The sequence below is a fragment of the Neobacillus nitrireducens genome (assembly GCF_030915405.1).
In the GTDB taxonomy this organism is placed as follows: domain Bacteria; phylum Bacillota; class Bacilli; order Bacillales; family Cytobacillaceae; genus Neobacillus.
Window position 1 is genome coordinate 4,245,001 of sequence record NZ_CP133262.1, and the last position, 461,373, is coordinate 4,706,373.

The 461,373-nt window shown below is 39.1% G+C and carries 459 protein-coding genes, 21 tRNA genes, 1 rRNA gene, 2 other RNA genes, 9 pseudogenes, 3 riboswitches and 10 other annotated features (2 of these 505 cut by a window edge); of the genes and pseudogenes, 399 read left to right on the forward strand and 93 right to left on the reverse strand.

Features of this window, described 5'->3' with window-relative positions:
* The 27 genes from rrf to RCG22_RS20655 all read left to right on the forward strand — a co-directional run.
* Positions 1-76, forward strand: a 5S ribosomal RNA gene (rrf, locus tag RCG22_RS20525); it begins 41 nt to the left of the window's first position.
* A 9-nt stretch (positions 77-85) separates the two neighbouring features.
* Positions 86-161: transfer RNA gene (locus RCG22_RS20530), tRNA-Val, on the forward strand.
* A 28-nt stretch (positions 162-189) separates the two neighbouring features.
* Positions 190-262: transfer RNA gene (locus RCG22_RS20535), tRNA-Thr, on the forward strand.
* Between the two features lie 8 nt (positions 263-270).
* Positions 271-346: transfer RNA gene (locus RCG22_RS20540), tRNA-Lys, on the forward strand.
* 35 nt (positions 347-381) lie between these two features.
* Positions 382-466 (forward strand) — tRNA-Leu (locus tag RCG22_RS20545).
* 36 nt (positions 467-502) lie between these two features.
* A tRNA-Gly gene (locus tag RCG22_RS20550) sits at positions 503-577 on the forward strand.
* A 10-nt stretch (positions 578-587) separates the two neighbouring features.
* Positions 588-676: transfer RNA gene (locus RCG22_RS20555), tRNA-Leu, on the forward strand.
* A gap of 22 nt (positions 677-698) precedes the next feature.
* Positions 699-772 (forward strand) — tRNA-Arg (locus RCG22_RS20560).
* A gap of 4 nt (positions 773-776) precedes the next feature.
* Positions 777-853, forward strand: a tRNA-Pro gene (locus tag RCG22_RS20565).
* A 23-nt stretch (positions 854-876) separates the two neighbouring features.
* Positions 877-952 (forward strand) — tRNA-Ala (locus RCG22_RS20570).
* Between the two features lie 46 nt (positions 953-998).
* Positions 999-1,075, forward strand: a tRNA-Met gene (locus RCG22_RS20575).
* Positions 1,076-1,095: 20 nt separating this feature from the next.
* Positions 1,096-1,172: transfer RNA gene (locus tag RCG22_RS20580), tRNA-Ile, on the forward strand.
* 18 nt (positions 1,173-1,190) lie between these two features.
* Positions 1,191-1,283 (forward strand) — tRNA-Ser (locus RCG22_RS20585).
* 24 nt (positions 1,284-1,307) lie between these two features.
* A tRNA-Met gene (locus RCG22_RS20590) sits at positions 1,308-1,381 on the forward strand.
* A gap of 2 nt (positions 1,382-1,383) precedes the next feature.
* Positions 1,384-1,460, forward strand: a tRNA-Asp gene (locus RCG22_RS20595).
* Between the two features lie 6 nt (positions 1,461-1,466).
* Positions 1,467-1,542 (forward strand) — tRNA-Phe (locus tag RCG22_RS20600).
* A gap of 26 nt (positions 1,543-1,568) precedes the next feature.
* Positions 1,569-1,644, forward strand: a tRNA-His gene (locus RCG22_RS20605).
* A 16-nt stretch (positions 1,645-1,660) separates the two neighbouring features.
* Positions 1,661-1,734: transfer RNA gene (locus RCG22_RS20610), tRNA-Gly, on the forward strand.
* Positions 1,735-1,740: 6 nt separating this feature from the next.
* A tRNA-Ile gene (locus RCG22_RS20615) sits at positions 1,741-1,817 on the forward strand.
* Positions 1,818-1,848: 31 nt separating this feature from the next.
* Positions 1,849-1,923 (forward strand) — tRNA-Asn (locus tag RCG22_RS20620).
* Between the two features lie 3 nt (positions 1,924-1,926).
* A tRNA-Ser gene (locus RCG22_RS20625) sits at positions 1,927-2,017 on the forward strand.
* A 7-nt stretch (positions 2,018-2,024) separates the two neighbouring features.
* A tRNA-Glu gene (locus RCG22_RS20630) sits at positions 2,025-2,096 on the forward strand.
* A 486-nt stretch (positions 2,097-2,582) separates the two neighbouring features.
* Positions 2,583-4,523, forward strand: a complete 1,941-nt coding sequence (gene glgB, locus RCG22_RS20635) for a 1,4-alpha-glucan branching protein GlgB (protein WP_308104487.1) — start codon at positions 2,583-2,585, stop codon at positions 4,521-4,523.
* A complete protein-coding gene (locus tag RCG22_RS20640; RefSeq protein ID WP_098260169.1) occupies positions 4,474-5,619 on the forward strand; it encodes a glucose-1-phosphate adenylyltransferase in 1,146 nt (381 codons plus the stop codon). Before glgB ends, RCG22_RS20640 begins: the two co-directional genes overlap by 50 nt.
* Before the next feature lie 22 nt (positions 5,620-5,641).
* Entirely contained in the window at positions 5,642-6,673 is a 1,032-nt protein-coding gene (locus RCG22_RS20645) for a GlgC family sugar phosphate nucleotidyltransferase (RefSeq protein WP_308104488.1), read from the forward strand.
* Entirely contained in the window at positions 6,670-8,121 is a 1,452-nt protein-coding gene (gene glgA / locus RCG22_RS20650; RefSeq protein ID WP_308104489.1) for a glycogen synthase GlgA, read from the forward strand. The genes RCG22_RS20645 and glgA overlap by 4 nt, the downstream gene beginning before the upstream one ends.
* Positions 8,111-10,507, forward strand: a complete 2,397-nt coding sequence (locus RCG22_RS20655; protein WP_308104490.1) for a glycogen/starch/alpha-glucan phosphorylase — start codon at positions 8,111-8,113, stop codon at positions 10,505-10,507. Before glgA ends, RCG22_RS20655 begins: the two co-directional genes overlap by 11 nt.
* Before the next feature lie 28 nt (positions 10,508-10,535).
* Here the strand turns inward: RCG22_RS20655 and RCG22_RS20660 are convergent, their stop codons facing one another.
* Positions 10,536-11,471, reverse strand: coding sequence for a 1,4-dihydroxy-2-naphthoate polyprenyltransferase (locus RCG22_RS20660; protein WP_308104491.1), 936 nt, complete (start codon positions 11,469-11,471; stop codon positions 10,536-10,538).
* A 358-nt stretch (positions 11,472-11,829) separates the two neighbouring features.
* Between RCG22_RS20660 and RCG22_RS20665 the strand changes: the two genes are divergently transcribed.
* The 6 genes from RCG22_RS20665 to menC all read left to right on the forward strand — a co-directional run bounded on the left by RCG22_RS20665 (position 11,830) and on the right by menC (position 19,501).
* Positions 11,830-13,230: an isochorismate synthase gene (locus RCG22_RS20665; protein ID WP_308104492.1), complete on the forward strand. Its 1,401-nt coding sequence runs from the start codon at positions 11,830-11,832 to the stop codon at positions 13,228-13,230.
* Between the two features lies 1 nt (position 13,231).
* Entirely contained in the window at positions 13,232-14,977 is a 1,746-nt protein-coding gene (gene menD, locus RCG22_RS20670) for a 2-succinyl-5-enolpyruvyl-6-hydroxy-3-cyclohexene-1-carboxylic-acid synthase (protein ID WP_308104494.1), read from the forward strand.
* A gap of 3 nt (positions 14,978-14,980) precedes the next feature.
* Positions 14,981-15,799: a 2-succinyl-6-hydroxy-2,4-cyclohexadiene-1-carboxylate synthase gene (gene menH / locus RCG22_RS20675; RefSeq protein WP_308104495.1), complete on the forward strand. Its 819-nt coding sequence runs from the start codon at positions 14,981-14,983 to the stop codon at positions 15,797-15,799.
* Between the two features lie 19 nt (positions 15,800-15,818).
* Positions 15,819-16,637: a 1,4-dihydroxy-2-naphthoyl-CoA synthase gene (gene menB, locus RCG22_RS20680; protein WP_308104496.1), complete on the forward strand. Its 819-nt coding sequence runs from the start codon at positions 15,819-15,821 to the stop codon at positions 16,635-16,637.
* A 273-nt stretch (positions 16,638-16,910) separates the two neighbouring features.
* The gene (locus tag RCG22_RS20685) at positions 16,911-18,398 is read left to right on the forward strand and encodes an o-succinylbenzoate--CoA ligase (RefSeq protein WP_308104498.1); all 1,488 of its coding nucleotides are present in this window, start codon (positions 16,911-16,913) and stop codon (positions 18,396-18,398) included.
* Positions 18,392-19,501 carry an o-succinylbenzoate synthase gene (gene menC, locus RCG22_RS20690; RefSeq protein WP_308107216.1) on the forward strand — a complete coding sequence of 370 codons (1,110 nt, stop codon included), beginning with the start codon at positions 18,392-18,394 and terminating at the stop codon, positions 19,499-19,501. Before RCG22_RS20685 ends, menC begins: the two co-directional genes overlap by 7 nt.
* A 42-nt stretch (positions 19,502-19,543) precedes the next feature.
* On the opposite strand, the gene RCG22_RS20695 is transcribed toward menC, so the two are convergent.
* Positions 19,544-20,482, reverse strand: a complete 939-nt coding sequence (locus RCG22_RS20695; RefSeq protein WP_489685538.1) for a metal ABC transporter solute-binding protein, Zn/Mn family — start codon at positions 20,480-20,482, stop codon at positions 19,544-19,546.
* A 209-nt stretch (positions 20,483-20,691) separates the two neighbouring features.
* Between RCG22_RS20695 and RCG22_RS20700 the strand changes: the two genes are divergently transcribed.
* Positions 20,692-21,264: a beta-class carbonic anhydrase gene (locus tag RCG22_RS20700; RefSeq protein ID WP_308104500.1), complete on the forward strand. Its 573-nt coding sequence runs from the start codon at positions 20,692-20,694 to the stop codon at positions 21,262-21,264.
* Here RCG22_RS20700 and yidD read toward each other — a convergent pair.
* Positions 21,261-21,488: a membrane protein insertion efficiency factor YidD gene (yidD, locus tag RCG22_RS20705; protein ID WP_098260157.1), complete on the reverse strand. Its 228-nt coding sequence runs from the start codon at positions 21,486-21,488 to the stop codon at positions 21,261-21,263. The two genes, RCG22_RS20700 and yidD, sit on opposite strands and share 4 nt — an antisense overlap.
* Positions 21,489-21,629: 141 nt before the next feature.
* Here yidD and RCG22_RS20710 point away from each other — a divergent pair, with 141 nt between their 5' ends.
* Positions 21,630-22,103, forward strand: a complete 474-nt coding sequence (locus tag RCG22_RS20710) for an S-ribosylhomocysteine lyase (protein ID WP_308104501.1) — start codon at positions 21,630-21,632, stop codon at positions 22,101-22,103.
* 38 nt (positions 22,104-22,141) lie between these two features.
* Here RCG22_RS20710 and ytzI read toward each other — a convergent pair whose 3' ends face one another.
* Together ytzI and RCG22_RS20720 are read right to left on the reverse strand one after the other, a co-directional pair.
* Positions 22,142-22,303, reverse strand: a complete 162-nt coding sequence (gene ytzI / locus RCG22_RS20715) for a YtzI protein (RefSeq protein WP_308104502.1) — start codon at positions 22,301-22,303, stop codon at positions 22,142-22,144.
* Between the two features lie 110 nt (positions 22,304-22,413).
* Entirely contained in the window at positions 22,414-22,671 is a 258-nt protein-coding gene (locus RCG22_RS20720) for a DUF6154 family protein (protein WP_066258317.1), read from the reverse strand.
* A 202-nt stretch (positions 22,672-22,873) separates the two neighbouring features.
* Between RCG22_RS20720 and RCG22_RS20725 the strand changes: the two genes are divergently transcribed.
* Both RCG22_RS20725 and ytkD read left to right on the forward strand, forming a co-directional pair.
* Positions 22,874-23,191 (forward strand): hydrolase, encoded by a 318-nt coding sequence (locus RCG22_RS20725; protein WP_308104504.1) that lies wholly within the window; start codon positions 22,874-22,876, stop codon positions 23,189-23,191.
* A gap of 87 nt (positions 23,192-23,278) precedes the next feature.
* Entirely contained in the window at positions 23,279-23,758 is a 480-nt protein-coding gene (gene ytkD, locus RCG22_RS20730; protein ID WP_308104505.1) for an RNA deprotection pyrophosphohydrolase, read from the forward strand.
* Between the two features lie 20 nt (positions 23,759-23,778).
* Here ytkD and RCG22_RS20735 read toward each other — a convergent pair whose 3' ends face one another.
* From RCG22_RS20735 to RCG22_RS20745, 3 genes are read right to left on the reverse strand one after another with little or no spacing between them, the layout of a single operon-like run.
* On the reverse strand, positions 23,779-24,585 hold the full coding sequence (locus tag RCG22_RS20735) for an ABC transporter permease (RefSeq protein ID WP_308104506.1): 807 nt from the start codon (positions 24,583-24,585) through the stop codon (positions 23,779-23,781).
* The gene (locus RCG22_RS20740) at positions 24,566-25,342 is read right to left on the reverse strand and encodes an ABC transporter ATP-binding protein (protein WP_308104507.1); all 777 of its coding nucleotides are present in this window, start codon (positions 25,340-25,342) and stop codon (positions 24,566-24,568) included. The genes RCG22_RS20735 and RCG22_RS20740 overlap by 20 nt, the downstream gene beginning before the upstream one ends.
* Before the next feature lie 20 nt (positions 25,343-25,362).
* The gene (locus RCG22_RS20745; protein WP_308104508.1) at positions 25,363-26,379 is read right to left on the reverse strand and encodes an ABC transporter substrate-binding protein; all 1,017 of its coding nucleotides are present in this window, start codon (positions 26,377-26,379) and stop codon (positions 25,363-25,365) included.
* A 121-nt stretch (positions 26,380-26,500) separates the two neighbouring features.
* Between RCG22_RS20745 and RCG22_RS20750 the strand changes: the two genes are divergently transcribed.
* Together RCG22_RS20750 and RCG22_RS20755 are read left to right on the forward strand one after the other, a co-directional pair.
* On the forward strand, positions 26,501-27,295 hold the full coding sequence (locus RCG22_RS20750; protein ID WP_308104509.1) for an alpha/beta hydrolase family protein: 795 nt from the start codon (positions 26,501-26,503) through the stop codon (positions 27,293-27,295).
* Between the two features lie 37 nt (positions 27,296-27,332).
* Positions 27,333-27,575: a DUF2584 domain-containing protein gene (locus tag RCG22_RS20755; protein ID WP_098260148.1), complete on the forward strand. Its 243-nt coding sequence runs from the start codon at positions 27,333-27,335 to the stop codon at positions 27,573-27,575.
* Between the two features lie 200 nt (positions 27,576-27,775).
* Here the strand turns inward: RCG22_RS20755 and pckA are convergent, their stop codons facing one another.
* The gene (pckA, locus tag RCG22_RS20760) at positions 27,776-29,362 is read right to left on the reverse strand and encodes a phosphoenolpyruvate carboxykinase (ATP) (protein WP_308104510.1); all 1,587 of its coding nucleotides are present in this window, start codon (positions 29,360-29,362) and stop codon (positions 27,776-27,778) included.
* A gap of 231 nt (positions 29,363-29,593) precedes the next feature.
* Positions 29,594-29,732: riboswitch (SAM riboswitch) on the forward strand.
* A gap of 199 nt (positions 29,733-29,931) precedes the next feature.
* Here pckA and metK point away from each other — a divergent pair.
* Positions 29,932-31,131: a methionine adenosyltransferase gene (gene metK / locus RCG22_RS20765; protein ID WP_308104511.1), complete on the forward strand. Its 1,200-nt coding sequence runs from the start codon at positions 29,932-29,934 to the stop codon at positions 31,129-31,131.
* 283 nt (positions 31,132-31,414) lie between these two features.
* Complete coding sequence (gene asnB / locus RCG22_RS20770; RefSeq protein ID WP_308104512.1) at positions 31,415-33,319, forward strand: asparagine synthase (glutamine-hydrolyzing); 1,905 nt, start codon at positions 31,415-31,417, stop codon at positions 33,317-33,319.
* Positions 33,320-33,359: 40 nt separating this feature from the next.
* On the opposite strand, the gene RCG22_RS20775 is transcribed toward asnB, so the two are convergent.
* Positions 33,360-33,869 carry a gamma carbonic anhydrase gene (locus RCG22_RS20775; protein WP_308104513.1) on the reverse strand — a complete coding sequence of 170 codons (510 nt, stop codon included), beginning with the start codon at positions 33,867-33,869 and terminating at the stop codon, positions 33,360-33,362.
* 145 nt (positions 33,870-34,014) lie between these two features.
* On the opposite strand from RCG22_RS20775, the gene RCG22_RS20780 reads away from it, so the two are divergent.
* A complete protein-coding gene (locus RCG22_RS20780; RefSeq protein ID WP_308104514.1) occupies positions 34,015-34,818 on the forward strand; it encodes an alpha/beta hydrolase in 804 nt (267 codons plus the stop codon).
* Positions 34,819-34,853: 35 nt separating this feature from the next.
* Positions 34,854-35,918 (forward strand): tetraprenyl-beta-curcumene synthase family protein, encoded by a 1,065-nt coding sequence (locus RCG22_RS20785; RefSeq protein WP_308104515.1) that lies wholly within the window; start codon positions 34,854-34,856, stop codon positions 35,916-35,918.
* A gap of 21 nt (positions 35,919-35,939) precedes the next feature.
* On the opposite strand, the gene mnmM is transcribed toward RCG22_RS20785, so the two are convergent.
* Both mnmM and mnmL read right to left on the reverse strand, forming a co-directional pair.
* Positions 35,940-36,512: a tRNA 5-(aminomethyl)-2-thiouridylate-methyltransferase MnmM gene (gene mnmM / locus RCG22_RS20790; RefSeq protein WP_308104516.1), complete on the reverse strand. Its 573-nt coding sequence runs from the start codon at positions 36,510-36,512 to the stop codon at positions 35,940-35,942.
* 2 nt (positions 36,513-36,514) lie between these two features.
* Positions 36,515-37,476 (reverse strand): annotated as a pseudogene (gene mnmL, locus RCG22_RS20795) (tRNA modification radical SAM protein MnmL/YtqA).
* Positions 37,477-37,691: 215 nt separating this feature from the next.
* Here mnmL and RCG22_RS20800 point away from each other — a divergent pair.
* The 9 genes from RCG22_RS20800 (at position 37,692) to RCG22_RS20840 (ending at position 46,920) form a co-directional block, all read left to right on the forward strand.
* On the forward strand, positions 37,692-37,961 hold the full coding sequence (locus RCG22_RS20800) for a YtzC family protein (protein WP_098260139.1): 270 nt from the start codon (positions 37,692-37,694) through the stop codon (positions 37,959-37,961).
* Positions 37,958-38,137, forward strand: a complete 180-nt coding sequence (locus RCG22_RS20805; RefSeq protein ID WP_308104517.1) for a glycogen biosynthesis protein GlgD — start codon at positions 37,958-37,960, stop codon at positions 38,135-38,137. Before RCG22_RS20800 ends, RCG22_RS20805 begins: the two co-directional genes overlap by 4 nt.
* A gap of 1,155 nt (positions 38,138-39,292) precedes the next feature.
* Positions 39,293-40,087, forward strand: coding sequence for a hypothetical protein (locus RCG22_RS20810; RefSeq protein WP_308104518.1), 795 nt, complete (start codon positions 39,293-39,295; stop codon positions 40,085-40,087).
* A gap of 89 nt (positions 40,088-40,176) precedes the next feature.
* Entirely contained in the window at positions 40,177-40,689 is a 513-nt protein-coding gene (locus RCG22_RS20815; protein ID WP_308104519.1) for a NapC/NirT family cytochrome c, read from the forward strand.
* Positions 40,690-40,691: 2 nt separating this feature from the next.
* A complete protein-coding gene (locus tag RCG22_RS20820; RefSeq protein ID WP_308104521.1) occupies positions 40,692-42,146 on the forward strand; it encodes an ammonia-forming cytochrome c nitrite reductase subunit c552 in 1,455 nt (484 codons plus the stop codon).
* 72 nt (positions 42,147-42,218) lie between these two features.
* A complete protein-coding gene (locus RCG22_RS20825) occupies positions 42,219-42,404 on the forward strand; it encodes a hypothetical protein (protein WP_308104522.1) in 186 nt (61 codons plus the stop codon).
* A 118-nt stretch (positions 42,405-42,522) separates the two neighbouring features.
* A complete protein-coding gene (locus RCG22_RS20830; RefSeq protein ID WP_308104523.1) occupies positions 42,523-43,716 on the forward strand; it encodes an MDR family MFS transporter in 1,194 nt (397 codons plus the stop codon).
* Between the two features lie 154 nt (positions 43,717-43,870).
* Positions 43,871-44,097 (forward strand) — a binding site (T-box leader).
* A gap of 42 nt (positions 44,098-44,139) precedes the next feature.
* Complete coding sequence (gene leuS / locus RCG22_RS20835) at positions 44,140-46,557, forward strand: leucine--tRNA ligase (RefSeq protein ID WP_308104524.1); 2,418 nt, start codon at positions 44,140-44,142, stop codon at positions 46,555-46,557.
* A gap of 48 nt (positions 46,558-46,605) precedes the next feature.
* Positions 46,606-46,920, forward strand: a complete 315-nt coding sequence (locus tag RCG22_RS20840; protein ID WP_098260132.1) for a rhodanese-like domain-containing protein — start codon at positions 46,606-46,608, stop codon at positions 46,918-46,920.
* A gap of 33 nt (positions 46,921-46,953) precedes the next feature.
* Here RCG22_RS20840 and RCG22_RS20845 read toward each other — a convergent pair whose 3' ends face one another.
* From RCG22_RS20845 to RCG22_RS20855, 3 genes are read right to left on the reverse strand one after another with little or no spacing between them, the layout of a single operon-like run.
* Positions 46,954-47,475: a ferric reductase-like transmembrane domain-containing protein gene (locus RCG22_RS20845; RefSeq protein ID WP_308107217.1), complete on the reverse strand. Its 522-nt coding sequence runs from the start codon at positions 47,473-47,475 to the stop codon at positions 46,954-46,956.
* Between the two features lie 9 nt (positions 47,476-47,484).
* Positions 47,485-48,369, reverse strand: a complete 885-nt coding sequence (locus RCG22_RS20850; RefSeq protein WP_308104525.1) for an FAD:protein FMN transferase — start codon at positions 48,367-48,369, stop codon at positions 47,485-47,487.
* Positions 48,369-48,776 (reverse strand): hypothetical protein, encoded by a 408-nt coding sequence (locus RCG22_RS20855; protein WP_308104526.1) that lies wholly within the window; start codon positions 48,774-48,776, stop codon positions 48,369-48,371. The genes RCG22_RS20850 and RCG22_RS20855 overlap by 1 nt, the downstream gene beginning before the upstream one ends.
* 149 nt (positions 48,777-48,925) lie before the next feature.
* Between RCG22_RS20855 and RCG22_RS20860 the strand changes: the two genes are divergently transcribed.
* Positions 48,926-49,111, forward strand: a complete 186-nt coding sequence (locus RCG22_RS20860) for a sporulation protein Cse60 (protein WP_066258247.1) — start codon at positions 48,926-48,928, stop codon at positions 49,109-49,111.
* Positions 49,112-49,117: 6 nt separating this feature from the next.
* On the opposite strand, the gene RCG22_RS20865 is transcribed toward RCG22_RS20860, so the two are convergent.
* Entirely contained in the window at positions 49,118-50,392 is a 1,275-nt protein-coding gene (locus RCG22_RS20865; protein ID WP_308104527.1) for a BaiN/RdsA family NAD(P)/FAD-dependent oxidoreductase, read from the reverse strand.
* Positions 50,393-50,597: 205 nt separating this feature from the next.
* Between RCG22_RS20865 and RCG22_RS20870 the strand changes: the two genes are divergently transcribed.
* Together RCG22_RS20870 and RCG22_RS20875 are read left to right on the forward strand one after the other, a co-directional pair.
* Entirely contained in the window at positions 50,598-52,208 is a 1,611-nt protein-coding gene (locus tag RCG22_RS20870) for a putative polysaccharide biosynthesis protein (RefSeq protein ID WP_308104529.1), read from the forward strand.
* A 29-nt stretch (positions 52,209-52,237) separates the two neighbouring features.
* Entirely contained in the window at positions 52,238-52,954 is a 717-nt protein-coding gene (locus RCG22_RS20875) for a 16S rRNA pseudouridine(516) synthase (RefSeq protein ID WP_308104530.1), read from the forward strand.
* Positions 52,955-53,018: 64 nt separating this feature from the next.
* Here RCG22_RS20875 and RCG22_RS20880 read toward each other — a convergent pair whose 3' ends face one another.
* Both RCG22_RS20880 and RCG22_RS20885 read right to left on the reverse strand, forming a co-directional pair.
* Positions 53,019-54,305: a DUF4309 domain-containing protein gene (locus RCG22_RS20880; RefSeq protein WP_308104531.1), complete on the reverse strand. Its 1,287-nt coding sequence runs from the start codon at positions 54,303-54,305 to the stop codon at positions 53,019-53,021.
* A 134-nt stretch (positions 54,306-54,439) separates the two neighbouring features.
* Positions 54,440-54,874, reverse strand: coding sequence for a Dps family protein (locus RCG22_RS20885; RefSeq protein WP_308104533.1), 435 nt, complete (start codon positions 54,872-54,874; stop codon positions 54,440-54,442).
* Between the two features lie 184 nt (positions 54,875-55,058).
* Here RCG22_RS20885 and speD (RCG22_RS20890) point away from each other — a divergent pair, with 184 nt between their 5' ends.
* The 3 genes from speD (RCG22_RS20890) (at position 55,059) to RCG22_RS20900 (ending at position 56,778) form a co-directional block, all read left to right on the forward strand.
* Entirely contained in the window at positions 55,059-55,868 is an 810-nt protein-coding gene (speD, locus tag RCG22_RS20890; protein WP_308104534.1) for an adenosylmethionine decarboxylase, read from the forward strand.
* A 145-nt stretch (positions 55,869-56,013) separates the two neighbouring features.
* Positions 56,014-56,439: an SRPBCC family protein gene (locus RCG22_RS20895; RefSeq protein WP_166257963.1), complete on the forward strand. Its 426-nt coding sequence runs from the start codon at positions 56,014-56,016 to the stop codon at positions 56,437-56,439.
* The gene (locus tag RCG22_RS20900; RefSeq protein ID WP_308104535.1) at positions 56,440-56,778 is read left to right on the forward strand and encodes an ArsR/SmtB family transcription factor; all 339 of its coding nucleotides are present in this window, start codon (positions 56,440-56,442) and stop codon (positions 56,776-56,778) included.
* Positions 56,779-56,872: 94 nt separating this feature from the next.
* On the opposite strand, the gene RCG22_RS20905 is transcribed toward RCG22_RS20900, so the two are convergent.
* Positions 56,873-58,228: an amino acid permease gene (locus RCG22_RS20905; RefSeq protein ID WP_308104536.1), complete on the reverse strand. Its 1,356-nt coding sequence runs from the start codon at positions 58,226-58,228 to the stop codon at positions 56,873-56,875.
* 470 nt (positions 58,229-58,698) lie between these two features.
* Positions 58,699-58,920, reverse strand: coding sequence for a DeoR family transcriptional regulator (locus RCG22_RS20910; RefSeq protein WP_308107218.1), 222 nt, complete (start codon positions 58,918-58,920; stop codon positions 58,699-58,701).
* A gap of 389 nt (positions 58,921-59,309) precedes the next feature.
* On the opposite strand from RCG22_RS20910, the gene dat reads away from it, so the two are divergent.
* Positions 59,310-60,182: a D-amino-acid transaminase gene (dat, locus tag RCG22_RS20915; protein WP_308104537.1), complete on the forward strand. Its 873-nt coding sequence runs from the start codon at positions 59,310-59,312 to the stop codon at positions 60,180-60,182.
* Between the two features lie 757 nt (positions 60,183-60,939).
* Here the strand turns inward: dat and cysK are convergent.
* Positions 60,940-61,869 carry a cysteine synthase A gene (cysK, locus tag RCG22_RS20920; protein ID WP_308104538.1) on the reverse strand — a complete coding sequence of 310 codons (930 nt, stop codon included), beginning with the start codon at positions 61,867-61,869 and terminating at the stop codon, positions 60,940-60,942.
* Between the two features lie 170 nt (positions 61,870-62,039).
* On the opposite strand from cysK, the gene thpR reads away from it, so the two are divergent.
* The 4 genes from thpR (at position 62,040) to RCG22_RS20940 (ending at position 66,726) form a co-directional block, all read left to right on the forward strand.
* A complete protein-coding gene (gene thpR / locus RCG22_RS20925) occupies positions 62,040-62,615 on the forward strand; it encodes an RNA 2',3'-cyclic phosphodiesterase (protein ID WP_308104539.1) in 576 nt (191 codons plus the stop codon).
* Positions 62,616-62,630: 15 nt separating this feature from the next.
* Positions 62,631-63,614 (forward strand): diacylglycerol/lipid kinase family protein, encoded by a 984-nt coding sequence (locus RCG22_RS20930; protein WP_308104540.1) that lies wholly within the window; start codon positions 62,631-62,633, stop codon positions 63,612-63,614.
* Complete coding sequence (gene pulA, locus RCG22_RS20935; RefSeq protein WP_308104541.1) at positions 63,601-65,733, forward strand: type I pullulanase; 2,133 nt, start codon at positions 63,601-63,603, stop codon at positions 65,731-65,733. Before RCG22_RS20930 ends, pulA begins: the two co-directional genes overlap by 14 nt.
* Before the next feature lie 219 nt (positions 65,734-65,952).
* Positions 65,953-66,726, forward strand: a complete 774-nt coding sequence (locus RCG22_RS20940; RefSeq protein ID WP_308104542.1) for a phosphotransferase — start codon at positions 65,953-65,955, stop codon at positions 66,724-66,726.
* Here RCG22_RS20940 and RCG22_RS20945 read toward each other — a convergent pair whose 3' ends face one another.
* Complete coding sequence (locus RCG22_RS20945; RefSeq protein ID WP_098260112.1) at positions 66,727-67,005, reverse strand: YtzH-like family protein; 279 nt, start codon at positions 67,003-67,005, stop codon at positions 66,727-66,729.
* Between the two features lie 162 nt (positions 67,006-67,167).
* Between RCG22_RS20945 and trmB the strand changes: the two genes are divergently transcribed.
* Both trmB and RCG22_RS20955 read left to right on the forward strand, forming a co-directional pair.
* Entirely contained in the window at positions 67,168-67,809 is a 642-nt protein-coding gene (gene trmB, locus RCG22_RS20950; RefSeq protein ID WP_308104543.1) for a tRNA (guanosine(46)-N7)-methyltransferase TrmB, read from the forward strand.
* Positions 67,810-67,900: 91 nt separating this feature from the next.
* Complete coding sequence (locus RCG22_RS20955) at positions 67,901-68,743, forward strand: YtnP family quorum-quenching lactonase (RefSeq protein WP_308104544.1); 843 nt, start codon at positions 67,901-67,903, stop codon at positions 68,741-68,743.
* A 41-nt stretch (positions 68,744-68,784) separates the two neighbouring features.
* Here RCG22_RS20955 and RCG22_RS20960 read toward each other — a convergent pair whose 3' ends face one another.
* On the reverse strand, positions 68,785-69,108 hold the full coding sequence (locus tag RCG22_RS20960; protein WP_308104545.1) for a PepSY domain-containing protein: 324 nt from the start codon (positions 69,106-69,108) through the stop codon (positions 68,785-68,787).
* Positions 69,109-69,290: 182 nt separating this feature from the next.
* Here RCG22_RS20960 and RCG22_RS20965 point away from each other — a divergent pair, with 182 nt between their 5' ends.
* The 6 genes from RCG22_RS20965 to murC all read left to right on the forward strand — a co-directional run bounded on the left by RCG22_RS20965 (position 69,291) and on the right by murC (position 76,475).
* Complete coding sequence (locus RCG22_RS20965; RefSeq protein WP_308104547.1) at positions 69,291-70,364, forward strand: M42 family metallopeptidase; 1,074 nt, start codon at positions 69,291-69,293, stop codon at positions 70,362-70,364.
* A 58-nt stretch (positions 70,365-70,422) separates the two neighbouring features.
* On the forward strand, positions 70,423-70,926 hold the full coding sequence (locus RCG22_RS20970; protein ID WP_308104548.1) for a DUF84 family protein: 504 nt from the start codon (positions 70,423-70,425) through the stop codon (positions 70,924-70,926).
* 79 nt (positions 70,927-71,005) lie between these two features.
* Complete coding sequence (locus RCG22_RS20975) at positions 71,006-71,320, forward strand: thioredoxin family protein (protein WP_098260106.1); 315 nt, start codon at positions 71,006-71,008, stop codon at positions 71,318-71,320.
* A gap of 95 nt (positions 71,321-71,415) precedes the next feature.
* Positions 71,416-72,204 (forward strand): DUF1444 domain-containing protein, encoded by a 789-nt coding sequence (locus RCG22_RS20980; protein WP_308107219.1) that lies wholly within the window; start codon positions 71,416-71,418, stop codon positions 72,202-72,204.
* Positions 72,205-73,060: 856 nt separating this feature from the next.
* On the forward strand, positions 73,061-74,941 hold the full coding sequence (locus RCG22_RS20985; protein ID WP_489685539.1) for a DNA translocase FtsK: 1,881 nt from the start codon (positions 73,061-73,063) through the stop codon (positions 74,939-74,941).
* Positions 74,942-75,173: 232 nt separating this feature from the next.
* A complete protein-coding gene (murC, locus tag RCG22_RS20990; protein WP_308104550.1) occupies positions 75,174-76,475 on the forward strand; it encodes a UDP-N-acetylmuramate--L-alanine ligase in 1,302 nt (433 codons plus the stop codon).
* Between the two features lie 42 nt (positions 76,476-76,517).
* On the opposite strand, the gene RCG22_RS20995 is transcribed toward murC, so the two are convergent.
* Positions 76,518-77,633: an aminopeptidase gene (locus RCG22_RS20995; protein WP_308104551.1), complete on the reverse strand. Its 1,116-nt coding sequence runs from the start codon at positions 77,631-77,633 to the stop codon at positions 76,518-76,520.
* A 222-nt stretch (positions 77,634-77,855) separates the two neighbouring features.
* Here RCG22_RS20995 and RCG22_RS21000 point away from each other — a divergent pair, with 222 nt between their 5' ends.
* From RCG22_RS21000 to ccpA, 5 genes are all read left to right on the forward strand, one after another.
* Complete coding sequence (locus tag RCG22_RS21000) at positions 77,856-78,317, forward strand: DUF948 domain-containing protein (RefSeq protein WP_308104552.1); 462 nt, start codon at positions 77,856-77,858, stop codon at positions 78,315-78,317.
* A 21-nt stretch (positions 78,318-78,338) separates the two neighbouring features.
* Entirely contained in the window at positions 78,339-78,833 is a 495-nt protein-coding gene (locus RCG22_RS21005; protein WP_308104553.1) for a YtxH domain-containing protein, read from the forward strand.
* 96 nt (positions 78,834-78,929) lie between these two features.
* Positions 78,930-79,259 (forward strand): bacillithiol system redox-active protein YtxJ, encoded by a 330-nt coding sequence (gene ytxJ, locus RCG22_RS21010; protein ID WP_098260100.1) that lies wholly within the window; start codon positions 78,930-78,932, stop codon positions 79,257-79,259.
* Positions 79,260-79,476: 217 nt separating this feature from the next.
* Entirely contained in the window at positions 79,477-80,556 is a 1,080-nt protein-coding gene (locus tag RCG22_RS21015) for a bifunctional 3-deoxy-7-phosphoheptulonate synthase/chorismate mutase (protein WP_098260099.1), read from the forward strand.
* A 258-nt stretch (positions 80,557-80,814) separates the two neighbouring features.
* Positions 80,815-81,813 carry a catabolite control protein A gene (gene ccpA / locus RCG22_RS21020; protein ID WP_098260098.1) on the forward strand — a complete coding sequence of 333 codons (999 nt, stop codon included), beginning with the start codon at positions 80,815-80,817 and terminating at the stop codon, positions 81,811-81,813.
* 36 nt (positions 81,814-81,849) lie between these two features.
* Here the strand turns inward: ccpA and RCG22_RS21025 are convergent, their stop codons facing one another.
* Genes RCG22_RS21025 through RCG22_RS21035 form a run of 3 tightly spaced genes read right to left on the reverse strand, consistent with a single transcriptional unit; the run spans position 81,850 to position 84,338 of the window.
* Entirely contained in the window at positions 81,850-83,022 is a 1,173-nt protein-coding gene (locus RCG22_RS21025) for an acetoin utilization protein AcuC (RefSeq protein WP_308104554.1), read from the reverse strand.
* The gene (locus tag RCG22_RS21030; protein ID WP_098260096.1) at positions 83,019-83,666 is read right to left on the reverse strand and encodes an acetoin utilization AcuB family protein; all 648 of its coding nucleotides are present in this window, start codon (positions 83,664-83,666) and stop codon (positions 83,019-83,021) included. The genes RCG22_RS21025 and RCG22_RS21030 overlap by 4 nt, the downstream gene beginning before the upstream one ends.
* 39 nt (positions 83,667-83,705) lie before the next feature.
* Complete coding sequence (locus tag RCG22_RS21035) at positions 83,706-84,338, reverse strand: GNAT family N-acetyltransferase (RefSeq protein WP_308104555.1); 633 nt, start codon at positions 84,336-84,338, stop codon at positions 83,706-83,708.
* A gap of 221 nt (positions 84,339-84,559) precedes the next feature.
* On the opposite strand from RCG22_RS21035, the gene acsA reads away from it, so the two are divergent.
* Positions 84,560-86,278, forward strand: a complete 1,719-nt coding sequence (acsA, locus tag RCG22_RS21040; RefSeq protein ID WP_308104556.1) for an acetate--CoA ligase — start codon at positions 84,560-84,562, stop codon at positions 86,276-86,278.
* 648 nt (positions 86,279-86,926) lie between these two features.
* Here acsA and RCG22_RS21045 read toward each other — a convergent pair.
* Positions 86,927-89,767, reverse strand: a complete 2,841-nt coding sequence (locus RCG22_RS21045) for a transglycosylase domain-containing protein (RefSeq protein ID WP_308104557.1) — start codon at positions 89,765-89,767, stop codon at positions 86,927-86,929.
* Between the two features lie 145 nt (positions 89,768-89,912).
* Positions 89,913-90,132 (forward strand) — a binding site (T-box leader).
* A gap of 50 nt (positions 90,133-90,182) precedes the next feature.
* Here RCG22_RS21045 and tyrS point away from each other — a divergent pair.
* On the forward strand, positions 90,183-91,436 hold the full coding sequence (gene tyrS / locus RCG22_RS21050) for a tyrosine--tRNA ligase (protein WP_308104558.1): 1,254 nt from the start codon (positions 90,183-90,185) through the stop codon (positions 91,434-91,436).
* A gap of 114 nt (positions 91,437-91,550) precedes the next feature.
* A complete protein-coding gene (locus RCG22_RS21055) occupies positions 91,551-91,739 on the forward strand; it encodes a DUF6954 family protein (RefSeq protein ID WP_308104560.1) in 189 nt (62 codons plus the stop codon).
* A gap of 458 nt (positions 91,740-92,197) precedes the next feature.
* Here the strand turns inward: RCG22_RS21055 and rpsD are convergent, their stop codons facing one another.
* A complete protein-coding gene (rpsD, locus tag RCG22_RS21060) occupies positions 92,198-92,800 on the reverse strand; it encodes a 30S ribosomal protein S4 (RefSeq protein WP_308104561.1) in 603 nt (200 codons plus the stop codon).
* Between the two features lie 391 nt (positions 92,801-93,191).
* Between rpsD and RCG22_RS21065 the strand changes: the two genes are divergently transcribed.
* Together RCG22_RS21065 and megL are read left to right on the forward strand one after the other, a co-directional pair.
* Positions 93,192-94,625 (forward strand): sensor domain-containing diguanylate cyclase, encoded by a 1,434-nt coding sequence (locus RCG22_RS21065; RefSeq protein ID WP_308104563.1) that lies wholly within the window; start codon positions 93,192-93,194, stop codon positions 94,623-94,625.
* Between the two features lie 93 nt (positions 94,626-94,718).
* On the forward strand, positions 94,719-95,903 hold the full coding sequence (gene megL, locus RCG22_RS21070) for a methionine gamma-lyase (RefSeq protein WP_308104564.1): 1,185 nt from the start codon (positions 94,719-94,721) through the stop codon (positions 95,901-95,903).
* A gap of 31 nt (positions 95,904-95,934) precedes the next feature.
* On the opposite strand, the gene RCG22_RS21075 is transcribed toward megL, so the two are convergent.
* Positions 95,935-96,417 (reverse strand): GAF domain-containing protein, encoded by a 483-nt coding sequence (locus RCG22_RS21075; RefSeq protein ID WP_308104565.1) that lies wholly within the window; start codon positions 96,415-96,417, stop codon positions 95,935-95,937.
* A gap of 157 nt (positions 96,418-96,574) precedes the next feature.
* On the opposite strand from RCG22_RS21075, the gene refZ reads away from it, so the two are divergent.
* From refZ to rarD, 7 genes are all read left to right on the forward strand, one after another.
* Positions 96,575-97,207, forward strand: coding sequence for a forespore capture DNA-binding protein RefZ (refZ, locus tag RCG22_RS21080; RefSeq protein ID WP_308104566.1), 633 nt, complete (start codon positions 96,575-96,577; stop codon positions 97,205-97,207).
* Positions 97,208-97,522: 315 nt separating this feature from the next.
* Positions 97,523-99,211: a septation ring formation regulator EzrA gene (gene ezrA, locus RCG22_RS21085; RefSeq protein ID WP_308104567.1), complete on the forward strand. Its 1,689-nt coding sequence runs from the start codon at positions 97,523-97,525 to the stop codon at positions 99,209-99,211.
* A 119-nt stretch (positions 99,212-99,330) separates the two neighbouring features.
* Positions 99,331-100,473, forward strand: a complete 1,143-nt coding sequence (locus RCG22_RS21090; protein ID WP_308104568.1) for a cysteine desulfurase family protein — start codon at positions 99,331-99,333, stop codon at positions 100,471-100,473.
* Positions 100,474-101,679: a tRNA uracil 4-sulfurtransferase ThiI gene (gene thiI / locus RCG22_RS21095; RefSeq protein ID WP_308104569.1), complete on the forward strand. Its 1,206-nt coding sequence runs from the start codon at positions 100,474-100,476 to the stop codon at positions 101,677-101,679. It begins immediately after the preceding gene.
* A 100-nt stretch (positions 101,680-101,779) separates the two neighbouring features.
* A complete protein-coding gene (locus RCG22_RS21100; RefSeq protein ID WP_066258162.1) occupies positions 101,780-101,986 on the forward strand; it encodes an alpha/beta-type small acid-soluble spore protein in 207 nt (68 codons plus the stop codon).
* Positions 101,987-102,157: 171 nt separating this feature from the next.
* On the forward strand, positions 102,158-103,744 hold the full coding sequence (mbcS, locus tag RCG22_RS21105) for an acyl-CoA synthetase MbcS (protein ID WP_308104570.1): 1,587 nt from the start codon (positions 102,158-102,160) through the stop codon (positions 103,742-103,744).
* Between the two features lie 129 nt (positions 103,745-103,873).
* Entirely contained in the window at positions 103,874-104,806 is a 933-nt protein-coding gene (gene rarD / locus RCG22_RS21110) for an EamA family transporter RarD (protein ID WP_098260081.1), read from the forward strand.
* A gap of 65 nt (positions 104,807-104,871) precedes the next feature.
* Here the strand turns inward: rarD and RCG22_RS21115 are convergent, their stop codons facing one another.
* Entirely contained in the window at positions 104,872-105,675 is an 804-nt protein-coding gene (locus tag RCG22_RS21115) for an NAD kinase (RefSeq protein WP_098260080.1), read from the reverse strand.
* A gap of 167 nt (positions 105,676-105,842) precedes the next feature.
* Here RCG22_RS21115 and sppA point away from each other — a divergent pair, with 167 nt between their 5' ends.
* From sppA to RCG22_RS21160, 9 genes are all read left to right on the forward strand, one after another.
* Positions 105,843-106,853, forward strand: coding sequence for a signal peptide peptidase SppA (sppA, locus tag RCG22_RS21120; RefSeq protein ID WP_308104571.1), 1,011 nt, complete (start codon positions 105,843-105,845; stop codon positions 106,851-106,853).
* A gap of 11 nt (positions 106,854-106,864) precedes the next feature.
* Positions 106,865-107,332: an RDD family protein gene (locus RCG22_RS21125; RefSeq protein ID WP_308104572.1), complete on the forward strand. Its 468-nt coding sequence runs from the start codon at positions 106,865-106,867 to the stop codon at positions 107,330-107,332.
* Positions 107,333-107,423: 91 nt separating this feature from the next.
* On the forward strand, positions 107,424-108,107 hold the full coding sequence (locus tag RCG22_RS21130; protein ID WP_308107220.1) for a DUF2953 domain-containing protein: 684 nt from the start codon (positions 107,424-107,426) through the stop codon (positions 108,105-108,107).
* 17 nt (positions 108,108-108,124) lie between these two features.
* Entirely contained in the window at positions 108,125-108,598 is a 474-nt protein-coding gene (ytfJ, locus tag RCG22_RS21135; RefSeq protein ID WP_308104573.1) for a GerW family sporulation protein, read from the forward strand.
* 178 nt (positions 108,599-108,776) lie between these two features.
* The gene (tpx, locus tag RCG22_RS21140) at positions 108,777-109,277 is read left to right on the forward strand and encodes a thiol peroxidase (protein WP_098260075.1); all 501 of its coding nucleotides are present in this window, start codon (positions 108,777-108,779) and stop codon (positions 109,275-109,277) included.
* 114 nt (positions 109,278-109,391) lie between these two features.
* Complete coding sequence (locus RCG22_RS21145; RefSeq protein ID WP_308104574.1) at positions 109,392-110,375, forward strand: class I SAM-dependent methyltransferase; 984 nt, start codon at positions 109,392-109,394, stop codon at positions 110,373-110,375.
* 243 nt (positions 110,376-110,618) lie between these two features.
* Positions 110,619-111,812: an acetate kinase gene (locus tag RCG22_RS21150; protein WP_308104575.1), complete on the forward strand. Its 1,194-nt coding sequence runs from the start codon at positions 110,619-110,621 to the stop codon at positions 111,810-111,812.
* A 111-nt stretch (positions 111,813-111,923) separates the two neighbouring features.
* Entirely contained in the window at positions 111,924-112,763 is an 840-nt protein-coding gene (locus tag RCG22_RS21155) for an EcsC family protein (protein WP_308104576.1), read from the forward strand.
* Positions 112,763-113,275: a MogA/MoaB family molybdenum cofactor biosynthesis protein gene (locus tag RCG22_RS21160; protein WP_308104577.1), complete on the forward strand. Its 513-nt coding sequence runs from the start codon at positions 112,763-112,765 to the stop codon at positions 113,273-113,275. Before RCG22_RS21155 ends, RCG22_RS21160 begins: the two co-directional genes overlap by 1 nt.
* 39 nt (positions 113,276-113,314) lie before the next feature.
* On the opposite strand, the gene RCG22_RS21165 is transcribed toward RCG22_RS21160, so the two are convergent.
* The gene (locus tag RCG22_RS21165; protein ID WP_308104578.1) at positions 113,315-113,629 is read right to left on the reverse strand and encodes a hypothetical protein; all 315 of its coding nucleotides are present in this window, start codon (positions 113,627-113,629) and stop codon (positions 113,315-113,317) included.
* A 148-nt stretch (positions 113,630-113,777) separates the two neighbouring features.
* Positions 113,778-114,230 (reverse strand): universal stress protein, encoded by a 453-nt coding sequence (locus RCG22_RS21170; RefSeq protein WP_308104579.1) that lies wholly within the window; start codon positions 114,228-114,230, stop codon positions 113,778-113,780.
* A gap of 106 nt (positions 114,231-114,336) precedes the next feature.
* Here RCG22_RS21170 and RCG22_RS21175 point away from each other — a divergent pair, with 106 nt between their 5' ends.
* The 3 genes from RCG22_RS21175 (at position 114,337) to ald (ending at position 116,345) form a co-directional block, all read left to right on the forward strand.
* Positions 114,337-114,495: a hypothetical protein gene (locus tag RCG22_RS21175; protein ID WP_176525445.1), complete on the forward strand. Its 159-nt coding sequence runs from the start codon at positions 114,337-114,339 to the stop codon at positions 114,493-114,495.
* 156 nt (positions 114,496-114,651) lie between these two features.
* Positions 114,652-115,050, forward strand: coding sequence for a hypothetical protein (locus RCG22_RS21180; RefSeq protein ID WP_308104581.1), 399 nt, complete (start codon positions 114,652-114,654; stop codon positions 115,048-115,050).
* A gap of 176 nt (positions 115,051-115,226) precedes the next feature.
* The gene (gene ald / locus RCG22_RS21185) at positions 115,227-116,345 is read left to right on the forward strand and encodes an alanine dehydrogenase (protein WP_308104582.1); all 1,119 of its coding nucleotides are present in this window, start codon (positions 115,227-115,229) and stop codon (positions 116,343-116,345) included.
* A gap of 89 nt (positions 116,346-116,434) precedes the next feature.
* Here the strand turns inward: ald and ssrS (RCG22_RS21190) are convergent.
* Positions 116,435-116,630: non-coding RNA, 6S RNA (gene ssrS / locus RCG22_RS21190), on the reverse strand.
* A 56-nt stretch (positions 116,631-116,686) separates the two neighbouring features.
* The gene (locus tag RCG22_RS21195; protein ID WP_308104583.1) at positions 116,687-117,784 is read right to left on the reverse strand and encodes a M24 family metallopeptidase; all 1,098 of its coding nucleotides are present in this window, start codon (positions 117,782-117,784) and stop codon (positions 116,687-116,689) included.
* 191 nt (positions 117,785-117,975) lie between these two features.
* On the opposite strand from RCG22_RS21195, the gene RCG22_RS21200 reads away from it, so the two are divergent.
* From RCG22_RS21200 to RCG22_RS21210, 3 genes are all read left to right on the forward strand, one after another.
* Entirely contained in the window at positions 117,976-118,656 is a 681-nt protein-coding gene (locus tag RCG22_RS21200) for a metal-dependent hydrolase (RefSeq protein WP_308104584.1), read from the forward strand.
* A gap of 83 nt (positions 118,657-118,739) precedes the next feature.
* Positions 118,740-118,979: a hypothetical protein gene (locus tag RCG22_RS21205; protein ID WP_308104585.1), complete on the forward strand. Its 240-nt coding sequence runs from the start codon at positions 118,740-118,742 to the stop codon at positions 118,977-118,979.
* A 123-nt stretch (positions 118,980-119,102) separates the two neighbouring features.
* Positions 119,103-120,422: a CBS domain-containing protein gene (locus RCG22_RS21210; RefSeq protein ID WP_308104586.1), complete on the forward strand. Its 1,320-nt coding sequence runs from the start codon at positions 119,103-119,105 to the stop codon at positions 120,420-120,422.
* A gap of 143 nt (positions 120,423-120,565) precedes the next feature.
* Here the strand turns inward: RCG22_RS21210 and RCG22_RS21215 are convergent, their stop codons facing one another.
* The 4 genes from RCG22_RS21215 to RCG22_RS21230 all read right to left on the reverse strand — a co-directional run bounded on the left by RCG22_RS21215 (position 120,566) and on the right by RCG22_RS21230 (position 124,806).
* Positions 120,566-120,946, reverse strand: a complete 381-nt coding sequence (locus RCG22_RS21215) for a DUF6262 family protein (protein WP_308103758.1) — start codon at positions 120,944-120,946, stop codon at positions 120,566-120,568.
* Positions 120,946-122,943, reverse strand: a complete 1,998-nt coding sequence (locus tag RCG22_RS21220; protein WP_308104352.1) for a tyrosine-type recombinase/integrase — start codon at positions 122,941-122,943, stop codon at positions 120,946-120,948. The genes RCG22_RS21215 and RCG22_RS21220 overlap by 1 nt, the downstream gene beginning before the upstream one ends.
* On the reverse strand, positions 122,933-124,060 hold the full coding sequence (locus tag RCG22_RS21225; RefSeq protein WP_308104587.1) for a tyrosine-type recombinase/integrase: 1,128 nt from the start codon (positions 124,058-124,060) through the stop codon (positions 122,933-122,935). The genes RCG22_RS21220 and RCG22_RS21225 overlap by 11 nt, the downstream gene beginning before the upstream one ends.
* Positions 124,061-124,494: 434 nt before the next feature.
* The gene (locus RCG22_RS21230) at positions 124,495-124,806 is read right to left on the reverse strand and encodes a YtpI family protein (RefSeq protein WP_308104588.1); all 312 of its coding nucleotides are present in this window, start codon (positions 124,804-124,806) and stop codon (positions 124,495-124,497) included.
* Positions 124,807-124,901: 95 nt separating this feature from the next.
* On the opposite strand from RCG22_RS21230, the gene RCG22_RS21235 reads away from it, so the two are divergent.
* Entirely contained in the window at positions 124,902-125,852 is a 951-nt protein-coding gene (locus tag RCG22_RS21235) for a DHH family phosphoesterase (RefSeq protein ID WP_308104589.1), read from the forward strand.
* Between the two features lie 35 nt (positions 125,853-125,887).
* Here the strand turns inward: RCG22_RS21235 and ytrI are convergent, their stop codons facing one another.
* Positions 125,888-126,388, reverse strand: a complete 501-nt coding sequence (gene ytrI, locus RCG22_RS21240; RefSeq protein ID WP_308104590.1) for a sporulation membrane protein YtrI — start codon at positions 126,386-126,388, stop codon at positions 125,888-125,890.
* A complete protein-coding gene (gene ytrH, locus RCG22_RS21245) occupies positions 126,385-126,723 on the reverse strand; it encodes a sporulation membrane protein YtrH (protein WP_066258120.1) in 339 nt (112 codons plus the stop codon). Before ytrH ends, ytrI begins: the two co-directional genes overlap by 4 nt.
* Before the next feature lie 309 nt (positions 126,724-127,032).
* Between ytrH and dnaE the strand changes: the two genes are divergently transcribed.
* The 8 genes from dnaE to RCG22_RS21285 all read left to right on the forward strand — a co-directional run bounded on the left by dnaE (position 127,033) and on the right by RCG22_RS21285 (position 137,996).
* On the forward strand, positions 127,033-130,395 hold the full coding sequence (gene dnaE, locus RCG22_RS21250) for a DNA polymerase III subunit alpha (protein ID WP_308104591.1): 3,363 nt from the start codon (positions 127,033-127,035) through the stop codon (positions 130,393-130,395).
* Positions 130,396-130,521: 126 nt separating this feature from the next.
* Entirely contained in the window at positions 130,522-131,760 is a 1,239-nt protein-coding gene (gene ystJ, locus RCG22_RS21255; RefSeq protein ID WP_308104592.1) for an NADP-dependent malic enzyme, read from the forward strand.
* A gap of 57 nt (positions 131,761-131,817) precedes the next feature.
* Positions 131,818-132,396, forward strand: a complete 579-nt coding sequence (locus RCG22_RS21260) for a FadR/GntR family transcriptional regulator (RefSeq protein ID WP_374049486.1) — start codon at positions 131,818-131,820, stop codon at positions 132,394-132,396.
* A gap of 183 nt (positions 132,397-132,579) precedes the next feature.
* On the forward strand, positions 132,580-133,458 hold the full coding sequence (gene accD, locus RCG22_RS21265) for an acetyl-CoA carboxylase, carboxyltransferase subunit beta (RefSeq protein ID WP_308104594.1): 879 nt from the start codon (positions 132,580-132,582) through the stop codon (positions 133,456-133,458).
* Entirely contained in the window at positions 133,452-134,429 is a 978-nt protein-coding gene (accA, locus tag RCG22_RS21270; protein WP_308104595.1) for an acetyl-CoA carboxylase carboxyl transferase subunit alpha, read from the forward strand. Before accD ends, accA begins: the two co-directional genes overlap by 7 nt.
* Before the next feature lie 297 nt (positions 134,430-134,726).
* A complete protein-coding gene (gene pfkA / locus RCG22_RS21275; protein ID WP_098259764.1) occupies positions 134,727-135,686 on the forward strand; it encodes a 6-phosphofructokinase in 960 nt (319 codons plus the stop codon).
* A gap of 58 nt (positions 135,687-135,744) precedes the next feature.
* The gene (gene pyk, locus RCG22_RS21280; protein WP_308104597.1) at positions 135,745-137,508 is read left to right on the forward strand and encodes a pyruvate kinase; all 1,764 of its coding nucleotides are present in this window, start codon (positions 135,745-135,747) and stop codon (positions 137,506-137,508) included.
* Positions 137,509-137,609: 101 nt separating this feature from the next.
* Complete coding sequence (locus RCG22_RS21285) at positions 137,610-137,996, forward strand: FxsA family protein (protein ID WP_098259762.1); 387 nt, start codon at positions 137,610-137,612, stop codon at positions 137,994-137,996.
* A gap of 43 nt (positions 137,997-138,039) precedes the next feature.
* On the opposite strand, the pseudogene ytvI reads toward RCG22_RS21285, so the two are convergent.
* Positions 138,040-139,156, reverse strand: a pseudogene (gene ytvI / locus RCG22_RS21290) (sporulation integral membrane protein YtvI).
* Positions 139,157-139,372: 216 nt separating this feature from the next.
* Here ytvI and RCG22_RS21295 point away from each other — a divergent pair.
* From RCG22_RS21295 to coaE, 11 genes and pseudogenes are all read left to right on the forward strand, one after another.
* Entirely contained in the window at positions 139,373-139,834 is a 462-nt protein-coding gene (locus tag RCG22_RS21295) for a DUF441 domain-containing protein (RefSeq protein WP_308104598.1), read from the forward strand.
* A 280-nt stretch (positions 139,835-140,114) separates the two neighbouring features.
* Positions 140,115-141,232, forward strand: a pseudogene (gene citZ / locus RCG22_RS21300) (citrate synthase).
* A gap of 150 nt (positions 141,233-141,382) precedes the next feature.
* Entirely contained in the window at positions 141,383-142,651 is a 1,269-nt protein-coding gene (gene icd / locus RCG22_RS21305; RefSeq protein WP_308104599.1) for an NADP-dependent isocitrate dehydrogenase, read from the forward strand.
* Between the two features lie 102 nt (positions 142,652-142,753).
* Complete coding sequence (gene mdh, locus RCG22_RS21310) at positions 142,754-143,692, forward strand: malate dehydrogenase (protein ID WP_308104600.1); 939 nt, start codon at positions 142,754-142,756, stop codon at positions 143,690-143,692.
* Positions 143,693-143,779: 87 nt separating this feature from the next.
* A complete protein-coding gene (locus RCG22_RS21315) occupies positions 143,780-144,256 on the forward strand; it encodes a MaoC/PaaZ C-terminal domain-containing protein (RefSeq protein ID WP_308104601.1) in 477 nt (158 codons plus the stop codon).
* A 121-nt stretch (positions 144,257-144,377) separates the two neighbouring features.
* Positions 144,378-145,094, forward strand: coding sequence for a response regulator (locus RCG22_RS21320; protein WP_308104602.1), 717 nt, complete (start codon positions 144,378-144,380; stop codon positions 145,092-145,094).
* Complete coding sequence (gene pnpS / locus RCG22_RS21325) at positions 145,091-146,509, forward strand: two-component system histidine kinase PnpS (protein ID WP_308104603.1); 1,419 nt, start codon at positions 145,091-145,093, stop codon at positions 146,507-146,509. Before RCG22_RS21320 ends, pnpS begins: the two co-directional genes overlap by 4 nt.
* Positions 146,510-146,529: 20 nt before the next feature.
* A complete protein-coding gene (gene polA / locus RCG22_RS21330) occupies positions 146,530-149,166 on the forward strand; it encodes a DNA polymerase I (RefSeq protein WP_308104604.1) in 2,637 nt (878 codons plus the stop codon).
* A 15-nt stretch (positions 149,167-149,181) separates the two neighbouring features.
* On the forward strand, positions 149,182-150,009 hold the full coding sequence (gene mutM / locus RCG22_RS21335) for a DNA-formamidopyrimidine glycosylase (RefSeq protein ID WP_308104605.1): 828 nt from the start codon (positions 149,182-149,184) through the stop codon (positions 150,007-150,009).
* A 104-nt stretch (positions 150,010-150,113) separates the two neighbouring features.
* Positions 150,114-150,749: a sporulation membrane protein YtaF gene (gene ytaF / locus RCG22_RS21340; protein WP_098259752.1), complete on the forward strand. Its 636-nt coding sequence runs from the start codon at positions 150,114-150,116 to the stop codon at positions 150,747-150,749.
* A 19-nt stretch (positions 150,750-150,768) separates the two neighbouring features.
* A complete protein-coding gene (gene coaE, locus RCG22_RS21345) occupies positions 150,769-151,383 on the forward strand; it encodes a dephospho-CoA kinase (RefSeq protein WP_308107221.1) in 615 nt (204 codons plus the stop codon).
* 55 nt (positions 151,384-151,438) lie between these two features.
* On the opposite strand, the gene RCG22_RS21350 is transcribed toward coaE, so the two are convergent.
* Positions 151,439-152,764 carry an IS3 family transposase gene (locus tag RCG22_RS21350; RefSeq protein WP_308104606.1) on the reverse strand — a complete coding sequence of 442 codons (1,326 nt, stop codon included), beginning with the start codon at positions 152,762-152,764 and terminating at the stop codon, positions 151,439-151,441.
* Positions 152,765-153,020: 256 nt separating this feature from the next.
* On the opposite strand from RCG22_RS21350, the gene RCG22_RS21355 reads away from it, so the two are divergent.
* The 12 genes from RCG22_RS21355 (at position 153,021) to RCG22_RS21410 (ending at position 163,488) form a co-directional block, all read left to right on the forward strand.
* Positions 153,021-154,052 carry a glyceraldehyde-3-phosphate dehydrogenase gene (locus RCG22_RS21355; RefSeq protein ID WP_098259750.1) on the forward strand — a complete coding sequence of 344 codons (1,032 nt, stop codon included), beginning with the start codon at positions 153,021-153,023 and terminating at the stop codon, positions 154,050-154,052.
* Between the two features lie 318 nt (positions 154,053-154,370).
* On the forward strand, positions 154,371-154,745 hold the full coding sequence (speD, locus tag RCG22_RS21360) for an adenosylmethionine decarboxylase (protein WP_098259749.1): 375 nt from the start codon (positions 154,371-154,373) through the stop codon (positions 154,743-154,745).
* A gap of 117 nt (positions 154,746-154,862) precedes the next feature.
* A complete protein-coding gene (locus tag RCG22_RS21365) occupies positions 154,863-155,252 on the forward strand; it encodes a hypothetical protein (RefSeq protein ID WP_098259748.1) in 390 nt (129 codons plus the stop codon).
* A gap of 90 nt (positions 155,253-155,342) precedes the next feature.
* Entirely contained in the window at positions 155,343-155,804 is a 462-nt protein-coding gene (gene nrdR, locus RCG22_RS21370) for a transcriptional regulator NrdR (protein ID WP_308104607.1), read from the forward strand.
* A 60-nt stretch (positions 155,805-155,864) separates the two neighbouring features.
* The gene (locus RCG22_RS21375) at positions 155,865-157,253 is read left to right on the forward strand and encodes a replication initiation and membrane attachment family protein (protein ID WP_308104608.1); all 1,389 of its coding nucleotides are present in this window, start codon (positions 155,865-155,867) and stop codon (positions 157,251-157,253) included.
* Positions 157,254-157,266: 13 nt separating this feature from the next.
* Positions 157,267-158,193: a primosomal protein DnaI gene (dnaI, locus tag RCG22_RS21380; protein ID WP_308104609.1), complete on the forward strand. Its 927-nt coding sequence runs from the start codon at positions 157,267-157,269 to the stop codon at positions 158,191-158,193.
* A gap of 153 nt (positions 158,194-158,346) precedes the next feature.
* A complete protein-coding gene (ytxC, locus tag RCG22_RS21385; RefSeq protein ID WP_308104610.1) occupies positions 158,347-159,225 on the forward strand; it encodes a sporulation protein YtxC in 879 nt (292 codons plus the stop codon).
* A 94-nt stretch (positions 159,226-159,319) separates the two neighbouring features.
* Positions 159,320-159,569: a binding site (T-box leader), on the forward strand.
* Positions 159,570-159,655: 86 nt separating this feature from the next.
* Complete coding sequence (thrS, locus tag RCG22_RS21390; RefSeq protein ID WP_308104612.1) at positions 159,656-161,590, forward strand: threonine--tRNA ligase; 1,935 nt, start codon at positions 159,656-159,658, stop codon at positions 161,588-161,590.
* Between the two features lie 173 nt (positions 161,591-161,763).
* Positions 161,764-161,896, forward strand: a sequence feature (ribosomal protein L20 leader region).
* Positions 161,897-162,044: 148 nt separating this feature from the next.
* On the forward strand, positions 162,045-162,548 hold the full coding sequence (gene infC, locus RCG22_RS21395) for a translation initiation factor IF-3 (protein WP_066258068.1): 504 nt from the start codon (positions 162,045-162,047) through the stop codon (positions 162,546-162,548).
* Between the two features lie 17 nt (positions 162,549-162,565).
* Positions 162,566-162,766: a 50S ribosomal protein L35 gene (gene rpmI, locus RCG22_RS21400; RefSeq protein WP_066258063.1), complete on the forward strand. Its 201-nt coding sequence runs from the start codon at positions 162,566-162,568 to the stop codon at positions 162,764-162,766.
* 39 nt (positions 162,767-162,805) lie between these two features.
* The gene (rplT, locus tag RCG22_RS21405) at positions 162,806-163,165 is read left to right on the forward strand and encodes a 50S ribosomal protein L20 (protein WP_066258061.1); all 360 of its coding nucleotides are present in this window, start codon (positions 162,806-162,808) and stop codon (positions 163,163-163,165) included.
* A 59-nt stretch (positions 163,166-163,224) separates the two neighbouring features.
* On the forward strand, positions 163,225-163,488 hold the full coding sequence (locus tag RCG22_RS21410; RefSeq protein WP_098259743.1) for a DUF1294 domain-containing protein: 264 nt from the start codon (positions 163,225-163,227) through the stop codon (positions 163,486-163,488).
* Positions 163,489-163,511: 23 nt separating this feature from the next.
* Here the strand turns inward: RCG22_RS21410 and RCG22_RS21415 are convergent, their stop codons facing one another.
* Complete coding sequence (locus RCG22_RS21415; RefSeq protein ID WP_308104613.1) at positions 163,512-163,886, reverse strand: sigma-w pathway protein ysdB; 375 nt, start codon at positions 163,884-163,886, stop codon at positions 163,512-163,514.
* Positions 163,887-163,991: 105 nt separating this feature from the next.
* Here RCG22_RS21415 and RCG22_RS21420 point away from each other — a divergent pair, with 105 nt between their 5' ends.
* The 3 genes from RCG22_RS21420 (at position 163,992) to RCG22_RS21430 (ending at position 165,941) form a co-directional block, all read left to right on the forward strand.
* The gene (locus RCG22_RS21420; protein ID WP_308104614.1) at positions 163,992-164,483 is read left to right on the forward strand and encodes a dUTP diphosphatase; all 492 of its coding nucleotides are present in this window, start codon (positions 163,992-163,994) and stop codon (positions 164,481-164,483) included.
* Positions 164,484-164,551: 68 nt separating this feature from the next.
* Positions 164,552-165,637: a M42 family metallopeptidase gene (locus tag RCG22_RS21425; protein ID WP_308104615.1), complete on the forward strand. Its 1,086-nt coding sequence runs from the start codon at positions 164,552-164,554 to the stop codon at positions 165,635-165,637.
* Positions 165,638-165,719: 82 nt separating this feature from the next.
* The gene (locus RCG22_RS21430) at positions 165,720-165,941 is read left to right on the forward strand and encodes a hypothetical protein (protein ID WP_308104617.1); all 222 of its coding nucleotides are present in this window, start codon (positions 165,720-165,722) and stop codon (positions 165,939-165,941) included.
* Positions 165,942-166,027: 86 nt separating this feature from the next.
* Here the strand turns inward: RCG22_RS21430 and sspI are convergent, their stop codons facing one another.
* The gene (sspI, locus tag RCG22_RS21435) at positions 166,028-166,234 is read right to left on the reverse strand and encodes a small acid-soluble spore protein SspI (RefSeq protein ID WP_066258048.1); all 207 of its coding nucleotides are present in this window, start codon (positions 166,232-166,234) and stop codon (positions 166,028-166,030) included.
* A gap of 118 nt (positions 166,235-166,352) precedes the next feature.
* On the opposite strand from sspI, the gene RCG22_RS21440 reads away from it, so the two are divergent.
* From RCG22_RS21440 to RCG22_RS21490, 11 genes are all read left to right on the forward strand, one after another.
* Complete coding sequence (locus RCG22_RS21440) at positions 166,353-167,102, forward strand: TrmH family RNA methyltransferase (RefSeq protein ID WP_308104618.1); 750 nt, start codon at positions 166,353-166,355, stop codon at positions 167,100-167,102.
* Positions 167,103-167,163: 61 nt separating this feature from the next.
* Positions 167,164-167,411, forward strand: a binding site (T-box leader).
* Positions 167,412-167,506: 95 nt separating this feature from the next.
* Positions 167,507-168,544: a phenylalanine--tRNA ligase subunit alpha gene (gene pheS / locus RCG22_RS21445; RefSeq protein WP_308104619.1), complete on the forward strand. Its 1,038-nt coding sequence runs from the start codon at positions 167,507-167,509 to the stop codon at positions 168,542-168,544.
* Between the two features lie 48 nt (positions 168,545-168,592).
* Complete coding sequence (gene pheT, locus RCG22_RS21450; protein ID WP_308104620.1) at positions 168,593-171,007, forward strand: phenylalanine--tRNA ligase subunit beta; 2,415 nt, start codon at positions 168,593-168,595, stop codon at positions 171,005-171,007.
* 430 nt (positions 171,008-171,437) lie between these two features.
* On the forward strand, positions 171,438-171,869 hold the full coding sequence (locus tag RCG22_RS21455; RefSeq protein ID WP_308104621.1) for a cytochrome C: 432 nt from the start codon (positions 171,438-171,440) through the stop codon (positions 171,867-171,869).
* A gap of 16 nt (positions 171,870-171,885) precedes the next feature.
* Positions 171,886-173,751 carry a Sec-dependent nitrous-oxide reductase gene (gene nosZ, locus RCG22_RS21460; protein WP_308104622.1) on the forward strand — a complete coding sequence of 622 codons (1,866 nt, stop codon included), beginning with the start codon at positions 171,886-171,888 and terminating at the stop codon, positions 173,749-173,751.
* A gap of 53 nt (positions 173,752-173,804) precedes the next feature.
* Positions 173,805-174,368 carry a hypothetical protein gene (locus RCG22_RS21465; protein WP_308104624.1) on the forward strand — a complete coding sequence of 188 codons (564 nt, stop codon included), beginning with the start codon at positions 173,805-173,807 and terminating at the stop codon, positions 174,366-174,368.
* The gene (locus RCG22_RS21470; RefSeq protein WP_308104625.1) at positions 174,365-174,856 is read left to right on the forward strand and encodes a right-handed parallel beta-helix repeat-containing protein; all 492 of its coding nucleotides are present in this window, start codon (positions 174,365-174,367) and stop codon (positions 174,854-174,856) included. Before RCG22_RS21465 ends, RCG22_RS21470 begins: the two co-directional genes overlap by 4 nt.
* Complete coding sequence (locus RCG22_RS21475; protein WP_308104626.1) at positions 174,799-175,692, forward strand: NosD domain-containing protein; 894 nt, start codon at positions 174,799-174,801, stop codon at positions 175,690-175,692. The genes RCG22_RS21470 and RCG22_RS21475 overlap by 58 nt, the downstream gene beginning before the upstream one ends.
* Complete coding sequence (locus RCG22_RS21480) at positions 175,689-176,486, forward strand: ABC transporter permease subunit (protein ID WP_308104627.1); 798 nt, start codon at positions 175,689-175,691, stop codon at positions 176,484-176,486. Before RCG22_RS21475 ends, RCG22_RS21480 begins: the two co-directional genes overlap by 4 nt.
* A complete protein-coding gene (locus tag RCG22_RS21485) occupies positions 176,483-177,151 on the forward strand; it encodes an ABC transporter ATP-binding protein (RefSeq protein ID WP_308104628.1) in 669 nt (222 codons plus the stop codon). Before RCG22_RS21480 ends, RCG22_RS21485 begins: the two co-directional genes overlap by 4 nt.
* Positions 177,152-177,280: 129 nt before the next feature.
* Positions 177,281-177,844 carry a YhcN/YlaJ family sporulation lipoprotein gene (locus RCG22_RS21490; RefSeq protein ID WP_308104629.1) on the forward strand — a complete coding sequence of 188 codons (564 nt, stop codon included), beginning with the start codon at positions 177,281-177,283 and terminating at the stop codon, positions 177,842-177,844.
* Positions 177,845-177,895: 51 nt separating this feature from the next.
* Here the strand turns inward: RCG22_RS21490 and RCG22_RS21495 are convergent, their stop codons facing one another.
* Positions 177,896-178,186, reverse strand: coding sequence for a 4a-hydroxytetrahydrobiopterin dehydratase (locus tag RCG22_RS21495; protein ID WP_308104630.1), 291 nt, complete (start codon positions 178,184-178,186; stop codon positions 177,896-177,898).
* A 58-nt stretch (positions 178,187-178,244) separates the two neighbouring features.
* Positions 178,245-179,189, reverse strand: coding sequence for a ribonuclease HIII (gene rnhC, locus RCG22_RS21500; protein ID WP_308104631.1), 945 nt, complete (start codon positions 179,187-179,189; stop codon positions 178,245-178,247).
* Positions 179,190-179,297: 108 nt separating this feature from the next.
* On the opposite strand from rnhC, the gene zapA reads away from it, so the two are divergent.
* From zapA to RCG22_RS21565, 13 genes are all read left to right on the forward strand, one after another.
* Positions 179,298-179,558, forward strand: coding sequence for a cell division protein ZapA (gene zapA, locus RCG22_RS21505; RefSeq protein WP_098259727.1), 261 nt, complete (start codon positions 179,298-179,300; stop codon positions 179,556-179,558).
* Positions 179,559-179,564: 6 nt separating this feature from the next.
* Positions 179,565-180,119 carry a CvpA family protein gene (locus tag RCG22_RS21510; protein ID WP_308104632.1) on the forward strand — a complete coding sequence of 185 codons (555 nt, stop codon included), beginning with the start codon at positions 179,565-179,567 and terminating at the stop codon, positions 180,117-180,119.
* Between the two features lie 75 nt (positions 180,120-180,194).
* Positions 180,195-181,913 carry a DNA polymerase/3'-5' exonuclease PolX gene (gene polX / locus RCG22_RS21515; RefSeq protein ID WP_308104633.1) on the forward strand — a complete coding sequence of 573 codons (1,719 nt, stop codon included), beginning with the start codon at positions 180,195-180,197 and terminating at the stop codon, positions 181,911-181,913.
* Positions 181,914-181,926: 13 nt separating this feature from the next.
* Positions 181,927-184,284: an endonuclease MutS2 gene (locus RCG22_RS21520; RefSeq protein WP_308104634.1), complete on the forward strand. Its 2,358-nt coding sequence runs from the start codon at positions 181,927-181,929 to the stop codon at positions 184,282-184,284.
* A gap of 19 nt (positions 184,285-184,303) precedes the next feature.
* Positions 184,304-184,711: a DUF350 domain-containing protein gene (locus tag RCG22_RS21525; protein WP_308104635.1), complete on the forward strand. Its 408-nt coding sequence runs from the start codon at positions 184,304-184,306 to the stop codon at positions 184,709-184,711.
* Positions 184,712-184,944: 233 nt separating this feature from the next.
* Complete coding sequence (locus RCG22_RS21530; protein ID WP_308104636.1) at positions 184,945-186,651, forward strand: AMP-binding protein; 1,707 nt, start codon at positions 184,945-184,947, stop codon at positions 186,649-186,651.
* Positions 186,652-186,849: 198 nt separating this feature from the next.
* The gene (gene fadR / locus RCG22_RS21535; protein ID WP_098259722.1) at positions 186,850-187,434 is read left to right on the forward strand and encodes a fatty acid metabolism transcriptional regulator FadR; all 585 of its coding nucleotides are present in this window, start codon (positions 186,850-186,852) and stop codon (positions 187,432-187,434) included.
* Positions 187,435-187,458: 24 nt separating this feature from the next.
* Complete coding sequence (locus RCG22_RS21540) at positions 187,459-188,232, forward strand: enoyl-CoA hydratase (protein WP_308104637.1); 774 nt, start codon at positions 187,459-187,461, stop codon at positions 188,230-188,232.
* Between the two features lie 109 nt (positions 188,233-188,341).
* Positions 188,342-189,115 (forward strand): electron transfer flavoprotein subunit beta/FixA family protein, encoded by a 774-nt coding sequence (locus RCG22_RS21545; protein ID WP_308104638.1) that lies wholly within the window; start codon positions 188,342-188,344, stop codon positions 189,113-189,115.
* 40 nt (positions 189,116-189,155) lie between these two features.
* Entirely contained in the window at positions 189,156-190,133 is a 978-nt protein-coding gene (locus tag RCG22_RS21550; RefSeq protein WP_308104639.1) for an electron transfer flavoprotein subunit alpha/FixB family protein, read from the forward strand.
* A 159-nt stretch (positions 190,134-190,292) separates the two neighbouring features.
* A complete protein-coding gene (trxA, locus tag RCG22_RS21555) occupies positions 190,293-190,607 on the forward strand; it encodes a thioredoxin (protein ID WP_066258015.1) in 315 nt (104 codons plus the stop codon).
* A 142-nt stretch (positions 190,608-190,749) separates the two neighbouring features.
* A complete protein-coding gene (gene uvrC, locus RCG22_RS21560; RefSeq protein ID WP_308104640.1) occupies positions 190,750-192,522 on the forward strand; it encodes an excinuclease ABC subunit UvrC in 1,773 nt (590 codons plus the stop codon).
* A gap of 70 nt (positions 192,523-192,592) precedes the next feature.
* Positions 192,593-192,770: riboswitch (Lysine riboswitch) on the forward strand.
* 134 nt (positions 192,771-192,904) lie between these two features.
* A complete protein-coding gene (locus tag RCG22_RS21565) occupies positions 192,905-194,122 on the forward strand; it encodes an aspartate kinase (protein ID WP_308104641.1) in 1,218 nt (405 codons plus the stop codon).
* A gap of 45 nt (positions 194,123-194,167) precedes the next feature.
* Here RCG22_RS21565 and RCG22_RS21570 read toward each other — a convergent pair whose 3' ends face one another.
* Positions 194,168-194,611 carry a YslB family protein gene (locus RCG22_RS21570; RefSeq protein WP_308104642.1) on the reverse strand — a complete coding sequence of 148 codons (444 nt, stop codon included), beginning with the start codon at positions 194,609-194,611 and terminating at the stop codon, positions 194,168-194,170.
* A gap of 433 nt (positions 194,612-195,044) precedes the next feature.
* Between RCG22_RS21570 and RCG22_RS21575 the strand changes: the two genes are divergently transcribed.
* From RCG22_RS21575 to RCG22_RS21600, 6 genes are all read left to right on the forward strand, one after another.
* Positions 195,045-195,653 carry a succinate dehydrogenase cytochrome b558 subunit gene (locus tag RCG22_RS21575; protein ID WP_098259715.1) on the forward strand — a complete coding sequence of 203 codons (609 nt, stop codon included), beginning with the start codon at positions 195,045-195,047 and terminating at the stop codon, positions 195,651-195,653.
* Between the two features lie 57 nt (positions 195,654-195,710).
* Complete coding sequence (sdhA, locus tag RCG22_RS21580; RefSeq protein ID WP_098259714.1) at positions 195,711-197,459, forward strand: succinate dehydrogenase flavoprotein subunit; 1,749 nt, start codon at positions 195,711-195,713, stop codon at positions 197,457-197,459.
* Between the two features lie 15 nt (positions 197,460-197,474).
* Positions 197,475-198,236: a succinate dehydrogenase iron-sulfur subunit gene (gene sdhB, locus RCG22_RS21585; protein WP_308104644.1), complete on the forward strand. Its 762-nt coding sequence runs from the start codon at positions 197,475-197,477 to the stop codon at positions 198,234-198,236.
* Between the two features lie 258 nt (positions 198,237-198,494).
* Positions 198,495-198,719, forward strand: coding sequence for a spore germination transcription factor GerE (gerE, locus tag RCG22_RS21590; RefSeq protein ID WP_026563391.1), 225 nt, complete (start codon positions 198,495-198,497; stop codon positions 198,717-198,719).
* A 162-nt stretch (positions 198,720-198,881) separates the two neighbouring features.
* Entirely contained in the window at positions 198,882-199,598 is a 717-nt protein-coding gene (locus tag RCG22_RS21595; RefSeq protein ID WP_308104645.1) for a Na-translocating system protein MpsC family protein, read from the forward strand.
* Positions 199,599-199,703: 105 nt separating this feature from the next.
* On the forward strand, positions 199,704-200,852 hold the full coding sequence (locus RCG22_RS21600; RefSeq protein ID WP_308104646.1) for an ATP-binding protein: 1,149 nt from the start codon (positions 199,704-199,706) through the stop codon (positions 200,850-200,852).
* Positions 200,853-200,923: 71 nt separating this feature from the next.
* On the opposite strand, the gene RCG22_RS21605 is transcribed toward RCG22_RS21600, so the two are convergent.
* On the reverse strand, positions 200,924-201,226 hold the full coding sequence (locus RCG22_RS21605) for a HesB/YadR/YfhF family protein (RefSeq protein WP_308104647.1): 303 nt from the start codon (positions 201,224-201,226) through the stop codon (positions 200,924-200,926).
* A gap of 210 nt (positions 201,227-201,436) precedes the next feature.
* On the opposite strand from RCG22_RS21605, the gene RCG22_RS21610 reads away from it, so the two are divergent.
* The 9 genes from RCG22_RS21610 (at position 201,437) to clpX (ending at position 210,753) form a co-directional block, all read left to right on the forward strand.
* Entirely contained in the window at positions 201,437-201,892 is a 456-nt protein-coding gene (locus RCG22_RS21610) for a MarR family winged helix-turn-helix transcriptional regulator (RefSeq protein ID WP_308104648.1), read from the forward strand.
* A 14-nt stretch (positions 201,893-201,906) separates the two neighbouring features.
* Positions 201,907-202,701 carry a glutamate racemase gene (gene racE, locus RCG22_RS21615; RefSeq protein WP_098259709.1) on the forward strand — a complete coding sequence of 265 codons (795 nt, stop codon included), beginning with the start codon at positions 201,907-201,909 and terminating at the stop codon, positions 202,699-202,701.
* A gap of 233 nt (positions 202,702-202,934) precedes the next feature.
* The gene (locus tag RCG22_RS21620; RefSeq protein WP_098259708.1) at positions 202,935-203,987 is read left to right on the forward strand and encodes a GerMN domain-containing protein; all 1,053 of its coding nucleotides are present in this window, start codon (positions 202,935-202,937) and stop codon (positions 203,985-203,987) included.
* Between the two features lie 133 nt (positions 203,988-204,120).
* Complete coding sequence (gene rph, locus RCG22_RS21625) at positions 204,121-204,879, forward strand: ribonuclease PH (RefSeq protein ID WP_308104650.1); 759 nt, start codon at positions 204,121-204,123, stop codon at positions 204,877-204,879.
* 39 nt (positions 204,880-204,918) lie between these two features.
* Positions 204,919-205,527: an XTP/dITP diphosphatase gene (locus RCG22_RS21630; protein ID WP_308104651.1), complete on the forward strand. Its 609-nt coding sequence runs from the start codon at positions 204,919-204,921 to the stop codon at positions 205,525-205,527.
* Entirely contained in the window at positions 205,527-206,039 is a 513-nt protein-coding gene (locus RCG22_RS21635) for a metallophosphoesterase family protein (protein ID WP_308104652.1), read from the forward strand. The genes RCG22_RS21630 and RCG22_RS21635 overlap by 1 nt, the downstream gene beginning before the upstream one ends.
* Positions 206,040-206,609: 570 nt before the next feature.
* Positions 206,610-207,665 carry a tetratricopeptide repeat protein gene (locus RCG22_RS21640; protein ID WP_308104653.1) on the forward strand — a complete coding sequence of 352 codons (1,056 nt, stop codon included), beginning with the start codon at positions 206,610-206,612 and terminating at the stop codon, positions 207,663-207,665.
* 156 nt (positions 207,666-207,821) lie between these two features.
* Positions 207,822-209,099, forward strand: coding sequence for a trigger factor (tig, locus tag RCG22_RS21645; protein WP_308104654.1), 1,278 nt, complete (start codon positions 207,822-207,824; stop codon positions 209,097-209,099).
* 394 nt (positions 209,100-209,493) lie between these two features.
* Positions 209,494-210,753, forward strand: a complete 1,260-nt coding sequence (clpX, locus tag RCG22_RS21650) for an ATP-dependent protease ATP-binding subunit ClpX (RefSeq protein WP_308104656.1) — start codon at positions 209,494-209,496, stop codon at positions 210,751-210,753.
* 92 nt (positions 210,754-210,845) lie between these two features.
* Here the strand turns inward: clpX and RCG22_RS21655 are convergent, their stop codons facing one another.
* A complete protein-coding gene (locus tag RCG22_RS21655) occupies positions 210,846-211,103 on the reverse strand; it encodes a hypothetical protein (protein ID WP_308104657.1) in 258 nt (85 codons plus the stop codon).
* 81 nt (positions 211,104-211,184) lie between these two features.
* On the opposite strand from RCG22_RS21655, the gene lonB reads away from it, so the two are divergent.
* The 3 genes from lonB (at position 211,185) to yihA (ending at position 216,004) form a co-directional block, all read left to right on the forward strand.
* Positions 211,185-212,852 (forward strand): ATP-dependent protease LonB, encoded by a 1,668-nt coding sequence (lonB, locus tag RCG22_RS21660; protein WP_308104658.1) that lies wholly within the window; start codon positions 211,185-211,187, stop codon positions 212,850-212,852.
* A gap of 246 nt (positions 212,853-213,098) precedes the next feature.
* Positions 213,099-215,426: an endopeptidase La gene (lon, locus tag RCG22_RS21665; RefSeq protein WP_308104659.1), complete on the forward strand. Its 2,328-nt coding sequence runs from the start codon at positions 213,099-213,101 to the stop codon at positions 215,424-215,426.
* Positions 215,423-216,004 (forward strand): ribosome biogenesis GTP-binding protein YihA/YsxC, encoded by a 582-nt coding sequence (gene yihA / locus RCG22_RS21670; protein ID WP_308104660.1) that lies wholly within the window; start codon positions 215,423-215,425, stop codon positions 216,002-216,004. The genes lon and yihA overlap by 4 nt, the downstream gene beginning before the upstream one ends.
* A 220-nt stretch (positions 216,005-216,224) precedes the next feature.
* Here the strand turns inward: yihA and RCG22_RS21675 are convergent, their stop codons facing one another.
* Positions 216,225-216,713, reverse strand: a complete 489-nt coding sequence (locus RCG22_RS21675) for a LiaI-LiaF-like domain-containing protein (RefSeq protein ID WP_308104661.1) — start codon at positions 216,711-216,713, stop codon at positions 216,225-216,227.
* Positions 216,714-216,990: 277 nt separating this feature from the next.
* Between RCG22_RS21675 and hemA the strand changes: the two genes are divergently transcribed.
* From hemA to ysxE, 9 genes are all read left to right on the forward strand, one after another.
* Entirely contained in the window at positions 216,991-218,334 is a 1,344-nt protein-coding gene (gene hemA, locus RCG22_RS21680) for a glutamyl-tRNA reductase (RefSeq protein WP_308104662.1), read from the forward strand.
* Between the two features lie 12 nt (positions 218,335-218,346).
* Positions 218,347-219,180, forward strand: coding sequence for a cytochrome C assembly family protein (locus RCG22_RS21685; protein WP_098259696.1), 834 nt, complete (start codon positions 218,347-218,349; stop codon positions 219,178-219,180).
* Between the two features lie 27 nt (positions 219,181-219,207).
* Complete coding sequence (gene hemC, locus RCG22_RS21690) at positions 219,208-220,143, forward strand: hydroxymethylbilane synthase (protein ID WP_308104665.1); 936 nt, start codon at positions 219,208-219,210, stop codon at positions 220,141-220,143.
* Positions 220,140-220,922 carry a uroporphyrinogen-III synthase gene (locus tag RCG22_RS21695; RefSeq protein WP_308104666.1) on the forward strand — a complete coding sequence of 261 codons (783 nt, stop codon included), beginning with the start codon at positions 220,140-220,142 and terminating at the stop codon, positions 220,920-220,922. Before hemC ends, RCG22_RS21695 begins: the two co-directional genes overlap by 4 nt.
* Positions 220,923-220,925: 3 nt before the next feature.
* A complete protein-coding gene (gene hemB / locus RCG22_RS21700) occupies positions 220,926-221,906 on the forward strand; it encodes a porphobilinogen synthase (RefSeq protein ID WP_098259693.1) in 981 nt (326 codons plus the stop codon).
* A 19-nt stretch (positions 221,907-221,925) separates the two neighbouring features.
* On the forward strand, positions 221,926-223,212 hold the full coding sequence (gene hemL, locus RCG22_RS21705; RefSeq protein ID WP_308104668.1) for a glutamate-1-semialdehyde 2,1-aminomutase: 1,287 nt from the start codon (positions 221,926-221,928) through the stop codon (positions 223,210-223,212).
* Between the two features lie 113 nt (positions 223,213-223,325).
* Positions 223,326-223,490: a hypothetical protein gene (locus RCG22_RS21710; protein ID WP_308104670.1), complete on the forward strand. Its 165-nt coding sequence runs from the start codon at positions 223,326-223,328 to the stop codon at positions 223,488-223,490.
* Positions 223,491-223,581: 91 nt separating this feature from the next.
* Complete coding sequence (gene spoVID, locus RCG22_RS21715; RefSeq protein ID WP_308104671.1) at positions 223,582-224,898, forward strand: stage VI sporulation protein D; 1,317 nt, start codon at positions 223,582-223,584, stop codon at positions 224,896-224,898.
* 294 nt (positions 224,899-225,192) lie between these two features.
* On the forward strand, positions 225,193-226,239 hold the full coding sequence (ysxE, locus tag RCG22_RS21720; protein ID WP_308104672.1) for a spore coat protein YsxE: 1,047 nt from the start codon (positions 225,193-225,195) through the stop codon (positions 226,237-226,239).
* A 20-nt stretch (positions 226,240-226,259) separates the two neighbouring features.
* Here the strand turns inward: ysxE and RCG22_RS25535 are convergent, their stop codons facing one another.
* Positions 226,260-226,451, reverse strand: a complete 192-nt coding sequence (locus RCG22_RS25535) for a hypothetical protein (protein WP_489685532.1) — start codon at positions 226,449-226,451, stop codon at positions 226,260-226,262.
* Between the two features lie 152 nt (positions 226,452-226,603).
* Positions 226,604-226,839, forward strand: a binding site (T-box leader).
* Between the two features lie 51 nt (positions 226,840-226,890).
* Here RCG22_RS25535 and RCG22_RS21725 point away from each other — a divergent pair.
* The 34 genes from RCG22_RS21725 to pheA all read left to right on the forward strand — a co-directional run bounded on the left by RCG22_RS21725 (position 226,891) and on the right by pheA (position 260,054).
* Positions 226,891-229,533, forward strand: a complete 2,643-nt coding sequence (locus RCG22_RS21725) for a valine--tRNA ligase (RefSeq protein ID WP_308104673.1) — start codon at positions 226,891-226,893, stop codon at positions 229,531-229,533.
* A 78-nt stretch (positions 229,534-229,611) separates the two neighbouring features.
* A complete protein-coding gene (locus tag RCG22_RS21730) occupies positions 229,612-230,934 on the forward strand; it encodes a bifunctional folylpolyglutamate synthase/dihydrofolate synthase (protein ID WP_308104674.1) in 1,323 nt (440 codons plus the stop codon).
* Between the two features lie 60 nt (positions 230,935-230,994).
* Positions 230,995-232,710: a sensor domain-containing diguanylate cyclase gene (locus tag RCG22_RS21735; protein WP_308104675.1), complete on the forward strand. Its 1,716-nt coding sequence runs from the start codon at positions 230,995-230,997 to the stop codon at positions 232,708-232,710.
* Positions 232,711-232,918: 208 nt separating this feature from the next.
* A complete protein-coding gene (locus RCG22_RS21740) occupies positions 232,919-233,371 on the forward strand; it encodes a prepilin-type N-terminal cleavage/methylation domain-containing protein (RefSeq protein ID WP_308104676.1) in 453 nt (150 codons plus the stop codon).
* A 2-nt stretch (positions 233,372-233,373) separates the two neighbouring features.
* Entirely contained in the window at positions 233,374-233,778 is a 405-nt protein-coding gene (locus RCG22_RS21745; RefSeq protein ID WP_308104677.1) for a prepilin-type N-terminal cleavage/methylation domain-containing protein, read from the forward strand.
* Positions 233,779-233,780: 2 nt separating this feature from the next.
* The gene (locus RCG22_RS21750) at positions 233,781-234,728 is read left to right on the forward strand and encodes a type IV pilus modification PilV family protein (RefSeq protein ID WP_308104678.1); all 948 of its coding nucleotides are present in this window, start codon (positions 233,781-233,783) and stop codon (positions 234,726-234,728) included.
* Positions 234,729-234,797: 69 nt separating this feature from the next.
* Entirely contained in the window at positions 234,798-235,604 is an 807-nt protein-coding gene (locus RCG22_RS21755; protein WP_308104679.1) for a hypothetical protein, read from the forward strand.
* Positions 235,605-235,677: 73 nt separating this feature from the next.
* On the forward strand, positions 235,678-237,006 hold the full coding sequence (locus tag RCG22_RS21760; RefSeq protein ID WP_308104680.1) for a G5 domain-containing protein: 1,329 nt from the start codon (positions 235,678-235,680) through the stop codon (positions 237,004-237,006).
* 15 nt (positions 237,007-237,021) lie between these two features.
* Positions 237,022-238,683 carry a GspE/PulE family protein gene (locus tag RCG22_RS21765; protein ID WP_308104681.1) on the forward strand — a complete coding sequence of 554 codons (1,662 nt, stop codon included), beginning with the start codon at positions 237,022-237,024 and terminating at the stop codon, positions 238,681-238,683.
* Between the two features lie 12 nt (positions 238,684-238,695).
* A complete protein-coding gene (locus tag RCG22_RS21770) occupies positions 238,696-239,745 on the forward strand; it encodes a type IV pilus twitching motility protein PilT (RefSeq protein WP_308104682.1) in 1,050 nt (349 codons plus the stop codon).
* Positions 239,738-240,955, forward strand: a complete 1,218-nt coding sequence (locus RCG22_RS21775; RefSeq protein WP_308104683.1) for a type II secretion system F family protein — start codon at positions 239,738-239,740, stop codon at positions 240,953-240,955. The genes RCG22_RS21770 and RCG22_RS21775 overlap by 8 nt, the downstream gene beginning before the upstream one ends.
* Positions 240,956-241,090: 135 nt before the next feature.
* Positions 241,091-241,615, forward strand: a complete 525-nt coding sequence (locus RCG22_RS21780; RefSeq protein ID WP_308104684.1) for a type II secretion system protein — start codon at positions 241,091-241,093, stop codon at positions 241,613-241,615.
* Positions 241,616-241,620: 5 nt separating this feature from the next.
* Complete coding sequence (locus RCG22_RS21785; RefSeq protein ID WP_308104685.1) at positions 241,621-242,397, forward strand: prepilin peptidase; 777 nt, start codon at positions 241,621-241,623, stop codon at positions 242,395-242,397.
* Positions 242,398-242,417: 20 nt separating this feature from the next.
* The gene (gene pilM, locus RCG22_RS21790; protein WP_308104686.1) at positions 242,418-243,404 is read left to right on the forward strand and encodes a type IV pilus biogenesis protein PilM; all 987 of its coding nucleotides are present in this window, start codon (positions 242,418-242,420) and stop codon (positions 243,402-243,404) included.
* The gene (locus RCG22_RS21795) at positions 243,404-244,267 is read left to right on the forward strand and encodes a PilN domain-containing protein (protein ID WP_308104687.1); all 864 of its coding nucleotides are present in this window, start codon (positions 243,404-243,406) and stop codon (positions 244,265-244,267) included. The genes pilM and RCG22_RS21795 overlap by 1 nt, the downstream gene beginning before the upstream one ends.
* The gene (locus RCG22_RS21800) at positions 244,264-245,046 is read left to right on the forward strand and encodes a pilus assembly protein PilO (RefSeq protein ID WP_308104688.1); all 783 of its coding nucleotides are present in this window, start codon (positions 244,264-244,266) and stop codon (positions 245,044-245,046) included. The genes RCG22_RS21795 and RCG22_RS21800 overlap by 4 nt, the downstream gene beginning before the upstream one ends.
* A gap of 102 nt (positions 245,047-245,148) precedes the next feature.
* The gene (locus RCG22_RS21805) at positions 245,149-246,267 is read left to right on the forward strand and encodes an SPOR domain-containing protein (RefSeq protein ID WP_308104689.1); all 1,119 of its coding nucleotides are present in this window, start codon (positions 245,149-245,151) and stop codon (positions 246,265-246,267) included.
* Positions 246,268-246,474: 207 nt separating this feature from the next.
* The gene (locus RCG22_RS21810) at positions 246,475-247,047 is read left to right on the forward strand and encodes a Maf family protein (protein ID WP_308104690.1); all 573 of its coding nucleotides are present in this window, start codon (positions 246,475-246,477) and stop codon (positions 247,045-247,047) included.
* Between the two features lie 42 nt (positions 247,048-247,089).
* Positions 247,090-247,779 (forward strand): RadC family protein, encoded by a 690-nt coding sequence (radC, locus tag RCG22_RS21815; protein WP_098259671.1) that lies wholly within the window; start codon positions 247,090-247,092, stop codon positions 247,777-247,779.
* A gap of 163 nt (positions 247,780-247,942) precedes the next feature.
* Entirely contained in the window at positions 247,943-248,965 is a 1,023-nt protein-coding gene (locus RCG22_RS21820) for a rod shape-determining protein (protein WP_098259670.1), read from the forward strand.
* Positions 248,966-249,044: 79 nt separating this feature from the next.
* The gene (mreC, locus tag RCG22_RS21825; protein WP_098259669.1) at positions 249,045-249,926 is read left to right on the forward strand and encodes a rod shape-determining protein MreC; all 882 of its coding nucleotides are present in this window, start codon (positions 249,045-249,047) and stop codon (positions 249,924-249,926) included.
* A complete protein-coding gene (gene mreD / locus RCG22_RS21830) occupies positions 249,923-250,441 on the forward strand; it encodes a rod shape-determining protein MreD (protein WP_308104691.1) in 519 nt (172 codons plus the stop codon). The genes mreC and mreD overlap by 4 nt, the downstream gene beginning before the upstream one ends.
* 164 nt (positions 250,442-250,605) lie before the next feature.
* Complete coding sequence (minC, locus tag RCG22_RS21835) at positions 250,606-251,286, forward strand: septum site-determining protein MinC (RefSeq protein ID WP_098259667.1); 681 nt, start codon at positions 250,606-250,608, stop codon at positions 251,284-251,286.
* A 1-nt stretch (position 251,287) separates the two neighbouring features.
* Positions 251,288-252,091, forward strand: coding sequence for a septum site-determining protein MinD (gene minD, locus RCG22_RS21840; RefSeq protein WP_098259666.1), 804 nt, complete (start codon positions 251,288-251,290; stop codon positions 252,089-252,091).
* 125 nt (positions 252,092-252,216) lie between these two features.
* Positions 252,217-253,005: a peptidoglycan DD-metalloendopeptidase family protein gene (locus tag RCG22_RS21845; protein ID WP_308107222.1), complete on the forward strand. Its 789-nt coding sequence runs from the start codon at positions 252,217-252,219 to the stop codon at positions 253,003-253,005.
* A complete protein-coding gene (locus RCG22_RS21850) occupies positions 252,998-253,864 on the forward strand; it encodes a M50 family metallopeptidase (protein ID WP_308104692.1) in 867 nt (288 codons plus the stop codon). The genes RCG22_RS21845 and RCG22_RS21850 overlap by 8 nt, the downstream gene beginning before the upstream one ends.
* A gap of 90 nt (positions 253,865-253,954) precedes the next feature.
* Entirely contained in the window at positions 253,955-255,418 is a 1,464-nt protein-coding gene (locus tag RCG22_RS21855) for an Rne/Rng family ribonuclease (RefSeq protein ID WP_308104693.1), read from the forward strand.
* A 67-nt stretch (positions 255,419-255,485) separates the two neighbouring features.
* Positions 255,486-255,569: a sequence feature (ribosomal protein L21 leader region), on the forward strand.
* 13 nt (positions 255,570-255,582) lie between these two features.
* The gene (rplU, locus tag RCG22_RS21860; RefSeq protein WP_026563440.1) at positions 255,583-255,891 is read left to right on the forward strand and encodes a 50S ribosomal protein L21; all 309 of its coding nucleotides are present in this window, start codon (positions 255,583-255,585) and stop codon (positions 255,889-255,891) included.
* 15 nt (positions 255,892-255,906) lie between these two features.
* Complete coding sequence (locus tag RCG22_RS21865; RefSeq protein ID WP_308104694.1) at positions 255,907-256,248, forward strand: ribosomal-processing cysteine protease Prp; 342 nt, start codon at positions 255,907-255,909, stop codon at positions 256,246-256,248.
* Complete coding sequence (rpmA, locus tag RCG22_RS21870) at positions 256,249-256,542, forward strand: 50S ribosomal protein L27 (RefSeq protein WP_066257887.1); 294 nt, start codon at positions 256,249-256,251, stop codon at positions 256,540-256,542. It begins immediately after the preceding gene.
* Between the two features lie 211 nt (positions 256,543-256,753).
* On the forward strand, positions 256,754-257,296 hold the full coding sequence (locus RCG22_RS21875; RefSeq protein WP_308104695.1) for a sporulation initiation phosphotransferase B: 543 nt from the start codon (positions 256,754-256,756) through the stop codon (positions 257,294-257,296).
* 61 nt (positions 257,297-257,357) lie between these two features.
* On the forward strand, positions 257,358-258,650 hold the full coding sequence (obgE, locus tag RCG22_RS21880) for a GTPase ObgE (protein ID WP_098259660.1): 1,293 nt from the start codon (positions 257,358-257,360) through the stop codon (positions 258,648-258,650).
* 40 nt (positions 258,651-258,690) lie between these two features.
* Entirely contained in the window at positions 258,691-259,140 is a 450-nt protein-coding gene (locus RCG22_RS21885; protein WP_308104696.1) for an ACT domain-containing protein, read from the forward strand.
* Between the two features lie 56 nt (positions 259,141-259,196).
* Entirely contained in the window at positions 259,197-260,054 is an 858-nt protein-coding gene (gene pheA, locus RCG22_RS21890; protein ID WP_308104697.1) for a prephenate dehydratase, read from the forward strand.
* A 75-nt stretch (positions 260,055-260,129) separates the two neighbouring features.
* Here pheA and RCG22_RS21895 read toward each other — a convergent pair whose 3' ends face one another.
* Together RCG22_RS21895 and RCG22_RS21900 are read right to left on the reverse strand one after the other, a co-directional pair.
* Complete coding sequence (locus RCG22_RS21895; protein ID WP_308104698.1) at positions 260,130-260,669, reverse strand: transcription repressor NadR; 540 nt, start codon at positions 260,667-260,669, stop codon at positions 260,130-260,132.
* Between the two features lie 55 nt (positions 260,670-260,724).
* The gene (locus RCG22_RS21900; protein ID WP_308104699.1) at positions 260,725-261,873 is read right to left on the reverse strand and encodes an IscS subfamily cysteine desulfurase; all 1,149 of its coding nucleotides are present in this window, start codon (positions 261,871-261,873) and stop codon (positions 260,725-260,727) included.
* Between the two features lie 102 nt (positions 261,874-261,975).
* Here RCG22_RS21900 and nadB point away from each other — a divergent pair, with 102 nt between their 5' ends.
* The 4 genes and pseudogenes from nadB to safA all read left to right on the forward strand — a co-directional run.
* Positions 261,976-263,559: an L-aspartate oxidase gene (nadB, locus tag RCG22_RS21905; RefSeq protein WP_308104700.1), complete on the forward strand. Its 1,584-nt coding sequence runs from the start codon at positions 261,976-261,978 to the stop codon at positions 263,557-263,559.
* Positions 263,528-264,376, forward strand: coding sequence for a carboxylating nicotinate-nucleotide diphosphorylase (gene nadC, locus RCG22_RS21910; protein ID WP_308104701.1), 849 nt, complete (start codon positions 263,528-263,530; stop codon positions 264,374-264,376). The genes nadB and nadC overlap by 32 nt, the downstream gene beginning before the upstream one ends.
* A gap of 1 nt (position 264,377) precedes the next feature.
* Complete coding sequence (nadA, locus tag RCG22_RS21915; protein ID WP_308104702.1) at positions 264,378-265,475, forward strand: quinolinate synthase NadA; 1,098 nt, start codon at positions 264,378-264,380, stop codon at positions 265,473-265,475.
* Positions 265,476-265,607: 132 nt separating this feature from the next.
* Positions 265,608-265,772, forward strand: a pseudogene (gene safA / locus RCG22_RS25460) (SafA/ExsA family spore coat assembly protein); the annotation flags it as partial.
* A gap of 152 nt (positions 265,773-265,924) precedes the next feature.
* Here the strand turns inward: safA and RCG22_RS25465 are convergent.
* Positions 265,925-265,978: pseudogene (locus RCG22_RS25465) on the reverse strand (hypothetical protein); the annotation flags it as partial.
* Between the two features lie 1,688 nt (positions 265,979-267,666).
* Here RCG22_RS25465 and RCG22_RS21925 point away from each other — a divergent pair.
* The 8 genes from RCG22_RS21925 (at position 267,667) to yajC (ending at position 274,762) form a co-directional block, all read left to right on the forward strand.
* The gene (locus tag RCG22_RS21925; protein ID WP_308104704.1) at positions 267,667-268,656 is read left to right on the forward strand and encodes a phosphotransferase; all 990 of its coding nucleotides are present in this window, start codon (positions 267,667-267,669) and stop codon (positions 268,654-268,656) included.
* A 107-nt stretch (positions 268,657-268,763) separates the two neighbouring features.
* A complete protein-coding gene (locus RCG22_RS21930) occupies positions 268,764-269,462 on the forward strand; it encodes a YhcN/YlaJ family sporulation lipoprotein (protein WP_308104706.1) in 699 nt (232 codons plus the stop codon).
* Between the two features lie 131 nt (positions 269,463-269,593).
* A complete protein-coding gene (locus RCG22_RS21935) occupies positions 269,594-270,148 on the forward strand; it encodes an intercompartmental signaling factor BofC (protein WP_308104708.1) in 555 nt (184 codons plus the stop codon).
* A gap of 443 nt (positions 270,149-270,591) precedes the next feature.
* A complete protein-coding gene (ruvA, locus tag RCG22_RS21940; RefSeq protein WP_098259650.1) occupies positions 270,592-271,203 on the forward strand; it encodes a Holliday junction branch migration protein RuvA in 612 nt (203 codons plus the stop codon).
* Between the two features lie 10 nt (positions 271,204-271,213).
* Positions 271,214-272,215 carry a Holliday junction branch migration DNA helicase RuvB gene (ruvB, locus tag RCG22_RS21945; RefSeq protein WP_308104709.1) on the forward strand — a complete coding sequence of 334 codons (1,002 nt, stop codon included), beginning with the start codon at positions 271,214-271,216 and terminating at the stop codon, positions 272,213-272,215.
* A gap of 27 nt (positions 272,216-272,242) precedes the next feature.
* The gene (gene queA / locus RCG22_RS21950) at positions 272,243-273,271 is read left to right on the forward strand and encodes a tRNA preQ1(34) S-adenosylmethionine ribosyltransferase-isomerase QueA (RefSeq protein WP_308104710.1); all 1,029 of its coding nucleotides are present in this window, start codon (positions 272,243-272,245) and stop codon (positions 273,269-273,271) included.
* 27 nt (positions 273,272-273,298) lie between these two features.
* Entirely contained in the window at positions 273,299-274,438 is a 1,140-nt protein-coding gene (gene tgt, locus RCG22_RS21955; protein ID WP_098259647.1) for a tRNA guanosine(34) transglycosylase Tgt, read from the forward strand.
* A gap of 30 nt (positions 274,439-274,468) precedes the next feature.
* Entirely contained in the window at positions 274,469-274,762 is a 294-nt protein-coding gene (gene yajC / locus RCG22_RS21960; RefSeq protein WP_098259646.1) for a preprotein translocase subunit YajC, read from the forward strand.
* Between the two features lie 91 nt (positions 274,763-274,853).
* On the opposite strand, the gene RCG22_RS21965 is transcribed toward yajC, so the two are convergent.
* Positions 274,854-275,216 (reverse strand): TIGR04086 family membrane protein, encoded by a 363-nt coding sequence (locus tag RCG22_RS21965; RefSeq protein WP_308107223.1) that lies wholly within the window; start codon positions 275,214-275,216, stop codon positions 274,854-274,856.
* A 263-nt stretch (positions 275,217-275,479) separates the two neighbouring features.
* On the opposite strand from RCG22_RS21965, the gene RCG22_RS21970 reads away from it, so the two are divergent.
* Entirely contained in the window at positions 275,480-276,139 is a 660-nt protein-coding gene (locus tag RCG22_RS21970) for a DUF421 domain-containing protein (protein ID WP_308107224.1), read from the forward strand.
* 224 nt (positions 276,140-276,363) lie between these two features.
* Here the strand turns inward: RCG22_RS21970 and spoVB are convergent, their stop codons facing one another.
* A complete protein-coding gene (gene spoVB / locus RCG22_RS21975) occupies positions 276,364-277,911 on the reverse strand; it encodes a stage V sporulation protein B (RefSeq protein WP_308104711.1) in 1,548 nt (515 codons plus the stop codon).
* 137 nt (positions 277,912-278,048) lie between these two features.
* Here spoVB and RCG22_RS21980 point away from each other — a divergent pair, with 137 nt between their 5' ends.
* From RCG22_RS21980 to dtd, 6 genes are all read left to right on the forward strand, one after another.
* Positions 278,049-278,345 (forward strand): post-transcriptional regulator, encoded by a 297-nt coding sequence (locus RCG22_RS21980; RefSeq protein WP_308104712.1) that lies wholly within the window; start codon positions 278,049-278,051, stop codon positions 278,343-278,345.
* A gap of 145 nt (positions 278,346-278,490) precedes the next feature.
* On the forward strand, positions 278,491-280,755 hold the full coding sequence (gene secDF / locus RCG22_RS21985; RefSeq protein ID WP_308104713.1) for a protein translocase subunit SecDF: 2,265 nt from the start codon (positions 278,491-278,493) through the stop codon (positions 280,753-280,755).
* A 160-nt stretch (positions 280,756-280,915) separates the two neighbouring features.
* Positions 280,916-283,279 (forward strand): single-stranded-DNA-specific exonuclease RecJ, encoded by a 2,364-nt coding sequence (gene recJ, locus RCG22_RS21990; RefSeq protein ID WP_308104714.1) that lies wholly within the window; start codon positions 280,916-280,918, stop codon positions 283,277-283,279.
* Positions 283,270-283,782 (forward strand): adenine phosphoribosyltransferase, encoded by a 513-nt coding sequence (locus RCG22_RS21995; protein ID WP_308104715.1) that lies wholly within the window; start codon positions 283,270-283,272, stop codon positions 283,780-283,782. The genes recJ and RCG22_RS21995 overlap by 10 nt, the downstream gene beginning before the upstream one ends.
* Positions 283,783-283,958: 176 nt before the next feature.
* Positions 283,959-286,157 (forward strand): RelA/SpoT family protein, encoded by a 2,199-nt coding sequence (locus RCG22_RS22000; RefSeq protein WP_308104716.1) that lies wholly within the window; start codon positions 283,959-283,961, stop codon positions 286,155-286,157.
* A 13-nt stretch (positions 286,158-286,170) separates the two neighbouring features.
* Entirely contained in the window at positions 286,171-286,614 is a 444-nt protein-coding gene (gene dtd / locus RCG22_RS22005; protein WP_308104717.1) for a D-aminoacyl-tRNA deacylase, read from the forward strand.
* A gap of 47 nt (positions 286,615-286,661) precedes the next feature.
* On the opposite strand, the gene RCG22_RS22010 is transcribed toward dtd, so the two are convergent.
* The gene (locus RCG22_RS22010; protein WP_308104718.1) at positions 286,662-287,984 is read right to left on the reverse strand and encodes an N-acetylmuramoyl-L-alanine amidase family protein; all 1,323 of its coding nucleotides are present in this window, start codon (positions 287,982-287,984) and stop codon (positions 286,662-286,664) included.
* 164 nt (positions 287,985-288,148) lie between these two features.
* Here RCG22_RS22010 and RCG22_RS22015 point away from each other — a divergent pair, with 164 nt between their 5' ends.
* The 7 genes from RCG22_RS22015 to RCG22_RS22045 all read left to right on the forward strand — a co-directional run bounded on the left by RCG22_RS22015 (position 288,149) and on the right by RCG22_RS22045 (position 295,032).
* Complete coding sequence (locus RCG22_RS22015; RefSeq protein ID WP_168245176.1) at positions 288,149-288,325, forward strand: hypothetical protein; 177 nt, start codon at positions 288,149-288,151, stop codon at positions 288,323-288,325.
* 61 nt (positions 288,326-288,386) lie between these two features.
* Positions 288,387-288,628 (forward strand) — a binding site (T-box leader).
* Positions 288,629-288,752: 124 nt separating this feature from the next.
* The gene (gene hisS / locus RCG22_RS22020) at positions 288,753-290,024 is read left to right on the forward strand and encodes a histidine--tRNA ligase (RefSeq protein ID WP_308104719.1); all 1,272 of its coding nucleotides are present in this window, start codon (positions 288,753-288,755) and stop codon (positions 290,022-290,024) included.
* A 14-nt stretch (positions 290,025-290,038) separates the two neighbouring features.
* Positions 290,039-291,808, forward strand: coding sequence for an aspartate--tRNA ligase (gene aspS, locus RCG22_RS22025; protein ID WP_308104720.1), 1,770 nt, complete (start codon positions 290,039-290,041; stop codon positions 291,806-291,808).
* A gap of 66 nt (positions 291,809-291,874) precedes the next feature.
* A non-coding RNA gene (gene ssrS / locus RCG22_RS22030) (6S RNA) lies at positions 291,875-292,072 on the forward strand.
* 159 nt (positions 292,073-292,231) lie between these two features.
* Positions 292,232-292,999 (forward strand): tRNA threonylcarbamoyladenosine dehydratase, encoded by a 768-nt coding sequence (locus RCG22_RS22035; protein ID WP_308104721.1) that lies wholly within the window; start codon positions 292,232-292,234, stop codon positions 292,997-292,999.
* 166 nt (positions 293,000-293,165) lie between these two features.
* Complete coding sequence (locus RCG22_RS22040) at positions 293,166-294,095, forward strand: ABC transporter ATP-binding protein (protein WP_308104722.1); 930 nt, start codon at positions 293,166-293,168, stop codon at positions 294,093-294,095.
* Positions 294,088-295,032 (forward strand): ABC transporter permease, encoded by a 945-nt coding sequence (locus RCG22_RS22045; protein ID WP_308104723.1) that lies wholly within the window; start codon positions 294,088-294,090, stop codon positions 295,030-295,032. Before RCG22_RS22040 ends, RCG22_RS22045 begins: the two co-directional genes overlap by 8 nt.
* Before the next feature lie 54 nt (positions 295,033-295,086).
* On the opposite strand, the gene RCG22_RS22050 is transcribed toward RCG22_RS22045, so the two are convergent.
* A complete protein-coding gene (locus RCG22_RS22050; RefSeq protein WP_308104724.1) occupies positions 295,087-296,358 on the reverse strand; it encodes a replication-associated recombination protein A in 1,272 nt (423 codons plus the stop codon).
* 163 nt (positions 296,359-296,521) lie between these two features.
* On the opposite strand from RCG22_RS22050, the gene cymR reads away from it, so the two are divergent.
* The 21 genes from cymR to RCG22_RS22155 all read left to right on the forward strand — a co-directional run bounded on the left by cymR (position 296,522) and on the right by RCG22_RS22155 (position 317,136).
* Positions 296,522-296,941: a cysteine metabolism transcriptional regulator CymR gene (gene cymR, locus RCG22_RS22055; protein ID WP_098259630.1), complete on the forward strand. Its 420-nt coding sequence runs from the start codon at positions 296,522-296,524 to the stop codon at positions 296,939-296,941.
* 45 nt (positions 296,942-296,986) lie between these two features.
* Complete coding sequence (locus tag RCG22_RS22060; RefSeq protein ID WP_308104725.1) at positions 296,987-298,129, forward strand: cysteine desulfurase family protein; 1,143 nt, start codon at positions 296,987-296,989, stop codon at positions 298,127-298,129.
* A 40-nt stretch (positions 298,130-298,169) separates the two neighbouring features.
* Entirely contained in the window at positions 298,170-299,288 is a 1,119-nt protein-coding gene (mnmA, locus tag RCG22_RS22065; RefSeq protein WP_308104726.1) for a tRNA 2-thiouridine(34) synthase MnmA, read from the forward strand.
* Between the two features lie 101 nt (positions 299,289-299,389).
* Positions 299,390-300,043, forward strand: coding sequence for a tetratricopeptide repeat protein (locus RCG22_RS22070; RefSeq protein ID WP_308104727.1), 654 nt, complete (start codon positions 299,390-299,392; stop codon positions 300,041-300,043).
* 33 nt (positions 300,044-300,076) lie between these two features.
* A complete protein-coding gene (gene recD2, locus RCG22_RS22075; RefSeq protein ID WP_308104728.1) occupies positions 300,077-302,524 on the forward strand; it encodes an SF1B family DNA helicase RecD2 in 2,448 nt (815 codons plus the stop codon).
* 33 nt (positions 302,525-302,557) lie between these two features.
* Positions 302,558-303,034, forward strand: coding sequence for a PRC-barrel domain-containing protein (locus tag RCG22_RS22080; protein ID WP_066257797.1), 477 nt, complete (start codon positions 302,558-302,560; stop codon positions 303,032-303,034).
* A gap of 11 nt (positions 303,035-303,045) precedes the next feature.
* Positions 303,046-303,237, forward strand: coding sequence for a hypothetical protein (locus RCG22_RS22085; RefSeq protein ID WP_098259624.1), 192 nt, complete (start codon positions 303,046-303,048; stop codon positions 303,235-303,237).
* A gap of 85 nt (positions 303,238-303,322) precedes the next feature.
* The gene (locus RCG22_RS22090; protein ID WP_082797309.1) at positions 303,323-303,457 is read left to right on the forward strand and encodes a YrzQ family protein; all 135 of its coding nucleotides are present in this window, start codon (positions 303,323-303,325) and stop codon (positions 303,455-303,457) included.
* A 103-nt stretch (positions 303,458-303,560) separates the two neighbouring features.
* Positions 303,561-304,652, forward strand: coding sequence for an AI-2E family transporter (locus RCG22_RS22095; RefSeq protein ID WP_308104729.1), 1,092 nt, complete (start codon positions 303,561-303,563; stop codon positions 304,650-304,652).
* Positions 304,653-304,701: 49 nt separating this feature from the next.
* Positions 304,702-304,928: a binding site (T-box leader), on the forward strand.
* A 58-nt stretch (positions 304,929-304,986) separates the two neighbouring features.
* On the forward strand, positions 304,987-307,623 hold the full coding sequence (gene alaS, locus RCG22_RS22100; protein WP_308104730.1) for an alanine--tRNA ligase: 2,637 nt from the start codon (positions 304,987-304,989) through the stop codon (positions 307,621-307,623).
* A 72-nt stretch (positions 307,624-307,695) separates the two neighbouring features.
* Positions 307,696-307,962 (forward strand): IreB family regulatory phosphoprotein, encoded by a 267-nt coding sequence (locus RCG22_RS22105; protein ID WP_066257787.1) that lies wholly within the window; start codon positions 307,696-307,698, stop codon positions 307,960-307,962.
* A gap of 3 nt (positions 307,963-307,965) precedes the next feature.
* A complete protein-coding gene (gene ruvX / locus RCG22_RS22110; protein WP_098259621.1) occupies positions 307,966-308,382 on the forward strand; it encodes a Holliday junction resolvase RuvX in 417 nt (138 codons plus the stop codon).
* A 12-nt stretch (positions 308,383-308,394) separates the two neighbouring features.
* The gene (locus tag RCG22_RS22115) at positions 308,395-308,709 is read left to right on the forward strand and encodes a DUF1292 domain-containing protein (protein ID WP_098259620.1); all 315 of its coding nucleotides are present in this window, start codon (positions 308,395-308,397) and stop codon (positions 308,707-308,709) included.
* Between the two features lie 193 nt (positions 308,710-308,902).
* Complete coding sequence (gene mltG, locus RCG22_RS22120) at positions 308,903-310,027, forward strand: endolytic transglycosylase MltG (protein ID WP_308104731.1); 1,125 nt, start codon at positions 308,903-308,905, stop codon at positions 310,025-310,027.
* Between the two features lie 301 nt (positions 310,028-310,328).
* Entirely contained in the window at positions 310,329-310,979 is a 651-nt protein-coding gene (locus RCG22_RS22125) for an O-methyltransferase (protein WP_308104732.1), read from the forward strand.
* The gene (locus RCG22_RS22130; protein WP_308104733.1) at positions 310,976-311,905 is read left to right on the forward strand and encodes a peptidase U32 family protein; all 930 of its coding nucleotides are present in this window, start codon (positions 310,976-310,978) and stop codon (positions 311,903-311,905) included. Before RCG22_RS22125 ends, RCG22_RS22130 begins: the two co-directional genes overlap by 4 nt.
* Before the next feature lie 17 nt (positions 311,906-311,922).
* On the forward strand, positions 311,923-313,194 hold the full coding sequence (locus RCG22_RS22135; protein ID WP_308104734.1) for a peptidase U32 family protein: 1,272 nt from the start codon (positions 311,923-311,925) through the stop codon (positions 313,192-313,194).
* 1 nt (position 313,195) lies between these two features.
* On the forward strand, positions 313,196-313,831 hold the full coding sequence (gene udk, locus RCG22_RS22140; protein ID WP_308104735.1) for a uridine kinase: 636 nt from the start codon (positions 313,196-313,198) through the stop codon (positions 313,829-313,831).
* Positions 313,832-313,993: 162 nt separating this feature from the next.
* Positions 313,994-314,470, forward strand: a complete 477-nt coding sequence (greA, locus tag RCG22_RS22145; protein WP_066257768.1) for a transcription elongation factor GreA — start codon at positions 313,994-313,996, stop codon at positions 314,468-314,470.
* An 87-nt stretch (positions 314,471-314,557) separates the two neighbouring features.
* Positions 314,558-316,318 (forward strand): peptidoglycan D,D-transpeptidase FtsI family protein, encoded by a 1,761-nt coding sequence (locus tag RCG22_RS22150; protein WP_308104736.1) that lies wholly within the window; start codon positions 314,558-314,560, stop codon positions 316,316-316,318.
* A 116-nt stretch (positions 316,319-316,434) separates the two neighbouring features.
* Positions 316,435-317,136 carry a YrrS family protein gene (locus RCG22_RS22155; protein WP_308104737.1) on the forward strand — a complete coding sequence of 234 codons (702 nt, stop codon included), beginning with the start codon at positions 316,435-316,437 and terminating at the stop codon, positions 317,134-317,136.
* A 55-nt stretch (positions 317,137-317,191) separates the two neighbouring features.
* Here the strand turns inward: RCG22_RS22155 and RCG22_RS22160 are convergent, their stop codons facing one another.
* Positions 317,192-317,395, reverse strand: a complete 204-nt coding sequence (locus RCG22_RS22160) for a DUF2536 family protein (RefSeq protein ID WP_098259612.1) — start codon at positions 317,393-317,395, stop codon at positions 317,192-317,194.
* 294 nt (positions 317,396-317,689) lie between these two features.
* Between RCG22_RS22160 and mtnN the strand changes: the two genes are divergently transcribed.
* The 6 genes from mtnN to RCG22_RS22190 all read left to right on the forward strand — a co-directional run bounded on the left by mtnN (position 317,690) and on the right by RCG22_RS22190 (position 323,266).
* Positions 317,690-318,385 (forward strand): 5'-methylthioadenosine/S-adenosylhomocysteine nucleosidase, encoded by a 696-nt coding sequence (gene mtnN / locus RCG22_RS22165; RefSeq protein WP_308104738.1) that lies wholly within the window; start codon positions 317,690-317,692, stop codon positions 318,383-318,385.
* 17 nt (positions 318,386-318,402) lie between these two features.
* Complete coding sequence (locus RCG22_RS22170; RefSeq protein ID WP_308104739.1) at positions 318,403-319,326, forward strand: PLP-dependent cysteine synthase family protein; 924 nt, start codon at positions 318,403-318,405, stop codon at positions 319,324-319,326.
* Between the two features lies 1 nt (position 319,327).
* The gene (locus tag RCG22_RS22175) at positions 319,328-320,464 is read left to right on the forward strand and encodes a bifunctional cystathionine gamma-lyase/homocysteine desulfhydrase (RefSeq protein WP_166253509.1); all 1,137 of its coding nucleotides are present in this window, start codon (positions 319,328-319,330) and stop codon (positions 320,462-320,464) included.
* A gap of 454 nt (positions 320,465-320,918) precedes the next feature.
* On the forward strand, positions 320,919-321,059 hold the full coding sequence (locus RCG22_RS22180; protein ID WP_082797307.1) for a YrzI family small protein: 141 nt from the start codon (positions 320,919-320,921) through the stop codon (positions 321,057-321,059).
* A 519-nt stretch (positions 321,060-321,578) separates the two neighbouring features.
* The gene (locus RCG22_RS22185; protein ID WP_098259608.1) at positions 321,579-322,259 is read left to right on the forward strand and encodes a response regulator transcription factor; all 681 of its coding nucleotides are present in this window, start codon (positions 321,579-321,581) and stop codon (positions 322,257-322,259) included.
* A gap of 35 nt (positions 322,260-322,294) precedes the next feature.
* Positions 322,295-323,266 (forward strand): F510_1955 family glycosylhydrolase, encoded by a 972-nt coding sequence (locus RCG22_RS22190; RefSeq protein WP_308104740.1) that lies wholly within the window; start codon positions 322,295-322,297, stop codon positions 323,264-323,266.
* A gap of 17 nt (positions 323,267-323,283) precedes the next feature.
* On the opposite strand, the gene sigK is transcribed toward RCG22_RS22190, so the two are convergent.
* Both sigK and pssA read right to left on the reverse strand, forming a co-directional pair.
* The gene (gene sigK / locus RCG22_RS22195) at positions 323,284-323,997 is read right to left on the reverse strand and encodes an RNA polymerase sporulation sigma factor SigK (protein ID WP_098259606.1); all 714 of its coding nucleotides are present in this window, start codon (positions 323,995-323,997) and stop codon (positions 323,284-323,286) included.
* Between the two features lie 269 nt (positions 323,998-324,266).
* Positions 324,267-324,806 (reverse strand): CDP-diacylglycerol--serine O-phosphatidyltransferase, encoded by a 540-nt coding sequence (gene pssA / locus RCG22_RS22200; RefSeq protein ID WP_308104741.1) that lies wholly within the window; start codon positions 324,804-324,806, stop codon positions 324,267-324,269.
* Between the two features lie 126 nt (positions 324,807-324,932).
* Here pssA and RCG22_RS22205 point away from each other — a divergent pair, with 126 nt between their 5' ends.
* On the forward strand, positions 324,933-325,718 hold the full coding sequence (locus RCG22_RS22205; protein WP_308104742.1) for a phosphatidylserine decarboxylase: 786 nt from the start codon (positions 324,933-324,935) through the stop codon (positions 325,716-325,718).
* 60 nt (positions 325,719-325,778) lie between these two features.
* Here the strand turns inward: RCG22_RS22205 and RCG22_RS22210 are convergent, their stop codons facing one another.
* Entirely contained in the window at positions 325,779-325,919 is a 141-nt protein-coding gene (locus RCG22_RS22210; protein WP_098259603.1) for a sporulation histidine kinase inhibitor Sda, read from the reverse strand.
* 475 nt (positions 325,920-326,394) lie between these two features.
* On the opposite strand from RCG22_RS22210, the gene RCG22_RS22215 reads away from it, so the two are divergent.
* Genes RCG22_RS22215 through RCG22_RS22250 form a run of 8 tightly spaced genes read left to right on the forward strand, consistent with a single transcriptional unit; the run spans position 326,395 to position 331,467 of the window.
* Positions 326,395-326,910, forward strand: coding sequence for a YqeG family HAD IIIA-type phosphatase (locus RCG22_RS22215; RefSeq protein ID WP_098259602.1), 516 nt, complete (start codon positions 326,395-326,397; stop codon positions 326,908-326,910).
* 3 nt (positions 326,911-326,913) lie between these two features.
* Positions 326,914-328,020: a ribosome biogenesis GTPase YqeH gene (gene yqeH / locus RCG22_RS22220; RefSeq protein WP_308104743.1), complete on the forward strand. Its 1,107-nt coding sequence runs from the start codon at positions 326,914-326,916 to the stop codon at positions 328,018-328,020.
* Between the two features lie 56 nt (positions 328,021-328,076).
* Positions 328,077-328,916 carry a shikimate dehydrogenase gene (aroE, locus tag RCG22_RS22225; RefSeq protein WP_308104744.1) on the forward strand — a complete coding sequence of 280 codons (840 nt, stop codon included), beginning with the start codon at positions 328,077-328,079 and terminating at the stop codon, positions 328,914-328,916.
* Positions 328,910-329,200: a ribosome assembly RNA-binding protein YhbY gene (yhbY, locus tag RCG22_RS22230; protein WP_098259599.1), complete on the forward strand. Its 291-nt coding sequence runs from the start codon at positions 328,910-328,912 to the stop codon at positions 329,198-329,200. Before aroE ends, yhbY begins: the two co-directional genes overlap by 7 nt.
* Before the next feature lie 26 nt (positions 329,201-329,226).
* On the forward strand, positions 329,227-329,796 hold the full coding sequence (locus RCG22_RS22235; RefSeq protein WP_308104745.1) for a nicotinate-nucleotide adenylyltransferase: 570 nt from the start codon (positions 329,227-329,229) through the stop codon (positions 329,794-329,796).
* Positions 329,786-330,352, forward strand: coding sequence for a bis(5'-nucleosyl)-tetraphosphatase (symmetrical) YqeK (yqeK, locus tag RCG22_RS22240; RefSeq protein WP_308104746.1), 567 nt, complete (start codon positions 329,786-329,788; stop codon positions 330,350-330,352). The genes RCG22_RS22235 and yqeK overlap by 11 nt, the downstream gene beginning before the upstream one ends.
* A gap of 3 nt (positions 330,353-330,355) precedes the next feature.
* Positions 330,356-330,712 carry a ribosome silencing factor gene (gene rsfS / locus RCG22_RS22245; RefSeq protein ID WP_066257733.1) on the forward strand — a complete coding sequence of 119 codons (357 nt, stop codon included), beginning with the start codon at positions 330,356-330,358 and terminating at the stop codon, positions 330,710-330,712.
* Positions 330,709-331,467: a class I SAM-dependent DNA methyltransferase gene (locus RCG22_RS22250; RefSeq protein WP_308104747.1), complete on the forward strand. Its 759-nt coding sequence runs from the start codon at positions 330,709-330,711 to the stop codon at positions 331,465-331,467. Before rsfS ends, RCG22_RS22250 begins: the two co-directional genes overlap by 4 nt.
* Positions 331,468-331,703: 236 nt before the next feature.
* Here the strand turns inward: RCG22_RS22250 and RCG22_RS22255 are convergent.
* Both RCG22_RS22255 and comER read right to left on the reverse strand, forming a co-directional pair.
* Positions 331,704-333,077: pseudogene (locus RCG22_RS22255) on the reverse strand (IS1182 family transposase).
* A gap of 363 nt (positions 333,078-333,440) precedes the next feature.
* Positions 333,441-334,265 (reverse strand): late competence protein ComER, encoded by an 825-nt coding sequence (comER, locus tag RCG22_RS22260; protein WP_308104748.1) that lies wholly within the window; start codon positions 334,263-334,265, stop codon positions 333,441-333,443.
* Positions 334,266-334,352: 87 nt separating this feature from the next.
* Here comER and RCG22_RS22265 point away from each other — a divergent pair, with 87 nt between their 5' ends.
* From RCG22_RS22265 to RCG22_RS22275, 3 genes and pseudogenes are all read left to right on the forward strand, one after another.
* Positions 334,353-335,003, forward strand: a complete 651-nt coding sequence (locus RCG22_RS22265; RefSeq protein ID WP_308104749.1) for a helix-hairpin-helix domain-containing protein — start codon at positions 334,353-334,355, stop codon at positions 335,001-335,003.
* Between the two features lie 74 nt (positions 335,004-335,077).
* Positions 335,078-335,524 (forward strand): annotated as a pseudogene (locus tag RCG22_RS22270) (ComE operon protein 2); the annotation flags it as partial.
* 89 nt (positions 335,525-335,613) lie between these two features.
* Positions 335,614-337,941 (forward strand): DNA internalization-related competence protein ComEC/Rec2, encoded by a 2,328-nt coding sequence (locus tag RCG22_RS22275; RefSeq protein WP_308104751.1) that lies wholly within the window; start codon positions 335,614-335,616, stop codon positions 337,939-337,941.
* A 75-nt stretch (positions 337,942-338,016) separates the two neighbouring features.
* On the opposite strand, the gene RCG22_RS22280 is transcribed toward RCG22_RS22275, so the two are convergent.
* Positions 338,017-338,151 carry a YqzM family protein gene (locus RCG22_RS22280; RefSeq protein ID WP_026563518.1) on the reverse strand — a complete coding sequence of 45 codons (135 nt, stop codon included), beginning with the start codon at positions 338,149-338,151 and terminating at the stop codon, positions 338,017-338,019.
* Between the two features lie 301 nt (positions 338,152-338,452).
* On the opposite strand from RCG22_RS22280, the gene holA reads away from it, so the two are divergent.
* A complete protein-coding gene (gene holA, locus RCG22_RS22285) occupies positions 338,453-339,469 on the forward strand; it encodes a DNA polymerase III subunit delta (protein ID WP_308104752.1) in 1,017 nt (338 codons plus the stop codon).
* A gap of 41 nt (positions 339,470-339,510) precedes the next feature.
* Here the strand turns inward: holA and rpsT are convergent, their stop codons facing one another.
* Entirely contained in the window at positions 339,511-339,771 is a 261-nt protein-coding gene (gene rpsT / locus RCG22_RS22290; RefSeq protein ID WP_066257719.1) for a 30S ribosomal protein S20, read from the reverse strand.
* Positions 339,772-339,967: 196 nt separating this feature from the next.
* Here rpsT and gpr point away from each other — a divergent pair, with 196 nt between their 5' ends.
* The 13 genes from gpr (at position 339,968) to deoC (ending at position 355,062) form a co-directional block, all read left to right on the forward strand.
* Positions 339,968-341,092, forward strand: coding sequence for a GPR endopeptidase (gene gpr, locus RCG22_RS22295; protein WP_308104753.1), 1,125 nt, complete (start codon positions 339,968-339,970; stop codon positions 341,090-341,092).
* Positions 341,093-341,220: 128 nt separating this feature from the next.
* Positions 341,221-342,423: a stage II sporulation protein P gene (spoIIP, locus tag RCG22_RS22300; RefSeq protein WP_308104754.1), complete on the forward strand. Its 1,203-nt coding sequence runs from the start codon at positions 341,221-341,223 to the stop codon at positions 342,421-342,423.
* 19 nt (positions 342,424-342,442) lie between these two features.
* Complete coding sequence (locus RCG22_RS22305) at positions 342,443-342,769, forward strand: YqxA family protein (RefSeq protein WP_308104755.1); 327 nt, start codon at positions 342,443-342,445, stop codon at positions 342,767-342,769.
* A 282-nt stretch (positions 342,770-343,051) separates the two neighbouring features.
* The gene (gene lepA, locus RCG22_RS22310; RefSeq protein WP_098259587.1) at positions 343,052-344,887 is read left to right on the forward strand and encodes a translation elongation factor 4; all 1,836 of its coding nucleotides are present in this window, start codon (positions 343,052-343,054) and stop codon (positions 344,885-344,887) included.
* A gap of 79 nt (positions 344,888-344,966) precedes the next feature.
* On the forward strand, positions 344,967-346,100 hold the full coding sequence (gene hemW / locus RCG22_RS22315) for a radical SAM family heme chaperone HemW (RefSeq protein ID WP_308104756.1): 1,134 nt from the start codon (positions 344,967-344,969) through the stop codon (positions 346,098-346,100).
* A gap of 100 nt (positions 346,101-346,200) precedes the next feature.
* On the forward strand, positions 346,201-347,232 hold the full coding sequence (hrcA, locus tag RCG22_RS22320; protein ID WP_098259585.1) for a heat-inducible transcriptional repressor HrcA: 1,032 nt from the start codon (positions 346,201-346,203) through the stop codon (positions 347,230-347,232).
* Between the two features lie 129 nt (positions 347,233-347,361).
* Positions 347,362-347,961, forward strand: coding sequence for a nucleotide exchange factor GrpE (gene grpE / locus RCG22_RS22325; protein WP_098259584.1), 600 nt, complete (start codon positions 347,362-347,364; stop codon positions 347,959-347,961).
* A 28-nt stretch (positions 347,962-347,989) separates the two neighbouring features.
* Positions 347,990-349,822 carry a molecular chaperone DnaK gene (dnaK, locus tag RCG22_RS22330; protein WP_308104757.1) on the forward strand — a complete coding sequence of 611 codons (1,833 nt, stop codon included), beginning with the start codon at positions 347,990-347,992 and terminating at the stop codon, positions 349,820-349,822.
* Between the two features lie 121 nt (positions 349,823-349,943).
* Complete coding sequence (gene dnaJ / locus RCG22_RS22335; protein ID WP_308104758.1) at positions 349,944-351,077, forward strand: molecular chaperone DnaJ; 1,134 nt, start codon at positions 349,944-349,946, stop codon at positions 351,075-351,077.
* 18 nt (positions 351,078-351,095) lie between these two features.
* A complete protein-coding gene (prmA, locus tag RCG22_RS22340) occupies positions 351,096-352,037 on the forward strand; it encodes a 50S ribosomal protein L11 methyltransferase (RefSeq protein WP_308104759.1) in 942 nt (313 codons plus the stop codon).
* A 105-nt stretch (positions 352,038-352,142) separates the two neighbouring features.
* Positions 352,143-352,892 (forward strand): 16S rRNA (uracil(1498)-N(3))-methyltransferase, encoded by a 750-nt coding sequence (locus RCG22_RS22345; protein WP_308107225.1) that lies wholly within the window; start codon positions 352,143-352,145, stop codon positions 352,890-352,892.
* A 7-nt stretch (positions 352,893-352,899) separates the two neighbouring features.
* Positions 352,900-354,267 carry a tRNA (N(6)-L-threonylcarbamoyladenosine(37)-C(2))-methylthiotransferase MtaB gene (gene mtaB, locus RCG22_RS22350; protein WP_308104760.1) on the forward strand — a complete coding sequence of 456 codons (1,368 nt, stop codon included), beginning with the start codon at positions 352,900-352,902 and terminating at the stop codon, positions 354,265-354,267.
* A 120-nt stretch (positions 354,268-354,387) separates the two neighbouring features.
* The gene (gene deoC, locus RCG22_RS22355; protein WP_308104761.1) at positions 354,388-355,062 is read left to right on the forward strand and encodes a deoxyribose-phosphate aldolase; all 675 of its coding nucleotides are present in this window, start codon (positions 354,388-354,390) and stop codon (positions 355,060-355,062) included.
* A 26-nt stretch (positions 355,063-355,088) separates the two neighbouring features.
* Here the strand turns inward: deoC and RCG22_RS22360 are convergent, their stop codons facing one another.
* Positions 355,089-356,027, reverse strand: a complete 939-nt coding sequence (locus RCG22_RS22360) for a Na/Pi symporter (RefSeq protein ID WP_308104762.1) — start codon at positions 356,025-356,027, stop codon at positions 355,089-355,091.
* A 218-nt stretch (positions 356,028-356,245) separates the two neighbouring features.
* On the opposite strand from RCG22_RS22360, the gene rpsU reads away from it, so the two are divergent.
* From rpsU to RCG22_RS22470, 22 genes are all read left to right on the forward strand, one after another.
* Complete coding sequence (rpsU, locus tag RCG22_RS22365; protein ID WP_007087607.1) at positions 356,246-356,419, forward strand: 30S ribosomal protein S21; 174 nt, start codon at positions 356,246-356,248, stop codon at positions 356,417-356,419.
* Positions 356,420-356,434: 15 nt separating this feature from the next.
* Entirely contained in the window at positions 356,435-356,881 is a 447-nt protein-coding gene (locus RCG22_RS22370) for a GatB/YqeY domain-containing protein (RefSeq protein WP_098259576.1), read from the forward strand.
* A 121-nt stretch (positions 356,882-357,002) separates the two neighbouring features.
* Positions 357,003-357,635 carry an NfeD family protein gene (locus tag RCG22_RS22375; RefSeq protein WP_308104763.1) on the forward strand — a complete coding sequence of 211 codons (633 nt, stop codon included), beginning with the start codon at positions 357,003-357,005 and terminating at the stop codon, positions 357,633-357,635.
* Between the two features lie 20 nt (positions 357,636-357,655).
* Positions 357,656-358,648 carry a flotillin-like protein FloA gene (gene floA / locus RCG22_RS22380; RefSeq protein ID WP_176525418.1) on the forward strand — a complete coding sequence of 331 codons (993 nt, stop codon included), beginning with the start codon at positions 357,656-357,658 and terminating at the stop codon, positions 358,646-358,648.
* Between the two features lie 33 nt (positions 358,649-358,681).
* Positions 358,682-359,119 (forward strand): hypothetical protein, encoded by a 438-nt coding sequence (locus RCG22_RS22385; RefSeq protein ID WP_308104765.1) that lies wholly within the window; start codon positions 358,682-358,684, stop codon positions 359,117-359,119.
* Positions 359,120-359,206: 87 nt separating this feature from the next.
* Positions 359,207-359,509, forward strand: coding sequence for a sporulation protein YqfC (yqfC, locus tag RCG22_RS22390; protein WP_098259573.1), 303 nt, complete (start codon positions 359,207-359,209; stop codon positions 359,507-359,509).
* The gene (yqfD, locus tag RCG22_RS22395; protein WP_308104766.1) at positions 359,506-360,699 is read left to right on the forward strand and encodes a sporulation protein YqfD; all 1,194 of its coding nucleotides are present in this window, start codon (positions 359,506-359,508) and stop codon (positions 360,697-360,699) included. Before yqfC ends, yqfD begins: the two co-directional genes overlap by 4 nt.
* The gene (locus RCG22_RS22400; protein ID WP_308104767.1) at positions 360,696-361,664 is read left to right on the forward strand and encodes a PhoH family protein; all 969 of its coding nucleotides are present in this window, start codon (positions 360,696-360,698) and stop codon (positions 361,662-361,664) included. The genes yqfD and RCG22_RS22400 overlap by 4 nt, the downstream gene beginning before the upstream one ends.
* A gap of 203 nt (positions 361,665-361,867) precedes the next feature.
* Entirely contained in the window at positions 361,868-364,039 is a 2,172-nt protein-coding gene (locus tag RCG22_RS22405) for an HD family phosphohydrolase (protein WP_098259570.1), read from the forward strand.
* Positions 364,036-364,506, forward strand: coding sequence for an rRNA maturation RNase YbeY (gene ybeY / locus RCG22_RS22410; protein WP_308104768.1), 471 nt, complete (start codon positions 364,036-364,038; stop codon positions 364,504-364,506). The genes RCG22_RS22405 and ybeY overlap by 4 nt, the downstream gene beginning before the upstream one ends.
* Positions 364,490-364,867, forward strand: coding sequence for a diacylglycerol kinase family protein (locus RCG22_RS22415; protein WP_308104769.1), 378 nt, complete (start codon positions 364,490-364,492; stop codon positions 364,865-364,867). The genes ybeY and RCG22_RS22415 overlap by 17 nt, the downstream gene beginning before the upstream one ends.
* A 271-nt stretch (positions 364,868-365,138) precedes the next feature.
* Positions 365,139-366,062: a GTPase Era gene (gene era, locus RCG22_RS22420; protein WP_308104770.1), complete on the forward strand. Its 924-nt coding sequence runs from the start codon at positions 365,139-365,141 to the stop codon at positions 366,060-366,062.
* A gap of 179 nt (positions 366,063-366,241) precedes the next feature.
* Positions 366,242-366,385: a YqzL family protein gene (locus tag RCG22_RS22425; RefSeq protein ID WP_066257674.1), complete on the forward strand. Its 144-nt coding sequence runs from the start codon at positions 366,242-366,244 to the stop codon at positions 366,383-366,385.
* A gap of 34 nt (positions 366,386-366,419) precedes the next feature.
* On the forward strand, positions 366,420-367,172 hold the full coding sequence (gene recO, locus RCG22_RS22430; protein WP_308104771.1) for a DNA repair protein RecO: 753 nt from the start codon (positions 366,420-366,422) through the stop codon (positions 367,170-367,172).
* Positions 367,173-367,222: 50 nt separating this feature from the next.
* Positions 367,223-367,408, forward strand: a binding site (T-box leader).
* 64 nt (positions 367,409-367,472) lie between these two features.
* The gene (locus RCG22_RS22435) at positions 367,473-368,855 is read left to right on the forward strand and encodes a glycine--tRNA ligase (protein ID WP_308104772.1); all 1,383 of its coding nucleotides are present in this window, start codon (positions 367,473-367,475) and stop codon (positions 368,853-368,855) included.
* A 125-nt stretch (positions 368,856-368,980) separates the two neighbouring features.
* A complete protein-coding gene (gene ccpN / locus RCG22_RS22440; RefSeq protein WP_286137704.1) occupies positions 368,981-369,601 on the forward strand; it encodes a transcriptional regulator CcpN in 621 nt (206 codons plus the stop codon).
* A gap of 40 nt (positions 369,602-369,641) precedes the next feature.
* The gene (locus tag RCG22_RS22445; protein WP_308104773.1) at positions 369,642-370,451 is read left to right on the forward strand and encodes a pyruvate, water dikinase regulatory protein; all 810 of its coding nucleotides are present in this window, start codon (positions 369,642-369,644) and stop codon (positions 370,449-370,451) included.
* Between the two features lie 583 nt (positions 370,452-371,034).
* Entirely contained in the window at positions 371,035-372,843 is a 1,809-nt protein-coding gene (dnaG, locus tag RCG22_RS22450; protein ID WP_308104774.1) for a DNA primase, read from the forward strand.
* A gap of 41 nt (positions 372,844-372,884) precedes the next feature.
* Complete coding sequence (gene rpoD, locus RCG22_RS22455; protein WP_098259562.1) at positions 372,885-374,012, forward strand: RNA polymerase sigma factor RpoD; 1,128 nt, start codon at positions 372,885-372,887, stop codon at positions 374,010-374,012.
* Positions 374,013-374,364: 352 nt separating this feature from the next.
* Positions 374,365-374,730 (forward strand): cytochrome c550, encoded by a 366-nt coding sequence (gene cccA / locus RCG22_RS22460; RefSeq protein ID WP_308104775.1) that lies wholly within the window; start codon positions 374,365-374,367, stop codon positions 374,728-374,730.
* Between the two features lie 74 nt (positions 374,731-374,804).
* Positions 374,805-375,524: a tRNA (adenine(22)-N(1))-methyltransferase gene (locus tag RCG22_RS22465; protein WP_308104776.1), complete on the forward strand. Its 720-nt coding sequence runs from the start codon at positions 374,805-374,807 to the stop codon at positions 375,522-375,524.
* Positions 375,511-376,626, forward strand: a complete 1,116-nt coding sequence (locus RCG22_RS22470; RefSeq protein ID WP_308104777.1) for a Nif3-like dinuclear metal center hexameric protein — start codon at positions 375,511-375,513, stop codon at positions 376,624-376,626. The genes RCG22_RS22465 and RCG22_RS22470 overlap by 14 nt, the downstream gene beginning before the upstream one ends.
* 48 nt (positions 376,627-376,674) lie before the next feature.
* Here the strand turns inward: RCG22_RS22470 and RCG22_RS22475 are convergent, their stop codons facing one another.
* A complete protein-coding gene (locus RCG22_RS22475) occupies positions 376,675-377,622 on the reverse strand; it encodes a 4-hydroxy-3-methylbut-2-enyl diphosphate reductase (protein ID WP_308104778.1) in 948 nt (315 codons plus the stop codon).
* 141 nt (positions 377,623-377,763) lie between these two features.
* Positions 377,764-378,432, reverse strand: coding sequence for a VrrA/YqfQ family protein (gene vrrA / locus RCG22_RS22480; RefSeq protein WP_308104779.1), 669 nt, complete (start codon positions 378,430-378,432; stop codon positions 377,764-377,766).
* Positions 378,433-378,691: 259 nt separating this feature from the next.
* Between vrrA and RCG22_RS22485 the strand changes: the two genes are divergently transcribed.
* Both RCG22_RS22485 and RCG22_RS22490 read left to right on the forward strand, forming a co-directional pair.
* Entirely contained in the window at positions 378,692-380,008 is a 1,317-nt protein-coding gene (locus RCG22_RS22485) for a DEAD/DEAH box helicase (protein WP_308104780.1), read from the forward strand.
* 21 nt (positions 380,009-380,029) lie between these two features.
* Positions 380,030-380,923: a deoxyribonuclease IV gene (locus RCG22_RS22490; RefSeq protein WP_098259555.1), complete on the forward strand. Its 894-nt coding sequence runs from the start codon at positions 380,030-380,032 to the stop codon at positions 380,921-380,923.
* Between the two features lie 28 nt (positions 380,924-380,951).
* Here the strand turns inward: RCG22_RS22490 and RCG22_RS22495 are convergent, their stop codons facing one another.
* Complete coding sequence (locus RCG22_RS22495; RefSeq protein WP_308104781.1) at positions 380,952-381,209, reverse strand: DUF2624 domain-containing protein; 258 nt, start codon at positions 381,207-381,209, stop codon at positions 380,952-380,954.
* A gap of 171 nt (positions 381,210-381,380) precedes the next feature.
* On the opposite strand from RCG22_RS22495, the gene RCG22_RS22500 reads away from it, so the two are divergent.
* From RCG22_RS22500 to zur, 3 genes are read left to right on the forward strand one after another with little or no spacing between them, the layout of a single operon-like run.
* Entirely contained in the window at positions 381,381-382,154 is a 774-nt protein-coding gene (locus tag RCG22_RS22500; RefSeq protein WP_308104783.1) for a metal ABC transporter ATP-binding protein, read from the forward strand.
* Positions 382,151-383,002, forward strand: coding sequence for a metal ABC transporter permease (locus tag RCG22_RS22505; RefSeq protein ID WP_098259552.1), 852 nt, complete (start codon positions 382,151-382,153; stop codon positions 383,000-383,002). Before RCG22_RS22500 ends, RCG22_RS22505 begins: the two co-directional genes overlap by 4 nt.
* Positions 382,999-383,409 (forward strand): zinc uptake transcriptional repressor Zur, encoded by a 411-nt coding sequence (zur, locus tag RCG22_RS22510; protein WP_098259551.1) that lies wholly within the window; start codon positions 382,999-383,001, stop codon positions 383,407-383,409. Before RCG22_RS22505 ends, zur begins: the two co-directional genes overlap by 4 nt.
* Positions 383,410-383,452: 43 nt before the next feature.
* On the opposite strand, the gene RCG22_RS22515 is transcribed toward zur, so the two are convergent.
* The gene (locus RCG22_RS22515; protein ID WP_308104784.1) at positions 383,453-384,055 is read right to left on the reverse strand and encodes a 5' nucleotidase, NT5C type; all 603 of its coding nucleotides are present in this window, start codon (positions 384,053-384,055) and stop codon (positions 383,453-383,455) included.
* 186 nt (positions 384,056-384,241) lie between these two features.
* On the opposite strand from RCG22_RS22515, the gene RCG22_RS22520 reads away from it, so the two are divergent.
* Entirely contained in the window at positions 384,242-384,724 is a 483-nt protein-coding gene (locus tag RCG22_RS22520; protein WP_308104785.1) for a DUF4190 domain-containing protein, read from the forward strand.
* Positions 384,725-384,782: 58 nt separating this feature from the next.
* Here the strand turns inward: RCG22_RS22520 and ispG are convergent, their stop codons facing one another.
* From ispG to RCG22_RS22535, 3 genes are all read right to left on the reverse strand, one after another.
* A complete protein-coding gene (gene ispG, locus RCG22_RS22525; RefSeq protein WP_308107226.1) occupies positions 384,783-385,883 on the reverse strand; it encodes a flavodoxin-dependent (E)-4-hydroxy-3-methylbut-2-enyl-diphosphate synthase in 1,101 nt (366 codons plus the stop codon).
* A gap of 116 nt (positions 385,884-385,999) precedes the next feature.
* Complete coding sequence (locus RCG22_RS22530; RefSeq protein ID WP_098259548.1) at positions 386,000-386,332, reverse strand: hypothetical protein; 333 nt, start codon at positions 386,330-386,332, stop codon at positions 386,000-386,002.
* 97 nt (positions 386,333-386,429) lie between these two features.
* Entirely contained in the window at positions 386,430-387,203 is a 774-nt protein-coding gene (locus RCG22_RS22535; protein ID WP_308104786.1) for a DUF1189 domain-containing protein, read from the reverse strand.
* 187 nt (positions 387,204-387,390) lie between these two features.
* On the opposite strand from RCG22_RS22535, the gene RCG22_RS22540 reads away from it, so the two are divergent.
* Positions 387,391-387,873 (forward strand): DUF456 domain-containing protein, encoded by a 483-nt coding sequence (locus RCG22_RS22540; protein WP_308104787.1) that lies wholly within the window; start codon positions 387,391-387,393, stop codon positions 387,871-387,873.
* A gap of 29 nt (positions 387,874-387,902) precedes the next feature.
* Here the strand turns inward: RCG22_RS22540 and RCG22_RS22545 are convergent, their stop codons facing one another.
* Positions 387,903-388,598, reverse strand: coding sequence for a Crp/Fnr family transcriptional regulator (locus tag RCG22_RS22545; RefSeq protein WP_308104788.1), 696 nt, complete (start codon positions 388,596-388,598; stop codon positions 387,903-387,905).
* A 352-nt stretch (positions 388,599-388,950) separates the two neighbouring features.
* Here RCG22_RS22545 and RCG22_RS22550 point away from each other — a divergent pair, with 352 nt between their 5' ends.
* From RCG22_RS22550 to RCG22_RS22645, 20 genes are all read left to right on the forward strand, one after another.
* Positions 388,951-389,559, forward strand: coding sequence for a superoxide dismutase (locus RCG22_RS22550; RefSeq protein ID WP_066257643.1), 609 nt, complete (start codon positions 388,951-388,953; stop codon positions 389,557-389,559).
* A 102-nt stretch (positions 389,560-389,661) separates the two neighbouring features.
* Positions 389,662-390,879: an MFS transporter gene (locus tag RCG22_RS22555; protein ID WP_308104789.1), complete on the forward strand. Its 1,218-nt coding sequence runs from the start codon at positions 389,662-389,664 to the stop codon at positions 390,877-390,879.
* 153 nt (positions 390,880-391,032) lie between these two features.
* Entirely contained in the window at positions 391,033-393,126 is a 2,094-nt protein-coding gene (locus tag RCG22_RS22560; RefSeq protein ID WP_308104790.1) for a peptidoglycan D,D-transpeptidase FtsI family protein, read from the forward strand.
* Positions 393,127-393,358: 232 nt separating this feature from the next.
* Complete coding sequence (locus tag RCG22_RS22565; RefSeq protein ID WP_308104792.1) at positions 393,359-394,276, forward strand: phosphate ABC transporter substrate-binding protein; 918 nt, start codon at positions 393,359-393,361, stop codon at positions 394,274-394,276.
* A 79-nt stretch (positions 394,277-394,355) separates the two neighbouring features.
* Entirely contained in the window at positions 394,356-395,276 is a 921-nt protein-coding gene (gene pstC, locus RCG22_RS22570) for a phosphate ABC transporter permease subunit PstC (RefSeq protein WP_308104793.1), read from the forward strand.
* Complete coding sequence (gene pstA / locus RCG22_RS22575; RefSeq protein ID WP_308104794.1) at positions 395,276-396,163, forward strand: phosphate ABC transporter permease PstA; 888 nt, start codon at positions 395,276-395,278, stop codon at positions 396,161-396,163. The genes pstC and pstA overlap by 1 nt, the downstream gene beginning before the upstream one ends.
* A gap of 15 nt (positions 396,164-396,178) precedes the next feature.
* Positions 396,179-397,000 (forward strand): phosphate ABC transporter ATP-binding protein PstB, encoded by an 822-nt coding sequence (pstB, locus tag RCG22_RS22580; RefSeq protein WP_308104795.1) that lies wholly within the window; start codon positions 396,179-396,181, stop codon positions 396,998-397,000.
* A 12-nt stretch (positions 397,001-397,012) separates the two neighbouring features.
* Positions 397,013-397,786, forward strand: a complete 774-nt coding sequence (gene pstB, locus RCG22_RS22585; protein ID WP_308104796.1) for a phosphate ABC transporter ATP-binding protein PstB — start codon at positions 397,013-397,015, stop codon at positions 397,784-397,786.
* Positions 397,787-397,799: 13 nt separating this feature from the next.
* A complete protein-coding gene (gene phoU / locus RCG22_RS22590; protein WP_098259538.1) occupies positions 397,800-398,459 on the forward strand; it encodes a phosphate signaling complex protein PhoU in 660 nt (219 codons plus the stop codon).
* Positions 398,460-398,677: 218 nt separating this feature from the next.
* Complete coding sequence (locus RCG22_RS22595) at positions 398,678-399,343, forward strand: hypothetical protein (protein ID WP_308104797.1); 666 nt, start codon at positions 398,678-398,680, stop codon at positions 399,341-399,343.
* Positions 399,344-399,438: 95 nt separating this feature from the next.
* Positions 399,439-399,588: a 50S ribosomal protein L33 gene (gene rpmG, locus RCG22_RS22600; RefSeq protein ID WP_066064234.1), complete on the forward strand. Its 150-nt coding sequence runs from the start codon at positions 399,439-399,441 to the stop codon at positions 399,586-399,588.
* Between the two features lie 57 nt (positions 399,589-399,645).
* Complete coding sequence (locus RCG22_RS22605) at positions 399,646-400,212, forward strand: 5-formyltetrahydrofolate cyclo-ligase (protein ID WP_308104798.1); 567 nt, start codon at positions 399,646-399,648, stop codon at positions 400,210-400,212.
* Positions 400,209-400,997, forward strand: coding sequence for a DUF92 domain-containing protein (locus RCG22_RS22610; RefSeq protein WP_308104799.1), 789 nt, complete (start codon positions 400,209-400,211; stop codon positions 400,995-400,997). The genes RCG22_RS22605 and RCG22_RS22610 overlap by 4 nt, the downstream gene beginning before the upstream one ends.
* 62 nt (positions 400,998-401,059) lie before the next feature.
* Complete coding sequence (locus RCG22_RS22615) at positions 401,060-402,013, forward strand: L-lactate dehydrogenase (RefSeq protein ID WP_308104800.1); 954 nt, start codon at positions 401,060-401,062, stop codon at positions 402,011-402,013.
* A gap of 93 nt (positions 402,014-402,106) precedes the next feature.
* On the forward strand, positions 402,107-402,301 hold the full coding sequence (locus RCG22_RS22620) for a hypothetical protein (protein WP_098259533.1): 195 nt from the start codon (positions 402,107-402,109) through the stop codon (positions 402,299-402,301).
* 168 nt (positions 402,302-402,469) lie between these two features.
* Entirely contained in the window at positions 402,470-404,032 is a 1,563-nt protein-coding gene (locus RCG22_RS22625) for a rhomboid family intramembrane serine protease (RefSeq protein ID WP_308104801.1), read from the forward strand.
* A gap of 77 nt (positions 404,033-404,109) precedes the next feature.
* Positions 404,110-404,325: a YqgQ family protein gene (locus tag RCG22_RS22630; RefSeq protein WP_098259531.1), complete on the forward strand. Its 216-nt coding sequence runs from the start codon at positions 404,110-404,112 to the stop codon at positions 404,323-404,325.
* A 5-nt stretch (positions 404,326-404,330) separates the two neighbouring features.
* Positions 404,331-405,302 carry an ROK family glucokinase gene (locus tag RCG22_RS22635; protein WP_308104803.1) on the forward strand — a complete coding sequence of 324 codons (972 nt, stop codon included), beginning with the start codon at positions 404,331-404,333 and terminating at the stop codon, positions 405,300-405,302.
* Between the two features lie 107 nt (positions 405,303-405,409).
* Positions 405,410-406,564, forward strand: a complete 1,155-nt coding sequence (locus RCG22_RS22640) for a YqgU-like beta propeller domain-containing protein (protein ID WP_308104804.1) — start codon at positions 405,410-405,412, stop codon at positions 406,562-406,564.
* A gap of 86 nt (positions 406,565-406,650) precedes the next feature.
* On the forward strand, positions 406,651-406,968 hold the full coding sequence (locus RCG22_RS22645; protein ID WP_308104805.1) for an MTH1187 family thiamine-binding protein: 318 nt from the start codon (positions 406,651-406,653) through the stop codon (positions 406,966-406,968).
* 53 nt (positions 406,969-407,021) lie between these two features.
* On the opposite strand, the gene RCG22_RS22650 is transcribed toward RCG22_RS22645, so the two are convergent.
* Positions 407,022-407,198: a DUF2759 domain-containing protein gene (locus RCG22_RS22650; protein ID WP_098259527.1), complete on the reverse strand. Its 177-nt coding sequence runs from the start codon at positions 407,196-407,198 to the stop codon at positions 407,022-407,024.
* A gap of 214 nt (positions 407,199-407,412) precedes the next feature.
* Here RCG22_RS22650 and RCG22_RS22655 point away from each other — a divergent pair, with 214 nt between their 5' ends.
* Together RCG22_RS22655 and RCG22_RS22660 are read left to right on the forward strand one after the other, a co-directional pair.
* Positions 407,413-408,048 (forward strand): MBL fold metallo-hydrolase, encoded by a 636-nt coding sequence (locus RCG22_RS22655; protein WP_098259526.1) that lies wholly within the window; start codon positions 407,413-407,415, stop codon positions 408,046-408,048.
* Between the two features lie 166 nt (positions 408,049-408,214).
* Entirely contained in the window at positions 408,215-409,303 is a 1,089-nt protein-coding gene (locus RCG22_RS22660; protein WP_308104806.1) for a class I SAM-dependent methyltransferase, read from the forward strand.
* A gap of 39 nt (positions 409,304-409,342) precedes the next feature.
* On the opposite strand, the gene RCG22_RS22665 is transcribed toward RCG22_RS22660, so the two are convergent.
* The 12 genes from RCG22_RS22665 to RCG22_RS22720 form a co-directional block, all read right to left on the reverse strand.
* Entirely contained in the window at positions 409,343-409,585 is a 243-nt protein-coding gene (locus tag RCG22_RS22665) for a DUF2626 domain-containing protein (RefSeq protein ID WP_066257603.1), read from the reverse strand.
* Between the two features lie 84 nt (positions 409,586-409,669).
* Complete coding sequence (locus RCG22_RS22670) at positions 409,670-410,368, reverse strand: helix-turn-helix transcriptional regulator (protein WP_308104807.1); 699 nt, start codon at positions 410,366-410,368, stop codon at positions 409,670-409,672.
* Positions 410,369-410,600: 232 nt separating this feature from the next.
* Positions 410,601-410,786 (reverse strand): YqzE family protein, encoded by a 186-nt coding sequence (locus tag RCG22_RS22675; RefSeq protein WP_098259523.1) that lies wholly within the window; start codon positions 410,784-410,786, stop codon positions 410,601-410,603.
* Positions 410,787-410,833: 47 nt separating this feature from the next.
* Complete coding sequence (comGG, locus tag RCG22_RS22680) at positions 410,834-411,220, reverse strand: competence type IV pilus minor pilin ComGG (protein WP_308104808.1); 387 nt, start codon at positions 411,218-411,220, stop codon at positions 410,834-410,836.
* Positions 411,217-411,693, reverse strand: a complete 477-nt coding sequence (gene comGF / locus RCG22_RS22685) for a competence type IV pilus minor pilin ComGF (protein ID WP_308104809.1) — start codon at positions 411,691-411,693, stop codon at positions 411,217-411,219. Before comGF ends, comGG begins: the two co-directional genes overlap by 4 nt.
* On the reverse strand, positions 411,641-411,976 hold the full coding sequence (locus tag RCG22_RS22690) for a hypothetical protein (RefSeq protein ID WP_308104810.1): 336 nt from the start codon (positions 411,974-411,976) through the stop codon (positions 411,641-411,643). Before RCG22_RS22690 ends, comGF begins: the two co-directional genes overlap by 53 nt.
* Positions 411,960-412,400, reverse strand: a complete 441-nt coding sequence (gene comGD, locus RCG22_RS22695; RefSeq protein ID WP_308104812.1) for a competence type IV pilus minor pilin ComGD — start codon at positions 412,398-412,400, stop codon at positions 411,960-411,962. Before comGD ends, RCG22_RS22690 begins: the two co-directional genes overlap by 17 nt.
* Positions 412,400-412,720, reverse strand: coding sequence for a competence type IV pilus major pilin ComGC (gene comGC / locus RCG22_RS22700; RefSeq protein WP_308104813.1), 321 nt, complete (start codon positions 412,718-412,720; stop codon positions 412,400-412,402). Before comGC ends, comGD begins: the two co-directional genes overlap by 1 nt.
* Positions 412,721-412,923: 203 nt before the next feature.
* Entirely contained in the window at positions 412,924-413,976 is a 1,053-nt protein-coding gene (gene comGB, locus RCG22_RS22705; protein ID WP_308104814.1) for a competence type IV pilus assembly protein ComGB, read from the reverse strand.
* Complete coding sequence (comGA, locus tag RCG22_RS22710; RefSeq protein ID WP_308104815.1) at positions 413,942-415,027, reverse strand: competence type IV pilus ATPase ComGA; 1,086 nt, start codon at positions 415,025-415,027, stop codon at positions 413,942-413,944. Before comGA ends, comGB begins: the two co-directional genes overlap by 35 nt.
* Before the next feature lie 169 nt (positions 415,028-415,196).
* Positions 415,197-415,988 carry a YqhG family protein gene (locus RCG22_RS22715; RefSeq protein ID WP_308104816.1) on the reverse strand — a complete coding sequence of 264 codons (792 nt, stop codon included), beginning with the start codon at positions 415,986-415,988 and terminating at the stop codon, positions 415,197-415,199.
* A complete protein-coding gene (locus RCG22_RS22720; protein ID WP_308104817.1) occupies positions 415,966-417,654 on the reverse strand; it encodes a DEAD/DEAH box helicase in 1,689 nt (562 codons plus the stop codon). The genes RCG22_RS22715 and RCG22_RS22720 overlap by 23 nt, the downstream gene beginning before the upstream one ends.
* 175 nt (positions 417,655-417,829) lie before the next feature.
* Positions 417,830-417,918: riboswitch (glycine riboswitch) on the forward strand.
* A gap of 168 nt (positions 417,919-418,086) precedes the next feature.
* Here RCG22_RS22720 and gcvT point away from each other — a divergent pair.
* Genes gcvT through gcvPB form a run of 3 tightly spaced genes read left to right on the forward strand, consistent with a single transcriptional unit; the run spans position 418,087 to position 422,011 of the window.
* Complete coding sequence (gcvT, locus tag RCG22_RS22725; RefSeq protein ID WP_308104818.1) at positions 418,087-419,190, forward strand: glycine cleavage system aminomethyltransferase GcvT; 1,104 nt, start codon at positions 418,087-418,089, stop codon at positions 419,188-419,190.
* A gap of 21 nt (positions 419,191-419,211) precedes the next feature.
* Positions 419,212-420,558, forward strand: coding sequence for an aminomethyl-transferring glycine dehydrogenase subunit GcvPA (gcvPA, locus tag RCG22_RS22730; RefSeq protein ID WP_308104819.1), 1,347 nt, complete (start codon positions 419,212-419,214; stop codon positions 420,556-420,558).
* Complete coding sequence (gene gcvPB, locus RCG22_RS22735) at positions 420,551-422,011, forward strand: aminomethyl-transferring glycine dehydrogenase subunit GcvPB (protein ID WP_308104820.1); 1,461 nt, start codon at positions 420,551-420,553, stop codon at positions 422,009-422,011. The genes gcvPA and gcvPB overlap by 8 nt, the downstream gene beginning before the upstream one ends.
* 105 nt (positions 422,012-422,116) lie before the next feature.
* Here gcvPB and RCG22_RS22740 read toward each other — a convergent pair whose 3' ends face one another.
* Positions 422,117-422,500: a rhodanese-like domain-containing protein gene (locus RCG22_RS22740; protein ID WP_066257555.1), complete on the reverse strand. Its 384-nt coding sequence runs from the start codon at positions 422,498-422,500 to the stop codon at positions 422,117-422,119.
* 192 nt (positions 422,501-422,692) lie between these two features.
* On the opposite strand from RCG22_RS22740, the gene RCG22_RS22745 reads away from it, so the two are divergent.
* The 6 genes and pseudogenes from RCG22_RS22745 to RCG22_RS22770 all read left to right on the forward strand — a co-directional run bounded on the left by RCG22_RS22745 (position 422,693) and on the right by RCG22_RS22770 (position 429,265).
* Entirely contained in the window at positions 422,693-423,529 is an 837-nt protein-coding gene (locus RCG22_RS22745) for a lipoate--protein ligase family protein (RefSeq protein WP_308104821.1), read from the forward strand.
* Between the two features lie 328 nt (positions 423,530-423,857).
* Positions 423,858-425,813, forward strand: a pseudogene (locus RCG22_RS22750) (vitamin B12-dependent ribonucleotide reductase); the annotation flags it as partial.
* A gap of 431 nt (positions 425,814-426,244) precedes the next feature.
* Positions 426,245-426,883 (forward strand): HNH endonuclease, encoded by a 639-nt coding sequence (locus tag RCG22_RS22755; RefSeq protein WP_308104822.1) that lies wholly within the window; start codon positions 426,245-426,247, stop codon positions 426,881-426,883.
* Between the two features lie 80 nt (positions 426,884-426,963).
* Positions 426,964-427,566, forward strand: a pseudogene (locus RCG22_RS22760) (hypothetical protein); the annotation flags it as partial.
* Between the two features lie 199 nt (positions 427,567-427,765).
* Entirely contained in the window at positions 427,766-428,218 is a 453-nt protein-coding gene (locus tag RCG22_RS22765; protein WP_176525416.1) for a C40 family peptidase, read from the forward strand.
* 162 nt (positions 428,219-428,380) lie between these two features.
* A complete protein-coding gene (locus tag RCG22_RS22770; protein WP_308104823.1) occupies positions 428,381-429,265 on the forward strand; it encodes a patatin-like phospholipase family protein in 885 nt (294 codons plus the stop codon).
* 43 nt (positions 429,266-429,308) lie between these two features.
* Here the strand turns inward: RCG22_RS22770 and RCG22_RS22775 are convergent, their stop codons facing one another.
* Positions 429,309-429,704, reverse strand: coding sequence for an SA1362 family protein (locus tag RCG22_RS22775; protein ID WP_308104824.1), 396 nt, complete (start codon positions 429,702-429,704; stop codon positions 429,309-429,311).
* Positions 429,705-429,761: 57 nt separating this feature from the next.
* Positions 429,762-430,706: a DUF1385 domain-containing protein gene (locus RCG22_RS22780; RefSeq protein ID WP_308104825.1), complete on the reverse strand. Its 945-nt coding sequence runs from the start codon at positions 430,704-430,706 to the stop codon at positions 429,762-429,764.
* A 281-nt stretch (positions 430,707-430,987) separates the two neighbouring features.
* Here RCG22_RS22780 and RCG22_RS22785 point away from each other — a divergent pair, with 281 nt between their 5' ends.
* From RCG22_RS22785 to RCG22_RS22865, 17 genes are all read left to right on the forward strand, one after another.
* Positions 430,988-431,485: a YqhR family membrane protein gene (locus RCG22_RS22785; protein ID WP_098259496.1), complete on the forward strand. Its 498-nt coding sequence runs from the start codon at positions 430,988-430,990 to the stop codon at positions 431,483-431,485.
* A gap of 78 nt (positions 431,486-431,563) precedes the next feature.
* Entirely contained in the window at positions 431,564-432,625 is a 1,062-nt protein-coding gene (locus RCG22_RS22790) for a M24 family metallopeptidase (protein ID WP_308104826.1), read from the forward strand.
* A 21-nt stretch (positions 432,626-432,646) separates the two neighbouring features.
* A complete protein-coding gene (gene efp, locus RCG22_RS22795; protein ID WP_066257534.1) occupies positions 432,647-433,204 on the forward strand; it encodes an elongation factor P in 558 nt (185 codons plus the stop codon).
* 133 nt (positions 433,205-433,337) lie between these two features.
* Positions 433,338-433,835, forward strand: coding sequence for a DUF6803 family protein (locus tag RCG22_RS22800; RefSeq protein ID WP_098259494.1), 498 nt, complete (start codon positions 433,338-433,340; stop codon positions 433,833-433,835).
* Positions 433,836-433,997: 162 nt separating this feature from the next.
* A complete protein-coding gene (locus tag RCG22_RS25470) occupies positions 433,998-434,447 on the forward strand; it encodes a PCYCGC motif-containing (lipo)protein (protein ID WP_335391348.1) in 450 nt (149 codons plus the stop codon).
* 10 nt (positions 434,448-434,457) lie between these two features.
* Positions 434,458-435,111 (forward strand): c-type cytochrome, encoded by a 654-nt coding sequence (locus RCG22_RS22810; protein ID WP_308104827.1) that lies wholly within the window; start codon positions 434,458-434,460, stop codon positions 435,109-435,111.
* A 321-nt stretch (positions 435,112-435,432) separates the two neighbouring features.
* Positions 435,433-436,485 carry a hypothetical protein gene (locus tag RCG22_RS22815; RefSeq protein ID WP_098259491.1) on the forward strand — a complete coding sequence of 351 codons (1,053 nt, stop codon included), beginning with the start codon at positions 435,433-435,435 and terminating at the stop codon, positions 436,483-436,485.
* A 13-nt stretch (positions 436,486-436,498) separates the two neighbouring features.
* The gene (locus RCG22_RS22820) at positions 436,499-436,951 is read left to right on the forward strand and encodes a cytochrome c maturation protein CcmE (RefSeq protein WP_308104828.1); all 453 of its coding nucleotides are present in this window, start codon (positions 436,499-436,501) and stop codon (positions 436,949-436,951) included.
* A 25-nt stretch (positions 436,952-436,976) separates the two neighbouring features.
* Complete coding sequence (locus RCG22_RS22825; protein ID WP_308104829.1) at positions 436,977-438,959, forward strand: heme lyase CcmF/NrfE family subunit; 1,983 nt, start codon at positions 436,977-436,979, stop codon at positions 438,957-438,959.
* Between the two features lies 1 nt (position 438,960).
* Positions 438,961-439,467, forward strand: a complete 507-nt coding sequence (locus RCG22_RS22830) for a cytochrome c-type biogenesis protein (RefSeq protein WP_308104830.1) — start codon at positions 438,961-438,963, stop codon at positions 439,465-439,467.
* 12 nt (positions 439,468-439,479) lie between these two features.
* Positions 439,480-439,854, forward strand: coding sequence for a hypothetical protein (locus RCG22_RS22835; RefSeq protein ID WP_308104831.1), 375 nt, complete (start codon positions 439,480-439,482; stop codon positions 439,852-439,854).
* Positions 439,851-440,840: a hypothetical protein gene (locus RCG22_RS22840; RefSeq protein WP_308104832.1), complete on the forward strand. Its 990-nt coding sequence runs from the start codon at positions 439,851-439,853 to the stop codon at positions 440,838-440,840. The genes RCG22_RS22835 and RCG22_RS22840 overlap by 4 nt, the downstream gene beginning before the upstream one ends.
* A 24-nt stretch (positions 440,841-440,864) precedes the next feature.
* Positions 440,865-441,569 carry an ABC transporter ATP-binding protein gene (locus RCG22_RS22845; protein ID WP_066257509.1) on the forward strand — a complete coding sequence of 235 codons (705 nt, stop codon included), beginning with the start codon at positions 440,865-440,867 and terminating at the stop codon, positions 441,567-441,569.
* Positions 441,566-442,246, forward strand: coding sequence for a heme exporter protein CcmB (locus tag RCG22_RS22850; RefSeq protein ID WP_066257507.1), 681 nt, complete (start codon positions 441,566-441,568; stop codon positions 442,244-442,246). Before RCG22_RS22845 ends, RCG22_RS22850 begins: the two co-directional genes overlap by 4 nt.
* A 3-nt stretch (positions 442,247-442,249) precedes the next feature.
* Positions 442,250-443,011, forward strand: coding sequence for a cytochrome c biogenesis protein (locus RCG22_RS22855; RefSeq protein ID WP_308104833.1), 762 nt, complete (start codon positions 442,250-442,252; stop codon positions 443,009-443,011).
* Positions 443,012-443,023: 12 nt separating this feature from the next.
* Positions 443,024-443,155 (forward strand): CcmD family protein, encoded by a 132-nt coding sequence (locus RCG22_RS22860; protein ID WP_082797430.1) that lies wholly within the window; start codon positions 443,024-443,026, stop codon positions 443,153-443,155.
* Positions 443,156-443,233: 78 nt separating this feature from the next.
* Complete coding sequence (locus RCG22_RS22865) at positions 443,234-443,746, forward strand: TlpA family protein disulfide reductase (protein WP_308104834.1); 513 nt, start codon at positions 443,234-443,236, stop codon at positions 443,744-443,746.
* 219 nt (positions 443,747-443,965) lie between these two features.
* Here RCG22_RS22865 and RCG22_RS22870 read toward each other — a convergent pair whose 3' ends face one another.
* On the reverse strand, positions 443,966-444,634 hold the full coding sequence (locus RCG22_RS22870; RefSeq protein WP_308104836.1) for an SIMPL domain-containing protein: 669 nt from the start codon (positions 444,632-444,634) through the stop codon (positions 443,966-443,968).
* Between the two features lie 207 nt (positions 444,635-444,841).
* On the opposite strand from RCG22_RS22870, the gene spoIIIAA reads away from it, so the two are divergent.
* The 20 genes from spoIIIAA to recN form a co-directional block, all read left to right on the forward strand.
* The gene (spoIIIAA, locus tag RCG22_RS22875; RefSeq protein ID WP_308104838.1) at positions 444,842-445,765 is read left to right on the forward strand and encodes a stage III sporulation protein AA; all 924 of its coding nucleotides are present in this window, start codon (positions 444,842-444,844) and stop codon (positions 445,763-445,765) included.
* The gene (gene spoIIIAB / locus RCG22_RS22880; protein ID WP_098259481.1) at positions 445,766-446,281 is read left to right on the forward strand and encodes a stage III sporulation protein SpoIIIAB; all 516 of its coding nucleotides are present in this window, start codon (positions 445,766-445,768) and stop codon (positions 446,279-446,281) included.
* Positions 446,282-446,292: 11 nt separating this feature from the next.
* Complete coding sequence (gene spoIIIAC / locus RCG22_RS22885) at positions 446,293-446,496, forward strand: stage III sporulation protein AC (RefSeq protein ID WP_066060661.1); 204 nt, start codon at positions 446,293-446,295, stop codon at positions 446,494-446,496.
* Positions 446,453-446,902, forward strand: coding sequence for a stage III sporulation protein AD (gene spoIIIAD, locus RCG22_RS22890; RefSeq protein ID WP_082797446.1), 450 nt, complete (start codon positions 446,453-446,455; stop codon positions 446,900-446,902). The genes spoIIIAC and spoIIIAD overlap by 44 nt, the downstream gene beginning before the upstream one ends.
* Before the next feature lie 27 nt (positions 446,903-446,929).
* The gene (gene spoIIIAE / locus RCG22_RS22895) at positions 446,930-448,129 is read left to right on the forward strand and encodes a stage III sporulation protein AE (protein ID WP_308104839.1); all 1,200 of its coding nucleotides are present in this window, start codon (positions 446,930-446,932) and stop codon (positions 448,127-448,129) included.
* Between the two features lie 11 nt (positions 448,130-448,140).
* Positions 448,141-448,770 carry a stage III sporulation protein AF gene (gene spoIIIAF, locus RCG22_RS22900; protein WP_098259479.1) on the forward strand — a complete coding sequence of 210 codons (630 nt, stop codon included), beginning with the start codon at positions 448,141-448,143 and terminating at the stop codon, positions 448,768-448,770.
* Positions 448,763-449,413 (forward strand): stage III sporulation protein AG, encoded by a 651-nt coding sequence (gene spoIIIAG, locus RCG22_RS22905; RefSeq protein ID WP_098259478.1) that lies wholly within the window; start codon positions 448,763-448,765, stop codon positions 449,411-449,413. The genes spoIIIAF and spoIIIAG overlap by 8 nt, the downstream gene beginning before the upstream one ends.
* A gap of 15 nt (positions 449,414-449,428) precedes the next feature.
* Positions 449,429-449,980 (forward strand): SpoIIIAH-like family protein, encoded by a 552-nt coding sequence (locus tag RCG22_RS22910; RefSeq protein WP_308104840.1) that lies wholly within the window; start codon positions 449,429-449,431, stop codon positions 449,978-449,980.
* Between the two features lie 455 nt (positions 449,981-450,435).
* Complete coding sequence (gene accB, locus RCG22_RS22915; protein WP_308104841.1) at positions 450,436-450,945, forward strand: acetyl-CoA carboxylase biotin carboxyl carrier protein; 510 nt, start codon at positions 450,436-450,438, stop codon at positions 450,943-450,945.
* Positions 450,946-450,963: 18 nt separating this feature from the next.
* Positions 450,964-452,319 carry an acetyl-CoA carboxylase biotin carboxylase subunit gene (gene accC, locus RCG22_RS22920; RefSeq protein ID WP_308104842.1) on the forward strand — a complete coding sequence of 452 codons (1,356 nt, stop codon included), beginning with the start codon at positions 450,964-450,966 and terminating at the stop codon, positions 452,317-452,319.
* A gap of 18 nt (positions 452,320-452,337) precedes the next feature.
* Entirely contained in the window at positions 452,338-452,748 is a 411-nt protein-coding gene (locus RCG22_RS22925) for an Asp23/Gls24 family envelope stress response protein (RefSeq protein WP_066257480.1), read from the forward strand.
* 230 nt (positions 452,749-452,978) lie between these two features.
* The gene (nusB, locus tag RCG22_RS22930) at positions 452,979-453,377 is read left to right on the forward strand and encodes a transcription antitermination factor NusB (protein WP_098261751.1); all 399 of its coding nucleotides are present in this window, start codon (positions 452,979-452,981) and stop codon (positions 453,375-453,377) included.
* Between the two features lie 39 nt (positions 453,378-453,416).
* Positions 453,417-454,274: a bifunctional methylenetetrahydrofolate dehydrogenase/methenyltetrahydrofolate cyclohydrolase FolD gene (gene folD / locus RCG22_RS22935; protein ID WP_098261750.1), complete on the forward strand. Its 858-nt coding sequence runs from the start codon at positions 453,417-453,419 to the stop codon at positions 454,272-454,274.
* A 104-nt stretch (positions 454,275-454,378) separates the two neighbouring features.
* Positions 454,379-455,737, forward strand: coding sequence for an exodeoxyribonuclease VII large subunit (xseA, locus tag RCG22_RS22940; RefSeq protein WP_308104844.1), 1,359 nt, complete (start codon positions 454,379-454,381; stop codon positions 455,735-455,737).
* Positions 455,727-455,960: an exodeoxyribonuclease VII small subunit gene (locus RCG22_RS22945; RefSeq protein WP_066257472.1), complete on the forward strand. Its 234-nt coding sequence runs from the start codon at positions 455,727-455,729 to the stop codon at positions 455,958-455,960. The genes xseA and RCG22_RS22945 overlap by 11 nt, the downstream gene beginning before the upstream one ends.
* 3 nt (positions 455,961-455,963) lie before the next feature.
* Entirely contained in the window at positions 455,964-456,857 is an 894-nt protein-coding gene (locus RCG22_RS22950) for a polyprenyl synthetase family protein (RefSeq protein ID WP_308104845.1), read from the forward strand.
* Positions 456,858-457,043: 186 nt separating this feature from the next.
* Positions 457,044-458,939, forward strand: a complete 1,896-nt coding sequence (gene dxs / locus RCG22_RS22955) for a 1-deoxy-D-xylulose-5-phosphate synthase (RefSeq protein WP_308107227.1) — start codon at positions 457,044-457,046, stop codon at positions 458,937-458,939.
* 3 nt (positions 458,940-458,942) lie between these two features.
* The gene (locus RCG22_RS22960) at positions 458,943-459,782 is read left to right on the forward strand and encodes a TlyA family RNA methyltransferase (RefSeq protein ID WP_308104846.1); all 840 of its coding nucleotides are present in this window, start codon (positions 458,943-458,945) and stop codon (positions 459,780-459,782) included.
* A gap of 133 nt (positions 459,783-459,915) precedes the next feature.
* Positions 459,916-460,365, forward strand: a complete 450-nt coding sequence (ahrC, locus tag RCG22_RS22965) for a transcriptional regulator AhrC/ArgR (protein ID WP_098261746.1) — start codon at positions 459,916-459,918, stop codon at positions 460,363-460,365.
* 15 nt (positions 460,366-460,380) lie between these two features.
* Positions 460,381-461,373, forward strand: partial view of a DNA repair protein RecN gene (recN, locus tag RCG22_RS22970; RefSeq protein WP_308104847.1) — the 5' portion only. Its footprint extends 717 nt past the window's final position; only the first 993 of its 1,710 coding nucleotides appear in the window; it begins with the start codon at positions 460,381-460,383; its stop codon lies beyond the right edge, outside the window.

The following is a 461,373-nucleotide window of genomic DNA, read 5'->3' on the forward strand; positions in this document are numbered from 1 at the left end:
GAACACGGAAGTTAAGCTTCTCAGCGCCGATGGTAGTTGGGACACGCGTCCCTGTGAGAGTAGGACGTTGCCAGGCTGTAAATATGGAGGATTAGCTCAGCTGGGAGAGCATCTGCCTTACAAGCAGAGGGTCGGCGGTTCGAGCCCGTCATCCTCCACCATATTTATTTTATATTTTCCAAACTATTTGCCGGGGTAGCTCAATTGGTAGAGCAACTGACTTGTAATCAGTAGGTTGGGGGTTCAAGTCCTCTCGCCGGCACCTTGTACGAGCCATTAGCTCAGTTGGTAGAGCATCTGACTTTTAATCAGAGGGTCGAAGGTTCGAGTCCTTCATGGCTCACCAAAGTTTTTTGCGCTAGCAAAATAACTTTCAATATTGCGGGTGTGGCGGAATTGGCAGACGCACCAGACTTAGGATCTGGCGCCGCAAGGCGTGGGGGTTCGACTCCCTTCACCCGCACCAAAGTTTTTTACAATAGTAAAATAACTCACTATATATGCGGAAGTAGTTCAGTGGTAGAACATCACCTTGCCAAGGTGGGGGTCGCGGGTTCGAATCCCGTCTTCCGCTCCAACTATTCTAAGCCGGGGTGGCGGAACTGGCAGACGCACAGGACTTAAAATCCTGCGGTAGGTGACTACCGTACCGGTTCGATTCCGGTCCTCGGCACCATCTTTACAAATTAAATTCATATGCGCCCTTAGCTCAGCTGGATAGAGTGTTTGACTACGAATCAAAAGGTCGGGAGTTCGAATCTCTCAGGGCGCATTTTCGGGAAGTAGCTCAGCTTGGTAGAGCACTTGGTTTGGGACCAAGGGGTCGCAGGTTCGAATCCTGTCTTCCCGACCATATTCTTTACTAATAACTTTTATGGGGCCTTAGCTCAGCTGGGAGAGCGCCTGCTTTGCACGCAGGAGGTCAGCGGTTCGATCCCGCTAGGCTCCACCATAGTTTTTTGCGCTAGCAAAATAACTTTCAATTGAATTATCTATTTGGCGGTGTAGCTCAGCTGGCTAGAGCGTACGGTTCATACCCGTAAGGTCGGGGGTTCGATCCCCTCCGCCGCTACCAAATATTTATTTTTTTAACTTGGACCTTTAGCTCAGCTGGTTAGAGCAGACGGCTCATAACCGTCCGGTCGTAGGTTCGAGTCCTACAAGGTCCACCATTAGCTTTATACTTACACGGAGGAATACCCAAGTTTGGCTGAAGGGATCGGTCTTGAAAACCGACAGGCGGGTAACACCGCGCGGGGGTTCGAATCCCTCTTCCTCCTCCATTTTATTTTAATAATTACTATTGTCGCGGGGTGGAGCAGTCTGGTAGCTCGTCGGGCTCATAACCCGAAGGTCGCAGGTTCAAATCCTGTCCCCGCAATTGGTCTGGTAGTTCAGTTGGTTAGAATGCCTGCCTGTCACGCAGGAGGTCGCGGGTTCGAGTCCCGTCCAGACCGCCATTTGTTGGCTCAGTAGCTCAGTCGGTAGAGCAAAGGACTGAAAATCCTTGTGTCGGCGGTTCGATTCCGTCCTGAGCCACCATTTTAATTAAATAGACTTTTATTATGGCGATTGTGGCGAAGTGGTTAACGCACCTGATTGTGGTTCAGGCATTCGTGGGTTCGATTCCCATCAGTCGCCCCATAATTACTTTTCTTTTGCGGGTGTAGTTTAGTGGTAAAACCTCAGCCTTCCAAGCTGATGATGAGAGTTCGATTCTCTTCACCCGCTCCAATTTATGGGCCTATAGCTCAGCTGGTTAGAGCGCACGCCTGATAAGCGTGAGGTCGATGGTTCGAGTCCATTTAGGCCCACCATAAAATTATTCACAGCAGCAACTTTAATTGTTCCGCAGTAGCTCAGTGGTAGAGCTATCGGCTGTTAACCGATCGGTCGTAGGTTCGAGTCCTACCTGCGGAGCCAAACGGGGAAGTACTCAAGTGGCTGAAGAGGCGCCCCTGCTAAGGGTGTAGGTCGGGTAACCGGCGCGAGGGTTCAAATCCCTCCTTCTCCGCCATATTTAAGGCCCCTTGGTCAAGCGGTTAAGACACCTCCCTTTCACGGAGGTAACACGGGTTCGAGTCCCGTAGGGGTCATACAAAAAAACTGATAACATACTGTTATCAGTTTTTTTGTGTTTACATCTAATTTAGGTAGTATTCTCCGCTTATCCCGTTCATTTCATATCTGGTCTAATCCCAATTACAAAATTTAAACGGGACAAGATTCGGTAATAATTATTATATCGATATAATAATTATTACCATCTTCTCCTTAGTGAAAACGTTGATAACGCTTACATTTGCATTGATTTATCCTAATTTCGAACTATCTAATATTTAAAATCAAATAACTTTCTTTGGACGAAAATCATAAAAATATTAAGAAATTTTTAAATAATTTTGACGATTACTGATAGAAAATTTGATGAATGCTGTCGAAACCTGTCAAAACAAGAGTGGAAATGTCGATACACACAACTTATTGTCAGAAAAGATAAAAAAGTTTTATGAGGAATATTGATTATTAACAATTATAATTGGTTTTTGAAATACATATTTTCATTGGGGATGAGGAGAGCCATGACAGTGAATACGTTTTTTCCGACGGACTATCAGTTACATTTATTTCACGAAGGAAATTACTTCCAAAGTCATCAGCTTTTTGGCGCTCATATCTTTAATAATTCCGATCAGGTTTATACACGATTTTGCGTATGGGCCCCTAATGCAAAGCAGGTTAGGCTTGCGGGGGATTTTAATAACTGGAATGGTGAAGGGTATGAATTGCAGAAAGTTAATGATGAAGGAGTATGGATTCTAATAATTAATAAAGATCTAACAGGTAAGCTTTATAAGTATGAGATTTTTACACAATCAGGTGAGAGGTTGCTAAAATCAGATCCATTCGCTTTTTATTCTGAAATAAGACCTAATACAGCATCTATTGTTTATTCATTAAAAAAATTCGATTGGCAAGACAATCAGTGGATGAATCGAAGAGGAAAAAAGACCTTGCTGTCAGAGCCGGTAGTCATATATGAAGTGCATTTGGGATCTTGGAAAAAGAAAGAAGATGGCGAGTATCTAACCTATAAAGAACTGGCATCTGAACTTATTCCATACGTTCTTGAGCACGGATTTACTCATATAGAGTTATTACCGATTGTCGAACATCCGCTTGATGCCTCGTGGGGCTATCAAGGTACGGGTTACTTTTCTGTTACCTCAAGGTACGGGACACCCGATGAATTTAAAGAATTTGTTGATCAGTTTCATCAACATGGTATTGGGGTCATTCTTGATTGGGTCCCCGGTCATTTTTGTAAGGATGCACACGGTCTTTACCGTTTTGATGGGACTCATATTTATTCTTACAGCACAGTTAGTGACAGAGAAAATGCCGTTTGGGGAACTGCGAACTTTGACCTCGGGAAAGGTGAGGTCCAGAGCTTTCTAATTTCAAATGCTCAGTTTTGGATTGACTATTTCCATATTGACGGTTTTCGAATGGACGCTGTTGCAAATATCATTTACTGGCCAAATGGTTCCCATGAGAAGCGTGAAAATCCATTTGGAATTGATTTTTTGAAAAAACTTAACCAACATATTCATGAATATGATCCGCACTTTTTAATGATTGGTGAGGATTCTACAGAATTCCCAAATGTCACAACACCCGTTCCAAATGGTGGGCTTGGTTTTGATTATAAATGGAATATGGGCTGGATGAATGACATGCTTGAATATATGGAAACTCCCCCTTACTCCCGTTCTAATGTCCATTCAAATGTAACTTTTTCATTTTTATATGCCTTTTTAGAAAACTTTATGCTGCCATTTTCCCATGATGAAGTGGTCCATGGAAAAAAATCATTGCTTGATAAAATGCCGGGAGATTATTGGGAGAAATTTGCGCAGCTTAGGCTTTTGTTGGGGTATATGTTTGCCCACCCGGGAAAAAAACTCTTATTTATGGGGTTTGAACTTGGTCAGTTTGCTGAATGGAAGGATAAAGAACAGCTTGATTGGAACTTAATGGACTATGAGATGCACCAAAAGCTAAATGCCTATGTCAAGTTATTAACTAAAGTCTATAAGCGGTCTAAGGCACTCTATGAACTCGATCACCTGCAGGACGGATTCGAATGGATAGATGCTAATAATAGTCACCAATCGATTTTTTCTTTTCTGCGAAAAGGGAAGAAGACAGAAGAATTATTAGTAGTTATTTGCAATTTTACGGGTGTCAACTATCCTGTCTACAGAATTGGTGTTCCTAAATTAGGTGAATATCGCGAAATCTTCAATAGTGATCAGATAGAATACGGTGGTACTGGATTGGTGAATAAAAAGACTGTGTTAGCAGAAGATGAACCATTCCATGGTCAGCCATATTCATTAAATCTAACAATTCCCCCGTTTGGATTTCAAATTATCCGACCGGTTAAAAAGAGAAAGGAGCGAAAAGGTAATGGCAAAGAAGAAGTGCGTAGCCATGTTATTAGCAGGAGGAAAAGGTAGTAGGCTTAATTCGCTGACAAAGGATTTAGCGAAACCGGCCGTTCCTTTCGGAGGTAAATATCGAATAATTGATTTTGCATTAAGCAATTGCGCCAATTCAGGCATTGATACGGTTGGGGTCTTAACCCAATACCAGCCTTTGTTATTAAATTCCTATATTGGGATTGGCAGTGCATGGGATCTTGATCGTAAGGATGGCGGGGTGACCGTTTTACCGCCCTATGCGGAATCTTCCGAGGTGAAATGGTATACAGGCACGGCCAGTGCGATTTATCAGAACCTTAATTACTTGAAACAATACCAGCCAGAATATGTGCTAATTCTATCAGGTGACCATATTTACAAAATGAATTACGAGAGTATGCTTGAGTACCATATTGAAAAAAGGGCTGATGTTACCATTTCCTTAATAGAGGTTCCTTGGGACGAAGCGAGCCGTTTTGGAATTATGGATACAGACGAGGAACTAAGAATAGTTGACTTTGATGAAAAGCCAGCGAATCCGAAGAATAACCTGGCCTCGATGGGCATTTATATTTTTAACTGGAATATACTAAAAGAATACCTTGAAATGGATGACCGTGTTCCTGAATCGAGTCATGATTTTGGTAAGGATGTCATTCCGATGATGTTAGAAGAAAATAAAAAGTTATTTGCCTATCCATTTAAAGGCTATTGGAAGGATGTCGGTACGGTTCAAAGCCTTTGGGAAGCTAACATGGATTTACTAAGAGAAGAGTGTGATTTAGATTTGTTTGATCACGGATGGAGGATCTATTCCGTGAACCCGAACCAGCCGCCTCAATATATTTCTCCAGCTGCGGTAGTTAAAGAGTCACTTATTAATGAGGGATGTACGATAGAAGGAGACATAGAAAAATCTGTTCTTTTTCAAGGGGTTACGGTTGGTAAAGGATCCACTATTTTAGAATCTGTCGTTATGCCGGATGCAATTATTGGCAATAATTGCTTGATTGAAAGGGCCATTGTACCTTCTGAAGTGAAGGTGCCTGACGGGACCGTAATCCGTTCGTTCGATGATGAGATTATTCTTGTTACTAATGAAATGTTAAGCGGGCTTTACCCTGCTTTTTAATATAATATTGGAGGGACTTGGATTGAAGAAAGAGCTATTAGGGGTCATTGATGCCACCACATACCATGAAGATTTAGAAGATTTATTAGCACATCGTGCACTTGCAGCCCTGCCTTTTGCTGGCCGGTATCGTATTATAGATTTTGTATTATCAAACATGGTGAATTCCGGAATTCGAAGTGTGGCAATTTTTCCGAAGATGCAGTACCGGTCACTAATGGATCATCTAGGTTCCGGGAAAAATTGGGATTTGAATCGTAAACGAGATGGCCTATTCTTTTTCCCATCTCCCATCATTGATTTTGATGGAAATAAAATTGGATCGTTTGAAAACTTTGCCGCAAATTTAGACTTCTTTTATCGCAGCACACAAGAGTATTCTCTTATATCCAATTGCTATACGGTTTCTAATATGAACTTTAGTCCAATTTTAGATTGGCATAGCAATTCGAGATGTGACATCACCGAAATCCATCAAAAGGATGGAGGTTCAATGGAGATGTACTTAATCAAAACATCCTTACTCATTAAACTGATTGAAACACGGAATGAAACAGGGTATACCTGTATGAAGGATGTTGTTAATGATATTCAAAGTCTTTACACGATTTGTAATTATGAATATGACGGTTATGCCGTGATGATAGATTCAATCGAAAACTATTTTTCTACTAGTATGAATTTACTGCAGTCGGATGTCTGGAAAAAATTATTTATCAAAGAACAACCGATTTTTACTAAAGTAAAAGATGAGCCGCCAACCAAATATATTAAAGGGTCTGTTGTAAAAAATGCTATGATTGCCAACGGTTGTTTAATAAGCGGTTCCGTAGAAAATAGTATTATATCCCGAGGTGTGAAGATTGGAAAAGGGGCAGTTATTAAGAACTGTATCATCATGCAGAAGTGTGTGATTGAAGATAATTGTATTTTAGATTCCGTTATTTTAGATAAAGATGTGAAAGTTGAAGCAGGAACTCAATTAACTGGAACAGCGGGGTCACCATTCGTAGTACGTAAAGGGACACAACAAGGAGCGTTGATGAACTCGTGAAAGTATTATTTGCCGTATCGGAATGTGGACCATTTGCAAAATCGGGAGGACTTGCCGATGTTGCCGGTTCCCTTCCAAAAGAATTAAAAAGTTTAGGTACTGAAATCAGAGTCATTCTACCTAAATACGGAACGATTTCAGAAGAATTTAAGCAAGAGATGAAAAAAGTTAAAGAATTCACTGTTTCAGTTGGTTGGAGAAATCAGTATTGCGGAATTGAAGAACTCACACATCAAGGAGTTACATATTATTTCGTCGATAATGAATATTACTTCAAACGTGAAAATTTATATGGCTATTTTGATGATGGGGAAAGATTTGCCTATTTTAATAGAGCTGTCTTAGAAACGCTTACCCAACTAGATTTTTTTCCGGATGTAATACATTGCCATGATTGGCATACGGCAATGATTCCTTATCTATTAAGAACTGAATATAATCAGAGAAAAGGATACGGACAAATACGGACTGTGTTTACAATCCATAATCTTCAATTCCAAGGAATCTTCCCTAAAGAGATCTTAGGAGATTTGTTAGGGATGGATTACAAATCCTTTCACTCCGGTCACTTAGAGTTTTTCGGGAATATCAATTATATGAAGGGTGCTCTTGTAGCTGCAGATAAAATTACAACAGTAAGCCCGACCTATAAAGAAGAAATTCAAACACCGGTATTTGGTGAAAAATTAGACGGACTCCTGAGGGAAAGAAAAGATGACCTTATTGGTATTTTAAATGGGATAGATGAAGATTTCTATAATCCTGCTTCCGACCCCTTAATATACCAAACCTATTCAGCGGCTAATCATCTAAATAAGGCGATTAACAAAACTGAGATTCAAAAATACTTTGGATTACCCCAATCCACGCGTACCCCTTTATTAGTCATGATTACAAGGCTGACTAGGCAAAAAGGACTTGATCTAGTTAAATGTGTCCTTCGTGAAATATTACAGGAGGACCTACAGGTAATCATCCTCGGAACAGGTGATTATGAATACGAGGAACATTTAAGACAGGCAGCACGAATCTATCCTGAAAAATTAAGAGTATTTACTGGTTTTAATGAAGGTCTTGCCCATAAACTTTATGCTGGGGCGGATTTGTTTTTAATGCCATCCCAATTCGAGCCCTGTGGGTTGGGCCAGTTAATCGCCATGAAATATGGTGCCATCCCGATTGTTAGGGAAACGGGTGGTTTAAATGATACCATCATTCCGTGGAACGAATTTACTGGAAAAGGAAATGGATTCTCCTTCTCCCATTTTAATGCCCATGATATGCTCTATACCATCAGAAGAGCTATTGGCGTGTATCATGATTCAAAATCGTGGAAATCTATTGTAAAGCAAGCAATGGAAATGGATTATAGCTGGGCACAATCAGCCTATAGCTATAACCAATTATATGCAGAGATCGTTGCAAGGAGTGAAACACATGTTTTCTAATACGGTCGAGTTTAAGGAAACCTTTCTAAAAAGGATTGAGATGGTATGTGGAAAGAGTTTCTCGGAAAGCTCAGCCAGGGACCACTATCAAACTCTTGGAACAATGGTTAGCGAATTTGTTAGTAAGGATTGGATTGCTACTAACGAGCGACATCTCGCCGCTAAAGGGAAGCAGGTTTATTACCTGTCAATTGAATATCTATTGGGGAAATTACTAAGACAAAACTTAATCAACCTTGGAGTGGAAGAGACGGTACAAGCCGGTCTGAAGGATTTAGGAATAGATTTAGGAGAATTAGAGGAGTTTGAGGCTGATGCAGGATTAGGAAATGGTGGCTTAGGCAGATTAGCTGCCTGTTTCCTAGACTCACTAGCTTCCCTTAATCTGCCAGGATATGGTCATGGCATCCGTTACAAGCATGGACTATTCGAACAAAAAATTGTCGATGGCTATCAAGTGGAATTACCGGAACAATGGTTGAAAAACGGAAACGTTTGGGAAATCCGCAAAGCCGATGGTTCTATTAAAATCCCCTTTTGGGGGAAGGTAGAGTCGAAGACGGAAAATGGCCGCTTAGTATTTAATCATTTAAATGCTGAAACAGTTACGGCCGTGCCACACGATATGCCAGTTATTGGCTATCAGTCTAAAACCATCAATACATTAAGACTCTGGAATGCAGAGCCTTCCCAATTTCCTTTGCATGTTGATATCTTAAAATATAAACGGGAAACGGAAATGATTTCTGAGTTCTTATATCCTGATGATACCCATGATGAAGGAAAGATTCTAAGATTGAAACAGCAATACTTTTTGGTATCCGCTAGTATACAATCTATTTTGAAAACCTATCGAAAACAACACAGTAGCTTGAATCAATTGCATGAACACATCTGTATTCACATCAATGATACGCATCCAGTGTTAGCTATCCCAGAGTTAATGAGAATCCTGCTTGATGATGAAGGCTTTGATTGGGAACAGGCATGGCACATTACAAAACATACTATTTCTTACACAAATCACACAACCTTGTCTGAAGCATTAGAGAAGTGGCCGATACATATTTTCCAACCGTTACTTCCAAGGATTTATATGATAGTAGAAGAAATCAATGAACGATTCTGCCATGAGCTATGGGAACAAACTCCTGGGGATTGGGAGCGGATAAAAGGACTAGCCATCATTGCAGACAATTTTGTAAAAATGGCTCATTTAGCAATTGTCGGAAGTTTTAGTGTCAATGGTGTGGCGAAATTGCACACAGAAATTTTAAAGAAACGAGAGATGAATCAATTTTATCAACTGTTTCCTGAGAAATTTAACAATAAAACAAACGGAATTGCCTACCGCCGCTGGCTGTTAAAAGCGAACCCAAAACTATCTTCTTTGATTACTGAGTCGATTGGGTCGGCCTGGACTCATAAGGCTACCGAGCTTTCTCAATTACTTACTTATCAAAATGACTCTTTATTCTTAGAACAGTTATTGAAGATTAAAAATGAAAATAAACAAACACTTGCGAATATTATTTTTGATAAGACAGGAACTGCTGTTGATCACAGTTCAATCTTTGATGTACAAGTAAAGCGTCTGCATGCGTATAAGCGGCAACTTTTAAATGTTTTACATATTATGCATCTTTACAATCGAATCAAAGCGGATGCTAATTACCCCGTTGTTCCTAGAGTCTTTATTTTTGGCGCGAAGGCATCGCCAGGCTATTATTATGCAAAAAAAATCATCAAATTAATAAATACGGTTGCCGAAAAGGTTAATAATGACCCAGTAATCGGCGATAAAATGAAAGTCATTTTTCTTGAAAATTATCGTGTTTCTCTTGCGGAAAAGATCTTTCCCGCTGCGGATGTAAGTGAACAAATCTCCACAGCAAGTAAGGAAGCTTCAGGAACAGGTAATATGAAATTTATGATTAATGGGGCTTTGACGGTTGGGACTTTGGATGGAGCGAATATTGAAATTCGTGAATTAGTCGGTGATTCCAATATTTTTACGTTTGGACTAACTGCAGAAGAAGTTCTTCACTACTATCAGCACGGTGGCTATCAATCCGATGAATATTACCATCATGATTATCGGATTCGTCAGGCAGTGGACCAGCTTGTAGATGGCTTTTTCCCTGGTGTCTATAACGAATTTGAACCAATATTCGATTCGCTCCTTCAGGAGAATGATCAATATTTTGTCTTAAAGGATTTTGCTTCTTATGCAGACACGCAACATTCCATTGGAGAGGCATTTACTGACCGAAATCGTTGGCAGCAAATGAGTCTTAATAATATCGCCCAGGCCGGCTACTTTTCAAGTGATCGTACGATTCAGGAATATGCTGACGATATTTGGAAAATAAAACCTATAAAATAAAAAGCTTCTGCAATCGCAGAAGCTTTTTTTATAGATAGTGCCCAATGAAGATACCAATTGCTAATAGAAAACCAAAGATAGTATTTGTTTGTGCGGTTGCCTTCATGGCTGGTGCCATTTTAATTGGAATCGTGTTTTCAATAAAGCCTTTAGTTGCCTTCATTGCCTTTGGAGCGCTAAGAATCACAAGTGCGGTCCAAACTGGTAAAACACCACTAATAATGAGTCCCAAAACCCAAAGAAATGAAAAAGTGAACATCCCTGTTAATAAGTAAATGGCCCCTTTTTTGCCTAATAGAATGGCCACTGTTTTACGGCCGTTTTCTTTGTCTCCATCCAAATCACGAATATTATTCGATAGCATGATCATACCAACTAAAATCATACTTGGAACGGAAACAAGAATGCTTGTGCTGCTGACAGTTCCTGTTTGAATAAAGAAGGCGATTAAAATAATCAACATTCCCATAAAGAAACCTGAAAGTATTTCACCAAATGGTGTATAGGCGATTGGGAAAGGACCTCCAGTATAAAAATATCCTACAGCCATACAAATTAAACCGACAACGGCTAACCACCAGCTGCTATTTGCGCAAATATAAATCCCTAATAGGAGGGCAATACCATAAAAGCCAAATGCAAGGTTTAGAACTGTTTTTGGTTTGATTCCGTCACGAACAATCGTCCCGCCAATCCCAACCGATTGAGCCGTATCCAGACCGCGCTTGAAATCGAAATATTCATTAAACATATTGGTTGCCGCTTGAATCAATAAACTCGCAATAAGCATGGCAAAAAATAGACCAAAGTGAATCTTCCCATTCTTAAGGGCTAGTGCCGTTCCAAGCAAAACTGGCACGAATGCCGCTGTTAATGTATGTGGGCGGGTCATTTGCCACCAAACTTGAAAGCCTCGGTTTGATTCAACGACAGGTTTCGAGTTATGCTGTATATTTGGTTGCATATTATCTCTCCCTTGTTATTTTTTCTATATATATAGGTCTAGAATCGACTATTTAATGGGCTTTGCCCAAAACTAAGTGTATGAAATTCAAGGATTAGTGTCAATTAATTTTTCTTATCAAATCTAGAAGATTATACCTGTTTGACTATTATTCGAAGGTTGGAGGGAAAATAAAAATAATGAAATTTACTGAGAAGGTCATTTTTATCAATAAGGTGAAAACTTGATATATAATAGGTAATGGAGCAGGTTTGCTAGTGACAACTATAATTGACTTCTTTACAATAGGAGTTGTATGTTAAATTTAGCATGAATATGAATGGATAACAGTCATTTCGGCTGTTTTGGAGGGATTTGTTTGGTTACCATTCAAGAATTAGAAATTATGGAACGAGGTCTTTTGGCAGTTAACCGTGCGAAAGAACTGGGCCGGCCCATATTGATTAGTGAAGTTCATAAAATGGACACGATTAACCCACTATCATTTTTTAATATTGGAAAAGAACATTATTGCGGGGAAAGATTCTTCTGGAAGGACCCAACGGATGAGACCTTTCTTATTGGACTTGGGATTGCTAAACAAATTCAGACGGATCAGGCTTCTGACCGCTTTTTTCATGTTGAAAAGGAGTGGGAGAAATTTTTAGAGGACTGCCTCATTTTTAATCCATATACAGAAATTGCTGTGGGGCCTGTCATGTTCGGAGGGTTTTCTTTCGACCCACACAAGGAAAAAACTGACCTCTGGTCTAAGTACGCTGATTCATTGTTCCATACACCAAAATATTTATTGAGTATCATACGCGGTCAAACCTTTTTAACCACGAATATTGTTTGTACTCCACAGGAGGATCCTTTTTTATTTAAAAAAATAAGCGAAGAGAGAAATCAGCTATTAACTTCTCTCCAACATAAGGAACGGATAAATACGGCAGCCCTTCTAGAAACGAGAGAGATTAAACCTGAGCAGTGGAAAAAAACTGTTGATGGGGTTGTGAAGGAACTAACAGAAGGTCCACTCAAAAAGGTCGTCCTAGCCCGGGAACTGAGGCTTGTTTTTAACGATCAGGTTGAGGCAGAGGCTGTATTGAATAATTTATTTAATCAACAGCACGAAAGCTTTATTTTTGCCTTTGAATCGAATGGCGATTGCTTTATTGGGGCATCTCCGGAGCGACTGGTCAAAAAACAAGCAAATGAAGTATATTCTACCTGCCTTGCCGGTTCTATTCCACGGGGGAAAACAGAAAAAGAAGACCAGCAACTAGGTCAATTGTTATTAAATGATCAAAAGAATCTAATTGAACATGGTTTCGTTGTTGAAATGATCAAGGAAGCGCTTGAAGAATCATGTGAAGAAATTATCCTCCCTGATAAGCCGCAGCTTATGAAGATAAGGGATATTCAGCATTTATATACCCCTGTTATCGGTAAATGCCATAAGGATGCTTCCTTGCTGTTATTAGTCGAACGGCTACACCCAACACCAGCACTTGGCGGACTTCCTAAGGATGAAGCGGTTGTGAAAATTAGACAAGTAGAAGAACTTGATCGTGGTTTCTATGCTGCCCCACTAGGTTGGGTGGACTACAGAAAAAATGGCGAATTTGCAGTTTCCATTCGCTCTGGTTTGATTCAGGGGAACGAAGTATCCTTGTTTGCAGGCTGTGGAGTAGTTGCCGATTCTGACCCGGAAAGTGAATACTTGGAGACGAGTTTGAAATTTAAACCCATGCTCCGAGCCCTTGGAGGAAACTGATATGAATCATCAAGAATCATTAACAGCTTATATTGCTGCCGTTGTTGCAGAGCTTATTTTTTCGGGAGTAACAGATGTCGTTGTCAGCCCTGGTTCAAGGTCAACTCCAATGGCGATGGTTATGGCAGAGCATCCTGACTTAAAAGTCCATATCCATGTAGACGAAAGGTCAGCTGCTTTTTTTGCGTTAGGGATTGCAAAGTCGTTAAATAGGCCAGTGGCGATTCTATGTACCTCGGGTACGGCAGCTGCGAACTATTTTCCAGCGATTGTGGAAGCACGCTATGCTCGGGTTCCATTGATCGTCTTAACAGCGGACCGTCCGCATGAATTAAGAGAAGTTGGTGCACCGCAAGCCATTGACCAAATTCATTTATATGGGAAGCATGTAAAATGGTTCTCCGAAATGGCATTGCCTGAAAAAAGTGAAGAAATTATCCGTTATGCCAGAACCGTTTGTGCACGGGCCGTTGCGATTACCACAAGTGCCCCAGCAGGTCCTGTACATTTGAATTTTCCTTTCAGAGAGCCGCTCATCCCAAAGTTGGATGAAGAGCTCTTCGAACTTAATGAACGACCCAACGGGTATATAAAAGTTCAAAACGGGGACTTAACGCTTTCAGATGAACATTTTCAGGAAATAGCAAAAAGGCTTACTAAGACAAATAAAGGTGTTATTATTTGTGGAAACATGGGAGATCCGGAATTCCCTAAAGCGGTTACGCAATTAGCCGAGCAATTAAATTTTCCAATCATGGCAGACCCCTTATCACAATTAAGAAGTGGGCAGCACAGCCTTGAAAATATTATTGAAACGTATGATACTTTCTTACGGGTTGATGATGCAAAATCCTTTCTTAAACCGGATGTTATTTTAAGGTTTGGAGCGATGCCCATATCAAAGGCATTAACGATATTTTTAAAAGAAAATGGAAGCGCAGAACAATATGTTATTGATGGCGGAGGAGGATGGCGTGACCCTTCAGCATTATCAACAAATATGATTTTCTGCAATGAATCATTATTCTGCGAAAAGTTATTAACATATACTGTTCCGAACTCTTCATCCGAATTTTTAACGAAATGGAAAAAAATAAACGAACTAACCAAAGAAAATATGAATGCCCTAAGGGATATCAGAGAATTAAGTGAAGGCAAACTATTCTATCAATTAGCCGAGATGGTACCAGAAGGTGCGACTCTTTTTGTTGGAAATAGCATGCCAATTCGCGACTTGGATAGTTTTTTTCTCAACAATAATAAAGCAATCAAAGTAATGGCCAACAGGGGAGCCAATGGGATCGATGGAACTGTTTCGACTGCGTTAGGTGCTGCTTTATACTCGAAATCCATCTTTCTTGTTCTAGGCGATTTGACCTTCTTCCATGACTTAAATGGTCTAATTGCAGCAAAATTATACAATATAGATATTAATATTCTTCTTGTTAACAATAATGGAGGCGGAATTTTTTCCTTCCTGCCACAATCGGAGCATCCTAAGAATTTTGAACTGCTGTTTGGAACACCACTAGATCTTGAATTTGAGCATGCAGTAAAGATGTTTAAGGGTGAATTTACGAAGATTGAAGATTGGGACCACTTAGAGTCTGAAATGAAAAAGGCTACTCATCAAACGGGATTAAAAGTATATGAGCTTAAAACAAATAGGGACAATAACCGGGACGAACACCGAGAATTTTGGAGTTTTGTTTCCGGGGAAATAACGAACTTTGTCAAAGGTGAATAGTAAATGAAGATTATTAGCAACGGAATTCAATATCATGTCGAAGTATACGGTGAAGGATCTATTCCTATTCCGCTTGTTCTTTTACATGGATTTACCGGGGACACCTCGACATGGACTCCATTCTATGATACTTGGGGGAAGAAAGTGCACCTAATTAGTCCTGACATCATTGGACATGGAAAAACGGAATCACCCGATGTACTTAGTCGATACCAAATAGAATCAGTTGCAAAGGATTTAAAAGCGATCCTTGAACATTTAGATGTTAAGCAAGTAGATCTGCTGGGTTACTCTATGGGGGGAAGACTTGCTCTTACCTTTGCCTTGCTTTTCCCAACGCGGGTCCGAAAATTGATACTTGAAAGTGCTTCACCCGGTCTGGCAACAGAAGATGAAAGACATCTTCGCCGTATGAAAGATGAAGAACTTGCTCATTTTATTAAAGAACGAGGGATACGCTCGTTTGTAGATTATTGGGAAGGAATCCCCCTTTTTCAAACGATAAAACGACTGCCTTCAGCACAAAAGCAAATCATAAGAGAACAACGTTTAAACAATTCGCCGAGTGGGCTTGCTAACAGTCTGCTGGGGATGGGAACTGGGTCCCAACCCAGCTGGTGGGGGAATTTAAACAAACTTACATGTGAGGTTATGCTCTTAACAGGTAAAGAAGATAAAAAGTTTTGTGATATTGCGGATAAAATGATGAAAGAGCTTAAAAATAGCTCATGGAAGGTTATTGAAGGTAGTGGGCATGCAATTCATGTGGAAGAACCAGAAAAGTTTGGTACAATAGTAAGTGACTTTTTGTCAAAGGAATAAATAAAAGGAGGATTTCATTTTGACAGTAGAATGGATTGCAGGACGCAAATATGAAGAAATTCTATATGAAACATCCAATGGGATTGCGAAAATCACCATTAATCGTCCACACGTACATAATGCATTTACACCGAGAACTGTTTCGGAATTAATTGATGCTTTCGCTTATGCACGAGATGATTCAAGTATAGGGGTAATTGTTTTAACCGGTGCAGGAGAAAAGGCATTTTGTTCAGGCGGTGACCAAACAGTCCGCGGCCACGGGGGATACGTTGGAGAGGATCAGATTCCTCGTCTAAATGTTCTTGACCTGCAGCGCCTTATTCGTGTGATTCCGAAACCTGTTATCGCAATGGTAAAAGGATATGCCATCGGAGGCGGTCATGTGTTACACATTGTGTGTGACTTAACGATTGCAGCGGATAACGCGATTTTCGGTCAAACCGGACCGAAAGTAGGAAGCTTTGATGCCGGATATGGCTCAGGCTACCTAGCGAGAATTGTTGGACATAAAAAGGCTAGGGAGATTTGGTTCCTTTGCCGTCAGTACAATGCCCAAGAGGCACTTGATATGGGCTTAGTTAATACAGTGGTTCCGCTTGAAAGAGTAGAAGAAGAAACCATCCAATGGTGTAATGAAATTCTGGAGAAAAGTCCTACTGCCCTTCGTTTCTTGAAAGCAGCCATGAATGCTGATACAGACGGCTTAGCAGGTCTTCAACAATTTGCTGGCGATGCGACTCTTCTTTACTATACAACCGATGAAGCAAAAGAAGGGCGCGACTCCTTTAAGGAAAAGCGTAAGCCTGATTTTGGTAAATTCCCTCGTTTTCCTTGATCGTAATTTTAAAATGTTAATTATAAGTTTTTGAACTTAGATTACTGCCTAGCTCCAGCGCCCAGCGGCTAGTGGACTTCGCTCTTTTCCCTACGATAAGTCAACATCGGTTCGCTAACGCTCTCCGTGTTTCCTTTATCTCAGTCAAAGAGCTCCAGTCCATACGCCGCTAAACGGGCGCTTGCGCTTTTTTAATCAGCTTGATGGTTCCCATCAGGCTGTTTTTAATAGGAAGACGGGTACGAGCAAGACGGATTTGGAAAGGTGACAGATATGCAAAGCGAAAAGATACCTAATTTTTTAAAGAAAAGAGCGTTTCTAACCCCTGAACGGACCGCTGTTTATTTTCAAGAACAAACGATAACCTTCGGAGAACTCTACCAGCGTTCTTATCAAGCAGCAGGCCAGTTAGAAGGGTTAGGAGTACAAAAAGACCAATATGTTGGTGTGCTATTAAAAAATAATCTTGATACCGTTGTTATTTTATTTGCACTCCAGTTGTTAGGGGTTCATTCTGTAATTTTAAACAACCGCCTCGCTCCGGCAGAATTGGTCTGGCAGTTAAAAGATTCAAAGGTGGCTTCTTTACTACTTGACGACTCTTTTTCTGATACAAGAGCATTCATAAATAGACAGCTTCCGTCCTTAGACATGGTAACGAAGGGGGACTTATTAACCGGGATTACTTGTGAACCCGATATTCAGGAAGAAATCGGCTTGTCGGAAGTATGTACGATTATGTATACATCAGGAACGACAGGAAATCCCAAAGGGGTAATTCAAACCTATGGAAATCATTGGTGGAGTTCAGTAGGTTCAGCCTTGAATTTGGGCTTTATGGAAGGTGATTGCTGGCTTTGTAACGTTCCCCTCTTTCATATTAGCGGCTTTTCAATTTTAATGCGCAGTGTCATCTATGGAATCCCTATCGTTCTCCACGACCACTTTGATGCGGAAGATACCATTAATGATATTCATGATAAAAAAGTGACGATCATGTCAGTTGTTGGTACAGCCCTAGGTCGAATTGTTGATGCTCTTCAAGACAGGCGCCTTCCAGATCATTTTCGCTGTATGCTTCTTGGAGGGGGACCCGCGCCATTACCATTACTACAAGCGTGTGTAGAAAAAGAAATTCCTGTATTCCAAACCTATGGAATGACTGAATCCTCCTCACAAATCGTAACACTTGCTCCAGAGTATAGTCTGTCAAAACTGGGATCAGCCGGAAAGCCATTGTTCACCTCGCAAGTTCAAATTGTTTCGGAAAATGGCAGCCAAGTTCCCTCAGGTGTGCCAGGTGAAATTGTCGTCAAAGGACCAAATGTTACCCCGGGTTATTTATTCCTTCCTGAAGTAACAGAAGAAAAGTTTCAAAATGGCTGGTTCCACACGGGAGATGTGGGGTACTTAGATGAAGAAGGCTTCTTATATGTACTTGATCGCCGTTCTGACTTAATTATTTCAGGGGGAGAGAATATTTACCCTGCCGAGATTGAGGCGGTTTTGTTAGCCCATCGGGATGTCTTAGAGGCAGGGGTTACAGGTTTAGAGGATGCTAAGTGGGGACAAGTGCCGATTGCTTTTATAATAAAAAAACCGGGAACCAATCCTTCGAGTGAAGAACTAATGCAATTTTGTAAAGAGCAATTAGGCAAATATAAGGTACCGAAAGCATTTTATTTTATGGAAGAACTGCCTAGAAATGCATCGAAAAAACTGTTGCGCCGGGAGCTGCGGAAGTGGGTAGATCAATGCTGACGATAGCATCGCTTGAGTTAAATATCATCCAAATGCCCTTAAAGGAACCATTTCTAACCCATTTAGGAGCCGTGACGGACCGTGAGGGAATCATCATTAAGATAACCAATTCAGATGGTGTTACAGGGTTTGGGGAGGGCGTGGCATTTTCCACCCCATGGTACACAGAAGAAACGGTAAAAACAAGTTTACATATGTTAACTGATATTTTGATTCCTTTATTAAAAAAAAATCCGATCAATCATCCCCAAGAGGTTTCACTGCTTTTTCGCTCGATAAGAAGGAACAATATGGCTAAGGCCGCATTAGAAACGGCTCTATGGGATTTATTTGCAAAAAGTTATTCACAGCCGCTAGCAAAAACCCTGGGCGGGACACGCTCGCTTATTGCCTCAGGTGTAGTGGTGGCGACAGACTCAACTAAAAATGCACTCCAACAAATCGAACAATATCTTGAAGCCGGTTATCAGCGGATTAAAGTAAAAATAAATCCACGGCAAGATTATTCTTTTCTCTCTGAAATTCGCAGCGTTTATCCAGACCTCGCAATCATGGCGGATGCTAATTCTGCCTATACCTTAAAAGATATCGATCGAATAAAGGCACTGGATGACTTTAACTTACTGATGATTGAGCAGCCGCTGGGCTTTGATGATATTCTTGAACACGCAATGCTGCAAAAAGAAATAAAGACACCTATTTGTTTAGATGAAAGTATCGTCAGCTTTGAGGATGCTCGAAAAGCCATTGAGTTTGGAAGCTGTCAAGTGATTAATATAAAAGTGGGCAGAGTTGGCGGCTTGTATGAAGCAAAACGAATTCATGACTATTGCTTTGTAAAGGGCATACCTGTCTGGTGTGGAGGAATGATTGAATTTGGAATATCCCGCGCCCATAATATTGCACTCGCCTCCTTACCAGGCTTCACCATCCCAGGAGATATCTCCGCGTCTAATCGTTTTTGGGAGGAAGACATTATCACTCCCGAAGTAACTGTAGAAAACGGATTCGTAAAGGTCCCGTCAGGTCCCGGGATTGGATTTGAAATAAACGAGAAAAAATTACAGGAAGTCTTGTTATTGAAAGAAACATATACTTTATAAAAAAAATGAACCAGAAAAGGGCCTGGTTCATTTAATCAACAATTAATTATTTAAAGCAGTTTTTAATGATTCGAGATTTTGATTCATTAATGAAAAATAGGTTTCTTTGTTTTTGATGTTATCGTTGGACAAAACAGCAAGATTATGAATAGGTAAAGCTTTTGCACCAATTTCTTTTTGAACAATCTTTCCAAGCTTTGAATGGACATTTTGTTCGAAAAGCATATAGTGCAAACCATCTTGTTCAGCAACAGAGATTATTTTTTCTAATTCTTTCTGGGTTGGCTCATTGGCTGTCGACAGCCCTGAGATGCTGATTTGTTCAATTCCATACCGTTTTTCCCAATAACTAAAGGCCGCATGTGTTACGATAATTTTTTTATGCTTTGCATTTGTGAGTGCCTGTTCATAATTAGTATTTAATTCATCTAACTTTTCGGCAAGTTGTTGAAAATTTTCATTAAATAATTGTTTATTTTGAGGCATTTGTTTGATTAAGCTATCACGAATGACCGCAGCCATTTCTTTTGAATAAATCGGGTCAAGCCATACATGTGGATTGATATCCTTGTGAGTTTGATCATGTTCCTCCTCATGTGAATCGTCGAATTTTGGGAGCTTAAGATCCTCAGCTGTTGGGATTAATGTAACATGTTCATTTTTTAATGTTCCTTTAGCTTTTTCCACAAATCCTTCCAGCCCAAGACCAATATAGAAAAATAAGTCTGAATCGGCTAAATTCATCATATCTTTTTGGGATGGTTCAAATGTGTGTTCATCTGCTCCGGGCGGATAAATCGTTTTAACATTTACATATTTGCCGCCAATTTGTTCAGTAAAATATTGAAGTGGAAATACGGTTGTATAAACAGTTAACTGGTCCTTCTTTTTTTGTACTTGATCTTTACTATTTGTACAGGCGGACAACAGAAGGCTTAATGGTAGCAGAATAGAAAGGATACGGATGATTTTTTTCATAATGGCTCCTTAGTAATATTATTAAATCGGATTAATTACGATTTGTTTTCGAAAGTTTTTTTGAATTCTGAATAATGATTAATACATAATACGGAACGATTCCGATTTCCAATTGTATCTTATAAAAAATTTTCCCGAAATGCAAGTATAAAATTTTGTTTCATCATGAAAAATTAGGTATGCTTATAGAAATAAAGGAAAGGGTGGTTATCATGAGTAACTCAACATTATTGAATGAGCTGTTAGACTATAATAAAAAATTTGTGGAGCAGCATGAATATGAAAAGTACGAAACAACCAAATTTCCGAATAAGCGCATGGTGATTCTTACATGTATGGATACTAGATTATTGGAGCTATTGCCCAAAGCATTAAATTTGGGAAATGGTGATGCGAAGCTTATAAAAGACGCTGGCGGCCTATTGTCACACCCGTTTGGAAGTGTGATGAGAAGTATCCTGATTGCGGTTTATCAATTAAAAGCTCAGGAGGTTTTAGTCATTGCTCATTATGATTGCGGTATGAGCGGTCTAAAAGCTGAACCGGTGATTGAGAGTATGAAGGAGCGTGGAATAACAGATGAAACCCTTGATACGCTTACATATTCCGGCATCAATATTAACCAGTGGCTTCATGGGTTTGATAATGTAACCGAGAGTGTGGAGCACAGTGTCGATATCATCAAAAATCATCCATTAATGCCAAAAGATGTACCTGTTCATGGATTGGTCATCGACCCCAAGACAGGGAAGCTTGATTTAATTGTTGATGGGAATAAGAATTAGAGTTTATCTTTTTCAGGTACAGGATCCAGACCACCAGGATGAAAGGGATGGCATTTTGCTATCCTTTTGATGGTCAACCAGCCGCCTTTGAGCGCACCAAACCGTTGAATGGCTTCTAGGCCATAATGAGAACAGGTTGGATAAAACCGGCAGGTCGGTGGTTTTAATGGTGAGATAACAATTTGGTAAAAACGAATAATCGCCAGGAAGGCTTTTTTAAGCATGACCATCTCTCCTTATCTACAATTATTTACAACATACCATAATTTAATAATCTCGTCTAAATTGTTAAATATATGTATGTGGATGAAAAAACTCGGAATTTATTGTATGATAAATGGTAGATAAAAAAAGGAGTGATATCGATGCCTTCAGTTGAAAGCTTTGATTTAGATCATAACGCTGTTAAAGCCCCTTATGTGAGACATTGCGGAGTTCACAAGGTTGGAAGTGACGGTGTTGTTAATAAGTATGATATTCGTTTTTGCCAGCCAAATAAACAGGCGATGAAACCTGATGTCATTCATACACTCGAGCACTTGCTTGCTTTTAATCTTCGCAAGCATTCCGAGAAGTACAACCACTTCGATATTATTGATATTTCACCAATGGGCTGTCAAACAGGATATTATCTTGTCGTTAGCGGAGAGCCAACTGTCGAAGAAATTATTGATCTTTTAGAAGATACAATGAAAGATGCCCTTGAAATCATTGAAATTCCTGCTGCAAATGAAAGACAATGCGGCCAGGCAAAACTACATGATTTAGAAGGCGCCAAACGTTTAATGCGTTTTTGGCTTGAACAAAGCAAGGAAGACCTTAAACAGGTATTTGCTTAAGCATAAAAAAAATTCCTATTCGCTTGAATAGGAATTTTTTATGCTTTATTTTGGTCCTGATTATGTTCTTGTTCAAGATGTGGATTGTTTTCTAATGGGTCGACAGTATGTTTATATGTGTAGGCTTTAGAAGTGGTACCCACGGCTAGAATAAGGACAACGATAACAATAATAATACAAATGACAGCTACTACATACATGAGTGAGTATCCTCCTTTTTTCTCTATTGTAGCATGAAATTGCATTTTATTGAGAAAAGAAAAAGGGAAGCCCTTTGTTCGAGCTTCCATCCTTATGTTATTATGTAAGGTTAATGAATATTTCGAGGATGATAAGTATTTGTGCGGTGCTGTCCGTACTCTTCTTGGGCGAATTTACCCTTCAAACTTTCAATTAAGTAAATACCCATTAAATTATATAACTCCTGCTTATCCATTTCTTGGATTAGGGCAAGTAAATCTTCATGTGACATTTCTTCTAAAAACGCAAAGGCCAGCATGTCGATATCTTCTTCATCACCGGTAAGCTTGTTCCGGTACATTTCGTACAACTCATCTACTAATTTCATTTGGTACACCTCCTAGTTATCTTTTCCCTTATAAAGATAAAATAATGCTAACTTAACCGTTTGTAAATTGACTGAAAAATCTGTTTCTTTAGTTGTATGTTTATTATAGCGTATTTACTGCTAAAAAATGACTCGAAATTTGACAAAGAATAAATTTTTTCTATTTGCAAATTACTAATGAGTAAAAGGGGATGACATAATAATGGATGAGCAAAAGAAAACTTATTATATTGATGTAGGAAGCGGACAAATTTCGCAAAGTGCTACAAGTGCAACCTGGAGTTATAAAATTCAGGCAGATACTGAAGAAATTATCCAATTGCGGGAGCTTTTTGACCAAAATTATTCAACCGAATGGAAAAACTTCTTTAGAGCCCATGTTCCATATGTGGAGTATCATTATGACCGTGAAAACGATGCATATGACAGTACCATTCAGCAAGTGTATGGAATGTTGCATAAACTTGGTGATGAGGAAGCAAAACATCATATTGAAAGTATGGATATACTGCCAAAATAAAATAATTACTCTGTAAGAAAAATCCTAACTTTAGGATTTTTCTTTTTTCATTATAATTAGGTTAAAACTGTTGAGGCGGAATTTAGAATGATGCATTTTTTAGATGAAAATGGAAATCCGGTAGATTTGTCATTTTCACAAAATTCTTTCGAAGAGAAAGCCAAGCATGTGTTGGTCATTTGCCAATATGGGGAAGAGTGGCTGCTGACGGACCATAAAGAAAGAGGACTCGAATTTCCCGGCGGAAAAATGGAATCAGGGGAAACTCTTGAAGAGGCCGCACACCGGGAAGCATATGAGGAAACGGGTGCCATTTTAGATAAGTTAAAATTTATTGCAGAGTATAAATTTTCAGACTCAAGGAAGTCTTATGTGAAGGCGGTCTTCTGGGGGAAGGTCGATCGGGTGGAGGAAACGACTAGTTACCACGAAACCAAGGGTCCCGTTTTAGTTACAGGTGATATATTGCTAAAGCGATTCGGAAATCATTACAGCTTTATCATGAAAGACCAAGTCGTCGAACAGTGTGTTACACACATTCGAAAGTTACAAAACGAAAAGGAATAGTAGAGAGTCATACCCATCCACTATTCCTTGATAATTTTTTTCTCTAATAATTCGACGAGCTGATACATAATCGTGGCAAATACAGCGATAACCAACAGGGATAAGAAAACAAGTGTAAAATTAAAGACTTGGAAGCCGTAAATGATCATATAGCCGAGCCCTCTTGATGATACAAGAAATTCTCCGACGATTACACCGACCCAGGAGAGGCCGACATTCACCTTTAATGTAGAAATTATCGTTGGAAAACTCGCAGGAAGAATAGCCTCTTTGAAGCATTGCCATCGATTGGCTCCGAAAGTTTGGAGCACTTTTAGATAATTCGGATCGACCTCTTTGAATGAGGTATAAACCACAATAGTTGTAATGATAATCGAGATAATCGCACCCATGGCTATGATCGAAGAATATCCTGGACCCAGCGCCACAATTATAATAGGTCCTAAAGCAACCTTTGGCAGTGCATTTAAGATGACAAGATATGGATCGAGCACCCTGGAAATCATCGGGGACCACCAGAGGATCGCAGCTAAAATTGTCCCTAGTAAGGTGCCAAGAATAAATCCAAAAACAGTTTCTGTTAATGTTACGCCTATATTACTGATTAGTGTTCCATCCTGAATTTTTTCAAGAAGTAAGTTCCATATCTTCAAGGGAGAACTGAAAAGTAACGGGTCAATCCATTGTTTTTGACTGGCCAATTGCCAACTAGTGAAAAAGAGGATAAATATAATCGCTTGATAAAATCCAACCCATCTTTTTTCAATCTTCAACGATTGAATGTAGTTTTTATGGAGTAGCTCCAGCTTATTCTTTTTCTCGCTCAAGAGACTCCAACTCCTTCCATATCGTTTGAAAAATACTTGAATAGGCCTCATGGTTTCTTGCTTCAAATGGGGATATATTTCTTAGCTCCTCCGGCATCGTAAAGGTTTTATAGATTCTTCCTGGACTGGGTGAAAGTAAAAAGACCCGATCACTCATGGCAATAGCCTCACCAATATCGTGAGTAACAAGAATCGCAGTTTTACCAAATTCATCTAATGTTTGTGATACTAAATCCTCAAGTTTCAACTTTGTCTGATAATCGAGAGCGGAAAAAGGCTCATCAAGCATAAGCAGTTTTGGTTCAGTAGCCAGAGTACGGACGAGAGCTACCCGCTGCCTCATCCCCCCTGATAACTGCCTGGGAAGTTGTTTTTCAACCCCAGTTAATCCGATTTGATTAAGCAGGCGTAGGGCTGCAGCTTTTGTGTTTTGATTCAACTGTTTGGATAACTTTAGACCCATCAGGATATTCTCTTCAATCGTCTTCCAAGGAAATAAATAATCCTGTTGGAGCATATAACCAATTTGACTTTTTGCGGTGGTTACTGGTTTATTTTCTAACAAGACGGTTCCTTGCGTTGGTTTAAGCAAACTAGAAATAATGGAAAGCAGAGTTGTCTTACCACAGCCGCTTGGGCCGAGGAGGGAGACAAACTCGCCCTCCTCTACAGTTAATGAAATATTGGAGAGGGCCGTGGTGGCAGAGGACTTCGTAAAATAGGTATGGTGAATATTTTGAACGGTTAAAAAGCTCATAAGGACGGCCTCCCTTTCCTTTATTCTTTGATAATCTTGTTAGCAATTTCTGTGTTTACAAGTGTTTGATGATCCACTTCTTTTGGCAGTACACCGGCTTCGTCCATGATATTTTGAAGATTATTCCATTCTGCTTGATCAAGAATTGGATTTGTAGCAAAAGAACCTTGACTTTTATAGCGCTCAATAACGGTTGTCATAATCTCTAAATCTGTGTCCGGGAAGTACGGTTCCACGGCTTTGGCAATTTCCGCTGCGCTGTGCGATTTAACCCACTGTTGTGCTTTGTAGATTGCTCGTGTAAACTTTTCAACCGTTCCCTTATGCTCTTTCATATAACTTTCCTTGGACATATACGTTGTATATGGGACGTGACCGGACTCTTTACCGAAGGAAGCCACAATATGACCTTTTCCTTCTTTTTCGAAAATACTTGCCGTTGGCTCAAATAATTGTACAAATTCACCCGTTCCAGAGGCGAACGCATTGGCAATATTGGCAAAATCAATATTCTGGATTAAGTTCAAATCCTTTTGTGGATCGATCCCATGCTTCTTTAAAACAAACTCACCAACCATCTGAGGCATGCCGCCTTTACGTTGTCCTAAGAACGTTTTACCTTTTAAGAGATCCCATGAAAAATTATCAATCTTTTTCCGTGCAACGAGGAAGGTACCATCTGTCTGAGTTAATTGGGCAAAATTTATGACCGGGTCGTTTGCCCCTTGGGCGTAAACATAAATGGATGTTTCTGAACCAACCAGGGCTACATCTGCACCCCCGGAAATTAGCGTGGTCATGGTTTTATCGCCGCCGGGTGTAGTTGTGAGTGTAACGTCTAAACCTTCAGCCTTGAAAAATCCCTTGGCTAGGGCAACATACTGCGGAGCATAGAAAATAGACCGGGTAACTTCAGCGATTCGAACTTTTTCAAGTTTCTTCGTGTCATTTTTTGTGGTGCTATTACAAGCGACAAGTGAAAACATAAGTATAGTGATGAGCAGAAAGGAGAAACTGAACTTTAACGATTTTTTCATGAAGCGAGCCTCCTTATATTTCAAAAAATCTGGGCTAATTGCCTAAGATATATTATGAAGTGGAGAAAAATATGTGAATGCCCAGTGATTATAAATTTACGAAAAAAGGGAAGTTTTGCAGATGAACCAAAACAGTAATGGTAGAATCGTCGATATCATGCGCTTTCCTTCTCCAAATCCTAACGTTGAATTAAAAGTCATCACGTACCTTTCCAATGGATTACGAGTGAAGGGATTGCTTGCGGAACCGATTGGGGAAGGTGACTATGATGGATTCCTTTATTTACGCGGTGGTATTAAAAATGTGGGCAAAGTTCGACCCGCAAGGATTGCCCAGTTTGCTGCAGAGGGCTTTATTGTTTTTGCCCCTTACTATCGCGGGAATCAAGGTGGGGAGGGCAATGAGGATTTTGCCGGTGACGATCGGGAAGATGCGTTTTCAGCCTTTTTGCTGTTAAAATCATTACCTAGGGTGCAAGAAATACATATTTTTGGATTCTCACGTGGCGGTGTGATGGCACTTTTAACCGCAATTGAGTTTCCTGAAACTGCCTCTGTTGTCACCTGGGGTGGGGTCAGTGATATGTCCCTCACCTATTTGGAACGGAAAGATTTACGGAGAATGATGAAACGAGTCATTGGCGGAACCCCACAGAAGTTTCCAGAACGGTACGAAGACAGGACCCCACTTTATCAATTAGAAAGAATGTCAGCCCCTGTACTGATTATCCATGGGGTGAAGGATGGAAATGTCTCGGTGGAACACGCGTATCGACTAGAGAAAAGGCTAAGGTTTTTAGAAAAAACAGTCCAAGTATGGTACTTTAACGAGTTTACACATTACTTTCCCCCGGCAGTAAACAGAAAAGTAGTTAATGATTTAACGAATTGGATGAAAAGTCATCGCAAAAGATGATAATATATAGGTAATACAAGCAGAGGAGCGGATATTAATGGGTATGCCTCTTGAGTTAAATACGATGATTGTGACTAAAGGCAGAGAGAAACGGGTCGAGGAAAACGTCTTTTTGTTAGAAAAAGAAGGGTACAGACTTTATCCAATCGAGATTCCAATTGATGTTAGAAAAACAATGGATAGTGATTCAAGCGGTACCGCATTGATAAAAAAAGTTGAGTTGCAAAATAACAGAACGACAATAACCTATCAATTAGTTTCATTGAATTCGACGAATTAATAATAGGAAAGCCCATATCAAAATGATATGGGCTTAGATGTATCATTGAAATTAGATGATGTCCAGCTCCAGCGCCCAACGGCTAGTGGACTTCGCCCTTTTCCCTACGATAAGTCAACATCGAATCGCTACGCTCTCCGTGTTTCCTTTATCTCAGTCAAAGTGCTCCAGTCCATACGCCGCTAAACGGGCGCTTCCGCTTACGAGGTTGGTCCGCCGTTTTCTTTAATATCTTGGGAAACATTTTTGAATTTCTTGAAGTTATCTTGGAACTTTGCTGCTAATTCTTTTGCCTTCTTCTCATAGGCAAAAGGATCAGACCAAGTTTTAACCGGCTGCAGGACTTCATCTGGAACCCCTGCGATATGGAGCGGGATATTTAATCCAAAGATCTCATCCTTCACGGTTTCAACATGATTTAGTTCACCTTCAAGTGCCGCTTGAACCATGGCACGTGTGTAGGAAAGCTTCATCCGATTACCAACACCGTATTCTCCGCCAGTCCAGCCAGTATTGACTAGAAAAACATTGGCATTGTGCTCAAGGATTTTTTCACCGAGCATTTCTGCGTAACGAGTCGCAGGGAGAGGTAGGAATGGAGCGCCAAAGCAGGTCGAGAAGGTAGCTTGTGGTGATGTTATTCCACGCTCGGTTCCAGCTAATTTTGATGTGTAGCCGCTTAAAAAGTGATACATCGCCTGTTCCTTTGTTAATTTGGAAATTGGAGGAAGCACTCCAAAGGCATCAGCCGTTAAAAAGACGATTGTGTTAGGATGACCCGCGATGCTTGGTTGAACAATATTATCGATTGCATCAATCGGATATGCTGCACGTGTATTTTCTGTCAACGTTCCATCATCGTAATCAGGGACTCTAGATTCCTGGTTCAATGTCACATTTTCTAGGACAGTTCCAAAGCGGATCGCATCAAAAATTTGCGGTTCTTTTTCACGAGAAAGATTGATACATTTTGCATAGCAGCCGCCCTCGATATTAAAGACGCCATTAGATGACCAGCCGTGCTCGTCGTCACCTATTAGTCGGCGGTTCGGATCAGCAGACAAAGTTGTTTTACCTGTTCCGGACAAGCCAAAGAATAGAGCCACATCGCCTTCATTGCCAACATTAGCAGAACAGTGCATGGAAAAAATATTACTTTCAGGGAGTAAGTAATTCATGACAGAAAATATAGATTTCTTCATTTCACCGGCGTATTCTGTTCCACCGATTAAAACAATTCTTTTCTCAAAAGAAATCATAATAAAAGCTTCTGAGTTCGTACCATCAACAGCAGGATCTGCCTTGAAATTAGGTGCAGAAATAACAGTGAAACCGGCATCATGAGCAAGTAATTCATCATCAGTAGGTCGAATAAACAACTGATGTACAAATAAATTTTGCCAAGCTAACTCATTTACGACTTGGATAGACAAGCGTGATTTTTTATCAGCACCTGCAAAGCCTTTAAAAACAAAAATTTCATTTTTCTTTCTTAAATAATCAATAACCTTATGATAAAGTCCTGTGAAAACCGCTTCAGAAATAGGTTGGTTGGTAGTGCCCCATTCAATTTTCTCTTTCGTTGATTCTTCTAAAACAATGAATTTGTCTTGAGGAGAGCGGCCAGTATATTTTCCGGTAACAACACTAATTGCTCCGGTAGAGGTGAGTGATCCCTCATCACGAGTTAAGATCTTTTCCACTAATTGAGGTACTGATAATTGGACATTTACATGATTTTCCTTTAATAATTGCAATAACTCATTTCGAGTATCAACTGAATTCATATTATAAACCTTCCTTTATTTTAGTTTTTATGTTGTAAATAATACAAAAAGTATAACACATTGACTAGATTGATGCATACTATTTAACAGAATTTTTTAAAATTATGCATACCTGAATGAAAATGGAAATTATACTATTTTGAAATTTCCCTATTGACATGGACGAAGATTCTTAAAAAATCCATTGACATTGTTTGATGATGTGTTAATATTCTAAGTTGAACGGATACTCTCTTATCCCGAGCTGGTGGAGGGACAGGCCCAATGAAACCCAGCAACCTGCAGTATGAAAAGATTGACCACCTAAAAGGTCCTTTTCACGTGCGAAGGTGCTAATCTGACGCAAGGCTCAAGCCTTGAACGATAAGAGCGAAAGGCCCGGAACAACCTTTCCTCTCAGGAAGGTTTTTTGTTTTGTATAAGTCCTTTTATGAAAACAGTCTCTAATAAAAATCCTTTGTTTATTACATACTAAGGGAATGAGTACCGTATCAAATTCTCGGGGTTCAAGAAGTATTCCTGTAACCTTCCAAAAACCTCGATAATCTCATATTATAGGAGGAATTCAGATGTCAACAAAACGTCGTTTGTTCACTTCTGAATCAGTTACTGAGGGTCATCCTGATAAGATTTGTGACCAAATTTCTGATTCCATTTTAGATGCTATCTTAGCAAAGGATGCTAATGCCCGTGTTGCGGCTGAGACTTCAGTAACAACAGGACTAGTGTTAGTTGCAGGGGAAATCACCACGTCTACTTACGTGGATATTCCAAAAATTGTTCGTGAAACGATTAAAAACATCGGATACAATCGTGCGAAATTTGGTTTTGACTCTGAGACATGTGCTGTTTTAACATCTATTGATGAACAGTCTCCGGACATTGCGATGGGGGTTGACCAAGCATTAGAAGCACGCGAAGGTCATATGTCAGACGAGGAAATCGAAGCAATTGGTGCAGGGGACCAAGGGTTAATGTTTGGTTTTGCTTGTAATGAAACGAAAGAGCTTATGCCACTTCCGATTTCACTAGCTCACAAGCTGGCTCGCAAATTAACTGAGGTTCGGAAAGATAAAGTGCTTGATTACCTTCGTCCCGACGGAAAAACTCAAGTAACGGTGGAATATGATGAGAATGATAAACCAGTCCGTATTGATACGATTGTCATCTCCACTCAACACAATCCGGAAGTTACGTTAGAGCAAATTCAACGGAATTTAAAGGAATATGTGATCAATCCAGTTGTTCCAAAAGAGCTCATAGATGAAAATACAAAATATTTTATTAATCCAACCGGCCGTTTCGTTATTGGCGGACCACAGGGGGATGCAGGTTTAACTGGTCGGAAGATTATTGTTCATACATATGGCGGATATGCTCGCCATGGCGGTGGTGCCTTCTCCGGTAAGGATCCAACAAAGGTTGATCGTTCTGCAGCCTATGCGGCACGTTATGTTGCTAAAAACATCGTAGCTTCCGGCCTTGCCGACAAGTGTGAAGTTCAACTTGCCTATGCAATTGGTGTAGCACGACCAGTTTCGATTGCAGTTGATACGTTTGGTACCGGTAAAGTAAGCGAAGATGTGCTAGTTGACTTAGTTAGTAAAAACTTCGATCTTCGCCCTGCTGGCATCATTAACATGTTGGATCTGCGTCGCCCAATTTATCAGCAAACAGCAGCTTACGGTCACTTTGGCCGTACAGATGTGGATCTTCCTTGGGAGCGCACAGATAAAGTAGAAACATTACGAGAGCAAGCAAATCTATAAATAGAAAAGCGGGGAGTTACATACTATATGTAACTCCTGTTTTTTTCTCCGTCTATATACCTGTACAATTAATCAAATTTTAAATAAAATGAAGTGTTTAAGCAGGACAAAAGAAGTGAAAAATGTGGATAATAAATTTACCTATGGTTCACAGTGCATTTTTTACAAAAAAAGTGGTAGTATTAGAGAGTATGTTTTTTAAGTCCAGCTCTAGTGCAGGGACTTTTGCGCTTTTGAGCAATACGTCCGTTTGGCGGATATATAGAATGAGGTGAGGTACATAATGTGTGGTTTTATCGGTTGTGTACACGACAAAACACAAAACTTTAGTGATGAGCAAAAACAACAATTTAAAAATATGAACGATATTATAACACATCGCGGACCGGATGATGACGGTTTTTATTATGATGATCATATCCAATTTGGGTTCCGCCGTTTAAGTATCATTGATATTGAGAGTGGTCATCAACCGCTAACATATGAAAATGAACGTTACTGGATTATTTTTAACGGTGAAGTTTATAACTATGTTGAACTGCGTGAAGAACTACTAACAGAAGGCTTAACGTTTGCGACTAGTTCTGATACGGAAGTAATTATTGCACTATACAGCCATTTGAAGGAAAAAGCGGTTGAAAAACTGCGCGGTATGTTCTCTTTTGTTATTTGGGATAAGCAAGAACAAACTCTTTATGGCGCTCGTGATCCCTTTGGAATTAAACCGTTTTTCTATTTTGAAGATGGGGAGAGAACCTTTTTTGCCTCTGAGAAAAAAAGCATTCTGTTAGGTCTCGAAAATGATGTACTTAATTATGATTCCCTGCAGCATTATTTGACCTATCAATTTGTTCCGGAACCCAACACTATGTCTGATGGAATTAAAAAGTTAGAGCCGGGGCATTATTTTACAAAAAAAATAGGCTCACCGATGGAGATCAAACGATATTGGAAGGCACACTTTAAGCCCGTGCAAAAATCAGAACCTGATTTTATCAAGGAAATTAAAGATGTTCTCTTTGACTCTGTCAAAAAGCACATGCGCAGTGATGTTCCTGTTGGTTCGTTTCTTTCAGGCGGAATTGATTCTTCAATCATCGCATCGATTGCAAAAGAATATCACCCTGCGATTAAAACTTTCTCAGTTGGATTTGAGCATAATGGATTTAGTGAAATTGATGTTGCAAAAGAGACCGCTGAAAAGCTGGGTGTGGAAAATATCAGCTATGTGATTTCACCACAGGAATATATGAATGAAATTCCAAAAATCATGTGGCATATGGATGATCCGCTAGCTGATCCGGCCTGTGTACCGCTTTATTTTGTTGCCCGTGAGGCAAGAAAGCATGTTACGGTTGTTCTCTCTGGTGAGGGTGCGGACGAATTATTTGGCGGTTACAATATTTATCATGAACCCCAATCATTAGAGGTATTTAATAATATTCCGAGAGCAGGCAAAGTGCTTTTAAAAGGGATCGCAGCCATGATGCCTGAGGGAATGAGAGGGAAAAGCTTTATCGAACGCGGTGTTACTCCAATGGAAGAACGCTATATTGGTAACGCGAAGATGTTTACAGAAGAAGAGAAGCGTGAATTATTAAGTGTCTATCGTGAAGGGCTGGATTATCGCGATATTACGAAACCTCTGTACGCTGAATCACGAGGATACGATCCAGTAGACCGGATGCAGTATATTGATATCCATACATGGATGCGCGGTGATATTTTACTGAAGGCTGATAAAGTGACGATGGCTCATTCTCTAGAGCTTCGAGTGCCATTCCTTGATAAAGCCGTTTTCGAAGTAGCTTCAAAGATTCCGACCAGCCTAAAAACTGTTCATGGAACAACGAAGTATATTTTGCGTAAAGCAGCGGAAGGCGTAGTGCCTGCCCATGTGCTTGACCGGAAAAAGCTAGGGTTTCCAGTGCCAATCCGTCATTGGCTAAAGGATGAAATGAACGAGTGGGCAAAAAATATTATCCGCGATAGTAACACGGATCATTTGATTAATAAATCATATGTGTTGCAATTACTTGAAGATCATTGCCAAGGCAAAGCAGACAACAGCAGGAAAATCTGGACTGTGTTGATGTTCATGGTATGGCATCAAGTGTATGTTGAGGATGTTTATTCCTTTCAACGTGATTACGCATTAGAAAAAGTACTACAAACATCTAAAAATTAATGCAAAAAGCACCCAAATACCATGGGTGCTTTTTGTGTTTTTATTTTAGGGACTTATAGTATTGTCCCTTTTCTGCATATTCTGTAGAGATTCTTAGCATATCTTTTTTGTCTTCTTCGTTTAATTCTCTAATAACTTTTGCGGGTCTGCCAAATGCTAAGGTATTCGGGGGGATTTTCTTTCCTTGAGGTACTAAACTTCCCGCTCCAATAAACGCACCTTCACCGATTTCAGCATTATCAAGAATGATAGAACCCATGCCAATTAACGCCTTTTTTCGAACGATACAACTGTGTAAAATAACTTGATGTCCAATCGTTACTTCATCTTCTAAAATTAGCGGGTTATTGGGGCTTTGGTGTAATATAGAATTATCTTGGATATTTACTTTCTTCCCGATAATAGTTGGGGCTACATCCCCTCTGATCACAGTGTTAAACCAAACACTTGACTCATCGCCAATCTCGACATCACCAGTAATCGTCACATAATCGGCGATGTAAGCAGAATCAGCTATGCGTGGATATTTATCTTTAAATGGATAAATCATTTTTCTCGCTCCTTTGGGATGATGATTCTATTGTATCGGAAGTATGATGTGATTCACAAAATATTTGCCCTTTTTTAAAAAGGGACCCTATAAAAGTATAAAATTTTTCCAACAATAGGTAATAACTAATTCCAGGGGGAAGACTATGTGGAAGTGGGAAGCAGAAGGGGAAGCGAAAGCTGTTATCGTGATGGTTCATGGTGCCATGGAACATCATCGCCGTTATGGCTGGCTGATTGAAATGTGGCGTTCAGCTGGGTTCCATGTGATTATGGCGGATCTTCCCGGGCAAGGGATGACAACAAGAGCGAACCGCGGTCATATTAATTCCTTCGATGAATACATTTTCGAGGTGAAGGATTGGATACAAGCAGCTTACCGCTATGATTTGCCAGTCTTTTTACTCGGTCACAGTATGGGAGGCTTGATCTCCATCCGCCTCTTACAGGAAGAAAGATTGAATGTTGCGGGAGTGATCCTTTCTTCGCCATGTTTAGGGTTAGTTCATACCCCGTCCAAATTTCTGGATCTTTTATCGCACGGCCTGAATGTGGTTTTCCCTTCACTGCGGATGAATTCCGGATTGACAGTCCAAATGGCGACTAGAAACGAAGAAGTACGGGAAGCCGATTCTAATGATACTCTTTATATAACCAAGGTCTCGATTAGATGGTATCGGGAATTGTCAGGTGCCATGAAAGAGGCTTTTGAAGACCTTGAAAAAATACAGGATATTCCGATGCTTGTCATGCAAGGCGGAGATGACAAAATTGTTAAAAAGGGCACTGTAAAGGAATGGTTCAATCACGTCCCGTTATCTGAAAAGAGATATAAGGAATGGCCGAAATGTTATCATGAAATCTTTAATGAACCGGAACGGGAAGAGGTATTTGAGTATGCAAAGGATTTTGTTATTAGTCAAATAAAAGCAATAGGTTATATTGTTTAGAAAGGTTGTCGGTTTCAATGATGCCAATCACCCTAATGTCTAGGGTCTATCGCAAAATACTTCCAGCTGTCCACAAAGAATTGGCTTATTGGAAAAGCCGTGCTGAAAATATTCCTAATGCGGAGCTAAGAACCCAGGCTCTTGCTAGTATTAAGCACAAAACCTTCCATTGTGAAGGAGGTGCCATCCTCGCACTAACTGCGAAAGAGGACTATAAAAAAGCAATAAAATTTATTGTAGCCTATCAAACAATCAGTGATTATCTAGATAATCTATGTGACAGAAGTACCTCACTTGATCCTAATGATTTTGCTGCGCTCCATGAATCGATGTCAGATGCACTGACTCTTAATGCGGAGAAGAAAAATTATTACCGACTTCGCGTGGACCAGGATGATGATAATTATTTGTATGATTTATCGGAAACCTGTCGTTCGGTTCTTAGAGAAGTAAAGAATTATGATGGAATCAAAGATTATTTGCTTGAGCTTTGCCAATACTATTGTGATTTACAAATACACAAGCATGTTACTAAAGAGGAGCGTGTCCCGCGCCTTGAAAAGTGGTTTCAAACCAATCAAGATCACTTGCCTGAAATGGAATGGTATGAATTCTCCGCTTGTTCGGGTTCTACATTGGGGATATTCTGCTTAATCTCCTACTCGCTTCGTGAGGATTTTCAACTTAGTGATGCTGAAAATATTCGAAAGGGATACTTTCCATATATTCAGGGTTTACATATTCTGTTGGATTATTTTATTGATCAAGAGGAGGACATAGCGGGAGGGGACTTGAATTTTTGTTCCTATTATCAAAGCGAAGAAATTCTTTTTCAGCGATTGAAACATTTTGTCGTAGAAGCAGACCGACACACGGAGTTCCTTCCACATAGAAATTTCCATCGCTTGATTAACCGTGGTTTGTTAGGAATATATTTGTCAGATGCCAAGGTCCGCAAACAGAAAAGGGTTCGTAGATTGGCAAAAGGAATAATTAAATCGGGCGGTTGGATTAGTTACTTCTTTTATTTCAACGGTCTTGCCTACCGTTCTGTGCAAAAATCAGTCCCGGCGTTTGTTACCAGGCTAATCACAAAATAAACCAGGCGGGAAGGCCTGGTTTTAAATTTTTTCGATGGCAATAATAAACGCCGGACTATTTTGTTGATTAATAAATTGGTACTGGAGCACATGTGCCGTTTTTTGATCCATTTGCCCGCAATAGCTTAGCAAAGAATCCCGCTCTTCAGCCCCTCCTTTGTGACCATGGTATATAACAAGAACAATGATTCCTTCAGATGTCATAATCTCTAAGAGCTGATGAATGGCAGCAATTGTGGTCTCAGGCTTCGTAACAATCGTTTTATCACTGCCAGGAAGATAACCTAAATTAAAGATGGCACCTGTTACTTTGTCCTGGCCAACGTCAGGAATCAGTTTGGAAAGGTGTTCGTGACCGGATTGGAACAGCGTAACTCGGTCTGATAGGTTTTGCTGTATCAATCGTTCCTTACTGACAGCAATGGCTTCCTCTTGAATATCAAACCCAAATACATGTCCGGATTCACCAACAAGCTCTGCTAAGAAAACCGTATCATAGCCATTTCCTACTGTAGCATCGACCACAATATCACCGGGATTAACCGCTTTTTGAAGTAAACCTTTCGCAAATGGAAGGATTTTGTCCATTTTCATCACTACTTCACCAAATTACCTTGATAAAATTTCCCCTGCCAAACTGTTCCTTTCCCTTCAGTTTAGCATCAATCGCATTCAAGACTTCCCACTTGTTCACACTCCACATTGGTCCAACCATTAAGTCTATTGGTCCATCCCCTGTAATCCGATGAACAATCATTTCCGGTGGTAAAATTTCTAATTGGTCACATACTAAGTTTACATAGTCCTCTTGCGACAAAAACTCAAGCATTCCTTTTTCATATTGCTTGACCATTGGCGTTCCTTTTAACAAATGAAGCAAATGAATCTTAATTCCCTGCACATCTAACTTGGCGACTTCCTGCGCTGTTTCCATCATCATGTCATAGGATTCAAGCGGAAGACCATTGATGATGTGGGAGCAGATGCGAATACCGTGCTTCCGAAGCTTGTTAACTCCGTCTTTATAGCATTGGAAGTCATGAGCACGATTTATAAGTGTGGCCGTCCGTTCGTGGACAGTCTGCAAGCCGAGCTCCACCCATAAATAGGTACGCTGATTCAATTCTGCTAAGTACTCGACCACATCATCGGGCAGACAATCAGGACGGGTGGCAATTGATAACCCCACTACCCCTTCCTGCTGTAGAACGGATTCATACTTTTCACGAAGAACATCGACAGGTGCATGGGTATTGGTAAATGCCTGAAAGTAGGCCATGTATTTGCCATCTTTCCATTTCGTGTGCATTTTTTCTTTAATGTCGTTGAATTGAGTTTCCAAGGTCTCGACACGATTTCCGGCAAAATCGCCTGATCCTGATGCACTACAAAAAGTGCAACCTCCATGTGCGACCGTGCCATCACGGTTCGGGCAGTCAAAGCCTCCATCGAGTGCCACCTTAAACACCTTATGACCAAATTGTTCGCGTAGGTGGTAATTCCAAGTATGGTAACGTTTATCATCAGATGCATATAGAAAAGGTCTAGTCTGACTCAATCAGAAAACCTCCTTTTATAATAGTAAAAGAGCATAACATCAATTTTAACATGATATGACAAGCTATCCAAATGTAATTATTTACGAACATGCTTGGTAAATAATTATCCAACTAATTGTGTTATAGGAAATAGAATGGAGAACACAATAAGAAATGAAGCAATATGCTTCTATTGATTCAAGGGATTGAGTTATTAAAGAAGGGGGTTCTAAAGATGGCTACTCGCGACTCAATGGACAACTTAATGCAACAGGTTGAGGATGCAATTCGCTATGCCGAGGAACAGTACAAACAAAGCAGCCTTCAAGAGCAGTATAATGATGATGATTACACAAAGGCACTGCAACAGCTTGAAGATACTTACCAGGACATTACCAAAATGGCCCATAGTGCAAATTCGCAGCAAAGGGACCAACTCCATAGAATGAGACTCCAGCTTCAGCAGCTTCAGAACACAATGATTCTAGAGGGGGAAAACCTTTGAAAAAGCGTTCCAAACAACAAAATCCCGAACAGAAAACACGGAATGGAAATAATAATCAAGATTTAGAGCTCGGACAAGATTTTGATCTTGTAAAGCAAGCAAAGAAGAACTATGAAAAAACAGGTGGACAGCCTGTGAAATCCAAATTTCACCAAGAAAAGGACCAATCCTCCTAAAAATATAGAAGGAACCCTCATTTTTTTTTCGTTGAGGGCTTGCTTGTGAGGTACAAAAGGGTTAATCACAAACCTAATCCATAGCAAATCACATAAATTTCACAACACAATTCACAGTATATTGCACAGTAAAAAAGGCTTAGAGATGCAAATATCTCTAAGCCTTTTTTTCACGAAAGCACCAGTAAGTTGTAAAAGTTCATTTGACGCTAAAACGAGTTTGATAATAAGCGGAGAAATTCCTCTTATTTATCAAATAGCACTGAAAATAGCTTAAATAGACGGAAGGATTCCGACTATTGCCTCGAAAAACATGAAAATGAGTAATTTTGCTTTGCTTAACCGGAAAAACTCCGCTTATTTACCCCAAACCGAGCTCCATTATGCATTTAACCGGAAAATCTCCGCTTATTTAAGTATCACTGGTTCCTCAATTAAGGATAAGACCTCTTATATAAAAAAAACAAGTGAATCTCATTCAGATGCGTTGCGAGAACCTTCCATCTGCGGGGATTCCCAAGCCCCACTAATCCTGAAGGTGTCTACGTGCCCGTGAAAGTTACCCATTAAAATTATAGCCAACAATCTTTGTAATCCAAACATAATCCACGTACTAAATCACAACAAATTCACAGACCTCCAATAATTATTTCATCCCCTGTGATTTACTTTGTGAACTAGGGAACAATTAGCAATTATAATTTGCCAAAATGTTGATAAGTCAATTAAAACGTATTGTGAATTCAGGTGCGTTTTCCTATGTTTTTTATAATGTTTGCACCTCTATAGTAAACCCGTTATTTTTTTTCGTTGAGGGCTCTTTTTTTTTGATAAATTTTCTACGGTATATTTTATAAAAAAGTGTTTAAAATCACTTGAAATAACAATTTTTCACCAAAAACACCTTGAAAATAGAGGGAAACCCTCGTTCATAATTTGGTAACAAGTGATCTTTAATTTGTGATGTGCGTCACAGTTTGCCTTGTCATATCATGGTTTAAATAAGGTATGGATTAACAAAATTCATCTCAAAACCTCTACTTTAAGTTAGATGAACAGAATATAAATCGGTTCAACTAACATTTTTTTTTGAAATTTATGTGAACGAATTCACATTTTATCCACATTATAAACCAGGTGAAAGGAAGTAACTAAATGAATAAGTACATATTGATTGTCAGCATACTCCTTGCTTTTATGTTTCCTTCTAATACCTTGGCTGAAAATGAAAGCCTATTAAGTTTGGAGGAATTGTCCATTCAAGTAATGCCGGAATATACGTATCATCCCAACGATAAACAGAAGGATCACGTACCACTATTAATTGGGTATCAAGGGTCAATGGTCAACAACACGGACCATCCGCAAATAGGAAAAATTGAAATACCTCTGCCCATGAAAGAGAAAGATTTTCGAATTGGCTATGTTGCCGATTACTCTAATGATTTAAGTAAGGCATATGAAATTGAATACATAATTGACCCTGTAAAAGGGACCATTTCCTGGACTACTAGCGAAGAAATCGGACCGAAAGAGCGATATAAATTTGTTATCGAGTATTATTCAGAAAGCATAAAGGTAAAAAGAGATCTAAAAACTCTCCAGTACAAATTTAAAAGTTTTGCTGATATTGACTTGGTGAATGTCATTTTTACAACTCCAGATAAAGCAGAAAAAGTGAAAATAACGCCAATCCTTTCAGAAAAGAATAATCACGGGGATGAGAAAAATACATACTCCTATCTTTTTCAACATGTAAAAGCAGGGGAAGAAAAAAACTTCACCCTTACCTATGAACGAAGTGAATCCAAGCCTACCTCTGAGCTTATGAATTCACAAACCAAAAAGATAAAGGATGAGAAATCAAATCGTCTTGCTATTGGTGCTTTCAGTGGGATCAGCGTCCTTTCTATAGGTGCACTGTTATTTTTGATAAGGAAGAGAAAGTGAAACTGTAATCCATTTGGGCTTAAGGTACAGAAATGTACTTTAACTATATAAAAAAGAGAGAAAATAATTTTTTATGGGAGGTGAAGTAAATGTTTAAAAAACTGCTAAAAATGGACAAAAAGTTTTTAATTGTGTTGGCGCTTCTGGTTGGTGTGTTTTTATCTTTTTCAACGGTCAAAACAATGGCCTACCTGGATTCACCAGGTTTTTGTCAAAACTGTCATACGATGAAATCCGTTCATAAGTCCTTCACGGATTCTACTCACTCGGATTTACAGTGTAATGACTGCCATCTGCCACATAAAAGTGAGGTGGGTAAGTTATTCTTTAAAGGCCGCGCAGGGATGACACATATTTATTTCAACACACTGGGAACGAAGAAGATACCAGATGTGATTGAGGCGACGGATCGAACCGAAAGTATCATGAATGATAACTGTATTTCCTGTCATAAAAGTACGCTGGACAATGTATCGCATGATGCAAAAGAAAAATGTATTTCTTGTCACAAAACAGTACCACACGGGAAAGGCTTTAAAAATGATAGTTATAATAAGCCACCTGTTTCAGGAGAGTTATTTGAAAATAAGGGAGGATTTTAGAAATGGGAAGGTTTCGAAATGGGGCATATCTTCTCCTGCTAGCTTTAATTCTGATTATTACTGGGTGCAGCAGCAACGTATCCAGTGAGAAAACAGCTTCTGCTGCAGGTAAGAAGACAACAGGCCTTTCAGCCGATGAAATTAGCAATGAAGCGTTTAAGGACTTATTTCCGCTACAATATAACAGCTACAAGAAAAATGAGAAAATGGAAGATACAACATACGGCGGATCTGTAAAACGCAGCAAGTATGATGCAGATAAAGAGCCGTTGTTGCCAATCCTCTTCAATGGATATGGATTTGCGACTGAATATAACGAGGAGCGTGGCCATACATACGCTTTAGAAGATATTCGTAACGTGAAACGGATCACCGATAAATCTGTGGGTTCTTGTTATACCTGTAAATCAACAGCTGTTCCAAAAATGATTGAAGAAATGGGCGACAGTTATTGGGGCGCTAATTTTAATAAAGATATCTGGCCAAAAGGCGTAGCGATGGGTCACTCCCCAATCGGTTGTTCCGATTGTCATGATCCAAAAACAATGGATTTGCGTGTTACACGTCCAAGCTTTTATAAGGCATTGGAAGCAAAAGGTGTAGATACATCCAATCCAACAAAGAATGATATGCGCAGCTATGTTTGCGGGCAGTGTCACGTGGAATATTATTTTGCCGCAGACAATAGCGAAGTAACCTTCCCATGGACTAAAGGATTTAAACCAGAAGAAATGTATGAGTATTACAGCACGATTGCGAAAGAAAAGGGCTTTGAAAAAGACTGGATTAGTAATATTTCAGGGACTCCAATGTTAAAGTCACAGCATCCTGAATATGAAACACATTCATCCGGAACCCATGGTAAGGCCAATGTTTCCTGTGCCGATTGCCATATGCCATATGAGCGTGTCGATGGAAAAAGAAAAATCACCTCACACTGGTGGACTTCCCCGCTGAAAACAATGCAAACTTCTTGCGGCCAGTGTCACGGTGACCGTGATTTAGATAAACTGAAAGATCGTGTGCTTGAGATTCAAGAAGCGAATGTAAGTGCATTACACGAAGCTCAAGACATTTCTACAACCTCACACTACTATGTAAATAAAATGATTACATCTGGTGTAAGTCAAGACAAGATCAAGCAAGCACAAGAATTTGTTCGTAAAGGGCAATGGTTCTGGGATATCGTCGCAGCTGAAAACTCTGCCGGCTTCCATAATCCACAGGGTTCGATGGATTCACTAAGAGAATCCGGTGTCCAATCCAACAAGGCAATTCGTCTTGCCACAGAGGAGCTTGTGAAAAAAGGCGTCAACATGGAAGAATTGGATTCGGAAATTGAAAAAGTGAAGAAGACTGATCTCGACGAAAAGGTTAATGACAAGAAGAAGGATGCGGCAGTCAATAGCTACTTCCCTGCCCAGGCACCGGTTGTACCAGTCGTACCGAAAAAATAAACTTTAATATTGTCAGGAAACACTGTTGCTCTTATGAGGACAGTGTTTTTTGTGTTTGCGGTAATATGTTTTTTGAGGAGAAATTTTAGGGTTTGGCGGAATAAACGTGAATTTGGCGGAATAAATAGCAAGGTTGGCGGAATCGCCGCCCAGTTCGGCGGAATAAATAGTAAGGTTGGCGGAATCGCTGCCCAGTTCGGCGGAATCAGCTTAATATACTTCAGAATTATTTCAAGGTTTTGTAAATTCTCTATCTAAATACGCCGAATCATAGCCCGCCAATCCTGGAAAAGAAAAAGGATTGCAGCATACTGGAAAAAGGAATAGAATAAACATTTGGAAATTGAAATAGTGAAATATGAAGGGGCGTTTTTTTATGCCACGTGCCTTATGGCTCTTAATAATCGGGATGGTAGTTAACGTAACAGGCTCTTCATTTTTATGGCCTTTAAATACAATCTATATTCACGACCATTTAGGGAAGTCCTTATCCGTAGCCGGAGTTGTATTGATGTTAAATTCTGCAGCTAGTGTAATCGGGAACCTTTATGGCGGCAGTCTTTTTGATAAAATCGGCGGCTACAAATCTATTATTTTAGGAATTAGTATTACGCTCACTGCCCTTATTGGTTTAACTTTCTGGCACGATTGGCCAGCATATATTGTTTTCCAAATCATCATTGGATTTGGTACGGGAATTATTTTTCCATCGATGTATGCAATGGCAGGTTCAGTTTGGATAGAAGGCGGGCGGAAAGCCTTTAACGCCATTTATGTTGCCCAAAACCTTGGGGTAGCCTTAGGCGCATCTCTTGGAGGAATTGTTGCAGCTCATTCCTTTCAACTCATCTTCCTAGCTAATACCATCATGTACGTCCTCTTTTTACTAATCGCGATTTTTGGCTATAAAGGAATTTTAGTGGATTCAGGAAAACAAGCAACGATTGATTTAAATGTTCCTGCCGGTAAGAACAAAAAAAATCTAACTGCCTTATTGATCTTGTGCACAGGTTATTTGCTGTGCTGGGTGGCCTACGTACAATGGCAAACAACGATTGCCTCCTACACACAGGAAATCCATATTTCATTAACACAATATAGCTTATTATGGTCGATAAACGGAGCCCTCATTGTCGTGGGCCAACCGCTATTAAATAGTGTGTTGAAGCATCTTACCGCCTCATTAAAATTGCAGATGATTATTGGAATTGTTATTTTTATTGTTTCATTTTTAGTTGCAGGGAAGGCAACTGTATTCTCAGGTTTTCTTGTTGGGATGATTATCCTAACAATTGGAGAGATGTTCATCTGGCCGGCAGTGCCCACAGTCGCTTTCGACTTAGCCCCAAAGGGACGCGAAGGCTTCTACCAAGGAATCGTTAACAGTACCGCAACCGGCGGCAGAATGATTGGACCTTTATTGGGTGGAATGCTCGTCGACATGTATAACATATCAGCCTTATTCATCGTATTAATTGGTTTATTCCTAATAGCAATCGTTACTACATTGCTTTACGATCGAATTCTCAAAACAAAAATGGTGTCAGGCACCGTTCATGGACAATTCTAGCATTTGTCCACTCCAAGCGGACAGGGAAGCGTGCTTCTCTGTTTTTTTCTTTTACAGTTTATTTGACGAATATTTTGTCTATCCTGAAAATAGGCGATTGTTTGCTTGCATACCATCGGAAAATTTAATACAATAACCGTAATACTTTATATTTCAAAAGACAGTGATCAGGAGTAGTAATGATTCATACCCGCAAAAAAAGAGAGTTGACGGCTGGTGGAAGTCAACCGGGTACATCATGAACTCGCCTTTGAGTTGCAAGCGTGAAGGATAGTAAGGCTTGCCGTTTTCCGCGTTAAGGATGAATGAAGCGAGTGCAGACTGAATGCACTAATGTGGGTGGTACCGCGGGAAGATACATACAATCCTCTCGTCCCTTTTTGGGATGAGGGGTTTTTTATTTTTTTTTAGGAGGAAAGCAATATGAGTTTCGACCATAATAACATCGAACAGAAGTGGCAAAAGAAATGGGAAGTAGAAAAAACATTTAAAACAAGCGAAGAATATGACAAAAGAAAATTCTACGCTTTAGATATGTTTCCATACCCGTCAGGTGCAGGACTACATGTTGGACACCCTGAAGGCTACACAGCAACTGACATTCTTTCCCGTTTAAAGCGGATGCAGGGATATAATGTTCTTCATCCAATGGGCTGGGATGCGTTCGGTTTACCTGCGGAACAATACGCATTGGATACCGGGAATGACCCAGCGGAATTTACAGAACATAATATCAATACGTTCCGCCGCCAAATTAAATCATTAGGATTCTCGTATGATTGGGATCGTGAAGTCAATACAACCGACCCTGAATACTATAAATGGACGCAATGGATTTTCTTGAAACTATTTGAAAAAGGCTTAGCCTATGTCGATGAAGTAGCGGTAAACTGGTGCCCTGCACTTGGAACGGTACTAGCGAACGAAGAGGTCATTGATGGCAAAAGTGAACGCGGCGGCCATCCGGTGGAACGCCGTCCGATGAAACAATGGATGTTAAGAATCACTGCATACGGTGACCGTTTACTTGAAGACCTTGAAGAACTTGATTGGCCTGAAAGCTTAAAGGAAATGCAGCGCAACTGGATAGGCCGCTCGGAGGGTGCAGAAGTAACTTTCGCAATCGAAGGTCACGACGAGACCTTCACGGTATTCACAACTCGCCCTGATACGCTTTTCGGTGCGACCTATGCGGTGCTTGCTCCTGAGCATTCTTTTGTTGCTAAAATTACGACTGCCGAACAGCGTGCAGCCGTAGATGCCTACTTAGATAAGGTTAAAACAAAGAGTGACCTAGAACGTACGGACCTTGCTAAAGAGAAAACAGGCGTATTTACCGGTGCTTATGCTATTAATCCTGCCAATGGTGAGAAAATGCCAATCTGGATTGCTGATTATGTATTAGTAAGCTACGGAACTGGTGCGATTATGGCCGTACCTGCTCACGACGAGCGTGATTATGAATTTGCCAAAGAGTTTAATCTGCCAATTAAAGCGGTTGTCGCTGGAGGAGATATTGACACAGAAGCCTACACTGGCGATGGTGAACATATTAACTCTGAATTTTTAAATGGCTTAGATAAAACGGAAGGCATTCAAAAAATGATTGCTTGGTTAGAAGAAAAAGGGATAGGAACAAAGAAAGTCACCTTCCGCCTGCGTGACTGGTTATTTAGCCGTCAGCGTTATTGGGGTGAACCAATTCCGATTATTCATTGGGAAGATGGTACAATGACTGCAGTTCCTGAGGACCAGCTTCCACTGATGTTGCCAAAAACAACGGAAATTCGTCCGTCCGGAACTGGAGAATCACCATTAGCCGTCATCACTGACTTCGTGAATGTTGTGGATCCAAAAACGGGTAAAAAGGGTCGCCGTGAAACCAATACGATGCCACAATGGGCAGGGAGCTGCTGGTATTATTTACGTTATATTGATCCAAAAAATGATCAGGCACTTGCTTCTCAGGAAAAATTAAATCATTGGCTTCCAGTTGATATCTACATTGGTGGTGCTGAACATGCTGTGTTGCATTTACTTTATGCTCGCTTCTGGCACAAGTTCTTGTACGATATCGGTGTAGTCCCTACTAAAGAACCATTCCAAAAGCTATTTAACCAAGGAATGATTTTAGGTGAAGGTAATGAAAAAATGAGTAAGTCAAAAGGGAATGTGGTAAACCCTGACGATATCGTTAACAGCCATGGTGCTGATACTCTTCGTCTTTATGAAATGTTCATGGGACCTCTTGACGCATCGATTGCTTGGTCGACAAACGGGTTAGATGGCTCTCGCCGCTTCCTAGATCGGATCTGGCGCTTATTGGTTGAGGAAAATGGTGAATTAAATCTGAAGATTCAATCCAACGAAGAAACTTCAGGTTTAGAAAAAATCTATCATCAAACTGTGAAAAAAGTAACCGAGGATTATGAAGGTTTAAGATTTAACACCGCCATCTCTCAAATGATGGTATTCATTAATGAAGCCTATAAAGCAAATGTACTTCCAAAAGAGTATATTGAAGGATTTGTTAAATTACTTGCACCTATTTGCCCGCATATTGCTGAAGAGCTATGGGAAAAGTTAGGTCACAGTGAAACGATAACTTACCAAACATGGCCTGCCTATGATGAGGCGAAACTAGTCGATGATGAAGTTGAAATTGTCATCCAGGTTAATGGTAAAGTAAAAACAAAACTTATGGTACCAACAGATGCAAGCAAAGAGTCACTTGAAGGCATCGCAATGGAAGATGCCCACATAAAAGAACAAATTGAAGGAAAAACAATCCGCAAGGTAATAACGGTTCCAGGAAAACTTGTTAATATTGTAGCAAATTAAAAGAATGGCCCCTATCAGGGGCTGTTTTTCTAAAAGGGGATGGACTTTATGGAAGAAATTCAAACAATTACACCAGAAGATTTACAAAAAAAGCTTGAGGCAGGGGATAAACTTGAGCTTGTGGATGTAAGGGAAGATGAAGAAGTAGTATTCGGGATGGTACCCGGGGCCAAGCATATTCGCATGGGGGACATTCCGGCTAATCTTGATTATTTTGATAAGGATAAAGAATATATCTTTATCTGCCGCTCCAGTGCCCGAAGTGGAAATGTCTGCCATTATCTGCAGGATCAGGGCTATAAGGTCCGTAATATGGTTGGTGGCATGCTCGCATGGACAGGAGAGACCGAATACACAGAATAACCGATTCCGCCATGGAATCGGTTTTTTCTTGTGTTAATGTGATACATCTAGATTATGTTTATCTTTCAACAACATACATCCCAACACGATAATCGGTAGGAGATTGACTGTCGCCAGCACAGCCCCTTGAATGTCAGTACCAATTAATAACCCATGGATAGTAACGAATATATATAGAATCGGATTCAATGCATGTAATTTCCGCCATTTTTGATAACCGATTTTTTTTCGCAGATTGGATGTAACGATCGTCATTATTAGAAAATAGAAAGATAATGCTCCGAGAGCCATTGGCAAGGGACTATAGTCCGTATTAAACGGAACGAGGACTTCAAACCATTGTAACGAGATATACGAATCAATGAGTAGAAATCCTACATGCCCTATCACTAGGTAAAGAGCCCAATTTGCCAGTGACTCATGCACAAATAGGGAGACAGTTACCTTTTGTTTTCGCTTTTTCTGAACTTGAGAGTAAAGTCCAATGATCACAGATAAGTAGAGTAGCAGATAGGCTGCCAGACCGGTCGCGCGAATCATATACCATTCAAACATTTCCAAAGATTACTCTCCTCCTCTCCAAATATCACCGTTTTTGTTAATAACCACTGCCTGAACACCGTTTCTATTTATCCACTCTTTACCAACCTTTTCCCCCAGTAATAGAACCGTTTTTGCCCAAACGTCAGCCTTCAGGGCCGTTGGGGCTGTCACTGTTGCAGATATAATCTTACTTTCACTGGGTTCTCCTGTTCGTGGATCAATTAAGTGATGTGTCCACTCCCCATTGATAAGCCATTTTCTTTTCATCGTTGTGGACGTCGCAAGTGCACCTTTTTGAACCTGAATCGAAGAAATCATCTCTGTTTCTGCAAACGGACTTTCAATTCCGATATTCATATGACGCGGTAATGTACCGAAGATGCGCATATCGCCACCGACATTAATAAAACCGTACCCTTCTTTCTCTAAAAGTTGTGTCGCATGATCAATTACCCATCCTTTGGCTATCCCTCCAAGGTCAATTTTTGTAAAAAGAGTAACAGCCTGTTTCTGTTGGTCTAGTAAAAAAGGTTGTGAATGAACAGGGACAGTTGGGGAAGGGGAAGCTAGGGCTATCTCTATCTCCTTTCCCTTAATCATTTCGATAGATTTAGCATAGCCGTGATTTTCAAGCGCCGATAGAACACCGGGATTAAAAATACCTTCCGATTCTTTATAAAATCGAAAAGCATCAGTTAATATTGAAAACATTTCACTGCTAACAATGACTTCTTTATCAATCTGTTGATTTAAACGTGACAGTTCACTATTAGCCCGAAACCGGCTGCAGGTATCTTCTATTAAATTAAATAGCGTGTAGATGGGCATCAAATCGTTGGCAAACAACTCATGATCAATCGAGATTTGAACGACTGTACTCATTGATGGGAATCGGTAGGTAAACATTAGGTTCCCCCAGTAGTCGTATCAAAGCCGTCTTGATGTCCCATTCCTAGACTCCCACCATTTGAGAATTGGCCTTGTTGATTGCTGTTTCTAGAAAACTGATCACTATTAGTCGTGGATTGATCATTATTGTTGTATAAATCATCATTTTGATTGAATTGCGAAGAGTTATCATCACCAAAGGATTGTTCGAAACCTCGTCCATGTCCGTGCGGCTGTTGTGTGGTAAAGCCTTCTTGTGATTGCTGACTTGAAGTATTATTATCAGTTTTCCCTTGAGTAAGAGCCACTTGATTAGTTGCTTGACTGTCATTGCCACCCACCAGACCGAAATAGGAAACCATTCCTGCTACCAATGCTAAACTCCCAAAACTAACGCCCCAAGAGATCTTTTGTTTTTTATCCATAGTAATTACTCCTTTCTTAATGAAACTGTCTTTCTAAGAAGGAGTTTACAAGTTGAATCTTAAAATAACCTTAATTTTTCAATCTATTTATTTTTAAAATTCAGATAAGTTGTTAATAATAGTAGTAAAAAAGAGAGGGAGAGAGAAAAGTGATACAGGTTAAGTTGTTTGACCGGGAGCATGAGAAGGATTTAGAGAAGGAAATGAATCGTTTTTTAAAAGGAATAGATGAAACTAGCCTGCTCGATATTAAATATAATGTGGCCGCAATGGCGGAGGAAGAAGAAGAGGAGCAGATTTATTGTTTTTCAGCGATGATAATTTACAAGGCCTGACAAAAGTCAGACCTTGTTGTTTTTTGCAGACAGGGCAGCATTGGTTCCAGCCAGTCTTCCAGTCACAAGTGCCGAGGTGATATTATATCCTCCCGTATAACCATGAACATCAAGGATTTCACCACAAAAATATAAACCATTCATTAATTTAGAGCCCATCGTTTGCGGCTCGATTTCTTTAACAGACACGCCTCCGCCGGTAACGAAAGCTTTTTCGAGAGGCAAAGTCCCATTGACTTTAATCAAGAATTGCTTGCAGGTTTTTGTAAAACTACGAATTTTTTCATTGGAAATCGTGCCACCCTGCTCAGCTGGGTCAATCCCATTAGTATCTAATAGAAAAAGTAGATAACGTTCAGGAAGAAGCCCTTTTAACGTGTTTTTGATACTTTTCTTTGGTTCGTTTTTGACGAGTTTAATAATCTCTTGAAAAACTTCTTCTTCTTTTTTATCAGGCAAGACATCGAGGCTCATCACTACTTCTTTGAGATTCCACTTCTTCATGGCTTTGACCACGAACTGACTGCAGCGCAGCACAGCAGGTCCGCTGAGTCCGAAATGAGTAAATATCATATCCATACGATGCGAGATAATCGGCTTTCCTTTTGGATTTAACACACTTAAGTCAACGTCTCTCAGTGATAAACCTTGTAGGCTCTTATTTTTAATAAAAGATTCACTAGAGGTGACTGGCACTTCCGTTGGAAATAAATCCGTAATGGTATGACCTGCTTTTTTCGCCCAGGCATAGCCATCTCCGGTTGAACCAGTATGTGGAACGGACTTTCCTCCAACAGCAATCACGATCGATTTAGCTTCGAATTTTTGACCGTCCTTCAATAAGACAGCAGAAACGGTTCCATTTTCATAGAATAGGTCTTCGACAGGACTATTTTTAAAAATCCTAACATGAAGCTTTTCTAATTGAGTTAATAGCGCGTCAACGACTGATTGAGCCTTATTGGAAACGGGGAACATCCTCCCGTGATCTTCTTCCTTTAATTCAATTCCTAATTTTTCAAAGAACTTAATAATATCTTCATTACTAAAGATTGAAAAGGCACTATATAGAAACTTACCGTTTCCCGGAAGGTGTTTGATAATTTCTTCAATAGGCAGGCGATTGGTAACGTTACAACGTCCGCCACCCGATATTGCTAGCTTTCTGCCGAGTTTGTCACCTTTATCAATTAATAATACCTTGGCACCTTTTTCACCAGCCGCAATCGCTGCCATTAACCCAGAAGGTCCGCCGCCGATGACAATTACATCATAATTCATATTTCCACCACTTTTCTTTAATCCATCACTCCATTATAAACATTTATCACCAAAATAAAACGAATGTGGCTAGTTTTTCATAAAATTAACTTGGTTGTTAGTAGCGCGAGAGTGAAAGAAGTTGTAAACTACTAATAGTGTGCAAAAAAAGTCGAAATTCGTTTGTGAAAAAGCGCACGTATTTCTTCGGGTAGGAAGGGATTCTATGCAATCAAAGCTTTTGCGGGGAACATTTATTTTAACATTTGGAACAATACTATCTAAGGTTATCGGATTAATTTATGTTATACCGTTTTATCAAATTGTTGGGAAATACGGGACGCAGCTTTATTCTTACTCGTATGTCCCTTATACCATCTTTATCAGTATCGCAACCGCAGGTGTACCACTAGCAGTTTCAAAATTTATTGCTAAATATAACGCGCTTGAAGAGTATGCCGTTGGCCGAAAGCTCTTTAAATCGGGACTGGTGGTCATGCTCTTAACCGGATTTGCCGCATTCTTAGTCATGTATTTTGCAGCACCGCTATTGGCAGGGTTAAGCCATCCCGGTAAAGGCCAACTGGCTAATGTCATAACTGTGATTAGAGCAGTTAGTTTTGCCTTGATTGTTGTTCCATTTATGAGCTTAATCAGAGGTTATTTTCAAGGACATCAATCAATGGGACCTTCAGCCGTTTCACAAGTCGTCGAACAAATTGTACGAATTGTTTTCACCCTTGCAGGGGCCTATATTGTTCTGAAATTTTTAAATGGGACAATTGTAACAGCCGTTAGTGTGGCCACCTTCGCGGCGTTTATCGGAGCTATCGGGGGATTAGCTGTTTTATTTTGGTATTGGTTTAAAAGAAAGTCCTATTTAAATGAGCTTCTTGAGCATGATAAAGGGACGATTAATGTCTCCTTAAAGGATATATACAAAGAAATTTTCATATATGCGGCGCCCTTCGTATTTGTTGGGATTGCCAATCCATTATTTCAATTCATTGATCAAATTACGATGACACGAGCGATGATGGATGTTGGGATTAATCAGAAGCTGGCGGATACAGCTTTTGGGATCTTGAATTTTGAGTCCCATAAAATTGTTATTATTCCTGTATCACTCGCAACTGCCTTTTCATTAACGTTAGTACCGAGCATTACAAAGGCATTTGTAGAAAATGACCGCAAGAACTTAAATCATCAATTAAACCAAACTTTTCAAGTAATGCTCTATTTAACCTTACCAGCGGCGATTGGGCTTTCTTTATTGTCAGAACCGGTTTACACAGCTTTTTATGAACACGATAGCCTTGGGACACAAGTATTAGCGGCATATGCACCGGTTGCGATTCTTTTTTCTCTCTATTCTGTCACGGCGGCTATTTTGCAGGGAATTAACGAACAGCGCTTTACCATCTTAAGCTTACTTGTTGGTCTGTTACTAAAACTTGCTCTTAACATGCCATTAATAAAAATGTTTGAAACAAGAGGAGCCGTTCTTGCTACCGCACTTGGATATACTGCGGCAATTGTCATTAACCTAATTGTTATTAAGTCATTTTCACGCTATCGATACCTGCTCGTGTGGCGAAGAAGTTTATTAATTGTCATCTTCGCAGGATTAATGTGGGCCGGAACAGAGATTGTTTATAAATTACTCTTATTATTCCTTTCACCTGCATCGAAGGGTCAATCCGTTTTACTTATAGTAATCAGTGCCGGAGTTGGCGCAGTTATCTATTTTTACTTAGGACTGAAATCAGGACTAGTGAACCGCTTATTTGGTAATAGGGTTGATCGAATTAAGCAAAAACTAAGGTTAAGATTTTAAAAAATCTTCTTAAAAAGGAGATGGAACAGTTGAGAATTGATAAAATGCTGGCTAATCTTGGCTATGGCAGCAGGAAAGAAGTGAAGCAGCTTCTAAAAAGCAGTGCGGTCAAAGTTGATGATGTAGTCGTCAAGGATGCAAAACAGCATGTGGATCCATCTATACAAACCGTAACATTAAATGGAGAAGTTATCGATTATAAAGAGTTTATCTATCTGATGATGAATAAGCCGCAGGGGGTATTATCAGCTACGGAAGATAACAACACCGAAACCGTTATCGATTTACTAGAGCTTGAGGACCAGGTCTACGAACCGTTTCCTGTCGGCAGATTAGACAAGGATACAGAAGGGTTACTGCTAATCACCAATGACGGTCAGTTGGCACATCGTTTGCTTTCTCCGAAAAAACATGTTCCAAAGACATACTTTGCTGTCATTGACGGTGAAGTGACGGAAGAAGATGTGGTGGCGTTTGCTAATGGAGTTACCTTAGATGATGGCTACGAAACAAAGCCGGGGGAATTGAAAATAATAAAATCCGGTATTCGTTCCGATATTGAGTTAACCATCACTGAAGGTAAATTTCATCAGGTGAAAAGAATGTTTGAAGCTGTAGGGAAAAGTGTAGTTTACCTGCAGCGGATTTCGATGGGTCCCTTGCCATTGGATGAAACACTGGAGTTAGGTGAATACCGGGAACTGACAGACGAAGAAGTAGAGTTATTGCGAGAATATCATGTTTAATAATTTTAATATGTAAAAAGCAGCTAAAAAAATAGCTGCTTTTTCGTTTTAAAAATATGGTCGATTATTGATAGGCATTCACATTTAGCAATGTTTCCAAATCAACAATTTCAATATTCCTTTTTTGCAATTCCTCGATTAGGAGCGGTAAGGCTTTTTTTGTCTCACTCTTATCAGAATCGGAATGCATTAAGATAATGTCTCCGTTTCGAAGATTATCGATCACATTGCGAATGATATTTTTTGAATCTCTCTGCGACCAATCTAACGTATCAATCGACCAAAGAACAATGGAATAACCCTCTTCTTTTGCAACCTCTGCCACCTGTCCATTGGTATCTCCATAGGGTGTACGAAGAATTGCCGGCTTCTTGCCAATAACAGATTTAATCGCTTTCCCCGCTTGATTAATTTCAAGACGAGTGGCTTCTCTGCCTAATTTGGTTAATTCCACATGATTAAAGCTATGGCTTAAGACTAAGTTTCCATTTTTAAAAGCATTCATTACAACATCAGGATGCTTATTTACCTTACTGCCAATAAAGAAGAAATTACCTTTCACATGATGATTTGCCAAAATCTCAATGATCGCAGGAGTAATTACTTCATCAGGTCCATCATCAAATGTTAACGCTACCTGTTTTTTATCTGGGCCATTAATATAAACATTATCCTGATTTTGGGCAAAGAAAACGATATCTTTTCGCCATTTTTGCATCGAGGTCCAGGCGGATTCTGATAGTTGATTCGATTTTCCCTTAATATTCAAAATGTATTTATTATTCGCTGCAGTTCCTGTTGATCTTATTACATTAAAAACTGAGATATGATCAATGAGATTATTGCTTTTTGGAATGACCACCTTAAGTTGAATTTCTTGGTTCAACTCATAAACATAAATATTTTCATTGTTGTTTTCTCGTATTTCTGTGGGTTGACCAAAGGATTTGACCACCATCTTGTCTGTAATTTTTTTAAGACCATCAGCAAAGGAACGGACGTCGAAAATTTCTCCTGCTTTGTTATAGCCTAAAACGATGTTTTTACCTTGAAAGGTGGCATAGCTGCCAACACCAGCTTGGTCAACCTTGTCGGGTTCACCCCATTCAGAGTTTACCTGGCCGATTGTGCTATCAAACGCATTAAAAGGACAATCCTTTACCATCCCTTTCTGAGCCATATCCTTTATTTCAACCAGCTGTGCACTATAAGAATGGTTTATTTCTTTAGGCTGTAGGGCATTTTGCTTTGGCTTTACATTTTCACTTGGATGTGGCTTATCCGAATCACAAGCTGTAAATAGAGTAATCATAGAGAAACAGACAATAAATATGAGCTTGAGTTTCTTCATCCAATTCCTCACCTTCCATAAATCAATTCTTGAACTAATCATAGCAAAATCCTTCACTATTGGAAAAAAATAAATTCTATCCAACGAAAAAGGACAAAGCTTTAAGCCTTGTCCTAGATTAACGTTCAGTTCAATTATGCCCCTAAGAAGGATTTCAACATCCAGTTATGTTTGTTAAGTTTTCCGATAAGACCTAAAAACATATCACTTGTTACTTCGTCATTGTTTTGTTCAGCGACTTCCATTCCCGCCTTTAGCTCATCAATAATTAATGAAAAGTCATGGACAATTGTCTTAACCATTTCTTCAGCAGATAAGGTTTCACTGGTTTCTTCAATCGTTGCAAGTTGAAGATATTCTTTAAGCGTAGATATTGGAGAACCGCCAATGGTTAATAATTGTTCAGCAAATTCATCAATAGTCGCTGCGGCTTCCTCATATAATTCTTCAAATTTGGCGTGCAAGGTAAAGAAGTGAGGACCTTTCACATACCAGTGAAAACGATGTAATTTAGTATATAGGACATTCCAATTAGCAATTTGTTGGTTGATCATTTGTTCAACTGTCATTTAGCATTCCTCCTAATTTCTTATCTAAATTAATTATAACATATATTATTTAAAAGTAAATATTAAATTATAATAATTATAAATAAGGTAAAAAACATTTTTTAAAAATAGTAACTAGGGAGAACTCTGGGTATCTTAATAATATTTACTTGAAAGGATACCTTAATATTAAGGGGGAACTGTCATGAAACTTACTCACGAGCAGGCAATAGAGTTACACGGCTTTAATAACTTGACGAAATCGTTAAGCTTTAATATGTATGACGTATGTTTTACGAGAACCCGGGAAGAGCGTGAAGCCTATTTGAATTATATCGATGAACAATACAGTGCGGACAGGCTGCAAAAAATATTAATACATGTATCAGATATCATTGGTGCACATGTTTTAAATGTGGCGAGCCAGGACTTTGAACCCGCTGGGGCGAGCGTGACCCTGTTGGTATCCGAGGGGCCGGTCGCGAATGCACCGTCTGAATCCTTTGAAGAATCCCCGGGGCCGCTTCCGGAGTCGGTGGTGATGCAGTTAGATAAAAGTCATATTACGGTCCATACATACCCGGAGTTTCATCCAGATGAAGGAATCAGCACGTTTAGAGCGGATATTGACGTTTCTACCTGTGGTGAAATTTCGCCGCTTAAGGCTCTCCATTATTTAATCAGATCATTTGAGACGGATGTAATGACAATTGATTACCGGGTTCGCGGTTTTACAAGGGATAAGACAGGGCATAAACTCTTTATTGACCATGAGATAAATTCCATTCAGAATTACATCCCGGAAGATGTCGGTGAGTTATTCGATATGATTGACGTCAATGTCTATCAAGAGCATATTTTTCACACGAAATGCAAACTGCGTGAATTTGATTTAAATAATTATTTGTTTGGTTATACAAAAGATAAATTAACTCCTGATGAGCATATCGAGATCACGAAGCGTTTAAAGATTGAGATGGACGAAATCTTTTATGGGAAAAATATAGTCCAATAAAAGAGCACGGGTTCCGCGCTCTTTTTGCTTGCTAAAATGGAGAAATACTTGACGTGCAACCAAAGGGTGTTATATAGTTTTGATATGAAACCAAATGGTTTCGCAATTAAAAATAAGCGCAGCACAATTCGAGGAGGAAATTAATATGGCAAATGAGTCACAGGCAACATTAGAAGATATTAAATATACGGTCGTTTATAATGCTCCAATTGCAAAAGTTTGGGATGCTGTAGCGACAGCAGAAGGTCTAGGTGCATGGTTCATGCCAAATGATCTCCAACCAGTTGAAGGACATGAATTTCATTTAAATGCAGCACAATTTGGGATGTCACCATGTAAGGTCACACATGTGGATCCACCTAACAAACTTTCTTTTAATTGGGGAAAAGATTGGACACTATCATTTGAATTAAAAGAAATAGATGATAAAACAGAATTAACGTTAACCCATGGTGGCTGGGACGCAAACAAAGTTACTGAATTTGGTGCGCCGCACACTCCAATTCGCGACAACATGAATCAGGGCTGGGCAGGGCTTGTGAAAAAATTACAAGCATATGTTGAGGCATAAATGACAGCTTCCTCGGCAAAGCATGATGTCTTTCAAGCCATCGCTGATCCAACAAGACGGAAACTGTTAAAACTTCTTAGCAAAGAAGAAATGCCTGTCACGGCAATTAGTGAACACTTTCCAATCAGCCGAACCGCTGTATCCAAGCACTTACGTGTATTAGCAGATGCAGGGTTGGTCAAGGAACGGAAAGCGGGCAGGGAAACAAGGTACAAGCTTGAGCCGGAACCCTTATATGAATTAAAAGATTGGCTCCAATATTTTGAGTTATTTTGGGAGAATAAATTATCAGCACTTAAGTTCTTTGTTGAAACGGATGCGAAAGAAGACGATGAATAATATCATCAATAATAATTATCAGCAATAGCACAAATAGAAATGAAAAAAAGTGATACCCCTCTTTTACGATGGGTATCACTTTTTCTGTTTTCAGTTAAGCCAGGATTTCACCGGCAACCTTTCGTCTAACAATAAAAGAGAGGATGATTAGAAAGCCAATCGTTGCCAAGCTAACGGATGTACCAATTAAATTATTCGGATTAAACACAAATCCAATAAAGATAATACTTAAAGATCCAATTGCAAAGATAGTAGTATAAGGAAACCATTTTACGTTAAAAGCTGGCTTGCTTTTGTAAAGCGGCCTTAATTTAAGCTGGGCTGCACAAATACTAATCCAGATTAGCATGACCGTAAACCCTGGAATGGTCATGAGATAACCAATAACCTGACTAGGTGTTAAATAGGCTAAGTAAACGCCTGCTAGTATACAAATACTTGTCAGCATAATTCCTGTTAATGGGATTCCTTTTGCAGAGAGTCTTGCTAACCCTTTAGGTGCAACGCCACTTTGTGCCATCGAAAACAACGTTCTGGATGTCGCATAGATACCAGAATTTGCGGCTGAAAGTACCGCTGTTAAAAGAACAAAGTTCATAATATGTGCTGCTCCCGGTAACCCGGTTGTGCTGAAGACTTGAACGAAAGGACTGTCTGCTCCCGTAACCTTGTTCCATGGCATGAGTCCACAAATGATAAGAATTGGTAAAATGTAAAAAATAATGACACGCCAAACCGCGCCTTTAATAATTTTGGGCAGTACTTTCTCGGCATCTTTTGTTTCGGTTACAGCAACACCGATTAATTCGGCCCCGCCATAGGAAAACATGACGACTAAAAAGGCACTTAATGTTCCCCCGATTCCATTCGGGAAGAATCCGCCATGACCAGTATAGTTCGAAAGTGGATCTTGGATAGAACTAGGAATGATACCCAGGAGGAGAGAAAAGCCTAATATAATAAAAGCAATCAGGGCAATAATTTTAATTCCTGCAAACCAAAATTCAAGCTCACCGTAGTATTTTACTTGAGTTAAATTTATGCCAACAATGACGACGGCACAAAGGAAACTAAGGAGCCATAATGGTATCGTAGGAAACCAGAATTGTAGAAAACTTCCCGCTGCTAATAATTCAACCACCGTTACAATAATCCAATTGATCCAGTAGAGCCAACCAACGAGATAAGAAACTTGGAATCCAAATGCTTTATTTACTAAATGCTGGACATTTAAATTCGGAAAAGCAAGCGCCATTTCCCCTAAGGCAGCCATAATGATAAAGAGTAATAGACCACCAATTAAATAGGCAATTACTACACTGGGTCCGGCAATCGCTAATGTATCGGAACTGCCTTTAAAAATTCCTGTACCAATCATACCAGCCAAGGCGATAAACTGGACATGCCTCGGTAATAATCCTTTTTTTAAATTCTGCTGATTATTTTCCATGTTATTCCTACCTACTTATCTTTTTTGCTTAGACGCTTTTAAGCGTTAAAGTATTATATTGATATACTACCATACTATTAAAAACTGTCAATTAGTATTGAAGATTTTCATATGCCCCCTTTTACTGCACAACAAGAACTTAGTCGCATTGCAGAGATGCTTCAAGGAATCTTGTGAAGGGCTTAAAATATTAACCATAAGAATTTTTTTTGGTTGAAGGAAACTTTGTTTAATATGGCGAATATAATAAATAAAGGTAGGAGATGATTATTATGTTCGTAACCCCTCGATTGCAACGGAGGATTTTCATTTATTCATATGTATTTAGAAAACTAGGCATTTTAAGTGAACAGGAATATAACAGAATCACTGACAGTATTACTGACCAATTACATGAACAACATTGATTTTTGACAAACAAAAAACACGCGATGGTCTCGCGTGTTTTTTTATGGTATTGTTCTATTTTATTAAGATGACATTTTTACTCTTTTTTGTGTAGTAGTCCATTTTCCGCGGCTTGGGCTAACTACCAAGTCATTATAGGCTAAGACATTTAGATCTCGTTGTATGGTGCGAGGAGTGATACCAAATTCCTCTACAAGTTCTTGCGTAGAAACAGTGCCGTTATTGCGGATAAACATGTAGATACATTTGATGCGGTTTAACATCCGGTTAGTTGAAGGTTTCAAAGAACCACTCCCTATCCTTTTTTCAAACCCATGGCAATACCCTGCTACCGACAGCCTATTTGAAGATTCCTCTTCAAGAATATGTAGTTTTCTTTTCCGCGCAGACATCTCCTTTTCATGGATGATTACTGTGGATACTTAATGTCTTACATCTATCCTTATTGTAACCACAAAATCAGAAAATTTCCACCAATATACTTAAATTTACAAAATAATCTTCAAAAATTTACATAAATTGTTCGGATATTTGCCCTCCTTTGCTATACTCTTACTATAGGTTATGGGTTTTAATGTATGGATTATGACAAATTATTTGAATTTTTAGTTAAATTATTTGATTTTTTTGAATTGGCAAGGAATGAATAAGATAGTAAAAGGGGAATGGGGAAATGAAATTTGCAATCTTGGATGGGAATATTATTGAGCGTTCAGAAGCAAAGGTTGATGTAGAAGACCGAGGCTATCAATTTGGCGATGGTGTGTACGAGGTTATTCGTGTCTATAATGGAAAGATGTTCACAGCAACTGAACATCTCAATCGTTTTCAAAAAAGTTTAGATAGTATTGGAATCACACTTCCATACACGAAGGAGCATTTAACAGGATTACTTGAAGAGCTTATTGCAAAAAATAATCTCCAGTTAGGGACAATTTATATGCAGATTACGAGAGGAGTCGCACCTCGTAATCACGCTTTCCCTGCGGAAAATGTAACGCCTAGCCTTGTAGCCTATACAAAGGAAGTAGGCAGACCTTTGGAAAGCTTAAAGGCTGGTGTAAAAACAATCGTAACTGACGATATTCGCTGGCTCCGCTGTGACATCAAAAGTTTGAATTTGCTAGGCAATCTATTAGCAAAGCAAAAAGCCACTGTTGAAGGCTGCTTTGAGGCGATTCAGCATCGCAGCGAAGAAGTGACGGAAGGAAGTTCCTCCAATATCTTTGTCGTTAAAAACGGTATTGTCAGCACGCATCAATCGAATAATCTCATTTTAAAAGGGATTACAAAGGATGTCATTTTGCAGGTCTGTACAAACAACAATATCGTGGTGGAAGAACGAGCATTTACACTTGAGGAATTGGTGAATGCTGATGAGGTGTTCCTATCAAGTACAACTGCAGAGGTCATGCCGATTATTGAAGTGGATAGGAAGCCTGTTACGGATGGTTTACCCGGCCCTGTCACAAGAAAGCTACAGGAATTGTTGGAGCAAGAAATTGAAAAACAATGCGGAACACTTAAAGATAAAATTTTTAATTAGAAAAAAAGACGTGAACACAGAAGTAAATAAAGGGTTCCGTTTAAGATGCTTTTCTTAAAATGCGTGCCGAAATGACAGTCGTATTGGCATCGTTATTGGTATATAAAAAAGTAAGACCCGCCATATTGAATGGCGAGTTTCTTTAGTAGGAATCAAATACCTTTTTTTTTAAAACCTCACTGTAATGCATCAAAATGAGGTTTTCTTGGATTTTTGAGATAAAATTCATACCTTTTTAATTAAGATGTCTTTGCCTTAATAGGGTAACCAGCAAAAGTAAAATAAGCGGAGATTTTCCGGTTAATTGCAGAATGGAGCTCGTTTCGGGGTATATAAGCGGAGGTTTTCCGGTTATGCAAAGCAAATTCTCCCATTTTCTAATTTTTCGAGTCAAATAGGCGGAATTTCTCCGTCTATTTAAGCTTATTTTTAAAATAATTACCAGTTAAGCGGAATTATTCCGTCTATTTATCAACTCGGGTGCTTAACCTGATCCCCAACCTATAAGTGCGGAATGATGTCAATTGCCACGTCAAAGATAATAAAATTTTGTAGAAACCTTGATAAATAAAGAAAAAGACGTATGATAATTCATACGTCAATTCTTGTGTCCTTTAATAAGAATTCCATAAATATTAACGCATAAATTCAACTACATCTCTGTCTTCGCTTTCGGCTTGCCAATCGACGTTTCCTTTATCTTAGTTGGAGCGCTCCAGGCCATACGCCGCTGAACAGGGCGCTTCCGCTTTTCTTACTAAAACTGAAATAAGTCACTCGATAAATACCTTTCCCCGGTATCGCAGGCTATACAAACGACTACATCATCAGGAGTTAAGCGTTTTGCCACTTCTATGGCTGCGAAGCAGGCACCGCCGGAGGATGGTCCGACAAGAATTCCTTCTTCGGTCGCCAAACGGCGTGCGATATCATAGGCATCTTGATCATTAATTTGATGAACTTCATCATAAACATCTTGATTCAGAATAACTGGGATAAAACCTGGGCTAGTCCCAACTAGCTTGTGTTTCCCTGGTTTTCCGCCTGACAAAACAGGTGAGCCCTTCGGTTCGACCACATGGACCGTTAAGTTTTCAAAGTGCTCTTTTAAGGTTTCACCTGTTCCAGTGATGGTTCCACCAGTTCCAGCTGTGGCAACAAAAGCAGCCAGCGGTTTCCCAATTTCTTTCATTGCTTCGATAATTTCAACTGCGGTAGTGAACCGGTGGGCATCCGAGTTTGCATGATTTTCAAATTGCATCGGGACAAAACTATTGGGGATCTCCTTTGCTAATTCCAGTGCCCTATTTATAGCACCTGGCATTTTCTTATCTCCGGGAGTAAGGACAACCTCCGCGCCGTATGCTCTTAGGATGCTGATTCGCTCTTGTGTCATTGTATCAGGCATCACAATAATCGACTTATAGCCTCTAGCCGATGCATTCATGGCAAGGCCAATCCCTGTATTGCCGCTGGTTGGCTCGATAATAGTTGAACCTGCTGTTAATTTTCCAGCCTTTTCTGCTTCGATAATCATATTAAAAGCTGCCCGGTCTTTTACGCTTTTGCTGGGATTAAAGTACTCCAGCTTTAAATAAACCGCGGCACCGTCTTTAGGTGCTAATCGGTTTAATTTAACTAAGGGTGTATCCCCGATTAATTCAGCAATATTGTTAACTACTTTCATAAGGACCGTCCTTTCAATACTTGTAGTAAATTCTTAAATTTTAGATTCCTACTTCATCATAAATAAGTTTTAGGGCTTTGTAAAAAAAATCGGTCAATTGTCTGTCTGTAATTAGATACATTTAGGACAGAATAGACTAAAATTAACTCAAAGAAGAAAGGAACATCACAATGGAACATAGCTCTCATTTTTTCTTTGCCGTAAGAATCCCGGAACAAACGAAATTAAGGATGCAAGAACATATCGAAAAAATAAAGGAAAGGATCCCATTTAGCCGTTGGGTCCATTATCAAGATTTGCATATAACCTTAGCATTCCTAGGCAGTGCTCCACCTGATAAACTTAAACAGGCAGAGAATCAAGTTCAAGAAGCGCTTAAAGATGTGCAAACATTTACTTTGAAAATCAATAAACTTGGATTTTTTGGAAATGTTGACTCTCCGCGTGTTTTTTGGGCTGATACTGAGGAAAGCAAAAATTTGCAATCGATTAGAAATAAGGTATTTTCCGCTTGTGAGGAAGCAGGGTTTCAGCTTGAAACAAGGCCATTTCGTCCTCATATCACGCTTGCTAGAAAGTGGAAAGGGGAACAACCTTTCCAACCCGAATTGCTTGGTCTTTGGGAAGAATTTCAGCCTGTCCCCCTATCATTTGAAGCAGTTGAAGTAGTAATTTATCAAACACACCTTGATAAAACACCAAAGTATGAAGCGATAAAAATATATCCGCTAGTAGATAAAAATTAACTAAAGGTTGGTCGTATGAAAGAAATTTACTTTATTGTTAATCCAAAAGCCGGCAACGGCCACTGCTTTACAATATGGGAGAGAGTGGAACGGCAGCTTATGGTAAAAAAGGTACCCTATCTTGCCTTCTTTACTGAATTTCCGGGTCATGCAAATATCCTTGCCGGTCAAATAGCACTAAAGAATCCGGTGCAAAAGATGATCATTGCAGTTGGCGGGGATGGAACGATGCATGAAGTGGTGAATGGTGCAGTGAAGGAGCATCATATTACATTAGGATTTATTCCAGGCGGGTCTGGGAATGATTTTTCAAGAGGATTTCAAGTTCCTGTCGACCCCGTCGAAGCTTTAGAGATGATTCTCCGCCTGGCGAAACAAACAGGTCAGCCAATTGATGTAGGGAAAGTTACCATGAATGATTCCCAGGAGCACTATTTCATTAACAATATGGGGGCAGGGTTTGATGCTACCATTTCCTATGAAGTGAATCAATCTCGGATGAAGGCTATATTCAATAAACTTTCGCTGGGCAGGATGGTTTATGTTTATTTCCTCTTAAAAAAATTATTTACTTATAAAACCTCTACAATTGATTTATCAATTGACGGAGAAAAGCATATATTTGAACAAACATGGTTTGTAACGGTTTCCAATCAACCATTTTATGGTGGGGGGATGAAAATTGCTCCTGCTGCAGAGCCTGATGATGGATTATTTGATATAACCGTTGTTCAAAGATTATCCAGATGGAAGCTCTTACTTGTGTTTGTCAGCGTGTTTTGGGGAAAGCATATCCATTTTAAAGAAGTAAAAACATATAGAGGCAGGGATGTTTCCATCCATTCGCAGGTAAAACTCTTTGTCCATGCAGATGGGGAGCATATTGGATTAACACCTTTAGATATCAACCTTCAAGCAAGCGCTTTAAAGGTGTTAACGAGAAGAAAACGTGCGGAAGAAGTGGTGTTGAAAGAGAGGGACTCGAATGATTGCTACTAACCGAAATTTCTTTGCTTATCTAGATGAGATGAAGATCATTACGATTCTTCTTCCACTTTCCTACCATCACGGTTTGTCATCCTCTTTCTTAATTTCGAGTGATTTTCAAGAACATCCATTGAAAATCATAGAGAAGTTACAAATTGATAATAAAATGAAATATATTTGTGAATTATCAAAGGATTACTCCTTTGATAAACAATATTTGATTATTGATGAACATGGTGGGAAAACTGACCTGCAAATTGGTGCTGTGATTCGTACGGAAGCCTTTGATGAGAAATTCTATTATGATGGGAATGACCTTGGAGTTACCTTACATGCTGGGCAAACCATTTTTAAACTCTGGGCACCTACCGCCACGCAAGTAAAAATAAAGTTACGGCCTGCTAATAGCAGTTTTTCAGAAATTGTAAAAATGAAACGTGAGGATCGCGGCATATGGTCAGTGACGGTTAACCGTGATTTAGAATTCTATCATTATAGTTTCCTCATCCTTGTGAATCAAGAATGGCGTGAGGCAGTCGATCCTTATGCTAAGGCGGTGACTGTCAACGGAGAGCTTGGAGTCATTGTGAGTCTTGAGAAAACACGTAGGCCGCGTCCAAGCTTACCCTCAATTGAAAGTGCTGTAGATGCCATCATTTATGAAACACATATTAGGGACCTCACCATTCACTCCAAAAGCGGTGTAAAGAATAAAGGACTTTATCTTGGTGCAGCAGAGCTAAATACAAAAGGGATAGACGGAGAACCTACCGGGTTAGCTTATATGAAAGATTTGGGGATTACCCATATAGAATTCCTCCCCTTCCATGATTTTGCCGGTGTGGATGAACGGCGGCCAAGTAATGAATATAATTGGGGATACAATCCGCTTCATTTTAACGCTCCCGAAGGAAGCTATTCTACGAATCCTGCCAATCCCTATTCAAGAATCATTGAATTAAAAGAGTTAATTGATCAAGTTCATAGTCTTGGTCTTCGAGTAATCATGGATGTAGTTTATAACCATGTATACATCCGTGAGACATCTTCCTTTGAAAAGGTAGTCCCTGGATATTATTTTCGCCATAATGATATCGGCCTCCCTTCAAATGGGACTGGTGTGGGGAATGATATTGCATCGGAACGGAAAATGGTCAGAAAATTTATCGTGGATTCCATTTCGTTATGGCTGGAGGAATATCATATTGATGGGTTTCGTTTTGACTTGATGGGAATATTGGATGTAGAGACCATGTCTGAAGTAAGGAAAGAGTGCGACAGACTGTCAAAAGGAACTATAATCATCGGTGAAGGCTGGGGTCTGAACACACCACTTCCAGTCGAGCAGAAAGCAACAATTGCCAATCAAGCAAAAATGCCAAACATAGCTCAATTCAATGATAGATTTCGTGATTGTATAAAGGGTAGTTCCTTTAATTTGTTTGATAAGGGCTACGCTTTAGGAAATGAGCACTACCTAGAGGCGGCGAATGAGGCAATTACGGGGAGTGTCGGTTTCACGAAACAGGAGTCGGCCGTTTTTCAAGAACCGTTCCAATCCGTGAACTATGTTGAATGCCATGATAATCATACAATGTGGGATAAACTTCTTGCTTGTCTCCCTGATGCAGATGATTCTTTACGAATCAAGTATCATCGTCTCGCTACAAGTATTGTCTTATTGTCACAGGGAATTCCTTTTCTTCACAGCGGTCAAGAGTTCTTTCGGACAAAAAAGGGTGATGGGAATAGTTATCGTTCCCCGGATGAAACCAATCAGCTTGATTGGGAACGAAAAATTTTGTATAAAGAAAACGTAAAATATATTAAAGGGGTTCTTCAAATCCGTAAAACGTTTCCTTGTTTCCGAATGAGAACTGCTGCTGAAATTCGTACAAATATCCGCCAATTACAATGTGAAGTACCGGTGTTGGGATATTTGTTTACCAGTGAGGATGAGCTGCTCTTATTCATTAACTCTTCATCCAAGAAGCAAACAGTTTTAATTCCAGATGGGGATTGGACGGTGTTAGCTGATCATAACCAAGCTGAAATTTCTTCCAAGAAGTTTTTGTCTGGTGGAGAATTTATTTTGGAACCAGTATCCATTAATGTTTTACTGAAAAAATAGTTTCTTCAGATTTACTTGACGAAAAAAGGTAATTCGAGATAAAATTTATTAAGATGGCTATTGTGTGCAATGGTTTCAATAGCTTTTTTTTATTTCTAAAAAATAAAGAGCTGTTGATGAAACTGTGGTAATATAAGACCTTCCGGCAGCACTGGTTTTATCTCTTAATCAGAAGGGGAATAAGCCCATAAGAACGGCATAAATTGAAGGTGAGCAATTTTGGATCATATACTTGGACAAGAATGGGAAATTACCCCTGCTGGAGGCAAAACAGGTGAAGCCTTTTATGCAAAATATAAAGACCAAAGACTTTTCTTAAAGCGGAATTCATCTCCGTTTCTAGCTGTTCTTTCAGCGGAAGGTATTGTCCCAAAGCTTGTATGGACAAAACGGTTGGAAAGTGGAGATGTCATAACTGCACAGCAATGGCTTCCCGGCAGAGAGTTAAAGCCGTCAGAAATGAACCAAGAGCTCGTTGCGAGACTGCTAAAGAAAATTCATTGCTCAGAACCGATGCTAGGAATGTTAAGCCGGCTAGAGAGCGCTCCATTGCATCCCGAACCATTATTGCAAAGGGTTGCGAATGAGTTAGATGAAGAGGTGCTCCACTTGCCTGAATCGCAAAAAGCAATGGACTTTTTAAAAAAGGAAGCTTTAAATGTCTATTGCGATGAAAAAGTGGTTTGTCATGGTGATGTCAACCATAACAACTGGCTGCTTGCAGAAGACAACCAGTTGTACTTGATTGATTGGGACGGGGCAATGATTGCCGACCCTGCCATTGACCTGGGGATGCTCCTTTATTGGTATATTCCAGAGAATAACTGGCAGGATTGGCTAGAGCTTTATGGTGAAAAGCTGACCGAAAATCTTAAACTGCGCATGAAGTGGTATGTGACCATTCAAACTCTTTCTTCGATCCAATGGTATAAAAATAAAGATCGCTTGGAAGAAATGAACAAGTGGATCAAGTTTTTAGATGAAATTCTCTAGTTATGAAAACTGTCCAATATCACTTACCCAATTTGATAAGTTTTCTTGGTTAGATAAGATGTGTTGATCTAAATCTGAAGTACCAACCCCATGTTGGCTGTATTGGTATACTTCTTGTAAGATATTTTTTACATTTTGATCAACCTGTGTGTTTACCATTAGGGATTTCACTAAGCGCTCCAGTTGTTCGCATTCGGAGACGGATCCGCAACAATCGGTTTGGTGATTGTTTAATATATCTTTTAACAATGTAACTTGGTCACCATGACTTAATGGCATGAATGTACACCCTCTCAAGTGTTATTTAAAAACAAGAATTCACACTGTTAGGTTGTGAATTCTTTTTTTGTTTATGCATCATCTTATTACCATATAGTTAAACTTGTTGGACAATTGGTGCATGATATATAGAAAACAATATTATTTTTAGGAGTGTCAGAAATGAGAGTCAGACATAAACCTTGGGCAAAGGAAAGAATAGATCAATACCCTCAATATGTAGTTGCCAATCCAGAAGAATTTAAAGGAAAGTGGCACGAAGTATTTGGTAATAATCACCCCCTTCATATTGAAGTAGGTACTGGCAAGGGGCAATTTATGACCGAAATGGCGAAAGCCAATCCGGGGATTAATTATATGGGGATTGAACTTTACGATAGTGTCATCATTACGGCTTTAGACCGTTTAGTTGAAGCGGATTTACCGAATCTCAGGCTTCTTAATGTAAATGCAAATGATTTAGCGAAATACTTTGCGAAGAATGATGTAAATCAGGTCTATTTAAACTTTTCCGATCCATGGCCAAAAGGGCGCCATGAAAAGAGAAGATTAACGTATAAAAATTTTTTAAAGCTATATGAGGATATTATGGTTGATGGTGGGGAAATTCATTTTAAAACCGACAATCAGGGTTTATTTGAATATTCGTTAATGAGTTTTTCTGCGTACGGCTTGTTATTAAAATATGTAAGTCTAGACCTTCATAATAGTGAGTATGAAGGAAATATCATGACAGAGTATGAAGAAAAATTTTCGGAAAAAGGTCATCGAATTTACCGTTGTGAAGTCATATATCCAAACTAATTTGGGGGGACAGTTCAATTATGAACTGTTCTTTTTGGTTTCTTAAACCAGGGAGTCAATGTTAAAATATAGAAAAAAGGGGGATGAAAAGTTGGAAACATTAAAAATTGGCGGCGTCTCACTGACATGGTTATCTGGAGGGGTAACCAATTTAGATGGTGGGGCTATGTTTGGGGTAGTTCCAAGAGGATTATGGTCTAAGAAATATCCACACAATGAGAAAAACCAGATTGAATTGCCAACAGACCCTTTTGTTTTGCAAATGGATGGAAAGAACTTCTTAGTTGAAACTGGGATTGGGAAAGGAAAGTTAACGGAAAAACAATTAAGAAACTATGGGGTCACTAGTGAATCGGAGCTAGATGAATCGTTAGAAAGTTTAGGTTTAAGGGCAGATGAGATTGATTACGTTTTAATGACCCATTTGCACTTTGACCATGCTGGAGGTCTGACAAAGCTTGAAAAGGGGCAATATGTATCCGCATTTCCCAATGCACAAATTATAACTTCACGAATAGAATGGGACGAAATGCAGAATCCGAATATTCGTTCAAAAAATACATATTGGAAAGAGAACTGGGAAGCAATTAAATCACAGGTGGTTCCGTTTGAGGGAAAGTGGAATTTAGGAGCAATTACAATGGTCCATACAGGTGGTCATAGCGATGGACATTCCATCCTTATCATAGAGGATGCGGGGGAAATATTAATTCATATGGCAGACCTGATGGCTACACATGCCCACCAACCGGTATTATGGGTAATGGCTTATGATGATTACCCGATGACCTCAATCGCAGCAAAGGAAAAATGGCTGCCCTACGGGTTGGAAAAAAACGCTTGGTTCAGCTTTTATCATGATGCCTTTTACCGTGCAGTAAAGTGGGATGCAAATGGGAAAGAAATAGTAGAGAGTATTAAGAGAGGAGGATAAGTCAAAAATAGCCGTTTCCATGGAAGGAACGGCTATTTTGGTTAAGATATATTAGATAAGATACTCACGTCGATAAGTGTTCCTGTTTGCGCATCTGCAATAAATTCAAATTGCTCGTTTGTACCATTGTTATTTTTAGATATTCCACCCTTGTAGACACGATAATTGATTTGCTGCTTTTCATACGGCTCTGCTTCCATATGTATCCATGATCCACTGATTGTCCCATTCTGATTAAATTGTTTTTTCACTTGTTCTAAGACTTTTTCAGGTGAGACATGCATTTTACAGGCAATAACTTCTTTTGCAGCATATCCTCCGATGATACCAACGGCTGCACCGAGGAGAAACGACTTCCAATTCATAGCAGGACCTCCAAAAGGTAAATTTGGAAAAGATAGGATTCTTCTCTCAGTATATCGTATTTGTTGGTAGGAACATACTATTACCGATATTAAATTCAATTGATGGAAAGAGAAACCAAAATTCTGTAATATACAATTATCTACATAAATAAATTTGAGAAACCAAAGGAGCTTCAGGAAAAATGAACGAACAAACCTTAAAGCTTTTTCAAACGTTAACAGAACTTCCAGCTGCCCCTGGAAACGAACATTTAGTAAGAAAATTCATGAGGGAACAATTATCCCAATACTCAGATGAAATTGTACAAGATAATCTTGGCAGCATCTTTGGTGTGAAAAGAGGCATGGAGACAGGTCCTACTGTCATGGTAGCTGGTCATATGGATGAAGTAGGCTTCATGGTAACATCAATTACTGAAAATGGAATGCTTCGTTTTCAGCCGCTTGGCGGATGGTGGAGTCAGGTGATACTTGCCCAACGTGTTCAAGTAATGACAAATAATGGTCCTGTTATTGGTGTCGTTGGTTCGATTCCACCACATCTATTAGACGATTCCAAGCGCAATAAGCCAATGGAAATTAAAAATATGCTGATCGATATCGGTGCCGATAATCGTGAAGATGCGAAACAAATAGGGATTAAGCCTGGTCAGGCCATCTTGCCTATTTGTCCATTCACGCCAATGGCGAATCCGAAGAAGATATTAGCTAAAGCCTGGGATAATCGCTACGGCTGCGGTCTTGCGATTGAACTGCTTCAAGAATTAAAAGACGAAAAATTACCCAATACGCTATATTCAGGAGCAACGGTTCAAGAAGAAGTGGGTTTACGCGGGGCACAAACAGCCGCCAATATGATAAACCCTGACATCTTTTTCGCACTAGATGCAAGCCCGGCAAATGATATGACAGGTGATAAAAATGAGTTTGGCCAATTAGGTAAAGGGGCGTTACTCCGCATTCTTGACCGGACAATGGTGACGCACCGCGGGATGAGAGAGTTTGTACTTGATACAGCGGAAACTCATAAAATTCCATACCAATATTTTGTTTCGCAGGGCGGAACAGATGCAGGCCGTGTTCATCAATCAAATGAGGGAGTACCAAGCGCGGTAATCGGTATTTGTTCGCGTTATATTCATACCCATGCCTCGATCGTTCATATAGATGATTATGCAGCGGCTAAAGAGTTAATCGTTAATTTAGTCAAGGCCTGTGACCAAACAACGATCGATACCATTAAAGCAAACTGCTGATATTAAGAAGGGGGCATTTATATGCCTCCTTTAATTTGTCAAAAGAGGAGTTATCATCATGAAAATTATTATTGGATCAAAGAACCCAGCTAAAATTACTGCGGTAAAAAATAGTTTCTCTCATGAAGGGGAGTTTGTTTCGTTAGATATCCCATCAGGTGTAAGCGAGCAGCCATTTTCTGACGAAGAAACGATTAAAGGAGCCATTAACCGGGCTGAAGCCGCCTTAAAACAAGGAAATGGCGATATTGGGATTGGACTTGAGGGAGGCGTTCAGGAAACAAGTTACGGATTACTCATTTGTAACTGGGGCGCTCTCGTAACGAACGAGAGCGAGCCGATTATTGCTGGTGGTGCAAGGATCCCTCTCCCTGAAGAAATTGCAGTCCGATTAAGAGCAGGGGAAGAACTCGGACCCGTCATGGAAGATTATGCAAAAAATAAAAACGTAAGGAAACAAGAAGGCGCTGTCGGGATTTTTACAAGTGGAATGGTTAATCGATCGGAAATGTTTACTCATGTTATGAACCTTTTAGTGGGACAATACAAAAGAAGCATATAATTGGACTGAAAAGCTTTAGTGCTGATATGATTTGTGAAGATAATTGAGTAAGGCATAAATCCAAACGGAGGCGTTGAATTTGAAGAATTTAGAGTCAACAGAACAATTCGAACAGCTGCGTGATCATGGGAAAACCATCTTCATGTTTTCAGCGGGCTGGTGCCCGGACTGTCGAGTAATTGAACCGATACTACCGGAAGTAGAAGCCAAATTTAATGAATATACCTTTATACATGTGGACCGTGATCAGTTTATTGAAATATGTCAGCAATTAGATGTCTTTGGCATCCCAAGCTTTATTGCCTTTGAAAATGGGAAAGAGCTTGGCAGATTCGTAAGTAAGGACCGAAAGACACAAGAAGAAATTGAAGGTTTTATTTCAGGGTTGAAATAAAAATTCTGAAACCCTCCATCACCTTTTGAGATGGAGGGTTTTTCATGTAATATAAATAGTGCAAGCTCCTAAATTGGAGGGATTAACAAATGAAAATGGATAGCAGAAAAATGAAAAGTGAATTAGAGCAACGCTTGGCTAATAAAGACCGGGTGATTTCCTATGACCGTGAGAAAGATCAGCTTCGTTTTGAAAGTAAGCTGACAGGTAAAGGGATAACCGTAGCGTTACCCGGGATTATTGCCAAATGGCATGTTGAAAAGGAAAAAGCGATTGATGAAGTCGTTTATTATATCGAAGAAGGGCTCCGCGCCATGGAGGACGATGTTCAATTAACCAATCATGAGAAAAAAATCTTTCCCGTCATCCGCTCCTCGTCTTTCCCGAAAGAAGCAGAAGAGGGCGTACCATTCTTAATTGACGACCACACAGCGGAAACAAAAATTTATTATGCGTATGATCAAGGCAATACCTATCGTTTAATTGACTCACGCATCATGGCTAAAGAGGGCTGGGAGGAAAAGAGAATCAAGGAAATTGCCTTATTTAATGTAAGGTCCCTGTCGACCCCCCTCAAAGAAGATCAAGTGGCTGGCAATAGCTTTTATTTTCTTAATACAAATGATGGCTACGACGCAAGTCGGATTTTAAATAAGGGATTTCTTCATGAAGTGGAGAAGAGGATTACCGGTACGATGGTTCTAGCTGTTCCGCATCAGGATGTATTAATTATCGCAGATATTCGTAATGATCGAGGCTATGATGTGCTTGCGCAAATGGCAATGAGCTTTTTCGCAAACGGTCATGTGCCAATCACCGCCTTATCCTTTTTATATGAAAATGGTGAATTTGAACCTATTTTTATTTTAGGGAAAAATAAATAATCAAGGGAGAAGAAGGATCACATCGTGTATGGTGATCTTTTTTCAATGCGCAATATTTAGTCTGCATGTATTTTGACTCATTTAAAAGAATTGTGTCGATATAATATGAAAAACTGATAAAATAGAGTGATAGAAGAACGTAGAAAGAGTGATAGTTTTGAGCTGGTTCCAAAACCTTTTTCAAAGATTAAGAAAAGATGAAGAGGATGAAGAATTTAACGGTTACATTTTACATAAACATGAAGGTCTGCCGTTATTAAACAAATATGAAAATCTAAAAGATCTAGATACCAAAGTTTCCTATCAATACCCAAAAGGCAGTTATCGTCCTTCTTATCCTCCGCTCCCTAGGGTAACTCAGAAGGAGAAGGAAGAAACATTACGTCAAAAAAGAAATGAGCTACTTCCTGAAAAAAGAACAGAACGTGTTCCAGAAAATAGAAAAGAACGTGTTCATATAAAAAAAATAATAACTGAAAAACCTGAAGTAAAAACAGTTAAAATGGAAGTGCCTAAAACAAAAAAAGAACCGTTGATAAGAAAAAGCGGCCCTTTTCAGCCAACCGAAATTCCTTCTCCTGTTTTTGGATTCAATCGTCCAAAGAACACGAATACAATAGTGGAGCACGAATTGAGCCATTTTTTACAGGATGATGTTGAAAATCGCTTAGACAGCTTAACTGCTTCGAAAGATGTGATTTCGGGGATTGAGTTGACGGTTCCTTCAAAAAATGACAAGCACGTACGAGATTCAGACACAACTAAAAAAGAAGACTATCGGGAAGAACATGTGGAAGATATTACGGAACCTCCCGCTTCTGAAACGCCTGAATGGATTCTTGCTCCATATGTTCGAATGCCACTTGTAGAAGTTGAGACGGATGTTGTTCAACAAGAGGGAGAAAATGATTCAGTCCATGAAGCGGAAGAATTATTAGCATCAGAAGAAGATACCCTAGAGGAAGAGATTGAATTAATCGCTGTTGCAGAAGATCCATTAGAGACTGCTCTAAAAGAAATTGCTATTGCAGAGACTCCAATAAGGGGCATTGAAAAAATAGCTGATTTCGTGTCCACAGAAGAAGCAGTGGAGGAATCCCCTGAACCGTCTGAACCTAAGCGGAAGCATATGCCATTTAATGTGATGATGTTAAAACAAGACAAACAGAAATGGGAAGAGCGAAAGCGAATAAGAGTTATGGAACAGCAGATCGAGATCCCAATAGAAAATAAACAGGCTGAGGCGGTTAGTCAAGTCATTGATCTCTTCCCAGTGAATGAAAAAGAGAGTACAGAAACCACGGACGACGGTTATTATACCTTCCCAACAGATGGTTTACTTAACCCTCCAGTTACAGTAATGAATGATACCAAATGGCTGCTAGAGCAAGAGGAGATATTAAACGAAACCCTACAAAACTTTAATGTTGGTGCCAGTGTGGTGAATGTGACCCAAGGTCCTTCTGTTACTCGTTTCGAAGTTCAACCGGAGCCGGGTGTCAAGGTAAACAAAATAACTAATTTAAGCGATGATATCAAGTTAAGCCTTGCCGCTAGGGATATTAGGATGGAAGCCCCCATTCCCGGAAAACATACCATTGGGATAGAAGTTCCAAACCAAAAATCACGACCGGTATACATTAATGAAATTATTCAAAGCAGTATATTTAAAGAATCTACTTCGCCACTAACAGCTGTCCTTGGTCTGGATATTGCCGGTAAACCGATTGTAACGGACTTGAAGAAGATGCCTCACGGTCTGATTGCTGGTGCAACCGGGTCAGGAAAGAGTGTTTGTATTAATACCATTTTGGTTAGTTTACTATTTAAAGCGAGCCCGGAAGATTTAAAGCTTCTGCTCATTGATCCAAAAATGGTTGAGCTTGCACCATACAATCGAATTCCCCACCTTGTTAGTCCAGTCATTACAGATGTCAAGGCAGCGACGGCTGCATTAAAATGGGCAGTAGAGGAAATGGAAAGACGGTATGAATTATTTGCACATACCGGTGTTCGTGACATTAATCGCTTTAATGAATTGGCTATAAAGCATAAGCAGTATTCTGATAAACTTCCTTTCATTGTGATTGTTATTGATGAGCTAGCAGACTTAATGATGATGTCCCCTGCAGATGTAGAAGAAGCCATTTGTCGGATTGCTCAAAAGGCTAGGGCCTGTGGTATTCATCTGATCGTTGCGACTCAAAGACCATCAGTTGATGTCATTACAGGATTAATTAAGGCAAATATTCCAACACGGATTGCCTTTTCCGTTTCATCACAAGTCGATTCACGGACTATTATTGATATTAGCGGTGCAGAAAAGTTACTCGGACGAGGAGATATGCTATTTTTAGAAAATGGCTCTTCCAAACCAGTCCGCTTGCAAGGAACGTTTGTATCGGATGAAGAAATTGACCTTGTAGTAGGTCATGTGAGGGAGCAGCGGGAACCCGATTACTTGTTCGAGCAAGACGAACTATTAAAAAAAGCACAAGTAACTGAAAATGAAGATGAACTTTTTTATGAAGCATGTGAATTTATTATTGACCAAGGCGGTGCCTCCACTTCAAGTCTGCAAAGACGTTTTAAAATAGGCTACAACCGTGCCGCCAGATTGATGGATATGCTAGAGACCAGTGGCTATATTACAAGCGCCAATGGAAGCAAGGCACGTGAAGTATTAATTACTTTAGCTGATTTAGAGTCCATTCAAGATGCTAGTACAAATAATTAATCTATAGTATTCTTTAATGGCAGGGATAAATAATATATAGTGGACTGACTAGTGCGGCGCTAAAGATTAAAGTTGCAAATAGTTTTTCAGGGTGAACAGTGGTATAATAATTAAATATGTTTTTAAAAGTTACTTAATTTATGGGGTGTATTAGCACTCAGTTTTTCTTGTTAGCAAATACAGACAGATGTCATATACTGTTTTACAGATAGACGTTGTTGGAGGTTCTTCTATGACTATTTACCATTTTGTAGGTATAAAGGGGTCTGGAATGAGTGCACTCGCACAAGTTCTACATGATATGAAATTTAAGGTGCAAGGCTCCGATGTCGAAAAGCGCTTTTTTACACAACTGGCCCTTGAACAATCAGGGATAACAATCCTTCCCTTTCAAAAAGAGAATATTAAGCCAGGAATGACGATTATTGCAGGAAATGCTTTTCCAGATACCCATGAAGAAATTCAAGAAGCCATGAAACTTGGACTTCCTATTGTGCGTTACCATCGGTTTTTGGGCGACTTTATGCAGAACTTTACGAGTGTTGCCGTTACTGGTGCGCACGGTAAGACGTCGACTACAGGTTTGCTTGCCCATGTGATTGAAGGAGCTAAGCCTACTTCCTTTTTAATTGGCGACGGAACCGGCAAAGGTAGAGAAGGCGCAGAATATTTTGTGTTCGAAGCCTGTGAATATAGACGGCACTTCCTGTCCTATTTTCCTGATTATGCGATTATGACAAATATCGATTTTGATCATCCCGATTACTTTGCTAATATTGATGATGTCTTTTCAGCATTTCAAGAAATGGCCATTCAGGTGAAAAAAGGAATCTTCGCTTATGGCGATGATGAGCAACTTCAGAAAATTCAAGCCAAGGTTCCTGTTTTGTTTTATGGATTTGGCGATGAAAATGATTACCAAGCCAAAAATATTGTGAAATCAACAAGCGGAACAAGCTTTGATGTATTTATTCGCAATACATTCTATGATACCTTCTCGATCCCGACCTTTGGCGATCATAGTGTGTTAAATGCACTTGCCGTTATCGGTTTGTGTCATTATGAAGAAATAAATGTAGAGGTAGTCAAGGATCAATTAACTACCTTCCAAGGTGTCAAAAGGAGATTTTCAGAAAAAAGGATAGGGTCACAGATATTAATCGATGATTATGCGCATCATCCGACTGAGATAAAAGCTACGATTGATGCGGCTAAGCAAAAATACCCGGATCGAAATATTGTGGCGGTTTTCCAACCACATACTTTTTCACGTACTCAAGCATTCTTGGAAGACTTTGCAAAAAGTTTGCGTGAAGCAGATAAAGCCTATTTGTGTGAAATCTTTGGCTCTGCTCGTGAAAACCATGGAAAACTATCCATTAAAGATCTACAGGATCGAATTGAAGGCTCTGAAATAATTACTGAGGAAAATACTTCTGTATTAAATCAGAACGAAGACAGCGTCATAATCTTTATGGGCGCCGGAGACATTCAAAAATTCCAGGAATCATACGAAAAACAACTTATTAAATAAATTGAAAAGGATGCCAGCAAAAATAGCTGACATCCTTTCTTTTTATTTAAGGTTTTCCGGATTTAATACTTCTAACTCAGGAAGAACAAACAGCCCATCTTTACGAATTAGTACCTCATCAAAATACATTTCCCCGCCGCCATACTCAGGACGTTGGATATTAACCATATCCCAGTGGATATTTGAATGGTTCCCATTAAACGCATCATCATAACATTGCCCAGGAGTAAAATGGAAGCTGCCAGCAATCTTTTCATCAAACAAGATATCCTGCATTGGATTAAGGATAAATGGATTGACCCCGATCGCAAATTCCCCAATATAACGAGCCCCTTCATCTGTATCAAAAATTTTATTGATACGGCTGGAATCATTGGATTCCGCTTCGACAATTTTCCCATCTTTAAACGTCAACTTCACATTTTCAAATGTAAAACCTTGATACGGAGAAGGTGTGTTATAGGTAATAACTCCATTAACTGAGTCTTTAACAGGGGCGGTATAAACTTCACCATCAGGAATGTTTAACCGTCCGGCACATTTAATAGCTGGAATATCTTTAATAGAAAAGCTAAGGTCTGTTCCTGGACCAGTGATTCGAACTTTTTCTGTTCGGTCCATTAGCTCTTTCAGACTATCCATGGCTATATCCATTTTTCCATAATCGAGGTTACAAACATCAAAATAAAAGTTTTCAAAGGCTTCGGTGCTCATTTTTGCTAATTGGGCCATTGATGAAGTTGGATACCTGAGGACAACCCATTTTGTCTTAGGGACACGGATATCACGGTGAACCTTTTTACCAATTGTATTACCATGGATTTTCATTTTATCATCAGGAACATCTGATTGTTCACTGATGTTATCTCCCGAACGAAGACCTATGTACGCATCCATTTTATTCATCACATTTGCTTCGAACTCTGCCATCATGTTAAATTGCTCTTCCTGTGCTCCTAATAAGAGCGAACGGTCGACCTGATGGTCCTTTAACAACACAAAAGGGTATCCACCAGCTAAATAGGCTTCCTTTACAAGAGCGGTCACAAGTTCACGCTGAAGCCCAAAGTTTTCAATTAAAACCTTTTCACCCTTTTGAAGCTGGACCGAATAATTAATTAAGTTTTTTGCTAACTTTTCAATACGAGGATCTTTCATTCTTTACGCCTCCAACAGAAATATGTAGGTACATTCATATTGTAACCGAATGAAGGCTGAAAGTTGAAAAATAAAACTTTTATGTCAATCCCTGATGAAATTTTTATAAGAAGCGGCAGGAGATGAAGACAATTATATGGAAGTAGTATAAGATAATTAACGAGGTTTATAACTTTCCGTGATGGGTAATACATATTGATAGGATTAAGGCGGAGGTGCACGATGCAAATTATTTTATACTTAAGCGTAGCCTTGATAGCAATCGCGTTTTTTGTGCTTGTCATCTTTTTATCGACAACACTCAAATCATTTCAAGTTACACTTACAAGCGTTTCAAAAACATTAACCGGATTAGAAAAGCAGTTGGATGGCGTTACAGCAGAAACCACAATTCTTCTCCAAAAAACAAACGCACTTGCGGATGACATTAAGATGAAAACGGATCGTTTAAACAGTGTGGTTGAAGCGGTAAAAGACGTAGGTACAACGGTTACCAAATTCAATGGGACATTACAAAACATTACTCAAACTGTGGATATGCAAGTCGAGGAAAGTAAAGAAAAAATTTCGCAAATTGTTCAGTGGAGTAATATCATACTGGAATTGAAGGATAAGTGGCAGGCAAGGAAACAGCAAAAAACGACGGTAAGCTTAGATGAAAGCAAGAAGGTTAGATCTCATTAGAATATAGAGGAGGATATTAAGATGCCTAATAGAGAATATGATTCACGAGATACGAATCAAACTCGGAATGAGGAGTCTTCCAATAGCTTTTTGCTGGGAGCAATTATCGGTGGAGTTGTTGGTGCAGCTGCAGCACTGCTATTGGCTCCAAAGACAGGAAAAGATCTTCGCAATAAGTTTACTAACCAAGCGGGAACGGTCATTGATAAGACAGCCAATATTCGCGAAAATGTTATCACAAAAAGTAATGAATTTGTGTCAAAAGGCTCCACTCTATCCCAAGGGATTGTCCTGCAATCAGCAGGGCTTTTGAGTAAGGTAAAGGGGAAAATAACGAGTCATGATGAGTTGGAGGAAGAAGGAGTCTTAAATTATATCCCTCTTCATACTCCGAATGAGAAGACAGAATCGAAACGGTCAATCCCGATTGGACATCTAGATAGTTCTGAAATAAGAAAAAAACTTGAAGAAGCTGAAAAGGCATTTGATGAGGAAGAAAACAAAGTTAAACTATAAAAAATTAGCAGCATGCTAAATCTGATTATTTGTGATACAAACGGTGGAGTGATAAAATTACTTCACCGTTTATTTTATTTCTGGAGGTATGTACACATGTTAGAGAAAATTGATTCGATTGAACAATTTGACGACGTTATAAAAAAGGAGAGTAAGTTTTTTCTCTTAAAGCATAGTTTAACCTGTCCAATTAGCCATGCTGCCTATAAGGAATATGAAAAATTTGCAAATGAGAATCAAGCTGTACCTACTTATTTCTTAGCTGTTCAGGATTCCCGTCCGTTATCCAATGAAGTAGCAGAAAAGTTCCAAATCAAACATGAATCACCACAAACCATATTGTTCTCAAATGGAGAGCCTTTATGGAATGCTTCTCACTGGAAAATTACAAGTCGGTCTTTGACCAGTGCTTTTGGGGAAAATTAATAAAAATACTTTAGCGCTTAAAAGCGTTTAATCAATAAAGAAAAAATAGGTGACAAACCAAATGATATCCGATATAATAAACCCTAATTATTAAAATGTTATAATATTTAAATTTTTAGGTTGTAAACAATAATCCTATGACAGATGGACTTTATGCATACAGAACGCTCTCATTAAATGCAGTTCTGTTTAGCTGAGGAAAGGACGGGGACGGAAGATGGGCAAGAAGATTGAATTAGAACAATTGAGGTCGCGTGTCGATGAACTAAACCTAGAATTGCTGAGGTTAATTAATGAAAGAGCCGTGCTTGTCCAAGATATTGGGCGGGTGAAAGAAAACCAAGGGGTTTACCGTTACGACCCTGTCCGTGAAAGAAGAATGCTTGATATTATTAAAGAGCATAATGATGGCCCTTTTGATAATTCAACCATTGACCATATTTTCAAAGAGATTTTTAAAGCGGGTCTTGACCTGCAACAGGATGACCATAGTAAAGCGTTATTAGTCTCTCGGAAAAAGCAGCCCCAAGACACAATTGTCACTCTGAAAGGTGAAAATATTGGCGATGGCAAACCTCACTTTGTATTTGGTCCATGTGCCGTAGAATCCTATGAGCAAGTGGCAACCGTGGCAAAATCAATGCAGGAAAAAGGTCTAAAACTTCTGCGTGGCGGCGCTTATAAACCAAGAACTTCTCCATATGATTTCCAAGGGTTGGGCGTTGAGGGTTTAAAAATCTTGAAACGTGTGGCTAAGGAATTTGATATGGCAGTGATCAGTGAAATAGTGAGCCCGGCGGATATTGAAATGGCTATAGATTATATCGATGTCATCCAAATTGGTGCGCGTAATATGCAAAACTTTGAACTGTTAAAAGCAGCCGGCTCGGTAAAGAAACCAATTCTGTTAAAAAGAGGAATTGCGGCGACAATCGAAGAATTTATCAATGCGGCCGAATACATTGCCGCACAAGGGAATGGGCAAATTATTCTTTGTGAGCGCGGCATAAGGACATACGAACGTGCGACAAGAAACACCCTTGATATTTCAGCAGTTCCGATTTTGAAACAGGAAACCCATTTACCTGTAATGGTTGATGTAACACACTCAACAGGTAGAAGAGATTTATTATTACCATGTGCGAAAGCAGCGATTGCGATTGGTGCAGACGGTGTTATGGCTGAGGTTCATCCAGATCCTGCCGTGGCACTCTCGGATCAAAAGCAGCAAATGGATCTAGATCAGTTTGAAAAGTTCTATAATGAACTGCTCGCATCTAACTACGTACGACTTTAATTTCAAATGGATAGATTATATAAAAAACCTTTTGCGATTTTAGTGCAGAAGGTTTTTTATATTTTTATGATAATATTTAGTAACTTTGTGAAAAATGTTGACAAATGCAATTGCGGCTTTGAACTTCTTGTCGTATCATTAAATACATATTAAAGATTGTTTACGTTCTCACAAACAAAAACAAAAACTAAATGATTAATTTTATACAAGCTGAAGTAAAATAATGAAAACGATTTTCGTTTTAGGAGAGTGTGTTAAGTGAATATTACTATTTATGATGTAGCAAGAGAAGCCAATGTTTCAATGGCAACCGTTTCCCGTGTAGTTAACGGGAATCCGAATGTAAAGCCGGTAACTCGAAAAAAGGTGCTGGATGTAATTGATAGACTAGGCTACCGGCCGAATGCGGTTGCTAGAGGCTTGGCCAGCAAAAAGACCACAACAGTCGGGGTTATTATTCCGGATATTTCAAATATCTTTTTTGCCGAATTGGCCCGTGGGATAGAAGATATTGCAACGATGTATAAGTACAATATTATTTTAAGTAATTCGGATCAGAACAAAGATAAAGAATTGCATTTGCTCAATACAATGCTTGGTAAACAAGTGGATGGATTAGTCTTCATGGGTGGAAATATTACTGCAGAGCATGTCGAGGAATTTGGAAAATCACCTGTACCAATTGTGCTGGCAGGCTCGATCGAAGAATCAAGCACAATGCCTTCAGTAAATATTGATTATGAAGAAGCGGTTTATGACTCGATCAAGGAATTTATTGAAAAAGGTCATAAAAATATTGCTTTTGTTGTTGGACCACTTCATGAACCTAAAAATACATTCAAAAAGCTGAGAGGATATCAAAGGGCGTTAGCAGAATCCGGTATTCCTTACAATGAAGAACTAGTGGTTGAAGGAGATTATACGTACGACTCAGGGATTGAAGCGATAGAAAAGCTGCTTGAAGCCGCTGACAGGCCGACAGCTATCTTGGTAGGATCGGATGAAATGGCACTTGGCGTTGTACATGGTGCAGAGGACAAAGGCTATAAGATCCCTGAAGATTTTGAGGTAATCACATCTGACAACACCAGACTCTCACTCATGGTCCGTCCGCAGCTAACAACAATCATTCAGCCATTATATGATATCGGCGCAGTTGCGATGCGACTGTTAACTAAATTAATGAACAAAGAAAAGGTATCAGAACAAGTTGTGGTTCTTCCACATCGGATCGAACACCGACAATCAACGAAATAAGAAAATGGGTTGACCGTAATTGGTCAATCCATTTTTTTAAACCGACTCACTTCTTTGCTGGCTTCTAATTGGGTAGAGTGCTTTTTCAAGGGTTAATAAATTCTTTTCAGTGATCTCAGCTTTTCGAGGGATAGGCGTATATAAGTTATTTGGGTCGTCCCATTCCTTTGGTAATAATACTGGTGATTCCTTTTGCCAGGAATCTAACCATTCCCTTGGCAAACTTCCGTAACAGTTTGAGTTTTCTGTCATTTCAAGCCAGATTAATGCCCATGCTCTTGGGACTACCCTCCAGATATCATATCCTCCGCCGCCGACTGCAATCCATTTTCCGTTACAATATTGGTGGGCTATTTCATGCGCAAGCCTTGGGATCTCTCGGTAAATCTTCATTGTTGATGAAAGGTGTGTTAGCGGATCTAAATAATGGGAGTCTACGCCATTTTGAGTAAGAATCACATCTGGTTTAAAAAACTCAGCCACTTCTCTAAACGCTTGTGAATAGGCGTAGAGCCATGATTCATCCTCAGTAAAGGCATCGACTGGTATGTTGTAAGAATAGCCGTAGCCTAACCCCTGACCGCGCTCATTCACATTGCCGGTACCAGGAAATAAATATCTACCTGTTTCATGAATCGATAAGGTACAGACCTTTGGGTCATCATAGAAGGACCATTGAACGCCATCTCCATGATGCGCATCAGTGTCCACATATAAAACACGAGCATTATATTTTTCCTGAAGGTATTTGATGGCGACCGAGCTGTCATTATACACGCAAAATCCTGATGCTTTTCCCCTGAATCCGTGATGCAAACCCCCACCAAGATGGAGTGAATGGAGTGACTTTCCAGTCATTACCTCGTCGACGGCCGTTAATGTACCGCCCACAAGTAGGGCGCTTGCTTCATGCATGTTAGGAAATATAGGAGTATCTTCTGTGCCAATGCCATAGTTTTCGGCTATCTCTAAGGGTAATTGGCCATTCCCTGCCTTTTTTACAGCATCTATGTAGCTTGCGTCGTGTATTAAGGCTAACTCTTCCACTGTGGCCATTCTTGGCGGGATGACATCTTCTGGGTTAAGAGCATTGATCTTCTCTAATAAGTCCACTGTTAATTTAAGCCGGAATTGGTCAAAAGGATGCTGAGTGCTGAATTTATAGTTCAACGACGCTTCTGAAAAAATAAACGAACACTTATCGCTCATAGTGAAATCCCCGGAAGATTGGGCCATAATACATGGAAGCCCGCCTGTCTTAGGTCTTGAATTAATACGGTAGGATTCATTGTTTGCAATCTAATCACTAGTATTTTAAATTGCTCATCCGTTTTATCAGGATAAACCAATACACTCAAAATATTTGCTTTCCGGTTTTTAATCACAGCGGTAATTTCACTGAGCTTACCAGCAAGATTAGGAATCTTAATTTCAATTTGTGAGCCTGGCTGATGGGCCCCTGTTAATTCAACCAATGTCCGCAGCAAATCTGTTTCGGTCAAAATTCCAACCAATTCACGGTTATTTATGATTGGAAGACAGCTGATTTTATGCTCATAGAAAAGGCCTGCCACTTCCTCGACGAAATCAAGTGGGTGTCCAGTAATGACATTTCGTTCCATAATCGCCTCAAGTGGCTTTTTCATGTCTTCCGGATGCTCATTTGCATGAAAAATGGATGGAGTCGCCTCATGTATTTTCGAAACAGTGACAAGTCCAACTAAATGATTCTCTTGATTAATTATTGGAATATGACGTATTTTTCTAGACTCCATTAATTGGATTGCATCTGCAATGGTATCTGTTGGCAGAAGTGTTGCAACATCAGTTTTCATGATTTGTTCTACGATCATTAAAAAATCCCCCTTACCCAGAAAATATCAGAAAAATAATTAGTACATAAACCGGTTCATAAATCTGAGACGATCAAATTTTTGGATAGTTTCTGTATCAATTCTTTTACCCATCCTAGCCATGAGACAGTTGGCAGGGTGCGAACAAATTTCAGGATCATCGGTTGCATACCACTCAAGGCCGCCCGCATTCATCATTTTCTCCATGATCTTTCTGTACTCCCACACATTTAGTTTGGTCCCCTTTAAATCCCAGTGCCAATAATACTCAGTGGTAATGGTAAGATAATCTTCCATCGCATCATCCATCATCGAGACAATTAATAGGTTTTTCCCAACAGCGCAACCTCTAAATTGAGGAATTACCTCGATGGCCCCTAATTCGATTAAATTATCCATTTTCCCTTCTGACCATCGTTCAAGCGGATCGGGATATAGAAAAGTAGCATAACCAATAATGGTGTTCCGGTGTCTAGCAATAATAATTCTGCCTTCGGGAAGCTCTGCAATTCCAACTAAAGCCTGATGCTGCTGCGCTGGCGGACGAAATGCAATGAGATCCTCATGAAATTCGTAGCCGGCAAGCTTATCTGAAGTTATAGGCCCTTCAACAATTAAAGACCCATGAGGTGTTTTTAATTGTTTGGCATTGTATGTCTTTTTGTGTTCCATACGGTCACCTACCTTGGAAAAATGATTCCATTAATAATTCTATTATACATAAAATCTATTAGGTAAAAGTAACTTCACAAAATTTTCTGTCTTAAAGTAAATAATTATTGACTTTTTGTATATAAAAGTAAAAAAATAAATATATAATACAATTTTAAAAATTGTGAATTGTTTATATTTGTACTATAATAATTTACAATAAGGCCAAAGGGGGAGCATTAATGAAAGTGGAAGCGTTGCCAGTTGTTCAAGGGGATCATAATCTAGGTAATTATCAAGAAGTGTACAAGCAATTTGACTGGAAAGAAACTGAAAAAGAGTTTACATGGAGTGAAACGGGGCTTGTCAATATGGCATATGAGGCCATTGACCGTCATGCGAAGACCTTTCGTAAAAATAAAGTGGCTCTTTACTATCGTGATGGTGCTAGAAATGAGAAGTACACCTTTAAGGAAATGAAAGAGTTATCAAACAAAGCCGGAAATGTGTTGAAAACATACGGAGATGTAGAAAAAGGTGACCGTGTTTTTATTTTTATGCCGCGCTCTCCTGAACTTTACTTTACGGTTTTAGGTGCCATTAAACTTGGGGCAATCGTTGGCCCTTTATTTGAAGCATTCATGGAAGGGGCTGTCAGGGACCGTCTGCAAGACAGTGAAGCAAAAGTTTTGGTGACGACTCCTGAACTGTTAGACCGGGTACCGGTACAAGACCTGCCTGCTTTGAAGCATATTTTCCTCATTGGAAGTAATGTGGATGAACAAGGTCCATATATTGATTTCTTGAAAAAATTTGAAGGAGCAAGTAAGAATCTTCGTATTGAATGGGTGGACAGAACGGACGGTCTAATCCTCCATTACACATCTGGCTCTACTGGTAAACCAAAAGGCGTTTTGCATGTACATAATGCAATGATTCAGCATTATCAAACAGCTAAATGGGTTCTTGATTTAAAAGAAGACGATGTGTACTGGTGTACAGCGGACCCAGGCTGGGTAACAGGGACCACCTACGGAATCTTTGGACCATGGCTAACAGGAACCTCGAACGTAATTGTTGGCGGCCGCTTTAGTCCTGAATCTTGGTACCAAATGATTGAAGACTTCGGGGTAACGGTATGGTACAGTGCACCAACGGCATTTCGGATGTTAATGGGTGCAGGCGATGAATTAGTAAAGAAATTTGATTTGAGCAGCCTCCGCCATGTCCTAAGCGTGGGTGAACCATTGAACCCAGAGGTGGTTAAGTGGGGGTCAAAGGTATTCAATAAGCGTATTCATGATAATTGGTGGATGACTGAAACTGGTGCTCAGCTTATTAGTAACTATCCATGTATGGAGATCAAACCTGGTTCGATGGGAAAACCGATTCCAGGTGTAGAGGCAGCGATTGTTGACAATCAAGGGATTGAACTGCCGCCATATCGGATGGGGAACCTTGCGATTAAAAAAGGCTGGCCTTCGATGATGCATACCATTTGGAATAATCCGGAGAAGTATGAATCTTACTTTATGCCTGGTGACTGGTACGTGTCAGGAGATTCTGCTTACATGGATGAAGATGGATATTTTTGGTTCCAGGGCCGTGTCGATGACGTCATTATGACCTCAGGCGAGCGCGTTGGACCATTTGAAGTAGAAAGCAAGCTTGTCGAGCATCCTGCTGTTGCTGAAGCCGGTGTCATCGGCAAACCGGACCCGGTTCGCGGTGAAATCATTAAGGCATTCATTGCTCTCAGAGACGGCTATGAAGCAACGGACGAACTAAAAGAAGAAATCCGCCAATTTGTAAAAAGAGGTCTGGCGGCCCATGCAGCCCCACGTGAAATTGATTTCCGTGATAAACTGCCGAAAACAAGAAGTGGTAAGATTATGAGACGTGTGTTAAAGGCCTGGGAGCTTAACCTGCCAACAGGTGATCTTTCGACAATGGAGGATTAATTAGTCCCGAAAAACCCGCACCGAAAATCGGTGCGGGTTTACTTTAGAGGTGCAAACATTATAAAAAACATAGGAAACGCACTTGAATTCACAATATAAATCACAGGTTTTTTTATAGACTATCAACATTTTGGCGAATTTTAATTGCTAATTGTTCCCTAATCCACAGGGTAAATCACAGGGGATGAAATAATTATTGGATTTAGTACATGGATTATGTTGGGATTACAAAGATTGTTGGATTTAATTATAATGGGTAACCTTCAAGGGCATGTAGAGTCCTTCAGGATTAGAAGGGCTGGGGAGATGCCGCAGATGGAAGGTTCCCACAACGCATCTAAATGAGATTCACTTGGGTTTTTTATAAAAGAAGTCTTATCCTTAATCGAGTAACCATTGGTACTTAAAATAAGCGGAGATTTTCCGGTTAAGCAAAGCAAAATTGCCCATTTTCATGTTTTTTGAACCAATAGTCGGAATTCTTCCGTCTATTTAGGCTATTTTCAGTGCTATTTGATAAATAAGAGGAATTTCTCCGCTTATTATCCAACTCGTTTTAGCGTCAAATGAACTTGTACAACTTACTGGTGCTTTTATGAAAAAAGGCTTAGAGATATGTGCATCTCTAAGCCCTTTTTACGGTGCTATTTACTGTTGGGTTGATGGATCAGTTGGTTCTGTTGGTTCAGTTTGAACCTTAGGGTCTGTGGGTACGTTCGGCTTAGTTGGATCTACAGGTGGGATTACTTTAACCCCTGCTTCCACCAAATTCGATGGGGCCGACTCTTTACCAGCAATATCCACTGCTGTTACATAAAAGGAACCAGTACCAACTTTTAATGATCGTTTAGAACCATTGACTACACTGCCTACTTTTTTAGAGCTTACTCCGCCTTGATAGACCCGGTACCCAACTACATCATTGTCACCGGATTTAGACCATGATAAGGTATTGCCTTTTACTTTTACGCTGACACGAACAGGGTTCTTCCCGTTATCATACATTTTTGCAGTTGAAACGAGAATTTTTCCCCAACGGTCCTTTTGTGGAATAAGTTGACTGTAATTATGGAAGTTACTGCCAACCATTCTTCTAATGAAATCAGGATTTAAGATAAGACCAAATTGGGCAAACTCTTTTGGGGTGGAATCCAGAGCTAAATATTTTTTGTCACCCACCATAACAAATTTTCCTTCAATTAAGCTGTCATCCACTTTTCTTGGTACATTATTGACATTGAAATAATCAGATTCAATTAAGCCAGCTTTTGAACAAGCCTCCGAAGGAAGCATTCCTGAAACAGCGCAAAAAGAGCGCCTTACAATTCCTTTTGGCATTTTAAACGATTTCTTAGGAGCAATTAAATCAGGTCGGATTTTATAAGCTGCGTTCATTAATTGAGCCCAAAGAGTATTGGTCCGACTGCTATAGGACATTCCAGAGGTCTGGAGTGATTTTGGTGTATCATATCCTCTCCAGAGACCAAAGGTAACGTTAGGGTTTGAAGCAACAAACCAGGAGTCTATATACTGATTTCCCGTCCCTGTTTTCCCAGCCCAGTCAGCACTGAAATTTAGTTGATTTCTAACACTTGCTGCCGTTCCCATAGTAACAACGTCTCGCATCATATCGATTGTTAAATAAGCTGTTTGCGGTTTAAAGACTTTAACAGGTTTTACTTGGTGCTGATAGATGACCTTGCCGTTTTTATCGACAATTTTATCAATCATATAGGCATCAATAAATTTTCCATCATTAGCAAAGGTACTAAAAGCATTTGTATTTTCTTCAATCGTTACTCCATTTGTCATGGAGCCGATGGAAGTAGCTAGATTGATATAATCGTCTTTTGTTAAAGAGGTAAATCCCATTTTTTCAAGATACTTGGCAGGCCGTTGATCCACAATACTTTTGTAAAGTTTAACCGCTGGAACGTTATAGGATTTCGCCAGGGCATATCTTGCGGAAACCAATCCGCTGTACCGATAGTCATAGTTTTGCGGCCATGGGTCACTTCTACCGGGTGCTAAGCTTAACGCTACGTTTGGCAGCGGTGTCCCCGGAGCTGCTTTTCCTAACTCCATCGCTGGAGCGTAAATAAGAAGAGGTTTCATGGTAGAACCGTTTTGTCTGATTGCATTAGTTGCGTGATTTAGCTGTTGATCATCATAATTCCTTCCAGCAACAAAACTGATTATCTTTCCAGTCTTATTTTCGATCAGTTCCGCACCAACTTCAGCAGGCTCCATCACTGTTTTTATTTCTCCAGTTTCTGGATCCTTTTTTTCCTGAGGTTTATCAGGACCATAATATGGATATTTATCCTTAACCTTCTGCATCGCATCATATACTTTTTTGTCAATAGTTGAATGAATTTGATAGCCATTTTGACGCAGAGCATTACGAGCTAGAATATGATACTTATAGGTTAGATTATCATCGTTCTTCAAGTCCTTCTCTGATATCCCATCCTTTTTTGCTAAGACGGTGGTTAGGACTTCGATTGAACGCTTTTCGATTTCAACTGTTAACCAAGGGTATTTTTCCAGTGGGTTAGCAATCGGTTTAATAAAATCCTTTTTAATATCGTAGGCAGAGGCTTCTGCATATTGTTTTTCGGTAATATAGCCACCGTCAAACATTCTCTTTAGGACGGTTTTCATCCGATTAAGACCTGGTTCAAGATACTTCGGTTCTTTTATAGTACCTTCTCTTGTAAAGGGGGTATAACCGAATGGGCTTTGCGGCAATCCGGCAATGAAGGCGGCTTGTGGAAGTGTTAAATCACTCGCCTTTTTACCAAAAATCCCTTTTGCAGCTGCTTGGACACCGGCAATGTTTCGCCCAGACGAATTTCTTCCTAACGTAGACACGTTGAGATAAGCTTCAAGAATTTCTTTTTTATCAAAAAATTTCTCTAAACGAAGAGCAAGTAAAATTTCATTGGCTTTCCTTTGAAACGAGACTTCATTTGTTAAAATTTGGTTTTTTATTAACTGCTGTGTTAATGTACTGCCGCCTGATTGAACGGCAGAGTTAGTTACTTCTTGGAAAACGGCTCGAAATACAGCTTTCGGGACAACACCCTTATGCTTATAGAAGTATTCGTCTTCGGTAGCAACTACGGCATTGACCAAATCATTCGAAACATCGTCCAATTTTACTTCTTCTCGTTCTAAGTCGGTATGAAGTTTACCAAGATAAGTATTGTTTGCAAAATATAACTCAGATGTTTCTGTATAATTATAAATATCTTTTTTCATGCTATCATACGATCGGACAGGTTCCTCTTTCACTAATGAGGCAAAATAACCTGCGCCCACACCAGTTGCAAATGATCCGCCAAGGATTACGACAGTTAATACAAGTAGAAACAAGTTCCAAACGACTTGATATGTGATTCGTGCTCGTTTAACCGTTTTTTTATGGGTAAATATATTCAATACGGATTTTGCTTTTTCGATCCAGGCTTTTAATTTTTCAACCATCTATAGTATCACCTCATCTAAAATCAAGTACATTATAGCATATCAAAGGTATAAAAACTGACAAAGTTCTACATTTATCTGAAATTTCCAGTTATCTTGACAAGGAACATAAATTATGATAAAAAAAACTATACATTAATTTTATATTAAAGCTATGAAGGGAACCAACTGTAGTTCTTCTATCCCTGTTTCAAGAGAGTCAGCGGTGGTGCAAGCTGATACATATAGAAGAATGAATTACGTCCTTGAGCTTTCTCTGTGAAAATGGAATGGTAGTAGCAGAGAACGGTCTAAACCGTTAATTTATTTGAGTTGGAGGAATTTTCCTCAAGCTGGGTGGTACCGCGTAATTATACGTCCCTGCATTTTTTGCAGGGGCGTTTTTATTTTTTCATCAAAATTGGAGGGAATAGGAATGGATTTATTACAAGATTTAGCTTGGAGAGGAATTATCTACCAGCAAACCGATGAAGAAGGTTTAAAGGATTCATTGAACAAGGAACCAATCTCATTATACTGCGGTGTCGACCCGACAGCAGATAGTATGCATATCGGCCACTTATTGCCGTTTTTAACGCTAAGGAGATTTCAACAGCATGGACACCGTCCGATTGTTTTAGTTGGCGGGGCAACAGGCTTGATTGGCGACCCAAGTGGAAAAAGTGAAGAACGAAAGCTGTTAACACTTGAAATCGTTCAAGATAACGTAGCGGGTATTAAGAAACAGTTGGAATCTATTTTCGAATTTGAAGGTGAAAATGGGGCAATCATGGTTAATAACTATGATTGGGCAGGCTCAATGGATATTGTTACTTTCTTGCGTGATATTGGTAAGCATATCGGAGTCAATTACATGCTGGCGAAGGATACGATTGCATCAAGGCTAGAGACGGGAATTTCATTTACCGAATTCACCTACACCATTCTTCAAGCGATGGATTTCCTTCATTTATATGAGCAGCATAATTGTAAATTGCAAATTGGCGGCAGTGACCAGTGGGGGAACATCACTTCAGGGTTGGAATTAATTCGGAAGGTTCAACCAGAAGGTGCGAAGGCATATGGTTTAACAATCCCGCTTGTCACAAAAGCCGACGGTACAAAGTTTGGGAAAACGGAAAGTGGTGCAGTTTGGTTAGACCCGGAAAAAACAACTCCTTACGAGTTCTACCAGTTCTGGATTAATACCGCTGATGCTGATGTCGTTAAATACTTAAAGATTTTCACATTCTTATCGCATGAGGAAATCGAACAATTAGATAAAGCAGTTCAGGAAGAGCCGCATCTTCGTAAGGCTCAAAAGGTGCTAGCAGAAGAACTGACTCGTTTGATTCACGGTGAAGATTCCTTACAGCAAGCTATTAAAATTTCGCAGGCGTTGTTCAGTGGGGATGTAAGTAGTCTTTCTGCTGCAGAAATTGAGCAGGGCTTTAAAGATGTGCCAGCTTACTCTTCACAAAATGAGGAAAATTTAGTCGATCTTTTGGTTGCGGCAAAAATATCCCCATCTAAGCGACAGGCTCGCGAAGACATTGCTAATGGTGCGGTTACGGTTAATGGTGAAAAAATCACCGACCCTGCTTATGCCCTTACTGAAAAGGATCAGATTGACGGTCGGTTTACGATTATTAGACGAGGAAAAAAGAAATACACGTTAATTAAACACTAATTTATAAGGGGCTTTGGAGATCAAGGCCCTTTTTTTCTAATGCAAAGATATCCATGTAACAATAGGTTAGTATAATTCGTCTAATATATAAGGAACTAATAGGGGGCTAATAGATTGAAAATTTTATTACACTCAGTATTTATTATACTCATCGCTCTTGTTACCTTTTTCGGACTTGGTCCTGTTTTATTTGCAGATGGGATTTTACAAGAAAGATTATGGACAGCAGCAATCGTATTGGTTATTTATATAATCCTGATGTTTTTATATCGGAAATCTATTCACTGGGTCAATCGAAGATAGTAATTAGAAAAAGCCCTCAGCCAAACCGTTAGGGGTTTCCTTTTCCGGGTGCTTTCATATTAAGTGACATAAGAAAAGACGTATGAATTGGCATACGTCTTTTCTTATCGATGGGCGGGGAGGTTAAACTCCCGAGCTGATAAATAGACGGAAAGATTCTGTCTATTTAGAAAATAGCTTTGAAAAAGGCTTAAATAGGCGGAGAGATTCCGCCTATTTACTCGAAAAATTCAAAAATGGGAGATTCAGCTTTGCATAAGCGGAAAATCTCCGCTTAAATACCCCAAAACGACCTCTATTCTGCATTTAACCGGAAATTCTCCGCTTATTTTACTTTTGCTGATTAACCTCAACTTATGCATTCCAACAATATTTTTTCAAACAAATGAGTTGCAGATTTTACACCTGAATAACGAGAAAAAACCCTCATGCCATATAGCATGAGGGTTTTGACCTTATTAACGTGAGTAGAACTCGACGATAAGTGTTTCGTTGATTTCAGCTGGCAATTCAGAGCGCTCTGGTAAGCGAGTGAATGTACCTTCTAATTTGTCTACATCAAAAGTTAAGAAATCAGGAACGAAGTTATTAACTTCAACAGCTTCTTTCACAACATCAAGATTGCGTGACTTTTCACGAAGGCTGATTGTTTGACCAGCTTTCAAACGGTATGATGGGATATCTACACGAGCACCATCAACCATAATATGACCATGGTTAACTAATTGACGAGCTGCACGACGAGTGCGAGCAAGACCTAAACGGTAAACAACGTTGTCAAGACGTGATTCAAGAAGAACCATGAAGTTTTCACCGTGTACGCCGCCTAATTTACCTGCTTTATCAAAAAGATTACGGAATTGACGCTCAGTTACGCCATACATATGACGAAGCTTTTGCTTCTCTTGTAATTGTAATCCGTATTCAGAAAGCTTTTTGCGTTGGTTTGGACCATGTTGTCCAGGAGCGTAAGGACGCTTTTCTAATTCTTTACCTGTGCCGCTTAGAGAGATTCCAAGACGACGGGAAATTTTCCAGCTTGAGCCAGTATAACGAGCCATGAATGACTCCTCCTTCGTGTTTTTATTTTGGTAAAATAAAAACCGTTATGAGACGCTTTACAGCCATTTTGTTTTCATGCACCTTCGCCCTAGCAGCAGAGGGTTACAAGATACACCATCAAATAAAAGCAATATGCCTTCATGAGGAACAAAATGAGACGAATAAAGTTTTCACATAGGCTGCAATATTTTACACAAGGAGTATTATATAATTTTTATACCTTTAAAGTCAAGTATATTTTTAAGTAGTCGCAACATGTGAATTTTTTGTCGGAAAAATTATTTTATCAAAATTAATAATTTATACAAATATATATCGCCAAAGTGTCTGAAGATTAACTATAATTAGGGTACAATGTATAAATCTGGAATTAGATCAGGTGGAACCTATATGGAAATTCTCGAATGCAATGATTTACATGTGCAAGTTAATAGATATAAACAATTAATACTAATTATAGAAAAGCTTCATTCCTTTCTTGATGTAAATATCCTCTTGGGAGAATTTTGCTTAGCCCTGAAGGAAGTGTACCCTGACTTCTCATTTTCCTTATTGCTCTCACAGGATACTTATAACCACAGTGACCTTCCCATTATAGATCTTGAATATGATAGTGAAAATATTGCTGCCATTAAAGCCTATGCAACGGGTGAGCTTCAATTTGAATTTTCATCTTCTAACAAACATGCTATTATTTATGCGCCATTAAAAGGAAAGCAGGTTACTTATGGAGTATTGCAGTTAATTGCAGTGGATACCACTGAATTTCCGGCAAATGAGGTGGAGTTTTTAAGCTTATTGGCTGAATCTGTAGGAAGCTCTATAGAAAATGCTCACCTTTATCAACAGTCAAAGCAAGAAATCGCCAATTTACAACTAATCAACGAAACTTCTCACAGTTTAAATTCTAACCTGCGTTTGGTTGATACGATGACATATATGTCAGAACAAATTATCGCCTCTATTGATGCGCAAGAAGTTGGCTTTTTCTTATTCTTAAATGAACAAGTAAATGTAAAAATACTCCCAGGCTCAACTCCATACTTTTACACTAAACAAGCCCAAATCTATATTGATTATATAAAGGGAAAAATCGAATTAGATAAAAATCCTATATTTATTGGTGATAGCAATTTGCAAAATATAAAAAGCAAGACAAGCTTTCATTCGATTCTTGCAGTTCCAATGATTGAAAGTGAAAAATTAAAAGGTTTCTCTATAGTGATGCATAAAGAACCTTATTTCTTTTCCTTTGATACATTTAAGCTCTTGCAATCACTAATCCATCATTCGTCGCTTGCCCTAACCAATTCAATGCTTAGAGAAGAGTTAGAACATATGGTTATTACAGACCATCTTACCAAGCTCCATTCCCGCAAGTTTTTAGATGATAAGATTCAGTGGTCAATGAAAGAGTCTGAAGAGGGCACCTTTATCTTAATTGATATTGATAATTTTAAAGAACTAAATGATACATATGGACACCAGGTTGGAGATAAAGTTCTAGTACAGGTAGCAAACCTTATTAAACGTAACATTCGTGGCGAAGATATAGGGGCCCGTTGGGGTGGGGAAGAATTGGCCCTTTATCTCCCTGGGGTTCCTTTAGACAGGGGAGCAGCTATTGCTGAAAGATTAGTCAAAAAAGTATCTGAATGCTCTGATCCGCATATTACAGTGTCATGTGGTGTTTCTTATTGGAATAAGGAGCAGCTCGATGCCTATAATTACTTATTTAAACGAGCAGATGAAGCATTGTATATTGCAAAAGGAACCGGGAAGAACAGGGTGGTCATTCAAAAAGATAATATAAGAGTAAGTTAGGGGGGGCACATTTAGGAGTGCCCTAACGATTTTTACCCAGCCGACATAATATAATATAAAATGAAAACGCTTTCAAATAGGAGGGGTCCAAAAATGAAAAATAAGAAATCACGATTTGAAACGGAAGTTATACATGCAGGCTATCGTGCGGATGAACATCAAGATAGTTTAGTTCCTCCGTTGTATCAAACATCCACTTTTACATTTGCCAGCGCGGAACAAGGGGAAAAAAGATTTGCGGGGCAAGAAGAGGGATTTATTTATTCACGCTTGGGAAATCCAACGGTAAAAATACTGGAAGAACGGATGGCTGTCCTTGAACAAGGGGAAGCAGGTTTAGCCTTTTCGTCCGGAATGGCGGCAGTGAGTGCTGTGCTGGTAGCCTTAACAAAAACAGGGGACCATATTCTATGTTCAAAAGGAGTGTACGGCTGTACCTTTGGATTATTGGAGTTATTAAAAGAGAAATATGGAATAGAACATGATTTTTCCATTATGGATTCAACGGAAAGATTAGAAAGGGAGATCCGTCCAAATACAGCCTGTATCTATATCGAAACGCCAATCAATCCGACCATGAAGCTTGTTGATCTGGAAATGGTTGCAAGGTTGGCCAATGAAAAAGGTATACCCGTCGTGGTTGATAACACTTTTTGTTCCCCTTATATTCAAACGCCTCTTACCCTCGGCTGTGATGTAGTTATTCATAGTGCAACAAAATATATCTGTGGACATGGGGATGTTATCGCCGGTCTCGTCATTGGTAAGAAGGAGTTTATTAGGCAGGTATCACGGACTACCCAAAAAGACATCGGTGGGATCATTTCTCCATTTGATGCATGGCTGTTGCTAAGAGGCATTAAAACACTGCCAGTGCGTATGGACCGCCATTGTGAAAATGCCCAAAAGCTATTTGAATTTATGAAAAGCCACCCGAAAATTGAAGCGGTTTATTTCCCTGGAGACCCAGATCACCGAGATTATCCAATTGCAAAAAAGCAAATGAAACATTCAGGCGGGCTCATTTCATTCACGATAACGGGAAGCAAGGAATCGGCTCAACAGTTTATGAATCAATTACAATTAATAAAAATAGCAGTAAGTCTTGGTGACACAGAAACATTAATACAGCACCCCGCTACGATGACCCATGCCGTTGTTCCAGAGGAAGAACGGAGAAAAATGGGGATTGGAGACACTTTGCTCCGTCTATCTGTTGGTCTAGAAGCGTGGGAGGACATCCAAGCCGACCTTGAACAGGCACTGGAAAAGGTCTGAATAAAGCCCCGAGAATTCTCGGGGCTTTTATCTATAGATGTTCAACTAAAATAGCAACGAATTCTTCCAGTTTTTTCTGGTCTAGTGCATCAAATCGATTTTTTTCAGGTGAATCAATATCCAGAACCCCAAGCAGTTGTCCATCTTTCATGAGAGGGATTACAATTTCGGATTGAGAGGCTGCATCACAAGCAATGTGGCCAGGGAATTGGTTTACATCTGCGACAAGAACGGTTTCTTTTTTCAAAGCAGACGTCCCGCATACCCCCTTACCTAAAGGAATACGGATACATGCTGGGAGACCTTGGAATGGCCCTAATACTAGTTGTTGATTCGTATCCATTAAATAAAATCCAACCCAGTTAATTCGGTCAAGAAACTGATTCAGCAGGGCACTTGCATTGCTGAGATTTGCTATCTGATTTTTCTCATCATGAATAAGAGCATGGAGCTGTTTTTTTACCAGATCATAATTTTCTTCACGACTCGCCTTGTACATTTCGACGTTAAACATGGTGTTCACCTTTCATTTCAACAATTTATATAAGTATTTTATCAAATTTACATGAATATTAGCAGACTTTGTCGATAATTTCATAAAGGAATCTGTCGTGAAGCAAAGAATCATTAGGTAAGGGGATTTTTGGAGTAGACCAGAAAGGGGACAATATATGAAGAAAAACGCTAAAGAAGAAATTGTTAAGGCCGCGATCACATTATTTAAGTCCAATGGATACTCGGGAACATCAATTAGGGATATCGCCGGTCTGGCAAAAGTAAATACAGCCACAATTGCCTACCACTTCGAAAATAAACCAGGTCTGCTAGAATATTGCTTTACGAATTTTTTTGAACAATATATTAGTAAGATGGAAGAAGCCTATGCATCGATAGATAAAGGAGCAAAGAATTGCTTAAAGAAAATGGTTGCTGATTTACTTCATTATCAATGTGAAAATAGTAAATTAGCCAGTCTAGTCTATCGGGAGATGTCCATGGACTCGCAAGTTGTCAGGGAAATTATGTCTACTTATTTACTTAAGGAAAAATACTATTTTCAATTAGTATTTGAGCGAGGTTTTGAATGGAATGAATTTCGCCCCCACTCAATTCCATATTTAATTATTCAGTTAAAAGGATTATTGATGATGCCATTTATGAATACACATTATATGAGGGAAGTTTTATACGTATTTCCCAATGAGCCATTTTTCGAGCAGAAATACTTAAAGGATATAAATTTGTGGATTGATAAAACTTTATGTTCGGATATCCCAATGAAAATGGGTGCAGTCATAAGGTGAAACTTTAAATAGTGGAGAGGTTCATCCTCCAATATTTGTTAGTTGAACCAATCGGGCATTTACGGGCAGTTTCCCTATACAATAAGAAGGGATTTTTGGTAATTCTTTTTCATAAATGGGCTACTGCCCGTTATGCGGGATAAAATAGCGGCAATCGCTATTTTTTTATTTTACAAAAAAAATGAAATTAATAGTCAAAAAATGTCGTTTACATGGTATCATAATAGCATTGAATAAAACATTAAGCGTTTTTTTTATAATAGATGCATATAATCTGAAATTTGAAAGAATGTTTTGGAAATAGGAGGCTTACTTGTGAAATATTTCATTGGATTTTTTATCCTATTACTAGCCTTATTTGTAATGGGGTATTTAATAAAGAAAAGGTACTTTAAGGAAATGGATCGATTGGAAGCGTGGAAAATCGATTTAATGAATCGTCCAGTACTGGATGAAATGTCAAAAGTGAAGCTACTCAATATGACTGGACAAACAGAAGAGCTTTTCGAACGGTGGCGAAATCAATGGGACGATGTGGTGACGGTACAACTTCCTGAATTAGAGGAAATGCTTTTTGATGCAGAAGAGTACATAGATCGGTACCGATTCAGTAAAGCAAAAGGTGTCCAGCAAGCAATTAATGCAAAGTTACAAGAAACTGAGGATCAAATAAAAAGTATAGTAGAAGAGTTACATGAATTGGTAGGGAGTGAGGAAAAGAACAGAGTTGAAATAGAAGAATTAAAAGATCAGTATAGAGAATCAAAGAAAATGCTGCTTGCACATCGTCACAGTTTTGGCAATTCTGAAAAGAGTTTAGAGGAACAACTTAACGGTGTGTCGCTAAAATTTCAGGAATTTGATGAAAAAACAGAGCATGGTAATTATCTTGAAGCCCGTGAAGTAGTTTTAACGATTCATAGTCAGCTTGGGAACATCAAAAGAGATATGGACTTGATTCCGCAATTATTAATTGAATGTCAATCGCTTCTTCCAAATCAGCTTTCTGATATTCTTGACGGCTATCGTGAAATGTCTGGTCAGGAATACTATTTAGAGCATATTAATGTTGAGAAAGAAATCAAGCGGTTAGAAGAAAAGATGTCTGAGAATTTAGTGCTTATCGAAGCTGCCAAAATTGACGAAGCGGCCGATGGAATAAAAGAAGTAAAGGAAAGAATTGATGTCCTTTTTGATTTATTAGAAAAAGAAGTTCTCGCCAAGCATTTCGTTATAAAAAATGAAAAACTTGCTAGTGATCTTCTAGTTTCTGCCCAAGAGGAAAATAGTCATCTTTCTAGTGAAGTTATCCATGTTCAAGAAAGCTACCAGTTGTCGGAAGGTGATTTTGAAACGCAGCGACAATTGGAAAAAGAACTTTCCACTGTTTATAAGCATTTCGAGATTCTGATTGAAAAAGTAAAGATCAACGAAACCGCACAAACAGTGATTAGTGAAGAGTTGGCGCAAATTAAAGAACAATTGGATATCATCCGAGAAGGGCAGCAAGATTTTGCCTTAAAACTTCAAGCCCTTAGGAAAGATGAATTTGAAGCAAGAGAAAAGCTTAAAGAACTTAGCAAAAAAGTTGGGGAGACGGTGCGCCTCGTATCTAAGAGTAATGTCCCGGGCCTGCCTGAAGATTATAAGTATTTATTTGAGGATACCAATGACAGTCTTCAAAATGTAAAGTACCAGCTTGAAGAAAAGCCGCTTAACATTTCCGCTCTAAATCAATATTTAGAAATTGCTGTATTAACGGTGGAAAAGCTTACTAATTCAACGATTGAGCTGCTAGAAAATGTAATGTTGGCGGAAAAAGCTATTCAATATGGAAATCGGTATAAAAGCCAATATCCTGCTGTCGCGAAAGGATTATCTGATGCAGAGATGGCATTTAGACACTATGAATATCAAGAGGCTTTAGAACAAGCCGCCGCAACACTTGATATTATTGACCCAGATGCATTGAAAAAAATAAAGGCCACATTTGTATTAGAATAAATAATTAAAAACCGATCTTTGCCATTTGGCTAAATCGGTTTTTTGTTATTCTTTTTTTATGGATTATGATAAGATTTAGTTTTGTAAGTGGACTGGTTCGGAAGTTCGGAGGAGAAGAAATGATTTATTTTGATAATAGTGCAACAACAAAACCGTTTAAAGAGGTTTTAGATTCATTTGTTACGGTTTCTAGTGAATATTATGGGAACCCTTCCTCACTACATGGTATGGGAGGACAGGCTGAGAAGCTTCTATCCCAGGCGAGGGATCAAGTGAGCAAGCTCTTAACTGTGAAACCATCTGAGATATATTTTACGTCCGGGGGCACGGAAGGTAATAATTTAGCTATAAAAGGATCTGCCTTATTGCATAGAAATAAAGGACGGCACCTGATTACATCAAGTGTGGAGCATCCGTCCGTTAAATCTGCGATGGAACAACTTGAACAAGAGGGCTTCGAGATAACCTACTTGCCTGTTGATGAATTTGGAAGAATTAGTGTCGCTGATCTTGAAAGATCGATTCGAAAAGAAACGATATTAATTTCGATTATGCTGGTGAATAATGAAGTAGGGACGATTCAGCCAATTAATGAAATTGGTGACCTATTAAAAAAATATCCAACCATTTTATTTCATGTCGATGCCGTCCAAGGCATCGGAAAGATTCCTTTGCCTCTAAATAAATACAGAATTGATCTTTGTTCGATTTCCGGCCATAAATTTCATGGCTTAAAAGGCACGGGTGCCTTATTTATCCGGGAAGGTGTAAGGCTTGCTCCGTTATTTTCAGGCGGCAATCAGGAACGGAAGATTCGAAGTGGTACAGAAAATGTGGCAGGTGCAGTCGCAATGGCGAAGGCACTTAGGATGACATTAACGAAAGCTGAAATAGGGTTAGAACGTATGGAAAATATCCGGAGCATGCTTCGGAAGGGGATAACTGAAATAGATGGTGTTCAAATTCACACACCGATTGAAAATTCTGCACCTCATATTTTAAATTTTTCAATAAAAGGAATAAAATCAGAAGTATTTATCCATTCACTGGAGCAAAAGGGTATTTATGTTTCAACCACAAGTGCCTGTTCCTCAAAAAAGAAATCACCAAGTAAGACACTACTCGAAATGGGTGTTTCTGTAACATTAGCCGAAAGTGCCATCAGAGTCAGCCTCTCATTTGAAAATAGTATGGAAGAGGCAAATACAGTGTTAGCTGCATTTAGAGAATCTGCAACCCAATTAAGGAAGGTTATGAAATAAATGAAATATGAACGAATACTTATACGCTATGGTGAAATATCGACAAAGGGGAGAAATCGCAATCAATTCGTTGAAAAGTTAAGAAAAAGTGTCAGAATCGCTCTCGCCCCTTTTCCAAACATTAAAGTTGAAGCAAACCGTGACCGGATGTATGTTTTACTAAATGGTGAAAATTGTGAAGAAGTGATTGGGGAATTAAAGAGTATTTTTGGAATCCAATCTTTTAGCCCGGCTATAAAAGTGAAAAGAGATATAGAGGTATTAAAACAGTCCTCGCTAGAAATAGTGCGCTCTTTATTTAAGGAGGGGCAAACCTTCAAAATTACTCCTAAAAGATCCGATAAAACATTTGAGTTGGATACGGACGGAATTAATCATACCATTGGCGGTCATTTACTGAAGAATATCCCAGGAATGAAAGTAAAGGTGAAAAATCCAGATATTAATTTGCGGATAGAAGTGAGAAAGGAAGCCATTTACCTATCATGCGAAACCATCCAAGGTGCAGGCGGACTTCCGGTTGGTTCCGGAGGTAAAGCGATGCTTATGCTTTCAGGAGGGATTGACAGCCCAGTTGCCGGCTATATGGCCATGAAAAGGGGATTAGAAATTGAAGCCGTTCATTTTTTTAGTCCACCCTTTACTAGTGAAAGATCAAAAGAAAAGGTGATTGACCTTACAAAAAAACTCGCTGAAATTTACGGATCGATGACTTTGCACATTGTCCCGTTTACAGATATTCAACAAACAATAGCTGAGCAAATACCTGAAAACTATTCGATGACATCTACACGAAGAATGATGCTTCGAATTACAGACGAAATTCGGAAAAAACACGAGGGTCTGGCGATTATTACCGGTGAAAGTGTCGGACAGGTTGCAAGTCAGACTTTAGAAAGTATGTTTGCAATTAATGAGGTAACGAATACACCTATTTTGCGGCCATTGATTACGATGGACAAGACAGATATTATTAAAATCGCACATGAAATTGATACACTTGAAATTTCGAACAGGCCATTTGAGGATTGCTGTACCATCTTCGTCCCGGCATCTCCAAAAACAAAGCCGAAAAGGGAAAAAGTTCAGCATTACGAAAGTTTCTTTGATTTTGACCCGCTCATCTATGAAGCGGTGCAAGAGACTGAGACCCTTGTTATTAAACCTGATAATAAACAGCGCTCAGAATTTAGTGAATTGTTTTAAAAAGGTAAAATCCGAACATTTTGTGAACAATTACCAGTTGGATTATAGAATGAAGTTTTTAAGTTCTACACATTCTATACTCACAAGGAGGTGATATCACATGGCAAGCAACAACAACTCAAATCAATTATTAGTTCCTGGTGTTGAACAAGCTCTAAGCCAAATGAAGTATGAAATTGCTTCAGAATTTGGTGTAAATCTTGGTGCTGACACTACTTCACGTGCTAACGGTTCTGTTGGTGGTGAAATCACAAAGCGTCTAGTAGCAATGGCTGAATCACAATTAGGTGGCGGATTCTCTCGTTAATAAAAAAATAAATACAATGGCTACAGAGAGTGTGAGGGTTTCCCTCCGCTCTCTTTTTCATGTTCTAGGTAATGAAATCTATTATTAAATAAATAATAATTTTAAATTTTTAAATAATTTATTATAATAATATTTGTAGGATTAACATTTTATAAATTAGGGGGGAGACGTATGAAGAGAGAAGAATTAATTGCGCCAGAAAAGTATAATCTCGTGTCTGAGATGGAGTGTTTTGCAAAAGATCCGAGCAGAGTTGCATTGAAGTGGGAAAATGAGGAAGGAGACACTAAGCAGGTTACATATGAGCAATTAATGAAAAAGGTCAACCAAGCAGGGAACGTTTTTGCCAAGAAAGGTTTAAACAAGGGCGATGTAGTTCTTGTTATCATGCCGCGTCTAATTGAAGCATACGTTGTTTATTTAGCCGCATTAAAAGCAGGAATGGTTGTCATTCCAAGCTCTGAAATGTTAAAGGAAAAAGATCTGCGGTACCGGATTACACACGGTGATGTAAAAGGAATCATTAGTTATTTTCCATACGTCGATCAATTTGAACATATCACCCCATCACAACCGTTAGTTAAATTTACAATTGGAGCTTCTGAAGAAGGCTGGATTCATTTGGACGAAGAGATGGCAACTGCATCTGATGAATTAGTTCTGGCAGATACGCTTAGAGACGATATGGCCTTTTTATCTTATACCTCTGGCACAACGGGGAATCCGAAAGGGGTTGTTCATACGCATGGCTGGGCATACGCTCATTTAAAAACAGCTGCCGCGAAGTGGCTTTGTATTGAAGACGGTGATACGGTCTGGGCAACTGCAGGTCCTGGCTGGCAAAAATGGATTTGGAGTCCGTTTTTATCTGTGCTAGGCTCAGGGGGAACAGGCTTTGTCTATAATGGTAAATTTGATCCAAAAAAATATTTGAGTCTCCTTCAAAAATATGATGTGAATGTCCTTTGCTGTACACCGACCGAATATCGATTGATGGCGAAGGTTGACCATTTAGCTGATTATCAATTGCCAAATCTTCATAGTGCGGTTTCAGCAGGTGAACCTTTAAATAGAGAAGTGATTGATACCTTTAGAAAGCATTTTAATATTGATGTCCGTGACGGATATGGACAAACTGAAAATACCTTACTGGTTGGGGTTACAAAAGGGATGGAATTGAAGTCTGGATCCATGGGCAAACCAACACCGGGTAATAGAGTAGAAATTATTAACGAAGTTGGTCTAGTATGTGCGGTCGGTGAAGTGGGCGATATTGCTGTCCATGTAGAAACTCCTGCGTTATTTAAAAATTATTACAAAGACCCGGAAAGAACAGCCATGCAATTCCGCGGAGACTATTATATAACGGGTGATAAGGCGAAAATGGATGAAGAAGGCTATTTCTGGTTTGAAGGCCGCGGGGATGATATTATCATTAGTTCTGGCTATACGATTGGACCTTTTGAAGTCGAGGATGCGCTTGTTAAACATCCATTCGTAAAGGAATGCGCTGTCGTCGCAAGTCCGGATGAAATCCGCGGCTTTATTGTCAAAGCATTTGTTGTCTTAAGAGAAGATGTTGATTCAACAAATCCAGAATTAACAAAACAATTACAGGAGCATGTAAAAACACTTACAGCACCTTATAAGTACCCAAGAAAGATCGAATATTTATCTGATCTGCCAAAAACAACCTCAGGGAAAATCCGTCGAATCGAATTACGAAACAAGGAACTAGAGGCGGCTAAACAAGTTTAATTGGTAATGAAAGAAAGCAGGCGGAATACCGCTTGTTTTTTTTGAAACAAAAAAATCCCCTTTAGATAAAGTTTCGAGGTATAATAGACATTATTTCGAAACTAGAAAGAATAGGGGATCGGGAGACATATGAAAAAGACAGAAACACAAAAAGGAGCCATTTATGCCGGCTTTTCATATTTGTTATGGGGATTATTGCCGATATATTGGAAGCTTTTGGACCATGTTAATGCCAAGGAAATTTTAGCAAGTCGTGTGTTGTGGTCGTTTATTTTTATGGTTATTATACTTCTCCTCACAAGAAAATGGGGATTATTTCTCCAAACGGTTAAAGGTTTTGCTAAAAATAAAAAACAAATGTACGCCTTGACGATTGCATCTTTACTAATCAGTGTGAATTGGTTCATTTATATCTGGGCGGTTAACAGTGGTCATATGATTGAAGCAAGTCTTGGTTACTATATTAATCCTTTAATAAGTATATTATTAGGAATGATTGTTCTTAAAGAAAAATTAACTGTATATCAATACATCTCATTCATCTTAGCAGCAATAGGCGTGTTGATAATCTCCATTTCCCATGGACAGTTTCCGTGGATTGCCATCGCCTTGGCGCTTTCTTTTGGATTGTACGGTCTGGCGAAAAAATTGATAAATGTGGATTCGGAAGTTGGATTAACTTTAGAAACCCTTGTGGTTACACCTGTTGCAGCTATTTATATCGGTTACTTATTTTTTAATGGCTCTCACTCTTTTTTATCTGATGGGGTCCAAACCGATCTGCTATTAATCGGTGCAGGAGCCGCAACAGCAGTACCTCTTCTATATTTTGCAAAGGGAGCAAAAAAAATTCCCCTATCTTTATTAGGGTTCCTGCAATATATTGCACCTACATTAACCCTGCTGCTTGGGGTATTTGTTTATGATGAACATTTTTCAAAAATACAACTTCTATCGTTCATGTTTATTTGGTCAGCTTTAGTCATTTATTCATTATCAAAAACAAAGCTATTATCGCCACAGTTGTTCAATTTTCGGAAAGAAAAAAGCACTAGCATATAATAAAAAAAACCTTATCCGCTTCGATGGATAAGGTTTTACTATGTAGTGAAGATCCTTCTGTTTTCTTATAAAAAAGTCCGTTTTACTTTTTCCCAGAAGGAGTTGTCTTTTAATTTGAGTGTTTTTAACTTTTTATCACTTATTTTAATGCTGATCGTCTCCACGTGACGAATGGATAATGCTTCATTATCCATCCCCATGGTTGGATGATCATTGCCTTCGGAAATTACTTTAAGTGTAAGTGTTCGATCACTTCCAACGATAAAGGAGGAACCTAGTGTCCGGTAACGATTTGTATTAACGGATGCTACCTCGCTAACCTGCATGCAGGGAAGAAGCGGGTCAACTATTGATCCTTTTACCGATTTATTATAGGCAGTACTTCCGGTTGGTGTCGCTACAATGAGTCCATCCCCGCGGAAGGTTTCTAAATGAAGCTGGTTAATAAAGATATCGACCACAAGTGTCTTTATGATTGCAGAGCGGATGCTAAATTCGTTTAAGCAAGTAAATGTACCCTGCCCATCCACGGATACATCAATTAGCGGGTAACGTCGGACTTTTAAATTCTCATTTGTAATAATGGCGTCAATCATTTTTGAAGTATCATTTATTCGGAAATCACAATACATACTCAAGGTATCCATAGTTGAAATTCCCATGTAAAGGCAATCCTCACGGAAGCCAGTTTTCCTGACAGCTTGAAGAAATGTGCCGTCATCACCAACACTGGCAATAATATTCGCGTGTCGGTAATCTTTCACAATCGTAAAACCATATCGATCAGCAATGTCAAAAAGAGGTGCCATTTTTAAAAGCATGTCTGAATCTTTTTTGTGATAGAAGTAGATATTACGTCTGTTTTCCAATTTATGTACCCCCTGTAAAGTATTGATATAATTATAACATTTTTACCTATCTTAAAATAATCATTGGCAAAAAAATGTTAGTCTGAAATTAGTTTAGCATTTTATTGAAATAATATAAAAGGAGGATGTAATTTTAAGCAAAAAGAAAAAGGGGGATTTACGAATATATGAATGGAAAACGTTGGGCGGCACTAGGGATTGCGGCAGCGTTATTTTTTGTATCTGTGGTGATAAATTTTTTATCGTCTTTTGCTTTTAAAGGTATTGAAACCAATTTTACTGACTTTATGGCAGCTGCTGACCAACCTTTTACAGAAGAGGTGGTGAAGGAAGGGAACGAATTAAAAAAAATTGTAATCCTCGATGTTAATGGTGTCATTCAGGACACGGGGGAAACTAGTTCTTTTCTGCAAAGTTCAGGCTACAATCATCAGGATTTTATGAAAAAGTTAAATTACATTAAAGAGGATGATTCTGTAAAAGGGATCATCATTAAAGTCAATTCTCCAGGGGGCGGCGTGGTTGAAAGTGCAGAAATCCATGATAAACTAGCAGAAATTCAAAAGAAAAGTAAAAAGCCGGTTTATATCTCGATGGGTTCAATGGCTGCGTCAGGAGGATATTATATTTCAACTGCTGCTAAAAGAATTTATGCCAGTCCTGAGACAATGACAGGTAGTCTTGGAGTGATTATGGAAGGGATCAATTATGAAGGTCTTGCTGATAAGTATGGTGTCGATTTTGTCACGATAAAAAGTGGCAAGCATAAGGACATCATGAGCCCCACAAGAAAAATGACTGAAGAAGAACGGCAAATAATGCAGTCAATGATCAATAATTCGTATCAAGGATTTGTTAAAGTGATTTCAGAGGGGCGTAACTTGCCAGTCAATCAGGTGAAAAAAATGGCTGACGGCCGTGTGTACGATGGGCGACAAGCGAAGGATTTGCATCTCATTGATGGTTTCGGTTACCTAGACGATGTAGTGAATCGTATGAAAAAACAGGAGAAGTTAACAGGGGCACAGGTTGTTCGCTATTCAGATTCTCTCGGTTTGGGTTCTTTATTTTCGCTGCAGGCAAAGAAATTAATGGGTGAAAACGTTGAAATGGCTGGATTCATGAAGATTCTTTCTAAGCCCAATTCACCGCGTCTCATGTACCTGTATGCAGAATAGGGGGAGATTAAATGGAAATGAAGGAGTACCAAGAAATCAACCATTATAGAAATGAGAACTATATGGTTCGCTATGCAGGCTTCTGGATGCGCTTTTGGGCCTATCTGCTTGATCTAGTCGTTGTGGGGAGCATCGTTCGGCTGCTAATCAAGCCGGTATTTCGAATTTTGGATATCCCCTTAGCTAAAGCAAATATGTTTGCTCCGGCTTCAATTGCAGCGGCGGTAATTTTTTATTTATATTTCGTCCTGATGACAAAATATTTTAATCAAACACTTGGGAAAATGGTATTTGGATTGAAGGTAGTTGATTTAAAAAGTGACCAATTAACTTGGGGAACGATTCTCTTTCGTGAATGGATTGGTCGATTTATATCGGCAACCATCATTGTCGGATATATCATTGTCGCATTCTTACCTAAAAAACAGGGCTTGCATGATCTCTTCACAGACACCACTGTCATTCATGTAGAACGGTGAGGATAAACCTATCAACATTTGTTGGTAGGTTTATTTTTTTATATAAAAGCAAATACTACCCGCTGAAAGGGTGTGATTGAAATTGTTTTGGGTGCTCCTCGTTTTGTCGATTCTCTTGCTCTTATTCATACTCATTCTTTTTACTAAATTAACTATCCTTATCAATTATTATCATCATAATGATAATGATGATTTAAAAATAAAATTAAAGATTTGGTTTGGATTAATTAAATATACGATTAACGTCCCCTTAATAAAGGTGGATGATAATTCCCCAAGCCTGATTGTAAAAAGTAACACCAAATTGGGCGATTCTTCAGAGCAATCAACAAAAGAAGAGGCAAAAAGAATTACAACCGAGGATGTTGATACTTATTTTACAAATGCCAAAAAATTATTAAATCATGTGGTTGGATTACATCGGATTGTCAGGATGTTTCTTCGAAAGGTAACTTTGAAAGGTTTCGAATGGGAAACAATGATTGGATTAGGAGATGCAGCCCACACCGGAACGATAACGGGTGCAATATGGGCTTTTAAAGGAAGTGTTATTGGGCTTATTAGTCATTATTTAAAACTTAAAGAAATGCCGAAAATAACGGTGACCCCGCACTTTCAAGCAGCGGTTATTCATACAAGACTCACATGTATTATTCAGTTTCGTATCGGGCATGCTATTCTAGCAGGATTAAAACTATTTAAATTCTGGAAGGGCGGACTTCCGCACTTAAAAAAGAAAACAAATTTTGCACATGATAAAACAAAATCCGTTTGAAAAAGGAGGAAATAGCCATGTCTGACCACCCAATTCAAGGTTTGATGACAACTGCGATGGAAAGCTTAAAAGAAATGATTGATGTGAATACGATTATAGGGGACCCTGTTGAAACCCCTGATGGCAGTGTGATCTTAACCGTTTCAAAAGTAGGCTTTGGATTTGCCGCAGGCGGCAGTGAATTTAAGCTTGAGGGGTCTCAAGGAAAAGGTGAAGGACAAAGTCAAGGTTCATCCCACCCATTTGGCGGCGGGAGCGGGGGCGGTGTTTCAATTACCCCAATTGCCTTTTTAATTGTCAACTCTCACGGAGTTAAAATGCTTCACTTAGATGAAAGTACCCATTTGTATGAAAAGATTCTAGAACTTGCTCCCCAAGCAATTGATAAAATTCAGCAAATGTTCTCAAAAAAAGACCAAGGTCAACAGCAGCAAAGTAGTTTGCAAGGTTCTAAACAGGAGCATAAACCAAAAGAAGAGCTTGAATTATAGCAAAAAGGTTAATCTTCCAATACTGTGGAAGGTTAACTTTTTTCATGTGACATCGTTTCAAAAGGCTAAATAATTGCAAATTATTTTTTGAAAAGATAGAATTTACACTGTACATATTTAGAGTGAAGCGGTTATTAACAATCGTCTGAGCTTGGATACGACAAAGGAGGATGTTTTTATGGCAAATGTAACATTTAAAGGGAATCCGATTACACTATTAGGCAATGAAGTTAAGGTAGGGGACAAAGCTCCCAACTTTTCTGTGCTAGCAAATGACTTATCAGCAGTTACGTTAGAAAGTACCAAAGGTCAAGTACGTTTAATTACCTCTGTACCATCTTTGGATACTGGTGTTTGTGATGCGGAAACACGCCGATTTAATGAAGAAGCAAACAGCTTAGGCAACGTGAAAATTTTAACTGTCAGCGTTGACTTACCATTTGCACAAAAGCGTTGGTGTGCTGCAAGCGGAATCGAAAATGTTCAGACATTATCTGATCACCGTGACCTTTCTTTTGGAGAAGCATATGGGGTTGCTATCCAAGAATTAAGACTTTTGGCACGTGCGGTATTTGTTGTTGATTCAAGCGATACAGTGACATACGTTGAGTATGTTAGTGAAGCAACAAACCACCCTAATTACGAAGCAGCACTTGAAGCAGCAAAGACAGCAAAATAAGTTCATCATACGAAAGCCTCGCATTGGTGGGGCTTTTTTATATTGCGTAAGACTTGTATAAAATGTCGATACTCGATTAAAATGGATAAGGAAATTAATGAGGGAGGGGAAAAGATGAAAGTTTCTTCAGTAGAACAACTGTTTACGTTATTTAATGAAACTGCACTTCTTTTACAGGAAGAATTAAATTGTACATATTTAGAGGCACTTGCAGAAACAGGAGAGAATTTATTTCAAGGCTCAATCCTTCAGGATGAGGTCAGCGAACTAACTGAAAAAAGGTTAAGTAAACAATATGAACAGATTCATTTAAAAAATTTCTCAAACGAAGAAATACGAAAAGCCTATCAGCTGGTGATCTTAAAAGGGATGAAAGAAAGTGCTCAGCCTAACCATCAAATGACACCAGATTCAGTTGGGATGCTCGTCGGTTATTTAGTTGATAGATTTATGAAACAGTCCTCTTTTCGTCTGCTTGACCCAGCAGTAGGAACAGGAAATTTATTAACAACTGTAGTAAATCACCTACCTAAAAAAGTAGCATCTATCGGTGTGGAAATTGATGACCTGTTAATTAAACTAGCTTATGTCAATGCCAATTTACAAGAGCACCCTATACAACTCTTCAATCAAGACAGCCTTGAGCCGTTGTTTATCGATCCCGTTGATGCGGTCATCGGTGATTTGCCTATTGGCTATTACCCGAATGATGTGAGAGCAGCCGATTATCAAGTGAAGGCAGATGAGGGACATACCTTTTCCCATCATTTATTCATTGAGCAAAGTGTTAAGCATACGGCACCTGGAGGTTATTTATTTTTCATTATTCCTAATGGATTATTTGAAAGTGACCAATCATCAAAGCTAAGTGAATTCTTTAAAGAGCACGTCATTGTACAAGGACTGTTACAATTACCAACCAGCATGTTTAATAATAAAAATACAGCAAAGAGTATTATGATCCTCCAGAAAAAGGGAGAAGGTGTGCAGCCTCCAAAGCAAGCATTACTTGTCGATTTACCAAGCCTTTCCAATGCAACAGAGATGGACAAAATCCTATCTAAGATGGAAAAATGGTTCCAAGAAAACAAAGGATGATCGGGTTTGAACCCTGGTCATCCTTGTTTTTTGAGTGTTATAAATGTTAGGAAAGTACCGAAATATGTGAATATATTAACATTTGTAATGTAAACGCTCACATGCAAATTATACCTTGAAATATAATATTCACAGTGATTAAATGAGGAAGGAAATAATCATGAATGGTTTGCGCAAAATAATAGTGTACTACACAAAATAAAACTAAACCAGTGTTGTTATATAAAAGGAGCGGTAACAAAAATGGCAAAAATTATTGCAATTAACGCAGGAAGTTCTTCTTTGAAGTTTCAATTATTTGAAATGCCAAATGAGAAAGTTATTACAAAAGGATTAATTGAACGAATCGGATTAAAAGATTCGATTTTTAATATTACAGTAAATGGGGAAAAGGTCCAAGAAATTATCGATATTCCCGATCATGAGGTCGCGGTTAAAATGCTTTTGGATAAACTAACCACTTTAGGGATTATCAAATCACTTGATGAGATTGTTGGAATGGGCCATCGTGTCGTTCATGGTGGAGAAACCTTTAATGACTCTGTGCTTATCACTGATAAAGTGTTACAGAAAATTGATGAATTATCAGAACTTGCACCATTGCATAACCCAGCAAATCTTACAGGAATTAAAGCTTTCATGAGTGTGCTGCCAAATGTTCCTGCAGTTGCTGTGTTTGATACAGCTTTCCATCAAACGATGCCGGAAAGTTCTTACCTGTACAGCTTGCCAATGGAGTATTATGAAGAGTATGGCATTCGTAAGTATGGTTTTCATGGAACATCGCATAAATATGTTTCACAACGTGCTGCCGAGTTATTAGGTCGCCCCGTTGATCAACTTCGCCTCATTTCGTGCCATTTAGGGAATGGTGCAAGTATTGCTGCAATTGAAGGCGGCATGTCGATTGACACCTCTATGGGCTTTACACCACTTGCTGGGGTAACAATGGGAACTCGCTCAGGGAATATTGACCCTGCTCTTATTCCTTATATTATGGAAAAAACAAATAAAACTGCAGAAGAAGTACTTGATGTTTTAAATAAAAAGAGCGGTATGCTTGCTATGTCAGGCTTCTCCAGCGATTTAAGAGATATTGAAATTGAAGCGAAAAAAGGTAATGATCGTGCGCAGCTTGCTCTAGATGTATTTGCCAACCGTATCCATAAATACATTGGTTCATATGCTTCACGAATGAATGGTGTAGATGCGATTATTTTTACAGCGGGTATTGGTGAAAATAGTGACACAATTAGGGAAAAGATTTTAAGAGGCCTTGAATTTATGGGAGTTTATTGGGATCCAGCTTTAAACAGAGTAAGAGGCGAAGAGGCATTTATCAACTATCCACACTCACCTGTTAAAGTCATTATCATCCCAACCAATGAAGAAGTAATGATTGCTCGCGACGTTGTTCGTTTAGCGGATAAACATTAATAAACAAAAGGCAAAAGCTTATTTAATGGCTTTTGCCTTTTTGCTTTTTATCCTTGGATATCCTTGTGATATACTAGAAATAGAAAGCGTTGCCGTGGAGGGGAATCAATCATGCCATTAACAGACCGTGAAGCAAGGGTCTTGAATGAAATACGGGATTGGGAAAGAAATTTATATGAATTTGAGCCCAATGATTTCCAATTAACTTATGAAAAATATTTACAACAATCATTCTCATTATTGCCTGAAAAGGTTCAAAAACAATTTTTTTTAGTTATCGATAGCTGGCTGTTTCATTTACATAGTATGATACAAGGCTCGCAGCTTCAAATCGACGCAAAAGAGAGAATTCTTTCTTCAGGGCGGATATTTCATAAAGACCTAGAAAAAATAGAAGACTTAAGTCAACTGAAAATTGAGCAATTACAATACATAGCTGAGCAGCAAATAGCAAGACATCGATTCTATTCTTTTGCTCAAGGTGGTTTAGCTGGAACAGGTGGCCCACTTCTTCTAAGTACAGATATACCGGCAATCGCAGTTATTAATTTACGGGTTGTACAATTAATTGCGATGACTTACGGGGTTGAGGTGAATACCCCGGTTGAAATGATGACCTCTCTGAAAGTTTTCCATACGGCAACATTGCCGCCTAGGCTTCAACTTGAGGGATGGACTTCCTTGATGGATGAATTAGAAAATCGAGATGATCATTATTTTTATGAAGGAAATGAACAAATTACAGATATTACTTGGATTGAACAGCCGGTGCAACAGCTAATGAAAGCGTTGGTTATTTCCTTATTCCGAAAAAGGGTGATACAAGGGATTCCGCTGGTCAGTATGGCAATTGGTGCAGGAGCTAATTATCAGTTGACCAGAAAAGTAACCGATGTCGCCCATAAATATTATCAACTGCGGTACTTAAGACAGAAAGAGGAGTTTGCTTGATGAGTATTCAAGAACATAAAAAAGTAGCCCCGAGGATGGTAAACTGTAAAGTAATCACTGTCAGTGACACCAGAAATAACGAAACGGATAAAAGTGGAAAATTGATGATGGAACTGCTTGAACAAGCAGGTCATAAAATTATCGATTACGTCATTGTAAAAGATGAGGCTGCGCCCATTCAAAATGAAATATTAAAAGGCTGTGCGAATGAGGAAATTGATGTTATTTTAACAAATGGCGGGACTGGGATTGCTAAGCGGGATGTAACCATTGAGACAGTACAACTCCTGCTTGATAAAGAAATTGTCGGCTTTGGAGAATTGTTCAGGATGTTGAGCTATCAAGAGGATATTGGCAGCGCTGCTATACTTTCAAGGGCAATTGCTGGTGTGGTTAATAATAAAGCCGTATTCTCCACCCCGGGCTCAACCGGTGCCGTAAAGCTGGCCATGAATAAATTAATCCTGCCAGAGCTTGGCCATGTAGTGAGAGAAATACAAAAAGACCTTTAAATAGAGAAAACTCCCTTTTCGGTATAAAAGGGAGTTTTTTTAGTGATGGACTTTTGTTGAGAGAACTTCGTTTGCACGGTACCATAACCATAAATCATTAATAATCGAGGCTAACTCAGCAATTTCACTGTTCAGTTGACATGAGCGTGGGAAATTACTTTCATTAGAAAGAAGTGCTTGTTTCTGATTAATTTGAATTTCTAAATCTCTAATTCGGTCAGGGATTGAGCCGCGGACTTGTTCCCAATTTAAGAGAATCTCTTCCTGAGCCTCTAGGCTGAATTCAGACAAATCCAAAAGTAGGTCGGGAATTAGGATACCTAGACGATCATCAAAAGTAAAATTTTCTTTCATGCGGTTCCCTCCAATCAATATATTTTATTTTATATTATTCTACTATACAGGGATAAGCCAATCTTCACAAACCTATTTTTTCAGTCAATTAGGTAAATTTAAAGCACGTAGCAACAACATTGCGGCGTGCTTTTGGAAACCCTATATCCTATTCTGAGTCTTTATCTGTTCTTACGATGAGAACGTCACAAGTTGCATAACGGGTAATATGTTCTGAAACACTGCCGATAAAGAACCTTTCCACTACATTTAACCCGGTAGCACCGCAGAGAATTAAATCAGCACTGTGTTTTTTAGCTAAATCTCTAGGAATTCTAATTTTAGGAGAGCCGTAATCAATTTCATATTGAACTTTTGTTATCCCTGCATCCTCAGCTTGTTTTAGATATTTTTCAAGCATATCTTTTGCAAGCTTTTCTGCTCGATCACCAATTACCGTATCGTAGGCTTCAATTAAAGCGAACGATCGAGTGTCAATAACATGAACTAATACAAGGGTGGCATCATTTCTTTTTGCAATTTCAATCCCCTTTTTAAATGCCCTATCTGCTTCTGTTGAACCATCAATAGCGACTAAAATATTTTGATATTTAAGTCCCATGATTAATCATCTCCTTACTTAAATTATACATTATTTAACAAGGAATAACTGTTGCAATTTTTCGAACAATAAAGAGGTAACTTACAATGGAAAGGAGTTTGGCAGGATGGTAAAACGAGATCAAAATAAACAGTTTTTATTTGAGTTTGATGAACAGGGTACAGCTGAAGTAAGCCGGCAAATTATGAATTCATACAATAGTGGTTTTATTGGTGAAGGCACAGCAATTGCTGATAATGATGATTTCTCTAGTACGGAGAGTTAATTGCGATGATATTGATGGACTGTCCTAAATTTAGGACAGTTATTTTTTTGGACAAATGTCTTGGAATTTTTTTGTGTACGGGCAAATACCCAAGAATCTACTTTTGTATATGCATATTCTTTAATGTGTCAATTAATTAAAATGAGGAGGAGAATTATGAGTACAGAAATGTATGGAATGCCTACTAACGTTGATGTGAACTATAATATGGTAGATCCTGCAGATGAAAGGATTCATGGGGGCTTCGGTCACGGAGGGTTCGGTCACGGAGGATTTGGACACTTTGGTGGTTTTGGCCACGGAGGATTTGGCCGCCCGGGATTTGGGTTCGGAGGTTTTGGTCGCCCAGGATTTGGATTTGGCGGTTTCGGCCGTCCAGGATTTGGATTTGGCCGTCCAGGATTTGGTTTCGGTGGATTTGGCTTTGGGGTACCGTTCTTGACCGGGTTAGCTGCAGGTGCCTTATTAACTCCGGGTTACGGATATGGTTACGGATATCCTTACTATCCGCCATACCCATACCCATACCCTTACCCTTACTATCCGTGGTATTAAAAAAGAATTAAAACAAAGGCTTTGCCTTATTCGGCAAAGCTTTTGCTCTATTTTATTAGTGGAATTCATATATGTATAGTTATCATCAACTAAGATACATCTTACTTATGAAAAAGGTTATAATAAAATCGCCTTGGTTAATTTTAATATGGATAAATTTATTTGGAGGTAATCACATGCGGATCGGAGTACCTAAAGAGGTTAAAAATAATGAAAACCGTGTAGCCATGACACCAGCAGGAGTTGTCAACCTAGTAAAATTCGGTCATGAGGTTTTTCTTGAAAAAGGTGCAGGTCTTGGATCTGGCTTTTTAAATGAGGATTATGAGACAGCTGGTGCAAAATTAGTAGATACAGCAGAGGAAGCATGGTCTATGGAAATGGTCATGAAGGTGAAAGAGCCGCTTCCAAGTGAGTATAAGTACTTTCGTGAAGGCCTAATATTATTTACATACTTACATCTTGCACCGGAACCTGAATTAACGAAAGCATTAATAGATAGTAAAGTAATTGGCATTGCCTATGAAACGGTTCAGTTATCTAATCGAAGTTTACCATTATTAACACCAATGAGTGAGGTGGCTGGAAGAATGGCTCCTCAAATTGGTGCGCAATTTCTTGAAAAGGTTCATGGTGGTATGGGAATTCTTCTATCCGGTGTTCCAGGGGTTCAAAGAGGAGTAGTTACTATTATTGGCGGCGGTGTGGCTGGAACGAATGCGGCAAAAATGGCAATTGGCTTAGGAGCAAAGGTAACCATAATTGATTTAAATCCTGACCGTCTCCGTCAATTGGATGACATTTTTGGATCGGATGTGACGACGCTTATTTCTAATCCTTATAATATTGCTGAAGCGGTAAAAGATTCAGATTTGGTGATTGGCGCTGTTCTTATTCCGGGGGCAAAAGCACCGAAGCTCGTGACGGAAGCCATGATTCAATCAATGAAACCAGGCAGCGTCGTTGTTGATATTGCCATCGATCAAGGTGGTATTTTTGAAACCACTGATCGGATTACCACGCATGATAATCCAACCTATGTGAAGCATGATGTGGTCCATTACGCTGTAGCCAATATGCCAGGCGCCGTCCCTAGAACTTCCACACTGGCGTTAACAAATGTAACGGTCCCCTATGCAGTTCAAATTGCCAATAAAGGCTACAAACAAGCGTGTCTCAGCAATGAAGCATTGTTAAAGGGAATAAACACACTTAACGGCTATGTGACCTATCAAGCAGTTGCAGAAGCCCATGGGATTCAATATTTAGATACAAAAACACTATTGGAAAAATAATAATTAATTCGTAAAAGAGGGACGGAGACGTTCCTCTTTTTTTAACAAAATAAAACCAGCTCCTAAAAGGAACTGGTTTAAAAAACAACTATGTAGCCGCATTTGCCGTATTAATATAAGAAAGTTTTAAACCACCACTCCTCAAAGTGGGTGTTTTCAGAAACTTTTCTGCATGTCCTCCAAGTCTTATAGACAGAGGCTTGTCATTCAAGCTCCAATGGTTAAACTCCCTTTTACAGCTTAAAGGTTAAAACTTTATTATGACTACGAACAACGCAGCTTGTATTTTTATATTACATCAATTTAAAGCAAAGTTCAATGTGAAAAATCCCCAAATTGACTTATTTTATGATCTGGAGTTCTTTCGGGAATTTGGTAAGAACTTTTGCCCCATCTGACGTAATATATATGTCATCTTCAATCCGGACGCCAGCCACGTTTGGTACATAGATACCCGGCTCAATCGTGTATACCATACCCTCTTCAATAATAAGATTATTGGTCTCGGTTAATGATGGGTATTCATGAACACTAATTCCAAGGCCGTGACCGAGTCTGTGTGGAAAATAGTCTCCATAACCTGCTTCAGCAATAATTCTGCGGGCCGTTAAATCCACCTCTGCAGCGGATACTCCCGGCTTGCTGGCTTCAATGGCAGCAAGTTGCGCTTTTAATACGGTGTCATAGATTTCCTTTTGCTTGTCATTAATGTCCCCATAAGCCACAGTTCTTGTGATATCTGAACAATACCTGTCAACAACAACACCCAAATCAAATAAAACAAGATCGCCTTTTTGAATTTTCGTTTCTCCCGGGTTTCCATGGGGAGAGGCGGCATTGGCTCCAGTAAGTACCATTGTTGAAAACGACATTTCCGTTACACCCTTTTGTTTAAGGGCGAACTCTAAAGCATTAAGTATTTCCAACTCTGTTTTGCCTTCCTTGATTTCACTAGCACCGAATTCAACGGCGTAATCGGCAAGGGCACAAGCCTCTTCAATAATTTTTAGTTCTTTCGCATCCTTTATCATCCGAAGCATGCGTAATTTTTCCTCAGCAGAAACAAATGATGCCTGCGGGAATAACTTTGAAAGCTGTTCAAAACGTTCCACATTCATATGCTCTTTTTCAATCGCTGCTTTTGACACGCTAGTTATCCTTTTATGGATGGATTTTAGAATCATTTCCCATGGATTGTCAATGTCGCTGTAGCCGATAATTTCATGTTCCCAACCAGAGCGTTTCGCATCATGAACTTCCATCCCCGGACAAACGAGGAAGGGCTCGTCTGCTTGAAAAACTGCCAGCGCGAGCAATCGTTCATGTGGATTGGTGTAATATCCGCTTAAGTAAAATACATTTTCTGATGAGGTTAGGAAGGTAACTTCAATATCGTTTTCTCTCATCCATGTTTGAAGCTTAGTTAATCGCTGATTCATTTTAACTCCCCCTATGTAATTCATTCCTATTTGAGATTATCAATTTAAACTTGAAATGTAAACTAACTGACGATATTCTCGGGTTATGCTTGCTTAAATTCAATTTAGGATGATTAAACTATAGATATGGAAGGGATTCCAGTTCTTGTATGGAAATAGTTAATAGCCGAAAATCGAGAGGAGCGAGTTTGATGAAAATTTCTTATCACGGACATTCAGTTGTACAAATTATATCTAATGGGAAAACCATCTTAATTGACCCATTCATCAATGGTAATCAATTGACGGACTTGAAAGTGGAGGATGTAAGACCAGATGTAATTATTTTATCGCATGGCCATAATGACCATGTTGGGGATACCTTGGAATTAGCAAAGAAAAATAATACGCTTGTCGTTGCCAACCATGAAATTTCAACCTACCTAGGATGGCAAGGAGTTCATACCCATGGGATGCATATTGGTGGTGCCCATCAATTTGAGTTTGGTAAAGTGAAACTAACTCAGGCCTTTCATGGTTCAAGTTTTACAACAGAAAACAAGGAACTGATCTATTGCGGGATGCCGGCTGGAATATTATTTATGAACGAAGGCAAGACGATATATCATGCCGGGGATACGGGGTTATTTTCAGACATGAAGCTGATTGGTGAACGCCATCCGATTGATGTAGCTTTCCTTCCAATTGGTGATAATTTTACAATGGGTCCCGAAGATGCAGCATATGCGGCTACGCTGCTAAAAGCTAAAACAGTTGTGCCAATTCACTTCAATACCTTCCCGCCCATTAAACAAGATCCTTTTAAGTTTACCCAGCTGCTGGAAGATCAGAACGGTAAAGTGCTCCAACCGGGTGAATCCATCGAAATTTAATTGTTCTTAGGTGATTTACATACTTTTTTTCCTTCATAATGCATAAATATGGAACAAGCAGTCATTTTGGAGGGGGAATATAATTGAAAAAGAACAGATATTTACTTTGCTTGTTACTCTGTGGCTTCTTGCTATATTATGGAGCCCCAAGATTATCCATTCTTGCAGAAGGAGCTCAAGGGATATTTTCATTAGCCTGGCTCTCTTTTGCCTTAATCGTGATCGCTGGGAATCTTACAGGTCTGTTGTATAGTCCAAAAAGGGATGGACAAAAACATCCAGAGGAGCGACGACCCGGGAAGAAATCCAGATCCTTTCATTGAGAATTATGCTAATGTGAGAATCCACATTGAATCAAGGCTTTTAACACTCTATAATAAAATTTATACGTACTCCGGATTATTCTTAACAGAATGATTGGAATTTGATTATAGAGGGTGAAGGTCTTGGCGACTAAGCATGAACAAATTTTACAATATATTGATGGACTCCCTATTGGGGAAAAGATATCTGTCCGGCAAATTGCTAAGGCGATGTCCGTTAGTGAAGGTACAGCCTACCGTGCGATTAAAGAAGCGGAAAATAAAGGCTATGTAAGTACCATTGAACGAGTAGGAACCATTAGAATTGAACGGAAGAAGAAAGAAAATATTGAAAAGCTTACATTTGCTGAAGTTGTAAATATTGTTGATGGTCAGGTCTTGGGCGGAAGAACAGGCTTGCATAAAACTCTCAATAAATTTGTCATCGGTGCGATGAAATTAGAAGCCATGATGCGCTATACGGAGGCTGGTAACCTATTAATTGTCGGGAACCGGACGCAGGCACATGAACTGGCTTTAAAGGCAGGAGCTGCCGTGCTGATTACTGGTGGATTTGATGCTGAAGATCATATCAAAAAGCTGGCAGATAATCTTGAAATACCGGTTATTTCAACAAGTTATGATACGTTTACGGTTGCCACCATGATTAACCGGGCGATATATGACCAATTAATAAAAAAAGAAATTATCTTAGTTGAAGATATTCTCACCCCTCTTGCTGATACTTTTTATTTGAAAACGACGGATAAGGTGTCAAAATGGCATGAATTTAACCAACAGACATCACACAGCCGCTATCCTGTTGTTGACCAAAACATGAAGATTCAAGGAATGGTGACAAGCAAGGATATTTTAGGATTGGATTTTGAAGTATCTATCGATAAGATTATGACCAAACATCCAATGTCGGTTAATGGGAAGACTAGTGTTGCTTCAACTGCCCATACCATGGTCTGGGAAGGAATTGAGGTTCTGCCAGTCACAGATGACTCAAACCGTCTAGAAGGTATTATTAGCAGGCAGGATGTTTTAAAGGCCTTACAAATGAACCAGCGGCAGCCGCAGGTTGGAGAAACGATTGATGATATCGTGACCAATCAAATGGCATTAATGCAGGGAAAAGCAAAAGGAGAAGAGGTATATTCCTGCGAAGTAACCCCGCAAATGACCAACCAACTTGGAACCATTTCATACGGTGTGTTTACTACGATCGTCTCTGATGCGGCCAACCGTGTATTGCGATCTTATAAAAAAGGTGACCTTGTCGTCGAGAATATGACCATTTACTTTATTAAACCAGTTCAAATGGAAAGTACTTTAGAAATTTATCCAAGAGTACTTGAAGTGGGACGGAAATTTGGAAAAGTGGATGTAGAAGTTTTCAATGAGGGCATATTAGTTGGCAAAGCAATGATGATGTGTCAATTGCTAGATAGGAACTAGACAGTTTTATATCCATAAAAAAAGCCGCTTATTTAAAATCAAGACTAAAATAATTAAAATGTAAGGAAATAAAAGGCTCTCACGTTGTGTATATGTACACAACGTGAGAGCCTTTCTTCAAATTTTCGTAATAAAGTTGTCTCCTAAAAGTTTTCATATAGCTTACCGTTAACTCTTTTAATTTCCTCTTTTAATTGCTTGTTTTCCTTTTCTAATTCTCGAATGCGTTCGCGAAAGACTTGAATTAAGCTATCTTTATTCTCAACATTCATATTCTTCTTTATATTCTTTGGAGATGCCACTTCTCGTTGTTGCTGACGAAGGGTTTCAATCCTTTCCCTTAGTTCAGTTTGGTTGTATAAATAAGACTTAGAAACTCCTGCTGCGATTGTAACAGTATTGAAATTTATTTTTTCATTCTGCTGGATCAATTGTTTAATCGTTTGTTCAACCTTATCAACTGTTTCTTCTTTTTTCTTTTTTGCATATGCAACGACTGCCTCAGTATTTCTTTTGTGTTTCATTATTTCACCACACTATCTTTTCTTTCCTGAGCTTGTAGTAATATTCTTTTGGCACTAGAACCACGGTGAGCTTTACCCTCGGTAAGTTGATCCCTAACTCTTGTTAGATTGTTCAATTGTTCTAGCGTTTTTTCGTTGTATATTGGGTAATGCCTCGTCATTTCTATATGTTCTTCAACCTTTTTGATTTCTCTGTTAAAATCGGGAAGATTTTCGGGGGTTGTACAAAAATTAGGACATGTTAAACAAGGTGTAATTACATATGGACAACCCTCTTTTTTAGAAGCCAAACAATAGCCTAAAGGAACACGTACTGCCTCAATATTACTTTGAATATATTCCCAATGGATAAGGTCCTCATCCAAATTCATTTCTGATACTCTCGCCATACCAAGGTCAACTCGTAAGAGTGGACCCTTTTTTTCTTGTGCCTTTAACCATTCTTTTCTAAGGGTATCATCGGCAATTTTGGCATACCTCATTGTCATTTCAGGTGAAGAATGGGCAAACCATTTCATAATGTGAGTTAAATTCATTCCAAGGTTGATTAATTCTACACCTTTTGTATGCCGGAATGCATGGTTTCCAAAGTGATAGACAGTTCCGTTTTGATCTACAATGGAATATCTTTCAGCCCAACGATTTAATGCATCGCGAATACTTTGGTCAGTGAAAGGTTTTCCCTTCCGTTTTCCTTTTGTTCGAACAAATAAATACCCTTCGGGATTGTTCTTATGTGTTGTTTTGTCTTTTGTTTGCTCTATAATGACTTGTAAAACTTTAGCTAGTTCCTTATCAATAGGCACTCGGTGTTGTTTCACATCTGTTTTTGGAATATCTCCTTGTAAATAATAACCATTGTTTGTGGGTATCAAACAATTTTGGAACCGGAGGTTCAAAATATCACTTATTCTCCATCCGGTAGCTATAAGTAATATCACAATTGGTACATATTCTTTTTCATTATCCTTCATAGGTGGATTAACGTCTTCTGGATTCAGGTTTATAAGAAGCTCCAACTGATTCATGACGGTTTCAGGAATATATTTAATTTGATTTTCATTTTGCTTCGGTTGCTTCAAAAAATCCTCCCTAAAAAATAATGTGCCGATATGCTTTAACGGAGCTTCAGATCGTTCAGAACGTTGAAGATACTCTAAAAAGTATTTAACAGATGAAATCAAAAAATTCCTATAATATGGGCTATAAGAGGAGTTACTCTGATTAAAATAAATTAAATACTTTTCAATGTCTTCTCTTTTTAATTGGCTAAAATCTTTCCAATCTGGATGTTGTCCCTTAACGTAGTTTAAATAACTACTGATCCCTATAATATGACCAGCTAATTTACCCTGACTTAAATAGGTTAATGCATAAGCACAATATTCCTTTACTATTTTTCGAAATGGTGTAGGGATTTTCTCAAAAGAAAGGAGATAATGGGTTCCGTTTATTGTATACCTTGCATTCGGTATCTTTCTCAAATCCCATACATCCTTCTCAAGCTCTTCCCGTGTATCATAGAAGTGAGATAAATATTTAATAATTGAATTAAAAACTGTAATATGTGAGGAGTTATTGCCACTCTTTGTTATTATTCTGATACCTGTATTGGTCAAAAAAGTTTTGTATTTCATTAAGCCCTGATTAAAAGGTATATCTACCAAACTCTCAATCTTAGAATAATATTTCTCCAAGAAATGACTTAAGTGTACAAGTGAAAATGAATACAACACTAATGTACTAAGGGATAAACTCTCATTCACCAATTTATTAGCGAAGAAAAATTTAATTTCATGTCTAATTGAATTAGATAAGAATGTAAAATCTATTTTTGTTTTCGAGGCGGACCAAGAACTACCACCACCGTATACCTTAAAAAAGGAGTTTGTTAAATCCCATACATCATTTTCAAAATACCCACACAATTGCTCTTGAATCACTGCCGTTTTCTCGGATGTTACGCAGGGTTGATAAGCAACAGTGTTACTCTTCATTTTTCTCCTCCCTTAATTGTTTTTGCATCATAGCTTTCTCCCAATCATTCCGTATATCATCTTCAGAAGGGTGAATATACATTTGAATTGTTGTTTGCACATGGGCATGTCCTGCTCGCTTTTGAAGAGTTTCAGGACGCATTTCACCTGTTTTCCATAACTCCGTTATATTTGTATGACGTAACATATGGGGTGTCGCATCTATTCCAGTTTTTGCTTTAAGACGATTAAAAAGTGCTTGAATGCAATGATAATCGAGGGGGCTCCCTTTTTGTTCCCCGCGAAGTTTTATAAAAACAAAATTTGTATCAATCTCGTCTGTATGAATATCTATGATATAAGCCCGGTAAAGGTTAGCTAATTCATTTGATATATCAAGCGTGCGGGGGCTACATATTGTCTTAATCTCTGCACCATTAATAAGTTCTCCACGATCTCGTATTGTGATCTTTTTTGCTGCTGGAACAATATCAGAAAGGTGAAGTGATAGGGCTTCACCAATCCTAATGCCTGTCTCATAAAGAAGTGCCAATAAAAATTTATCCCTGACGTTCCGACATGCATCAACTAATTTTTGTACCTGTTCTGATGTCAAAACTTTTAACTTTTCCCTTGGTTCCTTAAGTTTCAAAATCATAATATTTTTTGATTTATTTTTAAGTGTGTGGTGGAGAAAGCCCTTGAAACTACCCCTAGAGGCGAGTATCTGACTTTTCAGACGCTCAGATAAATCCAAAGCGTAGTCTTCATGCCTCATCAAATAATCATAAAATGAGTAGACCTTGTCAAGATAGATATTAATTGTACAAGCCTTTCTCGTTTTAACATCTGTTTGTTTTATATTAATTACCTTTAAATCCCGATAGGGATTCTGAAGCCACCTAACAAACTCCGCCATATTGTCAATTCCGATATCCCTGTAATCTGCCTGCTTTTGCTCCAGAAACTCAAAAAATAATTTCAATGCAAAGCAATAAGAACGGAGTGTATTTCTGGAAGATCCAGTGTTGTCCATATACTTGAGGAATTTTACTACTGGTTTTACAAATTCCCCATGGTTATCTTGAAGTAAATATCTCTTTCTATTACCTGAGACAATGATCTCTTGGACTTTCATAACCAACCATCCTCTTTTACTTATTTAATGGGGAATTTACTCCATTAGTAAATTTCAATCATATTGGACTTATCCTAATTTCAACAAAACAGAATGTACCTTCGTAGTATACTTTGACTACTATAATTATGAAATAGGGTTTTACTGTCAATAAAGTACAATAAAAAGGGATAAACCCCACGTAGAATACGTTAAGGTCTATCCCTAATTATAGTTGTGTTTTTCAACAAGAAGCGGCTTCTTATTTTATTACAAGATAATAAATTATAAGTTTTGAACCTAGATAACTGTCTAGCTCCAGCGCCCTAGCGGCTAGTGTCCTTCGCTCTCCGCCCTACGATAAGTCAACATCGAATCGCTAACGCTCTTCGTGTTTCCTATATCTCAGTTGGAGCGCTCCAGGCCATACGCCGCTGAACAGGGCGCTTTCGCTTTTATTTTTGCAGTTCAAAGTTTTTTGCTTCTTCGATTGCGAAGGGATGGTAGTGTTTGTATTTTTTGAAACCAATCCAGCTGAACAGTGCTCCATAAACAATGAATATGGCGGCGACAATATACATAACTGTTGTTTCAGAAATAAATAGCAGGTGATTAACTCCAAATAAAAAGACAAACAGTCCAAGTGCAATATTTGATTTAGCAGCAAGCCATTTCTTTTCTACTAAACGGTTGCTTCTGATGTATTTTGTTTTATAAAATAGATAGAAAGCAAATAGTATGGCAATTAAAATAACAAGTACATACATATTATTTCCTCCAAGCATAGAAAATCTTTTATTATTGTAACTGTAAAAACAAAAAAATACCACCATTGAGTTAGTTGGTAAAAGGAGCATTGCCCATGATTGAGCAAATTTTAGCAGAGATTAAACAATATGAAACCATCATTATCCATCGTCATGTCCGCCCGGACCCTGATGCCTACGGTTCACAGGGGGGATTGGCAGCGATTCTCCAAGCGTCCTTTCCAGATAAAAAGATTTATGCAGTAGGCCTAGAGGAGCCAACCCTTCATTACATGCGCAGGCTTGATGTCATTGAAGATGACGTATACAAGGGGGCATTAGTGATCGTTTGTGATACCGCAAATGCTGAACGAATTGATGACAAGCGTTATTCACTGGGTGATAAATTAATAAAAATTGATCATCATCCAAATGAGGATCCATACGGTGATTTACTATGGGTAGATACAAGTGCCAGCTCGTGCAGCGAAATGATTTATGAATTTTATTTAACTGGAAAAGACAAAGGGCTTAGAATGAATGATGAAGCGGCAAGATTATTATACGCTGGAATTGTCGGCGATACGGGAAGATTTCTTTTTCCGAGTACAACAGAAAAGACGCTCGGTTACGCCGGGGAATTGATTCATTATAATTTTTCAAGGACAGAGCTATTTGACAAAATGTATGAATTGGATACCAATATCATTAAGTTAAATGGTTATATCCTCCAAAATTTTGAATTTCAGAAAAACGGGGTTGCCTCTGTCAGACTAACAAAAGAACTTCTCCAAGAGTACAATGCAAAACCGGCAGAAGCATCGCTCTTAGTTGGAACATTGGGAAATGTAAAAGGAATTAAAGCATGGGTTTTCTTCATCGAAGAAACCGAACAAATAAGAGTCCGATTGCGTTCAAAAGGTCCGGTCATCAATGGAGTGGCAAGGCAGTTTAAAGGTGGAGGACACCCGCTAGCATCAGGTGCATCCATCTATTCATGGAACGAAGTAGATAATGTATTGAAAGCACTTGACGAGGTATGTGAAAATTATTCCTTTAACAAATAGAAAAATCGGCCCTGTTTATGGCAGGGGCCGATTTTTTATTCGAATTGTATCTCTAGTTGTATCGAAAGATTTGTATAAAAAACCATTTCTTTCACCTTAAGTTTATACCGTTTATCATTTATTTTGATGGGTTTATTTTCAATAATCTTTTTCAGAAGGTCCTTACTTTTGTAGACTGTTTCGATGTCTTTGGCAATCATCAAGCTAATATCATCTCTAACCGCATCTTCTGTCTCTGAAACGCTTAATAAATCAAGTTTATATTTTTCCCAGTTGGTAATTCTTACATTGATTTTCTGCACGGTAAGTTGTTCAATTTTTCGCTTATTGATTTCTTTATATTCTTCCTGCCAGATCTTTTTCTCGTCTTTTAAGTCAACAATTTCCTGCGCTTGTTTCCGGATTAATTCAGTGTTCTCTTCCTGCCAAACTCCATAAATATATAAAAAAATACACCAGCTAATCACACCGCCAACGGCCATTCCTGCAAAAAATCGCTGCCAGGCAGGTCTTCTATATAATGGCGGGATTCTCATGATGAGATATGCTCCTGTGTTAACCAATTGATAATCAAGGCACCCGTTTGGGCTCCGCCCAGGGCTGAGAGAATTATTAATAATTGTTTGACTAGGTCCTTTGTGTCGGCGTTAAAAATTCCTCTTTCAAACGTATAAACAGCGTCAAATGTCCCGCCAATAGCAGAAACAATCGCCCAAATTCTCAGTGCAGAAGATAAGCGGTAAACAGTCGTAAGTGGAGGCTGCCCGGTTAGAAAAGAGGCGATTCCGCCAATAAGTGAACCGCCAAGCACCACCCCTAAGGCAATAAAGTAGCTTTCAATAAAAGCAGGAAAAAAACCAATTTCTTTCATATCCTCAACCGCCCTTATCCATAATCAATCCCATTACTCATTTATATGGACAAACTAGTGCAAATATGAATTAAGAATTGTCTAGCTTCAGCGCCCAGCGGCTAGTGTACTTCGCTCTCCGCCCTACGATAAGTCAAGCACGAATGCGCTTTCGCTCTTCGTGTTTCCTTTATCTCGGTTGGAGCGCTCCAGTCCATACGCCGCTAAACGGGCACTTCAGCTTTTCTAATAAAATAAGAACATATTTTCCTTTTTTGTATTTAAGCTCTATAATAGAGGGAGAGATTATGGAATGAAGGGTGTGAGAATATGTCTTTTATTCACCTGCATGTATATAGTGCATATAGTTTGTTAACCAGTACGGCTTCAGTTCCGGATTTAATTGAAAATGCACTGAAAAAAGGCTTTTCTGCAATCGCCTTAACGGACAGAAATGTTATGTATGGAACTATTGAATTTTATAAATTGTGTAAAAAAAATAACCTTAGACCCATTATCGGGTTAACTGTAGATGTCGAAAGCGAACATACCCAAAATGAGTCTTATCCACTGGTCCTGCTCGCTGAGAATGATCATGGCTATAATAATCTATTAAAGATATCCAGTACGGTTCAAACGAAAACTGAACATGGGATTCCGTTAAAATGGCTGAAACATTATTCGGAAGGGCTGATTGCGATTACTCCCGGACCAGTAGGAGAAATCGAGCAGTCTATTTTAATTGGCCAAGAGGAAATCGCCAGAGAGATCATCAGTAAACTGGCTGCCATCTTCGGTAGAAACAGCTTTTTTCTGGCGATTCAAGATCATCAGCTTGAACAAGAAACAACCATCAGAAATCAGTTTAACTTGATTTCAAAAGAAATGAATATCCCTCTTGTAGCAACAAACCAGGTCCATTATTTAGAAAAAGAAGATATGTTTGCCCAAGAGTGTCTATTAGCCATAAAAAATGGCGATAAATTGCAGGACGACCATAGAGAAAGACTGGAAAACGACGAGTACTATTTAAAACCTGCCAGTGAGATGGTCGACCGCTTTTCTGATCTCCCAGATGCACTGGAAAATACGCTCAGGATTGCTAACAGATGCAACTTCAACATTGAACTTAATAAGACGTATCTACCAGCATTCCCAACGGAGAATGGAATGCAAGCTCCGGAGTACCTTGAAGTATTATGCAAGCAGGGATTAACGGAACGTTTTCCTTCACCTTCCGAAGAATATTATCAACGTTTATCCTATGAACTCTCGGTCATAAAGCGAATGGAATTCAGCAATTACTTTTTAATTGTTTGGGATTTTATGAGATATGCTCGCGTGCAGGGGATTTTGACTGGACCTGGAAGGGGCTCAGCCGCAGGTTCGCTTGTTGCCTATGTTTTATACATTACCGATGTTGACCCATTAAAGCATAATCTATTATTTGAACGGTTTTTAAATCCTGAACGGATTTCAATGCCAGATATTGATATAGATTTTCCCGACCATCGACGTGATGAAGTGATTAATTATGTGGCCGGAAAATATGGTGAACTGCATGTTGCACAAATCGTCACATTTGGAACGCTCGCAGCAAAAGCAGCCTTAAGAGATGTCGGTAAAGTTTTTGGATTAAATTCAAAGGAACTCGAACAATTATCGAGGACAATCCCACCGCGTTTAGGAGTAAATCTACAAGGTGCCTATAAAGAATCCGAAGCACTCAGAAGGTTTATAAAGGAAAACCCGATGAATGAACGGCTTTTTGAAACGGCATTAAAACTAGAAGGACTGCCGCGCCACACTTCGACCCATGCAGCCGGTGTGGTAATAAGTGAGAAACAACTAATTGATTTGATCCCTATTCAACGGGGGTCTAATCATGTTTATTTAACGCAATATTCAATGGAACATCTTGAAGAAGTCGGTCTCCTGAAAATGGACTTTCTAGGCTTGCGGAATCTTACATTACTAGATTCAATTTTATCTTCTATCCATCGTAAGACGGGGAAGAAGGTAAACCTCAACTCGATACCGTTAGAGGACACTAAGACCTTCAGCTTGTTAGCGGACGGTGAAACGACAGGTATATTTCAGCTTGAATCCGAAGGGATGCGAAAGGTTCTAACTCGTTTGAAACCTTCCCGTTTTGAAGATATTGTGGCAGTCAATGCCCTGTACCGGCCGGGTCCAATGGAAAATATCCCGCTCTTTATTGAACGAAAACACGGCATAAAGAAAGTTGAATTTCCACACCCTGATTTACAGCCAATCCTTGAAAATACATATGGCGTAATTGTTTACCAAGAGCAAATCATGCAAATTGCTTCGAAGTTGGCGGGCTTTTCACTCGGTGAAGCCGATTTATTAAGAAGAGCTGTCGGGAAAAAGAAGAAAGAAATCCTTGATAAGGAGCGGAGCCATTTTGTCCAGGGAGCCTTAAAAAAAGGGTATGAATTAACATTGGCTAATGATATCTACGATTTAATTGTTCGGTTTGCAAATTATGGCTTTAACCGCAGCCATGCGGTTGCTTATAGTATGATTGCATACCAGTTAGCCTTTTTAAAAGCAAATTACCCGGTTTATTTTATGGCAGGCCTCTTAACATCAGCCATCGGAAATGATACGAAAATAGGGCAATATATCATGGAAACAAAACAAAAAGGGATTACAGTCCTGCCTCCATCCATCAATAATAGTGGTTTCGCCTTTCAAGTGGAACAGGACGGAATTCGTTACAGTTTAGCAGCGATTAAAAGCGTAGGTGCAGCAGCATTAAAAGAAATTTTTCAAGCCAGGAAAAAGAGAAAGTTCGCTGACCTATTTGATTTTTGCATCCGGGTTTCCGCTAAAGCCATCAATCGAAAAACGCTTGAGTTCCTTGTCCATTCAGGCTGCTTCGATGAATTTGGAGAAGATCGTGCCGTGTTGCTTGCAAGTATAGATGTAGCGATGGAGCATGCGCAAATCTTTAAACCAACCGAAGATAACCAATTTGATTTATTTGAAGAAGAGTTCATTCCGAAGCCTAACTATATGCAAGTCGATCCGATTAGCCTGGAGAATAAGTTGACATTCGAAAAAGATGCGCTTGGCTTCTATCTATCTGACCATCCAGTTTCTATTTATGAAAAGCAACTTAAACACTCAGGAGCAACCCTCTTATTTGGACTTAATAATCAAAACCAAAGGGTGGCATCAGGTGTATATATCACCTCGATGAAATCAATACGGACCAAGAAAGGTGATTCCATGGCCTTTTTATCCATAAGTGATTCCAGTGGCGAAATGGAAGCAGTAGCTTTCCCGAATGTATACAAAAGATATTCGCATCTATTAGGGCAAGGTAAATTTGTTTTGCTTGAAGGGAAAGTTGAAGAACGTGATGGGAAGCAGCAATTTATTATTCAACAAGGTTCAAATTTAGTAGAGTGGCTGCAAACAAAATCCGTTAAACAATCCGTTTTATATGTGAAAATAGTGGAGGAGAAACAGGACGATCAATCTCTTCAACAACTACATCAGCTGTTAAAAGAAAATCAGGGAAGAGCGGCAGTGGTTTTACACTATGAAAAAAGTCGAAAAACCATTAGGCTCGGGGATGAAAATAATATCAATCCTACCCCTGATTTTCTGCAAATATTGAGAAATATGCTTGGTCCAAAAAATGTTGTTTTGAAGGAATAATTCTTTACAACGATTGAAGATATGTTATAGTGATAATGAGACAAGTGTGGTCTGACCACCAAAAAGCGAACTGCAGATAGTGGGATGTTAAATAAGCTTTTGTAAAAATTTGAGGGGTGAAATATCTTGACTTTACGGGAAGAAGCACTACATATGCATCGAATTAATAAGGGGAAATTAGAATCGAAATCTAAAGTTTTAGTCCGAAATGCACATGATTTAAGCTTAGCGTATTCACCAGGTGTTGCAGAGCCTTGCAAAGATATTTATGAAAAGCCTGAATTGGTTTATGAATATACCATGAAAGGGAACATGGTTGCTGTCGTTTCTGATGGAACAGCTGTTCTTGGACTTGGAAATATTGGACCTGAAGCCGCTCTCCCTGTTATGGAAGGTAAAGCAGTCCTATTTAAAAGTTTTGCCGGTGTGGATGCTTTTCCAATCTGTTTGAACACAACGGATGTTGACAAAATTGTTGAAACAGTTAAATTGCTTGAACCTACCTTTGGTGGCGTAAACCTTGAAGATATTGCTGCGCCAAATTGTTTCGTGATTGAGGAAAGATTGAAAAAAGAAGCAAATATTCCTATTTTTCATGATGATCAGCATGGTACAGCAATTGTGACTGTGGCAGGACTTGTCAATGCACTAAAGCTTATCGGCAAAAAAATGCAGGAAATTAAAGTGGTTGCAAACGGTGCTGGTGCAGCGGGGATTGCCATTATTAAATTGTTATATAGTTATGGTGTTAGAGACATAATTATGTGCGATACTAAAGGAGCCATTTACGAAGGGCGCCCACAAGGAATGAATGCAGTTAAATCTGAAGTAGCGAAATATACAAACCGAGATAACCTAACAGGCAGCCTTGCAGATGTCATTAAAGGTGCTGATGTATTTATCGGGGTTTCAGTTGCAGGTGCACTTACAAAAGAAATGGTTGCTTCAATGAATCCAGATTCAATCATTTTTGCAATGGCCAATCCTGATCCTGAGATTATGCCTGATGAGGCAAAAGCAGCAGGGGCCAAAGTGGTTGGAACAGGCCGTTCAGATTTTCCAAACCAAGTTAACAATGTTCTCGCTTTCCCGGGAATTTTCCGTGGGGCACTTGATGTTCGTGCTACCCATATAAATGAAAAAATGAAAATCGCGGCTGTAGAAGCTATTGCCAACCTAATCAACCCAGATGAACTAAATGCCGATTATGTCATTCCGGGACCTTTTGACCCGAGAGTTGCTCCAGATGTTGCAGCAGCAGTCGCAAAAGCAGCCATGGAGACTGGTGTTGCTCGCATTAAGGTTGATCCTGAAGAAATAAAGGAAAAAACAAAAAGGCTCGCTATTATTGGCAAAAGTGAGTGAACGTAAGTGGCAAACAATCCGAAAGTATATTTAGAAATTGTTAAGCATTTACGAGAAATGATAACCATCGATGGATTAATAGCCGGAGATAAAATCCCATCTGAACGAGAATTGTCGGAGCGCCTGAATTTCGGGCGCTCTTCCGTTAGAGAAGCACTTAGGGCTTTAGAATTACTGGGACTAATTGAAACCAGACGGGGTGAAGGGACCTTTATTCGTGACTTTCAGGGGAACCATCTCGTTCAGCTTCTAAGTACTTTTATTTTACAGGATGAAAAAGCAAAACGAGATGTATTGGAAACCAGGAATTATATAGAGATGGACCTCCTAAGATTAGCTTTGCTAAAAATAGATGACCAACATATTGTGAATGTGAAAGACTGGCTAAATCAAGAAGACAGCATACAAGATGATGAGTTTTTTAATCGAATAATTGAGATTGCAGATAATCACCTTTTATCTAGAATTTGGTCAATATTAAAAGACTATTACGATTCGCTTGAATTAGTAAAAGTGACCATTCATCGTGAAAAATATCTAGCCTTACTCGATGCCCTCGCTGAAAAGAATGAATTAAAAACACTATCCGCCTATTATAATCTACGGAATTTGTCTGTTTTTAACGACAAATACTAACAGATTTTGAATCATTTTTATTCTATAGTGAAGGTTAACCAAGCCCTTTGATAGGGTATTTTTGTTTCAACAGTGGTCTGACCACTATAGATGTATGAAGTTTAGTGTGGATAGAAAAACTGCTAAATAGGATTAATGGGATAAACTTGCCATCTGGCGTTATGTAACAAAGGAGGTTTAATTTTGGCACTAAAAGATCTTTTTTCAAAAAATCATCCAAAAAAGAAGAAATATGCTCAAATACCAACGGAAACGGCAAAAAATGATGTTCCTGAAGGAATAATGTCAAAGTGCCCTTCATGTAAGAAGATTATGTATACAAAAGAATTAGTGAAAAATTTAAAGGTATGCTTGCATTGCGGTCATCATTTCCCAATGAACTCAAAAGAACGAATTGACAGTTTCATTGAAGAAGGAAGTTTCATGGAGATGAACGATAATATGATTTCTAAAAATCCATTAAATTTTCCTGACTACCTTGAAAAGCTTGAGAAAGACCGCCAAAAAAGTAAACTTAACGAGGCGGTTGTAACAGGTATTGGGACAGTGAATGGATATAAAATTGTCGTGGCTATCATGGATTCTTCATTCCGAATGGGAAGCATGGGCTCGGTTGTCGGCGAAAAAATTACGCTGGCAATTGAAAAAGCAGATGAGTTAAATGTACCGTTTATTATTTTTACCGCATCAGGTGGCGCAAGAATGCAAGAGGGCGCCTTAAGTTTAATGCAAATGGCAAAAACAAGTATTGCTTTAAAGAGGTTTAGCAATAATGGCGGATTAATCATTTCAATCATGACCCACCCGACAACGGGGGGAGTTTCAGCAAGTTTCGCATCATTGGGCGATTTCAACCTTGCTGAACCAGGTGCGTTAATCGCATTTGCCGGACGCAGAGTGATTGAACAATCCATTCGTGAAGAATTACCGGAGGATTTTCAAACATCCGAGTTTCTCTTAAAACACGGACAACTGGACGCAATAATTGCTCGAAATGAACTTATTGAGAAAATCACGACTATTCTAGAGATCCATCAACCTGGAGGTGTGCTCAAATGGTAGGTGAATTAGAATTTGAACGCCCTGTAATCGAGTTAAGAAAGAAAATTACTGATTTAAAAGAGTTCACCAAAACTGCTGATGTTGATTTAAGTTCCGAAATCAACAAATTAGAGAAGAGACTTGAAAAGCTTGAACAAAGTATATATGAAAATATTAAGCCCTGGGACAGGGTTCAAATTGCTCGCCTTTCTAACAGGCCGACAACAATGGATTATATCCCTTATTTGTTTGAGAATTTCTTTGAATGTCACGGTGACAGAACCTTTGCTGATGATGAGGCGATTGTAGGCGGAATAGCTAAATTTCGTGGGTTACCTGTTACGGTAATTGGCCATCAGCGTGGAAAAGATACGAAAGAGAACATTCGCAGAAACTTTGGAATGCCACACCCTGAAGGGTATCGAAAAGCCCTTCGATTAATGAATCAGGCGAATAAATTTAATCGTCCGATCATCTGTTTCATTGATACGAAGGGAGCCTATCCTGGGAAGGCTGCAGAGGAACGAGGTCAAAGTGAAGCAATTGCACGCAATTTGTTTGAAATGGCTGGTCTTAAGGTTCCCGTGGTTTGTATTGTGATTGGTGAAGGCGGTAGTGGTGGTGCTCTTGCACTTGGAGTGGGCAACCGTATCTATATGCTTGAGAACTCCACCTACTCAGTTATCTCACCAGAGGGTGCTGCTGCAATTTTATGGAAAGATGCCTCTCTTGCTAGAAATGCGGCAGAAACGATGAAAATAACCGCGCCAGATTTAAAGGAACTAGGCATTATTGATGATGTTATTCCAGAAATTAAGGGCGGAGCCCAAAGGGATGTAATAAAGCAGGCAGAAGAAATTGATAGGGTGCTTAAGACTTCACTACAGCAATTGTTAAAGCTTTCAGAAGAGGAATTAATAGCTGATCGTTACAACCGTTTCAGGACAATCGGCGAATTCGGACTAGTCAATGATTACATCGGTGTTAATTAAAAAACGTGCTCATAGGCACGTTTTTTTCATTCACAGAATGTTCACTATAAATCCTTGAAAATGGCAATGACGACGTTTACATTTGTAGATAAACCGTTTCCAATTAACTGATTATTCCGTCTCTTATAATTACTAATACCATAAGGTTGTTATAGTTATTTCTTCATGTTATTTTATAAATATTCGCAGGTTTTATGTAAATAATAAAAGAAGTGATTTTTTTAAAGGTAGCGTAAATTTATTTGTTTTACAAATAAATGTATACATATTTTCTAATAAAAAATAGAGGTGAGAACCGTGAAAAAAATTGGAGTACTTACAAGTGGTGGAGATGCCCCAGGGATGAATCCAGCGATTCGTGCTGTAGTCCGGAAAGCAATTTATCACAATCTTGAGGTCTATGGTATTTACGGCGGTTATACGGGATTAATTTCTGGAAATATTAAAAAGCTTGAACTTGGTTCTGTTGGAGATATTATTCAGCGCGGAGGGACAATGCTTCAATCAGCACGCTGCCCAGAATTTAAAACAAAAGAAGGACAGCAAAAAGGGATGGAACAGCTAAAAGCACATGGAATTGAAGGTCTTGTGGTTATTGGCGGAGATGGTTCTTACCGTGGGGCAAAAGCATTAACCGAACTAGGTTATCCTTGTGTTGGCGTACCAGGTACCATTGATAATGATATTCCCGGGACAGAATTTACCATTGGTTTTGACACCGCATTAAATACAGTTATCGATTCATTAGATAAAATTCGTGACACCGCGACATCTCATGAAAGAACTTTTATCATTGAAGTAATGGGCAGAAATGCCGGAGATATCGCTCTTTGGACTGGCTTAGCTGGCGGCGCAGAGACGATTTTAATTCCTGAAGTAGGTTATGACATGAATGATATCGTTGATAAGCTTCGCAAGGGGCAAGAACGCGGCAAAAAGCATAGTATTATCGTTGTTGCAGAAGGTGTGTGCAGTGGTGTGGAACTTGGAAAGCAGGTTCAGGAAGCAACAAACTTTGATACGAGAGTATCTGTTTTAGGTCATATTCAACGGGGTGGCTCACCAACAGCAGCTGACAGAGTGCTTGCAAGCAGATTGGGAGCAAGAGCAGTTGAACTTCTAATTGAAGGAAAAGGCGGCCGAGCAGTAGGGATTGAAAAGAATCAGCTTGTTGATTATGACATCATTGAAGCTCTTGCCCGGGAACATAAGTTAGATCATGATCTTTATAAACTTTCGATGGAATTATCAATATAAGAATGATGAACTTAAGAAATTGCAAACTTGCTTTTCTAAAATGGGAGGAACAATAAGAATGTTACGAAAAACAAAAATCGTATGTACGATTGGTCCAGCTAGCGAAAGTGTTGAAAAATTAACCCAATTAATCAATTCAGGTATGAACGTCGCTCGATTAAACTTTTCACATGGGAATTTTGAAGAACACGGGGCACGGATCCAAAATATTCGTGAAGCATCCAAACAAACTGGCAAAACTGTTGCCATCTTGTTAGATACAAAGGGTCCTGAAATTCGGACGAACAACATGGAAAATGGTGCACTTGAGCTGCAAGCCGGAGAAAATATTATCGTTTCCATGAAGGAAGTAGAAGGAACACTTCAAAAGTTTTCAGTTACATATCCAGGACTAATTGATGATGTTCATGTGGGTTCAAAGATTCTCTTAGATGATGGTTTAATTGGCTTAGAAGTAACAAATGTGGATAAATCAGCGAAAGAACTTCATACCAAGATTTTAAATAGTGGGACCTTGAAAAATAAAAAAGGTGTAAATGTTCCGGGTGTATCAGTGAACTTACCTGGTATCACAGAAAAGGATACACAAGATATTCTTTTCGGAATTGAACAAGGTGTTGATTTTATTGCTGCCTCCTTCGTTCGACGTGCAAAGGATGTTCTCGAAATCCGTCAGTTATTAGAAGAAAATAATGCTACACATATCCACATTATTCCAAAGATTGAAAACCAAGAAGGTGTCGATAACATTGACGAAATCTTAGAAATCTCTGATGGATTAATGGTTGCTCGTGGGGATCTTGGTGTAGAAATCCCGGCTGAAGAAGTTCCACTCGTTCAAAAGATGTTAATTAAGAAATGTAATTCACAGGGCAAACCTGTTATTACTGCAACTCAAATGCTTGATTCGATGCAAAGAAATCCACGACCTACCCGCGCTGAAGCAAGTGATGTAGCGAATGCAATTTTTGATGGAACGGACGCCATTATGCTCTCAGGAGAAACAGCGGCAGGCCAATATCCAGTCGAAGCAGTTCAAACCATGCATAATATTGCTTCTAGAGCTGAATCTGCCCTAGATCATAAAGAAATACTTTCAAGTCGCAGTAAAGATACGGAACATAACCTTACCGATGCGATTGGTCAGTCTGTTGCACATACGGCCTTAAATCTTGATGTTAAATCAATCATTACCCCGACCGAAAGCGGTCATACCGCTAGAATGATTTCAAAATATCGTCCGAAAGCAGCCATTGTTGCTGTAACTTCAGTTGAACATGTTTGCCGTCGTCTACAACTTGTATGGGGTGTTTACCCGCAATTTGGACGCGTCGCTACTACAACAGACGAAATGCTCGATATTGCCGTAGAAGAAAGCTTGAACAGCGGTATTGTTAAACGTGGTGATTTAGTTGTTATTACTGCTGGAGTCCCTGTAGGCGAAGCAGGTACAACAAACCTAATGAAAATCCATGTGGTCGGCGATATTATCACAAAAGCACAAGGAATTGGCCGTAGATCCGCATTTGGGAAAGTAGTAGTTGCCCATGATGCTAAAGAAGCTATAGAAAAAGTAAAACAAGGTTCTATTCTTGTGACAATCGGAACAGATCGTGATATGATGCCAGCGCTAGAGAAATGTGCTGCTGTTATTACCCAAGAGGGTGGATTAACGAGCCATGCAGCAGTGGTTGGACTTAACCTAAGCATCCCCGTGATTGTTGGGGTAGATAATGCCTTAGAATTGTTTAAAGATGGCCAAGAAATAACCGTCGATGCGACAAGAGGAGTTATTTACAACGGTCACGCAAGTGTATTATAAGATCTAAAAGAAGAAGGGGAGACCCTTCTTCTTTTTAATAGGGACAATATCATCCCCGTTCGTAATATAATAAAAATAAGACGTTTGGAGGGGGACAATAAATGCGCTATTTATTTTTGTTGATCATTGTTATTCCAGCTATAGATATTGGGGTTTTGCTTTTTTCAGGTAAAGCTATTGGTGTGTGGCCCACCATTACACTCATTTTACTAACAGGCATCATCGGGGCTTATCTAGCAAAAAGAGAGGGTCTGCAGACAATCAGAAGGGTACAGGAACAACTGAGCTATGGTCAGATTCCGGGAGAAGCACTTTTAGATGGTATTTGTATCTTAATTGGCGGAACACTATTATTAACGCCGGGATTTATCACGGATGTGGCCGGGTTTCTATTTCTTTTTCCACCTACCAGAAAGCCAATAAAATTCCTCATCTTAAAATCATGGCGTAATCGGATTAATAAGGGAAATATAAAAATCATAAAATAAAAAATGTCAGCATCCAATTAGGAGCTGACATTTTTAATAAGCCTTATACCTCGTTTCCTTTGATAAATACCCATAGATCATAAAAAACGTTGGCACGATATAAGGTGCTGATGATGACAAGTGTGACAGGCCCAACAATTAAGCCTAAAAAGCCAATTAATTTAAATCCAACGAATAATGCAATCAGTGTGGCTAACGGATCAAGTCCAATATTAGAAGAAAGAATTTTAGGCTCCATTACTTGCCTTTGAACGAGGACAATAATATAGAGTACCCCTAGCCCGAGGGCCAGGCCTGTATCGCCTCCAATCGCCGCATAAATAATCCATGGGACAAAAACAGCACCCGTACCCAAATAGGGAATAATATCGACTATACCAGTAACTAATGCAATTGTTATCGCGTAATCAACACGAAGGATAAGTAAGCCGATTAGAATAATAACCGTTGTAATCGATATCAGTGTTAATTGTGCTTTAATAAAACCAAACAGCGCCTTTTTTAAATCGATAAAAACGGACCGGCTGCTTGTTTTTGCTTTCTCTGGTAAGAGTTTGCCCCCCAATTTCGATAAACGGTACCAATCTTTGCTGATAAAAAAAGTAGCCAATAAGGAAAAGATTAACACGGTTGCTGGCATTCGGAAGCCATGCGATGATATTTGGGATAATACCAAATAGGTTCTGGATAAATGTTCCAACGGTTGTGCCAATCCTGGTTCCAACATTCTGTATATTTCCAATAATTGTATCCTGCTGCCCTGATTCAAGTTTGTTAAACACACTTGTTAATTGTTCATAGATCGGCAGAATTTGTGCAGTAAAATATTTTTCTATATATTCAATTAACGTATCTAAATGATCTGGTACTACTGTAGATAAATAATTAGCACCAGAGACAATTTCGGCGATTAACAATGTAATTAACCCGGCAAATAGGGCAAAAATAATAATAAGTGCAATAAATACAGCTAACACTCGAGGCATTCTAGCCCTTTTTTCAAAGATATCAACAAGAGGATTAATTATAAACGCAATAATGAGTCCAATTAAAAATGGATAAGTCACTTTTGACAGAAAATAAAAAGAGTAAAGCGCCAAAACCACAGCACCTATTACAATTAAGAACCGGATAGACCGGTATAAGTATTTTAGATTCAAAGACAACCCTCCTATTAAATCCTATATGTAGTATTAGTTTAACATTTTATGAAATAAACTGCATAATCTTCCAATTTAATATTATTAATATAAAAATATTAAGAACACTTTTTCCAAGGAGTTGCAATCAGTTAGAAGAGAAAATCCCCGTATTTAATAATTTCACTCTTAAAGAGGTATTATGGTACGATAATTTTTATTTGGGGTGGTGAAATCGTGCTAAATGAATCATATTTATTTTTACTATTACTGTTAGTTATTGGATTTATTGCTAAAAACAGTTCTTTATTAGTTGCCATTGCAGTGCTCCTTATCCTAAAGGTAGGCGGATTGGATACAAAGGCATTCTCATTTATACAGTCGAAGGGTATTAATTGGGGTGTCACAATAATTACCATTGCAGTATTAGCTCCGATTGCTAGTGGCGAAATTGGATTTAAAGACTTAACAAGCTCTTTTAAATCCTCCTATGCTTGGATTGCGCTGATCTCTGGCATGATGGTGGCAATGCTGGCAAAGGGAGGGGTTAAGCTGCTTGCAGATGACCCACAGATTACAACGGCACTTGTGCTGGGCACTATTCTTTCGGTGTCTATTTTTAAAGGGGTAGCAGTTGGCCCGTTAATTGGAGCCGGAATTGCCTATACAGCTATGAAAATTTTTAGTTTTTTTAGTTAGATTTTTTGTAAAATAATATTTTTTTGCACTTTTCGGTTCCTTTTCATTCACAAAAATCTGATAATTGTTTATAATAGGCTTGTAAGCGTATCCTTTTTTACATATACCACATATATATGCTGATTTGCTTGTTAATCAAATTTATTCCTCAAAATGGAATAGCTAACTAACTATTTGCTTTTTGCCGAGCAATCGCTCAGTCGATTTAAAGGATAAATAAGGGGAATAATTTTTTAATTGAAAGGTATGGGAAATTCAGAATGTGAAGGAGAGATTTACTATGACAGTAACACGCGGTCTTGAAGGGGTAGTAGCAACAACATCATCAATCAGTTCAATTATTGATGACACGCTAGCTTATGTAGGCTATGACATTGATGATTTAGCTGTAAATGCTAGTTTCGAAGAGGTAATCTACTTATTGTGGCATCGTAAATTGCCGTCTGCAGTCCAGTTGGCAGAATTGAAAAAACAACTTGCTGAAAATGCAGCACTGCCACAGGAAGTAATTGAACACTTTAAGCTGTTTCCAATTCAAGAAGTTCATCCTATGGGTGCCCTTCGTACAGCCGTATCTCTTTTAGGCATTTATGATGATGAAGCTGATTTAATGGATGCAGATTCAAATTATAAAAAAGCAATTCGCCTTCAGGCAAAAATGCCAGCTATTGTCGCAACGTTTGCGCGTATTAGAAAAGGTCTTGAACCAATCGCTCCAAAAAAGGATTTAAGCTTTGCAGCAAATTTCTTATACATGCTAACTGGTAAAGAACCAGAACCTATTGCCGAAGAAGCAATTAACAAAGCGCTCGTATTACACGCGGACCATGAATTGAATGCTTCTACATTTACAGCACGTGTTTGTGTGGCTACGTTATCCGATGTTTATTCCGGAGTAACTGCCGCAATCGGAGCACTAAAAGGACCGCTGCACGGTGGTGCGAATGAAGCGGTTATGAAAATGCTTAAAGAAATTGGTACGCTTGAGAATGTAGAGCCTTACGTACGTGGTAAGCTTGAGAAAAAAGAAAAATCATGGGCTTTGGCCATCGTGTTTATCGAAAAGGCGATCCACGCGCCAAGCACCTAAGAGAAATGTCTAAAAAATTAACTGAACTCACTGGCGAACCGCACTGGTATGATATGTCTATCAAGATTGAAAGTATTGTTACTGGTGAAAAGAATTTACCACCGAACGTGGATTTCTATTCTGCTTCTGTTTATCACAGCTTAGGGATTGATCATGATTTAATGACACCAATCTTTGCTGTCAGCAGGGTATCTGGATGGCTTGCACATATTTTAGAACAATATGAAAACAACCGCTTAATCCGCCCACGTGCAGATTATACGGGTCCAGGAATGCAAAAATATGTTGCCATCGAGCAACGCGGTTAATATTTTACTTTTGATTCAATAATTGTTCTAATAGATATGTATGAAAAGGTTAGAGATTAAACTCTCTAACCTTTGATAGGACAAAGGGTGGACTATGCTGTAAAAAACTTTTATTCATATTTCTTTTACATAATAGGAGGAGAATCAACTATGCAAGGCGAAAAAATCACGGTTACAAACGGAGTATTAAACGTACCAAATCATCCAATCATCCCATTTATCGAAGGGGACGGTATCGGTCCAGATATTTGGGCTGCTTCTGAGCGCGTTTTAAATGCAGCAGTTGAAAAGGCATATAAAGGTGAGCGCAAAATAGTATGGAAAGAAGTTTTAGCTGGAGAAAAGGCATTTAACCAAACAGGTGAATGGCTTCCAAGTGAAACTCTTGACGTTATTAGAGAGTATTTACTTGCCATTAAAGGCCCACTAACCACTCCTGTTGGCGGTGGAATTCGTTCATTGAACGTTGCTCTACGTCAAGAATTAGACTTGTTTGTCTGCTTACGTCCTGTAAGATGGTTCGAAGGTGTTCCATCACCTGTTAAGCGCCCGCAAGATACGGATATGGTTATTTTCCGCGAAAACACTGAAGATATCTATGCTGGGATTGAATATGAAAAAGGCACAGAGGCAGCGAAAAAGGTCATTGATTTCCTACAAAATGAAATGGGTGTTAAGAAAATCAGATTCCCTGAAACTTCAGGAATCGGGATTAAACCAGTTTCTGAAGAAGGAACCACTCGTCTCGTACGTGCGGCAATTAATTATGCGATTAAAGAAGGCCGTAAATCCGTTACACTCGTGCACAAAGGTAATATCATGAAATTTACTGAAGGCGCGTTTAAAAACTGGGGCTACGAGCTTGCTGAGAAGGAATTCGGCGATAAAGTATTCACATGGTCACAATATGACCGCATTAAAGCAGAACAGGGCTCAGATGCAGCTAACAAAGCGCAAGCGGATGCAGAAGCAACAGGCAAAATTATCGTAAAAGACGCGATTGCTGATATTTTCTTACAGCAAATTCTAACACGTCCGCGTGAGTTTGATGTTGTAGCAACAATGAACTTGAACGGAGACTTCATTTCAGATGCACTTGCAGCGCAAGTAGGCGGTATTGGTATTGCACCAGGCGCTAACATCAACTATGAAACAGGACATGCTATTTTTGAAGCCACTCACGGTACTGCACCTAAGTATGCAGGTCTTGATAAAGTAAACCCTTCTTCTGTCATTTTGTCGGGTGTGTTATTGCTTGAGCACCTAGGCTGGACTGAAGCAGCTACAATGGTTATTAAATCAGTTGAAAAAACAATTGCTTCCAAAGTTGTAACTTATGATTTTGCTCGTCTAATGGACGGTGCAACTGAAGTGAAAACTTCTGAATTTGGTGACGAGCTTATTAAGAACATGGAGTAAGAAGGAAAGTTAAGTTCAGTGAGGGCTGTTAATATAAATAGTCCTTACTGTTTTTTATAAATTCTACTGAAACATTAAATATGTTCAAAGGGGAGAATCATAATGTCATTAAAACGGAAAAAGGTTTCTGTAATCGGCGGAGGATTCACTGGGGCAACTACGGCATTTTTACTTGCACAAAAGGAGCTTGGAGATGTAGTTTTAGTTGATATCGCTCCAATGGAAAATCCTACAAAAGGTAAGGCATTAGACATGCTGGAAGCAAGTCCTATACAAGGCTTTGATGCTAATATAACTGGTACCTCCAACTATGAAGATACACGTGATTCAGATATCGTGGTGATTACTGCTGGTATTGCCCGTAAACCTGGTATGAGCCGTGATGATTTAGTTCAAACAAACCAAAAGGTTATGAGAAGTGTTACACAGGAGATTGTGAAGTATTCTCCAAATTGTACGATTCTTGTTTTAACTAACCCAGTAGACGCTATGACATACACTGTATTTAAAGAATCAGGCTTCCCTAAAAACCAGGTAATTGGTCAATCTGGTGTTCTTGATTCTGCACGCTTCCGTACATTTGTAGCGCAAGAATTAAACCTTTCTGTTAAAGACATTACTGGTTTCGTATTAGGTGGACACGGTGATGACATGGTTCCACTTGTGCGTTACTCTTATGCAGGTGGTATTCCATTAGAAACATTAATTCCTAAAGACCGCTTGGAAGCGATCGTAGAACGCACAAGAAAAGGCGGCGGAGAAATTGTAAACCTACTCGGTAACGGAAGTGCTTATTATGCACCTGCAGCTTCTTTAGTCGAAATGTGTGAAGCAATCCTTAAAGACCAACGTCGTGTTCTTCCTTCTATTGCGTATCTTGAAGGCGAATTTGGTTACGACGGCATCTACCTAGGAGTACCAACAATCCTTGGAGCCAATGGTATTGAAAAAGTAATCGAGCTTGAGTTAACTGCTGACGAAAAAGCTGCCTTAGATAAATCAGTGGAATCCGTTCGTAATGTTATGCAAGTATTAGCATAAAAGAATAATTGAGAAATTCGGGGCTACAAGGGGTTCCCCGAATTTCTTTGTATTTATTTGAAATCGTTTGCAATGGAGGTGGAGTATATGCTTTTGGGCAAAAAAAGAAAGTTAGGCCGAAAGATGGAAGAAATTACAGTTGGTGAAAAATTGTCAATGACTGAAAAGGTAGAAGACAAGGATATCCTCCTTTATTTAGGATTAACAGATGATGCGAACCCTCTCTATATTCAACATGATTATGCTTCACAGACCCCATTCGAAAAACCAATTGTTCCTAGTATCATGCTTACGGGAATGATCACCTCTGCTATCTCAAAATACTTACCTGGTCCCGGGAGCCACATCTTAAGCCAAGAAATTGAGTTTCCTAAGCCTGTCTATCATTACGGAACTATCGAGTTTTTGTTTGAAGTGGTGGATGTAGTAAGGGATGAACATACCATTGTGATAAGTGTTGTAGGAACCAATGAAAAAAATGAGATGGTAATACAGGGAAAGCTAAAAGTTTGTCCACCACATCGTTTGGAAGAAATACACGGTCGAGCATTAGATAATTTTTAATAATGATGAATCTAAGGAATGTGGCCTGCTCACATTCCTTTTTATGTTAAAGTTTTGTAAAACTAGATAATTTGTAATTTTTATTATTATAATGGAGGTAACTTATTTAGTGGGGGATATTATGAAAAATAAAATTCTTGTTGTCGATGATGAACAATCCATTGTTACTTTACTTCAATATAATCTGGAGCAAGCGGGATATGAAGTGATTACTGCTATGGATGGTGAAGCAGGGAAACATCTAGCTGAGACACAAGACCCTGATATTATTGTTTTGGACCTCATGCTGCCGAAATTGGATGGAATGGAAGTTTGCAAGCAACTCCGTCAGAAGAGGATCATGACTCCTATTTTAATGTTAACTGCAAAAGATGACGAGCTCGACAAAATATTGGGCCTAGAGCTTGGTGCAGATGATTATATGGTTAAGCCCTTTAGTCCAAGAGAAGTAATTGCACGTGTGAAAGCAATACTTAGGAGGACACAAGTCCAGCCTGAGGTGATAGATACTAATGAAAAGGAAACAGGAGTACTAGTGGTAGCCAATTTAAAAATCATTCCTGAAAAATATGAAGCGTATTTTAACGACCAGCTTTTGGAGTTAACCCTAAAGGAATTTGAATTGCTTCTTTATCTCGCGCAAAATAAAGGCCGCGTTTTGACTCGTGATCAATTACTTAGTGCGGTTTGGAATTATGACTTTGCTGGAGATACTAGAATTGTGGATGTACATATATCGCATTTAAGAGAAAAAGTCGAAGTCGATACTAAAAAGCCCTCCTATATCAAAACGATGCGGGGCTTGGGGTATAAACTGGAGGAGCCGAAGGGAGAATGACCAAATTCCGAAAAGGACTGCTGCTTTCCCTAATCCTATTAATTATTGCAGTTTTAGTTGGATCAGGAATATTGTTAGGTCAACTTTTTAATAGCTATTACATTGAGTCGCTAAATCAGCATCTAAAAATAGAAATTTTGTGGATTCTTTCAATCTGTCTTGCAATCGCAATCGTAATAATTTTTACCCTTAGCATCCGAATCACTTCAAAGTATACCAAACCAATTGAAGCCGCTACGAAGGTAGCTATTGAACTGGCAAACGGAAACTATCGTGCTCGAACAAAAGTAAATCGGCTGGATGAGACCGGCATGCTTGGGTCTTCTATTAATATGCTGGCCGAAAACCTCCAAGAGCTTGTTAAGACACAGGAAATTCAACAGGACCGGCTTAGTGTTTTAATTGAGAATATGGGAGCAGGATTAGTCCTAATTGACAGTCGCGGCTATATTAATTTAATCAATAAAGGGTTCATTGAAATTTTTAATGTAGACCCAACAGATTTTTTAAATAAACTCTATTATGAAGTAATTGATTATGAGGAGATTTGTCATTTAGTTGCTGAGGTTTTTCGAACTGAAAAGAAGGTTAGTGAACAATTACTTGTGCCTTTTTTGATCGAACGAAGGTATTTTGTCGTTTATGGTGTCCCAATTATTGGCTCCAATAATGTTTGGAAAGGGGTATTGCTTGTTTTTCATGATATAACAGAAATAAAAAAACTCGAGCAAATGCGAAAGGATTTTGTCGCCAATGTTTCGCATGAATTAAAAACCCCTGTTACTTCTATTAAAGGATTTACTGAAACGTTGATGGATGGTGCCATGAACAATAAAGAAACGTTGGAAGCATTTCTATCAATTATTTTAAAAGAGAGTGATCGCCTGCAAACACTTATTCAAGACCTGTTGGAGCTTTCAAAAATAGAGCAGCAAGGCTTTAAAGTAAATATTCAAGAACTAGATTTGCATGTGATATTAAATGAAGTGATTACGATTCTTACAGGAAAAGCACAAGCAAAGAATATCAAGCTTGAACTTTATTGTAAGCAAAATAAAGTGATAATCAATGGTGATTTGGACCGCTTGAAACAAGTGTTTATCAATTTAATCGCCAATGCAATTACCTATACCCCTGTAGATGGAGAAGTGAAAATTATCCTTCTCGAACACGGGGAGAACGTAAGAATTCATGTGAAGGACTCGGGAGTGGGAATTAGTAAAGAAGAGATCCCGCGAATATTTGAACGATTTTACCGGGTGGACCGTGCCAGAAGTCGTAACTCCGGTGGGACAGGCCTTGGATTAGCGATTGTTAAACATTTAGTTGAAGCTCATCATGGGAACATTAGTGTAAGAAGTGAGATAGGTGAAGGAAGCGAATTTATTATCGAATTACATAAATATTTGACATGATTTTTGAAAGGTGGATATAAATGAAAAAGAAGAAACTTGTCCTGATAGACGGTAATAGTATTGCTTACCGAGCATTTTTTGCGTTACCTCTGCTTAATAACGATAAAGGAATTCATACGAATGCCGTCTATGGATTTACGATGATGTTGATGAAAATTCTTGAAGATGAAAAGCCAACACATATACTTGTTGCGTTTGATGCAGGGAAAACGACCTTTCGTCATAAAACCTTTAGTGAATATAAAGGTGGAAGGCAAAAAACTCCGCCCGAATTATCCGAACAATTTCCCTTTATCCGAGACCTTCTTGACGCCTATGGAATCTCCAGATATGAACTTGAAAATTATGAGGCCGACGATATCATCGGGACCCTTTCATTAACAGCTGAAAATGATGGATTTGAAGTAAAAGTGATTTCAGGAGACAAAGATTTAACCCAACTTTCTTCCGCTGCTACAACAGTCGGAATTACTCGGAAGGGTATTACAGATATTGAAGAATATACACCTGAACATGTAGCTGAGAAATATGGACTAATACCAGATCAAATCATTGATATGAAAGGGTTGATGGGTGACCCTTCTGATAATATCCCTGGTGTTCCCGGGGTGGGGGAAAAGACAGCGATCAAGCTGTTAAAGGAGTTTTCAACCCTTGAAAATTTATTAAACTCGATTGACCAAGTTACGGGCAATAAGTTGAAGGAGAAGCTTGAAGAATTTAAGAACCAAGCGATAATGAGCAAAGAACTTGCTACGATTGAAAGACAAGCACCTGTTGAAGTGGATTTAGAAACCGTTGCTTACGAGGGCTTTATACGCGAAAAATTAGTAGGACTATTTAAAGAATTAGGCTTTCATACGTTATTGGCCAAGCTTGGAGAAGGTCCAGATGTGATAGAGGAGCACGAACTTGAAGAGATTGAGTTTCACATACCAACAGAGATAACAGAGGAATTGTTTGCCGACAGCAATTATTTTTACGTTGAAATGTTGGACGATAATTATCATTATGCAGAGATTATCGGTTTCTCGCTTGTCAATGAAAACGGATATTTCTACTTGCCAACCGACCTAGCCTTGCAATCGGTTGCTTTTAAAAAATGGGCGGAAGATGAGAGTAAAAAGAAAACAGTTTATGATGCGAAGCGTTCGGAGGTTTCATTAAGGAGACATGATATTCACTTAAAAGGGGCCGATTTTGATATTCTAATGGCTTCGTATATCATCAATCCTTCAGAAAACATTGAGGACCTAGCAGCGATTACGAAAAGATTTGATTTACATAATATTCAATCGGATGAATCGTTTTATGGGAAAGGGGCGAAACGGAAAGTCCCTGAAGAAGCTAAGCTTGCAGAACATCTTGTTCGGAAAAGTCTCGCGATGTCCGATATAAAAGAAAAACTTGAAGATGAATTAAGAAAAAATGAACAATATGAATTATTTACCGAGCTTGAAATGCCGTTATCGCTAATTTTAGCAGATATGGAATCATGCGGAATTAAAGTAGAACAAGAGCGCCTTCAGAAAATGGGGAAGGAGTTAAATGACCGACTTGTTGAGATTGAAGAGAGAATTTGTGAATTGGCAGGCGAAAAGTTTAATATCAACTCACCAAAACAGCTGGGTGTGATTTTATTTGAAAAATTAAACCTTTCCTCGGTAAAGAAAACGAAAACAGGTTATTCCACTTCAGCGGATGTACTAGAGAAATTAGCCGATGATCATGAAATCATCGAGCATATTCTCCTATACAGACAATTAGGTAAACTTCAATCGACCTATATTGAGGGTCTACTAAAGGTTATTAATCCGAAAACGGGAAAAGTCCATACCAGATATCAACAAACCTTAACGGCAACTGGAAGATTGAGTTCCATTGACCCGAATCTGCAAAATATCCCGATTCGACTAGAAGAGGGGCGGAAAATCCGCCAAGCCTTTGTTCCATCAGAGGAAGGCTGGATCATATTTGCAGCGGATTATTCACAGATTGAGCTGCGTGTCCTTGCAGATATTGCCGGTGATGAAAAGTTAATTCAGGCTTTCAAAGAAGACATGGATATTCATACAAAAACGGCAATGGAGGTTTTTCATGTCAGTAAAGAGGAGGTAACCTCCAATATGAGACGCCAGGCCAAGGCTGTTAACTTTGGAATTGTGTATGGAATCAGCGATTATGGTCTTTCACAATCGCTAGGAATTTCAAGGAAGGAAGCTGGTCAATTCATTAATCGATATCTGGATACCTATCCAGGGGTTAAAGAATACATGGATGATATTATTCATTCGGCCAAACAAAAGGGCTATGTTTCTACCTTGATGCAGCGAAGAAGGTACCTTCCGGAAATAACAGCTCGTAATTTTAATATTAGAAGCTTTGCTGAACGGACAGCGATGAATACTCCAATCCAGGGCAGTGCGGCTGATATCATCAAAAAAGCGATGATTGACATGGATGATGCCTTAAAGAACAAAGGCTTAAAAACGCGTCTCTTACTGCAAGTACACGATGAATTGATTTTTGAAGCACCCGAGGATGAGCTGGAAATTTTGAAGAAGTTAGTCCCAGATGTGATGGAAAATGCCCTCGAATTAAAGGTGCCATTAAAAGTGGATTTTGCCTACGGACCCACATGGTTTGACGCAAAATAAAAAGGGGGGACTATCTTGCCAGAGCTTCCAGAAGTAGAAACTATACGAAAAACATTAAAAAAATTAGTTGTTAATAAAACAATCAAAGATATTACGGTCTATTGGCCGAAAATTATTAAAAACCCCGTCGAAGTTGAACAGTTTGTCGATGCTTTAATTGGGGAAACGATTGTTGATGTAGGCAGAAGAGGAAAATTTCTAATTATTTATACTGGAAATTTCGCTTTAGTCTCTCATTTGAGGATGGAAGGAAAGTACGGGCTTTATCCAAAGGAAGAGCCATTTGATAAACATACACATGTCCTTTTTCACTTTACAGATGAGACCGAGTTAAGGTATAGGGATGTTCGGAAGTTCGGAACCATGCACCTGTATAAAAAAGGCGATGAATTCTTAACAGAGCCGCTGATTGGCCTTGGTCCTGAGCCTTTTTCTGATGAATTTACCATAGAGTTTTTGGAAAAAAAGTTAGTAAAAACGAATCGGAAAATAAAAACGGCCCTTTTAGACCAAAAAGTCTTTGTGGGTCTTGGTAATATCTATGTGGATGAAGCACTTTTTCGCGCAGGTATCCACCCGGAGCGTCTTGCGAACACACTAAATAAAAATGAAATTACTCTCCTTCACCGTGAAATTGTTGCGACCTTAAGTGAAGCCGTCAAAAAGGGAGGAAGTACGATCCGTTCCTATGTTAACTCGCAAGGGGAAATAGGAATGTTTCAACTTGAATTATACGCCTACGGTCGAAAAGGGGAAGAATGTAAACGGTGCGGGACGCCGTTAGAAAAAACAACTGTAGGAGGCAGAGGGACCCATTACTGCCCTCATTGCCAAAAGGTCTAAACCGAACTGAGACATGAAATAAGTGAGATTGAATAATATTAACCTTTGATAGGCTCCTGCCATATACTATCGTAATGATTTTGGAGGAAGGAGCCCTAGACAACATGGTTCAGTTGATCTCACTTCTAATATTAGCTTTTGCGCTTAGCCTTGATAGCTTCAGTGTAGGTTTTACCTATGGGCTAAGGAAAATGGTCATGCCAATCAGATCAGTCATTATTATTGCAAGCTGCTCGGCTATTTCTTTAATGATTGCCGTGTCAATTGGACATGGACTTGAAAAAGTTCTATCTCCAAAAATGACGGCAAGCCTGGGAGGAATTATTCTAATCGCTCTTGGTGCATGGGTTTTGTACCAATTTTTCCAACCGGAAAAAGAAAAAGACGTACTTGTTCATGAAAAAACGATCGTGAATTTTGAAATTAAGTCTCTGGGCTTAGCCATTAACATATTGAAAAAGCCAATGTCGGCTGACTTTGATCAATCAGGAACGATTACCGGCATTGAAGCATTAATGTTAGGCTTTGCTTTGTCACTCGATGCCTTTGGTGCAGGGATTGGTGCTGCGATGCTTGGTTTCTCCCCCTTTTATTTAGCCGGTACAGTCGCGATTATGAGCTCGTTATTTGTTCTATTAGGAATAAAAAGTGGAAGTTTTTTTCATAAATTTGAATGGATCCAAAAGTTTACCTTTTTGCCAGGGATTTTATTAATAATCATTGGGATATGGAAATTATGAATATAGAAAGGAAAAGACCATGTCATTAGTGATCGGTTTAACAGGCGGAATTGCCAGCGGAAAGAGTACGGTTTCAAACATGTTTAAAGAAATGGACATCACTGTGGTCGATGCAGATATAGAAGCACGCCTGGCAGTAATGAAGGGCGAATCTGCTTATGTAAAGATACTTGCTGAATTTGGTGAGGATATTTTATTGGATAACGGGGAAATTGATAGGCAAAGATTAGGCTCAATTATATTTTACCAAGAAGAAAAAAGACAAATTTTAAACGAGATCGTCCACCCAGAGGTTAGAAAAAGGATGAGAGACCAAGTAGAACAGGCCATTAAGAACAGTGAAGAAGTGGTGGTTCTTGATATTCCTTTATTATTTGAAAGTAAGCTTACCTATATGGTGGATAAAACGTTACTTGTTTATGTTGACGATGAAACACAATTAAAAAGGTTAACCGAGAGAAATAATCTATCTGAAGAGGATGCTCGAGCAAGAATCAGTTCCCAGATGCCACTGTCTGAAAAAATAAAACTTGCGGACGCTGTGATTGATAATAATGGTTCGATTGCAAATACCAAAGAACAGCTCCTTGAAATTTTAGAACAGTTTAGTATCAACAAAAATAATCATAACTAATGGGAGAGAAGGGGATAATCTGGTACCCGTGTCAAGGACACATGAAAAAAAAGAGTTATGATACTAAAAGATGATTCCTATATTGAATAGGGGTCATCTTTTCTAAATTCCATTGATAACGATAATTGTTATAGTAAACCATGTAATGATTTATTTTTGCCTTTAGTTCGTCTAATGTTTTACATGATTGATAGTCTACCTCATCCTTTAAATGACCAAAGAAAGATTCCATTGGGGCATTATCCCAACAATTGCCTCGCCTAGACATAGATTGACCTAAACCATTTTTCTTCAACAGATTCTGATATTTTGGGCTGGTATAATGGCTTCCTTGATCCGAATGGATAAATGCCTCTGAATGTAAACTAATTTTCTTATTCTTCATTAATTTATCAATGGTTTTTGTTGCGATATCTAACGTGATGCGATCCGAAACATGATATGCTAAAAGTTCATTGGTGGAGGCATCTTTTATGGCCGACAAATAAGCCATATCCCCGTTATATGGTAAGTAGGTAATATCGGTTAGTAATACCTTTCCTGGAATTCCTTGCTTAAATTCTCTGTTTAATTTATTTGGAACGACCTGATGTTCTTTAGTTGCCTTTGCTATTTTTTTATAAGGATTTGCCTTTCTATGGGGGCAAATGATTTCATACTTGTTCATAATTCTTTGGATCTTTTTTCTGCTAATTTTATGGTCGTATTCATTATTCAATATCATTTTGATGGAACGTGAACCCTTCTTATATCCGCGTCGATTAAACGCTTTCATTATTATTTCCTTCGCTTCTAAGTCCTTTTGCTCTCTTTCAAATCGGCTTTCGGCTGCTTTTTGATAGCTGTAATATCCAGAACGAGACACCCCTAAAAGCTTACAAAAATACTTTGTCATCTGTTTAAACTGATTTTGATCTATAGTCTCATAAATCAGCTGGAATATCTTACTCGTCTCTTGGTTTTGACTTTTCTTTAGCAGCCTCCTTTCTGTCATTTCTAGCTTTTTTAACAGCTCCACCTGTCCTTCCAGCAACTTAATTCGTGCTTCCTGCCTCTCTATAATCTCTTCTTGAGTCAGTTCTCGTTTTAAAGGCCTACCTGGGGTTGTTTTCCGTCCGTCTGAGAGTCCAATTAACCCATTTTTTTCATAAGCTTTTTTCCACCTAAATGCCGATTGTTCGATCCGCTTCATACCTAAAATGCTCATATCAAAGCCGTTTTCCTCAAAGATTTGTCTAGGGAGTTTACCTACCCCGTATTCATCTATAAATTTATTTTTAAATTCATCTGTATATGTAATTGATAAGCTGCTGACCCGTTGTACATTTGGGTTCTTTTGAAGTATTTTTATTTCTTTAGTTGAAAATGTAATTTTGCTCATAGTCGTTCCCCTAATCCCCATGTCTTAAGATTTTAGTATATAAAAAAATACCTAGAGATGAAACACTCTTTTTCAAGTGTCCTATCTCTAGGTACCATATTAGGATACCTTCTCTTTTTTTCTGTTTCTAAGTTGCCTGAATTGTAAAACATTTTAAAAATCCGCATTTTATTCATCACAATTATACCTAAATATGTTATACTAATTACAACAATACGAGTATAAAGTATGACACTAATGTGGAAGGGGCTGCAAAATGAAGACGAAAGTTGCAATTAATGGGTTTGGGAGAATTGGGAGGATGGTTTTTAGAAAAGCAATCCTTGAAAATAAGCTTGAAGTTGTTGCTATTAACGCAAGCTATCCAGCCGAAACATTAGCACATTTACTTAAATATGATACCAATCATGGACCATTTCAGGGAGAAGTAATCCCATTAGATAATGAGCTAATTGTAAATGGAAAAAGAATTAAACTATTAAGTAGTCGTAATCCAGAGGAACTTCCATGGCGAGAGCTTGGAATTGAGATTGTTATTGAGGCTACCGGGAAGTTTAATGCACGTGAGGCGGCGGCATTGCACTTAGAAGCAGGCGCCAAGAAGGTAATCTTAACGGCACCAGGGAAAAATGAGGATGTTACCATTGTGATGGGCGTTAATGAGGAAATGCTTGATATCCATCATCATGATATTATCTCTAATGCATCCTGTACAACGAATTGCCTTGCACCCGTTGCAAAGGTGCTTGATAAAAAGTTTGGCATCGAATGTGGATTAATGACCACCATTCATGCCTATACAAACGATCAAAAAAATATTGATAACCCCCATAAAGATTTACGGAGGGCTCGTGCATGTGGACAATCTATCATTCCAACAACAACAGGAGCGGCAAAAGCCATTTCACTTGTATTACCCCAGTTAAAGGGTAAATTACATGGGATGTCTCTTCGTGTGCCAACACCTAATGTTTCACTTGTTGATTTAGTAGTTGATCTTAATCAAGATGTAACAGTCGATGATGTTAATAATGCCTTTATTGAGGCTGCAAATGGGCCATTAAAAGGCATTTTGGATTTGACCATGGAACCTTTAGTATCTGTTGATTTTAATACCAATGAGCATTCTGCCATCATTGATGGTCTTTCCACCATGGTAATGGGAACTAGAAAAGTAAAAGTATTGGCATGGTATGATAATGAGTGGGGATATTCTTCACGTGTAGTCGATCTCACCCTATATGTTGCACACGAAATAGCAAACTCATCTCAAATAAAGGTTGGATAAAAACGCTGTCGGCTGACAGCTTTTTTTTGTACCCTCTTGGTGTTAATAGCATAGAATAGATTTTGAATTATAAAATGGAAAATGCCTTTTTTTAATGTTTGTTACACAATTAAAATATAAAAGTTTAATTTTGCTAAGTTGCAAAACAAATATAAACAAAGTATACTAGTCATCGTGAACTTCTTGAAATTTGGTAGCTAGTAATTACTTAAAGGGTTAGGACCTCTTTGGACTAACTTTCCCCCGTTGTAATTATTCAGGTACCGGCAACAACAGGATTTCAAGAAAGAACAAAAAGGTTAGAGGGGGAAACTGAATATGGAAACAATGGGACGTCACGTAATCTCAGAACTATGGGGATGCGACTTTGAAAAATTAAATGACCTGAATTTTATTGAAACCACTTTTGTTGAAGCAGCTCTTAGATCTGGTGCAGAAATCCGTGAGGTAGCATTTCATAAATTTGCTCCCCAAGGTGTGAGTGGTGTAGTAATTATTTCTGAATCACATCTAACCATCCATAGCTTCCCTGAACATGGATATGCCAGCATTGATGTGTACACATGCGGAGATTTGAATCCTAATGTTGCGGCTGAATATATAGCTGAAGCATTAAATGCCGAGACACGTGAAAATATTGAAATTCCACGAGGCATGGGTCCAGTTCAAGTAAAACAGGCAAAGGTTTTATAGTCACTTTAAAAATAATTAGCAAAGAGGTGTATCTTAACATACACCTCTTTTTATATTTTCTAGCTAAATGTTGTACAATAAGACCAAAGCTTACATCATAGGAGGAATACTATAGCTATGTTAGATAACTTATTTGTTCGGTTTAAAAAGCAATTAGAGACTTCAGATCAAATTAAAGATGATTCCTTAAAAACACATTATTATAAGGCGAAGTATAATCAATTATTTGCAACGGTTGAAAAGCTATTCCATGAAGATGCCGATTGCCTGGTCACGACGGTTTCTAAAGAACATGGAGAAATTGCTGTTGAAGTCAGTAAACCTATCCCCTGCTTTCTGATTGTTACTATTGTAGCTGTAAAACCAATGGAAACTGCGGTGGATTTTAATATTTCATCTGAAAAACTTTCCTTACTTGGCACCTATCCCGATTTAAAAAAGCGGATTATTTCATATTACGAGCGAATTAATCAATTACATACCTTAATAGGAATAAAAAACTCCTAATACTTCTACTTGTATAAAGATATTCTTTTTTATAAGATGAAAGTAAGCGTTTTGTTCGGAAGTACAGTGTAGATTTGGAGTGGATTACAAATGAAATGCCCTTCTTGTCAAAATTATGGTACACGTGTCCTCGATTCTCGACCTGTTGATGAAGGTCGGTCCACTCGAAGGAGACGTGAATGTGAAGAATGCGGATATCGTTTTACTACGTTTGAGAAGATCGAAGAAATCCCGCTAATTGTAGTTAAAAAAGAAGGCACCAGAGAAGAGTTTAGCCGTGATAAAATATTACGTGGCTTGATCAAGGCATGTGAGAAGCGCCCTGTTGCCTTAAAGGAGTTAGAAGATATAACGCATGGTGTAGAAAAGGACCTGCGCAGTCAGGGTATTTCAGAAATTAAAAGTGAAGCCATCGGTGAAATGGTCATGGATAGACTGGCACATGTGGACGAAGTCGCCTATGTAAGATTTGCATCCGTTTACCGTCAGTTTAAAGATATTAATGTTTTTATTGATGAATTAAAAGAACTAATTAAAAAAGAAAAATCTTAAGAGCTAGAGGTTTTTAGTCTTTGGCTCTTTTTGACTTATGGGAGGGAAGGTTGGATTATTATGGCGCAGCATTGGCAGGAAATTCTCCCTATCGACCGCTATAAAGTTGCGGCAGATGGGCTGCTGCATGAATTTGATCGCAAAGTGCTAACGTTATTATATCAGCCCTTGATTGGATCAACTTGCTTTAGTTTGTATATGACTCTCTGGGCGGAGTTAGAGGAAAATCGTCTCTGGTCTGAGTCTTCCACACATCATTTATTGATGAATCTTTTAGAGATGAACTTAAAGGATATTTATGAAGCAAGATTAAAGCTAGAGGGCATTGGGTTATTAAAGACTCGTGTCAAAACGGATGAAGGGGGAAGATCATTTATCTATGAACTCCATCCACCATTAAGTCCGGAGCAATTCTTTTTAGATGGAATGTTAAATATTTATTTATATCGAAAAATTGGAAAAACCCATTTTTCCCGTCTGAAACGGTTCTTTAGTGATCAACAAAAGCCAAGTGAAGGCGAGTATGTAGATGTGACCAAGGCCTTTCAGGATGTATTTTCATCAGGAGCACCAGGCAGTATGCAATATATTCAAGGTCTTTCGGAGGAATTACAAGAGGAAGAAAATCAACAGTTTATTGGTCGAACGGAACCGAGACCCATTCAAATTGGTGTCGACTTGTTTGATTTTGATTTGTTAACAGCAGGGCTAAATGAATCTCTTGTTCCCAAAAAAGCTCTCACGCCCAAAGTGAAAAATGTGATTAGTAATCTCGCATTTTTGTACCAAATAGACGCAATCGAAATGAAAAATTTTATCTTAGGTGCCATTAATGAGCACGAAGAAATTGATATTGAGGATTTGAGAAAGGGTGCTCGTGATTGGTATCAATTTGTTAATTACGACCAACTTCCGAGTCTAATTAACCGAATACAGCCGATTGTCCATCAAACACAATTAACCGAGCCGAAAACTCCGGAGGAAAAATTAATCCGCTCTTATGAAACCACGACGCCGCTCATCGTTTTTAAGGAGCTATCTGGGGGCGTTGAACCTTCAAATGCTAATTTGAAAACCTTAGAAGAGATTATGATTAAATATAAACTGCCTCCAGGTGTGGTAAATGTTTTAATTGAGGTGGCAATGAGAAAAACAGACATGAAATTTACTAAGGGCTTTGTGGAGTCCATTGCCAGTCATTGGGCGAGAAAACAAGTGAAAACGGTGAAGGAAGCGATGGAACTCGCAAGGAATGAGGAACACAAGGTGACCGAAAGTAAAAAAACGAATAGGTCGACAAACAAAAAGCCAATTCGGACCGAGTTGATTCCTGACTGGTTCGATGACAGTTCGAAAGAAGCAGGAAAAGACCCTTCACAAGGTAACAACAGTGAAGTAGAAGCGAAAAAACGTTCAATCGAAGAAAAACTAAAAGCGTTTCGCAAATAGGAGGTGACCACATTTGGAAAAAATTAATCGAACCTTGAAAAGATTAGCTTCTAATGAAAACTTTCAAAAGCGCTATGAACAACAGCGCAGGCAAGTCCTCGAAAATCCGGATATAAAAGCCTTTTTAGAAAAACATCAAGATGAGATCGATCAAACGATGATTGATAAAAGCATGAGTAAGCTGTACGAGTATACCAACCAAAGCAAGGATTGTAGCAAATGTGAAAGCTTGGCCAGCTGTATCAATTTCATGAAGGGGTATCACCCGGATTTGGTTTTATCACGAAACTCCATTGATGTTGTTTATAAACGCTGTCCTCAAAAAATCATGGCAGATGAAAAGAAGAAAAATGAAAAGCTCATCAAAAGTTTATATGTACCAAGGGATATACTTGAAGCGACCTTTGAAGACTTTGAGGGGGACTCGGGCAGACTCGATGCCGGTGACAAGGCGGCAACCTTCTTAATGAATTATGAAGATGGTAAAAAACCGAAAGGCCTCTATCTTTACGGTAAATTTGGGGTAGGAAAGTCTTATTTATTGGGGGCAATTGCCAATGAATTGGCCAAAAAACAGATTTCTTCCATGATTGTTTATGTTCCTGAACTTTTGAGGGAAATGAAAAGCTCAATCGCTGATTCCACGTTAAATGAAAAAATCGAGGCATTAAAAAGAGAACCCATCTTAATGTTGGATGATATTGGTGCAGAAGCTGTATCAAGCTGGACAAGGGATGAAGTTTTAGGGCCAATTTTGCAGTTCCGCATGCTCGAAAGCCTGCCGACATTTTTTACCTCTAATTTTAATTTCCCAGAGCTGGAGCATCATTTAACATACAGCCAACGGGGCGAAGAAGAGAAGATGAAAGCACGACGAATCATGGAGAGAATTAGGTCCCTAAGTGTGCCAGTGATGGTCGATGGTCCTAACAGACGGTAATTAGATAGGGAGTTCCAGATTGCTGAAAACAGGTCAGCAGTCTTTTTTTTGACTTTTTTTCCGTAAATAACAAAAGCGACTGTTGCTAACTTCTATTTTAAGCAAGTCCCCCATATATATTAATACAAAGATTGGCATAAAGGGGGGATTTGGTTGGCGGAAATCATCTTCCAAAGCAAGCTGGAGGCACAAAAGTTTTATGACCACTTGCTGAAGTACTTACCAAATAATTATGATAAAGAAACTATTCTTCTCATTGAAGATCAACATATAGTAAAATTTTTAGGCGGCTTCCTTTCCATTGAAATTTCTACTATGGTTAAAAAAGCATTTTACGAATTTATTACGAACATTAAACGTGATGATTGGTTTCGGGAAATATTAAAAAATCAATTTTTTTATGAGGATCTGGATGTACAGCAACAAATAATGGAGATAATCTATTCCATTCTAGATGGTCAAAGAAAGGACTTAACTGCTTTTTTGAAGGATTCAAACGAAGAGCCTCCTATTAGAACAGCCATCGAGCACATTTTTCAAGATAATATTTCTTTTTCGTTTGACTCGTTTCTAAAATTTCGCTTGCGGCCATACCTACAGCTATTGGAAGGTTATGTGGAGGTTGCCATTGATGAATTTAAAATGGAGCAGGAATATCAAATGTTTGTGCAAATGCTCAGGGACTTTTTAATCAATCGAGAACCCAAAATGGACGTTCTTCATTTGTTATTTGACGAGGAAATCACCTTTTATAATGAACAATTTGTGGAGATGAAACGAGCTGAATTAATCAGATTGATTGACCGGAAGTTACTTGTTAATCATCCTGTCTATGTCGATTCTGCTTCGATTGCCCCGCTTTTATCACTTGCGCCGACAACTATTTTTGTGTATACAAAGGACCCGGATGAACCGATAGTTCGAACCATCAAAAACATCTTTGAAGAAAGAGTAACGATTAAATCCTTTGCAGCTTTACGAGAGGTTCATAAATGGTTAGAAACTAATGATTCTTCGGAAAATCATGCCTAAGTTGAGGAATAGTGTGAAAATTTGTCTTATTAGGTCAATGCCCCTTGATTTTTAAAAAATTAATCATTATAATACTCTACATAGAATATTCATAGCAAAAGTATTGATAAGGATAACAGTATTTTTTACGGTTTCTAGAGAGGGAGGACAGGGCTGAAAGCCTCCTAACACGAAAATAATACTTACCACCTTTAAACTTCAGCAGTGAACGCTTCATGGGATCATGAGGTTAGTAATTGTTGACGGCTATCGACCGTTAACAGACCAAAGTCATTTTCAAGGTATCAACAGTTGGAAATGAAAAATTGGGTGGAACCACGTGTTTATCAAAACTCGTCCCTTTTCCAGGGATGGGTTTTTTTTATTTTTCAAAAAGCGAATCTACTGGGCGAAATGCCCGGGGACGCTTAATTACAAAGGAGGAATTACCATGTCAGACGTTGTTAAGATTTCGTTTCCAGATGGGGCAGTAAAGGAGTTCCCGCGTGGCACAACAACGGAAGATATTGCCGCATCCATCAGCCCCGGCCTGAAGAAAAAGGCGATTGCCGGTAAATGGAACGGTCAACTGTATGATCTTCGCCGTCCAATTAATGAAGACGGTTCAATAGAAATCGTCGTCCCTGATTCCGAAGACGCATTAGAGGTTTTACGCCACAGTACAGCCCATTTGATGGCACAGGCTGTTAGAAGACTTTATCCTGATGTGAATTTAGGTGTAGGGCCAGTGATCGAAGGTGGATTTTATTATGATATGGACCTTGAGGAATCATTAACTCCAGAAGATCTGCCAAAGATTGAAAAGGAAATGGCAAGAATCGTCAATGAAAATATCGAAATTGTTCGCAAGGAAGTAAGTCGTGTAGAGGCTGTACAGCTCTTTAAAGAAGCCGGTGATCCTTACAAGCTCGAACTAATTGAAGCGATTCCTGATGAGGAAACCGTGACACTTTACGAACAAGGCGATTTTTTTGACCTATGCCGTGGAGTCCATGTCCCGTCAACTGGAAAAATCAAAGAATTTAAGCTATTGAGCATTGCGGGTGCCTATTGGCGCGGCGACAGCAAAAATAAAATGCTGCAGCGCGTGTATGGAACAGCCTTTTTTAAGAAAGAGGATTTAGCGGAGCATCTTCGCTTGCTTGAAGAAGCGAAGGAGCGTGACCATCGTAAAATTGGTAAAGAGTTAAACCTTTTCACTAATAACCAATTGGTAGGTCAAGGCTTACCATTATGGCTTCCAAAGGGTGCAACAATTCGCCGAGTAGTTGAGCGTTACATTGTCGATAAAGAACAACGTCTTGGCTATGACCATGTGTATACTCCGATTATGGGCAGCGTTGATTTATACAAGACTTCAGGACACTGGGATCATTACCAGGAAGACATGTTTCCGGTTATGGAAATGGACAATGAACAATTAGTTCTACGTCCAATGAACTGCCCGCATCATATGATGGTTTACAAGAACAGCATTCACAGTTATCGCGAACTTCCGATTCGGATTGCCGAACTTGGAACAATGCATCGTTATGAAATGTCAGGTGCACTTTCAGGATTGCAGCGTGTTCGTGGTATGACTTTAAATGATGCACATATTTTTGTTCGTCCCGATCAAATTAAAGATGAATTCAAACGGGTTGTGAACCTTGTTTTAGCCGTTTATAAAGACTTTGGTATCAATGACTATTCCTTCCGTCTTTCCTACCGTGACCCGCAAGATACTGAAAAGTATTTTGACGATGACGCGATGTGGGAAAAGGCACAAGGTATGCTGAAGGATGCCATGGATGATCTTGGACTTAACTATTATGAGGCTGAGGGGGAAGCTGCCTTCTATGGTCCGAAGTTGGACGTTCAAGTAAAAACTGCATTAGGTAAGGAAGAAACACTTTCCACTGTTCAACTCGATTTCTTATTACCGGAACGTTTTGATTTAACATATGTGGGTGAGGACGGCAAACCTCATCGTCCAGTCGTTATCCACCGCGGCGTTGTTTCAACGATGGAACGTTTTGTGGCCTTCTTAATTGAAGAATACAAAGGAGCATTCCCAACATGGCTCGCTCCAGTTCAGGTTCAGGTCATTCCGGTTTCTCCTGGAGCACACTTTGATTATGCTAAGCAGGTACAGGAGCAGCTTCAAAATGAAGGCTTTCGGGTCGAGTTGGATGGCCGGGATGAAAAAATCGGTTATAAAATCCGTGAAGCGCAAATGCAAAAAATACCATATATGCTAGTTGTTGGCGATAAGGAAGTCGAAGACCAAGCAGTCAATGTTCGTAAATATGGTGAACAAAACTCAGAAACAAAGCCATTTTCAGAGTTTTTAGCAGCAATCACAGCTGAAGTAAAAAGAGGATAATTTGTTAAGAAAGAAAGGGCTTGCCGCTCTTTCTTTTTTTTATAAAAAAAATCTATTGAATAATTCTTGGTTTCTTGCTAAAATAAATTCCGTTGTCAAAGAAAATAGTTCGTTTGACATTACGTCTTTGTTTATGTTATATTTACTAAGGTGAAAAATTGAATACTTGTTTTTGGGAAAAGAAGAAGCACCCGCTTCTCACCTGATTGACGCATTTGGCAGTTGGCAGGTTTTACGTGAACTTTTTGGTTTCATTACTTATGTTCTGTAAAGTGTGGGTGCATTCATCCGCACTTTTTTTGTTTGTGCACTTATAGTACGGCTAAAAAGTTTAATACCTGTTCATTCAGTAAGGTGTCATACGTTTAGGTTGAAATGGGTTTTTTAAGATTTTCTTGACCAAGACGTTGTATTCGTGATAAAACCTTGGAGGTGGCTAATTATTAGCAAAGACATGTTGTTAAATGAGGGCATTCGCGCTCGCGAAATCCGCCTAATTGATCAAAATGGCGAACAGTTAGGGATTAAAACCAAAACTGAAGCCTTAGAGATTGCCGGAAGAGTGAATCTTGATTTGGTACTTGTAGCACCAAATGCAAAGCCTCCGGTCGGCAGAATTATGGACTATGGCAAATTCAAATTCGAGCAGCAAAAGAAAGACAAAGAAGCTCGTAAGAATCAAAAAATTATCACCACTAAAGAAGTTCGTCTCAGCCCAACAATTGATGAGCATGACTTTAATACAAAGTTGCGCAATGCAATTAAGTTCTTAGAAAAAGGCGACAAGGTAAAAGCTTCAATCCGTTTCAAGGGCCGGGCAATTACCCATAAAGAAATTGGTCAACGTGTGTTAGACCGTTTTTCCGAAGCGTGCAAGGAAGTTGCGACCATCGAGTCACATCCTAAAATGGATGGACGAAGCATGTTCCTCGTTTTAGCACCTAAAATTGACAAGTAATAAGGAGGATATCCCAAATGCCAAAAATGAAAACTCACCGTGGCGCTGCAAAGCGTTTCAAGAAAACTGGTTCAGGTCAACTTAAACGTGACCACGCTTATACAAGCCACTTATTTGCTAACAAATCTACAAAAGCAAAGCGTAAGCTTCGCAAAGCATCACTTGTTTCTAAAGGTGATTTCAAACGCATTCGTCAAATGTTAACTTACATGAAGTAAAAAATTAAGTGATCGATTTATATATTGGAGGGAAATTAAATGCCACGTGTAAAAGGCGGTACAGTTACGCGCAAACGTCGTAAAAAAGTTCTTAAATTAGCAAAAGGTTATTACGGTTCAAAACATACATTATACAAAGTTGCTAACCAACAGGTTATGAAATCATTAATGTATGCTTTCCGCGATCGTCGTCAGAAAAAACGCGACTTCCGCAAATTATGGATTACTCGTATCAATGCAGCAGCTCGTATCAACGGTCTTTCTTACAGCCGTTTAATGCATGGCTTAAAGCTTGCTGGTATCGAAGTAAACCGCAAGATGCTTGCTGAATTAGCAGTAAGCGATGCAAACGCATTTGCTGAATTAGCAAACGTTGCAAAACAAAACATTAACAAGTAATTGTTTAAAGGCCATTCTCTTTGTTGAGGATGGCCTTTTCTATAAGGGGGAAATGATATATGAAAATATGGTTAGTGGTTTATCTAATCATGAATATAGCCGGGCTGTTGATTATGGGAGAAGATAAAAAGCGGGCAAAGAAACATCAATATCGAATTTCGGAAAGAACATTGTGGATGGTGGCGATTTTAGGAGGAGCGATCGGTACAACCACAGGCATGCAGCTTTACCGGCATAAAACAAAGCATACAGCTTTTAAAATTGGTTTTCCATTTCTAGCAGGAATTGAATTGGTTCTGTTAATCAAGTTTCTACTATTATAAAAAAGCCCTATGAAAGGCGGCTATTACTGTAAAAATTCCTTCACGGGACTCTTCCAGTGAATTTCAGCATTTGGATAGCATTCAAGAAGTTTTTTATCAATATAAAAAATGTCTTCCTTAACCAGCCCTTTAAGGGAAACTGTATTTTCAGGCCAGATAATGATGGAGACGATGTCAAATGTTTTGCCAGCTGGCCCCATGTACTTTTCGCCAGCAAACACAGCTCCTTTATAGGTAAGTGAGAAGTTCTTTCTGACATCCTTATCATCGATCAACAAAAAACGTTTCTGTTTACGGGCAGTTTCTAGTTTTCGTTTGGATGTAAAAAAGGATTTTACCCCATAGCTGAATAAGAAGAATAGGAACAACAACAATACGAAGCGCAGCAACCATATCATGGATAATCCCCCTGCATCTATTTTCCTATTCATACGAAAGAACTCGAAAAAAGTTTCAATCATATCTCATTTTGATATAATTTTTCTATAAGGAGTGGTGGTAGTATGCAAATCGAACAACTATTTCAGATGCAAAAGGCACTAGATCAACATATTCAAGAAAAGCATAACTTGCAGGATGAGAATTTATTTGACAGAAAGGTCCTTGCCTTACTCGTTGAAATTGGTGAGTTGGCAAATGAGACCCGTAGCTTTAAGTTTTGGAGTGTCAAGCCATCTTCAGCTAAAGAGGTCATTTTAGAAGAATTTGTTGACGGTGTTCATTTTATTTTATCGCTCGGGATCGAATGTGGATTTGATACGGAGCAAATGGATTTGAATAAGCAGAAGTTAACTTTGTCTGTGACAGAACAATTTTTATGCATATATGATAGGATCAGTATTTTTCAAAAAAGTAAAAGTTTGGCTGATTACATCAATTTATTTCAATCTTACTTCGAATTAGCTGAACTGCTCGGATTTACATATGAAGAAATCAAAATGGCATATTTTCATAAAAACGAAGTAAATTATTTGAGACAGCAGAATAACTATTAGCAGGGAAATTGCGAATTAATCGTTATTTTCTGTATAATGAGGTCGACGACTTAAAAGGGGGCTAATATATGGTAAAACTTGATGAAACCTTGACGATGTTAAAAGAGTTAACCGATGCCAAAGGGATTCCCGGCAATGAGCGTGAAGTACGCGAAGTCATGAGAAAATACATAGAACCATTTGCTGATGAAATCACAACGGACGGACTCGGCAGTTTGATTGCCAAAAAGGTAGGTAAAGAGGGCGGACCGAAAATAATGGTGGCCGGCCACCTAGATGAAGTTGGCTTTATGATTACTCAAATTGGTGATAAAGGTTTCCTCCGTTTTCAACCGGTTGGCGGCTGGTGGGGACAGGTTATGCTTGCCCAGCGTGTGACGATTGTGACGAGAAAGGGAGATGTAACGGGAATTATCGGTTCTAAGCCACCGCATATTTTATCAGCGGAAGCCCGTAAGAAACCTGTGGAAATTAAAGACATGTTCATTGATATTGGTGCTTCAAGCCACGAGGAAGCAACAGAATGGGGAGTTCGCCCAGGCGATATGGTCGTTCCTTATTTTGAATTTACGGTGATGAACAATGAGAAGATGCTATTAGCAAAAGCGTGGGATAACCGAATTGGCTGTGCAATTGCGATAGATGTGTTAAGGCAGCTTAAGGGTGTTGACCATCCTAACGTTGTTTACGGCGTCGGAAATGTTCAAGAAGAGGTTGGATTGCGCGGTGCCAAGACGGCAACTTACAAAATTCAGCCTGATATCGGTTTTGCAGTCGATGTGGGTATTGCCGGTGATACACCCGGGATTTCGGAACGAGAAGCCATGAGTAAGATGGGGAAGGGCCCGCAAGTTGTCGTTTATGATGCCTCACTTGTAGCTCATAAGGGATTACGTGATTTAGTTACCGATACAGCCGATGAATTGGACATCCCGTATCAATTCGAGTCCATTCCTGGCGGTGGGACGGATGCTGGTTCTATCCACTTGACACATAATGGGGTACCAGCAATGGCGATTACGATTGCGACACGCTATATCCATTCCCATGCCGCGATGCTCCATCGAGATGATTACGAAAATGCAGTGAAGTTGATCGTCGAAGTTATTAAGCGCTTGGACAGGGAGACTGTTGATAAAATTACGTTTGAATAATTTTTTGTGGGGTCCCCGGTAGAACTTAGCCGGGGATTTTTCTGTCGGATGCACTTTTTATAGGAATTATAGGATTCGCTCATTGAATGGTGAAATTCGCTCATTGGACCTGGAGATTCGCTCATTGAATGGTGAAATTCGCTCATTGGACCTGGAGATTCGCTCATTGAATGGTGAAATTCGCTCATTGGACCTGGAGATTCGCTCATTGAATGGTGAAATTCGCTCATTGGACCTGAAAATTCGCTCATTGACTGCCAAAATTCGCTCATTGGATATAAAAATTCGCTCATTGACTGTCTGAAATCGCTGAAAAACGTTATTTTTGATCATTTTTAACAGTAAAAAGCTGTCAACCGAACCGATTGACAGCCCTAACCGTAAAATTTATTACTTTAACCCACTCTCCAGGGTGGCAAGCATTTCTTTTTTCTCATCTTCGGAAGAGTTATTCCAAATGATCTCAAATAAAACGCCTAGGCCTGGGAGCATTTTCTCTTCACCATTTTGAATGGCATCAACAATCGTATCTTCTAGTTGATCTTGTGTATTCCCAGATACATTATGAACAATGGCATTACGTAAATTTAAATTCATGTATAACCACTCCTTTTTATCCTGTATTTCTTTTATATGTTTTCTATTTTTGGTTTTATTATGTATTTTTGTTAGGCTATAATAAAAAATAGTTGTTAATGTAAAAGGAGAGCGGGTTTTGAAACATATTGAATCAGTAAACAACCCTAAAGTTAAACAATGGAAAAAACTTTTAACCAAAAAAGAACGCGATAAGTCTGGAACCTTTTTAGTGGAGGGCTTTCATTTAGTAGAGGAAGCCCTGAAACAAGGAGAGCAAATCTTAGAAATTATTGTATCAGAAAAAGTAGACCTCCCTTCCCGATGGGATGCTGGGTCAACACCCGTAATACAAGTCACGGAAGAGATATCGAAATCTTTGTCAGATACAGAGGCACCACAAGGGATTTATGCGGTTTGCCGGATCGCAAATTCGGAAGTTAGAGATGCCAAGTCCTTCCTATTCATCGATGCGGTTCAGGATCCGGGTAATCTTGGCACGATGATTCGTACGGCAGATGCAGCAGGGATTGACGCAGTTGTTGTTGGACGCGGGACTGTTGATATATATAACGCTAAGGTATTAAGGTCTGCACAAGGAAGCCATTTTCACCTTCCGATTATAAGTGGAGAGCTTCATGAATGGATAAACAAGCTTCAAGAAAAAAATATTCCTGTTTACGGTACCGCACTTGAAGGGGCCTCGGTATATACGGATATCTCTACAAGTGACTCTTTTGCTCTCATAGTTGGAAACGAAGGGAACGGCGTCGGTAAAGATATTCTTGCTAGCACGACAGCGAACCTGTATATTCCGATTTTTGGGAAAAGCGAATCCTTAAATGTAGCGGTGGCAACCGGGATTCTTCTCTATTATTTGAAAAAATAGGCGCAAACTTGTTTGACCTTGCGCGGCGATTTATTATATAATAATCAACAATGTTAATATTTAAATAACGATGACGGAGAAAAGTACCTTATTTACGACCATTTAGGGAGAAAGTGCCACGACTGAAAGCACTTTTATGGAAAGAATAAGAGAAGTTCACCTCCAGAGTTGGCATCGGGACCATTTTCGCAAACGGAAATGTAAAGATGCGCCGGCAGATGCCGTTATCCGAATGAAGCGAACACAATGTTTTTTTACATAAAGTGTTTACAAGGGTGGTACCGCGAAACTATAAACCTCGTCCCTTTCCAGGGATGGGGTTTTTTTGTTTTTTCTGTTCTGGTGCCTGACACCAATCAATTACACCAATCTATGACACCGATCAATATTAAGGAGGAATTGACATGCAAGAACGTTTAAAGGAATTGCAGGAAGAGGCTATTCAAAAAGTTGAACAGTCGGTAAGTTTAAAAGAATTAAATGACATCCGTGTGGCTTATCTTGGAAAAAAGGGTCCAATCACAGAAGTACTACGCGGAATGGGGAAGCTTACTGCTGAAGAGCGCCCAGTGATGGGAGCATTAGCGAACGAAGTTCGTGAGATGATAGCTGTTAAAATTGAGGCTAAACAAAAGGGGTTAGAAGAGGCTGCTGTCTTAGAAAAATTAGCATCTGAAAGCATTGATGTTACCCTCCCAGGCAGACCAATAAAGGTTGGAAATCATCATCCACTGACAAGAATCATTGAAGAAATTGAAGACCTATTTATTGGTATGGGTTACCAGGTCGCAGAAGGTCCTGAAGTTGAACAGGATTATTATAACTTCGAAGCACTTAACTTACCGAAAGGACACCCAGCCCGCGATATGCAGGACTCGTTCTATATCACAGAAGATATCCTTCTTCGTACCCATACATCGCCAGTTCAAGCGCGGACGATGGAGAAGCACCATGGCAAAGGTCCAATCAAAATTATTTGTCCGGGTAAAGTGTACCGTCGTGATAATGACGATGCAACACACTCTCATCAATTTATGCAAATCGAAGGTCTTGTAGTCGGAGAGAACATCCGCATGAGTGATCTGAAAGGAACATTAGAAGTATTTGCGAAAAAAATGTTCGGAGAAGATCGTGAAATTCGTCTGCGTCCAAGCTTTTTCCCATTCACAGAGCCTTCTGTTGAAATGGATATTTCTTGTAAAATTTGTGGCGGGTCTGGATGCAGCGTTTGTAAGCGCACAGGCTGGATTGAAATTCTTGGAGCAGGTATGGTTCACCCGAACGTGCTTGAGATGGCTGGATACGATTCGAAGAAATACACTGGCTTTGCCTTCGGAATGGGGCCTGAGCGGATCGCGATGTTAAAGTACGGTGTCGATGATATCAGACATTTTTATACCAATGATGTTCGGTTCTTAAAGCAATTTTCAAAACACGAATGAACTTGAATACATCTCGTTGATTAAAGATAACTAAAGGAGGATGACGACATGTTCGTTTCATATAAATGGCTTCAAGACTATATTGATTTAACTGGAGTAACTGCAGCTGAATTAGCAGAAAAAATTACTAAAAGTGGTATTGAGGTTGAGGGAGTAGAAGTTCTTAACCACGGCATTCAAGGCGTCGTTGTTGGGCATGTCCTTGAACGCGAACAGCACCCGAATGCGGATAAATTGAGCAAATGCCTTGTGGATGTGGGCGGGGAACAACCGGTTCAAATTATTTGCGGTGCCCCAAATGTGGCGCAAGGTCAAAAGGTTGCGGTGGCAACTGTAGGTGCTGTCCTTCCTGGTAATTTTAAAATTAAACGTGCGAAACTTCGCGGTGAAGAATCAAATGGAATGATTTGTTCGCTCACTGAGTTAGGGATCGAAGGAAAAGTGGTGCCGAAAGAATATTCAGAGGGAATCTTTGTTTTCCCGGCAGATGCTGAAGTCGGCGTCGATGCTATTGCAATGTTAAATAGAAATGATGAGATTCTAGAACTAAGCTTAACTCCAAACCGCTCAGATTGCTTAAGCATGCTAGGGGTTGCTTATGAAGTGGCGGCGATTCTTGGAAGAAACGTGAAACTTCCAGAAACGAACCTGCAAGCTTCAACAGAAAAAGCATCTGATTATGTAAAAATCACAGTCGAAGCTAAAGAAGATAACCCGTTGTATGTGGCAAAAGTCATTAAAAACGTAAAGATCGGACCATCACCGCTCTGGATGCAAACACGCTTAATGTCTGCGGGAATTCGTCCACACAATAATGTGGTCGATATTACCAACTATATTCTTCTTGAATACGGACAGCCGCTTCATGCATTTGATTATGATCGCTTAGGGTCAAAAGAAATCCTTGTCCGCCGTGCAGCAGATGGCGAGAAATTTATTACGCTTGATGATGCGGAACGTACACTTACATCTGAACATCTGGTTATTACAAATGGAACGGTGCCTGTTGCCCTTGCTGGTGTAATGGGAGGAGCAAATTCTGAAGTAACTTCAGACACAACAACTGTTTTGCTTGAATCTGCTTACTTTAATGGAGCAACTGTTAGAAAGGCATCAAAAGACCATGGCCTAAGAAGTGAAGCAAGCGCTCGGTTTGAGAAAGGTGTCGATCCGAATCGTGTTCGTGCAGCAGGAGAGCGCGCAGCCTATCTGATGGCAAAATACGCTGGCGGAGAAGTATTAGAAGGTTCGGCTGAGGCGGACACACTAACAGTTGAACCAGCAGTAGTTTCGATTACTTTAGAAAAAATCAATCGTGTACTTGGTACAGAGCTTGTAATGAAGGACGTGAAAGAAATCTTTGATCGTCTTCAATTTGGGGTAAGCATTGAGGAAGATACAATTACCGTAACGGCACCGACTCGCCGCGGCGATATTAAGATCGAAGAAGATTTACTGGAAGAAGTAGCCCGCCTTTACGGTTACGATAATATTCCAAAAACACTTCCAATCGGTTCGACAACCCCGGGCGGTTTGAATGAGTACCAGAAGAAACGCCGTGTGGTTCGTCAATACCTTGAGGGTGCAGGCTTATATCAAGCTGTAACGTATTCACTCACAAGCGAGGAAAAGGCAGCACAATTTGCACTAGAAAAGCGTGATACCATTCGTCTTTCCATGCCAATGAGTGAAGAGCGCAGTATCCTTCGTTTGAGCATCATGCCACAGCTTTTGGAAGTATTAAAATACAATAGTGCCCGCCAAAACGATAGCTTAGGTGTATATGAAACAGGTGCTGTATTCTTAGCGAACGGGACAGACTCTCTTCCAGTGGAAAAAGAACATTTAGCTGCAGCCATTACTGGCCTTTGGGAAAGTCATTCTTGGCAAGGAGAGAAGAAAGCCGTCGACTTCTACGTTGTTAAAGGAATTTTAGAAGGAATGTTTGCTAAACTTGGCCTCTTCGAACAGGTTCAATTCGTTCAGGCACAAGTAGACCGTCTGCACCCGGGCCGTACAGCAGAAATTTTCTTAAATGATGAGAAAATCGGCTTTATCGGTCAAGTCCACCCAACAGTTCAAAAAGACTTGGATTTGAAAGATACTTACGTATTTGAACTTTCATTAAAAGCTGTACTTGAAGCAGAAACACCAGCATTACAATATGAAGCCATTCCGCGCTTCCCATCGATTACTAGAGACATTGCCCTTGTGGTAAACAAAGAAACGGTGTCAGGCACCCTAAAGGAAATCATCTTAACAAATGGTGCACCGCTTCTTAAAGAGGTACATGTGTTTGATTTATATGAGGGTGATAAGATGGAACCAGGCAAGAAGTCGATTGCTTTTTCTTTGAAATATGTTGATCCGGTACGTACGTTGACGGATGAAGAGGTAACGAAGGTCCATAACCGAGTACTCGCGGCATTAGAAGAACAAGCAGGCGCTGTTTTAAGAGGTTAACTAAAAGAAGCTAGTTCGAAGATTGAATTCGAGCTGGCTTTTTTCCTTTTTCTAATGTGGAATTTACGGTTCGCTGATATATTGAATTTATCGCTGATAAAATTCAATTTTGCGCTGATAAAATAAAAAAGTGAAATTACGATGGGCAAAGGTTCCCTGGTCTGATATGGAAATTTTGCAATTATAAAGTTTTTTAAAAGAAGTCACAGAAAAGAGGTTGCAGACTGCTGTAACCTCTTTAAAATTTATTTTTTTTCATAGAGGGAGTCATAGTTTTGGCTAATGGGATATTCAAATATGCTAGTCTTCCTGCATTCCAGGAGGTAAGCCTGAGCGCCATTTTGATTCACTTCTAATATTTAGGAATAATAAAAATCTACCAGGTAAAACTAAAAAAAATATTATTACTATGTTAGAAAGGAGAGGGCATATGGGGAAATATATTGCTATTTTTCTTATTTGTTTTGGGGTCGCTTTTGGTGGAGGTTACTTAATTTTTAATGCTAAGGAAAAAGCAGCACCTGCTGAACCGGCAGAAAAAACTGATCAAGTTGTCAAAAAAGATGCGATAGAAAAACAACAGGGTGATTCAACCGCTAAAGAAGGCAGGATTTTTATTCAGCGCGGCTGCGTTTCCTGCCATAGTATTTCTGCACTAAATATCCAAGGTGGGTCGACGGGTCCGGATTTATCTCAGGCCTATGTAAATGTTGAAGGAAAGCATGGTGTGCCAATCGAAGAGTTTCTCAAAAAACCAACTTCTGCAGTCATGTCAGGTGTGCTAGGAGATAAACCGCTGACGGATGATGAAAGAGCAGCGGTTCTAGCAGCCCTAAAAGCCGCATCAGAGAAGAAACCATGATTTTGGAGGGATTTTTATGAAAAAATTGATTGCAGCCATTTCGGGATTAGTATTGGGAGCATTGGCATCGACTGTGATATTTGCGGATTTCAACGATAATAAAAATACTAATCAAGCGGGAACTGCCACCAATGCCCAAAAGGTATATGTCCCTTTTGGGCAGAAGGATGAATATTATTTATTTGCCTCTGGTGGTCACTCCGGGCAAATGTTTATTTTTGGTGTTCCCTCAATGCGCCATATTCGTACAATACCAGTTTTTTCACATGATTCAGCGACAGGTTATGGCTGGGATAAGCATTCAAAAAAAATGCTGGGAAAGTACAGTTGGGGCGATCTCCATCATCCTGCCTTATCGGAAAAGGGCGGAGAGTATGATGGAAAGTATTTATTTGCGACAGACGTAGGGAATAATCGTGCGGCTGTTATGGATCTAAAGACATTTACGGTTAAGGATATTTTGGAGGTTCCAAATACAGGTGGCCCACATTGTGCCGCTTTTGTGACTCAGAATACAGAATATATGTTTTTACCGACCAGGTTTGCTGTTCCATTTGGACATAAATTTGCCTCTTTGGATGACTATAAGACAAAATTTAAAGGAGTAATGTCTGCGGTTACATTTGATGAGAAAAAACAAAAGCTGAGTGTTGCTTATCAGGTTGCTCTGCCCCCTTGGTCATTTGATTTATCGGATGCCGGCAAAAAGATTTCAAAAGATTGGGCAGTCATGACAACCTATAATACAGAAGAAGCAACCACAGAGGAGGAAATTAATGCCTCACAGAAAGACCGTGATTATGTAGTTCTTTTTAACTGGAAAGAACTTGAGAAGATGGTTGCGGATGGAAAGTATGACATGGTCAATGGAATGAAAATGCTCGATCCATCAAAGCATAAAGGAGCCATTTATCTTGTACCAACGGCAAAGTCACCCCACGGGGTCGATGTAACTCCTGATGGAACCCGTTTCATTGCATCTGGAAAACTAGCGCCGGCAATGACAGTGTTCTCTTTTGAAAAAGCATTTAAAGCCATCAAAGATAAAAAGTTTGCAGGTGAGCAGGAAGGAATTCCAGTTTTGGATTATGCATCCGTCATGGAAAGGGAAGTAAATCCAGAAAACGCACTCGGACCCCTGCATACACAATTCGATGGCGATGGGTTTGCTTATACGACGATGTTTATTTCGTCTGAGATTGTCAAATGGAATATCAAGACCGGCGAAACAGTTGACCGCGTACCGGTCCAATATTCACCTGGTCATGCGTCTGCAGCGGAGGGCGATACCGTCAGTCCGGACGGTAAATATATTATTGCGCTTAATAAAATTGCTAAGGATACTTATCTTTCTGTTGGTCCTTCCCATCCAGAATCGATGCAATTAATTGATCTTAGCGGTAAAAAGATGGAAATTATCCAATCAGCTCCTGTCGACCCTGAACCACATTATGCACAGATGATAAAGGCGGACAAAATCAAGCCGATTGTCGTATACGATAAGGATGAAAAGCGTCCAGACAGCGTCTGGAATCAAAAGGACACTCGAATTACAAGAAAAGGGAATGTTGTCGAAGTATACGGGGTTGCATTACGTTCCAAATTCATATTTGATGCGAAGGCTGCTCGAAAAGATGTTATCAATGTTAAAGAAGGAGATAAAGTCGTCATTCATTTAACTAATATCGATCTTGATCAGGATATTACCCACGGCTTTGGAATTAACTCCTACGATTTGAACATGGAAGTCCAGCCGGGACAGACTCAGACAATTGAATTTACAGCGAATAAGGCGGGTACCTATCCTTTATACTGCACAAATTTCTGTTCTGCTTTACATCAGGAAATGAATGGGTATTTATTAGTCCAACCCAAAGGATAAAAGAAGGAGGGGCCTCGTTGCCCTTTTTTCTTTTTACCAGAAAGGAGCATTAAGTGTCCAAAACTCTTTCCATTCCTTCTGTTATTGCACTGTGTTTAGCAGCTATTTTACTCATTACGTCTATTTTCTTTCCATGGTGGGGAATGAGATTCTATGCGCCACAATATCCAGAAGGCTTGGATATCATTGTTTATCCATATAAGATGGCGGGAGATATCGATATCGTCAATGGATTAAATCATTACATTGGCATGAAGGGTTTTGGCGAGGAGAACTTTCCAGAGCTCCAATTCCTTCCATATATTATCGGTATTCTGGCCTTGTTAACGCTTATTACTGCATTTTTGCGGCGAAAAAGTCTGCTTTACGGTCTGATTGGGCTTTTTGTTGTGGGTGGAGCATTCGGAATTTATGACATCCACCGCTGGCTGCGGAATTATGGAACGGACCTTGATCCAACGGCTCCGATTGAAGTGGATCCATTTGTACCTCCAGTTATTGGGGAGAATACACTTGCCAACTTTGTGACGGAAAGCTATTTCACCTATGGTTCATTTCTCCTGGGTGCAGCTTTCTTCTGCACACTGTTTCCATTATGGAGGGATCGAAAAAGATGAGGGAGAAATGGCATTGGATGGCAGGAATCATATTTTTTTTGCTAACCATTCATCCGAACACCTTTTTTGCAGAAAACCGTTCCTTGCAAGATCTGGTCGATCAAACGCCTGCACATGGGACTCTTCTTCTGCAAAATAAGACTTATAGTGGGAATGTGACCATATCAAAACCGATTGCCATTAAGGGCGCTGGTAAAACTAATATTAAAGGCGATGGGACAGGGAATGTCATCTTGATTCAAAAGCCTGCGATAGGCACTCGATTGGAAAACTTACGAATCTCTCATAGCAGTAAAAGTAGGAATTCAGTAGAAGAGTATTCTGCGATTAAGGTTCTATCTGACCGAAATGTACTGAAGAACTTGACCATCAGTGATTCCTTCCACGGCATTTATTTTAGCTCATCTAATGAAAATGATCTTTCGAAAGTATGCATTACAGGAATGGGCGGGGGGAAGTCGCCGGTCAAGGGAACGGTATCCAACTGATTCGTTCCCAGCGAAATCGATTAACTGATGCAGTTATTCGTGATTCTCGTGATGGAATCTATTTTTCCTATTCAAATGATAATGTGGTCAAGAAAGTAGATATTAGCCATACACGCTATGGATTACACTATATGTATTCTGATCACAATCATTTTTTCAATAATCATTTTCACCAGAATGTCGGTGGAGCTGCGATTATGAATTCTAAGGGTATTGAGTTAATTGGAAATGAATTTTCTTACCAACAGGGCAGCCGCTCGTTTGGTTTAATGCTTCAAGCGAGTGATGAAAATATAGTGAAGGACAATCATTTCTATCACAATCAGCGCGGGCTTTATATTGATCTATCACAGAAAAACAGAATTATTAGCAATGAGTTTCTGCAAAATCGCATCGGGGTTGAGCTCTGGGCTAGCTCGAGCAGCCAAGTATTTTCCTTGAATAGCTTTTTTCGCAATACGCTTCCTGTGATTACGATTGGAGGGCAAGCGCAGAACCAATGGAGTGAAAACCATAAAGGGAATGAATGGGGGGAAACGTTTGCCTTATTTGATTTGAATGAAGATATGATTGGAGATATTCCTGTTAAGTATAAATCTTCCCTTGCAAAGTTAATGGAAGACCAAGAGCTTGTTTATCTCTTTTTACCGAGCCCGTCTATTCATATCTATGAAAAAATCAATCAATTTCTACATAGACAAGAAACTGTTTTTACTGACCCTTATCCGTTGATGAGTGAACGAGGAACTAGGCCCCCTGCAGTTTGGTTTATGTTGATACCGGTTATGATTATTTTAGGAATCATTTTTGTAAATAGGAGGAGAAGGATTCGTTGACATATATCTGGAAAGAGTGGAAGGAATTATCCCGTGGCAAAGGTCTTTGGCTCGCCTTAAGTATGGCCATGATTATTTCTGTTTTTATTTTGTGGCAGTTGAAGTCATTACCTTCAGATCAAGGATTTGAAGTCTATTTGCTTTCTTTATATGAAATGAATGTGTTTCTCATTCCACTCTTAAGTTTGTTTATTTCTTCGTTTGCTGTCATACAGGAAAAAGAACAAAAGACATTAATGATTATCTTGACGAAAAAAGAATCCTATCGCAGTTTTTTTCTAAAAAAAACAATGGGGGTCCAGTTCATTACCGTCTTGGTATTTTTATGTTGGTATTTTGCCCTGGCCATACCGATGAAATTCCTGTTTATATTCGACGTTTCTTCTTTTGGGGTCTATTTGCTTACCTTTTTCACGTTGTTATTTATTTTTAATCAAATCGGTTTATTGTTGGGAAGTATTTGCGAAAATCGAATGCAGCTAGTAGGAGCCAATATTTTTACGTGGTTCTTCTTTATTTTCCTTCTTGATTTACTGTTCCTTTATATCTTGCCACTAGTAGATGAGGAGAATATTACCACTTTTTCTGTTTTTTATTTCCTAGACCCACTCCATACTCTTCATTTTTACCTGGAGACAGCTTTAGGACTTTACCCACTCGATCATTTGTCAAGACTTATGAAGAAAATGGTGTGGCTTCAGCCGAAGTATTTACTATGGATTACTCTTATGGTTTGGTCGGTTCTGTCATTTGAGCTGGCGGTAAGGCTAAGAAGAAGAGGGGGGATTTCATGATCGAGATAAAAGAATTATCCCAATCTTATCAAAACAAAGTAGTCCTAAAGGATATCAATTTAATGATTGAAAAAAATGAAATTTGTGCCCTTGTTGGAAGTAACGGAGCAGGAAAGTCCACCTTAATCCATTCAATGCTCCATTTGATTCCTGTAAAAAAGGGAATCATTAAGCTTTCCGGAATTCCGCATAACAAAGAGGAGTGGAAAAAAAACGTCGCCTACCTTCCAGAAAAATTTCTTCTCTACCCGCATATGACAGGGGAGGAGAATATGAATTTTTTTGCCTCATTAGGAAATGGTCCAATGGATGGAAAAAGAATGGAAGAAATGCTGAGAAAGGTGAAGCTGTGGGACCATCGGAGCGATTTAATTAAAGGATACTCAAAAGGAATGCTCCAACGGTTGGGATTAGGTATCATGTTGTATTTTGATTCTTCCATCCTCATTTTGGATGAACCAACGAGTGGATTAGACCCGAAAGGGAGAAGTGAGATTCTGACGATTTTAAGATCATTGGAAGATAAAACGATTCTGTTTTCTTCCCATCATATGGACGAAATCCGTCAGATTTGCACCCATGTTGCTTACTTAGAAGAGGGGGAAATCCGTAAATTTACTCTGAATGATTTTTACGATCAGTACATAGTAGGAGGCCTTTTATGAAACAGTTGTTTGTTTTGCAATCGTGATCTTTAGTGCACTTCCACTTTCACTTCTTACATCTGTGCGATGGAATTCGAAATGCATACCTTTTTTGGGAAAGCGCACAATACCTAAAAAGGAGTGTGTTTGATGAGGGCAAAATTAATGATCTGTACTTTTATCGCACTGACAGGACTTGCTGGTTGTAATAATAATCAAAATGAAGGAACACAACCACAAATCGGAGAGAATTCTGGACAGGTCAATAACGCTGGAAATGGAATAAATACAACACAGGTTGGACAACGTTCCGATAATCCTTATAACCATAATTATAATGGTGATTATTCAGGGACTCAGCATACCTCTACTAGAAATGATATTCGCTCCGCACAACAAGTGGCCGCACGGGCCTCTGAAGCGGCTGAAAAAATACCAGGTGTTGACCGCGCAACATCAATTGTTCAAGGAATGGATATTGTCGTTGGTATTGATGCAAACACTCAAGGAAATCGTAATGCTGTAGAAAATAAAGTGAAACAAGTGATATCAAGAAATGAACAAGGCTATAATGTCTATGTCACCGCCGATGATGATATTCATAGGAAAATTCGGAACTTGTTCACTAATATGAATAACGTGAAGACAAGTAATGTTACCTCGGGAATTGGTGAAATTATCTATGACATTGGCCATACAAATGGTCACCGCTAAAATATAATAGAACACCTCCCAACATTGGCGGAGGTGTTCTGTTTTTTTCACTTAATATTTCTCGTAAATCAAATCGTATTTTTTTGCTAAAGCGATATCTAAATCGGTCAATCCGCCTGCATTCCAGGAGGTGAGTCTTAGTGTCACTAATTTATAGTCAATCGAAATGAAGGGATGATGGTTTTTTTCTTCCGAAAGCTGGGCAATCACATTCACGAACGCCACGCCCTGTAAAAATTCTCGGAAGCGGTACTTTTTTACGATAAATTTCCCGTCCAATTTCCAACCTGTTAATTCACGAACTGCTGTAAGTATTTCTGCTTCACTAAGTTTATTTGCCACCACTATCCCTCCATACACCGTTTATATATATTTATTCGCAACGACCGCAAAAAACATTTCAATTTCGTTTTTTATTAACTAATGCGATAGCTTTATCGGTATTAGCAAAGTGGAGCTTCACGAATGATGGAAGAATGTCGCGGCCTTTACTCATAATTAACTTTGCTGCCGCCACATCCACTTGTGCCCCGGCACCTTTTGGAATCTTAAAGCCAGCAGAATCGCTAAGTTTATCGATATATTGGATAAACGCGTAGCGGGCGAGAATACTTGCTGCAGCGACCGCTAAATGAATACCCTCCGCTTTCGTACTAAAATAAACATTCTCCTTGGCAATCGCTTTTTGGGATTTTAAGTGTTGATAATAGGTACTTGCTTGAACGAATTGGTCAATGAGAATTGCTTCCGGCTTCTCAGGGGAAATCTTGTCTAGTACATTTAAGATCGCTTGATTATGTAAAATCGCCTTCATTTTTCCTTGTGACATGCCTGACTGTTGAACTTGGTTATATTTTTCATTTTTTAACGTCATTAAACTGAAAGGAATAATATCTTTAATGACCTTCGCGATCGCAATGATTTTGTCATCATTCAAATCCTTCGAATCCCTGACCCCTAATTCTTTTAACAAAGGGATATTTTCCTTCCTCACGTAAGCAGCCACGACAGTGATCGGGCCGAAAAAGTCTCCTGTCCCAACTTCATCTGAACCAATCGCAGACATTAGACCGATGCCGTTTGGCAGGTTACCTTTCGCTTTTGAAGAAGAGGCCGGTTTGTTGGAGGTGGCACTTGTACTTGCTCTGCCCCATCTGTTTGCCTCCTTTTCACTATCGTTTCCTTGAAATAATACTTTGCCTGATTTATAGGCTGTAATCATACAGGCGGGCGTTTTCGCCGCAAATACACTGCCGGGAATATTTTTATCTAATATGTTTTTTTTGTAAAAGTTTCGCATTTCCATAATTTTATTCATTTCCAGATTCAATACAATATTACCCATACTACTAACACCACATTTCTAAATAAATATAAAATACGCTTTAACTTTTCCATAGATAACGGTTCATGTTATGATATAGTGTAGGATTCTTTGAATGGAGGCAGGACATTGTCGAATAATCAAAAAAATAGAACAACCGTAGATATATACGGTCAAGCATACGTTATTATGGGGTCGGAAAGTCCAAGTCACATACGGCATGTGGCCTCATTAGTTGACAATAAAATGCGCGAAATCAGTTCTAAGAATCCAATTCTAGACGCAAGCAAACTCGCCGTATTAACAGCCGTAAATGCAGTCAATGACTACCTGATAATAAAAGACCAATTAGAGCGGCTTCAATCAGAACTACTAAAAGAAAAGGACTAAGAAAACATGTTAGATTTAGCAATTATCATTTTTTTAATTATTGGTTTCTTTGTAGGCCTAAAAAGAGGCTTTATTCTGCAGCTTGTTCATTTAATAGGTTTTATTATTGCATATGTCGCAGCAAATTCATACTACGAACAGTTGGCACCTAAGCTAACCCTCTGGATCCCTTATCCAAATTTCGGAAATGTGACAAGCTTAAAATTGCTGACAGACAGCAGTAATATGGAGGCCGCTTTTTATCGTGCAATCGCCTTTGTGATCATCTTTTTTGCTGTAAAAGTGATCTTGCAAATTATTGGTTCGATGCTCGACTTTGTTGCCCATTTGCCTATACTTAAACAGTTGAATATTTTGGGTGGGGGACTGCTCGGTTTCATTGAAATTTACTTAGTTATTTTTATTTTATTATATGTTTCGGCCCTTTTGCCAATTGACTTTTTACAAAACGCTTTAGATCAATCGAGCATGGCAAACGCGATTGTGAATCACACTCCTATCCTTTCACAGCAGATAAAAAGCATGTGGATTGAATATACAACTGCTTTAACTTCTCTGTAGCAGAGAAGTTTTTCTGTTCATGCCTTAAAGTAGGATAAAATGAAAATGCTAAATAGTAGGTAGGTGGATAATGTAATGGAAATAAATAAAAAAGAAATCATTCGTTTGCTAGAAACGATTGCGATTTATATGGAGTTAAAAGGGGAAAATCCATTCAAGGTTTCTGCTTTTCGTAAAGCAGCTACTGCTTTGGAAGCAGACGAACGTATTGTAACAGAGATTGAGGACTTTACCGCGATCTCAGGAATTGGTAAAGGTACGGCCGCTGTCATGGATGAATACATAAAAGAAGGTTCTTCTTCGGTGTTAAAAGAGTTGAAGGAGGAAGTGCCAAAAGGACTCATTCCGTTACTGCAGCTCCCGGGACTTGGCGGCAAGAAAATTGCTAAGTTATACAAAGAGTTACATATAGAGGATGTTTCCAGTTTAAAGAAAGCCTGTGAAGCAGGACAGGTTCAAGCGCTCGCAGGTTTTGGCAAGAAGACAGAGGAGAAAATCCTTAGTGCCATTGCCAATGTCGGCTCTAGACCGGAACGATTGCCGTTAGCGTATATGCTTCCAATTGCTGAGCAGATGGAAGCAACTCTTCGAGATACACCGGATATTCATCAGTTTTCACGTGCGGGTAGTTTGCGCAGAATGAGAGAGACGATCAAAGACCTTGATTTTATCATCGCTACAACTCAACCTGAACAAGTGCGCGCGCATCTATTAGAGCTTCCAAATATAAAAGAAGTGATTGGTGCAGGCGATACAAAGGTTTCCTTAGTCTTTGAGTATGATTATGATATTTCTGTTGATTTCCGTCTAGTTAAACCAGAAGAGTTTATTACAACCTTGCACCATTTTACTGGATCGAAGGAACATAATGTCCGGATGCGGCAATTGGCGAAGGAACGCGGTGAAAAAATCAGTGAGTATGGCGTGGAAAATGTTGAGACAGGGGAAATTCTCACCTTCTCTTCGGAAGAAGAATTTTTCAAGCATTTCGACCTGCCTTTCATTCCTCCGGAAATTAGAGAAGACGGCAGGGAAGTGGAAACGTTCACTAAGGCAGAGGAATTAATTGAAATTCAAGATATTAAGGGCGATCTTCACATGCATTCCACTTGGAGCGATGGTGCTCATTCGATCGAACAGATGGCTGATGCTTGCCGGGCTAGAGGTTATCAATATATGGCGATTACGGACCATTCACAGTATCTAAAGGTGGCTAATGGTCTTACGCGTGAAAGACTGTTAAAACAAAGAGAAGAAATTAATAAATTAAATGCAAAGTATGATGATTTTCTTATTCTAGCGGGTGTGGAGATGGATATTCTTCCCGATGGCACACTGGACTATGACGACGAGTTTCTTGCTGACATGGATTTCGTGATTGCCTCTATACATTCTGCTTTTTCCCAGCCAAAGGAAAAAATTATGGAACGGCTAACAACAGCTTTGACGAATGCCCATGTCGATTTAATTGCGCATCCAACGGGCAGAAAAATCGGCCGCCGCGAAGGATATGATGTTGATATTGATTTACTTATCCAACTCGCCAAAGAAACCAATACGGCATTAGAATTAAATGCGAATCCTAACCGTCTGGACCTGGCATCTGAATATTTACGAAGAGCTCAGGATGCAGGGGTGAAAATTCTCATCAATACGGATGCTCATAAAATGGATACATTAAAGCATATGGAAATCGGTATTTCAGCAGCCAAAAAGGGCTGGATTAAAAAGTCATCTGTTATTAATGCTTTAGATAAAAATGACCTGCTAGAATTTTTGCATAATCGAGGATAGGGAGGTTATCTCCATGCAAGAAAAAGCTTTAAAGGTATTAGAATTCACGAAAGTAAAAGAGCAACTGTTAGAACATGCTGCCTCGTCACTTGGTAGGAAAAAAATAACTGAACTAGTGCCCTCAACTGATTTTGAAGAAGTAGTCAAACTTCAAGCAGAAACAGATGAGGCTGCAACGGTGTTTCGTGTGAAAGGGAATGTCCCAATCTCAGGTGTCCATGATATCCGCGCACACATCAAACGCTCTGTTATAGGTGGAGTGCTAAGTTCGCATGAACTCGTCCAAATTGCTAGTACCATCCATGCAAGCCGGCAAATGAAGCGGTTTATCGGTGATTTTGCTGATGAGAGAACAGAAATTCCAATTTTGTCTGAACAAGCAGGGCGGATTATTCCCTTAACAAATCTTGAGCAAGCAATCAAACAAGCCATTGATGAGGGCGGCGAGGTGCTAGACAGCGCAAGTGATCTGCTGCGTTCATTAAGGCATCAGCTTCGGTCCAATGAGTCACGGGTTCGTGAAAAACTAGAAAGTATGATTCGGTCATCCAATGCCAGCAAAATGCTTTCCGACGCGATTGTCACGATTCGTAATGACCGCTTTGTAATCCCTGTTAAACAAGAATATCGTGGTCACTACGGTGGAATCATTCATGACCAAAGCGCATCCGGACAAACCCTGTTTATCGAACCACAAGTGATTGTCCAATTAAACAATCAACTGCAGGATATTCGTGTCAAGGAACAACTGGAAATCGATAGAATTCTTTCCGAGCTATCCGCTGAAACAGCCGAGCACGAGAGCGAACTCAAAGTAATCGTGGAAGTTCTCGCTAATTTGGACTTTATTTTTGCTAAAGCAAGATATGGAAAACGAATCAAAGCATCGATGCCAATCATGAATAATGAGGGAAGAATTGCTTTATTTAAGGCAAGACATCCGCTCATTCCGATTGATGAAGTGGTTGCCAACGATATTATGCTGGGGCAAGACTTTACAACGATTGTGATTACAGGTCCGAATACGGGCGGTAAAACGGTTACCTTAAAAACACTTGGGTTGTGTACATTAATGGCCCAGGCAGGCTTGCAGGTTCCTGCCTATGATGGCTCGGAACTAGCCGTCTTTGATGCGGTGTATGCTGATATAGGCGATGAACAGTCGATTGAACAAAGTTTAAGTACCTTTTCATCCCATATGGTTAATATCGTTGAAATCTTAAATCGAGTTGATTTTAATAGCCTTGTATTATTTGACGAACTTGGTGCTGGAACCGATCCACAGGAAGGTGCCGCCTTAGCGATTTCTATTTTGGATGAGGTTCACAAGCGGGGGGCAAGGGTGATTGCTACAACCCACTACCCTGAATTAAAGGCCTACGGATATAACCGTGAAGGTGTATTGAATGCAAGTGTTGAGTTCAATGTGGAGACATTAAGCCCAACCTATAGATTGTTGTTAGGTGTACCGGGACGGAGTAATGCCTTTGAAATTTCCAAACGACTTGGCTTAAATGAGCGAGTCATTCAGGCCGCACGATCACATGTGAGTGAAGATACGAACCAAATCGATAAGATGATTGCCTCGTTAGAAGAAAGTAAACGGCTTGCCGAAAAAGAACAGGAAGAAGCCCGTGATTATTTAAAATCTGCGGAAAATCTTCATCAAGACTTGCAAAAACAACTAATGGAATTTTACGAGAAGAAGGATTCGATGCTTGAAAAAGCGGCCGAAAAGGCCGGGGAAATTGTTGAAGAGGCAAAAAGCGAGGCCGACAAGGTCATCCGTGACCTTCGCAAAATGCGAACAGAGAAGCATGCAGAAATTAAAGAGCATGAATTAATTGATGCCAAAAGGCGGTTAGAAGGGGCAGCTCCGGAAATCCCAAAATCAGCTGCGCTCGCGAACAAGAAAGTTAAAAAACATACGTTTACCCCTGGTGAAGAGGTGAAGGTCCTTACCTTCGATCAAAAGGGTACGTTGGTTGTAAAAGTTTCATCGAATGAATGGCAGGTTCAAATCGGAATTCTCAAAATGAAAGTGAAAGAAAAAGATCTCGAATATATGAGCACCCCAAAACAAGTCGAAACCAAACCGATGGCGATTGTAAAAGGCCGAGATTCTATTGTAAAAATGGAGTTAGACCTGCGTGGAGAAAGGTATGAAGATGCCCTTCTTAAGGTGGAAAAGTATATTGATGATGCCCTGCTGTCCAGTTATCCGCGGGTCTCGATTATCCATGGTAAAGGTACCGGTGTTTTAAGACAAGGCGTGCAGGAATACTTAAAAAACCATCGTCAAGTTAAAAAGATTCGCTTTGGGGAAGCCGGGGAAGGCGGATCAGGTGTAACCATCGTTGAGTTTAAATAATGTCCGAGGAGTTTTGACAATGGACCAGTTTTGGGAGAACGAATATATACAAATTGCTGCTTATTATAGCGTAGTGATTCTATGCTTGGTTGTCTTTTTAGCTATTTTTGAAATGGTGACCAAATATAAAAATTGGGAAGAAATAAAGAAAGGTAATATGGCAGTGGCGATGGCAACCGGAGGGAAAATTTTGGGTGTCGCTAATATCTTTCGCTATACGATTGAACAGAACAATTCGCTCCTGTCCATGGTTGGCTGGGGGATTTATGGCTTTTTCTTATTATTAGTTGGTTATTTTATCTTTGAATTTCTAACCCCAAAATTTAAAATTGACGAAGAAATCCAAAATGATAACCGTGCCGTTGGTTTTCTTTCGTTGGTTATTTCGATTGGCTTATCGATTGTCATTGGAGCGGGGATTACGTAAGGGGAGAAGAAAAAAGTGGAGACATTAGCTAAAGTACTACTTGGATTATGCGGCTTGTTTTTACTAATCGGCTTAATTTATATGTTGTTTTTTGCTTAAATAAAAATCATTGCTGAAGCCTTTCAGCGGTGATTTTTTTTGTAGTATCCTCAATTGTTTAATGTATAGTACTGTACTATAATAGAAGAGAAGTTTGAATTTTTATAATTATCCACATAGAAAAGGGGGATCTTATGTATGATTCAAAACCGTGGCAAGCACTGTATCCAAAAGAAATTCCTGTCACACTGGAATACTCCTCGGAGCCAGTACAGCAATACTTAGTGAATTCTGCCCATCAATATCCGGAAAAGGTTGCCATTCACTTTATGGGGAAAGAAATCACATACAAGAAACTCTACGAAGAAGTAATGAATTTTGCCGGTTATTTGCAAGGGACTCTAGGTATCTCAAAAGGTGACCGGGTCGCCATTATGCTTCCAAACACACCTCAGGCTGTAATTAGTTATTTTGCGATATTAATGGCAGGCGGTATTGTTGTTCAAACCAACCCGTTATATACGGAACGTGAACTTGAATACCAAATGAAAGATTCAGGCGCAAAGGCTATCATCACACTCGACATCCTCTACCCACGCGTATCAAAAGTGATGCCGCAAACAGACTTGCAGCATATGATTGTAACCGCTATCAAGAACTACTTGCCATTTCCTAAAAATCTAATTTATCCCTACATCCAGAAAAAACAATATGGAATTGTCGTGAATGTACAGCACAAAGGAAATACGCATTTACTTTCGGAAATTATAAAAATGAAGTCTCAAAAACTAAAGATTTATGATTTTAACCCGGCTGAAGATGTGGCGCTTCTTCAATATACCGGAGGAACCACGGGCTTTCCAAAAGGGGTTATGCTCACACATAAAAATTTAATAGCGAATACAAAGATGTGTCAGGCATGGCTGTACAAATGTAAACCAGGAAAAGAATCGGTTCTAGGGGTCATCCCGTTCTTTCATGTTTATGGCATGACAACCGTACTCATTTTGTCGGTGATGCAAGCTAACAAAATGATATTATTACCTAAATTCGATGTCGAGACAACATTGAAGACCATTCAAAAACAACGCCCGACACTGTTTCCCGGGGCGCCGACAATTTATATAGGAATATTAAATTATCCTGATTTAAAAAAATATGATTTATCGTCGATTCATTCTTGTATCAGCGGTTCAGCAGCACTGCCAATTGAAGTACAGGAGCAGTTTGAGGCAATATCGGGAGGGAAACTTGTTGAAGGGTATGGATTAACGGAAGCCTCGCCCGTTACACATGCGAACTTTCTATGGGATGTACCAAGGATGAAGGGCAGTATTGGTGTCCCCTGGCCTGATACAGAAGTAAAGATTGTATCGATGGAAACCGGAGAACCTGTCCCGGTAAAGGAAATTGGCGAATTTGCCATCAAAGGACCGCAAATCATGAAGGGATATTGGAATCGTCCAGAAGATACAAAGGAAGTATTACAGGATGGTTGGCTGTATACGGGAGACCTGGGCTATATGGATGAACAAGGATACTTTTATGTGGTAGACCGCAAGAAGGATATGATCATTGCAGGAGGTTACAATATTTATCCTAGAGAGATTGAGGAAGTATTATATGAACACCCAGATGTTCTCGAGGCGGTAGCAGCAGGAATACCGGATCCATATCGTGGGGAAACGGTAAAAGCCTATATTGTCTTAAAAGAAGGGTCATCCGTAACCGAAGAGGAAATGAACCACTTTTCAAGAAAATATCTTGCTGCCTATAAAGTTCCAAGAATATATGAATTTAGGAAAGAGCTGCCTAAAACGGCGATTGGAAAAATTTTAAGGAGGATGCTGGTGGAAGAAGAAAAACAAAAAATAGAAGAAGAAAATCAAAAACACGCATAAATTACGGATGATAGCGCCCTCTTTTTTTTGACAGATTAAGCCTGTCCCTTTGTTCGAAAGCAGAAGATGGTATATAGTATATCTTGACAGATATACAGTTAATCTCTATTATTAAAATATGAATGACTATTCATTCATATTTTTCTTTATAATTGGATTAACTAAAACGAACCTTTTCGCTCAGGAGGAGGGATATAGTTGAAGAAAAGTAAACCAAAATACATGCAAATTATTGATGCAGCAGTGGTTGTCATCGCTGAAAATGGATACCATCAAGCGCAGGTATCAAAGATTGCCAAACAGGCCGGCGTGGCGGATGGGACCATTTATCTTTATTTTAAAAACAAAGAAGATATCCTTATCTCTCTCTTTGAAGAAAAAATGGGAAGTTTTATTGAAAAAATAGATACAATGATAGCAGGAAAAGGGACGGCGGCGGAGAAGTTATTAAAGATGATAGAAGCTCATTTCAGTATGCTCTCAAAAGACCATCATATGGCCATCGTGACACAACTCGAGTTAAGGCAATCGAATAAGGAATTGCGACTTCGAATTAATGATGTTCTAAAAGGTTATCTACAGGTAATCGATAAGATAGTTATTGAAGGCATAGAAACAGGAGAGTTTTCCGTCGACCTCGATGTTCGTCTGGCCCGGCAAATGATATTCGGAACAATTGATGAAACCGTGACATCATGGGTAATGAACGAGGAAAAGTATGATCTGCTTGCACTGGCGTCCCCAGTCCATCGCCTTTTAATCAATGGCTGCGGTAGCCGGTAGATGTTACAATAGGGGGGAGTTAGTTTGGAATATTTAAAATGGTCGTATCAAAACCATATTGCGACGATTACAATTGCTCGTCCGCCGGCAAATGCCCTTTCTTCAGGTCTTTTAAGGGAATTGTCGGCAGTGCTTGATGAAATCGAACCAAACCGTGAAATTAGAGTAATCGTCATTCACGGAGAAGGGAGATTCTTCTCTGCAGGTGCTGACATTAAAGAATTTACAACCGTTTCTACTTCAGAAGGATTTTCAAACCTTGGAAAGTTTGGGCAAGATCTATTTGACCGGATGGAGAAATATCCGAAGCCGATTATTGCAGCAATTCATGGTGCGGCGCTCGGCGGTGGTCTTGAACTTGCGATGGCTTGTCACATTCGCTTAGTTAGTGAAAATGCCAAACTTGGACTTCCAGAGCTGCAACTCGGGTTAATTCCTGGATTTGCTGGTACTCAACGTCTGCCCAAATATGTGGGTGTTGCAAGAGCTGCTGAAATGCTGTTCACTTCTGAGCCAATTACAGGCGCGGAAGCTGTCCAATATGGGTTAGCTAATCATGCCTATTCAGAAGATGAGGTATTGGAACAGGCTTATAAGCTCGCAGGAAAAATCGCAAAGAAAAGTTCAGGTTCGATTAAAGCCGCCATCGAACTACTAAACTATGCAAAAACAGAAGAGTTCTATGAAGGTTCAAAAAAAGAATCAGAGCTATTTGGTAAGGTATTTGTCTCGAACGACGGCAAGGAAGGCATCCAAGCCTTTATTGAAAAAAGAGAACCACATTTTAAAGGGGAATAAGCTTTACTCTGCATTTTTTGCAGTGGAGGTTAAATAAAAAATTTTTTTCTTAAAAGTTTTCTCAATCTTTCAAACTGAGCGAATGCTCGGAAATATTAGGAGGGAAACCATGAAAATTTACGTATTAATGAAAAGAACCTTTGATACCGAAGAGAAAATTTCAATTCGCGGTGGAAAAATCAATGAGGATGGTGCCGAATTTATCATCAATCCTTATGATGAATATGCGATTGAAGAAGCTATTCAAGTCCGCGATGCTAAGGGTGGAGAAGTAACGGTCATTTCTGTTGGAAGTGAAGAATCTGAAAAGCAATTACGTACTGCACTTGCGATGGGTGCTGACAAAGCTGTCCTTATCAACACAGAAGACGATGTTGAGGACGGGGATCAATACACCACAGCAAAAATCCTTGCTGAATATTTAAAGGATAAAGATGCAGATTTGATCATTGGCGGAAATGTCGCGATTGATGGCGGAACAGGTCAAGTTGGACCACGTGTCGCTGAACTTTTGAACATTCCTTATGTAACAACCATTACGAAGCTAGAAATTGATGGAACAAATGTAACGGTTACGCGTGACGTTGAAGGCGATTCCGAAGTCATTGAAACAAGTCTTCCTCTATTAGTAACAGCACAGCAAGGTCTGAACGAACCTCGCTATCCTTCCTTACCTGGAATCATGAAAGCAAAGAAGAAGCCGCTTGAGGAATTAGAATTAGACGACCTTGATCTTGAAGAGGACGATGTGGAAGCAAAAACTAAAACAATTGAAATCTATTTGCCTCCTAAAAAAGAAGCAGGAAGAGTTTTAGCTGGCGATTTGAATGATCAAGTAAAGGAACTTGTTCATCTTCTTCATAGCGAAGCAAAAGTAATTTAATCGTTTTTTTTACAAAAATTGTTCTCAGGAGGTATATGGAATGTCAAGAAAAGTATTAGTATTAGGAGAAGTTCGTGACGGTTCATTACGTAATGTATCTTTCGAAGCAATTGCAGCAGCAAAAACGGTTGCTGAGGGCGGAGAAGTGGTTGGTGTTTTAGTTGGTGCTTCTGTAAGCGCTTTAGGGGCGGAATTAATCCAAAATGGTGCAGACCGCGTCGTGGCGGTTGAAGATGAAAAGTTAAATCTTTATACTTCAGATGGGTACGCACAAGCACTTTTAGCCGTGATTGACCAAGAAAAACCAGAAGGCTTAGTTTTAGGTCATACCTCACTGGGCAAAGACCTCTCACCTAGAATTGCTGGGAAATTAGCATCAGGTTTAATTTCCGATGCGACAGCCGTTGAAGTTGCGGGTGGGAATGTTGTGTTTACTAGACCAATTTACTCTGGGAAAGCATTTGAAAAGAAAATTGTGACCGAAGGCTTAATTTTTGCAACGGTCCGTCCAAATAATATTGCTCCATTGCAAAAAGATGAAAGCAGAACTGGAGAGGTTTCAAACCTTTCAGTTGAAATTAAAGACCTGCGTGCCATTATTAAAGAAGTAGTCAGAAAAGCAAGCGAAGGCGTTGACCTTAGTGAAGCGAAAGTTGTTATATCTGGAGGGCGCGGTGTGAAGAGTGCGGATGGATTTGAGCCGCTTAAAGAACTTGCCAATGTCCTTGGCGGAGCGGTAGGTGCTTCACGTGGTGCCTGTGATGCCGACTATTGCGATTACTCTTTACAAATTGGTCAGACTGGTAAGGTCGTCACACCAGATCTTTACATCGCCTGTGGTATTTCTGGAGCCATTCAACACTTAGCAGGAATGTCTAATTCCAAAGTAATTGTTGCTATCAATAAAGACCCAGAAGCTAACATCTTCAAAGTAGCCGATTACGGAATCGTCGGTGACTTGTTTGAAGTTGTTCCGTTACTAACGGAAGAGTTTAAAAAGCTCAAAGTACACTCATAATAATAAGGGCGAGCGGAAAGGACTCCGCTCGCTTTATTTTTATGGATACTTAGGGGCCTAACGGGGAAAAATGATCGATGAAGCAATTTAATAGCTTGATTATTCAAACGATGTTATACTTTCGGTAGGAATTCAGTAATCATTAGGAGGGCAATATAAATGGCAATTTCACACTTAACAGATCAAAACTTTTCGGCTGAAACAGGTTCAGGCCTTGTACTTGTAGATTTCTGGGCACCATGGTGCGGACCTTGTAAAATGATCGCTCCAGTTCTTGAAGAACTAGATTCAGAAATGGGCGATAAAGTAAAAATTACTAAATTAGATGTGGATGATAACCCGCAAACTGCTGCTAATTTCGGAGTTATGAGTATTCCAACATTATTAGTAATGAAAAATGGCGAAGTCGTTGATAAAGTTGTCGGCTTCCAACCAAAAGATGCATTAGCAAGTGTTTTAGAAAAACACGTGTAAGCATAACGAAAAAACCTTAGCTTGGGAAACCACCCAACTAAGGTTTTTTATTTTTTTCCAAGAGACTCCCTCTTTCATTTATGCGCAGTTTCCTTTAAAATTTTATAAGATAAACAATAATGACGGGAGTGGAGTGGCCGGAATGAATGAAATAATTAAGCAAAAACTGACGCTGCTGCCGGACCAGCCTGGCTGCTACTTAATGAAAGACCGTCAGGGAACGATTATTTATGTGGGGAAGGCCAAAGTATTAAAGAATCGTGTCCGGTCCTATTTTACGGGGTCGCACGATGGGAAGACGTTACGACTGGTCAATGAAATTGAGGACTTTGAATATATCGTAACCTCCTCGAATATTGAAGCACTCTTACTCGAACTAAATCTAATTAAAAAGTACGATCCAAAGTACAATATCATGTTGAAGGATGATAAAACCTATCCGTTTATTAAGCTGACGGCTGAAAAGCATCCGAAACTCATCATTACGAGAAAAGTAAAAAAGGATAAGGGAAAATACTTTGGTCCGTACCCCAATGTGACCGCGGCCAATGAAACCAAAAAGCTGCTTGACCGGATTTATCCGCTCCGTAAATGCTCAACCCTGCCGGATCGTGTCTGTTTGTACTACCATTTAGGGCAGTGCCTGGCACCATGTGTAAATGAAATTCACGAAGAACAGTATAAACAAATAACAGATGAAATTACCCGCTTTTTAAATGGCGGTTATAAGGAAATAAAAAAGGAGCTTCAGGCAAAAATGTCGGCTGCCTCTGAAGAATTGGACTTCGAACGAGCGAAAGAGTTCCGCGATAAAATCATTCATATCGAAACCATCATGGAAAAGCAGAAAATTACGATGACCGATTTTACGGATCGTGATGTGTTTGGTTATGCTGTTGATAAGGGCTGGATGTGTGTACAAGTCTTTTTTGTCCGCCAAGGAAAACTAATCGAGCGAGATGTTTCGATGTTCCCTATCTATAACGAGCCGGAGGAGGAAATCTTAACGTTCCTCGGGCAATTTTATACGAAAGCCAACCACTTTAAGCCGAAGGAAATTCTCATTCAGGATGAAGTCGACTTGAGTTTGGCAGAACAACTTTTAGAAGTTAAGGTGCTCCAGCCGCAACGGGGACAAAAAAAGGATATCGTTCAATTAGCAATTAAAAATGCAAAAATAGCTTTAAATGAAAAGTTTTCTTTAATTGAGAAGGATGAGGATCGAACGATTAAGGCTGTCGAGAACCTAGGCGAATTACTTGGAATTTATACCCCGCACCGGATTGAATCCTTTGATAATTCTAATATCCAAGGGACTGACCCTGTATCAGCGATGGTGGTTTTCATTGATGGCAAGGCGAATCATCGGGAATACCGTAAATACAAAATCAAAACCGTTCAAGGGCCGGATGATTATGAATCGATGCGGGAAGTAACGAGGAGAAGATATTCACGTGCCTTAAAAGAAGAGCTCCCCCTTCCTGATTTAATCATCATCGATGGCGGAAAAGGCCATGTTGAAGCAGTCAGAGATGTTTTGGAAAATGAATTAGGCTTAGATATCCCGCTGTCGGGACTTGTGAAGGACGAGAAACACCGTACCTCACAATTGCTATATGGCAATCCATTAGGAATTGTTCCACTAGGCCGTAACAGTCAAGAGTTTTATTTACTGCAAAGAATTCAAGATGAAGTCCATCGCTTTGCGATTACCTTTCATCGCCAGCTTCGTGGAAAAACGGCTTTTCAATCCTTGCTCGATGATATACCTGGAATCGGTGAAAAACGGAAAAAGTTATTACTCAAGCAGTTTGGCTCTGTGAAAAAAATGAAAGAGGCTAGTATGGAGGAATTCACAAAAATCGGAATTCCAATCAATGTTGCCGAAGAATTGATCAAAAAACTTCAATCCTAGTGATTGTCAGAAAAAAAAGGACATGCTATAATAAGTGAAAATTTAATTTACTATCACTTTTACGTATTAAAGTGAAGGTAGAGGTGCGAGCTTCAAGAGTAATGGTTCTGAGAAGGATGAGCTTCTGAGAAGAATCATGAAAGGGGATGTTCGCCGAAGTAGGGAAGGTCTCATAACTTTCTTTGCTGGTCCCGTATTGAATAAATGCTGGATTGTCAAGACTAATGTCTTGGAGAGCTATCTTACATTGTAGGTGCGAGAATTTTTTTTTCGTTTTCTTAAGCAATGAGATGCCCTCTCATTGCTTTTTTTATTTGAAAAGCGGAAGCTTCAAACAACTATCATTATTTTTCGAGGTATTAGAAAGAAGGAGAAAACAATCATGGGGATTATTGTACAAAAATTCGGGGGAACCTCCGTTGCTAACGTAGAAAGGATATTAAATGTAGCATCCTGTGTAAAAGAGGAGACAGATCGCGGCAACAATGTGGTCGTTGTCGTTTCTGCAATGGGCAAATCGACAGATACACTTGTCGGATTAGCAAAGGAAATTTCTGCACAGCCGAATAAGCGGGAAATGGACATGCTGTTATCAACAGGAGAGCAGGTAACTATTTCGTTGCTATCGATGGCCTTGAATCAGCAAGGACTTGATGCTGTTTCCTTTACAGGCTGGCAGGCGGGAATTATCACAGAACCAGTTCATGGAAATGCTCGCATCTCAAATTTAAAAACTGCTGCCATTGAAACACAGCTTGAAGCTGGCAAGGTGGTCATTGTGGCTGGTTTTCAGGGAATCACGGAAGATGGTGAAATTACGACCCTTGGCCGTGGTGGTTCTGATACGACAGCCGTGGCATTAGCGGCGGCCCTAAAGGCAGATAAATGTGATATTTATACTGATGTTACCGGGGTATTTACAACTGACCCAAGGTATATCAAGAACGCGCGTAAATTATTATCAGTATCGTATGATGAAATGCTAGAGTTAGCTAATTTAGGCGCCGGTGTGCTTCATCCACGAGCCGTGGAATTTGCGAAAAACTATCAAGTTCGACTTGAGGTTCGCTCAAGCATGGAGAAAATAGAAGGAACAGTTATTGAGGAGGAAGCAGCAATGGAACAAAACTTAGTAGTCCGCGGTGTCGCATTTGAAGATGAAATAACAAAAGTAACAGTATTAGGCTTGGCCAATTCATTAACAAGTCTATCGACTATTTTTACTACACTAGCCGAAAATCATCTGAATGTTGATATTATTATCCAAAGTACAACTGAAGGTGATACGGCTAATTTGTCGTTCTCCATCCATACGAATGATTTACTTGAGACATTGAAGGTACTAGAAGACAATAAAACAGAGCTTGGTTATGAGCAGATTGATGCAGAAAATAAATTAGCCAAGGTATCGATTGTCGGCTCTGGCATGGTTTCCAACCCTGGAGTAGCAGCAAAAATGTTTGAGGTACTCGCTGCTAACAATATCCAAATCAAAATGGTTAGCACTTCTGAAATCAAAGTATCAGCCGTTGTAGAGGAAAAACATATGCTAAAAGCTGTAGAAGCTTTGCACGAAGCATTTGGACTTGCACTTCAATAAAAAACATGGTGTCAGGCACCCGAACGGTGCCTGACACCATGTTTTTTAGTTTTTTTCCCATTTGACGGTGAAAAGGACGATATTTGATTTTTTTACAGGGTGTTCAAAGGTTTCAGCATTGGCTTCTTTTTGGAATTCGATTTGTTGGGCGATAAACCCAGCCTCGAGTTGGAAAAAGTACTCAGCTTTTGATTTTACACGCGAGACAATCAGTGGACTGAAAAGTTCAAATTGGATCTCTGTTTTACTTTCTTTTTTTATTTCAAGCTGCCCCCAAGAGGCTTTTGTGAAAAAATCAATAATTTGAGCAATATCTGTTAACGGAAATTTACGAGCGAGGCGTTTTCCGGCCCAATATAAAATTTCAGGTGTATCTTTTCCTAAAATCTCAGGTAAAAGAATTTCCCTAATTAATTCATATCCGAAAATGGATATGGTTCTTGGTTCATCCGTATTTATCGTATCAACAATAACTGTACTATCTTTCACAAGCTTCCCCTCTTTCTATCATTCTATTATATACACTTTTTATTAAGTGTCAGTACAGTTTTTCTAGATAAAACGGCTCAATTTCAATCGTTTTTTTTGTTATTTTGCAATATCTAACCATATTTTCTATGATAATTATAATTCCCGATTTGGAAGATATAACAACCGTTATTTTTTGGTAATTAGTTGTATATTTTTAATATAAAGCCAGTGAAATTAGTAAGAATAACCAGTCTATTATAATTTCAATATATTTTAAAAATTTTATTATTTATGCGAGAATTGTGTATCCGTTTTCTTGACGCTCTTTCTAGATGGGAGTAAAATGGACATGTCACATTATTGTCACAGTGATGCAAGGTTTCCTAATAAGGGGATTAAATTAATAGAAACTGAACATCATTTTTTTTAAACATTATAGGGGGGTAAATTTATGGCGGGTAATCGAGAGTTTGTTTATCGGAGATTGCATTCGCTGCTAGGAGTTATTCCAATCGGGATCTTCGTAATGCAGCATCTGGTGGTGAACCACTATGCGACAGTTGGGGTAGAGTCCTTTAATAAAGCAGCAAACTTTATGGGAAATCTTCCTTTTCGCTATGTCCTAGAAACTGTAATTATTTATTTACCAATTTTATTTCATGCAATCTACGGGCTGTATATTGCTTTTACAGCCAAAAACAATGCAAGCCAATATGGATTTTTTAGAAACTGGATGTTTTTGCTTCAACGTGTGTCAGGTGTGATCACACTAATCTTTATCGCTTGGCATGTATGGGAAACACGGATAGCCGCAGCCTTTGGGAATGAAGTAAACTTCCAAATGATGCAAGATATTCTTTCATCCCCATTCATGTTTGCATTTTATGTGGTTGGTATTATTTCAGCTATTTTCCACTTTGCAAATGGATTGTGGTCATTCTTTGTTAGCTGGGGCATCACTGTATCGCCTCGCTCTCAAGTTATTTCTACATACGTGACAATCGTTATTTTCTTGGCTCTATCCTATGTTGGGGTAACGACATTATTAGCTTTTGTCTAACAAATTAATTATGGATCGTAAAAATAGTGGATTTTGGATTAAGGGAGTGAGTCACGAATGAGTAAAGGTAAGGTTATTGTAGTCGGCGGTGGTTTAGCTGGCTTAATGGCAACGATAAAGGTTGCAGAAACAGGAACACCCGTAGAATTATTTTCTTTAGTGCCTGTTAAACGCTCTCACTCTGTTTGTGCCCAGGGCGGCATTAATGGAGCAGTAAATACAAAAGGTGAAGGCGATTCCACATGGATTCACTTTGATGACACTGTTTATGGTGGAGATTTCTTGGCTAACCAGCCGCCAGTAAAAGCCATGTGTGATGCAGCACCTGGAATTATTCATTTAATGGACCGTATGGGAGTTATGTTTAACCGTACTCCTGAAGGATTACTTGATTTCCGCCGCTTTGGCGGAACACAGCATCACCGTACTGCATTTGCTGGAGCAACCACTGGTCAACAGCTGCTTTATGCATTAGATGAACAAGTTCGCCGCGAAGAAGTGGCAGGTTTGGTAACGAAATATGAAGGCTGGGAATTCCTAGGCTCTGTGGTTGATGACGATGGTGTATGTCGTGGAATCGTTGCTCAAAACTTAAAAACAATGGAAATTAAATCCTTCTCAGGCGATGCCGTAATCATGGCTACAGGAGGCCCTGGTATTATTTTTGGAAAATCAACTAACTCAGTTATTAATACAGGTTCTGCTGCATCAATCGTTTACCAGCAGGGCGCTTATTATGCGAATGGAGAAATGATTCAAATCCACCCGACTGCCATTCCTGGCGATGATAAACTTCGCTTAATGAGTGAATCTGCTCGTGGTGAAGGTGGACGCGTTTGGACATATAAAGATGGAAAGCCTTGGTACTTCCTAGAAGAAAAATATCCTGCCTATGGAAACCTTGTCCCACGTGATATTGCAACACGTGAGATTTTCGATGTATGTGTAAATCAAAAACTCGGAATCAATGGCGAGAACATGGTCTACCTTGATCTTTCTCATAAAGATCCACATGAATTAGATGTTAAGCTTGGTGGTATTATTGAAATTTACGAAAAATTCATGGGTGATGACCCGCGTAAAGTTCCAATGAAAATCTTCCCTGCTGTTCACTATTCAATGGGTGGACTATGGGTGGATTATGACCAAATGACAAGCATTCCTGGTCTATTTGCAGCAGGTGAGTGTGATTATTCACAACATGGTGCGAACCGTTTAGGTGCCAATTCCTTACTTTCAGCCATTTATGGCGGAATGGTCGTAGGTCCTAACGTGGTTAAATATATTAAAGGCTTAGAAAAGAGTTCCGATGCCGTTTCTTCTACTGTATTTGACCGTCATGTCAAAGAACAAGAAGATAAGTGGAATTCAATTATGTCTCTAAGTGGAACTGAAAATGCTTATATTCTTCATAAAGAGCTTGGGGAATGGATGACGGATAACGTAACCGTTGTTCGCCATAATGACAGGCTGTTAAAAACAGATGAAAAGATACAAGAACTTTTAGAACGTTATCAAAATATTAACATTAATGATACATCCAAATGGAGCAACCAAGGAGCTGCCTTTACTCGTCAACTGCAAAACATGCTGCAATTGGCTCGAGTGATTACAATTGGTGCATACAACCGGAATGAGAGCCGTGGTGCTCATTATAAGCCTGACTTCCCTACACGTAATGATGAAGAATTCTTAAAAACGACAATGGCGAAATTTGTTGACAGTTCATCAGCGCCGGCTTTCCATTACGAAGAGGTTGATGTCTCATTAATTAAGCCACGTGAACGCAATTACGCTAAAAGTTAAGGGGGAGTAGGAAGAATGTCTGAAACTAAAATGGTTAAATTTATTATTTCACGTCAGGATAACGAAGATACTACTTCTTACGTGGAGGAATTTGAGATTCCTTATCGTCCGAATATGAATGTCATCTCGGCGTTAATGGAAATCCGTAAGAACCCATTAAACGCAAAAGGACAAGCCTCTAGCCCGGTTACTTGGGATATGAACTGTCTTGAAGAAGTATGCGGAGCATGTTCCATGATCATCAACGGAAAGCCTCGTCAAGCCTGTTCAGCACTTGTGGACCAATTGGAGCAGCCGATTCGATTAGCCCCAATGAAAACATTCCCAGTCGTCCGTGACTTACAGGTTGACCGGAGCAGAATGTTTGATGCCTTAAAGAAAGTGAAAGCATGGATTCCAATCGATGGCACCTATGATTTGGGTCCTGGACCACGTATGCCTGAAACAAAGCGTCAATGGGCTTATGAGCTTTCAAAATGTATGACCTGTGGTGTTTGCCTTGAGGCTTGCCCGAACGTAAACAGCAAATCAGACTTTATTGGTGCACAGCCACTTTCTCAGGTTCGTCTTTTCAACGCACATCCTACTGGTGCAATGAATAAGGCAGAACGTCTTGAGGCGATTATGGGTGAAGGCGGCCTTGCAAGCTGCGGAAACTCCCAAAACTGTGTTCAATCATGTCCGAAAGGTATTCCTTTGACTACCTCGATTGCAGCATTGAACCGCGATACAACCATTCAAGCATTTAGAAGCTTCTTTGGAAGTGACCACGCATAGTAATGCGGATGCTAAAAAACCTTCTTTTCTACTATGGAAAAGAAGGTTTTTTGTCGTTTATAGGCGAATAATTGCATTTGTTCTTTCAGCAGTGATTGGTTTACATATGGGATGATACTAAAATGGATTTTTTTAATAAAAACAATCATCTGTTTGTAATTCTAGTCACTACATTCGTGCTGTTCACATAAGATATGTTGACTAAATATATACCCACCCCGTGTTCATAACTGGCGAAGGCAAGGAGGGTTACAGTACTTGAAGGAGAATGTTTATAATCATAAACCGTTACTCACCAAACGAGAAAGAGAAGTATTCGAGTTATTAGTACAAGACAAAACAACGAAAGAAATCGCTGGTGAATTATTTATAAGCGAAAAAACGGTTCGGAATCACATTTCAAATGCCATGCAAAAGCTTGGTGTCAAAGGGCGTTCTCAAGCAGTTGTAGAGCTCCTTCGAATGGGAGAGCTAGAACTTTAAAAATGACCGGCTTCTTTTTTAGAGGCCGGTTTAATTTTGATTACATAAGTAAAGTTCGATAAGAAATTATGAATAAATAATCATAAATAAATTGATAATCTAGTTATAGACATATAAAATAAACCTAGGATAAAGGAAATAATGCTTTTATCTCATAAAAGGATGTTTTTTTTGGAAAATAAGCAAGTTCAAACCGAATTGGCAGGGTATATTGGAAGAACTCTCCGTGAAAACTTTGGTAAAGGTCCTGAGTCGGTCTTTGTTTCTTATAATCATTCGGTAATGACTATTTATTTACGGAACTTCATGTCACCTTCAGAAATGGTTCTGTTGGGACAACACCAGGAGATAATGATTCAAACAACAAGGGATCTGTTGATGCAAACACTCATCCCTGAGTTTAAAGCCTATATTAAAATTCTGACAGGTATGGAAGTTAATGAATTTTATTACGACTGGGGATTACACAATAAAAGCGGTTTATTTGTTTGTATTGGCTCTAGCGCTACATCGGCTGAAAGCGAAAATGAAAATGATAAAACCTATATGTTTCATGGGAAAGAAGCCCTTCATCAAGAAATTAATAAAATTAGCCTTCAAGCGGAAAAAACGCCAGAAGAAGTTCTTTCCTATTTATTAAATGAAAGAACTTTAGTTGTTATTCGAAAGGGTATTCTCGTTCCTATTGAGAAGGAGTTAATTCGATTAGGTAACTTTGAAGCATTAAGGTTAGCGAAACGGAATCTTGAAAAACGATTATTACATAACAGCGGTAATTTTGAATCAATACTGCAAACGAAGGTAAATGATATTTTTGTGGATTGGGATTTTTATCGTGATAAAAGTGTAATCGTACTGATCTTATCACCAACAGCATAGAGGCGGAAGTGAGCTGGACAATTTCAATTGAGCTAGTCATAAGCCAAGATGGGCCACTCCTATCTTGGCTTTTTATTTTATAAGGGAAGGAATAGATAAATAGAGATGAGCAGTTCAATAAAGGCAGCAAATAATGATTTAAATCACACGGATATGGTAGAAGAATTAGAAAAACGTGAAGAATCTTATCGAGATTTAGTTGAAAATTCTCCTGATGCTGTAATTATTGCTTGTGGGGATGACATTTTATTTATTAATGAAACCGGTGCAAGTTTATTTGGAGCAATAAACAAAGAAGAAATTCAACAAAAGAAAGTCGTCGATCTCATCCACGCTGATTATCATGAGGGTATTAAGGAGCGGGTCGAAATGGTTACGAGCGGGAATGCAACAGACTTTTTCGAATACAAACTGATACGGTTGGATGGCTCTGTATTTGAGGCAGAAGTAAAAGGGATTCCGACGATATTTCAGAATCAGGCAGCAAGGCATATCATTATCAGGGATATAACGGATCGAAAAAAAACACTGGCACTATTATTAAATGCGGAGAAATTAAATATGGCTGGACAGCTGGCCGCTGGGATTGCACATGAAGTGCGGAATCCACTGACAGCGATTAAAGGGTTTCTTCAATTAATGGAAACAAAATTAAATGAGCATAAATCTTACTTTGATATTATCCAATCAGAAATCAATAGAATCGAACTTATCCTAAGCGAATTATTGGTACTTGCAAAACCTCAAGATCTTAAATTTGCACCTGTGCGTTTGCAAACAATGATTGAAGATGTGAAAACGCTGATTGATACACAAGCAATTATGAATAATGTTGAAATTACATTTATGAATGAATGCGGGAATTTAATCATTAACTGCGATCAAAATCAGCTAAAACAAGTCGTTATTAATTTTTTGAAAAATGCGATTGAAGCAATGCCAAGGGGTGGGGAAGTCACTATTGAGCTTAAGAAGCATGGTTTTAATCAAGTAAAGATGCTGTTTAAGGATAATGGGTGTGGAATGCCGAGACATGTGTTACAACGTATCGGTGAGCCGTTTTTTACTACAAAAGAAAGTGGAACTGGACTAGGAATCATGAATTCTAAACAAATTATTGAAAATCACCATGGGACCGTTCATTTTTGGAGTGATAAAAAAGGAACTATTATCGAAGTTATTTTGCCAATCAATGGGCACATCATTGAAAAGTCAAAACAGAAAAGGAGCAGTTTAGCAAAAAATGGTCAATAACATTGAGAGTTGTTTTAAAACGGACTAAAATAGGAAGGCTGAACACCAACCTTCCTATTTGTTCATGTTTTTTACTCATCATGCTTTGTATAGCTATATTCAACCTCATCTATTTCTTCATTGTAGCCAACGTGTAAATCATGGCCATTAAAAAACCACAAGTCCCTTTCTTCAATATAAAACCACATGCCATCTGCTTCGAATTTAGTTATGATATCGATGGGCTCATTATCCACAGTAAAGCCGAGTGAAAAACCTTCTTGCACAGGGCTGTTTCCATATACTTTTGGATAAAACTTTACTTTATCGCCTGCTTTTAACTCTACTTCATTTTTAAACCATTGTAATGCTGACTTGCTGATTACGATGTCCATTCTTTTCTCACCTTTGGTTTATTATTGAAATTCCCTCTTTATTATATTCTAAACAGCGGTAAACTAATATATTTCTAATAGTTTCAACTTGAATTTTCTGTGCAAAAAGTAGAAAATAAGTACAAGCATTAAGACTAACAACTTTGAACAATCATTTTTAATAGATATAGTCTCAAGGAGAAGAGAAGCTTTTTATAGGAGTGTTATCGGATGAAACTCGAAAATTCACAAAAAGCAAATGGGGATATTGAAATTGTTGCAAATATTGAGAAGGATTTACGCTACATCTCTGGGATCATCAAACAAAAAGGAAGAGAAATGCTAAGTACGTATACGATTACTCCTCCACAATTTGTGGCACTGCAATGGTTGTTTGAAGATGGTGATATGACAATTGGCGAACTTTCTAATAAGATGTATTTGGCATGCAGTACGACAACAGACCTTGTCGATCGGATGGAGAAAAGTTTACTCGTCGAGCGGGTGAAAAATCCGAATGATCGCCGTGTTGTCAGAATTCATCTTCTTGAAGAGGGCATGCGAATCATCGATGAAGTAATTAAAAAGCGTCAAGGCTATTTAGAAGAAGTGTTGGTCAATTTCTCCACGGAAGAAATACAGCTACTTCAAAAGAGTTTAACGAAATTGCATCAGGAAATGCGTTAAAAGAGGCGATAAGTTTGAAACAAGCAATTGGTGTTATTGATTCTGGTGTTGGTGGATTGACGGTAGCCAAAGAGGTAATCAGACAACTTCCAAATGAGAAAATTATCTATTTGGGAGATACAGCACGCTGTCCCTATGGTCCGAGAACGACGAGGGAAGTGAAAAGGTTTACTTGGGAAATGACCTCATTCTTATTAGAAAAGAAGATCAAAATGCTCGTGATTGCCTGTAATACGGCAACTGCAGCGGCACTTGACGAGATTCGAAAGGAATTGTCTATTCCTGTTTTAGGTGTAATTAATCCAGGTGCACGGGCGGCAATTAAGAAGACAAAAAACTACCGTGTCGGGATTATTGGTACGGAAGGCACTGTGAAAAGTGGTGCCTACGAAAGAGCTTTGAAATCTTTAAATAGCCGGCTGTTTGTAAAAAGTCATGCCTGTCCAAAGTTTGTTCCTCTTGTAGAGAGTAATGAATTTGCCGGGCCGATAGTGGAAAGAGTTGTTGATGAGGCATTAAAGACAATGCAGGATCAGAATCTTGATACTTTAATTTTAGGCTGCACCCACTACCCATTGCTTGAGCCTGTCATAAAAAACGTTATGGGTGAGTCTGTCAGCGTAATTAGCTCAGGTGATGAGACGGCTCGAGAAATAAGTGCAATCCTTCAGTATAATGGGCTACTTGAAACGTGTGAGGAAGAACCAGAACATGAATTTATCACAACCGGTTCAAGGCGGATATTCTCGAAAATCGCCTCACAATGGCTTGGGACCCCAATAAACAACGTACAAAAAATAAAACTATAAATCGGGCTGCTATTTTAAATAAGCGGCTCTTTTTTATGTTGAAAAAGAATTGGTGATATAGAAGATGTGTTATAGAAATGGTGTCAGGCACCGTTCGTGGACAAATGTCCACGAGCGGTGCCTGACACCATATTTTTTTAAATTATCGTTCTATTTTTCTTTCTTAAGTCGGTCTAATTTTCCGTAAGGCTCGTATACATGATAGTACAAACTGTCTTAGGGGGGAAATAATTATGTCTAAAAATAAAGCGAAGATCCTTGTAACAACTGTGCTTACTTCAACAGTTCTACTGTCAGGTTGTGGATTATTAGGGTCCGAAACAAAAAAGAAAATTGATCCACCAAAGAGTACGACGGTCGCAGAGAATACATCAAGTAAGGAAGCGACCACCAAAGAAACCGCTAAGCAAGAAAATATGGTCAAAACGGAGCTTTATCTAGTTGATAAGGATGGCTATGTTGTCCCGCAAACATTGGATCTGCCGAAAACAACCTCAGTGGCTAAGCAAGCTCTTGAATATTTAGTGGCTAATGGACCTGTCACCGACAAATTGCCAAATGATTTTCGGGCAGTTCTCCCAGAGGACACGGAACTGTCTGTGAATATTGATAAAGCTGGCGTCGCCACCGTTAATTTTTCAAAAGAGTTTAAGAATTACCAAGCTGAAGATGAGATGAAGATTCTCCAATCGGTCACCTGGACCCTAACTCAGTTTGATAATGTGAAAACTGTTAAGCTGAAAATGAACGGTCATGAGTTAACTGAAATGCCTGTTAATGGAACACCAATAAGTGAAAACCTTTCAAGAGCCACAGGTATCAACTACGACACATCCGATGTTAGTGATATCACCAATACCAAGCCGGTGACGGTCTATTATATTGGCGGTGAAGAGGGCTCCTATTATTATGTACCTGTGACACGCAGGGTTAGCAACACGGAGAAAGATCCTTATGCTGCGGTCGTCAATGAACTGATAAAAGGACCAAGTGAAAAATCAACACTCGTCTCTGAATTTATGTCCGATGTTAAGCTCCTAGAGGCTCCAAAGTATGAGGACGGAAAAGTAACTTTAAACTTTAATGAGAATATCTTTGGCAGCTTTGAAGAAAAAGAAATTTCACAGCATTTACTAGATGCACTCGTCCTTTCCTTAACGGAACAAGAGGGTGTTGAAAAAGTCGCCATTCAGGTCAAAGGTAAGGCAGACCTCAAAAATGATGCTGGTAAAAAATTAACGGAACCAGTGACTCGCCCAGAAAAAGTCAACACAGGTAGTTATTAAAAAAAAATATTTGTTATACTATATATTGACCATGAAGAGGTCGGCTTGGATGCCACCTCTTCTTTATTTGGTATATAAGTAAAAATCAGGTACCATGTAAAAAGGCTTTACAAATATGAAGGAGGTAGTATTTGTGCGTGTAGATGGAAGAGAGCCGCTCCAATTAAGGCCCATACATATTGAACCCAATTATTTAATGCACCCCGAAGGTTCTGTCCTTATTTCTGTTGGTAATACGAAAGTGATTTGTGCGGCGAGTATTGAAGATCGAGTTCCTCACTTTATGAGAGGGGAAGGCAAGGGCTGGATTACTGCCGAGTATTCGATGCTTCCACGAGCAACTGAAACAAGAAATATTCGGGAATCATCCAAAGGGAAGGTCTCAGGCCGGACCATGGAGATTCAGAGATTAATTGGGCGTGCCCTTAGAGCGATTGTCGATTTAGGAGCTCTTGGTGAAAAAACCGTTTGGATTGACTGCGATGTGATACAGGCAGATGGCGGGACACGAACAGCCTCGATCACTGGTGCTTTCGTGGCGATGACCCTAGCATTAAATGCTTTTGCAGAGAAAAAAAACTTTGCAAAGTTCCCGATTACGGATTATTTAGCGGCCACAAGTGTGGGAATCTTACAAAATAAGCAAACGGTTCTTGATTTGAACTATGCCGAGGATTCTAAGGCCCAGGTCGATATGAATGTAGTAATGACAGGAACTGGTGAATTTGTTGAACTACAGGGAACAGGTGAGGAATCAACATTCTCGTATGAACAGCTTCAGGGGCTGCTTGGTGCTGCTCAAGAAGGATTGATGGAACTATTTGAACATCAAAAGGCGGTACTGGGTGAAGAGATTATCAAAAAGATTGAAGATAGAAGGAACAAACAATAATTTCCAAAAAAAGATATAAAAAATAAGAGGGCGATAAAAATGAAAGAAGTTATAATTGCTACTAAAAATCCGGGAAAGGCAAGGGAATTTGAACATATTTTCTCGGCAAGAGGTATCGTGGTTCGAACCTTGCTTGACTATCCTGAAATTCCTGAGGTAGAAGAAACGGGCGTGACCTTTGAGGAAAATGCGATTTTAAAAGCTGAAGCTGTCTCTCAAGCACTTGGGAAAATGGTAATCGGTGACGATTCAGGCTTGATGGTGGATGCCCTTGAAGGTAGACCTGGAATTTATTCGGCGCGCTATGCTGGGGAGCCAAAAAATGATCAGAATAATACAGATAAAGTTTTGTCAGAATTGAAGGGATTACCTGAAGAGAAGCGATCCGCACGATTCTACTGTGCATTAGCTGTTGCCGTTCCCGGTCAAGAACCAATGACGGTGTCAGGCACCTGTGAAGGCCGCATTCTTGAGGAGAGAAGGGGCACCAATGGTTTTGGCTATGATCCGGTTTTCTATGTCCCTGAAAAGGGTGTTGCGATGGCAGAGTTATCATCAGATGAGAAAAATAAAATTAGCCACCGTGCAAATGCTCTGAAGAAGTTAGATGTCGTATTGGATTCTATTTTAGAAAAAGCGGGGCAGTAATGAGCAAGGTTTTAGTTGTTAGTGATAGCCATGGATTGACGAAGGAACTCAATATGTTAAGAGAACGGCATTCTGAGGATGTCGATTTAATGATTCATTGTGGCGATTCGGAATTGACACCTACTGATGAAGCGATATCCGGTTATTTAATAGTGATGGGGAATTGCGATTTCGGCGGAGGATATCCGATGGAGACGATGGCCGAGGCAGCGGGCAGGAAGTTCTTCATTACACACGGACATCGGTATTCTGTAAAAACTTCATTGATGAATTTAAAATACAAAGCAGAAGAAGTAAATGCTAATATTGTCTGCTTTGGACACTCCCATGTCCTTGGTGCGGAAGTCATAGGCAGTACATTATTTTTAAATCCAGGTAGTATCCGCCTGCCGCGCGGACGTCTGGAAAAAACCTATGTTATACTCGATTTGCAAGATGCAATCATCAAGATGTCGGTGTTTGAAGTGAATGGAAGGGAACTTCCTGAGCTTGCGTGTGAATTTACTCTATGAGAAAGGGAGAACTCCCTCCCTTTTTTCTTTTTAAAAAAATAATCGAAATTCTGTTGACTTTTTGATATTAGGATAATATAATAAATCTTGTCTTAAATAACTCATATGTCCCAGTAGCTCAGCTGGATAGAGCAACGCCCTTCAAGAAAATAGGAGCCTTTATAGGGAAACAAGAACCTATAAAGTGGACGACACTATATCGGTGAAGCCTTAACAGATTATGCTGATGGTAATACCGAGGAAACTTACGCCTTTCAGAAGGAAGAGAAATCTTGAATGACTGACAATTGTCGGTGGTAAAGATTTTAAAAAATAATCTTAACGATTATCGTGAGGTTCCGTAGAGACTACACGTGTCGCACCTGAAATGGTGAAGATATAGTCCAGACCACAAACAGCGAATGTTTGGTGACGAAAGTCATAGTGGTAAGCTAAGGCGTGGGTCGGGAGTTCGAATCTCTCCTGGGACGCTATACTACATACTAAAAAAAACTCACTTTTATTAGTGAGTTTTTTTCTGTCTATTATTTATGCTAAACTATTTCCAAGACTATCATAAGGACGGATTTTATGAAAAAACGGGAACCAGTTAAAAAAATTGATAATGTGATCTTTTTTCCCGGACTTGAAAAGAGATTAACAGACAAAGGTCTGGAAAAACTTGAAAAGAAAAAATTCCATGAAGCAATAAATCTCTTGGAGGAAGCAAGAGAACATGACCCTGATAATCACGAAATATTGATTGGTCTTGTTCTCGCTTATTTTGAAGCATCTTCTTTTAAAAAAGCAAAAGAACTCGCCAAAGAAATGCTGCATAAAGGAATTGGAGACTACCTACAGATGGTCGATCTCTATTTGACGGTCCTTATTCAGTTGCATGAGTACCAGGAAATTGTTGCAACGATAGAAGCCCTCTTAGATGAAAAAGAGATTCCGCCTGAAAAACAGGACCACTTTTTAACCATCCTGCAATTCAGCCGACGGATGGCAGAAAACCGTCAGCCAGAAACAGATATAGATATTGACACAAACTATGATTCAATCGACACCATTCCGGCGGAAACCAACAGCCAAGAACTCAATCTTTTTTCGATTGATAGCCTAAACGAGCAAATGCTCCTCGTTTCAAGCTTAGCTGAGAAAAATATTCGTCCCTATCTCTCGGAAATTGCTGATTATTTAGCTGCAGATGCAGGTCATCCCTTTCTTAAAACAATCCTATTAACTCTTTTAAAAGAGCAGGAAATTGATCGAGAATTAACTGTCGTGAAATTTGCTAAGGAAAAGAAGGTCATTCCCACACGACTCCCGGAAGTCAGGGAAGAACCAAGATTGACTGAAGTAAAGGCTTTTTTAGCGGATCAATTGGAGAGTGAAAATCCCGGTCTTTTTGAAAATAGCATCGGAATGGCAGAACGTAATTTCTTTATAAGCTATCCGTTTGAATTAGAACCGAAAAGCCCTGCTGCTTGGGCTGCTGCCTTTCACCACCTGGCACAATATTACCTGGGTATGGACTCCGATGTTAATCAGCTGGCAGGTGAATATGAAGTGCAGGTGGAGGAAATAGAAGCTGCGATGGCGAGGATTGAACTAATTGAGAAAATTTCTTATCCTAATATATAGCCTTCGCTGTTGAAAGAAAACAAACCTATGTTATAATGTAGTGGTTGCATTGTGTAAAAAACACATTTAAAAGAGGATAATGGCTTGAGGACAAGTTATTTCCAAACTCAAATTCGTTACGAATGATATGAGAATAGATTGTTGGAGGGAAAATGTATGTCAGCAAAGTGGGAAAAATTAGAAGGAAACCGCGGCGTTCTTACAGTTGAAGTAAGTGCGGAAAAAGTGAACGAAGGCTTAAACGCGGCATTCCAAAAGGTTGTTAAGCAAGTAAATGTACCAGGCTTCCGTAAAGGGAAAATGCCTCGTCAAATGTTTGAAAAACGTTTTGGTGTAGAATCACTATATCAAGATGCATTAGATATTCTTCTTCCGGATGCATATGGAAGTGCAATTGACGAGACAGGAATCGAGCCAATCGACCGTCCTGATATCGACGTTGAGCAAATGGAAAAAGGTAAAGAACTTATCTTCAAAGCTACTGTTCAAGTTAAACCTGAAGTAACTTTAGGCGAATACAAAGGCTTAGAAGTAGAAGCATTTGACACAACTGTTACTGACGAAGACGTTGCTAACGAATTAAAAACTCTTCAAGAGCGTCAAGCTGAGCTTGTAATCAAAGAAGAAGGCACAGTTGCAAATGGAGATACAGTTGTTCTAGATTTTGAAGGATTCGTTGATGGCGAACCATTCGAAGGTGGAAAAGCTGAAAACCATTCACTTGAAATTGGTTCTGGATCATTCATCCCTGGTTTTGAAGAGCAATTAGTAGGTTTAGCTACTGGCGAATCTAAAGACGTGGAAGTAACATTCCCTGAAGAATATCATGCAGCTGAGCTTGCTGGTAAGCCTGCAGTATTCAAAGTAACTATTCACGAAATTAAAGGAAAAGAACTTCCTGCATTAGATGACGAGTTTGCTAAAGATGTGGATGATGAAGTTGAAACATTAGACGCACTTAAAGAAAAAATCAAAACTCGTTTAGAAAACAGCAAACAACACGAAGCAGAGCATCATTTACGTGATACTGTTGTTGAAAAAGCTGCTGAAAATGCAGTTGTTGAAGTTCCTGACGTAATGGTTAACACTGAAGTAAACCGTATGTTACAAGAATTTGAACAACGCCTACAAATGCAAGGTATGAACCTTGAACTTTACTTCCAATTCTCAGGTCAAGACGAAAATGCTTTACGTGAGCAAATGAAGGAAGAAGCTGTCATTCGCGTTCGTACTAACTTAACATTAGAAGCGATTGCAAAGGCTGAAAACCTTGAAGTAACTACCGAAGAAGTAGATGCTGAACTTGAGAACATGGCTGGAATGTACAACATGACAGTTGACAGCATTAAACAAGCACTTGGCGGCCTTGAAGGTATCAAGGGTGACCTTAAACTTAAAAAAGCAGTAGACTTTCTTGTTGAAAATAAGAAATAATTAACCTAAATATTGCAGGGCACGATATAAATCGTGCCTTGTTTTATACTTTTTTTCATATACATATTATAATAAGAAGTAGGAACATTTTTACCAATGGGCAGGAAAACAAGTTAGACATAGCGAATAACAATAAATAATTTCCAGACAACTTTGAGATTTATTTTTAGCATTATGGTTAAGATTAATGAGTACATAAGTTTTACAATGAATCACACCTAACAAAAGTCGAGTTATGCAAAACATATTACCCTAAGCTTTTTATTTCAGTCCATTGGCTTTATGTGTTACAATGCAACATACATACTAATCAATATTAGAGAGAACTCGACTTTTGTTTATGTGATTCAAACGCTTACAATATGGAATTAACACGTTTTAAGGGGTGAAAGGATTGTTTAAATTTAATGATGAAAAAGGACAATTAAAGTGTTCCTTCTGTGGTAAAACACAGGACCAAGTTCGTAAACTGGTTGCTGGGCCAGGGGTTTACATATGTGATGAATGTATTGAACTTTGTACCGAAATCGTTGAGGAAGAACTTGGAACCGAAGAAGAAGTAGAATTTAAAGACGTACCAAAGCCGAAGGAAATTTGTGAAATACTCGATGAGTATGTTATCGGGCAGGATCAAGCGAAGAAGTCACTTTCAGTGGCAGTGTACAATCACTATAAGCGCATCAATTCTAATAGCAAAATAGATGATGTGGAACTGGCTAAGAGTAATATCTGTATGATTGGACCAACTGGTAGTGGTAAAACTTTACTAGCCCAAACATTGGCACGTATTTTGAATGTACCTTTTGCAATTGCAGATGCAACCTCTCTAACCGAAGCTGGTTATGTTGGGGAAGATGTTGAGAACATTTTATTAAAATTAATTCAATCTGCTGATTACGATGTAGAAAAGGCAGAAAAAGGGATTATTTATATTGATGAAATTGATAAAATTGCTCGTAAGTCCGAAAATCCTTCGATTACAAGGGATGTTTCCGGTGAAGGTGTTCAGCAAGCATTATTGAAAATTCTTGAAGGTACGGTTGCAAGTGTTCCACCTCAAGGGGGAAGAAAACACCCGCATCAAGAATTTATTCAAATCGATACAACCAATATTCTATTTATTTGCGGCGGAGCATTTGACGGGATTGAACCGATTATCAAGCGCCGTTTAGGCCAAAAAGTAATTGGTTTTGGTTCAGATATTAAGCAGCAGGAAGTTACACAGAAAGAGCTGCTTTCAAAAGTATTACCTGAAGACTTACTACGTTTTGGATTAATTCCTGAATTTATTGGACGTCTTCCTGTTATCGCGAGCCTTGAGCAATTAGACGAATCAGCATTGATTGAAATTTTAACGAAGCCAAAAAATGCGCTTGTTAAGCAATATCAAAAAATGCTGGAAATTGACGATGTAGAGCTTCAATTTGAAGAAGGCGCATTGACTGAAATTGCGAAAAAGGCGATTGAACGCAAAACCGGTGCGCGTGGTTTACGTTCGATTATTGAGGGAATTATGCTGGATGTTATGTTTGACCTGCCTTCACGTGATGACATTACAAAGTGTGTCATTACAAAAGAAACGGTCATTAACAATAGTGTTCCAAAACTTCTCTTAGAAGACGGAACTGTCGTTGCTGAAGAAAAATCTGCATAAAATTAGCTAAGACTCGGCTACTGCCGGGTCTTTTTCTATTACTTTTGATTTTTTTTGAGGAGAATTTGAATCAATCAGCGAATTATGTGGTTCTATTGGCGAATTTCCCCATCCAATGGGAGCGTTTCCCGATTCAATGAGCGGATTCCAGGGTTCAATGAGCGAATTTCCCGATCCAATGAGCGGATTCCAGGGTCCAATGAGCGAATCCCCCGATTCAATGAGCGGATTCCATGGTCCAATGAGCGAATCCCCCGATTCAATGAGCGGATTCCATGGTCCAATGAGCGAATCCCCCCATCCAATGAGCGAATCTGATTTCCCACCACTATCCCAACAGTTTCTTGCAATTTGTGGTTTATTCCATCCAACTGCAGGAAATACTTATTAATATATATTTAGTAATAAGATGAAATGCAGGAGGGAAATGTATGAGTTGGACGGGGATTGCCTTATTTATACAGCTATTTTTTGGAATCATCATTGGGCTGTATTTTTGGAATTTGCTGAGGAATCAGCGGACACAAAAAGTATCCATTGATCGGGAATCCCGAAAGGAAATGGAGCAGCTTCGCAAAATGAGATCCATTTCACTTACAGAACCATTAGCTGAAAAAGTACGGCCAACAAGCTTTCAAGACATTGTCGGCCAAGAAGATGGAATCAAATCCTTAAAAGCAGCACTATGTGGACCGAATCCACAGCATGTGATCATTTATGGACCACCTGGAATTGGAAAAACAGCCGCCGCACGCCTTGTGTTAGAAGAAGCGAAAAAAAACCGAAAATCACCATTTAAACCTGAATCCGTATTTATCGAACTAGATGCGACGACGGCTCGCTTTGATGAAAGAGGGATAGCTGACCCCTTAATTGGTTCGGTTCATGACCCTATTTATCAAGGTGCTGGAGCGATGGGACAAGCAGGAATTCCCCAGCCCAAGCAAGGGGCAGTCACGAATGCCCATGGCGGTGTCCTGTTTATCGATGAAATCGGCGAATTGCATCCGATTCAAATGAATAAGCTGTTAAAAGTATTAGAGGATCGCAAGGTTTTTCTCGAAAGTGCGTATTACCATGAGGAGAATAACCAAATCCCTACCCATATCCATGATATTTTTAAAAATGGCCTTCCTGCTGATTTTCGCTTAATCGGCGCCACAACAAGAACGCCGAGTGAAATCCCGCCTGCGATTCGTTCGCGCTGCATGGAGGTATTCTTCAGGGATTTAAATCAAGAAGAAATCGTCGAAATTGCCAATAATGCTGCAAAAAAAGTGAACCTTCAAATAAGCGAACTTGGTGTGAATACCATCGCCAACTACGCCAGAAATGGCCGCGAAACGGTGAATTTGATTCAAATAGCAGCAGGACTGGCAATTACTGAAGACCGTAATTATATCAAGGATGAAGATATTGAGTGGGTCATTCATGTGAGTCAAATGTCACCAAGAATGGAAAGAAAAATTAATGATATTTCTCATGTAGGACTGATCAATGGTCTGGCAGTGTACGGGCCGAATTCAGGTGCATTACTAGAAATAGAGGTTACCGTAATCCCTGCAAAGGATAAAGGGTCTATCAATATTACTGGAATTGTCGATGAGGAAAGTATTGGCGGGCAAGGGAAATCTATTCGACGGAAGAGTATGGCGCGCGGTTCAATTGAAAATGTTATTACAGTTTTACGATCGATGGGTGTACCGGCAAATGACTTTGATATCCATGTCAATTTCCCAGGTGGTGTTCCCATTGATGGACCGTCAGCCGGAATCGCAATGGCAACGGGGATTTACTCGGCTATCTACAAAATTCCAATCGATAATACCGTCGCGATGACGGGAGAAATTAGTATTCATGGGAATGTGAAACCGATTGGCGGTGTCTATCCAAAGGTAAAGGCTGCGAAAAAAGCAGGAGTAAAAACGGTGATTATCCCGGAAGAAAACATGCAAACCATCTTAAATGAAATTGAGGGTATCCATATCGTCCCAGTCACCCATCTGCACGAGGTATTTGAGATTGCCCTGGTAAATGACTATCAGAAAATGGATGCAATTCCTGCATCGATTGAACTATCAAAAAAAGAGAGTATCTAACGCAAAAACTTCGGTTTGTGGTTCAATTAGCAAACCGAAGTTTTTTAATGCAGATAATCTAATCTGAGAAATCTCCATGAACCTAGAAAGAAATCTTCTTGTTTGGGGAAAATAAAGTCAAGCTGAATATGAGGTTGCACATACGTTCTCTAAAAATAGACACTTAAAAATAAATAGGATAGAATTGTACAAAGACCTTTCTAATTTTGCAGTAAAAAATTGATTTGCATGTGGAGGTGCAGTTATTTGACGAAAAAGAACGAATTGATCGTCCCCCTCCTGCCGCTTCGAGGATTGCTCGTCTATCCGACTATGGTCCTACATTTGGATGTTGGACGTGAAAGATCAGTACAAGCACTTGAAAAAGCAATGGTAGATGACCACTTAATATTCTTAACCACTCAAAAGGAAGTTTCGATTGATGACCCTTCTGAGGAGGATTTATACACGATTGGAACGTTAACAAAAGTTAAACAAATGCTCAAGCTGCCAAACGGTACCATAAGAGTATTGGTAGAAGGATTAATCCGTGGAGAAATCGTTTCATTTCATGATGAAGAAGACCATTATGCGGTTACGATTATTACCCATGAAGATTCCGAGACGAAGGATGTTGAAGATCAAGCCTTAATGAGAACGATGCTTGATTATTTCGAGCAATACATAAAATTATCGAAAAAAATCTCAGCAGAAACTTATGCTTCAGTTGCTGATATTGAAGAACCTGGCAGAATGGCGGATATCATCTCCTCTCATTTACCAATCAAGCTGAAGGAAAAGCAAGAAATCCTCGAAACAACAGATATTAAAGACAGAGTAAATAAAGTAATCGATACCATTCATAATGAAAAAGAAGTCCTGAATTTAGAGAAAAAGATTGGCCAGCGTGTCAAGCGGTCGATGGAAAGGACGCAAAAAGAGTATTATTTGCGTGAGCAGATGAAGGCGATTCAAAAGGAATTAGGCGATAAAGAAGGTAAAACGGGTGAAATTGTTGAACTTACAAAAAAAGTTGAGCAAGCAGGAATGCCTGAACATGTCCTTCAAGCTGCACGTAAGGAACTTGATCGCTATGAAAAGGTGCCAGCAAGCTCGGCAGAAAGTGCGGTAATTCGTAATTATATTGAATGGTTAATCTCCATTCCGTGGTCGAAAAAAACGGAGGATGACATTGACATTCTTCGAGCTGAAAAGGTTTTAAATCAGGACCATTACGGACTTGAAAAAGTGAAGGAACGTGTTCTCGAATATTTAGCGGTTCAGAAGCTAACCAATTCGTTAAAAGGACCGATCCTTTGTCTCGCAGGCCCTCCGGGTGTTGGTAAAACAAGCCTTGCACGATCAATTGCGACATCGCTCAATCGGAATTTTGTCCGTGTGTCATTAGGCGGAGTACGCGATGAATCGGAAATTCGTGGACATCGTAGGACCTATGTTGGGGCCATGCCAGGACGAATCATCCAAGGAATGAAAAAAGCGGGAACGATTAACCCGGTCTTCTTACTGGATGAAATCGATAAAATGTCAAGTGACTTCCGTGGCGATCCATCGAGCGCTATGCTTGAAGTATTAGACCCTGAACAAAATAATAACTTTAGCGACCATTATATAGAAGAAACTTATGACCTTTCTAAGGTTATGTTTATCGCAACAGCAAATAACCTATCAACGATTCCTGGTCCACTTTTGGACAGAATGGAAATCATTACAATTGCAGGCTATACGGAGCTTGAAAAGGTCCATATTTGCCGAGATCATTTACTTCCAAAACAAATCAAAGAAAATGGTCTTTCCAAAGGAATTCTTCAAGTCCGGGATGATGCGATTCTAAAAGTCGTTCGTTACTACACTCGCGAAGCTGGTGTTCGTAGTTTAGAACGTCAGATGGCAACGCTTTGCCGGAAAACAGCAAAAATTATTGTTTCCGGTGAGAAAAAACGTGTCATTATTACTGAAAAAAATATTGAAGAGTTTTTAGGGAAAACCAGATTCCACTATGGGATGGCCGAGTCTGAAGATCAGGTGGGTGTGGCAACCGGTTTAGCCTATACAACCGTTGGCGGCGACACTCTCCAAATTGAGGTATCTTTATCGCCCGGTAAAGGGAAACTTGTATTAACCGGAAAGCTTGGCGAAGTGATGAAGGAGTCAGCACAAGCGGCGTTTAGTTATATCCGGTCCAAAGCCAAGGAACTTGGGATTGAAGAGGACTTCCATGAAAAATATGATATCCATATCCATGTTCCAGAAGGTGCAGTACCAAAGGATGGACCTTCCGCTGGAATAACGATGGCAACCGCACTTGTATCCGCTCTGTCTAATCGACCGATTCGGCGTGAAGTAGGTATGACTGGTGAGATTACCTTAAGGGGCAGGGTTCTTCCAATCGGTGGCTTAAAGGAAAAGACACTTAGCGCCCATAGAGCGGGCTTAACCAAGATTATTCTTCCAAAGGATAACGAAAAAGATATAGATGATATCCCAGAAAGCGTCAGGAATGATCTGGATTTTGTCCTTGTGTCCCATGTCGATGAAGTCTTGAAGCATGCCCTGTTGGAAGGTGAAGTGAAATGAAGGTAGTCAGCTCAGAGATTGTCATCAGTGCAGTAAAGCCAGAACAATATCCAGAAACAGAATTACCTGAGTTTGCGCTTGCCGGTCGTTCCAATGTCGGTAAATCTTCTTTTATCAATAAAATGCTGAACCGAAAAGCTTTAGCAAGAATATCATCGAAGCCAGGAAAAACACAAACGCTTAATTTCTACTTGATTAACGAAATGTTGCATTTTGTCGATGTGCCTGGTTATGGATACGCGAAGGTTTCAAAATCGGAGCGGGCAGCATGGGGAAGAATGATTGAAACGTATTTTACCTCGCGCGAGCAATTAAGAGCGGCGGTTCAAATCGTTGACCTTAGACATCCACCGTCCAAGGATGATGTGATGATGTATGATTTTTTCAAGCATCATGAGATTCCTTGTATCATCATTGCCACAAAGGCAGATAAAATCCCCAAAGGGAAATGGCAAAAGCATTTAAAAATAGTCAGAGAAACGTTAGACCTTGATAAAAATGATCAAATGGTATTGTTTTCATCAGAAACTGGCCTTGGAAAAGATGAGGCATGGTCCGTTTTGCAAAGCTATATGTAAGAAAAGCGCAAGCGCCCTGTTCAGCGGCGTATGGCCTGGAGCGCTCCAACTGAGATAAAGGAAACACGAAGAGCGATAGCGATTCGATGTTGACTTATCGTAGGGCGGAGAGCGAAGGACACTAGCCGCTAGGGCGTTGGAGCTGGACAATTTTCAAAGTCAAAAGTTTATACATTCTAATCTTGAAAAAATAACCGCCTGGGCATTTTGCGCCAGGCGGTTATTTTTTCTTCTTAAGTAGAAAATAAATACCAACAACAATGAGGAGAGCGGGCCAAAATTTCCACACAAAACTCATTCCGTTTTGAAGTAAATCAAAATAGGCAGTTATTTTATCATAAAATAACAGAAGAACAGCTAAAATAAGAAAAAGAAATGCTTGGAACAAACCAGCATTCGTTTTTTGAAAGCGCAGAAAACATCCGATTGAAATGATTAATATGAGCATACCAATATTGTTGCTTGGCCAAAGGGGTATCTTGCCGACCAGAAGAAAATGAAGTCCAAATCCAGTCATTATGACCCCAGGAAGAATTGCCTCAGACTCGTGCGCTGAATACCCTTGACCTAAAAAAGCAATTCCAACAATCATTAGCAGGGTTGGCCAAGTGAAAAATTGTTGGAAAATCGTTATCCCAGCTTGTTGCAATAGAAAGTAAACTCCAAAGCCTATTAAAATAATCCCAGGAAAAATTCGTTGATTCTTCATCAAAAACACCACTTCCAGTAAGGTTCACTTGAATATCGTCCACTTTTTTGGTACTGTACATAAGGAAGTATTTTAAAAAAATATATTTAGCTATTAAGAAAATCTAAAGGAAACCACGCTAATATGTCCTTATCAGTATAACTTTTACTCAACTTTCCTTTAATATATTAACATATAGTTTCGTTTTCTGTTCACATTTTTCGAGCAAAAGTCGAATTTGGTCATGATATAATCATACTAGTTAAGTTGTAATATCTATGGGGGGGTGTCCTTACAAATGCATACAATAGTGATCGGTATAAACTATAAAACTGCCCCTGTGGAAATTCGTGAGCGGTTATCTTTTAATGAAGCCGATCTAGCGGAAGCCATAAAAAAGTTAAATACAAAAAAAAGCATCCTAGAAAATATCATCTTGTCTACATGTAATCGTACGGAAATTTATGCGGTTGTGGATCAATTACATACTGGCCGCTATTATATTAAAGAATTTCTGTCAGAATGGTTCGGAATAGAACAAAAAGAATTTTCTCCGTTTTTATTTGTGTATGAAGATGATGGCGCAGTGGATCATTTATTTAACGTGACTTGTGGATTGAATTCCATGGTTTTAGGGGAAACACAAATCCTTGGACAGGTTCGTACAAGTTTTATGCTCGGTCAACAAGAAGGTACTACGGGTACTGTGTTTAACCACTTGTTTAAACAAGCAATAACACTTGCCAAACGTGCCCATTCAGAAACCGATATTGGCGCAAATGCTGTATCTGTCAGTTATGCTGCAGTAGAATTGGCGAAGAAGATTTTTGGTTCACTTGCCAATAAACATGTGTTAATTTTTGGTGCCGGTAAAATGGGTGAATTGGCTGCTCAAAACCTTCACGGTAATGGCGTGAAGAAAGTTACCGTTATTAATCGGACCTATGAAAAGGCTCAAGACTTAGCTAACCGCTTCAGCGGGAAGGCAAGAACATTAGCAGAATTAGAAAAATCATTGGCAGAAGCTGATATTCTGATTAGTTCAACCGGTGCAAAGGACTTTGTTATTTCAAAGGAAATGATGGTCAAGGTCGAGAAAAAGCGCAAAGGCAAGCCATTATTTATGGTAGACATTGCTGTGCCACGGGACTTGGATCCAAGAATTGCTGAACTTGAGAATGTCTTTTTATACGATATTGACGATTTAGAGGGGATTGTGGAGGCCAATCTGCAGGAGCGGAAGAAAGCGGCTGAAAAAATCATGCTCATGATTGAAAAAGAAATCGTTGAGTTCAAGCAATGGCTAGGCATGCTTGGTGTGGTTCCGGTGATCTCAGCGCTTCGAGAAAAAGCTCATGTCATCCAATCTGAAACAATGGATAGTTTGGAAAGAAAACTGCCAAATTTATCAGAACGTGATCTAAAAGTGTTAAATAAACATACAAAAAGTATCATCAACCAGCTTCTAAAGGACCCTATTTTACAAGCGAAAGAATTGGCTGCGCGACCTGATGCAAATCAAGCAATGGATCTTTTTATGAAGATCTTTCATATTGAAGAGCTCGTTAAGGAACAACATTCGAAAGCAGCCGAAACAAATCAAATACCGGTTACAACACCGCAGGCTTCCTTTCAGTCATAAGGGGTACATTCTATGTTTAATGTCTTTATGACAAGGCTTCATGAATTAACCGTTGTTCTATATGCCTTTAGTGTGTTGTTATATTTTTTCGATTTCCTACACCATAACCGGAAGGCAAACCGTTTTGCTTTCTGGTTACTTGCGTTGGTATGGATTTTGCAAACTGTCTTCCTCGGAATCTATATGTACAAAACAGGCAGATTCCCTGTGTTAACCATTTTTGAGGGACTCTATTTCTATGCATGGATTCTAGTCACATTGTCCATTGCTATCAATCATTTAATGAGAGTCGATTTTATCGTCTTTTTCACGAATATCCTCGGCTTTACGGTCATGGCTATTCATACTTTTGCGCCGATGCAATATAGTTCACATATCATGGCGCAGCGGCTGGTTTCGGAGCTGCTGTTGATTCATATTACGATGGCAATCCTTTCGTACGGTGCATTTTCCTTATCTTTCGTTTTCTCGTCGTTATATCTGCTTCAATATGATTTATTAAAGCGGAAAAAGTGGGGAACGAGACTTATACGATTGGCCGATTTAGATAAGCTTGAAAAATCATCCTACATATTGGCCGTAATCGGTGTTCCAATGCTGCTGCTTAGTCTCATCTTAGGATTGCAGTGGGCCTTCCTCAAGGTACCGGGGATGCCATGGTACGATATGAAAATTGTTGGCTCGTTTCTGTTATTAACAGCCTATAGTATTCTGCTATATCTTCGTATAGTGAAAAATCTATCTGGACGGAAATTAGCGATTTGGAATTCAGCATCTTTTCTAATTGTTTTAATTAACTTCTTCTTATTTGGTAAATTATCATCTTTTCATTTATGGTATGCGTAGCGCGCATAACCTCAGGAGGTTGCATTCATGAGAAAAATCATTGTAGGTTCTAGACGAAGCAAATTGGCATTAACACAAACAAACTGGGTAATGGACCAGCTAAAAAAGTTGGACCCTCGCTTTGAATTTGAAGTGAAAGAAATTGTCACAAAAGGGGACCAAATCTTAGACGTCACCCTTTCAAAAGTAGGCGGAAAAGGATTATTTGTTAAAGAAATCGAGCAGGCCATGCTTGATAAAGAGATTGATATGGCCGTTCATAGTATGAAAGACATGCCAGCTGTTTTACCAAAAGGACTTACAATTGGCTGCATTCCTTTCCGTGAGGACCATCGTGACGCGCTAATTTCCAGAGGACATGTAAAGTTAAAAGATTTAAAACCTGGGGCAATTATCGGAACGAGCAGTCTGCGTCGCAGTGCTCAGCTATTAGTAGCCCGTCCAGATTTAGAGATCAAATGGATCCGAGGGAATGTCGATACTAGATTAGCAAAATTAGAAACCGAAGAATACGATGCGATTATTTTAGCAGCAGCAGGCCTTTACCGTCTGGGCTGGGCGTCTGACGTCGTCACAGAATACCTTGATGCCGATCTTTGTATTCCTGCCGTTGGACAAGGGGCATTATCGATCGAATGCCGTGAAGATGATAAAGAACTATTAGAACTTTTTGAAAAATTCACCTGCAAGAAAACAGAAAGAGCGGTTCATGCTGAGCGTGCTTTCCTTCAAAAAATGGAAGGTGGGTGTCAGGTACCAATTGCTGGCTTCGCCTATGTAGCTGAAAATGATGAAATCGTCTTAAACGTTTTAGTTGCATCACCAGAAGGGCAAGAAATTATTAAAGAAGAAGTTAGAGGACATAATCCGGAAGAGCTTGGTTTAGAGGCTGCTGACTTATTAATCCAAAAAGGCGGGAAAGACCTGATCGAAAAGGTGAAACGGGAGCTCGAAGGTCAATGATCCAATCGTTACCTTTGCTTGATAAAACCGTTCTGGTTCCAAGAGGAGAAAATCAAGCGAAATCCTTTTCACAGCTAGTTGAAAGGTATGGAGGGATTCCAATCGAAATCCCTCTTCTTTCCTTTCGTCCGATTGAAAAAAATCAGTGTCTCAACGATGCTTTGCTTGCGCTTAATACATATGACTGGATTATTTTTACGAGTAACGTAACCGTTGAAACCTTCTTTTCCTTTTTTAAAAAGGAAGGGATTGGCGAAGCGTTTCCGAAAATCGCTGTTATTGGGAAAAAGACAGGCGAGGTCTTAACGGAAATGGGACTGACACCACAGTTTGTCCCGTCCGCCTATGTGGCAGAAGCGTTTGTGGAAGAATTTATTCCATTGATTGATAAGGATGCACGGGTGCTGGTCCCTAAAGGAAACCTAGCCCGCGAATATATTGCCAGGTCCTTAACAGAAGCGGGTGCGCATGTTAATGAGGTTGTGATCTATGAGACCTACATGCCGGCTGAGAGCCGGGTTAAGTTGGCTGGGATGCTAGCGGATCAACAACTCGATATCCTCACCTTTACAAGCCCTTCGACGGTCGACCACCTAATGGCTGTTGTTAAGGAGTATGGATTAAACGAGCAACTGAAAAATTGCATCATTGGCTGTATCGGTCCGATTACGGAAAAGAAATTACGTGCGTATGGTTTAACGGTACATGCCTCACCCGAGGAGTACACAGTTAAAGAAATGATTAACAGTACGATTGCTTATTTAGATAAGGAGGAATAATAAATGGAACTTCAATTTAAACGTCATCGCCGCTTACGCTCAAGTGCGAGCATGCGTTCATTAGTTCGAGAAAATCACTTGAAAGCGGAAGACTTCATTTATCCGCTGTTTATTTATGAAGGCGAGAATATCCGCAAGGAAGTCTCATCCATGCCTGGAGTGTACCAAGTATCGATGGATCATTTAGAAGCTGAAATGGAAGATATCGTTGCCCATGGAATTAAGTCCGTTTTACTATTTGGAATTCCTAAAACAAAGGATGCATGCGGTGAGCAGGCCTATCATGATCATGGCATTGTACAGGTTGCGACTCGTTTTATCAAAGAGAAGTTTCCTGAGATTATTGTGGTAGCCGACACATGCTTATGTGAATATACAAGCCACGGGCATTGCGGTGTGGTGGAAGGTGAGAAAGTTTTAAACGACCAATCCCTTGAATTGCTTGTAAAAACTGCTATCGCTCAGGCAGAAGCAGGTGCTGACATTATTGCCCCATCTAACATGATGGATGGTTTTGTTGCTGCCATTCGTGCGGGCTTAGACGAAGCAGGCTTTACAGAGATTCCGATCATGTCATATGCCGTGAAATATGCATCGGCATTCTACGGTCCGTTCCGTGAAGCTGCTGAGGGTGCGCCGCAATTTGGCGATCGCAAGACTTATCAAATGGACCCTGCTAACCGCATGGAAGCGTTTAGAGAAGCTGAATCCGATGTGGAAGAAGGCGCTGATTTCTTAATCGTAAAACCAGGTATGCCATACCTAGATATTGTTCGTGATATGAAAAACACCTTTAATTTGCCAATCGTTATTTACAACGTAAGTGGTGAATATGCAATGGTGAAAGCTGCTGCTCAAAATGGTTGGATTGATGAGAAAAACACCGTACTTGAAATGTTAATGGGTATGAAACGTGCGGGAGCTGACCTTATTATTACGTATGCTGCGAAAGATGCAGTTCGCTGGTTAAAAGAAAACCAATAATTTGAAATGAGGGAACAGAATGCGTTCGTATACAAAATCGATTGAAGCATTTAAAGAAGCGCAAACCATCATGCCAGGCGGAGTCAATAGTCCGGTTCGAGCCTTTAAATCCGTGAATATGGACCCGATCTTTATGGAAAGAGGCAAGGGCTCAAAAATTTATGATATTGATGGCAATGAATACATTGACTATGTACTTTCATGGGGACCACTAATTCTGGGCCATACGAATGACCGAGTGGTAGAAGGCTTAAAAAAGGTTGCAGAACTTGGGACAAGCTTCGGTGCACCAACATTAATGGAAAATAAACTAGCTAATCTTGTGATTGAACGGGTCCCATCGATTGAAGTGATCCGGATGGTTTCTTCAGGAACGGAAGCAACGATGAGTGCGCTTCGATTAGCGAGAGGCTATACTGGCCGTAATAAGATTTTGAAATTTGAAGGCTGTTACCACGGTCATGGCGATTCCTTGTTGATTAAGGCGGGCTCTGGCGTGGCAACACTAGGTTTGCCTGACAGCCCTGGTGTTCCAGAAGGCGTTGCAAAAAATACGATCACAGTCCCTTACAATGACCTTGAGAGCGTGAAGTTTGCTTTTGAACAATTCGGGGAAGATATCGCATGTATTATTGTCGAGCCTGTTGCCGGAAATATGGGTCTAGTCCCACCGCTTCCAGGTTTCTTAGAAGGATTGCGTGAGATAACTACGGCTAACGGCTCATTGCTCATTTTTGATGAGGTAATGACCGGCTTCCGTGTTGGTTACAATTGTGCCCAGGGCTATTTCAATATCACGCCTGATATTACTTGCCTTGGTAAAGTAATCGGCGGCGGACTTCCTGTCGGTGCGTACGGCGGGAAAGCGGAAATCATGAAGCAAATTGCTCCAAGCGGTCCGATTTACCAAGCAGGAACTCTTTCCGGTAACCCACTTGCCATGACAGCTGGTTATGAAACGTTAAGCCAATTAACACCAGCCCATTACAAGGAATTTATCCGTAAAGGAGATTTACTGGAAAAAGGCTTTAAGGCTGCGGCTGAAAAATATAATATTCCAATAACATTTAACCGTGCAGGTTCAATGATTGGCTTCTTCTTTACCAATGAAAATGTTATTAATTATGAGGTAGCAAGATCATCTAATTTAGAGTTCTTTGCAGCGTATTACCGTGAAATGGCTGACCAAGGGATCTTCTTACCGCCATCACAGTTCGAAGGATTGTTCCTATCTACAGAGCATTCTGATGAAGACATTGAAAAGACAATCCGTGCAGCAGAAATTGCCTTCTCAAAGCTTAAATAAATTCGGTGTCAGGCACCCACCTATTTGGTGGGTGTTTTTTGTATAGTTAGAAACTTAGTGAGTTGAGCCAGTCTGGGGACTGGCTTTTTGTATGTTTGAGATGCTGCTTGAAAATGGAGTTTGGCGGAATTCTTCCGGGGTTTGGCGGAATAAATATAAAAGTTGGCGGAATCCTGCCCCGGTTTGGCGGAATAACGAAGGAATTCGGCGGAATTCCCACGCAATTTGGCGGAATCCCACCCACCCTTTCCAAAAAACCCGATTCTTTTCTTCGCTAAACTATGTTTTTTATCATAAATAAAGGCTCTGCTTCATATTGTGTAATTGACATAGTGATTTTGCATAAAGGAAACGAAAGGAGGAGTCGCTTTGTCTCAGGAGAATCAATCGTGCCTACGATTTTCTTTGGAGGAGTCATTGTGGTTTAGAAAAGGACAGGAAGTCGAAGAGCTTGTTTCCATTTCTCTAGACCCGGACATTACAATCCAGGAAAACGATCAGTACGTAACCATAAGAGGTTCGCTCGAACTCACTGGCGAATATAAAAGTTACGAACCTAATAATGAAAATGAAGATGAAGGTGTAACATCCCAAAAGTTTGTGGAGAGGGTCGATGCACAAGAGGGAGGAACCTGTGAATTTTCACATCGATTCCCAGTTGATATCACCATTCCAAATAATCGGATTCAAAGTATCTACGATATCGATGTCCTCGTCGAATCCTTTGATTATTCGATTCCTGAGCGCAGCTGTCTTAAGCTAGCAGCTGACCTGACCATTAGCGGCCTATATGGAACTGAGCAGCAACAACAGAAAGAGCAACAACCGCAGGATGAAGCTGTGGAAATTGAGGTGATCTCTCGTACGGATCTTGAGAACGTAGACGAAGATGCCGAGGAAATTGAAGTGGAACTAGCATCGGTTCAAAGTAATTACCAGGATAATTTCTTGTTTGAAGCTGAAGCAAGAAAGCCTCAAGAAGAAGAGAGTGTGGAAATTTTACCGAAATTTCCGACCTTCAATTATCAACCACAGGAAGACGCAGAGGAAGAATCTAACCAGCCATCATGGGAATATGAAGAAGCAAGAAGTGAATCTAACCAACCATCATGGGAATACGAAGAAGCAAGAAGTGAATCTAACCAGCCATCATGGGAATACGAAGAAGCAAGAACCGAATCCAACCAGCATTCATTGGATTTCGAAGAGGTAAAAAACGAGCCTAAACAGCCTTCATTGGATTTCGAAGAGGTAAGAAAAGAGCCCAAACAACCTTCATGGAATTTCCAACAAGCAAGAAGTGAGGGAAGCCAGTCAGAAGCGGCACCACAGCAAGTTACAGAAGTGGAGCCAACCCCCACTCCGACTGTTCAGTTTGAAGAGGAAGTTCATGAAGTCGAGGAAAGTTCCTCACACGAAGAGGCACCACCAAAGAATGTGAAAAAGAAAAAAGCACCTAAAAAGAAAAGCATGACATTAACTGAATTTTTCGCTCGGAAGGATGAAAGCTCTGCTCAGGCAAAAGTAAAAGTTTGTATCGTCCAAAAGGGTGATACCGTTAACAGCGTGGCAGACCGATATGATGTTTCAATTCAAAACCTTCTTCGTGTCAACAATCTTGAACTTAGTCAAGATATATTTGAAGGTCAAGTATTATATATCCCAAACAGCATGGCAAAAAAATAATATAAAAGGATGAGCGGGTTACTTTGACCTGCTCACCTTCTTTTTAAGACCGCCCAAGTGCACTAAAAGGGCGATTACGCTTTAATTGACACAAGAATGTATAGGTATTTGAACATAGATTACTGTCTAGCTCCATCGCCCAGCGTCTAGTGGACTTCGCTCTTCTCCCTACGATAAGTCAACATCGGATCGCTAACACTCTCCGTGTTTCCTTTATCTCAGTCGAAGCGCTCCAGTCCATACGCCGCTAACCGGGCGATTACGCTTTAATTATTGAAAGTGAGTTGAGTTCTCGTGAGTAACTCGAATCATATTGAAACAATTACACCCATCTTAAAAAATTACCTTGTCGAGCCTTATTTTGTGGAGGATTTCGGCAGTGTCCTAAAGGTTTATTCAAACAAAGGGAATTTTGCTTTAAAAAAAATCGATCCCAAGACCGGGACTGACTTCATTCGCCATGTTCATCTTCTGTACCAAAAGGGGTATAACCGCATTGTCCCTATTTACCCGACGATGGACGGCAGGTATGCGGTCTTGCACAACGAGTATCTTTATTATTTAATGCCGTGGATGTCGAATGAGCAGAAGGAAGACCGTCAGCAAAAAAACCATCAGCTCTTTCGTGAACTCGCACGTCTTCATACCCTTTCCGCTAAAGAAATTGAAATGAACAAAGAAGAACGAACCGAGCATTATGAAAAGACGATACAACAGCATGAAAAGCAACAGGAATTCCTTGATGGCTTCATCGACGAATGTGAAAAAAAGACCTATATGTCGCCGTTCGAATTGTTATATTGCCTCTATTACAATGAAATCAGCCAAGCGCTCAGGTTTTCGAAAACGAAATTTGAAGAATGGTATGAAAAAACAAAGGATAACGAAAAGGCCCGTATGGTCATTACGCACGGGAAATTGTCATCCGAGCATTTCTTGTACGATGACAAAGGATATGGCTTTTTTATCAACTTTGAGAATGCTCGTTATGGCTCACCTATACATGACCTCCTGCCATATTTATCACGTGCCTTAAATACCAATCCGAAGCGAAGCGACACAGCGATTGACTGGGTATATCACTATTTTAAATACTTTCCGTTTAAAGAAGATGAAAAGTTATTATTCTACAGCTATTTAGCACTTCCAATTCCCATTATCCAAGTCGCAGAAAGTTACTACCGAAAGTCTCGTCCAAAGAATGAATTAAAATATGTCCGTCAGCTGCAGCACCGCTACTGGCATTTGAAAAACTCCGAGTATGTCGTAATGAGAATGACCGAAATGGATGCCCAAGCTGCCGCAGCCGCAGCAGCAAAAGAAGGAGCCCAGCCGCAGTAGTCATCTGCAAAATGGGCTCCTTAAACGATTTCAAAATATAGTGATACCGCGATTGCTACAAAAACCGTTAACAACAATATATCAATGAACGTAGGTATGATTAGTGTTCGAAGAAATTGAAAGATAACAAAAGGAATAATTAATTGACCACAAACTCTTCGACAAGTCCTAAACCAGGGTTGGAATTTAAATTTATTGAAATTTCTCTTCACCCGACAACCCCCCTCATTATTTAATTTATGTATATTCCACAAGTGCGGAGAAATCTCCAAAAACTATACATATAGTATAAAAAATAAAAAAAATGGTTATCATTATTGACGTCAAACCCTTTTTTTCGGTAGTATTACAATATAATTTAATTACAAAAGCAACGACAGGGAAGAGTACGATGTCAACCTGCTTCAAGAGAGGGAAATCACTAGCTGGAAGATTTCCTAAGCAGAAAGTCGGAAGGTCGCCCATGAGCTTCTTCTGCGAACGGATTTAAAAGATCCTATTAGTTGAAGACGGACTAAATCCGTTATTTACATAAGTGCCAATCAGTTTTTTGATTGGAAAAAAGGTGGTACCGCGAAGCAAACTCCATTCGTCCTTTTATGACGAATGGGGTTTTTATTATGGAAAAGGAAACAAAGGAGGAATTTTTAAATGGAAACAAAGGAATTAACAATGCCTACGAAATACGACCCGCAAACGATTGAAAAAGGTCGTTATGAATGGTGGCTTAAAGGTAAGTTTTTTGAAGCTAAAAATGATGAGGGCAAAGAGCCCTACACAGTTGTTATCCCGCCGCCGAACGTAACCGGGAGACTTCATTTAGGTCATGCCTGGGATACCACGCTACAAGACATCGTAACTCGAATGAAACGGATGCAGGGGTATGATGTTCTCTGGTTACCGGGGATGGACCATGCGGGGATTGCAACCCAAGCGAAGGTGGAAGAAAAACTTCGCAGCGAAGGTAAAAGTCGCTACGATTTAGGACGAGAAAAATTCGTTGAGGAAACATGGAAGTGGAAGGAAGAGTATGCGTCCCATATCCGTCAGCAGTGGTCGAAACTTGGTTTAGGCTTAGATTACAGCCGCGAACGTTTCACGCTTGATGAGGGCTTATCTGATGCGGTTAAAGAGGTGTTTGTTACCCTTTATAAAAAAGGTCTCATCTACCGCGGCGAATATATTATTAACTGGGATCCGTCCACTAAAACAGCTCTCTCAGATATCGAAGTAATTTATAAAGATGTTCAAGGTGGATTTTATCATATGAGTTATCCACTTGCCGATGGTTCTGGACATATCGAGGTTGCAACGACTCGTCCAGAAACGATGCTTGGTGATACTGCGGTTGCCGTTCACCCAGAAGACGATCGTTACAAGCACCTGATTGGTAAAACGGTCATTCTGCCAATCGTTGGCCGTGAAATTCCAATCGTAGGCGATGATTATGTCGATATGGACTTCGGATCTGGTGCCGTAAAAATTACTCCTGCTCATGACCCGAACGATTTTGAAGTGGGTAATCGTCATAATCTAGAGCGAGTTCTTGTTATGAACGAAGACGGTTCGATGAATGATAAAGCCGGCAAGTATAAAGGACTAGACCGTTTTGAATGCCGTAAGCAAATCGTCAAAGACCTGCAGGAGCAAGGCGTACTTTTCAAAATTGAAGAGCATCCACACTCCGTAGGTCACTCTGAACGTAGCGGTGCCGTTGTTGAACCATACCTATCAACTCAATGGTTTGTTAAAATGCAGCCGCTCGCCGATGAAGCGATTGCCTTACAAAACAAAGAAGAAAAAGTAAACTTTGTCCCTGATCGTTTCGAAAAAACGTACCTTCGCTGGATGGAAAATATCCGTGATTGGTGTATTTCAAGACAGCTTTGGTGGGGGCACCGTATTCCAGCTTGGTACCACAAGCAAACAGGTGAGATATATGTGGGTACAGAAGCACCGGCAGATGCTGAAAACTGGGAACAGGATAAAGATGTCCTTGATACATGGTTCAGCTCCGCTCTGTGGCCTTTTTCAACGATGGGTTGGCCAAATACAGAAGCAGCCGATTTCAAACGTTACTTCCCAACCGATGTATTAGTAACAGGCTATGATATCATCTTCTTCTGGGTATCGAGAATGATTTTCCAAAGCATCGAGTTTACAGGTGAACGTCCATTTAAAGATGTGCTCATCCATGGTCTCGTTCGTGATGAACAAGGACGTAAAATGAGTAAGTCACTAGGTAACGGCGTAGACCCAATGGATGTCATCGAAAAGTACGGCGCCGATGCGTTAAGATATTTCCTTTCAACGGGAAGTTCACCAGGTCAGGATTTACGTTTTAGCTTTGAAAAAGTAGAATCGACTTGGAACTTTGCTAATAAAATTTGGAATGCTTCCCGGTTTGCGTTAATGAACATGGACGGTATGACTTACGAAGAGATTGATTTCAGCGGAGAAAAATCGGTTGCCGACAAATGGATTCTAACGCGCTTAAATGAAACAATTGAACATGTAACAAGACTTTCGGACCGTTATGAATTTGGTGAAGTGGGTCGTGCCCTTTACAACTTCATCTGGGATGACTTCTGTGATTGGTATATTGAAATGGCGAAATTGCCGTTATATGGTGAAGATGAAGCAGCGAAGAAAACAACTCGTTCGATTCTTGCTCATGTTTTAGATCAAACGATGCGTTTATTGCATCCATTCATGCCATTTATCACCGAGGAAATTTGGCAAAACCTTCCACATAAAGGGGAGTCAATTACAACTGCAGCATGGCCTGAAGTTAATCCAGCACTATCTGACGATCAAGCGGCCCAAGAAATGAAACTGCTCGTAGAAATGATTCGTTCCGTTCGGAATATTCGTGCTGAAGTAAATACGCCAATGAGTAAGAAAATCAAAATGCTTGTCAAAGCAAAGGATGAAACAATTCTCAAATCGATTGAGAATAACCGCAGCTATATTGAACGCTTCTGTAATCCAGAAGAATTACAAATGGGTGTTGCACTGGAAACTCCTGAAAAAGCAATGACTGCGGTAATCACTGGCTTAGAGATTATCCTTCCGCTTGAAGGCTTAATTAACATTGACGAAGAAATTGCTCGTCTCGAAAAAGAATTTGAACGTTTGAATAAAGAAGTCGATAGAGTTCAAAAGAAATTAAGCAACGAAGGCTTCATGAAAAAGGCACCAGAAAGTGTTGTAGCTGAAGAGCGTGCCAAAGAAAATGATTACCGCGAGAAGAGAGCAATCGTCGAAGCGCGAATTAAAGAATTAAGAGGATAAACAAAACAAAAAGGTGAGGTGAGTCCAGCAATGGATTTGTCTCATCTTTTAATCATACCAAAAGATGGGGTGTCACGTATGTTTACTACCTATAAAGAAGCCCTTGAATGGATCCATGCAAGGTTAAGACTTGGAATAAAGCCTGGTTTAAAGCGGATGGAATGGATGATGGACAAGCTTGGCCATCCAGAAACGAAAATGAAGACAGTTCATATTGGCGGTACCAATGGCAAAGGCTCAACTGTAACCTTTCTCCGTTCGATTCTTGAAGCAGGTGGGTATACAGTTGGTACCTTTACCTCGCCCTATATTGAACAGTTCAACGAACGAATCAGTGTCAACGGAAAAGCGATAACGGATGAAGAATTGCTCCAATTAGCAAATGTCATTCGCCCCTTGGCGGACGAATTAGAGGAAACCGAACTTGGCGGGCCAACCGAGTTTGAAGTAATTACCGCCATGGCATTCCATTATTTCGCCACGATGAACCAAGTAGACATTATCATTTTTGAAGTAGGTTTAGGCGGTCGATTTGATTCCACAAATATCATTCAACCGTTAGCTAGTATCATTACGAACATTGGACTTGATCACACGAACATCCTTGGTACCACCTATGCGGAAATTGCGTTTGAAAAAGCAGGGATTATCAAAGAGAACACCGCTATTTTTACAGCTGTCAAACATCCGGATGCGCTTAAGGTCATTGAGGAACAAGCCGAAAAGAGGAAGGCACCTCTTTACCGCCTAAATCAGGAATTATCGATTAGTGGCCATCAATCCCAAGTAAAAGGCGAAGTCTTTAATGTTATCACTCCATTTCAACCAATCAACCAACTGGAAATCAACATGATCGGTCAGCATCAAACGGAAAATGCAGCCCTTGCCGTAATTGCCGCCCAATTTTTAAATCAAAAGGGGTCATTCCTTCTCTCTGACCAAGCAATTAGAACCGGTTTAAAAAAGGCGTACTGGCCAGGCAGATTTGAAATTCTTTCTGAAAACCCTCTTGTGATCATTGATGGGGCCCATAATGAAGAAGGGATAACAGCGCTAACTCACGAATTAACAACTAGATACCAAAATCGCCAGATTCAGCTTGTATTTGCGGCGTTAACGGATAAAAAGCTCGATCAAATGATTGTCAAGTTGGATAAAATAGCGGCCCAAATTACCTTTGTTAGCTTTGATTTTCCGCGTGCGGCTAAAGCGGAACAATTACTCAACATTAGTCAATCACAGAATAAACTATCCGTCGATGACTGGGGTCCCTATCTAATAGAAGAAATCCAAAACCTAGAACACAACAGCATGTTAGTCATAACGGGTTCCCTTTATTTTATTTCAGAGGTAAAACCATTTTTGACTAACTATTTGAAAAATAAGATAACTTCTCTATGACAAGGTATTTTTATCATGATAAAATAATGATACCTAACTAAGAAAGAGAGGGGGGTAAGCATGAAAGTAAAACCGCACATTAAGAGGTTAATTGTTCTTACCTGGATTTTTTTCGTTCCTGTGGGAACCTGGTTAGTCTATAAGGCTTATCCACCCAATCTCTCTGGGCAATGGTTAGATATTTTTGCCTTTTTGCTGTTAACCTGCGTGGTTGCAACGATGCCAATTGTCATAAATGAAATGTTTATCTTTTTAATCCAATGGGTGGCGCTTGCTACCTTTTTACATTTTGGTTTATTTGTTGAAATTATTTTTGCACAAATAGCTGTAGTGGTTTTACTTCTCAAGATGAGGATTCTTCGTAAAGGTGAATTATACCGCCTCCCAGTTAACTTGAATATGTTCTTTATCGTTTCCGTAACGAGCGGGATGGTCTATTACTTGCTTGGTGGACAGGCTGGCCCTAACTTTGAATACGACACCAAGTCATTATGGCTTGCTATTCTTTATGCAGTGGTAAGTTATTCGATGAACCAAATCATTGTTTCTTTCAATCTCTATTTTATCTATAAAAGCAAGGTATCCTATTTTGGAAAGGATTTCATTGTTGAGACAATTACAACCTTCATCACCTTCCCGATTGGTTTGGTGCTGTATATTCTCTATAATCAGTTCGGAATCTTAGCCGTCCTGTTTGTCGGTATCCCGTTTGTCAGTTTATCAATGATATTTAGACTCTATTATTCAAGTGAAAAAATAAATGAATATTTACAAAAGGCTGCAGAGATTGGCCATCAAATGGCCGAGCGCTTGAAGGTCGATGACGTGGTAGATCTGTTAATTCAGAAGTTAAGTGAAATGCTCCCGGTTGATTATGCTTATATTTTCGAAGTAACTAAGAATGATGAACTTCAATTGGTTCGAGGGATTGAAAGTGGCTTCCCCAATGATTTACCATCTGTGAAGAAAAATGAAGGAATAAGCGGGATGGTATGGGGCGAGCAAAAGACCTTCTTATTTTCAGCCAGAAAAGGGTGGCGCCAGTATGCAAACGGCCATATCCCTGATGACGCTGAGAGTATCCTAGGTGTACCAATCGTTCGAAGCAAAAAAGTAATTGGAGTATTATTACTGGCTTCGAAGCGAAAGCGTGCTTTTGAAAAATTCCAGCTGATGATTATCGACATCCTGTGTTCCCACTTTGCCGTTGCGATAGAGAATGCAAAGCATTATAAACTGACAAAAATGCAAAGTGAACACTGCTCACTAACCAAACTATATAATTATCGCTATTTTGAAAATCTGCTAACCGAGGAATTTGAAAAACTAATGCAATTTGAGCGCAAACAGCTTTCGTTAATTATTCTTGATATTGACCACTTTAAAGCAGTTAACGATACCTATGGACACCAAAGTGGAAATGAAATCCTCGTTGAACTGTCTAGCAGGCTAAGTAAATTGGTTGGAGGCCGTGGTACGGTAGCGCGTTATGGCGGGGAAGAATTCGTCATTCTCTTACCTGATACAGCAAAAGAAGATGCCTACCAAATCGCCGAACAAATTAGGCAAATGATATCCAATTGGCCATTTACCATCAAACAATCATTAGATTTAGAAAAAATACAGAAGGTAATGATTACAGCTTCGATTGGTGTGGCGACAGCACCTGAGGATGCGGAAGATGCGCTTGCGTTAATACGACATGCAGATCGAGCGCTTTATGTTGGGGCAAAACGAGCTGGTAGGAATCGGGTGGCGGAGTATTCGTCGTGTTAAAATTTTTTGATGAAAATTATTGATATGTAAAGGTCGATTCATACGAATCGACCATTTACTGTTGTTGGAGTAGAAATTAGAAATATTTTAAACTTTATGGATTTGACATTACCTGATAAAATAGGACTATTAAAAAGAAATTTTTGTATATTTTTCTGTGAATTTGTAGAATAATGGAATTATAGCTTGGGAGAGGGGGAGAAGGGTAATGAAGAAACTAGTAAAAAATGAAAAAGGTTTTACATTACTTGAAATTCTTCTATCACTTTCTATTTTATCTATCGTTATACTAGTGTTTTTTGGCTTCTTCATCCAATCAGCGAAATTCTCTTTCCAGAGTCAAAATAAAATGTCGGCTGGACAATTGAGTCAAGAAATCCTTGGAAAGGTAAAAAGTTCAACGTTTCAAGCAGATTTGACCGTGGATAATTTTAAAGAACTATATAAGGATGATACATCTCGATACCAAATTGATACTAATGGTAAATTTTATCTGAAAATAAATAACCAAAATTACTATCCCCAGGTGAAAATAATACCTGCTAAGGGTCAGAATGGAGAATTTTCTACTCAACTTTATTACATTCAAGTAGAGATTGGGGTACAAGAAAAAGGGGTATGGAACAAAAAGTTTGAAACGTATGGGTTTAAGGGGAATTAGTGATGAAAAAAAACGGTTTTACTCTTATTGAACTGTTAGTAGTTTTAGCAATTATGGGATTGGTTCTTGGAGTAATCTTTTCTATGTTTAGTTCAGGAATTAAACAAGGAGAGAAAATGAAAAATAGAATCTATTTGCAACAAGAAGCTAATTACGTTTCAACCGTACTGCGTAAAACACATCAAAATAAACCAGAGTATACAATTGAAATAACGACTAGTGAGATAAAAATTGATGGTATAACAATTTCTGATAAATTTAATTACGTAGCAAATATAAAATATAACAAAAATCCATATATTAATGGTCAAAAAATAAACAGCAGTTATCCAGTGGAGATTGAAATAAAGTTCAGCAAAGACGGAAACGACTACACACTGAGAACTACATTATCTAGAGGGGTTTAGAGATGTTGAGAGAAGAGAAGGGGTCCACCTTAATAACTGTTTTGTTAATGATCGTTGTTTTTACTGTTATTGGCCTTTCCTTAATTGGCATTAACGTAAACAATTCAAAACAAGTATCTAAATCTGGTAATGATATACAGGCTACAAATCTTGCTGAGATGGGTACAACCCACTTAAAAGAAGTAATCTTTACTAAAATTTCAAGTGATGCTTATAAAACAAAAGACCTAGAGCAAATTAAAACAAGTTTACAGTCTGAATTAAATCCAATAATCAATCTCGATTTTCAAGTAAGTACAAGTAACAAAACAAAATTTAAAATTGCAGCGGCAACAGTACAAAACGAAGTAGTTGGAAACAATGAAATATTAACAGTCAAATTTACGACGGTTGGAATATCGGAAAATACCCAAACTAGAGAAATTAGTGGAACAATTAAGGTTACAAGGGGAAGAAGTGTGTCATTCCCACCTAAACCCACTTCTATTAAGGACGAAAATACTTACCTAAATACAGTAACATATAAATTTGATGGTATTAGAACGGAACCAGAATATTACTATAATGGTTTTACTTTGACTCCTCCTACAACTCTTACTTACACCGTAACTGCAGACCTTTATGCAAAAGGAATTATAAGGCAAGAGGCTAATACTGATTTAATTGTATGGGGTAATGCATATGTTGAAAATCCTTATCCAAAAATCAATGATCCTGGGAATGGGAATCTAGGACTAATGTGTGTTGAAAAGAAACTTTTTATTTATAGTAACCAAAAATTCGATATTAAGAAACTTAGTGATTCAGGTTACTCTACCTGTAGTGAAGTTGTTGGACATAAACCCGCTTTGAATGGAGTCTATGCAAAGGATTATGAGTATATAAGAACTACAAATCCTGATAATTGGAGTAAAGGAAATCTAACAATAGAAAATATTGAATACAAGTAAAATAAGTTTAGTATTTTAATTTAAATTAAATCTACTAAATTATCCTGATCATTTAATGGAGTGAGATAAATGGCAAGTATTTTGTGGGCCATAGGTGCTGCTACTGTTCTTATATTAATAATAACTTTATTACCATTAGGTTTCACTTTTAAAGGAAAGTTAATGATTTCTTTTCTCAGTTTTGTTCTATCACTTGGTGGACTTGCAGCTATTTCAATTATTCCGTTGTGGGAAACTGCATTAATGCTTTTAGCACTCAGTTTTTTTGCAGCATACTTTATGAATAACCGTTTAGGAACAATGATAGTACAAGAAAATCCTGTATTTGTAGAACATTTGGATAAGGAATTCGACACACCTGAAACTTCCTATGAAATAGAAAGTCTTAACAATGGAAATTTGGCGGAAATTGACGATGAATTACACTTACCGGATTCGTCCAATCTTAAATTAGAAAAAGATACAGTGACTGACGTAACTTCTTCACATGTTTTATCTGAAATTAAGGATGAACCTGATCATGAGCAGGAGTCGAACGATATGGATATTTCATTTTTACTAGAAAGAGATAATGAAGTAGTAGAAGTAAAAACACAAATTGATGAACAAAACATGGAAAATGACTATTTATCTGATATTGAAAGTTTACTAGAGCTTGAATCAATGACAGAGCAAGTGGAGACACATGAAGACACTCTGGACCTTTCGCCGATCCAAGTAGAAACGAATTTAGCTGTAGAACGCGAAGATGAGGAACAGGAGCTTTCTGATGATTCACTTTTCGATTTTCTTCTTGCTAAAAAGGAAGTAGCTGCTGATCGTGAAGATGTCTTAAATGTAATTGAACCGAAAGATAAGATAGTTCTTCAAAAGTAACTATCAATAATTGTTATATATCTTAGATGAATTGATGAAGTATAATGTGATTGTTTGAAGGGAGGCAGAAATTTTGGGCAAGAATCAACAAATGATCAAATTGTTTGTTGTTTTACTTTTTAGTACGGCATTTATATTTAGTTTCTCCCATTATGGCGCGAAAGCATATGAAAAAATAACAAATGCAGACGGGAAATTCTCCGATGGTACCACGATCGGTGCTTTAGATATTTCAGGTAAGACAGAAGATGAAGCTAAAAATCTGTTGGAGGAAAAGTATGTCGAATGGCTTAAGGATTCTACTATTCAGTTGCAATATGGGGAAAAAACAGTTTCATTTGATTTAAAACAATTCCATCTAGATTCTCAACAAACAATCGACTCGATAAAGGAGGGGCAAAAAAATCCCGCATTTATTACTGTTTATAAACTACAAGTTGAAGAACAATTAGAAATTTTATTTCCTCAATTAAAAACAACTGATATAGATTTGGACAAGCTTACGACGAGCTTATATTCAACAGCTGCACTTTTCGAATCTGGTTCACAGAGCTATGACCTTCATAATGATTTCTTACTTGCAGATCATATTAAAAAGGATGCTGTCTTAAATTCAGCAGTAATCACAATGAAGGAAGTTCCTTTTGCTTTGCAAACTGAAATTGATAACAACCCTGAAATTGAAATTTCAGAAGGGTCCACTTTTTCATTGTTGGAGTTTGCTAAAAAGCAAAAAATTGATGATATAGATTCTTTAAACATAATCGCCACTGGAATTTATCAAGTGATCTTACCTTCAAACTTCTCGATTGAAGAAAGAAATATTGGCAGCACTTTACCTGCATATTCACCCTTAGGGTACGAAGCAATGGTAAATCTAAATAAAAAGGCCGATTTGGTGATAGTAAATCCGAATAAATCAAAGTATATGCTTAAATTCCACCTAGATAACAACCAGTTGAAGGTGACGTTAACGGGTGAAGAGTTAGTGTATAAATATCAAATTAGTACAAAAGATGAACAAAAGTTAGCATTTAAGACAATCATTCAATATAGTCCGCTTCTTCTCCCAGGAAAATCTAAGATTCAAACAAAAGGAAAGAAGGGTCAAATTGTTAAGGTATACAGGGAAGTTTTTCAAGGTGACCAATTCCTTAACAGTGAACTGATTTCAGAGGATTATTATCCACCATCATATCAGATTGAAATCCATGGATTGGCTGGCAGCACACCAGCAGATACCCAAACGACTAATACCACTGGAAATCAAGATGGTAGCAGTACCGAGACTAATGACCCATCCAATCCTGCTGGAAATGATTCATCTACTACAACTGATAATACCCAACAAAATCCTAATGAAAATGACCTATGGGGTAAGCCAAATGAAGAACCAAAATAAAAGCAGGGATGTAAAATGAGGCAAGCACGAAAAAAACTTGGTGATTTGTTAATTGAAGAAGGACTGATTACTCCTGAGCAACTCCAGACCACTTTAGATGAAAAAGATGCTGCTCAAAAACTTGGAGATGCTCTTTTACAAAGGGGATATTTAACAGAACAGCAATTAGTTGAAGTGCTTGAGTATCAACTTGGAATTCCACATGTCAGCCTGTTTCACTACCCATTTGATACCAATCTTTTTTCACTTATCACAAAAGAAACAGCAAAAAGGAATCTAATCATTCCGTTAAAAAGGGATGGAAATAAACTTTTTGTAGCGATGGCAAATCCAATGGATTTTATCGTGATAGACGATTTACGTTTGTCGACAGGTTTTCATATTGAGCCCGCCATTGCTACGAAGGATGATATTCTTCGTACCATTAATAAATATTATGATGTTGATGATGGACTCGATGAATTACTAGATGAACTTCCACTTAATGATCGGGACAGAAATGAAGATGTAACCGATCAAAATTCACCGATTGTTCGTTTGGTCAATCAAATTTTGATCAATGCTGTCATTCAGAGAGCAAGTGATATTCATATCGATCCACAAGAGACAAAGGTAGTTGTCCGTTACCGAATTGATGGTGTTTTACGGAATGAACGTGTTCTCCCTCGAAATATGCAAAGTGTATTAACAGCTAGAATAAAAATCATGTCTAATCTTGATATCACTGAGCATAGGGTACCTCAAGATGGACGAATAAAACTGAATCTTGACTTTCATCCTGTTGATCTTCGCGTTTCAACGTTACCAACTGTGTACGGTGAGAAGATTGTTATGCGTCTACTCGACATGGGTTCAACCTTAAATGATTTAAACAAGCTTGGCTTCAATTCCTTAAATATGAAAAGATTCAATGAAATGATTGAAAAGCCGACAGGCATTGTCCTTATTACCGGGCCAACAGGATCAGGGAAGTCCTCGACCCTCTATGCGGCTCTCAATAAACTAAACAGCGAGGCAGTTAATATCATTACAATTGAAGATCCAGTTGAATATCAATTAGAAGGAATTAACCAAATTCAGGTAAATCAAAATGTTGGGATGACCTTCGCTGCCGGACTTAGATCAATCCTCCGTCAAGACCCGAATATTATCATGGTCGGAGAAATCCGCGATAAAGAAACGGCTGAGGTTGCGATACGTGCTTCGTTAACGGGTCACTTAGTTTTAAGTACTCTTCATACTAATGATTCAATCGGTACAGTTACGAGGCTGATTGACATGGGGGTAGAACCATTTTTACTAGCTTCATCTTTAAGCGGTATTGTTTCTCAGCGCCTTGTCCGAAAGGTGTGCCGTGATTGTGCGGAAATTCAAGAACCATCAAAGCGTGAGATCGAGATTTTTGCCAAGCGTGGGATGAAAATTGACAAAATTACACGTGGAAAAGGTTGTTCATCCTGCAGTATGACAGGCTATAAGGGCAGGCTTGCTCTTCATGAAGTGTTGGTCATCAATGACGAGATGAGCCGAGCAATGATGAACGGTGAATCATTTCAAAAGATGAAGGAATTGGCTAATAAAAATAAAACCATCTTTTTACTAGATGATGGCTTACTAAAAATAAAACAAGGTTTAACTACAACCGAAGAAGTATTAAAAGTAGCAATTCTGGAGTAGGAGAGCATTAACATGAAAGAAAAAATTGACGCAATTTTACGAGCTTCAATTGAATATAAAGCATCTGATATTCATTTAACCGTCGGTGTTCCTCCTGTCATGAGGATCAATGGTGATTTAAGAAGGTATGGAACTGAAAAATTATTCCCTGTTGATACAGAAGGTATGGCAAAAGCAATTATTCCAGAGCATATGTGGGATTTATTTATAGAAAAAGGTGAACTTGATTTCTCCTATGGTGTACCAGGCAGTTCGCGTTTCCGTGTCAACGCCTATCATCAGCGAAAAAGCGTGTCAATTGCTCTCAGGGTGGTTGCCTCAAAGGTTCCATCGATTGAGGAATTAAATTTGCCAGATATCGTTTCAAAGTTAGTGGAGAAACCCCAAGGCCTAATACTTGTTACAGGACCAACAGGAAGCGGGAAATCAACTACCTTAGCTTCGATGATTGATTACATGAACAGAACGATGAGGAAACATATTATTACCTTAGAAGATCCAATTGAATATCTTCATCGTCATGGAAATTCAATTATTGATCAGCGAGAAGTTGGCTTTGACACAAATAACTATGCAAGCGGCTTGAAGGCTGCCCTTCGTCAAGATCCTGATGTCATACTTGTAGGGGAGATGCGGGACTTAGAAACCATGTCGATTGCTATTACAGCAGCAGAAACGGGGCACCTTGTCTTAGGAACACTCCATACGTCTAGTGCACCAACTACAATAAACCGGATTATCGATGTGTTCCCGTCTGAACAACAGTCTCAAATCCGAATTCAATTGGCGTCTGTCTTAGTAGGGGTAATTTCGCAACGATTATTCCCTACTATTGATAAAAAGGGTAGAAAAGCAGCCACTGAAGTATTGGTCAACAATGCGGCTATTGCCAACCTGATTAGAAATGAAAAGGTACACCAAATTCAAAGCACGATGCAAACCTCCCGAGCCCAAGGGATGCATACACTTGAAATGAGTATTAAAGACCTTCTTGAACGTAACCTAATTCAAAAAGAAGCGGCATCACAGTACTTACATGAAAAGATGATAATGAATGGCTAGATTTAAATACGCTGGACGTGATCGAAAAGGAAAACGGCAGGGCACCGTGAACGCAGCTTCCAAGCGCGAAGCGATGGAAAAGCTGAAAGAAGAGGGAATTAGAGTAATTGAAATGACCCAAGTGCCTGAGACTCTAATGACTAAGGATCTCACACTTGGGACTCCAGTGAAACTTCAGGATTTTGTTATTTACTTAAGACAATTTTCGACTTTAATTAAGGCTGGCGTTACTGTTGTCGATGCAACAGCCATCTTAGCTTTACAAACTGAGAGCAAAGCCTTAAAGAAAGCATTACTAGATGTGGAACAGGAGATGCGGGAAGGTAATCCTCTTTCAGAAGCTGTTGCCAAACACAAGAAAATTTTTAATCAAATGTTTATCAATCTGGTTAAAGCTGGGGAAATCAGTGGTAATTTAGATGAGACACTTGATCGTTTGGCTGAGCATTTTGAAAAACAACACTACACACGGCAAAAAATCGTTTCTGCGCTTTCCTATCCGATTGCGGTAGGAATTATTGCTATAATTGTTGTTATCTTCTTACTTGTTGCGGTTGTACCAACCTTCGTTTCGATGTTTGATGATATGGGTGGAGAGTTGCCTGCAATAACAAAGTTTGTTCTATCGGCAAGTGGATTTATGCAATCGTTTTGGTGGTTGGTTATACTAATAATTTTTGCATTTGTCTTTATAACTACCTATCTTAAAAAAAGTAATCAAACTAAATATTATTTTGATTACTTTCTATTAAGAATGCCAATATTCGGGAATTTATTACAAAAAGCAGCACTGGCTCGGATGATGAGAACACTTAGTTCGTTGTTCTCGAGTTCTGTTCCAATTCTACAAGCGATGTCAATTGTAGAAAAAGTTGTCGAAAATGAAGTACTAGCAAGAGTAATTCGAAAGTCACGGGATTCACTTGAGAAAGGTCGTTCCATGACTGAACCTATGCAAAGCCATTGGGCATTTCCCCCTTTAGTAACACAAATGATTGCCATCGGTGAGGAAACAGGTGCTCTGGATGCGATGTTATCCAAAATTGCTGAATTCTATGAAAAAGAAGTAGAAAATGGAACAGATCGGTTAAAATCATTAATTGAGCCATTAATGATTGTCTTTTTGGCGGGATTAGTCGGGACTATAGTCACATCTATTATGGTACCAATGTTCAGCATGTTCGACCAATTTCAACAAATGAATCAATAAAAGACAAGAAAACAAAAATACTGAGAATAAAGGACAAAATACCGATAAATTCTCTTTTCTTTTCTATGTCAATTAATGTATACTACAAGAGACAATATTACTAGGTTCATAGAACCATAAAGGGAGATGAAGTTAATGCGTCAAATGTTGAAAAATAAGCTTAAAGATCAACGAGGTTTAACATTGATTGAATTACTTGCAGTTATTGTTATTTTAGGAATAATTGCTGCAATTGCAGTTCCATCAATTTTAGGGTTAATTGACAATTCTAAAAAAGATGCACATCTTGCTAATGCAACTCAAATGGTAAATTCTGCTAAAACTGCTGTAGCTAGTGATGATAATTTAATGCCAGCTCTAAATGCATCAGTGTACATTCCTTTAACATATCTTCAAACAAAGGGATATATAGAAGATGTAAAAGATCCTGATGGTGGAGCAAATGTTTATGCACCTGGTACCTTTGTTGAAGGTGATGCTACTCCAGCTAATAATACAAATCTAGCTACTGATATCTCTTCTACAGATACTTCTTTTGTAAAGATTACAAATAACGCGGGTAAGTTAGAATATAGAGTAAAACTCTACGGTGGACAAAGGCATATAAATTTAACTTTATCATCTGATCTTAAGAGATCCGTTGTTGCAAAAAATAGTTAAAATAGATGGAATATTATTGGGGAATGACGATTATCAAACTTTACATTTTATTTGTAGGCTTAATATTTGGATCCTTCTTTAATGTAGTGGGACTGAGAGTCCCAGTAAAGAACTCAATTGTAACCCCACGCTCAGCATGTCCGAATTGTGGTCATCAGCTAAAAGCAATTGAACTTATACCGGTTCTATCTTATATAATCCAAGGAGGAAAATGCCGCGGCTGTCAGTCGCGGATTTCTCCTATCTATCCAATTTTTGAATTACTTACGGGTTTACTATTTATGACAGCCCCATTAGTTATTGGCTGGTCTGGTGAATTAGTGGTAGCATTAACACTAATCTCCATGTTTATGATTATCATAGTTTCAGATATTCACTATATGCTCATCCCTGATAAAATTCTAATCTGGTTTACAGGGATTTTTTTATTGGAACGGATTGTTTGGCCGTTAACCCCATGGTGGGACAGCCTCCTTGGTGCTGTATCTGGATTTATCCTTCTCCTCGTCATCGCTCTTGTCAGTAAAGGCGGAATGGGTGGTGGGGATATTAAACTATATGCCTTACTTGGATTGGTATTAGGGTTTAAACTAGTACTTTTGTCCTTCTTTCTTTCGACATTATTCGGAGCTGTGATCGGAGGATTGGCCTTACTTTTTAAAATCGTCAAAAGGCGGCAGCCAATTCCATTCGGACCGTTTATTGCTGCAGGAACATTAACAGCGTATTATTGGGGATCGGAATTAATTGATTTGTATATACATTTCCTTAATCAAGGATAAAAACTTAAGGGGTTTTTTATATGGCTTTTTCCCTTTTTACACCTAAAAACCGAATAATTAATCTGGTTTTGAATGATCATTCGATTCGTCTTCTTGAATTAAAGCAGGCGAATCCACCTTCTGCCCAAAGATGGAACGAACGGTTTCTCCCCCCTGGTATTATTAGTGATGGGAAAATTACGGATATCGATTCCTTGGCAAACATTTTGGAAGAGTGTATCGGAGAATGGAAAATTCAAAGACGGCAAGTTCGCTTTCTAGTGCCGGACCCGCTTGTCATCATCCGGAAAGTTTCGATTCCTGCTGAAATACAGGATGATGAAATTCAGGGATATCTCTATTTAGAGCTTGGTTCTAGTATCCACTTACCATTTGAAGAACCGGTCTTTGATTTTTATTCGCTAGAAAGTGATGGCAAAACAAGGGATTTACTTTTATTTGTAGCACCGGAGCAGCAGGTAATGGAGTATGCAAACTTACTATCAAAACTTAAGCTTAACCCGATTGCGGCAGATATTTCCCCGCTTGCCTTGTACCGTTTGTATCATCAACTTGACCAAACAAGTGCAAATGAAGTTCTATTCTCTGTACAATTTGACTTAACGAGTGTGAATCTATGTATATTTGAACAAAATGTTCCGCTTGTGATGCGTCAATTTGCTATACCATTTAATGTCGACCTATGGGATGTAAAGACGGACATGGCTGGGCAATTGATATTTAAGTATACAGGCGAAACAGAAGAGTTAGTGATTCAATTTGAGGATATCTTTAGAGAAATTAATAAGTTAAGCGACTTTTACCGCTATACACTTAACAATGAAAAAAGTGATATTACCAAGTTCTTATTGAACGGTGACCATCCGATGCTGACTGCAATCTACGAGGAAATGAAAGAGAGATTTGACGTGCCTATCGATATGATTTCTCTTGAACCAGATAAAAAAGTTATTCTGCCTCCTAGTTTATTACTACCTTTAGGTCTCGCCTTAAAAGGGGTGCAATAATGTTGGTAGAAATTAACCTGCTTCCCCAAAAGGAACCGAAAAAAATTGGCTTTATCATCACTTTATCTAGTTTAGTTACTTTATTGTTACTAGTGGGCGCTTTTTACCTTTGGCAGACAAATGCTGTTAAAAGTACCATTGCCTCATTAGATAGGCAAATTTCGATGACAAAAAAGATTGCTGAAAAAGAAAATAAAAGTACAGAAGCAGTAGAAGCGGCTAGCTCTGTTAATCAATTAAAGAGTGCCATCGAGTGGGCAAATGAATATCCGATTCAGACCATTCCTGTCATGCGCCATTTGACATCATTGTTACCTGAACGTGGCTTTATAAAGAGCTTTGCTTACACAGAGGCAGGGACAATTTCGTTATCGGTGCAATTTGATAGTGCTCGAGAAGCTGCGTACTTTTTAGATAATCTTAATGAATCTAAATGGATTGAAGAAGCAAGTTTGAGTTCATTAACCGCTGCAGCAACGGCAGAGTCGACGGCTGTTAACTCAACATCTGCAACAACTAGTCAATCAAACATAACCAATACATCAAATAATTCAACAACACAAACAACGAATCAAACGAATCAAAATGATGCGTCAAACCAGAATTCGACTGCCACTACTAATGGTCAAACGAATTCCACGACAGGAACAACAGGTGAGCAAACAACTACGTCTGCCACAACATCAAATACGAATACTATCTCAAACTCAACCACAGCTTCAAACAGTAAAACGAGTAAGAATAAGAATGACAATATACTACCGCGCTATACAGGGCAGTTTGAAATAAAGCTAAATAAAGAAATTGTTAAAAAGAATATCAACAAGAGCAAGAAGAATGAGGAAGGAGTGACTGCTTCATGAAGCTCCGTTTCTCAAAAAGAGATAGCATAATTATAGGGATCGTTACTCTTATAGTAGTATTTCTCATTGTTTATGCTCAATTCTTTAAGCTATCTCCTTTAAAATCAGATTTAGGTATTAAGCAGCAGTCACTTGAGTCTGAACAAAAACTATTGGAAATCGCAAGTCAAAAAAAGGCTGAAGATACGAAAAAAACTTCTGAAGATACAAAGGAATTACAGAAGAAATTACCTGTAGAACCATTGCAGGAACAGCTTATTTTAGACTTAGAAAAAGCAGAAAATCTTTCAAATAGTAAGATTAGCTCAATGAGTTTTTCAAAAGACGCGGATGTAAGTACTGCTGCTGACCAAGCAAATGCCGAAAATGCTAATGGGCAACAAACTACTACCAATCAAACTGATACTAATCAAGCCACAGCCAATCAGGACACGGCAGCACAACAAGCGGCCGCGAACCAAACTGCGGGCATGAAGAAGATGACAGTCTCACTGAGTGTTGAATCACCAAGCTATGAGAAATTGGAGAAGTTTGTTGAAACACTTGAATCTTTGAAGCGGATTATCGTGGTTGAATCGATTAGTTATTCAGGCGGTGAAGAGATTACAAGTTTAGATCAAGAAGAACCGCCATTAACCTATAGTTTGACATTCTCTGCGTTTTACATGCCAAGTTTAGATGATCTTGCTGCGGAGATTCCGAAAATCGATGCCCCTAAACCAGCGGGTAAAGATAATCCATTGAGCCAGTTCTCAGCAACGACCGAGACGCAGCCATAATTAACACTGTGCCAAACTAGTAAATAATTTGGCGAAAGTCTACGATAACAAGACGACAAAAGTCTTGTTATTTTTTTTTGCCTTTATGATAGGATGAAACCAATGACTCATCGGAAGAGAGAGGAGTACGGTTTAGTGGACAAGCCTAATAAAGGCAATACAATCAAGATTAAATTAAATGGAGAAAACCCACATCATCAGGAGGTTCCTCCAAAAAAAGATACGGAAGAAAACAGCGACCCCATTCCTAAAGTAATAAAAATAAATACAAATCTACGAGAACCGGATATCTTCCAGGAGACGGCAGCGGCACAAGAATCTGTCGATGAAAGCTTTGACTGGATTATTCCTGAATCCTCCGAAAATGACATCGAGGAATTTAAAAATATCCCAAGTCAAACTAGCAAAAAAAAGACCCTACCAAAAATAACAACCTTCACAGCGAATACCAAGAATACCAAGAAGAAAAGCGGCCGGCCTTTAGGAACAATCTTAATATCTGCTGCCTTCGCTATTCTTATCGGAACCACAATCGGGGTGGTCATGCTGAAGTTAGTGATCACACCACCATCTAACAAGACGGTGGTAACCGAACCTGCGGTCGTCACTAACGAGCCTGCTAACACGGAAACTAAAACAAATGAAGGCAAGAACAGTTCAGCAACGATCGCTCAAGTAACTGCTTATGTTATTCAAGGTGGGGTATTTTCATCGGAAGCGGGTGCTAAGGAAACCTCTTCTAATCTAGCCTCGAAAGGCGTCCCGTCACAGACTGTAGTAATGGATGGCAAGTATTTTTTGTTCCTTGGTGTGGCCGATTCAATTGAAGCAGCTAAATCACTTGGAGCACAATATAAAGAAAATGGAATTGAGGATGTCTTTGCCAAGCCGATGTTATTAGATGAAAAGGAATTTAATAGCGTCACAGATAAAGAAAAGACCCTAATAAAAGCAGTACCTACCATTTATCAGACGCTATCGCTGACAACTTCAAATGCCCTCCTAACCAAGGAACTTCCTGAGGAAGCAATTAAAGCTCTTTCCGACATTGAAGTTCAATTAAAAAGTAGCATTAAAAATGAAAAGCTAAAGGATTTAAAGGCAGAATTGGTCAGTGCAGAAGAAAAAGTTAAAAGGTTTCAAGAATCAAAGGACGAGAAAAATCTTAGTGATGCTCAACAGCATTTACTAAACTTCTTGTCGCTTTATTTTTCTAAGTAATCAATATCCGACACGATTAGATATTTTCCGGGAAATAAGGCCTATCGAATCTGGATAGGCCTTTTTCATGTTTCATTGGTCATATGATTCCGCATAATTTTACAATTTCCATCAAAATTTAATAATATAAAAATTGTTTGCTGTTTCAATTTCTGATAGGATTGAATTGTATCTCCCTAATACGTACCAAAAAGGTAAGGTGATTAAATGCAGAACCTCATTTTAGCCTCTTCTTCTCCACGGCGAAAAGAACTTCTAGAAAATCTCCGTTTAACATTCGCGATTTCCAGTAGTGAAGTTGATGAAAGTTTTGATCCGGCGCTCTCTCCTAATGAAGTAGTGATGGAGTTAGCCGATCGGAAGGCGCAGGTAGTTTTTAAAGATAACCCTACCGCCTTTGTGATTGGCTCGGACACAATTGTTGTTGCGGATAATCAAATCCTAGGTAAGCCCGCAGATGAAGCAGAAGCCTTTACGATGTTAAAAAGCTTGTCAGGTCGGCAGCATGAAGTCTACACAGGAGTTTCGATTGTGTCTCCAACTGGTACTACAAAGTTTTATGAAAAAACCGAAGTTTGGTTTTGGGAGTTAACGGACGACTCAATACGGGCGTATGTAAAAAGTGGTGAACCGCTTGATAAAGCAGGTGCATATGGCATTCAGCAGCTCGGTGGTATGCTTGTCAAAAAAATAAATGGAGACTATTTTGCGGTTGTGGGTCTGCCTGTTTCAAGAACGATTCGAGAATTGAAAAAGGCAGGCTACCAGTTGCCGTATTAAACTTTTTTGTTCATTAACTCCCTTATATAGGGAGGGGAAAAAGTGTCCACTAATACATTAATGATCCGTGATTTCCCGCAAGATGAACGGCCAAGGGAACGTTTTATTGAACATGGTCCACAAAGTTTATCGAATCATGAATTAATCGCCATCTTGCTTAGGACCGGGACAAAAGATGAATCGGTTCTGCAGCTATCGAATCGACTGCTCACCCATTTTGAAGGGTTACGACTCTTAAAAGGGGCTAGCTTGGAAGAAATGACCGAGATCAAAGGCATTGGTTCGGCGAAGGCGATTCAAATTCTTGCGGCCGTCGAAATTGGCCGAAGAATTTCGAACCTCGATTATAAGGACAGGTATGTCATCCGCTCGCCGGAAGACGGTGCAAAGTACCTGATGAATGATATGCGCTTTTTATCACAAGAGCATTTTGTTTGTATGTATTTAAATACAAAGAACCAGGTCATTCATAAGCAAACCATCTTTATTGGCAGCTTAAATGCTTCGATCGTCCACCCGCGTGAGGTGTTCCGCGAGGCATTAAAGCGGTCAGCGGCCTCGATTATTGCAGCGCATAATCATCCTAGTGGCGACCCGGCGCCTAGCCGTGAGGATATTGAGGTGACGAAAAGGCTGGTTGAATGCGGAAAGATAATCGGGATCGACCTCCTCGATCATTTGATCATAGGCGAGAATAAGTTTGTGAGCCTGAAAGAAAAAGGTTATCTATAAACTATGATTTTATTTAACGTTGCGTTATAATATTGGTTATGGTTTTTTAGGACTATTTAAATTAGTAACTAGATAAATAATTGAGAAAAAAGACATGATATTAATGTGATTACCTACCTATTGGAGTTATTGCAATACGTATCAGAAAGGGAGATACAAAATTATGTTTGGAATTAGAGCTAGAGATCTTGGGATTGACTTGGGGACTGCGAATACCCTTGTCTATGTAAAAGGAAAAGGAATTGTCTTACGCGAGCCATCGGTTGTGGCGATGCAGACAGATACGAAAACTATTGTCGCGGTTGGTAACGATGCGAAAAATATGATTGGACGAACACCGGGGAATATCGTTGCCCTTAGACCGATGAAGGATGGAGTCATCGCTGATTTTGAAACAACAGCGGCAATGATGAAGCACCATATTCGTCAAGCACAGAAGGGGAAAAACGTTTTTACGGGCAATCCCTATGTGATGGTTTGTGTTCCATCTGGGATTACCGCCGTCGAGGAAAGAGCGGTTATTGATGCGACTAGACAAGCAGGTGCAAAGGATGCTTATACGATTGAGGAGCCATTTGCAGCAGCGATTGGCGCAAATTTACCTGTTTGGGAGCCAACCGGAAGTATGGTCGTCGATATTGGCGGGGGGACTACTGAAGTTGCCATCATTTCATTAGGCGGAATTGTCACAAGTATTTCGATTCGTGTCGCTGGTGATGAAATGGACGAGTCGATTATAACTTATATCAGAAAAAATTATAATTTGATGATTGGTGAACGGACATCGGAAGCAATTAAAATGGAAATCGGCTCCGCAGGGGATACTGATGGTGTTGAAAATATGGAAATTCGCGGGCGGGATTTATTAACAGGCCTGCCAAAGACGATTGAAATAACGGCTAAAGAAATTGCCGGCGCATTGCGCGATACGGTTTATGCAATTGTTGAAGCAGTCAAGAACACGTTGGAAAAAACACCACCAGAACTTGCCGCTGATATTATGGACCGCGGAATTGTTCTAACTGGTGGTGGCGCGCTGCTCCGCAATTTGGACAAAGCCATAAGTGAAGAAACGAAAATGCCGGTCCTGATTGCCGAGAATCCACTCGATTGCGTAGCAATTGGAACAGGAAAAGCATTGGATCATATTCATTTATTTAAGAACAAAACACGAGATTCACGTTAATTAGAAAAGCGAAGTACTAGTAAGATAACTATCAACGTCCAAAAACGATACTTTTTTAGAAAAATAGAGGTGTATAATCATGCCACAGTTCTTTCTGAATAAACGTCTGATTATTTTGCTTGTCAGCATCATTGTTCTCGTGGCATTGATTGGGTTTTCTTTAAGGGAGAGAAGTAAGCTATCCTGGCCGGAGCAATTTGTTAAAGATACGACCGGCTGGGTTCAATCCCTGGTTTCAAAGCCTACGCATTTTGTTGCAGGCTTTTTTGAAAATCTCCAGGATTTGCAAGATACATACGGTGAGAATAAGGAATTAAAATCGCGGATCGAAAATCTTGTCAATCTTGAAGCACAAGTTCAAGAGTTGACCAAAGACAATGAAGAATTGCGAGGCATTCTCGGTGAAAAAACAACCCTGAGAGACTTCAAACCATTACCGGCTACCGTAATTGGCAGAAACCCTGATCGTTGGCATGAAATGATTATTATCGACAAAGGCAAACTAAACGGCATTAAAAAAGATATGGCGGTTGTTACCGCAACCGGCTTAATTGGAAAAGTAAAAAATGTAACCCAATTTAGTTCAACAGTACAGCTGCTGAGTGCCATGGATCCGAAAAATCGAATCTCAGCGGTCGTCCAAGGGAAAAAAGATGTGTATGGATTTGTCCAAGGTTTTGATGACAAACAAAAATTACTGTTAATTAAGGCGATTCCTTCAGGGGCAAAAGTAGAAAAAGGTCAAACCGTTGTTACTTCCGGTTTAGGCGGTGTTTTTCCAAAAGGGTTGATGATTGGAAAAGTGGTGGATGTTAAGCCTGACCAGTATGGTTTAAATCAAACGGCCTTGGTGAAACCAGGGGCGGACTTTTATGATATTGAAAACGTGATTGTCATTAAAAGATTAATGACTCAGCCTGTTAAATCTGAAATATCTGATGGGAAGGTGAGGGAGTTTTGAGAAAATTCATTCTTCCTCTTTTGTTTCTTTTTCTTTTTATTTTAGAAAGTCTGTTTGTCGAGTTTTTGCCGGCAAAGATTTTTGGTTTTGAACGAATTTTTGTACCCCATTTTCTGTTTACATCCCTATTGTTTCTTACAATTTTTGTCGGAAAAAAGCAAGGGATTATTTATACGGCGATCTTCGGCCTTTTATTTGACATTGTTTATGTCGAAATTATCGGTATTTACTTTTTCCTTTATCCATTTATCTCGTACCTCATTTATAAATTACTGCAGGTTTGGCAAGCAAATCTTATCACTGCTTTTCTTGCTTCCCTAATCGGTATCTCATTATTAGAGATTGGCGTTTATGAAATGAACTTTTTAATCCATGTAACAGACCTTGATTTTATGGGCTTTATTAACTTGCGTTTTTACCCAACCCTATTATTAAATGCAGCGATTACTCTAATTGCCGCCTATCCATTAAAGTGGCTATTTGAAAAACATTCGGAAGCAATGAGGGCAGAATGATTTTTTTATAAAAAAAGGAGAATGGACGTATCGTGTCGAATTTTTATTAAAGTATGATATGTACTTTGATTCGGAATAAGCATGAGGGCTTGCAAATCCCTATGAAACGAATGAATAATGCCTGTTTCGAAATTGCTTTCTTATTATGAGGTGAAAATTTCTCCATGAAAAAACGGCAAAATGTTACAATAAAAGGAACGAAGGAAGGACTCGTCCTTCATCTTGACGATAGTTGTTCCTACGAAGAACTTAAAAGGGAACTAGACCATAAGCTTTCAGCAAATGCCAGGGCACAGGATGAGCGTCAATTAACCTCCGTCAAGGTGGAAATTGGCAACCGCTATTTAACGGAATCGCAGCGGGGAGAGCTAAAGGACTTAATTCGTCAAAAGAAGAATTTTGAAGTTGATGATATTGAATCAAACGTAATCACAAAGGAAGAAGCAGGGCAGTTACTGGCTGATACGGAGGTCGTGACGGTTTCGAGAATTATTCGTTCAGGACAAGTCCTTGAAGTCCCAGGTGACCTGCTATTAATTGGCGATGTCAATCCGGGTGGAACGGTGATTGCAGGTGGAAACATTTTTATCATGGGTACATTAAAAGGTATAGCCCACGCCGGCTGCTATGGCAATGACCAAGCTGTCATCGCTGCGTCAAGAATGAAACCATCCCAACTTCGAATTAGTGATTGTTTAAATAGAGCACCAGACAGCATCCAAAGCAATGAGAATCGGGAAATGGAATGTGCTTACATTGATGATACCCGCCAAATCATTGTTGATAGATTACAAGTTTTAATCCAATTAAGACCTAATTTAACGAGATTAGAAGGGGGACATTAAAGTGGGAGAGGCAATAGTAATTACATCCGGTAAGGGTGGAGTAGGAAAAACAACAACTTCTGCTAATATCGGCACATCATTAGCCCTTCAAGGAAAAAAGGTATGTTTAGTAGATACAGACATCGGACTTCGTAACTTGGATGTTGTTATGGGACTTGAGAACCGAATCATTTATGATTTGGTTGATGTCGTCGAAAAAAGATGCAAAATTCATCAAGCCCTTGTGAAGGACAAACGATTTGATGGGTTATTATATTTATTGCCGGCTGCGCAAACCGTTGATAAATCAGCTGTGAAACCAGAGCAAATGAAAGAACTGATTTTAGAATTAAAGCAAGATTATGATTATATTATTATTGATTGCCCAGCTGGAATTGAACAAGGATTCCAAAACGCTATCGCTGGAGCAGATAAGGCGATTGTCGTTACCACGCCAGAGGCTTCTGCTGTACGGGATGCTGACCGAATCATTGGCCTGCTTGAAAAGCAACCCGATATGGAATCGCCGAAATTAGTTATCAACCGGATTCGAAATCATATGGTGAAAAATGGTGATATGCTTGAGATTGATGAAGTCACTCAGCATTTATCGATCGAGCTGATTGGCATCGTTGCGGACGATGACGAGGTGATTAAAGCATCAAACCACGGTGAACCAATTGCCCTCAATCCAAATAACAAAGCATCGATTGCTTATCGAAATATAGCCAGACGGATTCTTGGTGAATCCATTCCATTGCAGTCCCTTGAAGATGCAAACCAAGGCGTCTTCAAGAAAATTAAAAAGTTTTTTGGTGTACGTTAAAACGAAAAGTGAAAGCGAGCTAGCAGCCTGCCCACAATCCTGTGGACAGGCTATTTTTTTTCAGACATACTCTTTCAATTTCCCTCATAGACTTGTACAAATTAGTGGGAAAAGGGTTGATAGGGATGACGCGGTCTACACCGGAAGAAATTCGGCGCCGAATCGCAAGGCGGAAAAATGATAAAGGAACGACTACTGTTAAAAATCCTGACCGCCAAATTACTTGGCCAAGTGACGATGAAAAATATGGATTTAATCAATTTACACCTTCAGGAAGTAGTAATGGCGATGACGGGCATCCATTATTTAAGAAGGAAGTATTTTTTTTCAAAATATTGTCCTCGGTCCTCCTGTTTCTAGTGATAGCCATCCTATTTCGGAATCAATCGGCTGCTTTTGAGCCAGCCAGGGATGTGGTTGCCAAAACGATGGAAAAGGATTTTAAGTTTGCGACTGTTTCAAATTGGTACGAAAGCAAGTTTGGAAAGCCTCTAGCACTCTTGCCATTTTCTGAAAAAGATCAAACCGGAAAAAAAGAGGTGGCTGAAAAGGCATTTTCTGTCCCAGCGATGGGGAAAATCCTTGAAAACTTTGAAAAAAACGGTCAGGGTATCATGATTGAAACAGGAAAAGGGGCTGCAGTTCAAACGATTAATGATGGCATCGTTACCTTCGCAGGTGTAAAGGAGGATTTAGGAAAAACAGTTATTATTCAGCATTCGGATTCGACCGAGACATGGTATGGAAACTTGGACGAAATCAAGGTTAACTTGTATGAATATATCGAAAAAAGACAAGTGGTTGGCACGGTTTCAGTGTCTGCAGGAGAAGATAAAACCAAAGGAAAATATTACTTTGCGATAAAAAAAGGCGATGATTTCATCGACCCAATCCAGGTGATTCGCTTTGAATAGAGTTCTATATTTATTCCGGCTGATAACTATCCATCCCTTGTTGTGGATTGTGATTGGACTTTCCATTGTTACTGCTCATTTTCTTGAGCTTTGTTTGCTACTTGGAATTATCTTTATTCATGAAATGGGGCATGCTGCTGCGGCTTCTTTTTTTTCATGGAGAATCAAGAAAATTACCCTGCTGCCGTTTGGCGGGGTTGCTGAAATGGATGAGCATGGCAATCGACCGTTACGAGAAGAGACGATTGTCGTTCTTGCTGGGCCGCTCCAGCATGTATGGATGGTGGCTCTAGCCTACGGGTTGGTTAGCGTCAACTTAATGCCTGAAGACCTTTTTCAACTATTCTTAAGCTATAATCTAATGATTTTTATGTTTAACTTTTTTCCGGTTTGGCCGCTGGATGGCGGGAAACTGGTATTTTTACTGCTCTCATTAAAAAGTTCTTTCCCGAGCGCTCATCGTCTAACACTCATCCTTTCGTGGGTCAGCCTATCCATCTTTTCGCTAGTCATTGCAATCGCAGCCCCGACCCATATCAATGTCTGGGTCATCATCGGATTCCTCTATTTCTCTCTTTACCACGAATGGAAGCAACGGCGCTTTATTTTTATGAGATTTTTATTGGAGCGTTATTATGGAAAAAAATCCAATTTACGGACACTGAAACCGATAGAAGCCAATGAAGAGGAGCTGCTAATTCACGTCTTAGAAAAATTCCAACGCGGTTGTAAACATCCTATCATCGTCGAAGCAGACGGCAAAGAAAAAGGAATATTAGACGAAAACGAACTATTGCACGCCTACTTCACCGAAAAACGACTAACCGACAAAATCAGCGACCTTCTTTTTTCTTATTAAACATATGTGATTAGGGCGGAAATCGCCATGCTTGTTTCACATGGTCGAACTAAAAAGGTATAATTAGAAGAAAAAAGTGAGGTCGCTTGATTGGAAACATTAATAGTTAATTACAACGCACGCGAAAAGCGATTTGCTTATCTGAAAAACAACCGTGTAGAAAATATCATTTTTGACCGGCCAGAACATCGATCACTGGTCGGTAATATTTATTATGGGACAGTAACGAAAGTTCTACCGGGGATGAATGCGGTCTTCATTGATATTGGTGAAGAGAAAAATGCCTATTTACACCGGGACACGCTGCCTTCGTATCTCCTATCTTCCGAAAAACAAAAGTCTGTCACATCCTTTGCCCACCAGGGTGAAAAAATGCTGGTTCAGGTCAATAAGGATGCAACCGGGACCAAAGGTGCTCGAGTGACGGGGATTATTGAAATACAAGGGCCCAATCTGATTTACATGCCAAAAGGACGCTACGTGGCAGTTTCCAAAAGAATTGCCGATGAAGGGCAAAAAGCAGCATTCCGCCGTATGGCCAGTCGCTTGAAAACAGTGGAAGAGGGGGTTATTTTCCGTACTTCAGCCATATCGAGTACAGAAGAAGAAATCCTATCTGAATTAACAAATCTGCGCCAATCCCACCAAGAACTATTGCAGAAAGCAGCTGCTTTAAAAAAAACAGGGCCTATTTTTCAAAAAGATTCTTTTATTGAAATGATTTTGGAACAGGTTGGGAGAATGTCGAGTGGAGAAGTAATTGTCGACGATTTAGCCCTTAAAAAACAGCTTGAGGAGAAAAACAATCAGGTCAACCATACTTACTACAATGGAAAAGAGAATATTTTTTCTGTACATAAAGTGGAACACGAAATTGATAAAGCCCTCAAGCACATCGTCTGGCTAGATACAGGGGCCTACCTTATTTTTGACGAAACGGAAGCATTAACGATCATTGATGTAAATACTGGGAAATTTTCCGGGAAGACGGACTATCAGGAAACGATCTTAAAAACAAACCAGTTTGCTGCAAAAGAAGTAGTGAGGCAGCTGCGTTTACGTGATATTGGCGGCATCGTTCTCATCGATTTCATTGATATGACTCGTGAAAAGGACAAGCAATCGATTCTCACCCTGATTGAAGCGGAATTAACCAAGGATCAGAAACGAACAAAAATGATTGGCTTTACACCGCTCGGCATTCTTCAACTGACAAGAAAAAAGACCAAGGTCACCCTTTCGGAGGCACTTGAGGTCAAATGCCCTGTTTGTGATGGGACGGGCAAAATCCTTAGTCCGGAAACGGTTGGCTTCAGGCTAGAACGTGAGCTCCTAGAGCATCGTAATTCTGAATTCGAGGCAGTCTTGGTGGAAACCACCGAAAAGGTGAAAGAGGCGCTGTTAGGACCAAATGAAGCCCACCGGGAGGCATTAGAGGAGCTCATCCATATCAAACTGTATTTTTCAGTCCAGTCATCACCCCGCCATTATTATGTTTTGAAGCAGTTTGGCAATGTAAATGAGATCTCCCACAAAGCATTAGACTCCAAATGATGTTCTTAATTTTCTATTGACACTTTTGCCTATTTTATGTTAGGATTTTAATGTTATGTTTGTAGCACCCGTGCTACAACCGCACAAAACAGGTATTAAGTCTTTGGCATTATGCTTTAAGCGCCTGTGTCTGGCGAGTCTGAGTTTATAAGGAGGTGCAGTTCATGTACGCAATTATCGAAACTGGCGGTAAACAATTGAAAGTCGAAGAAGGCCAAGCTATCTACATTGAGAAATTAGATGTTGAAGCTGGTGAAACAGTTACTTTTGACAAGGTTCTTTTCGTTGGCGGTGAAAATGTAAAAGTAGGAAGCCCTGTTGTTGCAGGCGCTACAGTTACAGCTAAAGTTGAAAAACAAGGCCGTCAAAAGAAAATCATTGTTTTCAAGTACAAGGCGAAGAAAAACAACCGTAAGAAGCAAGGTCATCGTCAACCTTACACTAAAGTAGTCATCGAAAAAATCAACGCATAAGGTGTTGAAGGATAGATGATTCAAATTAGGATTAATCGTACTGAGTCCGGAACTATTCAGTCGTTTACAATGAGCGGACATGCCAAGTTTGCAAAGCATGGCGAGGATATCGTTTGTGCAGGGGCTTCGGCAGTATCTGTAGGGGCAATCAATGCAGTGCATGCCTTAACAGGTGTGACTCCAGAGTTTGAAAACAAGCCTGGTTTTCTCCGTTGTGTAATTCCGGAAAATCTTCCGGAAAGTACAGAAGAGAAAGTGCAGCTTCTTCTCGAAGGAATGGCTGTTTCATTACGAGCGATTGAAGAAGAATACGGGAAGCACATAAAGATTACCTTCAAAAAGCAGGAGGTGGAATAAATGTTATTAAAATTAGATCTTCAGTTGTTTGCATCTAAAAAGGGTGTAGGTTCTACAAGAAACGGTCGTGACTCACACGCTAAGCGTCTTGGCGCTAAACGTGCAGACGGACAATTTGTATCTGGTGGTTCAATCCTTTACCGTCAACGCGGTACAAAGATTTACCCAGGTGAAAACGTTGGCCGTGGAGGCGACGATACACTTTTTGCAAAAGTTGACGGCGTTGTGAAATTTGAACGTTTCGGTCGTGATCGCAAAAAAGTGAGCGTTTATCCAGTAGCTCAAGAAGCTTAAGGATTACTAACGAAAACTCTAACCTGTTTGGTTAGAGTTTTCTTTTTGATAACGAATTTTTCCTTCCCAATTTTCTTCAGGAAAATGACTTCGTAGATGCTTCTTTTTGCCTCTAATGATCTTTCATCACATAAAAATGCTTACTCATGGTAATTTTTTTGATATACTATCAGCAAAATAGTGTTGTGACACTTAATGTGGGAGTGTACGTATGGAGAAAGAATGGGATATTGTTGAGGTGCTCCGGCATTCTCGACATGATTGGTTAAATAGGCTTCAATTAATTAAGGGGAACTTGGATTTAAATCGAATCGACCGGGCAAAAGCGGTTATTGACGAAATTATTATCGAAGCGCAGCACGAGTCCAAGCTATCAAATTTAAAAATGCCTTTATTTGCTTCGTTGCTGTTAAAGTCTAATTGGGAGAATCCTTCCTTTAAGCTTGAATATGAGGTGCTTCAGGATTCGGAATCCTTTCAAATGAATGAGGAACTGATCACCAATTGGACGTATCATTTTTTTAAATGTTTGAACGAGGCAATTGAAATTTTTCAAGAAAATCATTTATCCATATCAATTGACCCGCAATCAGAAGGAGTTCGTTTCTTTTTTGACTTTAGCGGGATAATAATAAAAAGTAAATTAATCGAAGCATTCCTTTCTGACCCTAAGAACCAATTGGATGTAGTGGTCAAGGAATTCTCAAAAAGTGAACTCGGAGTAGAAGTTTTTATCCCTATTCAAAAAAAATAGGGGAAATCTGAGCTACTTTTCGTGACAAAAGTTCATTCGAATTGCAGACTGGAGGAATAAGATGTTTGTTGATCAAACGAAGATTTATGTAAAAGCTGGAGATGGCGGAAATGGTATGGTCGCATTTCGTAAGGAAAAATATATACCAAAAGGCGGCCCGGCAGGCGGAGATGGCGGTAAAGGTGCCAATGTGGTTTTTGAAGTAAATGAAGGCTTGCGCACATTAATGGATTTCCGTTATCAGCGTCATTTTAAAGCACCACGCGGCGAGCATGGCATGTCCAAAAACCAGCACGGTGCCGGTGCAAAGGATATGATTGTTAAGGTACCACCTGGAACAGTCGTGATTGATGAAAAAACGAAGGAAGTTCTTGCGGATTTAGTTGAGAATGGGCAGCAGGCTATTATTGCTAGAGGCGGTCGTGGCGGACGAGGAAATTCCCGCTTTGCAACCCCGGCAAATCCAGCACCGGAGCTTTCTGAAAATGGTGAACCGGGACAAGAACGTGAAGTCATTCTAGAATTGAAGCTGCTTGCTGATGTCGGCCTCGTTGGATTTCCAAGCGTTGGGAAATCGACACTCTTATCCGTTGTATCATCGGCAAGACCAAAAATCGCTGAGTACCATTTTACAACGATTGTTCCTAATCTTGGCATGGTCGAAACAGAAGATGGCAGAAGCTTTGTCATGGCAGACCTTCCAGGACTGATAGAAGGGGCAAGTGAAGGCGTTGGCCTCGGACATCAATTCTTACGTCATATTGAACGGACAAGGGTTATTGTCCATGTAATTGATATGGCTGCGATGGAAGGCAGGGACCCATATCAGGATTATCTGACGATTAACCGGGAATTAAAAGAGTATAACCTACGCTTAACAGAGCGCCCACAAGTAATTGTAGCTAATAAGATGGATATGCCTGAAGCAGAGGAAAACTTAAAGAAGTTTAAGGAGCAGCTTGAAGAAGACTATCCAATCTTCCCGATTTCAGCGGTTACAAGAAAAGGGTTGCGTGAGCTATTGTATGCTGTAGCTGATAAAATTGAGGAAACACCAGAATTTCCACTTGAACACGAAGAAGAGGAAACAACGGGTGTCCATCGTGTTCTTTATAAGCACGAAGCAGAGCCTGAAGCCTTTAGAATTACGAGAGAATCGGATGGTACTTTTGTCGTCACTGGTGAAAAGACAGATAAACTCTTTAAGATGACAGATTTCTCAAGAGAAGAATCCGTTCGCCGCTTTGCACGCCAGCTTCGTGGTCTTGGTGTCGATGAAGCATTAAGGGAAAGAGGAGCAAAAGACGGGGACATTGTAAAGCTAATGGAGTTTGAATTTGAGTTTATTGAGTAAGAAGAAAAGACCCTGAAGAGATCAAGGTAGAGTGATAAAAATGGAAAACACGGATAAGAAATTTTATTTAGTGCGTGAAGATGTGTTGCCGGAAGCGATGAAAAAAACGCTGGATGTTAAGGAAATGCTTGAGCGAGGTAAGGTGGAATCCATTGCAGATGCCGTTCAACAAGCAGATTTAAGCAGAAGTGCTTTTTATAAATACAGAGATACTGTTTTTCCTTTCTCAACTATTAAAAAGGAAAAGATTATCTCACTTTTCTTTCATTTGGAAGATCGCTCAGGCACGCTGTCAAAATTGCTCAGTGTGGTTGCAAACTCAGGCTGCAATATTGTGACTCTTCATCAAACGATACCGTTGCAAAGCAGGGCAAATGTGACACTTTCATTAAACACTTCGAACATTACGATGGAAATAGATGAGTTACTTAAAGAACTGAGAAGGCTCGAATTTGTAGAGAAGATAGAGGTGCTGGGAACAGGTGCGTAGTTAAACTACGGCCGGTTCTCAGCTTTCTTTTTAAAACAATAAGGAGTGGGGAAACAGTGAAGGTTGGATACTTAGGACCAAAAGGTACATTTACAGAGTTAGCGGTGAAGAAAGTTTTTCAAGGATTTGAACTTAAGCCCTATCAGACGATTCCTGCAAGTATGGATGCCATCGTTGAGAAGGAAGTGGACCTTGCAGTTGTCCCCATTGAAAATGCGCTAGAAGGTTCTGTTAATATTACACTAGATTATTTAACACAAGTTATCCAGATTCCGATTATCGGTGAAATTACCTTACCGATTAAGCAGCATTTGATGGTGCATCCTGATAATAAGGAAAATTGGCGGGAAGTAAGCAAGGTGTACAGTCACTCCCATGCAATTGCACAGTGTCATAAATTTTTACATAATCAATTAAAGGGTGTGCCGGTTGATAGTGTGTCTTCAACGGCGGCCGCAGCACAGATGGTCATGGAACAGCCTGAATTAATGTCTGCCGCGATTGCCAATGAATTGGCCGCGAAAGAATATGGCCTGTCGATTGTGCAAAGAAATATCCATGATTTCGACTATAATCACACGCGATTTGTGGTACTAACCGAAGAGAATTTTGATTTCCAAACCTTGAGTGGTTCATCCCATTACAAAACGACGCTCATGGTGACATTGCCTGAGGATGATCATGCGGGAGCACTTCATCAGGTGTTATCTGCGTTTGCCTGGAGAAAATTAAATCTTTCAAAAATTGAGTCAAGGCCAATGAAAACGGGAATTGGCAATTATTTCTTCATTATAGATATCGAAATGAAGTTGGATGAGGTTTTAATACCTGGAGCAATCGCTGAGCTAGAGGCATTAGGTTGTGGTGTCAAATTACTTGGAAGCTATCCTGCGAAGAAAGTGGAATTGGATTAACAAAAGGACCCGAGACTTGCACGGGTCCTTTTGTTAATGTCTAGTTCCACCGCCAATTATGGCACGGAGCATTTTTTAGGATTCAATCATAAAACCCTCAGCTTTAAGGGCAGCTTCCGCTTTGTCTAAGACTTGGGTGCTAGCTGCTGAAATGGTATGGAGGTGGATTCCCTCTGTTAACTCAGATAATAGGGAAGCTCCGGTCTTTTGTATGTTTTCTATGAATTGTTTAACCTCTTGGCGATTGGAAACCATAATCGATGCAGTCAAATCTCCGTAGACTCTATGTTCAATCCTTACATCTTTCACTAGCACACCATGGTCCACTAATAAATTAAGCTCTTTTTCTGTATCTTCCGGCAAATGTTTGCATGCAATCGTTCGTTCAAAGGAATTAGTGCCGGAGTTTTGCTTTAAATAAATATAACCTTGGCTGGTGGCAATAATCGGTTCATTTTTTGCCTTTAGAAGAGTAATATCCCCAACAATCACCTGTCTGCTTACATTGGTTCGATTGGCAAGTTCACTTCCTGTCAGCGGGACAGGGCTATCTTTTAACTGTTGTAAAATTAATGACCTCCTTTCCTCTCCCAATATTTTTTTTTGCTCGATCATAAAATTCCTCCTATTTCTATTTGCTGTTTACCTATTTTAGCATAGTTTAAATTTTTTATATAACGGAAACTGCCTTGAATGCATTCACGATTTTAACCATACTTTCCCCGAGCTCGATCACATCCTCCAGACTAGTGGAATGGCCAAATGAGATCCGGATAAACTCTTTTGCTTCTCCAGCAGTTAATCCTAGGGCTTGCGTCACTTTGGCAGGGGACTGTAACCCCAGCTGACAGGCACTTCCGGTGGATATTGCAAACCCTAATCGATTGCATTCCAGCATCATCCATTGACCTTCAATTCCAGTTATCCCAAGCCCGATAATACTATTGAGCTGCGAACCATCGTCATCTTGATAAATCTTCACTTGTTCTTTTATGGGCTCAAGTGTATCAATAAAGGTTTTCCGCAATAATTGATCCTTACTATTTTCCACTAGGATTCTTCCGGTTATTTTCTGGGCAGCTACCGTCATGGATGCTATCGCAGGGACATTTACTGTGCCTGGGCGGAATCCTTTTTCATGAGAGCTTCCTGGAAAAAACGGTTGCCATTTAAGTTGAGGATTGACATAGACGCCCCCAATTCCTTTTGGTCCATAGATTTTATGACCGGAAAAAGAAAAACTACTAACCAATGGAGCAACAGGTTTTAGATCTATTTTTCCAAAAGACTGCACAAAATCGCTGTGCAGGTGAATATTGTTGTCCATACAAATTTTTGCAATTTCACTGATTGGCTGAATCGTCCCAATCTCAGAATTAACATGCTGCAGTATCATTAATATCGTTTCTGATTTAATCGATCTTTCGAGCTGTTCAAGATTGATCAAACCAGTTGAATCGAAAGGAAGCCGTGTGATTTCATATCCAGCTTCCTTTAGCCTGTTTAGGGCACCGTGGACGGAGGAATGCTCCGCCATTCCTGCAATAATATGGTTCCCTGCCTTTTTAGGTGAGGACAAAAGTGCTTCAATCGCTAAGAAATTCCCTTCAGACCCACCGCTTGTGAAAAAAAGGCCATTTTTATCGATGCCAATTAGATTCGCTAATTCTTCCCGGCAGTTTTCAAGCAAGGCAGCAGATTGACCGCCAATATCATGGAGGCTGCTGGCATTCCCAAAGTATTCAGTCGCAACTTTCACATACACTTCTGCTGCTTCAGGGTCTAATGGAGTAGTCGCTGCATAATCAAAATATTTCATTCCACACCTCCCATTCTACTTTTCTATAAAAATACTTGTTTTTAGTTTAAATCTATGTAAATATATATGTCAAGACACCTGTTATGTCAGGAGGATCGCTTGATGACAAATGATGATGTATTAATTATTGGCAGTGGGATCGCAGCCTTACAGCTGGCTACTCAATTAACTGATGATGTAAATGTGAGGATTCTCACAAAGGAAAAATTAAGAACGGCTAATTCGTATCTTGCCCAAGGTGGGATTGCAACCGCGTTGGGTGCAAATGACCATCCTTCTAAACATATTGTCGATACACTAGAAGCAGGCAGATTTCACAACAATCCAGATGCAGTTCAGCAAATTATCCATGCTGCGCCTGATCTTATTCAGAGGATTGCTCAACAAGGTGATATCTTTGATAAAGATCAAGAAGGGGAATTGTACCTTGGTATGGAGGGGGCTCACAGTGAAAAGAGAATTGTTCATGGCGGCGGCGATGCCACTGGCAAAAACGTCATGGAGTTTCTGATCAGTCAGCTCGAGCAAAAGATAAATATTACGGTCGAAGAGGATGTCTTTGTCTATGAATTACTCCTAAATAACGACCAGAAGCGTTGTATCGGAGTTAAAGCTAAAGTATCAACTGGTGCGATTCAAAGATTTTACGGCAAACATGTCATTATCGCTACCGGTGGGTGTGGACAATTATATACTTACACTTCAAATGCTCCTACGGTTAGCGGCGATGGGATTGCGATGGCTTATTTAGCCGGTGCTGATATCGTTGATATGGAGTTTATCCAATTTCACCCGACGCTGTTATATATAAACGGTGAAACGAAGGGGTTAATTTCGGAAGCAGTAAGGGGAGAAGGGGCCACACTGGTTACGGAAGACGGGACTCAAATCATGGAGGGTGTTCACCCCTTAAAAGACCTTGGCCCTAGACATGTGGTTTCGCAAAGAATCTATGAATTTCTTAAAAAAGGCAAACAGGTTTATTTAGATATAAGCACTATCAAAGAGTTTAGAAAACGATTTCCTTCGATTACTTCTATTTGTAAGGACAACGGAATCCAAATCTCCGATGGGAAAATTCCAGTTGCACCTGGAAGTCATTTTTTAATGGGAGGAATTAAAACAGATTTACTTGGGCGTTCGTCGCTGGATGGACTTTATGCCATCGGAGAAGCCGCCTGCACGGGCTTGCACGGTGCGAATCGTTTGGCTAGTAATTCCTTATTAGAAGGATTATTTCAAGGGGAGAAATTGTCGCAATGGATCAATGAGGCAAGTAAAGAACCACTGGTTTTAGCTCAAGATTATTTTTATCCACTGCAAAAGGAAGAGAAATTTAATTTACCAGCTATTGAAAAAATTAAGGACTTAATGATGGAACGGGTTGGAATTGTTCGCAATAAGGTGAATTTGAAAAAGCAACAAGCTTGGTTAGAGCAATATCAGGCAAAAAATATTCATTTAGATACATGTTCTACTCTAGACATGACCAAGGTTTTTATGCTAATCACTGCTAGTCTAATCACAGAATCTGCATTCATTCGGACAGAGAGCCGGGGCGGTCACTTCAGAATTGATTTTTCAAAAGAGGAAGATAACCGTTGGTTAAGGAAGTCAATCATTCATAACTATAAACAGGGAATGGAGAAGTCCGATGAACAAATTGAAACTGCGCTCGCAACTTGAGAAATTTTTTATTGAAGATATTGGGGAACAGGATATAACCACCGATTTAATCTTTGCAGACGATACCAATGGGGAAATTGTTTTTCTTGCAAAAGATGAAGGTGTTTTTTGTGGCGAGGAAATTATCAAAACTGGGTTTCACCTCTTAAATAACGGCCTAACCATTCGAGTGTTTGTGAAGGATGGCGAAGAAATTAAATATGGTGATACGCTTGCTCGTGTCTCTGGGAAAATAGCCGATTTATTAAAAGGAGAACGAGTTATCCTCAATCTAGTTCAACGGATGAGCGGGATTGCCACGCTAACACGAAAAACAGTTACCACCCTTGATAGTGGTCATACGAAAATTTGTGATACACGGAAAACAACGCCCGGACTCCGAATGCTTGAAAAATATGCGGTTCGCTGCGGTGGCGGTTATAATCACCGGTTTGGATTATATGATGGAGTCATGATTAAAGATAACCACATTTCCTTTGCCGGTTCGATTACCAAGGCCGTAGACGCCATTCGCAAAAATGCCGGCCATATGGTGAAAGTAGAAGTGGAGGCGGAGACGGAAGCACAGGTGATTGAAGCTGTTGATGCAGGAGTGGATATTATCATGTTTGATAATCGTACCCCAGATGAAATTAAGGAATTGATTCAATTAGTTCCAGCTCACATCATTACCGAGGCCTCAGGTGGAATTCAATTAGCCAATATTGGGGATTTTCGCGATACAGGTGTGGATTACATCTCACTAGGGTACTTAACACATTCATATAAAGCCCTCGATATCAGTGTAAAAGTACTTTGGGAAAAGGGAGATGCGTAAAATGAATATCTTGGCCTCTATACAAAAAAATAGGATGATTCCTGAAAAATATAAACAAATGACGAGAGAAGAACTCGAAAACCGTGTGATTGAGGTAAAGAAACAGTTGGGTTCACGCCTGTTTATTCCAGGACATCACTATCAAAAAGACGAAGTGGTTCAGTTTGCAGATGCCACAGGTGATTCCTTACAGCTGGCACAATTATCAGCTGAAAATAAAGAAGCAGAATTTATTGTCTTCTGTGGTGTTCATTTTATGGCGGAAACTGCAGATATTTTAACAAGTGACCAGCAAAAGGTCATCTTACCTGATATGCGTGCCGGCTGTTCAATGGCTGATATGGCAGATATACAGCAAACCGAAAGAGCGTGGGAAACGCTCGGAGGGATATTTGGAGACACGATTCTCCCTTTAACCTATGTCAATTCAACCGCAGCAATTAAATCATTTGTCGGTGCACATGGCGGGGCAACGGTCACTTCATCTAATGCAGAGAAGATGGTGAAGTGGGCATTTGAAATAAAGGAACGAATTCTATTTTTGCCAGATCAGCATTTAGGTCGAAATACGGCCGTTGAACTAGGTATAGGCTTAGACGAAATGGCTGTTTGGAACCCAATAAATCATGAGCTCGAATACGAAGGTGATTTTTCGAAAATAAAAGTCATTCTTTGGAAAGGTCATTGTTCCGTTCATGAAAATTTTACTGTTCAAAATGTAATTGATACACGCTATAAATATCCAAAAATGAATATCATCGTCCATCCGGAATGCCGTCGTGAAGTAGTGGAATTGGCAGATATGGCAGGGTCAACGAGTTATATTATTAACGCCATTGAAAAGGCTCAGCCTGGCTCGGCATGGGCGATTGGAACAGAGATGAATCTGGTCAACCGCTTAATTCAAAATCATCCGGATAAAAAGATTATCTCATTAAATCCGCATATGTGTCCGTGTTTAACCATGAACAGAATTGACCTGCCGCATTTAGTTTGGAGCCTCGATACGTTAGCGGAGACAAATAATATGATCAATGTAAGTCCAGAAATAGCTAAAAATGCGAAATTGGCGCTGGATCGGATGTTAATACATTCTTAAATAACTGTTAAAAAAGATGCAATTTTCCTGATTGCATCTTTTTATATTTTAGGGGAGATTCATATTCTTTTGAAAAAAAGCATAAGTTTTTGTGAAGAAGGATAGCACTTTGCCCATTTTCACATAGACTATATGGACTTATGCATAGGAGGGGAAATCAGAGTGAAGATCCATATCGTACAGAAAGGGGATACTCTTTGGAAGATTGCCAAGAAGTACGGCGTGAATTTTGAAGAGCTGAAAAAGATGAATTCACAGCTCAGCAACCCTGATATGATTATGCCCGGTATGAAAATAAAGGTCCCTACTTCAGGTGGAACGATAAAGAAAGAAGCACCGATGGGAACTATATCCGGTACTAAAATCAACTTAGGAGTTAAGAAAGAACAGCCGCTTGCTGAGCAACCGTTGGTCAAAGAGAAACCCGTAAAAGAAGCACCGATTAAAGAAGTTCCGATTAAGGCGGCACCGATAAAGGAAGTGCCGATTAAAGAAGTACCTATAGCACCTTATACTCCAAAAATGCCTCTACAAATTGTCCCGGAAATAGATATTAACAATTATTATACAATGAACATGCAAAATATGACTGTACAGCAGCCCCCTAAAGCCAATGTACTTCCAGAGATAAAAGAAGTTCCGAAAAAAGAAATGCCTATCAAGGAAATGCCAATCAAAGAAATACCGATCAAGGAAATGCCTATCAAGGAAATGCCAATCAAAGAAATACCGATCAAAGAAATGCCAATCAAAGAGGTACCAATCAAAGAAATGCCAATGAAAGAAGTTCCGATAAAAGAGAATTTTGTTCCAGCACCGCCACCAGTAATGGAAGCACCTGTAGAAGTGGCACCACCGCAAGATTATTGCGTTCCAGTTACACCGATTATGCCTGGACCGGGATTCTGTCCGCCATTTGGAGGAGGTTTCCCAATGCAAATGAACCCATTTATGCCATATCCGCAAATGCAAGGTGGTGATATGCCAATGGGCTTTCCGCAAATGCAGGACGGTGGTATGCCAATGCCTTACCAGCCAATGCAAGATGGCGGAATGACGATGCCAATGGCTCAAACTCCAGTAATGCCTAGTGGGTTTGCTGGATATCCTAGTGGTGCTCCATCAGTTGCAGGCACATCGTTTGCAGCGCCGCAGTTCGATGATGAATCGTCATCCTTTATGCCGCAGCTTCCAGTTATGAACCCAGCCTATAATCAGGGTGCTGTAATGGGTGCGCAATCACCACAGCAGCCAATGGGTACCCCATACATGGATCCGGCAGCTTTTGGACAAATGCCACAAGGTTATGGCCAGCAACCGCCGGCAGGATACGGTCAAATGCCAGTCGACTATGGTCAGCAAGCACCAGCAGGATACGGTCAAATGCCAGTCGACTATGGCCAGCAAGCACCAGCGGGATATGGACAAATGCCAGCAGGCTTTGGTCAGCAACCGATGGCAGGATATGGACAAATGCCAGCAGGTTTTGGTCAGCAAGCACCAGCAGGATACGGACAAATGCCTGTAGACTATAGTCAGCAACCGCCAGTAGGATATGGACAAATGCCAGCAGGTTTTGGTCAGCAAGCACCTGCGGGATACGGACAAATGCCACAAGATTATGATCAGCAAGTACCAGCAGGCTACGGACAAATGCCACAAGGTTACGGTCAGCAAGTACCAGGAGGATATGGTCAAATGCCGACAGGTTACCCAATGGAAAGCCCTGCAGGATTCGAGTCATCACCAGGTATTAACTTTGCTACACCTCCAGTCATGCAAGGAAACCCGTTCGGAAATCCTGGTATGGTAAATCCATATGGAATGGGAGCACCATATGGCCAAATGCCATACGGATATCCACAGATGAGTGGGCCAATGGGGGCACCTGTAGGCTATGGAGCACCTGAAATGGCAGGACCTGGTCCATTCATGCAGCCATCCAATCCTTCGCAGGGTTTACCAGTAGGAAGCGGAGGTGATTGCGGCTGTGGAGCTGCACCGGTAGGCATGCCTGGTCCAGCAGCCATGCCGCAGCAAGCAGCCATACCGCAAAATTTTGTACCGCCTACGCCGCCAATCTATAGCGCACCATATACAGGACCTGTTAACGCAGCACATCCTCCGTATATGAATCCTTATGGTATGGGGCCGGTTGGAACAAGTCCTTACGGTATGCCGGGTTACCAAGATGAGAGTCTTTAATACCATAAATAATAAAAAGGGAGACGATGATTATTTTGATCGTCTCCTCTCTTATTTTCAATCCCAGTTCTCTGAAAGAATCATTCAAATGGTTCCAATTCGGTCATCCGTTATTTTTTTACGAACAGACAAAAATAATTACGTCATAAAAGGGTATCATACCAACAGCAGACTAAGACTCCAAGAAGCCTTTACAGCCACTCTGAAAAAAGAAGGTTTTAAAAAGACGTATCTATTTTTAACAACCCCAGTGAGAGAACAGCTTTTTTTTGAGGGAACTTATTTCGGATGTATGGAGTACATCCCGCCAAATAGAAACGTATTCACTTTTCATACTTATAAAAATCGTCAAGAAGGAATTGACTTACTAGAACAATTTCACCAAACCACGGCAACGTTCGAATCACGTTATCGGACATTACTTCCAAAAGGACAGCTAATTGAAAAATGGACAGAACGGTTCAATGTTTTTTCAAATAACCTGCCCTATATTGGGTATTTTATCAATGAATCCTTCCTCTCGGAGATATTGTCCTGGGCAAAATGGTCATTGGAGGGGATGGAAAAAAGCCGTATTTTTTTTCAAAAAGAAGCAACAGTTATACTACATGGGGACGTAGCCCATCATAACTTTTTAAGAGATACAGGGGGACAGTTAAATCTCATTGATTTTGATTTAATTAGTATTGGGCCCGCATCATTTGATTATTTACAATATGCGAACCGGATTTTGCCATACATCGACTGGTCATTTGAAAGCCTGGTAAGCCTTAAACAAATGAATAAATATTTACATGAGAAAGCATTTTTATTTGCTTTGGCCTATCCCGCTGATATTTTCAGGGAATGGAATCGAACGATCCGCGAAAAATCATACACAGATCATACAAAATATAAACAGTTAATGGACTTATCAATTCGTCAGTTTTATGCCAGGAAAAAATTTATTGATCACCTTAAGAAGTTAGTGGACTAAGAAGGGCTGGAATTATCCGTCTGAATGAAATCCCCCCAAAAATAACACCCTATTAATGAGCATGTGTGGTAAGCATGCTTAGGATGTTAATAAAGGGGGTTTTTCGCTTGAATAAGAAACAGTGGATGATTCCTCTTTCAGCCACATTGATGTTCGCGCTGGCTGGATGTACGGGTGATAATAATCGTGCAGGTGTTAATGAAAAAAATAATAACAATTCATTAAGCCCTGTTGGATATTATTCCAATGAAAACCACCCAACCTCGGATAACAATTTAATGAGAGATAATGATGGAGCAATTACGGATATGATGGATCATTCTCTTGGGGATGAAGATCAAGTTACAAACGAAAATAAAAGAAGACAGCTTCAATCAAGAGACGAAAACGGAAATCCGAAAAATCCAACAACACCTTTAGCTTCAAAGGACCGTAATTTTTTCCAACATGATAATCGTTTTAGTACAAGCGACATGAACTATCACGGTCATCTGAATGTGAAAAATGGAAATAACGGTGTGGTAACGGACCCTGATTTCCAGGATAATTTTGCAAAAAAGGTCAAGAACAAAGTAGCTGCAATAGCGAATGTTCAGACCGTTAGATCCGTTGCGTACGGAAATACTGTCATTGTTTCTGTGGTATTAATTGATCAAGACAAAGCATCTGCTACAAAAAGGGCAATTAAAAGAGCCGTGACGCCTTATGCAAACGGACGAACAGTAACGGTCATAACCGATGAAGGGGCCATTGGCCGGGATCGCAATAAATACAATGACATCCAGCAAGAAAAGGGAGGAAGGTAATTCCTTCTTAGTAAGAGGGCAAAGCTTACGGGCTTTGTCCTTTTAAAATTGATTGGAGGATAAAAAGGCAATATTAGGCTAAACTAGTACTGCATAGATTGTTTAATTTTTAACAATAAGAGGTGAGTAGCATGAGGTTTAATTGGATGGCTTGGTATCGGTATAGTCTTGCCGGATTCGCTGTTCTTCTCTTCATGTTTATTATTAATGCCGAGGGAATCACCATGATCGTCGCCGCTTCACAAATAGATAGCCCTTATCCACAGGAAAAGACCGAACCGTTATACATGACGGTTATTTTGGAAAGGGTCTATTTAGATGGGGAAATAAGTCAAGAGGTCGTCCACGAGACCTGCTGGTCAATGGAAAATTTCTGGGCTAAATATGACCAATGGCAGCTGACGGATATGGATGACTCGACAATGGTTTTCCGCAAGCAGGTCAATGATATATCACCATTACTTAAAGCAAATGGCTTTTTTGGGGTAACAGAAGATGGTGTTTTGACTATTTTTAATGGAAGACCTGATCAATTAAGAATTATTCAATCTTTTTTCCAAATAGATATTAAGAAGTTGGAGAGTTCTAAGCAAGAAGAATTAATTCAAGGCATTCCAATCAAAACAAAGGATCGCTATGTTGAAGTTTTAGAGACATTTAAGCCGTATTCTTTAAAAAAAGAATAGAATCATCAACAAATCAGACTGATGCCGCCATTTCAGCCTGGTTTTTTTATTAAATTCTTGTTGTTGGTGTCGTAATTTGTGAATTTTAATTGGTTGTCGTTGGAAAATGGGGTTCAATGAGCGGATTTTACGAGTCAATGAGCGAATTTCAGTGTTCAATGAGCGAATTTTGCAGTCCAATGAGCGGATTTTGCGATTTAATGAGCGAATTCCTCAGCTCAATGAGCGAATCCAAATTTCTTGTTGTTATTTCAACTCCTATCTGCGGATTTCGAGGTTCTATTGACGAATTCAGCAGTTCAATCAGCAAATTCCATCATCCAATCAGCGAATCCCTGAATTCCGAATAGTTTGATGTTTCATCTACCGTTCTATTTTCTATAACTAACCTAAAATTGTATGGTAGAATGAAATACAGTGTAAAACTGGGGGAGAGAATTTAAGTGTACGAATTTATTAAAGGGACCGTCGAATTTGTCGGGCCGGAATATATAGTTGTTGAGAACAACGGGATTGGCTACCAGATATCTACACCTAATCCGTTTATTTATGCAAGTAAAATGGAAACAATGGTAACAGTATACACCTACCACTACGTGCGTGAGGATGTAATCGCCCTGTATGGCTTTGAAACAAGAGAAGAGAAAAAACTTTTTACAAAATTACTAAATGTATCAGGAATTGGTCCGAAAGGTGCGCTAGCCATCCTCGCTTCCGGTGAAGTCCAACAAGTAGTTAGCGCCGTTGAAAATGAAGATGAAAGCTTCCTCGTCAAATTTCCAGGAGTGGGTAAAAAAACGGCGCGGCAAATGATCCTTGACCTAAAAGGAAAATTGCAGGATATCGTCCCGGACTATTTTCCGAATTTATTTAATAGCGACCAGCTTCACTTACATACACAAACAGGTAACTCAAACCTGGAAGAAGCAATGCTGGCACTAAAAGCATTAGGTTACTCCGAGAAAGAAATCAAAAAGATTTCACCTGAACTAAGAAAAGAACAAATGTCTACAGACCAATACATTAAGAAGGCCCTGCAGCGGCTTTTAAAATAGGTGATGATTCATGGATGACCGAATTATTTCTAGTGAAGTGAATGAGAGCGAGATCAGCATAGAACAAAGCCTTAGGCCGCAAACCTTAAGCCAATACATCGGACAGGATCAAGTAAAGGAAAATCTTGATATTTATATTAAGGCAGCCAGAATGCGCAAGGAAACATTAGACCATGTGCTCCTATATGGTCCGCCCGGATTGGGGAAAACGACACTTGCGGTGATTATCGCCAATGAAATGGGCGTCAATATCCGCACCACTTCAGGACCGGCAATTGAGAGGCCTGGTGATTTAGCGGCGATTCTTACTGCTCTCGAGCCTGGCGACGTTTTATTTATTGATGAAATTCACCGCTTGCAAAGGACCATTGAAGAAGTGCTATACCCAGCGATGGAGGATTTCTGCCTTGATATTGTCATTGGTAAAGGTCCAAGTGCACGGTCGGTTCGGCTCGACCTCCCGCCGTTTACGCTAGTCGGAGCTACAACAAGGGCAGGCTCCCTATCCGCTCCACTTAGAGACAGGTTTGGAGTTTTGAGTCGACTCGAGTATTATAAGGAGAATCAATTAAAAAATATTGTGCTTCGAACAGCGGAAGTATTCGGGACGGAAATCGATGATCTTTCAGCTTCAGAAATAGCCAGAAGGTCAAGGGGCACCCCGAGAATTGCCAACCGTCTCCTCCGCCGGGTGAGGGATTTTGCCCAAGTAAGAGGGGATGGAACGATTGAGCTTGCCCTGGCACGTGAAGCGCTCGAACTCCTTCAAGTAGATAGGCTTGGTTTAGATCATATCGACCATAAACTATTGAAGGGAATTATCGAAAGATTCCGCGGCGGACCAGTCGGCCTCGATACAATTGCCGCCTCGATCGGCGAAGAATCCGAAACGATTGAAGATGTATATGAACCATATTTATTACAAATTGGCTTTTTGCAAAGAACTCCACGGGGCAGAGTGGTAACCCCGTTGGTTTATCAGCATTTTGGTATGGAGTTTCCGACCAATTGATTTTTTATAAAAAAAGGGTGTCATACTATGAAGGTAGATTTGTTTGATTTTCATTTGCCTGAGGAATTAATTGCACAGGTTCCGCTTCAAAACCGGACCGACAGCAGATTAATGGTCCTAGATAAGGATTCGGGCGAGATAAAGCACGAAGTTTTTAACCATGTGATAGAATACTTGCGTGAAGGAGATTGCCTTGTCTTAAATGATACAAAGGTGCTTCCTGCACGTCTTTTTGGTGTCAAAAGAGATACAGGTGCCAAAATTGAAGTCTTACTCTTGAAGCAGTTGGAAGGGGATCAATGGGAGACACTGATCAAGCCTGCAAAAAGAGTCAAAGAAGGAACCGAAATTGATTTCGGTGAGGGTCTTCTTACAGCAGTTTGTACGGGGACCTCGGACCATGGCGGGAGAATATTAGATTTTAAATATGAAGGCATTTTTTATGAAGTTCTTGACCGATTAGGTGAAATGCCGCTGCCGCCATATATCAAAGAGCAGCTTGAAGACCGGGATAGGTACCAGACCGTGTATGCCCGTGAGCCTGGTTCAGCCGCAGCACCGACAGCAGGTCTTCATTTTACAGACAGCTTACTGAAGGCGATTAAAGAAAAAGGTGTTCACATTGCCTTTATCACCCTTCATGTAGGGCTGGGAACCTTCCGTCCTGTAAGTGTGGATGATGTCTTGGAACACGATATGCATTCCGAATTTTATATTGTTACAGAAGGGACAGCACGTTTGCTCAACGAGGTAAGGAACAAAGGTGGCAGAATTATTACAGTTGGGACGACCTCTACACGAACCCTTGAAACGATTGCCTCTGCCAATGACGGACGTTTTATCGAGGGCAGCGGCTGGACCAATATATTTATTTATCCAGGCTATGAATTTAAAGCGATTGATGGCATGATAACAAACTTTCATTTGCCAAAATCTACTTTGATTATGCTCGTCAGTGCGTTAGCAGGCAGAGAGCATGTGCTACATGCCTATCAAACAGCCGTTTCTGAGCGGTATCGTTTTTTTAGCTTTGGCGATGCGATGTTGATCATCTAGGTTTTACCCAAGGAAGGAGAAAAAATATTGACTGCAATTCGTTATGAATTAATTAAGACATGTAAACAAACGGGGGCACGGCTTGGCAGAGTCCATACCCCGCACGGCTCGTTTGATACCCCGGCATTTATGCCAGTGGGAACGCTGGCAACGGTGAAAACCATGTCCCCCGAAGATTTAAAGGAAATGGGAGCGGGGATTATCCTCAGTAACACGTATCACCTTTGGCTTCGTCCTGGGCACGAAATTATTAAGGAAGCCGGCGGATTACATAAATTTATGAACTGGGACCGAGCCATCCTTACAGATTCGGGTGGATTTCAAGTTTTTAGTTTAAGTGAATTCCGTAAAATTGAAGAAGAAGGCGTTCATTTCCGTAATCATATGAGTGGGGAGAAATTATTTTTATCACCAGAAAAGGCGATGGAAATTCAAAATGCCCTCGGTTCCGATATTATGATGGCCTTTGATGAGTGCCCGCCATTTCCTGCCACCTATGAATATATGCAGAAGTCCGTCGAGAGAACCTCAAGATGGGCAGAGCGTTGTTTAACTGCTCACGGCCGCCCAAATGACCAAGGTTTATTTGGGATCGTCCAGGGCGGAGAATATGAAGAGCTCCGTAAGCAGAGTGCGAGAGACCTAACGTCCCTTGATTTCCCTGGTTACGCAGTAGGGGGGTTATCTGTAGGCGAACCTAAGGACGTGATGAATCGTGTGCTCGAATTCACAACCCCGCTTTTACCTTCAAATAAACCGAGGTATTTAATGGGTGTCGGGTCACCGGATTCATTAATTGATGGCTCGATTCGTGGAATTGATATGTTCGACTGCGTGCTGCCGACACGTATAGCTAGAAATGGGACGTTGATGACCAGCAATGGGCGTCTTGTTGTAAAAAATGCACAATTCACGAGAGATTTTGGTCCATTGGATGAAAATTGTGATTGCTATACTTGCCGAAATTACAGCCGTGCCTACATTCGTCACTTAATAAAATGTGACGAAACATTTGGAATTCGTTTAACGTCTTACCATAATCTCTATTTTCTGTTAAGATTAATGGAGAAAGTCAGACAAGCCATCTTAGAAGACCGGCTTGGTGATTTTAGAGAAGAATTTTTTGAGCAGTATGGTTTTAACAAGCCGAATGCGAAAAATTTCTAATAGATGTTACATTGAAAGGAGGGAAACAATATGTCTGGAGGAATTGGTACAATCATTCCATTAATATTAATGTTTGTGTTATTTTATTTCCTATTAATTCGCCCGCAGCAAAAGCGTCAAAAAGCGGTTCAGAAAATGCAATCTGATTTAAAAAAGGGTGATAAAATCGTTACGATTGGTGGATTACATGGTTTTATAGATTCAATTGATGACAATAAAGCTGTAATTAAATGTGGAGACGGCAGCCGTCTAACATTTGACCGTAATGCCATTCGTGAAGTCACTGCGGATGCAAGTGAAGGCAGCGTCAATCTAACAAAATAATGGCAAACGAAAAAGGAAGCCGTCCTGGATGGCTTCCTTTTGCTATTAAATGTCTATCTCCAGCACCTATGGGCGCTTCTGCTTTTCTATATTAAGCCGATCTCCTTGAATTGTTGGTAGAAATGTTTACCCCTAAAATTCCTCCCATCATCGCAATTAATGTGTAGCAAGTATGATAAATTACTTGTTCAGCGTCAAACAGGCGATCATATCCTAAGTATTGGAATAAAAAGACAACTAACGAGTAGATGAGTCCCGTTAATCCGCCAATCAGCCAGCCCTTTTCTTTTCTTTTCCCACCAGATAAAAAACCGCCTCCGAATAGACCGATGAATGATAAGGCCGTGATGACGTATTGTAGTGATACTTCACGAGCAGACGTAAACTTGAGAATAAACGCAAAAATTAGGCTGCATATCACGGCAAAAACAAGAATAAAAATTAATCCGTAAATAATTGAAGTGCCAAAGCTTTTTGATTCGATTTTAACTCTCCCCCTTCAGTTGCCTTTAGGCTGGCAAATAATCTTAAAACTAAGTCCTGCCAGACCCTAGATACAAGTTTCATTCCTAGTACAAGCGTATTCGTAAAAGGTGAAAAGTAGAATGAATTTTCTTGAATTTTTCCAATAGAAAAGGGGGTTGGTATTTTATACCGCTAATTTTTCTCCGCATAATGCAAACAATATCGTTGAACGTAAAAAAAGGGGCGACGGTTGTGGAAGATTATTTAATGATTGTGTTTCGAACGCTATTTTTATATGCAGTTATTCTAATCATTTTTCGATTAATGGGGAAAAGGGAAATTGGTGAATTAAGTATCCTAGATTTAGTTGTATTTATTATGATTGGTGAGATGGCTGTTGTAGCGATTGAAAGAGTACATACACCCTTGTTCCAGGCTGTTGTTCCAATGGTTTTACTGATGCTTGTTCAAATAACACTAGCCATTATTTCATTGAAAAGCAAAAAATTTCGTAATCTAGTTGATGGGCAGCCAAGTATTATCATTAACAGGGGGAAAATAGATGAGAACGCCATGCGGAAGCAACGTTACAACTTTGATGATCTCATGACCCAGCTCCGTGAAAAGAACATTCGCAGTATTGCAGACGTGGAGTTTGCGATCTTAGAATCCTCTGGGAGTTTGTCTGTTATCGAAAAATTAAAAGATAGTAATGAGGAACCACAACAGGGGGATATTACCATCCCTTTGATACTCGATGGTAATATTGAAGAGGATAATTTGAAAAGAATTAACAAAACGAATCTCTGGCTTCGGCAAGAGTTGAAAAAAAAAGGCTATCGCGATGTAAAAAAAATCTCATTTTGCAGTTATGAAAACGGGAAATTCTTTATTGACTTACAAGATGAATGAACAAAAGACACGCTAAGATTGCGTGTCTTATTTGTTCAAAGATAAGAAATTATCATTTTTAGACTTTGAAAATTGTCCAGCTCCAGCGCCCTAGCGGCTAGTGTCCTTCGCTCTCCGCCCTACGATAAGTCAACATCGAATCGCCTCTGGCTCTTCGTGTTTCCTTTATCTCAGTTGGAGCGCTCCAGGCCATACGCCGCTGAACAGGGCGCTTACGCTTTTCTTTATGCTATCAAGTTCCGAAGCCATGGGATCCGTTTAAGCTCATCTTTTTTAATAAGTCCTAACAATATAACCATTACGAGATAGGAAGTGGACATGGCTGCTAAGGAAAATAATACCCTAATCGTTAACGGTTGATTAAGGAAGATGTGTGCAAATAACCAATAGCCTAACCAACCTGTCCCACCCATGACCAGGAATCCTTTCAAATAGTCACGAATGTAAAATGAGAAAGAAATCGTTTTTAATACTGTAGCAAAATGAAGAATGGTGACCAAAACAAAGCCCACCAAAATTCCTAAGGCCACCCCGTTTATTCCAAATTGCGGTTGTGAGGCCAGCAAAAAAATCACAGCTGTTTTTACGATAGCCCCAATCAGACTATTAATCATTGCTGCTCGGGCCAGATTTAATGCTTGAAGAACAGCTTGTAACGGTCCTTGATAGTAATAGAATAAGAAGAAGGGGGCCATCAGTCTAATAAAATAAGAGCCCTTCGCAGAGCCATACATGAGCTCCATCAATGGGTCAGCTAACACATATAAAATGACAACGGCTAGTCCACCTGAAATGAAGGCAAAGCGCAATGCTTGCTGTAATCGGTGTTCAATTAATGGTTTGTTGTTTTGCGTATTGGCTTCGCTAATCGCTGGAACAAGTGATGTAGCTAAAGAAAAAGTGATGAAAGACGGTAACATCAACAGTGGCATCGCAAATCCAGTTAAGGCACCATATTGTTTAGTGGCTTCAACAGTGATGACACCCGCAAGCGCTAAGCTATGAACGACCACAATTGGTTCAAAGAACCAGGCCACCGAGCCGATCATTCTGCTCCCCATTGTTGGTAAAGCAATATCCATCAAATCTTTGAAGGTTTGTTTCCCGCTGTGAACAAATTGAAAGAAATTTTTCCTCAGTCGAAAACGTTTTTTTAATTTAAAAGCCGTCATTAAGTAGACGAGTGAAACAAGTTCTCCGATTACCGAGGAAACCATTGCCGCAGCAGCTGCATATTCAATTCCATAAGGAAGGAACGCTTTGGTCATCACCGCTATCAAGGTGATTCTCACAAATTGTTCTAAAATTTGTGAGATAGCTGACGGCCTCATGTTTTGTCTGCCTTGAAAATAGCCTCTTAGCACCGAAGAAATTGCAATCACAGGAACAACAGGAGCTATGGCAATTAATGGATAAAAGGTTCTTGGGTCAGTAAACAATGTCTTGGATAAAATAGGTGCAAGTAAGATTAATGCCGGGGTGAAAATAATGGATAAAGAAATAGTTGTCGCTAGGGATACGACAAGAATTTTTTTAATTTCAGCAAAATTTCCTTTAGCTTCCGCCTCAGCCACATTTTTTGAAATAGCAACAGGCAGCCCTAATTGGGTAAGCGTCACGACAAGGATGAATGTAGGAAACGCCATCATGTATAAACCAACGCCTTCTTCCCCAATACTTCTTGCTATTACAATCCGATTAATAAAACCAAGGACCCTTGTTACAAGGCCTGCGATTAAAAGGATAAAAGTCCCCTTTAAAAACTTCGACATTTAGGTTCCCACCTTCTCAAATAAGAAGAATTCATATACAATTAACTATATGCCTAAGGGTGGACAAAGCATGACAAGTAGTAAAAGCTTTTTGCAAGGATCAATTAAATTGGGAGAGTCCCAAGGAGGCAGTCATTATGGATAATAGTCATAGATTCGAGCATTTCCGCACCCAGGTTCAACCAGCATTAGAAAGTAAACTTGCGGAGTTTCAGTTGCTAGGGATTGATTTAGTAACGGAGAAGGAGCTTTGGGATTTTTTAATAAAGAAAAAGTGGAAAAAGGTAAAGGGAGAAATGAAACTGTACGAAATTATCCAAGAAATACTGTCTGTAAAGGCAAGTGATTATATTAGTTTTGCAACGATAGAGGAATATAAATCGACTGAATTCTCATTCAATGATGAAAATGAGTTGAAAGAGCTGTTAAAATAAAAAAAGCCATTTTTATTCATATTATTGTAAATTGACAGTCATTCCAACTTCTTTCATAATGAAGGAAGTGACTTTTTTGTTATTTTTAAATAAGGATTATACGTTACAGTGCTAAGGCACATGCACTAAGGAGGAGCAATACATAATGGTAAAGCGCAGTAGAATCGTTGCTTTCTTTCTTGTCGTCCTAATTATCGGAAGTACAATGGGAGCAACAACAAAGAACATCTTGAACAATATGAAGCTCGGTCTAGATCTGCAAGGTGGATTTGAGGTCTTGTACGATGTTAAAGAAGCTAAGAAAGGTCAAAAAATTGACAAAGAGGTACTGGCAAGCACAGCTGAGGCACTTGATAAGCGTATAAATGTCCTTGGTGTAAGTGAGCCGAGTATTCAAATTGAAGGAAAGAACCGAGTTCGTGTTCAGCTTGCCGGGGTTACTGACCAGAATAAAGCTCGCGAGATTCTTTCTACACAGGCAAATCTAACTTTCCGAGATGCTAACGACAAATTGATGATGGATGGTTCTGACTTAAAACAGGGCGGTGCTAAACAAACTTTTGATGAAAATGGAGCACCAAGTGTCTCTTTAACATTAAAGAGTGCGGATAAATTCCGTAAGGTGTCCGAACAAATTATGAATATGGCACCAAATAATGTTCTTGTTATTTGGCTTGATTTTGAAGAAGGAAAAGACTCTTTTAAAGAGGAAGTAACAAAAGCAAACCCTAAATTTTTATCAGCTCCAACTGTAAAACAAATATTTAATCAAAATACAGTTTCGATTGTTGGAAGTTTCACTGCTAAGGAAGCTCAAACCTTGTCATCGCTCCTTAATGCTGGTTCATTACCGGTTAAGTTAAAAGAAGTGTATTCTACCTCGGTGGGAGCTAAGTTCGGGGAACAAGCGTTACATGATACGGTTTTCGCAGGAATTATTGGTGTTATCCTTATTTATTTGTTTATGATTTTCTATTATCGTTTCCCAGGTCTTATTGCTACCGTTACGTTATCCATTTATATTTATCTGGTCTTACTAATTTTCGATTGGATGAATGGGGTTCTAACCTTGCCGGGAATTGCCGCAATTATTCTCGGAATCGGTATGGCAGTTGACGCCAATATCATTACTTATGAACGGATTAGAGAAGAACTAAAGGTTGGCAGAACCATTAAATCAGCGTTCCAGGCTGGTGAACAGCATGCTTTTACTGCCATACTTGATGCAAACTTAACGACAATCTTAACAGCATGCGTGTTATTCTTCTATGGGACTAGCTCTGTTAAAGGGTTTGCAACGATGTTAATCGTGAGTGTTCTTATGAGCTTTCTCACGAATGTTTATGGTGCAAGGCTATTACTTGGGTTATGGGTCCACAGTGGTTTACTTAATAAAAAACCGGGCTGGTTTGCTGTCCGCAAGTCCCAAATTAATTCCATTAACGATAATGTAGATACAATGGATCTACCAACTCGATTTGATAAAATTGATTTTGTGAAACTAAGGAATAAAATATTTATCCTATCGGGAGTTCTTCTTGTTGCAGGTGTTATCATTATTGCTATTTTCCGTATGAATTTAGGAATTGATTTTTCTAGTGGAACTCGTGTAGAGGTTCAATCCAATACACCTTTAACCACTACCCAGGTTGAAAATGCTTTTACCAAACTTCATTTAACTCCGGATGATGTCGTCATTTCCGGTGAGAAAAAGCAAATTGGGGCAGTTCGAATGATTGGGGTACTGTCAAAAAATGAAATCTCTACTTTAAAAGCAGATTTTAAAAAGCAATTTGGCTATGAGCCGAATGTTAGCACAGTTTCTCCGACGATTGGAAAAGAGTTAGCGAAAAATGCCTTTTTTGCTGTCTTGTTTGCATCAATTGGTATTATTCTCTACGTTTCGATTCGATTTGAAGCCTATATGGCAATCGCAGCGATTGCTGCAATCCTTCATGATGCCTTTTTCATGATTGCTATTTTCAGTATTACAAGACTCGAGGTAGATTTAAACTTTATCGCGGCGATTTTGACGATTATTGGTTACTCCAACCATGATACGATTGTTACCTTCGATAGAGTTCGTGAGAATATGCAAAAGAAAAAGCGGCTTAAAACAGTTCAGGATATTGCTGATGTGGTAAATATAAGTATTCGTCAAACATTAACTCGGTCATTTAACACCGTTTTAACCGTCCTTATTACGGTCGTTTGCTTAATGATTTTTGGAAGCCCGTCGATTCGGAATTTCTCCATTGCCTTATTCGTTGGATTAATTGTCGGTGTTTATTCCTCCGTCTTTATAGCAGGTTCTTTATGGTATGTCTTGAAATGTAAGGAGCTAAAGAAGAAAGGCGTTATTAAAACGGTAAAAGAGAAAAGGAAATACTCTGATCAACCACAAGTATAAGTTAAGTTGAAAACCGCAGAAATCCTGCGGTTTTTCTTTTGTCTAGCTCCGGCGCCCAGCGACTAGTGGACTTCGCTAACCGGGCGCCTCCGCTTTTCTTTTGATTGAAAGCTGATTCACACTCCTGTATAATAAGAAGGTCTGAGGGGTGAACATACACATGTTAAGTTCGAAAACAAGATGGATTGTTCGTAAATCCGATGAGCAACTTATCAAAATGCTTGAAACTGAATTAAAAATTACACCTCTTGTAGCTTCACTGCTAGTTAACCGTGGCATTAGTACCGTTGAGTCTGCACGGTATTTTTTATTTGGAAAAGAAGAATTCCACGATCCCTTTCTTTTAAAAGGAATGGATATTGCAGTTACGAGAATTCGTGAAGCCATCGAAAACCAAGAGCCGATTCTCATTTTCGGCGATTACGATGCTGATGGAGTGAGCAGCACTTCCGTATTAATGATGACGCTTCGTGATCTTGGTGCCAATGTTCAATTTTACATCCCTAATCGTTTTACCGAAGGATATGGTCCGAATGAAGCTGCATTTCGGAAAGCAGCGGATAATGGAATAAATTTAATTATTACTGTGGATACTGGAATATCAGCTGTCCATGAAGCAACCATTGCCAAAGAGCTTGGAATAGATCTAATCATTACTGATCACCATGAACCAGGTCCAATCTTGCCAGAAGCGCTTGCGATCATTCATCCCAAGCTTCCTGACAGTATTTACCCGTTTCGTGAATTAGCAGGTGTGGGTGTAGCTTTTAAACTTGCCCAGGCCCTCTACGGAGAGGTTCCAGAGCATTTGTTGGAAATTGCTGTGATTGGGACCATTGCTGATTTAGTCTCTCTAACAGATGAAAATCGCCTGATTGCCAAAAAAGGACTTGAAAGGCTAAAAACAACAAAGAATATCGGGCTTAAAGCCATTTTAAAACTGGCAGGGGTTGACCCCCTGTCGATAAATGAAGAAACGATAGGCTTTACCCTTGCGCCAAGGATTAATGCCGTCGGTCGGTTAGAAGACGCTGACTTAGCCGTTCAGCTTATCTTAACGGATGATCCACTCGAAGCTGAAAGCCTTGCAGCGGAAATGGATGCCCTCAATAAGTCAAGACAGTCGATTGTTAATACGATTACGGCTGAGGCGATGGAAGAGGTTGAAAAGAATTTCCCAATCGATTCTAACAAAGTTTTAGTCATCGGCAAGGAAGGCTGGAACGCCGGGGTTATTGGAATTGTTGCCTCAAGGCTGGTTGAAAAGTATTACCGGCCCACAATCGTCTTGAATTTTGACCCAGAAAAGGGAGTGGCAAAGGGTTCGGCCCGAAGTATTGCCGGATTTGATTTATTTAAGAATTTATCAACCTGCCGTGATATTTTGCCACACTTTGGCGGTCACCCAATGGCAGCTGGGATGACCTTAAACTTAGAGAATGTTACGGAACTCCGCTCAAGGTTAAATGCACTGGCAGAACAACAACTTACTGCTAAGGATTTAATTCCCGTAACGTATCTCGATGAGGAAATTCAACTGCAAAATGTAAATCTTTCATCATTAGATGAAATGAGTCTTCTTGCTCCTTTTGGTGTAGATAACCCTAAGCCAAAAGTTTTAATAAACCATGTGGATATTACGAGTATTAGAAAAATTGGCAGTGAGCAAAACCATTTAAAGGTATTAGTGAATGAGAAGGGTGCAAACCTTGATGGGGTAGGCTTTGGTTTAGGACACTTAGTGGATCATATCTCACCAGCATCAAAAATTTCGTTAATTGGAGAATTATCTGTTAACGAATGGAACAATATACGTAAACCGCAAATTTTTATCCACGATATTGCAGTAGAGTCTTGGCAATTATTTGACTATCGCGGACAGAAGCGGATCAACAACCTTTCAAATGCTGTACCAGTTGAAAACAGGAAATTTATCATTTTTAATCAAGAATATCTTGAAAAAATAAACCCGAATCTGATGGCTGATACTATTTTAATAAAAGATATCGAAGCGGCAAAGGCTTTCAAAGGGAACAAGGCAAATATTGTTCTGGTTGACTTTCCATCATCTAAAGAAATCCTCGAGGTTTTGTTAAGCGGGACACAGCCTGCAAGAATTTATGCATATTTTTATAAAGAATCCAGTGATTTCTTTAGTACCATTCCGACCCGTGACCATTTCAAATGGTTTTATGCTTTTCTGTTAAAAAAAGGGCCGATGGATCTAAAACGTCATGGAGACGAACTGGCGAAGCAGCGCGGTTGGTCGCAAGAAACGATAAATTTTATGTCTAAGGTGTTTTCTGACCTGGATTTTGTTACAATAAACAATGGCTTTATAACTTTGAAAACCGGAGCGCAAAAGCGTGACTTAACGGACTCTCGAACCTATCAAATAAAACAAGCACAATACGAACTTGAAAGGGAATTATTGTTTTCATCCTTTCAGGAATTAAAGAGCTGGTTCGATCTAGTAATTCAAGAGTCGGTTGAAACTGAGGAGGCAATTTCAGAATGGATTTAAAGGATTATATTACAATCGTGCCAGACTGGCCAAAAGAAGGAATTAAATTTAAGGATATTACCCCATTAATGAATAATGGTGAAGCATATAAATATGCTACAGACCAAATCGTAGCTTACGCGAAAGAGAGACAGATTGATCTTATCGTTGGACCAGAAGCCCGTGGATTCATTATCGGCTGTCCTGTCTCCTATGCCTTAGGTATAGGTTTTGCTCCCGTTCGTAAAGAAGGGAAGCTTCCAAGGGAAACCATTAAGGTTGGTTATGGACTTGAATATGGGAAAGATATATTAACCATCCATAAGGATGCTATTCAACCAGGACAACGTGTCCTAATTACGGATGATCTGTTAGCTACCGGGGGAACCATTGATGCGACGATTCAATTAGTGGAGCAGCTTGGCGGCGTTGTTGCCGGGATTGCATTCTTAGTTGAGTTAAGTTATTTAGAGGGTAGAAAAAAGCTCGATGGTTATGATGTTTTAACATTAATGCATTATTAAACCATTTAAGAGGGCACTCGAGAGCCGAGTGCTCTCTTTATATAATAAAAAACATCTCAATCTCTTTACATCTTGGCTATTTTTTTCGATAATAGTAACAATCCCTCCTATTAAGGACAAATTTTTGATGAATGACATTTATATAAATAAAATGAGACGAAAATAAAGGTGATTTCATGGCGAATGATCAAGTGTTAACAGCCGACCAAGTCATCGACAAAACTCGGAATTATTTAAATGATGAGCATGTAGAATTAGTGGAAAAAGCATACGAATTTGCAAAAAATGCTCATCGTGAACAATATCGAAAATCGGGCGAACCGTACATTATTCATCCAATCCAGGTGGCCGGAATCCTGGCTGATTTGGAGATGGATCCTGCCACGGTTGCAGCAGGTTTTCTTCATGACGTCGTTGAAGATACGAGTGTATCCTTAAAAGATATCGAGTCCTCTTTTAATGACGAAGTGGCGATGCTTGTCGACGGCGTAACAAAATTAGGGAAAATTAAATATAAATCTCACGAAGAACAGCAAGCAGAAAACCACCGGAAAATGTTTGTGGCAATGGCTCAGGATATCCGGGTCATTCTTATTAAGCTTGCCGACCGATTGCATAATATGCGGACACTTAAACATCTTCCTGTAGAAAAGCAGCGTCGGATTTCAAATGAAACACTTGAAATTTTCGCCCCTTTGGCACATCGTCTTGGTATTTCTAAGATTAAATGGGAATTGGAAGATACTGCTTTAAGATATTTAAATCCGCAGCAATATTACCGGATTGTTAACTTAATGAAAAAGAAACGTGCGGAACGTGAGCAATATTTAGTGGATGTCATTGAGGAAGTAAAGCACCGAATGGGTGAAGTGTCCATTAAAGCGGAACTTTCCGGACGTCCAAAGCATATTTATAGCATTTACCGAAAAATGGCTTTGCAAAACAAGCAGTTTAGTGAAATATATGATTTATTAGCCGTACGAATTGTCGTAAACAGCATTAAGGATTGCTATGCAGTCCTAGGAATTATTCACACTTGCTGGAAGCCTATGCCGGGCCGTTTCAAGGATTATATCGCGATGCCGAAGCCTAATATGTATCAATCCTTGCATACAACCGTCATCGGTCCTAAAGGGGACCCGCTAGAGGTGCAAATTAGAACCTATGAGATGCATCGAATCGCTGAATTCGGGGTTGCTGCACACTGGGCATATAAAGAAGGCAAAGAAGCACTGAATGAAAGTACTTCTTTCGAACAAAAATTGACCTGGTTCAGGGAAATTCTTGAGTTCCAAAATGATACCGCCAATGCGGAAGAATTTATGGAGTCATTAAAGATCGACTTATTTTCCGATATGGTGTTTATATTTACCCCAAAAGGTGATGTCATTGAATTGCCGTCTGGTTCTGTTCCTATTGATTTTGCCTATCGAATCCATTCTGAAATTGGCAATAAGACGATAGGTGCAAAAGTGAATGGCAAAATGGTGACGCTAGACTATCGGCTTAAAACTGGTGATATCATTGAAATCCTTACATCGAAACATTCATACGGTCCAAGTCAGGACTGGTTGAAGCTAGCGCAAACATCGCAAGCGAAAAACAAAATCAGGGCCTTCTTTAAGAAGCAGCGCCGTGATGAAAATGTCGATAAGGGCAAAGAGATGGTTGAAAAAGAAATTCGTAGTATGGAGTTCGATATTAAAGAAATATTGACTTCAGAGAATTTGAAAAAGGTTGCCGAAAAGTTTAATTTTTCTAGTGAGGAAGATATGTATGCAGCGGTTGGTTATAATGGTGTTACGGCCTTGCAGGTTGCTAACCGTTTAACCGAAAAATGGCGTAAAAAGAGAGATCAAGAACAAAGCTCGAATATTTCGAATGCTATAACGGATCTCAAAACCTTTCCATCTACAAAAAGACGTGAATCTGGTGTTCGAGTTTCCGGTATTGATAATTTACTGATTCGGTTATCAAGATGCTGCAATCCAGTTCCGGGTGATGAGATTGTTGGTTTTATTACTAAGGGCCGCGGGGTATCTGTTCATCGTTCGGACTGTACGAACATCGACTCGAATGATGCGCAGCAAAGGTTGATCCCAGTTGAATGGGAATCTTCTTTAAATGACCGGAAAGAATATAATGTCGATATTGAAATTAGTGGATATGACCGTCGTGGGGTTCTGAATGAAGTGCTTCAAGCGGTAAATGAAACGAAAACAAATATTTCTGCCGTTTCCGGTAAAACAGATCGAAATAAAATGGCAACGATTAACATGTCGATAGCCATTCACAATGTAGCCCACTTGCAAAAGGTGGTTGAACGGATTAAACAGATCCCGGATATCTATTCTGTACGTCGAATGATGAATTAAGGAGTTTCAAAAAATGCGTGTAGTTGTTCAACGAAGTAAGGCTGCCAGCGTGACCGTTGGCGGGGAAGTAACCGGTCAAATATCAAAGGGGTTCGTTTTACTTGTTGGTGTTACCCATGCTGACAAGGAAGAGGATGCTGTCTATTTAGCCGATAAAATTGCTAACCTCCGTATTTTTGAAGATGAGAATGAAAAGATGAACCTGTCATTATTTGATGTTGGCGGTGAAATTCTGTCAGTTTCGCAATTTACCCTTTATGGGGATTGCCGCAAGGGCAGGAGGCCAAACTTCATGGATGCCGCTCGACCAGACCAAGCTGTTCAGCTTTATGATTTTTTTAACAGCTTGCTGCGGGAAAAAGGCATCCGTGTAGAAACCGGCATCTTCGGTGCGATGATGGATGTTGAACTCATTAATGATGGTCCTGTGACATTGATTCTTGATAGTAAAGCATAAAAAAGGCTTGGCACTTTAGTTTAAGTGCTAAGCCTTTTTTATGCTTTTTAGTTGTTTTCTTTAAAGTATCGAGCGAGTCCGTCGTACATACCCAAAGCTGCATTTTCTTGGAATTCACTTGACTTTAACGTCATTTCTTCTTCCGGGTTACTTAAATAGCCAAGCTCGATAAGAACGGCTTTTTGACTATTTTCACGAATCACATGGAAATCTCCAAAACGTACCCCACGGCTTTTCAATTTCGTTTGGCCAATTGTGGAGGCAAAAATAGATTCAGCGAGCGCCTTTTGATAGGGATAATAGTAAAACCCTGTCATCCCGCGAACACTGCGGTCTAAATTACTATCGTAATGAAGGCTGATAAAAGCATCCGCATTGTTATTACGTGCCATGTTCACTCGGGCGGGAAGCTGCAAGTAGGAATCATTTTTTCTCGTTACGTAGACCTTGGCTCCAGCCACTTTTAATTTATCAAACAGGAGCTGGCTTGTCCTAAGTGTTAGTTCTTTTTCGAATGTTCCGCTAACACCCGTAGCCCCTTTGTCCTCTCCGCCATGCCCCGGATCGAGAACAATCGTTTTATTTTTAAGATATTCTTCGGCACCAGGCCTCTTAATCTGTGGGTTTGTTCCGTTAATAGAAACAAGCCAGCCAGCCACATAACCTAATTTTCCATTGTTTAGTTTTATCTCATACCAGTCATTGATTACAGTATTAACGTGAAATTTACCGCCTTTATTTGCACGCACGACGACTGCCGATTGCACGTTTGGTCCTTTTCGGATATTTGTCCCCGTATGGATGATTGTAATCATACGTTCCTTCTCAGCTTGTCCTACTTGGGACTTCACTGTTTTTATTTCAAGAAACCATCCGGCAACCCATCCGAAACTACCAGTCTTGTATTCTATTTTTGCCCAATTATTCTGCTCATCTACAATCGTAAAACTTTGCCCCATAGAAACTGAACCAAGCAGGGTAGTATTTAATGAGGCACCTGACCTTACACTAAGGCTGTTAGCCGTAACCGTTCCAGTCATGCTGCTTTTCTTTTTTAGAGTCGAGTCCGGCATGGCACTTGACGATTGGCTGTCAATAAACTCAGAACTAACCCATCCTCTTAAGTTAGCAAAGCCGACCTCTAACCAATTATTTTGCTTAGAAAATATGATTACACTAGTGCCATGGGTTAGTTTCCCGATTACTGGGCTTGATGTAGAGGGTTCCTGCCTGATGTTTAAGGTATCTCCGTTGACGATACCTGTGCTTATGGATATAGATTCGGTCGCTGCAACGCTTTTTCCTTGAGGCAGGAAAGCACTAAAAATTAGAATAATAGATAAAAGCAATAAACTAGATCTATTGAGCATAACACCCTCCTTTACCTATTTAATTTTAGCTTATTAAAAGCTGAAAATCATTCCCAAATTGCTAATATTGACCATTTTAAAGAGAAATCTTAACCTGTATGCAAGATTTTCGCAATGGATGGAAATAATATTAGTAATTGAAGAAAAGGCAGAGGTGATTAGAAATGAGAGCAAGTGAAAAAGGAATGAACATCCAGTCAATGGATGGACGACTTTTCGGAGTTGATTTTCATGATTTTATTCAAAAGGAACAGCATGCGACCTCGTTTGAACTTGCATCAGAATTTGGTTTAACAATTGGGGATGTCAGAAAGTTAAAGAAACATTTAGAAAGATCATAAATCGCTATTGACATTACCAGCGATGCTCCGTAATATTAATAAAATAAAATGACAAATTGTGATATAACCAATGATGGAGAATAGTAATTAAGCGCAGTCATGAAAAGAGAGGAAATGCCCTAGGCTGAAAGCATTTCTACATGAATCTTAATGAAGGAACACTCCGTAGGCTTCTCTCTGAAAAAGGATCAACTCTAGTAGGAGAAGAACGTAGCAGGCGTTAACTGTTAAAGAGGAAGTGCATGAAATCTATGCCTTCAACTAGGGTGGCACCGCGGGATTATTATAACTCCCGTCCCTTGTATTCATACAAGGGACGGGAGTTTTTTGTTTTTTTACGAAAAACTCCAGCGTCCACTAGCTGCGAGACGCTGGTGCTAGACAGTGTCCTTACATAACAGAATAAAAAATAAGGAGGTTTTCCACTATGTCCATAAGCATTCCACGAGGAACGCAAGACATTTTACCTGGAGAGGTAGAAAAGTGGCAAATGATTGAAGCAAAAGCGCGTGAACTTTGTGAGAAATATCAATATAAAGAGATTCGCACCCCAATTTTTGAACATACCGATCTTTTTTCAAGAGGCGTTGGCGATAGCACCGATATTGTTCAGAAGGAAATGTACACATTTGAAGACAGAGGGAAAAGAAGTCTCACCCTTAGACCAGAAGGAACAGCAGCGGTGGTTCGCTCCTATGTCGAGAAAAAAATGTTCGGCCTGCCTAACCAGCCTGTAAAGCTTTACTATATGGGACCCATGTTCAGATATGAACGCCCACAGGCTGGACGTTTTCGCCAGTTTGTCCAGTTTGGAATTGAAGCATTAGGCAGCAATGACCCTGCTATTGATGCAGAAGTAATTTCACTCGCAATGAACTTATACAAAGAAATGGGCTTAAAAAAGCTGAAGCTGATCATTAATAGTTTGGGTGATAAGGAAAGCCGGAACGCCCACCGTGAAGCGTTAGTAAATCACTTCAAACCAAGAATCGGAGAATTTTGCCATGATTGTCAAAATCGTCTCGAAAAAAATCCGCTCCGCATTCTAGATTGTAAAGTGGACCGTGAACATGAATTAATGAAAACAGCGCCATCTATTCTAGAGTTTCTAAATGATTTCTCCAAAAATTATTTTGAAAAATTACAGCGCTATTTAACTCAGCTTGATATTCCTTTTGAAGTAGATGCGAACTTAGTGCGTGGATTGGATTATTATAACCACACAGCATTTGAAATTATGAGTAATGCGGAAGGCTTTGGGGCAATTACCACGCTTTGTGGCGGGGGCCGTTATAATGGTCTATCAGAAGAAATTGGTGGTCCCGAAGCGCCTGGTATCGGCTTTGCTTTAAGTATTGAACGTTTTATTGCAGCCCTTAATGCAGAAGGAATTGAGCTCGAAATTAACGAAAGCATCGATTGCTATTTAGCTGCACTCGGTGAAGCTGCTAAGGATTACACTGTCGGCCTGTTGCAGCAGCTGCGCCGGGCTGGATTTTCAGCAGAGCGTGATTATTTGGACCGTAAAATTAAAGCTCAATTTAAAGCCGCGGATCGTTTAAAAGCGAAGTATGTTGCTGTACTAGGCGATGAAGAGCTCAAAAATAATAAAATCAATGTAAAAAATATGGCTACAGGTGAGCAAGTAGAAATTGATTTAGCAACTTTTATTAAACAATTCCAAGAGTTGCAGGAATAAGGGGAGGAAATTTTATGTTTGGCAGATCATATTTTTGTGGGGATGTTCCTGAATCGGCAGTTGGCGAAAAGGTCACCTTGAAAGGCTGGGTCCAAAAAAGACGTGACCTGGGCGGATTAATTTTTATCGATTTACGCGACCGTTCTGGGATTGTTCAGGTAGTCTTTAATCCTGATTTATCGAAGGAAGCTTTGCAAATTGCTGAAAAAATCCGTAATGAGTTTGTTTTAGATATAGTTGGTACGGTGGTAGCCCGCGACGCATCAACCTTCAACGAGAATTTGAAAACTGGAAAAATTGAAGTCCATGCAGATAAAGTAACAATCATTAATGAAGCGAAGACACCGCCATTTTTGATTTCTGACAAAACAGATGCATCCGAAGATATCCGCTTAAAATACCGGTATCTAGATTTCCGTCGCCCAGTTATTTTTGAAACCTTAAAAATGCGTCATCAGGTTACAAAGCAAATTAGGGATTACCTTGACAGTGAAGGCTTTTTAGATATTGAGACACCTATTTTAACAAAAAGTACTCCAGAGGGTGCACGTGATTATTTAGTTCCAAGTCGTGTTCATCCCGGTGAGTTTTATGCCCTGCCACAATCACCGCAGCTTTTTAAACAATTGCTTATGGTGGGCGGGATTGAACGTTATTACCAAATTGCACGCTGCTTCCGCGATGAAGACTTACGTGCTGACCGTCAGCCGGAATTTACCCAAATCGATATTGAAACAAGCTTCTTGAGCCAAGAAGATATCATGGGCATGATGGAAACAATGATGACGAAGTTAATGAAAGAAGTAAAAGGAGTAAATCTGCCAGCTGCCTTCCCACGCATGACCTATGACGAAGCAATGAGCCGGTTTGGATCGGATAAACCGGATACTCGTTTCGGATTAGAGCTTGTCGATCTTTCAGAAATCGTCAAGGACTCAGGTTTTAAAGTGTTCGCTTCGGCAGTGGCAAATGGCGGACAGGTTAAAGCAATTAATGTTAAAGGTGCAGCTGACAACTACTCACGTAAAGATATCGATGCCTTAACGGAGTTCGTTGCTGTTTATGGAGCAAAAGGACTTGCTTGGCTTAAAGTGGACACTGAAGGGCTAAAGGGGCCGATTGCAAAATTCTTCTCTGAAGAAGACACAAAAGCACTTTTGAGTACGCTTGAAGCTTCTGCAGGAGATTTGCTTCTGTTTGTTGCCGATAAGAAAAAGGTTGTTGCCGATGCATTAGGTGCCCTTCGTCAAAAGCTAGCGAGAGAGTTGGATCTCATTGATCCAAGCCTGTTCAATTTCTTATGGGTGACAGACTGGCCGCTCCTTGAGTACGATGAAGAGGAAGGCCGCTATTATGCCGCCCATCATCCGTTTACGATGCCGTTTAGAGAAGATCTAGAGTATTTAGATACAGATCCATCAAAAGTACGTGCCCAGGCTTATGACATTGTCTTAAATGGTTATGAGTTAGGTGGGGGATCACTTCGGATTTTTGAACGTGATATCCAGGAAAAGATGTTCAGCATACTTGGATTTACACCTGAAGAAGCAAGGGAGCAATTTGGGTTCTTGTTAAATGCGTTTGAATATGGAACACCGCCGCATGGTGGAATTGCCCTTGGCCTTGACCGATTAGTTATGCTTCTTGCCGGCAGCACAAATCTAAGAGATACGATTGCTTTTCCAAAAACCGCAAGTGCGAGCTGCTTGTTAACGAACGCTCCAGGTGAAGTTTCTGAGGCTCAATTGAAGGAATTAAATTTGTCACTAAATGTTAAAAAATAACGGGAATTCGCTTTCATGAATCCTTGAATCCAGCTTTTTAATATGCTATTATAAAAGCATCAAAGAAGAGTCCTGAAATGTTCGTTACGTTGCCTGAAGTTTTGACCGAACATTATTTATTGGGAGTCCAGAGTTTTCTGATTGCGTATATGCCTCACCCTTTTCGGGGAAGGGGACTTACAATTTCAGGAACAGGACACCCCCCTGCGAAAGTGGCGGGATCAAAACTAAGGAATTAAGAGTGACGGCATAATTGGGACTCTTTCTATTTGCTTAAAATCAACCTCCTGAACCTTGCGGGAGGTTTTGTTTTGCTTCCCATCTTAATTATTCCTATCAAGATACTTGTTTTTAATGGAGTGTATGATATATTTTTAATCGGGAAAAAGAAATGTAACGAATTTAATAATTGGAGTGAACATAATGCTGCATCAATTTTCACGTAATGAACTTGCCATCGGTAAAGAAGGCCTTGAGATAATGAAAAATAGCACGGTTGCTGTTTTAGGAATCGGCGGCGTTGGTTCCTTTGCTGCTGAAGCATTGGCCCGTTCTGGAGTTGGCCGTTTAATATTAATAGATAAAGACGATGTGGATATTACCAACATCAACCGCCAGCTGATTGCACTGCTTTCGACTGTCGGAAGACCAAAGGTAGAGATTATGGAGGAGCGGATTAGAGATATTAATCCAGACTGCGAAGTCATCTCATTGAAGATGTTTTATACGGAAGAGACCTATGAACAGATTTTTAGCCATAATTTGGATTTTGTCGTTGATGCTTCGGATACGATTGTTTATAAAATCCATTTAATGAAGGAATGCTTAAAGAGGAATATCCCAATTATTTCAAGTATGGGAGCAGCCAATAAAATGGACCCAACCCGCTTTAAGATTGCCGATATTTCAAAAACACATACGGATCCAATCGCGAAGGTCATTCGGACGAAGCTGCGCAAGGAAAGAATCCATAAAGGAATTCCAGTTGTATTTTCGGATGAAAGCCCAATTGTCATTCGTGAAGATATTAAAAAAGAAGTAGGAAATGAAAATGCTCCCATCCGCAAAGCACAGATGCCGCCAGCATCCAATGCCTTCGTACCATCCGCTGCTGGTCTAATCATGGCAAGCTATGTATGTAGTCAATTATTAAGCAGCATCAAAATCCAACGCGTATCGGATGAGAAATAAAATGTTGAGTGGCCCTAAACTTTTATTAGTTTAGGGTTTTTTTACTACTTGCCGAATAATTAGTTTTCCTTTTTTTAGAACAATGTATTTCGTGGCTATAATAGTTAAGGAAAAATTTTCTACAATAAGATAAACTAAGTGAGGATACATAGAGAGGGGAGAGAGCTTGGAAACTATCGTTGAGTTAAAAAATGTTACGAAAGTGATTAAAGGAAGAACCATTATAGATAATATTAGCTTTCAAGTGAACAAAGGCGAGGTCTTTGGTTTCTTAGGACCGAATGGGGCAGGGAAAACAACAACAATTCGAATGATCGTCGGTTTGATGGCTATCACATCAGGAGATATTACGGTCGGCGGTGCAAGTATTAAAAGTGATTTTGAGAGTGCTGTGCGTCATATCGGTGCGATTGTTGAAAATCCGGAAATGTATAAATTTCTGACAGGCTATCAAAACCTAGTCCATTATGCAAGAATGGCAAAAGGGATTTCTAAGGAGAAGATTGCAGAAACCGTGGAACTTGTCGGATTAACGGACCGCATAAACGACAAGGTCAAAACCTACTCCCTTGGGATGAGGCAAAGATTAGGGTTAGCCCAGTGTCTTTTGCATGACCCACAGATATTAATTCTTGACGAACCGACGAATGGTTTGGACCCTGCTGGAATTAGGGAAATTCGCGACTATGTCCGCCTCTTGGCCCGTGAGAAAAATCTGGCCGTGATTGTATCCAGCCACTTGCTTTCAGAAATGGAAATGATGTGTGACCGGATAGGGATTATTCAAAATGGACGCTTGATTGATGTGCAGCTTGTCCATGAACTTGTCCATGGTGAAACTAAAATGACCTATGAAATGGAAATAGTTCCAAGTGATAAGGCTTTGGCGCTTATGGAGAGCCACTATCCCAATGTTCGAGCACACCGTTCAAGGAATGGAATAACTGTTGAGTTACCAAAAGAAGAAATTCCGAATTTGGTAAAAATATTTATTACAGAGGATATTCAAGTTTTTGCCATCAAGGAAGTAGCCAAAACGTTAGAAGATCGCTTCCTCGAACTGACGACTGAAAAGGGGGCGCCAAGTCGTGGTTAATTTAATTAAAAATGAATGGATGAAAATTTTTAAACGCCCTGGTACTTATGTGATGATTGCGATACTGATTGTGATAATATCGATTTTTGGTATTTTTCAGAAATACCAGGAACGAGAATTCAAACTTGATAAAAATTGGGAACAAACTTTACACCAGGAAAATGAAGCATTAAAGAAACAAATGGAGCAAAGCAAATCAAAGCTTGAGAAGCAATACTACAAGGAAGAAATTGCGATAAATGACTACCGAATAGTGCACCATCTCCCTTTTAATGAAAAATATAATGTCTGGTCGTTTGTAAAAGATGCGTCACAACTGATTATCTTGGCAGGATTATTTACAATAATCATCTCGGCAGGAATTGTTGCCAGTGAATTCAACTGGGGTACCATCAAGCTGTTATTAATCCGGCCGATCAATCGAAGCAAAATATTAGCATCCAAATATCTTACTGTTTTGCTATTTGCGTTGTTGATGTTGGCGATTCTGTTTGCTTTCTCAGCTATTCTTGGTGCCTTCCTGTTTGGAACGCCAGATCATCCAGTGCCTTATTTGAAATATGCCAATGGGCAGGTAACCGAACAAAATATCATTGTGTATCTAATGACTTATTATGGGCTTAGTTCCATTGACACAATCATGCTTGCGACGATGGCGTTTATGATATCATCGGTTTTCCGGAGTAGTTCTCTAGCAATTGGCTTATCCTTATTTTTATTATTCACTGGGGCTCAATTTACGTTGTTGCTTTCGATAAAATTTAGCTGGGCTAAATACATCTTGTTTGCCAACACCGATCTCATGCAATATGTGGACGGCACACCCATGATGGAAGGAATGTCGATGTCATTTTCGGTCATCATGCTCCTCGTTTATTTTGTCATCTTCCAATTGTTAGCCTTCCTAGTCTTCAAGAAAAGAGACGTGGCCGCTTAACTAGAGAAAAGGGTGTCAGGCACCATGTGAATTTTTCACATGATGCCTGACACCCTATTTTTTTCTGGTTAACTTCTCGTATACGATGGCGAGTGCCTGTTCGAACTTTCCGGTTTTCTTTGGTTGGTAGTATTGTTTGTGTTTTAACTTGTTTGGCAAGTACTGTTGCGGGACCCAGCCGTTTTCATAATCATGCGGGTACTTGTAATCTATCCCTCTGCCCAGCTCCTTTGCTCCTTTGTAATGGGCATCCTTTAGATGGTCCGGGACCTCACCGACGATGCCTTTTTGGATGTCTTCAAGCGCGGCCTGAATGGCAAGAACAGCTGAATTGGATTTTGGTGATAAGCACAGTTCAATGACAGCATTCGCAAGGGGAATCCTTGCTTCCGGAAAACCAATTCTTTCGGCCGTTTCAATCGCTGCTAAAGTGCGTGCACCCGCTTGCGGGTTAGCTAATCCGACATCTTCGTAGGCGATAACAATTAATCTGCGGCTGATACTCGGCAGGTCACCTGCCTCGATTAAACGGCCCAGATAATGGAGAGCGGCATTGACATCACTGCCGCGAATCGATTTCTGAAAGGCTGACAAAACATCATAATGCCCATCCCCATCTTTATCGGCAACAAGGCTCTTCTTTTGCAGACATTCTTCTGCTGTTTCAACATCGATATGTATAGTTCCATCTATATCTTTATCCGTGGAAAGGACCGCTAATTCCAGTGCATTCAAAGAGCTCCTTACATCCCCATTCGAACCTTGTGAAAAATGCATTAACGCTTCATCATCCATCTCAACCTTTACTTTGCCAAAACCGCGTTCGTCATCTTTGAGGGCACGAATTAACGCCTGTTTTACTTCCTCTGGGGACAAGGGCTTTAATTCGAAAATCTGACAGCGGCTCCGGATTGCAGGATTAATGGCATGATAGGGATTACTAGTCGTAGCACCGATTAATACAATCATTCCGTTTTCTAAATAAGGTAATAAAAAATCTTGCTTCGCTTTATCTAAACGATGGACTTCGTCAAGGAGCAGAATCACTTTTCCTGACATTTTTGCTTCAGCAGCAACAATTTCCATATCCTTTTTATTATTCGTTACCGCATTTAGTGTTCGAAAGGCATACTTTGTGCTGCCGGCAATCGCACTGGCAATGGATGTTTTACCAATACCCGGGGGTCCATATAAAATCATAGAGGTCAGCTGTTTGGCCTTCACCATTCTTGAAATAATTTTCCCATCACCGACCAGATGCTCTTGGCCGACAACTTCTTCAATCGTTCGAGGCCGCATCCGAAATGCTAAAGGCTTTTGCTGCATTTGACATCTCTCCAAAAAGGTTTTTCTAATAGAAATTTAGCTCATATAGCTTAACATTATCATTTTTCCTTGAAAAAGCATATGAAAGAAGAATATGATATACTTTTAATGCCTATTAAATTACTAAGGATTTTTTAATATAGATACGAATAGAGGGTGCGATATGAAAATTTCAACAAAGGGTCGCTATGGTTTAACGATCATGATTGAACTTGCTAAGAAACAGGGCGAAGGGCCGATTTCATTAAAAACGATTGCGCAAGCAAATGATTTATCGGAACATTATTTAGAACAATTAATTGCCCCATTACGGAATGCTGGCCTTGTGAAAAGCATTAGGGGTGCCTATGGCGGCTATATCTTAACAAACATTCCATCAAAAATTACTGCTGGGGATGTCATTCGTGTCCTAGAAGGACCAATCACGCCTGTTGAAGGGATTGAAGATGAAGAACCTGCCAAACGGGAGCTGTGGATTCGAATTCGTGATGCTATTAGAAACGTTTTGGATAACACGACGTTAGAAGATTTAGCAAATCATAGTAATGATGAAGAACCGGATGGTTATATGTTTTATATTTAGGGTAAAAAGTAACATTGTAGAATTATTTTGATAGAAGGTGTAAATGTGGAACGAATTTATCTCGACCATGCTGCTACATCTCCCATGCATCCAAGGGTTATTGAAAAAATGCTCGAGGCGATGAACTTGACGTTCGGAAATCCCTCAAGTATTCATTCCTTTGGCAGGGAAGCACGACAACAAATTGATTTAGCGCGCTCGGTGTTAGCAAACAGCATTGGTGCAAAGGATAACGAGATTATTTTTACAAGTGGGGGAACCGAAGCAGATAATATGGCGTTGTTTGGGGTTGCGGAAACCTATCAGCATAATGGCAGACATATTATTACCTCCGATGTGGAGCATCATGCAGTTCTCCACGCTTGCAAGAAGTTAGAAAAAGTGGGCTTTGAGGTCACTTATTTACCTGTAGATGAAACAGGGCGAATATCACTGGCTGAACTTCGTGCTGCCTTAAGGGATGATACCATTTTGGTGTCGATCATGTATGGGAATAACGAAGTAGGCACACTTCAGCCTATACTTGAGATTGGACAGTTATTAAAAGATCATCAAGCAAAGTTCCATACGGATGCCGTACAGGCTTACGGGGTTGAAAACATTGATGTTAATGAAAGTCTGATCGATTTATTATCCGTCTCTGCCCACAAAATCAATGGTCCAAAAGGAACAGGTTTTCTTTATGCCAGGTCAAATGTAAAACTGGCTCCGCGTTCCTTCGGCGGTGAGCAAGAAAGAAAAAGACGTGCTGGAACCGAAAATATTGGCGCGATTGTTGGATTCCATGAAGCGGTTGTAATTGCACATGAAGGTCGGGAAGCTAAGCGAACAAAATTCTTTGATTTGAAAAAAAGCATGATGGAAAAGCTCCGTGAATTAGATGTAGAATTTAACATAAACGGAATGCTTGAATATTCATTGCCACATGTATTAAACTTAAGTTTTCCCGGGACAAGTGTGGAAGCAATGCTGGTCAACCTGGATTTAGCGGGAATTGCTGTTTCGAGTGGTTCGGCATGCACAGCGGGCTCAATTGAACCCTCCCACGTGCTTGTTGCTATGTTTGGTAAACGCTCAGAACGATTAACTAATTCGATTCGTTTCAGTTTTGGTTTTAATACGACAACTGAGGAAGTTATTAGGGCGGCTGAGGAAACAGCTCGAGTTGTTTCCCGTCTCAAAAAATAGATCGGCGATGATTTTTGCAACAAAAGAGAGGTGAAATTCAATGGAGAGAAAAGATCCAAAAAATACAAGGGTTGTTGTCGGAATGTCTGGGGGAGTAGATTCTTCTGTGGCAGCACTTTTATTAAAGCAGCAAGGCTACGATGTCATCGGCATTTTTATGAAAAACTGGGATGACACAGACGATACCGGTTTTTGTACGGCAACAGAAGACTATGAGGATGTCATTCGTGTTTGCAATCAAATCGGCATTCCATATTATGCTGTAAATTTTGAAAAACAATATTGGGACAAGGTATTTACCTATTTCCTTGAAGAGTATAAAGCAGGACGGACACCTAATCCGGATGTTATGTGTAATAAGGAAATTAAATTTAAAGCGTTCCTCGAACATGCAATGAATTTAGGTGCGGACTATTTGGCAACAGGTCATTATGCTCAAGTTGAATATCGTGATGGAGAATATAAAATGCTTCGCGGACTTGACGATAATAAGGACCAAACGTATTTCTTGAACCAGTTGTCGCAGGAACAGCTTAGTAAAGTGATGTTCCCGATTGGGAATCTTGAGAAACCAAAAGTGCGGGAAATTGCCAAAGAAGCAAATCTTGCCACGGCTGCAAAGAAAGACAGCACGGGGATTTGTTTTATCGGAGAACGAAATTTTAAAGATTTCTTGGGTCAATATTTGCCGGCCCAGCCTGGGAATATGGAGACGTTCGATGGTGAAGTTAAAGGCAGCCACGAAGGGCTGATGTATCATACGATTGGCCAGCGTCATGGACTAGGGATTGGTGGTTCGGGTGAACCATGGTTTGCTATCGGTAAGGACTTAGAAAGAAATGTTCTTTATGTAGGCCAAGGTTTTCATCATGAAAAATTATATTCAGACTCCCTTACCGCGGTGGACGTTAGCTGGGTTTCAGACCGGGAAAAGCCAGCTGAATTCAAATGTACCGCAAAATTCCGTTATCGTCAGGATGACAATAAAGTGACTGTTCGATTGTTGGAGGATGCTCAAGTGGAAGTTATTTTCGATGAACCCATTCGTGCCATCACACCAGGACAAGCCGTTGTTTTTTACAATGGCGATGAATGTCTCGGCGGAGGAACTATCGATAAAGTTTTTAAAAATGGTGAACGATTAACGTATGTTGGATAAGTAGTCAACCTGATTCCTAAAAAGGGAGTCAGGTTTTTTTGTGGAAGGTTATTTTTAAATAAAATATGATATACTTTCACTTAGGATTGGAGCTGAAATAAATGGATAAAAACCAATTAGGTGTGCAATACATGCAGGATGGCAACCTAGAAGAGGCTGCGAAGGCCTTTAATGAAGCCATTCAAGAAAACCCCAACGACCCTGTTGCCTATATTAATTTCGGTAATGTTCTTTCTGCGGTCGGAGACGACGAAAAGGCGCTTAATTTTTATCAAAAAGCAATTGAAATAGATGAAAACGCTGCGGCGGCTTATTATAGTATTGGAACCTTGTTATTTAGTAAGGACCTTTTCAATGAAGCTAAGAATATGTTTAAGACAGCTATGAAAAAGGGTCTGCAATCAAGTGACAATTACTTCATGTTGGGACTGACTCTTGTTCAGTTGAACCAAGGGAAATTTGCGCTTCCATATTTACAAAGATGCGTCGAATTAAATGAAGCGGATGCGGAAGCACGGTTTCAGTATGGATTATGTCTTGCCCAGTTAGAATTAATCGCTGAAGCAATGATTCAATTTGAAAAATGTATCGAGCTGGACCCAGAACATTCGGATGCCTATTATAATTTAGGTGTTACTTATGCTTTCCAAGAAAATGCAGCGAAGGCAATCGAAATGTTCAATAAAGCACTCGAAATTCAACCTGACCATTTACTTGCAGGTCACGCAAAAAACTTATTAGAAAGTAATCAATAACTATTCTTACTTTTTTAGAAGGGAGGGAGTTAAATGGAAAAGCAAGATACATTGGATTTATTTGAAGAACAAGGAAAATTCGTAAAGGGTAGGCCAATTGTAACTATTTTTCACAATGAACAAAACCTTTACACGGTTTTACGAATAAGAGTCGATGAAACCAATCATTCCTATGAGGATAAAGAAGCAGTGGTCACTGGTTATTTTCCGAAAATACATGAACAAGAGACCTATATTTTTTTCGGGGAATTTAAGGATCATCCAAAGTTCGGTCTTCAATTTCACACCAATCATTTCCGGAAGGACATGCCCCAAACAAAACAAGGGGTTATCAACTATTTGTCTGGGGAAATGTTTAAAGGGATTGGGAAAAAGACGGCTGAAAACATTGTCGAAACCTTAGGTGAAGATGCCATTTCTAAAATTCTCAGTCAGCCGTCATTGCTTGACACCATTCCAAAGCTCCCTCCTGAAAAAGCAAAATCACTTTATGATACCTTGATGGAGCATCAAGGACTTGAGCAAGTGATGGTTGCCTTAAACCAATATGGATTTGGACCGCAGATTTCGATGCGGATTTATCAGGCCTATAAAGACGAAACGCTCGGAATATTACAGAAAAATCCCTATCAATTGGTAGAGGATATCGAAGGAATTGGTTTTGGCCGGGCCGATGAACTTGGCTACCAGCTCGGTATTTCAGGAAACCATCCTGACCGGATCAAAGCAGCCTGTCTTTACATACTTGAGAACGAAAGCATCCAAAATGGCCATGTTTACATCCATGCAGAGGACTTATTGGAGCAAGTAAAAGCACTCCTAGAAGATAACAAGCGTGATCAAATTGACTATCAAGACATATCCATTGAGGTTATTAAGCTCCAAGAAGAGGGCAAATTAATGGGTGAAGAAAAACGCGTGTACATGCCTTCATTATTTTTTGCTGAAAAGGGGCTTGTGACGAATATCCATCGCATTCTTGAGCAAACCGAATATAAAGACCAATTTCCAGAATCTGAATTTCTGTTATCGTTAGGCAGTTTAGAGGAACGGCTTGGGGTCCAATATGCACCCTCGCAGCGAGAAGCCATCCAAACCGCGTTAATGTCACCCATGTTAATCTTAACCGGTGGACCTGGGACAGGGAAAACGACGGTTATCAAAGGGATTGTTGAGCTTTATGCTGAATTGCACGGCTGTTCCTTAGAGCCAAAGGATTACCATAAAAAAGGGGAACCATTCCCATTCTTGCTTGCTGCACCAACTGGTAGAGCGGCTAAAAGAATGAGTGAATCGACGGGACTTCCGGCAGTAACCATTCATCGTCTGCTTGGATTAAATGGGCAGGAAGGATTTGACCATGATGATCGCAGCCCGCTTGAGGGGAAAATTATTATTGTCGATGAAACCTCGATGCTTGATATTTGGCTTGCCAACCAACTATTTAAGGCTCTCCCTGAAAATATTCAAGTGATTCTGGTGGGGGATGAGGATCAATTGCCGTCAGTAGGGCCAGGACAGGTGTTAAAGGATATGCTGGAATCTGAACGGATTCCAACGGTTCGCTTAACCGATATTTATCGCCAGGCAGAAGGTTCTTCGATTATTGAGCTTGCCCATGAAATCAAAAAGGGATATTTACCTACGGATATTACGATGAAGCAAGCCGACAGGTCGTTTATTAAATGTTCAACTGCGCAGGTATCCCAGGTAGTTGAAAAAGTAGCCCTTAATGCAAAGAATAAAGGGTATTCCGCTAAGGATATTCAAGTATTGGCCCCAATGTATAGAGGACCTGCCGGAATCGACCGTTTAAATGTTTTGCTGCAAGAAATATTTAATCCAAACCCTGACGGTAAGCGAAAGGAAATTGCGTTTGGTGAGGTGAAATATCGCATCGGTGATAAGGTGCTGCAGCTTGTCAACCAACCTGAAAGTAATGTCTTTAACGGAGATATTGGAGAAATTATCTCCATTATTTATGCAAAGGAAAATACCGAAAAGCAGGATATGATATATATTTCCTTTGAAGGCAATGAAGTGGAATACACTAAGCAGGACTTAAATCAAATTACGCATGCCTATTGTTGTTCCGTTCATAAATCTCAGGGCAGTGAATTTCCGATTGTTGTCCTTCCGATTACAAGAAGTTATTATCGAATGCTGCGCAGAAATTTAATTTATACGGCAATTACTAGAAGTAAACAATCGTTAATTCTGTGTGGTGAAGTCGATGCACTTAAAATGGGCGTAGAAAGAGCGGATGAACTCTCTAGGCAAACGACCCTCTGTCTCAAGCTCCATGATTCGATTGCAGCACCACCAAATGCTGAAGTAAGCCATCAGGAATCAGACGTTGTTAATCCAACGGAAAGTAAAAATCCGACCGAGGAATTATCCTACGAGGAACTATTCATACAAGAAGATCCAATGATTGGCATGGAAAACGTTTCACCTTATGATTTCATGGTAATTGACTAACACTATAAATGTTCACAGGAGGTGGGACACTCTTTGCGGACATTTTCTTTACTAAAAGGACAGCCTGTTTTTAATACAAAAAGCGGCCAAAAAATTGGTGAAGTTTGTGATTTATGTATCTCCAGCAACGGTAAGGTAAACGGCTTACTGATAAAAAAAGGCGTTTTTTTCAAACAATCCTTTTTTCTGGACATCGAAAAAGTGGCTTCCTTCGGTTTGGATGGAATAATGATTGAGGATAACGGCCATTTGGTAAAACTGAAAGATGATCCGGAATATACACTTACACATCAACATTCTCTAAATGGGATGATGATGCTATCTAAGAGTGGGGAATCACTTGGATTGTTAAAAGATGTATATTTTCAGGAAGAATTGGGCACTATTATAGGGTACGAAATCACGGATGGCTTCTTTTCGGAACTTACGGAAGGCAAACAAGTCATTCAATCCGAAAAGCCCTTAGCAATCGGAAAGGATGCCATTATCGTTGACGTAAATAATACGTGAGGTGTCTTTCCATGTTTAAGTGTCCCAATTGTCAAAGCAAGGATATCGGTAAGATTGGTATCAACCAATATTATTGTTGGAGTTGCTTTATCGAACTTTCAGTAAACAAAGGCATAATCAATACCCATCAAGTCGAAGAAGACGGGTCACTAAGTTCCTTAGATGATTTGTTTGAAGAAGAAGAGCGTCGTTACACCATTTAACATAGAAAAGCGGAAAACTTGAGTTAGATCGTTATCCAAGTTATAGGTTTAAACTTAATTAACGTCTAATAAAGAGGTGAAACGTATGAATAAAATGATGACGACGATGATTGCTTTTGGTGCTGGGATGGCTGCCTATAATGTGGCCTCAAGAAATAATATGATGTCAGCCCGAAATATGAAAAGAATGACAAAGAAAGTAAAACGTGCGATATTTTAAAACAAAATCCCCCTCGAACTTGAGGGGGATTTTTAATGCAAAATATTCAAATGTATAATTCACCCAAGTGTCTCTAACACTAACCTGAAGGAGGCTATGGAACGTGGAGATTCGAATGAAATGGTATTACCGCATCGGTTTTATACTCCTTTTATTAATTGCCATTTATGTTTTTCTGAAAATCCGTTTTGTATGGCTGCCTATCTTCAGGGTGGTTGTTATTATTATGCTCCCCTTTGCTATTGGTGGATTTATAACCTATTTGCTTCATCCGATTGTGGAGAAATTACATCTAAAGGGTATGCACCGGGGGCTAGCTATTTTTCTAATTTATATTTTATTTTTTGGAGGAATCGGATTAGGACTTTATAAAGGGGTTCCAGCAATGATTGACCAAATAAAAGATCTTTCCGACAGTGCCCCCGTTTTAGCAGAACAATATAGAGGTTGGATTACTAAGCTTGAAACAAATACGAGAGAATGGCCTGACGGTTTGCAAACAAAAATAGATGATGGAATTGATGCCTTTGAAGAAAAGTTGGATTCCCTCTTGACAGTTATCGTCAATCTATTAATGAAGCTTCTAAATTCAGCATTAATCCTGATGATCGTTCCCTTCATTGCCTTTTATATGTTAAAGGATTTTCCATTGATTAAACGAACATTTTGGTATATAACACCGAAAGAATGGCGAAAAAAAGGGACCCTCTTCTTAAAAGATGTGGATGAATCCCTAGGGAGCTATATTAGGGGACAACTTCTGGTCTGTATCATCATTGGCAGTGTTTCTGCACTTCTGTTTTGGTTATTCCATTTAAAGTACCCGTTGATACTAGGCCTTATTGTAGGAATCACCAATGTCATTCCCTATTTTGGTCCGATTATTGGGGCAGTACCAGCAGTAATCATCGCAGCCACTTCGTCAGTAAAATTAGTAGTTATTACCTTAGTCATTGTTTTTGGCCTTCAATTTTTAGAGGGAAACATCTTGTCTCCCTTAATTGTTGGAAAAAGTCTTCATATGCACCCGTTAATTATTATGATTGCGTTAACTGCTGGGGGAGAAGTTGGTGGAATCCTGGGACTTATTTTAGCTGTTCCAGTCCTTGTGGTGATAAAAGTGGCGATTGTTCACGCGAAAAGTCATTTTATCCGACGGAAAGCAAAAGACCCCCCTACTTTAGTTGAAGATTAATTGACAAACTTTTTTAAGGTGGCTATAATTCGTAATATAGAATATTTGTATGAAAATGTTGAAGGATTAAGTATGTTGTAGACCATCTGTAACGCTTGTGCGTATAAGAGAGGAGCTTCCCTGGCTGAAAGAAGCTCTAGATGAAGGACGGCAGAAAGCTAATCTGGAGTGCAGCTAACCACTGCCGTATGCCTGCGTTAAGGGATTAATGAGAGATGGATATATTTTTGTATCCGTAATCAGGGTGGTACCGCGAGACAAGCTCTCGTCCCTGTTTTTTGGGATGAGGGCTTTTTTGTATGCTTTTTTACATAAATAAGGGAGGTCTAATACAATGAAAAATTTAACAGGTTCACAAATTCGTTCGATGTTTTTAGAGTTTTTTAGTAAAGAAAAGGGTCATACGATTGAACCGAGTGCATCACTAGTACCACATGATGATCCATCACTATTATGGATTAACAGTGGGGTGGCAACTTTAAAGAAATATTTTGATGGACGAGTGGTTCCCGAAAATCCGAGAATTACCAATGCACAGAAGTCCATCAGAACCAACGATATTGAAAATGTTGGGAAAACAGCTCGTCACCATACATTCTTTGAAATGCTTGGTAACTTCTCGATTGGTGAATATTTTAAAGTGGAAGCGATTGAGTGGGCATGGGAATTCTTAACGTCTGAAAAATGGATAGGCTGGGATCCTGAACTTCTTTCGGTTACCATCCATCCCGAGGACAATGAGGCTTATGATATTTGGCATAACACTATTGGTCTCCCTGAAGAACGTATTATTCGTCTAGAAGGGAACTTCTGGGATATAGGGGAAGGTCCAAGCGGTCCGAATACAGAAATTTTCTATGATCGCGGACCAGAGTATGGCAACGACCCAACAGACCCTGAGCTTTATCCTGGTGGTGAAAATGACCGTTATCTTGAAGTTTGGAACCTAGTGTTTTCTCAATTCAATCATAATCCAGATGGCACCTATACACCGCTGCCAAAGAAAAATATAGATACCGGAATGGGATTGGAACGGATGGCTTCGGTTGTTCAAAATGTCCCTACCAATTTTGATACAGATTTATTTATCCCGATCATTCGCGCAACAGAAGAAATTTCCGGTGAGAAATACGGTCAGAACAAAGAAACAGATGTGGCTTTTAAAGTCATTGCTGACCATATTCGTACCGTTGCCTTTGCTGTCGGCGATGGAGCACTCCCATCAAACGAAGGCCGCGGATATGTGCTTCGCCGTCTCCTTCGCAGAGCTGTTCGGTATGCCAAACAAATTAATATTAATCGTCCATTCATGTATGAACTCGTGCCAGTTGTAGGCGAAATTATGGACGATTTCTATCCGGAAGTAAAGGACAAAACCGATTTTATTCAAAAAGTGATCAAAAGTGAGGAAGAACGCTTCCATGAAACCCTTCATGAAGGCCTAGCGATTCTTGGTAATGTGATTAAAAAGGAAAAAGAAATGGGCAGTGATACCATTACGGGTGCTGATATTTTCCGACTTTATGACACATACGGATTCCCTGTTGAATTAACGGAGGAATACGCTGAAGAAGAAGGAATGAAAGTGGACCATGCCGGCTTTGAGGTAGAAATGGAGCAGCAGCGTGAACGTGCCCGGGCCGCAAGACAAGATGTCGATTCCATGCAGGTTCAAGGCGGAGTCCTTCGAGATGTGAAGGTTGAAAGTAAATTCGTTGGCTACGACGAACTTCAAACGAATTCTACTGTGGCAGCTATTATTAAAAATGGTGAACTTGTTGATGCGGCATCAACTGGTGAGGAAGTCCAATTAATATTAGATGTGACACCTTTCTATGCAGAGAGCGGCGGACAAATTGCTGACCGTGGGTCAATCGAAGGTGTTGGATCGAGCGTCACTGTTAAGGACGTTCAAAAAGCACCAAATGGTCAAAACCTTCACCAAGTCATTGTTAAATCGGGAACATTAAAGACAAACGACAAGGTGAAGGCTGAAGTTGATGCTGAGAACCGTGTCAAGATTATTAAAAATCATACAGCGACCCATTTGTTACACCAAGCATTAAAAGATGTTCTTGGCGAACATGTAAATCAAGCGGGTTCACTAGTTGAACCAGATCGTCTCCGCTTTGACTTTTCGCATTTTGGTCAAATTAAACCAGAAGAGCTTGAACAAGTTGAAAAAATCGTCAATGAAAAGATTTGGAGAAATATTGAGCTCAATATCAGTTTAAAGCCAATTGCTGAAGCAAAAGCAATGGGAGCAATGGCTCTTTTTGGTGAAAAATATGGTGATATTGTCCGTGTTGTAAGAGTTGGCGATTACAGCCTTGAACTTTGCGGCGGCTGTCATGTTCCGAATACATCTGTGATTGGGTTATTTAAAATTATCTCTGAAGGCGGAATTGGTGCCGGTACGAGAAGGATTGAAGCCGTGACAGGTGAATCGGCATATAAGTCATTAAATGAGCAGGTGACCTTATTAAAGGATGCTGCTGAAAAACTAAAAACCAGTCCTAAAGAAATTGTTAACCGAATTGATAGTTTAATGCTCGAAATCAAACAACTTCACAGAGAAAACGAATCGCTTGCAACGAAGCTTGGAAATATCGAAGCTGGAAACCTCGTATCAAAGGCGAAAGAAATTGATGGAGTAACAGTGCTGGCAGCAAATGTTCAAGGTGCTGATATGACTAACCTGAGAAATATGGCAGATGATTTGAAGCAAAAACTGGGCTCTGTTGTGATTGTTCTAGGGAGCGCCCATGAAGGTAAGGTTAATTTAATTGCGGCAGTTACCAAGGATTTAATTGAAAAAGGGTATCATGCCGGCAAGTTAATCAAAGAAGTTGCTTCTCGTTGCGGCGGCGGCGGCGGCGGGCGTCCTGACATGGCTCAGGCTGGCGGTAAAGATCCTGAAAAGCTGGAAGCGGCGCTTCAGTTCGTAGAGGAATGGGTAAAATCCATTTGATAATAGGACAAAGTAGTGTAAAATGAAGTTAATTAGTATAATTTTCCTCAAATAAAAAGCGAGGTGCATGCAATGAGCTCATTTGACAAAACGATGCGATTTAATTTTCCTGAAGAACCATTTGAACACGATATAAATGATGTTCTTCTTCAAGTGTATGAAGCTTTGCAGGAAAAGGGCTATAATCCGATTAACCAAATTGTTGGTTATCTATTATCAGGGGATCCTGCCTATATTCCACGTCATCGTGATGCCCGCAATATAATTCGCAAGCTTGAACGTGATGAAATTATTGAGGAATTGGTAAAATCCTATCTTAAACAACAGCGAGAGGGTTAATGAATGCGCGTATTGGGTTTAGATGTAGGCACTAAGACAGTCGGCGTTGCGTTAAGCGATGAATTTGGCTGGACTGCCCAGGGCCTCACGACTCTCAAAATCAATGAAGAAAAAAGTGTGTTTGGTTTTGAGGAAATTGGTCAATTAATAAAAGAGTATCAAGTAGATACGGTTGTTATCGGTCTGCCTAAGAACATGAACGGGACGATTGGACCGCGTGCAGAAGCGAGTATGCAATTTGCAAGAGAAATTGAAAATCAATTCGCAGTACCAACGGTCCTTTGGGATGAGCGTCTAACAACAATGGCAGCTGAGCGCGTGTTACTTGAGGCTGATGTAAGTCGAAAAAAACGTAAGAAGGTAATTGATAAGATGGCTGCAGTGATGATTCTGCAAGGCTATCTGGATAGCAAAAATTAATGAGGTGAAAGAATGGCACACAATCACGAAACAGAACATGATGAAGAACAATTTATTACCCTAGTAGATGAAAATGGTAACGAACAATTACACGAAGTACTTTTTACTTTTGATTCCGATGAATTCGAAAAATCTTATGTGTTTTTTTATCCCGTAGGATCTTTTGATGATGAAGAAGAAGATGTAGATATTCATGTCTATGCCTATATTCCTACAGAAGACGGCGGATATGGCCCGTTAATGCAGATTGAAACGGACGAGGAATGGGACATGATTGAAGAAGTGTTCAATACCTTCAATGAAGATCAAGAAGCAGAAGAAGAATAAAACATGAAACCGGCTGATTTTAAATGGCCGGTTTTTTTGTGTAATTGACTCAATATATCCGACAAATTTATTGATAAATTGACATTTTTCATGCTATGTGCTGAAATAATTAAGATGTATATTTTTTATCTTACTGATTTAGTAGTTTACAAAACAAGAGAGTCCCATTGGTCGTTTGGGAAGGGGGAGTCAAATGACAACAGACAAAAAAGATGTAATTCGTAAAAAAATGCTTGAACATCAAAGTGAAGCAAAAGTAGTCAGAAAGATTGTTTTAGTTATTTCAATTTTATTGCTATTATTAATCGTCTTAATTAGTGGTGGTGGATATTTGTACATAGATTCAGCCCTCAAACCGGTTGATGCAGATAGTAAGACCCTAAAAAAAGTGGATATACCGATAGGCTCATCAGTGACAGGGATTGGTGAAACATTACAATCACATGGAATTATAAAAAGTGCCAAAGTATTTAAATATTATGTAAAACTAAAGAATGAAGCCGGGTTTATGGCAGGGGAGTATCAATTAAGTCCTTCTATGGATGTTCCCGAAATCGTAAGCCGTTTGAAAACGGGTAAGGTAATGGCAAAAGCCAGCTTCAAACTTACCATACCTGAAGGAAAGCAACTCGAAGAAATTGCAGCGATGATGGCGAAAGCAACAAAACAAAAACAAGAAGATGTTCTTAATAAATTAAACAACATCGAATTTATTAAAACCCTTATGGCTAAATATCCGGATATATTAACAGAGGAAATCTTAAATTCATCAGTAAAATATCCTCTGGAAGGTTATTTATACCCGGCAACCTATCCTTTTTATAAACAGAATCCCTCTGTTGAGGAAATGGTTACTGCCATGTTAAATCAAACTCGAAAAGTTGTATTAGCTTATTCTGAAGAAAGTAAGAAGAAAAACCTTTCCGTCCATCAATTGTTAACGATGGCCTCCTTGGTTGAAGAGGAAGCGACTGAAAAGGCTGATCGTAAAACGATTGCGAGTGTTTTTTACAATCGGATGAAAAAAGGGATGATGCTCCAAACCGATCCAACCGTCCTCTATGCACAAGGGAAACACAAAGAGAGGGTATTATATGAGGATTTAGAAGTTGATTCACCCTATAACACTTATAAAAATACTGGTCTTCCACCAGGACCCATCGCCAATGCAGGAAAAGCTTCGATTGAAGCATCACTTGAGCCAGAGAAAACTGATTATTACTATTTCCTAGCTACATCGGATGGTGATGTTATTTTTACAAAAACATTGGAAGAGCATAATAAGGAAAAAGCAAAGCATATTACCAGTAAAAAATAATACTTAACGGGGGAAATGTGAGCATTCCTCCGTTTTTCTATTGAAATCTAAGAGTGAATTATGATAAAATAGTTCAAGTGTTTTAATAAATTGTTCTATAGCGTAACTCACAGTAAGGTAACCTGGCCGCAGCTGCCTGCAACGCATTATGTCGGATTTTAACCGTCAATGCCAAAGATTACTGTGAACGCTATTTTTTCATGTCTAAATAGTATGATCTATAGAGATAATAAAAAGTATTTGACTTAGTGAATTGTGCGCTGCTTAAACAATTCTTAATAGGGATAGAGGTGAGGGCAGCTTGTTAAATGCGAAGCTGCATTCTTATATTGAAGGTTTGATTTCGGACCGTAATCCATTGTTAACAGAAATGGAGAATTACGCAAGTGTTCATAATGTTCCTATTATGGAGCTGGCAGGTATAGAAACCATGCTGCAATTATTACGAATTCACGAATCAGAGAAAATACTTGAGGTGGGAACCGCGATTGGTTACTCTGCTTTACGAATGGCAGAGGCGCTCCCAAATGCACATATCATTACAATCGAGCGCGATATGGAACGTGTAGATGTGGCTGAACAGTTTATCAGCCGTTCTGAACATAGGAATCAGATCACATTGATCAAAGGGGATGCACTAGAAGTTGAGGAAGCCGTAAGTGGACATGCCCCGTTTGATGTAATTTTTATTGATGCAGCAAAAGGTCAGTATAAAAAGTTTTTTGAAATCTATTCAAAATATTTAACAACTGATGGAATGATTATTACTGATAATGTTTTGTTTAAAGGCCTTGTCGCTGAACCCGAAATTGAATCAAAAAGAATCCGTAATCTCGTTAAAAAGATTGATGAATTTAACCATTGGTTATTAAATCATCCAGGTTTTAACTCTGTCATTCTACCCGTTGGGGATGGGGTTGCGATTAGTAAACGAAGAGGTGAGAGGATATGAAAAAGCCTGAATTACTTGTAACACCAGTAACTATCAATGACATCTTGCCATTATCTGAAGCGGGTGCTGACGCATTTGTAGTTGGTGAACAGCGGTTTGGATTACGACTTGCTGGTGAATTCAACCGTGAAGATGTTCAAAAGGCGATCGAGCTAGCTCATAGCAAAGGGAAAAAAGTTTATGTGGCAATGAATGGGATTTTTCATAATGAAAAAATGGCAGAACTCGGCGATTATCTTCAATTTGCAGCGTCTGCTAAAGCTGATGCCATTATCTTTGGTGATCCAGCCGTTTTGATGACGGCAAGAGAAAGTGCTCCAGAGATGAAGCTTCATTGGAGTACGGAAACACTCGGTACGAATTGGTTTTCTTGCAACTATTGGGGCAAAAAAGGGGCAAAAAGATCCGTTTTAGCACGTGAAATCAACATGGATGCGATTGTTGAGATAAAAGAAAATACAGAAGTGGAGATTGAGGTACAGGTTCATGGAATGAGCTGTATGTTCCAATCAAAACGCTCACTTCTTGGTAACTATTTTGAGTATCAAGGAAAAGTCATGGAAATAGAAAATCGTAAAACCCAAAAGAATATGTTCTTACACGACGAAGAACGCAATAATAAATATCCAGTTTTTGAGGATGCAAATGGAACACATATTATGAGTCCTAATGATATTTGTATCATTGATGAGCTTCAGGAGATGTTAGAAGCTGGTGTGGATTCGTTTAAAATAGACGGAATCTTGAAGAGTTCAGAATATATTCTTGCCGTAACGAAACTCTATCGCAAGGCGATTGATTTATTTTTCGAAGATCCTGATTTATATGATGAACAAAAGGATGAATTATTAGCTGCTATCGAGGAAATCCAGCCAGCCAATCGTCCATTAGATACAGGGTTCTATTTCAAAGAGACAGTATATTAAGGGAGGAGTTCAAAATCGTGAATACCGTTAAAGATAAGATTTCTGAAATTATCGATGGAAAACGTATCATTGTCAAGAAGCCGGAACTCCTTGCTCCTGCAGGTAATCTTGAAAAATTAAAAATTGCGGTCCATTATGGTGCAGATGCTGTTTTTATTGGTGGCCAAGAATATGGCCTCCGTTCAAACGCAGATAACTTTACCTTCGAAGAAATGAAAGAAGGAGTGGAGTTTGCTAAGAAATACGGAGCTAAAATTTATGTGACCACAAACATTTTTGCTCACAATGAAAATATTGCCGGCCTAGAGACATACATTCAAGGCCTGAAAGAGTCAGGGATTGCAGGAATTATTGTCGCCGATCCGCTTATAATTGAAACTTGCCGCCGACTTGCACCAGAGATTGAAATCCATATCAGTACGCAGCAATCGATTACGAATTGGCAAACGGCTAAGTTTTGGAAGGAATCAGGTGCAGAACGTGTTGTTTTAGCCCGTGAGGTAGGCGCAGAAGAAATCAGAGAAATGAAGGAAAAGGTCGATGTTGAGATTGAAACCTTTGTTCATGGAGCAATGTGTATCGCTTATTCTGGACGCTGTACGTTAAGTAATCATATGACAGCGCGGGATTCAAACCGAGGTGGCTGCTGTCAGTCATGCCGTTGGAATTATGATCTATATAAGCTCGAAGATAACCATTCTGAAGTGGCCTTTCAAGGAGATAATGACGATCCGTTTGCCATGAGTCCCATGGATCTAAATTTAATTCAATCCATTCCCAAAATGATTGAGCTAGGAATCGACAGCTTAAAAATCGAAGGCCGAATGAAATCGATTCATTATATCGCAACGGTTGTCAGTGTTTATCGGAAAGTGATTGATGCTTATTGCGCAGCCCCTGAGAATTTTGTGATCCAGAAAGACTGGCTAATGGAACTAGACAAATGTGCCAATAGGGAAACTGCACCAGCATTTTTTGAAGGTGTGCCCGGGTATAAAGAGCAAATGTTTGGTAATCATAGCAAGAAGACAAATTTTGAGTTTGTAGGCCTTGTCCTTGATTATAACGAGGAAACTAACATGGTGACCCTTCAACAACGGAATCATTTTAAACCTGGGGAAGAAGTAGAATTTTTCGGACCTGAAATTGAAAACTTTACCCATGTTATTGATAAAATCTGGGATGATAAAGGTAATGAATTGGATGCAGCAAGACATCCGCTTCAAATTGTACAGTTTAAATTGAACAAACCGGTCTACCCAAACAACATGATGCGAAAGGAGAACTAGCATGATGCGCAAACCGGTTGTTATTGGTGTAACCGGCGGCTCCGGCTCCGGAAAAACCAGTGTCACAAAAGCTATTTATGAGAGTCTGAAAGAGCATTCTATTCTGGTACTTGAACAGGATTATTATTATAAGGATCAGAGTAATTTACCCTTTGAAGAACGTCTAAAAACAAACTATGATCACCCGCTAGCCTTTGATAATAGCTTACTGATTGAACATATTGAAAAGCTATTGCGCTATGAGACCATTCAAAAGCCTGTTTATGATTATTCAATCCATACGCGTTCAGACAAAGTCATTCCTGTTGAACCGCAGGATGTAATCATTTTGGAGGGAATCTTAGTTCTTGAGGACGAGCGGCTTCGAGATTTAATGGACATTAAATTGTACGTGGATACGGATGCGGATTTAAGAATTATCCGCCGTTTAACTCGTGATATTAGGGACCGCGGTCGGACCTTTGATTCCGTCATTGAACAATATTTAAATGTGGTTCGTCCGATGCATAATCAATTTATTGAGCCAACGAAGCGATATGCAGATATTATTATCCCTGAGGGCGGCCATAATCATGTCGCAATTGATTTAATGGTCACAAAAATTCAAACAATTCTTGAACAAAAGTCATTTTTATGAAACAATAGCAAAAGGAATATCTAAATGGAAATTTCATATTGAAAAAAATATTTTTGTCGCGCGCCCTTTTATAAGAGGACGCGCTACTATCTATTTTGCTGAATGGCATAATATTACATATATTACATACACAATTCTTAATGACTAGAAGGAGTGAGGGTTTTGGCTACAGAGAAAGTATTTCCAATGACACAAGCAGGTAAAGATAAACTGGTCCAGGAACTAGAATACTTAAAATCAGTGAAACGTAAAGAAGTGGTTGAAAGAATTAAAATTGCGAGAAGTTTCGGGGACCTATCTGAAAATTCCGAGTATGATTCTGCGAAGGAAGAACAGGCCTTTGTTGAAGGCCGTATCACAACATTAGAAAATATGGTTCGCAATGCTAAAATCATTGCAGAGGCTGCTATGGCTAGTGACTCTGTGACATTAGGAAGTTCTGTTACATTTATTGAGCTCCCAGATGGTGATGAAGAAACGTATTCTATTGTTGGAAGCGCGGAAGCTGACCCATTTGAAGGAAAGATATCAAACGATTCACCTATCGCCAAAAGCCTTTTAGGTAAAAAAGTAGGCGATCAAGTATCCGTTCAAACTCCAGGCGGAGAAATGAGCGTTAGAATTACTAAAATTAAATAATTGTAATTATAACTATTTTTGGTTTATCATTTGATTCATTGTTTGAAATAAGAAAACCTCGTCAAAACTTTTGACGAGGTGTTTTTTATGTGGCGAAAAAGAGCGATTGGGTGGCTGATTATTTCTATTACAGGTTTGTTGTTGCTATTAGGGCGTTTAATGCAAATTCAGTTAATTGAGACAGAGACTTTTTCTAAACATAACATAAATCTACTTGAGGAAAGTGTCAAACAAAGAACGCAAGAGCTGGTTATTGATAATGGCAGAGGGAACTTTCTTGACCGAAGAGGTGCAATGCTCACACACAAAAAGGTGGCAGTTCTTGTCCTTTTCCCTTTCTTGAAAAAAATGGATTGGGACGCGGACCAGGTTTCAAACATTTCCGGAATACCCGTTAATACCCTTGAAATGGCAGTGGAAGGGGCGAAAAAACCTTTTGCCTATGGCGAACCTGAACCATATGAACTGACTAGTTCACAAATGGAAAGAATCAATCGCTTAAAAATTCCGGGAGTCTTTGCGATTGAAAAAAAGTTTGAACGTTCTCAAGTTCCAGCTGAACAGCTGATTGGTCTGACAGGAGAAAATTCTAAAGAATTAATGAAGCGATATCCAAATAAAGAGCTATCGGAGAAAACCTTGATTGGTGTGTCAGGGCTGGAGGAGAGCTTTGATGAATTCCTGCTTCCTGAAGGTAAATCAAAGCTGGTATATCATGTCGATGGCGGTGGTGCACCTCTGTTTGGAATTAATGTAAGATATGTAGATCCGGCCAATCCGTTTTATCCAGTCAATATTCGGACAACCCTGGATAAGACACTTCAACAAAGAGCGGAAGAGTTAGTTGATCACTATCAGATTAAAAAAGGAGGACTCGTACTCCTTAATATTAAGGATAATAGTGTACTGTCACTGGTATCAAGGCCAACAATAAATAAAAATGACCCCTACAATGGTTCTGGTATGACGAATATGATGCTCAAACAGCAGATCATGGGTTCAGTTTTTAAAACAGTTGTAGCTGCTGCGGCCATAGACCATAATCTGGATAATTCGAAGCGTCTGTTTGACTGCAGTAAAAAAATTAATGGTAAACCAGAGTTAATCTATAATTATGGGATGTTGGATTTCACGAATAGCTTTGCAAGGAGCTGTAATCGGACGTTTGGAGAACTAGCAAAAGAATTACAAAAAATAAATCCAAACCTTTTAGAAGATTATGCTGAAAAACTGTCTCTTACCGGGTCTGTTGGCTGGCAGGGGGATATCTATCACACCAATAATTTTAAACAGTTGGCGGAAGAAGATAAAGGAAGAGTATTTCTGTCGGAGGATGCTAAGAAGGACGCTAATTTCGCCGCAATGACCGGAATTGGACAACATGAGGTTCGGGCTACGCCTTTAGCTGTTGCTAATATGATGGCGACGATTGCAAGAGGTGGTGAAAAGGAGATGGTTAGAGCCGTATCAAAAATTGAGTACAAAAATGGCACTACGATGGTTAATTTTCAAGAGCAAAGCTTACAAGGAGATACCATTTCACCCTATACTGCGATGAAGTTGCAAAGGTTATTGCGTGAAGTTGTCTTGAACCCGGACGGAACGGGAAGATGGTTCAAGGAATTGCCCTATGCGGTAGCAGGTAAATCAGGGACGGCAGAAACTGGAAAGTATCAAGCTGGAAAGCAACTGCATAACAAATGGTTCGCAGGTTATTTCCCGTATGATAATCCCAAATATGCACTTGTGGCAGTGAATTTGGATGTATTGGATTCAGAAGGAGGGGTTAATTTATTGTTTGCTGATATCGTTAAAATGTTGTATGAAAATGATAACGGCATGCAATAGATAATGGTTTTTCCTTCAAGTTCTCATAAAATCATGTTAGAATATTGAGAGTCTATAAATGTCTGGCTCCGTATCCTTTGAGGAGCTTCCGTATTTTATTTTGGGAGGGAATTAATTTGACAAATGATTTGAATTCTAATTCGCGTTCAGGTTACCGTACGAAAAGAAAAAAGACTAATATCGTCTTAAATAGTTTAATTATCGTTGTGCTCTTACTGATAATTTTTGTCGCATATAATATCTTTGCTACTGGAAATGACAAGGCTGCTCCAAAAAAGGAAATTACAAAAACAGAGCAAAAGGAAACGGCAAATAAAGAGAATACAGATCAGAAAGAGGCAGAAGAAGCTACTACCGCTGCCGGTGATGAGAATACAACGGATACTACAGTCGGGGAAGAGGAACCAAGTGAAGATGTTACAGCACCAGAGGATGAGACATCATCAGAAGAGGCTACAACTCCCGATGCTGCAGATAAATCTCAGGAGGTGGTGACGGAGGGCGGCTCGTCGAATGCTGTAAAGACCATCGAAAATCCGGCATGGCAGCCAGTTGGGACTTCACAAACAGGCGAACATACCCCTGTTTATGATCAATCTTCGGTTGACTGGCAGGAGATGCTAAATGCCATTTCCTATGCCACTGGTTTAGACAAAAGCAATATGACAGTGTATTGGCTGGGTAGAGATAAATCTACAACAAATGGCTCGTTTAGTACGGTAACTTCAAAAGATAAACAACAAAAGTATAATGTTTATCTTCAATGGGTGGACGGTCAAGGATGGAAACCAACTAAGGTGGAAGAACTGGCGAAGTAGGATGGTAATGCATGTTGGAAACCTCTCGAAATTTCGAGAGGTTTTTTGCTGAAATTTATTTCTTCTTAAAATGAACCACCGCGGAAAAATACATCTGACCATTTTCATTCACATGCATTTGGTGGGAAACGGAATGAACAGAAAGAAGAATTGCCTTATTTTCATCAATTTGAGATTCAATCTTTTTTTGCAATGTTTTTAGATTAGTGGCTTCGAAAAATTCTATTTTATCCTCAATAAGTTCAAATTGAAAATTCATACTATCATCCTTTCTACTAGGTAATATTTTAGACATTTCAATGGCCTGGTACAACAAAATTGTTGACGAATTTGTAAAATATGATAACTAGGAACAGGTTTTTTACGAATTCATAGTATACTTATAGGATTGGTGATTCTGTTTAGCCGAAATTATTGGAGAATCGGCTGCACATTGTAGCATGCTTTTTTCAAAAAGAGTAGAATAGTCTTTGCGGATACGATATATGGTTCCGAGGAAGATTATAAGCAGTAAATCTGATATTGATTATTAATATAAGAAAGAGGTCAATGTATGAAAATCGCAATTATCGGAGCAATGGAAGAAGAAGTTACTTTACTTAGAAGCAATATTGATAATCAATCACAAGAAACCGTAGCAGGTTGTGAATTTACCTTTGGGAAAATGCATGGGGCGGATGTGATATTGCTGCGCTCAGGAATTGGTAAAGTGAATGCCGCGATGTCAACCACTATCCTGCTTGAAAAATATAAGCCTGATTGCATCATAAATACGGGATCTGCAGGCGGCTTCAATCCTGCGCTCAATGTTGGGGATGCCGTCATTTCAACAGAAGTCCGTCATCATGATGTAGATGTTACAGCTTTTGGATATGAATATGGCCAGGTTCCGCAGCTGCCGGCTGCATTTTTAGCAGACGAAAAATTAATTTCCGTCGCAGAAACTGCTGCATCAGCACTTGAAAAATTCCAAATTGTGAAAGGCCTTATTGTTACGGGCGATTCCTTTATGGAGGACCCAGCGAGAGTCGACTTTGTTCGGTCAAAATTTAATGACCTGCAAGCCGTGGAAATGGAAGCAGCAGCAATCGCACAAGTAGCTCATCGTTTTGGAGTACCTTTTGTGATTATTCGCTCGCTTTCTGATATTGCCGGAAAAGAATCTGAAGTTTCTTTTGATCAATTTATCGATAAAGCGGCAACTAATTCTGCGACATTAGTCATGAAAATGGTAGCTGCTTTAAAATAGCTCATTGAGGTGTAAAAATGAAGGTTTACAAAAATGTACATGAACTGATAGGGCACACACCTATTGTGGAGATTACACAGTTTCCTTTGCCTGAAGGAGTTCGTATTTTTGCAAAACTAGAATTTATGAACCCTGGCGGGAGTGTAAAAGACCGTCTTGGCATCGAACTGTTAAACGAAGCTTTTTCTAGTGGGAAATTACAGGCGGGCGGTACTGTCATCGAACCCACTGCCGGGAATACGGGGATTGGCTTAGCACTTGCAGCGATAAACAAAGGAATACAGGTAATATTATGTGTTCCAGAAAAATTCAGCATCGAAAAGCAAGACCTGATGAAAGCCCTAGGCGCCAAAATTATGCACACGCCAACAGAAAAGGGGATGAAGGGCGCGATTGCAAAGGCTGAGGAGCTTCTTAAGGAAATCCCAGGGGCATACTGCCCGCAGCAATTTGCAAACCCTGCGAACCCAGCAACGTATTATAAATCGCTAGGCCCGGAACTCTGGGATCAAATGGACGGTCAAATTGATATTTTTATTGCCGGAGCAGGGACAGGCGGAACCTTTATGGGGACAGCTCGTTACTTAAAGGAGCAAAAGGAAGCATTAAAAACAGTCATCGTTGAACCAGAAGGATCAATCTTAAACGGCGGAGAATCAGGTCCCCACAAAACCGAAGGCATTGGAATGGAATTCTTGCCTGGATTTATGGATACAGACTACTTTGAGACTATTCATACTGTTCCAGATGCGACTGCTTTCAACCTCGTAAAAGAATTAGCAGAGAAGGAAGGCCTTCTGGTCGGCAGTTCTTCTGGTGCCGCTTTTTATGCTGCTCTTAAAGAAGCAGAAGAAGCAGTGTCAGGCACCAATATCGTGGTGATCTTTCCTGACGGAAGTGAGCGCTATTTAAGCAAGAAGATTTTCGAAGGAGGAATATAGAATGAAAAGAAAAACACAACTAATTCATGGTGGAATTAGTAACGACCCAGCAACTGGTGCAGTTACTTTCCCTATTTATCAAGTTAGTACGTTTAAGCAAGAAGGTGTCGGCGGTCATAAAGGCTTTGAGTATTCACGTACGGGAAATCCGACTAGACATGCATTAGAGGAATTGATTAAAGAGCTGGAGGGGGGAAAAGCAGGATTTGCCTTTGGCTCTGGGATGGCTGCAATGACAGCGGTAATGATGCTGTTTAACAGTGGTGATCATGTGATCTTAACTGATGATGTCTATGGAGGCTCGTTCCGTGTCATGACGAAAGTATTGAATCGATTAGGAATTGATTCCACGTTTGTTGATACAAGTAAAGCAGAAAATATCCTAACGGCGATTAAACCTAATACAAAAGCCATTCATTTAGAAACACCTACGAACCCGCTTCTTAAGATTACTGATATTGAAGCTGTTGCAAAGTTGGCGAAAGAACATAACCTTTTAACCATTGTCGATAACACGTTTTCGACACCATATTGGCAAAACCCAATCGAACTTGGTGCAGATATTGTCGTACATAGTGCGACAAAATACCTTGGCGGGCACAGCGATGTCGTAGCAGGTTTAGCTGTGGTCAACAGCGAAAAGCTTGCGGAAGATCTTCATTTTGTTCAAAATTCAACGGGCGGCATCTTAGGTCCGCAAGATTCCTATCTGTTAATTCGTGGGATTCGAACTTTAGGTGTTCGTTTGGAAGAGATGGAGGCTAATACGAAAGCGATTGTTGAATTTTTACAAGGGCATTCAAATGTGAAAAAAGTTTACTATCCTGGAATTGAAACACACCCAAATCATCAGATTGCTAAAAAACAAACAAGAGGATTTGGTGGAATGGTTTCATTTGATGTCGGAAGTGCCGAAAATGCTGACAAATTACTAAGCAAGGTAAAATATTTTACATTAGCAGAAAGCCTTGGAGCAGTTGAAAGCTTAATCTCAGTTCCAGCAAGGATGACACATGCATCAATTCCTGCAGAACGACGAGCAGAATTAGGAATAACAGACGGTCTTGTCCGAATCTCAGTGGGCCTTGAGGATGTAGAAGACCTCATCGAGGATCTGGAAAACGCACTAAACTCATAATATATTGGGTGTCAGGCACCATGTGAAAAATTCACATGGTGCCTGACACCTTTTGGGCTTTTGCATTAATTTGAATAAATTTCCACAAAAAGGTTTACAAAGTATTGGTGTGTGGATATAATTACCGTAGTAAGTAAAATATTCCAAGAGGAGGTCGAAGAAAATGATGTTAACATTAACTGGCAAAACTGTAGGATTGAAAACTGTATATTTGAATATCAAACATTCGACCAGACTGGAATGGATTGCTTAATTTTTAATTAAGTGACTATACATATCCATGCCGCAGGGAGGATGACGCCTTGCGGTATTTTTGTGCCTAAAATCACTGAGCCGCAGGGATTCTCTTCTGCGGCCTTTTTGTGCCCTTTTTAAGAGCATTATGGATATGTAGAGCATAAATTGAATTTGTTGTGATTGCACTACAACGATTTTTTTAAAGGAGGTGGTAAACATGACCCTAAATATATTCTTCATTTCAATTACGATTAAAAAACGTAGATTGAGTCCGAAAGAAATTGCACACCAAGAAATGGTTGAGAAACTTTATGAACAAAACAAAGATCGCCAAGCCTCCATGTACCGCATGATGTAAAAGAGGAAAAAAATTGAAAGAATGAAAGGTGGTTTTAACTATGTTGTTTTTACTTATGCAAGGTCGTGGTGCTAGTCTCTGGGTTTCGAAGGATACCACCTAGCTAGTCAAAAAATTAGGAGGTAAACAAAATGCCGCTCCATATTTTATTAATATCGCTGTTTTTTAAACCAAAGAAAAAAAGTTCATAATAATATCATAGTGAAATCAAATTGCTAATAGCCGCAGGTGTTTGTTAACAAAATATACACATTTCCCGAAGTTAGCTACTGTGAAAATGTGATAAATTCATAGTATAAAGAACAGGATCTATCTAAGGGGTGGAGAGTATGTTCATGGTTGTCATGGCAATCGTCATTACTGCGGCAATCAGCTGCGTTATTTCAGCTGAAATTAGTGTTGAATAGATAGTAAGCATCGACCTTCTTTAATTGGTCGATGCTTTTATTTTTTTCCTCTTATTAATTTTTTGATTGTAGTATAATTTACTTTAGAATTAATATGCGGGAGAGGAAGATATTGATAAAAATACTACTCGTTGATGATGAAACAAGAATGTTAGATTTACTTTCTCTTTATTTAACACCCAAAGGCTATAAATGCATTAAAATGTCCTCCGCTTTAAAAGCTATTCGTTACTTGGAGGAAGAGAGTGCAGATATGATCCTATTAGATGTAATGATGCCGGAAATGGACGGATGGGAAGCATGCAGGGAAATACGTAAAAACTGGGATATCCCAATCATTATGTTGACCGCACGCAGTGAAAAAAATGATATTGTAAAGGGTTTAAAAATGGGTGCAGATGATTATATCTCCAAGCCATTTGATGAAGAAGAGCTTACTGCTCGTATTGATGCTGTTTTAAGGCGACAAATAGGCCAGAAAGGATTAACCGACTTTAATGGTCTTTCCTTAAACGAGGATTCTTTTGATGTTTCATACAAGAATCAACACATTCCTGTTACACCGAAGGAATTTTCGTTATTAGCACTTCTCCTGAAAAATCGAAACAAAGTGTTTACACGGGAACATCTATTAACGACAATTTGGGGGTATGCGGCTCCGACAGAGGACCGGACGATTGATTCCCATGTTCGGAACTTACGGGAAAAATTGCGAAAAACAGGATTTCCAGTTGACGATTATTTGACAACCGTATGGGGACTGGGGTATAAGTGGGTGGATAAGGATTCGTAAAAGAATACCTCATAGATTTTTATGGAGGGGAAATAGTGAAGATTACAAACAAAGGCTTTCTTGCTGTATTGACAGGAATCATGCTGATATTGGCAGCAGGCTGTACAGATAAGAGCCAAGAACAGAAGAAGCCAAAACAAGAAAAGATAACTAAAGTAGACTATGATATCATCCATGCAAAACCAATAAATGTAGGTCAGATTTTTGGTATTGGCTATCCAGGAAATGATGTTGCTTTATATGTGGCTACAGATAAGGGCTTAAAAATGTATAATGAGTCAAAGTGGTATGAAACATCCACGAACCAACATGAGTACTATGGCTTTCAAGCAGTTAGTGCTGGTTTTATTGCCAGTGGTCAGCCTCAAAAAGGATTGGGCCTAAAGAACCCACTCGGTATCATTCAAAGTGTTAATAAGGGTCAAACCTTTAGTAAATTATCTTTCTATGGTGAGTCGCTATTTCATTTCGTGGGGGCCGGATATTCAGGAAAAAGCCTTTATGTCATTAAAGAAAACCCGAACGATAGCCTTGGGAAAGGCTTGAACTATTCTACGGATAATGGGGACACATGGAAAAAAAGTGCATTAAAGGATTTTGGAGCAGATTCATACGGGATGATTGCAGTTCAGCCGAAAAATGACGATACCATCGCAATGTCGACAAGGTCTGGTATTTATTATTCAATCGATAATGGAAACACGATGAAACTGATAACAAATCCAGTGATGATTACGGCCCTTACATTTAGCGGGGAAACCATTGTATTTTCAAGTGTCGAAAACGAGAAGATACGATTAAAAACGATAAATCCTGCCACGGGCGAACAAAAAAATATTGCTATTCCATTTCTTGATTATGAAAATCCAATTACTTACTTAGCGGTAAATCCAAAAGATCCAAACCAAATGGCCTTCACCACCTATAAAAATGATTTATATGAATCTATTGATGGTGGAATGAAATGGAGTTCTCCATTGCAAAATGGAAAAACAGAGCTGGAGTAAGACCCAGCTCTGTTTTTTTATTTCTTTTTCTTTTCTTTTTCAGCCCGATAGAATTCATGGAACATTTTCATTAAAGCACGTTTTTCAATCCTTGAGACATAACTTCGTGATATTCCTAATTCTTTAGCAATCTCCCGTTGTGTTTTTTCTTTTTGCAGGTCCAGACCAAATCGCCCAATTATGACTTCCTTTTCGCGGTCATCCAGCACCTCAATATACTTTTTCACTTTCTCAAGCTCCATGTTTAACTGAATGGTGTCAATCACGTCTTCAGATTCAGATTTAAGCACATCAATTAATGAGATTTCATTTCCTTCCTTATCCTGACCAATTGGATCGTGCAAGGAAACATCTTTTTTAGTCTTCTTAAGAGCTCGTAAATGCATCAATATCTCGTTTTCTATACATCGAGCCGCATAGGTGGCAAGCTTTGTACCTTTCCCCTCTGAGTAACTCTCGATGGCCTTGATTAAACCAATGGTTCCGATTGATATTAAATCTTCCGAATCCTCCCCGGTGTTTTCAAACTTTTTTACTATATGCGCGACCAATCTCAAATTGTGCTCGATTAACATATTACGCGCATGGGCATCTCCTTCTGCCATTAATCGAAGATATTTTCTTTCTTCTGCGGCAGATAGGGGCTGAGGAAAGGCGTTATTTTTTACATAAGAAACAAGAAATAAGAATTCCTTCATTAAATATCCGAGAGCTGTTAAGATTCCAGACATCCACATCTACCCCCGTCTTTTTTGGCTAATCAGAATTTATTTTCATAAATTCTGAACGCATAAGTGCAACATCGCCTCTGTCTTCGCTTCTGTCTTCGCCTTAAGGCTCGCCAGTCGGCGTGTTTTCTTTAGCTATAAGCCTATTATTAATTCCTATGAAGGAAAAGGGAAATTGTGTCTGTCCATCAACACTTTTTATTTGGGAGATCACTTTTTTGAAAAAGAAAAGAGCATCAACCATTGGCAGGATTGATGCTCTAATGCTTTTTCTAGACTTTTTTTAGTTTAAATGGACTGACCATTAGGAATGATAGAATGATGGTAATAAATAAGAACGATTGGGAAGGGATATAAGGAATGGCTAAAAAGCTTAAGGTTACCAAGCAACCTGCTGCGGTAATCGGTAAACCAGTAAAATAGCCGTTGCTTTCGGTAATATTGAAGCGAGCTAATCTGAATGCGCCGCAACCAATATAGAAAACGGTAAAAAATGAACCCGGTCCGCCAAATTCAAACAAAATTCCTTGATATAGTAATAGTGCAGGTGCTACACCAAATGATATAATATCACTCATGGAATCTAATTGTTTTCCTAGTTCAGATTCAATATTGAATTTTCGAGCAATCATGCCATCAAACCGATCGGCCAGTGCAGCAATAAAAATTAGCAACAGACTTAATCTTAAATTTCCATGAAGCCCGAATATAATTGCAAATCCACCCAAAGATAAGTTTGTTAAGGTAATAACATTTGCTGTTTGCGATTTCAGTTTTTTAATTGTTTGATCAAGTACTTCCAACAAAAACATGGTCCACATCACTCCTTTTTTACAGACAGAAGGGAAAACAATTTCTTAATTACTCTATAATATTTAATTTTAAGCGTTTTATGTCTTTTCGTAAAGAGTATTTTTACACTATTTGGGGGTAATTAGATGATCGAAAGCTTTTATCGACTAATGATTGAGTTAACAAATGGGAGGTGGACATCAGGAATTTTAAGAAGGTTTGCGCGGTCACCTGTTAGCCGTTTCGTGGTACCATCCTTCGCTAAAATATATCATTTAAATCAGGAAGAAATGGAAAAAGGGTTGTCAGAATATCCTACTCTTCATGATTTATTTGTGAGGACATTGAAAAAAGAGGCAAGAAAAATTGATAAAGGTAATAATACAGTGGTTAGTCCTGTGGATGCGGTGATCGAGGATGTAGGTCCGATTACGGAAACGAGTGACATCCTTGTTAAAGGAAAGACGTATTCGATTGAAGAAATGCTGGGAAATCATGAACTGTTAGTTAAATATTTAAGTGGTACATATATGATTCTTTATTTAAGCCCCAGCCATTATCACCGAATTCACAGCCCTGTCAATGGCATAGTCACCAAACAATGGACACTTGGGGCAAAATCCTATCCAGTTAATAGGCTGGGTCTAAAATATGGCGTTCGAACCCTTGCTAAGAATTATCGAGTCATAACAGAAGTTAAAACGGACTTTGGACATGTTTCTATTGTGAAGGTTGGGGCTATGTTTGTGAATTCAATTGAAACCACTCATATGGGATCAGAATTGGAAAAGGGCGGAGAAATGGCTTATTTTAGTTTCGGTTCAACCGTTGTCCTGTTGTTCGAAAAGGATATTTTTCAAATAGATTCAACGCTTCAAACCCCGAAGGAAATTAAAGTGGGAGAAAAAATTGGGGTATTTAGAAATTTGTAAATAATGACTTGGCGTGGAGTGAGAACAAAAAGAAAAGCCCTAAAAGGGCTCGTACAAATTTTATGATGACATTTTTATTTTATGGTATAAGGAACGACGAAGCATTTCTGACTCAATGAGTCCGATAAAATCTGGGCTTAAGTTTAATTCTCTGGCTTTAAAATATGATTCGATTAATAATTCATCTGATAGTTTCCGCACGGCAGAATCCACCTCCGTTATGAAAATAAAGTGTTCTAATATAGGAAACATAAACATAAAATGGTATGTTCAATTGGTGTACCCTAAATCTACCAAATTTATTCCTATAGAACAATCGTTCTAACTATCCACAGGTTCTAGTGGATAACTTGTGATTACTTTGTTTATAAAAGGATGAAAAGTGGATGATTCAATGGGTATAATGTTAATAACTTTATCCACAACCGTTGGAAATGGGGATGTTTGTCGAAAAATATTTTTTTGTTTTATAAATATCGCCAAATTTTTGAGTATCCCTAGTTTTATTTTTAGGAGCAATTATATTTAAAAATCATTTATTATCATGTTTTGATGAATAATAAGCTTATTAACAAAATACATTTAATCTTTGAAACAAAGGTTAAAATTGGTTATGATGGTACAAGTAAAAAGATATTGAATGATTTTATTTAGAACTCAATGAGGTGTAAGCTTAGTGTTAAAACAATTTTTACCGAATGAACATGTGAAAAGCATTCTTGATATATCGCCTAAACAGTTAAGTGCTAAGGGAGTTAAAGGGATCATTACGGATTTAGATAATACGTTAGTAGAATGGGACCGTCCCTTTGCTACTCCTCAATTAGTTAAATGGTTTGAGGAAATGAAAAAACATAATATCCTCGTGACAATTGTTTCTAATAATAATGAAGAACGAGTAAAGGCTTTTTCGGATCCTCTGAGAATTCCATTTATTTTTAGGGCCAGAAAGCCATTTGCCATTGCTTTTCATAAAGCAATTTCACAAATGGGTATAAAAAAAGAAGAGGCAGTTGTAATTGGCGATCAGCTGCTGACAGACGTACTTGGCGGAAACCGGGGTGGATTTCATACCATCCTGGTTGTCCCTGTTGCCCAGACGGACGGCTTCTGGACAAAGTTTAATCGGTTTGCTGAAAGAAGAATTTTAAATTGGTTTCGAAAAAAAGGTATGCTTCAATGGGAGGACTAATGTGTGAGTGAACATCAATATATTTGTATGGGTTGTGGAGTAAAAGTTCAAACAGATAACCCAGAGGAACTAGGATATGCCCCGTCATCAGCTTTGGAAAAGGAAATGATTATTTGCCAACGATGTTTTCGCCTCAAGCATTACAATGAGGTTCAAGATGTAAGCTTAACGGATGATGATTTTTTGAAAATATTAAATGAAATGGGTAAGTCAGATGCTTTAATTGTCATGATTGTCGATATTTTTGATTTTAATGGCAGTTGGCTTCCTGGTTTACACCGCTTTGTTGGCGGGAACAAAGTTCTTCTTGTCGGCAACAAAGTTGATTTGCTGCCAAAATCGGTGAAGCATGGAAAATTAATTCACTGGATGAAGCACGAGGCGAAAGAACTTGGGTTAAAGCCAGAAGATGTATTCCTTGTAAGTGCAGCAAAAGGCTTATTTGTTAAGGAAACGGCGGCGGCCATTGATGAATATAGAAATGGGAAAGACGTTTATGTGGTTGGTTGTACTAATGTTGGAAAGTCAACGTTTATCAACCGAATTATTAAAGAAGTAACGGGAGAAGACGATGTGATTACCACTTCCCATTTTCCAGGAACGACATTGGATATTATCAAAATTCCTCTGGATGATGAAAAATTCTTAATTGACTCACCGGGAATTATCAACCATCATCAAATGGCGCATTTTGTAGATAAGAGCGATTTGAAAATTATCACTCCTAAGAAAGAAATCAAGCCAAAGGTGTTTCAATTAAATGAAGGTCAAACCTTGTTCTTTGGAGGATTGGCCCGCTTTGATTATATCAGTGGCGGACGCAGATCGTTTGTTTGTTATGTTTCCAATGAATTAAATATACACCGAACAAAAATCGAGAATGCGGATGAACTCTATGAAAAGCATGTGGGGGAAATGTTGACACCACCCCGTATCGAACAAGTAGGTTCTTTTCCAGAGCTTGTAAAACAGGAGTTTATTGTAAAAGAGGCAAAAACAGATATCGTTTTCTCAGGTCTTGGATGGATTACAGTGAATGAGGCGGGTGCAAAAGTGGCGGCCTACGTGCCTAAAGGTGTACAAGCATTAATTCGAAAATCCTTAATATAAATAGAAATCGTTAAGGTTAGGGAAGAAAGTTCTACCACGGGTGGGGGGGAATATAGGTGAAGAAATTATTTGCTGTTTTGGGGAATCCAATCGGGCATAGTATGTCTCCGGTTATGCTCAATGATTTATTTTCATATTATAATATTGATGCCGTCTATCTGCCCTTTCAAGTGGAGGATGCGGATTTACATGATGCTGTCAAGGGATTAAAGGCGCTTGGCGTCGGTGGCTTTAATGTAACTGTACCACATAAAAGTAATATCATTCCCTTTCTGGACGGCATTGATGAATTAGCCGCGAACATAGGGGCGGTGAATACAGTTGTAAATGAAAATGGTCAGCTAATTGGCTATAATACAGATGGTCCTGGTTTTTTAAAAGGCTTAAATGCATTCCTGCCTAAAATAGCAGACCAGAAGATTTTGATAATCGGAGCAGGAGGGGCAGCGAGAGCGATCTATTTTACTTTAGCAAAGGAAAGTCCCAACGTATTAAACATTGCCAATCGCACAATAGAGAGAGCCGAAGAACTTATCAAGGACTGTCCATACTCCGTTTCATCTAGCGCTATTTCGTTTAATGAGGCAAGCCAGTCCATGGGGGAATATGATTTAGTTATCCAAACCACACTGATAGGCATGTCCCCAAAAATTGGTGTGAAGCCCATTGAACTAATAAATATAAGGAAACAGACATTCTTTTGTGATATCATATACAATCCACTTGAAACTCAATTTTTACAAGAAGCGCGTTTTCATGGAGCAAACATCCAAAACGGGTTAGACATGTTTGTTTATCAGGGCGCACTTGCTTTTGAAAAATGGACGGGAATTTTTCCTGATGTGGAAAGAATGAAAGATAATGTGTTAAAACAACTAGGAGGAAGAACATGTTAACAGGAAAGCAAAAAAGTTTTTTACGTTCAAAGGCACACCACCTGGATCCTATTTTTCAAGTAGGCAAAGGTGGAGTAAACGAAAATATGATTAAACAAGTAGCGGATGCACTCGAAGCAAGAGAGCTATTTAAAGTCAGCATTTTGCAAAATTGTGAAGAAGATAAAACAGTGGTTGCTGAGCAGTTAGCTGCAGGTACGGGTGCGGAAATTGTTCAACTTATTGGAAATACCATTGTCCTATATAAAGAGTCAGTAGAAAAGAAAACAATCAAACTTCCATAATCAAAATGGTATAAGGAGACGATCGCATGTTGAAGGTGGGAATATTAGGAGGAACCTTTGATCCTCCCCATAATGGACATCTTTTAATTGCAAATGAGGTTCTTTCCACTCTTCAGCTTGATGAAATTTGGTTTCTCCCAAACCAAGAGCCTCCACATAAGAAAAAATCAGAATCAATTAGTAATGAAGACCGTCTTCAAATGCTCGAATTAGCCACCTGCGGAAATGATGCCTTTCGAGTGGAAACGATGGAACTTCATCGGCAAGGTCCTTCTTATACGGTCGATACGATGAAGATGATGAATAAACAGTATCCTGACCACCAGTTTTTCTTTATTATTGGAGCGGATATGATAGAATATCTGCCAAAATGGCATAAAATTGATGAACTTATTAAATTGGTCCAATTTGTTGGAGTTGAAAGACCATCATATAGCAGTCAAACAGACTACCCTGTCCTTTATGTAGATGTACCTGCATTGGATGTGTCATCAAGTATGATCCGAGATCGGGTAAATACCGGCAAGACTGTTCGATATTTACTGCCCGATTCGGTCATCCAATTTATCGAGGAGAAGCATTTATATGGAACGTGAAGAGGCATTAAAGCTTGTTAAGGTCCAATTAACCGATCACCGCTATCAGCATACCTTAGGGGTAATGGAGACAGCGATTGCACTTGCCAAGCAATATGGCGTTGATGAACAAAAAGCGGAATTAGCTGCGATTTTTCATGATTATGCAAAATTTCGCCCCAAAGATGAAATGAAGGAAATCATTATCGAACAAGGATTTCCACAAAATTTGCTTGAATATAATTCAGAATTATGGCATGCGCCTGCAGGGGCTTATTTGGCGGAAAAAGAAGCGGGTATTATCGACCCGGAAGTATTGGAAGCTATCCGTTTTCATACATCAGGAAGACCTGGAATGACCTTACTTGATAAAATCATTTATTTAGCCGATTACATTGAACCGGGCCGGCATTTTCCGGGTGTCGAAGAAGTAAGAAATGTGGCCAAAGAAAATTTAGATAAAGCATTAATAATGGCAGTCAAAAATACGATCATTTTTTTATTGAAAAAGAATCAAACCGTATACCCTGAAACATTCTATACCTACAATGACCTTATAAGAAAACTGGAGGATTGATTAATGGATAATCAAGAACTTTTAAAAGTTGCTGTTAAAGCAGCGGATGACAAACGTGCTGAAGACATTTTAGCCCTTAATATGCAGGGGATTTCGTTAATTGCTGATTATTTTATCATTTGTCATGGCAATTCGGATAAACAAGTTCAGGCGATTGCAAAGGAAATGAAAGATAAAGCACAAGAACTTGGGTATGACGTAAAAAGAATTGAGGGTTATGATGAAGCTAGATGGGTGTTGATTGATCTAGGTGATGTGGTTGCCCATGTATTTCATCGTGACGAAAGAAGTTATTATAAATTGGAGCGTCTATGGGGCGATGCGCCGTTGGAAGATATCCATAGTGCGCTAAATTCATGAGCTATCAGCAATTTGCCTATCTTTATGATGAACTAATGAACGACGCACCCTATGATGAGTGGGTCCAGTTTGTCAAAGATAGGTGTGTGAAATATAATGTTACGGGAAACCGCTTGCTCGACCTCGCATGTGGGACAGGTGAACTCTCCGTCCGATTAGCACAAGACAGATTTCAAGTAACGGGTGTCGATTTATCTGTGGATATGCTCACTGTGGCACAGGCAAAGGCTGATGCAGAAGGGGTTAGAATTCCCTTTTTTCAGCAGAATATGGCTGATTTAGAGGGTCAAGGAGAATTTGATGTCATCGGGATTTTTTGTGATTCATTAAATTATCTCCAGACTGAGCAAGAAGTGATGGCTACTTTTTCAAACGCCTTCGAACATTTGACCAATGAAGGTATTTTCATTTTTGATGTTCATTCCATTTATAAAATTTCACATGTATTCATTAATCAAACCTTTGCTTCCAGCGGAGATCATGTCTCATACATCTGGAATAGTTTCCCTGGAGAAAGTCCAAATAGTGTGGAACATGAGCTGAGTTTTTTTGTGTTGGATGAACGGACAGGGAAGTATGACCGATATGATGAGCTCCATTTTCAACGAACCTATTCAGTCCAGCAATATAAAATCTGGTTAATCGAGGCTGGGTTTGAGTTGTTGGAGGTATGTGCAGATTTTGAAGATTCGGAGCCCCAAACACAAACAGAACGAATCTTTTTTGTTGCGAAAAAAGGTAAAAAAGCCATCTAAAATAAGATGGCTCAGATTGTCGAGAAAGGGTGCTTTTCTCGGCAATTTTTCTTTTCACCGAAACCAATTATTGATTTTTGTCCCTGCTAATGGTCCTGTTGATTTGCGCTCCAGGCACTTCGCTTTCCGCGGGCGTGCCGGGGAGCCTCCTCGGCGCTGAAGCGCCTGCGGGGTCTCCCCTGCCCCGTACTCCCGCAGGAGTCTTCGTGCCTTCCGCGCAAATCAACAGGGAGAAATCAACCTGAAGAATCGCCACACAATTTTTCCAACTTGGCTAAGTGGGTGGCAATCTTTTTCATATTTTGGCAGGCTGCCGTAAGGAGAGCCTGTTCACTTGCTTTTTTTAATCCCCGTAACCGGCAATAGCGAAGCCCATGCAGCTCTTTTGAGTCTGCGAAGCTTCGCTCTATTTTTTCCTTCCTAAATTTATAAAGCATTTTTCCAGATTTAGATAAGCGATTTTCCCTTACTTTTTCTTTGTGCTCCTCCCAAACATGACGAGTCACTACTTTTTTCTTATTTTTGGAGCGTGTACATTGGGAAAGAAGCGGACAGTTTTCACACCTCTTCGAATCAGATTTATATTCTTTATTGCCCTCACGGCTTGTTGTAATGTATGGTAATTCCTGATTATTAGGACAAACGTATAAATCTCGTTCTTTATTATATGTAAATTTCCATTTTGGGAATAAACCAGTAGTAGGATGAAATCTTCTATGGGCAATTACACCAAAGATATTTCGGTCAGATAATCCCCGGCAGATGGGGTTTGTGAGATAACCGGAATCAAGTGCCACAGCCTCTACCTTAAATCCAAATCTTTGGACCTGACGGTCCAAACGGCTTAGGTAAGGAACAGAATCATGAACATTTCCTGGCGTAACATATTCATCGGTAATAATGTTAAATTTCATATCAGTAGTCAGGTGATCAAGATAACAAAACATTTCCTGGTTATTTTCACGAGACATAAATCTACATTCAGGATCAGTGGTACTAATTCGAATTTCTTTTGTTTCCTTCTTTTCCTCCTTTTCCTTTAACGGCTTTTTCCCGTGCGCTATTCTATCCTCTTCAACGGCTTTATTTAATTCATCAAAATATTCACGCGTCTCTACTTCAATTTCCTGTTTTGTATATTTATGTTTATTAGCGTTTGCCTTTAAATGGGTAGAATCCGAAAATAAGACACGACCACCTACCATCTTGTGGTTCATTGCATGAAGGACGATTTCATCAAATAATTCCTGAAAAATATCGGTATCATTAAATCGGTGCTGGCGATTCCAACTGATCGTAGTGTGGTGTGGAACAGGATCTTTGAACTTCAAACCTAAAAACCAGCGGTAAGCCACATTCATTTCAATTTCTCTTTGTAATTGTCTTTCTGAACGGATACCGTAAATATAACCAATAAACATCATTTTAAATAGAATAAGTGGGTCGGAAGGGCGTCCATTGTCATTACTATAATACGGACGAACTTTTTCAAGAAGGAAAGAAAAATCAATAAATTTATCAATCTAACGAAGAAGGTGATGATCAGGAACTAATTCATCAATTGAAACAAATTCATATTCATTTTGGCTAGATTCTTTTGGCTTAAACATTGATTTCACCACTTTTTATTAGATATTGGTAGATCATTAAGACTTTATTAATAACACTCTGTTGATTGGTACGGAAGACACGAAGACTCCTGCGGGAGTACGGGGCAGGGGAGACCCCGCAGGCGCTTCAGCGCCGAGGAGGCTCCCCGGCACGCCCGCGGAAAGCGAAGTGTCTGGAGTGCCAATCAACAGACAAGTCCCAAAGCTTGTACTAATAATATTATAGCAAATTAACGCGGTGAATTATTAAAGTATTTGTATAAAATAAGAGGCTGTCGAGAGTTTCTCGACAGCCTGAGCCATCTAAAATAAGATGGCTTTTTTTTATGAGAAAGAAGGAATTTTGTCAGTAAATGGCGAAACCTAATAATTGGAGAATTGTGTTTCGACTTTGTCTAGATCCTCTTTAAATTTTGCCTGCGTTGCCTGAAATAAGTGCTCAAATACATCTCCGAACTCAGTATCCAGAACTTTTATCCCTTCACCGGTTATCCCGCCTTTTACACATACCTTTTCCTGCAGAGTTGATAATGTATAATGCCCTTGCTTTAATAACTCACCCAGTCCCACAATCATTTCACTCGCCATAATCGTTGCTGCATCTTCATCAATTTCTGTCTCTTTCACAGCCGCTTGGATAAAACGCTGAAGAAGATAGCTGAAAAAAGCGGGACCGCAGCTAACGATATCAGAGGAGGACCTCGTTATTTTTTCATCAATTTGATAGGGCACCCCAATCTTAGCAATTAATTTCTCCACCCTTGTTTTCCAAAGATCGCTGCAATTTTCCCCATAGGTAATTAATGACACCCCAGATAATGCCCGATTCGTGATACTTGGGATGACTCTAACGGTAGAACAGGATACCAACTTTTCAATTTGGCTTGTACTGACAGGACTCGTTATGGAAATGAGACATTTTTCCGCGCTTAAATGTAGGTTCATTTCATGTAGAACTTTACATACATCTAATGGTTTTACACAAACAAATACCAAGTCGGACGCAGCGGCAACTTCTCTTGGATTCGCTCCAACCCGTAGTTCCCTATATTTATCTTTAAGCAACATTGCTTTTGATTTTGTCCTGTTAGTAATCATCATAGAAGCAGGGGAAATGGCTTTTCCTTCAATTAGAGCCTCTACCAGCATGCCTCCCATATTTCCAGTACCGATAATGCCTATATTCATTGTTCCGACCCTCCTTCGCAAGCAAGTTTCTTTTATAACCATATGAAATCTGTAAGTGAAATATACCTTTAGAAAGGAAGGATTCAAATGAAAGACTGGTTGGTTGAACACAAGATACCTGTTTTAGTTATGGCTATTATTGCACTCGGAGGATTTTATTATTTTTATGTCAATGAGAATCCAGAGCCTCTCCCCACTACTTCCATTAGTATGGAAGAAAAGTCTCAAGTAGGAGAAAAGGAAACAGAAACAGAAACAGAAACGAATAAACCTGCAACCCAACAAGCAATACCTGAGAAAATAATGGTTGATGTTAAAGGTCAAATCAAACTTCCGGGTGTTTATCAGGCAAATGCCAATGAGAGAGTTATTGATGTGATCAGCAGAGCGGGTGGTCTAACGGACAAGGCAGATCAGGGACAGGTGAATTTTGCCGAACATGTTCAGGATGAAATGGTCATTTATATCCCCGCCAAGGGCGAGGGGGGAGCTCCTATTTTGGCTTCGGGAGGAAGCCAAATAGGTTCAGGCGGTAATCAAAAAGAAGCAAAAATAAATATAAATAAGGCGGATGAAACGGAATTGCAAAATCTTCCTGGCATCGGTCCAGCCAAAGCGGCTGCAATCATTGAATATAGGAATACAAATGGTCCATTTAATGCTGTGGAAGAATTGAAAAATATTAGCGGTATCGGGGATAAAACATTCGACAAACTCAAAGATTTGCTCGCGATTTAGTGAAACTTTAATTGACCTAAGTGGACAATCCCTATTAATATTAAGTGAAAGAATTTCTAAAGGGAGTGGGAGAAGTGGAACGAATCTCGTGGGATCAATATTTTATGGCACAAAGCCATTTACTCGCACTAAGAAGCACATGTACACGGCTGACTGTGGGAGCAACAATTGTTAGAGATAAACGTATTATTGCTGGAGGCTATAACGGCTCAATAGCAGGTGGAGACCATTGTATTGATAAGGGATGCTACGTAATTGATAATCATTGTGTTAGAACGATTCACGCTGAGATGAATGCACTGCTTCAATGTGCTAAATTTGGGGTCCCAACAGCTGAAGCTGAAATTTATGTCACTCATTTCCCCTGCCTACAATGCTGTAAAGCAATTATCCAAGCGGGTATTAAAACCGTTTATTACGCGGAGGATTATAAAAATCACCCGTATGCAATTGAACTCTTCCAACAGGGAAACGTAGCAATTCAAAAGGTAGCGCTGGATGAATCGGTTATTGATTTACGGACGGTTAAGCCTTAATTCTGCAGATGAATGCCGACTCTTTGTCGGCACTTCTGTGTTTTGTAAAAAAATCCCTTAGGGGGAAAATACAAATGAATGGAAAATTTCTTTATTTTGCAATCACTGCTTTATTAGGCGTGCTATCTGCTCAATATCATTGGATATCTTTTATCCTCATCCAAACCCTATATCTATATCTTCTATTTAAATATAAACGATTTAAGAAATTGCACCTTGCAATCATAGCCATTTGTTTTTTAACATTTTTTTTAATTGGTCTACATGCAGTATCCATAAATAAATCAGTCATCCCCGCATCCACTACAACCTTTTATCTTCACTATACACAAGACCCCAAAATTGATGGTGACCTATTACAGGTACAGGCTACAGACGCCCAATTCAAGGAGAAACTCCTCATCCGCTATAAAATTAAATCAGAACAAGAAAAGGAAAATTTAAAAACAAAAACGTTTTATCATTGTTTATGCAGGGTGACAGGCACTCTGGAAAAACCAGCGGTTGCTAAAAACCCCAATGCATTTAATTACCGAAATTATTTATCAAGGCAGAACATTTATTGGATAGTAGAGATCCAAGCAAGTCCACTTCAAAATTGCTCTTCCATGAAGGCTACTCCAGTAGAAATGATCAAACAACTTCGATATTCTGGAATTAATTATTTAGAATCTCATTTTCCTATTGAAATTGCTTCACTTTCAGCTGCATTAATATTTGGGGACAGAAATTTGTTTGACCCGGAAGTTTTATCTGCGTACCAAAAGACTGGGATTGTTCATTTACTCGCCATTTCAGGACTCCATGTTTCATTATTAATCGCGATGGTTTTTTATATTGGGATTCGATTTGGGCTGACAAGACAGTTCATGATTAATTTTCTTCTTATACTCCTGCCAATTTATGTCGTTCTAACTGGTGGCTCACCATCTGTGATCCGCTCAGCGATCATGATTTTCCTTGTGTTACTGACTGTTAAGTTAAAAGTGCGCCTGAGGCTTATCCCCTTAGATGCTATTAGCTTGGCCTTTCTATTCTATTTGTTTTTTAACCCAATGGTGATTTTTGATGCGGGTTTTCAACTCTCATTCGCAGTAAGTCTTGTGATCATTTTATCAGCAACCTATATACTTCAAGACTATGATAGGAACTTCACGAAGATGCTAGCTACCTCACTGATTGCACAATTAGCTGCACTTCCGTTCTTACTGTATCATTACTTTGAGGTTTCATTGATAGGGATCTTCGCTAATATGGTGTACATTCCGCTTTTTTCATTTTTGTACCTCCCTGGATTGTATCTTTTGTATATCATCCAGTTCGTATTTGGAAAAACTCCACTCATTCTTATAAAATTTTTTTTAATTATCATTAGCTTCTCTAATCACCTGATTGAGATTCTTGCTGATTTTAGTTTCTTCCGCTTTAATCCTGGAAGGCCCAATTGGTTATTACTTTCGATCTATATTTTTATCTTGCTTTTCATCTTTTATCTTTGGGAAACCCAAACATTTCCGAAAAGGAAGGGTCGCCTCATCTTATTGTGTCTTGGGCTGATAATATTTCAGCAAGGTTGGAATTGGCTATATCCTTTTTCGGAAGTGACAATGATTGATGTTGGTCAAGGGGATAGTATTCTCATTGAATTTCCACATGGGAAAGGGACTTATCTCATTGATACGGGTGGGACCATGAATTACGCGGAAGAAAAATGGCGAGAACGTGCAAAACCGTTTGAAGTGGGAAGGGATGTAGTGGTGCCATTTCTAAAAGGAAAAGGAATTACCAAGATAGATAAACTTATCTTGACACATGGGGACATGGATCATATTGGAGGGACATTCTCGATTTTAAAAGAGCTGGAAGTAAAACAAATCCTCATGCCTTCTGTAATCGCCCCATCTGATACTGAACTGGGCATTACCCGGGAGGCACAAAAGAAAAAAATTGCTGTCATAAAAGTGTCAGAAGGAGACCGCTGGGTTAGTGGAGATAATGAATTTTATATCCTCTCACCAGAAAAGAATTTTGCAGGGGAAAGAAACAGTGGGTCCATTGCTTTTTTAGCTAAATTAGGGGGAGTTCGTTGGTTTTTTGGTGGAGATCTTGATCAAGCAGGGGAAGAAAAAATCATTAAAAAATATCCGCATTTAAAAATTGACGTTTTAAAAGTAGGTCACCATGGCAGTAAAACATCAAGTGCAGAAGCCTTTATCACTCAAATAAACCCGAAAGCCGCCTTGATTTCTGTAGGTGAAAAAAATCGTTATGGCCACCCGCATTCAGAGGTACTCGAAGAATTAAAAAAAACTAATTCATTAATTCTCCGAACGGACCAGCAAGGGGCAATCACCTATAAATTTTATGATGGATCAGGAACCATTTCTCCCTATTTACCATAGGATAAAGCATCTCAAGAAAAAATTAAAAAGACTGCACGAATGCAGTCTCCTGAATTACACATATGTAGCCATTCATTATGAACCGATTACTTTAATGACTGTCGCAACGATAAACATTATCGCAAAAAAACCAAAGGAAACCCCAAATCCTACCCCAGAATCAATCGCGTCGTTTCGCTTACTTTGCACATCTTTTTCAAATTCATTCACAGTCTACCCCTCCTATTTCACATATAGTATAAGTCATTCTCATGAAAAAATCCAGCTTACATCAAAATGCATTTCCTTAACTGACAAGAGTTGTCAAAATAGTGAGACTGATAAAAGGCTACACTAATCTTACACAAGGAATTCCGCCGAACAATAGAATATCCTAGGGCTTCTATTGAAGGCGTTCATTATAGATTGGGAATTAGCACTTATAGATAAGTGCTAATTCCCTTTAAGTACTTGTCAAATTGTCCAAGCTTCTTTACCATATATATGAGTGGGAGAAGGGGAGCGCTGACAAATGGTCGTTGATATTTGGAGAAAAATTAAACAAAAGGAAATTGCTCCTATTTATTTATTATTTGGCACAGAGGCATTTTTAATAAATGAAACAAAGCAATTATTACTTAACCATATTTTAACAGAAGAAGAAAAGGATTTTAATTTCTCAACCTATGATTTAGAGGAAACTCCAATTGAAGTTGCAATTGAAGATGCGGAAACCTTTCCATTTTTGGGTGAAAGGAAAGTAATCTTTTTACATAATCCTGTTTTTTTAACTGCTGAAAAATCAAAAGAAAAAATCAATCATAATATATCAAGATTCGAAATGTATTTGAAGGAGCCGGCACCATATACAGTAGTTGTCATTTCAGCTCCGTATGAAAAATTAGATGAACGAAAAAAAATCACGAAAGAATTAAAAAGAAGCGCTGAAATAGTTGAAGCCAAAAAGTTAAATGAACATGAATTAAAAAACTGGGTAGTGAGCAGGGCAAAGCGCAGCGGGATTGAATTTGAACCAGCGGGGATTGAACACTTGCTGGCATTGGTTGGAACAAATATGTTTATGATTACCAGTGAAGTGGACAAATTGGCCTTATATGCAGCAGACGAAAAAAGGATCGATATCAGTTTAGTGGAAAAATTAGTAGCTCGTTCGCTTGAGCAAAATATTTTTACACTGATTGAAAAAGTTGTTCAGCGAAAACTCGATGAAGCCCTAAGAATTTATTATGATTTGTTAAAACAAAATGAAGAACCGATTAAGATCTTGGCCTTGCTGGCGGGACAGTTTAGGTTAATTTACCAGGTAAAGGAGCTCTCGAGAAGAGGGTATGGACAGCAGCAAATAGCCGGTTTCTTGAAAACACACCCCTTCCGAGTCAAACTTGCCCTCGGACAAGCACCAAAATTCAGGGATGAAGAATTGGCTCATTTAATGGAACTCCTTGCTGAAGCCGACTATCAAATGAAAACCGGAGGTATGAATAAATCTTTATTAATTGAGATGTTTCTATTTCATTTAAATAAATAAAAAAACGATTCCTGTAAAGGGAATCGTTTTTTATGCTTTAATTAAAGCGCGTTTGTCTTTTTCATTAGACGAGATTTTTTACGAGCAGCAGCATTTTTGTGGATAAGACCTTTAGCAGCAGCCTTGTCTAATTTACTAGCAGCAGTTACTAATGCTTCCTTAGCAGCTGTAGCATCATTAAGTGTAATAGCAGCTTCCGCTTTCTTAACAGCAGTACGAGTTGCAGATTTAACAGTTGTATTTTGAGCATTACGAGCTTCGCTTGTTTTTACACGTTTAATAGCAGATTTAATATTAGGCATTACTTTCACCTCCTACAAAGAATCGAGACTATATGAACTCGACTTAACATTCATAAAAAATAATTCAGAACATGAAATATTTTATCAAATGGAAGCTAATATTGCAATACTTGTTTTTTGCATGAATTAAGTTGAAAAGGGTAAAAATAGGAAATAGTTTCTATATTTTAGGAAGATTTTGATGGGAGTGTAGGTAATGAACGAATCAATTGACTTAAGTCAGTACTCTGTTCGAACGGATTTGGCGATTGAAGCACGGGAAATGGTGCTAACGCGACAGGATGGAACAGTCGGGCAAGAAAAAGATCTTTCGCAAATTGAAGGAGTAATTATAAAAGAAAAAGATGTGGAGGACATAAAACTTTCTTTAGTAGAGGTTACCAAACAGGGCGAACAACAGCTGGGCAAAAAGGCTGGCCGATATTTAACGTTAGAAGTACAAGGGATTCGCCAGCAAAATACGGAGGTACAGCAAAAGGTTGAGGAAATTTTCGCAAGGGAGTTTGCTTACTTTTTAGAGGGAACCGGGATTAAAAAAACGGATTCCTGTTTAGTGGTGGGACTGGGAAATTGGAATGTAACCCCAGATGCACTAGGTCCAATGGTTTGTGAAAATTTGTTGGTTACCCGTCACCTGTTTCAACTTCAGCCCGAAAATGTCGAAGAAGGCTTTAGGTCGGTTAGTGCACTATCCCCGGGAGTTATGGGTTTAACCGGGATTGAGACAAGCGATATTATTTTTGGCGTTGTTGAAAAAACAAAACCTGATTTTGTAATTGCCATTGATGCACTAGCATCACGGTCGATTGAACGAGTCAATTCGACGATTCAAATTTCCGATACAGGCATTCATCCTGGTTCAGGTGTTGGTAATAAGAGAAAAGAACTGAGTAAGGAAACCCTAGGGATTCCTGTCATTGCGATTGGGGTTCCGACAGTGGTTGATGCTGTGTCAATTACAAGTGATACGATTGATTTTATTCTTAAACATTTCGGGAAAGAACTTAGGGAAGGAAATCGGCCTTCGAGGGCACTTGCACCAGCTGGGATGAGTTTTGGAGAAAAGCGCAAGCTGACCGAGGAGGATTTACCTGAAGAAAAGCACCGCAAGACATTTCTTGGGATGATTGGTACTTTAGCAGATGATGAAAAAAGAAAGTTAATTTATGAGGTATTGTCTCCAATCGGACATAATTTAATGGTGACTCCTAAGGAAGTAGATGTTTTCATCGAGGATATGGCAAATTTAATTGCGAACGGATTGAATTCCTCGCTCCATAGTGCAGTTGACCAAGAGAATGCAGGGTTTTATACAAAATAAGCGGATTTTCCCCGAGGTGCTTTTTAGTTCTACTTTTTATAGGAAGTGCCTCTAAAATTTAACTAGTGGTTCTATCGATTCTAGTATCTTCATAATATTTACTAGAATCCGTTTTGCGAGGTGGAACCATGAAAGCTAGAAACTCAGGAACTTTTATTATGGTACAAGGATCAAGTTTACTTAAAGTCGCTGGATTACTGATAGTCTTTATGCTATTGATTTTCTCTATTAGTGGATTATTAACCTCGTTAAAGCCACAATATCGGCCAATGTCGTCTTCGGTTAATCAGGCTGCCACAAATGTGAATGGAGAATTGCTTTATCAATTAATGGGCTGGGAAAATCATCATTTTTTATCGGTTGAAAGAGATTGGACTGCTACTCCAAAATTGACCAATCTAGTATTTAAGCTTTCAAGCAATATAAATTTAAATGATCCTCGAAGCCTTTTAGGCAGAGAACTTCCAGGATTCTTTCAGTTTGATGGGAAAATTCTTGTGGCTGGTGAGGGTACCAATTACACTAATATGCCAATTGAATCTGCGCCTCCTATTGAAATTATGAAAGCAGAGCGAGAAGCATCTTTGGTAAATTTAGAAGGTATCGAGAAGCCATCAGGAGAAAAGACCCCTTCAACACCTGGACAAACAACAGGCGATCACAAGATAGTCTATGTTTACTTTACACATACTCGGGAATCTTATTTACCATATCTTAAAGGCGTCACGAATCCGAATCTTGCCTACCATTCAAAAATTAACGTCACCAAAATTGGCGATCAATTAAAAACGAGCTTAGAGGATCGAGGAATCGGTACTACTATCGATAAAACTGATATCCAGGCGAACTTAAATAAAAAAGGTTTAGGTTATCCAAGATCGTACCAGGAATCTCGCCCAGTTGTACAAGCGGCAATGGCACAAAACCATGATTTGGCTTATTTTATTGATATTCATAGGGATTCACGACGCAAGAACCAAACAACAGTTAACATTAATGGAAAATCTTTTGCAAAGCTTGCATTTGTTATCGGCGGTAAAAACCTAAATTATGAAAAAAATGCAAAACTAGCAAAGGAACTGCACGATCTACTTCAAAAGAAGTATAAGGGGTTAAGCCGGGGAGTGATGGTCAAAAATGCTGCTGGCTCTAACAGTATTTACAATCAAAACCTATCTGAAAATGCGCTTTTGATTGAATTTGGCGGAGTCGATAACACATTTGAGGAATTAAATCGATCGGCAGACGCACTTGCAGACGTATTTAGTGAATTCTACTGGCAAGCTGAAAAAGTAAATGGGGATGTTGAGCAATCAACGAAAAAACAATAGAAGTAAGGGAGCATTTTTTATGAAAATGTTCATGTTAAAAAGCCTATGCCTAGTTGCGCTCATGTTAATCTCTGTTTTAGTAGGGATGCAATTAGCTAATGACGGTATTCATAAAATGAAAGGCTATGATGATCCTAATTTTCAAAATGCCGTAAGTTTAAATGAAACGGATAGTAACTTAAGTGCAACCTTTTTGGGCAATGATATTTCAAGCCATGATCTTGAAGCAAAGAAGAAAAAGCTTGAAGAAATAAGCGCATATAATTTCTTCTCTTCGATGGGAAAGAAGATGTCCGATGGGATATCAGGTGTCTCCCAAAAAATAGTTGAACTTATCGCAGATTAAAACGTGTAGTGGCACCCATTAGGTGCCGCTATTTGCTACTTTGAAATATGATCAGTGTTTAGCTCCAGCGCCCAGCGCCTAGTGGACTTCGATCTCCTCCTTGCGATAAGTCAACATCGAATCGCTAGCGCTCTTCGTGTTTCCTTTATCTTATTCGGAGCTCTCCAGTCCATACGGCGCTAAACGGGCGCTTCCACTTTTCGATTTTCATTGAATCTTGGTAATCCTATTGATATAATTCAAAATAGTGTATATGTGCGAGTATAGTAGGAGTGAAATACCGTGAACAATAATGAAAGACTAAAACGACAATCAAAAATTAGAAATTTCTCAATCATTGCCCATATCGATCATGGGAAATCAACTTTGGCTGACCGTATCTTGGAGAAAACCAATGCGTTGACCTCTCGGGAAATGAAGGACCAGCTATTGGATTCAATGGACCTTGAAAGAGAACGCGGAATTACCATTAAGTTAAATGCCGTTCAGTTAAAATACAAAGCTAAAGATGGAGAAGAATATATTTTCCATTTAATTGATACACCGGGACACGTCGATTTTACGTATGAGGTTTCAAGGAGCCTTGCAGCCTGTGAAGGGGCTGTTTTAGTCGTTGACGCTGCTCAAGGAATTGAAGCACAGACACTAGCGAACGTTTACCTTGCCCTTGATAACGACCTTGAAATTTTACCAGTCATCAATAAAATCGACTTACCTAGTGCTGACCCAGAGCGGGTACGCGGCGAAATCGAAGAAATCATCGGCTTGGATGCTTCAGAAGCTGTGTTAGCTTCAGCTAAAGCAGGTATTGGGATCGAAGAAATCCTTGAACAAATTGTTGAAAAAGTCCCGGCACCAACTGGAAATCCAGAGGCGCCGTTAAAAGCGCTAATATTTGATTCACTTTACGATGCCTATCGAGGTGTTGTTGCCTATATCCGGGTTGTCGAGGGAACTGTTAAAGTCGGCGATAAAGTTAGAATGATGGCTACCGGGAAAGAATTTGAAGTAAATGAAGTAGGTGTTTTTACACCAAAAGCGACGATGTTAAACGAGTTAACCGTTGGTGATGTTGGCTTTTTATCTGCATCGATTAAAAATGTTGGCGACACCCGTGTCGGTGATACGATTACAAATGCGAAAAATGGAGCAACAGAAGCCCTTCCAGGTTACCGCAAACTCAACCCAATGGTATATTGTGGGCTTTATCCAATTGATACAGCGAAATTTAATGATTTACGTGAAGCGCTAGAAAAGCTGCAGTTAAACGATTCCTCCCTTCAATTTGAACCTGAAACATCGCAAGCACTTGGTTTCGGTTTCCGCTGTGGATTTCTAGGACTGCTTCATATGGAAATCATTCAAGAACGGATTGAACGAGAATTCAAGATCGATCTAATTACCACTGCACCAAGTGTTATCTATCACGTTCACATGACAGATGGTTCTGAAATAAAGGTGGATAATCCGTCGGATTTACCAGACCCGCAAAAAATAGAACGCGTGGAAGAGCCGTATGTAAAAGCAACCATGATGGCTCCAAATGATTATGTTGGTACAATTATGGAACTATGCCAACTAAAACGAGGGATTTTCGTAACGATGGAATACCTGGCTGAAAATCGGGTAAGTATCATTTATGAAATGCCATTAGCGGAAATTGTCTATGATTTCTTTGATCAATTGAAATCGAGTACAAGAGGTTATGCTTCCTTTGATTACGAGCTTATTGGTTATAAACCATCCAAGTTGGTCAAAATGGATATATTACTAAATGCTGAAAAAGTGGATGCTTTAAGCTTTATCGTTCATAATGATTTTGCCTATGAGCGCGGAAAAATTATTGTTGAAAAGCTGAAGGAACTTATTCCAAGACAACAGTTCGAGGTTCCGATTCAGGCGGCAATTGGTCAAAAAATTGTCGCTCGTTCCACAATTAAAGCCATGCGTAAAAACGTATTAGCCAAATGTTATGGTGGAGATATTTCCCGTAAACGCAAATTGTTAGAAAAGCAAAAAGAAGGTAAGAAGCGGATGAAACAGGTTGGATCCGTTGAAGTACCACAAGAAGCATTTATGGCTGTCTTAAAAATGGACGATTCCAATACAAAAAAATAAACTAGCGGGAGGTTAGGACAAGCCATTATCGGGCGAATTCTAACCTCCTTTTGTTACATTTATCGAGGAAGTGAAAGAAATGATTAAATCGGCCTATCTCCATATCCCTTTTTGTGAGCATATTTGCCATTATTGTGATTTTAATAAAGTATTTCTAAAGGGTCAGCCAGTAGATGAGTATTTAAAAGCGCTTGATCAAGAAATTCGAATGACAGTTAACCAGTTTCCCTCAGGTAATCTGGAAACAATTTTTGTTGGAGGAGGTACCCCGACATCGTTAAATGAGCAGCAACTCTATCGTTTTTGCGATAGCATTAACACAAACCTGCCGAAGAGTGAGACGATGGAATTTACCTTTGAAGCCAATCCAGGTGATTTAACGAAGGAAAAATTAGAAATATTAAAAGATGCGGGTGTAAATCGTCTGAGTCTAGGTGTGCAAACTTTTAACGAGGAATTACTAAAAAAAATTGGCCGCGTTCACAAAGCGAAAGATGTTTATCAAACCATTGATAACGCAAAAAAAATCGGATTCGAAAACATTAGTATCGATCTCATCTTTAGTTTACCAACGCAAACGATTAGAGATTTTAAAGAGTCATTAACTGAGGCTTTTTCCCTTGACATTACACATTATTCAGCTTATTCCTTAATTATTGAACCAAAAACTGTCTTTTATAACCTCTTGAAAAAAGGAAAGCTGCCTTCTCCTGGTGAGGATGTGGAAGCAGCTATGTACGAATTATTAATGGAGGAAATGGAAAAACACGGATTCAGTCAATATGAAATAAGTAATTTTTCAAAACCCGGTTTTGAAAGCAGGCATAACCTAACCTATTGGAACAACGAATCCTATTATGGGTTCGGTGCTGGGGCCCATAGTTACTTGAATGGGGTTAGACGATCAAATACTGGCCCATTAAAAAGATATATGGACCAAATTATTAGTGGGGAACTCCCTGTTATTAATGAACATCAGACCACTAAGGTTGAACAAATGGAAGAAGAAATGTTCCTAGGATTGCGTAAAACCCGAGGGGTATCAGTCCCGCATTTTATGGAAAAGTTTGCCGTTGATCCACAACAGTTATTCGAGCAGGAGATTGCAGAATTAACGAATAAACAGTGGTTAAAGGTGGAAAAAAATCATATATTTTTAACAAAAAAGGGCCGACTGCTAGGAAATGAAGTTTTTCAGGCATTTTTAAGATAAAAGTGATTTGCTTTTTGATTGACACCATCCCCCTTTATTTGATAATTTATTAGTATAATTAGCACTCGGTAACTAGGAGTGCTAACAGAGGTGATGAATGTTGTTATCAGATCGTCAATTGTTAATTCTTCAAGTTATTGTTGATGACTTTATTCGATCTGCCCAACCAGTCGGCTCAAGAAGCTTGTCGAAAAAAGAGGAAATCTCTTTTAGTTCGGCAACGATTCGCAATGAAATGTCCGACCTAGAAGATTTGGGGTATATTGAAAAGACACATACCTCTTCAGGGCGTGTCCCATCGGAAAAAGGTTATCGGTATTATGTTGACCATCTCCTGTCTCCACAAGTGTTAAATCAACATGATGTAACCATTATTCAGTCGATTTTTGCGGAGAAAATTTTTGAGTTTGAAAAAATTATTCAAAGATCAGCCAAAATATTATCGGAACTAACCAATTACACATCGATTGTCCTTGGTCCGGCCGTTAGTATTAATAAGTTGAAAAGAATTCAAATTATCCCGTTGAACAAAGAGACCGCTGTGGCTATTTTTGTAACAGACACAGGACATGTTGAAAATAGGACCTTTTCCTTACCGCCTTCGGTGGATGCAAGTGACTTAGAAAAAACAGTCAATATCCTGAATGAACGTTTGGCAGGAGTTCCGCTTGAAGACCTAAATGATAAAATTTATAAAGAAGTGGCGATGCTCTTAAGGCAGCATATTCATAATTATGATTTAATGCTGCATACCGTTGCTGATTCATTAAAAATGCCAATTAATGAAAAACTTTTCTTTGGCGGAAAAACGAATATGTTAAGTCAGCCAGAGTTTCATGATGTTGCAAAGCTTCGCAGCCTTTTAACCCTGATTGACCAGGAAGAGTGGATATATAATTTAATCAGAAATGATTCAGCAGGTATTCACGTCAAAATTGGCAGAGAGAATAACAATAGTGTGATGGATAATTGCAGCCTAATCACTGCTACCTATTCAGCAGGAGTTGAAAATTTAGGAACGATTGCCATCCTAGGTCCGACACGAATGGAATATTCTCGAGTCATTAGCTTATTGCAATTTCTTAGTAAGGATTTAACATCAGTTTTAACAAAGTTGTATCAAAATAAATAGCACTGGAAATATTGAGTAAGGGTGAAATTAGGGTGAATTTCACGTGGGTGAAATACCCTTTCATTTCACCCCCTTTTCCATGAAAATATATTACTTAAATTGGTAAATGCTTTAAGGGAGGTGAGTAAGTTGACAAATGAGAATAATAACACGATAAATGAAGAAGTTGATATCGAAAATACTGTTAATGTTGAACTTACCGATGAAAAAACGGTTGAGACTGTTTTTGAAGAGGGTGGAACAACTGAACAAACTGATGACTTTCCAGTTGATGTTAAGGAACAAGAACTTCAATTGCTGAAGGGAAAATTAGAGGAAGCAGATAATCGATATCTCCGACTCCAAGCTGATTTTGATAATTTCCGGAGACGCACTAGAATTGATCTAGAGGCGAGCCAAAAATATAGAGCACAAAACCTAATTACAGATTTACTACCTGCAATTGACAATTTTGAAAGAGCCATGAAAGTTGAAGCAGATAATGAACAAACCAAGACACTTCTTCAAGGAATGGACATGGTTTACCGCAGTTTGCTAGATGCCTTGAAAAATGAAGGTGTTGAAGTAATTGAATCGGTAGGTAAGGAATTTGACCCGCATCTCCATCAAGCCGTTATGCAGGGTGAGGACGAGAACTATGGCTCTAATATTGTAACGGATGAATTCCAAAAAGGATATTTGTTAAAGGACCGTGTCATTCGTCCAGCAATGGTAAAAGTAAATCAATAAGATTACATATTTTTAGGAGGAAAAGGAAATGAGTAAAATTATCGGTATTGACCTTGGTACAACCAACTCTTGTGTTGCTGTCCTTGAAGGCGGAGAACCAAAAGTTATTCCAAATCCAGAAGGCAATCGTACAGCTCCTTCCGTGATCGCGTTTAAAAATGGGGAACGCCAAGTTGGAGAAGTAGCTAAACGTCAAGCAATCACAAACCCAAATACAATCATGTCCATTAAACGTCATATGGGCACAAATTACAAAGTGAATATTGAAGGCAAAGAGTATACACCACAAGAATTATCTGCAATTATTCTTCAATATCTAAAATCTTATGCAGAAGATTATTTAGGTGAACCAGTTACAAAGGCAGTAATTACCGTACCAGCATACTTTAATGATGCTGAGCGTCAAGCAACAAAGGATGCAGGTAAGATTGCTGGTTTAGAAGTTGAGCGTATCATCAACGAACCAACTGCTGCAGCGCTTGCTTATGGATTAGATAAGACCGATGAAGATCAAACCATTCTTGTTTATGACCTTGGCGGTGGAACATTTGACGTTTCGATTCTTGAATTAGGCGACGGTGTGTTCCAAGTTAAATCAACAGCCGGTGATAATCGTCTAGGCGGGGATGACTTTGACCAAGTCGTCATTGATTACCTTGTAGACCAATTCAAAAAAGAAAACGGGATTGACCTTGCGCAAGATAAAATGGCGTTACAACGCTTAAAAGATGCGGCTGAAAAAGCGAAAAAGGATTTATCCGGTGTAACCTCAACACAAATTTCATTACCATTTATCACTGCCGGTGCTGCGGGTCCACTTCACTTGGAAGTTACTATGACTAGAGCTAAGTTTGATGAAATATCTGCGCATCTTGTTGAGCGGACGATGGGTCCAACTCGCCAAGCATTAAACGATGCAGGTTTAACACCTAAAGAAATTGATAAAGTTATCCTTGTCGGTGGATCAACACGTATTCCTGCTGTACAAGAAGCCATTAAAAAAGCGACTGGACAAGAGCCGCATCGTGGGGTTAACCCTGATGAGGTTGTAGCAATGGGTGCTGCTATTCAAGGTGGAGTTATTACTGGGGATGTTAAAGACGTTGTATTGCTTGATGTTACCCCATTATCCCTTGGAATTGAAACAATGGGCGGCGTATTTACGAAGTTAATTGATCGTAATACAACTATCCCTACATCTAAGTCACAAGTATTCTCAACAGCTGCTGACAATCAAACTGCCGTTGATATTCATGTTCTTCAAGGGGAACGTCCAATGGCGGCTAATAATAAGACACTAGGACGCTTCCAATTATCAGATATTCCACCAGCTCCACGTGGAATTCCACAAATTGAAGTTAACTTTGATATTGATAAGAATGGTATCGTAAATGTTCGTGCTAAAGATCTTGGTACAAATAAAGAACAACAAATTACCATCAAATCTTCAACAGGATTATCAGATGAAGAAATTCAACAAATGGTCCGTGAAGCGGAAGAAAATGCTGATGCTGATAAACTTCGCAAAGAAGAAGTGGAACTTCGAAATGAAGCAGACCAACTTGTCTTTACAACAGAAAAAACCTTAAAAGACCTTGAAGGTAAGGTTGATGCAGGTGAAGTAGCCAATGCTAATGAAGCAAAAGATGCGTTAAAAGCCGCAATTGAGAAAAATGACCTGGATGAAATCCGTGCGAAAAAGGATGCTTTACAGGAAATTGTTCAAGCTTTGACCGTTAAACTTTATGAACAAGCGGCAGCTGCGCAGCAAGCACAACAGGGAGGACCTGAGGCTGGAAATACTGCGGGTAAAGATGATGTTGTCGATGCAGAATTTGAAGAAGTAAAAGAAGATAAATAAGAGTTATTACAGCTCAGAAAAAAGTCAAAGTCAGATCGATGGGCTTTGACTTTTTTATTGCAATAACATTGTTATAAATGATAGAATAGTCTTTATGTGACAGATTCGGGAGTGGGTAATCATGAGTAAACGGGATTACTATGAAGTACTTGGGATTAGTAAAAGTGCTTCAAAGGATGAAGTAAAAAAGGCTTATCGCAAGCTTTCAAAAAAATATCATCCAGATATTAATAAAGAAGCAAATGCGGCTGATAAATTTAAGGAAATAACGGAAGCTTACGAAATATTGAGCGATGATCAGAAAAAGGCGCATTATGATCAATTTGGTCATACGGATCCAAACCAGGGCTTTGGCGGCAGCGGAGATTTCGGCGGCGGCTTTGGTGGCGGGTTTGAAGATATCTTTAATACCTTTTTTGGCGGTGGTGGAGGCGGAAGAAGACGTGATCCAAACGCACCAAGACAAGGGGCAGACCTCCAGTATACGATGACCGTTTCTTTTGAAGAAGCAGCATTTGGAAAAGAAACAGATATTGAAATACCGCGTGAAGAAACTTGTGATACATGTAGTGGCTCTGGGGCAAAGCCTGGAACTAAACCAGAAACTTGTCAGCACTGTCAGGGAACAGGACAGTTAAATGTGGAGCAAAATACCCCATTCGGTAGAATTGTTAATCGTCGTACTTGTAATCACTGTAATGGTACCGGTAAAGAAATTAAACATAAATGTTCAACTTGCGGTGGTAAAGGAAAAGTTCAAAAGCGCAAGAAAATTCATGTTAAAATCCCTGCCGGTATTGATGATGGACAGCAGCTTCGCATGTCAGGACAAGGTGAAGCTGGGTTTAATGGAGGACCGGCCGGGGACCTCTATGTTGTTTTCCATGTTAGACAGCATGAGTTTTTTGAAAGAGATGGCGATGATATTTATTGTGAAATGCCAATCACTTTTGTTCAAGCATCCTTGGGTGCTGAAATCGAGGTACCTACTCTGCACGGGAAGGTAAAGTTAAAAATTCCTGCAGGGACGCAAACGGAGAAAAAATTCCGATTAAAAGGAAAAGGTGTTCCTAACGTGCGTGGATACGGTGTTGGAGATCAATATATTCTCGTTCGAATTATTACTCCAACAAAACTGTCGGAAAAGCAAAAGCAGCTTTTAAAAGAATTCGCAGAGCTTAGCGGCACTTCTCCGATTGGTGAACACGAAGAAAGTTTTTTCTCAAAAGTAAAACGAGCCTTTAAAAGCGAGTAAGGATTGGAGTTGGTAGATGTGAAATGGTCCGAAATCAGTATTCACACAACAAATGAGGCGATTGAACCTATTTCTCATATTTTGCATGAAGCTGGGGCGAGCGGTGTAGTCATTGAAGATCCATTTGAACTGACAAAAGAAAGAGAAGATCAATTTGGTGAAATCTATCAACTCAATCCCGATGATTATCCAGAAGAAGGCGTACTATTAAAAGCGTACCTTCCGGTTAACAGCTTTTTAGGCGAAACCGTTGATGCCATTAAAGAGTCGATTAGTAATTTAATTATTCACAATATCGATATCGGTAAAAATCATGTAACGATTAGTGAAGTTAATGAAGAAGAATGGGCAACTGCTTGGAAGAAATATTATCATCCCGTGAAAATTTCTGAAAAGTTTACCATTGTTCCGACTTGGGAGATTTATACTCCGGTCAGCAGTGATGAACTAATTATTGAATTAGATCCGGGAATGGCATTCGGAACAGGAACACATCCGACAACTGTTCTATGTATTCAAGCACTTGAGAGAACGATTCGTCCCGGTGACAGGGTTATTGATGTTGGAACAGGCTCAGGGGTTTTAAGTATTGCAGCAGCCATGCTGGGTGCTGAAGATGTTCGTGCCTTTGACCTTGATGAGGTGGCGGTCACAACTGCAAGAGTGAACCTTAAACTCAATAAGGTGAGTGATCGTGCAACGACAGCACAAAATAATTTGCTCGATGGCGTTGAAGAAAATTCAGCCGATGTCGTTGTTGCTAATATTCTAGCAGAAGTTATTCTACGGTTTACTGAGGATGCGGCCAAGGTTATTAAACCTGGCGGGTCTTTTATTACCTCAGGAATTATCAAGCAGAAAAAAGATCAAGTTAAAGATTCATTGGTTGCAGCCGGATTTGAGATCATTGAAACGATTTTGATGGAAGATTGGGTTGCGATTATTGCAAAAAGGTTATAATGGTGGAATAAAGGGGAGATAACCCCTTTTTTTCATGCCATACTTTTAAATCAAGATTTTTTTTAGTAAAATAAAACGTGTATGTTTAGAGAGGGTGCAAGAAGTGTGCAACGATACTTTGTTAAACAACGAGCAAATGGTAATCGTTTTTTGATTGATGAAGAGGACCGGCATCATATCGTCAAGGTTATGCGTATGCAACTTGGTGATCAAATTATTTGTGTTGACCAAGAAGGGAAGCAAGCTGTGTGTGTCCTTGCAGAAATTACCGATACCAGTGTTGTTGCAGACGTTGTACAATGGAAGGAAACTGTCTCTGAGCTTCCCATTTCAATTACGATTGCAAGCGGCCTGCCCAAGGGGGACAAGCTAGAGTGGATTATTCAAAAAGGCACAGAACTTGGTGCACATCAGTTTCTCCCATTCTCAGCGGCTCGTTCAGTTGTAAAATGGGATGAAAAGAAAGCTTCGAAAAAAATAGATCGATGGCAAAAAATAGCTAAAGAAGCTGCAGAGCAATCCCACCGTGCATTCTTGCCAGAAGTTTTTAGTGCAATTAGCTTTAAAGAATTGATTTCTATGAGCAAGGATTATGATTATAAATTAGTTGCTTTTGAAGAAGAGAGTCGGAATGGTGAAACTTCCGTTTTTGCTGCTACGCTCAAAAAAATGAACAAAGGTGATTCACTTCTTTTGGTATTTGGACCAGAAGGCGGCTTAACCGATTCAGAGGTAGAGCAATTAAGGGATAATGATTTTTCAATTTGCGGGTTAGGCCCTAGAATATTACGAACGGAAACTGCCCCTTTATATACACTCGCGGCAATTTCCTATCATTTTGAATTAATGAGGTGAACAAATAATGGCAACAGTTGCGTTTCATACATTAGGATGCAAAGTTAATCACTATGAAACTGAAGCTATTTGGCAGTTATTTAAACAAGAAGGTTACGAACGAGTTGATTTTGAATCAATTTCGGACGTTTATATTATTAATACATGTACCGTTACTAATACAGGCGATAAAAAAAGCCGCCAGGTCATTCGACGGGCTGTTAGAAAAAATCCTGATGCGGTTATTTGTGTAACAGGTTGTTATGCACAAACCTCACCCGCTGAAATTATGGCTATCCCTGGTGTCGACGTTGTGGTCGGAACCCAGGACCGGATTAAAATGCTTGATTATATTGAGCAATATAAGCTTGAGCGCCAGCCAATTAACGGTGTCGGTAATATCATGAAAAGCCGCATCTATGAAGAACTTGATGTCCCATCCTTTACGGACCGAACTCGTGCTTCACTAAAGATCCAAGAAGGTTGTAACAATTTTTGTACCTTCTGTATTATTCCCTGGGCTCGCGGGTTAATGAGATCACGAGATCCGAAAGAAGTTATTCGTCAAGCACAGCAATTGGTTGATGCGGGTTACCAGGAAATTGTCTTGACTGGTATTCATACAGGCGGATACGGAGAAGACATGAAGGATTATAATCTTGCTCAATTACTTCGTGACTTGGAAGCAGTCAAAGGGCTAAAACGTTTGCGAATTTCATCAATTGAAGCGAGCCAAATTACGGATGAAGTGATCGAAGTAATTAAACATTCTCCGATTGTCGTTCGACATTTGCATATTCCGTTGCAATCGGGTTCTAATTCTGTTCTAAAAAGAATGCGTCGAAAATATACGATGGAGTTCTTTGGTGAAAGATTAGAGCGACTAAAAGAAGTTCTTCCTGGCCTTGCCGTTACCTCCGATGTAATTGTTGGTTTTCCTGGTGAGACGGAGGAAGAGTTTATGGAAACCTATAATTTCATTAATGACCATAAATTTTCTGAACTTCACGTATTCCCGTATTCAAAGCGTACTGGAACACCAGCCGCTCGTATGGAAGATCAGGTCGATGAGGAAGTTAAAAATGATCGAGTACATCGCCTTATTTCCCTTTCTGATCAATTAGCTAAGGAATATGCTTCCCGATTTGAAGGTGATGTCTTAGAAGTGATTCCTGAAGAGGTCTCAAATGAAGAAGCGAATTCCGGTTTATTGATGGGATACACGGATAACTACATGAAAGTTGTTTTCTCAGGGGCTGAAGATTTGATTGGTAAAATTGTTAAAGTAAATATTACCAAAGCGGGCTACCCATACAACGAAGGACAATTTGTTAAGGTTTTAGAGGATTCAGTCACAAAATCAGAATTATTTATTGAAGAAGAAACTGCCATTTAAGGACCATTTAGGTCCTTTTTTTTATCGTATTTAGGATAAACTATTGTCAGCAGCAAATTTCTTTCTAATCCACTCTGGAGCTTTTTTTAAAATCGAATGGAATTCGAAGGGAGCAAGTTTATGGCTACTACAAATATTGCTGCAATGATTGACCACACCTTACTAAAGCCGGAAGCAACACGGCAGCAAATTGAATCATTGTGCCAAGAGGCAAAAGAATATAAATTTGCTTCGGTGTGTGTAAATCCAACATGGGTAAGTACCGCTAAAGAACTGCTGCAGGGCAGTGATGTAATGGTTTGTACCGTAATAGGATTCCCATTAGGGGCAACTACCTCTGAAACCAAAGCGTTTGAAACGAAAAATGCAATTGATCATGGCGCTGATGAAGTGGATATGGTTATAAATATTGGAGCATTAAAGGATCATAACGATGAATTGGTGGAAAAAGATATCCGGACGGTTGTAGAGGCTGCCAAGGGCAAAGCACATACGAAGGTAATTATCGAAACAAGTTTGTTAAGCAAAGAAGAAAAGATTCGCGCCTGTGAACTTTCCGTAAAGGCAGGAGCGGATTTTGTGAAGACATCCACAGGATTTTCTACTGGTGGAGCGACGGCGGAAGACATTGCTTTAATGAGGCATACTGTTGGTCCTGACTTGGGTGTTAAAGCTTCCGGCGGGGTTAGAAGTACAGAGGATGTCCAAAAAATGATTGAAGCTGGAGCGACAAGAATTGGGGCAAGCTCCAGTATTGCCATCGTCAACGGTCAGACAGTCACTTCAAATTATTAAGATAAGACGGCTGAAAGGCCGTCTTTTTACGTGGTCTTTTTTGGTTTTCTATCATGTAAAAATAAAATCATTTTTCCAAATTTCGTTGCAAAAGGTAAGACGATAATAGAGGTGGCAACATTAAAAATGACACTTATATGGGCTAATTGGACATTTTTTGTATCTGCAAGCAGGGAGGCATTGTCTGTAAGTGTTGGAATGAGCGGGATAAATAGCAATACACCAAAAACATTAAGCCAAACGTGGGCAAATGCTGCTAGTCTCGATTCTTTTCCGCCGCCAATAGAAGCAATTAGGGCGGTGATACATGTACCAATATTAGCACCAAGGACAATTGCGATACCCGCATCAAGTTGCAAGGAACCAGTTAATAGAAAGCTCATGGCAATTCCAGTCATTGCCGTGCTCGATTGGATAATGGCTGTCATGATTGTACCAGTTAACAGGCTTAAAAGAAGTTGATCATTAATGGAAAGAATAAAATTATTGATAAAATTCATCGAAGTTAACGGGACTGCCAGCATCTCGAATCCTTTCATAGCCGCAAAAACTGAGGAGATTCCAAACAGCAGCATCCCAATACTTCTCGCTTTTTTATTTTTAAATAAAATAAGCAGGGCTCCACAAATTGCGAAAGGAACGAGGACTTTATCAATATTAAATGTAATTAATTCTGTTTTAAAAGTAGTTCCAATATTTGTGCCAAGTATAATTCCAATAGACTGCGGGAACGTCATTATTCTTGCTGAAATTAATCCAATCGTAATTACCATTACTGCGGTACTGCTCTGCAGGAGTGCAGTGATGAATGTCCCTGTCAGCATCCCTTTTAGCGGAGTACTAGTCAATTTAATTAACCAACCCTTTAATTTATTTGCAGATAAATTAAACAGGGCAAATCTAATTATGGTCATCCCAAAAATAAATAATAAAATGCAAAGAACAAATAAAAGTATGTAAAGCATTATTTATAGACCCCCCTCGTTTCATTGTATGGTACGACGAAGAGGGACATGCCAGTTTTAAGGTAAATAAAGGCAAGTCATCGTTTGAATGAATAAAAAAATAAATTGCTTGGAATATCACTGTGAATTTCAGTTGACCTTGTATCAAGGTTATATTATAATTGCAAGGTACATGGATTGAATGTTAGTGTGTTGTGTTTCGGAGGGAGGGAAAGAGAATGTCTAAAACCGTCGTTCGTAAAAACGAATCGCTTGAAGATGCTCTTCGTCGCTTCAAACGTACAGTATCAAAAACTGGTACTTTGCAAGAGGCAAGAAAGCGCGAATTCTATGAAAAGCCAAGTGTAAAACGTAAGAAAAAGTCTGAAGCAGCTAGAAAACGTAAGTTTTAAGAGAGGGTGTAATACATGAGTCTTCTCGAGCGTTTGAACAATGATATGAAACAAGCGATGAGAAACAAGGAAAAAGACAAACTCTCAGTCATTCGGATGGTGAAAGCTTCTTTGCAAAATGAAGCTATTAAGCTCGGTACTAAAGAGCTTACTGAGGATGTTGAGTTAACAATCCTTTCTCGCGAAGTAAAACAACGCAAAGACTCCCTCCATGAATTTGGTAAAGCTGGTCGTGAAGACCTAGTTGATAAGTTGCGCACGGAGTTGGCTATTGTTGAATTGTATATGCCAAAACAGCTTTCTGAAGAGGAACTGGCAGAGGTTGTAAAAGAAACAATTTCTGAAGTCGGCGCAAAATCAAAAGCAGAAATGGGAAAAGTGATGTCTGCCATTATACCTAAAGTAAAAGGTAAAGCAGATGGGGCACTTGTAAATAAACTTGTACAACAACACCTTTCATAGTATTCTGACGTAAAGACTGCAGGCCTTTGGCTTGTGGTCTTTTTATTTTATAAATGAAACTTAATTGATTTTCATACGTAATAATTATAGTCGAAGCTAAAGAACGAAAGGGGGCTCTCGAATGACAGAATTTCTTACTGACCCGATTGTTGTAACCGTATTATTATCGATTGCGGGAATCGGTATCGTATTAGAGCTTTTCTCATCTAAATTCGGTGTGGCAGGGTTTATCGGTGTGTTTGCGCTCATTTTATTCTTTTATGGGCATTTTCAAGCAGGGCTTGCGGGTTATGGTACTTTATTATTATTTGTTGCAGGATTACTCCTAATATTCCTTGAATTCTTTTTACCCGGGGCAATTTCCGGCACACTGGGTGTTGCTGCATTAATATTAAGTCTTTTTTTAGCAGGCGAAGATGCCATTCAAATCGGGGTTTCTATCTTAATCGCCATATTCTTATCCGTACTTGTATTTTTTATGATGATCAAGATTTTTGACAAAAAGCTTATTTTATTTAATAAAATGGTTCTATTTGATTCAGCTAAAAAAGAAGATGGTTATGTATCCAATATTAATCGTATTGATTTGATGGGAAAAGAAGGGATTGCCCTCACCATTTTGCGACCAGCTGGAACTGTTATTATTAACAGTGAAAGAGTTGATGTAGTAAGCGAAGGCGGCTTTATTGAGCAGAATGCTGCCGTTAAAGTCATTAAAGTTGAAGGAGCACGCATTGTTGTTAGAGAGGTATAAGAAATGAAGGGGGTTAGAAAATGATTGTAGGATCTGGTACCATTTTTATCATTGCAGTTGTAATTGTAGCTTTAATCTTATTAGGGATTTTATTATCCTTTGTACCTGTCATGTTGTGGATTTCTGCTCTAGCTGCAGGAGTCCGTATAAGTATCTTCACATTAGTTGGGATGAGACTTAGGAGGGTAACACCAAGCAGAGTGGTTAACCCACTTATAAAGGCCCATAAAGCTGGTTTAAACGTTACCACTAATCAACTGGAAAGTCATTACCTTGCCGGCGGTAATGTCGATAGAGTAGTTAATGCCCTAATTGCTGCACATCGGGCAAATATTGAATTATCGTTTGAACGTTGTGCAGCCATTGACTTAGCAGGGCGTGACGTTTTAGAAGCCGTCCAAATGAGTGTAAATCCAAAGGTGATTGAAACCCCATTTATTGCAGGTGTGGCTATGAATGGGATTGAAGTAAAGGCTAAAGCGAGAATAACGGTCCGTGCTAATATCGACCGTCTTGTCGGAGGTGCGGGTGAAGATACTGTTGTCGCTCGTGTAGGTGAAGGGGTCATATCGACGATTGGTTCCTCACTTGACCATAGTAAGGTACTCGAGAACCCTGAACTGATTTCGCAAACTGTCTTAGCCAAGGGATTAGATGCTGGTACCGCTTTTGAAATTCTATCGATTGATATTGCCGATGTCGATTTAGGTAGAAACATCGGTGCCGAGCTACAAACGGAGCAAGCGGAAGCCGATAAGAAAATTGCCCAAGCAAAAGCAGAAGAGCGTAGGGCTATGGCTGTCGCTACAGAGCAGGAAATGAAGGCAAAGGTACAGGAGATGAGAGCAAAGGTCGTGGAAGCAGAAGCTCAAGTACCGCTTGCAATGGCTGAAGCTCTTAAAACGGGGAATATTGGCGTTATGGACTATATGAACTTTAAAAATATTTCAGCGGATACTGAAATGAGAGGTTCAATTGGTAAGATAACGGGAGATAAAAAAGACGGACAATAAACCCGCTTTGGGAAAATAAAGGGGTGGTGATTCTTGGAAACAGTAGTATTTATGATTATCATCGGCATAGTTTCTGTTATCTTCCGAAGTGCAAAAGATAAGACAGGACAATCTAGAAATAAAACATTTTCAATGGAGACTTTTGAGGAATTTCGGACGCTAGTTAAAAAACAACTTAATCATGATGAAATTCCAACATCTAGCACCTTAAAATCAAAGAATATACCATTGGATCATCAAGAAAAGCTCGAAAATAAATACATGCAGTTGAAACAAGAGTCTGAGGTGAAACGGATTGGAATGTCCGTAGCCCAGCAAAGGATAGATAAAGTAGAAGTGAAGTCCGGGGCAGAGGAAGGAGAAATCGTTTCTCTTTATCCGGATGAAAAAACGCTCATTAATGGTATAGTTTGGTCAGAAATTCTGGGTGAGCCGCGTTCCAAAAAACCCTTTTTTGCAAGAAAAGGTTAGATGCAAATCAAGATAGCTAAATAGAAAAAGATGTGCTAGAACCTCCCTTCGTTTCATAAATATGAGATGAAAGGGGGTTCTTTTTTTATGGCGAAAAAATGGGCCGGGCGGGTTCGTAACTGGATGGCTAATAAAATGGATCTTCCTCAAGATGTCATGATGGATTTACCCCGCATTACGATGATTGGGCAAATCCATGTATATATAGAGAACCATCGAGGTTTACTTGTATTTACTGATAAAGAACTCCGACTGCTATTAAAGCAAGGGCAGTTATTAATAAAAGGTAAATCGTTTGTCATTAAAACGATTTTACCTGAAGAAATTTTGCTGGAAGGGAAAATTGATCAGGTCATTTATATAAGTGATAATCCGGGAGGAGAAAAATGAATAACCAGTGGATCGAATTTTTTTATGGCAGGGTAACTGTTAAAGTATCAGGAAAGGGTACAGAACGTTTTTTAAACGTTCTGACTAGGAATGGTCTTCATATTTGGAATGTCAAACGGCATGGGACTGAAACGATTACATTTAAGATGAGGCTCACGGATGCCAAGAACATCAGGTATTATGCACGTAAAAGTGATTGCACCATAACCTTTTTACGAAAGAGCGGGGTGCCTTTTTTACTAAAGAGAGCCATTAAAAATAGTGGCTTTTTGGGAGGAGCAGGAATTTTCCTGCTGATCTTATTATTCCTATCCAATGTTATTTGGGGAATTGAAATAAAAGGGGCAAAACCAGCAACAGAGTATCAGATTCGCAAAGAATTGGACAAGATGGGTGTGAAAATAGGGAAATTGCAATTTTTTGTAGATAATGTGGAAGGAATTCAAAGGAAACTGACTAATAATGTCGGTGAATTGACTTGGGTTGGAGTGGAATTAAAGGGGACAACCTTCCATTTTCAAGTGGTTGAAAAAAATGAGCCGCAAAAGCCAAAGCAATTATCACCGAGGAACCTAATCGCCAAAAAGAAAGCAATCATTGTCAATATGTATATTGAAAATGGCCAAAAAGTGGTCGATATTAATGATCATGTGGAACCGGGACAATTACTTGTTTCGGGTGCATTTGGACAAGAGGATAATCCAGAATTGGTTGCTGCCAAAGGAGAAGTATGGGGTGAAACTTGGTATAAAAGTCATGTGGAGCTTCCGTTAGTAACCAATTTTAAAGTTTTTAGCGGTAAAGAAAAAGTAAAGCATTTTATCTTACTTGGGAATTATGAATTCCCTGTGTGGGGCCTTGGTAAGCCGGAATTTAGTAACTATGAAACAGAAGAGAATGTGCACAAGATTCATTTCTTGAAGTGGGAATTGCCAATTTCATATCTCAATAAGACACTTCGAGAACGAGAAGAAGTCCAGCGTACCTATTCCAATAAAGACGCCCAAAAAATTGCGATTGAATTAGCAAAAAAACAAATAAAAGGACGCTTAGATGAAGATGCTATTATGAAAGATGAAAAAATTTTACACAAAGCAATTAAGAATGGTAAAGTTATACTGGATATTCATTTTAAGGTAATTGAAAATATTGCAGTCGGACAACCGATTTCAGGGGAGACCAGTGAATGACAGAAAAGTTAACTACCATAAATGTACAACTTGAAAATCCTGCAGAAGCAATTAGTTTGCTGGGGAATTCTGATTCCAATTTAAAAATAATTGAACAAGAGCTTGATGTTACGATCATTACTCGAGGTGAAGCTGTCAGTTTATCAGGTGACGAGGAAAACGTAAATCTGGCAGGACAAATCCTGAATAAATTAATGATTGTGATTCGAAAGGGAATAAATATTCGTCAAAGAGATGTCCTCTACGCGGTCCAAATGGCGAATGCCGGGACACTTGATTATTTTGTGAATTTGTATGATGAAGAAATCGGTAAAAATGTTAAAGGTAAAACCATTCGGATTAAGACACTTGGACAAAGAGAATATGTTACGGCCATAAAGAAGACAGATCTTGTATTTGGAATTGGTCCTGCTGGGACAGGGAAAACTTATCTTGCCGTCGTCATGGCCGTGGGTGCTCTCAAAAACGGGCAAGTAAATAAAATCCTTTTAACAAGACCTGCTGTTGAGGCTGGTGAAAGTCTTGGCTTTCTTCCTGGTGATTTAAAAGAGAAGGTCGACCCTTATCTACGGCCGTTATATGATGCTCTGCATGATGTGCTTGGTGCTGAACATACGCAAAGGTTAATCGAGCGAGGAACGATTGAAATTGCCCCGCTTGCTTATATGCGAGGACGTACATTAGATGATGCTTTTGTAATACTTGACGAGGCCCAAAATACTACACATGCCCAAATGAAAATGTTTTTGACAAGGCTTGGCTTTGGGTCCAAAATGGTCATTACGGGTGATCAAACACAGATTGATTTGCCAAAAGGGGCTAAATCAGGCTTAATTGCAGCCGAAGGTATTTTGAAGAATGTAAAAGGTATTTCCTTTGTCTTTTTAGAAACAACTGACGTAGTTCGCCATCCACTTGTCGGCAGAATTATCGAGGCTTACGAGAACAAGCTTGAGCAGCAATAATGTAACTGTGAGGGTAAACCTATTGTGGTTTACCTCTTTTTCATTGGAAAGACATACTTCAAACAATCTTCTTTTAAAGAAAGGTGAAACTTGTTCGAAAAACTGTTATCATTTTACATAAAGCAGGAACAGTGAAAATATGACAATTTTTGAGAGATGACTTTTCATGAATCACTTAAAGGGCCGTGGTTGGAGGGATATAGTTGGGTAAACTACAGCAATACTTCATACGGATACGTAAGCTGCTAGACATCACTTTTTTTCTAGTTCTATTTTTTATCATGCTAGGTACCGTATTATTTGCAGCAATGTATAGTAATGTAAAACCAGAAAAATTGGATATAAGCTTGTTTTCTGTAGCAGAAAAAACAATTCGTTCCCCTGGGACAGTGGAGGATAAAAAAAGTACAGAAAATAAACGCAAGGATGCTCTCGATCAAGTACAAGATGTATATGCCCTAAAAAAGGAATACACGCAAAATCGAGTGGATTTAATCAGCTCCATATTTCAAGCAGCTACTGAAGTGAATGATGAAATAAATGAAGAAATTAAGAAGTTTGAAGAGCTGACTACAGAAGAAAAACCAGAAAAAAAGGAACCAAGTGATTCTGAAAAAATGACTAGGTTAAAGGCTAAATTAACACCGAATGTATCAAAAGGACTTTCTGATCGGGTCTTTATGGCGTTAGTCCAAGCTAGTAATGATGAATTATCGATTGCTAAGGATTTAACTGTTACGGCAATTAATAATGTTATGGCCCAGCGGATTTCTGCTGACGAAGTAGAGAATGCCAAAAAAAGAGTGGAGGAAGAATTAAAATATACCACCTTAAATGATAATTTAAGAAATGGTGTCATTGAACTCGGCAGATATGCTGTGATTCAAAATGAATTTTATGATCCTAATGCGACAGAGGAACTCCGGCAGCAAGCAGTAGAGAGCGTGGAACCGGCAAAAATTCTTCAGGGTCAAATTCTAGTGGAAGAAGGAGAATTAATTAACCAAAATATATTTAGACAGTTAAAATTAGTTGGCCTCCTAAATAATGAGAGATCCTTTAAGCCCTTTATTGGGTTAATGGTGTTGATATCGATTATTTTATCTTCGATTTATTTTTATTTTTATCAAATAAAATCCAATCCGGAAAAGAGACAGACAGACTTGCTGTTGTATGGTATTATTTTCATTCTATCAATCTGTATTATGAAAATAATCAGCATGCTGCAAATTTTTACTTTTGCGGGAATTGGTTATCTTTACCCTGCAGCACTAGGGGCAATGTTAATTAAGATTTTGATTGATGAAAAGCTTGCTATTCTTATGTCAATTATTATGGCAGTATGCGGCAGTATTTTATTTAACGAAGGAGTTACAGGAACACTTAACTTTTCAGAAGGAATTTATATTCTATTCAGTGCCTTAGCGGGAATTTTATTCCTAAGTAACCAAAATCAGCGTTCGAAGATTTTGCAGGCAGGCTCTTTTGCAGCAATCGTAAACCTATTAACGATTTTAGCGTTAATGTATTTGCCCAATGGACAATTTTCTGGGGTAGAATATGGATATTATTTAATCACTGCCCTTGTCTCAGGGATTGGGTCAGCTGTTTTAACCATTGGTTTACTGCCTTTCTTGGAGGCGAGTTTTGGGATCCTGTCAACGATGAGGCTGATTGAGCTTTCAAACCCAAACCATCCACTGTTACGTAAAATATTAATGGAAGCACCAGGTACCTATCATCATAGTGTAATGGTTGCTAATTTAGCGGAATCTGCATGCGAAGCAATTGGAGCAAATGGACTTTTAGCAAGAGTTGGGAGTTATTACCATGACATTGGCAAGACACGTCGTCCGAATTTTTATATTGAGAACCAGATGCATCTTGAAAATCCCCATGATCGTCTGCCTCCGGAAAAAAGTGCCAGCATCATTATTGCCCATGTCACAGATGGCTCTAATATTTTAAAGAAATACCATATGCCTAAAGAAATTATTGAGATTGCTGAACAACATCACGGAACAACCCTGCTAAAATTCTTTTATCATAAGGCAATCCAGGGGGATACTGAAATAAAGGAAGCGGATTACCGCTATCCTGGTCCAAAGGCAAAAACAAAAGAGTCTGCTGTTGTTGGTATTGCAGATAGTGTCGAGGCAGCAGTTCGTTCATTATCCCAGCCTACGCCTGAAATAATCGAGTCATTAGTAAAAAAAATTGTGGCGGATCGGCTTCAAGATGGACAATTGAATGATTGTGATATCACAATGAGAGAAATTGAAACCGTATCTGAAGCTTTATGTGAGACCTTAACGGGGATTTTTCACTCCAGAATTGAATACCCGGAAATGATTAAGAAGGAGAAACATGCATGACATTATTAATTGATTGTATCGACGAAACTGAAAAGCTGACTGAAGAACAAATGCTTGAAATTGAAAGGGTAATCAACTTTGCGGCTAGGAAACAAATGGTTGAAGCGCATAGCGAAGTTTCCATTACATTTGTATCGAATGAAAGAATACAGGAAATTAACCGAGAATACCGCGATAAAGACAAGCCTACGGATGTTATTTCGTTTGCTATGGAGGAACTAGGAGAAGGCGAGGTGGAGCTAATTGGGGCCGATATGCCTCGCGTCTTGGGTGATATTATTATCTCCATTCCTAAAGCAATTGAGCAGGCAGAAGAATATGGACATTCCTTTTTACGTGAACTTGGTTTTCTAGCAGTACATGGCTTCCTTCATCTTCTTGGCTATGATCATATGACTGAAGAAGAAGAGAAAGAAATGTTCACACGGCAAAAGGAAATATTAGATGAGTATGGACTCAAACGATAAACGACCGCAGCAGTCATGGCTGGGAACATTTTCAAATGCATTCGCGGGAATTCTGGTTGCCCTGAAGTCAGAGAAAAATATGAAGAGCCATTTATTTTGCTCAATTATTGTTTTACTTGTTTCCTATTATTTTTCGATTACAAAAATGGAATGGATATTTATCCTAATTGCTATCGGAGGTATGTTTGCATTGGAATTAGTGAATACCGCAATCGAGAGAGTTGTTGATCTAGTTACCGTTGAGTATCATCCTTTAGCTAAACAGGCAAAGGATATGGCGGCTGGTGCGGTGTTGATCTATGCCGTTCTTTCGATTGCAATTGGGATATTTATCTTTTTTCCATACATACAAAGGTTTTAAAAAAGTCAAGCTGAAAAAAGTTTATTCGCTGTCATTTGAAATGAGTAACTGGATTCGGTAAAATAACTTATCAGCAAAATAAATAGACATGCTGATTTATGAGAAAATTCTAATTTTTTAATTTTTTTACCTCAACCTAATGATTTTCATACAATTTTGAGGTAAAATAAAGAAACAGCAGATTCTTGCTGGAAGGGAAGAACAAAAGTGAACATTGATCAACTAATTGTAGAAGCAATCCAGGCAACATCCTTCACTCAGGAGGATTTACATGCTGAATAATGAGAACGCAAGCAAAGGCTACAAATCAGGTTTTATTTCGATTATTGGCCGTCCAAATGTAGGTAAATCCACATTTCTTAATCGCGTGATTGGCCAAAAGATTGCCATCATGAGTGATAAGGCACAAACCACCCGTAACAAAATCCAAGGCGTATTAACAATAGATGACGCCCAAATGATTTTTATAGATACTCCAGGTATCCATAAACCAAAACATAAATTAGGCGATTTTATGATGAAGGTAGCTGTAAATACCCTTAAAGAGGTTGATTTGATTCTTTTTATGGTAAATGCTGAAGAAGGATTTGGACGTGGTGAAGAATTTATTCTTGAAAAATTCCACACAGTAAATACACCTATCTTCCTTGTAATAAATAAAATTGATCAAGTACACCCTGATCAATTATTGCCGATAATTGAATCATATAAAGAAAAATATCCTTTTAAAGAAATTGTGCCAATCTCTGCGCTAGAAGGTAACAATGTGGAGCAACTGTTGGGTCAGATAAAGTCTTTCTTACCAGAGGGACCGCAGTATTATCCAGCAGATCAGGTTACTGATCACCCTGAACGCTTTATTATCACAGAGTTAATCAGGGAAAAAGCCCTCCACTTAACACGAGAGGAAATTCCCCACTCTTTAGCTGTGGTTCTTGACAAAATGGAGCGGCGAGAAGGAAAAGATATGATTGATGTTATGGCAACCGTTATTGTTGAACGTGATTCGCAAAAAGGAATTATTATTGGAAAACAAGGAAGTATGTTAAAAGAAATAGGAAAGCGTGCAAGAGTGGATATTGAAAATCTCCTCGGGTCAAAAGTGTATTTAGAGTTATGGGTAAAGGTTCAAAAAGATTGGCGTAATAAGATGTCCCAGCTCCGAGATTATGGCTTCAATGAAGATGAATATTGATTAATATTGACTAGCTCTTTTCTAATAACCATAACTAAAATACTACCGTTTATTTAAAATTATGCATGGACAACATTAACAAATATTTTGTCTTATGATTATTGCGCTGGCAGGCTATGATAATTGTAAGGTTTGGGACCGAATGAAAGCTAGGCTAAATATGAAAGGTGGGGTTTTCGATGATGGATTTTACGTGGAAAGTATTCCTTCAAACAGGTAATATTGACACATATCTTCTCATTAAAGAACTAGAGAAGGAAAACCAAGAAATACCCGGAAATCTGAATGATGAGCTAGCACAAATCGATTTTCCCGTTTCATAAGTTTGTCTTCGTGCTACTTTAGAAGGTGACAATAATGCTTCAAAAGTGTGAAGGCATTGTTATTAGAACAACAGATTATGGTGAAACAAATAAGATTGTGACTTTATATACTAGGGAATGGGGAAAGGTGGGCGCAATGGCTCGTGGTGCAAAAAAGCCAAACAGCCGCCTTTCCTCGATTACACAGCTTTTTACCCATGGTTATTTTCTAATTAATAGAGGATCTGGATTAGGAAGTATGCAGCAGGGAGAAACTGCTACCTCCTTAAGGTCAATAGGTGAAGATATTTTTTTAACGGCCTATGCAAGTTATATTGTCGAGTTAACCGATAAATGCACGGAAGAAAAAAAACCAAATCCTTATCATTTTGAATTGCTCTATCAAACATTGAATTACTTGAATGAAGGCTACGATCCGGATATACTCATGAATATTTATGAGATGAAAATGTTAAATATGTTGGGATTAAATCCAATCTTGAATCAATGTTCTATTTGTGGCAATACAGACGGACTTTTTTCTTTTTCCATTCGTGAAGGCGGGTTTATCTGTCATCGATGTCTAGATAAGGATCCGTACCATTATAAATTATCACCTAGTACGGTTAAATTAATCAGGCTATTTTATTATTTTGATCTTTCTAGGTTAGGAAATATTTCTGTGAAAGCTGAGACGAAGGCTGAGCTTAAAAATGTTATTACTTCTTACTATGAAGAGTACTCGGGTCTTCATCTCAAAACGAAGAAGTTTCTTAATTCGATGGATAAATTTCGTAATCTCTTATAATTGACCAGTTGACAATGTTTGGAGTTTTCGCTATTATTTTCTTTAATAAAATATTTGCATTGACGGAAAAGAGTACTTAGTCATCTCTATAAAAGCGAACCTAGGGTGGTGGAAGCTAGGGTATAGGGCACTAAGGAAGGCGTTCCTGAGCAAGCTAATGTGTTAAATAACACGATTAAAGAGGCTGTATTTTTACAGCAATTAGGGTGGAACCGCGGGTAACTCTCGTCCCTATGCTAATAAGCATAGGAACGAGAGTTTTTTTGTTTGAAAGCAAATTTATTAAAAGGAGCAATTTAAATGAAAGTAACAATGGAACAAATCGTCTCACATGCGAAGCACAGAGGATTTATATTTCCAGGTTCAGAGATTTACGGAGGACTCGCTAATACTTGGGATTACGGCCCGCTAGGAGTTGAATTTAAGAATAATATTAAGCAGGCATGGTGGAAAAAATTTGTTCAAGAGTCGCCGTACAATGTTGGCTTAGATGCAAGTATTCTAATGAATCCTCGTACATGGGAAGCTTCAGGACATATTGGGAACTTTAATGATCCAATGATTGACTGTAAAAATTGTAAAGCACGTCATCGTGCTGATAAATTAATTGAAAATGCGCTTGATGAAAAAGGGATTGAATTGGTTGTTGACGGCTTACCATTTGAAAAAATGGAAGAAATGGTTAAAGAGCATAATATTGCCTGTCCAGACTGTGGCAGTCATGATTTTACAGGAATTCGTCAGTTTAATTTAATGTTTAAAACCTTTCAAGGGGTAACAGAATCTAGTACAAATGAAATATTCCTTCGCCCGGAAACAGCCCAAGGTATTTTCGTGAATTTTAAAAATGTTCAGCGGACGATGAGAAAGAAAATGCCGTTTGGTATTGCTCAAATTGGAAAAAGTTTTCGTAATGAAATAACTCCAGGTAACTTTACGTTCCGGACTAGAGAGTTTGAACAAATGGAACTTGAATTTTTCTGTAAGCCTGGTGAGGAGCTTAAATGGTTTGATTATTGGAAAAATTTTGCTGAAAACTGGTTAATGTCTTTAGGTCTTACCAAGGAAAATTTACGTCTTCGGGACCACTCTGACGATGAACTATCGCATTATAGTAATGCAACTACTGATTTTGAATTTAAGTTCCCGTTTGGCTGGGGTGAACTGTGGGGTGTTGCCTCAAGAACAGATTATGATTTGAGGCAGCATATGGAGTTTTCGGGTGAAGATTTCCATTATCTTGACCCTGAAACAAATGAGAAGTATGTACCATTCTGTATTGAACCTTCCTTAGGAGCGGATCGGGTGACCTTAGCCTTCTTAATTGATGCCTATGACGAAGAACAGCTTGAAGATGGTACATCTAGAACGGTCATGCATTTCCACCCAGCCTTAGCCCCGTTCAAGGCGGCAGTCCTTCCGTTATCGAAGAAGCTGTCTGAAGAAGCACGTGAAGTATTCGCTGCTTTAGCTAAGCACTTTTCAGTGGATTATGACGAATCAGGTTCAATTGGCAAACGCTATCGCCGTCATGATGAAATCGGGACACCGTATTGTATCACCTTTGATTTCGATTCTAAAGAAGATCATATGGTTACAGTTCGGGACCGTGATACAATGGAGCAAAAACGTATTCCAATCCAAGAACTGGTTAGCTTTTTACAAGAAAAGATGACGTTTTAATGAGAAACTCGCCACTTGGCGAGTTTTCTTAATACATTCATTAGTATATAATATTCCTAATAAGTATGACTTTTAGAAAGTCGTGTGTAATCTCCTCTAAAAGTAATACAAAGGTGGTGTGAACAATCGAACTGACCAAACGGCAAGAACATATTTTACAAATTGTAAAAGAAAATGGGCCAATTACCGGGGAGCATATTGCAGATCAATTAAGTCTAACTAGAGCTACATTAAGGCCAGATCTTGCAATATTGACAATGGCAGGCTTTTTAGATGCAAGACCGCGAGTCGGTTATTTTTATACTGGAAAGTCTGGGACACAGCTGTTGACCGAAAATCTACAAAAAATATATGTAAAAGATTATCAATCCATTCCTGTAGTAGTGAACGAAAATATCTCCGTTTACGATGCTATTTGTACTATGTTCCTTGAGGATGTGGGAACATTATTTGTAGTAGATCAAAATACCATTCTTGTTGGAGTACTATCAAGGAAGGATTTGCTTAGAGCAAGTATAGGGAAGCAAGAGCTTACCTCTATTCCTGTCAATATTATTATGACCAGAATGCCAAATATCACCATGTGTGAACGGGATGATTTATTGATTGATATCGCAAAAAAGTTAATTGAAAAACAAATTGATGCCCTGCCAATTGTTCGAAAAACAGAAAATGGGTATGAAGTTATCGGGCGATTAACGAAGACTAACATTACAAAGGCTTTTGTTGCCCTTGGTGATGAGTAACAAACGGAAAGTTAACTTGAAGAGGGGTTGTTGAGGGAGAATGAGTGTACCAATTATTTATGTTGTATCTGATTCAGTGGGGGAAACAGCTGAACTAGTTACCAAAGCAGCAATAAGCCAGTTTAATGGCTCTGGGATGACTTTAAAAAGATTTCCCTATGTGGAGGATCAGGAGCATATTGATGAAGTTCTTTCCCTTGTTTTACTGGATAAAGCTATGATTGCCTTTACGCTTGTCAAACCTGAAATGCGTACATATATCAAGGAAAGAGCGGAAAAGGAAGGGATCTTGGCTGTTGATTTAATTGGCCCAATCATGGATCAGATTCAAGTTTTCAGTGGAAAGACACCTCTTTGTGAGCCAGGACTTGTTCGTAAGTTAGATGAGGATTATTTTAAAAAAGTGGAAGCGATTGAATTCGCCGTAAAATATGATGATGGCCGGGACCCAAGAGGCATATTAAAAGCAGATATTGTCTTAATTGGTGTATCAAGAACTTCCAAGACGCCACTATCTCAGTATCTAGCTCATAAACGTTTAAAGGTTGCGAATGTCCCGCTTGTTCCAGAAGTTGACCCGCCAGAAGAACTTTATAGGGTTCCAATCGAGAAATGCTTCGGTTTGAAAATAAGCCCAGAAAAGTTAAATAATATCAGAAAGGAACGATTAATTTCCTTAGGGTTAAATGATAAGGCCAGTTACGCCAATATTGAACGTATTAAAGCAGAGTTAATCTTTTTTGAAAAAATTGTGAAGAAAATAAACTGTCCTGTTATTGATGTTACCAATAAAGCCGTAGAAGAAACGGCAAATGTTATCCTAAATTATATTCATAAAGGGAGATCTTAACACATAATCATTAGATTATGTGTTTTCTACTGATAGAAAGTGGAATAATAATGATAAAAAGTTATGGTAAAATGATGATAAATGTACTATAATAAAAAATTGTGATAAAAATATATCTTTTTAGGTTTAGACTTGCTTGTGAACGAATAAACTATTTATTGTTAGATGTCAAGGGAACCCCCTAAAAAGAATTCGACATAAATCCTTTTATAAAAGTTATTACTTAAAGAAGGAATATGCGGAGAGATGTAGAATTAATACTTATGTGAAAGGCAATCCGACTATTTTATGTCGATGCAGATTCATTCCCGGGGCAGAGATTGTCGAAATAGTATCCAAGTTTGACACCATTCTTCTCTCTTTGTCGCTTCCTAGGATTACCATATGAAAGAAGAAATTTCTACATATGTAAACTGAAAATATGGTGACGATGGGAAGGGAAATCTACCGGGAAAGGAACAAAACCGTATCAAAATGGAAGATCGATTAAGATTACGTCAGAATTAACAAAAATTTTGTCGAAATTTGCAGGAATTTAAAGATTGCCTGCCGAATACCTGATAGTACAAATGGAGTTGTTTTCATGGCAGAGCGCATTGCCGAAGAAAAGATTGATCAAATTCGTCAGTCTGTTGATATTGTCGAAGTAATCAGCGATTATGTTCAACTGAAAAAACAGGGGCGAAATTACTTCGGATTATGTCCATTCCATGGAGAGAGTACCCCATCATTTTCAGTATCAATTGATAAACAAATTTTCCATTGTTTTGGCTGTGGCGCTGGTGGTAATGTTTTTTCTTTTTTAATGGAACTTGAAGGTATTTCCTTTCAGGAAGCAGCCCTTAAACTAGCTTCAAAGGTAAATATTGACCTTGAAATTAATTTGTCTGGGGGGCATGGTGAGAAAAAGGTTTCTAAAGAGCACCAAGCTTTTCTTGGGGCTCATGAGCTATTACAGAAATTTTACCATCACTTGCTTGTAAATACAAAAGAAGGCGAGCACGCTTTGGAGTATCTGTTAAGCCGGGGATTTACACGAGAATCGATTGATAAATTTCAAATTGGGTATTCCCTAAATTCATGGGATTTTGTTTATAAATTTCTGTCTAAAAGAGATTTCCCACCTGAATGGATGGAGAAAGCCGGATTAATTATCAAACGTGAAAGGGATGGTTCTTACTTCGATCGATTTAGGGATCGAATAATGTTTCCAATTTTTGACCGAAATGGTAATACGATTGCGTTTTCAGGCAGATCACTAGGGGCCGAAGAGCCCAAATATCTAAATAGTCCTGAAACACCAATCTTTAATAAAAGTAAAATTTTATATAATTATCATAATGCCAAGCCGAGTTTAAAAAAATTGCAATACGCTGTTTTATTGGAAGGATTTGCTGATGTCATATCCGCAGATCGTTCGGGTATGGAAAATGGCATTGCCACGATGGGGACATCCTTGACAGATGAACATATAGCCCTTTTAAGGCAAAGTGTCCAATCCGTAACTATCTGCTACGATTCAGATAAGGCGGGAATTGAAGCTGCTTTTCGAGCTGGGAATCATCTCAATAATGCAGGCTTTCAGATAAAAGTTGCGATGATGCCAGATGGCATGGATCCCGATGAATATATTAAAAAGCACGGTCCCGAAAAATTCCGTAATGAAGTTATCGGTGCAAGTCTAACGTGGATGGCGTTCAAATTTCTTTACTTTCGCAGAGGTAAAAACCTTCAGCAAGAAGGAGATAGGCTTGCCTATATCGAAGTGATAATTAAAGAAATTAGCAATTTGAATAAAGCGGTTGAAAGAGATCATTATTTGCGGCAGCTTGCAGCAGAGTTTTCACTTTCATTAGATGCATTAAAACAGCAGCAAAAGCAGATGTTCTTTGCTGATAAAAGAAATACATCCGGAAAAAACCAGCCTGTTAATAAACCCATTGTAATCCCTAAAAAAGAAAGTGAGCTTAAACCGAAACATTACACAGCGGAAAGGCGATTAATCGCTCATATGCTAAAAGATCGAGATGTTGCTTATAAAGTTCAAGATTTATTACAGGGAAACACGTTTAATATCGATGAACATCAGGCAATAATAACTTATCTGTTAGGATTTTATGAGGATCATTTCGAACCTGATTCAAGTACGTTTTTATCCTATATTCAAGATGATAATCTTAGAAGAATGGTTGCCAATATTGAAATGATGTCTATAAACGACGAGCTAAGCAGTCAAGAATTAACTGATTATATCAAACAGGTGTTGAATTATCAAAAATTGTTAAAGATAAAAGAAAAAGAAGTGGAACTAAAAGACGCGGAGCGACAAAGTGATCATGGCAAAGCTGCTGTAATTGCAATGGAAATCATTCAATTGCGTAAATCACTATAGATTCCATTTTACTGTCTTTGATTCTGGAAGGAGGGGCACATATGGCTGCTGAAAAATCAGCCCGTTCAAAAGAAGTGGAGAATGAATTCACTTTTGAACAAGTGAAAGACCAGTTAACGGCACTGGGTAAAAAAACCGGCGTCCTTGCCTATGATGATATTGCTGAGAAATTGGCTAATTTTGAACTAGACTCACACCAAATGGACGAATTTTACGAGTTCCTCGGTGATCAAGGTATTGAATTAGTTGGTGAAAGTGAAGAAGATCCAAATCCTAAGCAAATAGCTAAAGGTGATGATGATGAGTTTGATCTAAATGATCTTAGCGTCCCACCCGGGGTTAAAATTAATGATCCGGTTCGTATGTACTTAAAAGAAATCGGCCGTGTTGATTTGCTTTCTGCTGAAGAAGAAATTAAACTGGCTAACCGAATTGAAGCAGGCGACGAAGAAGCAAAACGACGTCTTGCTGAAGCAAACCTCCGACTTGTAGTAAGTATTGCAAAACGGTACGTAGGTCGTGGAATGCTGTTTCTTGATCTTATTCAAGAAGGTAATATGGGTCTAATCAAAGCTGTTGAGAAGTTTGATTATCGAAAAGGCTTTAAATTTAGTACCTATGCAACATGGTGGATCCGCCAAGCAATCACACGTGCGATTGCAGACCAAGCAAGGACTATCCGTATTCCTGTGCATATGGTTGAAACCATAAATAAACTGATTCGTGTTCAACGTCAATTACTTCAGGATCTTGGCCGAGAGCCAACACCAGAAGAAATTGGTGAAGATATGGATTTAACGCCAGATAAAGTTAGGGAAATATTGAAAATTGCCCAAGAGCCTGTCTCACTGGAAACACCTATTGGTGAAGAGGATGATTCTCACCTCGGTGATTTTATTGAAGATCAGGATGCAACCTCACCATCAGAGCATGCTGCTTATGAATTATTAAAAGAGCAGCTTGAAGATGTCTTGGATACTTTGACAGATAGGGAAGAAAATGTCCTTCGCCTCCGGTTTGGACTGGATGATGGCCGTACTCGTACACTCGAAGAGGTAGGAAAAGTCTTCGGTGTTACTCGTGAACGTATCCGTCAAATTGAAGCAAAGGCATTGCGTAAGTTACGGCACCCTAGTCGCAGCAAACGGTTAAAGGATTTCTTAGAATAAAATATTTGCTTGAATAGTCTATTTCATAACTGAAGTAGGCTATTTTTGTTAACTGCTTAAAAGAGTATAACATTTGGACCAATTAAGTAAATGTAAGCACTTTCTCTATTTGAATCCATTTTACTGAATTGTCTCTCATTTTGCAAATGGGCATTTAATTTAGTTTGTTTTCTCCTTCGTGTTAAACCTGATTGATGATGTCACTTCAGGCTTAATACAACTTTTTTTATTAAGATTATAGTGATAAAATAAGTTTAGGGCTTTTCCTTCTGTTCATTTTCAAGTAAAATAGTAGTTGTTTGCAGACTTATTCAATATTTAACAGACGTTCGTACATAAGGGAGGTTATATCATGAAGCGAAATCCAGTTATTCCTTACATTCTCATCATGGCATTTGGAATTGTACTAATTCTAATTTTGTCTTTCAAAGGTCTTGGTGATATGAAAGAAGTTGCTAAGGAAAGTGGGAAAGGCACTGAGAAAACAGAGGTTGCCGCATCAAAGCCAGAAGACATTTACAAGCAATCTTGTATTGGCTGTCACGGCGATCAGTATCAAGGGGTAGTAGGACCTGCATTAAAAGGTGTCGGCAGCAAGTATTCTAAACAAGAACTTATGACTTTTGTTACAAAAGGTAAAGGTACAGGCATGCCAGCAGGTCTTGTTAAAGAAGAACAAGCAGCAGCAATGGCAGATTGGTTAGCAACACTTAAATAATTAGAAAAAGTCCTTTGCATTTGTAAGGGACTTTTTTTATACTTAGTAAATTACATATAAAAGTGGTGGTTAGATTGAATACAGATAAATTGTCAGCAAGATTAGGTGCGGTTTCTAAATATGTTCCGAAAGATGCAAGACTTGCAGATATTGGCTCAGACCATGCCTATTTACCTTGTTACTTAGCTAAAAACGAGGGGTTACCATTTGCTATTGCTGGTGAAGTTGCCATGGGTCCCTTTCAATCGGCTGAGAAGAACGTATTAGCAGAAGGGCTAGCGGGGGTTATTTCCGTAAGGTTGGGTGATGGACTGGAAGTTATAGAGCAGGGAGAAGTCGATTGTATTACAATTGCGGGAATGGGCGGAGCCTTAATCGCAAGTATATTAGATAATGGTAAAGATAAGTTGGCCTCGATCAAGCGTCTGGTCTTACAACCCAATATTAGTGCGATTTCAATCAGGAAATGGTTGATTGAAAATAACTGGGAACTTATTGGCGAAGAAATACTTGAGGAAGATGGGAAAATCTACGAGATTTTGATTGGTGAAAGAGGAGACCCTCATAGGCCTTATAAAAAAAATGTTGATATGGGACTGTTATTGGGACCATTTCTTGTACAAAAGCAAAATCAGACTTTTAAGAAAAAGTGGACAGCAGAAATGAAAAATTGGTTGCGTATTTTTGAGGCACTTGAAGGAGCAGCCCATTCGTCTGAAACGAATGAAAAAAGGCAAGAGATCATCGCCAAAATTAAGCTTGTAGAGGAGGCTCTTAAGATTGAAAATTCCTAATGGACACGAAATTATTCAATTGTTTGAACAGTTTTCACCCAAAGGTTTAGCGATGGAAGGGGATAAGATTGGCTTACAAATTGGCCGCTTAAATAAAAAAGTTGAACGAATAATGATTGCCCTTGATGTTCTGGAGAATGTAATTGATGAGGCAATTGAAAAAAATGTTCAACTCATTATCGCCCATCATCCGATTATTTATCGTCCCCTTAAGAATTTGCTAACTGACACGGTTCAAGGGAAAATGATCGAAAAATTAGTAAAACACGATATTGCTGTTTACGCAGCACATACAAACCTTGATGTCGCTAAAGGCGGGGTAAATGACCTTCTTGCAAATGCTCTAGAGCTGCAAGATGCAGAGGTACTAGTGCCTACTTTTGATACAAAGCTGAAGAAATTAGTAGTGTTTGTACCAGCTAGCCACGCGGAAGTTATTAGAAAAGTCCTTGGAGAGGCAGGAGCAGGATTTATTGGAAACTACAGCTATTGTTCATTCTCCGCCAACGGGACCGGGAGATTCTTGCCTGGTGAAAATACCAATCCTTTTCTTGGAGAGGCAGGCAGGTTAGAAGAGGTAGAAGAAGTGAGACTTGAGACCATCGTTCCGGAACCGCTTCTAAAGAAGACGATTACTGCGATGATCAAGGCGCATCCATATGAAGAAGTGGCCTATGATGTCTATCCGCTTGAGAACACAGGAGATGTGCTCGGTCTTGGTCGAATCGGGAAGGTCCCAGAAATGACATTAGGAGAATTTGCGGAAAGAGTGAAAACCGCATTTGAAGTTTCAAATGTCCGTGTCGTGGGTGATTTAAGTACTAGAATTAAAAAAGTAGCAGTTTTAGGCGGAGATGGCAATAAATACTTCATGAATGCCAAGTTTCAAGGGGCAGATGTATATGTTACAGGAGATATTTATTATCACACAGCCCATGATGCGCAGATGCAGGGCTTGAACATGATTGATCCTGGTCATAATGTCGAAAAGGTTATGAAAAAGGGCCTGACAGCAACATTACAAAAGATGTGCCAAGAATCGGGTTACACCGTCGAAATTTTTCCTTCGAAAGTAAATACAGATCCATTTCAATTTGTATAATCAAAAAGAACCGGTCCGTGGACTCGGTTCTTTTTGATTAGTAGTATTTTAAACTTCAGTCTTTTTAACCTTAGGCAATATTCTGCTTAATTGGACATTTTTACGGCGTTCCCAAGTAGCTTCATTGTTTGGGTTAAATTGTTCAAGGAATGTGATAACTTCCTTTGTTATTGGTGTTGGTGTCGAGGCGCCAGATGTGACAGCAACATTTTTGGCATCTTTAATCCAGTCAATGTCTAACTCGGTAATATCGGCGATGCGATAGGCCTTTGTACCGGCAATTTCCTCAGAAACCTGTGCTAGACGATTGGAATTATTACTTTTCGGATCCCCAACCACGATAGTTACATCCGCTTCTGTTGCTTGTTCTGCAACTGCTTCCTGGCGTATTTGCGTGGCATGGCAAATTTCATTATAAACTTCTGCATGAGGATACTTTTCCTGAACTTTATTCATTGTGTCAGCTACATCCCATTGACTCATCGTAGTTTGATTTGTCACAAGCAGCTTGTCACAGTCAATCGTTAATGCTTCGACATCAAGTGGAGTTTCAACCAGGTGGACCATGTCAGGTGCTACACCAACCGCACCCTCGGGTTCTGGATGACCTTTTTTTCCGATATATATTACTTGAAAGCCTTCTCTTGTTTTTTCTTCAATTAGATCATGGGTTCTCGTCACATCAGGACATGTCGCATCGATCGTTACTAGCCCTTTCTTTTTCGCCAGTTCTCTAACTTCTGGAGATATTCCATGAGCAGTAAATATTACTGTTCCTGATTCAACTTTATCGAGTATATCTTTACGATTCTTACCGTCAAGGGTAATAATCCCCTCTTCCTCAAAAGCATCTGTAACATGTTTATTATGAACAATCATCCCTAAAATGTAGATTGGGCGTGGTAATGTTTTATCTAAAGCAGCGTTTCTCGCAATAACCATGGCATCGACCACACCATAGCAATAACCGCGTGGTGAAATTTTGATGATCTGCATATTAAAAGTCCCCCTAAAAAGAACATTGATTCATAGATTTATGTACTTATTATATAAAACTAATATAAATAATACAAAGATACATTTTTCCTTTTCCATTTTCGAAGAAAAAATAAGAATGCTGTTTCCAGCATTCTTATTTTAAATATACATTTTTGGAACTGAACTGCCTTTTTGGGAAGAATTCCTTTTTGACGGCGTCTGCTGTGGATTATTCTTACGTTTCTCCTTGTTTTTGGGAGTTCTATTTATAGTTTCTTCGTTATTAGATGATTCATCGGCAGCTTCAGCTGTTGGTTGGTTATTTTCTTCTTTTGCTTCATCTGTTTCTTTTGAAGCGTTTTTGAATCCTTTATAAATTTTCCACATCGCAGGGAGATTTTTTATCATGGGGCCATACTGTTGAATCATTGGTCCAAATGATTGGGCCGTCTTTAGCACCTGCTGGGTATTATTCAACATGCTGGTTATCCCGCCTGGGTTACTCAAAGTTTGGAGCAGTCCACCTCCGTTGCCTGTTGCTGCTCTTCCTGCTGCTTGCATTCCCATCAAGCCACCAGGTTGGGTTCTTCCTCCGAGAATTTTCGAAAGTAATCCCCCACCCCCGCGGCCTGCCGTCATAGGATTAGCTCTTCCCATCATTTGCCCCATCATGGGGTTGTTTCCTCTTCCAAACGGATTAGAAGGAGCGCCCATCATCGGATTCCTGCCGCCAAATGGGCTAAACCCAGGGTTCATCATCTGACTACGAGGTCCAAAAGGTCCTGAGCCCATCCCACCCTGAAAAGGCATTCTTGGTCTTGGTTGCATCTCTTTGCCTCCTTTCAATTGCCTCATGGTTTAAATTATGCATTTATCCTAAATTGGTTTAGGTATTATACACAGGACAAAGACTAAATTTAGTTGTTTAAAAGTCAGCAGAAAGTAGAAAATGATATTAAAACGAAAGATAACTGGAGTTTTGCCGTGTTATTGACTATAATTGCAGGATGGAATAAAAAGTGTGGCTCTTGCTAAAGTATGAAAACTACTCCAAAGTCATTAGATTTTAAATATAAGGAGCAAAAATATGAAAGAAAATCGTTTTGAGCGTTTTAAGTTTCAATCATTTATCAATGAAGCCGTTAAGAAGTTTGGTTTTTCTGAACCGACTGAGATTCAGGAACGGATGATACCTATCGTTTTAAAGGGAGAAAGTGCTATTGGTCAGTCACAAACAGGAACGGGGAAAACGCTAGCCTATGTTCTTCCAATCCTCGAAAAAATTAACCCTGCTCGACAGGAAGTACAAGCTGTCATTACTGCTCCTACGAGAGAACTGGCCTCTCAAATTTACCACCAAATTTTAAAGGTAACCGAGCATTGCAGCCCAGAGCAAGCCATTATGACTAGATGTTATATTGGGGGAACAGATAAGAATCGGACGATTGAAAAATTAAAGGTTCAGCCCCAAATAGTCGTAGGAACCCCAGGACGAATTAATGACCTCATGAGTGAAAAGGCACTTTTTGTTCATACTGCGGGAATACTTGTTGTGGATGAAGCCGACATGATGTTGGATATGGGATTTATTGAGGATTTGGATAGAGTAGCAGCAAAAATGCCGGAAAACCTGCAAATGCTCGTTTATTCAGCAACGATACCTGAAAAACTAAAACCTTTCCTTAAAAAGTATATGGAAAATCCAAAAACTGTTCAAATCGAACCAAAAAGAAGAGCGGCAGAAAATTTAGAGCATATTCTTTTGCCATCAAGACACCGCAGTAAAAAGCAACTTGTTCATGATGCCCTTCTTGCTTACAATCCATATCTAGCGATTGTATTTACCAATACAAAAAAAATGGCTGAAGAAGTGGCTTACTTCCTAAATGAAAAAGGGTTAAAAGTTGGCCGTGTGCATGGTGATTTAAATCCTCGAGAACGGAAACAGATGATGAAGCAGATTCAGGATTTGGATTATCAATATATTATTGCAACCGACCTTGCTTCAAGAGGTATTGACATCGAAGGGGTCAGCCATATCATCAACTATGAGCTTCCGTCTGACTTGGATTTTTACATTCATCGTGTAGGTAGAACAGCGCGTGCCGGAAATTCAGGTATTGCCCTCACCATTTATGAGGCATCAGATGAAGATGCATTAAACCGATTAGAAAAAATGGGGATTCAATTTAAGAATGTGGATCTAAAAAATAACGAATTTGTTACCGTGGACGAACGAAATAAAAGAAAAACGCGTGTTAGACAAGAGGATAAGGCTGATCAAAAAGCGAAGTCCTTGGTTAAGAAACCAAACAAAGTAAAACCAGGTTATAAAAAGAAAATGCAATGGGAAATGGATAAAATTAAAAAGCGTGAACGAAGGATTGAGCAAAGAAAAAAATAAACAAACGGGGAGAAAAAAGGTATGCTTAAATTAGGATCACATGTTTCGATGAGTGGGAAAAATATGCTGCTTGCCGCAAGCGAAGAAGCAGTTTCCTATGGTGCAAACACGTTTATGGTCTACACGGGCGCACCGCAGAATACAAGACGAAAAAAAATTGAAGATCTAAACATTGAAGCAGGGCGCAAGCATATGGAACAGAACGGAATCTCTGAAATTGTCGTCCATGCTCCGTATATTATCAATATTGGAAATACAACGAACCCGGATACATTTGAGTTGGGTGTAAGGTTTCTTAGAACAGAAATTGAAAGAACAGAGGCCATTGGAGCTAAGCAAATCGTCCTTCATCCCGGTGCGCATGTAAGTGCTGGTACGGAAGCTGGGATTAAAAAAATTATCGAAGGATTAAACGAAGTGCTCACGGGTAAAGAGCAAGTGCAAATTGCTTTGGAAACAATGGCTGGAAAAGGCTCCGAATGTGGGAAATCCTTCGAGGAATTAGCAATGATTATGGATGGAGTAAATTACAGTGATAAGCTGTCCGTTTGTTTTGATACATGCCATACCCATGATGCTGGCTATAATATTGTCGAGGATTTTGATGGTGTATTAAATGAGTTTGACAAAATCATTGGCATCAACAAACTGAAAGTACTGCATATTAATGATAGTAAAAATGCAGTCGGGATGCGAAAGGACAGACACGAAAATATCGGCTTTGGTCATATTGGGTTTAAGGCGCTTAATTATATTGTCCACCATCCACAGCTTGCGGATATTCCCAAAATTTTAGAAACTCCTTATGTCGGTGAGGATAAGAATAATAAAAAAGCACCATATAAATTTGAGATTAATATGCTTAGGGAACAAAAGTTCAATGAGGAACTTCTTGATTTAATAAGTCAATCATAATAAAAAGCTGTGCAAAGTGCACAGCTTTTTAGTTTTTAGTCAACTGGATAAATAACTTATTCACTTCTCTTGCCGTTGCTGGGCCAGCTGTTTTAGCAATTTCCTTTACTAATTGAGCTCGCTCGGAATCATTAAATATATTAACATTTTTTCCTCTTAAGTATTCGGCAATTTTTACTGCCTGCTGCTTACTCACTGATATATTAAATTGATTCGCATATTTTATCAGTTCGTCAGCGGTTATTGTGTTAATTTTATGATTAATGATGCTTTGAAAAATTGTCACTCTCACCACTCCTCACCTTAATGTATGAAAAAGCTCCAAGAGTGTGATTAGAGATTTTTATGAAACGATTGTATGAATATAAGTGTAGCGGCTTTACAATCAAGATGACCTATTGTATACTACTTGAGTTAAATCGGAATGATTCTTATAATTAAAGGTGATGCGCTGATTATGCAATCAATTATAGAAGTAAAAAAACTTTCCTATCGTTATGAAAAAGATGTGGTCCTTGAGGATATCAATATCACCATTCCCAGTGGATCCTTTTTAGCCATTGTCGGCCCGAATGGATCTGGGAAATCGACACTATTGAAGCTAATCTTAGGTTTATTAAAACCCCAAAAAGGGAACATCTTTTTATTCGGGAAGGAAATCAATAAATTTAAAGATTGGCAAAAAATTGGCTATGTATCTCAAAAGGCTAATTCCTTCAACACAGGCTTTCCTGCCACCGTTTTTGAAGTTGTGGAGAGCGGCCTGACGAAAAAGCTTGGGATGTTTAAGTTTTTCAAAAAAGAACATGCCCAAAAAGTAATCGATGCATTGGATGCAGTCGGTATGAAAGAGTTTAGTAACAGAAATATTGGTGAACTTTCTGGAGGTCAGCAGCAGAGAGTTTTTATTGCACGTGCTCTTGTTAGTGAACCGAGTCTCCTTATTCTAGACGAACCGACCGTAGGTGTTGATGCTGAGAATGTCAGCAACTTTTATCAAATGCTGAGTGACTTAAATAAAAGCCGTGATATTACTCTGTTATTAGTTACTCATGATATTGGGACGATTTCGGATAAAGTCTCACATGTTGCCTGCTTGAATAAGCATTTGCATTTTCATGGGGAAACACAGGAATTTGAGCAGCATCGAGCGGATGATATGTCTAGAGTTTATGGCCATGATGTGCATATTATTGCGCATAACCACGAACACGGAGGCGTTGTAAAATGATTCAAGGAATTTTCCACTATGAATTTTTACAAAATGCCTTTTTAACCGGGCTGATGATCGGAATTATTGCTCCGTTATTAGGTGTGTTTGTCGTTGTCAGAAGACTATCATTAATTGCAGATGCCCTCAGTCATGTTACCCTAGCAGGGATAGCAGCGAGTTTACTCCTGGAAAGAAATGTAGCCATGATGGCTGGTGTAAATCCATTATACTTAGGAATGGTTTTTTCTGTTGGGGGCTCACTGTTTATCGAAAAACTGAGGGGTGTTTACAAGCACTATCAAGAACTTGCGATTCCAATTATTCTTTCTAGTGGTATTGGATTAGGGGTCATCTTCATCTCACTTGCTAATGGGTTTAATACAGACTTATTCAGTTATTTATTTGGCAGTGTCTCGGCAGTTAGCAGAACTGATTTATGGGTCGTATTTACAATCGGTCTCTTGGTAATTTTGGTGATTATTTTATTATATAAAGAGCTTTTTTTATTATCCTTTGATGAAGAACATGCAAAAGCATCGGGAATTGCGGCGAAAAGCATTCATTTCATTTTTATTGTGATGGTGGCCTTGGTAATTGCAGCGTCGATGAGAATTGTCGGAATTTTATTAGTTTCATCGCTAATGACTTTACCGGTAGCAGCCAGTATCCGACTAGCAAAAGGATTTAAGCAAACCATATTTTTATCTGTCCTTTTTGGGGAAGTGTCAGTACTTGGCGGCTTGTTTACAGCGTATTACTTAGATTTAGCTCCCGGTGGGACTATCGTGATGATTGCGGTTCTCATTTTAATTTTTTCTATATTTTATAAAAAATTCTTAATTCGGAAGGGGGCGCGAGTCAGTTGAACGTAAATGAGGCGATTCAATACTTAAAAGAAAAAGGGTTTAAACAAACAGGTAAAAGAGAAGATATGCTTCAATTGTTTGCTGACAGTGATAAATATTTAACCGCCAAGGACGTACTGGATGAACTGAAAGATGATTACCCTGGTTTAAGTTTTGATACGATTTATCGAAACCTTTCCTTGTTCGTGAATATGGGGATTCTTGAGATGACAGAACTATCAGGAGAGAAGCACTTCCGCTTTACTTGTTCACGACATCATCATCATCACCATTTTATCTGTTTGACGTGCGGAAAAACGAAAGAGATTGAAACTTGTCCAATGAACGACATAAGTGAAAATTTAAAAGGATACGATATATCAGGTCATAAATTTGAGATTTACGGACTATGTCCTGAATGTCATTAAAAAAACAGCTTGTCTCCAGACAAGCTGTTTTTTATAGGTAAATTTAAGTAAGGGAACCAACCATTTCGCGGCTGAGTTTTTGTTGCCTTTCCCAGTTTTCTACCCATTGATATGCTTCACTCCAGTTATTCACTCGGATCACACCGTTTGGAAGAGGGTCTTGATTATATGGTGTATCAAATAATATGACTGGAATTTGACACTCTTCATGGATCATCACCGCATTATCATGCTTGTCCTCAAAGAAGATATCAACACCATGCTTTTTAATGGAAGCGATTTTGTCATGGGATCCAATTAATTCAATGTGATCAAATGTTAGTCCATTATCGATAAACCAATCAATTGTAATATCAAGTAAATGCGAACTACGGGCACTGATAAAAAACAATTCATGCTCGTTTTTCCACTTTTTTAGAACTTTCCCTGCTCCATGAGCAAGTGGGGAATTAGCATAAATCACAGGCTCATTTTCTGTGAACCATTTTGCAAACTCTTTTTCAGAAACATTTACATATGGAGTGTATTCATACTGGGTAACGTCTTCATACAAAATGTTAAGCCCAAATGCTTTATTAATAAAAGGAAGGATGGATTTTGGGCAGGTGACAGTTCCGTCAATATCGATACCAAATCTTTTCTTCATGTTTTTACTCACTTTCTATTGTCTTTGCAGTATCTCTATATATTTTACCAAAGTATCGACTTCAATAAAGTATAATTTTTTCGGTAATAGAAATAAAAGACTAATTTTAGCAAACATTAACATACTAAAAAGCAATCAAAGGCGAACAATAATTAATGCTCCTATTACTGAAAGTGAGGGATTAGGATGGCAGACGAAAGAGACACGAAAGTGCAAGAGGCTCTTCGAAGCTCGACGATTGGTCAAGATATTCCCAATTCTCCTACATCATTTAGGGAGGAGACTTCAACAGAATTGACTGAACCGATTAAGGCTCACTACACGTTGAAAAAAGATGAGTCTGCACCAAGGATTGGTGATTCTGTTCCGATTCGCTCTTCTCAATATAAGGAAGAAACAGCTGCTGAAATTGCTGCACCTGTTCCTCTTATCCGCAGAAGGGAACAGTCAGACGAAAGGGAAAAAGCTGCTGGCGGTACCGGTTTAGGTACACTTGCGTTAGTGCTTTCGATTTTATCATTGTTTGTAATGCCTATTCTTTTTGGTGCTGCAGGGATTGTGTTAGGTTTTGTTGCCAGAAGAAGAGGGGCCAATGGGCTAGGTGCTTGGGCCATAGGTATCGGTGCCATATCGATTGTTATTGGTATCTTTATTCTCCCGTTCTTTTAACACAACCTGCATAGGAGCAAAAAGAAACCCGGTAAAATTACCGGGTTTCTTGACGTTATTATTTAATGATCTTTTCTTCTTCAGCTTTTTTCTTAAAATATTCTTCTGCAATTTGGTCGATTTCCTTTTTTAATTCCTCAACCAATTGTGCTTCAGGCACCTTACGGACGATTTCACCTTTCCTGAATAACAATCCTTCACCACGAGCCCCGGCAATACCAATATCCGCTTCACGGGCCTCTCCAGGTCCGTTAACAGCACAGCCTAAAACAGCTACTTTAATTGGTGCTTTAATTTTTTCAATGTATTCTTCGACTTCATTTGCAATACTGATGAGATCAATTTCTATCCGACCGCAAGTCGGGCAAGAAATCAAGGTGGCTGCGTTGGAAGAGAGGCCGAACACTTTTAAAAGTTCTCGCGCCACTTTTACCTCTTGAACAGGATCTGCACTTAAGGAAACTCGTAGTGTGTTCCCAATACCCATGTGTAGAATAGTCCCTAAACCTGCTGCACTTTTTATGCTGCCTGCAAACAAGGTTCCAGACTCAGTAATTCCAAGATGCAGGGGATAATCGAACGCTCTTGATGCCTTTTCGTAAGCTTCAATTGCAAGATTAACATCAGATGCCTTCATGGACACGATAATATCATGGAAATCTAAATCCTCAAGAATCTTAATATGGTGAAGAGCACTTTCGACCATACCATCCGCAGTTGGATATCCATACTTTTCTAAAATCCTTTTTTCAAGCGAGCCGGCATTAACGCCAATTCTGATTGGAATCCCTTTTTCTTTCGCAGCTTTTACGACAGCCTCGACTTTTTCCCGCTTTCCGATATTACCCGGATTGATTCTGATTTTATCTGCTCCACCCTCAATTGCTTTCAGGGCTAATTTATAATCGAAATGAATATCGACAACAAGTGGAATATTGATTCTTTTTTTGATTTCAGGAATGGCATTTGCCGCTCGTTCATCTGGACAAGCTACACGAACAATCTGACAGCCAGCTTCCTCAAGACGTTTTATTTCAGCAACAGTTGCTTCAACATCATGTGTTTTGGTTGTGGTCATACTTTGAATAAATAATTCGTTACTCCCGCCAATCGTTAAGTTCCCTACTTTAATTGGTCGAGTTTTTGTGCGGTGTAGTATTTCACTCACTTGTAATTCGCTCCTTCAAAATGGGATTCGAATAAGGTATATAAAAACAATTCGACTTTATTTTATCAGCCTTTCACTTATTTTGACAAGAAAAAGCATTATCCTCTTTATTTTGAGTAATCAGGGAAATGATATGTAGACCCAATTTGTATTTTTTCTGGTGATTCCCCGGGGTTTAATTTTCGAAAATCCTCGATTAGGTCTTGAATTGATACCGGAAGTGATTTATCCAGTTGATGCTCCACGATAGATATTACGGTTTCACCAGGTTCAACTTTTGCTTCAAAAGCAGGTATGTCTGTTTTTAGTTGGGTATTTTGTGTCTCGATTTTAGCATCCACCTGCTGAGTAATTGAAGACGGCAGAGTACCTACAGTTAAGTCAATATAAATCACATATATGATTAAAACGGCTAATAAGAAACCAAATAACTTTTTCATCGGACAAGCCTCCAAATGGACAGTTTGTACATAGGTATGCTTGTCCAACTGTAAAAAGAACGAATGTATTAAAAAAAACGCCCGGGATGGGCGTCTTCTAGTTCACTTTTTTTGGTTTCGGTACTTCGTTTATGGCTAGGTATAAGACGATAATTACAACAAACCAATTAATCATGAAGCTGTTAGGAACGGTTGTTTTAATTGCCGCCATAATGGTGAAAAATAGTGTGGGTAATGTTTCGCTGTAAGCCGCCATTCGCCACAATTGCCGGTAATTCAGCTTCCTTCCTAAAAGGTTCTTTAATAAGAGACCAATTAGAGCCAAAACCGTTACTTCAATAAAACTACCCGCACTTGCAAATAAGTAGAGAATTACAGAAACGATAGGTATGATTACCCATTTCATTCCACCGATTGCATTAATAAAATCGAGAAGATCACCCTTTGCAATGTTAAGCCCCTCTAACATAGAATAGGGATATGTATCCGTCCTGCCACCTGCGCTTAGGGCAAATTCATCTTCCAAAAGTGCAAAAGCATTTCCTTCATCTTGAACATCCTCAGATGAAATCGCTCCTGTTGGGTCAAGGATAACGGTAAAATCTTCCTTATTTATGGTTATTGGCACTTTTGTTTCTGCTGTTAAATGGCCATCTTGAATTGAAAAATCAGGTAATTCATCATTAATAATCGTTCTAGCCGTATCGATACCTGTAGTAAGCGTTGTGCTTAAGTAGATAACTGATGGCAAGATCGAAATTAATGTTAAGAAGAACACATATAATATTGTTTTTCCTATCCCTTGAAATCGAAATAAGGCAATATCTTTTGGCGAATAAATGCTTTTATACAATTGCTTGAAAATATTCATAATGACCACCTTTATACATTAAATCACAAATGATTGCTTCCGCATCTATTGTATCTTTAGTAAAGGTTATATACAAGAATGACAACAACTCATTTTTCTTTTTTGAAACTTAATACAAGTTATAATCGTATGAAGGGAAGTGTAAACTGGAAAAATATTGAGAATTCATTTATGAAGGATGAATCAAATGGAATTGATTTATTGGTGTATCATTATTTTGTTATTTATTGTTGCATTTGTTGGTCTGGTGTATCCGATTGTTCCAAGTGTGTTATTTTTACTGGCGGGGTTTTTATTATATGGAGTCTTTTTTAATTTCCACCCCTTTCAATGGTATTTTTGGTTAATTCAAGGTTTGTTTATCGTTCTTCTGTTTGTTGCAGACTATATTGCCAATATGATCGGAATCAAAAAATATGGGGGATCAAAGGCAGGAATCTGGGGGAGTACGATTGGGATAATCGTAGGTCCATTTGTTATTCCTTTTTTAGGAATTCTGATTGGTCCATTTATCGGAGCTATCGGAGCTGAATTAATCTTCAACAAAAGAAATTTCACAGAGAGTATTAAAATTGGCTTTGGCTCAGTCATCGGATTTATAAGCAGTGTCATCACAAAAACCATTATCCAAATACTAATGATTGTCTATTTTTTCATTTTGGTTATGTAAAAAAGCCACCAGTTTGGTAGCTTTTGATATTAATTCAATCCGCAAATTTCAAAGGAACAATTTTGGCAATCCACTTCTTCTTTTAAATAATCCAGTTCTTTTATGGTAAACTTTTGATTTTCGTACGTAATAATATCTTTCTCGCGAAGTTCTTTTAAGGCTCTTTGGATAACTTCTCGTGTCCCATAGGTTAAATTTGCTAACTCCTGATGTGTTAAAGGAAGGTCAATAAGAATTCCATCTTCTGTCCTGATGCCATAAGAATTACATAAACGGATGAGGATCGAATATAAACCGCCTTTTTTACCATTCATAATTAGGTCCTGGCATTTCATTTGTGCTTTTAAATAACCGGTACTTAGCCAAGCAACAAGAGCACTCATTGCTTCAGGATCATTTTTAACGAATTGTTCAAATTGGTCCCTTTTAATAAGAATCATTTCACAATCAGTCATCGCTTTTGCGTAAAATTGATAATGAGGATTTTGTTTGAAAAGTTGATACTCTACAATTAATTCCTGATCATTTAGGATTTTTAAGATAAAATCCTTACCGCGTAAATGAACTCTGCCAAGTGATATACTTCCTTTAAGCAATAAGTAAACATATTCAACCGAATCCTTCTCTTGAAAAAGAACGGAACCTGCTTTAATCTTTTGAATAGGTTCTTTTTTTTCGAAAAAATAAACTAATAAATTATATATAGAAAAACTACTTGTCTGCATAGAAAATCACCCCTTATACATCCTACACTTTGATTAAAATAAATTATTAACATGGTGTCAATAGAGCCGTAACAAGGATTGATAGTGACAAAAGTCGGATATGACAAAAATCGTTGACAGATTGCACTTTAGGTTAAACGTGACAATTTTTCGAAACTTGTTAAGAAACGGTTTTGAATTCCCTTTTCAATAAAAATGAATAAATTCATTGATTTCGGGAATGGTATTTATGTTAAGTACCTAAGCATTATATTTGAAACAATGATGTAACTTTGGTATCTTAAAAGGGAAAGCTTTAGAAATATTCAAAATTCTAAAGCCGATTAATCACATTTACATAGGAGGAATAATAATGGCATTTGAATTACCGCAATTACCTTATGCAGAAAATGCACTCGAACCACATATTGACAAAGAAACAATGAATATCCACCACACTAGACATCACAACACATATGTAACTAATTTAAACAACGCTTTAGCTGGGAATGAAGAATTACTTTCTAAATCTGTTGAAGAAGTTATTTCTAATTTGGATGCGGTTCCAGAGGCTGCTCGTACAGCAGTTCGTAACAATGGCGGTGGTCATGCGAACCATTCTTTATTCTGGCAAATCCTTTCTCCAAATGGCGGCGGTGCACCTGCTGGTGAATTAGCTGATGCCATCAGCAGTAAATTTGGCAGTTTCGAAAGCTTCAAAGAAGAGTTTGCTAAAGCAGCAACTACTCGTTTCGGATCTGGTTGGGCATGGCTATCTGTGTCTAACGGGGAATTAGAAGTTTCAAGTACACCTAACCAAGACTCTCCATTAATGGAAGGCAAAACTCCTATTCTTGGTCTTGATGTTTGGGAGCATGCTTACTACTTAAAATATCAAAATAAACGCCCGGATTATATTTCCTCTTTCTGGAATGTTGTTAACTGGGATGAAGTATCAAAACGTTACAGCCAAGCAAAATAATTGCGATGATAAAAAGGCAGCCTAGTCCTAGGCTGTCTTTTTTTTGTGCATAAGAAAAACTTGCTTGTTAAAGACTACCCGTAAGATAAAGGGGAGTTTTTCATGGTGAAAAATATTAAGATTCTAGGTGATGTTAAACTAACAAAGGATTTATCACTTTTGCTTATGATCGGTGGGTTATATTCCTTAAGCATCGCTTTATCCAACACATTTGTAAACATTTATCTATGGAAACAAACGGGTAAGTACTCAGATATCGCCCTCTATAACTTATCGACTGTTGTACTGCAATTGCTCACGTTCATTTTAGCAGGGCGATGGGCAAAGAAAATAGACAGGGTGATAGTTCTTAGAATTGGTGTAATTTTTTTAGCACTATTTTATGTCATGGTGTTAATATCGGGCACAAGTGCATCAACTTACTTACTTCTATTAGGGAGTCTGTTAGGAGTAGGATATGGTTTTTATTGGCTGGCTTTTAATGTGTTAACCTTTGAAATCACCGAACCGGATACGAGAGATTTTTTTAATGGTTTTCTGGGGATATTAACATCTGCCGGTGGAATGATTGGACCAATCGCTGCCGGAATTATCATTACTGGGTTTGAACAGTTCACGGGTTATACGATTGTCTTTGGGCTGTCTCTGGGATTGTTTGCCCTTGCAGTTTTTATGAGTTTTTCATTAAAGCCTCGACCATCGGCAGGAAGCTATTGTTTTAAAAAGATTCTAAATGAAAGAAAACAAAATGAAAACTGGCGTCTGATAACGAACGCTAACTTTTTCCAGGGCCTCCGAGAAGGGACTTTTGCATTTGTCATCTCGGTTCTTGTTTATCTTTCGACAGGGAGTGAAATGTCTTTAGGTACATTTGGTCTTCTAAATTCAGGAATATCATGTATCGCTTATTATCTGGCCTCCCGGTTAATTAAACAAAGGTTTCGAAAAAAAGCGATACTGATTGGCGGACTACTCCTATATACTGCCGTGCTTATAATTGTTTGGGACGTAAATTTTGTTAAATTGTTAATCTATGGCGGGATCATTGCAATTGCCTATCCGCTTTTGCTCGTCCCGTATATGTCAACTACATATGATGTGATTGGAACAGGATGGAAAGCAGCAGAAATGAGAATTGAATACATAGTTGTTCGAGAAATTTTCTTAAACTTGGGAAGAATCATTTCGATATTATCCTTTTTAGCGGCAATCACTTGGTTTAAAGCAGAAACTAGTATTCCAATTATCCTTCTCATTTTAGGCGCTGGGCACACATGCATCTATCTTTTTCTAAAAAGAGTACAATTACCAACTACCTAACGCGCTGAGTATCTTTTTTTACTCGGCGCTCTTTTTTCTTTGACGCTATGACCGGATAAATTGGTAAGGGTTTTTCATAGAAAAAAGCTGACATATCCTATAAAATAGAGAAAGTTAGCTTAAGCCGTGAAAAAAAGGAAGTGTTTTTATCCCTTGAATAATAAAAAGAAAAAAAAGAAGGAACATGTGCCATTTCGATTAAATATATTGTTTTTTGTCGTGTTTTTGCTATTTTCGGTCCTTATTCTTAGACTTGGTGAATTACAAATCGTGTTTGGTGATGATTTTAAACGCGAAATCGAGCGGACTGAAGATATTACTGTTAATAACCCTGTACCAAGGGGGAAAATGTTCGATCGAAATGGGAAGATTATTGTTGATAATAAGCCATTGAACGCAATTACTTATACAAAATATCAACAAACCACTCAAAAGGAAATGTTGGAAACAGCGGGACGTCTGGCAAAAATAATTGATATGACAGGAAAAAAAGTTCCTATTCGTGACAAAAAGGATTTTTGGATATTAACAAATCCAAAACCAGCCAAAGCGAAAATAACCGAAAAAGAATGGGCATCTTATAAACAAAAAAAATTGACCGATAAGCAAATTTATCAACTTCAATTGGATCGAATCACTGAAGATGATCTAAAAAGTATTTCAGGTGAAAAACTAGAAACTCTTGCTATTTATAGGCAATTTAATAGTGGATATGCTTTAACCCCACAAATTGTTAAAAATGTTAATGTAACGGACAAAGAGTACGCTATTGTTAGTGAAAACTTAGAAAACCTACCTGGTGTAGACACAACAACCGATTGGGAACGGAGCTACGTTTTTGGTGATACTTTAAAATCAATTTTAGGAGATGTCACTACATCTGAATCAGGAATCCCAAAAGAGCAATTACAAAATTATATGGCCCGTGATTACAGCCGTAATGACCGTGTTGGCAAAAGTTATCTTGAATTAAAGTATGAGGATGTACTCCATGGTCAAAAGGCAAAAGTGAAAAATGTAACCGATAAGACGGGTCATATCCTTTCGACAGAAGTAGTTTCGGAAGGAAAAAGGGGGAAAGATCTTGTTTTGACCGTCGATATGGATCTTCAGAAGAAGGTTGAAGATATCATCGAGGAAGAAATGTGGAGTGCCAAACAAAAACCCAATACTTCCCTTCTAGATCGAGCCTTCGTCGTTCTAATGGACCCCCATACCGGTGAGGTCTTATCACTGGCTGGAAAACAGATTGGTAAAGATAAAAAAGGGCACACAGTCATGAATGATTTTGCCGGCGGAAATATTACGACTTCTTATAATGTTGGGTCAGCAGTAAAAGGGGCAACGATTTTAACTGGCTATAAAACCGGGGCCATACAACCAGGTTCCACACAACTAGACGAGCCGCTCCGAATTGCTAGCTCACCAGTAATGTCTTCATGGAGAACCTTTGGCCGGATCAATGATCTAAGGGCACTACAGGTTTCTTCCAACGTATATATGTGGAAAACGGTAATCGCAATGGCCGGCGGTCAGTATAGAGCAGGTCAACCATTACCGCTTGATTATTCAGCGTTTGATACTTTGCGGCAGTCATTCAGTCAATTTGGTTTAGGTACGCGTACAGGGATTGACCTGCCTAATGAAATGAGTGGTTTTCCAGGTCCTGAGCGGACTCCTGGTTTACTTCTTTTCTTGGCGATTGGTCAGTATGACACGTATACGCCAATTCAACTCGCACAGTACGTTTCCACAATAGCAAATGGTGGGAATCGTATCCAGCCGCATATGGTTAAGGAAATTCGCGAACCGGAAATGGAAAATAATGAATTGGGTCCGATTGTCGAGGAAATTCAGCCGAAGGTCTTAAATCGTTTAGATATGAAGGAATCTTGGATTAAACGGGTTCAAGAAGGTTTTCGAATGGTTATGCAGGTTGGTGACGGTACAGCTGTGAGTCACTTTAAGAACAAACCGTATAATCCTGCTGGGAAAACGGGAACCGCCCAAGCATTCTATTACGGTTCCGACAAATCAAAATATGGTACACCAGTCATGAACCTAAGTTTGGTAAGTTTTGCACCCGCTGATAATCCAGAGGTGGCCATGGCGGTTGTGGTCCCGTGGGCATATCAAGGGAATAGTGGTCCAAGTCTTAATAATTTAATCGGCAAACGAGTTTTGGATGCTTACTTTGACTTAAAGAAAGAACGTCAAGCGAAAGAAAAGAATACAACGGAACAATAATAGGTAGAAAACACTTGTCACAATGTGGCAGGTGTTTTTTTAGTAAAAGTCTCGTCTGCAAAGTTCTTTTATTCTAAGGTGAATATACGCTTGTCTATTTACAAAACCTCAACATATCTTTACAAAACCTTTACATTTAATTAAAACTCAGTTAACAGTCGAGGTTTATTCTTAATCATGTAAGGCAGAACAAATAACTAACAAACCAAAGTTTACAGGGGGAATTAAACCAATGAAAAGTTTCAAGAAAATTAGTCTAGCCCTTATTCTAGCAGCCTTAATGGTATTTGTTGCTGCTTGTGGTGGAGGAACATCTACTGATAAAAAAGAAAGAACTTCAAATAAAGATAATAAAACAGCAGAACTTTCTGGCTCATTAAGCGTTTCTGGTTCATCTGCAATGCAACCATTGGTGGCCGCGGCGGCTGAAGAGTTTATGGCGGAAAATCCAAATGTCGACGTTCAAGTAAATGCTGGTGGATCTGGTACAGGCTTATCACAAGTGGCTGAAGGATCTGTACAGATTGGTAACTCCGATGTATTCGCTGAAGAAAAAGAAGGCATCCCGGCTGATCAACTCATTGACCATAAAGTAGCTGTTGTTGGTATGACTGCAGCTGTTAACCCTAAAGTGGGTATTAAAGATATTAAAAAAGCAGATTTAATTAAAGTATTTACTGGTAAAATTACCAACTGGAAAGAACTTGGCGGCGCAGATCAAAAGATCGTCCTTGTTAACCGTCCGGACTCATCAGGAACTCGTGCGGTCTTCAACAAATTCGCACTTGATGGGGCAACTCCAGCTGAAGGAATTACAGAAGATTCATCAAACACTGTTAAAAAGATAATTAACGAAACTGAAGGTGCAGTTGGTTACCTTGCATTCTCATACTTCACAGACGAATCTGTTACACCGCTATCAATCGATGGAGTTGAACCAACGGATGTAAATGTACAATCTGGTGAATTCCCTGTTTGGGCTTATCAGCACTCTTATACAAAGGGTGAGGCAACCGATCTTGCTAAAGCGTTCCTTGACTACTTAATGTCTGACGATATTCAAAACACTTTATTAAAAGAACAAGGATATCTTCCTGTAACAAAAATGAAAGTAGAACGTGATGCAAAAGGGAATCAAAAAGATCTATAAAAAAGGTTGAATAATGAAAGGGTAAATGTATATATGCATTTACCCTATTATGACGTATTTTAGGGGTGTTTGGTGCATTATGGAAAAGTTAGTTCCTGCAAAAGACAGATTGTTAAAGTCTAAGAAAAATTGGCTGGATGGTGAATTGCGCGGGAAAATTCTCGTTATCTTTTGTGCTGTAATTATGATATCAGCAACAATCTCGATAACCATTTTCCTGGGTACAAAGGGTTTACAATCCTTTATAAAAAATGGTGTAAGTCTTATTGAGTTCATAACCAGTACCCACTGGAATCCTACAAATCAAGCGAAGCCTGAATACGGAGCTTTACCATTTATTTTTGGTTCCTTTGCAGTAACCTTTCTTGCAGCAATAGTGGCAGCACCACTTGGGATTGGCGGAGCGATTTTTATGACTGAAATTGCACCCTCATGGGGAAGAAAGATATTACAGCCTGTCATCGAGCTGTTGGTCGGAATTCCATCTGTAGTTTATGGCTTCATCGGGCTTACAGTGTTAGTACCATTTATCAGGGAAAAGGTGGGCGGACTTGGCTTTAGCCTGCTCTCAGGTACAATTGTATTATCCATTATGATTTTGCCGACAGTAACGACTATTGCAACCGATGCTATGAGTTCACTGCCTAAAAACCTTCGCGAAGGTTCGTACGCTTTAGGTGCTACTCGCTGGCAAACGATTAGAAAAGTTTTAATACCTGCTGCATTACCTACGTTGTTGACTGCTATCGTTCTTGGGATGGCAAGAGCATTTGGAGAAGCTCTTGCGGTTCAAATGGTCATCGGTAACGTAAGAGATTTACCAACAAGCTTATTAGACGCTTCAGCAACATTAACGACAATTATTACGCTAAACATGGGCCATACCACTTACGGTAGTGTAGAAAATAATACTCTTTGGTCAATGGGCTTAATTTTATTAATCATGTCGTTTGCGTTTATTCTCCTCATTCGCTACCTTTCGTCAAGGAGGAAAATGTGATGAACAGTAAAACTGCAGATCGTATTGCCACAGGAGGATTTATCGCAATTGCAATTATTATTATTTCTATATTAGTTGGTTTATTTTCATATATTTTGGTTAATGGACTTAAACATATTTCTCTCGACTTTTTAACCACACCGTCGAGCAATGTACGTGCGGGCGGAGGAATTCGTGACCAATTATTCAACTCGTTTTATATATTATTTATTACGATGCTAATTGCCCTTCCATTAGGTATTGGCGGTGGAATATACATGGCAGAGTATGCAAAACCAGGGAAAATCACAGACATTGTTCGTTCTTGTATTGAAGTTCTGGCATCACTGCCCTCGATAGTTATTGGGATGTTTGGTTTATTAATGTTCGTTAATTTGACAGGCTGGGGCTATACCATTTTAGGAGGAGCTTTAGCATTGACTGTTTTTAATTTGCCTGTAATTGTGCGTGTTAGTGAGGATGCTATCCGTGCGGTCCCAAGTGATTTGAAGGAGGCTAGTCTTGCCTTAGGGATTACCAAATGGCATACGATAAAAACGGTTTTATTGCCAAGTGCATTTCCGACGATTTTAACAGGTGCAATTCTCGCTGCAGGTCGTGTATTTGGTGAAGCTGCCGCACTATTATTTACTGCAGGTCTTTCAACACCAAGACTCGATTACGCAAACTGGAATCCATTTTCCATGCAATCACCGTTAAATATATTTCGACCAGCCGAAACGCTTGCCGTTCACATATGGTCTGTAAATACACAAGGGTTAATTCCAGATGTTGAAGAGGTATCCAATGGATCAGCTGCTGTTTTAGTATTATCGGTTTTAGTATTTAACTTATTAGCTAGGTGGATTGGAAGTATGATTCACAAGAAGGTAACAGCATCAAAATAAAGGCGGGGAGATAGGATGGTTACAGCATTTATTGAAAAAACGACTGAAAACCAAGCTGTTCAATCAAACAGCCAATTGCATAAAGAGCCTATTTTAAGGATAAATAATTTAGAGATTTTCTATGGAGAAAAACGAGCAGTAAATGGGATCTCAATGGATATTGAAAAGAAATCCATAACAGCACTTATTGGCCCTTCAGGCTGTGGTAAGTCAACTTTTCTAAGAAGTATTAATCGAATGAATGATCTCATTCCAGGAGCAAGGGCAGAAGGGGAAATCATTTACGAAGATCTCAATATCTTGTCTGAGCAAATCAATGTTGTTGCTCTACGTAAAGAAATCGGCATGGTTTTTCAAAAACCCAACCCATTTCCAAAATCCATTTATGAAAATATTACACACGCACTTAAATTTGCTGGAATCAAAAAGAAAAGTACATTAGATGAAATTGTGGAAGAGAGTCTGAAAAAAGCAGCATTATGGGAAGAAGTAAAGGACAGGCTTCATAAATCTGCCTTATCCCTCTCAGGCGGTCAGAAGCAGCGTCTTTGCATAGCAAGGACAATTGCGATGAAACCTACTGTCATGCTTCTTGATGAACCTTCTTCGGCACTGGACCCGATATCCAATGCTAAAGTGGAAGATCTAATCGTTGATTTAAAACAGGAATATTCAATAATCATTGTCACCCATAATATGCAGCAGGCATCCCGTATTTCTGATAAAACAGCCTTCTTTTTAAGCGGAGATATTATTGAATATGATAATACGGAAAAAATCTTTACCAACCCAGCTGTTAAAAAGACAGAGGAATATATCTCAGGAAGGTTTGGATAAGGGGGAAAAGTAGTGGCAATACCAACATTAACCAGACAAGTATTTGATATTAATGACCTAAATTTATGGTACGGTGATCACCATGCATTAAAGAACATCAACTTTCCGATTAATAAAAAAGAGGTTACCGCTATCATTGGTCCCTCTGGCTGTGGTAAATCTACATTTATTAAAACACTTAACTTAATGATCAATATGGTACCAAATGTAAAAATGACAGGTGAAATTAATATGAATGGGCAAAATATATTAGATAAGAGAGTGGATCTCGTCGACCTGCGTAAGCAAGTGGGAATGGTTTTTCAGAAGGGCAATCCGTTTCCACAATCTATCTTTGATAATGTTGCCTACGGTCCAAGAGTCCATGGGATCACAAAAAAGAAGCATCTTGATGAAATTGTTATTAAATCACTAATGGATGTGGCGCTCTGGGAAGAAGTAAAGGATCGGTTAAATGCTCCTGCCTTAGGACTATCTGGTGGTCAACAGCAAAGGTTATGTATTGCAAGAGCACTTGCAACCAAACCTGAAGTGTTGCTAATGGATGAACCTACATCAGCTTTAGACCCAATTTCTACCTTAAAAATAGAAGAAATGATCTTAGAATTAAAAGAAAAATATACAATTGTTATTGTTACCCATAACATGCAGCAGGCATCAAGGGTTTCAGATAAGACTGCATTCTTTTTAATGGGTGAATTAATCGAACTTGATTCAACTTCAACAATTTTTTCTAATCCAAAAGATTCACGTACGGAAGGATATATTACTGGAAGATTCGGATGATGAGGTGACGTATATGAGTACAAGAACAAATTTTGATAATAATCTAACTGAGTTAAAAGATTTGCTATTAAAAATGGCAGAAAAATCCGAGTATGCAATCAAAGAGGCAATGATTGCTCTTATTAATCAGGACATGGAAAAAGCAAAGCAAGTCATTGATGGGGATAATGAAATCGATGATCTCGAATATGAAATTAATGATAAAGCATTATTATTAATTGCAAGACAATCACCTGTAGCCACGGATCTTAGGAAAATAAGTGTGGCCTTAAAGGTTTCATCAGAAGTGGAAAGATTTGCGGATATTGCAGTAAATATAGCCAAATCGGCACTTCATATCGGTAATCAAAAGCATTTTAAAGAAATAATTGATATACCGAGAATGATGGGGATGGCCTTAGAAATGGTTTCAGACTCAATACAAGCCTATTATTCTGAGGACATTGAATTGGCAAAAAAGAGTGCTGAGAAAGATGATGAAGTTGACAAAATGTTTGGCAGCTTGATACAAGAGCTGTTGAGCTATATTCCACAAAATCCAAATGCAACCAACCAAATTATTCAATTATCATTTGTATGTAGATATATTGAAAGAATCGCTGATCATTCAACGAATATTGCCGAGAATGTGATCTATCTTGTGACAGGTGACCGTGTTAATTTGAATGCATAATGAAAAATAGAGTTTATTCAAGATGAGGAGTTTTTTTCCTTATCTTTTTTTTGTATACAGTGATGTGTCTTGGTGATTTAATCCTAATTCCTTCCAAGAAACGACAATTTGCGTTTATTGTGTGCGGTTGAATCTGGTGGTACCATTAAATTATCAATTAATGAGAATAATTCGCAATTTTGCGCATATAATAATTGTTTGCAGAAATGGAGGAAGAAATGAGTAATGAGGTTTTTAAATTAGAAGGAGATGGAAGAACCATAACCTTAACTGAAAAACAAAAATATAAACAGACTCCTATCGAACAACAGCCACTGGATACACTGCTATTCATTCCAGGTTTATGGATAAACGGAAAATACCTTTGGCTCCATGATTGTACAGAAAAGGTTTTTAATCAGGAAGAAATAATTATCAGAGTGAAACAGGAGCAGCCGCACTCTAAAATTCGTTTTTCAAGCATTTATATCAGTAATCACAGCAAGGAAGTGAAACAGCTTAAAATGCTGGCCATGCATTACTATCCCAATGTTATTCAAGACAATATTGCTTTTGTATCACCGACGGATAATAGAATCTTTCACCTCGCCAATAATAATATTTACATGGTGAATGGAGACTACAATGGAGTAGGAATGAAGGAATATACAGCTATGCCGCAATGGAATGCTTTTACAGACCGAATATGGAGTTCAGTTCAAAAGGGGAATTTAAATTATTATCCTATGGTTAAAAGCCCTGCAGCAAGTATTTTTACTATAAACATGACATTAGGTTCTCATGAAATTGGAAAAATGAATACTTGGACGATTATTGGTTCCAACAAAACCGATATACTTTCGATGGAGCAAGCCCTCTTAAAGCAAATCGAACGAAGCCGTTAATTATCTAGAAAAAACATACTAGCATTTCCTTTTAAAAAATGATATCATTGAAAAGTCGTATGAAAGAAATGCTTAATTGTTTGGAGGGAAATAACATGCGTGTGAATATTACATTGGCTTGCACTGAGTGTGGAGATCGTAACTATATTTCAACAAAAAATAAACGTAATAATCCAGATCGTCTTGAGCTTAAGAAATATTGCCCAAGAGAAAAACGTTCAACAGCACATCGTGAAACAAAATAAACAGTAGGGGCTTCCTGCTGTTTTTTTTATGCCTAAAAATAAGGAGGTTTCCTGAAAATGAATAATAAGAACTCTATTCGTAAACAAATGAAAGAAACACTTTCAAGGCTAACAAAACCTCAATATGAAGATTATTCTTATAAAATTGCTTGTCATCTTTTTGAGGATGATGCCTGGAAACAGGCGCAAGTTATTGGTTTAACGGTTTCAAAACAGCCGGAAGTTGATACATTTCAAATTATACGCAAAGCCTGGGAATCAGGAAAACAAGTGGTTGTGCCAAAATGTGAACCTCAGGTTAAAAGACTATCCTTCCGTACAATAAATGAATTTTCACACCTGGAATCAGTATTTTATGGTCTATTGGAGCCCATCGAGGAACTAACCAAGGAAGTAGATGCACGTAAGATTGACCTTATGATTGTTCCAGGTTTAGCTTATACCAGAGAGGGCTATCGTTTAGGTTTTGGCGGAGGCTACTATGATCGTTATTTACAAAATTACCAAGGGGAAACCATTTCACTTGCCTTTAACGAACAATTAGTCCCTTATTTTCAGGTTGAGGAGCACGATATCCCAGTCTCAAGAATTATTACTAACCACGGAATTATCAAAATAAAATGATCGAAGCATTTTTGATTTTCGTAGTTATTCTGCTGACGAGTACAGCAGGTTATCTCCGCAAATCCTTGACATTCACAGGGGCCGTAGCTGCCATTTTCGTTGGACTTGCTGTATTTTTTGGCTTCGGTGTAAATGGTCTTTTCTTGCTTGGCGTATTTTTTGCCTCATCAAATTTTTGGTCAAAATATAAAAGCAGCGATAAGTGCATAATAGAGGAGAAGCTTGCAAAAGGGGCTACAAGAGATTGGCGTCAGGTAGCAGCAAATGGAGGTGCAGCAGGACTTTTCAGTATTATTTATTATTTCAACCATGATATGATTTGGTTGATCAGCTTTGTAGTCTGCCTTGCTAGTGCGAATTCTGATACGTGGGCCTCGGAAATTGGCAGCTTAAGCAAACAAGAACCATTATACATAAGAACCTTTAAACGGGTCGACAAAGGAACATCAGGAGCAATTAGTTTATTGGGAAGCATTGCATCACTTGCAGGTTCATTCCTTGTCTCCATCATTGGGTTTTGGCTTTTTGATTTAGGTTATTTCTTAACAGCGCTCGTTTTTATATTTGGTTATTTGGGAAATGTTATTGATACGTTGATTGGAGCATTTTACCAACAGGTTTATGTTTGCAAGGAATGTGGGATAGAGACTGAAAAAAAGAGGCATTGTGGTTGTCCGGCAACAAGAATAAAAGGGTCTATTTTCGTAGATAATGATATGGTGAATTTCCTTTCAGGATTATTTGCTGCAATGGCAGCGATAGGAGTCTTATATTTATATAATTAATTTTATCCATCCTTTTAGGATAATATGATATAGCCTAAATACGTTCACATGGAGGATTGGTTATGTTAAATCGCGTGAATAGAGTTGCTCTCATTGGAACAGGTTTTGTTGGTTCAAGCTATGCTTTTGCTCTATTAAATCAAGGGATAACCGAGGAACTAGTCTTGATTGATTTAAATAAGGAAAAGGCAGAAGGAGATGCAATGGATTTGAATCACGGCCTTCCATTTTCTCCATCCCGGACGAAAATCTGGTTTGGAAGTTATCAGGATTGTCGTGAAGCAGACTTGGTTGTTATCACAGCCGGTGCCAATCAAAAGCCAGGGGAAACTCGACTTGACTTAGTCGAAAAGAATACAAAGATTTTTAAAGGAATTGTCGAAGAAATTATGGCAAGTGGGTTTGATGGTATTTTCCTTGTTGCCACAAATCCGGTCGACATTTTAACATACGCCGTATGGAAATTTTCAGGTTTGCCAAAAGAACGGGTTATTGGTTCTGGTACGATTCTGGATACAGCTCGTTTCCGCTTTTTGCTTGGCGATTATTTTGATGTTGACACCCGGAATGTCCATGCCTATATTATTGGAGAGCATGGCGATACAGAACTTCCTGTATGGAGTCATGCTGATATTGCTGGTACCTCTATTAGTGAATGGTCAAAAAATAAAGCAGGGTTTAAACATTCGGACCTTGATCAAATTTTCTTAAATGTTCGTGATGCTGCTTACCATATCATTGAGAGGAAAGGTGCAACATATTATGGAATTGCAATGGGGCTAGTAAGATTGACAAAAGCAATTCTTGAAAATGAAAATTCTGTTTTAACTGTTTCCGCTTATTTAGATGGGGAATATGGACAGAATAACATTTTTATTGGTGTGCCTGCTGTAGTTAATCGAGAAGGTGTTAGGCAAGTCGTGGAATTAAAATTGGATGATGAAGAGCAAGGGAAATTTGTTAATTCTGTAAATGTATTGAAGCAAACAATGGAACCGGTCTTTAAGAAATATTAATATAAAGGATTGAATTCTTAAAGTGAGAATTCAGTCCTTTTTTATGGATAATATAATGGTCCTTCATACAAAATAGTAGTAGGAGGGATTGATATGTCTCGTATGTTAACTTCCATATTGATGATTGGGTCAATTGGATATTTTGGTTTCCGATACAGATACCGTCTTATTAATGTACTACTAGCATCTAGTTGGATGCGCCGGCTGGCTGTTGGCTCAGTCATGAGCTTCCCTGGTGTAAAACAGAAAATGATGCAATCTGTTTTTGGAAGACCATCTGAAAGGTGAAAACCACAGATGGTTTTTTTTTGTTGAAAAAACAATCTCCACAAAAATTAAGCTGTTTGATTTTTGTAGTTAGAGATTTCGTTTATAATGAAAGGTAATAAGGTAATGTTGGATTAAATTATCATCGGATAGATTGTGTGCTTATTTTACATAGGAAGCAGGGGGGAAATGAATAGTAAGGAGAGTTACATCTTTTGGAAGCTGGCTTTTTCATTTATTTCAGATCACGGTTACCGGATTATACAATTATTTGAGAATCAAAAGGAATTATGGCTAGAAAAAATAGAGAATAAAAAAGCACCGATCATTCGTATTTTGCTTCATAATTTGGATTGGAGCAATGCGATGCAGCGGGATATCGAGTTTACTGCTGCTAATGGAGAGAGAGTTCGCAAGCAAATTGGTCGACAGCAGTTAAATGTTGTCAACATTTATGTTAGTCAATTCCCGCCAGTGGATGAATATGAATTTCGTCTCGTGAAACCTTTTGTCTATTCAGAAGGAAATAAAACGATGGTAAGTTCTTTTCTTTTTGCACAGGGGATATTCGAAACAGGTTTTCAACGAATTTCAGAGAGACTCGGGACTCATTTTCATTTTACAATCAATGAAGAATACTCAGAGGAGGATGTTGAGGCTGTTAAGAAAGCAACTTTGGATTATGCGATGAAGAAAGTAAAGACAGAAAGAGCTGTTCTGATGAATGGTAAACCCTTCTTCACTTATGTTTTCATTGCTATCCAGATTGTTGTTTTTCTCTGGCTTCAGCTTCATGGAGGAAGCACCAATACTTCCACCTTGATAAAATACGGGGCAAAGGTTAACCAACTAATTGTCGAAGGGGAATGGTGGCGGTTTATAACACCAGTTTTTCTTCATATTGGTTTTACCCATCTAGCAATGAACACCCTGGCTTTATACTTTCTCGGGACTGAAGTGGAAAGAATTTTTGGCAATCTTCGTTTTCTTTGGATATACATGTTTGCTGGAGTCACGGGGTTTATTGCTAGTTTCATCTTTAGTGCTAACTTATCAGCGGGGGCAAGTGGTGCTATTTTCGGCTGCTTTGGAGCGTTACTCTATTTTGGAGTTATTTTCCCAAAGTTGTTTTTTCGGACCATGGGAATGAATTTAATCGTCGTTCTTGGAATCAATCTAATGATCGGCTTTTCAGCAACTGGAATTGATAATGCGGGACATCTTGGTGGTTTGGTTGGGGGGTTCCTTGCAGCTGGACTTGTCCATTTCCCAAAGAAGAAAAAACTATGGCTGCAACTGCTATTTTTCATCGCGTCTGGAGCACTCCTGTGGGGGTCTTTAACTTATGGATTTAGTTCTCTTGGTAAATCTCATGATGAAAATTCCAATTTATTAATGGCTCAGGAATATATAAAACAAACCAACTATGATAAAGCCTATAATGTTTTAAAGGAATCCGAAGAACAGTCAGTCAATCTATCAGAGAAAACATACTTTCTTCTCTCGTTTGTTGAAATTAAAAAAGGTATGCTTTCAGAAGCAAAAACACATTTACAACAAGCCATTAAGCTAGATCCTAGTTTTGATGAGGCGTTTTTTAATTTAGCACTTATTAATCTTGAACAACACGATCTAGAAGAGGCAAAAGGAAATATAGAAAAGGCTATTAAGCTAAAACCCAAACAACAGGATTATTATGAATTACTTCGCGAAATCAATCGTCAGCTCCAACCATCCGGCGGAGGAGAGTAGAACATCGCATTATTTTCTAAATAAAAAATTAGCTTGTACTACTAGGTTTCTCTCAATTAAAATACAAGGAGATATAGATGAAAACCATTTATGATATTCAGCAATTTTTAAAGAGCTTTGGAACAATTATTTATATAGGTGATAGAGTTGCAGACCTTGAATTAATGGAAATGGAGTTAAAGGATCTTTATCAATCACAGTTGATAGAGCCAAGGGAATTCCAAACAGCACTTTTAATTTTAAGACATGAAATACAATTTCAAAAAGAAAAAGTCATAAAAAAAGATAGGTGATTCGATTGTCAAAAAAATGGATTATTGGCGTTGACCTTGGTGGGACAACTACTAAATTAGCCTTTATAACTACTGATGGTGAGATTGTCCACAAATGGGAAATACCGACGGATAACACAAATGAAGGACAAATGATTACAGTAAATATTGCTAACTCAATTGATGAAAAACTAGTTGAACATAATCAAACAAAAAGTAATATCCTAGGAATTGGTATGGGTGCACCCGGGCCAGTAAACTATGAAGAGGGTATTGTTTTAAATGTTGTTAACTTAGGTTGGCCAGATCAATATCCTCTAAAGGACCGCCTTGAAGCAGCAACCTCACTTCCGGCTGCAATTGAAAATGACGCAAACTGTGCAGCATTGGGTGAGATGTGGATTGGAGCGGGGGATGGAGCGAAGGACCTTGTTTGTGTCACACTCGGAACAGGTGTCGGCGGCGGCGTAATTGTTGGCGGAAAGGTTGTTCAAGGCATTAATGGTGCAGCAGGAGAAATAGGTCATATTACAGCCATCCCAAGCGGCGGAGCACCATGCAATTGCGGGAAGACAGGCTGTCTGGAGACGGTCGCTTCTGCAACAGGAATTGTTCGTTTAGCTCGGATTGAACCTGCTAACGGGGGAAAAGGTGAATTGTCTGAAAAGTTTGCTGAGAATGGCAGGATCACTGCAAAAGATGTCTTTGATGCAGCCCGTAATCATGACGAAGCGGCCCAATCTGTATTGAATGAGGTTTCCTTTCATTTAGGTTTCGTCTTAGCTAATATTGCAAATACGCTTAACCCTGAGAAAATTGTTCTTGGCGGTGGTGTTTCAAAAGCTGGCGATATTTTATTAGATCCTGTAATAAGTCATTTTGAGAAGTTTGCTTTTTCAGCCGTAGGGGATTCCACGAAACTTGCTCTAGCAACATTAGGGAATGATGCAGGAGTACTTGGTGCTGCTTGGTTGATTAAGAATAAAGTAAATCAATAGATAACTTAGGAAAATCCGCAGTCATGCGGCTTTTTTCCTATTTTAATTATTTATAATAAAAGCTGAAACATTTTTAGTAAAAAAGCGTACTAATTTAAGAGAGATAAATGAGAGGAGGAAATATTGATAAATTGAGCCGGCAAAAAAGTAATAATCCTATTTTTCTTATCCTCCGTTTATTTATTTTGGTCCTCATTTTAAGTGCATGTGCCGAAAAAGAGCAATTAAATCAAAAAGGTACTTCTAAAAATGAAAGTCTGAAAACACATGCTGCTCTGGGAGACAAATGGAAGTTACCCATTTCTATCCAAGCAGGTGAATTTTACAAACTTGTCGGCTGGCTTTCTGATACCCAGGTCCTCTATATTACCAATCTAGAACAAACTTCAAGTGTTTTTCGATACGATCTGCTTACAGGTAAAAGTGAATTTATTTATAAAAGTGAACATCCGATTGTCAATGTAGAAATTAGCCCTTCAAAAAAGAGGTTATTGATTCATTCCTCTCCTTCATCCTACGAAGGGGAGGTAACAATTATTGATACAAATGGAAAGGAACAATTGAAAAAATCATTTGCTTCCTATGAATTATCATTTGAGTGGAATCCTTACAAGGAATCAAAGATTCTAGTCACAAAATTTGATGAGGATTGGACCTTTCAAGTATTTTTACTAGATTTGAAAAGGGCTAATATCGCTGAACTTAACTTGCCTCAGCCCTTTATAAAATGGATAAATGCGAGTGAGGTTGCCCTGATTAATTGGGATAAAAATAGTCCGTCCTTATCTGCACCCCTAATCGAAAAAAATTTAGCTAATGGGAATGAAAAGACTTTATATCCTTCTGTGATCAATTTTTCTACCACACGTAATCTGTTCATGACAGTCGCTGTAAATGAAAAAGATCAATCCATGGCAAGTTATTCTTTTTTTGATAAAGAAATGAAAAGGCTATTTACGTTTTCGATTCCACAACTAACCAATTATTCAGATTGGTTAGTTCCTTACAATGATTATAATGAAAAGAAAGGACAATTTATTACTTTTAGCCCTTTAACCAGTGGTGAAGCAGATTCCTATATTGATGGCTTTCAACTTCTAGCCTACAATCCTAAGAATGGCAGCAGAAACTTAATATACGAAGGACTAGAAAATGAGCCTATCGCTATATCCCCTTCAGGCAATGCCCTTTTGTATGGGAATCGGTTTGAAAAAATTATGGATATTGACCGCAAGAAAATATATGAATTAATAAAAGAATGACAATACGGTTGTCATTTTTTTATTTGATCTTCGATTATGTTAAAATCACGTTGTGATGAAAAATGAGGAGAGGAAGGTAATATTATATGGCCATCGTGGATGTAACAGTTATTCCTATAGGTACAGAAACTCCAAGTGTTAGTAAATATGTGGCAAGTGTTCAAAAGGTTTTGAGAAAATATCAAGAAGAAGGGAAGATTCGGTTTCAATTAACACCGATGAACACAATCATTGAAGGTGAATTACCAATTCTTTTTGAGGTAATTCAAGAAATGCATGAGGTCCCCTTCTCTGAAGGGATACAGCGGGTCGCTACAACGATTCGAATTGATGAACGAAGAGATGTTAAGCGCAGTATGGAATATAAAGTAGAGCGGGTAACAAGCCTGTTAAATGAGGAGTAAGATTCCTCCCATTACAATAAAAAAGACTGCCGCCTGGCAGTCTTTTTAAGTTCTTAGTGAGTTCCTGTAGGAAATCCAGAATGAACAATGGTCATTACTGTAAACCAACCAAAAGTCAGAAATGATGCTACACCCCAAAACGCGCCTAAGAAGTTTTTATTCTTGAGTGCTGAAAATCCGCCGTAAGCAGCAAGGATGGTTACAAGAGCAAAAATAATTACTAAACCCATGGAAAATCCCCCTTATTCGTCATATGCAGGCAATACAACAAAAATTTCAAAAAAATTATGTACCTATATTATATACATTCGATACTTATTTTATATTTTTTTCTTTCATTTGTCGAGTCCAAAAAAGGACATGATTGAATAAGTATGCTTTAACTCTACTACCTACTTAGTGTAAAATAATTATATCGTAATTTTAATTGGAGGTACAATGAGAATGAAATGGCAGCAAATCCCCTTGGGGGCACTTCAAACGAACTGTTACATAGTAGAAAATTCTGATCGCTCCTGTTTAATCTTTGACCCAGGCAGTGAAGGGAAAAAGCTCATTCAGATGTTGAACAATAGAAAAATAAAACCACTTGCCATTTTATTAACCCATGCCCATTTTGATCATATTGGGGGTGTGGATGAAGTAAGGGACTTTTATAAAATTCCGGTTTATCTTCACAAACAGGAGGAAAAATGGTTGGGTGACGCCTCATTGAATGGATCACAATATTTTATGATTCAAGAATCAATTTCAGTAAATCCAGCTGATCATATTATTAAAAATGAAGGGGAAATGAACTTAGGTGGTTTTGAGTTTACCATTTTTCATACTCCTGGACATTCACCGGGAAGTGTTTCTTATTATTTTGAGAAGGCTGGGTTTGTTCTCTCTGGAGATGCCTTGTTTCAAAGGAGTATTGGTCGAACAGACCTGCCAGGAGGAAATGAAACACAGCTGCTAAAGAGCATCCATGATAAACTGCTTGTTTTGCCTGAAGAAACGTATGTCTTATCAGGACACGGCCCTGTAACAACCATTGGTGAAGAAATGGACAGTAATCCGTTTTTAAATGGATTTTAAGACTGGGGAGACGATAAACTATAGAAAAACCCTTCTCCAAATTGAGAAGGGTTTTTCTGGGGGATATTTTATTCTTATATGGGAGGGATAAAAGTTAAGCTACTATCCTTACAATATTATAAAGTAAACACTATGTCAATAGTGTTTACTTAAAAAAGGAGTATATATGAACACATTTTTAAAGGGTTTAATTACAAATTCATCCAATGAGTTGATTTCCTATGCGGATTTTATCGGGGCCGCATTATATCATCCTAATTACGGTTATTATATGAAAGATAAACAGAAAATTGGCCGACTAGGTGATTTCATTACAACCAGCAATATATCTGATCTATACGGTAGAATGATGGCAAAATGGTTTTCTAATATCTGTACAAATGGACAATTAGACCCAGTATTTTGTGAAATTGGAGCAGGAAATGGACGTTTTGCCGAGGCGTTTTTACAGGAATGGCAAGAGACGATAAAAACCCCCTTAAAATATATTATTGTTGAAAGCAGTCCCTATCATCGGAAATTGCAAAGGGAATTGCTGATTAATTTTCCGATTGTCCAAGTAGAGAGCCTTTGTGAAGTTGAGCCTTTTGAGGGAATGATCTTTTCCAACGAACTATTTGATGCGCTGCCAGTTCATGTGATTGAAAAGGTAAATGGGAACCTTTTTGAAGTAATGATTGGGATTAAAGATAATGAACTGTTTGAGCAAAAAGTGCTGTTAACAAATTCAGACATCCTGTTTTTTTTACAGGAATGCAAGATGGAATTAAGGGAAAACCAGCGGATTGAGGTTCCGTTAGCAATGGAAAAAATGTTACGGGAAATTTCTCAGTCTTTAATAAAAGGAATTGTTGTAACAGCGGATTATGGCTATACACTTGAGGAGTGGATGGACCCGGGGAGGGCGAAGGGGAGTTTAAGAGGCTATTTTCAGCATCAGATGATTAATGATGTCCTACAGCATCCTGGTGAAATGGATATTACCACGCATATCCATTTTGATTATCTCATTCAAAAGGGTGAACAAGCAGAGTTAGAGTTAATTTCCAAACTAAGACAAGATGAATTTTTATTAAAAGCCGGTATTCTAAAAGAATTAGAGAACCATTATGACCCCAATCCATTTTCAGAGGTTAGTAAACGGAATCGGGCAATTCGCAGCTTAATCATGCCCTCCGGAATGAGTTCTTATTTTCATGTGGTCATTCAGCAAAAAGGGATAAAGTTAAATAAAAGGAACGTTTTCGTAGAATAAGAAAAACGCCGGAGTTTTCCGGCGTTTTCCTAATTGTTCTTACTCTGCTACACCAGGCACCATCATGAATGTTGTCCAATAAGTGAAGCCAGCGAAGAAAACTGTTAAATATGCTCCGAAGACCCACAAATACATGCGTTCGGATAATTTAAGATAGCTAAGCAAAACGAAAAAACCTGTTTGGGCTAAGAATAACATTGCCGTTTTATCCAAATCTCCTAGATAAAACATTACTGTAAAAATGCCCGTCCAGAAACCACAAACTCTGAACATGCGATCCATATGTATCCCCTCCTTTTACCCTACGATACCATCATTACAATATTATAAAGTAAAAGGAGGCATAATGTAAATAATGGTTTCGAATTAGTTTGTTACCAGTGCTTGATAAGAACAAGTTTCGCAGCCGGAAATAATATTATCCTTCTCAATCAACTCAACGGATTCAAAAAGTGCTTCAAACATGCCCTTTAGAAATTCATGATGCATACTACAAACTGTTTCCGTATGTTCTTCTGCCACTTCTTTAAATGGACAATTGAATATTTGGAAATAGATTTTTGTTTTTTCACCGTTTGCTTCAAATTCCGGATAAAAACCTGCAAGTGTTGCAGCACTTTTTAATATTGTTAGCTTTTGATCAAATTCTAATTCCTCGCCAAACGCTCTTTTTGCCTTTTCTTGGTCAATCACTTCAGTACCAAAACGTTTTCCTGTTAGGTAAAGGGCTTGCTTTCCTACTTCTCCAAGCGAAATCATTGTTTGAATGGCGACTTTGGATAAGAGCATATAGTCACGGAATGGGAAATGAAGCTGGATTACATCGTCAGATAAACGATACAACCTACTTGGCCTTCCGCCTTTTCCAGTTTTCTTTGTTTCCGATGCTAACATATTGACATCTTCTAGCTTTGATAAATGCAATCTTGCTACATTCGGATGAATATTAAAATTTTCCGCCACCTCTTGAACTGTTACTTCTTGATGACGTTTGGTAATGTATTGATAAATATAGTACCGTGTTGGATCTGACAAAACGTTTGTTATCTTTAATGTTTGTTCCATCACTGTTCACCTCGGACCCCCATAATTTATTCCATTATAATACAGCGAAAGGAACATGGGAATGAGGTTAACAACGTTAACACTATAAGTTTAGAAAATGTTCACAATTTCGGACTTTTTATTGTAACAATATAATAAAAAAATAGCCCAATCTAATAAACTACTTATTGTCAATGGCCAAAATATAGCTATTTTGGAAAAGTATTAAAGAATGTATATGTAGGATTGCCAGTTACATTTTTCGTCTATTTTTTACTTCGTAATAGAGAATGTAGGGTAGTATTCCGAACCAACGATACCAAAAGGATGCTTTTGTTTCCTTACGTACTGTCCGAAGACGTCTTCGTTCATCCTTCGGTTGGTCTGCATATTTTACGATGGTTTGGGTCATGTATTTAACATAGTCATTAGTTTTCATGGACACACCTGCCTTTAATTTTCATCATCAAGTATGTCCAAGTTTGTTTACTTCAATTCAATCCATTTGGTTAATTTTTTGGTTCTCGTATCAAAATATCCCCTACCGATATATGCTTTAACACCTGCATTAAGGAGAAGTGTGAAATTGACTTTTTGGATATATCCAGTAGGAGGGTCAGCTTGGTAATTCATGGTGCCTTTAACAAAAGTAAATGCCCCTTTAGAAGGTAATGTCCCACTCTTTTGAAAATTCACTTCAACTTTTTTTGCCGACGATAGAAAATAGTACTCCTCTTGCAGGATGATATCTGTTTCATGTGCCATTTTTCTTACGGATAATAATTGTTCAATACGTAACGAGAAAAATGATAAAAAAAGGATGACCAAACATAAGGTAAGTGGGTAAGTGAACCCTTTCTCATTATTTCTCATGGGACTGGCCCCCAATTAACGATTGGAAAAGCTGTCACTGAGTATTCTCTTCCCCGTAGGTCCGTTACGAAGACTTTGATTGCATTGTTTAAAATAGTAAAGGAAAATTGTGAGACATTTTGGAGGATGATTTCATGTCCAGTAGAATTCACACGTCTCCTAAGGTTAGTGCCATATCTTTCATATTGAATAGTTTCTATATCCTTCGTTAGAATTAGTCGTCCGGAAACCACTTCTGCCCGAGTAGACAGTCTTATTTCTTTTTTTATTTGGCTGGAAAAGACTTCCCACTCCATTGCCTGTAAGGATGCCTCAATATCCTTATTCGTAAGGATAATTTGAAAAATAGGTGTCATAAAGAAAATAATCGTCGTAAAGATAGAAAAAGCAATGAGTGCTTCGATGAGCGTAAATGCTTCTTCATTCCAGTAAACCGCATATTTCGGTTTCAGGCAGGAAAGAATTTTTTTCAATTCTTACACACACCTCCTTTTGGTCAACTGTTTCATTGTTTTTCCAAATGATTTGGTACTCAACTCCATTCAGAATGGAAGTGTAATTTGAAAATGATTTATTGATTAATTGGGTCTGGAGTTCCTCATACATAAGCTGCCTTGCTTTACTTTCCAATTCCAATTGCCGAGATTGATCCCTTAGCTCAATCAATAAAGGAAGACAAAATAAGCTAAGCATTAACCAGGCCGATAGAGAAAGCAGCAATTCCAGCAAGAAAAAGCCTTTAATACTCCTTAACATAGAAGCGCCCCTTTCCAATTAATACGGTTAAAACATATCTTTTATTGTTGGTTTGGATATAGATCGTGCCAAATTTGTTTACATTGCCGTCACTTAGAAATTTGAAATATAAGGTAAGGGAGCCCTCGGTGAGTGTAATATTTTTTGAGTAATTGCGATGGACGACTGGTGGCAGGTCGGGCAGCAAGAAGATAGTGTACCGATTCTGGCTTGGAAAAAAAACAATTGAAACTTCATCCTGATGGGAAATAGCATATTGTTGTGCATAATATAGGTCTGCTTTTAATTGGGTTAAAAAGGCCTCATCCTCCAATACTGTGTGCTGTGGCTTTAAGGAGAAAACTGTAATTGAGGAGATAATCATGAAGATGGAGAGAACTAACAAGGACTCAATTAAAGTGAAGCCTTTTTGATGGTTATTCATTATGGGTTGGTTACTAATGCAACAGCTGTAACAGTACCTTCAGAGTCTATTTCAACCGTCTTACCGTTTGGACAGCCTTTAGCGTCCGTCTTTATATATCCTTCCGTTTTTAGTTCCGCGATTGTGGGAATCTTATTCTTATCCATTTCATAAGCTTGAACTTGAGCTTGAACCATTTTAACGTAGGCATCGCAGCCTTTATTGTTTATATTTGAATTATGTTTAGCAACGTTGGGAATTGTGATTATTAACAGCACAGAAATTACTAGCATGACAATCATCATTTCGATTAAAGTGAAGCCTTTCTCATTGTTCATCATTTTAATGAACCTCCATTTTTTATAAGATAAAAAGTATTAGTTTTTGAACTTAGATAACTGTCCAGCTCCAGCGCCCAACGGCTAGTGGACTTCGCTCTCCGCCCTACGATAAGTCAACATCGAATCGCTCCGCTCTCCGTGTTTCCTTTATCTCAGTTGGAGCGCTCCAGTCCATACGCCGCTAAACGGGCGCTTGCGCTTTATTAGATTCCATCTAATAAGTGAAACATAGGTAAAAGAATAGCCAAATACATAGAAACCACCATAAATCCAATAAAAAGGTAAAGAACTGGCTGAATGGCTTTTAAACGTTTTTCTATCATTTCCTCCATGTTGGTAACACAATGCTTACTAAAAAATAGTAATTCCTGCTCCAATTTTCCATTTTCTTGGCCATGTTTTACAATCATCGGAAATTCCTTTTCAAAAAATGATAGGGATGCTAAGATAGTCTCCAATTTTTCTCCGGTCATTAACTTACTTTTTATTTGATTAGCTAAGTGACTATAAAAAGGATGTCTATGATTCTGTTCAAATAGTAATAGGGCTTCTGAAACTGATAATCCACCGGATAAGAGGAAGCTTAGTTGAATGGAAAAGTAGTGGGTAAACAGTAGCTTGAGGATCCTGCCAACAAAAGGGATTCGAACAAGTAGAGACCTTTGCTTAAGGACGGAGAGTTTTCGGAAAAATAGAAAGTAATAAACTGCTCCCATCGCTAGTGTAAGAAGTAAGGCACCGATAACAATTGGGAAGTAATGATCAAAAGAGTAAATGACATTCGTGAAAAAATTTGCTTCCAGTCCAAGTGATGAAAAAAGGGTTGTAAACCTTGGAAGTAAAGTATTTTCTATAAAAATAAATAGAAATCCTGTGATAACCAAAAGTATCATTGGATATTGAAGCAACTTGAGTAATTTTTGTAAATCTTTATCTTTTAATAGGGCAAGATCACTTCCTTCTAACAAAGCATCTGCAAAGCTGCCGTGCTGCTCGGCAAAATAGACATAACCAACTAAGTCTTTGTGGAAACCAAGATTATTTAAAGCATCATGAAACGGTAAACCTTTTTTCAACTCATCTAAACACCCATTTAACTCCTCCTTACGTTTTGTTGATAATTGTAATGCTATGGATTCAATTGCTAAGGCAATTGGATACCCCCTTGCTAATAGTTCACCAGTTCTTCTCAGGAAATGAGCTTGTTCATTCACAGTCCATTTATGACGATTCATCATCATACACCAAACGTTCAAATTCAGATTCTTGAATATACCCAAGGGCAATGCCTTTATTAATTACATCCTTTAACACGCGGTAACGTATCTCAATTTGTTCTCCTTGGGCAGCTTTCATTACTGCATGTAAATTTCTTCCTGATAAAAGTTCAAACACACTGGCGCGTTTCCATCTGCCGTAGGAATAACAAATAGGTGAACAATCTCCTTCACAAAAGGGGCAGGTTAGTTCAACTAGCCTTTGAGCGGTTATCGCAATGAGCGTCTGCTCGACCTCTAACCAATTGACCCCAAACTCATGCAGTCGATAAACCGCACCCTTAGAATCACGGGTATGCATCGTCGAAAGCACTAAGTGCCCTGTTAATGCTGCTCTAACGGCAATTTTTGCTGTTTCAGCATCTCTTATTTCACCCACCATAATAATGTCAGGGTCATGACGAAGAATCGCCTTCAATCCGGCTGCATAAGTTACGCCTGCTTTTTCATTCACTTGAATTTGCAAGACGGAGTCATAGTTTTTTTCAATGGGATCTTCGAGTGTGATAACATTACGATGAAATAAGTGGGCAGTTTCGTTTAATAAAGAATAGAGTGTTGTGGTTTTGCCCGAGCCTGTTGGCCCGGTGAAGATAATTAAACCATGAGCATGTTTGAGAAGAGCGAGTAGTTTTCGGGTCATTGATGGGAAAAGTGAAAGTTGGTGAAAAGGTATCTGTTCTTGCTGTGGTAACAGCCTAATGACAAGGCTCTCTCTGTTATTAGAAGGGAGAGTGGAAAGTCTGAGACCCATTAAATTTCCGTCGACTTCGCAAAAAAAAGCTCCACTTTGTGGTCGTCTTCTTTCTCCGATATCCATATTGGCTGTGAATTTAAAATGTGAGATTAATCTGTCGCATTCATCTTTTGGAAGGGATAGTCGAGGTATGAGCTTGTTGGTTAATCGGATTTGGACGAGCGTGTCTTTCTTCCTAGGGATAATGTGAATATCTGTTGCCTGGTTCCGTGCTGCATCTGTAATGATTCGATTTGCTAAAATTTCTATCTCGCTAACAATAGGTACCACCACCTTTTTATTTTTACTTGGAATAAAATTCGACAGGTTTCTACCGTTTCCTTTTTTATTCACGCAAAAACTTATCTTTTTCGGCAAATAATATATTTGGTGTCAAAAAGTTGTCACAAAAGGGTGTCAGGCACCATGTGAAAATTTCACATGGTGCCTGACACCCTTTCCCTTATAGTGCTTTTTCGGTTAGATAAAAGAGGCCTCCATTGATGAAGGATATGTTTATTTTAGGTTCGTATTGTTCTTTTAAGGCTATTTTTTCGGTCTCATAGTTTTCATTTTCATCTTCTATATCTTCGTAAAAGTGATGTAAAAGGCGTAAATCCTGATCCCAACGCTCTCTAGCCTCGAGAGACCAAGTGTGATCTTCCTTCTCAATCACGGATGTAAGATAGGTTTCAATTCTTGTCATTCCGCTTTGAGGTTTCACTAAAGGTGACAACGTAAAGGAATAGTCAGGTATTTTTGGTGTTAACTGTATTTCAAGCAGCCTGTCATGGAAATCCTCAACCATTTTTCCGTTAATGAGCTGTAAGCCGATTGATTTAAAAATATCCCGCTTACGGTCACATTGATAAGAAATCTTAACATTTAGGCAAAGCCAAGGAAGTAAGGGAGTTTGCTTGTTTTGATTCCGATGATTTTCATACAGCCGGATATAACTGGCTAAGTTTTTTGTCGATGCAAAAATTTGATGAAGTCGAGGGGAACCAAAATGGATGATTTCCCCTTTCATATTTTCAGGAGCAGCATCTTGATTCGTGATAAAGGTTAATTTCATTGGGTTGGGAACTCCGCCTATTTTTTCTAAATAGTGCCAGTAAAAAGGCCGGTTCATTAATTCTTTGTCAAGTTCTACTGTCAACTGAACGGTTAAATATCCAGGACCATTTGCCACAATCGTACAATCATTGGCCTGAAAGTAGTTCAATAGAAAGTTATGAATTTCCTGCTGCTGCATGGGATTCTCCTTTCTTCATGTCCTCTGCAAATTCGATCATCGATGATAAATTCTCCATTTTTATGCGCATTTCACCTTCTGAAGCGGATTGTCCAAAAATATCGATTAAATGATCTTCAATATTGCCAAATTCCAACTTTGTTAAAATATCATCGAGCTCGCCGATAACCTTTTCAAATAAATGAATTTTTTCATATAGAAGCTTTAAAATATGTTCTTCGACCGTATTTTTTATCGCAAAATTATAAATCATGACATCCTTTTCCTGGCCTAAACGATGGATTCGTCCAATTCGCTGTTCTAGCCGCATTGGGTTCCAGGGCAAATCAAAGTTAATAATATGGTTGCAAAATTGAAGGTTAATTCCTTCGCCGCCTGCTTCTGTTGCAATGAGGACTTGTGCATGCTTTTGGAATAATTCTCTCATCCAGTCCTTTTTCCCTCGCTTAAAGCCGCCTCGAAAGGGGACAGATGATATTCCATGTTGTTTTAAATACCATTGAAGGTACATTTGCGTGGCCCGATATTCAGTAAAAATAATCACCTTATCATTCACTTTTTGAATTAATTCTAATGCCTTTTCCGCTTTCGAATTTTTCTGGACAGCTTCGACCTTTTTTATTAAATATTGAATTTGTTCTTCGAATGCAGGAGTTGGATTTTCCTTTTTTTGAAGCATATTTTTTAACGTGTAAAAAACTGCCTCTCTGCTGCTGCATGCCTCACGCTGTAATGTCATTACGGAGAATGAACTAGTCTGGACCCAATTCCCTTCACTTTTCAAATCAGTGATTGACTCATAAAGATCTTTCTCCTCTGTGGTACATTCAATCGGAATGGTTTCTACATGTCTCTTCGTCCACTCAATTCCTGTATCAGCACGTCGATTTCGAATCATTACCTTGTTAACTAATTCTTTCAAATGCTCATTGTCATTTAATGACCGTGCATCACGCTTGTACTTTTCAAAAAAGGCAGTTTCGCTCCCTAGATGACCAGGTTTTAACAATGAAACCAGATTAAATATTTCTTCGACCCGGTTCTGAATCGGAGTGGCTGTTAGAAGTAAACAAAATTTCTTTTTTAGATTTTGAACAAATTCGTAGTTTTTTGTTTTATTATTTTTAAGTTTATGTGCTTCATCGATGATTATAAGGTCATAATCTTGCTTGAAAATTATGTCTCGATGTGGATTTCGTTTGGCTGTATCAATCGACGATACGACGACATCACACTGTTCCCAAACATAGCTTTTCCTTTGTGAGATAGCAGGAATAAAAAATTTGCTATTCAACTCCATCGACCATTGAGTAACTAAAGAAGCAGGGACAAGAATTAATACCTTTTTCACCAAGCCGCGAATCATATATTCTTTAAGTATTAACCCGGCCTCAATCGTTTTACCAAGTCCTACTTCATCAGCAAGTATGGCTTTCCCATTCATGTTTTCAATGACTTGTTTAGCTGTTTCAAGCTGGTGTGGGAGGGGGGTTAGATTGGGTAAATGACCAGGTGCCAATAGACCCTTGAAATCCGGAATGACGAGATGTTTTTCAACATTAATAGCTAGTTTAAAAAGCTCCCAATTACCCCATGGACCATCGTTTTCAATTCTATGTAAAAAATCATCCTTCCAGGAGGAATCAAATTCAATTTCGATCGACATGGTTCCAACTCCTTTTGTACAATCCTCTGCTTTATAATTTTCTAATAAAGTTATTGCTCAATGTATTCTGTTAATGGTAGGATGATAATAGCTTTAATGTTTAAAATATTTTAATAAGGTAATTTATTTTATTAGTATAATTAGTATGACCACTTTGGATAATATTATAATGCGAATGATAACAAGGGGAGAGACTACCTATGTAGCGCCGAAGGAGCAAGCAGAAAATGTGAATCTCTCAGGCAAAAGAACTCTTGTTTGACGCAGCTCTGGAGAGCGCTGCTAATTTTAAGCAGCCACCAAAGGGGAAAGCCTTTTTAGGTAAACTTTCAGGTGCAAGGACAGAGACCTTCTTACGTTACATAGGAGGTTTCTGTCCTTTTTATGTTACCCATCGTATAACATGTGCCAAAGATTGAAGGGGGATTAAGGATGTCTGAATTAAAACGAACACCGCTTTTTGAAGTGTATAAGGAATGGGGAGGAAAAACGATTGATTTCGGAGGTTGGGCACTACCGGTCCAATTCTCAAGCATCAAAGAAGAGCATGAAGCTGTTCGAACAAGTGCAGGATTATTTGATGTTTCCCATATGGGTGAAGTAGAAGTAAAAGGCTCTGATAGCTTAACATTTTTACAAAAAATGATGACGAATGATATTTCTAAAATAAAAAATGGAGGTGCGCAGTACACTGCCATGTGTTATGAAAATGGCGGAACTGTCGATGACCTACTGGTATATAAGATTGAAGACAATCATTACCTTTTAGTGGTCAATGCATCAAATATTGAAAAAGATTACAAATGGCTTGAAGACCATTTAACCGGCGATGTCACTTTAGAGAACTTATCAGAAAAAACCGCTCAACTGGCTATCCAGGGACCTCTTGCAGAAAAAGTCCTGCAAAAGCTTGCAGGAGAGACTGATCTAAGTGGAATTGGCTTTTTCAAGTTCCAACAAGAGGTAAACCTAAATGGGAAAAAGGCACTTGTATCCAGAACGGGTTATACCGGTGAAGATGGCTTTGAAGTCTATTGCAATGCTGAGGATGCTGTCGACCTTTGGAGAGACATTTTAACTGCAGGTCAAGAAGATGGAGTGATTCCATGTGGATTAGGGGCACGCGATACCCTTCGCTTTGAAGCGGTTTTAGCTCTTTATGGGCAGGAACTATCAGCTGAAATTTCACCACTAGAAGCAGGAATTGGCTTCGCTGTGAAATTAAAGAAAGAAAATGATTTTATCGGGAAAGATGCGTTAATCCAACAAAAAGAACAGGGCCTAACCAGAAAATTAGTAGGTATCGAAATGATAGACCGCGGGATTCCTCGTCATGGATACCCTGTTTATATAGGTGATCAATTAATTGGAGAGGTTACAACTGGTACACAATCACCAAGCTTAAAGAGGAATATTGGTCTTGCCCTTATAAATGTAGAATATACGGGCCTTGAATCCGAGGTAGAGATCGAAATTCGTGGCAAACGCTTAAAGGCTATAGTAGTTCCAACACCTTTTTATAAAAGAGAACAGTAAAACATGAAGGGAGTTAGGTTTATGAAACATCGCTATTTACCCATGACTGAACAAGATAAGAAGGCTATGCTTGAGGCAATTGGTGTTTCCTCAATTGATGAACTGTTTAGCGATATCCCTGAAAAAGTAAGATTTAAGGGTGAGTATAATATAAAGGCCGCAAAGTCTGAAACAGCCCTGATGAAAGAGCTTTTTAATATGGCTAGTCGGAACGCTGACCTGAAAAGTAATGTATCTTTTTTAGGCGCAGGTGTTTATGACCATTACATGCCAGTGATTGTCGACCATGTTATTTCTAGGTCAGAATTTTATACAGCCTATACACCTTATCAGCCGGAGATCTCCCAAGGAGAACTTCAAGCAATCTTTGAATTCCAAACGATGATTTGTGAATTAACTGGAATGGATGTTGCAAACTCTTCAATGTATGATGGCGGAACTGCACTTGCTGAAGCAGCGATGCTTAGTGCAGGGCATACGAAACGAAAAACAATTGTAGTATCCGATGCCGTACACCCTGAAGCACGCGATGTTCTTAAAACCTATGCAAAAGGTCAGAACCTTACTGTCGTTGAAGTACCGGTTAAAGATGGAGTTACTGATCTTGAGACATTAAAAGGGCTCGTTAACGAGGATGTTGCAGCCGTTATCGTCCAATATCCAAACTTCTTTGGGCGAATTGAGCCGTTAAAAGAACTTGAGGAAATCATTCATGCCAATAAATCAATGTTTGTTGTCTCTAGCAATCCATTATCCCTTGGTGTTTTAACACCTCCAGGTAAATTTGGTGCTGATATTGTTATTGGTGATGCACAGCCGTTTGGAATTGCAACTGCCTTTGGCGGACCGCATTGTGGCTTTTTTGCAGTAACAAACAAGTTAATTCGTAAGGTTCCTGGCCGACTTGTCGGTGAGACAACCGATGATCAAGGCCGTCGTGGGTTTGTATTAACACTGCAGGCGCGTGAACAACATATTCGTCGTGATAAAGCGACCTCAAATATTTGCTCGAATCAGGCATTAAATGCCCTAGCCGCATCAGTTGCAATGACAGCACTTGGTAAAAAAGGTGTAGGTGAGATGGCTGCTGCTAACTTACAAAAGGCCTACTATGCAAAAAATGCATTTAAGGAAGCTGGCTTTGAAGTAGTGTATGACGGTCATTCATTTAACGAATTTGTTGTGAAATTAAATAAACCTGTTAAAGAAATCAACCAAATGCTTTTACAAAAGGGAATAATCGGGGGCTATGATTTAGGCCGTGATTATTCAGAACTGGCAAACCATATGCTGATTGCTGTAACAGAACAAAGATCGAAGGAAGAAATTGATACTCTAGTGAAAGAATTGGGGGATTTGCATGCATAATCAAGACCAGGCACTCATTTTTGAACTTAGTACACCAGGACGCATCGGCTACAGTCTGCCAGAAATGGATGTACCAGAACTAGATCTAAGCGCCCTTCTTCCTGACGGTTATCTTCGTGCAGAAGAGCCGGAACTTCCTGAAGTTTCGGAGCTTGATATTATGCGCCACTACACGGCACTTTCGAATAGAAATCATGGTGTTGATAATGGATTCTATCCTCTAGGCTCTTGTACGATGAAATATAATCCGAAAATCAATGAAAATGTAGCGCGCTTTAACGGATTTGCTCATGTCCATCCGCTTCAAGACGAAAGCTCTGTTCAAGGTGCCCTTGAGCTTTTATACGATCTGCAGGAGCATTTAATCGAAATTACAGGAATGGATGAAGTGACCCTTCAGCCAGCAGCAGGTGCCCATGGGGAATGGACTGGGTTAATGATGATCCGTGCCTACCATGAGGCTAACGGTGATATGAACCGGACAAAAGTAATCGTGCCGGATTCTGCTCATGGTACGAACCCTGCTTCAGCTACGATTGCAGGTTTTGAAACCATAACGGTTAAGTCCAATGAGCATGGTCTGGTCGATCTTGAAGATTTAAGACGCGTTGTTGGGGAAGATACTGCGGCATTAATGTTAACTAACCCGAATACGCTTGGTTTATTTGAAGAAAACATACTTGAATTGGCTGAAATTGTTCATGGAGCTGGCGGAAAACTTTATTATGATGGTGCAAATTTAAACGCCGTTCTTTCAAAAGCTAGACCAGGAGATATGGGCTTTGATGTGGTTCACTTAAATCTTCATAAAACCTTCACAGGCCCACACGGTGGCGGTGGACCTGGTTCTGGACCAGTTGGTGTGAAAGCAGATTTAATTCCATTCCTGCCAAAACCGATTATCGCAAAACGGGGAGAAGAGTTTGTCCTTGATAATGATCGCCCGCAGTCAATTGGCCGCGTGAAGCCATACTACGGAAACTTCGGAATCAACGTTCGTGCCTACACATATATTCGCTCGATGGGTCCAGATGGCCTAAAAGCGGTAACAGAGTATGCTGTATTAAATGCGAACTATATGATGAGAAGGCTTGCTGAATATTATGATCTGCCATTTGACAGACATTGTAAGCATGAATTTGTCCTTAGCGGCAGACGCCAGAAGAAACTAGGGGTTCGCACCTTGGATATTGCGAAACGTCTGCTTGATTTTGGCTACCATCCGCCAACCATTTACTTCCCATTAAATGTGGAAGAGTGCATTATGATCGAACCGACTGAAACTGAATCTAAAGAGACCTTGGACTCGTTCGTCGATATCATGATCCAAATTGCAAAAGAGGCTGAGGAAAATCCAGAAATCGTTCAAGAAGCACCGCATACGACTGTGGTCGGCCGTATGGACGAAACAAAAGCAGCGCGGAAACCAGTTTTGAAATATCAACAAGCTTAATAAACGGAAAGGTCAGATTCATAAATCGAATCTGACCTCTCTTTTTGCGAAACAATTTATTCAAAATAAAAAAAGGCGCCGAAATCCGGTGCCTTAAAGATTTTCTTATTTCTTCGTTTTAACTTTACCGGACCATTTTTTAAACCCGCCTTGAAGCTGGGTTAGTTCTCTATAGCCTTTTCTGTGTAAGAACTGGGCTGCGCGTCCACTGCGCATTCCACTTTGGCAATAGAGATATACCGGCATATCGGAACGAATTTCTTTCATACGCATTTTCATTTGTGACATTGGGATATTACGTGCTCCTAAAATATGGCCGCCTTCGAATTCGTTTGCTTCACGAACATCTATTAGTTGTGCCTTTCTGTAACCTGCACGGAACTCTTCTTCTGTTACCGTTTTAACAATCCTTTTCTGATAGAAAAAAGTGAAAACGGAATAAATGATAACTGCGACGATGATGATTAATAATGGATAAAGTGAATTCAACTTCTTTTTGCCCCTTTCAAGCTATGCTGCACTAATATTTATTATATAAGTCTATCCTATAAAGATAAAGATGAATGCAAAAAAACTTTTCAAATTACGTTATTAATTATAGCAGAAACATCTTATTTTGAATCCATATCAGATTTTGGTAGACTTAAACACGAAATAATTATAAAAAAATGAGGTTTTATAATGAAAAAAGAAGTTTGGCGTTTTATTGATACTGGAAATAGTTCACCATCTTTTAATATGGCCTTAGATGAAGCGTTACTCGATTGGCATAGTGAAGGGAAAATTCCTCCAGTGATTCGATTCTATGGTTGGGATCCGGCAACTCTGTCGGTGGGATATTTTCAAAAGGTTGAGAAGGAAATTGATATGGACGCGGTCAAGGCTCATCAACTTGGTTTTGTCAGAAGACCTACAGGAGGACGTGGGGTTCTCCATGAACACGAGCTTACCTATAGTGTCATCGTTTCTGAAGAACACCCCGAAATGCCTAATTCGGTGACAGAGGCGTATCGGGTTATTTCTGAAGGGATTTTAAAAGGATTTCATCATTTGGGACTTGAAGCATATTTTGCTGTCCCAAAAACAGCAGAAGATAGGGAGGCATTAAAAAACCCTCGCTCTGCAGTTTGTTTTGACGCTCCAAGCTGGTATGAACTAGTGGTGGAAGGCAGGAAGGTTGCCGGCAGCGCACAAACAAGGCAAAAGGGGGTCATCCTACAGCACGGCTCTATTCTGCTAGATCTAGATGAAGATAAGCTCTTTAGTTTATTTAAATATCCGAGTGAAAGAGTTAAGGAACGAATGAGAAAAGCTTTTAAGGATAAAGCCGTTGCCATTAATGATATTAGTCCAAGGGAAATATCACTTGAGGAAGCAAAGGAAGCTTTTTATAAAGGCTTTGCGGAAGGTCTAAATATTGACTTGGAGCCTTATCAATTAACGCAGGAAGAACTTGCATACGTTGAAAAAATTGCAAAAGAGCGCTATGAAAGTGATGAATGGAATTTTAAGAGATAGTCTGAAGCGGCGGATCCGTCGCTTTTTTTCTTGTTAAAACTATAAATATAAAGAAGCAACCTGCGAATTTTGTTGAATTTTCCTGAATTATGCCGAAAATCATCTAATAGCTTTGGTTTACTTTTAATTCTATTATTTTTTGCGTTTGACAAAATGATTAGTAATGGTTCTAAATACAATATATAGTGGTGTCGAAAATATTTTCGGTACTACATATTGATTTTCTCGGGTGTGCTATGATAACCTAACAATACAAACCAACTAGATATAGCTCAAATCTGCTAGATTTAGCACAATAGGTAGATTTAATAATAAAGGAGTTGTTCTGATGTCTGTAGTTTTTAGACAAGCAATGAATATTGATTTTGAAAGGTTGAATGAGGATATTCACTTATACCCTCAGGTACATCCGGTTACCCCAGATATGAAAATAACTCACAAGGGTGTTTCCCGTTTGGTCATGTTAGACCGCTATACTTTTAAAGATACTGCAAAAATTACTCTTACTAACGGCGACTTTGTTGTTTTGACTATTAAAGAGGATCCCAAATTTCCAGCACGTGGCCTTGGATATATCAAGGAAATCGACTGGGAAAAGAAAAGAGCGAAAGTTTTAGTAGAAGAGGAATTCAGGGGAGTGCTCGATGATCCTGAAGAAGCTAGTACTGGTGTGATAGACAGGTCATTAGATGTCATTGAAAAGCCTTTGGAGATCTTCTACGAGCAAATCGCGAAGCGGAATGCAACTGGTCTTGCTTCGGTCGAAGAGACGGAAGAGAAGCGAAGAGAATGGACAGAGCGGTTTTATCAAGAGCTTGTTAACATGAATTTCATTCCAGCAGGACGTGTTCTATACGGTGCAGGGGCAGATACGGATGTTACTTACTTCAATTGCTATGTTATGCCTTTCGTCCCAGACTCACGTGAAGGGATCTCTGACCATCGTAAACAAGTTATGGAGATTATGAGCCGCGGAGGCGGAGTTGGTACAAATGGCTCAACTTTGAGACCGCGTAATACACTAGCTAGAGGCGTGAATGGTAAATCATCGGGTTCTGTTTCATGGTTGGATGATATCGCGAAGTTGACGCATTTGGTTGAGCAAGGCGGATCAAGACGTGGAGCTCAGATGATTATGTTGGCTGACTGGCATCCAGACATTATTGAATTTATTATTTCAAAGATGCAAAATCCTAGAATTCTTCGATTCTTAATTGAAAATACAAATGATGAAACAATAAAAAAACTTGCTAAAGATAAGTTAAAGTTTACTCCTTTAACATTAAGAGAAACGGCAATGTACCAAGGAATTGTTAATTATAAAAATATTCCTGGCTTCGGTGGCTTTGATGCAAACATCATTGCAGATGCAGAAGAAAAGTTATTAACGGGTGGCAATTACACTGTTCATAATTCTGAGTTCCTTACAGGTGCAAACATTTCTGTCTGTCTAACAAAAGAATTTATGGAAGCGGTAGAAACTGATAGTGATTATGAACTTCGTTTCCCATATGTTGAACGATACAATCAAGAGGAAATGAAAGTTTATAATGAGGAATGGCATAAAGTTGGTGATGTCCGTGAGTGGGAAAAACTTGGACATAAAGTACGGGTATATAAAAAGTTCAAAGCGAAAGAACTTTGGAACCTAATCAATATTTGTGCTACCTACTCAGCAGAACCGGGAATATTTTTTATCGATAATGCCAACGACATGACGAATGCAAAAGCTTATGGACAACAAGTCGTCGCAACAAACCCATGTGGAGAACAACCACTTGCACCATTTTCCGTCTGTAACCTTGCAGCTGTTAATCTCGCGGAGATGGCCGATAAGGAAACAAGACAAGTTGACTTTGAAAAGCTTAAGAAAACAGTAGCAGTAGGAGTAAGGATGCAGGATAACGTTATTAATGCTACACCATACTTCCTAGAAGAAAATAAAAAGCAGGCTCTTGGTGAACGACGTGTAGGGCTTGGAGTAATGGGCTTGCATGACATGCTGATTTATTGTGAAACGGAATATGGCTCACCGGAAGGTAACAAACTCGTTGACCAAGTATTTGAAATCATTGCAACAACTGCATACAGAACTTCAATTGAATTGGCAAAAGAGAAGGGGAGCTTCCCATTCTTGTCTGGTGGTACACCAAATGAAACCAATCGATTACGACAAGCATTCATCGATACAGGATATATGAAGAAAATGCCTGAAGATATCCGCGAATCTATTTTAGAAAGTGGTATTAGAAATTCGCATTTACTAACTGTTGCTCCGACGGGTAAAGCAATTGCCCCCAGTGTTCGTAAGAGCGCTGCGTAAACTTAGCTATATGCGGGAAACCCTGGCGTATCTCTTACTACCTTGTCTTGCCAACTTTCAATAGGTAAAAAGGTAAGAGTGTTGGCGAAAGCCTACCAGACAATCCGCAGGGAAGTCGTGGCTGACCCCTCAACGACTACATGCTGAGCAACCATATTAATTGAAAGAACATTCGTTCTGTTTTATACTAAAAGAAAACAGTTCGGAGGTTTACTATGATTAAGAAATGTCTTAACTGTGACAAGGAAATTAAGGTAAAACCAAGTAATTTTGAAAGGAAAAAATTTTGTTCCCGCCAATGCAAATCCACTTTTCATAAAAATAACCCTCCCGATTTCTGAAAGGAACTTTCAAAGAAGAAAAAAGTGGAGTGTGATTTTTGTAGGAAAATTTTGCTAAGAAAACCATCTATAATATTTAAAACAAACTTTTGTAACCAGAAATGCAAACAAGCATATCAAATTCAAAATGGTCATCTGATTAACCAACATTTAAAAGATCAAATTGAAATTGAGTGTGCTTATTGTGAAGTAAAATTTAGTGTACCAAGGAATAGAGAAAATTCAGCAAAATTTTGTTCTAGACAGTGTCTTGGTAAATCTAATGGTATAAGGGGAAAAATTTTATATAAAAATCAAACCTTAGTTACGTGTAGTAATTGTGGTAAAGGTTTTGAAAAAAAACCTTCTACTATCCGACCATTAAATTTTTGTTCTATAGCATGTATGGGAAAATATTATAGTGAAAATAAAATGTTTTCTGGTGAAAATAGTGGTACTTGGAACGGTGGAGATATTGGCTATTATGGACCAAATTGGTTATGTCAAAGAAGACTAGCTAGGGAACGAGATCAATTCACTTGTCAAAATTGTGGAATTACAGAAGAACAATACGGTAAAGAACTATCCGTTCATCATATAATCCCTTTTCGCAATTTTAAAGGAGATTGGGAAAAAGCGAATGAACTATCAAACCTTACTTGTCTCTGTGAATATCCTTGTCATCGAAAAAGACATTCAAAAAATGGTTGATGATATAGTCTGACCCATATGGCGACATATGGAGCGGGTACTAATAACCCCGCCCTCTATAATAGAGAGTAACAAAAGTGAGTACTGGAACAATGGTTGGCGTCTCCACCGGATTAGAGCCTTATTTCTCATTCTCTTACTTCCGAAGCGGACGTCTCGGTAAATTTATCGAAGTAAAAGCGGATATTGTAAAAGAATATCTAGAAAAGCATCCAGAAGCAGATCCAAACAATCTTCCAAATTGGTTTATTTCATCGATGGAACTTTCGACGGATGCACATGCGGATGTTCAATGTGTCATCCAGCGCTGGATTGATAGCTCCATTAGTAAAACCGTCAATGCACCAAAAGGGTATAGCGTAGAGCAGGTTGAAAAGGTATACCAGCGTTTATATCGCGGCGGTGCAAAGGGTGGAACTGTTTATGTTGATGGTTCACGCGATTCTCAGGTGCTAACACTTAAAGCAGAAGAAAATTCCACTGAACAATTATCAATTTTTAATGAAAAACCGAAGCAGCATGTGGTTCTTGTTGATACCATCAGTGAACTTCGCTCAACAAGTGTAACAATCGGTTCTGAAGTAGGTAATACTTGCCCAGTCTGCCGAACTGGAAAGGTAAAAGAAATGGGTGGCTGCAATACATGTACAAACTGTGGTGCCCAATTAAAATGTGGTCTGTAATACGTTTTACTTAGAGGGGGAGAAAATCCCCCTTTTTTTGTTAATATTCTTTCCCTAAAGATACATAATCCTCCATTTAATGCTAGTTTTCTTAAAATAAAGTCGAAATTTGTAATATAACTGTAATCTACCTGTTACTTCGGTGTTATGCTTTTTTTGTATATTAATAGTATCGAAGCACACAGGGGGATTAAACAAGATGTTGAAAAAAATCATGACAGCTATGATGGCTATGACAATTATTCTAAGTTCATTGTTTACCACTATGGGTGATAAAGCGGAAGCGGCCTATTACCATACAAAAGCAATCTCAGTAGCAAAAGCAAATCTCGGCGTACCATATCGATGGGGTGGATTAACACCCAGTGGATTTGATTGCTCTGGTTTAGTGAAGTATTCTTTCGGCAAGGCTGGCAAAGTATTGCCACGGACGGCAGCTGAAATGTTCTACAACAAGGGATACCGTGTGAAATCTTTGAGAACTGGAGATTTAATGTTCTTTTCACAAAATAAAGCAAGCAGACCTAGTCATGTTGCCATATACATAGGTGGCGGAAAAATGATTCAGTCTTCATCTTCAAAAGGTGTTTCAATTGCTTATACAAGCAACAGTTATTGGAAACCAAGATTTATTGGTGCCAAACGTTTTTAACGAAAAAGTTAAGCGGTTTCAATATCGGCAACTAAGGAAGGGACATCGTTTAAGAGCGGTGTCCTTTTTACTTGTAATAAATTTTCTTCTTGTCCACTGTACTATTTATAATAAAAACTGCTTAAAGATGTAAAAATGAGTTCATCTTTAGGAGTGGCTGCTATGTATATAGACGGCGTGTTTTCTGGGGGAGGAATAAAAGGGTTTGCGTTGATTGGAGCGTGCGAAGAAATAGAAAACAAAGGATTACGATTTGCAAGGGTGGCTGGAACGAGTGCAGGGTCGATCGTTGCCGCATTAATTGCTGCCGGCTACACAAGTAAAGAAATCTACCAGTTGATTGACGAAATTGATCTTTCAAAACTTATGGATGCACGTAAAACAATTATTCCCTTTCCCTTTGCAAAATGGTTGTTTGTCTATTGGAAGTTAGGGCTTTATAAAGGCAATATGCTTGAAAAATGGCTTTGTGAAAAACTTGAAGCCAAGGGATTAAAGACCTTCGCGGATTTGCCCCCACATGCACTTCGAGTGATTGGATCGGACCTTTCGAATGGCCAAATGATCGTTTTTCCTGATGATCTACCGAAATATGGAATTTCGCCCGGCTCCTTCCCGATTGCAAAAGCAATTAGAATTAGCTGCAGTATCCCCTATTTCTTTGAACCTGTTAAAATCCACTCAAGGGACGGTATCAATATTTTAGTTGATGGCGGAGTACTAAGTAATTTTCCCATGTGGCTATTTGACAGGGATAATGCACAAAAAGTAAGACCTGTTCTGGGTATTAAATTAAGCTCAAGTGAGTATGAACGTGAAAAACATAAAATAAAGAACGCGATTCAACTTTTTGGAGCCCTTTTTGAAACCATGAAGGATGCCCACGATTCGAGGTACATTTCAAAAAAACATGTTAAGAATATCATCTTTATCCCCACTGAAGGTTTTTTATCCACTGAATTTGGTTTGACAGAGGAAAGGAAACGTGCCCTTTACGATTTAGGCCGAGAGAAAGCAAAACAATTTTTGAAAACATGGGGATATTAATTCGTTAGCCACATATAAAAGTTTACATGAAAAAATCGAGCGCTTATAAAGACGCTCGATTTTTCTTTTTACCCTTTTTGCCGTCGATAACGGTTAAATGAGCAGGAGATTTCTTTTTTGTCTTGTTGCTTTTCTTTAATGATGCAAGAGTCCCAAGAGAGGAGGTCTTTACAGTCCCGTCTCCACTCTTATGCTGTAATCGTTTTTTTGATTTTTTGGCGGCCTTAAGAAATGCACGCTGCTCTTTTTTCTGAGGGCTTGATTTGGAAAACTTTCTCACAAGGAGATAAACAGCTAAAACAATCAATGCGATGACAGCTATTCTCTGAATGAAACCGGCAGGATTAGCTGTAAATGTACCAACAAGGCCAAGTAAAGCAAGAATGATAAGTCCCCCAACAACAACATTAACAAATGTCCGATTTTTCAAGAAAGCCACCTCCCTAAGAGCATCTTAAGCATTTTTTAAATCTTTTAAACACTTTAATACAAAAATTTAGACAATTTCTTCACTTTTAACAGAGTACTCAGATTCTTTCTCTCTTCTTAATAATTCGTTAAAAGATAGTATTGCCACTTCTACTTGATCATTTTGTGGTTCCTTTGTTGTTAATAGTTGAAGCCAAAGTCCCGGGAGACCTAAATACTTCAACACTGGAACATCTCTTAGTTTGTTTGTTACCTGCAAAACTTCAAACGCGATTCCCAGCACAACAGGTATAAGGAGAAGCCGGTCAACAATCCGTAACCAAAGTGGGGATGTGGGAACCAGCATATAAACAAAAACACCAACAACGACTGTAAAAAGGATGAAACTACTTCCACAGCGGTAATGGAGACGGGAATGAGCCTGCACATTTTCAACCGATAATTCGACTCCGGCTTCAAAAGTATTAATTACTTTATGTTCAGCACCGTGAAATTGAAACACTCTTTTTATCAATGGAGTAAGTGAGACAAAATAAATATAGGTTATTAATAAAATCAGTTTAAAAAAGCCTTCCACTAACACTTGAGCAAAATCAGAAGGGAAAATTGGTTTTGTCAAAACAGCAAGGAACACAGGAATCAGCGTAAAAGCAAATTTTCCAAATAAGAATGAAATAACACCAATGGCGGCTACACCAAGATACATGGTCAATTTAGAGACTTCTTTTTCTTTTATGATTTCATCTTCTTTTGGATCGATATCAAATCTTTCCGTTGAGAAGTTTAAATGTTTTGATCCATTTGCACTTGACTCAATAATAGCGATAATCCCCCGAAGAAAAGGGATTTTTTTTAGAATTGTAAAATAAGGATTTGCCTTCCGAGGCAAATGAAAATATTCAACAGATTGATCCTTTCTGCGTACCGCGGTAACATAATGATGTTTTCCGCCAAACATAACTCCTTCGACAACCGCCTGGCCGCCATAAACGGGTTTTTGAGAATTGGACATATACTTTACACCAACCTAATCTATAGTTGCACATCAGCTGAAAAGAAAAATCTGTATGTACTTAATTATATTCTACTAGAAAAACGAAAAAACCTCTAGGAATGACATAATATTTCCATTTAAAAAGTTTTTTTACCACGTAAGGGATTGAAATCAAGAGGGCATAATAAAAATGAATTTTACTATGGCCATAAATGTTGCTAAGTCTGGGGTAGAATAACAAGAAAATATAACATTAAAGTTCCTTCCTGAATTACAGAAAATAGATGGAGGTTGTTGCTATGATGAAAGAGCATAATCCGGGAAATTATCCTGTAGCTATGTCTTTTCCAGTAATGGTATTTTGGACAGGGTTATTTGGAGGATTGTTTTGGGGATTGATTGGCTGCTTGGCTTCCTACTTAAGTTTTACAGAGATTCGTCCAAATGTCATTCTTGAACCATGGGCACTAGGGAATTGGAAGTACGAATGGCTGGGTACACTCATTTCCATCATATTAATTGGAATATGTTCAGTAGTTGCAGCGTTTATTTATTATGCTGTGCTTAGAAAATTCACCGGGTTTTGGTTTGGAATGGGTTATGGCATTTTATTGTTTTTGGTGGTCTTCTTTGTTTTAAACCCACTTTTTCCAGGTATGAAACCAATTTTTGATTTGAACAGAGATACACTCATTACATCTGTTTGTATTTATATCGTATATGGAATCTTTATTGGTTATTCCATAAATTATGAGTATCAAAATACTAATGAACAAGAGAATGAGGAAGCTACCTAAGTTTCGAATAGTCGGATTAGGCAGGTTATGATAAAATAATTTTGTCCTCATTGGATTTGAAAAGGAGAGTGGAGAGCAATGGAAAAAATAGAAAAATTAAGATCTAATTTTGCGACACTAGGTATTGATGGGATTTTAATCACTAGCCCATTTAATCGACGCTATATTTCAAACTTTACCGGCACTGCCGGCGCCGTATTAATTAGCGCTGAAAAGGCACTTTTTCTTACAGATTTCCGCTATATTGAACAAGCGACTAAACAATGCCAAGGTTTTGAAATAATTAAAACTTCAGGAACGATTCCTGAAGAGGTAGCAATACAAGTGAAAAATCTAGGAGTTCAAAAGCTTGGATTTGAAGAAGATTTTCTATCCTACGCCTCCTTTAAAGTATATGATAAAGAAGTTGAAGCTGAACTTGTTCCGTTTTCCGGCGTAATTGAAAAGTTACGCTTGATAAAGACAGATGCAGAGATTAAGATATTAAAGGTAGCAGCTGATATTGCTGATGCTGCATTTAAACATATTTTAGACTTCATTCGTCCAGGAAAAACAGAATTAGAAGTATCCAATGAATTAGAATTCTTTATGAGGAGAGCTGGCGCTACTTCCTCTTCATTCGATACAATTGTTGCTTCGGGTTATCGCTCTGCTCTTCCACATGGTGTGGCAAGTGACAAAGTTATTGAAATAGGTGACATTGTAACAATGGACTATGGCTGTTATTACAATGGATATGTTTCAGATATTACAAGAACAGTTGCTGTCGGAGAACCTGACGCAAAGCTTAGAGAAATTTATGATGTGGTACTTGAAGCCCAAGTACGTGGAATGGCTGGGATTAAACCAGGTTTAACAGGTAAGCAAGCAGATGCAATAACGCGAGACTACATAACAGAAAAAGGATATGGTGAATACTTCGGTCATTCGACAGGACATGGGATCGGCCTTGAAGTACATGAGGGTCCTGGATTATCCAAGAAGTCTGATATCATCTTAGAACCTGGAATGGTGGTAACATGCGAACCAGGTATTTATATCCCAGGTCTTGGTGGCGTTCGGATTGAAGATGATACATTGATTACGAATGAACTTAATGAAGCACTCACACATTCTACAAAAGAACTAATTATACTGTAATGATTTTAGGAGGATTTTATTATGATATCTGTTAATGATTTTAAAACAGGATTAACAATTGAAGTTGATGGCGGGCTATGGCGTGTCCTTGACTTCCAACACGTAAAGCCTGGTAAGGGAGCAGCTTTTGTTCGTTCCAAACTTCGTAACCTTCGTAATGGAGCAATTCAAGAAAAAACCTTCCGTGCTGGTGAAAAAGTAGAAAAGGCTCAAATTGATAACCGTAAAATGCAATATCTTTATGCTAGTGGTGATAATCATGTGTTTATGGATATGGAATCTTACGAGCAAGTAGAACTTCCTGCTTCAAGCATTGAATATGAATTAAAATTCTTGAAAGAAAATATGGAAGTTCAAATTATGATGTTTAATTATGAAACTCTTGGAGTTGAATTACCTAACAATGTAATCTTAGAGGTGGCTGAAACAGAACCGGGAATTAAAGGGGATACCTCTTCCGGCGGAACGAAGTCAGCTACGCTTGAAACAGGTCTTCATGTTCAGGTTCCGTTCTTCATCAACCAAGGTGATAAGTTAATCATCAACACTACCGATAGTTCATACGTATCGCGTGCATAATCAATTTCAAAAGCCTTAATCCGAATTTTGTCGGATTAAGGCTTTTTTAACAAAATCTCCATAGTTTCTCCTAAGTTTCTGCACACTTTTTCAATATATTGAGTGTGTAGAAAAAATAAAGGAGAAGATAAATATGAATATGACACATTATATGGGATTACTTGCCGACAATCAGCCTTGGAATTTGTTAATCTTTATGGCCGTACCAGTAATTTGTGCTGAAATCCTAGCTATTTCGGAAATAGCGATACTATTTACAAGAAAATTAGACGGTGCTTTGAAAAAATTGAATAAAGTAACAGGCATATTTGCTGGCTTTTATTTTACAGGAATATTCATTTACTTAATGAAAACTGCTTACATCCCACTGACAGTAAACGGAGAGTGGAAGGGCTGGATTGATGTTGTCGCAGTAACTTTCTATTTGCTAGGAATTATCCCATTCCTTGGCATGGCTCTGCTTGATTTAGGTCTTATTTATAGAAATAAAACAGAAGAAGAAAGGTTAAAAATACATGCAATTTTTGTTAGTATTTTCCTAGTGGTGGCACATATTGCTATGATTTTTGGAATGATCGATCCTGCGCTAGGAACAGGCTCCAGTTCTAGCCATGATATGATGAATATGTAGTTCAAATCCAATTTCTTTGCCAACTGCAGGGGGATTTTAGCCAATATGTCACTAGAGCTTACTTAAAACTTCACTAAATAGTAAGAATTAGTTACTTATTGGCTAATTTCTTTTTGCTAAACTGAAGTAGTAGAAAAAATTAAAGGAAGGGGTGCACAGATAATGAAGCGAATTACATCTCTCTTGTTCCTTGGCATTTTGTTTGTCATTGTGGCCGCTGGCTGCAGTTCGAAACTCAGTGATCAAAGTTGGAAACTTGATAAAAAACATTCGCCACTGCCTGATTTTGTTCTAAATACATCAGAAAAAATTCAAGAAACGTATGTTATGGCTGCAACTTACCCAGAGGTAGTTGCGCAGGTTCCTTGCTATTGTGGTTGTGTAAATGATGGTCATAAAAGTAACCTTGATTGTTTCATCAAAGGAATGGGACCAGAAAATGCTGTTGAAGAATGGGATGCGCATGGTATAGCCTGAGATACTTGTATCAATATCGCCCGGGAGGCGGTTGAAATGCATCTTGATGGAAAAAGCCCTGCGAAAATTTATGATTTATTAACAAGAAAATATGAAGATATTGGGGAACCAACCCCAACACCTGAACCGAAGTAAGGGGTAACCCATGAAAAAAATACTAATCGGATTTTATATTTTGATTATTATTGGAATTATTGTTTGTTTAAGTAATAGCAATATATTCGATAGTAAGAAAACAGAAGCTATTGCGGCAGGTGAAAAAATTTTTAATAAGAATTGTATATTTTGTCACGGGGATACAGGAAAAGGAGAAGGCTCAAAAACTGGGACAGCTTTAAGCAGTCAGAATTTTTTAAGTTCCGTATCCGATAAAGACCTGTATAACTATGTGAAATATGGTAGAGAAGGCACAGTCATGCCTGCTTACGGTCCAAGAATGTCCGATAAAGATTTAAAAAATCTCGTTGCTTTTATTAGAGATTGGCAGTCAGAAGAAATCAAGTTAGATGCACCAAAAACATTTTCAGGCGATCCTGAAAATGGAAAAGCACAATATAATTTATATTGTCTAAACTGTCATGGCGAAGCAGGGGCGGGTAAGGATAAAATGGGAACCGCTCTCGCTAGTCCACAATACCTTAAATATACAACTGATAAGCAAATATGGATTGGTGCGGCATACGGTCGTGAAGAAACACGAATGGGTTCTTCGTTAAAGGGTCTTGAAGGTGTACGGCAGCTCAAAGAAAAGGATATTACCGATATTGTTACCTATATTCGATCTTTGGAGAAGAAATAAATTGAATACAACATGAGGGCCTGAATCTTTCAATGGATTCAGGTTTTTTTGCGCATTAATAACAGATGGAAAAATCAGCTATGTCAAGAGCCATAAACACAGTAAGGGAAGGATTTCAAAATAAGTTTTTTGACTATTTTTTAATTGTGAACATTCTGTGGTGGATTTTTGACAAAAACGCAACGATTTTAATCCTTTAACAAAATGTTCAAGAGTGATTCAACAAATAAGGGCGGATAACGATTATATTTATTTCTAAGAGGACTATAGTGAAAAATAGTACTTACTAGATATAAGTTTTTCAAGTCAAGGAGGATTAAAATGCTTAAAAATAAGTTGTTGGCATTATTCGTAATCGGATCATTCTTAACGAATTTCATCATCCCAAAAGCTAGTGCTGAAACAGCCTTTCAGGCGGAAAAATTTCCTTTTAAGGAGATGCAAGTTCAAGTAATGCCAGAGTTTGATTATCCTGAAGGTTGGTCGCGAGAAACCCCATCCTTGTTAGTGGGTCAATATGGAACGATTACCAATAAAAGTGGTCAAGATTATAATGGAAAGATTGAAATTCCTGTACCAGCATCGGAAAAAGGCTTTGAGGCCTTCTTGGTAGCAGAATTCCCAGAAAAAGATAAGCCTGAAGTTCAGCGCCCATATGATGTCGATAAAGAAAACGGAATCATAACATGGAAGCCAGCCAAGGCGATTAAGAATAATGAAACCTACGAATTTGTAATTGAGTATTATACTAAGTCAATTGACGTAAAGGACAACAAGGCCTTTACATATGAACTTAAAAATAAAGCTGACATCGGGATTTTAGATGTTATCTTCTATGCCCCAATGGATGCTAAAGAAATAAAAATTGAGCCAAAAGCAGAAAACAATTCGAAGAATGAATACGGAGAAGAGCTATATTACTACCAATACAAAAATGTAAAGGCAAATGCGGGCTTAAAGTACTCCTTCTCATATAAAAAAGATGGCACGGAATCAACAATGGAAGCTATTAATAAAAAGCAACCGCCAAATGATGAAAATCATAGTGGTGTAAGTGCAACAGACCAAGTTGTTAAAAACGGAGCAGCCACCAAATCTACAAAGCAGCCAATTATTGGACTGGGTGGTGCATCGATCATCGGAATAGCGATTATCATTGCTGGACTATTTGTCTTCCTAGGGTTAAAAGGGAATACTCAATCCTCAGCTAAGAGTACCAAACAAAATAAAAAACAACCAAAGAAAACAACTTCAACAGTTAAAAAAGACAGCAAAGCAGCAAATTCTGATGAGAAGAAGGAGCTGCGGAAAAAACTATTAACTGGAAAGATAGACCAAGAAATGTACGATGAAGAAATGAAAAAATTAATCTAATGAGGTGAGAAGAATGAAAAAAAATACGATTATCATGCTAGGCGGGTTTATTATTGCAGGGGCTATTGTTTTCCTTCTGATGGCAGCAACTCCGGGGTCAAGTGGTGTAGAGTTAACCTTGAAAGAGCTTATCGCAACACAGAATCAGCATAAAGATGATTTTGTTACTGTAGAGGGGTTATTAATTGAGGATTCAATTAAATGGAATCCAGACAAAATTGAATTGAAATTTGATGTTAAAGATAATGACGGTAATCTAATGCATGTTATACATCATGGGACTAAGCCAGATAACTTTGCAGAAGGTGTAATAACTATTCTCCAAGGGGCTCCAACCGAAAAGGATACATTTGTTGCTGAAACAGTTAAAACAAGATGTCCATCTAAATATGAAGGAAAAGATATGAAAGATTATGATCCTGCGACACATAAAGATAAGTTAAATAAAACACCGCAAGAAAAATAACAGGCTAACTTAAGAAGGTGACGAAATGTATTTATTTGCCAATGCGACAATTTATATAGGCTTAGCCGTTGCAATTTATTCTCTCCTCATAATCACATTGGGGATTAGCACAAAAAATCAAAAGTTTGTTAACAGTGGAAAGGGCGGATTAATAGCATTATTAGTCTGCTCATCATTTGCAATGCTAACCTTGTTCTACCTGTTAGCAACTTCTCAATTTCAATATGAATATGTTCATGATTACACAAGTAGTGAATTGCCAGTTATATATAAGTTAACTGCATTATGGGCTGGTAACGCTGGTTCGTTGTTATTGTGGACCTTCTTCCTAACGGTTTATTCATGTATGATTGCTTTTTCAAGGAAGTTAAAAGGCAATCCGATGGTGCCATATATTTCTGCAATTTTACTTGCAAATGCGGTTTTCTTCTTCTTTATTCTAGGTTTTGTGGCGAAACCTTTCATTCTATTAAATGAAATTCCAATAGAAGGAAAAGGATTAAATCCAATGCTGCAAAATCCAGGAATGATTATTCATCCTGTCACACTTTATCTTGGATATGTGGGGCTTGCCATTCCATTTGCTTTTGCAATGGCGGCACTTATCTTAAAAAATGTAGATGATTTCTGGATTAAAATGACAAGACGTTGGACAATAATTGCTTGGTTATTTTTAAGCCTTGGAAATATCTTTGGCGGTCAATGGGCATATGTTGAACTTGGCTGGGGTGGTTACTGGGCATGGGATCCAGTTGAAAATGCCTCATTTATGCCATGGTTAACCGCAACTGCGTTCTTACATTCCGTCATGATTCAAGAGCGGAAAAACATGTTGAAAATTTGGAATATCAGCTTAATCATTGTTTCATACGCACTTACCTTATTCGGTACATTCTTAGTGCGAAGCGGCGTCTTGACTTCTGTCCATGCCTTTGCGAATTCAAACCTGGGATTATACTTCTTAATCTTTATGGGTGTGGCAGTAATTGGAGCACTTTATGTGTTAATGAGCCGTTACAATCTGCTAAAACGCAGTGCTGGGGAATTCAATTCCTTCGTTTCCAAAGAAAGTAGTTTCTTAGTTAACAATTTACTACTAGTTGGAGCAGCCTTTGCTGTATTTTGGGGAACAATCTTCCCGTTAGTATCTGAAGCAGTTCGCGGTACTAAAGTAACGGTTGGATTGCCATTCTTTAATAAAGTGGAAGCACCAATTCTATTATCTATGATGTTTGTAATGGCAGTTTGTCCAATGCTTGCTTGGCAGAAATCCACCGTGAAAAATCTTAGGAAAAACTTCATGATCCCTGCAATCCTTGCCGTTCTTGGTATGATTTTGATGGTCGTGTTAGGAATTCAAAAGGCATGGGCGGTCATTGGTTACGGAGTAATCATTCTATTATTAATCACCCACTTCTTAGAGTTTTATAGAGGGGTAAAAGCTAGAAGAAAGATGACGAAAGAAACGCCATTTGTGGCACTTTATCGCTTAATGATTCGAAACCGCCGCAGGTATGGCGGGTACATCGTTCACCTTGGAATTGCCTTCATTACAATGGGGATTATTGGTTCACAGAATTATGATTTACAAACAATGAAAACAGTTAGTTTAGGGCAGTCGATTGAATTGCAAGATTATCGAATCAACTATGAACGACTTGATCAGAAAAAAGAAGGTATCAACGATATCGTCTATGCCGATGTAACAGTTTTTAGAAACGGTAAAAAACTAGGTACTTATCAACCTGAGAAGGTGTTTTATGGTAACTGGGAACAGCCATCTTCCGAAGTGGCAATTATTTCTTCACTTAAGGAAGACTTATACATTGTATTAAGTGCATGGGAAGATGACGGTAAAGCAACATTTGTTGTAAAAGTAAATCCAATGATGAACTGGTTATGGATTGGTTCCTTCATGATTGTTATTGGTGCCCTCTTCGCAGTTTGGAACGGAAAATATGGAAATGTCACTCCGAGATACACAGGAGTACGCAAAGAGGTGTCTTAATATGAAAAATAAACTTTATATTGGCCTTCTCATCATAGCGTTTATCTTTCAGGGATCATTCCTTCGTGTTGAAGCAGCAAAACAGATTGATTATAAGTCTCCTGAATTCAAAGCTGTTGCTCAGCAATTTGCCTGCACTTGCGGCTGTGGTCAGGATCATTATGAGTGTGATCCCAATACATGCAACCTTACTACTGAGTTTAAAGCAGACTTAGTAGATATGATGAATAAGGGCTGGGATAAGGATAAAATCCGTGCCTATTATGTCAATATTTATGGTGAAGAGATATTAACTTCGCCAGAGAAAAGTGGTTTTAGCTTAACTGCTTGGGTCCTTCCGTTTGTTGTTCTAGGAGTAGCTGGAATTGCTGTATTCTTCATTATCCGTAAATGGGTTAAGAAGAAGGCGACAGATGAACCTGTTGCTGAATACCAAAACACAGAGGATGAAGTAGAAGGAGAAATTCTATCATCCATGATCGATGAAGAACGCAAAAAGTATCTTTAGGATGTGAACATAATGCAAGATATCACAGTCATTTCGATGATTTTTACTACCATATTGGCATTGGCTTGCCTCTTTCTAATATTATCACCGTTATTCAAATGGGATACTTATTTACAGGTTAGTTCAAAAGGTCAGGATATAGGGGCTTCGAAAGAGGCACTGTTAACAACTCTTAATGAAATAGAATTTGAGTATAAGATGGATAAAATCTCAAATGCTGATTATAAAATTTTAAAGAAACAATATGAAACAGAAGTTGCCATCATCATGAAGGAAGAAGAACAACTAATGGAAACAAATGTTGATAAAGATCTTATGGACGAAGTAGAAAAAGAAATTCAAGCTCAAATGAAATCCTATAAGAACAAAAAGGGGGAAGGAAAGTGATCAAAAAAATCACAGTTTTCTTCCTCGGAATAATGCTGTTAATCCCGTTTCACGGATTAGCAGCATCTGATTCGAAGGTTTCAATTGATATGCATTATCTCGTTGTCAGCCCGGGTGAAGACGGCTCAACAAATATGATGAATATGGTTAACTACACAAATACCGCTGCTAAGGAATATAAAGGTGACGGAAAAAGTGAAGCAGTACTTAAGGTCACTTTACCTGAAGGAGCAAAAGATTTAAATTTTTTAGACAATCAAATTGCTTTTAAAGAAGTTGACAAAGGCTTCATCACAACGACGCCAATTCCAGCCAATCAGACCCAGGTATTGCCATATAGTTATAGGATGGCTAAGGGAGAAAAAATTAATTTTACATCTGACTATCCTGTTCAAATGATGCAAATTCTCGTTCCGGAAGGAAGAGGGAGCATTGTAGTTAATGGTGCTGTGGCGACTAGTCAAGGTAGCTTCAAATTTGATGACGAAAATTATTTTGGATGGAGTATTGAAGGGATAAAAGCTAACCAGGCGTTTACTCTTGAATATAACAAAGATGTACAGCCCGCTGCGAATGAGACTAAAAAGTCTGAAACAACGAATGAGAGTAATAGTTCAGTTACACACACTGCGCCTGCTTTTCATAATCCCGGTCATCTTAGGATTTGGGCACAGTCACCATTACATCGATTTAACCCACATGTCTTTATGATTATTTTATTAGCGATAGTAATTGCGGGAATCTCCTACTATATCTATTTTAGAAGGAAAGCAAGGCTGGAAGAAGAAAGACTGGGAGCAGATAAGGAAGAGAATGCCTTTAAACTGTTAATGACAAAGCAAAAAGCAATCATGGATAAGATTATTGAATTGGAAGAATCCTTCGGTGATGGGAAGCTTTCAGAGGATGAATACCATGCAAAGCTTGAAGCATATAAACAGCATCTTGTCCAAGTAAAAATAAAATTACGTAATTTTGTTGAGTAGTAGCTGGGATGGGAGAGACAGCAAATGATAGAAATAAAAAAGCTTACGAAGCAGGCTGACAATAAGCTCATCCTTCGTGGTGTAGACCTCTCAATCAAAAAAGGAGAAACGGTTGCCATCCTAGGACCAAATGGTGCAGGAAAAAGTACGCTGCTTAAAGTGCTTGCAACCTTAATCAAGCCTACATCAGGAGTTATTAAGATTAATGGTATGGATTTGAAAAAGAATCATATCGAAATAAAAAAAATAATGGGTTATTTACCCCATTCCAGTTTGCTTTACGATCATTACACTCCGTTAGAAAATCTTATTTTCTTTGGGAATATCTATGGTGTTAAAAATGTTGAACAACGAGCGATTGCACTTGTCAAAGAGGTAGGATTGTCATTCTTTTTAAATGAACCGGTCAAGAATTTTTCTCGCGGAATGATTCAAAGAATTGCGATTGCACGAGCGATTGTCCATGAGCCGGAGATTCTCCTTCTGGACGAACCGCACACAGGATTAGACCAAGGCGCAATTGTGATTCTTAACAACGTTATTCTTTCCATGAAAGCTAAAGGTACGACTACCCTAATGGTTACACATGATTTTAAACAGGCAGCAGAAATCTGTGACAGAATCATTATTGTGAAAAATGGAAAAATCGTCGATGATTTTAGAATTGAAAATCACAACTTAGGTTTTGTCTCTGAAAAGTATGAGCAATTAGTGGAGGGAGTATCATGAACATTTTTCGAACAGCCCTCTTACTAGCCCAAAAGGATTTATATTCTGAATTAAAAACGAAACAAATTATGGTGACACAGATTATTTTCGCAGGTCTTGTGATTGTTGTTTTCAGCTTTGCTTTTGACCCTGCTAATAATACAACAAAAGCAGTTATTCCGGGTGTCATTTGGGTAATTATCGTCTTTGCAGGAATATTAGGTCTAAATAGATCATTTATTTCCGAGCAGCGTAATGACACGATGCAAGGTTTATTGGTAGCTCCAATGGAAGCAGCCAGCATTTATTTAGGAAAGTTCATAGCCAATTTCGCAATGATGTTGATTGTAGAACTTGTTTCAATCCCGTTTTTGTTTTTATTGTTTGATTTCAAATTCTATGGCAGTATTCCCTATTTTATTTTAGTAGTTTTCCTAGGCAGTTTTGGATTTATCGCGATTGGTACATTCTTAGCTGCTTTGGCAGCCAATTCTAAAAGTAGTGAAATGCTGCTTCCACTATTGCTGTTTCCGATTACAACGCCCATTCTAATTGGTGTTGTTCAAGCAACACGAATTATTTTAACGAATATGGAGAAATTCTCAAGCGCTGTAGCATGGATTCAGTTGGTCACAGCGTACGATATTATCTTCTTTGTTGTTTGTTTCTTATTAATTGATTATGTGCTGGAGGTTTAAGTGATGAGTATGAATCTCGAACGAGAGAAAGCAGTGCTTCCTGGATCTCAATTGACTGTTAAAAAAAGCCTAGATCTTTCTAAGATTTTGTTTGGTGCTACAGTTATATCCATGTTGGTCGCCCTTTATTTTATCTTTATCTTTGCTGCTGAAGAAGTAACGATGGGAGCAGCCCAAAAAATATTTTATTTTCATGTTAGCTCTGCATGGCTGGCATTTATGTCGTTTTTTGTAACATTTGTGTTTAGTATATTGTTCTTAATGAAGCGGAAAAGAATTTTTGATACTTTTGCTTATGTTTCTGCTGAAATTGGTGTTGTCTTTACGATCATTGTCTTAACAACCGGCCCTATTTGGGCAAAATCATCTTGGAATACTTGGTGGGTTTGGGAACCGCGCTTAATTACTACGTTAATTCTGTTTTTTATCTATATTGCCTACATTATGATTCGTCAAATGGATGGTGTATGGGATAAAAAAGCTAGACTCGCTGCTGTATTTGGAATTATTGGATTTGCGGATGTTCCGATTGTGTTTTTCGCGATTCGCTGGTGGCAAACAAAGTTTCATCCAATCGTATTTGGTGAGGGTCCTTCTCAAAAAGGTGGAGGCATTGAGGGTACGATGCTAGTGGCACTGTTTGTTTCACTTGCTGCATTCACTATTCTTTATTCTTATCTTCTCCATAAAGGTGTATCTTTTGAAAAAATGAAAATTAAAGTCGAGCGTTATAAAGAAAAGTTAAGAGAAGACTTGGAAAACTAGGAGGAATTGATCATGGGTTTTGAATTTATGTATGGTGCCTATTCTGTTGCATGGGTAGTTATTTTTGGGTATATGGTAATTCTTGGCAAAAGACATACCAAGCTTAAGAAGGAAATTGAATTCCTAAAACAACTAGAAAAATAAACTAGTATTGATAATTAGGCCTGTGAAGTATTAACAGGCCTTTTGTATAGAACTTTACTGGTGACAGGAGGAAATACGATGAACAATCGGGTCATCAAATTACTCGTATTGATTCTTATTGTTGGTATGTTTGGTTTCTTTGGTTATAGTATGGTAACAAAAGGAAAACATACAGATGTTGGAGATAAGGCATATAATTTTTCGATGCCAAATTTGGATGGAAGTACAACCAAACTCACTGATTTTAAGGGAGAAGTAGTTATTTTGAACTATTTTGCAAGCTGGTGCGCTCCATGTAAAGAAGAGTTACCCGAATTAGAAGCTTTCCAAAAAGAATATGGTGATCAATATCATTTTCTTATGATTAATCGTGGTGAGACCATGGATAAGATTAATAAAGTAACAAATAATAATAAAGCTGGAATGAACTATTTGTTCGATTATAATGCGAAGGTTTCAAAAATGTATAATGTGACAGGGCAGCCTGAAACATTTGTGATTGATAAACAAGGAATTATTAGAGAGCACTTTAATGGTCCGGTGACAGAAATGCAGTTATATAATTGGGCAAAGAAGTATGATAAAAAGTAAAAGCGGAAGCGCCCGTTTAGCGGCGTATGGACTGGAGCGCTTTGACTGAGATAAAGGAAACACGGAGAGCGGAGCGATTCGATGTTGACTTATCGTAGGGAAAAGAGCGAAGTCCACTAGCCGTTGGGCGCTGGAGCTAGACCGTTATCTAGGTTCAAAAACTTATACTTATCTTTCAAAAGAAGGATTGAACCTGATTTCAGGTTTAATCCTTTTTTATTAAATTAGTTTGAAGTGAAACTCTGCGATTACTTCTGCTTTGACTATTATTTGTCCTGGTTCAATTTGTGTGGAAGCAGCGCCTTTCACGAATGCCCCAGGCTGGTTAAAAACGGGCTGGATATTATTACTTCCTTCAACGATTAAGTGCGGAGTGGTTATTAACGCAACATTTAAGGTCCTTGCAATGGTTTTTGCTTTTTCAGTTGCATTATTTACTGCAAGTACCAAGGCCTGCTTATAAAAGGCATCCTTGTTCTTCACCGTAAATTGGACATTAGAGACATAGTTCACACCGTTTTGTACAGCGGTATCCACTATTTTCCCAATGATTGATAAATCCTCTAGTTTTATCTGCAAGATATGAGTTATTTTATAGCCGCGAAAAATTTGTTTCCCTTGATCATAGTCGTACACGGATTCAATTCGATAATCAAAAGTCTGGATATTATTTTTAGAAATTCCCAGTGCGGTAAGAGCTTCAATTACTTTCGTTACCTCCACCGAATTCTGCTGCTGGGCTGCAATTAACTGCTTGCCATCTGTGATAACTCCCATGTTTACCGAAGCATAGTCAGGTGGGATAGCCAATTCTCCTTCACCTGACACTTTGATTAAATGATCCTTGGGAGCCAATCCGGTTCGGATTAAAGGCTGGTAATTGTACACTTCTCTCTCCCCTTTACAATTATTCTTTTCTATAAAATACGACTGACACCTCAAAATGTTCCAACCACAAAAGTTTAAACCTATCTTATTTGTTCTAGTAATAATCTAAAAAAATAGAAAAGAAATGACAGATTTGAAAGTCATAATGTGACCAAGCAGGCATACATTTTAAATAATGAGAAAGGCAAATACAAGGAGGATACTTTCATGGAATCAATCCTAAACTTTTTACCTAAAAAAATTGCCGACCTGATCAGCACAATCCCTCCTAATCAAAAAGAAGAATTAGAAGAAATCCGTATACGCATTAATCGACCGATTGAAATGACACTGAAGGGTGCACCTAAGTTTTTATCGTATATTATTCAACCTGATGATGCGTTTCACCTCATGAATAAAATCAGTCATTTCTCCATTTATACTCTCGAAGAGGAACTTAAGCAAGGGTTTATAACGGTCTCCGGTGGCCATCGGATTGGTCTGGCCGGCAAGGTTATCCTTGAAGGTGGCAAGGTAAAGGCAATTAGGGATATTTCCTCATTTAATATTCGGATAGCAAGAGAAAAAGTTGGGATAGCTGAGTCAATTATTCCGTATATCTACCAGGGGAATTGGATGCATACAATGGTGATTGGTCCTCCGCAAACCGGAAAAACAACGTTACTGCGGGATATTGCAAGAATCGCCTCTTCAGGGTTGTTAGTGAAAGGCATACAGGCAAGTAAGGTTGGGATTGTAGATGAACGCAGTGAGATTGCCGGATGTGTGAATGGAATCCCGCAATTAACGTTTGGAGACCGTTTGGATGTACTAGATGCCTGCCCGAAAGCTGAAGGAATGATGATGATGATTCGCTCGATGAGCCCTGATATTTTGGTTGTTGATGAAATCGGCCGGAAAGAAGATGCCGAGGCCATCCAGGAAGCGGTTCACGCGGGGATAAGGTTAATGATGACCACCCATGGGACAAGCATCGAAGAAGTAAGGAACAGACCCTCTTTACGTGAGATTCTTGATCAAAAAATCTTTCAACGGTTTGTTGTCCTAAGCAGGAAATCAGGACCTGGAACGGTTACACATATTTTAGATGCAAATGGTATAGAAATGAATCAAAAAGTGAGAGTGACATAAATGATCAAGCTTATAGGTGCTGTATTCATTATTGTCGCAACCACATGGATTGGATTTGAGATTTCCAGGCGCTTTAGCGAGCGACCAAGGCAACTTCGTGCTTTAAGAACTGCCCTGCAATCACTTGAAGCAGAAATAATGTACGGCCATACACCGTTACATGAAGCTGCTAGGAGGTTAGCTGAACAGCTTTCAAAGCCGCTTTCAACCTTTTTTGAGTCCTTCTCCAAGAAATTAACGGACACTGAGACAACCGTTAAAGAGGCGTGGGAAACCTCACTAAGGGAAATATGGAATTCCACAGCTTTAAAGCAGGGCGAATTTGAAGTCATGAAGCAATTTGGAGAAACCCTTGGTCGACATGATCGTATCTCCCAGCAAAAACATATCATGCTGACGCTGACACATCTTGAAAGAGAAGAGGCCGATGCGATTCAAGCCCAAGTAACTTATGAAAAGATGGTCAAGAGCCTTGGATTCTTATCAGGATTATTACTGATTATTTTATTATTTTAGGGGGAAAAGCAATGGGTTTAGAAGTAGATATTATTTTTAAAATTGCAGGTGTGGGAATCGTTGTTGCTTTTTTGCATACAGTTCTTGACCAGGTAGGGAAAAAGGAATACGCGCAGTGGGTTACATTGTTTGGGTTTATCTATATTTTATTTCAAGTAGCATCTATTGTGGATGACCTCTTCCAAAAAATTAAATCAGTATTTTTATATCAATAGAAGGGGGGGTCCGAAGATTGAAATCATAAAAATAGTCGGAATAGCACTTGTCGCAACCTTTCTAGCCTTAATTGTTAAAGAACAGAAGCCAAATTTTGCTTTCCTTTTAATCGTTTTTGTTGGCTGTGTTATTTTCCTTTTTTTGGTAGATAAAATATATGAAATCATTCATATGCTAGAAAAACTGGCAGTGAATGCAAAAGTTAATATGGTTTATATTGAAACGATATTAAAAATTATTGGAATTGCTTATATCGCTGAATTTGCCACCCAGATTACGAAGGACGCCGGCCAGGGAGCTCTCTCCTCTAAAATTGAATTAGCAGGAAAAATTATTATCCTTGCAATGGCAATCCCGATTTTAACTGTTTTAATTGAAACAATCATCAAACTTATTCCGAGCTAATGAAAGTCCGTAAAAAGAGGTGTAAAAATGAAGCAGCGAATGCAGTTTATTCCCATTATGATTCTTGTATTCTTTTTTTTATCATTTTCAGGTGTACAAGCTGCTGACGAGACCAAAGACCCGTCAAATCCACTTTCTCCGCAGGAATTAGTGGATGCCCAGCTTAAATCCCTCGATATGACAGAACTCAAACAATTTTGGGAGGATATTACTAATAAATATGGTGGATTTCTTCCTGAAAGCCAAAAGGGAAGCTTGTATGATTTTGTCAGCGGTGAAAAGAAATTCTCGTTTAAACAGTGGGGATTGGGAGTAGTAAAGTTTGCTTTCCAAGAGTTCGTTTCTAACGGAAAATTACTAGGGTCGTTGATTATGCTAACCATATTTAGTATGTTTCTTCAATCCATGCAGAACGCGTTTGAGAAAAGCACGATTAGCAAGGTTGCCTATTCAATTGTGTATATGGTCTTAGTGATTATTGCCTTGAATAGTTTCCATATTGCTATCGTTTATACAAATGAGGCAATTGGATCGATGATCTCCTTTGTACTGGCACTTGTCCCACTCTTACTTGCGTTAATTGCAGCTTCCGGCGGGCTGATCTCAGCAGCTTTTTTTCATCCGGTGATTTTATTTTTAATGAATATAAGCGGTATGTTTATGCAGTATATTATCCTGCCTCTTCTTTTCTTAGCAACTTTGTTGAGTATAGTAAGCACGATGTCAGAACAGTATAAGGTTTCCCAATTAGCAGCGCTGCTAAGGAACTGGTGTATTGGGTTAATGGGCCTCTTCTTGACCGTGTTCCTAGGTGTTATATCCGTTCAAGGCGCATCAGCTGCTGTAACAGACGGAATAACCATCAGGACAGCAAAATTTGTGACTGGAAACTTTATACCAGTTATCGGCCGGATGTTTACAGATGCCACTGATACGGTGGTTGGAGCATCGGTCCTATTAAAAAATACAGTCGGCATCGCCGGGGTTGGGATTTTGCTTATCATTGTCGCTTTCCCGGCTATAAAAATTTTAATGATTGCCTTTATCTATAAATTTGCGGCAGCTATCTTGCAGCCATTAGGCGGCGGGCCAATTATTACCTGCTTGGATATTATCAGTAAAAGTGTCATTTATGTGTTTGCTGCTTTAGGGATTGTTTCATTGATGTTCTTTTTATGTATAACGGTTATTGTGGCGGCCGGCAATCTAACAATGATGATGAGATAGGGAGGATTCATATGGGATTTTTAATAGAGTGGGTAACTAATATTATTTTATTTATCCTGTTAGCCACGGTCATTGATATGCTCCTCCCCAATTCAAGTATGCAAAAATACACAAAAATGGTTACAGGCCTCCTCTTAATTGCGATTATTCTGACGCCAATCTTTAAATTGATCTCAAAGGACTTTGAAACAGCATTGGGTTCAATCCCTTCTTATCAAGCCCCTGGAGAAAAAAATATGAAAAATTCAATAGATTTAAAGAAAAAAGAAATACAAGCCCAACAACATGCATATATTTTAGAAGAAATGGCTGTCCAACTGAAAAAGGACGTGAAAGAGGAGTTGATGGAACAATACGGATTGGAGATAGCAAAAATTGATCTAGCTACAAATGAAGAAAGCGACCAAGCATTCCCAGACAACCTCCAAAAGGTTACGGTTCTTCTGAAACAACCAGAAAATGAAGTGAAGACAGTCGAAGCAATCAAACAAGTCGAAATTAACACAGAAACACCTCTTCCATCCAAAAGCTCAACAGAAGAAGCTGAAAAAATAGCCGCTTTTCTTTCGCAAAAATGGAATGTGACCGAAAAAACAGTTGAAGTTTCGATTGAAGGGGGGATTAAAAAGAATAATGGATAACAACCAAGGACCATTTTCATGGCTCAAAAAGGTACTAAAAATAGAAGGTAAATCTGATAAAAAACCAGGGAAATACCAGTATATGCTCGTCGTTTTATGTATCGGAGCCGCATTAATGCTTGTGGGCAATATTGTATTTAAAACAAACTCGAATGCAGCTGATACAGCTGTTACGACGAGCGGAAAGGTAGCCGCCGAAGATGTCCCGGCATTTGGGTTAAATAAGGGCTCTGGCAATAAGGCAGTAGATAAATATGAAGAAAAATATGAAAATCAGCTGAAGAAAGCCCTCCAACAAATGTTAGGGGTAAACGATGTGACAGTTGTTGTCAATATTGATGCTACTGATAAGAAAGTTCTTGAAAAAAATAGGGTTTCTAAATCACAAACGACAGAAGAAACAGATCGCGATGGCGGGCAGCGTAAAGTACAGGAAGCCTCAACAGATGAACAACTTGTGATTATCCGCGAAGGCGAAAAAGAGGTTCCTATTGTAGTAGAAACGAAAAAACCTGTCATTCGCGGTGTCTTAGTGGTTGCGAAAGGTGCAGAGAATATACAAGTGAAAAAGTGGATTGTTGAGGCAGTCACGCGCACTTTAGATGTACCAAGCCACCGCGTTGCAGTCATGCCTAAAAAATAAAAGGGGTGTTTTTATATGCTATTGAAAAAACAAACAGTCTGGTTATTAACAATGTTAAGTTTAGTGGTTGTATTGTCTGTTTATTACATTACTTCACCCGAGCAGAAGAGCAATGATTTGGCGGCTATAAAGCAAGATGCGAAGGAGCAAAATAAAGGGAAAACAAAAACGGAATCTAAAGTAGATAAAACGATTGTATCAACCGTGGCGGGTGATGAGCAGTTTGAAGAATTACGAATGAAACTTAATGACCTAAGGAGTGAACAGCAAGAGGAATTAACAACTGAGTTAGCCTCCACTGATCTACCTGCCGTCGAGCGGTCTAAGGTAAAGGACCAGATGGATAAATTGAATCAAACTGCTCAAAAAGAAGAAATTCTTGAAACCTTAATCAAAACCATGGGTTATGAAGATGCTTTAGTTAGAGCAGATGGTGAAAAAGTCAGAGTTACAGTAAAATCCAAAAAGAAGCCTTCAGCCACAGAAGCTAATAAGATCATCTTACAGGTGAAAAAGGAAATTGGCGAGACCAATTATGTAGCCGTAGAATTCCAACCAACAAAATAAATCAATGTAAAAAGGAAAGTCAGCCACTTTCCCAGATTGTCGAGAAAGACTATTTTTCTCGGCAATTTTTTATTTTGTCTAATCTAAAATACTAATTTTTATGAGTTGAGGGTCTTAAATGAATATTACACTCTGTTGATTTGCGCGGAAGGTACGAAGACTCCCCGGAACGCCCGCGGAAAGCGAAGTGCCTGGAGCGCAAAGCAACAGACATGTTTCAAAGTCGTCAACCGACTTTCCTTATTTTGATTGTTTGATATGAAATAGGTTAAAATAATATGTTGAATGACTGTCACAGTAAAAATTCCCTTTTGTTAAGAAAAATATTATGATAAAGGTGAGAGGCAAAAAGGAAATTTTAAAAGGTGATAACATACATCATTGAACTTTTACTAGGTATTATCGTATAGTTATAGTAGTTAGTCATAATTTTGTAGTACGAGGGGTGTAACTCAATGTTAAAAGTACAAGAAATTCGCGAATTGATAAAATTGGTGGATCAGTCAAGTATTGATGAATTTGTATATGAAAACGAAGGTTCAAAAATCAAAATGAAAAAAAATGTTGCCGCTACATATGTTTCACAAATAAATTCAGTTCCACAAGAAGTTGAAACTGTATTAACGCCACAACCGGTTTTAGCGACAGCGACACCTTCTGTTACCATTCAAGAATCAAAGCAGGAACTTCAGGAAGCAGAAACGGCTAACCAAGCAGACACTACAAATCTTCATAAAATTGTTTCTCCGATGGTTGGGACATTCTATGCTTCACCAACTCCAGACGCTGACGCATATGTTAAAGTTGGTTCGACTGTAACAAAGGATTCAATTGTTTGTATTGTCGAAGCAATGAAATTATTTAATGAGATTGAAGCGGAAATAAACGGCGAAATTGTTGAAGTTCTTGCTAAAAGTGGACAATTAGTAGAATACGGGCAGCCTTTATTTTTAGTAAAGCTTTAAGTTAGGAGCGATAACAGCATGATCAAAAAACTGTTAATTGCAAACAGAGGGGAAATTGCAGTTAGAATTATTAGAGCCTGCCGGGAAATGGGGATTGAAACAGTTGCCGTTTACTCGGAAGCGGACCGTGAAGCATTGCACGTCCAACTTGCAGATGAAGCCTATTGCATTGGTCCTACCCCATCAAAAGACAGTTATTTAAACGTTACAAATTTGATTAGTGTCGCAAAGCTTACAGCTTGTGATGCGATTCACCCAGGATATGGTTTCTTAGCCGAAAATGCTGATTTCGCAGATCTTTGCCGCGAATGTAACATAATATTTGTTGGCCCAAGCCCAGAAGCCATTACAAAAATGGGTACAAAGGATATCGCAAGGGAAACGATGCGGAAAGCGGGCGTCCCAATTGTTCCAGGTTCAACCGGTATTATTAATGATATTGATGAGGCATTTGAACTTGTGAAAAAGATCCAATACCCAGTGATAATAAAAGCAACAGCAGGCGGTGGCGGCAAAGGGATACGCGTTGCCAAGAATGAGCAGGAATTAATTAAAGGTATAAGTATCACCCAGCAAGAAGCGATGACTGCTTTTGGTAATCCTGGAGTATATATTGAAAAATACATTGAAGATTTTCGTCATGTTGAAATTCAGGTTCTTGCCGATTCCTTTGGAAACACCATTCACTTAGGAGAAAGAGATTGCTCGATCCAGCGCAGGTTGCAAAAACTTCTTGAAGAATCTCCTTCACCAGCATTAGATGGAGAAATAAGAGAAGAAATGGGAGATGCCGCAGTAAAAGCTGCGAAAGCAGTTGATTATTCAGGTGCGGGAACAGTAGAATTTATATATGACTACCGCAATAGAAAGTTTTACTTTATGGAAATGAACACGAGGATTCAGGTGGAACATCCTGTTACTGAGATGGTCACTGGAATAGATCTTATTAAAGAACAAATCCGAGTGGCTTCCGGAGAGAAGTTAAAGTTAAAACAACAAGATGTGACTTTTAATGGATGGGCAATCGAGTGTCGAATTAATGCTGAAAATCCAGAAAAGAATTTCCTCCCTTCTGCTGGGAAAATCAACATGTACCTTCCTCCTGGTGGATTTGGTGTACGTATCGATTCAGCAGCTTATCCAGGGTATACGATTCCACCTTATTACGATTCCATGATTGCGAAAGTCATTGCATATGGTGCAACCAGAGAAGAGGCAATTTCAAGAATGAAACGTGCATTAAGTGAATTCGTTGTTGAAGGGATCCATACAACGATTCCGTTCCATTTAAAACTGTTGGATCATGAAAAGTTTGTCGAGGGCGGATTTAATACGAAGTTCTTGGAATTGCATGATGTAATGAAGTCTAATTAATATCTGGAGGTGTTTTGAATGAGTGAGTTTAGTGTCTTGGAAATGGAACAAGGCAGTAACGGTCATGGAAAAGTTGAAATTGCTCCTGAAGTCATTGAGGTCATTGCTGGCATTGCAGCGTCTGAGGTAGAAGGAGTAGCTGCGATGCGTGGGAATTTTGCAACAGGTGTGGTTGAGCGCTTAGGGAAAAAAAACCATGGCAAAGGCGTTAAAGTTGAACTAACTGAGTCGGGAATTAAGGTAGATGTTTATTGCATGATGAAGTTTGGAATATCTATTCCATCAGTCGCTGGAAAAGTACAGGATAATATTCGTCAAGCTTTGTTAAATATGACTGCTTTAGATGCCGAAGAAGTAAACATTCATGTGGTTGGAATTCAATTTGAAAACCATAAGAATGAACCGGAGATCGTGGAGTCAGAAGTCTAAAAGTTTGGAAACCAAAGGAGCACATCCTTTGGTTTTTCTTTTTCGAAAAAGAAGTTTTAAATAAAAGTGCTTACATATTGGAAAAATATTAACCTTAGAGTGCTAATCGTTTTTAGTTATGCTATTATCTTTTATGTGCATCCTATATGAATATTTATTACTTATAGTAGCTTCACCGTATGAAAAATAGACAAAAATAAATCAATTTCTCTAAAGGAGTTAAAGGTATAATGAAAAGAAGAACAGCAAGGGAAAAGGCATTGCAGGCACTTTTTCAAATCGATATCAGCAACACTGAGCCGTCTGCAGCGATTGAACATGTGTTACAAGGAGAGGCGGGTGACGAGTATCTATCTAGACTTGTTCTAGGGGTAGTCGAACAAAAATCCTTAATAGACAAGTTAATAGGTGAAAATCTCGAAAAATGGACCATAGATCGGCTGGCAACGGTTGATCGAAATTTATTAAGAATAGCTACATATGAAATGAAGTTTTTTCGGAATGAAGTTCCAGAAAATGTTGTTTTGGATGAAGCCATTGAGATTGCAAAAATATTCGGTGACGACCAATCAAGTAAGTTTATTAATGGAGTTCTTTCAAAGGTAAAGCAAATGGTTCTGAACGATTAATTGATTAGGTCCTCGCTAAGAACAAAGGGAGAAGAGAAAATGACCGCTACTATTATTAATGGAAAAGAAATTGCTGAAAAGAAAAGAATGGAAATTGCTGAAGAAGTCAGCAAACTCAAAAAGCTTGGGGTAACACCAGGACTAGCCGTTATTCTTGTTGGAAATAACCATGCTTCTCGGACGTATGTAACCAATAAAGAAAAAGCCTGCAAGGAACTTGGGATGAATTCAGTATTAATTGAATTACCAGAGGAAACTTCTGAACAGGAATTATTATCAAAAATTGAAGAATTAAACATGGACAATCAAATCCATGGCATTTTAGTTCAGTTACCAATCCCCAAACACATTGATGAAACAAAGGTAATTGAATCAATCTCTCCTTTTAAGGATGTGGATGGATTTCACCCGATTAATATCGGCAGGATGATGACAGGGCAAAATGCCTTTTTACCATGTACACCATACGGCATTATGGTACTACTGGAAGAAACAGGGATTTCAGTTGCAGGGAAGCATGTGGTCGTGGTTGGAAGAAGTAATATTGTCGGAAAGCCGGTCGGTCAATTATTTTTAAATCAACATGCAACAGTAACTTATTGCCACTCTAAAACAAAGGACTTAAAGGGGCATACAAATCAAGCGGATATCCTTATAGCAGCTGTTGGGATTCCGAACTTTATTACGGCTGATCATGTTAAAGACGGTGCAGTTGTTATTGATGTTGGTATCAATCGTAATGAAGCCGGAAAGCTTTGCGGTGATGTTGCTTTTGCTGAAGTAAGTGAAAAAGCCGGATACATCACTCCAGTTCCAAAGGGAGTTGGACCGATGACCATTACGATGCTAATGTTCAATACATTAAAATCAGCAGCAGAAAGCCTTAATCGCAATTAACTACGATATTGTCCTTATCTTTTATCAACTTTATTAGATAAGGACAGTTTTTCGCTAATCAAAGAGTTTTCATTTGACTCGGTTGGTCAAAAAAGGAGTTTCCTATGCAAGAAAAAAGATACTTATCTGTGAATGCTTTAACTAAATACATAAAAAGAAAATTTGATGCAGATCCACATTTACGGGATGTTCATGTTAGAGGTGAAATTTCAAATTATAAGCAGCATTCGAGCGGTCATATGTATTTTACCTTAAAAGATGAAAAAGCCCGTATTCTGGCAGTTATGTTTTCGAGTCAATCAAGGACAATGAAATTCACTCCGGAAAACGGCATGAAAGTAATCGTCCGCGGAGAAATTTCCCTCTATGAACCAAGTGGTCAATATCAGATATATATTAAGGAAATGCGGCCGGATGGCATAGGTGAATTGTTTTTAGCTTATGAACAGCTAAAACAAAGACTTGAATTAGAGGGATTATTTGCGAAGGAAACAAAGAAGCCAATCCCTTTATATCCCAGAACAGTTGGTGTGATTACCTCACCAACAGGAGCAGCGATTAGAGATGTCATCACGACAATTAAAAGACGTTATCCAATTGCAAATATTCTTGTTCTCCCTGCCCTCGTACAAGGGGATAAAGCAGCACCTTCGATTGCGAGTGCTATTACTAAAGCGAATCGCATGAATGAAATTGATGTGCTTATTGTCGGACGAGGTGGAGGGTCAATAGAGGAATTGTGGGCTTTTAATGAAGAGCTCGTTGCCCGTGCAATATTTACTTCAGAGATCCCCATCATATCCGCTGTCGGTCATGAAACCGATTTTACCATTGCAGATTTTGTGTCGGATTTACGAGCTCCAACTCCGACAGCTGCTGCAGAACTGGCCGTCCCACAAATTGATGAGTTATTCGAAAGAGTATTACAGCGGCAATCTCGCCTTCTTCGCACGATGAAGGGGAAATTCCAGTTTGAAAAGGAACGATTGATCCGAGTTCAGAAATCATATGCCTTTCGCTATCCACATCGACTTTATGAACAGAAGCTTGAGCAGGTTGATAAATTAACAGAAATGCTTGTTCGCGGAGCGTCCAGATTGTCACTAATAAAAAAAGGTCAACACGAAATCCTATCTAAACGCTTGCAAAGAAATCATCCAAGTGAACTATTACTTGAAGCTCAAAAACGTTTAGAACTAACCAATAAAGAGATAAAACGGGCGATGCAACAAGTTCTTTCGAAAAAACAAACCGATTTTGACCGGATTCTATCGACTCTAGGGGCATTAAGCCCATTGAAAATTATGGAGCGTGGATATAGTCTGGCATATTCGGAAGAAAACCGGCTGATTAAAAGCATAAATCAAGTTAATATGAATGAGCAAATCCAGATACAATTAACAGATGGAAGTCTTTTCTGTAAAGTTGAGAATATTAAGGAGAGCGAAGAACGTGACGAATGAAAATAAAATTTCCTTTGAAGATGCTATGACAAAATTAGAGCAAATCGTAGATAAGCTCGAAGAAGGAGATGTACCTTTAGAAGAAGCAATTATCTTCTATAAAGAAGGTATGGAATTATCTAAACTTTGCCATGATAAATTAAAAAGTGTAGAGGAACAATTAACTCAAATAATACATGAGGACGGGCGAACGGAGAGTTTTACGATTGATGAGGAGGAATAAGACTTGGGAACCGAGTTACTAGATGCATTTGCACAAGAATATAAACTTCTGCTTGATTCGGAGCTTCGAACTCTGGTTAATAAGCTTAATGCCCCTCCTATCATTAAGGAATCCATGGTTTATTCACTTGAAGCAGGCGGCAAACGAATTCGTCCTCTTTTACTATTCGCTACTCTAGATGCATTTGGGGCTGAACCCAAAAAGGGGCTGCTAGCTGCTTCAGCGATTGAGATGATTCATACGTATTCCCTAATCCATGATGATTTACCAAGCATGGATAATGATGACCTGCGGAGAGGAAAACCAACCAATCATAAAGTCTTTGGTGATGCTATTGCGATATTAGCTGGTGATGGTTTATTAACTTATAGCTTTGAGGTAATTGGAAATATCCCTTCTGAATTTGCTTCTGCGGAAACAAAACTAAAATTAGTGATTGAGCTGGCAAAGGCTGCAGGGACAGAAGGAATGGTTGGCGGCCAAGTGGCAGATATGCTAGGGGAGGGGAAATCCTTAACCCTAGATGAGCTAGAGTATATCCACATACATAAAACGGGTAAGTTGCTCGGATTTAGTGTTCTGGCTGGAGCGTTGCTAGCAAATGCAAATCGGGAACAATTAAAAAGTCTTTCTTCCTTTGCCCATCATCTAGGTCTCGCATTTCAAATCCAGGATGATATTCTTGATTTGGTAGGGAATCAACAATTAATCGGGAAACCTGTTGGCAGTGATACCACAAATGATAAAAGCACCTATCCACAGTTGTTATCGTTAGACGGAGCTATTGAAGCATTAAATAAACAAATAAACCTATCGAAGGAATACCTGGGTATGACAGGCTTGAATACGGGTCTACTTATGGAAATAACGGAATTAATCGCTTCAAGAGATCATTAGAAAATGGTGTTTGAGGCATTGAAATAAGTGTGTTATAATTGTTTTCATTGTAGAAAATGTTGTCAATGCCGTTATCACTCGCGTGTTAGCGGCTATTTTTTAATAAAATAAAATTTTGAAAATGTGTATTATAATACGGCAACAAAAAGAAGAATGCATAAAAGTATGAAAGCGAGTGATCCAAACATGGATCTATTATCAATAAAAGACCCATCTTTTTTAAAGGGCATGTCGAATACTGAATTGGAGGCTTTAAGTCAAGATGTTCGCAAATTTTTGATTGAAAAGCTATCCGTTACAGGAGGTCATATTGGACCGAATTTGGGTGTAGTCGAGTTAACCATAGCCTTACATAAATGTTTTAACAGTCCCTCTGATAAGATTATCTGGGATGTAGGTCATCAGTCCTATGTTCATAAAATTCTAACTGGCAGAGCGTGTGAGTTTGATACATTGCGCCAATATAAAGGGTTATGCGGATTCCCGAAACGGTCTGAAAGCAAGCATGATGTATGGGAAACAGGCCATAGTTCCACTTCACTTTCAGCTGCAATGGGAATGGCAATTGCTAGAGATTTAAAAAAGGAAAAATCTTTTGTCATTCCAGTAATCGGTGATGGTGCATTAACCGGTGGTATGGCATTGGAAGCCTTAAACCATATTGGGCATGAGAAAAAAGATATGATTGTTATCTTAAATGACAATGAAATGTCAATCGCTCCTAATGTAGGTGCAGTGCATAATATTCTTGGCCAATTGCGGACAGCGGGTAAATATCAATGGGTGAAAGATGAATTGGAAGTCCTATTGAAAAAAGTACCTGCAGTTGGTGGGAAATTAGCTGCAACTGCTGAAAGAGTGAAGGATAGCCTTAAATATCTATTTGTTTCAGGAATGTTTTTTGAAGAATTAGGTTTTACTTATCTAGGCCCCATTGATGGTCATAACTTTGAAGCGTTATTTGAGAATTTCAGCTATGCCAAAAAGACAGAAGGTCCGATACTTCTTCATGTCATTACTAAAAAAGGAAAGGGCTATAAGCCTGCCGAAAGTGACAAAACAGGTACCTGGCATGGAACTGGCCCCTATAAAATGGACACGGGTGCATTCCCAAAACCCTCAAAAACACCACCACCTGCATGGAGCAGCCTTGTCAGTGAAACGGTTCGTAAGCTTGCTAGGACGGATGAACGAATTGTCGCCATTACACCAGCTATGCCTGTTGGGTCTAAACTCGAAGGCTTTGCCAGTGAATTCCCTGAGCGAATGTACGATGTAGGGATAGCAGAGCAGCATGCAGCGACCGTAGCAGCGGGTTTAGCTACACAAAATATGAAACCTTTTTTGGCTATATATTCAACTTTTTTACAGCGTGCATATGATCAGGTAGTACATGATATCTGCCGTCAAAACTTAAATGTCTTTATTGGAATAGACCGCGCTGGTCTAGTTGGTGCAGATGGTGAAACACATCAGGGAGTCTTTGATATAGCTTTTCTTAGACATGTTCCAAATTTAGTGTTAATGATGCCAAAGGATGAAAATGAAGGACAGCATATGGTTTACACCGCACTAAATTATGATGATGGTCCAATTGCCATGAGATTTCCACGTGGAAATGGCCTTGGGGTTACAATGGATAAGGATTTACATGCCATTCCAATCGGTACTTGGGAGGTTCTTAAAGAAGGTGATGATGCGGCTATTTTAACTTTTGGAACAACCATTCCACTGGCTTTAAAAGCAGCGGAAGTGCTTGAAACAAAGGGAATATCCGTTAAAATTGTAAATGCCCGATTTATTAAGCCAATGGATGAGAAAATGCTAACGAATCTCCTTGAGAAAAATATGCCGATTCTTACTATTGAGGAAGCTGTTTTACAAGGGGGCTTTGGGAGTGCAGTTCTCGAATACGCACAGACCCAAGGATTTTATCACGCACACATCGACAGAATTGGAATTCCTGATCAATTCATTGAACATGGTGATGTGGACTCCCTTCTTGAAGAAATCGGTTTAACGAAAGAAGAAGTTATCAAACGGGTATCCATTCTTGCAAGAAAAAAACAACAAAGGGCTTAAGCAATGAAAAATAAAGAACGTTTAGATGTGTTACTAGTCGAAAGAGGCTTGATTGAAACAAGAGAAAAAGCGAAGCGGACCATCATGGCAGGGCTTGTTTATTCAAATGAAGAGCGATTGGATAAACCCGGAGAAAAAGTAAAAACGGATATTCCACTGAATATAAAAGGGAAGATTCTTCCTTATGTAAGCCGCGGTGGTTTAAAACTGGAAAAGGCGTTAAAGGTATTTGATGTGAACGTAACAAACAAAGTGCTTCTCGACATTGGATCGTCCACTGGGGGATTTACAGATTGTGCCTTACAGAATGGCGCGAAAATGTCATATGCTTTGGATGTAGGCTATAATCAACTTGCTTGGAAACTCAGGCAAGATGAACGTGTCGTAGTAATGGAAAGGACAAATTTCCGTTATGTCACACCAGCTGATTTAATTGGAGAAATGCCAAATTTCGCCACCATTGATGTTTCGTTTATCTCATTAACGCTGATATTGCCTGTCTTAAAAACACTTTTAGTCACTGGAAGTGATGTTGTCGCTTTAGTGAAACCACAATTTGAAGCCGGGCGTGAACAGGTTGGTAAAAAGGGGATTGTTCGTGAAGAAAAAGTACATTTGCAAGTGATTGATAAAATCATTAATTTTGCCTTCCAGCAAGGGTACACAATAAAAAACTTATCCTTTTCACCGATTACTGGCGGGGATGGGAATATTGAATTCTTACTCCACTTAAGATGGGAAGGTGAACGAGAAATGGGAGTCAATCAATTACTTGTTACCCCCATTGAAATCGTAAAGGAATCTCACTTAGAATTTAAAACAAAACAAAATTCGGAAGGGTAGGCAAATGCTTATCCTTTTCTTCATTTTCTACAAGAAAAAATGTACAAGCTTGATAAAATCGGCTAACATATGGGTAGAAGAGAGAGTTTAGACCTATGACTTAGAGGTTTTCAACAATTTACGGGGTGAAATAATGAATAAAGGCCAACGCCATATTAAAATAAGAGAAATTATTGCAAGTAATGATATCGAAACACAGGATGATTTAGTGGATGAACTGAAATGTGCCGGCTATAATGTAACGCAAGCAACCGTGTCAAGGGATATTAAAGAACTGCATCTTGTTAAAGTTCCATTAAGCGATGGACGATATAAATACAGCTTACCTGCCGACCAACGATTTAATCCATTACAAAAGCTAAAAAGATCATTAATAGATGCGTTTGTACGGATTGATTCTGCAGGTCATTTGCTTGTTATGAAGTGCTTGCCTGGTAATGCAATGGCAATTGGTGCCTTGATTGATAACCTTGATTGGGAAGAGATATTAGGAACGATTTGTGGTGATGATACGATGTTAATCATTTGTCGAACACCAGAAGATACTGAGGTCATTACAAACCGGTTTCTAGACATGCTTTAATGGGGGGAGTGTTTCTTGTTAGCTGAATTATCAATTAAAAATTTCGCTATTATCGAAGCTTTGTCAGTAACGTTTTCAAAAGGATTAACTGTATTAACCGGGGAAACCGGTGCGGGAAAATCAATCATCATTGATGCGATTCACTTATTAGTTGGCGGCAGAGGGTCCGCAGAATTTGTTCGTCATGGCGAGGAAAAGGCGGAAATTGAAGGACTGTTTCAGGTTGATGATAATAAGCATCCAGTAATTACGAAAGCTTTAGAATTTGGGATCGATGTGGAAGAAGGAATGGTTATATTAAGAAGGGATATTTCCCAAACAGGAAAAAGTGTGTGCCGTATCAATGGAAAGCTTGTGACAATCTCGACGCTTAGGGAAATCGGGGCAACCCTCGTTGATATTCATGGCCAGCATGAGCATCAGGAATTAATGGATGACTCAAGGCACCTTTCCCTGCTAGATCAATTTGGGGCCGATAATATATTGCCTTCACTAAGTGAATACCAGCAAGTATTTCGACGTTATGAGCAAACCTTACAAAAGTTAAAAGCATTAAGTGAAAATGATCAGCAAACTGCCCATCGCCTAGATTTAATTCAATTTCAATTGGATGAAATTCAAAAGGCAAATTTAAAACTTAATGAAGATGAAGAACTTTTTGAGGAAAAAAGAAAACTAAGTAATTTCGAAAGAGTATTTGAATCTTTGCAATCCGGCCATTCAGCACTCCAAGGTGAACAAAAAGGGCTTGATTGGATTAGTATGGTTATGGGGCATCTTGAAGATGCCGCTGCCCTTGATACGGCTTACAGGGGCATCTACGAAGCTGTGTCGAATAGCTTCTACCAATTGGAAGATGCAGCAAGTGTTTTAAGAAATGACTTAGATGAATTAGAATTTGATCCACAGCGGTTACATGAAATCGAAGATCGCTTGACTGAAATTAACCAATTAAAGCGGAAATACGGAAAAACAATCAATGAGATCGTAGAGTATGCTGTGAAAATC

Coding starts and splice junctions, on each gene's coding strand:
- glgB (WP_308104487.1), top strand. CDS start 2,583: ATGACAGTGAATACGTTTTTTCCGACGGACTATCAGTTACATTTATTT.
- RCG22_RS20640 (WP_098260169.1), top strand. CDS start 4,474: ATGGCAAAGAAGAAGTGCGTAGCCATGTTATTAGCAGGAGGAAAAGGT.
- RCG22_RS20655 (WP_308104490.1), top strand. CDS start 8,111: ATGTTTTCTAATACGGTCGAGTTTAAGGAAACCTTTCTAAAAAGGATT.
- RCG22_RS20660 (WP_308104491.1), bottom strand. CDS start 11,471: ATGCAACCAAATATACAGCATAACTCGAAACCTGTCGTTGAATCAAAC.
- menD (WP_308104494.1), top strand. CDS start 13,232: ATGAATCATCAAGAATCATTAACAGCTTATATTGCTGCCGTTGTTGCA.
- menH (WP_308104495.1), top strand. CDS start 14,981: ATGAAGATTATTAGCAACGGAATTCAATATCATGTCGAAGTATACGGT.
- RCG22_RS20685 (WP_308104498.1), top strand. CDS start 16,911: ATGCAAAGCGAAAAGATACCTAATTTTTTAAAGAAAAGAGCGTTTCTA.
- menC (WP_308107216.1), top strand. CDS start 18,392: ATGCTGACGATAGCATCGCTTGAGTTAAATATCATCCAAATGCCCTTA.
- RCG22_RS20700 (WP_308104500.1), top strand. CDS start 20,692: ATGAGTAACTCAACATTATTGAATGAGCTGTTAGACTATAATAAAAAA.
- yidD (WP_098260157.1), bottom strand. CDS start 21,488: ATGCTTAAAAAAGCCTTCCTGGCGATTATTCGTTTTTACCAAATTGTT.
- RCG22_RS20710 (WP_308104501.1), top strand. CDS start 21,630: ATGCCTTCAGTTGAAAGCTTTGATTTAGATCATAACGCTGTTAAAGCC.
- ytzI (WP_308104502.1), bottom strand. CDS start 22,303: ATGTATGTAGTAGCTGTCATTTGTATTATTATTGTTATCGTTGTCCTT.
- RCG22_RS20720 (WP_066258317.1), bottom strand. CDS start 22,671: ATGAAATTAGTAGATGAGTTGTACGAAATGTACCGGAACAAGCTTACC.
- RCG22_RS20725 (WP_308104504.1), top strand. CDS start 22,874: ATGGATGAGCAAAAGAAAACTTATTATATTGATGTAGGAAGCGGACAA.
- ytkD (WP_308104505.1), top strand. CDS start 23,279: ATGATGCATTTTTTAGATGAAAATGGAAATCCGGTAGATTTGTCATTT.
- RCG22_RS20740 (WP_308104507.1), bottom strand. CDS start 25,342: ATGAGCTTTTTAACCGTTCAAAATATTCACCATACCTATTTTACGAAG.
- RCG22_RS20745 (WP_308104508.1), bottom strand. CDS start 26,379: ATGAAAAAATCGTTAAAGTTCAGTTTCTCCTTTCTGCTCATCACTATA.
- RCG22_RS20750 (WP_308104509.1), top strand. CDS start 26,501: ATGAACCAAAACAGTAATGGTAGAATCGTCGATATCATGCGCTTTCCT.
- RCG22_RS20755 (WP_098260148.1), top strand. CDS start 27,333: ATGGGTATGCCTCTTGAGTTAAATACGATGATTGTGACTAAAGGCAGA.
- pckA (WP_308104510.1), bottom strand. CDS start 29,362: ATGAATTCAGTTGATACTCGAAATGAGTTATTGCAATTATTAAAGGAA.
- metK (WP_308104511.1), top strand. CDS start 29,932: ATGTCAACAAAACGTCGTTTGTTCACTTCTGAATCAGTTACTGAGGGT.
- asnB (WP_308104512.1), top strand. CDS start 31,415: ATGTGTGGTTTTATCGGTTGTGTACACGACAAAACACAAAACTTTAGT.
- RCG22_RS20775 (WP_308104513.1), bottom strand. CDS start 33,869: ATGATTTATCCATTTAAAGATAAATATCCACGCATAGCTGATTCTGCT.
- RCG22_RS20780 (WP_308104514.1), top strand. CDS start 34,015: ATGTGGAAGTGGGAAGCAGAAGGGGAAGCGAAAGCTGTTATCGTGATG.
- RCG22_RS20785 (WP_308104515.1), top strand. CDS start 34,854: ATGTCTAGGGTCTATCGCAAAATACTTCCAGCTGTCCACAAAGAATTG.
- mnmM (WP_308104516.1), bottom strand. CDS start 36,512: ATGAAAATGGACAAAATCCTTCCATTTGCGAAAGGTTTACTTCAAAAA.
- RCG22_RS20800 (WP_098260139.1), top strand. CDS start 37,692: ATGGCTACTCGCGACTCAATGGACAACTTAATGCAACAGGTTGAGGAT.
- RCG22_RS20810 (WP_308104518.1), top strand. CDS start 39,293: ATGAATAAGTACATATTGATTGTCAGCATACTCCTTGCTTTTATGTTT.
- RCG22_RS20815 (WP_308104519.1), top strand. CDS start 40,177: ATGTTTAAAAAACTGCTAAAAATGGACAAAAAGTTTTTAATTGTGTTG.
- RCG22_RS20820 (WP_308104521.1), top strand. CDS start 40,692: ATGGGAAGGTTTCGAAATGGGGCATATCTTCTCCTGCTAGCTTTAATT.
- RCG22_RS20830 (WP_308104523.1), top strand. CDS start 42,523: ATGCCACGTGCCTTATGGCTCTTAATAATCGGGATGGTAGTTAACGTA.
- leuS (WP_308104524.1), top strand. CDS start 44,140: ATGAGTTTCGACCATAATAACATCGAACAGAAGTGGCAAAAGAAATGG.
- RCG22_RS20840 (WP_098260132.1), top strand. CDS start 46,606: ATGGAAGAAATTCAAACAATTACACCAGAAGATTTACAAAAAAAGCTT.
- RCG22_RS20845 (WP_308107217.1), bottom strand. CDS start 47,475: ATGTTTGAATGGTATATGATTCGCGCGACCGGTCTGGCAGCCTATCTG.
- RCG22_RS20850 (WP_308104525.1), bottom strand. CDS start 48,369: ATGTTTACCTACCGATTCCCATCAATGAGTACAGTCGTTCAAATCTCG.
- RCG22_RS20855 (WP_308104526.1), bottom strand. CDS start 48,776: ATGGATAAAAAACAAAAGATCTCTTGGGGCGTTAGTTTTGGGAGTTTA.
- RCG22_RS20865 (WP_308104527.1), bottom strand. CDS start 50,392: ATGAATTATGATGTAATTGTCATCGGCGGCGGACCTTCTGGGTTAATG.
- RCG22_RS20870 (WP_308104529.1), top strand. CDS start 50,598: ATGCAATCAAAGCTTTTGCGGGGAACATTTATTTTAACATTTGGAACA.
- RCG22_RS20880 (WP_308104531.1), bottom strand. CDS start 54,305: ATGAAGAAACTCAAGCTCATATTTATTGTCTGTTTCTCTATGATTACT.
- RCG22_RS20885 (WP_308104533.1), bottom strand. CDS start 54,874: ATGACAGTTGAACAAATGATCAACCAACAAATTGCTAATTGGAATGTC.
- speD (WP_308104534.1), top strand. CDS start 55,059: ATGAAACTTACTCACGAGCAGGCAATAGAGTTACACGGCTTTAATAAC.
- RCG22_RS20895 (WP_166257963.1), top strand. CDS start 56,014: ATGGCAAATGAGTCACAGGCAACATTAGAAGATATTAAATATACGGTC.
- RCG22_RS20900 (WP_308104535.1), top strand. CDS start 56,440: ATGACAGCTTCCTCGGCAAAGCATGATGTCTTTCAAGCCATCGCTGAT.
- RCG22_RS20905 (WP_308104536.1), bottom strand. CDS start 58,228: ATGGAAAATAATCAGCAGAATTTAAAAAAAGGATTATTACCGAGGCAT.
- dat (WP_308104537.1), top strand. CDS start 59,310: ATGAAATTTGCAATCTTGGATGGGAATATTATTGAGCGTTCAGAAGCA.
- cysK (WP_308104538.1), bottom strand. CDS start 61,869: ATGAAAGTAGTTAACAATATTGCTGAATTAATCGGGGATACACCCTTA.
- thpR (WP_308104539.1), top strand. CDS start 62,040: ATGGAACATAGCTCTCATTTTTTCTTTGCCGTAAGAATCCCGGAACAA.
- RCG22_RS20930 (WP_308104540.1), top strand. CDS start 62,631: ATGAAAGAAATTTACTTTATTGTTAATCCAAAAGCCGGCAACGGCCAC.
- pulA (WP_308104541.1), top strand. CDS start 63,601: ATGATTGCTACTAACCGAAATTTCTTTGCTTATCTAGATGAGATGAAG.
- RCG22_RS20945 (WP_098260112.1), bottom strand. CDS start 67,005: ATGCCATTAAGTCATGGTGACCAAGTTACATTGTTAAAAGATATATTA.
- trmB (WP_308104543.1), top strand. CDS start 67,168: ATGAGAGTCAGACATAAACCTTGGGCAAAGGAAAGAATAGATCAATAC.
- RCG22_RS20960 (WP_308104545.1), bottom strand. CDS start 69,108: ATGAATTGGAAGTCGTTTCTCCTCGGTGCAGCCGTTGGTATCATCGGA.
- RCG22_RS20965 (WP_308104547.1), top strand. CDS start 69,291: ATGAACGAACAAACCTTAAAGCTTTTTCAAACGTTAACAGAACTTCCA.
- RCG22_RS20970 (WP_308104548.1), top strand. CDS start 70,423: ATGAAAATTATTATTGGATCAAAGAACCCAGCTAAAATTACTGCGGTA.
- RCG22_RS20980 (WP_308107219.1), top strand. CDS start 71,416: ATGGATAGCAGAAAAATGAAAAGTGAATTAGAGCAACGCTTGGCTAAT.
- RCG22_RS20985 (WP_489685539.1), top strand. CDS start 73,061: ATGCCACTTGTAGAAGTTGAGACGGATGTTGTTCAACAAGAGGGAGAA.
- murC (WP_308104550.1), top strand. CDS start 75,174: ATGACTATTTACCATTTTGTAGGTATAAAGGGGTCTGGAATGAGTGCA.
- RCG22_RS20995 (WP_308104551.1), bottom strand. CDS start 77,633: ATGAAAGATCCTCGTATTGAAAAGTTAGCAAAAAACTTAATTAATTAT.
- RCG22_RS21000 (WP_308104552.1), top strand. CDS start 77,856: ATGCAAATTATTTTATACTTAAGCGTAGCCTTGATAGCAATCGCGTTT.
- RCG22_RS21005 (WP_308104553.1), top strand. CDS start 78,339: ATGCCTAATAGAGAATATGATTCACGAGATACGAATCAAACTCGGAAT.
- ytxJ (WP_098260100.1), top strand. CDS start 78,930: ATGTTAGAGAAAATTGATTCGATTGAACAATTTGACGACGTTATAAAA.
- RCG22_RS21015 (WP_098260099.1), top strand. CDS start 79,477: ATGGGCAAGAAGATTGAATTAGAACAATTGAGGTCGCGTGTCGATGAA.
- RCG22_RS21025 (WP_308104554.1), bottom strand. CDS start 83,022: ATGAGCGATAAGTGTTCGTTTATTTTTTCAGAAGCGTCGTTGAACTAT.
- RCG22_RS21030 (WP_098260096.1), bottom strand. CDS start 83,666: ATGATCGTAGAACAAATCATGAAAACTGATGTTGCAACACTTCTGCCA.
- RCG22_RS21035 (WP_308104555.1), bottom strand. CDS start 84,338: ATGGAACACAAAAAGACATACAATGCCAAACAATTAAAAACACCTCAT.
- acsA (WP_308104556.1), top strand. CDS start 84,560: ATGAAAGTGGAAGCGTTGCCAGTTGTTCAAGGGGATCATAATCTAGGT.
- RCG22_RS21045 (WP_308104557.1), bottom strand. CDS start 89,767: ATGGTTGAAAAATTAAAAGCCTGGATCGAAAAAGCAAAATCCGTATTG.
- tyrS (WP_308104558.1), top strand. CDS start 90,183: ATGGATTTATTACAAGATTTAGCTTGGAGAGGAATTATCTACCAGCAA.
- rpsD (WP_308104561.1), bottom strand. CDS start 92,800: ATGGCTCGTTATACTGGCTCAAGCTGGAAAATTTCCCGTCGTCTTGGA.
- RCG22_RS21065 (WP_308104563.1), top strand. CDS start 93,192: ATGGAAATTCTCGAATGCAATGATTTACATGTGCAAGTTAATAGATAT.
- megL (WP_308104564.1), top strand. CDS start 94,719: ATGAAAAATAAGAAATCACGATTTGAAACGGAAGTTATACATGCAGGC.
- RCG22_RS21075 (WP_308104565.1), bottom strand. CDS start 96,417: ATGTTTAACGTCGAAATGTACAAGGCGAGTCGTGAAGAAAATTATGAT.
- refZ (WP_308104566.1), top strand. CDS start 96,575: ATGAAGAAAAACGCTAAAGAAGAAATTGTTAAGGCCGCGATCACATTA.
- RCG22_RS21090 (WP_308104568.1), top strand. CDS start 99,331: ATGATTTATTTTGATAATAGTGCAACAACAAAACCGTTTAAAGAGGTT.
- thiI (WP_308104569.1), top strand. CDS start 100,474: ATGAAATATGAACGAATACTTATACGCTATGGTGAAATATCGACAAAG.
- RCG22_RS21100 (WP_066258162.1), top strand. CDS start 101,780: ATGGCAAGCAACAACAACTCAAATCAATTATTAGTTCCTGGTGTTGAA.
- mbcS (WP_308104570.1), top strand. CDS start 102,158: ATGAAGAGAGAAGAATTAATTGCGCCAGAAAAGTATAATCTCGTGTCT.
- rarD (WP_098260081.1), top strand. CDS start 103,874: ATGAAAAAGACAGAAACACAAAAAGGAGCCATTTATGCCGGCTTTTCA.
- sppA (WP_308104571.1), top strand. CDS start 105,843: ATGAATGGAAAACGTTGGGCGGCACTAGGGATTGCGGCAGCGTTATTT.
- RCG22_RS21125 (WP_308104572.1), top strand. CDS start 106,865: ATGGAAATGAAGGAGTACCAAGAAATCAACCATTATAGAAATGAGAAC.
- ytfJ (WP_308104573.1), top strand. CDS start 108,125: ATGTCTGACCACCCAATTCAAGGTTTGATGACAACTGCGATGGAAAGC.
- tpx (WP_098260075.1), top strand. CDS start 108,777: ATGGCAAATGTAACATTTAAAGGGAATCCGATTACACTATTAGGCAAT.
- RCG22_RS21145 (WP_308104574.1), top strand. CDS start 109,392: ATGAAAGTTTCTTCAGTAGAACAACTGTTTACGTTATTTAATGAAACT.
- RCG22_RS21150 (WP_308104575.1), top strand. CDS start 110,619: ATGGCAAAAATTATTGCAATTAACGCAGGAAGTTCTTCTTTGAAGTTT.
- RCG22_RS21155 (WP_308104576.1), top strand. CDS start 111,924: ATGCCATTAACAGACCGTGAAGCAAGGGTCTTGAATGAAATACGGGAT.
- RCG22_RS21160 (WP_308104577.1), top strand. CDS start 112,763: ATGAGTATTCAAGAACATAAAAAAGTAGCCCCGAGGATGGTAAACTGT.
- RCG22_RS21165 (WP_308104578.1), bottom strand. CDS start 113,629: ATGAAAGAAAATTTTACTTTTGATGATCGTCTAGGTATCCTAATTCCC.
- RCG22_RS21170 (WP_308104579.1), bottom strand. CDS start 114,230: ATGGGACTTAAATATCAAAATATTTTAGTCGCTATTGATGGTTCAACA.
- RCG22_RS21175 (WP_176525445.1), top strand. CDS start 114,337: ATGGTAAAACGAGATCAAAATAAACAGTTTTTATTTGAGTTTGATGAA.
- RCG22_RS21180 (WP_308104581.1), top strand. CDS start 114,652: ATGAGTACAGAAATGTATGGAATGCCTACTAACGTTGATGTGAACTAT.
- ald (WP_308104582.1), top strand. CDS start 115,227: ATGCGGATCGGAGTACCTAAAGAGGTTAAAAATAATGAAAACCGTGTA.
- RCG22_RS21195 (WP_308104583.1), bottom strand. CDS start 117,784: ATGAATCAGCGATTAACTAAGCTTCAAACATGGATGAGAGAAAACGAT.
- RCG22_RS21200 (WP_308104584.1), top strand. CDS start 117,976: ATGAAAATTTCTTATCACGGACATTCAGTTGTACAAATTATATCTAAT.
- RCG22_RS21215 (WP_308103758.1), bottom strand. CDS start 120,946: ATGAAACACAAAAGAAATACTGAGGCAGTCGTTGCATATGCAAAAAAG.
- RCG22_RS21220 (WP_308104352.1), bottom strand. CDS start 122,943: ATGAAGAGTAACACTGTTGCTTATCAACCCTGCGTAACATCCGAGAAA.
- RCG22_RS21225 (WP_308104587.1), bottom strand. CDS start 124,060: ATGAAAGTCCAAGAGATCATTGTCTCAGGTAATAGAAAGAGATATTTA.
- RCG22_RS21230 (WP_308104588.1), bottom strand. CDS start 124,806: ATGTATGTACTTGTTATTTTAATTGCCATACTATTTGCTTTCTATCTA.
- RCG22_RS21235 (WP_308104589.1), top strand. CDS start 124,902: ATGATTGAGCAAATTTTAGCAGAGATTAAACAATATGAAACCATCATT.
- ytrI (WP_308104590.1), bottom strand. CDS start 126,388: ATGAGAATCCCGCCATTATATAGAAGACCTGCCTGGCAGCGATTTTTT.
- ytrH (WP_066258120.1), bottom strand. CDS start 126,723: ATGAAAGAAATTGGTTTTTTTCCTGCTTTTATTGAAAGCTACTTTATT.
- dnaE (WP_308104591.1), top strand. CDS start 127,033: ATGTCTTTTATTCACCTGCATGTATATAGTGCATATAGTTTGTTAACC.
- RCG22_RS21260 (WP_374049486.1), top strand. CDS start 131,818: ATGATAACCATCGATGGATTAATAGCCGGAGATAAAATCCCATCTGAA.
- accA (WP_308104595.1), top strand. CDS start 133,452: ATGGTAGGTGAATTAGAATTTGAACGCCCTGTAATCGAGTTAAGAAAG.
- pyk (WP_308104597.1), top strand. CDS start 135,745: ATGTTACGAAAAACAAAAATCGTATGTACGATTGGTCCAGCTAGCGAA.
- RCG22_RS21285 (WP_098259762.1), top strand. CDS start 137,610: ATGCGCTATTTATTTTTGTTGATCATTGTTATTCCAGCTATAGATATT.
- icd (WP_308104599.1), top strand. CDS start 141,383: ATGCAAGGCGAAAAAATCACGGTTACAAACGGAGTATTAAACGTACCA.
- mdh (WP_308104600.1), top strand. CDS start 142,754: ATGTCATTAAAACGGAAAAAGGTTTCTGTAATCGGCGGAGGATTCACT.
- RCG22_RS21315 (WP_308104601.1), top strand. CDS start 143,780: ATGCTTTTGGGCAAAAAAAGAAAGTTAGGCCGAAAGATGGAAGAAATT.
- RCG22_RS21320 (WP_308104602.1), top strand. CDS start 144,378: ATGAAAAATAAAATTCTTGTTGTCGATGATGAACAATCCATTGTTACT.
- pnpS (WP_308104603.1), top strand. CDS start 145,091: ATGACCAAATTCCGAAAAGGACTGCTGCTTTCCCTAATCCTATTAATT.
- polA (WP_308104604.1), top strand. CDS start 146,530: ATGAAAAAGAAGAAACTTGTCCTGATAGACGGTAATAGTATTGCTTAC.
- ytaF (WP_098259752.1), top strand. CDS start 150,114: ATGGTTCAGTTGATCTCACTTCTAATATTAGCTTTTGCGCTTAGCCTT.
- coaE (WP_308107221.1), top strand. CDS start 150,769: ATGTCATTAGTGATCGGTTTAACAGGCGGAATTGCCAGCGGAAAGAGT.
- RCG22_RS21350 (WP_308104606.1), bottom strand. CDS start 152,764: ATGAGCAAAATTACATTTTCAACTAAAGAAATAAAAATACTTCAAAAG.
- RCG22_RS21355 (WP_098259750.1), top strand. CDS start 153,021: ATGAAGACGAAAGTTGCAATTAATGGGTTTGGGAGAATTGGGAGGATG.
- speD (WP_098259749.1), top strand. CDS start 154,371: ATGGAAACAATGGGACGTCACGTAATCTCAGAACTATGGGGATGCGAC.
- RCG22_RS21365 (WP_098259748.1), top strand. CDS start 154,863: ATGTTAGATAACTTATTTGTTCGGTTTAAAAAGCAATTAGAGACTTCA.
- nrdR (WP_308104607.1), top strand. CDS start 155,343: ATGAAATGCCCTTCTTGTCAAAATTATGGTACACGTGTCCTCGATTCT.
- RCG22_RS21375 (WP_308104608.1), top strand. CDS start 155,865: ATGGCGCAGCATTGGCAGGAAATTCTCCCTATCGACCGCTATAAAGTT.
- thrS (WP_308104612.1), top strand. CDS start 159,656: ATGTCAGACGTTGTTAAGATTTCGTTTCCAGATGGGGCAGTAAAGGAG.
- infC (WP_066258068.1), top strand. CDS start 162,045: ATGTTGTTAAATGAGGGCATTCGCGCTCGCGAAATCCGCCTAATTGAT.
- rpmI (WP_066258063.1), top strand. CDS start 162,566: ATGCCAAAAATGAAAACTCACCGTGGCGCTGCAAAGCGTTTCAAGAAA.
- rplT (WP_066258061.1), top strand. CDS start 162,806: ATGCCACGTGTAAAAGGCGGTACAGTTACGCGCAAACGTCGTAAAAAA.
- RCG22_RS21410 (WP_098259743.1), top strand. CDS start 163,225: ATGAAAATATGGTTAGTGGTTTATCTAATCATGAATATAGCCGGGCTG.
- RCG22_RS21415 (WP_308104613.1), bottom strand. CDS start 163,886: ATGATATGGTTGCTGCGCTTCGTATTGTTGTTGTTCCTATTCTTCTTA.
- RCG22_RS21420 (WP_308104614.1), top strand. CDS start 163,992: ATGCAAATCGAACAACTATTTCAGATGCAAAAGGCACTAGATCAACAT.
- RCG22_RS21425 (WP_308104615.1), top strand. CDS start 164,552: ATGGTAAAACTTGATGAAACCTTGACGATGTTAAAAGAGTTAACCGAT.
- sspI (WP_066258048.1), bottom strand. CDS start 166,234: ATGAATTTAAATTTACGTAATGCCATTGTTCATAATGTATCTGGGAAT.
- pheS (WP_308104619.1), top strand. CDS start 167,507: ATGCAAGAACGTTTAAAGGAATTGCAGGAAGAGGCTATTCAAAAAGTT.
- pheT (WP_308104620.1), top strand. CDS start 168,593: ATGTTCGTTTCATATAAATGGCTTCAAGACTATATTGATTTAACTGGA.
- RCG22_RS21455 (WP_308104621.1), top strand. CDS start 171,438: ATGGGGAAATATATTGCTATTTTTCTTATTTGTTTTGGGGTCGCTTTT.
- nosZ (WP_308104622.1), top strand. CDS start 171,886: ATGAAAAAATTGATTGCAGCCATTTCGGGATTAGTATTGGGAGCATTG.
- RCG22_RS21470 (WP_308104625.1), top strand. CDS start 174,365: ATGAGGGAGAAATGGCATTGGATGGCAGGAATCATATTTTTTTTGCTA.
- RCG22_RS21475 (WP_308104626.1), top strand. CDS start 174,799: ATGCATTACAGGAATGGGCGGGGGGAAGTCGCCGGTCAAGGGAACGGT.
- RCG22_RS21485 (WP_308104628.1), top strand. CDS start 176,483: ATGATCGAGATAAAAGAATTATCCCAATCTTATCAAAACAAAGTAGTC.
- RCG22_RS21490 (WP_308104629.1), top strand. CDS start 177,281: ATGAGGGCAAAATTAATGATCTGTACTTTTATCGCACTGACAGGACTT.
- rnhC (WP_308104631.1), bottom strand. CDS start 179,189: ATGGGTAATATTGTATTGAATCTGGAAATGAATAAAATTATGGAAATG.
- RCG22_RS21510 (WP_308104632.1), top strand. CDS start 179,565: ATGTTAGATTTAGCAATTATCATTTTTTTAATTATTGGTTTCTTTGTA.
- polX (WP_308104633.1), top strand. CDS start 180,195: ATGGAAATAAATAAAAAAGAAATCATTCGTTTGCTAGAAACGATTGCG.
- RCG22_RS21520 (WP_308104634.1), top strand. CDS start 181,927: ATGCAAGAAAAAGCTTTAAAGGTATTAGAATTCACGAAAGTAAAAGAG.
- RCG22_RS21525 (WP_308104635.1), top strand. CDS start 184,304: ATGGACCAGTTTTGGGAGAACGAATATATACAAATTGCTGCTTATTAT.
- RCG22_RS21530 (WP_308104636.1), top strand. CDS start 184,945: ATGTATGATTCAAAACCGTGGCAAGCACTGTATCCAAAAGAAATTCCT.
- RCG22_RS21545 (WP_308104638.1), top strand. CDS start 188,342: ATGAAAATTTACGTATTAATGAAAAGAACCTTTGATACCGAAGAGAAA.
- RCG22_RS21550 (WP_308104639.1), top strand. CDS start 189,156: ATGTCAAGAAAAGTATTAGTATTAGGAGAAGTTCGTGACGGTTCATTA.
- trxA (WP_066258015.1), top strand. CDS start 190,293: ATGGCAATTTCACACTTAACAGATCAAAACTTTTCGGCTGAAACAGGT.
- uvrC (WP_308104640.1), top strand. CDS start 190,750: ATGAATGAAATAATTAAGCAAAAACTGACGCTGCTGCCGGACCAGCCT.
- RCG22_RS21565 (WP_308104641.1), top strand. CDS start 192,905: ATGGGGATTATTGTACAAAAATTCGGGGGAACCTCCGTTGCTAACGTA.
- RCG22_RS21575 (WP_098259715.1), top strand. CDS start 195,045: ATGGCGGGTAATCGAGAGTTTGTTTATCGGAGATTGCATTCGCTGCTA.
- sdhA (WP_098259714.1), top strand. CDS start 195,711: ATGAGTAAAGGTAAGGTTATTGTAGTCGGCGGTGGTTTAGCTGGCTTA.
- sdhB (WP_308104644.1), top strand. CDS start 197,475: ATGTCTGAAACTAAAATGGTTAAATTTATTATTTCACGTCAGGATAAC.
- RCG22_RS21595 (WP_308104645.1), top strand. CDS start 198,882: ATGTTTTTTTTGGAAAATAAGCAAGTTCAAACCGAATTGGCAGGGTAT.
- RCG22_RS21600 (WP_308104646.1), top strand. CDS start 199,704: ATGAGCAGTTCAATAAAGGCAGCAAATAATGATTTAAATCACACGGAT.
- RCG22_RS21605 (WP_308104647.1), bottom strand. CDS start 201,226: ATGGACATCGTAATCAGCAAGTCAGCATTACAATGGTTTAAAAATGAA.
- RCG22_RS21610 (WP_308104648.1), top strand. CDS start 201,437: ATGAAACTCGAAAATTCACAAAAAGCAAATGGGGATATTGAAATTGTT.
- RCG22_RS21620 (WP_098259708.1), top strand. CDS start 202,935: ATGTCTAAAAATAAAGCGAAGATCCTTGTAACAACTGTGCTTACTTCA.
- RCG22_RS21630 (WP_308104651.1), top strand. CDS start 204,919: ATGAAAGAAGTTATAATTGCTACTAAAAATCCGGGAAAGGCAAGGGAA.
- RCG22_RS21635 (WP_308104652.1), top strand. CDS start 205,527: ATGAGCAAGGTTTTAGTTGTTAGTGATAGCCATGGATTGACGAAGGAA.
- RCG22_RS21640 (WP_308104653.1), top strand. CDS start 206,610: ATGAAAAAACGGGAACCAGTTAAAAAAATTGATAATGTGATCTTTTTT.
- tig (WP_308104654.1), top strand. CDS start 207,822: ATGTCAGCAAAGTGGGAAAAATTAGAAGGAAACCGCGGCGTTCTTACA.
- lonB (WP_308104658.1), top strand. CDS start 211,185: ATGAGTTGGACGGGGATTGCCTTATTTATACAGCTATTTTTTGGAATC.
- yihA (WP_308104660.1), top strand. CDS start 215,423: ATGAAGGTAGTCAGCTCAGAGATTGTCATCAGTGCAGTAAAGCCAGAA.
- RCG22_RS21675 (WP_308104661.1), bottom strand. CDS start 216,713: ATGAAGAATCAACGAATTTTTCCTGGGATTATTTTAATAGGCTTTGGA.
- hemA (WP_308104662.1), top strand. CDS start 216,991: ATGCATACAATAGTGATCGGTATAAACTATAAAACTGCCCCTGTGGAA.
- RCG22_RS21685 (WP_098259696.1), top strand. CDS start 218,347: ATGTTTAATGTCTTTATGACAAGGCTTCATGAATTAACCGTTGTTCTA.
- hemC (WP_308104665.1), top strand. CDS start 219,208: ATGAGAAAAATCATTGTAGGTTCTAGACGAAGCAAATTGGCATTAACA.
- RCG22_RS21695 (WP_308104666.1), top strand. CDS start 220,140: ATGATCCAATCGTTACCTTTGCTTGATAAAACCGTTCTGGTTCCAAGA.
- hemB (WP_098259693.1), top strand. CDS start 220,926: ATGGAACTTCAATTTAAACGTCATCGCCGCTTACGCTCAAGTGCGAGC.
- hemL (WP_308104668.1), top strand. CDS start 221,926: ATGCGTTCGTATACAAAATCGATTGAAGCATTTAAAGAAGCGCAAACC.
- RCG22_RS21710 (WP_308104670.1), top strand. CDS start 223,326: ATGGAGTTTGGCGGAATTCTTCCGGGGTTTGGCGGAATAAATATAAAA.
- RCG22_RS21725 (WP_308104673.1), top strand. CDS start 226,891: ATGGAAACAAAGGAATTAACAATGCCTACGAAATACGACCCGCAAACG.
- RCG22_RS21730 (WP_308104674.1), top strand. CDS start 229,612: ATGTTTACTACCTATAAAGAAGCCCTTGAATGGATCCATGCAAGGTTA.
- RCG22_RS21735 (WP_308104675.1), top strand. CDS start 230,995: ATGAAAGTAAAACCGCACATTAAGAGGTTAATTGTTCTTACCTGGATT.
- RCG22_RS21740 (WP_308104676.1), top strand. CDS start 232,919: ATGAAGAAACTAGTAAAAAATGAAAAAGGTTTTACATTACTTGAAATT.
- RCG22_RS21745 (WP_308104677.1), top strand. CDS start 233,374: ATGAAAAAAAACGGTTTTACTCTTATTGAACTGTTAGTAGTTTTAGCA.
- RCG22_RS21750 (WP_308104678.1), top strand. CDS start 233,781: ATGTTGAGAGAAGAGAAGGGGTCCACCTTAATAACTGTTTTGTTAATG.
- RCG22_RS21755 (WP_308104679.1), top strand. CDS start 234,798: ATGGCAAGTATTTTGTGGGCCATAGGTGCTGCTACTGTTCTTATATTA.
- RCG22_RS21765 (WP_308104681.1), top strand. CDS start 237,022: ATGAGGCAAGCACGAAAAAAACTTGGTGATTTGTTAATTGAAGAAGGA.
- RCG22_RS21770 (WP_308104682.1), top strand. CDS start 238,696: ATGAAAGAAAAAATTGACGCAATTTTACGAGCTTCAATTGAATATAAA.
- RCG22_RS21775 (WP_308104683.1), top strand. CDS start 239,738: ATGGCTAGATTTAAATACGCTGGACGTGATCGAAAAGGAAAACGGCAG.
- RCG22_RS21780 (WP_308104684.1), top strand. CDS start 241,091: ATGCGTCAAATGTTGAAAAATAAGCTTAAAGATCAACGAGGTTTAACA.
- RCG22_RS21785 (WP_308104685.1), top strand. CDS start 241,621: ATGGAATATTATTGGGGAATGACGATTATCAAACTTTACATTTTATTT.
- pilM (WP_308104686.1), top strand. CDS start 242,418: ATGGCTTTTTCCCTTTTTACACCTAAAAACCGAATAATTAATCTGGTT.
- RCG22_RS21795 (WP_308104687.1), top strand. CDS start 243,404: ATGTTGGTAGAAATTAACCTGCTTCCCCAAAAGGAACCGAAAAAAATT.
- RCG22_RS21800 (WP_308104688.1), top strand. CDS start 244,264: ATGAAGCTCCGTTTCTCAAAAAGAGATAGCATAATTATAGGGATCGTT.
- RCG22_RS21805 (WP_308104689.1), top strand. CDS start 245,149: ATGACTCATCGGAAGAGAGAGGAGTACGGTTTAGTGGACAAGCCTAAT.
- RCG22_RS21810 (WP_308104690.1), top strand. CDS start 246,475: ATGCAGAACCTCATTTTAGCCTCTTCTTCTCCACGGCGAAAAGAACTT.
- RCG22_RS21820 (WP_098259670.1), top strand. CDS start 247,943: ATGTTTGGAATTAGAGCTAGAGATCTTGGGATTGACTTGGGGACTGCG.
- mreC (WP_098259669.1), top strand. CDS start 249,045: ATGCCACAGTTCTTTCTGAATAAACGTCTGATTATTTTGCTTGTCAGC.
- minC (WP_098259667.1), top strand. CDS start 250,606: ATGAAAAAACGGCAAAATGTTACAATAAAAGGAACGAAGGAAGGACTC.
- RCG22_RS21845 (WP_308107222.1), top strand. CDS start 252,217: ATGACGCGGTCTACACCGGAAGAAATTCGGCGCCGAATCGCAAGGCGG.
- rplU (WP_026563440.1), top strand. CDS start 255,583: ATGTACGCAATTATCGAAACTGGCGGTAAACAATTGAAAGTCGAAGAA.
- RCG22_RS21865 (WP_308104694.1), top strand. CDS start 255,907: ATGATTCAAATTAGGATTAATCGTACTGAGTCCGGAACTATTCAGTCG.
- rpmA (WP_066257887.1), top strand. CDS start 256,249: ATGTTATTAAAATTAGATCTTCAGTTGTTTGCATCTAAAAAGGGTGTA.
- RCG22_RS21875 (WP_308104695.1), top strand. CDS start 256,754: ATGGAGAAAGAATGGGATATTGTTGAGGTGCTCCGGCATTCTCGACAT.
- obgE (WP_098259660.1), top strand. CDS start 257,358: ATGTTTGTTGATCAAACGAAGATTTATGTAAAAGCTGGAGATGGCGGA.
- RCG22_RS21885 (WP_308104696.1), top strand. CDS start 258,691: ATGGAAAACACGGATAAGAAATTTTATTTAGTGCGTGAAGATGTGTTG.
- RCG22_RS21895 (WP_308104698.1), bottom strand. CDS start 260,669: ATGATCGAGCAAAAAAAAATATTGGGAGAGGAAAGGAGGTCATTAATT.
- RCG22_RS21900 (WP_308104699.1), bottom strand. CDS start 261,873: ATGAAATATTTTGATTATGCAGCGACTACTCCATTAGACCCTGAAGCA.
- nadB (WP_308104700.1), top strand. CDS start 261,976: ATGACAAATGATGATGTATTAATTATTGGCAGTGGGATCGCAGCCTTA.
- nadC (WP_308104701.1), top strand. CDS start 263,528: ATGAACAAATTGAAACTGCGCTCGCAACTTGAGAAATTTTTTATTGAA.
- nadA (WP_308104702.1), top strand. CDS start 264,378: ATGAATATCTTGGCCTCTATACAAAAAAATAGGATGATTCCTGAAAAA.
- RCG22_RS21925 (WP_308104704.1), top strand. CDS start 267,667: ATGAGAGTCTTTAATACCATAAATAATAAAAAGGGAGACGATGATTAT.
- RCG22_RS21935 (WP_308104708.1), top strand. CDS start 269,594: ATGAGGTTTAATTGGATGGCTTGGTATCGGTATAGTCTTGCCGGATTC.
- ruvB (WP_308104709.1), top strand. CDS start 271,214: ATGGATGACCGAATTATTTCTAGTGAAGTGAATGAGAGCGAGATCAGC.
- queA (WP_308104710.1), top strand. CDS start 272,243: ATGAAGGTAGATTTGTTTGATTTTCATTTGCCTGAGGAATTAATTGCA.
- yajC (WP_098259646.1), top strand. CDS start 274,469: ATGTCTGGAGGAATTGGTACAATCATTCCATTAATATTAATGTTTGTG.
- spoVB (WP_308104711.1), bottom strand. CDS start 277,911: ATGTCGAAGTTTTTAAAGGGGACTTTTATCCTTTTAATCGCAGGCCTT.
- RCG22_RS21980 (WP_308104712.1), top strand. CDS start 278,049: ATGGATAATAGTCATAGATTCGAGCATTTCCGCACCCAGGTTCAACCA.
- secDF (WP_308104713.1), top strand. CDS start 278,491: ATGGTAAAGCGCAGTAGAATCGTTGCTTTCTTTCTTGTCGTCCTAATT.
- recJ (WP_308104714.1), top strand. CDS start 280,916: ATGTTAAGTTCGAAAACAAGATGGATTGTTCGTAAATCCGATGAGCAA.
- RCG22_RS21995 (WP_308104715.1), top strand. CDS start 283,270: ATGGATTTAAAGGATTATATTACAATCGTGCCAGACTGGCCAAAAGAA.
- RCG22_RS22000 (WP_308104716.1), top strand. CDS start 283,959: ATGGCGAATGATCAAGTGTTAACAGCCGACCAAGTCATCGACAAAACT.
- dtd (WP_308104717.1), top strand. CDS start 286,171: ATGCGTGTAGTTGTTCAACGAAGTAAGGCTGCCAGCGTGACCGTTGGC.
- RCG22_RS22010 (WP_308104718.1), bottom strand. CDS start 287,984: ATGCTCAATAGATCTAGTTTATTGCTTTTATCTATTATTCTAATTTTT.
- RCG22_RS22015 (WP_168245176.1), top strand. CDS start 288,149: ATGAGAGCAAGTGAAAAAGGAATGAACATCCAGTCAATGGATGGACGA.
- hisS (WP_308104719.1), top strand. CDS start 288,753: ATGTCCATAAGCATTCCACGAGGAACGCAAGACATTTTACCTGGAGAG.
- aspS (WP_308104720.1), top strand. CDS start 290,039: ATGTTTGGCAGATCATATTTTTGTGGGGATGTTCCTGAATCGGCAGTT.
- RCG22_RS22035 (WP_308104721.1), top strand. CDS start 292,232: ATGCTGCATCAATTTTCACGTAATGAACTTGCCATCGGTAAAGAAGGC.
- RCG22_RS22050 (WP_308104724.1), bottom strand. CDS start 296,358: ATGCAGCAAAAGCCTTTAGCATTTCGGATGCGGCCTCGAACGATTGAA.
- cymR (WP_098259630.1), top strand. CDS start 296,522: ATGAAAATTTCAACAAAGGGTCGCTATGGTTTAACGATCATGATTGAA.
- mnmA (WP_308104726.1), top strand. CDS start 298,170: ATGGAGAGAAAAGATCCAAAAAATACAAGGGTTGTTGTCGGAATGTCT.
- RCG22_RS22070 (WP_308104727.1), top strand. CDS start 299,390: ATGGATAAAAACCAATTAGGTGTGCAATACATGCAGGATGGCAACCTA.
- recD2 (WP_308104728.1), top strand. CDS start 300,077: ATGGAAAAGCAAGATACATTGGATTTATTTGAAGAACAAGGAAAATTC.
- RCG22_RS22085 (WP_098259624.1), top strand. CDS start 303,046: ATGTTTAAGTGTCCCAATTGTCAAAGCAAGGATATCGGTAAGATTGGT.
- RCG22_RS22090 (WP_082797309.1), top strand. CDS start 303,323: ATGAATAAAATGATGACGACGATGATTGCTTTTGGTGCTGGGATGGCT.
- alaS (WP_308104730.1), top strand. CDS start 304,987: ATGAAAAATTTAACAGGTTCACAAATTCGTTCGATGTTTTTAGAGTTT.
- RCG22_RS22105 (WP_066257787.1), top strand. CDS start 307,696: ATGAGCTCATTTGACAAAACGATGCGATTTAATTTTCCTGAAGAACCA.
- ruvX (WP_098259621.1), top strand. CDS start 307,966: ATGCGCGTATTGGGTTTAGATGTAGGCACTAAGACAGTCGGCGTTGCG.
- RCG22_RS22115 (WP_098259620.1), top strand. CDS start 308,395: ATGGCACACAATCACGAAACAGAACATGATGAAGAACAATTTATTACC.
- mltG (WP_308104731.1), top strand. CDS start 308,903: ATGACAACAGACAAAAAAGATGTAATTCGTAAAAAAATGCTTGAACAT.
- RCG22_RS22130 (WP_308104733.1), top strand. CDS start 310,976: ATGAAAAAGCCTGAATTACTTGTAACACCAGTAACTATCAATGACATC.
- udk (WP_308104735.1), top strand. CDS start 313,196: ATGATGCGCAAACCGGTTGTTATTGGTGTAACCGGCGGCTCCGGCTCC.
- RCG22_RS22150 (WP_308104736.1), top strand. CDS start 314,558: ATGTGGCGAAAAAGAGCGATTGGGTGGCTGATTATTTCTATTACAGGT.
- RCG22_RS22160 (WP_098259612.1), bottom strand. CDS start 317,395: ATGAATTTTCAATTTGAACTTATTGAGGATAAAATAGAATTTTTCGAA.
- mtnN (WP_308104738.1), top strand. CDS start 317,690: ATGAAAATCGCAATTATCGGAGCAATGGAAGAAGAAGTTACTTTACTT.
- RCG22_RS22170 (WP_308104739.1), top strand. CDS start 318,403: ATGAAGGTTTACAAAAATGTACATGAACTGATAGGGCACACACCTATT.
- RCG22_RS22175 (WP_166253509.1), top strand. CDS start 319,328: ATGAAAAGAAAAACACAACTAATTCATGGTGGAATTAGTAACGACCCA.
- RCG22_RS22180 (WP_082797307.1), top strand. CDS start 320,919: ATGACCCTAAATATATTCTTCATTTCAATTACGATTAAAAAACGTAGA.
- sigK (WP_098259606.1), bottom strand. CDS start 323,997: ATGTCTGGAATCTTAACAGCTCTCGGATATTTAATGAAGGAATTCTTA.
- pssA (WP_308104741.1), bottom strand. CDS start 324,806: ATGTTTTTGTTGGAAGTACTTGATCAAACAATTAAAAAACTGAAATCG.
- RCG22_RS22205 (WP_308104742.1), top strand. CDS start 324,933: ATGATCGAAAGCTTTTATCGACTAATGATTGAGTTAACAAATGGGAGG.
- yhbY (WP_098259599.1), top strand. CDS start 328,910: ATGTTAACAGGAAAGCAAAAAAGTTTTTTACGTTCAAAGGCACACCAC.
- RCG22_RS22235 (WP_308104745.1), top strand. CDS start 329,227: ATGTTGAAGGTGGGAATATTAGGAGGAACCTTTGATCCTCCCCATAAT.
- yqeK (WP_308104746.1), top strand. CDS start 329,786: ATGGAACGTGAAGAGGCATTAAAGCTTGTTAAGGTCCAATTAACCGAT.
- rsfS (WP_066257733.1), top strand. CDS start 330,356: ATGGATAATCAAGAACTTTTAAAAGTTGCTGTTAAAGCAGCGGATGAC.
- RCG22_RS22250 (WP_308104747.1), top strand. CDS start 330,709: ATGAGCTATCAGCAATTTGCCTATCTTTATGATGAACTAATGAACGAC.
- comER (WP_308104748.1), bottom strand. CDS start 334,265: ATGAATATAGGCATTATCGGTACTGGAAATATGGGAGGCATGCTGGTA.
- RCG22_RS22265 (WP_308104749.1), top strand. CDS start 334,353: ATGAAAGACTGGTTGGTTGAACACAAGATACCTGTTTTAGTTATGGCT.
- RCG22_RS22275 (WP_308104751.1), top strand. CDS start 335,614: ATGAATGGAAAATTTCTTTATTTTGCAATCACTGCTTTATTAGGCGTG.
- holA (WP_308104752.1), top strand. CDS start 338,453: ATGGTCGTTGATATTTGGAGAAAAATTAAACAAAAGGAAATTGCTCCT.
- rpsT (WP_066257719.1), bottom strand. CDS start 339,771: ATGCCTAATATTAAATCTGCTATTAAACGTGTAAAAACAAGCGAAGCT.
- gpr (WP_308104753.1), top strand. CDS start 339,968: ATGAACGAATCAATTGACTTAAGTCAGTACTCTGTTCGAACGGATTTG.
- spoIIP (WP_308104754.1), top strand. CDS start 341,221: ATGAAAGCTAGAAACTCAGGAACTTTTATTATGGTACAAGGATCAAGT.
- RCG22_RS22305 (WP_308104755.1), top strand. CDS start 342,443: ATGAAAATGTTCATGTTAAAAAGCCTATGCCTAGTTGCGCTCATGTTA.
- hemW (WP_308104756.1), top strand. CDS start 344,967: ATGATTAAATCGGCCTATCTCCATATCCCTTTTTGTGAGCATATTTGC.
- dnaK (WP_308104757.1), top strand. CDS start 347,990: ATGAGTAAAATTATCGGTATTGACCTTGGTACAACCAACTCTTGTGTT.
- dnaJ (WP_308104758.1), top strand. CDS start 349,944: ATGAGTAAACGGGATTACTATGAAGTACTTGGGATTAGTAAAAGTGCT.
- mtaB (WP_308104760.1), top strand. CDS start 352,900: ATGGCAACAGTTGCGTTTCATACATTAGGATGCAAAGTTAATCACTAT.
- deoC (WP_308104761.1), top strand. CDS start 354,388: ATGGCTACTACAAATATTGCTGCAATGATTGACCACACCTTACTAAAG.
- RCG22_RS22360 (WP_308104762.1), bottom strand. CDS start 356,027: ATGCTTTACATACTTTTATTTGTTCTTTGCATTTTATTATTTATTTTT.
- rpsU (WP_007087607.1), top strand. CDS start 356,246: ATGTCTAAAACCGTCGTTCGTAAAAACGAATCGCTTGAAGATGCTCTT.
- RCG22_RS22370 (WP_098259576.1), top strand. CDS start 356,435: ATGAGTCTTCTCGAGCGTTTGAACAATGATATGAAACAAGCGATGAGA.
- RCG22_RS22375 (WP_308104763.1), top strand. CDS start 357,003: ATGACAGAATTTCTTACTGACCCGATTGTTGTAACCGTATTATTATCG.
- floA (WP_176525418.1), top strand. CDS start 357,656: ATGATTGTAGGATCTGGTACCATTTTTATCATTGCAGTTGTAATTGTA.
- yqfC (WP_098259573.1), top strand. CDS start 359,207: ATGGCGAAAAAATGGGCCGGGCGGGTTCGTAACTGGATGGCTAATAAA.
- yqfD (WP_308104766.1), top strand. CDS start 359,506: ATGAATAACCAGTGGATCGAATTTTTTTATGGCAGGGTAACTGTTAAA.
- RCG22_RS22400 (WP_308104767.1), top strand. CDS start 360,696: ATGACAGAAAAGTTAACTACCATAAATGTACAACTTGAAAATCCTGCA.
- ybeY (WP_308104768.1), top strand. CDS start 364,036: ATGACATTATTAATTGATTGTATCGACGAAACTGAAAAGCTGACTGAA.
- RCG22_RS22415 (WP_308104769.1), top strand. CDS start 364,490: ATGGACTCAAACGATAAACGACCGCAGCAGTCATGGCTGGGAACATTT.
- era (WP_308104770.1), top strand. CDS start 365,139: ATGCTGAATAATGAGAACGCAAGCAAAGGCTACAAATCAGGTTTTATT.
- RCG22_RS22425 (WP_066257674.1), top strand. CDS start 366,242: ATGATGGATTTTACGTGGAAAGTATTCCTTCAAACAGGTAATATTGAC.
- recO (WP_308104771.1), top strand. CDS start 366,420: ATGCTTCAAAAGTGTGAAGGCATTGTTATTAGAACAACAGATTATGGT.
- RCG22_RS22435 (WP_308104772.1), top strand. CDS start 367,473: ATGAAAGTAACAATGGAACAAATCGTCTCACATGCGAAGCACAGAGGA.
- RCG22_RS22445 (WP_308104773.1), top strand. CDS start 369,642: ATGAGTGTACCAATTATTTATGTTGTATCTGATTCAGTGGGGGAAACA.
- dnaG (WP_308104774.1), top strand. CDS start 371,035: ATGGCAGAGCGCATTGCCGAAGAAAAGATTGATCAAATTCGTCAGTCT.
- rpoD (WP_098259562.1), top strand. CDS start 372,885: ATGGCTGCTGAAAAATCAGCCCGTTCAAAAGAAGTGGAGAATGAATTC.
- cccA (WP_308104775.1), top strand. CDS start 374,365: ATGAAGCGAAATCCAGTTATTCCTTACATTCTCATCATGGCATTTGGA.
- RCG22_RS22475 (WP_308104778.1), bottom strand. CDS start 377,622: ATGCAGATCATCAAAATTTCACCACGCGGTTATTGCTATGGTGTGGTC.
- vrrA (WP_308104779.1), bottom strand. CDS start 378,432: ATGCAACCAAGACCAAGAATGCCTTTTCAGGGTGGGATGGGCTCAGGA.
- RCG22_RS22485 (WP_308104780.1), top strand. CDS start 378,692: ATGAAAGAAAATCGTTTTGAGCGTTTTAAGTTTCAATCATTTATCAAT.
- RCG22_RS22490 (WP_098259555.1), top strand. CDS start 380,030: ATGCTTAAATTAGGATCACATGTTTCGATGAGTGGGAAAAATATGCTG.
- RCG22_RS22500 (WP_308104783.1), top strand. CDS start 381,381: ATGCAATCAATTATAGAAGTAAAAAAACTTTCCTATCGTTATGAAAAA.
- RCG22_RS22505 (WP_098259552.1), top strand. CDS start 382,151: ATGATTCAAGGAATTTTCCACTATGAATTTTTACAAAATGCCTTTTTA.
- RCG22_RS22515 (WP_308104784.1), bottom strand. CDS start 384,055: ATGAAGAAAAGATTTGGTATCGATATTGACGGAACTGTCACCTGCCCA.
- RCG22_RS22520 (WP_308104785.1), top strand. CDS start 384,242: ATGGCAGACGAAAGAGACACGAAAGTGCAAGAGGCTCTTCGAAGCTCG.
- RCG22_RS22530 (WP_098259548.1), bottom strand. CDS start 386,332: ATGAAAAAGTTATTTGGTTTCTTATTAGCCGTTTTAATCATATATGTG.
- RCG22_RS22535 (WP_308104786.1), bottom strand. CDS start 387,203: ATGAATATTTTCAAGCAATTGTATAAAAGCATTTATTCGCCAAAAGAT.
- RCG22_RS22540 (WP_308104787.1), top strand. CDS start 387,391: ATGGAATTGATTTATTGGTGTATCATTATTTTGTTATTTATTGTTGCA.
- RCG22_RS22545 (WP_308104788.1), bottom strand. CDS start 388,598: ATGCAGACAAGTAGTTTTTCTATATATAATTTATTAGTTTATTTTTTC.
- RCG22_RS22550 (WP_066257643.1), top strand. CDS start 388,951: ATGGCATTTGAATTACCGCAATTACCTTATGCAGAAAATGCACTCGAA.
- RCG22_RS22555 (WP_308104789.1), top strand. CDS start 389,662: ATGGTGAAAAATATTAAGATTCTAGGTGATGTTAAACTAACAAAGGAT.
- RCG22_RS22565 (WP_308104792.1), top strand. CDS start 393,359: ATGAAAAGTTTCAAGAAAATTAGTCTAGCCCTTATTCTAGCAGCCTTA.
- pstC (WP_308104793.1), top strand. CDS start 394,356: ATGGAAAAGTTAGTTCCTGCAAAAGACAGATTGTTAAAGTCTAAGAAA.
- pstA (WP_308104794.1), top strand. CDS start 395,276: ATGAACAGTAAAACTGCAGATCGTATTGCCACAGGAGGATTTATCGCA.
- pstB (WP_308104795.1), top strand. CDS start 396,179: ATGGTTACAGCATTTATTGAAAAAACGACTGAAAACCAAGCTGTTCAA.
- phoU (WP_098259538.1), top strand. CDS start 397,800: ATGAGTACAAGAACAAATTTTGATAATAATCTAACTGAGTTAAAAGAT.
- RCG22_RS22595 (WP_308104797.1), top strand. CDS start 398,678: ATGAGTAATGAGGTTTTTAAATTAGAAGGAGATGGAAGAACCATAACC.
- rpmG (WP_066064234.1), top strand. CDS start 399,439: ATGCGTGTGAATATTACATTGGCTTGCACTGAGTGTGGAGATCGTAAC.
- RCG22_RS22605 (WP_308104798.1), top strand. CDS start 399,646: ATGAATAATAAGAACTCTATTCGTAAACAAATGAAAGAAACACTTTCA.
- RCG22_RS22610 (WP_308104799.1), top strand. CDS start 400,209: ATGATCGAAGCATTTTTGATTTTCGTAGTTATTCTGCTGACGAGTACA.
- RCG22_RS22615 (WP_308104800.1), top strand. CDS start 401,060: ATGTTAAATCGCGTGAATAGAGTTGCTCTCATTGGAACAGGTTTTGTT.
- RCG22_RS22620 (WP_098259533.1), top strand. CDS start 402,107: ATGTCTCGTATGTTAACTTCCATATTGATGATTGGGTCAATTGGATAT.
- RCG22_RS22625 (WP_308104801.1), top strand. CDS start 402,470: ATGAATAGTAAGGAGAGTTACATCTTTTGGAAGCTGGCTTTTTCATTT.
- RCG22_RS22630 (WP_098259531.1), top strand. CDS start 404,110: ATGAAAACCATTTATGATATTCAGCAATTTTTAAAGAGCTTTGGAACA.
- RCG22_RS22640 (WP_308104804.1), top strand. CDS start 405,410: ATGAGAGGAGGAAATATTGATAAATTGAGCCGGCAAAAAAGTAATAAT.
- RCG22_RS22645 (WP_308104805.1), top strand. CDS start 406,651: ATGGCCATCGTGGATGTAACAGTTATTCCTATAGGTACAGAAACTCCA.
- RCG22_RS22650 (WP_098259527.1), bottom strand. CDS start 407,198: ATGGGTTTAGTAATTATTTTTGCTCTTGTAACCATCCTTGCTGCTTAC.
- RCG22_RS22655 (WP_098259526.1), top strand. CDS start 407,413: ATGAAATGGCAGCAAATCCCCTTGGGGGCACTTCAAACGAACTGTTAC.
- RCG22_RS22660 (WP_308104806.1), top strand. CDS start 408,215: ATGAACACATTTTTAAAGGGTTTAATTACAAATTCATCCAATGAGTTG.
- RCG22_RS22665 (WP_066257603.1), bottom strand. CDS start 409,585: ATGGATCGCATGTTCAGAGTTTGTGGTTTCTGGACGGGCATTTTTACA.
- RCG22_RS22670 (WP_308104807.1), bottom strand. CDS start 410,368: ATGGAACAAACATTAAAGATAACAAACGTTTTGTCAGATCCAACACGG.
- RCG22_RS22675 (WP_098259523.1), bottom strand. CDS start 410,786: ATGAAAACTAATGACTATGTTAAATACATGACCCAAACCATCGTAAAA.
- comGG (WP_308104808.1), bottom strand. CDS start 411,220: ATGAGAAATAATGAGAAAGGGTTCACTTACCCACTTACCTTATGTTTG.
- RCG22_RS22690 (WP_308104810.1), bottom strand. CDS start 411,976: ATGTTAAGGAGTATTAAAGGCTTTTTCTTGCTGGAATTGCTGCTTTCT.
- comGD (WP_308104812.1), bottom strand. CDS start 412,400: ATGAATAACCATCAAAAAGGCTTCACTTTAATTGAGTCCTTGTTAGTT.
- comGC (WP_308104813.1), bottom strand. CDS start 412,720: ATGATGAACAATGAGAAAGGCTTCACTTTAATCGAAATGATGATTGTC.
- RCG22_RS22715 (WP_308104816.1), bottom strand. CDS start 415,988: ATGCAGCAGCAGGAAATTCATAACTTTCTATTGAACTACTTTCAGGCC.
- RCG22_RS22720 (WP_308104817.1), bottom strand. CDS start 417,654: ATGTCGATCGAAATTGAATTTGATTCCTCCTGGAAGGATGATTTTTTA.
- gcvT (WP_308104818.1), top strand. CDS start 418,087: ATGTCTGAATTAAAACGAACACCGCTTTTTGAAGTGTATAAGGAATGG.
- gcvPA (WP_308104819.1), top strand. CDS start 419,212: ATGAAACATCGCTATTTACCCATGACTGAACAAGATAAGAAGGCTATG.
- gcvPB (WP_308104820.1), top strand. CDS start 420,551: ATGCATAATCAAGACCAGGCACTCATTTTTGAACTTAGTACACCAGGA.
- RCG22_RS22745 (WP_308104821.1), top strand. CDS start 422,693: ATGAAAAAAGAAGTTTGGCGTTTTATTGATACTGGAAATAGTTCACCA.
- RCG22_RS22765 (WP_176525416.1), top strand. CDS start 427,766: ATGTTGAAAAAAATCATGACAGCTATGATGGCTATGACAATTATTCTA.
- RCG22_RS22770 (WP_308104823.1), top strand. CDS start 428,381: ATGTATATAGACGGCGTGTTTTCTGGGGGAGGAATAAAAGGGTTTGCG.
- RCG22_RS22780 (WP_308104825.1), bottom strand. CDS start 430,706: ATGTCCAATTCTCAAAAACCCGTTTATGGCGGCCAGGCGGTTGTCGAA.
- RCG22_RS22785 (WP_098259496.1), top strand. CDS start 430,988: ATGATGAAAGAGCATAATCCGGGAAATTATCCTGTAGCTATGTCTTTT.
- RCG22_RS22790 (WP_308104826.1), top strand. CDS start 431,564: ATGGAAAAAATAGAAAAATTAAGATCTAATTTTGCGACACTAGGTATT.
- efp (WP_066257534.1), top strand. CDS start 432,647: ATGATATCTGTTAATGATTTTAAAACAGGATTAACAATTGAAGTTGAT.
- RCG22_RS22800 (WP_098259494.1), top strand. CDS start 433,338: ATGAATATGACACATTATATGGGATTACTTGCCGACAATCAGCCTTGG.
- RCG22_RS22810 (WP_308104827.1), top strand. CDS start 434,458: ATGAAAAAAATACTAATCGGATTTTATATTTTGATTATTATTGGAATT.
- RCG22_RS22815 (WP_098259491.1), top strand. CDS start 435,433: ATGCTTAAAAATAAGTTGTTGGCATTATTCGTAATCGGATCATTCTTA.
- RCG22_RS22820 (WP_308104828.1), top strand. CDS start 436,499: ATGAAAAAAAATACGATTATCATGCTAGGCGGGTTTATTATTGCAGGG.
- RCG22_RS22825 (WP_308104829.1), top strand. CDS start 436,977: ATGTATTTATTTGCCAATGCGACAATTTATATAGGCTTAGCCGTTGCA.
- RCG22_RS22830 (WP_308104830.1), top strand. CDS start 438,961: ATGAAAAATAAACTTTATATTGGCCTTCTCATCATAGCGTTTATCTTT.
- RCG22_RS22835 (WP_308104831.1), top strand. CDS start 439,480: ATGCAAGATATCACAGTCATTTCGATGATTTTTACTACCATATTGGCA.
- RCG22_RS22845 (WP_066257509.1), top strand. CDS start 440,865: ATGATAGAAATAAAAAAGCTTACGAAGCAGGCTGACAATAAGCTCATC.
- RCG22_RS22850 (WP_066257507.1), top strand. CDS start 441,566: ATGAACATTTTTCGAACAGCCCTCTTACTAGCCCAAAAGGATTTATAT.
- RCG22_RS22855 (WP_308104833.1), top strand. CDS start 442,250: ATGAGTATGAATCTCGAACGAGAGAAAGCAGTGCTTCCTGGATCTCAA.
- RCG22_RS22860 (WP_082797430.1), top strand. CDS start 443,024: ATGGGTTTTGAATTTATGTATGGTGCCTATTCTGTTGCATGGGTAGTT.
- RCG22_RS22865 (WP_308104834.1), top strand. CDS start 443,234: ATGAACAATCGGGTCATCAAATTACTCGTATTGATTCTTATTGTTGGT.
- spoIIIAA (WP_308104838.1), top strand. CDS start 444,842: ATGGAATCAATCCTAAACTTTTTACCTAAAAAAATTGCCGACCTGATC.
- spoIIIAB (WP_098259481.1), top strand. CDS start 445,766: ATGATCAAGCTTATAGGTGCTGTATTCATTATTGTCGCAACCACATGG.
- spoIIIAC (WP_066060661.1), top strand. CDS start 446,293: ATGGGTTTAGAAGTAGATATTATTTTTAAAATTGCAGGTGTGGGAATC.
- spoIIIAD (WP_082797446.1), top strand. CDS start 446,453: ATGACCTCTTCCAAAAAATTAAATCAGTATTTTTATATCAATAGAAGG.
- spoIIIAE (WP_308104839.1), top strand. CDS start 446,930: ATGAAGCAGCGAATGCAGTTTATTCCCATTATGATTCTTGTATTCTTT.
- spoIIIAF (WP_098259479.1), top strand. CDS start 448,141: ATGGGATTTTTAATAGAGTGGGTAACTAATATTATTTTATTTATCCTG.
- spoIIIAG (WP_098259478.1), top strand. CDS start 448,763: ATGGATAACAACCAAGGACCATTTTCATGGCTCAAAAAGGTACTAAAA.
- RCG22_RS22910 (WP_308104840.1), top strand. CDS start 449,429: ATGCTATTGAAAAAACAAACAGTCTGGTTATTAACAATGTTAAGTTTA.
- accB (WP_308104841.1), top strand. CDS start 450,436: ATGTTAAAAGTACAAGAAATTCGCGAATTGATAAAATTGGTGGATCAG.
- accC (WP_308104842.1), top strand. CDS start 450,964: ATGATCAAAAAACTGTTAATTGCAAACAGAGGGGAAATTGCAGTTAGA.
- RCG22_RS22925 (WP_066257480.1), top strand. CDS start 452,338: ATGAGTGAGTTTAGTGTCTTGGAAATGGAACAAGGCAGTAACGGTCAT.
- nusB (WP_098261751.1), top strand. CDS start 452,979: ATGAAAAGAAGAACAGCAAGGGAAAAGGCATTGCAGGCACTTTTTCAA.
- folD (WP_098261750.1), top strand. CDS start 453,417: ATGACCGCTACTATTATTAATGGAAAAGAAATTGCTGAAAAGAAAAGA.
- xseA (WP_308104844.1), top strand. CDS start 454,379: ATGCAAGAAAAAAGATACTTATCTGTGAATGCTTTAACTAAATACATA.
- dxs (WP_308107227.1), top strand. CDS start 457,044: ATGGATCTATTATCAATAAAAGACCCATCTTTTTTAAAGGGCATGTCG.
- RCG22_RS22960 (WP_308104846.1), top strand. CDS start 458,943: ATGAAAAATAAAGAACGTTTAGATGTGTTACTAGTCGAAAGAGGCTTG.
- ahrC (WP_098261746.1), top strand. CDS start 459,916: ATGAATAAAGGCCAACGCCATATTAAAATAAGAGAAATTATTGCAAGT.